Source organism: Candidatus Sphingomonas phytovorans (genome assembly GCA_029202385.1).
Classification (GTDB): Bacteria; Pseudomonadota; Alphaproteobacteria; order Sphingomonadales; family Sphingomonadaceae; genus Sphingomonas; species Sphingomonas phytovorans.
Genome location: CP119314.1, coordinates 345875 through 803294, shown reverse-complemented (window position 1 = coordinate 803294; position 457420 = coordinate 345875). Strand labels below are relative to the sequence as shown.

Here is a 457420-nt window from a genome sequence, read left to right as displayed (position 1 = left end):
GCCGCAGAACCTCATCAAGCGCGTTGACGTCGTCACCGGCGGCGCCTCCGCCGCCTGGGGTTCGGGCGCGGTCGCCGGCGTCGTCAACATCATCCTTGACGACGAACTCAAGGGCTTGCGCATGGGTGCACAGACGGGCGTCTCCTCGCGCGGCGACATGGGCCGCTACGGCGTCGATATGGCCTGGGGAACGAGCTTCGCGGGCGATCGCGGCCACTTCATGATTTCCGCCGACTATCTTCAGGAAAAGGGTGCCTTCGGCCGCAAGGACCGTCCCAATCTCGAATCGTCCGTCTTCCAGCGCCCCGATGGCAAGCTGATCCTCGCCAACGACGTCAACTACACCGTCCTCAATCGCGGCGGATCGCTCCTGCGCACCAATGGCACACCGTACAACCTGATCTTCAACCCCGACGGCAGCGTCGGTCCGCTACCGCTCGGCAGCCAGACGGCGGGTCAATTCACCGTCGGCGGCAACGGCCAGAACATCTACGACTATGTCGCCGTAAGTTCGCCTTATCAGCGCAACAATGTCTACGCGCGCGCCACCTTCGATATCACGGATTCCCTGAAGCTCTGGGCCGATGGCAGCTATAGCCGCATGTGGGGCAACTACAGCTTCTTCCCGGAAACGCCGATCGTGGCGATCATGCCGGACAATGCGTTCCTGACGCCGGCTGCGCGCAGTCAGCTCAGCGCCGCCGGCGTCACCGGGCCCTTCCTGCTGGGCCGGATCCTTGACGATGTCGGTCCCAATCGCATGCTGAACTTCAAGTTCTCCCGTCGCAACCTCGAAGGCTCGGTCGGCCTCAAGGGAAGCTTCGGCGACGGCTGGGGTTATGATGCCTATTACGATCACGGCGAGGCCAGGAGCGACCAGTCGCTCTACAACCAGCGGATCAAGGCGAATTTCGATCGCGCCATCGACGCAGTGCTGGTGAACGGCACGCCGGTATGCCGCGTCAATGCCGTCACCGTTACCGATCCGAATTGCACGCCGATCAACCTGCTCGGCAACGGCAATATCTCCGCGGCCGGCGTCGCCTACGCCTTTGGCGGAACCCGGTCCATCAGCACGATCAAGCTCGACGCGGCGGGCGCCAGCCTGCACGGCCATCCCTTCTCGACCTGGGCCGGGCCGGTGGACATCGCCGTTGGTACGGATTTCCGGTGGGAAGCTCTCGTAACCAACTATATCGACCCGATGTCCAAGGCGAATGCCTTTGCGACGCTCAACTCAGCTCCGACCAACGGCCGCTTCAGCGTCAAGGAAGTATTCGGCGAGGTCAACCTGCCGCTGATCGATCTCAAGGATGCAGTGCATTTCGAGATCAACGGCGCGGCACGCTATTCGGACTACAGCACCAGCGGTGGCATCTGGTCCTGGAAAACCGGCGGCACGCTGCGCCTCGTCAACGACCTGCTGCTGCGTTCCGTCTATTCGCGTGACATTCGCTCCCCGAGCGTCCCCGAATATTTCTCCACTCGCTCGACCAATATCGCCGACCTCTACGATCCTTTCCGGCAAGCAACCCAGGCCGGCGTGAGAATCTATACCGGCGGCAATCCCAACCTGACGCCCGAGATTTCGCACACCCTGACGGTCGGCGGTTCCTATTCGCCGCATTACGTGCGGGGATTCAGCGTCTCGGTCGATTATTACGACATCAAGATCGACAATGTGATCACGGTGGTCACCGTGACGGACACGCTCGCACAGTGTTTCCGTACGAACCCCAATGATCCCACCTGCGGCGGCGTGATCAGCCGCGGCGCGAACGGTGCAATGGAGTCAATTGCGGCTACGTATCGGAACCTCGTTTCGTACAGCACCCGTGGGCTCGATATTGAAGCATCGTACCGGACGTCGCTGGGCAATGGCAAACTCGGGTTCCGCGTGCTCGCCAATCATATCTTCGATCTGATGATTGCCAATGCCAACAGCTCGACGGATGTCGCAGGCGTCGTTGGCGGGGACACTGCCTTCTCGACACCGAAATGGCGGCTGACCGGCACCGTGACCTATGAGAATGCAGGTTTCGGCGCCGATCTGCGCGCACGCTATGTCGGTGGTGGTATCTACAGCAAGACTCAGGCGATCCTGAACAACCAGATCAGCAGCCGGACCTATGTCGACCTCGGCCTGCGCTTCAAGGTGGGAGACTTCACCCTGTTCGGCAACGTCAACAACATGTTCGATGTCGCCCCGCCCTATGTTCCGTACACCAACGCGAACTACGACGTGATCGGTCGCTATTTCTCGGCTGGCGTCAAAGTGAAGTTCTGATCGTCACGACCGCCCCCAGCACGGGGCACCATCCGGCCGCTCCCAAGCGCGGCCATCGGGGCAGCGGTGAGATCCACCGCTGCCCCGAAGCATTTCCGGGAACTGTGATCAGTCGCCCCGCTCATCCGGGCGCCGTAAATGGCCTGCAGGGTGAAATGCTCGCTCCGCGGCCTTCCCTCTTCCAGGCTCCTCCTGGTCGCCGCAAAAGACCAGTGAGCGATCCGTCTCGCGGAAGCGCCCTCCCGCCTGAAACAGGGCGCTGCTGGGCATCCCCTTCGCGTTCAGCCCTCCCCCGTGTCGAAGTGCCTGCCCCTCCAGGGAGGAAAGAACAGCCCCTTCGATCGCCAAGGCAGACACCCGGCGGTCAGGCCATCACATCACAGACCAATCGCCAATCCCGATATGCGATGACAGGTTTCGACAAGAACCGGGGTGCGCAGCGCGCCGGACAAACCGAATTCGAGAATGCTGTGGCGCGAGGCTGCTGAACTGTTGCGGCCAAATCCGCGCCAGCGATCTCGCCAGCCCTGCTTTTGAGGCAAGACACAGCCCTGCGATGATATCCAGATCGCGGGGCTGGCCAATGGTCGACGCGCGTGGATACAGCCACGTCGCCCCCCTTCGGGAGGTTATCAATCGATGTCGGGCTTCCAGGTTGGATCGACCTTGCGCACCTGCCCGTCGAGCGAGCGCAAGAGCAGCGCGGACGCGAGCGCGATCAGGCCAAGCAACGCGAAAAAGGCCCCGTGGCTTGTCCGGCTCCACAACATGCCAACCATTCCGGCCGACAGGCTGCCAGTGAAGATCGCCAGATACCATGCCGCGACCGTCGTCGCGCCGAGCCGTGGCGGCGCAAGCCTGGCGAACAGCCCGAGGCCCGTCGGCAGGACGAAGAGCTCACCCAGCGTGAAGATCGCGAAGAACATCACGAACCACAGCCATGTGGCCTTTGCGCCACCCCCGCTCCATTCGACCATCGCGAGCAGCAAATAGGCGCAGGCGACGATCACAGCGCCAAGCGCCATGCGCCTGGCCGGGGAACTATCCTGGCCCGCATCGGCACGGCGCCGCCAATAGTTGAGAAGCGGCGGCGTCACCAGCATGACGAGCAGTGGATTCAGCGACTGGAACCAGGTCATCGGAATGACAAAGCCGCCAGCGCTTCGATCCAGGCCGCTGTCCGCCCAGAGAGCCACCGTGTTGCCGACCTGTTCATAAGCGCCACGAAATACCGTCACGGACAGCGCGATCCCGGCCAGCACCATGAAGGTGCGCTTGTGGTCCGCCCATCGTGCCGCCGGCATATCGACGGTCGGCACCCGGGGCGGCTCAGGCGGCAGGTAACGCTGCCCCCAGAGATAAATGAGCAGCCCGGCGAACATGCCGATGCCGGCCGCACCGAAGCCATAGTGCCAGCCGTAGAATTCCCCGAGCGTGCCGCATATCAGCGGCGCGATGAAGCCGCCGATATTGATGCCGACATAATAAACATTATACGCCCAGCCGCGCCTGGGATCGCCCGCCTTGTACAGGTCGTTGATCTGGCTCGGCAGGCTGGGAAGAAACAGCCCGTTTCCGAGCGCGATGGTGAGAAGCGCGACATAGAAGAACGATTCGAACGCCATCATGAAATGCCCCGCGGCCATGATGCTCGCGCCCAGCACGACCGCACGGCGCTTGCCGAGCAGACGATCGGCAATGACCCCGCCCACGATCGGCGTGAAATAGGCGCACGCCGTATAGGCGCCGTACACCAGCGAGGATTGTTGCTGGCTCATCAGCAATTGCTTGGTCATGTAATAGACCAGCAGGGTGCGCATGCCGTAGTAGGAGAACTGCTCCCACATGTTCGTCAGGAACAGCACGGTCAGCCCGCGCGGCTGACCGAACCAGGTAGACGAACGTTCCTCTGTGATCCTCACGCGATCGCCCCGACACCCCAGATGGCGTCGTCGCACCAAACCGTGCCGTCGCGATAGACCGTGGCGGGTGACCGATCCTTTTTCAGGAAGATCGGTCCGTCGAGATCGCTGAGATCGCAGAACTGGCCCAGCACAAAGCCCGGCGCGATGCCCAGGCTGCTGCACACCATGCAACCCACCATCACGCCCATCCCGGCGTCGCGCGCCGCGGCGGCGATCATCAGCCCCTCGGTCAGGCCGCCACACTTGTCGAGCTTGATGTTGAAGACGTCGAACCTGCCTTTCAGGCCAGCGACATCCTCCAACGTAAGCGCGCTCTCATCCGCCGCGAGGGGAATGGGCGAGCCATAGCCGTCGAGATCAGCTTCGCGTCCGCGCGCGAGCGGCTGCTCGATCAGCGAGACCCCGGCCGCGAGCATCGCATCGACCAGCGCATCGAGATCGCCGATGGAGAAACCCCGATTGGCGTCGACGCCGATCCATACATCGGGTCGTGCCGCCCGGATCGCCTTTACGCGCGCGATATCGAGATCGAGTTCGCCGGTCAGCTTGATCTTGATCGAGCGGGCATCGCCATAGGCCCTTGCCGTCTCGACCATCCTCGCCGGCTCGTCGGCGCCAATCGTAAAGGTGGTGAGCAATGGCCGGGGCCGTTCGAGCCCGGCCAGCGCCCATACCGGCTTGCCGAGCCGTTTGGATTCAAGCTCCCACAGCGCCGCGTCAACCGCGTTGCGCGCACCGCCCGCCGGCAGGATGGAGCGCAGTTCTTCACGGGACGGACCAGCTTCGATCGCGTCCCGGGCATTGTCCAGCGCGGCCAGCATATGGCCCAGATCATCGCCCACATAATAGACGCCCGAGGCTTCTCCGCGTCCCACATGCTCACCGTCGTCAAGCCTGACGATAATCGCATCCCGGCCATCAAACACATGGCCCGAGATACGAAACGGGGCGGCGAGCCGTAGCGTTTCGACCGCCACCCCAAGTTTCAGCTTCGACATCAATAATTCACCGTCATGGAGAGCAGGCCGAAGGTCCAGGCGGTGTAGAGCACCATGAGCGTCGCAAGCAGGATGAGTACCGCCCAGAGCTTTCCGAACCAGCCGCGCGCCTCCCGCGTGGCGATCCAGAGGTTCCATCCCGCGAGCAGGACGCCACCAACGAAGACGATCAATCCGCCGATCTGGAGAGACCACAGCCTTGCGTCGAACGCGGGCGTCGCCTTCAGCGTCGACACGGTGACGAACCATGCCGTGAGCAACGCGACCGTCAACCCGGCACCAAGCCGGACGCTGCGATAGGCGAGGAGCGAGCGGCCCTGGAGCGCGAGTGGCGCCTTGTAGCTACGGCGGATCAATGCGGAGACTGGCCAGTGGAGGAAGGTAAGCAACAGGATTCCGACGCTCGCGTAGAGCAAGGGGAGAATCCAGGTCGAGGATTGCGAGGCCGGTGCGCGGTCGAAGACCATGAACGGCGATATGCCATCGATGCTCCAGCGCACGATCTTGCCGTCGACCACCTTGGCCGCAAGCCGCTCATGCCCGTCGATGTTCCGCCAGACGAAGGGCGCGATCTCGACCCATTTCATCAGCTTGCCATTGGCGGTGCGCCCGGCTGAAACGACGAGCTTGCCCTTGGCATCGACGCTGACCGATGCCTGACGCAGCAGATTGCCGATTGCGTAGAAGTTCGATTCCGCCCGGCGGCTGTTGAGCCATTGCCCAACCAGCATTTTCGCATGCTCGGCCGCGGTTTTGTCATCGACCCGTCCGTCAAGCTTGCTGAGATCGGTGAAATAGCGATCGGCAAAATCCTCGAACAGGGCACGACGCAACGGCCCCACCCCGGCCTGCTCACCCGTGCTGTTGAACGACATGTAGAGACCAACCTTTTCGTTCATGAAAAGGTGGAGCGCGGTGTGGAAAAGCTGCGTGTCGCCGAGATGGCCGATCACCTGCCGGCCATTGATGTTGGTCTCGAAGAAACCCAGTTCCATCCGGTTGAGCGGCGGAAGCAGCGTGAGCGGCGTATCGTGCATCACGCGTGCCGTCTCGGGCTTCAGCAGGCCCTGGCCCTGATTGAGATGGGCGATCATGAACTTGGCCATATCGGCGCCCGGCGACGCCAGGCTGCCCGCCGGGGCCGGGCCGATGAATTCATATTTCGACGGCTCGGCCGACGCCTGGCTATAGCCAGTCGCCATCAGCGGCATGAGCGTCTTCTGCAGCGGCTGGCGGAAGCTCGACCGAGTCATACCGAGAGGCTTGAAAATGCGCTGCTCGATATAGTCGTCGAAGGACATCTTCGTGACCCGTTCGACGACATAGGCCGCCAGCGCCGTGGCGTAGTTGGAATAGGAAGGGGTCGATCCGCCCGCGTAAATGCGCTTGGGAATCGAGCGCTTCACATAGTCGCCCAGCGAGGTGAGATATTGGGGATCGTCGAAGATGGTTTCCTTGCCATGCTCTTCGAAACCGGCAGTGTGAGTCATGATCTGGCGCATCGTGACGGGCTTGCCGTCCTTCAGCGGGATCTTGAAATCGATATAGTTGTTCACATCGGCATCGAGGTCGATCTTCCCGGCCTCGACCTGCTGCATAACCGCCGTCCAGGTGAAGAGCTTGGAGACCGAACCCGGGCGGAACAGCGTGGTATCGGGATTGACCGGCACATGCTTCGCGATGTCGGCATAACCGAATCCGCGCTGCGTCAGGACCTGTCCGTCCTTGACGACGACGACCACGGCCCCCGCAACATCCGCCTTTTTGAGAGAGAAGGGCATGAAGCCGTCAAGCCATGTATCCACATCCTGCTTGGTCATTGCTCGCTCGCCGGGCACGGCAGCCGACGCAGGCAACGGGACGGTAGGCTTCTCGGGAGTCGCGGATGCCACCGGGGATGAGACGATCCGGGCTGATTGCTGTGCTATCGCGCCACCACCCATCAGCATCAATGCCAATGGCGCCAACAACTTGATCGAGCGCATGTCCTACGTCCCCTCCCATTTTTGCCCCTCGCCAGAATCGTCGGGCCGTGAGCAAATACTAATTTGGAAAAAATTTCCGATTTCGAACATAATGGTCCAAATCGGAAAACTGTCAATACAGTCTGGACCGAACTGGCGCACCACGGCGCCCCATAGCTGACGTCACGAATCGTGCCCTTGGGAAGCCGGGCACCAAGAAGGGCGGTATTTTGCGATCGTGTTGGGAATCACTGCCCGGCGATTTGCCCCGCGTCCATTCGCATGAAGCGGGGCAAAGCTGCCGGGTTGTGGGGCGCCCGGCCCTTATTCCCCTACCGCGCGCGCTACCACACCGCCCTTCATGACAAAGGCCATCTTCTCAAGCACCCGGATGTTGGCCAGCGGGTCGCCCTTCACCGCGACGATATCCGCCGCCTTGCCTTTGGCGAGCGTCCCGATTTCGTCCTGAAGTCCGATATGCGTCGCTCCCCAGACAGTGGCGGAACGGATCGCATCGAGCGGCGTGAGGCCCGCCTTCACCATGAGGGCAAATTCCTGGGCGTTCTCGCCGTGCGGCGACACCGCGGAATCCGTGCCGAAGGCAATCAGGACGCCGCCTTCATGCGCACGACGCAGTGCTGCGATCATCACCGGGCCCACCGTCCTCGCCTTGGCGCGGACCGCAGCGGGCATCCATTCAGCGCTTTCCGCCTGGCGCGCCACCGTATCGCCCGCCAGCAAAGTCGGGACGAGATAGGTCCCTTTCGCCTTGAACATGCGGATCGACTCAGCATCGAGATACGTGCCGTGCTCGACCGAATCGACGCCTGCCCGAAGTGCCGCATTCACGCCGTCGGTGCCATGCGCATGTGCGGCGACCTTGCGTCCAAGGCGATGTGCGGTCTCCACGATCGACGTCAGTTCAGCGTCGCTCATCTGCTGGCCGAGCCCGGCCGCCGTATTGGACATCACGCCACCGGTCGACGCCGTCTTGATGATGTCCGCCCCATGCTGCACCGCAAGCCGTACGGCGCGGGCGCAATCGTCCGCGCCGGTGCACAAGGTCGGCGACCGGAAGAGATCGAGGATTTCGGTGCGATAGCCATGGATATCGCCATGGCCACCATTCGCCGCGACGCCTCCGGCCGCGATGATCCGCGGCCCCATCACCTTGTCGGACGCTATGGCATCGCGCAGCGCGTTGATCGCTTCCGGATCGGCGCCCAGATCGACGACAGTGGTGAATCCGGCGCGCACGGTCCGCTTGGCATAGACGACGCCGTCAAAGGCCTGGTCCGTTGTCGATTTGGTCACCGCATCCAACTGACTGGTTGGACCAGACTGGAAAGTGAGATGAACATGGCTGTCGATGAAGCCGGGCATGACCAGTTCGTCGCGCAGGTCGATCACCTTGCCTTCGCCGACGAAGCCATCGCGAATGTCGGCGACACGGTTGCCCTCGACGACGATGGTCTTGTTGGTTTCGACACGGCCGGTCGCCGGATCGGCAAGCAGTCGCCCTGCGTGGATATAGGTCCTGGGCGTTCCTACCTGCTCCTGCGCCATGAGCGGCTGGACAAAGGCAGCGGATATCAGCGCGGCGACGATCGTTTTCTTCATATATCCCTCTCCGTTTTCAGTCTCGGTGCGCTCGACGCGATCAGATCGCTTCGCGACCCCAGATAGCCTCGGCGCACCACGCATTGCCGTTTTCATACTGGATCGACGGGATACGATCGGCGGCGAGGAAGATCGGCCCGTCAAGGTCGACAATGTCGCACAACTGCCCGAGAACGAAGGCAGGCGCCATGGCAAGGCTGGAGCCGACCATATTGCCCACCATCACGCTGAGTCCCAGCGCGCGGGCGCGCTCTGCGATGGCCAGCCCCTCGGTAAGGCCACCGCATTTATCCAGCTTGATATTGACCACGTCGAACCTTCCGACGAGCCCTTCGACGTCGCCAAGCGTCAGCGCGCTTTCATCCGCGGCGATCGGGATCGGACATTCATAGCCATCGAGATCAGCCTCGCTGCCCCGCGCCAATGGCTGCTCGAGCAGTTTCACATCCGCTGCGACCAGCGCCGCGACAAGCGTATCGAGATCGCCGATCGCGAAGCCCTGGTTGGCGTCCACACCGATCCAGCATTCGGGCCGTGCCGCGCGCACCGCCTTTACGCGTGCGATATCCAGGGCAAGCTCCCCGGTCAGCTTGAGCTTCAGGGCACGCGCCTGGGCATAGGCACGCGCGCCCGCCGCCATCGCATCCGGATCATCGGCGCCGAGGGTAAAAGTGGTGAGAAGCGGGCTCGGCTCAGATACCCCCGCGCTTTCCCATACCGCCTTGCCGCTGCGCCGTGCTTCCAGTTCCCACAGCGCACAATCGATCGCATTGCGCGCCCCGCCTGCCGGCAGAAGCTGTTGCAACTCGGCGCGCGTTACCCCTGCCTCAACTGCGTGGCGCACCCCGTCGATGGCGGCGCGCATCGCGGGAACGTCGTCGCCAAGATAATAGACGCCCGACGCCTCGCCGCGTCCGAAATGCGTGCCATCCGAAATCGTGACCACCACCACGGATGCTTCAGTGAAGACATGGCCCGCAATGCGGAACGGCTTGGCAAGCGGCAGCGATTCAACCGTATAGTCGAGCGAAAGCCCGGTACGCATATTCATGATCAATCCTTCCTGTCGACCGGCCGGCCGTGCCGAAACCGGTCTCGTCTTTCACATCACGGGGCGACCGCACCGGGCGCCAGCGCGGCCACGATCCGGGAGAAGTATTTGTTGAAGTCGAAGGTTTGCCCTTCGGGGGTCCAGCCAAGCCGGACGATCACGGTGTCCCTTGAAGGAATGACCGCGACCATCTGCTGGTTATGGCCCATCGCCATGAAGGTATCACGCGGCAGATCCTTGAAGATCCGCCGGCGATCCCCCGCATCATCACCAAGATTGAGCCAGAATTGTCCCCCATAGAAGGGGCGCGGCGCTGCTTCGGTCGGCGTCCGGATGAAATCGACCCAATCCCTAGAGAGCAGGCGCTTGCCCCCGGCCACCCCGCCATTGAGATAGAGCAGGCCGAACCGGGCCCAGTCCCGCGCAGTGCCATAGGCATAGGAACTGCCGATCTGCGCACCCGCTTCGTCGGGTTCGATGATCGTGCTCGTCATCCCGGCAGGTTCGAACAATCGCTTGCGCGCGAATTGCGTGACGGCGTCGAGCGACCCGCCGGTCGCGCGGAACACGATCCCGGACAAGATATTGCTCGTACCCGACGAGTAGCTCCAGACAGTACCCGGCGCCTTGTCCAGCGGCAGCGACGCCGCCAGCCCGCCCATGTCCGATGCGGCGAACAGCATCGCGATGGAATCGGTCCCGGGATCGTAACGCTCCACGAAGCGAAGGCCACTCGACATCGTCAGCAACTGGCGCAGCGTGATCTTCCCACGCGGATCTCCCGCCCCCTGCCATTCGGGAACTGGCGCGGGCGCATCGAGCTTGAGCACACCATCGTCGACCAGAAGGCCGATCAGCGTTCCGCCGATACTCTTGCTTGCCGACCAGCCGAGCAGTCGGCTGTTCTGGTCGAAGCCCGGCGCGTAGCGCTCGGCGACGATCTTCCCGCCCTGAACGACGACAATCGCCCGGGTATCGGGATATCCGTCCTTGTTCTGCTCCTCGAAGGCATCTCCCACCGCCTTGTCGAGCGCGGCCTGATCCACCTTCACCGCCGCGCCAGCCGGCTGCGCATCCCCCATCGGCCAGGGCTTTGCCGATTGTGTCTTCAGGGGTTTCAGCTTCGCCGCCTGACGTTCCAGCACGTCGCGGGCGACGTTGCCCGTCAGCAACGTGCAGCCGACGGCCTGACGATACAACGCCGTGCGTGTCGCCGCCCCGGGTGCCGACGCCGCGACCGTGTTCGCCTTGCGATCGACCGAAAGCGTCACGGCCCTGGTGAACGGCGCAAGCGCGTGGATATCGTCTCGCAGGACATCGGCCTCGGCCCGCCCGGTTACGAAGATCCCGGCGCAGGCGATCTGCGCGGACACCGCAGTGCCGAGATCGGCCGGGGCGGAAATCTTCTCGCCAGCCAGGGCCGCGGTCGACGCGACCAGCGCCAGGCCGGCAAGGCTTGCTCTGGAGACATGTCGGATCATGCGCAATTCCCCTGGAGATCGTGTCGCCCCGCCCGGACCGCCGGTGCCCAGAAACGAGGGTTCGGGATGTGACGGCGCATGGGCATGGACGCTACCCGGCCTAGGCGTCGCAGCTATGACGAAGGACCTTGCCTGCCTTCGCGCCATTGTGCTTGCCGCCCTCGATCGTGACGACGCCGTTGACGATCACCGTCTCGATCCCGGCGGGAAGCGCCGTAGGCTTTTCCCAGCTTGCCACGTCATCCAGCGTGTCGAGGTCGAAAACGACGATGTCGGCGCGCATCCCGTCGCGGATCAGACCACGGTCGGTCAGCCCCATTCGCTGCGCGGGCCAGCTGGTCATTTTCCGCACGGCATCCTCAAGCGACAGGACAGGGCGACGCTTCACATATTCGGCAATGATGCGCGGAAAGGTGCCGTAGGCGCGGGGATGTGGAAGGCCGAGCGCGTCTATCTCACCCAGCTTCGCCGATGCCGCTGCATCGCTGCCGATGCTGACCCAGGGCTGATGCAGCGCTGCCTCGATGTCCTTCTCGCTGATCATGAAATACAGCGCGACAGACCGGTTCGGCAGCCCCTCCAGCAGGATGTCCCATGCCACGTCAGCCGGGTCGCGCTTCAGGGCCGCGCCGATCTTTTCGAGGCTCTGCCCATGATAGGGGGCGTATTTCGCACTGAAGCCGTTGGCGAGCACCACATTGCCCCAGCCGCCGGAAGCAAAGACGAGATTCGACCAGCCGGGCATCGACCCGGCCGCGAGTTCTTTCTTCATGCGCTCGCGAACCTGGGGATCGCGGAGCCTTTCGATGCCCTTTTCGACGCCGTCGGCCCACACCCAGCTCGGGGCGGTGATCTCGAGACCGGTGCCGCCGGCGGTATAGGGATAGAGATCGGCTGCGACGTCAACGCCACGCGCGCGCGCCGCATTGATGGTCGAGAGCGCCTGCGGCATCAGCTTGCCCCATTCGGGGGCGAAGGCAGCCTTCAGGTGGAATATCTCGACCTTCACCCCACCCTTCTCGCCGATCTCGATCGCTTCCTTGATCGCCGGGACAAGGTCGGCGCTCTCGTCGCGCATATGGGTCGCGTAGAAACCGTTGCACCGGCCCGCGACCTTCGCCAGCGACACCAGATCCGCCGTGGTCTGGAAGCTGCTCGGGGAATAGATCAGCGCGCTGGTGATGCCGAACGCGCCGGCCCGCATTGCCGTCATCACCTCGCGCCCCATGGCGTCGAGCTGGGCGGCGGTGGGGGAACCCGCGCCATCGCCCATCACTTTCACACGCGCCTGGGTGGAAGCATAATAGGTCCCGAAATTGACCGAGATGCCCTGGCGTTCAAGCGTCTGGAAATACGTGGGAATCGCGGCCGCATCCACCGGCGTTCCGCCCTCGCCCGCGATGACGGTCGTTACGCCCATGCGCAGCTTGTTCTCGGCCGCACCGTTCTTGAGCAGGATGCTGCCTGACTGGTCCATCATGTCGATGAACCCGGGCGAGACGTAACGTCCCTTGGCATCGATTTCCTTCTTGCCCCGTCCGGCAACCTTGCCGATGCGGACCACGCGGCCATCCTTGACGGCGACGTCGGCACCGACCCACGGATTGCCCGCCCCATCGAGGACGCGGCCGCCGCGAATGACGATGTCATATTCCGGTGCGGGCGCGTTCGCGACGAGCAGCATCGATGCGGCGCAGCCAAGAAAAATGTGCTTCATTATTCCCTCTCCCTGTCGGGGTTCGAATGCTCCGCGCATCGGCCGCGGGCCTGGGAGCCCGCGGCGCGCGCGATATGCCTGCTACTTGCTGGTCTTGCCGTCCGCGCGGACAGTATCGACCACTTCCTTGACCGCCGCGATCACGACATCGGGCCGATCGACCTGGATGTAATGGGTGGCGTCGAACACGCTCTGTTCGCGCCCTCGCGTCGACATTCGCGCCTGTTCCTGATGGAGAGCCCGCCATGTCTGCTTGAAGAGCGCGCCTTGCTGCGGGGGTACACCCAGGCTCTTCAGCTGGTCGGGGGTCAGAGGTGCCATGGCGGTCAGCACGATCACCGGGCGGTTCCCGAAACTATGGACAGTGCGTGCCTGGGCCATCGTACGATTGAACCCCTCGAGTTCGGAAATCGCCCCATTGACTGATGTGCTGGCATAAGCGGACGCCTTGGCCATCTCCTTGCTCGGGACCTTCGTCACCTTGGTGTTGGCCATGCTGAACCCGAACCGCACAGCCCCCGTCCAGGACAAGGCCGAAATGGTCTTCATCATTCCCAGGGATTGCATCGGATCGACGCTGGTCTTCACCACTTTCCCAAGCCGCTCGACCTGATCGGGATGGGAGGGGTCGACCATGACGAGCCCGGCAACCTGATCGCCATATTTGCCGACATAGGTCGTCGTGTACGGGCCACCGATCGAATGCCCGACTAGCACCAGCGGATCAGTTATCCCGGCGCCCTTCAGCGTGGCGTGGAGATCCTCGACCACCGCGGCCGCGTCCTGTGGCGTGTCCTTGGGATCGCTCCACATGATACCGGCCCGGTCATAGGCGCAGGTGCGCGTGAACTGGGCAATCTTGTCATGGACCAGGCTCCAGTCGATCGTCCCGCCCGTGCCAAGCCCGGCCTCGAGAATAACGGTCGGCGATCCCGTTCCGCGACAATCGATGTGGATGCGCCGTCCGCCGATATCGACCATCTGCCCGCGCGGCGGATATGCCTTCTCCGCATTCCACCGGCCCAGAATTTCGTAGACCACGCCAACGACGATCACGAGCAGCAACAGGGCGAGAAGGCCCAGCACGATACGTTTCAGCCAGCGCCTCGTGCGCGGCCACCAGGAGCCCTTGCTCATTTCTCTTTCCTTGCAGGCGTGAACAGAAGGTCCTGATAATCATAGCTGAAATCGGCGATTGGAGAGACCGGACGCATCGTCACGCGATCCACCTTGCCATCGGCGTCGAGACCGAAGGTCACATAGGCCGGCTCGATCGCCTTGTCGTCGAAGCGGGTGACGAAGGTGTCATATTGCCAATGTTCAAGCGTGCCCGTCATGCGCGGGGTCGATGTAAAATCGATCGTCAGCTTGTCCTTGCCCCCGCCCACGGCAATGTTGCCGTACCAGGCGTCAGCATAGGTCCCGGCGTATCGCTCCAGCGGAAGGGAGGGGCCGATCTTCGCCGGCGTCGCCTGGACCGCCTTCAGTGCCTTCTGCGCGTCGGAGACCTGCTGCTTGTTGAAGGCCGACCATTTTTCAGGCCAGTGCGCGTTCGGTCTGCCCAGATAGTGATCGACGAGCTCATAGGCGAGGCCGTTGACCAGTTCGCGGTCCTCGGAGTTGATGACGATGGAAAAACCCACCTGCTTTTCCGGAATCAGCACCACCATGGTGAGGAAACCGAACACCGCGCCGCCATGCATGACGAGCTTCGTTCCCTGATAGTCGCGAACGTTCCAGCCCAGCGCGTAGGTTTCGAACTGCGACTGCGCTGCCTTGAGCGGCTCGGGGAGCTGGCGGATCGGCATCACCACCACCGGATTCCACATCTCACGCGAGGACGCCTCGCTGAACAGGCGGCCATTGCCCTCCGGCAGCTTGCCATGGGCAAGCTGGATCTGCAGCCACCGTGCCATGTCGCTCGCGCTGATCGCCATCCCGCCGGCGGGCGCGGCATTACGGCCGAGTTCGTCATGCTCGTCGAGCTGTTCCTGGTCGCCTGCGCCCCGCAGTCCACCGTTCATCCGCGCATGGGGGAAAGCGCGATTGGCGGTCGCGAAGCGCGCTTCGCCATCGCTGGTCGATTCCTTCATGCCAGCGGCCTTCAGGACATGCTCGTGGGTAAATGCCTCCCATGTCTGGCCGCTGACGGCCTCGATGAGCTGGCCCGCGACCATGTACAGCACATTGTCATAGGCGTAGCCGCTTCGGAAACTGGTTGCCGGCTTGATGTAGCGCAACCGCTTCACGCTCTCGGCCCGGCTGAGATTGGAGCGCGGCACGAACAGCAGGTCGCCCGCCCCCAATCCGAGTCCACTGCGGTGGACCAGCAGGTCGCGGATGGTCATCTCGCGTGTTACCCAGGGGTCGTACATCTGGAAGCCGGGCAGGTGATCCGTCACCTTGTCGTCCCATTTGATCTTGCCCTGATCGACCAGCACGGCCAGCGCGGCGACCGTAAACGCCTTGCCGGTCGAGCCGGTGGGGAAGATGGTATCCGCGTCCACCTTGTCGCTGCCGCCAAGCTTGCGAACGCCAAAGCCTTCGGCAAGCGTGACCTTGCCCTGTTCGACGATGGCCACTGACATGCCCGGCACACCGGCCTGCTTGCGCAGGGACTCTACCCGCGCGTTGAACCCTTCGGGCGCCGCCGCCATGACGGGCGCGACGACGAACATCGCCGATGCCATGAACAACGCGGCGCGGCGGAACGATCTGGTCGATGTCATGATGATATCCCCTTGGCGACGCTTTCGGACGCCTGTTTCTTTCGGCCTGGGTTGCGCGACATCAGTCGAAGGACACCGATGGTGAGCACCGGCAAGACGAAGATCGCGAGGAAGACATAGGCCAGCGCGCGGTAGCCACTGGCGATCAGGGCCACGAGGCCGAAGCGATCAGCGAGGAACATGCACCCGATCAGCAGCGTGCCGGCAATGATGCCCCGCGCCCGGTTACTGAGCGACCTGTTCCAGCGCGCGCGCAGTGCCGCGTCGATGCGCTCGTTGATGGCATGCACCGAGCCGGTCCCGCTTTCCAGTAGTGCGGCGAAGATCATGAACTGGAAGAGCACATGGAAGAACGGCAGCTGGAGGCGCTGCAGCATGAAGTCGGAAGGCAATGTCTCGTGGACGATGCCGGGATAGAAGGCGATCATGCAGACGAAGAAGAGAAGTGCCGGCGCCATGGCGAGAGGCCCCGCGATCATCCCCGACACCACCGCGTCGCGCCGGCTGGTCATGTGGCGCACCACCGGCAGGATCGCCACCGCCCCGACGACGTTGTAGCTGGCATAGGTCAGCCCGCCCAAAGCCCAGCCGTCGCTCGGCGCCGGAATGCTGAAATTCGCCGCGATCAGGTCGCCGAAATCACTCAGCGCCAACACCAGAAACAAGGCGTAGACGCCGTACAGCAGGAACGAGACATATTTGAAAAGCCGCTCCACCGAACTGTTGCCATAGGTGGCGAACAGCGCGATCGCCGCCGCCAGGCACAAGGTGCCGGCAAGCGGTGGCCAACCGAACATCGCGCTTCCGATCGCGCCCGCGGCCGCGCCGAATACGGCCAGGATGAGGGTAACGAAGAGGATGTAGCCGATCTCGAACGCGATCCAGCCAGGCCCAAGCAACTCCTCGAAGAAGCTGCGATAATCGAAAGCCCCCACTGCATGGGCGAATGCGAAGGTCACCGCGCAGATGACACTCCACAACACCATCGCCAGCAGCATGGCGGCCAGGCCACCCCAAGGGCCGCTCGGCAGGAAGAATTCGGCAAGCTCCCGTCCGGTGGCATAGCCGCCGCCGATCACCACCGCCTTGAAGGCGAAGCCTGGCAGCAGGAAACGCTGGAACCAGGTGGATCCACCTTTTCCCGTCATGGCGGCCACATCGGTCATGCGAGGCAGTTGTCGACCAGGCGGGCGAACTGGTCGCCGCCGCGAATGGGATCGGCAACCGGAAGACCCAGCTTCTGGCTCTCCTCGGCCATTACCGCGATCGCCTCTTCCTGGCCGAGATGCGCTGTGTTGAACGAAATGCCCGCGCACCGGATCGCCGGATTGGTTCGGGCCCCGAGACGGAGGTTGATATCGATCGTCTCCTCGAGGCTTGGCAACGCATAGCCTGGAGTACCCAGCATCTGAGTCCGGCCCGGCTCATGACAGACGATGAGGACATCGGGCTGGCTTCCGTGGAGAAGGCCGAGCGACACCGCCGCATAGGCCGGATGGAAGAGCGATCCCTGCCCTTCGATCACGTCCCAATGCTCGGGCGCAGCATCCGGGCTGAGCATCTCGGCAGCGCCGGCCTCGAAATCGGAAACGACAGCGTCCATGGGAAGCCCGCCGCCCGCGATCATGATCCCCGTCTGCCCGCTGGCGCGGAAATGCACGTCGAGCCCACGGCCAGCAAAGGCCCGCGACACAGCGAGCGCGGTATATTTCTTGCCCAGCGCACAATCGGTTCCGACGGTCAGCAGCCGCTTGCCCGTTCGTTTCCGCCCGGTGCCCACGGTCAGGCCAAGCGGCGGATGCCTGACGTCGATGAGCTGCCGTCCAAGCCGTTCGGCCAGAACAGCCAGTTCAGGCAGGCTCGCCAGGCGGACGTGCATGCCGCTGACGATGTCCAGGCCAGCCTCAAGCGCCTCGACCAGAGCCGGAATCCAGCTCGCGGGGATGACGCCGCCGCTGTTGGCGACACCGATCAGCATCGATCGCGCACCCCGGGCATGGGCTTCCGCAGGGGTCAACACCGGCAACCCGGTGCTGACGGTTGCGGTGGGCAATGCATATTCGCCCGTGCATTTGTCGGGCGCCCAGTCCCGCAGACCATAGGCGGTCTTGGCGAATCCGGCCTGGGTCGTGTCCCCGAGGAACAACAGATAGGGCTGGGGCAGGCTCAGACTAATCGTGCCCGCATCAAAGGATGTGTTGGTACCCACCATTCATACCTTGCAAATCAAAAGAGAAGATCGACGGTCCGCCCGCGGCACATGGCCGAGCCCGGGCCGCCCGATGGAATCGGGCCAGTCGATTGCTGAATCGTGATCGGAGGATCGTCCGACACGTGCGAGAAAAACAGGACCCTGCCCGACGCTGTGGCGAGGCGCGCCCCTGCCTGTCGAATAAGTGGTGGATTCAACCGCCGCTGGACGGTCAATCATGTGACGGCGGAAGGTTCGTGGAAATAATCGCATTGCCCCTCCCCGCTCCAGCACCCCTATCCCGATCAGGATCGTATTTTCCAATTAGGATAATTGCAAATAGAATCGAAATTTTCTCATCCAACGATCCTCATGCAGCGGTGCAAAACTCACCGAACCCTGCCCGCCTTGCCGCGCTGAGGCTTTCGCCATCGTCACGAAGAAGAGCGGCGCCCGAACTGCGCATCGGGCTCCAGCTCTTCCGACGATCAGAAACTGGTACCGAAACCGATGAGGTGGAACCCGACGGCAACCCACAGGAGGATGATTGACGAGAGCAGCAGAACCACGCTCCAGACCTTCGAGAACCGTCCGCGCTTGCCCTTCCAGACCAGCCAGAGATTCCAGGCTGTCAGGAAAGCCAGGCCAAAAAAGGCGATCGGCGTAAGAAGCTGGAGCAGGATCAATGCCCAATCGAGCTGCCCGCCCAGGAACGAGAAATCGGACAGCAGGATGGTGATGAACACAGGCCACGCCAGCATGACCGCAACCGCGAGAGCAGCGAAACCGCGTGTCAGACGATAGCTTTTCAGTTCGGTTCTCGTGAGCGCCAGCTTGGCCCCATAGTGGCGACGGACAAGCGCGGAGACCGGCCAGGAGAGGGCCGTGAGCAACAGCACCCCCAGACTGAACAATAGGGCAGGAGTCAGCCAGGCACTGGACAGATACCAGGCCACGGGTTCGAACAGCATGAAAGGAGTCGCGTCCAGGCTGAAACGCGTGACCTTGCCGTTCTCCACCTTGGCGGCGAGACGCATCTTGCTATCCTGATCTCGCCATACGAACGGCGCGATCTCGACCCATTTGCGGGCCTGCCCACCCAGGCCAGGGAAAGCCTGCGGACGAAGCGCGCCCTTGCCGTCGACCCCGACCTTCACCTGTCCGCCGGCAAGCTCCATGACCTTCAGGAAACTCGATTCCAGTCGCCGGGATTTGACATAAGTGCCGGCCATCAGGCGCGCATGCTCCCGGGCGCTCGCTGCATCGACCTTCGCATCATGCTGTTCGGCCGGGAAATAACGATCGGCGAATGAGTCGAGCAGTTGACTGCGAATGACCCCCGACACGCCCTGCGTGCCGGCAGCGTTCATCGACATGTAGATGCCGACTTTTTCATTCGGAAAAAGCCAGAGCTGGCTGTGGAAGACCACGGTATCGCCAGCGTGAGACAGTACTTCGCGGCCGTTGACGTTCTGTTCGTAGAAACCCAGCGCCATGCGGTTGAGCGGCGGTATGACGGTCAGCATGCTCGTATGCATCTGCAGCGCAGTCGCGGGCTTGAGCAGACCCCCGCCATTATCGAGATGGGCAATCATGAAACGCCCCATGTCGGCGCCCGAGGATGTCAGGCCGGCCGCCGGGACAAGATAGTTCATTTCGAACTTGTTCGGCTTGCCTGACCCGAGGGTATATCCTTTCGCCATCAGCGCCTGGAGTCGCGGTGGCAGAGGCTGGCGGAAGGTCGACCACTTCATGCCGGCCGGGGCGAAGATATGCCGTTCGATATAGTCGTCATAAGGCACGCCCGAGACACGCTCCACGATATAGCCGGCCAGGGCCGTCGCATAATTGGAGTAAGCCGGCGTGGTACCCGGCGCAAAGATCCGGCGCGGCAGCGACTGTTTCAAAAAGGCGCCGAGCGGCGGAATATTTCTGGAATCGTCACTGTAAATGCCGCGCTGGACTTCATCGAAACCAGAGGTGTGTGTCATCAGATTGCGCATCGTGATCGGTTTTCCATCACGGAGCGGAATCTTGAAATCGAGATAGGCGTTCACGTCCCGGTCGAGATCGATCTTCCCCTGCTCGACCATCTGCATGACCGCAGTCCAGGTGAAGAGCTTGGACACGGACGCCTGCCGAAAGAGCGTCGTTTCCGGATCGATCGGCTTGCGCGCGTCGATATCGGCATAACCGAAACCGCGCTGGGTCAATATTGCGCCGTCCTTGACCACGACCACGACCGCGCCGGCAGCATCGCCTCGCTTGAGCGCATAGGGCATATAACCGTCCAGCCATGCATCCACATCGGCCTTGGTCAGTTGCGCTCCAGGAACCGCAGCCCGCGCATCCGCAACCGGCCGGGGCGACGAAGCCGCCTGCGGCCTGGCCTGCTGCGCCGTGGCCGGCACGGCGAGCATCGCAAGTATGCCAGCGGCAATCAGCTTGAACGAATGTAAAGACCTCATGCCATCCCCATCCCTGCCGGCTCGACGCGCAGGCCAGTGGGGCCGAGCACGTGTGAAAGTTTTTCGTATATCGAAATTATTATCTATTTTAGATATAATCATCCCATTCGGGGATTTGTCAATCTAAATGGCGAGCACCCTGGAGCTGGCGGTTCCATGCGTCCCTCTCAAATCAACGACGCCCCTCCCCGCAGAAACCTGCCTTAGAAAAATGTCCTTACGGCTCCAGTGATGGTCAAAGCATCGTCGACCACAAACAAGGCAGGCCAGCGATCGAAGGTCGTGCAGGGATGTGACACACCGAAGGCGACCATATCTCCCACCTGCAAAGGAGAATCTGCCGGAACGTCGACATAGGCGTGGTGGTCGTCGAGCCGCACGGTCCTGTGCCCGGCATCAAGCAGGAGAGGCTTTCCTTCGCCCGGCCGGGCCCAACGCACCGGAGTCGGATCGCGCACATCGGCCGAGGTGTCCCGCTTGCCGAGACCGATGATCGCACGGGTCGGTTCAGGACGGGACTGTACATATGCCCAGACCTCAAGCGCCGGCCTCAAACCCTCCCCCAGGCTTGCCGCGCTGGGAGATCGCGCGATCAGTCGCTCCACGAGTTCAGCATAGAAGCTGCTGTCATGGACCAGATAGCATCCGCTGCGCAGGATGACCTCATAAGCCCCGCGCTCGCCTGCCTGATGCAGAACAGCCGCCGCCACATCGAAGAAAGAGGAGCCCCCTGCCGACAATATCGGCCGCCCCGAGAACAGCCCGTTCCTTCTGCAGCGCTCGGCGATATCGACCATGCGCTGCAGGAGGCCGCACATCCTGGCCTCCCCCTCCGAACCTCCACCCTGAAGGATGCCCTCGAACGCCTCAATGCCCCGCAATGACAGATGGTGAGACACCGACGCGCGCAAGGCGACCGCCATCGCTTCATCATCGTCCCTGACGCCGCCCCGCCCGCCATCAAGCCCCAGCTCAAGCAGCACCTGGACTTTGGGGGCCAGCGGATAGGCGGACATCCGCCGCTCGAGCTGCTCGATTGCCGCCACCGAATCCACCAGGCAGTAGAAATCGAAATCCGGATCGCCGCGCAGTTCGCCCAGCACATAGTCAGTCGGCTGGCGCCCCACGAGCTGATTGGCCAGGATGATGCGGTTGATCCCATGCGCGCGATAGATACGAACCTGCGCCGCCGTTGCCGCCGTCATGCCCCATGCGCCATCCGCGAACTGAAGGTCGAACAGTTCGGGACTCATGGTCGTCTTGCCATGCGGCGCGAGCTTGACGTCCGCCAGCTCGGTGAAACGCCGCATCCAGGCGCTATTGTGTCGCATGGCGCTCTCGCTCAGCACCGCGACGGGCAGCATGACATCCTCGTTCAGGATGGACCAGCCGAGATCAGCCAGCGTGTCCGGCATATAGGCAGGCACATTGGCCGGCCACGCCTTGAAGCACCAGTCGAGCGGCGCCTTGGCGGCGTTTTCCTTCGATATGCCCATCATCACCCCCGTGCCATCGGCGATGATTGGCACGACAGGATTCATTTTTCAATATTAGAAAATTTTCAGAGCTTGGAAACGCCCCGACCATCGATCGGCGTCAGGGCCGATTTCAAATCCGCATCGGTCGCCGAGCATATGGACAGAATACGGCAAGGCCCCTCACCGACCGCCACATATCCGTGCCCCATCGTCCCATCGAAATAAATGGAATCCCCAGTCTTGAGAAGAGACGGCGCATACAGGTCGCAATAGAATTCACATTGCCCTTCAAGAACCAGGGCATATTCCTCGCCCGGATGGCGCATCAGATCACCAAAATCCTCGATTGATCGCACCTGGATATCGATGATCATTGGATTCAGCGTCTTGTGAAGCAGATCCGCCGACGGATAAACATAATTATACGTTGCGGTGCGGATCGAAGGCCCCTCGCCTGACGGCGTAATGCTGCGACGCCCCGTAACAGCGCTTCGACTGACGGGGGCCGGCGCCGCGGTCGAAAAGAGTCTGGTTATATCGATCTCGAGACCGCGGCTGATACGCAGCAATTTTTCATAGCTGAGCGACATTTTGCCGGTTTCGGCCTTGGAAAGCGTGGAGACTGGCATACCAGTGCGCTGACTGACATCGGCAAGTGTCCAGCCATTGGCTCTGCGTATCTCGCGCAGGACCGCTCCAGGATTGTCCTCCGCGAACGCCTGTCGGTCACTGGCCGGAGATTCGCGAAGACTGGCAGGCCGCATTCTCTTCCTTTCACTCGATTTTCTTATTTAGCACATACCGATATCACTGTCATCACGAGCTAAAAACCCGAAAAAGCGTCCATTTTCAGATCGAACTTCGGCTCAACCATTGCTCCCACCGCTCAAAATTGCCCAACCGGGACATTAGTTGACAAAACCGAAAAAAATCGATGAACTCCTCAGATGAGAGGCGAGAGTCCGTGGCTCCCCTCCCCTCGATCAGATTGAAAAGGGTCTCCATGAAAAAAATGCCTCTTCTGTCTGCGATAAGCGCCGTGGCGCTTCTGGCGGGTTCGCCTCTGTTCGCGCATGGCGCAGCCGCTGCGCCGGACCCGGGGGCAATGGATGCGAGAACGCGATTAGCCAACGAATTCGCGCGGCTGGCGAAGCAGACCGACGGCACGGTGGGCGTCGCCGTGCAGCGCGTTGACGGGAATAGCCGGACAGTATTGAATGCGGGCACGACATTTCCGCTCGCCAGCACGTTCAAGATCGCCGTGGCCGGAACCATCTTTTCCCGGATTGACAAGGGCGAGTTGAAGCTCGACCAGATGATCGCGGTTGATCCGGCGATGGTCGTGGACTCCGACGGGATCGCCGAGCAGACGCCGCATCCCGGCGTTTCGCTGTCGCTCTACAACCTGCTTGAATTGATGCTGACCCGTAGCGACAACACGGCGACGGACGTTCTCACCGCACAGGCGGGAGGACCGGCCGCCGTCACCGCCTGGCTTCGGAAGCTCGGCGTGACCGGCCAGCAGATCGATGGCGATACCGCCCATATCATCTACCGCGCCTTTGATATCCCGCCCGGGCCCGGAACCTTTGCGGAGCGGATCAAGGCAGCCTTTGCCGCCGATCCATCGAAGCGCGATCAGGACGCCAGCGGGAAACCGAACAAGTCCTTCAATGACGATCCCCGAGACAGCACGACGCCGGAAGCGATGCTTGACCTGTTGCTGAAGATCCAGTCGGGCAAGGCGGTCAGCGCTGCCAGCACCAAGGCGCTCCTCGGAATCATGGAGCGCTGCCACACCGGCGACAAGCGCCTCAAGGGGTTGCTGCCGGTCGGCACCGTTGTCGCGCACAAGACCGGTACCCTGATGAGCATCGCCAACGACGTTGGCCTCGTCACGTTGCCCGATGGAAGCAAGTTCGCCATCGCCGTCTATGTCAAGGGAGACACCAAGGGTACCGAGGTGCAGGAACGCGTGATCGCCGATATCGCCCGCGCGGCCTATGATTATTTCCTGCTGGTCGGCTGAAGTAATGATCCGGCCCCTGCTCATCCTATCTGTGGCGGTCGCTGCGGCCATCAGTCCGGCCGCAGCCCAATCCAGTCACCCGGCGACACCCGCGCCCGTCGTTGCGACTGCCGCGCGCAATATCGAATCCGCCGCGCGCGCTGAACTCAAGGACAAGGCGATCCCCTCGATCGCGGTGGCACTGGTCGACAGGTCGGGCGTAATATGGTCCGCGGCCTGGGGTAACGCCGACGCGGCAGGCACCCGACCGGCAAGCCCGGCCACCCTCTATCGGGCTGGGTCGGTCAGCAAATTGTTTACCGACGTCGCGGTGATGAGGCTGGTCGAGCAGGGCAAGATCGATCTCGATGCACCCGTCACACGCTATCTACCCGAATTCTCGCCACATAATCCCTTTGGGACGGCGATCACCCTGCGGCAGTTGATGACTCACCGCAGCGGCCTGGTCCGCGAACCACCCCGCGGGAATTATTTCGATGCCACCCCAAAGGGGCAGGCGGATACGGTTGCCAGTCTCAACGACACGACCTTGGTAGCAAGGCCCGGCACGACAACGAAATACTCCAATGCCGGTCTCGCTGTCGTGGGTGAGGTGGTCGCACGCATTGCCGGCATGCCGTTCGAAAATGCCGTCCGCACGCTGGTACTCACCCCGCTTGGCATGAATGCCAGCAGCTTCGCGCGCACCGAGCTCAAGACTCCCATCGCCTATGCGCAAATGGCGTCATTCGACGGTGGCCGTTGGCAGGCCCCTGCCTTCGATCTGGGGACGTCCGCTGCGGGTAATCTCTACACCAATGTCGACGATCTTGGCCTGTTCGCCACCTCGATGCTCAACGCCGGCGCGCTGCCCGGAGGCAATGGCGCGCTTCTGCGGAGCGCAAGCCTGGCGGAGATGTGGCGGCCCCAATTTGAGGTGCCGCCCGGCGCACGCCGTTTCGGACTCGGCTTCATACTGGGGATGCTCGACGGCCAGCGTACCGTGGGACATTCGGGCGCCGTCTATGGCCATGTGGCCGATGTGCGCATGATGCCCGATGCCGGTATCGGCGTGGTCGTTTTCAGCACCGTCGATGCCGGACCGACAGCGGACCGTATCGGCTCCTTCGCGCTACGCAGCCTGCTCGCCGCGCGGGATGGGGCGGCACTACCGCAATGGTTGCAGACCCGGAGGGTATCGGGTGCCGACGCCGTGCGGAAATCGGGCCGATTCGTCGACGGCGACGACAGCGTCAACGTTCGCGTTTTCGACGGCGGTCTCGTGCTCGACGGGCCGGAAGTGGCCGCGGAAGTTCGACAGAACGGCGACCGTTATTATCTGGATGATGCCCAATATTTCAGCGACGCGTTTTCCTTCGCCCCGGATGCGAATTCGGTCGAACTGGCAGGCAGGCGCTATACGCGCACGGACTGGCAACGCCCCTCAGTGCCTGACACCGAACTGGCCGGCCTGATCGGCGAATATGGCTGGGACCATAATATCCTTCGCGTCTATCAGCGCGACGGCAGGCCCTATGCCCGGATCGAGTGGACGGGCTGGTCGCCATTGCGGCGACTGGAAGCCGACCATTACGCCCTTCCCGAACGTCTCGGGCTGTATCCGCTGGAATCCTTGCGGTTCGAACGGGATGCCTCTGGCAAGGTGACGGCAGCGTTGCTCGGCGCGATCCGGTTCCCGAGGCGAGACTTTGGTGCCGAAGCGGAAGCCGCCGTCCATTCGGTCATGAATACGGGCATCGACGCGCTGCGTACCGCCGCACGGGCCGCCAGCCCGCCAGCCGAGGCCAGTCCGGTCAAAATGCCGGATCTTGTGGCGCTGACCGCCATCGATCCCGGCATTCGCCTCGATATTCGATACGCCACCACCAACAATTTCATGGGTCAGAAGATCTATGAACGCGCCGGCGCATTCATGCAGCGCCCGGCGGCTGAAGCGATCGGGCGGGTTCATCGTTCCCTGGCATCGCAGGGCTTTGGCCTGATGATCCACGACGCCTATCGTCCCTGGTACGTCACCAAGATGTTCTGGGACGCGACGCCGCCCTCCAACCGGATCTTCGTTGCCGATCCAAGCCAGGGGTCCCGTCACAATCGCGGCGCTGCGGTCGATCTCACCATGGTCGATCTCGCCACGGGTGCGCCGATCGTGACGACGGGGCGCTATGACGAATTCTCCAGCCGTTCCTATTCCAACTATGTCGGCGGCAGCGACGAGCAAAGATGGCTGCGCGAAGTGTTGCGTACCGCGATGGAGCGTAACGGTTTCACCGTCTATTCCCAGGAATGGTGGCATTTCGATCTGGTCGGCTGGCAGGACTATCCGATCGGCAACCGGTCGTTCCAGGATATCGCCTCACCACGTCAATGAGGCCTGGCAAGTGCCGGGCAAAAGGCATCCCCGCCTACGCCTCTCCGTGCATGCGAAAGTTGCCCGCATGCGGGACATCCTCTCAGCGGCATGACTACTATCTATCGGCCCAAAGGTTTGCGATAAGGGCACCGTTCAGCCGCGTGCGGCCATACAGGTCGGGGAATAGCGTCGCCGGATATGCCCGGCACGCGCCGGTGAGAGCGCCGAACTGGAGAATGCCGCCTGCGATTGACCAGCCGTCGACCGAAGCGAACGAACAGCTTTCATTCCGTTGATGAGAGGAAATCCCGATGAGAAGCTTCCACCTTTTCCTGCCGTTGCTCATCGGCCTCAGCGCGTGCCATCCGGCCACTGTCGAGAAGGGGCCTGGCCTGCCGTCCTCGAAACAAACCGTCACGCTGTCGGGAACAGCACTCTATCGTGAACGAATTGCGCTCCCAACCGACGCGCAGCTTGTCGTGACCATCAGCGACGTCAGTCTCATGGATGCCCCGTCGGTGACGATCGCCCAGGTCACGATCCCGACAAAGGGTCGGCAGGTGCCGCTGGCATTCTCGCTCGATTATGATCCTGCCCGGATCATCGCGCGCAATCGCTATTCGGTGTCAGCCCGCATTCTCGCCGCCGATGGCAAGCTGCTGTGGATCACCGATACCCATATGGATCTGCCGCCGGCCGGCCAGACCATCGAGCTTCGGCTGGTTCGAGTCCAGCAGTCGCCCTCGCAATAGCAGATAGCCGGCATCAGGCGTCGCCAGATCACGGGGACGTCGCGATCTACCGGGCAACCGACCCAAGGTCGTGCGACAGGGCTTCGGCTGCCTCCGTGACAGCACGCGCCAGCGCTTCCGCACGGGCTTCGTCGCTATCGCGCGCCGGGCTCGACAGCGCGAGCGCGGCGACGACGTTCCGCGCGAAACCACGTACGGGGGCGGCGGCGCAATAGATCTGACCCCCCTCCTCCTCGCCCGCCGCGAAGTCGGCGCCGCGAAGGACCTTGCCGATCGCGGAGTCGAATGGCTGGCGTTCTCCGAGACGCCGCGCGACGATCGTGGGCCGTGTGCCCAGGACCACATCGAGATGGAGGACCCCGTCTTCCCGCAGGACCGCAAGACTCGCGGTATCGCGCGTCGCGGCAGCAACCGCCTCTAGATGCGGGCGCGCAACCTGGATCAGGTCGAGCTGGCGCTGTGCCTCGAACCCGATATGCGCCGCGGTCGGACCAAGCCGGTAGCCACCGCGCCTGATCGGAACCAGATAGCCTCGTTCGACGAGCACGCCCGCAATGCGATGCGTCGTACTATAGGTGAGCCCCGTAGCATCAGCCAGGTTGACCGGATGCCCCTCCCCGCGCGCCACGGCCTCGATCAAATCGAGGCCGCGTTGCAGCGTCTTCGAGGCCGCCATGCGATCGGCCCTGTCGTCAGCGACCGTCACTTGGACACGAGGATCGAGCGAACCAGCCTCAGGTCCTCCGACGACGCCCCGACCATCAGCTTGTACTCGCCTGGCCTGACCTGCCAGCGCTTGGCAGCAACATCATAGTAGGAGAAGGATCGTGGATCGAGCGTGAGCTCGACACGGCGCTTCCCGCCCGCCGGTATCTCGACCTTCGCGAAGGAACGAAGCTGCTTTGCCGCTTCATTGGCCAGGGGAACCGCAGGCGCCACATAGAGCTGGACGACTTCCTGCCCGCTACGCGACCCACTGTTCTGGACGGTCAACCGTACCTTCACCGACGCGTTTCCGCCTGTCTTCGCAGGCGCCTGGAGACCGGAATAGGTGAAACTGGTGTAGGAAAGTCCGTGGCCGAACGGGAACAGCGGCTTCACGCTTCGCGCTTCATAGCCGCGATAACCGACCAGCAACCCTTCCGAGTAGCTGCTCTTCGGATTCCTCAGATTCACCACATCGTCCTCAGTCCGCGCGAGGAACGAAACGGGCAGCTTGCCCGAGGGGTTCACCCGCCCGAACAACACATCCGCCAGCGCGGCCGACCCGCCTTCGCCCGGCAACCACATGTCGAGGATCGCCGGTACCTTATCCCGCCAGGGCATCGTCATCGCAGCCCCTGCGTTCACGACGACCGCGGTGCGCGGATTCGCCGCCGCGATTGCCTCGACCAGGCCGTTCTGGTCTCCCGGCAGGTCGAGCGACGTGCGGTCATATCCCTCGCCCTCAGTCGTCGAGGACGATCCGACCAGCACGATCGCCGCGTCGGCCGCTCGCGCCGCTGCGACGGCGGCATCGAGCGAGGGTCGCGGTTCGCGAACGCCGAAGCTGAGATATTCGTACGGTGTCTGCCCGGTCTTGTAGTCGAGGCGGATCGGATAACCGCGCCCCGCGACCAGATCCACCACCACGGTCCGCCGCGGGATCGGGAAACCGAGCACGTCGCGGATATCCGGGGTCGAGGCGGTGGCCTTGTCGAGGATGGTCTTGCCGTCGAACGTGATCGTGGCGTTTCCAGTGCCGCGAACGCTGAATTCGTGAGGCCCGGAGGTCTTGGGCCAGAAAAGACCCTCCCACCGAAGCGCGCTATAGCCGGTCACCTGTGGCCCCGCGACATTGCCGCTGATCCGCTTGAGAAAGCTGGTCGCCCGCTCGCTCCGCACCGGCGTTCCCGAGGCGTCAGCAGTGGCGTAATAGGTGGCGGCCATGCCGGTTTCGGCGCGATCCTGTCCCGGGCTGAACATGGCCGGCAATGCCGCAGGCGGCGTCTCTTCGTTATCGACGCCCTTCGCGTAGGTGACCTGCACGCCCGGCAATGCCGCGCGCAACGCCTGGAGCGGCGTCGTTATCGCATCGAACGGTTCCACCGCCGAACTGCCCCCGCCCTGGATGCGGGAGACATCGGCATTGGGACCGATCACGGCGAGCGAACGGATCGACGGATCGAGTGGCAGCACGCCCGTATTCTTGAGGAGCACGATCGCTTCCTCGGCGGCCTTTCGCGCGACGGCGGCATGATGCAGCGCGCCCGGTGTCGCCTCGGTCACCGGCGCGCGGTCCAGCGCGCCGCTTCGCACGATGAAGCGCACTATCCGGCTGGCATTGTCATCGATCTGCGCCGCGCTCACCTTGCCGGCATCGACCGCAGCCTTCAGCTTCGCGCCGAAATTGGAAGGCGGACCGGGCATCTCCAGGTCCATGCCGGCATTGGCGGCAGGCGCGGTGGAATGCGTGGCGCCCCAGTCGGACACGACAAAACCCTTGAAACCCCACTCCTTCTTGAGGAGGTCGGTCAACAGCCAGCGATTGTCGGTCGCGAACGTACCGTTCAGCCTGTTGTAGGACGCCATGACCGACCATGGTTCAGCCTGTTTCACCACGGTTTCGAACGCCGGCAGATAGATTTCGCGCATCGTCCGGTCATCGACGACCGAGTCGACGACGAACCGGTTGGTCTCCTGGTTGTTCGCCGCGAAATGCTTGATCGATACCCCGACACCGGTGCCCTGCACCCCGCGCACATAGCCGAGCGCGATCTGGCCGGTGAGCCAGGGGTCTTCGGAATAGGTTTCGAAATTACGCCCCCAGCGCGGCGTTCTCACGATATTGACGGTCGGCGCCAGCAGGACGTCGGCGCCATGGGCGCGGCTCTCCAGGCCGATGGCCGTGCCCACTTTCCCGACCAGTTCGGGATTCCAGGTGGCCGCCAGTGCCACGCCGACGGGAAAGACGGTTGCCGGCTTGCCGTCCGGCGACCGGACTCCGGTAGGCCCGTCGGTCATCTTGAGCGAGGGGATGCCCAGCCGCGGGATCGGGTTGAGCGTCATCGACGTCTCCCCGGCAAGGAGGAGGATCTTCTCGTCGAGCGTCAATCGACCCATCAGATCCGCGACGCGCTTCTCCAGAGACGCGCCGCGGTCCTTATAGGCCGGCACTTCCTGCGAAGCCGCCGCCATGGCGACCCCGGACGGCACGACGCCGCCGATCAGCGCGAGAAGTGCGACGCCATTGCCCAGATGCCGGCCAAGCTGCTTCATTTGATCGCCGCCAGATCGGTCTCGGCCTTGGCGAGGATTTCGTCGGTGAGCTTGCCGTTCGAATAGGGCTGGACCTGGCGCAGGCTCAGCGCCTTGAACATGTCATATTCCTGCAAGGCGGTCATGCCCGGGAAATTCTTGTCCATCACTGCCTTGCCGCGCTCGTCCGCCACGATGTCCTGGATCGGCGTATCGAGCGAGAACTTCCCGCCGGCAGTCGATGCAGGTGCTGGCGTTGCCGACGGGGCCGCGGGCGGCGTGGATGCGGTTTGCGCGCTCGCCGCGGAAACGGTGGCGAAAGCCGCGAGGGCAGCGCCAGTCAGGAACAGCTTCATTATTTCACCTCTTGCTTGTGATGGGGTTCGAACGACGGGCCCGAGGCTCTTTCGTCGAGCCCGAGTTCAGCGATCATTGCATCGCGGATCAAGTATTTCTGGATCTTGCCCGTGACCGTGGTGGGAAAGGCGTCGACCACCCGGATATAGCGCGGGACCTTGTAGTGGGCGATCTGGCCGCGGCAGAACGACCGCAGCGTCTCCGGATCGGCCTCGGCGCCCGGCCTGAGCCGCACCCAGGCGCAGAGCTCCTCGCCCATCTTCGGGTCGGGAACCCCCACCACCGCAACGTCCTCGACCCCGGCGTGGCGATAAAGGAAATCCTCGACCTCGCGCGGATAGATGTTCTCGCCGCCGCGGATGACCATGTCCTTGAGCCGGCCGACGATGTTGCCATAGCCTTGCGCGTCGATGGTCGCGAGGTCGCCGCTGTGCATCCAGCCGTCCGCATCGATCGACTCAGCCGTGCGCTCGGGGTCGTTCCAGTAGCCGAGCATCACCGAATAGCCGCGCGTGCAGAGCTCGCCCGGCTGGCCGACCGGCACGGCCTCGCCATCGGCATCGACCACCTTGCATTCGAGATGGGGCAGGACCCGGCCGATCGACCCTACCCGCTGCTCGATCGGATCATCGAGCCCGGTCTGGAAACTGACCGGGCTTGTCTCGGTCATGCCGTAGCCGATGGTCACGTCGCGCATGTTCAGTCGGCCGATCACGTCGCGCATCAGCGGCTCGGGGCAGATCGCGCCAGCCATGCAGCCGGTGCGAAGCGAGGAGAGATCGAACGAGGCGAAGTCGGGATGAGCCAGCACCGCGATGAGCATCGTCGGCACGCCGTACAATGCGGTGCAGCGCTCAGCCGCCACGGCGTTCAGCACCGCCCCCGCATCGAAGCCGGGAGAGGGATAGACCATCGCCGCGCCATGGGTGAGGCTGGCGAGGTTGCCGAGCACCATGCCGAAGCAATGATAGAGCGGCACTGGGATGCAGATTCGGTCATCCGGCCCGAGCGCCATGCCGCGTCCGACGAAATAGCCGTTGTTGAGGATGTTGCGGTGGGAAAGCGTTGCTCCCTTGGGCAGGCCGGTAGTGCCGCTGGTGAACTGGATGTTGATCGCATCGTCAGGGTCGAGCCCTTCCCCGATCCGGTCGAGCTGTTCGCGTACGCCCGGGCATACCGCCGCGATGTCGCCCAGTCGCAACCATCCCGGCCGCGAGTCCCCGTCGATCTGGATTGCGCAGCGCAGTGACGGCAATCGTTCGGCACGCAAGCCACCCGGCACGCTGCCCGCCAGTTCCGGGGCGAGCGCTTCGATCATCTCGACATAGTTGCTCGTCTTGAATCGCTCGGCGACGACCAGCGCGCTCAGTTCGACGTGATTGATCGTGAATTCGACCTCGGACAGGCGATAGGCCGGGTTGATCGTGACGAGGATCAGCCCGGCCCGCGCCGCGGCGAACTGGAGCAGCGTCCATTCGGCGCAGTTGGGAGACCAGATTCCGATTCGCTCCCCCGGCTCGAGCCCAAGCGAGATCAGGCCGGCCGCCAGCGAGTCAGCCCGGGCCAGCAGCTCCGCAAAGCTCCAGCGCACACCCTGCTCGACCGAGACCAGCGCCTCGCGGTCCCCCCAGAGATCCGCGGCGCGGACCAGCGCCGCGCCGATCGTCATATCGAGCAGCGGCGGCTCCGCCGGTCCCCGGACATGGCTGATATTCAACGGTGCCATGATCAGCTGCTCGGCGCCGAACAGCTGAAGTTCGCCGCATCGTCGGTCGAGCCCGTGCCGTTCCAGCGCGCCACCTTGGGAAAGGCGCAGAGCGGCCGGGTCCGGATCGGCTTGGCCGGCAGACCGAGATACGCGAACAGATCATTGTCGAACTTGGTGGCGGTCATCCGCTCCGGCGCTGCCCCACCCTGCCGCCAGGCATCGAGGGTACCGAGCGCGTCGAACACATTGGGGCCAGGGCCTGTCAGGCAATGCGACATCCCCGGCACCATGAACAGTCGCGTCGACTTGGCGGCATCAGCGGGATTGGCCCGCTGCACACGGCGATAATAGTCGATCGTGTTCTCCGGCGGGATCGCCGCATCCTGCCAGCCATGATAGAGGATCAGCTTGCCGCCGTGGCGGAAGAAACCCCGCAGATCGGGATTGTCGGCATCGAGATTCTCGCTCTGCAACCGCTTCGCCAGCGGATAGTCGCGCGCCAGATCGAAACTGGAGACCTGCCAGTCCGGATTCGAATGAACCATATAGCGCATGAACTCGGTCGAGAACTTGCCGTGCTGCGCCGCAGGACCGGTCAGCCACAAATCCCAGGTCCCGGCAAATGCCTCGGCGCCGGGCTGGGTCCCGAAATAGAAGGGTTTGCCGTCCGTACCGACCGGGCCGCGATACAGCGCGCGCACCGCCTCCACCTGGGGCGCCGTCAGGCAATCGGGCCCATCGCCGGCCTTGCACTGAAGCACCACCGGATCGAACCGGCACTGACGCGGATCATCGATCACCCCGTCTGCCACGCCATCGAGCTTGTCGCATTTCGCCAGCGAGGCGGCCTGCAGCAGCTTGAGCTTGGGGTTCGGAATGCTGGATTCGGCACGGCCGAATACTGCCAGGTGATCCATCGCAAAGGCGCTGGCCATCCGGGTCCAGGGGATGGCCGGGGCACCGGCGAGGATCGCGTCATAGTCGTCCGGATAACGCTGCGCCTCCATCAGCGCTTCGCGGCCGCCGTCCGAACAGCCATGGAAATAGCTCGCGGCAAGCGGCGTCGCGTAATAGGCAGCGACTACCTTCTTTGCCGTCTCGGCCGCCAGATGATTGGCCCGCCAGCCGAAATCCTTGATCTTTTCCGGCGCATTCAGCGCCCATTTCCCGTCGACGTCGCTCTCGCCGAAATGCCCCATGTCAGTGCCGACCGAGGCATAGCCCTTCTCGACCCCGCCCCGCATCAGCAGCGAGGGCACGGTCAGGTTGCTCCCGAACCCGCCATTGCCGGCACCGAGCAGCTTACCGTTCCACGCGGCGCGCTCGGGAAGCCAGACCTCGACCTTGATCGACGATCCCTTCACCGGGGTCAGCGTCGCCTGGACCCGGCAAAAGGCACCCGCCGCCGGCAAACCGGGCTTGCCCGCGTCAGTGGAAACCGTAGCTCCCTTGGCGACCGGCACCGCCGTGTCGATCCGCACATTGCCGAGCGGCAGGCCGACAAGCGCCTCACACGTCGCCACCTTCTGCACCGCGATCGCGGGCGGGGCATTGTCGCGCGCGGCGCAACCGGCCAGCAGCGCGAAGGCTCCAAGCGAGCCGTACCGGACAAGATCGCTCATTTGGTCAACACTCCCTGAGATTGCATCCAGGCGCGCATCCGCGCCGTCCATTCGTCGGTCGGCTTGCCCTTGGTCTCCATGCCGAAGCCATGGCCGCCCTTGGGGTACGTCACGAATTCGGTACTTGCCCCGCTGGCGCGCCACGCAGCCTCGAGCCGGCCGCTGTCCCCCCGCGCGATCGCGTCGTCATCGGCGACCAGCACGAACAGGGGCGGCGCCTTTTTCGGCGCGGCGATCGGATCAGGCAACAGACCGGGATAGATGGTCGCGGCAAAGTCCGGTCGGCTGGCGGGATGATTGGCCAGCATCGTCCATACCGTCACCGCCCCGCCCGCGGAGAAGCCAAGCATGCCGATGCGGTTGGGTTTCACGCCATAGCGTGCGGCGTTCGCGCGCACATAGCGGACCGCGGCCTCGCCATCGGCGGTCGCTGCCGGGCGCACCGGCTTGACCACCGCGGCCAGCTCCGGAAGATGAGTCAGAAGCTGAAAGAAGCGCGGCACAAATCCGTCATCGGTCTGCACCAGGTGATATTTCAGCACGAAGGCAGCGACGCCCATGCTGTTCAGCCAGCGCGCCACCGCAGCGCCCTCACTCTCGATCGACAGCATGTGAAAGCCGCCGCCCGGCGCGACGATCACCGCCGTGCCGGTCGCGATCGCCGGATCGGGGAGATAGGCGGTGAGCGTCGCATCGGAGACATTGCGGACGATCTTGCCGAACGGAAAGCGGGTCTCCGTCACCTCCGCCTGGGGCGTCGCAGGGGTGCCCGCCCGAAGGCGGACGACGTCCTGGGCGTCCCCCGAAGCGGTCACCGAAAGCAGGGCGAACAGGACAAGCAGGCGGCGCATATCGAATACCTTCACTTGGCGGAATCGCGAGCGGTAGCGATGGCGCTGAGCACCGGGCTTGATGCCGGCACCATCCGGGTGCCGCCGATCCCGATCTCGATCATGCTCGGCGTCCTGGCATCGACCCGTCCCCAGGCGGGAATCCCTTTCCCGTTCGGATCGCCGGTCCTGGCAAAATTGGTCCAGTAACTCGCGAACAGGCCAGCCGCGGCCTGGTCGGCGGCGCTGGGCGCGACATCGCCCTTCGCCAGATTGCCGAACTGGAAAATCACGTCGGTCGCATGGCCAGCGCCGATACCGTCTTTCCGTTTCGCTTCCGCGACATAGCCGAAGCGATAAAGCCAGGTCGGCGATCCCGCCTTTGCATGGCGGAGCGCGAGGGCCAGGGCCGGCTCGCTGAACATGATATCGGCGGCGACATGGCGCTGGGCCTTTTCCGGCGAACCATAGGCCCCCGTCACCGCGGCGGCCCCTGCCCCCAATCCGGCCAGCGCCGGCGCGTTCACCATCGGGAGGAAGGCCGCCGGCACGAAACCGAGTTCGTCGTCATTGTTGCCGACGATATACGGGATATGTGCCTGCTTGCCCTCAGCGAACAGGCGATCGACGTCGCCGGTCACGATCGCCCCATCGGTCATCGGACCCGAATAGCGATCCTCCTCCTTGCTCAGCATGTTGATGCCACCGAGCACGGTCGCAACCGGCAGGGCACGCAACGCCGCTACAGTCGCGCCTGGAGCGAAAAGGCTTCCCTTCGCCTCCGCAGCCGCAAGCACCGGCCATTTGTCGCGGCCGCCGCCCGAGGCCGAAATCGCCTTGGCGAACAGGCCCGCCGCGACAGGCGATGCCATCAGCCTGGAGACCGATTCACCCCCCGCGGATTCGCCGAAGATCGTGACGTTCGCCGGATCGCCGCCAAAGGCAGCGATATTCCTTCGCACCCATTGCAACGCCGCGATCTGGTCCATCAGGCCCCAGTTTCCGGTGGGCTTCCCCGCAGCCTCGGCAGTGAGCGCCGGATGCGCGAAGAAGCCGAGCCGGCCCAGCCGATAGTTGAAGCTGACCAGCACCACGCCCTGCCCGGCCAGCCTAGCACCATCAGTCTCGGCCAGCGCGCTCGATCCGCTGACGAAGCCCCCGCCATGGATCCATACCATCACCGGAAGCTTGCCGCCCGCCACCGGCCTGGGCGTCCAGACATTGAGGAACAGGCAATCCTCGCTACTCGGCTGACCGCTGCCGGTGACACCGGCAAGCGCATTTTGTGGGCAATCCGCCCCGAAACTCGATCCGTCCCGGCTTTGGCTCCAGGGTGCCGGCGCGGCGGGCGCCCGCCAGCGCAGGTCCCCCGTGGGAGCCGCCGCGTAGGGGATGCCTTTGAAGGCCACCACCTTTTCGACCCCAACACCGCGGACCGGCCCGGAGTCGGTGCGGACCTCCTGCGCCACTGCCGACGACGCCGCCGCCAGAAGAGCAAGCCCGATCAGTGGACGGATCATCGCGCGTCTCCTCCATGGAATTCGTGAATTCCGGGGCCGGTCCGATAGACCGAATATCCCGTCTCTTGTCGGGCCAGCGTCGCACCGGCCGGGGCAGCGATGGCGCCGAAACGAGTCGGCACCCAGATCTCCCCGCCTGCGTTTGGCGGCACCTCGGCCCGCAGAACAAGCCTGCCCTGCTCGACCCGCCACTGCGTCGCGGCGCGCCCATAAGCGGTTTCCATCGCTGCCTCGGCGCTGGCGAGCCCGTCCGGGATCGCCGGCTTGACCAGCACGACCTTGTACCCCGGCGCGCCCGGCCTCAGGCCAGCCAGCCGCTGGCGCATCCAGTCACCGATCGATGCGAAATAATGATGGTCGCGGGAACGGCTGCCGAGGCCCCAGCTTTCGAACATCGTCGAATTGCCGTTGGCGATCCACCAGCCCCAGCTCGGTTCGTCGGTGCGGGTCGCCACGCGATAGGCGAGATCGGCATGGCCATGGTCGCTGAGCACCTCAAGCACGTAGCGCGTGCCATATACGCCCGTGCGCAGCCCCTGCTTCTCCACGTCGCGGGCGATCGTATCGGCGACGCCCTGCTCCCGGCCCTTCGGCGCCATGCCGAAAGCCAGCGCCAGCACATTCTGGATCTGCAGCGGCACGCCCGCCACGCCCTTTGCGTCGATCGTCCGGTACCAGCCGTTCGCGTCGTCCCAGTAGCGCGCATTATAGGCTTTGCGGATCGCGTCCGCGAGGGCCCGGTAGCGGGCTGCATCCTGCGCCTCGCCAATGATCCCGGATGACGTCGCCAACACATCCGCCTCGTGGAAGAAATAAGCCGTGGTCACCGCATCGATGCCGCCGCCGCGCGCGTTGAAAAAGTCCATGCTCCCCGGCGGCGACCATTCGCTCAGGCCTTTCGCGCGGTAATAATCGGGCGCCTTGATGACGGTCGCCGTGTAATCGACCAGACGGCGCTGCATGTCGTGATTGCGCGCGAGAATGCGCGTGTCGCCATAGGTCGTGTAGAGTTCCCAGGGCAGGATCATCGCCGCCACGTCCCAGGGCGTCGTGGGGCCCCAGATGAGATTCCAGCCTGGCGTGTCCTCATAGCCGTAATAAGGCGTGGCCGGCACGATCTCGGGTATCTCTCCCTTGGGCGACTGCGAGTCACGGAAGTCGCCGAGCCATTTGGTCCAGACCCGCGCGACATCCAGGCTGCGCACCGCCGCACCTGCCGAGGCCTGGGCATCGCCGGTCCAGCCATTCTTCTCATAAGTCGGCGTATCGGTCTGGAAGCCGTGCATGTTGTTGAGGATCGTCGCGGTGCCGGCTGCATCGATGCGCTTCAGCAGCGGGTCGGCGCTGGCGAAGCTGCCGGTCTTCGCGACCGCCGAATGCACCACACGCGCACTCAGCGTCGCTGCGGTCGGCGTACCGGGGAATCCATCGAGCTGGATGTAACGGAAGCCGCGATAGCCGAAGCTCGGTTCCCAATGCTCGCGGCCCGTGCCGGCAAGCGTGTAGCGGTCCGTTTGGAGCTGCGCATCGATCAGCCCGGATGCCGGGATGACCAGTCCATCGGGACCGATCTGTTCGCCCGCGACCATCGATACAGTCGCGCCACGCGGTCCCTCCGCGTCCAGCACGGGCCGACCAGCGACGATCCGGCCAAAATCATAGACCCAGACGCCGGGCGCCGCCTGCTTGATCGTTGCCGCCGCGATGGACTGCACCGGTTCGATCGGTTCTGAATTGGCGGCCACCAGGACACCGGTCGGCCCCGTGACGATCCGCGCGGCACTCCAGCGGTTCGATCGAAAGCCCGGCTTATCCCAATCGGCAGGCAGCAGCCTTGCATCATAGCGTTCGCCGCGATGGACTGAATCACTGACGGTCGGGCCCGATATCGTCTGCCAGTCGGCTCCCGTCGCGACCGTCTGGGTCGTGCCGTCGGTGTAGGTGATTTCCAGCTGTGCCTTCAGCGCAGGCTCGGCATGCCAGGGCGCGACATGGAAATACCATTCGTTCGGATCGGTCAGCCCGTACCAGCCACGGCCGAGCTCGGCGCCCAGCACGTTCTGCCCGGGCCGCAACAGCGCGGTCACGTCGTGCGTGTAGGAGAGCACGCGCTTGTCATAGGCGGTGAAGCCGGCGCCCAGCGGCGAGCCAACCATCGTCCCGTTCAACATCATGCGCGGCATGCCGGCGCCGGCCAGATAGAGCCGCGCGCGAAGGACGGGTTTGGCCGAAACGCCGAAGGCACGCCGGACAAGCGGCGCCGGTGCCTCGATCGGCAAGACCAGGTCTACATTCTTCACGCCACTGGCCACGACCAGCCCTTCGGCCGAAACGCTGCCGCCAGTGAACGGGTTGTCGTTGCGCGCGAAATCAGCACGAGCCGGTGGGCTGCCGCTTCCGGAAACAGCGACGGCGTGGATCACCGCCGCGCGCTCTTCCCGAGCGCTGAAACCGATCGTGCCGTGCCCGTGCGTACGATCTTCGAGGGTATCGATCGTCCGGCCGTCAAGGCTGGTGACAATCTGGGTGCCCTTTGTGCGCACGGTGAGTCGATGCCGCTGCCCCTTTAGCGGCACCGTCAGCGGCACGCGCTTGAGCACCTCCGTCTTGACGGCGGAACTGGTGCCCCCGGGATAGGTGCGCACCGCCTCGGTCAGGACGGGTCCATCCTTGCCGTCGCTCAACGTCCAGACATAGGCGTCGCCATAGCTCTTGCCGTGGGGCAGCGCACGAAACAGGAGATCGACGGCATTGCCGGTGAGCGTGAGATCGACGTCGAGGGTGACGTCGCTCCAGTCATGATCCCGGCGCTCGGGACCGGATATCCACCGCGCGCTCCAGTCGGCCGGTGCAAGCAGGCCCATCTCCCACCAGCCGGGCGTGCTCCAGCCGCTCGCGCGATCGTCGCCATCCCAGACCTGCACCTGCCACCAATAACGCTGGCGAGCCTTTGGCGGGAGGCCGGCATAAGCAATCTGCGTGCTCTCCCCAGACGCGACCTTGCCGCTGTCCCAGGCGAGATCGCCCTTTTCCAGCGCCTGCGGAGATGTAGCGACGCGAATCCGATAGGCGGTCTGCCGCGCTACAGGAGAACGCCACGCCAGGCGAGGCGCCGGCTCGTCCAGCCCGAGCGGGGCGTCGGTATATTCGACCTTCAGTGTGGAAGGTGTGGTGTCCGGTTCCCCAAGTGCCGGCTGAATCAGCCAGACAAGCGAGAATGTCGCCAGCAAAAGGAGTGGAAAGCGGCCCACCTGCGAGCCGCTTTCCGTCCGTTCCGTCCAGGTCCTCGACACCAGCAAAGGCTTGTTCCTAGAATTTGGTACGGATGCCGAGCGAGACCAGCCGCCCGAGCGTGCTGCCATTGGTATAACCACTGGCACTGTTGAGATAGGGCGGGTCCTGATCGAAGATATTGTCGACGTTGAGGGTCAGCAACGTGTTCTTGAGCAGCTTGCCGAGATCGTAGCTGAGGAACAGATCGACTGTCTTGAACGACGAGACATGGTTTTGAGTGAGAAGGCCGAGGATAGGATAGCCGCCGCGATAGTTTAGCGTCGCCCGCCCGGTCAGGTCACCGACACGGGCACCAACGGCCGCGACAAGCGTGGTACGCCCGACACCGTTCTTCAGCTCGTCGCTGAATGGTCCACCCGCCACCGCGGACGATTCGCGGTTCAACGTATAGGTGCCCGAGACGTTCGCGTTGATCGAGCCGAAACCCGTCTCACGTGTATAGCCGACATTGAAGTCGATGCCGTCGGTATGGATCGACGCAAGGTTGGTGCGCCGCGCGTTGAACAGCACATAGGGTGTCGTGCCGCCGAGATAGAGGCTGGCGAGATTCGGCGCGCCGGTGACGATCAGGTTGCCCGCCGCTGCCTGGGCCTGGGCCAGGGTCGGGCTCAGGATATAAAAGCTGGCATAATTCGGGTCGGAATAAAGCACCGGGGAGGTGATCGGCGGTACCGTGATCCCATCGGTGAAGCGGACGTTCCAATAGGTCGCGCTCGCGACGAGGCCCGGCACTGCCTTCGGCACCCAGTCGAAACCGACCGACCAGGTCTTGGCCTTCTCCGGCCTCAGGTCCGGATTGCCGCCGGCGATGACGATCATCGGACGCAGGATGTCGAGCGGCGAGCTGTTGGCCGCGCGATAGGGGCTGAACAGGAAGACCTGCACCCGCGAGTCGGCAGTGCTCGTCGTATCGGCAAGGCTCGGGGCGTGGAAGGAGGTGCCGTAATTGCCGCGCAGCGTGAAGTCGTCGAACGGCTTGTAGCTGATGCCGACCTTCGGGTTCGTCGTGCCCCCGACATCGCTATAGTCGTCATGACGAATCGAGCCCGAAATCTGCAGGCTGCGCATGCCCGGCCCACCATTACCCGCCCCGAAAACGGGCACGAGCAGTTCGGCGAAGACCGACTTCACGTCGCGATTGGACGACGAATTGATCGCGTTGGTGAAGACGTTGCGCCGGTCCTGCGAGATGCGGGAATCGAGCTGCTCGAAATGATATTCAGCGCCGACCGCAAGCCGGATGTCACCACCGGGCAATGTAGCCAATGAGCCGTCCAGAACGAGCCGACCTTCGGCAAGGGCCTGGGTGGCATCGCCGAAATTCTCGAAATCGGCGATCGTCGCCAGCACCGCCGGGTTGGTCGCCGCAAGATTGTACGGGTTGAGCGCAGTGGCAGTCGTCGTTCCCGCCAGCGCAACCGTCGCGGCGGCCGAGTTGATGGTCTGCTCGCGCACCACATTGTAGCTCTCGCCGAAGTTCGCCTGCGCGCGAAGCTGCCAGTTGCCGCCAAGCCCGACCGTGAAGCTTGGCGTCACGCCATAGGAGTCGAACCGCGCTTTGCTGGTCGCGCTCTTGCCGAACACATCGGCAAACGACAGCGCGACCCCCTGGATCGGCGAAAGGCCGATCGGACGGAAATAGGGATTGGTGAACAGGATCGAGCCGGTGAAGCCCGATTGCGAACTGAGCGTGGTCGTGTCGCGCCGCGACCAATAGGCAGTCGCCTGGAAATCGACATTGTCGTTCAGCTTCTGGGTCAGCCCCGCATAGACCGAATGACGCTGCTCGCGCGGATAGATGTCGGCATAGGCGTTGCTGTCGCACAGGTTGCTCGTGTTCGGCACGAGCCCGGGCAGCGCATAGCTGATCCCGCCGGCGGTGATGGTGCCCGGCGCGCAGGTGGTGGTCCGGAAATCGGTGCCGCCCTTCGCCCTGTTGTCGGCATGGACATAGTCGCGATCGATGCCGAGGATATTGTCGTGCCAGGCATAGGCATAGGACACGAAGAGCGACCCGCTGCCCCAGTCGCGGCCGACGGTCAGATTGCCGTCCACGCCGCGATAATCGTCGGCGAAGCTGTAGCGGGCGTTTGCCCCGACGCCGTTGAAGCGCTTGCGGGTGATGAAGTTGATCACGCCGCCGATCGCATCCGAGCCGTAAATCGCCGAGCCGCCATCGGGCACGACTTCGACACGCTCGATGATGTCGGGCGGAATCGCCGAAGGATCGAACGTGGTCTGGAGCACGCCGGCGCCGACCATGCGATGGCCGTTGACCAGGACCAGGGTCGTCACGCCACCCGACGCGCCCAGGTTGCGGATATTGGGGCGCACCACGGGGCTGGCGAAGCTCGCCGTTCCGGAGGGCACCGTTCCGAAGCTGCCGACCTGCGGTATCGAGGACAGCAGGTCGTTCGACGACGCGGCGCCTGTGGCGAGGACATCGTCACGAGTCACCGCGATCACGTTGGTGCCGGTCGGCGCGACACCGCGCAGCAGCGTGCCGGTGACCACGATATCGGCTTCCTGCGATGCCACATCGACCTCGCCTTCGGGATCGAGCTGCCGCCCCGAGACCGGATCGACCCGCGACTGCGAAGCAGCCGGAGCGGACGACTGGTTGGTCTGGGCGTGAGCTAGGCCTCCGCAGACAAGCCCGCTCGTCAGCGCGGCGACCGAAACGCCCAGGCGCAACGACCGCAACCCCAAAACACCAAGTGCTGAAAAATCGCCCGTCATTTCATCCTCCCCGATGCGCCACTGGCGGACGCCTGTTCGCCCGGAGACCTAGCGAGGCCAACGCCTTCGCTTCTCCGGACGCAGCCCGCTCGTCGCGGCGGCTTGCAGGAGGGGCAGTAGGGGCACAGAAAGCCCCCGTCAATATTTTTAAAAGAATGTACCGTTATTTGGTATTGTCGATAATCGCGACGATCTCGCTCTTGAACTCACCCCGGGCGAGGGCCAGGCGCGCAAGCGGGGAACCTGTTGAAAGTGCCCGGATTTGCTTGCCGATGAAGACTGCCTGCATCCGCATCGCGTCGAACGGGCTGGCCGTGGGGCCCAGCAGCTCCAGCCGGCGCTTCCACGCCTTTGTCTGGTCCATGACGACATCCCAGACGGCGGGCCGAAGCTCGAGTCGCCGCGACGATTCGAGGCCGATCGAATAGATCGCGATCGCTGCCCGGCCATGCTGGGTGACTTCGCGAACGAAGACGGCGGCTGTCATGTCGGCCAGGACATCAAGTGGCGGCCCAACAACCTGGGCCGACGTCACCATGTCCCGATACCGGCCCTTGGAACGCGCGAAGAGCTCGCCCTCGGCCGCTTTGAGCAACCCTTCGATCGAGCCGAAATGATAGGCCGGCGCGGCCGTGGTCAGGGCGCTCTGCGCCGCGACCGCATTATAGGTGATGGCGCCCGCGCCCTGCGCGATGAGCACCTCGATCGCGCCGTCCAGGATCCGCTCCCGCGTTTCGCGCGCCTTGTTGGTCCGCCGCGTGGGCGAAGGCACGTCACTGACCTGAGGCGCGCTCAGTGGCGCCCATTCCAAGGCCGGATCGGCCCCGCCGGTAAGCACCGCCCCCAACTGCGCGGAGGTCAGGTCGAGCGGCAGCGTGATGAACAACAAGCCGATGACGGTGTCGATCGCCGACTCGACGGCGTGGTCGTTACGCTCCCCACCCATCGCGTCGGCGAGATCGTTCCACACCGTAAGCAGCTCGCGAAACCAGGCGTCCGCCAGCACATGCCCCTCGGTGCTCCGCGCGGCATCGAGGATGATCTCGCACCAGGCCAAAGCTGATTTGCGGTGGCGGCCGGTGGCGTTGGAGAGAAGCCTGGTCGCGAAACCGGCAAGATCGGTCGCGACGCCGTCCCCGCGCCGCTGCCGCTCCGCCGCACGCCGAAACGACCGGACATAGCCATCGAGCAGGCGGCTGGATGCGTCGGCAATCATGTCGCGCTTGGTTGCGTAGTGATATGTCGTTGCAGCAAGCGGCACGCCCGCGGCAGCCGCGACGAGGCGATGAGTCAACCTGCTCGACCCCGCCTCGGCAAGTACCGTAATAACGGCATCCGCGATTCTTGCCTTGGTCCGTGCCGACCGGCTTCCCTGCCTGGCCTGTTCGTTCTGGTGCGACTGCTGAGGGACAGCAGGCTTGGTCGATGCCACGATTACACTCATCCCCTTCCAGCAAAGCACCCGGCACGCCCGCCCACGTTGCGAGCCCTGGCACCCAACCGCCCTGTCAGACCAGAGAGCCAGGCCAATAACGTACCTTGCGGTAAATAGCTTGCCTGTCGCAACGTTTTGTCCCGTGGAATTCGACCCTGCCTCACAGGCAATCCAGGATATACCGAAACTCTATCCCGGCCCGATCACCCTCGCCATCATTGTCGAGCCGGTGTGAAACGCGGTTCCAGCTACGCCTAAAGTCTGACGCCAGGGGCAAATCGGATTCAATACTTCCCTTCCAACGGAATTCGTCGTCCATCGTACGAGAAATCACGCCCCCTGCATGGATCGTGGCTATTGCCGAGAATCCGGACCGGATCGCCAAATACCACATTTTGAATATTTGTACAGGAAGATACTTCCTGTCGCGCGGTGTCGCCCATGCAGGGCAGCAGTCGTGCTCTACTCGTTATCTCCGCCCGGCCGCAGTTCGGCGATCAGGCCCCCTCGATCCGTGCGCGCGACCCACACCATGTCGCGGCTCTCGAAGCGGATCCGGTAGCTGCGCCGAACGTCAGTGCCGAGGATTGCCTCGGACAAGGCCTCGATGGACTGGATGGGGCCGACCGCGGTCAACAGGGCACCACCGAAATGGCTCAGGAAATCCCGGGCGCCGGCGCCTTCCGCGTTGAACGACGCTGCCTCAGGCGCTCCTCCCCCCGCCTGCGTCAGCACTGATCGCACTGTGCGTGTCAGCGCGGGGTTCCGGTCGCGAATGGCCCGTCGCGGCAGCGGCGCCGGCAGCCGGGTATCAGCAATAGATTGAGCCAGCAGAGGAAAGAACCGCCGTTGGTTTCCAAGGGCGACGATGGTCATGTCGCGACGGGGCACATACATGATATCGGCGAGGGCCGGACCTCCACTGTGTCCGTACACTGGTTCGCCGCGATATACGCTGGCGGTCCAGCCGATGGCGAACTCACCCGGCCGACCGTCCTTCAGAGGTGCTGGCGTTGTCAGGAGCTTGAAGCTCTCTGGCTTCAGGAATTGTCCGTCATCGATCGCAGCGAAGAGAGCAGCGAGATCACGCGCTGAACTGAAGATCCCGCCCGCCGCGTAACCATGGATGGGATAGAGGAAGCGGTCCTCGAACTGTCGGCTGCCATCCCAGTAATAGGTAGTCGCCCGCCGTCGAAGCTCGGTCTCCTTCGCCGGTGCGCCATCGGTCGCGAAGTCGAATCCGGTGCCGGTCAGGCCAAGCGGTGTCGCAATCTCCCGCTTCAACAGATCCGGATAGGACAGGCCCGTCGCCTTCTCCAGCGCTGCGGTGAACACGATGAAGTCGGTGAACCCATAACGACTCTGGCTGCCCGGCTCATACGCCAGCGGGCGCCCCATCGCGGCCTTGACGAATTCCTGCGGCGTCGCCGACGACGATAGCCCGAGCTGTTCCGGCAAGCCCGACATATGACTCGCCATATGGCGGACGGTGATCGCCCTCCAGGTCTCCGGCGCATCGGGGAAGAAACGCGTCAGGGGATCATCAAGGCTGATGGTCCCCTGTTCGACAAGCCGCATGATCAGCACGCCGGTGAATATCTTGGAGGCCGAGGCAGTCTGAAACGGGGTGTCGATCGTGACAGGCCCGCTCCATTCCAGATTGGCGAGACCATAGGCCTGCAGCTTCTCGACCTTTCCTCGCTCGACGACCGCGACGGCGACTCCGGGAATGTGGCTGACCGTCCGGTAGCGCTCGACGATCTCGTCGATGGGGTCCGCATGCGCTGGCGCGACGACGAGCACAGTCAAGCCGATGGCAAGCGAGCGCAGCAACATTCGATTTCCTCGTCTACCATCCACCAGCCACCGTCCTTTTGAGGCAGGCGCGGAAGACCAGCCCCCTTCGTGCGACGAAGCCGAAGATTCGCGCGACCAAATCGCGATGGGCGCCAGAGTCATAGGCTCATGCGATAGCGGCTGGGCGCGACGCCGATCAACCGCTTGAACATCGTCGAGAACGCGGCAGGGCTTTCATAACCGAGGTCGAGCGCGATCGTCGTCACCGCCTCCCCGGCGGCCAGCCTGGGCAGCGCGATGAGCAGGCAGGCCTGTTGCCGCCACGCGCCGAAGCTGAGCCCGGTCTCCCGTCGAAACATGCGGGTGAAGACGCGCCGGCCCATGTTCAGGTCGGCGCTCCACTGGTCGATCGTGTCATGCGCCGTCGGCCGGTCGAGAAATGACTGGCACTTGCGCACGATTTCGGCCGTCTTGGGAAAGGGCACGGCCAGCGGGACGGTCGGCGCGCGCGCCAGTTCTTCCAGGAGAAGCGCCATCACCATGCCATCGCGCCCGTCGACATCATATTCAGGCTCGACGTCGCACGCCGCCTCCAACAGACTGCGGAGCAGCGGCGAGACCTGGATCACCTTGCTCCTGTCCCCCAGCGACCCACGCGAGTCCGGCTCGATCAGGACGCTGCGCGTGCTCACCGGGCCTACCATCCTCACCGCATGGCTGCAGCCGCCCGGCGTCCAGATGGCGCGCTCCGGCGGCGCGACCCACGCACCGTACCGGGTGCTCACCACCACCACGCCACGCGCGGCATACAGCAATTGACCGCGCCGGTGCTCGTGCCAGTCGAGTTCGAACGCGGGCGGATATTCATTGCCGATGGCGACAATCGGTCGGGGAAGATGCTCGACCAGGGCAGGATTATTCCAGGGCATGAGACTGTCCCACTCGCAAAAGCGAAAGACCCATACAGGAATGCGGGTCATGGTGTGAGGGTCTAAGGGAGCGCCCGGACCTCATGGACGGACCTTGCCGATGAACGCCACCAGAGCTGCCCCGCCCTTGCCCGCCACCGAGACGACGGTGTTCGGCATCATCGTGGCGATCAGCTTCTGCCATTTGCTCAACGACATGATGCAGTCGCTGTTGCCGGCCATCTATCCCAATCTGAAGACCGAGCTTGATCTCTCGTTCAGCCAGATCGGCCTTGTCACGCTCGTCTACCAGATGACCGCGTCGATCCTGCAGCCGTTGGTCGGCCTCTATGCCGACAAGCGCCCGACCCCGCTCGCCCTGCCCGGCGGGACGCTGTTCTCGCTCGCCGGCCTGCTCGTCCTGTCCAGCGCGCACAGCTATTGGCTGCTGCTGGTCGGCGCAGCCCTGCTTGGCATGGGATCGTCGGTCTTCCACCCTGAATCCTCCCGTGTCGCGCGCATGGCGGCAGGACGCAGGCACGGCCTTGCCCAGTCGATGTTCCAGGTCGGCGGCAATGCCGGCTCGGCGCTTGGGCCACTCGCGGCGGCTGTCGTGGTGATGCGTTGGGGACAAACCAGCCTCGCCTTCTTCGCGTTGCTGGCGCTGCTCTCCTGCGCGATCCTGTGGAATGTCGGCCAATGGTATCGCCATCACGGCCTTGCCCGCCTGTCGCGCGGCGGCGCTGGCCGGCAGGCCGGGATGACCTTGCCGCGGGGCAAGGTGCTGGGCGGCATCGCGGTGCTGCTCGCCCTCATCTTCTCGAAATATGTCTATCTGGCGAGCCTCACCAGCTACTTCACTTTCTACCTGATCCACCGCTTCGGCGTGTCGGTCGAGGTCGCACAGCTGCACCTCTTCGCCTTTCTCGGCGCAGTGGCGGTCGGCACTATCGCCGGCGGCCCGCTGGGTGACCGGTTCGGGCGGAAATATGTGATCTGGTTCTCGATCCTTGGCGCCCTGCCCTTCACGCTGATGCTGCCGCATGTGAGCCTGTTCTGGACCGGCCCGTTGACCGTGATCATCGGCCTCATCCTGGCCTCGGCCTTCCCCGCGATCGTCGTCTTCGCGCAGGAACTGGTGCCGGGGAAGATCGGCATGATCTCCGGCCTGTTCTTCGGCTTCTCGTTCGGCATGGGCGGGATCGGGGCGGCCGTGCTGGGCGAGGTCGCCGATCGGGCCGGCATCGAGATGGTCTACGCCATCTGCGCCTTCCTGCCGGCGATCGGCCTGCTTGCGGTATTCCTGCCCGATCCCAGACCGGCTGCAGCGTCGGCCTAGAATAGGATCACCCCGCGCGGTGATGGCCCCGCCAGTTGAGGATATGGGCGAGGCTGATCATCAGGCTGCCTGTCACGGTCGAGATTGTCTCGGCCGATTCCGACTCGAAGAAGGCCAGCCCAAGGACGAGAAACAAAAGGCCGCTCACTCCCAGAAGCGCGGCCCATCTGTTTCCGTGCTTTGACAGGCCGCGCGACAGGGCGAAGCCGCTGACCGGCAGCACCATGACGATCAACGCCGCATGCACCACCCCGTCGGACGGGAGGGCGAAGGCTATGGCCGGCAGCAGGAGGATGAGGATCGGCAGGCCGATGCAATGCACCAGGCAGATGCCGGAGAGCAGGAGGCCAAGCCGGTCAAGCCGCGACAGACGATCGGATCGAGTGATGTGCATTGCGTGTCGTGTTCCAGGTCAATGTGGTTCGGGCGCAATCGGCGCCGCTGATATCACGCTTTTCAGAAGCTCTTGCGGATTCCGGCGAAGACGCCGCGCCGCGCCCCATATTGCGGCGCCCCGACACCGACGCCGGAGCCGTCGCGGATCAGATAGCTCTTGTCGAAGATGTTCGTGACATCGAGCCTGACCGAAAGGCCCTTGAGCACGCCGGGGCCATCCAGATTCTGTGCGATCCCGAAATTGGCGGTGAAATAGGAAGGCAGCTTGCCGCCATTGGGCACGATGCCGGCCGGATCGTCCGCGCGCAGGCCGTCGCCGTAGAGGAAATCGACCGTCGGCACGAGCGTGCCGATCCCGTCATGGATGGTGACGCTGCCGCCGCCCGATGCAGTCCAGTTCTGCGAATGGTCGGTGAAGATGTAGTGGTTCGCGATGTAGGCAAGTTCGTCGGGCGCGAAGAAATACTGGCTCGAGATGATGCCCTTGCCCTTCTCCTCGCCGCGCGCGACGTTCGCATAGAGATCGACCGCACCGTGCGTGTAGTTGGCGCTGAGCTCGACGCCCCAGGCATAGCCCTTCGCATAATTGAACGGGGACAGCACCAGCGAGGGCCCGAACTGCCCCTCGTCGAGCAGGTTCCGCTTGATCTTGTAATAGGCGTCGAGCCCAACCTTGAACCCCGGCATGATCGTCTGCTGCACGCCGCCGTCGAAATAATGCTCGCGTTCGGCGCGCACCGGGTCGGCGGTCGTGATCTCGGTCTGCTTGGTCGTCCCGGCGAACAGGGCCAATGTCGGTGCGGCGATGAGTTCCTGCGGCGGCGGCGTGAAGTTGCGCGCATAGCCGAGGTGGAAGGTGGTTCCCTCGCTGGGCTTCCAGACCATGTTGACGCGCGGGCTGACCTGCTGCTCGCGCGTATAGGCACGGACCGCATCGAAGCGGGCGCCATAGTTGAGCGTGAGGGTCGGGGTCAGCGACCATTCGTCCTGAAGATAGACGCCGTAGAGTTGCCCATTACGTCCGCCGTTATCGGTGATGGTGAGCGGCACGTTGGAAGTCTGGTTGCCGTCGCCATCGACCGGGAACACGCGCGAGGTCACCGTCGACCGGGTTCGCTCGTTCTGGAAGAATACGCCGAACCGCAGCATATGGCTGTCGGACAGCTTGTAGCTGCCGTCCGCCTGCACCCCGGCGGTCAGGCTGGAAAGCCGCGAATTGTCGGCGACACCGGCCAGAATGAGATCGCCTCCCTGCGGGTCAGGCGTGAAAAGCGTCTGCGAATAGCGGACGAAAGGCGCGACCTGGAAGTTGAGCGCGCCACCGGCATATTGATAGGCGAGCACGCCATAATGGGTGATCTCGCGCTGGTTCTGGTCGAGCTTCGCCGAATCGAAGTCCGAGATACCGTTGAGGTTCCAGTTCATGCCATTGGGGCCAGCGCCGCCCTGGCCCGGGCGGTTCGGGATCTGGAAATAGCCGATCGACGTGCCGCCGAACGCGGTTAGCCTGCTCGTATCCGAGAGGATGTCGGAGAGATAGCCGAAGGCGCGATACTGGCGGGTGTGATCGTGGATGGCATCGCGCGTGTTGATCGGGTTCTCGACGCCGAGATCATTCTCCTGATAGCTGCCCGAAACGAAATAGTTCAGGTTGCCGCTCGCTCCGTGGAGCGAGGCGCTTGGCAACAATGTGCCCCGGCTGCCGCCATAGAAACCGACATCGCCACCATCGTCGAACGCACCCGACCGAGTCTTCAGGCTGACGACGCCCGAGGTGCGATAGCCATATTGCGCGGGCAAGGTGCCGGTGAGCAGGTCGATCGAATCGGCGATGCGGGGATCGAAGGTCGATCCGAAGCCCGAAATGCTCTCCGGCACGATCACGCCGTTCAGCCGATATTGCAGATTGGCGTGCTCATTGCGCACATGGATCGAGCCATAGCTGTCGAGCGTGACGCCCGGCGCCTGCAACAGCACCTGGGAGAGACTGCGATCGACGCCGCCCGGCTGCTTTTCGAGCAGGGTCCGGTCGAGACTATAGTCGCTCGCGCCAAGCGACGGCAGGATGGCGTCGCGCGCCGCGTCCAGCTTCTGCGCGGTGACGACGATATCCTTCGGGGTCGAGTCGGATGCCGGATCGGTCGGCGCGTCCGTCGCCCAGGCCGAAGGCGCCGCCAAAAGCCCAAGGCTGCAGCCCAGGAGCAACACCGATCTTCTCATCGCGATCCTTTCACATCATTCGGTCAGCCTTGCCGACGGACGGCCCGATAGACTCAATGGCAGAATGATACATCATAACATTGTTGTCATGATTCAAGAGCGACGACGAAACGGTCGAAAGCGCCGGTGAACCGAGGTTTTATTCCGAATTCGGTGACCGTAACCGGCACCGATCCCGTCATCCCCCGCAGGATTCCCGAACGATGAGTTCAGTTGGCAGATAACCCGGCGACCGGTCCTGGCTTGGCTCGAGGATGCTGGCGACCAGTAATTGCCCCGCGTGGAACGTGTCCTGCCTGATCGTGGTCAGCGCGGGCGTGCTGAGCCGGCTGAGCAGCATATCGTCATAGCCGACCACCGACACGTCGGAAGGAACTGACAGGCCCGCCCGGCGCAACGCCCGGATCGCGCCGAGCGCGATAAGGTCGCTGGCCGCGACGATTCCGTCGAAACTGATCCCGCGACGCAGCAGGCGGGTGATTGCAGCTTCGGCGGATTCCAGTTCGAACTCGACCTGCGCGACGAGCTTCGGATCAGCCTCGATCCCATTTTCCGCGAGGGCCTCCAGATAGCCGAGTCGCCTTTGCTCTGCCTCGGGATCACTGCCGCCAATGAACAGGATCGCCTTGCGACCGAGCCGCGCCAGATGAGACGTCGCCCGGCGGCCGCCGAGCAGGTTGTCGGACCCGATCGAGCGGTATTTCTGTCCCGGCATATGCGCGCCCCACACCACGAAGCGGGCATTGGTCCCGGCAAGCTGGTTCAATTCCTCATGCAGCATGCTCTGGCCGAGGAAGATCACCCCGCTGGCGCGGCTGGTGGTGGTCGCCAGCACGAGATCGTCCAGGCTGGCCGGCGCGACATGGCTCACGGTGAAGTCGCAACTGCGCGCGCGCGCCGCCTCGCCGATGCTGGCGAGCAGTTCGAGGAAGAAGGGATGCGACAAGGGCAACGCCCTGCCCCGCATATGCGGCGTCACGATCGCGATCGATCCTTCGGCGCCGATCGGTGCCGTTGGCATCGAACTGCGGAACGGATAATTATGGTCGCGCGCCAGCGCCCAGATGCGCTGCTTGGTTCGCATGCTGATCAGCGGCTGATCGTTGAGGGCCCGCGACACCGTCGAGATGGAGACGCCGGCGAGTCGGGCCAGATCCTCGAGCGTCGTTTTGCTGTTGCTGTTATCGGTCATTGCGCTCAGGTTGAACGAGGATAGGAAGACTTAGGACACCGAAGGGGCGGCTTTGCAAGCGGGGGCAGCGGCGAAGCAGAGGGTCAGGTCCTCCCTGGCCGCGAAGGCACGGCTGTCGCGGATCGCGCTGGCCAATATGTGCTGCGGCCTGCTCGGCGTGCAGATCGTCTGGGGCCTTCAGAACGTCAATACCAGCCGCATCTTCCAGACGCTCGGCGCCAATCTCGATGAACTGCCGATCCTGTGGATCGCGGCCCCGATCACCGGGCTGCTGGTCCAGCCGATCATCGGCCATCTGAGCGACCGGACCTGGGGACCGCTTGGCCGCAGGCGCCCCTATCTGCTCGGCGGGGCGCTGGTCAGCGCGGTGGCGCTCGTCCTGATGCCCAATGTCCAGAGCGTCTGGGCGGCGAGCGTCGTGCTGTGGCTGCTCACCGGTGCGATCAACGTGGCGATGGAGCCATTCCGCGCGCTGGTCGCCGATGTCGTCCCCGAGGATCAGCGCACCACAGCATTCTCGCTGCAGGTCGTGTTCATCGGCACGGGCGCGGTGTTCGCCTCCGCCATGCCCTGGGTCCTGTCGAACTGGTTCGGACTGGCCAGCGAAGCGCCGCCTGGTGTGCTGCCGCCCTCGCTTCGAACCGCTTTCTATATCGGCGCGGTCGGGCTGCTCGCCAGTGTCGGACTGACCGTCGCGACCACCAGCGAACAGCCACCCGAAAACATCGCCGCCGATGCCGCGTCCCTGGCCCGGCCCGAATGGGCGAGCACAAGCGGGGCGTCGCTTGTCCGCAACGGCGCCCTGTGGGTGATCGCCGCGGCCGCGATCGCGCTGGCCACCGCGATCGAGGGGTATCGCCGTGAACTCTACCTCATCGCAGGAATCGTGGGACTGCTGGGGATCGGCCAATGGCTGACCGCGTGGAGCGCACGGCACGGCATCCGGCCGACCGGCCTGCTCGAGATCGTCGACGATATCATCCACATGCCTGACGTGCTGCGACGGCTGGCGATCGTGCAATTCTTCACCTGGTTCGGGTTGTTCGCGATGTGGATCTACGCCGTGCCGGCCATCGCCACGGACAGCGGGGCGGGTACCGATCCGACCAGTGCCGCCTATAATGCCAGCGCCGACTGGGTCGGCGTGATGTTCGCCTTCTACAATGGCGTGGCCGCGATCGGGGCATTCGCCCTTCCCTATCTTGTCGCCCGCATCGGACGGCGCGAAGCCCATGCCGCCTGCCTGTTCCTTGGCGCGTCGGGGCTGCTCGGCCTCGCGCTCATCACTGATCCGCGCTGGCTGTGGATTCCGGCGCTCGGCATCGGCTGCGCCTGGGCCTCGATCCTGTCCGCGCCCTACGCCATGGTTTCCAGCGCCGTCCCGCCAAGCCGGATGGGCGTCTATATGGGCATCCACAATGTCTTCCTGGTGCTGCCGCAACTCGTCGCGGCCGCATTGCTCGGCTGGACGGTGGATCGCCTGCTGGGGGGAGAACCTGCGCGAGCGCTGGTGCTTGCCGCCGCATCGATCGCGCTTGCCGCGACCGTGGCGCTGACCATCCCCGATCGTGCGGGACGGGTGCGCTCCAAAGGCTGATTGGCCGCGCCGGCCCTGTACCTGGCGCCTTCCCGAATTCATCCCGGACACATGGATCGGCTTCATCGCACCCTCCCTATAGCGAGTCCCTGATCTATGCAAACTTTTGCACAAACTGCGCAATTCGGTTCAACTTGAAGCGAAACAACGTTGCATTTTTACCGCACATCCAGACCGAATGTTACTCAATTTCTTGCGCAATACACTGATAAACAACGGTTAAAATATTTCGCAACGAAGCGACTTGCGCATGGCGCAAAATTGCGCAAATTTACGCAAATAGAATTGAGCCGCGAAGGATTCGTCCATCGCGCGCCAACGGCCCGTGACAGGGCGACCATGAGAGGGGAGAGGGATGAATCGCATCGTATCGACGCGTCAGCGCTATCTGCAGGGCAGCGCCTCGCTGCTGGCAATGACGGTGATGGGGCTCGCCGCACCGGCGCACGCGCAGACATCGGACAATACCGCCAGGCTGCAGCAGATATCCGCAACCACTGCGCTCGAAGATCGCGAAGAAGCCCCTCCGGCGAGCGACATCGTCGTGGTCGGTGTCAGGCAGGCGCTCGCCACCTCGCAGAACATCAAGAAGAACGCGGACACCTTCGTCGACTCTATCACGGCGACCGACATCGGCGCGTTCCCCGACAAATCCGCGGCGGAAGCGCTTCAGCGCGTGCCCGGCATCACGGTCAACCGGCTCCAGTCAGCGGATGACAGCACCCACCCGTCGGGCGAGCCGACCGGCGTGCTGATCCGCGGCCTCACTCAGGTCCGCACTGAATTCAATGGGCGCGACAGCTTCTCGGCCGACTCAGCCCGCGGTCTGAACTTCAACGATATCTCGCCCGAGCTGCTGGCCGGCGTCGATGCGTACAAGAACCAGACCGCCGAGATGATCGAGGGCGGTATCGCCGGCACCGTCAACCTGCGCACCCGCATGCCGTTCGACCAGAAGGGACTGGTCGTCGCGGCCAACGCCCGGGTGAATTATGGCGACCGTTCGGGTAAATGGACGCCCGAATTCTCCGGGTTGATCAGCGACACGTTCGAAACCGGGATCGGCCGTTTCGGCATCCTCGCCGACTATGCCTGGTCGCACGTCATCACGCGCACCGAGAGCGTGATCATGGACAAGATCGACACCTATTGCTCGGCCGGCGCGGTCGATGCCAACAACAAGGCGATCCTCTCCAACGGCGTGGCGCAGTGCACCGCCAATTCGTTCGGTGGCAGCGGCTGGGCCTATGCGCCCGACGGCGTCCGCTTTTCGCAGGTCGATTATGACCGCAAGCGCCACGGCTTCGTCGTCGCTGGCCAGTTCGAGAACAATTCCGGCAATTTCCGCATATCGGCGCAATATACGGATTCGCAATATCGCAACGCCTGGCTTGAACGCGCTAGCCACACGATCTTCGACGGAGGTTATTTCAACACCTCTTCCTACAATCCGCGCGCATCATCCGTTCTCGGCCCCGCGGACGGCACCCCGGCTCTGTCCTTCGGTCCCAACGGCATGCTGCAATCCGGAGTCCTTACCCGGCCACACGGCGACTGGCTCGGCTCCTTTTCAAGCCTCCAGGATGCGATCAACACAGGCTCGGCCGTACCCGGCATGCCTTTCGTGAACTATTGCGGCGCCGGATCGAACTGCACGACGCTGCGCGACGGCCTGTACCTGCAGAATGAATCGCGCGATTTCGATCATCGTGAAGGCACCAAGGACTTTTCGGGCAACATCCAGTGGGATGTCAGCGACCGGCTCCACGCCAATCTCGACATCCAGCACATCACCGCGTCGACCTACAACAACGACATCCTCGTCGCGACCGGCTCGATCGCCAATTTCGACTATAGCGTGAACAAGGACGGCACCCCGCAGGTCAAGCTGCTGCCGGGCTCCAATGTGAACTATGCGGCCGGCGGTCTCGCCAACCCGCACAATTACTGGATCCCGTTCATCCAGGGCCATGTCGAGGACAATGACGCGGACGAATTCGCGATCCGTGGCGACGTACAATATGATTTCGCCGAGGGCAGCTGGCTCGACTCGCTCAAGGTCGGCGTGCGCTATGCCGATCGTCGCCAGACGGTGCGCTATTCGACGTTCAACTGGACGCCAATCGCGGCGAACTGGAACTGCAACGGCCCCGGCTTCAACGCCGACAACACGACAGGCGGAGCTTATCCCGCCTGCGCCGCCGGGCACGCCCCGTTCAAGGGCTATGGCGCCGGCATCTTCGGTCCCTATCCGATGGGCGGACTGTTCGACGGCAACGTCTTCCCGAATGGGTCGCTCGCCTTCGTCAACCAGTCGATGCTGACGAACTACCAGGCGCTGATGAACGGCCTGAGCGGCGCGACGACCAACTCGCCGCTCGGCACCGGCTATACCCCGATCTGCGATCGCCCCGAAGCTACCGTGGACAACTGCTTCACGCCCTCAGAGGTGATGCATCTTCGGGAGGAGACGCAGGCGGCCTATGCGATGCTGCGCTTCGGCGGGAACGACAAGACGATCTTCGGCGGAATCAGCGTGCTCGGCAATATCGGCGTCCGCGTGATCCGCACGGTCGAGCATAGCGACGGCGCTGCGGGCTTTCCCCAAAGCAACCTTTTTGACCAGCTCGTACCGTGCAACACGCCGCTCTCGGGCAACAACGTAGTCAATCCGAGCTGCTACGTCACCCAGGCGCTCCGCAACTTCACCAATGGCGGCGGGGCACCCAATACCTATAAGAGCTCCTTCACCAACTGGCTGCCGAGCTTCAACGTCCGTTTCGGGCTCGACGACAAGAACTTCGTGCGTTTCGCCTATTCGCGCGCACTCTCCCGGCCAGATATCGGCTTCTTGCGCAACTATGTCGCGATCAACGCGCCGACGTACAACACCACGGCTGACTCGCCCTATGTCGTCTATAATTCGCCGACGGCGGCGCACATTCCGGCCAATGTCACTGGCTATAACTTCGTCTTCCAGGCCAATGCCGGCAACGCCGCCTTGCGGCCGATGATCGCCGACCAGTTCGATATCTCGTTCGAACGCTATATGGGCGCGAGTTCGTCCTTCGCGATCGACGCCTTCTACAAGAAGCTGAGCAACAGCATCTCCTACGGCCAGTCGTTCCGCAATTTCACCAATAACGGCTCGACCCAGCTCGTTCAGGTCAACGGCCCGCAGAATGTCGACAAGGGTGGCGAGCTTTACGGCTTCGAAGCCTCGTACCAGACCTTCTTCACCTTCCTGCCCGGCCTGCTCAGTGGCCTGGGAACCCAGCTGAACTACACCTTCGTGCAGCAGTCGGGGATCAACAATTCGAACCTGATCAACGCGACTTCAGGCGGTGATGTCGGCGCGGTCGGCATCGGCATTCCCGCCGCCGGCGGTTCAGGTCCGGTGATCGACTCGCATCAGCTCGCCGGCATCTCGAAACACACGTTCAACGTCGTTGGACTGTACGAAAAGGGCCCGGTGGGTATCCGCCTCGCCTATAACTGGCGCTCGCGCTATCTCACCCAGAACCTTGACTGCTGCATCGGCCTGCCGGTGTTCCAGAAGGCATCCGGGTTCCTCGACGGGTCGATCCGCTTCTCGGTCAATCGCTATATCGAGCTGTCGGTCGAAGGCAGCAACCTGCTGAACACAACCAGCGTCTACCAGCAGCAGATCTTCGGCGACTCGCCCGTCACGCCGGGCGCGAAGCCGGTCTTCCGCGACTCCTCCTGGAGCAGGGTCGACCGCCGCTTCCAGTTCGGGGTCCGCGCGAAGTTCTGATGAGGCACCCCCTAGTTGCGCTGCCGTCCGATGGACGGCAGCGCAGCCCTTGTGAGAGGGTAGTCTGATGCAGGATGATCGATACCATATCGTCATCGTCGGGGGCGGTACCGCCGGCTGGATGACGGCCGCCGGGCTGGTCCGGCAATTGCCGGGGGCGGATTATGCCATCACCCTGGTCGAATCCGACGAGATCGGCACGGTGGGGGTCGGCGAGGCGACGCTGCCGCATATCAAGCTTTTCAACGACATGCTCGGGCTCGACGAGGCCCGGTTCATGCGCGAGACCCAGGCAACCTTCAAACTGGGCATCGAATTCCGCGACTGGGATCGCCACGGCGACCGCTATATCCACCCGTTCGGCGCGTTCGGCGAACCATGGGGCGGCGTCGAGTTCCAGAACCACTGGCTTCGCGCCAACGCCAATGGACGAGCGGTCGCCCCGCTTCAGGCCTATTCCTACGCCGTGGCCGCGGCCTGCGCCAACGCGTTCGAACTGCCCGACGAGGATCCCAAGTCGATCCGCTCGACTTACTCCTACGCCTACCATTTCGATGCCGGGCTCTATGCCGCCTTCCTGCGGCGCTGGGCGACCGCGCGCGGCGTGACGCGTATCGAAGGCCAGGTGGAAACGATCGACCGGAACGAGACCTCCGACGCGATTTCCGGGGTCACGCTCAAATCGGGCCAGTACATTCAGGGCGATCTGTTCGTCGACTGCACCGGTTTTCGTTCGCTCCTGCTCGCCGGCCAGTTCGATGTCGGATGGGAGGACTGGACTCAGTGGTTGCCTTGCGACCGCGCGCTTGCGGTGCCGTGCGTTCATGGCGGAAATTTCACGCCCTATACTCGTTCGACCGCGCGGCCAGCCGGGTGGCAATGGCGCATTCCGCTGCAACATCGCATCGGCAACGGCTATATCTTCTCGAGCAATTTCCTGTCGCAGGAAGAAGCCCGGGAAACGCTGCTCGCCAATCTCGACGGCGCGGCGCTCGCCGAGCCGCGATTGCTGCGCTTCTCGCCCGGCCGGCGCGCCCTTTCCTGGCACAGCAACTGCGTCGCGATCGGGCTTGCCAGCGGTTTTCTCGAGCCACTTGAATCGACCAGCATCTATCTGATCCAGGCAGCGGTGATCGACCTGATCAACCTGATGCCGACCCCGCGTGCCGTGCGGGACGGCATCGATCCACGCCTGGCCGACGAATTCAATCGACTGACCGTGATGCAATATGAGCGCGTACGCGACTTCCTCGTGCTGCATTACATCGCCAACCGGCGCGAGGGCGAGCCGCTCTGGGACTATCTGCGCCACATGCCGGTCCCGGACAGCCTGACGCACAAGCTCGAACTCTTCCGCGCCCGCGCCATGGCACCCAATTACCAATATGGCCTGTTCGCGCGCGATAGCTGGCTCTCGGTGCTGATCGGCCAGGGCATCATGCCAGCGGGCTATGACCGCCTCGCCGATACCTTCGATCTCGACATGGCCGTCGCCCGGCTGGACGATTTTGCTGGCCGCATCGAAAGCAGTGTCGCTGCGATGTCGTCCCATGCCGACTTCATCGCGAACTACTGTGCGGCGGAGGGCGTCCCGGCATGAGCGGCCAACCCAACCGCATCGTCATCGTCGGGCGCGACGCGGCGCTCTGGCTCAGCGCGACCGTCCTTCGGCGCGCACTGGCGCCGGCAGGGATATCGGTAGTCGCGATCGAGCTTCCCACCGATCTTGGTCCAGCCTCCGCCTATGCCTCGCTCCCGCCGCTGGAGGCGCTGCACAACAAGCTGGGGCTTGAGGAATCCGTACTGTTGCGCGCAACCGGCGGAAGCTTCTCGCTCGGCCACAATGTGGTGGGCCTTGCATCCGGCATGCCACCTTTCCTCCTTGCCCATGGGTCCTATGGCGCGCCCATCGATGGCGGCGGCTTCTTCCCTTATTGGCTCAAGGCAAGGCGGTTCGGGCTGGAAGCGGCGTTCGAGGATTTCTGCCTCACCGCAATGGCCGCCCGTCAGGGCCGAATGCTGTTGCCCGATGAGGAAACCCAGCTCTTCGGCCGGACCGACTATGGTTATCATCTCCCCTCCCTTCCCTATGTCGCCACCCTCAAGGCGCGCGCGGCGAAGCTCGGCATTGCCGTGCATCACAGCGGCACGATCGACATCGAACGCCAGAACGAGACCGGCTCGATCAGCGCTATCCGGCTCGACGACGAGAGGCGCGTCGAAGGCGACCTCTTCGTGGACGCGAGCGGCCCGGAAGGAATATTGATCGGCCAGATGCCGGGCCTCGGCCGGGACGACTGGCACCCTGCCTTCGTTACCGACCGCCGCCTGACGGCGCGGGCGGCACGCTTCGCCTCGCTTCCTGCCTATGCCGAAATCAGGGCGGGCGCGTCTGGCTGGACGGCACTCCACGCCACCCAGGCGGCAACTTTCGTCAGCTACGCTTTTGCTTCGGCGGAGCAGGACGACGAGTCAGCGCTGGCAGCAGCCGGAAACCTTGCCGGTCTGACGCTTTCCGACCCTGTCGCCGCTTCCGTCGAACAGGGCATGAGACATCAGCCATGGTCAGCCAATTGCGTGGCGATCGGCAGCGCGGCCTGCAGCTTCGATCCATTGTTCGACGTCGAACTGCACGCAATCCAGCTTGGCATCGTGCACCTGCTTGCGCTGTTCCCGGCGGGAGCGACCTTCACTGCCGAGCGGAGCGAATATAACCGCATCACCCGCTCCGCCTTCGACCGCGTGCGTGACTTCCAGTCCGCCTTCTACGCCGCCAATCGCTTTGGCCCGACTGGGTTCTGGGCGGCGGCGCGCGGCGCGACAACGCCTGCCACGGTCGGGCACAAGCTCGCGATCTTCCGCGCGCGCGGCGACATCGCGCCGATGGAGGACGAAAGCTTCGCACCCGATCTCTGGCAGGCGCTGTTCACCGGCTTGGGCGAGACGCCGGAAAGCTGGCCGCCCGCGATCGACCGCACGGCGCCGGAGCGCATGAAGAACGATTTTCGCCGTATCCTCAACTTCATCAAGCGCAAGGTCCTCGAACAGCCGACCCATGACGGCTATCTCGCGAGCCTGGGCAGGAGCGAGGCAGCGTGACCGCCGTCTCGGTCGCCGCCCGTTCCGATCGCCTGGACGCGCTGTCGCCAGTCCCCACTGCAAGCGCTCGGTCTTCGGCCGATATCGCTGCGCTGCTCGCCGCCGGCATGCCAGTGATCGTGAAGGGGGTGGTGGAGCATTGGCCGGCGCTGGCCGCCGGACGTCGGTCGCAGGCCGCGCTCGGCGCCTATTTCCGGGCGATGGATCGCGGCGCGCCGGTACCGGTAATGGAAGCGTCGCCGGGCAGCAGCGGGCGGTTCGGCTATGCCGCTGACCTGCGCGAGTTCAGCTTCACCAAACGGCAGCGGCCGCTGGGCGAAACGCTCGACCGGATCGAGCGTGCGACGACCACACCCGGCGCGCCCTATATCGCGATCCAGATGCTGCCGCTCGGCACGCAGTTCCCGGACTTCGCGCGCGACAACCCAATGCCGCTGGTCCCGCCGGCCGCCGAACCCCGGCTGTGGCTCGGCGGACCAGTGAAGACCCAGATCCACAATGATCGCGACCACAACCTGGCCTGCGTGATAGCCGGCCAGCGCCGCTTCCTGCTATTCCCGCCGGAACAGGTGGCCAATCTCTATGTCGGCCCCCTGGACAATCCGCCCCCGCTCTCCCTGGTCGATCCGGAGGCACCCGATTTCGACAGGTTTCCGCGTTTTCGCGAAGCGCTCGATGCGGCGCAGGTCGCGCATCTCGACCCCGGCGACGCGCTGCTGATGCCGCGATACTGGTGGCACCACGTCACCTCGCGCTCTCCCTGGAACGCGATGGTCAATTACTGGTGGGGCGATGTTCCGCGCGGGCTCGGTCATGCCCAGGACGCCTTTCTGAGCGCCCTGCTCGCGATCAAGGCACTGCCGCCGGGCGAACGTCGATACTGGCGCGCGATGTTCGAGGCCCATGTCTTCGACGATAGCGGTGATGCCGTCGCCCATATTCCGCCTGCCTTGCGCGGCCAACTCGGGGAGATGCGCCCCGACCAGCGCGCCGACCTCAGGCGCCAGCTCCGTATGACGATCCTCAAATCCTCGTGATCGCCAATGCGCGTCCGTAACCGGGAGTTCTACATGTCAGTACCGAGCCTGTCCCTGCGTTCCCTGCTGATCGGCACCGCGATCGCCCTGGCGCCCCCTGCCATGGGGCAGGCCGTCCAGCAGGCGCCCGCGAGCCTCACCGCTCGGGCGAACGGGATCGAGGCCCGTCACGGTCCGATGATGCTTAACGTGACGGCCCTCACCGATTCCATCCTGCGGGTACGGATCGCGCGGAACGGCACCCTGCCGGAGGATGCGAGTTGGGCCGTGCCCAGGGATCGCCGCGCGCAATCGGTGCCCGTCCAGCGTCTCGCGGACGGCTTTGCGACGGCCCGGCTGCGGGTCCATGTCGGCCCGGACCTGCGCCTCAGGATCGAGGACAGGGACGGCCGCCTCATCAGCGCCGACGACAGCGACCCGATCAAGCTCGACGGCAAGGGCTTTACCCTGCGCAAGGCACTGCCGCGCAGCGAGCACATCTTCGGGCTCGGCGACAAGACCGGCGGGCTCGACCGCCGCGGCAAGAGCTTCGTCGACTGGAACACCGACGCTTATGCCTTCACCGGCTCGACCGATCCAATCTACAAGTCGATTCCCTTCTTCGTCAGCGCGGGCGGCGCGGGCGGTAGCTATGGCGTGCTGTTCGACAATACATGGCGCGCCTGGTTCGATTTCGGCCATCGCGAGGACGATATCACCGCCTTCGGCGCGCCCGACGGCCCGATCGACTATTATGTCATCGCGGGCCCCACCACCGGCGACGTCGTGCGCCGCTATACCGACCTGACCGGCAAGGCACCGCTCGCCCCGCTCTGGTCGCTCGGTTACCAGCAATCACGCTACAGCTATATGGACGCGGGCGAGGTCCGGGGACTCGCCGCGCGCCTGCGCAAGGACGCGATCCCGACCGACGTCATCTGGCTCGATATCGACTTCCAGGATCGCAACCGGCCCTTCACCGTCAACCGCACCGCCTTTCCGGACCTGAAGGGGCTGGCGACTGAGCTCGGCACCCAGGGTCTGAAGCTGGTCACGATCGCCGACCTTCACGTCGCCGCGGCACCCAATGACGGATATATCCCCTATGACAGCGGCGCTGCGGGCAATCATTTCGTGCACAACCCCGACGGATCGATGTTCGTCGGCAAGGTCTGGCCCGGCCCCTCGGTCTTTCCCGACTTCACCAGTGCCGGCACCCGCGCCTGGTGGGGCAAGTTGCACGCGCCGCTGATCGCCGATGGCGTCGCCGGCATCTGGAACGACATGAACGAGCCGTCGGTGTTCGAGACGCCCACCGCGACCATGCCGCTCGACGTCGTCCACAAGATCGACAGCGACGATTTCGCCAGTCGGTCAGCCAGCCATGCCGAGATCCACAATGTCTATGGCATGGAGAATACCCGCGCGACCTTTGACGGCCTGAGCGCCTTGCGCCCGGACGAACGTCCCTTCGTCATGACCCGCGCCAGCTATGCCGGGGGGCAACGCTATGCGGCGACCTGGACCGGCGACAACAGCGCGACCTGGGATCATCTGAAGCTGTCGGTCCACCAACTGATCAACCTCGGCCTTTCCGGCTTCTCCTATGCCGGGGCTGACGTCGGCGGGTTCACCGGCGGGCCGAGCCCTGACCTGATGACGCGGTGGTACGAGATCGCCGCGTTCACGCCGGTTTTCCGCAACCACTCCGCAAAAGACACCCCGCGCGCTGAGCCCTGGCTCGACGGCACCGAGCATCTCGCCATCCGCCGCCGCTTCGTCGAGGAACGGTATCGCCTGATGCCCTATCTCTACGGCCTCGCCGACCTGAACGCGCGCACCGGCGATCCGATCATGCGCCCTGTCTTCTACGATTATCCCCAGGCGCTCACCGCCCCTTGCGACCAGTCGATGGCGTTTACCCTGGGCAAGGCCCTGCTGATCGCGCCGCCGCCCAGGCCTGAATCACCGCAGGAATATGACGTCTGCCTGCCCTCGGGCGGCTGGTATGATCTGTGGGGCGGGCTGCCGGTGACGAAGGTCGCGCCGGACACGGCAGCGATCGACAAGATCAAGGAAACGCCGAGGCTCGATCACTTGCCGGTCTATGTCCGTGCGGGCACGATCCTCCCGCGCCAGCCGCTGGTGCAGAGCACCGCCGAGACGCCGTCAGGGCCGCTCTCGCTCGACGTCTATCCCGGCCCCGATTGCACCGGCACGCTCTATGCGGATGACGGCCACAGCCTCGCGTTCCAGCGCAAGGCCTATCTGCGCCGGACGATCCGCTGCGAGGTTTCGGAAACCGGCCAGATGCGCATCATCCTCGCACCGGGCGACGGCACATTCCGCCCATGGTGGCGTGAGCTTGTCGTCACGGTCCATGGCATGCGGGCTGACGCGCCCGTATCCTATCGGGGCAAGGTACTCGCTGCGCGTCACGATGACACCGCACAGACGCTTGGCTTCTCGCTGCCCTATACTCCCGACCAGTCCGAAATCATGATCGGCAGCGTGAAGTAGCCCGCCCCGCGCCTGACGGACTGGTAACTATGCCCGCATGAAGACAGGGGAGGCGACGTGCCCGTCGCCTCCCCTTTTTGTTTCGGCACCTATTTCGTGAAGTATTTCTTGTTCGCAAGCCGCGCCGCCGCGAGCTGCGGGCTGGGCAGGCCCGCCGTCTCGGGCGAGAATCCGCCGCCCGCCACACCGAAGAACAGGAAGCTGAAATCGAAGCCGTTCTGGGTCTGGGCGATGCCATGGCAACCCTGGCAACCGCCGCTGGACGTCAGGGTGCCGAGGCCATTGTGATAGTCGATGACGTTGACCTGGTTCCGGATATTGGTCAGCACGCCGTTGGTGATCGGCGGGAAACCCCGGAAGAGCTGGATGCCCGGCTGGCTGCTTTCGACGACGATATTGGCCAGGTAGAAATCCCTGGTGGTTTCATCATTGGTCGGAATCGCCTGGACGCCGGTCAATTTGTAATATTGCCAGATGAAATTCTGGTTGAAGCCCGGAATGCCCTTCATCGCGGTCAGCGCCCGGTTGTTCACCGCGGTGATCTCCGGCACGGCCGGCACCGGCGACGTGACGGGAATAGCAACCGCTCCATTTTTCAGCACCTTGGCGCCGGCAATGCTGCTGACGTTCCCGAGCGGCAAGGCCACGCCCTTCGTTCCATAGGGCACCGCCTTGGGGGCCGAGGTGCTGAAGTTGATATTGGGATTGGGCGCCGTCTTGCCGCTCGGCGGGAAGGTGGTGCTTGTGGGGGTCGTATATCCGACCGATCCATAGGCTGGCACATAATAGACGCCCGTTGGCTGTCCCGTGACCTGGTTCTTGAAATCGTCGACCTGTTCGAAGGTCGCGAAGATGAATGCAGGATAGTTGGGCGTCTTGTGGATGATATGCAGGGCGATCAGCGCATACGGCACCACTCTCGGCACCGGAGCGGAATCGCTGCCGCCGTAAGTGAGGACGTTCGAAACATGATAGCGATAGCGCTGACTCGACGGGATCGAGGACAGCGGACGCCAGGCGGCTTTCACCTCGACCGTCGTCGTTGGCAGGTTGACGGTCCCGGCAGGGAGGCGGAAGGGAGAATATAGCGGGGTGAAGCTCGCATAATTCTGGTTCACATAATTGGATTCATACTGGTTGACCTTGGCCTCGAACAGCACCTGCGCATCGGTCGCCGGTTGGGGGTTTCCCGGCGTGGTCGGGAAGAACAGGGTATTCTGTCCAATCTGGTTGGCCTCATCCAGATTATTATACGGCAGTGTCCCGCCGCCCGGCAGCGTGATGGTGCTGCACAGCTGCGGATTGGAATTCGTGACGGTCGTCACATATTTGGGGGAAGCCCCCCAGGGCTGGGGCGGGGTGGGAGCCGACGACGTCCCGTTCACATTGCACGGGAAAAGCTCGGTGCGGTGCTGGTAGGTTTCCCAGACCAAAGGCCCGGTGCCACCGCTGCCGGAAGTGGCGAAGCTGCCGCCCGGCACCCCCCGGCTCCCCGCCGCATTCGGCGCCACCGCCGAGATGAATTCAAGCCAGGCGAAGGTCGCCAGATCCTGGTGCGCGACGGCGCTGGTACGATAGATATCCGCGGGGATCAGCGGATTGGCATTGGTCATGTCGGACGTCTGCAACGTCTGGCCCGCGGTGACTGAGGGCCCGAAGGGTGGTGGAGGCGGCGCTGAAGATGTCGAGGATGTCTGGGCTACGGCAGCCGCGGCGGCCACCGATCCGGCACAAAGCAACAAAGCAATGGTCTTCATAACGGCCCCCTTTTTGGCAGAGATCGACAAACACCTTAAATTATGACGGTAAATTGATCCTGTTTAATCTATGGCCACATCAAAATGCCATCAATCCAAGAAGAGGCCAGAATGGCTGCATCCAGACAGGAAACTCTTACGCAATGGTAACCGGAACAGAAATCATTTGATCCTGATACCGTCAACCGCCGCGATCCAATGATCGGGCGCGATCTGCCAGGCATCGACATGGTGCATGCCCTTGCCGTTCCATCCCGTGCCTGACGGACCGAGGATGGGGCTTTCAGCACATTCCCGTTCCGCATAGTCATCGCGCGTCAGCCGGATGATCTCGAAAGCACGCACCCCGCTTCCGTAGCGCGGCCCGCAATCCTGGGAGAAGCGATAGAGGCGTCCGTCCCGGCACACGACCCGTCCGCCCGGCCGCGCCCTGCTCCTGTCGCCGACGATCAGCGGGCTCGCCGGATGTTCCTGCCAGGGGCCGGCAAACGTATCGGCGAAGAAGAGCGACAATGCGTCATGGCTGGACGGCGCCGGGCACACGAACATCCACCAGCGTCCCTCGAACCGGAAAGGCGTCGGATCGGCGAGGCTGCCCTGGAGCAGGTCGGCGACCGGCACCCAGCGTATCGGAAAGGGGTCGGCGCGGTAGAGGCGAACGGCGCCCGCATCGAGCGTCTCCGGCACCATGAACACCTCGCCCCCATGCTCGAACACGCCGGGGTAGGATAGATGGAAAGGCTCGCGCAGGACGATACCCTGGTACGACCAGGCGACTGCATCGGGGCTGCTGGCCCACCCGATCTCGCCCAGCCGGCGTTCGTGATGAAGCACTTCGAAGAAGAGGTGCCACTCTCCCTTGTGCCGCAGCAGGAACGGGTCGGCGACGAAAGCCGCCGGAATATCAGTCACCTGCTCGCGCGTCATGATCGGGTTGGCGCGGCCCCGCGGTGCGGCCAGATGGAGCGGGTCGGGGCCGGCATAAAGGCCGATCGACCATGGATCGTCCGGAAGCGGCCCGGTCATTCCAGCCGCCCGATCTCGCGACGCCCGGAGCACCACCGAAGCTTGTAAGTCTCGGTTCCGCGGAGATAGTCGAATTCCGCCAGTCCCATCGCACACGCCTCGCGCACCGCGGCATCGGCCATCAGCATGCCGGGAGAGAAAGTGGCGAAAGCCGAGAGAAAACCCGCATTCCAGTTGCCCAGGCTGTCGGCACCCAGCATGCAGATGTTCAATCCGATCAGTTGCTCCCCGGCCCAAAGGCCGAACAGCGGCGCTGTACCCTCGCGCCACAGCGCTGGCAGCGCGGCGATGACGAAAGCGCGGGCAGCCGGATCGCGCAGGAACAGGCTGCGTTCGCCAAAGCGCGCCTGCTGCATCTCGAGAAAGAACGCGCCGGGATCGATCGCCGCATCGCGCACCGGATCGAGCCGGCAGGCACGAACGCCGTTGCGCGCCGCGCGGCGGGTGAGCAGTGCCAGCTCTCGCTGGAAGCCCGGGCTTCGCGCGGCGAACCAGCCATCATAGTCGACAGAGAGATCGGCGGTCGGGCAGATAAACTTCTTCTCCACCAGTACCGGCGCATGGGCTTCAGCCGTGGCGCAGCTCGAATCAGCACGGATGCAGGTGAGATCGAGGTGCGGAAAGCGGCGCCGCGCAAATGTCATCAGTCGTCGTGCGGCCGCCACATCGCCCTCGGCCACGACCAGATCGTTATAGTCGCTCAACACCGTGGCGAAGCGCACCGTTTCGTCCTGAGCGTGTCGGGTCAGCGGGAATATCCCGGCGAGACGCCCGCCACGCCGCGCAACGATCACCAGCGGCGACAGGTCCGGCCAGGCATCAAGCGCGGCCAGATACCAGGTCGGGCCACCAAAGGCGCGATTGCAGCGCGAGCGCTCAAGCAATGCACGCCATTCAGGCGCGATATCCTCGACCGCGTCGCGCCGGTCGAGAATCTCGCAGGAGAGCGCGCCGGTAACGATCTCCAGATCCGCCGCGACCACCTGCCGCTCCGCGTGGATCAGCGTAGCCAGGCCCGCCACCGCTGGCGGAGGGTCCCCTCCCCGCTCGTTCCAGACGACGGATCGGGCGGAAGGCAGGGTCTCGATCTCCCCCTTCAACGCGGCGTCCCGCAACAACGCCATCATCGCATCGCCGGTCAGGCGATAGCGGCTGGAAACACTATCGAGAAACCCGGACGGATCGAGACAGGATTGCACCAGCAGGTCGAGCTGGCTCGTCCCGACGGCGGCGCGACTCATCAGATGAGCCGGTGGACCACCATGCAGCCGCGCGCCGATTTCCACCAGCGCCGGCCCTTCGGCGTCGACGATCACCTCGCAATGCCCCGCCCCGTGACGAATCTCCAGCGCGTCCAGAACCCGCGTCGCGAAGGCGAACAACATCTCGGCCAGCGGCCCCTCCGACGGCAGCAATTCCTTGGTGGACAGCACGCCGATCGATTCAAAGCCCGGTACCGGCTTGCCATAAATCCACAGGGCCGCGAGGCGATGGCGCCCGTCAAGGCTGACGGTGTCGATGACAAATTCCCGCCCTGCCAGGAATTCCTGCGCCAGCACGGTGTCGTTGCGAAAGCCCATCTGGTCGACATGGTCATGAACGGCATGGAACGCCCTCGACACCTCCTCTCGCGATGTACACAGGCGCACGCCCTCCGATCCCTTCGACCAGCGCGGCTTGAGCACGACCGGCCATCCGCCACCTTCGTCGATCCAGGCCATGATATCATGCAGCCTGCCCGACTGGATCTGCCGCGGCACCCGGATACCGCGCGCACCGACCTCCTCGATCATGCGCGCCTTGTCGCGGCGCGCCTCGCTCAGACGCGTGCCGTTGCCGGCCAGGCCCAGCGCCTCGCTCAGCCGATCGGCCAGCATCACGCCCCGCTCCGACCCGGCGATCACATGATCGACCTGAAGGTCCCGCAGGGCGGCCACGGTCTGCGCGATATCCTCATGCCAGGGCAGCACATTGCTGAACGGCGCCGGGTCGAAGGAAGCAGCCTCCGCGTTCGGTATCGCCGACGTGCTCCGGACCATCAGCGCCTCGACGCCATGCTCGGCAAAAGCCGGCGCGAGCATCGAACCTGCGTCATAGGGATCGACGATGGCCACCACGCGACAAGTCATGGGCGGAATCAGCCGCGCTTCCGAACGGCCACCCGCCAGACGCTCTTCACCGGCTGGCCTTCCGGATCGAGCCGCGTGACCGCCTCGATCCCGATCGACTGCCAGTCGGCGAGCAGGGTCTCGCAATAGTCGCGACTGAAGAAATGCATGGTCTGGCCACCGGCCAGGACATAGGATCGCGGCCCCAGCTGGCGCTCGGGCGGTTGCACGGCAAGCCGTCGTTCGAGATCGTCCGTTGAATTGGCGTGGAAGAGAAACAGCCCCCCCGGCCTGAGGCAGCGATCGACCTCGCCGACGATGCTCCGAAGCGCTGCATCGGCGAAAGAATGCAGGACGAGGTTGCTGATCACCGCATCGAAACTGCCGTCCTTGCAGGGCAAGGGCAGTCCGATATCGCCCTGGCGGAAATCGACCGTCAGGCCCTCCGCCTGTGCGAGCCGGATCGCCTCGTCAATGGCGACCTGGGCATAATCGAAGCCCTGGACGCGATATCCGCGGCGCGCCAGCGCGAGTGCGTCATATCCCGTGCCGCACCCGAGATCGAGCACGTCGCGGCAGCCATGGCTTTCCAGCAGCGGCAGGAATGGTTCGAGCCACTGGCTCGACCGGTCCGGATCTCCCACGGCGAGGATCGCGCTATGCCGCCTGTCCCATACCTCCGCTACCGCATAACGTTCGTCAGTCGTCATGATGAACGAAGATCCTTTGTCGGTCGACAAGAGCCGCGCTACATTCCCGTTCAAACGAATTACGGCCCGCCGGAGAAATCTTCAATGGATCGGACAGTGACAGAACTCCCCATTCCGGTTCGATTCATCATTCTCAATGCAACCAGAACCGGCAGTAATTTCCTGTGCACGGTGCTGAACTCTCATCCCGACATTCTTTGTCACCATGAAATCTTCAATCCGCACGTGATCGGTGTGGCGCGACACCTTCAGGACAGCGATTTCCGGCTGGGCAGCATGGAGGAGCGGGAAAGCAACCCGGTGGAATTCCTCGATCGCGTCTGGCGCACCAATCTCGGCCGGGCAGCGGTCGGCTTCAAAATGTGCCTGTGGCAGCATGAGGCTGCCTATCGGGCGGTGCTGCCCGATCACGGGGTGCGGAAGATCCTCCTGAAGCGGCGCAACCGGGTCAAAAGCTTCGTGTCCCTGCTGTTGGCCCGGCAGACCGGGGAATGGGTGGTCTATGACGATCGCGGCGCACCAGCACCTCGCCCCCGGGTCCATGTCGACCGCGCGGCCCTAGCAGAGAATATCGCGCTGCATGAGCGCTTCTATGCCGAGACCGAGCGCGGCCTGAACGAGACTGCGCAGGATCACGTCCTTCTCTGGTATGAGGATCTGTTTTCCCCACGGGGGATCGAGCCTGCCCTCGCCTTTCTCGGCGCCGCCGGCCGACCGGTCCAGCCGAACGGCCAGACCTGGAAACTGACTCCGGTCGCCCTGCGCGAAACGATTTCGAATTTCGACACGCTGAGCGAAGAATTGCGGGGCAGTGACCTCGAGGCCGAACTCCATGAGCTGGGGCGCTGAGCGAGACTAAAGAGAGGCGAGATACCGGGAGAAATGTCCGGCATCGGTCTGCGGCAGGAAGCTGAGCGCAGCCGCGCGGGACGCGAGCGAGCAGCACCGATACGCCTCTTCATCGGACAACAGCGTGCCCAGAGCAGCCTGCCAGGGCGCGATATCCTGGGGCGGCGCGACATGGCCTGCCCCGGTTCGCTGGGCAGGTTCGACCGGCAGGGTGAAGTCGATACCGAGCTTCGCTTCGGGCTGGCCGCCGAGATTGCCGGCAAGAACCGGGATACCGCGCAGCATGGCATCAATCGCCACATAGCCGAAGGTTTCCGGAATCAGTGACGGCGCCACGAGGATACGCGCGTCGCGAAGGACGATGCCGACATCGTCGGCGGGTTCGAGCACCGTCATGTTCGGTAACAGCGACAGGTCGCGCAGCACCGTCTCGTCCACGCCCCAGGTCGGCACCGCGGCGAAAGGCGTTTCGGGGAACAGTCTCGCCAGGTCGAGGAAGATCGGCAGTCCCTTGAGCAGGCAAGGGTTGATCATCGTCACTGAGCCGGCGGCGGCCCGGTCCGGGGGTTCGAACGGCCCGTCTCCGAATACCGGAAAGCGCAGCAGGACAGAATCCAGCCCGCCATATTCCCGAAGATAGGCGCGGCTATGCTCGCTCACCGCGACGATGCTCCGGACGCGTCTTAACCGGGCGTGCTGTTCTTCATTCCCGGCCTCAGCCTCCGGACCGAACGGCAGATGGAAGTGCGTATGAACCAGCGCAACCACCCGGTCGGGCGCATAGGCCAGCGCGATATCGAGCAGTATCGCAGGACGGTCGTCGGAAACGAGGATCCAGTCGGGTCGCGTATCGCGGATCACCGCGCCGATCCGCGCCGCAGCTTCGGGATCGTCGAGATCCAGCGCCTCGACCCTGACGCCCTCGTGGCGATAGGACATGCTTCCCGCCGCGTGACGCTCGACGGCGATACCGCGCTCGGTCAGCGCTTCCGCGCTGAATCTGCCAGCGAGAATCCGGCGCTCGCGAGGCATCCGGGACACCGCATGGCATTCGAAGCCCCGCGCTGCCAGCGCTGTCAGCAAAAGCCGATTGGCCTTGTTGCCTCCGCCATAGGACGGAAAATACACGGCATCCTGCAACAGGAGTATTCTGGTGCTCATTCCCTCCAGTACGCCGCAGTGCGAGCATTGCGGTCAAGCCATGTTTAGCGGTCAAAATGGGGACATCGACTATGTTCCTTCCCCGGATACACTTTAGCATCGACAGTTGAGGGAGAGGCGTGTGCGCGACCTGATCTGCGGATTGCTCGGTTCACCACTGGAAACGACAGGCACAAAGGAGGCAAACGGTCGGGCTCGCGATCTGACCGTTTCATGGCTGCGCTGGCATTATTTCGGCGAGATCATCGAAGAAGCCGACCTCGGCCGGCTTCTCTTACGGGCAAGAGAGGCCGGCGCCCGCTACTGCCTCGTGCAGGGCTATGGGCACGTCGTCGCCGAACATGCCGGCCCCAATGGCGGCAAGGCCCGCAGTTTCTTCGACGCGCTGGAGGAATGGACGGAGAACCGCGATTTCATCATCGCCGGCGTCCCCGGTCGCTGCCTGCTGGTCGACCTCAATGCCTGGACGCGGCACGGCGAACCAACCGGCTCAATCGCGATTCCTTTCGGGCCCGACCTCGAAGGCCATCTGATCGATCTGCGATCCGACCTCGGCAACGCCGCGGAATTCCTGACCTTTCTCGACGACATGTCGGAAAAAGCCGGTCGCGGCGTGTTCGTCCTGAACTATGAATCCTATGACGATGTCGCCGACCCGCCTCCGGGCTTTGTCGCGCCCGTCTCCACCTTGTATTGCGTCGCCGCGGGCCTCAAGCCGAACCGTATCCTGGCCACGCATGGGATCGACGCGGACAGCAGCGTCGTCTTTTTCGACTATAGCACGCAGGCGCTGGATTTCAGGCGGCGGCTCGACGCCGAATGGAACGGTCGCGACTATCCCGGCTTCCTGCGCAGCCTGTTCGAACAGCAGAATGGCGCCCATTATTATCTGTGGCCCGGCGCCTCGCCGGACAACATGGAATGGGCCGAGCTGGAGCGCCTGTGGTCGGCAGAACTGGCGCGCTGGGGTGGCGCTGACAGGTTCGAGGACCATTGGCGGCAGTTCCGCGATTTGCGACGCGACTATCTGCTCTGCAACATCCTGGAGGCCGATCCCCTGCTCGAACGAATCCAGGACGAACCCGGCTCGCTGATCTGGTGGAGCAACGCCTTCTGCACCATCTTCAGCGCGACACACTACAGTCTCGAACAGAAACGCCGGATCTATGAGGACTGGATCATCCGCCTCTCCGAAGCGGCGCCGGGCATTTTTCTGTACGGGTCGGACCATAGCAACAGCAGCGTGAACGCCATCACCGCGCGAGACTATCGCGATCGCTATTTCGCGCATGGCGGCGATCCGCTTCTCGCCCGCGCCTTCCACCGGCACTCGATCCGGTTCTGATGAATAAAACCCCGCCGCGAACCGGGTTCGCGGCGGGGCAAGGTCAGGCGGCGATCAGCGGAACACCACCGTGTTGGGGAAGACATGGCTGACACTGGTGCCCTGGGTACCATCGAAGTCGCCATGGCAACTGAAGCAATTGTTCGCCGTGGCGTTCGGATCGGGGTTGCCCGGCCGCACTTGCTGGAAAGTCTCCATGGTGGTGTTCGCGGCGAACTGCGACCCGATCAGTTGGTAACCCGGCTGCGGCGGGATGATGCGGTTGCTCCAGATCGCGCCGACCAGGAAATAATTGGCCAGCGCCTTGCCGGTGCCGCCCGACGCAGCCAGCTTCGGCTGAAGCGAGTTCATCAGCGAGACGAGCAGCGTGTTGTTGAGCACGGCCGGATCGCTGAGTGACGGTGTTGCCGGCTGCTGGCTTCCCCATGGATTGAGGCGCGCCACGCTGGTCGCCGTCAACGTCTTCCCTGCCGCGACAATGCTGCTGTCGTCGCCCGACGATGCCGTCTCGACGATCACGTCAGGCGCGGTGGAGGCTCCCTTCTGCCCATTGTAGAAGATCGACGGCTGGCTGCTCGTCGTGCTGAAAGTGACGGTGTTGAGGCAGGTCGTCCCACCCTTGCACGCCTTGGTGGCCGGGTCGTAATTCTGGTTGAGGTAGGAATAGGTCGCATCCGGGCTGTTGAAGTTCGATTCGAACGTCGCCCAGACCATCTCCGGATGATGGTTGACTGATCCCACCACATGCATGCCGACCATCGCCAGCGTGCGCGTGACCATGGTCGTGCCGTCCCAGCTCAGCACCAGCTGGTTCTTGGCGTTGAGTGCTTGCGTGAAGGCAGGCACATCCGACTTGATCTGGATAAGGCTGCTGGCCTGCGCTGGCGTGATATACGCCGTATCGATCCAGGCGGTCTTCACCTCGATCGCGAGCTGGCTCAGATTGGGAAGAGTCGTGCCCGAGGCCTTCTGGATTTCCTTCGCCTGGTCGAGCGTGATCGGGAAATTCGTCTTGTTCGGGCCGGCATTATAATAGGGCACCTTGCGCCAATGCTCCTTGAGCGCGGTGAAGACGTCGTTCTCCTGGATCGCGTAATAGACGACCGGATAGGTCGACAGCCCGGTCTTGCCGGATACCGGGATCGGCTTGCCATTGACGATCAGCACGCCGCCGCCCGCCTGGCCGGTCGACCCGGTGTCCCCCGCCGGACCGCCTACGACATTATTGGTGCTGCCGGCTGACTTGAGCAGCAACACCTTGGGCTTGTTGACGCGGACCCGGAACGACACATTGGTCTTGTTCTGTGCGTCCAGGCCAGTGCTGTTGACCAGTTGGAAGGCGCCCGTGCTGGTGTCCTCGACCGCGTTGTCGAACTTGGGCGAGAACATCAGCAGGTTCCCGCGCACATCCTTGGTCGTCAACCAGAGGAACATCTGCGACGACCATTTGTAGAATGCACAGTCGGACGAGGGATCGAAGCTCGCGCTATCCGGCGGTGCGAAATTGCTGCCCACCTTCCAGGTGGCGAATTCAGCGCTGGTGACCGCGCATAGCGGTGCCGGCCCGACGGGTATCTGGGACTGGACTGAGGATTTGGCCGCGACGCCTGCAAACAGAAACAGGCACCCCGACAATAGCCATTTGCTCGGTGTCATTTCGCATGCTCCTTCAAGGATCGAAAAATACCAGGAACGCCAACAACATTGGGCAATTGCCGGGTCGGGCTATGAACCTCCGTCACCGACCCGCTGAGTCATCGCGCGATAGACGTTGCGCACCGACAGATCCTCGACCGACACAAGATAGACCCCGCCGTCATAGGAAGAGGCGACCAGCCTCTCTCCGGAGCGCGACAGCGAACTGATGCCGTTCGCGGCGATCGTGCTGCGCGCGACCCGGCCCGTGCGCAGGTCGGCCTTGATCAACGCTCCCCAATAGTCGCCGACGATCACCGTATCCGCATCCCAGAAGCAGAGCGATTTGGGGGAACGGCGACCAAGCTCGATCGAATGGGCCAGCCGGCCGTCCGCCACATCATAGACGTTCAGCGTGAAATCGCGCGATGCACTGGCGATACGGTCGCCTGTGGGGGAAAGATCGACATCGTCAACGATGGCGGTGTGCCCGGGAAAGCGATGCAGGATCTCGCCGTCCAAAGTCCAGGACAGGAGTCCCCCATCGGCGCTGCAACTGACACCCAGCGGTTCGCGAGGATGCAGGCGCAGCGCCTTCACCGCACCGTCGTGCAGCGGGTGGGCCAGCACGTCCCTCCCGTCAGGGGATACGCGGACGATCGCCCCGCTATAGCATGCGGCAAACAGCGCACCCTCATGGCCCTCGCACTGCGCCACCCGGATCGAGTTGATCGGCCCCTGCCCCAGCGCCACTTCGACGGTGCTTTCCAGGTTGGCGCCGAAAATATGCAGCTTGTGGTCATGCGCGCCGGCAACGACCCGTCCAGTGTCCGGATCGCGCGTCACCGCGTTCATCAGCCGGCGCCCGCCAGGGGGCTCAGTGCGGGCGGCAAGACTGGCTTCGCGGTCAGTCAGGCGGATCAGCCGAACCATCCCGTCGTCAGCGACCAGCGCGACGCTGCCGTCCGGCGCGGCGGCAGCTTCGTTGAAACAGGCATTGCCCTGGTCGCCCGGGGCACCGCCCACCTCCCGGACGATCAGGCCCGACGCGGCATCCCATTGCACGACGGTGCCATCGAAGGTTCCCGCCAGGATCGCCGCGCCGTCGGGCGACCAGCCGAACGACCGCTCCCATTTCGAGGGATGGTTCTCCAGGTTTACCTTCGGGCTAAAGGACGACGCATCCCAGATGGTGATGCGCTGGTCATACGCGCAGGACAGGATGTCGCCGTTGACGGGGGAGACCGCGACCTTCTTGATGCCCGAACCATGTGCCTCGATCGAGGCCAGCGCCGTACCGTCGCGGCTGTCGAACACGCGGATGACACCGTCGTCGCACCCAAGCACCACCCGGTGGTTCAGCATGTCGATGGCGCAGGTGTCAGTCTCGGTCTCGAACGGTCCCCAGATGCGGATCAGCGCGCCCGTGGCAAGATCCCATTGCCGCAGGGTCATGTCGTCGCCCGACGAATAGATCAGTCCCTCGCGGCAGGCGACCGACAGCACGTCCTTCTCATGCCCCTCGATCGTCCGCCGGATCGCGCCGGTGACGAGATCCCAGACGATGATTCTCCGGTCGCGCGAGGCGGAAACGCCGGTGGTGTCGTCAACGAAAGCGAAGCCCTCCACGTCGTCGCTATGCCCGCGCAGCACCAGGGCCAGCTTACGACCGGTCAGGTCCCAGATGTAGATGTCATAGTCGGAGGAGGAGGAAGCTGCTCTGCTCCCTCCCTCATCGACCGTCACATGATTGGCTAGGTGCCGGTGGTAACCGAGCAGATCGACGGTGGCGGCCTCGAGATCGAACAGCGCGACCGCCCCGTCATAGGCGACGGCAACCACGGCCGCGCGACCCGGGATCGCGGCGACAGAAGTCACCGGGCCGCGATGGCGGGTGAAGCTGTCGGCGACGATCGGGGAGAGATGGGCATTGAGCATCGGTGTCGCTCCAGCAGCTAGAATCGGAGGAAACGGAGTTCGGGAGCGTCCCGGCGATAGAGATCGTCCAGAAGCGCGGTTCCCCGCAGGGCTCCGGCCAGTTCGTCGAAATTCTCGACCACCGCGCCCAGTTCGGCCGGGCCGCGCTTGTGGCTCGCCGCCGGCAGCGACAAAGGCGCCTCGACCCCGAGAAAGGAGATTATCCTGCCCATCTCCCGCCGGTCCCCGAGCGCTTCATACTGGGTGTCGAGCCATGTCTGGCCCGTCCCACGGAGAACGGTTTCGAGCGCCGCATAATAGGCTGCATTCAGCCCGCTGTGCCGGATCAGGTCGGCCGCCTCGACATGAAGCGCCGGGACCGCCGCCTCGGCCCGCGCCGCGAAACTCTCCCAGATGCCGGTAAGGCGCGCGATCTCTTCGGATACATAGGTCCGCACGCGGTTGCGCCGCCTCAGCAGGATTTTTCGGACCGAAGGATCGCGCAGCAGCAGATCGACGGCGTCGTCATTCTCGTCCCGGTTCATCTTGAAGCCGACTGCCCGCGCGCCGCCACCGGCAGCCCAGACGGAATCGATAAACCCCGCCGGATCGTGATCGCGTGCGGCAACGCTGTCGGAGAGGCCACCCCGTCCATGCCAGTCCCTTGCCCAATGGATTCCGCCCGGGTTGAACAGGCCGTGATGACACAGGATCTCGGAATGCGCGTTCAGCAGGCTGCACAACAGGTTGCTGCCCGTCCTTGGCGCCGCGAAAACGACGAACCGGGCGACCTCATCGTCCTTCATCCGTTCGCCCTCATCTCGCCCCCCATTCTCGGCACCCCGGATTCAAGCAGAAATCCTTCGCCAAAGGCGCTCGCGTGCAATGTGGCAGGCAGGGCGCCCAGGGTATCGCGGGCGCCGCGGTCAGCTGCTTCGACCGTGCCGGCGCGGACGTAGATCGTCACTCTGTCGGCGAACCCCTGGCTGAAGAATGATCGCAGCAGCGTCGGGCCACCCTCCACCAGCAGGCTTTCGATGCCGTGGTCATAAAGGGATTCCAGCGGACCGTGCAGGTCATGCCCCGTCATCGCCAGGGCAACCGCGCTCGGGTCGACATGATTGTGCGAGCTGATGACGAAGGCCGGCGCTCCGGGATGCGACATCGCGCAGGGGTGCGATCCGGCGAAGATCACCCGGTTCGGTTGCCTGCGCGGCTCTCGACCCAGCTTTTCGGGACGAACGGTGAGGCGCGGGCGATCGATGTTCCATGTCTTCCCGCCCACCGCGATGGCGTCGTAGCGCTCCCTCAGGATATGGACCCTGTGCCAGTCGTCCCCACAGGAAATATTGCCCGAAATTCCTTGCGGTTGCCGAACGCTGCAAACGTCTTCCGTGGCGAAATTAATATGGATGAAAGGTCGCCGCATTCGCTTCTCCAGTGCTTTTCTGCCCGGAACCACTCACCGGTGAGAGTTCGATTCCAAGGAGAACGGGGTTCGGCAACGACAAGAGACTGGACCCGGGCATGACTTGAAGCCGGAAGCGCTTCCCAGGTTTAGAACCCGACCTGGCAGTCCGCGCGAAGTCAGGCACAGGTGACGCGGCGGCGATCGAGCGTGGATGGTGCCGCCTGCGAAGAACTGCTCCACCAGCCACCCGGCATACCCCCGCCACAGATGCATGACGGGCAATCCACCTGAATCCATGCGCTGCGACAGCGCCGACGATGTGCATTAGACATCCCTCCACCGCGCGAAAGGTGAATAGCATAAGGAGAATAGGTAGGAAGAAGTGTTGCAACCATTTTAGAATGAAACTCCGGATTCATTCGCATGCGCAACATCCAGAAACGATCTTTCTTCGACATTGGTGTCAACCTGAACTGGTACCGTTCCGGCTTAATCCCTTTACGCCGCGAATTTTAAAGTCACCGCCGATGGAAAGCGCGGAGCCATTTCGTCCTGAGCATTTTGTTAACTGGGGCTAGCCACACCGCATCACGCTTGCGGCGTTCAAATCCGCCAGTCCTCGGGGCAACTCTTCCTTGATGCACGATACTGATGCGGGGGCGATTTTTACGACGATCGCGAAAAAAGTTGCGGATTTTTCATTCTGGGCCAGCTATCGGTGCCACAGCGATGAAGAATCGTGTTGTCGTCCGAGGAATCGCAAGACCGTGCAGGCCATGATGGCAGTGTCGAAGAAAACAGCGGCTCACGCCCTGTCTTCGTGCGCCCGAATGCCTGGCGTCCCCGCCTGCGCCTCGATCCGACTTATTACCCGGACCCGAATTACGACCGGGCAGATCTCCGCGATCTGATCCCATCGGTCTCAGGCGCTGGCGCGGGACGCATCCGCCACGCCGCATACGTAATTCAGTGTTTTCCGGAGCTACCCCACATGGATTTTTCTCGTGCGCATGATGCGCATCCGCCCGAGCAGGTCGTGCGCCTGCAGGATTCCGCCAGCGGACTGGACGGCGTCATCGCGCTTCATTCCACCCTGCTCGGCCCGGCGGCCGGCGGATGCCGGCTATGGACCTACCCCGATTTCACCGAGGCGACCCAGGACGCGCTCCGCCTCGCCGAAGGGATGAGCTACAAGAACGCGCTTGCCGGCCTGCCGCTCGGCGGCGGCAAGGCAGTGTTACGCCGTCCTGAGGGCGATTTCGATCGCGCCGCATTGTTCCGTGCCTTTGGTGAGGCAGTGGAGGAACTGGGCGGCCGCTACGTCACCGCCGAGGATGTCGGCACCACCGTCGGCGACATGACCGAGGTGGCGCGGCACACCCGCCACGTCGCGGGCCTGCCGCCCCGTGACGGGCGGCCAGGCGGCGATCCGTCGCCCTGGACCGCGTTGGGCGTCTTCCGCGCCATGCAGGCGGCGGCCGAACATCGCCTCGGGCGCCCGGTTGGCGATTGCACCGTCGCAATCCAGGGCCTCGGCTCGGTCGGCGCGTCTCTTGCCGATTTGCTCCATCAGGCCGGTGCACGGCTGATCGTCGCCGAACCGCGGTCAGCCGTCGCCGCAGCGGTCGCGACGCGGACGGGCGCTGAAGTCGCCTCGCTTGGCGCCGTACTCGAGACGCGTTGCGACATCTTCGCTCCCTGCGCGCTGGGCGGCGTCCTCAACGCGCGGTCCATCCCGAAACTGCGCGCCGCCATCGTCTGCGGTGCGGCGAACAACCAGCTCGGATGCGAGGAGGACGGCACCGCTCTGGCTGAGCGCGGCGTGCTCTATGCGCCCGACTATGTCGTCAATGCCGGCGGGATCATCAACGTCTGCGCCGAGTATCTCGGCTGGGATAGCGACGAGGTCGCCGCCCGGATCGACGCGATCCCGGATCGCCTCCACCAGGTCTGGGCGGATGCCGAGCAGGCCGGCATCGCGGTCAACCTGGCGGCAGACCGGCTCGCCCGCGCGACGATCGCGCGCGGCAGGGCACCGGCGATGGCAGCGCCGTGATGGAGCCGCCACGTCCCGTCGCGCGATACCGGGTCCAGGGTGTCGACGATCCCGAACTGATCCCACGCGTGTTCGGCCAGTTCGCGCGGCGCGGACTGGTCCCTGCCTTCGCACTGATCCGGCGCTCCGCCGGCCTGATCAGGATCCAGATCGAAGCAATCGACGTCGATGCCTATGGTGCGCGCATTCTGGCTGAAACCTTGCGCGCCCAGTTCCTGATCGAGGAGGTGACGCTGGATTTCGAGACGCCGGGATAGCAGGTCTCTCCGGAATATCCGAAGGCTGCGGGTTTCCGCGGCCTTCGCCTCCGGGCGGATCGGCGACGATCAACGCCGCAACCTCAATCCAGCCCGACCTTGCCCGGTGCCCAATACGCCTTGGTGCGAAGTCGCGAGGAAGATACACCGCTTGCCTTCAGGACGGTGGCGATCCGCCTGATCGCCGGTGCCCGCCCCGTCAGCACGAATAGCGAGGCCCCGGTATCGAGAGCCGCAAGCTGCAGGGCCATCGCTTCCAGATGGGCGTCGTCCTTGGTTCGCTGAGCCAGCATGGCCTCCTCCCCGCCGATCCGCCGCAGCACGTGCCGACATTCGTCCGGCTCGGAGACTTCGAAAAACAGCCTGGGAGGCTCCGCCCCCGGACGTCCGGCCAGCGCAGTAGCCACACCGAACGATGTCTCGTCGCCAAACACGACGAGCGGCGTGGCAGGATCCCCGGCGTCGAGCGAACGCCGCGGTCCGAAAAATTGGCAGGTATCGCCGGGCGCCAATCCCGTTACCCATTCGCTGCCCGGCCCCTCGCCATGCGACCAGACGAGAAGGCGTGTACGCCCCTGCCCCGCATCCCATGACATCGGCGTAAAGGTCCGCGCGGTAAGGAGACCGCCGAGTATCACCTGGATCTTGTCGCCAGCGGTCCAGGCCACATGCCTGAATGCCTCGCCCTCAAGGTCGATCAACCGAAAACGCGGCGACAAGGGCTCGACCGCGGTGACCGCCGCCGTGCGGGTCAGCCATTGAGTCAGTGCCTTCTCGATCCGGTTCGGCCGCGTCGCGCGAAAACGGCGCGAAGCGGTATCTGACGCAAACGGGGAGTCAGTCATTGCGGTCGTCCTTCCATTGCAGCCATTGCCATGATGCGCGCCGAGACGAGTGCGCACCCGAGCGCCGCCTCGATTCCTCCGGAACCGGAATTTCGGCATGGTGCCATGCGGGGCAGGTCTTCCGGAGATGCCAGCAGCCGGCACAGCAGGCGCTCGTCTGCCGAAGGCGCGAGCGGACATCCTGTACAAAGCGATCGGTCGAACCGGCTTTCGCACAACGTCATCACGCTGTCGAAGGTCGGCGCGAGCATGTCGTAACCATGGGATGCGAACAAGGCGTGCAATACGGGTTGCACCGGATCACCGGCGTTCCTCGCCTCACGCCAGAGTCGCGCCGCCTGCATCACCATCGCCTCGGGCAGGACGGGCGATGCTACCGCGCCGGCAATGGGCATATACATCATGACGCCCTCGGCATCAGCCGGCCGGCCTTGCCGCAATAATCGTCATACGCCGCGCCGAAGCGCGCGCGCATGAGCGCCTCCTCCCTGGGCACACGAATGAACCACATCGCGGCAAAGGCGGGAATGACGAGGAAACCGGCGATCCAGTTATGCACCAGCAAAGGTTGCGCGAGCACCGAAATCCAGATCGCCAGATACATCGGATGACGGATGCGGGCATACACACCGTCCATCACCAATATGTGATCCTCGCGCACCTCAAGCCCCGCACTCCAGTTGCGTCCGAGATCGGCATGGCTGCACCAGAACAGCCAGAGGAACGGAAGCTGCGCCAGGACGCCGATCCAGGTTGCCCAGTCGGGCAGACGATACGCCGCGAACGAAAAAACACCGGTTGCGAGATGCAGCAGCGGCAGCAGCATCATCGTGGCGAACATCATCGCGAGAAGGACGATCTCGGAGATGTCCCTGCGAGCATCCACGACGATATTCGCCCGGTTACGGAGCGAGTGAGGCGTGCGAATCACGCACATCGCCACAAAAACCGCAAGCCATGCGGCCGAGCCCCATCCGTTTTCGGTCCAGCGTGTTGCGGCGAGAACGAGCAGCGGGAAGGCGAGGATCGTCAACACAGTCGCCGTTGCACCAGCGGCTGCTCCACTCTGTCGACGCATGAGACTCTCCTGTCGATGGTCCGAGGAGAAGTCTTTGCATAATTGCGAATGATTCTCAATCGCGATAAAATCAGATCAGCGAACTATCACCCGCCATCGAGTGGCGCGGAGGCAAGGAAGGCATCTTCACGCTCGACGTCCAGCGCCATGAAATCCGGCCAAGGCCGCTCAGGACTGGCGAAAGACCACGATGCGCGGCAGAGAAGGCCGATGTCGCCAATCCCCCTTCCGTCCGACGGACTGCGCATCGAAACCTTCTCAGGCAGCGCAACCGAAGCGCTCGCGCTGCTCCTCCCGCTCTGCGGGGTGGTATTCGCCACCTTCGATCCGGCCTATCTCACCGGCCGGTTGCCGCACGTCGCCGATCCGCATCTACTGCTCGCGCGGCACGCGAATGATACGCCCATGGGGTTCAAGCTCGGCTATCGGCGCGGGGCCGGGCTGTTCTACAGCTGGCTTGGTGGAGTCGCACCGGAAGCGCGGCGCATCGGTCTCGCTGCACGGCTGATGGAGCGCCAGCATGAGGAAATCAGGGTGCTTGGCTATCACCATGTCGAGACGCGCACGCGCGCGGAGAACAACCCGATGATCCTGCTCAACCTGCGCCATGGCTTCCATGTCACGGGTTTCGAGATCGATACGCGCGGCGCCGCAGTGGTGACCCAGCGCAAGATATTGGCGGAGTAGCACGGGACCAGGCTGGTCCCGTGCTTCCCGATTGCCGGCTCAGCGAGCAGCGGTGATGATGATCTCAACCTTGTAGTCGGGCGTCGCGAGCTTCGCTTCGCCGGTGGCACGCGCGGGGGCGTCCTGCCCATCGACCCACGCATCCCACACGGCATTCATCTCGCCGAAATCGCTCATGTCAGCGAGCCAGATCGTCGCCGCGAGGATCTTCGACTTGCTGCTTCCAGCGCGCGCCAACAGGTCTTCCACCTGGGCGAGGATCGCCCTGGTCTGCGCGGTCACGCTCTCGCCAGGTGCGCCGACCTGCCCTGCGAGATACACGGTATCGCCATGGACCACGGCCTGGCTCATGCGGGCGCCTGCGTCGATGCGAGTGATGGTCATGCTTCAAATCTCCCGGCGCCTGGGGCGCGCTTGCCTTGTGAAACGGTTGATCGCGCGGTCTCCCGAGTCGACCGCGCGCTGCCTGCCGGAGATGTCGTCGAGGTGCAACGGCCCTGAAACGGATCGTGCGGGAATGCCCATTATCGCCCCCGCCCCAGGATCGGTCGTGCCATGTCGCGCAAAGAGAGCTGGTCGAACTTCACCCGCGCCGTGAGGTACGGCCCCTGCCGCGTCCAGCGCGCCTCCTCGAAATCACGGTCGCGATAGCCGGTGATGTTGTAGCCAGCCGTGAACCAGAGATTCTTGCCCGGCGACACACCGACCGATGCGCCGAGCGACAGCTGCGCCGTGCCGCTGGTCCAGCTATGCTGCATGCTCGCATTGCCACCGATATCGAGGTGCGCGGTCACGTCCTTGCGGATCTCTACCCCGACCACGTCGAGGAACCCATCGACCCGTTCGTCGGCGTAGCGCCCGCGGACATATTTCGCGCCGTAATAGACGCTCGCCTCGAAGCCATGACGTCCTCCTTCGCTGCCGGTGCGATAATTGACCGCGACATTGTTGATTGCCCGAAACGTGGTGTTCGTCCCCTCCGCGAAGGTCGGCACGGCCAGCGCGTTGCTGGCGCTGATGCCGGCGCCTGCGCCTTCCTGGCGGAGCTGGAAGCGTTCCAGCAATGACCAGCGGCTATCGAGCGGACGCACCGCCAGCGCGACATCCGCGTCGATCGAGGAAGCGACCGCGCCGCTCGCCTCGCGGACTCGATAAGCCCGGATGCTGGAGGCGATCGTGCTTCCCTGACCAAGCGTCCGCAGCAGGTTGCTGGTCACGCCCCAACGCCGCTCGCGCGTGCCGGTACGGTACTCGGCCCGCCCATTCCAGCTCCACAGCGCACCGCGATAGGTTGCGCCCAGCGTGGCAGCGACGAAATCGCCGTTGATCCCGTCACTGCTCAACGACCCGCCGGACGCGAGCGGATGAAACGGATTGACGATGTCACCGCGCGGGATGTGGCCGGACAGCGTACCGCTCGAATCAACCGTTGCGTCGATCGTCCAGCGCTTGCCGAGCGGCAGCGACTGGCTGAGGCCATATTGAGCGTAGGTCCGCGAGCCATTTTCGCCGATCGCGCCCTGGTTGAGCGTGGTCAGCAGGCGGGCGCCGCCCCAGGGCGCGACGTCGAACCCCAAACGGCCGGTCTGGGCGGTGAACTTGTCTCCCTTGGCATATTCGAAGCCGCCGATCAGCTTCAGCCAGTCGTTGAAACGCCATGAAGCGCCGATCCGCTGGCGTGCCGGGAAATCGACGCTCGCATCCTTGTCGCCGAGCGGGACCTGCGATTCCGCATTCAGCTCGAGCTTGTTCTTAAACAGGTTCTGCGTGCCGCCCAGCGTCAGCAGCCGCGAGTCGAGCGCCGTGCCGCCGATCCCGCGATCGGACGCCACCTGCATGCCCGCATATAGCGTGCCGGTCTGGCGGCGATATTCGACCTTTAGCTCACCCGCGATGCGCCGCGCCGCCTCGTCAAGGTCGCTCTGATACCAGGCGGAGCCGGCCAGCGACCAGCGGCCGCCCAGCTTGAGCCTGCCGTCGAGACCGATCTTGCGCGTCCCCGCCTCGCCGAGATTTTGCTGGCCCAGCCCAAAGACGCGATCCTGCTGGCGGACATAAGCGAGCATGTCAGCCCGGGGGCCATGATGCTCGACCTCGGCGAGCCAGGCCTGGCCCTTGCCGATCCCGTCTCTCCCGCCGGTCGCTGCCTCGGCCCGAATCTCCGTGTTCGCGGTCGCCTTGAAACGCAGGTCGATGCCGGCAACGGTGCCGTTCCCACTTGTCTCGTCCCGCAACAGCGTTGCGCCGATCTCGGCACGGCCGACCTTCACCGCGGCGCGGCCACCTGCGGCAAGCTTCTTGCTGCCACCATAGGTTTCATAGTCGGCGACGATGAAGATGGGATTCAGATCGGAATCACGGCTCAGGACCGGCTCGCGGAACCGCAGCGTGCCCGCGACGGGATCGATGTCATAGTCGATGTGGCGAGTCAGCATCTGGCTGTTGAGCACACGATCAGGCCGGAACCGGTCGCGCGTCTCCAGCCGCAGCTTGTCGCTGTTGGGTACAAGATTCTGCGCTGACAGACGGTATGGGCCGGACAGGCCGTTGCCCTGGATTTCGTCGCGCCCGTAACGGCTGTCGTCATTCGCCGCGAAGGCGGTGAACTGGACCCGATTGCTGGCGAACTCCGCCTTCACGCCGTTCATCGTCCGGCTGTAGCGACCGAGCTTGGTATCGACGAGGCCAGTCTCGAAATCGCCGTACAGCGCATAGAAATCGCGCCGTTCCAGCCGAAGGTAGAGCTTACGTCGGCTCTGCGCGTCATAGCCCTGCAGGGTTCCGTCACCATAGACGGTGTAATAGCGGTTCGGATCGATCGTCCCGAGCACACCGCGGTCGCGCAGCCGCTGCTCGTCCTTGTCGCTGTCATAGGCGATGGTCATCAGCCACGATCCCTTGATCCGGCCCTTGGCATAAAGCGAAAGCTGACCATCGGTGACGACCTCGCCGCGCTTCCCTCTCGCGGTCCGCTCAGCACCGGAGAGAATGTCGTAGCCAAGCGTTCCCTTGCCGAAGCCGACCACGACCCAGTCCTGCGCCGGCGCGGCGAGACGCGCCTTGACCTCACTGACCAGTTCGCGCTCGCGATCGGCCAGCGTGACGGCGATCCGCACCAAGCCCGCCTGACGCGTCGGCTGAAGCGCGATGAAGGCAAGCCCTTCGTCACCCACCACCTGCGCGGTCGCCTGGGTGCGTTCGAGCCCCGCGAGTTGGCGGCCCTGCTCGGCGGCAACCTGCTGGGCAGCACGATAAGGCTGATCGACGCGAAACGGGACAATCGTCCCCGCACGCACTGGCCGCCCCTCGCTGTCGGTCACGCGCACCGCGATCAACGGGCGAGTCAGGCCGTCAGCGATCAGCCGGGACTTTTCGGCCACATAGGTCGCCCGGGCCGGGGTGTTGGCGTAGTGGACGATACGGGTCAGCGTGGCGGCCACGCTGCCGTCAGCCCCAAGCACCCGCGCCTCGAGCCGGTTGTCACCATCGATCAGCGCCAGGCCGGTCCAGCGCGATATGGCGACGTTGCGCGCTTTGTCGCTATCGGTCCCGTCGAAGCTCAGCGGATCGACCGGTTTGCCGTTCAGCGTCAGCGCCACGCGCTGAGTGACGTCATGACGGATCACCACGCGGACGGCGGGCGCGCGGGGATTGTGGTTCTCGTCCGGGAACAGCCACCCGACGCCAGGCGTGGCGACCGCGAGCCAGTCGTCGCGATTGCCCGCCGCCTGCGCGTCGCCGAGCGGGGTGATCGGCAGCAGGTCAGCAGCGGCGGCAGCCTTGCCGGTCGGGCGAAGCTGGAAATCGACCCGCTGCAAGCTTCCGCCGCCGCCCTCGACGTAGCGCGAGATCGGGCTCTGCGCGGCCCGCGTGTCGGCGTCGCACACCACCGGCGCGTGCGTCGCGGGCACACTGGCCAGATCCATCTGGACGATATGGGTGCCCGGGGAAACGCCCTCGAAATGATAGAGCCCGTCGGCATCAGTAACCACATAGGTGCCGTCTTCCATCAGCAGCCGGATGCCCGGGACGCCCTTGCGGCCGCGCTCGGGATCATGACAGCCGCCCTCGGTGACCCGTCCGATCACGGTGAAGGCATCGGTGAACAGTGGCGCACGGATCCGCACCGAGGCGCTGGCGAGATTGCTCGCGGCTGAGCCCGGTGCGCTTGCCGCCGCGCTGTTGACCGCCTCGCCCTGGGGAGCCCCCGGCACGATCTCGACGAGATAGGTCATCTGCGCGGTTGCTCCACTGGCGAGCGACGCCAGGGTGAAGCTGAGCGTCCGCCCATCGGCGGAGACGACAGGCTCGGATACGCCGCGTGTCGACCCTGCGTGATAGCGCAGTCCCCGCGGCAAGGTATCGGTGAGGCCGACCTTGGTCACCGCGGCGACGCCGGTGTTGCGCAATTCAAGCCGGTACTGCACGAAATCGCCCGGCTCGGCCTCACGCACCGACGCCGTCTTGTCGAGCACCAGCGCGCCCGACGTCGCCCGGTCGAGCGGGATGTCGACCCGGATCGGCGCCGTGCCCTGAAGGACGAGCACGCCGCCATAGGATGCGTCCTCGATGATGAAACCACCGACCGAATTGGGCAGCGACGCGATCACAGCAGGCGTCACCACAGACGGCGCGGTATAGCCATCCGGCGGCACGATGCGCAGCCGGTAGCGTCCCGGCGGCCCAAGCGGGAAACGGAAATTGCCGCGACGAAAACGATAGACCTTGCCTCCAGCATCAGTCACCGTCCCGCCACTGATCACGGTCGCGGGATAGGCGCTGACTCCGTCGTCGCCGAAGACCCGCGCCGCCGGCGCACCGGTTGAATCGTCGATCAGGGTCACGGTCGCGCCGTCGACCAGGTCGCCGCTACGTGAATCGAACACATAGCCTTCGGGATCGAGCAGCAGCGAGGCGGTCGAGGCCAGGCTATAGTCGCTGCCAGCGAAGTCGAGCACGAGATTGCCGTCGGCGCGGTGAAGGCCGAGGTCGCAGGCGGCGAGCGCGCCATATTGGCCCGTCGCGGGCATGCCGCCGGCAAAGACGCCCGTGTTCGGACCAGTCTCGAGCAGCACGACGGTGCCCTGACGGCTCGCGGTATGCTCGGTGATCCGGACGGTCTCCCGTGTCAGCGGATCGCGGTTCTCGCCCGACGCCTCGAGCACCAGGATCAGCGGGCTGTCGATATCGAGCACGTCGAGCGGCCTGGCTGCCGCCAGTTCGCTGGCTGAAACCGGAGCCGGGGTGAAGTTGGAGCCAGCGCCGCATGCCATGCCCTGCAATGCGAAGCCGGGTGGCAACTGGCGGAAATCGAACCGCGTGGACAGCTTGCCGAGGACAGTGAAGGATACGGTATTGGACAACACGACACTGTCGGCGCCATTCACGGTGCGGGTAAGCGAGGCAGTGTTGCTGATCGTCTGCGCCCGTGCGGTCGCGCCGCAAATGGCGAGCGTCAGGATGACGACCATCGCGACCGCGCGCGCGATCGGGGCGAGGAAGCGGAAGATCGCCATGGGCTTAATCCTCCCCGACACGCAGGAGGGGGCCGCGTGCCGGAGAGGAAGACCCGACCCGCGTGGGCTAGTTGAGAACCACGCGGAACGAGGCGGTGAGCGGGATCAACGGCAGCACGCTGCCGAAAGTCGCGCGAACCGTGGTGCCGTCGAACGAGCCGCCATAAGGGTCCGATTCGTCGGGCCCGGTGGTATCGTCGTCCTCGATCGTGCCGTTCAACACGCATTGGCCACCGACCCCGAGGCCGCCTACGGTCAGCGAGTTGGACACATAGGTCGTGTTGGCCGGCACCGCGTCGGACATGCTCACCCCGGTGGCAATGCCGGGGCCGGCGTTGCTGACCGTGATGCAATATTCCACCGTGGCACCCGGAATCGCCTTGGGATTCACCAGCAGATTGTACGGATCGCTTACTACCCGCGAGGTCTTGCTGATGGTGACCGCCGCCGTATCGATCGTATAGGCGTCGAACGCGAAGAGCTGGCCGTCGCGCGGCAGGTCGAGCACGTTCGCGCCGTCGGCGAAGACGATGTCGACAGTGTTCGGCGAATCCGGCGTCAGCAACGACGTGGCGACCAGATCGGCGCCGAGCGTGCCCGCGCCACCGCCGGCCGCGACGATCGCGTCCAGGCTGACGATCGCGGTATGGATACCCTGCGTGTTGGGAATGTTGGCGACGATGAACACCGTGACGGTCGCATCGGGCGCCAATTCGTCGATGAAGGTCGCCGTATCGACACCCGCGTCATAGGTGCCGTTGCCGTTGGAATCGACGAACACGCGCATGTTATTGACGTTGAAGTCATCGGTACCGAGCAAGGGGATCGATACGGTCTGCTGCCCGGGGACGAGGCGGAAATCCTGCACCGAGTTGGTCAGATTTGTCACGGTGAAGGTCGTCACCTGATCGGTTGAACCGATCGCCACGCGCGTGGCCGCGCCACCGACTTCGGCAACCGCCAGATTGACCTTTTTATCGACCAGGAACGTCGCGGTGTTGGACGTGCTGGTCTGCGGCGTACCGCCGACCGAATAGGTGACGCTTGCCTGGTTGGCGATGCTCGTGCCGGCCGGCGTCTCCTGTGCAAAGGCTGGAGTTCCGATCAGGGCAGTGATGGCTGCCCCGCCCAGCAGTTCCAATCTATGGATGAGTTTCATGGAAATACTCCCTGTTATAATAGTCAGTTAAATATAATCACTTCAGAATTGCCCTGAATGCGACCTGCCCAGAGCCGCCAGCGGGAACAGGATCGTTGAGGCGCCAGCGGACCACCCGAACATCCGCGGACAGGGCAGGACGGACCTTGCCGTCGGCAGTGCGGACGCTGAGTTGCTGGAGGCGACCGAAGCGGGTGCCGTCGACCGACAGCTCTGGCTCGGCGGAACCCTCCGCCGTCCCGGCATAAACCAGGTTTGCCGGCACCGGATTGGCGATCACCAGGTCGAGCGCCGGTTCGCGGCCGGTATTGCGATAGCTGAGCTGGTAGACGATCCGGTCGCCGGGCGTGACCCGGGCAGCCGGTGCCAGGGTGATCTTCGTGGTGCCGTCAGGCGCCGCCTTGCGCTGCTCGACCATCGCGCGCGCCGTGAGATCGACCGGCTGGGCCAGTGCGGCCGCCGGAATCGCGAGCAGCGCCACGGCGCCGCCTAACTTCATAAGGTGGGACATGATGCTACTCCTCATTGGATGGTGACCTGGAACTGGATCGTGCGCGTCACCGGCGCGGGCACGTCACCGAGCGCGACGTGGATGGCGGAGCCGTCGAAATCGCCGGTATCGGCGTCGGCGGCGTCAGTCAGTGCGGTGCCGTCCAGGCGGAGGCTGCCGGGCACGTAAGCCGTGCCGGGAGGGATGGGATCGGCGACGCGCGCCGCCCGGACGACACCGGTCCCGCCGAAGCGGGATTCGATGGTGTAGGTGACCGTCGCGCCACGCACAGGATCGGCGCCGCCGCCCGGCGCATCGATGCGCTGCGACTTGACCAGTGCGATCTGGCCCGTGTCAGTGCCAGGCGCGACGCTGAGCGCAACCGTGGCCGTGGCAAGCCCGCTTGAGGCTCCAACCACGGCGTCGCACCCGGTGTCCCCTTGGCCCGGAAAGTCGCTGCCCGGGCGACCCGATCCGGTCGCCGCGCGCGCGGTTACGACGAGCGTGGCACTGGCAGCCGCAGCGCCACCCCGAACCAGCGCGAGCAGCCGCAGCGATGCACCGGGCGCGAGCGGCGGCGTCGCGGAGGCAGGATCGATCGCCAGATCGGTCGCGGCATCGAAATGGCCGTCACCGTCCCGGTCCACGGCAAAGCCCTCGACCACGGCCTGGGGCCCGTCGATCCGGCCGCCGAGCAGAAAGGCCTCATGACCATTGCCGGTATTGACCAGCACGAACGGCACCGCGGCCAGTTCATTGGTGGGAATGGAGACAGCGCCAGATCCTGGCGACAGCGTCAGGTCGAGCAGCTCGTCGATGCGGATCGTTGCAACGTTGGAATTGAGCGACCCGCCAGCTCCACCAAGAGTGAAGGCGGTAGAGGCAATATTGGAAACAGATATGCAGGCAGGCGTAGCAGCGTAAGCAGGCATGCCGGCAAACAAGATGCCACCGACACCCAGCATCGCTGCAGATTTTGAACCACCGGGGCCTTTCGGCATCCTACAGTCCCCATGCATCTCCATGCACAAGAAGAGCGATTTTTCTGGTTACCATCGATTTAAAGTGATTCGCGAAATGTGCGATGATTAGACTAAGGTATAATGTTATACGTAATTGTACGTACTTTTAGTCATTTTCTCTTCATCACAGATACCACCACCTTCTTATCCTGAGATTGTATGAGTTTTTATACGACACTACTCCATTTCGAACTCACATTCCCTAGACCGTAGGCCGGAATTCACGTAAAGATGTCGACATATGTTGAATGTTGCCTTGAGTATCCGGTGGCGTTTGCAGCCCGAATCTTGATAGCGGACGGCCATCCGCTTGTGCGGGAGGGGCTGGTCCTGGTGGCGCGGTCAGTTGCGCCTTCCATCGTTATCGACACGGCCGGCACCGTCATCGAGGCTGAGGCGCTGGCACGCCTCCACCGCAGCTATCGTCTAGCTATCCTCGACTCAGCGCTTCCGGGCTCATTCGGCTTCTCCGGCTTCCTCCAGATCCAACGGCAGCTCGGCCCGGTCCCGATTGTGATTCTTTCCGCAAGCGCTGGCCTGGAAACGGTGGAGACCGCCCGCGCGCTGGGCGCCGTTGGCTATTTCCTGAAGACATGGCCGGTCGACGAACTGACGGCTGCCTTGCGCCGGGTACTTGAGGGGATCGCGGTATTCCCCCTGCCTGGAGCCATGGCGGACGGGCGAGCCCAGGACGCGCAGCGGGACTTGCGGAAACTGTCCGATGCGCAGCTTCGCGTATTGCTCGCCCTGGCGGACGGCCGCTCGAACAAACAGATTGCAGGCGATCTCGGCGTTACCGAGGCGACCATCAAGGCTCACCTCTCCGCGAGCTTCAGAAAACTGGGCGTGCAGAATCGCGCCCAGGCGCTGTTGGCAATGCAACCCCTGCTGCACGATCGTAAACTGCCCGCGGGCTGAGCGCGTGGGATAATGCGGGCGCCTCGCCCGTAGCAACGCCGATCAGACTCTCCGATCCCGGCAACTGATATCGAGTCAGTCGCTACATTTGACCCGGACTTCCTCGGCGGCGCGAGAGCGTCAGCTGAATTGTGAACGTTAACACCAACAACCTCCCTCCAAAACCATGATAAATCAAGCCATTTCGGTTCAATCACCCCTTCGGATTGCACTCAACCCCAATTGACAACGTCAGACATTTTGGTAGCGTTACCATCGAGAGGCACGAAGCCTGCTCGTCAAAAACAATGTCGGCGCCTGTCGGAGAGCGTCGTTGAGGAGGGGTGATTATGAAAAGCTTTGGGAAGGGCTTTGGACGTTCGTCGGCGCTTGCGCGCTCCACATCCGTGATCGCTGTGGCCGCGTGCCTTATGATGCCTGATGCGGCATTGGCGCAGGCCGATCCGGAAAAGACAGTCAACGCAGCCGACGGACAGGCAGGCGATGCCGAGGCGGATATCGTCGTCACCGGCATCCGCGCCAGCCTTGAACGTTCCATCGCGATCAAACGTAACTCTTCCGGCGTGGTCGATGCGATCTCCGCCGAAGACATCGGCAAATTTCCCGACACCAACCTGGCCGAGTCGCTGCAGCGCATCACCGGCGTGTCGATCAACCGCACGAACGGCGAGGGCGCGCTGGTCACGGTGCGCGGCTTCGGCCCGAACTACAACCTCGTCACGCTCAACGGCCGCACCCTGGCGACCTCGATCGTGTCCGTGGTCGGCGGTGACCAGAATGCCGATGGCGCGCAGGGAACGAGTCGTTCATTCGATTTCTCAAATCTAGCCTCCGAGGGTGTGAAAACACTGGAAGTTTACAAGACCGGCAGGGCTGCGATCCCGTCCGGTGGCATCGGCGCCACGATCAACGTCGTCTCGCGCCATCCGCTCGACGGCGCCTCCGGCCTGTCCGGCAGCATCGGTGCCAAGGCTGTCTATGACACCAGCGTGAATGGCTGCCTCGACTGCGGCTCCAAAGTCACACCCGAAGTCTCCGGCGTGCTTAACTGGGCCAGTCCGTCGGAGACGTTCGGCATCTCCCTGTTCGGCAGCTACCAGAAGCGCAATTATACCTCGATCAGCGCGACGTCGAACGACTGGAATATCATCCCATACAGCACGTTCCTTACGGGTGGATTCGCGCGAAATGTGCCGGGCCCGATTCCGGGCGCCGATGCGATACCGCAGATCTGCCCCACCAGCACACCTGCTTCAAATTGCACCGTCGTCAACAACGCGCCGAAGAACCCCAATCAACTCGTCGCGATCCCGAATGACAGCCGATATCACTATGCCGAAGGCACGCGCGAGCGCTTCAACGGCCAGGCCGTCCTGCAATTCCGCCCGACCGAGTCCCTAACCCTGACCGCCGACGCCCTGTATGCGCAGAACACGCAGCGCGAGACCCGTTCGGATTTGTCCAACTGGTTCAGCCGGCCGTTCGACGTCGTCACCTTCGACGGCAACCCCACGGTCGCCACCGCGACCTATCTTCACGAGACGATCAACGGCGCGAAGGACGAAGGCTTCGAAGCGCAATCGCGCGCCCAGAAGAGCACGCTTCAGGACTACGGCCTTAACGCCAAATGGGACTTTGCCGAGAATTTCTCGCTGAATCTCGATGGTCATATCAGCAAATCGGACAGCCGGCCGGACAACGCCAACGGCCAGAGCTCGACCCTGGTGGGCATGGGTGCCAACGTCGTTTCGGCGCATTCGGTCGACTATGGCAGTGGGGACATCCCGCAGCAGAAGGTCACCATCAGCAGTGCCGGCAATGGCGCGCTCGACGTTAACGACGTCGGATCGCAGGTCGGTCGTACCAACGCTTCGACCCAGAAACAGACCGTGAAGGAAATCCGGGCTGACTTCGGCTGGGACCTTGGAGGCGGCAGTCGTTTCGACTTTGGCGGTAACTACCGGACCGCGGATATGCGCCAGACCTTCGTTTCCACGCAGCAAACGCTGGGTGATTGGGGCATCACCAATCCCGGCGACGTGAACAAGCTCGCGCCGGGCGCGCTCCAGGCGTTCTGCCTCGAATGCAAGTTCAACCAGTATAATCCGGGCGGCGACCCTGCCTCGCAACTCGCCTTCCGCGGCAACGCGGCCAATCTATATTCCATTCTTTCCCCTTATTACGCCAAGGCGGGCAATGCCGTTGGCATCACCAGCAACCAGGATAATCGGGTCAAGGAAACCATCTGGGCAGCCTATGGCCAGATGACCTGGAACGGCGAGATCGCCGGGCGCAAAGCCAGCATGGTCGCCGGCGTCCGGTATGAGAGCACCAAATCGACCACGACGTCGCTGGAAGCTGTGCCGGGCGCGATAAACTGGGTGTCGGACAACGATTTCACCGTCGTCATTTCCAATCAGAGCAACTTCATAACCGACAAGGGCAGCTACAATAATCTGTTGCCGTCATTCGATTTCCGGATCGAGCCGATGCACAACCTCGTCGCGCGTTTCTCGTTCAGCAAGTCGATCGCCCGTCCGAACTACAGCGATCTGTTCACCGCGACGACGGTGGCCGGCCCGCCGCGCCCGATCAACAATGGCGGCATTGCGTCGGCGTTGAGAGGCAATGCCCGACTATCGCCGATCACGTCCGATAATTTCGACGTCTCCCTCGAATATTATTTCAAGCCGGACAGCTACATATCGGTCGGCCTGTTCGACAAGCGGGTGCACAACTTCATCGGCCGAGGCCAGTTCACCAGCGACCTGTTCGGCCTGCGTGATCCAAGTTCCGGTGCGCCTGGAAGCCGTTCCGGCGCTGCCAAAACGGCGCTCGCGGGCCTTGGCGCCGATACCAGCGACGTGAACCTGTTCGCGATGACGGCATTGATCCAGTCGACCGGATCCGTGGCGGCAGCGACGGCGCAATTCGCCGCCCATTTCAATCCCGCCACGCATTCGCTGGATGATGAATATGTCAAGACGATCAACAACACGCTGGACGTGAACGCGAACACAAGTGATCCGCTGTACCAGTTCCAGGTTTCGCGCCCGATCAACAACAAGGATGCGAAGATCTGGGGCATCGAAGTTGCCGGCCAGTATTTCCTTGGCAATACCGGCTTCGGCGTATCGGCCGCCTATACGATGGTCCGGGGCGATGTCGGTTTCGACATCGGGGCGAGCCCGGCGGAAGATCAGTTCGCGCTGCTTGGGTTGAGCGACACGTTCAACGCGACGCTGATCTACGACAAGAACGGCCTCTCTGCCCGGCTTGCCTATAACTGGCGCGACAAGTTCCTTTCCGGGATCAATCGCCAGGGATCGCGCAATCCTGAGTTCACGGCGCCGTTCGGTCAGCTCGACATGAACATCAGCTATGACGTCACCAGGAACGTGGCGGTCACGCTGGAGGGTATCAACCTGCTCGAGGAAAGCGTCCGTACCTATGCCCGGGACAAGTCCGAGCTGTGGTTTGCGCAGGAACTCGATCGCCGCTTCATGCTGGGTGCACGCTTCAAGTTCTGATCCGTCTTGTCGATCGACAATATTGGGGAGGAAGGCCGCCGTTTTGCAGCCGCCTTTTTCCCGTTCGAAATTGAGCTTCGCCGGTCTTTGCCCCATCATGACCGGCAACGCCCGTCCGGCGGTGGAGAGCGCCGAAAATCCGTCTGACCGCACGCTTCAAAGGGCTGGATACCATCGCATGACCAACCGGGTACCGTTGAACAATGTCGATCACCCGGATCTGCGGGTGATTGCCGGTCACCGCGCCGAGTTCGGCGACAGCGTCAACCAGGTGCTGGTTTTTCCCACTGAGTTCGAGGAGATCCAGCGCGAATATCCGATCTTCTTCCGGCGGGAGGAAAGCGGTGCGCTGCAGGCCGTCGCGCTGCTCGGGCTCGACCGGGACGAAAATCTCTTCCTTGGCGAGAACGGCTGGGAGGGCCGCTACGTCCCAGCCATATTGCAGCGCGGCCCGTTCCTGATCGGCTTCAAGGATGGCGGGACAGAGGGCGAGCCGATGATCCATATCGACCAGCACCATCCTCGCGTCAGCCGAACCGAAGGGCTCCCACTCTTCCTACCGCATGGTGGAAATACGCCATATCTAGAACATATTGCTGGAATTTTACGAACCATCTACACCGGGATCGAGGCGAATCAGCCAATGTTCGAGGCGCTTGACCAAGCCGGCCTTATCGAGCCGGTCGCCGTCGAAATCGAACTCGACGAGGCGCGTAAATATGTGCTGCCCGACCTCTTCACCATCGCTCGCGGCGCGTTGGCGCAGCTCGATGGCTCTCGCCTCGAACGGCTCAACACAAGCGGCTTCCTGCCCCTCGCCTTCCTCGTGATCGCCTCGATGGGCAATATGGGGCGTCTGATCGACCTCAAGAACCGAAAGGCGAAAGCCGCGTGACCGGCAGCACGAACAGATGATCGCCATCGCGCGCAGGACCAGGGTGATCGACGGCGTCGCGCCCGATGCGATCCCGCTCGACGCCCTCATGGAGGCCCAGCAACCCGTCATCCTGAAGGGCGTCGTGCGCGACTGGCCGCTGGCGCGCGCAGGGCTGTCCTCACCGGAAGAAGCGATCGCCTATCTCAAATCCTTTTACGCAGGGAAGCCGGTCGTCGGCTTTGTCGGCCGCCCCGAGATCGAAGGGCGCTTCTTCTACAACGACGATGTGACGGCCATGAACTTCGAGGCCGGTCGCATGCTGCTCGGCGAACTGCTCGATCGGCTCCAGGCGGAATGGAACGACGATCGGCGGCCCTCCTATTATGTCGGTTCCACTGATCTCGACACCTATCTGCCGGGCCTGCGCCGGGAGAATGACCTCGCGCTGGACCCGGCCGTGGTCGGCGACGCGCCGCCAGTCGTCAGCATCTGGATCGGCAACCGCACGATCGCGTCTGCCCATTACGACATGTCGAACAACATCGCCTGCTGCATGGTCGGGCGTCGCCGCTTCACGCTGTTCCCACCCGAACAGGTATGCAATCTCTATCCCGGCCCGCTTGAACCGACCCCCGGGGGACAGGTCGTCAGCATGGTGGATTTCCGCAACCCCGATCTCGACCTCCATCCGCGTTTCGCCGAGGCACTTGCAGCCGGGGAGATCGCTGATCTGGAACCGGGCGACGTGCTCTTCTACCCGGCGCTCTGGTGGCATCATGTCGAGGCGCTTGACCGCTTCAACGTGCTTATCAACTATTGGTGGAACGCATCCCCGGCCTTCATGGACACGCCGCAGAACACGCTGCTGCACGCGATGCTCAGTCTGCGCGATCGTCCCGAGCCGGAGAAGCGGGCGTGGCGCGCGCTGTTCGACTATTATGTCTTCGGCCCCGCCGACCAGGCGGGCGCCCACCTGCCGGAAGCAGCGCGGGGTAATCTCGCCCCACTCGACGAGATCAGGGCGCGCCGCCTGCGCGCCATGCTGCTCAACCGCCTGAATCGCTGAGGGACATGGGAGAAGCCGGCATGGACGGACAGATCGTGCGCAAGGTCGTCATTGCGGGTGGCGGCACCGCCGGCTGGCTCGCCGCCGCGGCGCTGGCCAAGCAACTGGGCGGGCTGCTCGACATCACGTTGGTCGAATCCGATGAGATCGGTACGATCGGCGTCGGCGAGTCCACCATTCCCACCGTCCGCGCCTTCCATTCCCTCCTCGGCATCGACGAGCAGGAATTCATGCGCGCCACCCAGTCGAGCTTCAAGCTGGGCATCGCGTTCGAGAATTGGGGCAGGATCGGCGATCGCTATCTCCACTCCTTCGGGATGCTCGGCAAATCGACCTGGATGGCCGACTTCCATCATTTCTGGCTCCAAGCCCGGGCCGAGGGCTTCGCCGGCGACATCGGCGATTATTGCTTCGAATTGCAGGCCGCCGAGGCGAGCAGGTTTGCCAAGGACGACAACAGCCAGATCAACTACGCCTATCATCTCGACGCGACGCTTTACGCCCGCTTCCTGCGCGCGCGAAGCGAAGCAGACGGGGTAAAGCGCGTCGAGGGCACGATCGCCAGCGTCAAACTGGAATCAGAAACTGGATTTATTCAATCACTTGTCCTTGAATCTGGTCAAACGATCTCAGGTGATCTGTTCATCGATTGCACCGGTTTTCGTGCCCTGCTGATCGAACGAACTCTTGAGACCGGGTATGAAGATTGGGGCGATTGGCTCGCCACCGACAGCGCCTATGCGGTTCAGACTGAATCGGTCGGCCCCGCCGTTCCCTATACCCGCGCCATCGCGCATGAGGCAGGCTGGCGCTGGCAAATCCCGCTCCAGCACCGCATTGGCAACGGGCTCGTCTTCTCAAGCAGGCACATGACGGACGATGCAGCGAAAGCGCTGTTGCTCGACCAGATCGAGGGCGAGCCGTTGTTCGACCCACGCCTGATCCGGTACCGCACCGGCACCCGCCGCAAGGTCTGGAACAGGAACTGCGTCGCCCTGGGCCTGGCGAGCGGTTTCATCGAACCGCTCGAATCGACCAGCATCCATCTCATCATGATCGCGGTCACGCGGCTGATGCAGTATTTCCCCTTCAATGGCTTCGACTCGGCGCTGATCGACCGTTACAACCAGTTGTCGCGCACCGAGCTTGAGGGCGTCCGGGACTTTGTCGTCCTCCATTATTTCCTCACCGAACGCGACGACAGCGCCTTCTGGCGGCGTTGCCGGACCATGGACATCCCCGACTCGCTCGCCCGCCGCATCGCGCTGTTCCGCGAGAACGCCCGGGCCTATCAGGCATCGGACGAGCTGTTCCGCGTGGATTCCTGGGTTCAGGTCATGCTCGGCCAGGGAATCCGCCCCAATGGCTATCATCAGGTCGCCCGCCTCATGCCGCCGGGCCAGTTGCGGCAGGCGCTCGGCGACCTGAAGGCCGGTATCGCCGGCGCTGTCGCAAGGATGCCAAGTCACCAGGACTTCCTGCAGCTTCACTGCCGCACCCCGGCGTGACAGGTCTGATGTGATTTTCGCACTGGCCTGACGCGAAACTGGGCATATACGACGGGAAAGTCGGGCGTATTCCAACGCGCGGCGAACCATCTTTGCCGATCGGCGTTCCATCACGCACATGATCAAGGTCGCCAGCTACAATATCCACAAGGGCATCGGCCTCGATCGCCGCCGCGATCCCAACCGGATCCTCGATGTCCTGCGCGAGATCGATGCGGACATCATCGCCCTGCAGGAGGCGGATCGACGCTTCGGAGCCAAAGCGGGAGTGATCCCGCTTCACGCACTAGAGGAACATAGCCCCTGGAAGGCAGTGCCGTTCGGTGCGCGCGCCGGCAGCATGGGCTGGCACGGCAATGTCCTGCTGATCCGCAAGGATTCCGTGGTGATCGACTGCGAGCCGATCCATCTCCCCGCGCTGGAACCACGTGGCGCGGTCATGGCCGATGTTCGGGCGGACGGTGTGCCGATCCGCATCGTGGGCATGCATCTGGACCTGTCCGGGCTGTGGCGTCGGCGCCAGGCGCATGCGATCCTGACGCATGTCGATTCGAGCACGACGCGCCGCCCGACCGTGCTGATGGGCGATCTCAACGAATGGAGCGCGCAGGCCGGCTGCCTGCGCGATTTCGGCCACGCCTACAGCTTCGCCACGACCGGCCCGAGCTTCCATGTCCGCCGGCCGGTCGCCCGGCTCGACCGGATCATGGTTTCCTCCGATCTCCGGGTCGCCGATTGCGGGGTCCATCACAGCGCGACCGCGCGCAAGGCATCGGATCATTTTCCCATCTGGGCCATGATAGAAGCAAAATGAGCCTGTCCGTCTCCTTCAGCTCGCCCCGGGCAGCGATCGAACGCCGAGAGCGCGGATCGAGAGGCCTTTGTGCCAGCATGACGCCGCGACAGGTGCGACATCTACTCCACGTGAACGAGTTTGAGGCCAGGATAGTCTGATGCGCCAGAAGGAACTCCGGCTCGCCCTAGTCTGCTATGGCGGCATCAGCCTCGCTGTCTACATGCACGGCATCACCAAGGAGATCTGGCGCCTCGCCCGCGCAAGCCAGGCTTTTCACAAGGGCGAGACCTCCGACCATGGCAGCCAGGGCGTGTATCGCGATCTGTTCCAGGAGATAGAGGAAGAGACCGGCCTGCGCATGCGCGTGCTGGTCGACATCGTCGCGGGCGCAAGCGCTGGCGGCATCAACGGCGTTTTCCTTGCCCAGGCGATCTCCACCGGCCAGTCGCTCGAACCGCTGACGCAGCTCTGGCTCGACTCCGCCGACATCGAGGCGCTGATCGATACGCACCAGGCCCCGGCTTCGCGCTACTCCAAGATGTGGGCCCTGCCGATCGCCTGGTTCGCCGAGAAGCGCAGCGGCGACAATATCGACGAACTGGTCGAGGCCGGCGCGCGGACCGAGGTGCGCAGCAAGCTCTCCCACTTCATCCGTTCGCGCTGGTTCGAACCACCCTTTGGTGGCGCCCTGTTCACCGGACTGATCCTCGACGCGCTCAACGCCATGGCGTCAGCGCCACGCGGTGCGCGCCTGTTGCCTGAGGGCCAACCGCTCGACCTGTTCGTCACCGTCACCGATTTTCGCGGCCATCCCGAGCGGCTGATGCTCAACTCGCCGCCCGAAGTGCTCGAAACCGAGCATCGCCTCGTCGTCCCCTTCACCGATCACGGCGTGGCCAGCGAAACCCTCGCCCATCCGGCCGAACTCGCCTTCGCCGCGCGGTCGACGTCGAGCTTTCCCGGTGCCTTCCCGCCCTTCATGGTCGGCGAGCTCGACAAGGTACTGAAGCATCGCAAGGTCGACTGGCCCGAACGCGACGACTTCCTCAAGCGAGTGCTGCCCCGCCAGTTCGCCGCCAACGCGGCCGACCAGGCGGTGCTGATCGACGGCTCGGTCCTCGCCAATGCCCCGTTCCGTCCCGCGATCGAGGCCCTGCGCGAGCGCCCCGCCCGGCGCGAGATCGACCGGCGCTTCGTCTATATCGATCCCTCCCCCGGCGTGAAGCTTCGCTTCGGCCCGCACAATCCCAACGCGCCCGGCTTCTTCCAGACGATCATCGGCGCCGTGTCGGAGCTGCCGCGCCAGCAGCCGATCCGCGACAATCTCGAGGATATCGCCGAACGCTCGCGCACGATCGAGCGGATGCGCGGCATCGTCGCCAGCATCCGGCCCGAGGTGGAAGCACGCGTCGAGGCTCTGTTCGGCTATACCCTGTTCCTCGATTCCCCGACGGTCTCACGGCTCGCCACCTGGCGAGCCCGCGCCCAGTCAGCCGCCGCCAAGGCGGCAGGCTATGGCTATGCCGCTTACGGGCATCTCAAGATCGCCGGCGTGATCGAGGCGCTCACCTCCCTGCTTTACCATGCCGGCGGCGAGCCGGGGCCGCAGCGCTGGGAAAGAATCCGCGGCCATATCGCCGATGCCGTGCGCGACCGTGGCTTCGACGACATGAAGCCGAGCTTCTCCGACGGGGCGGGTGCGACGACGATCAGCTTTCTGCGCTCCTACGATCTCGGTTTTCGCATTCGCCGCCTGCGCCTGCTTGCCCGTCGCCTGACCGAGCTGGAAAACGACCATGAGGAAGCTGAGCTGGAGCCGATCCGCGAGGCAGTCTACGCCTCGCTCGCGGACTATCTGGAATGCAAGCGCACCGACCGGCATGCGCATCTGCGCAAGGAAGTGCGCCTGTTGCGCGGCGATGCCGGGCCGCTGCTCGACAAGCTTGCCGAATCGCTCGACCTGAAACGGCTCGACACCGCAACCGAGGAGCGGCTTGCCGCCGCCTTCACCGGCCTGGCGCGCGGGCTGAAGCGGCCGATCCTGCTCACCTATCTCGGCTTCCCCTATTTCGATGTCGCCACGCTGCCGCTGCTCCAAGGCGAGGGGCTCGACGAATTCGATCCGATCAAGGTCGACCGCATCTCTCCCGACGACGCCAAGTCGATCCGCGCGGGCGGCGCCGAGGCGACGCTCAAGGGAGTCCAGTTCAACAGCTTCGGCGCCTTTTTCAGCCGTGCCTATCGCGAGAACGACTATCTCTGGGGCCGCCTCCACGGCGCCGAGCGGATGATCGACATCGTGCTGTCATCGCTCACCGGCAATGCGCGCCTGAAACCCGGGCGCGTCGCAGCGATCAAGCGCGCCGCCTTCCTCGCGATCCTTGACGAGGAAGAACCGAAGCTTGAAGCAATCCCCGGGCTGGTGGCCTCGCTTCGCAAGGAAATCGGCTAGGTCCAAGCCCGGCGTGACGAACTTGGCTGCTAGGCTGGTCAAAGCGCCATCGCGGACGTAGAAATGCCCAGTCTGGGTAGTTTCGGAGGCCATACCGCTCGATGCAGTTCCTGAAGATCCTGTTCTGGTGCCTGCTCGCCTTCGTCGCCGCGGTGTTCACCCTGGGTAACTGGACGACGGTGCCGCTCAAGCTGTGGGGCGGCCTGATCGCCGAGGTGAACCTGCCCCTGCTGCTGTTCATCACCTTCCTGATCGGCCTCGTGCCGACGATGCTCTACTACAACGCCATCCGCTGGCGGCTGCGCAACCGACTTGCCACGTCGGAGCGTACCCTGGCGGATCTGCGCGGCGTACTTGCGCCGACCGCGGCGACACCGATCGAGCCCGAGCCGCCGGCAATCCAGCCCGCGCCTGCCCCGGCAGCCATCCCCACCGCCGTTCCGCCGGGTGGCGCATGAGCAGCCGAATCTTCGTCGCCCTCGACACGCCCGACCTGGAAAAAGCCAAGGCGATCGCGCAGCGAGTCCATCACCATGTCGGCGGCATCAAGCTCGGCCTCGAATTCTTCATGGCCAATGGTCGCGCCGGCGTGCGCGAGATGGCGGAACTCGGCTTGCCGATCTTTCTCGACCTGAAGTTCCACGACATCCCCAACACCGTCGCCAAGGCGATCATGGCGCTACGTCCACTCGAACCGGCTATCCTGACGGTGCACGCCGCCGGCGGGCGCTCGATGCTTGAAGACGCCAAGGCAGCCGCACCGACCGGCACCAAGGTCGTTGCGGTCACTACGCTTACCAGCCTCGACGCGCGCGATCTCGCCTCGATCGGCTGCCCGGATGATCCGCACGATCAGGTGCTTCGCCTGACCGAGCTGGCGATGAAGGCAGGCGTCGACGGCGTCGTCTGCTCCGGTGCCGAGGTAGCAGCCGCCAAGGCGCTCTGGCCCAAGGGCTTCTTCGTCGTTCCCGGCGTGCGCCCCGCCAATGGCGCGGTCGGCGACCAGAAGCGCGTGGTCACGCCGCGTCAGGCCCTCGACTCCGGTGCCTCCATCCTGGTGGTGGGCCGTCCGATCACCCAGGCCGAGGACCCCGATACGGCCGCCCGCGAAATCGGCGCGACGCTGTAACCCACGATGTCCGACGTGACGATCCGCCTCGCTGCCGGAGACGATCTGCCGCGCCTGCATCCTGTGATCGAGCGGGCCTATCGTGGCGATTCAGCCCGCGCCGGCTGGACCCATGAGGCTGACCTGCTCGACGGAACGCGTACCGACATCGCAACGCTCGAAGCATCGCTGGCGAATCCCGCCGAACGACTGCTGGTCGCCCTGAACGGCGATACGCCGATCGGTTGTGTCCAGGTCACCGATCGCGGTGACGGCCTCACCTATCTCGGCCTGTTGTGCATCGAACCCACCCTGCAGACGGCAGGCCTCGGCAAGCGCCTGATCGATGCGGCGGAGACCTTCGCGCGCGGCACGTTCGGTACGTCGGCGATGGAAATGACCGTCATTGAGAACCGGGTCGAGCTGATCGCCTATTACGAGCGCCGTGGCTATGTCCGCACAGGGGAACGGCGGGACTTCCCGGTCGCCGTCATACCGCCATTCTACATGACGGTACTGGTCAAGCCCCTCGCCTGACGCCTATGGCGGCGCCATGTCCGTCACCGCGAAGATCTGTGGCCTTTCGACGCCTGAAACCCTCGACGCCGCGATCCGGGGCGGGGCGAGCCATGTCGGCTTTGTCTTCTTCCCACCCTCCCCGCGCAGCCTGAGCCGCGAGCGTGCCGCGCAACTCGCTGCCCGAGTGCCCGGCCGGGTCATCCGTGTCGGCGTGTTTGTCGATCCCGACGATGCCCTGCTCGAAGCCTCGATCGGTGCAGGCGAGCTCCAGACGCTCCAGCTCCACAATACCAGCCCGGCCCGCGCTGCCACGATCAGGGCACGCACCGGCCTCGATGTGTGGGCAGCCGTGGCGGTGAAGACCCGCGCCGACCTTACCATGGCCGAGACCTTCAACGGTGCCACTGATCGAATCCTATACGACGCCAAGACACCACCGGGTGCGACCCTGCCCGGCGGCATGGGCGTGCGCTTCGACTGGAGCCTGCTCCAGGGCTTCCGCCACCCTCTCCCCTGGGCGCTGTCGGGGGGGCTCGATCCGCTCAATGTCGCCGAGGCGGTGACGATCACCGGCGCGCGGATGGTGGATGTATCTTCGGGCGTGGAATCGGCCCCGGGCATCAAGGACGTGACGAAGATCACGACCTTCCTCGACACGGTGAAAGCGCTGTAGAATTCGCGCTTCTTCGCGGAACAGTTTTAGGCAACTCGACACCTTCTCACGAGGTGCTAAAGCGCCCGCACCATGAACGTGCCCAATTCCTTCCGCGCCCAGCCCGACGATCGCGGGCATTTCGGCGAATTCGGCGGCCGCTACGTCGCCGAGACGCTGATGCCGCTGATCCTCGAGCTTGATGAGGCCTATCGCGCCGCCAAGGCCGATCCCGCCTTCACCGCCGAGTTCGAGGATCTGCTCGAACATTATGTCGGCCGCCCCAGCCCGCTTTATTATGCTGAGCGGCTGACCGAGGCGCTTCGCGAGTCAGCCCCCGAGGGCAAAGGTGCGCAGGTCTGGTTCAAGCGCGACGAACTGAACCACACCGGCGCGCACAAGATCAACAATTGCATCGGCCAGATCCTGCTTGCGATGCGCATGGGGAAGACGCGGATCATCGCGGAAACGGGCGCCGGCCAGCACGGCGTCGCCACCGCGACCGTCTGCGCGCGCTTCGGCCTGCCCTGCGTCATCTATATGGGCGCGCGCGATATCGAGCGGCAGCAACCCAACGTGTTCCGCATGAAGCTGCTCGGCGCCGAGGTCCGTCCCGTCACCTCGGGCGCGATGACGCTGAAAGATGCGATGAACGAAGGCCTGCGCGACTGGGTCGCGAACGTCCATGACACCTTCTACATCATCGGCACCGCCGCCGGCCCGCACCCCTATCCTGAACTGGTCCGCGATTTCCAGAGCGTGATCGGCAAGGAAGCCCGCGCCCAGATGTTGAGCCGCATCGACCGCCTGCCCGACCTGCTGGTCGCGGCGATCGGCGGCGGATCGAACGCGATCGGCCTGTTCCATCCGTTCCTGGACGACGCCGATGTCGCCATGCTCGGCGTCGAAGCAGCCGGCCACGGTCTGGACAAGCAGCATGCGGCCAGCCTCGCCGGCGGATCGCCCGGCGTGCTTCACGGCAACAAGACCTACCTGCTGCAGGACGAGGACGGCCAGATCGCGGAGGCGCATTCGATCTCGGCCGGGCTCGACTATCCCGGCATCGGCCCGGAGCATTCATGGCTCCACTCGATCGGCCGCGTCCAATATACCAGCGCAACGGACACCGAAGCGCTCGACGCCTTTCAGCTGCTCTGCCGCACCGAAGGCATCATCCCAGCGCTCGAGCCGAGCCATGCCATCGCCGCCGTCGCCCGGGTGGCGCGCGAGATGGACCGCGACCAGATCATCCTGTGCAACCTGTGCGGCCGGGGCGACAAGGACATCTTCACCGTCGCCGAAGCGCTGGGGGTAGAGATATGACCCGTCTCTCCGCCGCCTTCGACCACGCCCGCGAACAGCATCGCGCCGCGCTCGTCACCTTTATCACCGCCGGCGATCCGGCGCCCTGGGCCACCGGCGCGATCCTCGATGCCCTGGTCGCGGGCGGGACTGACGTGATCGAGCTGGGCATGCCCTTTACCGATCCGATGGCCGACGGTCCCGCGATCCAGGCAGCGAACCTCCGCAGCCTCGCCGCCGGCACCACCACCGCCGATATCCTCGCCATCGCCAGGGCTTTCCGCGAGCGCCATCCCGGTGTGCCGGTCGTGCTGATGGGCTATGCCAACCCGATGCTCCGCCGCGGCGCCGACTGGTTCGCCAGTGCCGCGCGCGATGCTGGTGTCGATGGCGTGATCTGCGTCGATCTGCCACCCGAGGAGGATGACGAACTCGGCCCGAACCTGCGCGCCGCCGGTATCGACCTGATTCGTCTCGCCACGCCAACCACTGACGTTGCGCGCCTGCCGACCGTGCTCGATAACGCCAGCGGCTTCCTCTACTATGTCTCCGTCGCCGGCATCACCGGCCTGCAACAGGCGGCGCAGGCTTCCATCGAGGATGCCGTCGCTCGCCTCAAGGCTGCCACCGACATTCCCGTCGCGGTGGGCTTCGGTGTCCGTACGCCCGACCAGGCCGCCGCGATCGCCCGTGTCGCCGACGGCGTCGTGGTCGGCTCGGCGATCGTCGAGTTGGTCGGCCAGCACGCCGAAGGTGCAAGCGCGCCGGTCGAGGCCTATATCCGTTCCCTGTCCACGGCGATCGCCGCGGCCCGAAAGGAAACAGTATGAGCTGGCTCACCAGCGTCAGGAACGCGCTGTCGTTCGTCGTCCCCAAGAAGGATTCGCCCGACAACCTTTGGCACAAGTGCAAGGGATGCGGGCAGATGGTGTTCGTGAAGGAACTGGAGGACAATCTTCATGTCTGCCCGAACTGCCAGCATCATGATCGCATCGGCCCGGTCCTGCGCTTCAAATATGTCTTCGATGCCGGCAGCTACACCATCATCCCGCTCCCCAAGGTGCAGGACGATCCGCTCAAGTTCCGCGATACCAAGCGTTATGTCGACCGAATCAAGGCCGCCCGCGCCGCGACGTCGGAAGGCGATGCGCTGATCAACGCCCGCGGCACGATCAAAGGACATCGCGCCGTGGTCGGCGTGCAGGATTTCGCCTTCATGGGCGGATCGATGGGCCTGGCGGTCGGCGAGGCGTTCGTGCGCGGCGTCGAGAACGCGATCGAGGACAATTGCCCGTACGTCATCTTCACCGCAGCCGGCGGCGCACGGATGCAGGAGGGCATTCTCAGCCTGATGCAGATGCCGCGCGCCACCGTGGCGATCCAGATGCTGCACGATGCGGGCTTGCCCTATATCGTCGTGCTGACCGATCCGACGACCGGCGGCGTCACGGCTAGCTATGCGATGCTCGGCGACGTCCAGATCGCCGAGCCCGGCGCCCTGATCGGCTTTGCCGGCCAACGCGTGATCGAGCAGACCATCCGCGAAAAGCTGCCCGAGGGCTTCCAGCGCGCAGAATATCTGCTGGAACATGGTATGCTCGACATGGTGAAGCACCGCCGCGACCTCCGCACGACGCTTGCGAGCGTGATCGACTATCTGTCCGCCAAGAAGGCCGCGTAAGATCGAGAAGGAAAGAAACCCGTTCGTTTCGAGCGTCGTCGAGAAACCCTGATGGAGCGCCAAGTGTCTCGACTTCGCTTGACACGAAGGGGGAGTGGCATCCCCCTCACGAAGGTGCATGCCTGATGCCCGACTTCGCCACCTCTGCCTCACCCGCCGTCCAGCACCAGCTCGACCGCCTCTGGTCGCTCTCCCCCGGTGCCGACATCCTCGGCCTCGAGCGCATCACGGCGCTGCTTGCCCGTCTCGGCAACCCACAGGACAACCTGCCGCCGGTCCTCCATGTCGCCGGTACCAACGGCAAAGGCTCGACCTGCGCCTTTCTCCGCTCCGCGATCGAGGCTGCCGGCCTCACCGCGCATGTCTATACCAGCCCGCATCTCGTCCGCTTCAACGAGCGAATCCGCATCGCCGGCAGCCTGATCGATAACGACGCCCTCGCTGCCCTGCTCGGGGAAGTACTCGATATCGCAGGCGATATCGGCGCAAGCTTCTTCGAAGTCACTACCGCAGCCGCCTTCCTGGCCTTCTCCCGTACCCCCGCCGACGCCTGCATTGTCGAGGTCGGCTTGGGCGGCCGACTCGACGCGACCAACGTCATTGCCCGCCCACTCGTCACCGGCATCGCCCAACTTGGCGTCGATCATCAGAGCTTCCTCGGTGATACCGCCGAGGAGATCGCCGGCGAGAAGGCCGGCATCGCGAAGCAGGGCATCCCCCTCGTCACCATGCGCTACCCCGCGTCCGTCGCGGATCGTGTAGAGACGGTGGCGCGCGCCGCGCGGGCGCGCATATCCGCTGCCGGGGACACCTGGTTCTTCTCCGCCGACGACAGCAAGCTCGTCTATCGGGACGCTGCCGGCCGTATCGAGACTCCCCTGCCCAACCTTGCCGGCCCGCACCAGCCGGAGAATCTCGCCCTCGCCATCGCGATGCTCCGCCATCAGGACCGGCTGGCCATCCCGCCAGAGGCATTGCGCACGGCCGCCGGAACAGCCCGCTGGCCGGCCCGCATGCAGCGGCTGGGCAAGGGCCCGCTCGCCGGCCTGTTGCCGGCCGGGAGCGAGCTGTGGCTTGACGGCGGCCACAACCCCGCCGCCGCCGCGACGGTCGCCGCGACGCTGCGCCAGATCGCCTTTCCCGGCACCGGCCGAAGCGAGGTGCACCTTATCCTGGGCATGTTGTCCAACAAGGATCCCGCCGGGCTGCTCGCCCCCTTCGCCGATCTTGCCACTACCCTGCATGCGGTTCCGGTACCCAGCCACGAGCATCACAGCCCCGAGGCTCTGGTTGCGATCGCGCGCGGTCTACACATCGCCGCTAACACCGCGACCGACGTGCCGTCAGCCCTCGCTGACATTACCGCCGCAGCCGATCCGGCCGAGCCGCCGATCATCCTGATCCTCGGCTCGCTCTATCTTGCGGGTGAAGTGCTCGCCGCAAACGATGAAGCGCCAGACTGACTTCTTATTGCTATTGACTTGCAATAACCTAAAAGCGACCCTGCACTTCCAGCAGACGGAGTCGCGTATCATGACGGTCACCCCAGCCCCCGCCCCCGCGCAGATGTTGCCGCATACCATGCCGCTTTGCCCCAACGGGCGGCTGGCGCTGTTCGCGATCCGGCGGATCGGCGCGCACGGCCTGGCAGACGCTCATGCGGCGCATGCCATGCTCAACGGCTTCGGAGAGGGGTTTCGCCGTCCGCTCATCCTGATGCGTGCGCTGATGGCCGATCTCGCGACCAGTGCGAACGGACATATCTCGATCGCGCCCTGCTGCTGCATGCGCATGACCGCGGCGGAAAGCGCAGTGTTGACCGTGCTCGCCCGCGCCGAGACCGCTCCGGAGATAGCCCGATTGCTGCTCGCCGACCTGCTCGGCATCCGCCGCATCGACGGCGTTCTCGCCAGCGCTACCGCCCTTGCCGCCGCCTTTGTCGATGCGGGGCGCCCGATCTCCGTATGAGCTCAGTTCAACGTGCGGCGCGCAACTCGCCCAGCCGGTCGATCGCCCAGCGATACATGTCGGCCTCTGCCGCACGCTGCTGCCGGTCGAGCCGCTTCATCCGTGCCTCCACCTCCTCAAGCACGGTGCGCGCCTTCTTGTCCCACCCCTGGTCGAGCAGGAGCGCGGCATAGCGGCACCGCCCCTCCTCGCCGGGCAGGCGTGTGACGAGATCGGCGTAGAGCGCCATCGCCTCCTCCTTGCGCCCGAGCGCTTCCAGGATACGCGCGCGAAGCAGGCCCTGCCGGTCGCGATCGCTCTGGGCGCTCGCCGGATCGTTGCTGTCCAGCGTCGCCAGTGCCTCCGCCGCGTCGCCCGTCTCGAATAGCGCCCGCGCCAGCTTCTCGCCTGTCCGCATATCCGCTGGTCCGCGCTCGATTGCCTCGCGCAGCAGCGGCAGCGCCTGGCCATGGCGCCCGAGCCCGGTCAGCGCGTCGGCCAGCCTGATGCGGTTGGCGGCGGTATCGGCCAGATCCAGCGCGTCGCGCGCGGCCCGCACCTCCCGCTCCGGATCGATCGCCGCGACCGCTTTCGCCCGCGCGGTGCGCACATGCCGGTTACCGCGCAGCCGCGGATAGACCTCGATCACCAGATAGGCGATCGTGCTGGGCCCCGGCAGGAACATCAGCGCCATGATCCACAACTGGTTGCGCCCGTTGCGGATCACATCGATGACCAGCATCACCTGGATCGCCAGGATCGCGAGATAGAGGATCATAGGACAGGTCGCTCCGGCTCCTCGCCCCCGCCGGCGCTGCCGATCGATCGGTCGACCAGGCCCGTCCGGATCATCCACCAGAACAGGAAGACGCCAGGCAGCGCGATCACCGTGGTGAGCAGATAAAAGTTCACATAACCGAAGGTCTCGATCAGCCCGCCAGCCGTGGTGCCGGTCACGAACCGCCCGACGATGCTCGCCGCGGCGGAGATCAGCGCATATTGCGCTGCGGTGAAACGCAGGTCGGTCAGAGCCGAGAAATAGGCGACCACAGCGACGCCGCCGAAGCCGCTCGAGAAATTCTCGAAGCCGATCGCGCCCGCCATGCCGATGTTCGAATGCCCGGCCTGGGCGAGCGCCGCGAAGCTCAGGTTCGACACCGCCATCAGCACCAATGCCAGCAGCACCGATCGCTTCATCCCCATTTTGGCGTAGAGTACGCCGCCGACGAAGATGCCGATCAGATAGGCCCAGAATCCGATGCCCACGTCGTAGAACGCGATCTCGTCATTGGTGAATTTGAGATCGTCGAACAGCAGGCGGAAGGTGAGGTTCGCCAGTGTGTCGCCGACCTTGTGGATCAGGATGAATGCCAGCACGATCTCGGCGCCCTCGCGCGTGAAGAATTGCGCGAACGGACCCCAGATCGAGGCGAGCATCGCGCCGAGACCGCGCCGCACGGCGACCTGCTGATGGCGCGCCGGCTCGCCGACGATCAGCCCCGCCAGCATCGCCGGCAGCGCGAGCATGGCGCAGGCGAGATAGGCCCATTCCCAGCCGCCCCGCGCCGCGATCACCAGCGCCAGCGCGCCGGCACCCGCCGACCCGATGCGCCAGCCATATTGCGACATGCCCGAGCCGACGCCGAGCTGGCGCGGTTCGAGGATCTCGATTCGATAGGCGTCGATCACGATATCGAAGGTCGCGCCGGCCGCGCCGACCAGGATCGCGGCGATCGCCGCCGCCATGATATCCGCCTTGGGATCGATCAGCGCGAGATTGGCGACCGCCGCTATCACCAGCACGCCTGCGAAGATCAGCCAGGACACACGCTGCCCCAATCGGCCGATGACCGGCAGCTTCACCCCGTCGACCGCCCAGGCCCATATCCATTTGAGGTTGTAGACGAGAAAGGCCAGGCTGAACGCCGTCACCGTCTTCTTGTCGATCCCGTCCTGGGCGAGCCGAGTCGTCAGCGTGGCGCCGATCATCGCATAAGGAAAGCCGGACGAGATGCCGAGCGCGAGTGCCGCCAGCGGCGCTTTCTCGAAATAGGGCCGGACGCTGTCCATCCAGCCTTCCGGCCGCTCGATTTCCAGTTCGCTCATCGCACTCTTGCTCCCCGGCCTTATCCGGCAGACACTAGCGTCTAAAATCGGGAGAGGAAGCGAGATGAACGCCCCCGCCAAGATTGCAGTGCCCACGCCCGGCCAGCTCGCGCTCGCCGCGCAGCTCGCGGCCGGCGGCACGCGGCCGACCATGGGCATCACCCATGTCGACGCCGCGGCCTATACCGCGCCAGAACGCCATGCGGCCGAACAGGCCCGGATCTTCTCGCGCGTCCCGCTGGTCATCGCCCCGTCCGCACTGCTGCCGCAGAACAACATGGCCGTCCCGCATGACGGCTTCGGCAAGCCACTGCTCATTGCCCGCGACAAGGAAGGAAAGGCCCAGGTCTTCCTCAATGTCTGCCAGCATCGCGGCACCCGCCTAGTCGAGGGCAGCGAGCCGGTCTGCGCGCCGCGCCTGATCTGCCCCTATCACGCCTGGAGCTACACGCTCGACGGCGCGCTGGCGGGCCTTCCCCGTCCGGATAGCTTCCCCGGCCTCGACAAGAGCGGCTTCGGCCTGAAGCGCCTGCCGACCCGCGAGGCCGGCGGCCTGATCTGGTTCGCGTTCGACGACAGCGCCGACTTCGCCGAAGCCGAGGCGCTCGGCCATGATTTCGACGCGTTCGACATGGCCGGCCAGCATCTCTTCCGCAGGCGGACTCATGACGTGCCGGCGAACTGGAAACTGATCATGGACGCCTTCCTCGAAAGCTATCACGTCCAGCGGCTCCACGCGCAGACGATCGGCCCGTTCTTCAAGGACGGCGTCTCCACCGGCGACCATATCGGGCCGCACCAGCGCTCCGCCGTGGGTCGCGAGGCTGCGCTCGCCGCCTGCTCGGCCGAGGATTGGCCGACGCTGCGCTCGGCGATCACCTATACCTATCAGATGTTCCCCGGCACGGTGCTGATCGTCAGCCCGGACTATATGAACCTGATGGTGCTGATGCCGCAGTCCGAGGGCCGCGTGCTGGTGGAGGATTTCATGCTGATCCCCGAGGCGCCGACGACCGAAAAGGCGCTGGCCCATTGGGAGAAGAGCTGGAACCTTCTCGATGGCGGCGTCTTCGCGTCCGAGGACTTCCGGGCCGCTGCGCTCGGCCAGGAAGGGCTTGCCTCGGGCGCCATCGAGCGAGTCACGCTCGGCACGCTTGAAACCGGCATCCGCGCTTTTCACGACCAGGTCGAAGCCCGCCTCTGATTCCCGTGTTCCTCCCGATGCTCCTGTAGCGCGGAGCGAGGACGGCTTGAATCAAGCTGCCTTGTCGAACAGGCTGAACCCGTCCGGCAGACGCCTGGGCTTCTTGCCTACGATCACTGCCTCGATTGCATCGATCGCCGCCAGCAGGTCGCGCTGGGCATAGGGTTTGGACAGGCATCCGGCCGCGACGTCGCGCGCGCCTTCCGGGCAGGCACCGGTCACGAACAGCACTGGAATGCCCGCACCATGCGCCGCATGCGCCACGTCGAAACCGCTGCCATCGGCCAGGCTGATGTCGACCAGCACGAGGTCGAGCTCCCTTTCGGTACGAATCACCTCGAGCGCGGTGGCGACACGGTCGACGGTCGCGACGATCTCGAATTCAGCCTCGCGCAGGAAATGTTCCGTATCGAACGCGACCAGCGGCTCGTCCTCGACGATCAGCAACCTGCAAATCTGCCGTTTCTTCCTGCCGAACAGCATGGTCCGGTACCCGCCTTTGTTACTGGGCCGCGGGAAGCATCTTCCCCCGGCCTTGTTACGCATCCGTCCCTTAACGCGCGGCTACGAGATAGGCCGCAACATTTTTTTCATGTCGTCGCGAAGAAAAGGGGTATCAGCGCGCCTGTGTCCATTTTCAGAGAATCCAGGGAGCAGCAGCGGATCGCCAAGCTGCTCGCCCGCGCGGGCGTCGCATCGCGCCGCGAAGTCGAACGCATGATCGCCGAAGGGCGCGTCGCGCTCAACGGCACCGTCATCGATACGCCAGCCACCATCCTCACCTCGCTCCACGGCGTGACGGTCGACGGCAATCCGGTCCAGGCGGCAGCCCCGGCGCGGCTGTTCCTCTATCACAAGCCCAACGGCCTGCTCGTCACCGAACGCGATCCCGGCGGGCGCCCGACCATCTACGACAGGCTGCCGAAGGACCTGCCCCGTCTCGTCCCCGTCGGCCGGCTCGACCTCAACACCGAGGGGCTGCTGCTCCTCACCACCGACGGCGAGCTGAAGCGCCAGCTCGAACTGCCCGCGACCGGTGTCGAGCGCGCCTATCGCGCCCGCGCCTATGGCATGGTGACCCAGGCGCAGCTCGAGGAGCTGATCCACGGCGTCGAGATCGAAGGCGTGCGCTATGGATCGATCAACGCCAATCTCGAACGCCGCACCGGCGCGAACGTCTGGATCGAGATGATCCTGACCGAGGGCAAGAACCGCGAGGTCCGCCGGGTCCTCGAATATCTCGGCCTGCGCGTCTCCCGCCTGATCCGCACCCGCTACGGCCCGTTCGTGCTGGGCGACCTGCCGGTGGGCGAGGTCGGCGAAGTGCGCCAGGTCGACGTCATCGCCTTCCGCAAGAACCCGACCAAGAACATCACCCCCGAATACACGCCACCCGAACTGAAGCGCCGGGCGCCGGCGCCCGCCCCGGTCGCCGACGACCGCCCGAAACAGCCCCGCGGCGTCGCGCCGCAACGTCGGGCCGCCCCGCCGCGCCATGAGGAGCGGCCCGCCGCCGCCCGCGATGCGCGGGTGGCGCAGGACACCCCGAAACGTGCCGTCCGCCCGGCGGCGCGCATCACCCGCGAAGACGCGGCGAAGGCCGATCGCGCCGCCTTCGACATCCGCCCGACCCGCCGCGTGCCACGCGACGGCGACAAGGCATCGACCTGGTCCCCGCGCGACAGCCGCCCGGCGGAGGAACGCGCCGCCCGCCCAGCCCCCGCGGGCGTGAAACCCAAGCGTTTCTACGACGCGAAGCCAAAGGCAGGCGGCAAGGCCGCCCCTCAGGCCGAGAGCCGCCCGGCCCGAGTCTTCAACCCGGAGCTCGGCCGCAACGTCCGCGCCAAGACCCCGCGTCCCCCGCGTGAGGATGCTCCCTCCGACGCCCGCCCGGCCAAGCCGGCCGGCAAGCCCCGTTCCAAAACCGGTTGGGCGAAACCCAAGCCCAAGCCCCGCACCCGGAAATAAATCATGCGCATCATCGCCGGCCAATGGCGCGGCCGCCCCATCATCGCCCCGAAGGGCGACGCCACCCGGCCCACCGCCGACCGCACGCGCGAGGCGCTGTTCTCCATGCTGACCAGCCGCCTCGGCAGCTTCGAGGGGCTGGCCGTCGCCGACCTCTTCGCCGGCTCGGGCGCGCTCGGGCTCGAGGCGCTGTCGCGCGGCGCCGGATCGTGCATCTTCGTCGAGCAGGACCGGGCAGCAATCGACGCGCTGAAGGCCAATATCGCGAAACTCGGCACGAAAGCCGATATCCGCGCCCAATCCGTGCTGGCGCTCCCCCCGGCGACGCAGCCGCTCGACCTGATCCTGATGGACCCGCCCTATGGCACCGGCGCGGGCATGGTCGCGCTCGACCGTCTCAACCGGCTCGGCTGGGTGAGCGACGCGACCTGGATCAGCATCGAGACAGCCAAGACCGAGGCGGTCGCGGTCGACGGGTTCGAGACCGATGCCGAACGCACGCACGGCAAGATGAAGATCACCCTGCTGCGCCGGATCGCCTGATATCAGGCCACGCGGTGCGGGCCTCAGGCCGAATTGGTGTTGGAAGCGGACGGGGCCATCGCAAGTCATCGCTGATTTTCGCGACCCATTGACGAGGGAGGCGGATTCAGGCGTTTCTTGACAGCTGCGCGCTGCCCAGCGACGGAAGCTTCGGCTGTTCAGGACAGTGCCGCTCGTCATAGTGGCCAATATTCGGATCCCTCCAACACCAATTCAGCCGTTCGACTTGCCGAATTTCGCGAGGGGTATCGGTATTTCTTCCGACGATACTTGAGACCCCTCGCCTCATACGCCTGCGAGGGTCTAGGCGCCGACGGAGCAAGGTTGAATCGTCGCGGCGATGGCGCGGTCAGCGCCTCGTGCGCAGCAACGCCAGCCCGCCAAAGCTCAGCAATCCCGCCACGAGCAGGTATCCGCCGACCAGGTCGAGCCCGCCCTTTTCCGCCAGCCAGGACGCGACGATCGGCGCCATCGCCCCGCCCAGGATTCCCCCGATGTTGAAGGTCATCGACACGCCGGTGTAGCGCACCTCGGCCGGGAACAGCTCCGGCAGCCAGCCGCCGAGCGGGCCATAGGCGAAGCCCATCACGAACAGGGCGAAGGCAAGCCACAGGAAGACGACCGCCAGCGACACGGCGCCAAGCATCGGCCCCATCAGCAGCCCGGCCACCGCGCAACCGGCAAAGCCCCAGCGCAGCATCGGCATCGCCCCGCGCCTGTCCGCCAGCACGCTCGCCACAACCACGCCCAGCGCGAGGAACAGGATGGCGGCCAGCTCGATCGCGAGAAAGGCCTGCCGCCCATGGCCGAGCACGGTGGTGCCGTACCCAAGCGCGAAGGCGGTCGCGAGATAGAAGAGCGCGAAGCACGCCACCACGCCGAAGATGCCGGCCATGGTCGGGCGGAGATGATCGCGGAACAACACGACGAGGGGCACCTTGGGCAGTTTCTCCTGCGCCGCCGCCTCGAGAAAGGCCGGCGTCTCGGTCAACTTCAACCGAACCCACAGGCCGAGCGCAACCAGCACCGCGCTCGCCAGGAAAGGCAGCCGCCAACCCCACTCGCGGAACTGCGCATCAGTCAGCGTGGCGCCGAGGAGCAGGAAGAACCCGTTCGCCGCGATGAACCCGACGGGCGCGCCAAGCGGCGGGAACATGCCGTAGCGATTGCGCCAGCCCGGCGGCGCATTCTCCACCGCCAGCAATGCGGCCCCGCCCCATTCGCCGCCCAGCCCGAGCCCCTGGCCAAAGCGGAGGAGGCACAGGATCAGCGGGGCGACCCAGCCGATCTGCGCATAGGTCGGCAGGAAGGCGATGGCGACGGTCGACCCGCCCATCAGCATCAGCGAGGCGACCAGCGTCGACTTGCGCCCGATCCTGTCGCCGAAATGCCCGAAGATCGCCGCGCCCACCGGCCGCGCGATGAAGGCAAGCCCGAAACTGGCATAGGACAGCAGCAATTGCGCCGCCTTGTCCTCAGCCGGAAAGAACAGCGGCCCGAACACCAAGGCGGCGGCGGTCGCGTAAATGTAGAAATCGTAGAACTCGACCGAGGTACCGATCAGGCTGGCGAGCAGGACGCGCTTGTGCGCCGTCATGGGGACGGGATTCATGCCCGCTGGTTCGCGCGCGGGCGGATCGCGGTCAAGCGCTGAGTCCCTTCACTCCCTTTCCCGTCGGGAAATGAGCATTGGGTCGGACTGAGGGGACACTCGCTATTGTTCCGAACCTCCCCCTCACCCTTCCGTCGCTTCGCTCCTCCTTCCCTCTCCCACAAGGGGAGAGGGAGATTTTGGAGGGAAATCCGATCAGCGCGCGCCGAAAGCGTCGAGCAGGGTCAGCAACAGCCAGTAGAGCCCGCCGGACAGCGCCATCGCGACCGGCAGGGTCATCACCCAGGCAAGCGCCATGCTGCCCACCGTCTTCGCCCGAAGCCCGGCGCCGTTCGCGACCGAGGCGCCGGCGACGCCGCTGGTGAGGATATGAGTGGTCGACACCGGCAGGCCGTAATTCTGCGCCAGCAGGATCGTACCAGCCGCCATCAGCTCGGCCGATGCGCCCATGCCATAGGTCAGGTGAGTCTTGCCGATCCGCTCGCCGACCGTAACGACGATCCTTTTCCAGCCGACCATCGTGCCAAGCCCAAGCGCCAGCGCGACGGTAATCTTCACCCAGAGCGGGATATAGCGCGTGCCGCGTTCCAGATTGGCCTGATAGTCGCCGATCGCCTTGAGCTCGGGTTCGGAGAACGCCTTGGCAGCGGCCGCATCCTTGGTCACCAGGCGCGTGGTGTCGAGCACCAGATACATGTCGTTGCGCAGATTCGGCGTCGCGGTTGCCGGCACCTTCTCAAGCGAGCCATAGCCGCCGATCCGCTGGCTCACATCGCGCGAGAGCGTGTCGACCGCGCCATAGACGGCCGGGCTGGCCGCCTGCTTGGTCTGCAACGCGACGGTCAGCGTCGCGCGGGCCGCCTCGACACCGCTGCCCGCGCCGCCGCTCTTCGCGGCAAAGGCGCTGGCGGCATTGGTGGCGCTAGCGATAAAGGCCGGCGTCGCGCTTTCGGGCATCGTCCGGTTGAGCGCATAGGCGGTCGGGGCGCAGCCGATCAGGATCAGCATGATGAGGCCCATGCCCTTCTGCCCGTCATTCCCGCCATGAGCGAAGGAGACGGCGGTGCAGGTCGCGATCAGCAGCGCGCGGATGCCCCGCGGCGGTGGCGTGTTGGCTTCCGGTTCAGTGTAGAGCTTGGGATTGCGCAGCACGAGCTTCATCGCGAACAGCAGCAGCAACGCGCCGATGAACCCGATCATCGGGCTGAACAGCAGCGCCGACAGGACCTTTTCCGCCTGACCCCAGTCGACGCCCGAGGTGCCGCCCTTGCCCGACGACAGGAGTTGGTTGGCGAAACCGACGCCGAGGATCGACCCGATCAGCGCGTGGCTGGAGGAATTGGGCAGGCCGACATACCAGGTACCGAGGTTCCACAGCACCGCCGCGAGCAGCAGCGCGAAGATCATCGCGAAGCCGGCATTGCTGCCGACATGAAGGATCAGGTCGACCGGCAACAGGGTGATGATCGAATAGGCAACCGCCCCGCTGGAGAACATCACGCCGAGGAAATTGAAGAAGCCCGACCACACCACCGCGACCGAGGCAGGCATGGAATTGGTGTAGATCACCGTCGCGACCGCATTGGCGGTGTCGTGGAATCCGTTCACGAACTCGAAGCCGAGCGCGATCAGCAGCGCGAGCCCGAGGAACAGGAAGACCCCCGTCGCCATCTGCTCGCCGACCTGAGCGGTATCAGTGAAGATGCTGATCCCGGCATAGGCAAGCCCCCCCACCAGCGCGGCGAGGAACAGCCAGCGGCCAGCAGGATGAATCGCCTGGTCGAGCCTGGGCCCGCCGGACGGTCGCTCCACCGATTCGGAGAGCGTGGAGAATGTCGTTGCCATGGTGAACCGCTTTGCGCGCTTATGTGACAGGTTGATGACTGCTGCCCGCCCTATAACCCTGCTTCAGCTCGCGGCCTACCCACAAAGATAGTTGTCGCCCGGTATCGAAAGCCCGTCCTCCCACCTTCTCCGCCTGGCAATGCCGCCTGACGGAAAGCGTGGTTGCCCAAATCGGCCGCGTTCCCTACCTGTTCACCGATGAGTCTCCCCGTACCCCAGAGTCCGCCAAGCCCACAGGACCCGCCCTATCTTTCGGGCCTCAACGCGCCGCAGCGCGAGGCAGTGCTCACCACCGAGGGACCCGTGCTTGTCCTGGCCGGCGCCGGCACGGGCAAGACAGCCGCGCTCACCGCGCGCCTTGCGCATCTGCTGTTCACGCGGAAAGCCTGGCCATCGGAGATCCTGTCGGTCACCTTCACCAACAAGGCAGCGCGCGAGATGCGCGAGCGCGTCGGTCGCCTGGTCGGCGACGTGGTGGAGGGCATGCCCTGGCTCGGCACCTTCCACGCGATCGGCGCGAAGATGCTGCGGCGCCATGCCGAGCTGGTCGGGCTTCAGAGCAACTTCACCATCCTCGACACCGACGACCAGCTCCGCCTGCTGAAACAGATCATCCTCGCCGCCGATATCGACGAGAAACGCTGGCCAGCACGCCAGCTTGCCGGGGTGATCGACGGCTGGAAGAACAAGGGTCTGACCCCGTCCGACATCGATGCGGGGGAGAGCGAACTCTACGCCAATGGCCGCGGCGGGGAGATGTACGCCGCCTATCAGGCCCGGCTGCGCGCGCTCAACGCCTGCGATTTCGGCGACCTGCTGCTCCACATGCTGACCATATTGAAGCGCGACCGCGAGGTGCTGGCGATGTACCAGCAGCGCTTCAAATATATCATGGTGGACGAGTATCAGGACACCAACAGCGTCCAGTATCTCTGGCTCCGGCTGCTCGCGCAGGAGCGCAAGAACCTCTGCTGCGTCGGCGACGACGACCAGTCGATCTATAGCTGGCGCGGCGCCAAGGTGGAGAACATCCTGAAGTTCGAGAAGGACTTTCCCGGTGCGAAGGTGATCCGGCTCGAACAGAATTACCGCTCCACCCCGCACATCCTGGCCGCCGCCTCGGGCGTGATCGCCAACAATAGCGGCCGGCTCGGCAAGACATTGTGGACCGACGAGAGCGAGGGCGAGAAGGTCAAGGTCCTCGGCGTGTGGGACGGCCCGGAGGAGGCCCGCCGGGTCGGCGACGAGATCGAGGCGTGCCAGCGAAGCGGCAAGTCGATCGATGAAATCGCCATCCTTGTCCGTGCCCAGCACCAGACCCGCGAGTTCGAGGACCGCTTCATCGCGATCGGCATGCCCTATCGCATCGTCGGGGGTTTCCGCTTCTACGAACGTGCCGAGATCCGCGATGCGCTCGCCTATCTGCGCGTCGTCGCGCAGCCGGCCGACGACCTTGCGTTCGAGCGCATCGTCAACGTGCCCAAGCGCGGCCTTGGCGACAAGGCAGTGCAGAAGGTCCACCAGCTCGCCCGCGCGGAGGGCATCCCGCTCACCATCGCCGCCGCGCGAATCCTCGACACTGACGAGCTGACCTCGGCCGCGCGCCGCACGCTCGGCAACCTCGTCGGCGACATGGCGCGCTGGCGCGACATGGCGAACGACCTGCCCCATCCCGAACTGGCCCGCCAGATCCTGGACGAGAGCGGCTATACCGGCATGTGGCAGGCCGAGAAATCGGCCGAGGCAGCCGGCCGCCTAGAGAACCTGACCGAACTCGTCCGTGCGATGGAAGAATATGAAAGCCTCGGCGCGTTCCTGGAACATGTCAGCCTGGTGATGGATAACGAGGCGCAGGCGGGCGAGGCCAAGGTGACGATCATGACGATCCACGCCGCCAAGGGCCTCGAATACGATACCGTCTTCCTGGTCGGCTGGGAGGAAGGCCTGTTCCCCTCGCAGCGCTCGCTCGACGAAGGCGGCATCGCCTCGCTGGAGGAGGAACGCCGCCTAGCCTATGTCGCGATCACCCGCGCCCGGCGCCGCGCGATCATCCTCCACGCCGCCAACCGCCGGATCTACGGCCAGTGGACGTCGAGCATCCCGAGCCGCTTCGTGAACGAACTGCCCGATGCCCATATCGAGCAGGAGAATTCGATGAGCGGCGGCGAGAGCCTGTGGCGCGCCAACTGGTCCGAACGGGCCGATCCGTTCGCTGATGTGGGGCGCGGCACGGGACGAGGCCCGGGCTGGCAGCGCGCGGCGGGAGTGATGCCGAATGGCGGGACGTTCACCAGCCGGACCTTTACGCGGGAGCCGTCGCGAGTAGTGGAGTCGCGGGCCAGCGCGGTGAGCATCGGCAACAAGGGGCGCGATGACCTGAGCGTGGGGATGCGGGTGTTCCACCAGAAATTCGGCTATGGCGAGATCGTCGAGATCGAGGGGAACAAGCTGGAGATCGACTTCGAGACCGCCGGGCGAAAGCGGGTTATGGATAGTTTTGTGAGCTTGGGATGAAACCACTCGAATTTTACCCAAGCCGCAAATCGATCCGTGAAGCGTGGCAACTCGGCGGCTTCTTCGCCCTTTCAGCAATAGGGTTCGGAGCAGTCGCCGCCACGGCCTTTTTCCAGAGCCCTGGTCGGTTCGATGATACCTTGGTCCTCATCGGCATGAGCCTTGTCTCGGCTCCCTTTGCTTTCGGCCTGCTGCGATCCGCCCGTCGGATGTCGAATGGCCGGCGCGATCACGACCCCCAACTCCTTGTCGATCGCACCGGAGTGGTCGCCTTTGAGACTTTCTTTTGGCGCCGCTGGCGCCTCGAATGGAAGGAGATCGGCGCGATCGAAGCGGTGGAGGACAAAAAGGACGGAATAGTAATCGTCATATTGGACGCTCGCGGCCGTGCCCGTCCCACCATGGAATTTCGATCCGACGAGTCTGGTCGTGTCGATGTTATAAACGCCCATTTCACTGAATTTTCCCGCCGACGGTAGCGATCGTGACTGGAATTGAAACAATGGTGACGGTGCACTTTTAACGAACGAGAACTATATAGAAGAGGAGCCCTGGGGTGCCCCTTTTCGCCGTTGGCACAGGCTGTTTTTGCGCGCTTTACCGCACCTCCCTCCCATTCTATTTTTCCGAATGCGCTGGAAGAACACCCCAGAAGACGACGCAACCCTTGCGGCCCTCGGCCAGGCGCTCGGGTTAGTGATCATACCGGGTATGATCTTCGTTTTCTGCCTGATTTACCTCGTATCCCCACGATACTCCCCACCCCCGCAATCCTGGGCAAATGGCACCTACATAAACGCGTGTTGTGCGCCGCTCGTTCTGCGCGACGGGCTGATTTCGACAGGCTCAGACTCTGCGCGATATACCGTCGCCGACGGCAAACGCGGTGCATACATCCGGATAGATCGCGGCGTTGGAGTAAGTCGTGGCCATGTCATCTTTAGGGGGTCCTTCGTCTACGTCCCCTTCAACAAAAACAGTGAGGCCATGCCGGCGATACATGAAGCGTACGCCCTGCATCTGCTGGGCCTCGACGACGACATGAATGATTATGTTTTTGCAAAACCTAAAACGCAGTGACGGTACCGATCTGATTTGACCCTGCCTGCTGCCAAAGTATGGCAGGATGCAATACCTTCAGCCACGATCGGGTAACCAGCCCCCTTGTCTCGCGCGCAACGCCTTCTCGACCTTATCCAGGTGCTGCGCCGGCATCGCCGGGCAGTCGCGGGCGCGGTGCTGGCCGACGAGCTCGGCATATCGTTGCGCACCCTGTACCGCGACATCGAGGCCCTGAAGGCGCAGGGCGCGCATATCGATGGCGAGGCGGGTGTCGGCTATGTGCTCCGCCCGGGCTTCATGCTGCCGCCGCTGATGTTCTCCGAGGAAGAAATCGAGGCGCTGGTGCTCGGCTCGCGCTGGGTTTCGGAGCGGGCGGACGGGCTTCTGGGCAAGGCGGCGCGCAACGTGCTTGCCAAGATCGGCGCAGTGCTTCCCGATGACCTCAAGGACAGCATCGATGCGTCGGGGCTGATGATCGGTCCGGGCGAGCCGATCGCCGCCGGAGACGCCGAGCTTGCCGCCATCCGCGAGGCGATCCGGTCGGAACGCAAGACGCGGATCGTCTATACGGACGAGCAGGCAAGCGCGACGGAGCGGACCATCTGGCCCTTTGCGCTGGCCTTCTTCGATCGCGTGCGGGTCGTCGCCGCATGGTGCGAATTGCGCGAAGGCTATCGCCATTTCAGGACCGACCGGATCACCGCGCTCGACGTGACGCCCGGGCGGTATCCGCGCCGCCGTGCCACGCTGTTGAAGGAGTGGCGGACGCTCCGCGGCATTCCGGAGCAATGACGTTTCGGGCGACGACTGCTGACATAAACTGACAGCATGATTGCGTAAGCGTTTCCCACCGGCACGCGACCCCGCCCGCCGGCTCAAGGAGACCTTTCATGCCTGATTTCAGCTTCCTGCTGCTGCACGTCAAGAACCATGCGGCCAGTGCCAAATTTTACAATGAGCTGCTGGACATCCCGATCCTCGACCAGACATCCGGCTTCGCCATGTTGCCGTTGCGCGATGGAGTCATGCTTGGCCTGTGGTCCGGCGAGACGATCGAACCGAAGAGCTCGGGCCAGACGGGCGCGAGCGAGATCGCCTTCACGGTTGCCGACGCCGGTGCCGTCGAGGCAACGCACGACGACTGGAAATGGCGCGGGCTGAGCATCATCCAGGCCCCGACGAAGATGAGCTTCGGCACCACCTTCGTCGCGCTCGATCCCGATGGTCATCGACTGCGCGTGTTTGCCCCTGCCGCTGCATGACGTGCGATCCTCGATCGCAGTGATCCTGGCCGGGCCTTTGCGGCCCGGCCAACAGGGCGCTACCCCTCGCCCCCCATTCACATCACCGTCGCATACCGACGCTACCGGGCGCGCATCCGCTGCTGATGCACCGCAAGCCCCGGAGGCGACCCGACATGACCCGCAAGAAGATCCGGACCGCCCTGACCGCCGTCTCCCTGCTGTTGCTGAGCCTGACCGCGGCGGCGGCGCAGGAGGAGAGCAGCGAGGCGATCCAGAACGCCCGGCTCGTGGACATCCTCCCCCTCGATGGCGAGGTGTTTCATGTCCAGGGGGTCGATCTCGACAGCCGGCGCATCTGGGTCACCTCGGCCGATCTCGCCGGGCGCAGAGGCTATCTCCATGAATTCGACCGGCATAGCGGCAGATTGCTGCGGCGCCTGGAGCTGACGGACGGGCCGCGATATCATCCGGGCGGTATATCGCTCGACGGCGGATCGATCTGGGTGGCCGTGGCTGAAATGACACCGGACAGCTCGGCCACACTGGTGGAGATCGATACGGACTCGTTGCGGATACGCCGCAGGATATCTGTCGCAGACCATCTGGGATGCGTGGCGGTTTCGGGCCGCACGCTCATCGCGGGCAATTGGGACAGCCGGTTGCTACGCATCTTCGACCTGGCGAGCGGGAAGCAGGTCCGGGTCGTGCCCAATCCGTTCCCCACGCGCTATCAGGACATGAAGATCGTCGGCCGCCAGCTTGTCGCGGGCGGACTGGTGACCCCGTTCAGCGGGACGATCGACTGGATCGACTTGCCGTCGATGACGCTCGCGCGGACGGCCCGCACCGGCGTCACCGACCGCGCCAGGCCTTATACGGGCGAGGCCATGGCGCTGAAGGGCCGCGACCTGTTCCTTGTCCCGGAAGACGGGCCGAGCCGGCTGTTCCATTTCAGGCTCAGGGATGAGGACGTGCAGGACGGATCGACAGTCAGGCTGTCCGCGATTGACGCAGCCGAGGGTGTTCGCGCTGAGGCACGGAGCACGCGGAGATTGTATCAGGCCTGATAGATGGTTGGGCAGAGCCAGCCCCTATGCCGCCCCGATCCGCTGAAGCTTGGCCAGCAGCGTCTGCTGGTCGAACGGCTTGGTGACATATTCGTCGGCGCCGGCGCCGATGCCCCGGTAGATGTCGGTGGTCTCCGACTTGGAGGTGCAGAACACCACTTTCGGGGTCGCCCCGCCCTCGATCCGGCGGAGCGCGGTGACGAACTCGACACCGCTCATCACCGGCATTTCCCAGTCGAGCAGGATCAGGTCGGGCATCTCCGCCTTGCAGCGGGCAAGCGCCTCCTCGCCATTCTCGGCCTCGATCACCTGGTAGCCGAGGCCGGAGATGATGCGGTGGGCGACCTTGCGGATCACCCGCGAATCCTCGACCAGCAGGCAGCGCCGCGGGCGCGGCGGCGCCACTGGCTCGGGCACCATCGCCACGGGCGGCGGGGCTTCATCGGGGAGCGGCGCGGACCGGCCGATCGCCCCCGGGCCACGCAGGCGCTTGATCAGACCGTGAATGGCTGCGGCTCCCGCTGGCTGAGGACCTGGCTCGTCGCGGCGACCGCCGCCTGGTCGGCCTCGGTCATCCGGACATGGATATAGGGCACCCAGATCTCGCCGAACTCGGCCTTCTGGTACCACACGTCTATCACATCATAGGAGGCCCAGAAGCCGTCCGGCTGGCGCAGCCGCAGGCCCTCGCCGATCCGCGGGACGGCAGCGAAGCGCAGCCCGACCTGAGTCTGGTGCGTCTCGTTCTGGACTTCGATCTCGATCAAGGACAGCAGCCTCCAGTACGCCGGGAGACCCTAGCCCGTAATCCTTGCCGAAAAGCGAATGGAACTCCCGCAATCTTCTCCCCGGATCGTGACCGCCCCTTGCCCTGTACCGGCGGCGATTTTACCGGGACCGACATCGACCCAGTGATTCGAGAGCCAGGCCCCATGACAACCGCCCCGCGCGAGACCGCCATTCAGCCGATCGCCCTCCCCGCCACTCTTGCGCCGCTGGTGCAGGGCCATCGCTGGTCCCGGAACATTGTCGGCGAGTCAGGGGATGCCGTCTATCGCCTGCAGGCGCCCGGGGACGGCCCCGATCTCTACCTCAAGCACGCGCACGACCTCACCATCGCGGACGTGACTGACGAGATGGCGCGCCTGCGCTGGCTCGCCTCGCATATCGCGGTGCCCGCCATCCGCTGCTTTATCACCACGCCCGAGGAGGCGTGGCTGCTGATGACTGCCCTGCCCGGCCAGACAGCCTATGAGCTGCTCGAAAGCCGGCCCGACGACCAGGTCGCCATCGTCGATTCGATCGCGCATTTCCTGCGCCGGCTGCATGCCATCCCGGTGGAAAGCTGCCCGTTCAACAGCGACCATCGCTTCCGGCTCGGCGAGGCGCGCTGGCGGCTGGACGCCGGGCTCATCGATGTCGACGACTTCGACGAGGAGCGCGAAGGCTGGACCGCCGAGCAGGTATGGGACGAGATGAGCGCCCTGCTGCCCTTCGCGCCCGATCCGGTCGTGACTCATGGCGACATCTCGCTCGACAATATCCTCATCGCCGACAATGGCGATGCCGGATGCATCGATGCCGGACGCGCCGGAATCGCCGATCGCTATCAGGATCTCGCGATCGTCTGGCACGGCCTCGCCGAATTCGGGCGACCGTTGCAGGAGCGGTTCTTCGCGACCTATGGAATCGACCAGCCCGACGAGCGGAAGATCAGCTTCCACCTCATGCTCGACGAGTTCTTCTGACATCTGAGCGGGCGCCGGAAAGCCGGATCAGCCGGCCATGATCGAGGCGGTGGAATAGGGCGAAAGCGTTTGCCACCCGAGGGTGGAATAGAGCGCCCGGCCCTCCTCGGTGGCAACGAGCAACTGGGGTGCATCCGGGTTTTGCCGCGCGCGGGAAAGAGCTGCCATCACGACATGGCCCAGGCCTTTCCGGCGATGATCCGGCGCGGTGATGATACGATCGTAGATGAACGCCTGGGGCGTCTCCGCTGCGTAGCCGCTCGCCGCCAGATCGCCACCGGCTGATATAACCCGGATTTCGATCACCGCATCGCGACGGGAGACCTGTGCGGTATAGCCCGCGGGCAAGGGCCGTTCGGGCCATCCCGCCGTGGCCGTCATGAAATAGGTCGGGGGATGGAGTTGCCAGCCGTGCGGCAGCGAAGCCAGCAAGGCCTCGCCGGGCCCGCATAATTTCAGCAGGTACAGGGGCTCATCTATCGTTCTGCCGAGTTCGACGAGACCGGCCCCGACCTGCGGAAACACCCACCGCCTGATCTCCTCGGCGGCGTCGGTGTCGACGCGGAACCCGCCATGCTCGGGCACCGGCGCCGGCAGGCCCCGCGCAATGGAACGCGCCGCCAGCCAGGCGTGCAGCATCATCGGATCAACGGACAGGGTGCTCATGAGGGTCCTTCAGCATGGGCGGCCGCTCGCGATCAAGGATCGTGCCGGGCGCGCGGCTCATCGTCCATATTGACCGGAATCGCGAGGCTGCGCTTGCCGACGCCGAGCGCGACATTGGTGGTGAAGCGGCGCACATTGGGGTTCTCCGCGACCAGCCGGCTCATCAGCGCGTCATAGGCCTCGATATCGGGCGAAGCGACGACCAGGATGAAATCCGCCGTGCCGGTGACGAAGAATATCTCCTGGATGCAATCTTCCGCCGCCATCCATTGCCGCAATCGCCCCACCAGTTCCGGCCGCTCGCGCTCGATCTCAAGCGCGACGATGAAGAAGCTCGGCTTGCCCAGCTTCGCCGGATCGACCAGCATGACATTGGCCAGGATCACACCGTCCTGGCGCAGCCGCTTCAGCCGCCGAAGCACGGCCGACGCCGACAGGCCGACCCGGTCGGCCAGCACGTCAGCGGTGAGGTCGCCTTCGCGCTGTACGATCTGAAGCAGCTTGCGGTCGAATCGGTCGAGATCGGTGTTCGGCATGATCCGTCATCTATAGCGATCGTTCGCCGATTTCCGGCATTTCAGGCGGCATCTTCGCCGAATTTCCGCGTCGCCGCCCGATATCCTACCTGCCATGCGATACCCAACCCCCGCCCGAATCGCCGCCGCGCTCGATACGATCGACCCGGTCTTCCGCGACACCCCGATGCGCCGGTCCCCCGCGCTCGACCGCGCGGTCGGCGCGGAGGTCCAGTTCAAGGACGAGACCGCCAACCCGATCCGCTCCTTCAAGGGGCGCGGCGCCTGCGCCCTTGTCGCGGGGCTCGACCATAATGAGCATCTGGTGTGCGGATCTGCCGGCAATTTCGGCCAGGGCCTCGCCTGGGCGGCGCGGCGATGCGGCATTCCGGTCACCATCTTCGCCGCCGTCAACGCAGCCGCCTGCAAGGTTGCGGCGATGAACGCGCTCGGCGCCGACGTCCGGCTCGCCGGGCATGATTTCGACGCCGCGAAGGAACTCGCGGCCGCCCATGCGCGGCGCCTGTGCCAGATCTATGTGGAAGACGGCGCCGAGGCCGCCATCGCCGAGGGCGCCGGCACGATCGGGGTCGAACTGTCGCGCGATGCCGACTCGTTCGACCATATCCTGCTGCCGCTCGGCAACGGGGCACTGGTGTCGGGGGTCGGTGCCTGGCTGGCCAGTGCCGCCCCCGGAGTCAGGGTCGTCGCCGTGGCGGCAGCCGGGGCGCCGGCGATGGCGCAGGCGGTGCTGAACCAGCAGGAGGACAGGTCCCCGGTCGATACGATCGCGGACGGAATCGCGGTGCGCGTGCCGATCCCCTATGCCGTCTCCTGCATCCGCCCCGTCGTCGATGACGTCGTGCTGGTCGACGACGATGCCATCCGCGCCGCCATGGCGCTGATCGACGAACATCTCGATCTCACCGTCGAACCGGCCGGTGCGGCCGGCCTTGCCGCCCTGATCGCCCAGCCCGATCGCTGGCAAGGGCAGAAGGTCGTCGTCCCGCTCTGCGGCGGCAATGTCGACGGGCCAGCCTCCCCTTCCCGCTCTTGAGCCCCGCTCAGAAGGTAAAGACCATCATGATCGACCATCTCGAACTCAAAACCCGCGATCTCGCCGCCAGCATCTGCTTCTATGCTGACCTGCTCGCCCCGCTCGGCTATGCGCAAAAGGTCGACGGACCGGCCAAGGGCTTCGGCGACGGCGTGTCGCTCGATGTCTTCCTGGTCGAGGGCGAACCCTCGGCCAATGTTCACTTCGCCTTCCGCGCCCCGGATCGCGCCACGGTCGACCGGATCTACGCGCTTGGCCGCGACGCCGGCCACCGGCTCGACCGCGCCCCTGCCCTCGCCCCGCATATCCACCCGAATTATTATGCGGGCTATCTCCGCGATCCGGACGATCGCCTCGTCGAATTCGTCTGCCACGAGCCGGTGTGATGCCGTCAGAGCCCTCCTCGTTTCCCGTTTGAGAGGGTCGTCGGCCGGGCACAACTTCCCTGGTGGAAGAATCCGCGCCGCGATCCCATATTCCCCGCGAAGAGGAGATACGCATGACCGAGTATCGCAAGACGGCCGACGCTGTCGCCGCCCTGTCGCCGGAGGAATTCTACGTCACGCAGCAGAGCGGGACCGAGCGCCCCGGCACGGGCAAATACCTGAACAACAAGGAGCCGGGTATCTATGTCGATATCGTCTCCGGCGAACCGCTGTTCGCATCGTCCGACAAATATGAATCGGGCTGCGGCTGGCCCAGCTTCACCAAGCCGATCGAACCCGCCAATGTGAACGAACTGCGCGATGCGAGCCTTGGCATGGTTCGTACCGAGGTACGCTCAGCCAATGGCGACAGCCATCTCGGCCATGTGTTCGATGACGGACCGCGCGATCGCGGGGGCTTGCGCTACTGCATCAACTCTGCCTCGCTACGCTTCGTCCATCGCAACGACATGGCGACCCAGGGCTATGGCGCCTATCTGGGCCAGGTGGAGGAGGTCGCATGAGCCAGGAAACCGCGATCCTGGCCGGCGGCTGTTTCTGGGGTGTGCAGGATCTGGTCCGTCGCCAGCCCGGCGTGATCTCGACCCGCGTGGGCTATTCAGGCGGCGAGGTGCCCAACGCGACCTATCGCAATCATGGCAATCATGCCGAGGCGATCGAGATCGTCTTCGATCCCGACGTCACCAGCTTCCGCGCCCTGCTCGAATTCTTCTTCCAGATCCACGATCCGACGACGCGGAACCGCCAGGGCAACGATGTCGGCGCAAGCTATCGCTCAGCTACCTTCTACACGAGCGAGACGCAGAAGGCCGTTGCCGAGGATACCATCGCCGATGTCGATGCGTCCGGCCTTTGGCCAGGCAAGGTCGTCACCGAAGTGACTCCCGCAGGTGATTTCTGGGAAGCCGAGCCCGAACACCAGGATTATCTGGAGCGGATCCCGAACGGCTATACCTGCCACTTCGTGCGGCCGGGCTGGAAGCTGCCCCACCGCGCCGACGCGTAACCATCCCGCGGGGAGCCTCTCCCCGCGGTTTCAGCCTGCCCTTAGCGGCAACGGCGATGCGCGGTCATCGACCGGTCGATCGCTCGCCCGGCAAAGGCGCCGCCAACGCCACCGGCCACCGTACCGAGCAACCCGTGACCGAGGATCGACCGCCCGACCAGCGCTCCGCCGACCCCCCCGGCTACGAGACCGGTGGTGCCCTTCGAATAGCGGCAGCCATGGCGGCTATGATGGCTGTAGGTACCGTGCGTGTAGTGATGCCGCGTGCGCGCTTCGGCGGCACCCGCCGGAATCATCAGTGTCGCAGGGACGGCCAGCGAGAAAGCGCTGATAGCGAGGATTGCGTTGCGCATCGATATACTCCGCATGGACATGGCGATTCAGGTAGAACTGACGGACCGCCCGGAAAGTTGCGCAGCCAGACCGAAACGATCCGACGGTGCCGCGGCCAGAAAGGGCCTTCGGAATAGCGCCGTCAAACGATCCCTTCCCTGGACCAGAGTATCGTTCCGAGAATCGGCGTCGCCCCTGTTCCCATTCGTGCCGGGCAGGCGAAGCTCGATATGCCACCTCGACGGGCTCGACGGCTATTCGACGAGAACGGGGGTTCGGATTCGACGCCCGGCGCCCTATATGTTGGGAACGGAACCCTGCGCATCCCATCGTCGTTTCGACGGGCACAGCGTGAAGCATGGAGGCATCATGTCCACTATCAACGGCGAACAATGGGAGAAGGAGCTTCGCGCCCTTCTCGACCAGATTCAGGCGCATCCCTCGCGGGACTCAAGCCAGGAACGGCAACGCATCGCCGTCCTGAAGAACCTGGTGGCGACCCGAGGCAAGGCCGTTCCGGCCTGAACCGGCAAGGCACCCCGGTTCATCGCCATCCCCGTGCCGCCGCGCGGTCGAGATACGACTTGACGATCACCCGGTGGAACGGCGCGATCACGGTAAGATAGGCCCGCCCCAGCAGGTTGTGGCAATGCACCACCGTGATCGCGACAAGCTCACGCCCTTCGCCGGTAGCCGTATCGCGAAGCAGGATCGAGGTCCTGAAATCGAGGTGCCGGTCATTCTCGCCCACAACCAGTTCGCGTGCCGATCGTTCAACGACAGGGAAGAAGTCGATCGATTCTCCCCTCGCGTTACGCGCGATCGCCGCTGACGTCTTCACTCCCAGCGGCGCCATCAGCCCATCGCGGATGCGCATCAAGGCCCGTGTCCAGCCCGCCGGCCGCGCCAGCACCGCTCGCGTCAGCTGCTCGATATCTCCCGTGGCCGCCACCGGCAGCGCGATGGCATAGGCATCCAGCAGATCAGCGCCGGCGTAGCGTACCGCCAGCATACTGTCGGACGGCGCAGGCACTTCAATGGCTTTGATCATGGCACGGTTTATCACGGCCGCACCATCCCATCACCCCATGCGACCCGCCGGAGCGGCAAACCTGCTTGAACGACCTCGTCGACACAAGCTTGACCGCGCCCCGGGTCCGCGCGACCAATGCCGGCGCGACACGCGGCAAAGAAAAAGAAGAGGACCCTGGATGCGGACCCTGGCCATTCTCGCCACGCTTGTCGCCGGCGCTACAACCCTGCCCGCCTCGGCCGAAACCAAATGCTCCGTCGGCCAGATGCTCGCCCTGCCGGTCACCATGTCCGGTCTCCGTCCGATGGTGCCTGCCAGGATCAACGGCCGCGAGGTGAAATTCATCGTCGACAGCGGCGCCTTCTACAGCGCCATCTCACCCGGTTCGGCCGCCGAGCTTGGATTGAAGCTGAGCGATGCGCCCGGGAACATGCACATTGTCGGCATCGGCGGGGAGACGCGCATATCGGTCGCGCGGGTCAAGGATTTCGGCCTGGGGCCAGTCACCCTGCACAATATCGAATTCATGGTCGGGGGCAGCGAGATCGGCGGCACCGGGCTGCTCGGCCAGAACGTCCTCGGCATCGGCGACGTGGAATATGATCTTGCCGGCGGTGCCATCCGCCTGATGCGGGCAAAGAACTGCAACAACGTGAATCTTGCCTATTGGGCAAAGGAGAAGGCGCTCGCCGTTTCGGAACTCGAGATCGAAGCGCCCACCTCCATCCTGTCGCACACGGCAGCCACGGTAATCCTGAACGGGGTGAAGCTGCGCGCCGTGTTCGACACGGGCGCCCCCACCTCGATGCTGACCAGGGGGGCCGCGGCCCGCGCGGGTATCAAGCCCGACATGCCCGGCGTGGAGCCTGCCGGTTCCACCGGCGGCCTCGGGCGGCGCACCTATCCAAGCTGGATCGGGCCATTCCAGGGCCTGAAGATCGGCAATGAGGAAATCCGCAAGATCCGCCTCCGCTTCGCCGATATCAACGAAAGTGGCTTCGACATGCTGATCGGCGCCGACTTCTTCCTTTCGCACCGCGTCTATGTATCGAACGCGCAGCGGCGGATGTTCTTCACCTACAATGGCGGCCCTGTCTTCGACCTGAGCGTCAGAAAGGCCGAAGCGATGGCGGCGACTGAAGCGAAAAGCGCGCCTGCCCCCGCTGCGGGCGGCGTCCCCGCCACCGGCCCTGTCACCGCGGAAGACTTCAGCCTTCGCGGCAACGCACGCGCGGCACGCAGCGATTTCAAGAGCGCCCTCGCCGATCTGACACGCGCCGTCGATCTCGCCCCGGACAATGCGGACTATCGTTATCAGCGTGCGCTTGTCCTCGTCCGAACCGAGAAGCCAGGCGAGGCAAGGATCGACCTCGATCGCGCGCTGACCCTCAAGCCCGACTATCCGGAAGCACAGTTGATGCGTGCATCGGTCCGTTTCCGCGCCGACGACCGGGCAGGCGCCCGCGCGGATCTGGAGGCGGCCGATCGCATGCTCTCGGAATCCTCCGATTTACGCCTGTCACTGGGCGCCTATTATGAATCGCTCGACGATCCCGGCACCTCCGTGTCCCAATATGACCGCTGGATCGCAGCCCATCCCGCCGACAATCGCATGCCGATGGCGCTCAATGGCCGCTGCTGGGCACGGGCACTCTCCGGCAAGGACCTCGACAAGGCGATCGGGGATTGCGATCGCGCCCTCAGGCTCCGGCCGCACACCGCGGCGTTTCTCGACAGTCGCGGCCTGGCGAGGCTACGCAGCGGCGATCTCGACAAGGCACTGGCGGACTACAACGAAGCTCTGGCGCTTCAGCCGAAAATGGCCTGGTCGCTCTACGGGCGCGGCCTTGTCGAACGCAGGAAGGGACTGGCGGCACAGGCGAAGGCGGATATCGACGCCGCTATCGCGCTCCAGAAGAACCTGCCGGAGAAAGCCAGGAAGATCGGACTGGACGTGGCTGAATAGGGGCAGCCGACATGCCCCAACCCTGGCCCCGACCCTTGGCCGCAATGCTGACCCAGTATTAACGGGGACTCGTATTCTACGAGAAGCCGCGCATCTGTCAGTGCCAGAAGATCAACAGCAGGATAATGATCGGAAGTGGAATGCCGATCAGCCACAGCAGAATACCTTTTCCCACGACGTGCTCCTCTCGATTGTTTCGATGGCAATACAACACGCAGGAAAGCTGGCCGTTCCATTCGAATTTTATCTTTTCCGATATTGTCATTGATCCAGGTTAGACTATCGGCTTACGTACTTACACGATAGCCGTCGTCAACACCTTGGTTGCCCTGCTTCCGCTAGCATCACCAGAGAATGCAGGCCGGTGAGTGCGGGGGGTGTCGAATGCCGATCGCGAAGCTTGAACGCGAACATCGCCGGATCCTGGAACTGGCCGGATCGCTGGAGGCGATGGTCGCAGGGCCTCGCCCGGAAACGCCCGGTCTTCTCATGCTGGCCCGCTGGAATTTCACGCGAGAGGTGTTGAGTCATTTGTCGAACGACGATGCCCTGGTGGTCGTGCCGTTGATGGGAGACCGGCGACCGCACATCGCCCAACTCGCCATCCAGTCCCGGGCGCAGCTTCGCACTCTCTACGACGATTTCGAAAACCATATGGATCGCTGGAAGGGGCTGCCCGCCACGACGGAATGGTCCTATTACCGCCGTGACGTTCAAGCGCTGATACGACGCCTTCGCGCCCGGATCGCAGCGGAGGAATCCGGTATCCACCACTTCCTGCCAGTGCAGCGCGCCGATCCGCAACCCGGCCTTCCCACCGATCGCCGTGGAGTAGGGACCGAATAGCCGTCTCGAGGCAGCGGCGGCACGCGAAACGCCTGCCCCTCGATACGCCATTTCGACAAGCTCGATGGCTATTCGGGGCCAACGGGAGTGGTTCGGACTGAGCGCCAGGTGCTCGTCGATCGCATCCCGTTTGTGCACCGGCCACCAAAAATCGTTCGTCCGTCGTGACTTCAACCGCGTCCGCCAGGGTTCGTTCCGCGATTCCAACCTGTTGCGAGTCGCTGCTTGCCTGTGTTAACCCAGATCAGGCGATCCTCGCCGTGTAGCAAGTTCATGGGGACGTCATGGCCCGTTCACGATATCGGCGTCACAGCACGCCCATCGTGAACCAGATCAGCAGGCACGCCGTCCCGGCGCCCCAATTCGAGGCATGCGTTTGTTCCACTTTTCCCGACCGACTTTCCGGGCCACCCGCCTCAGCGACGATGCGCAAACCGACCCAGCCACCGATCACGCCCATGCCATTCCGGGCGCCTGGGTCGCCGGTGGCACATTGCTCAGCCTCGCCACCCTTATCGCGCTGATGCTGTGGCAGGGTCTCAGGATCGACCCCTGGGCGTGGAGCACGATCATCTTCTTTACGCTGGGCGTCACCGCCGCCGCGACTCGTTATGCGCTGCGCCATCCGCCTACGCCCGGCCGCCGCATCGCCCGTGACATCGCCGAATATTTCGGCCTGTTCACGCTGATCTCCCTGATGGGCGCCATCGCGACCTATCCGCTGTCAGCCGGCACCCAGGGCTTCATCGATCCAACGCTTCAGCGGATCGACGACATGCTGCGCTTCAACTGGCTCGCCTGGTACGATCTGGTCGTCGCCCACCGGTCGCTCCAGCTTCTCGGCACGGCCGCCTATCAGAGCATCTACGTCACGCCAGCGATCCTGCTCGGCTATTTCGCCTGGCGCGATCATCGCGGGGCCGCGCGCTCGTTCATCGCCTCCTTCTGGCTCGCGGCGGTGATCTCCCTCGTCCTGTTCTGCTTCATCCCGGCGCAGGGGCCGCTCGCTTCGCAATGGCAGGGGCCAATCCCCTATATGCCGGTCAGCCAGCTCTCCGAATCGACGATCATTCCGGAGCTGCGCCTGCACATGATCAGCCATGTCGATCTCGGTGATCTGCGCGGGCTCGTCTCGGCACCCAGCTTCCACACCGCCAGCGCCGTGCTCTTCATCGCCGCCGCCTGGCCGTTCCGCCGGCTGCGCTGGCCGCTGACCATCGTCAATATCGCGATGCTGCTGTCCACGCCGGTAGAAGGCACGCATTATCTGACTGACATGATCGCCGGCGCCCTGGTCGCGATCTTCGCCATCTTCGTGGTCAAGCTGATCGAGGCGCGCCGGTCCTCTCCGGGGATGATGGATAGTGTCACCATACGGGCCTAGACCATTGCCGTCGCGGGCCTGAAGATCCGGCCCGCGATCGTCTTCACCTTGCGAGGAGATACCGCGATGAGCACCATCACTACCCGGGACGGCACCGATATCTTCTACAAGGACTGGGGCACCGGGCAGCCGATCGTGTTCCATCACGGCTGGCCGCTGAGCGCCGACGACTGGGATGCCCAGATGCTGTTCTTTCTCGGACAGGGCTATCGCGTGATCGCGCACGACCGTCGCGGCCATGGCCGCTCCAGCCAGCCGTCCTTCGGCAACGAGATGGACACCTATGCCGACGACGTCGCTGAACTGACCGCCGCGCTCGACCTGAAGGATGCGGTCCATATCGGCCATTCGACCGGCGGCGGGGAAGTCGCCCGCTATCTCGGACGGCACGGCACGGCGCGCGTCGCCAAGGCAGTGCTGATCGGCGCGGTGCCGCCGATCATGGTCAAGAGCGACAGCAATCCGGGCGGCACGCCGATCGAGGTGTTCGACGGCTTCCGCACGCAGCTCGCCGCCAACCGCGCCCAGCTCTACAAGGACGTGCCCTTCCCCTTCTACGGGTATAACCGTGAGGGCGCGACGATCTCGCAGGGGATCATGGATCACTGGTGGCTTCAGGGCATGATGGGATCGGCCCAGGCGCACTATGACTGCATCAAGGCCTTTTCGGAAACCGACTTCACCGACGACCTGAAAAAGATCGATGTGCCCTGCCTGATCCTCCACGGCGACGACGACCAGATCGTTCCCTACAAGGATGCTGCCCTGCTGTCGGCGGAGTTGGTCCAGAAGCCCACGCTGAAAATCTATCCGGGCTATCCGCACGGCATGTGCACGACTCATCCGGACGTACTGAACGCCGACATCCTGGCCTTCATCAAGGCATGAACGACGCCGCCGCCCTCATCGCCAGGCTGGAGCTCACCCCCCATCCGGAGGGCGGCTGGTATCGCGAGACGTTCCGCCAGCCCGCACCCGGCACCGGTCGCGGGCTGGCGACCGCCATCCTGTTCCTGCTTGAACTCGGCCAGAGCTCGCACTGGCATCGCGTCGACGCGGCGGAGATGTGGCTGTGGCATGCCGGCAGCCCGTTGCGGCTGCTGGTCGACGATGGCGCGCCGCAGGAACATCTGCTCGGCGGCGACGTGCTGGCGGGACAATTGCCCCAGGCAATCGTCCCGGCTGGCGCGTGGCAGGCCACCGAGGCGCAGCTCGGCTGGGGCCTGGTCAGCTGCGTCGTCACCCCCGCTTTCGAATTCGCCGGCTTCGAGCTTGCCCCACCCGGCTGGTCGCCGCGTTAGAGTCCGTTTCAGCACAGCTGAAACGGCAGCGGTGACGCTGGAAACGACTCTAAATCGTCGTGTGTAATGTCCGATCCGTTCGTCCCGAGTGCCGTCGAGCGAGTCGAGATGGCGTATCGAGGGACAAGCGTTTCGCGCTTCAATCGTACCTCGGGCTGCGCCTGTTCGATCTCTACTCGGCACGAACTGGGGAGGTGGTTCTGATGTAGCGCTCGATGCGCTAGGGAGCCGCGATCAGGATCACGACACGGCGGTTTTCCTGTCGTCCCGCCTTGGTGGCATTGGTATCGATCGGATAGCGCGCACCCAGCCCCTCGACCCGGATATTGGCCAACGGTATCCCGCCACCCGCCAGCGCGTCGGCAACCGCGGCGGCGCGGCGCACCGACAGCGCATCATTGTGCCGCGCGGTCCCGGTGCGGTCGGTATGGCCCTCGACCTGGGCGCGGCGGATATCGACCGCGACCAGCTTGCTCGCAATGTCCCGGATGACGATGACCTGCTGAGGCCGGATTTCGCTTTCGTCGGTCGCGAACAACAGCCGGTCCTGCATGCCGAACTCCCAGCCCCGCTCTGTCTTCGCGAAGCCGTTAGCGCGGAGCGCGGCGACCTGGGCCCTGGTCCAGCCGCCATGATCGGCCATGGTCTGGCAAGCGGCCAGCAGGAACAGGCCAACGCCGAGGATCGCCTTGGGAAACAGTCGGGACATCATATTCGAACCGTCTTTCCTTTGCCAAAAACCCAAAAAAACCGCTTATGATCGCTCTTCGCGCAGCGCCTGCTTGCTGGCGTACATTCCGGCATCCGCCACGTTCAGCAGCGTGGCGATATCGGCGCCATCCTGGGGGAACACCGCCGCGCCGACGCTGAGCTTCATGGCCAGTGTCTCGCCGGACGATAGCGCGATCGGCTCGGCCATGCGTTCGGCCACGCTTTGGCGCACCCGGGCGACGGCGTCCATGCCGCTTGGCGCGGGCAACAGAACCGCGAATTCATCTCCGCCAAGGCGCGCGGCAATATCCTGGGCGCGGATCGACGCCCGCAGCCGGACCGCGATCTCGATCAGCACATGATCGCCCGTGGCATGGCCATACCGGTCGTTCACCGCCTTGAAGCCGTCGCCGTCGAGATAAAGGATCGCGAAGGATTCGCCGCCGTCGCGCGCCTGGTCGAGCGCAATGGCCAGGTGATGTTCGAAATCGACCCGGTTCGGCAGGTTGGTCAGCGTGTCGTGCCGCGCCTGATGGCTCAGTTCCTCCCGCTCGCGCCGCAAATGCACGTGCCACTCGTCCAGCTCGTCGAGCAGCGCATTGAAATCGCGCCCAAGCGAATCGATCTCGGCGATCCCGGCCGGCGGCGCCCGGCGACCGAACGCCCGTTCCTCCCGCACATTGTGCGCGACGGCGGCGATCGCGTTCAGCGAGCGGATCACGCCTTGCTGAAGCCGGCTGGCAAGGAAATGAGTCGCGATGGCGGTGATGAGCAGGCACGCGAGCGCGCTGGCCAGACCGCGACGGATATACCCCCCGACGACCGCGGGATCGCCGCGCACCCGCACCTCGCCGATCGTGACGCCGCGATGCACCACCGGCGCGGCAACGATGTCCGGGAAGACCAGCCGCGCGGTCAGCCAGTCGATGCCGAACAGGTCGTCATGCTCTTCCGGATGGCCCAGCCGGACCAGTTCGCGTCCGCCACGCAACGCGACGACGGCGATCTCCGCAACGCCTTCTGCCGCGGCAAGCGGCGCGATGCTCTCGCGCGCAGCCTCCGGGTCGTCGAAAATGATCGCCGGTGCGACCGTATAGCTGGCCGACTGGGCCACCAGATGAAGGTTCTGCTGGGCATAGTCGACGATCGTGGCGAAGCCGGCGAGCAGCACGGTCAGCCCGGCAATGCCGACGGCGAACAGGGTGACGCGGAAATGCACCCGCGCCAGCACAGCGCGAAGCGTGGGAAGCGGCCGTGCCGGCGGCATCACGACGCATCCCCATCGGCATCGGACAGGCGAAGGACACGAGGGTCGACCCGCACCGTCCCGCGCGAGATCGCATCGAGGCTGAGCTGGAACGATATCTCAAGCGGCTTGATGTCGAGGCAGAACATCGTTCCGCCGCGGCACGCCGGATCTGACTCCGCGATCGAGAGGATGGCCCGGCCGCGAATCCCGGCGATCGTACGCTGGCCCTGGCCGGCGGGCAGGTCGCCGAGATAGAGAATGTCGCAGGATTGCCCGATCGTCGGATTGCCTGTCGCCAGCCGATTGACCGAGATCGCCCGTCCCGCGACCGGACTCGCCTCGCCCAGGTGGTCGGCGAAGCGTGTCTTGCCGATCACGCACAGGCGCATCGCGGCGGCGGCATCCCCCGGCCAGCGCGTGTAGCTGATGATGCCGCCCACCATGCGCGCCACCGCGCGCGCCGGCTGGTCTGGCCCCGGCGTCACCCGGGTCCGCAGGGGGAAACCGACATTGGTCGGCAGTGTCGCCAGGAGCGACCAGGCCAGGGCGAACGGGATCATCATCGCCGCAGGACCCCCGTCGCGCGCACGATCGCCCATTGCCGAGGGCTCGCTGATCGCGAAAAAGGGCTGGCTTGGTTAATCAACAGGCTGGATGACTTGGTTACACTGACGGTTACGATACCGTCACAGCCTTACAGGCGCCGCTCAAAGGCTGGCAAGCGCATCCGGCCTGTCCCCTTCAACGATGCGACGAAACCGTATGCAGCGGATTGCCGCGGCAATCGCCCGATGCCGGCCTCAACCCGTCCGGTTGATCTGCTGGATCAGGGCACGATGCGACGGCAGGTCGAGCGTGGCGCGTTCCCCGAAATTGCGGATGCGCGCGAAGGTCTTCTCCGCTGCGCCGACATTGGGGAAGTCGCTTCGGCTGGGCGCCAGGTCGGTCCTGAACTCCATGCCGTAGAGAATGTACTGGTAGTTGAAGAAGGCGAAGGATTCGAGGTCGAGCGTGAAGTCGAAGCGCCCCGGCGGCCGGTGCCGCCACTGGTCGAGCAGGTCGGCCAGGCGATCCGGGATCGAGGCCGGGTCGGCATTGTCGCGCCAGAAGGGCTCGCCGCGCTGGCTGAGACAATAATGCAGCTTCAGGAAATTGACGATATTGTCGTACCGCGCCGCGATCAGTTCGTTGAACCGGCGCGCGGGCGCATCGACCGGGCCATTGTGCGGGAACATCTCGGCGATCATGCCGATCGCCGCCTCGATCACCAGCACCCCGGTCGATTCGAGCGGCTCGAGGAACCCGCCCGACAGGCCGACCGCGACGCAATTCTTCACCCATTGCCGCTCGCGATAGCCGGGCTCGAACAGGATATGGCGCGGCGTGATATCCTGCATGCCCGGCCCGACATAGGCACGCAGGATTTCGGCGGCGCGATCGTCGGAGATGTGGTCGCTCGAATAGACGCAGCCAATCCCCCGCGCGCCGTTCAGCCCGATGTCCCAGGTCCACCCGGCCTCGTGCGCGGCGGCGATGGTATAGCTCTCGATCGGCGCGTCGGGCCGTTCATAGGGTATCTTGCAGGCAAGCGCCCGGTCAGTGAACAGGATCGAGCGGACGGATTTGAACGGCACCTTCAGCGCCCGGCCGATCAGTTCCGCCCGGAAACCGGTGCAGTCGATATACAGGTCGGCATCGAGCCGGCCCTGCTCCGCCGTGACGACATGGTCGATCGCCCCGGTTCCGTCGATCTCGACATGGTTGAGCAGGCCCTGAAGATGCACCACGCCAAGCTCGCGGGCGCGCTCGGCCAGGATCTGCGCCAGCATCGTCGCGTCGAAATGATAGGCGTAGCTCAGCGGACCCGAGAAATCGCCCTCGCCCGGCCCCTTTGGCCCGCGCTGCGCCTCGGCCACGCGGTTCTGGATCGTCATCGCCTCGGCGAAGGGCCGCCGCGTCTTCTCGTCCTGAAGCAGCCAATAGGGCACCAGGCTCACGCCCTCGGCATGGAAGGGCGCCTCGAACGGATGGAAGAAATGGCTGTGTTCGCCCTCTTCCGGCGTCCGCACCCAGTCTACGAAGCGGATGCCCTGCTTGAACGTCGCCGATGTCGCGCGGATGAAGCGGCTCTCGTCGATGCCGATGAACTGGAGCGTGTTCCGGATCGTCGGGAAAGTGCCCTCGCCCACCCCGATGATACCGATCTCGGGCGATTCGAGCAGCTTGATCTCGAGCCGTTCATTGCCTGACAGTTCAAGGAACTTGGCGAGATAGGCAGCCGTCATCCAGCCGGCCGTGCCGCCGCCGACGATCAGGATGCTGCGTTTCCGGCTCATCATGCCTTCATGCCCCATCGTCACGCCCTGACGAACAGATTCTTGAGCCAGAGCGGCCCGGCCTTGGCGGCCTGGCGCCAGTCGCCATCCTCCTCAACCGCGTCGGGCGTGTAGGCCCAGGGATTGAGCAGCTTGACCCGCCCCGTCTTGAACGCGCCGGGATGGCGGGTGGCGAGCGTCAGCCCGTGTTCGAGCGCGGTCGCGGCGAGCAGGCCGTCCCGCGCATCCGCATAGGAAAGCTGGCCACGCCGCCGCACCACGGCGGTATCGACCGGCAGGATCCGGCCCTCGAACGCGGGCAGCACTTGGTTGTCGATCCATTGGCGCAGCGCGAGCCCCGCTGCCTTGTCGCGCTGCGCCGTCCGCGCCGCGCCGCTATCGAGCTCGAGCAGGGTCAGCGCCGAGATGAACAGGTTCTGCCTGACAAGGCCGGCTGCCCAGCCCGAAAAGCGCGGATCGGTCTGCCCGGCGCGCGCATTGCGGAGCTCGAAGACGACGCCGGTATCAAGCAGGTACATCAGCCCGCCGCCCCGTGCCGGCTCCAGGCAGCGGCGGCGTCGCCCGACAGGTCGATCTCCGGCAGGCCCGGCATCGCGAGCAGGTCGACGATCGTCTCGGTCTGACCGGTAAGCTGGCGGAACGAGTCGATGCTCATCAGCACATGAGTCGGCTTGCCGCGATCAGTGACGAAGACCGGCTCGAGTCGCGCGGCGCGTTTCGCAGCGGTCACATCCTGGTTGAAATCACGACTTGAGACGAGCTTCATCGCGCCGATTTCCCAATCCATATGCCTGTAATGTTCGCGCTAACTTGTAGGTACATTACTACTATGTTGCCGCATCGCAACAGCCGGGACGCCCAAGCCGGAAAAATGACAACGAATGGCATCCGGGCAGCATTTTCCAGTTGCGCCGCCCGCCCGATTTCGCCCCCTTCGTGACCGGGGCAACCTGGATTGCCGCGGGGAAGAACCGAAACGGGGGAGGAATCATATGGCCGAAGGGGTCATCGACAGCATCTGGTCAACGGTCGGCGGCGTGCTGTCAGCCCATGGCCCGGCAGCGCCGGCCGCGGCCGCGAGCTACACGCCGGGCGACTTCAGCGTTCATTTCTTCCTCCAGCTCGCGGTGATCCTGCTGGCCTGCCGGGTGGTCGGCTGGGCCGGCAAGAAATTCCTCGGCCAGCCCCAGGTGGTCGGCGAGATGATCGCCGGCGTCATCCTCGGCCCGTCGCTGCTCGGCCTGCTTTTCCCGGGCCTGCAAGGGGCGATCTTCCCCAAGGAGACGCGCAGCGTCCTCTATGCCGGATCGCAGCTCGGCGTCGGGCTCTACATGTTCCTGGTCGGCACCACGCTTCAGCTCGACAAGTTCAAGTCGAAGGCGAAGAGCGCGATGAGCGTATCCTTCGCCGGGATCGCCGCGCCCTTCCTGATCGCCTTCCTGATCACGCCCTTCCTGCTCGGCGTACCCGGCCTGTTCGCGAAGGATATCTCGTCCGCCAACGCCACCCTGTTCATGGGCGCCTGCATCGCGCTGACAGCGTTCCCGATGCTCGCCCGGATCATCAACGAGCGCGGCCTTGCCGACACGTCGCTCGGCACGCTGTCGCTGACGGCCGGGGCCTTCGACGATGCCGTTTCCTGGTGCGTGCTGGCGATCGTGCTGGCGACCTTCGGCGGGGGGCCCGGCGTCGCGGTGCTCGCGATCGGCGGCGGCCTCGCTTATGCGGCCTTCATCATCCTCTTCGGCCAGCGCCTGCTGGCGCCGCTCGGCCGCGCGGTCGAGCGCGCCGGGGAAATGAGCGTCACCGTGCTCGCCATAACCCTGATGCTGTTCTGCATGTCCGCCTTCCTGATGGATGCGGTCGGCATCCATGCCATCTTCGGCGGCTTCATCCTGGGCGTCGTGATGCCGCGCGGCCTGTTCGCCGAACAGCTCAGGAAGAAGATCGAGCCGCTCGCGGTCGTCCTGCTGCTGCCGATGTTCTTCACCTATTCCGGGCTCAACACCCGGCTGGACATGGTCAATTCGGCAACGCTGCTGCTGATCGCGCTCGGCATCCTGGCGGCATCGATCCTCGCCAAGGGCGGCGCCTGCTATCTCGCCGCACGGATCGCGGGCGAGGACAACCGCACGGCGCTCGGCATCGGCGCGCTGATGAACTCGCGCGGGCTGATGGAGCTGATCATCATCAATATCGGCCTGCAAAAGGGCATCATCGGTCCGACGCTCTTCTCGATGCTGGTGCTGATGGCGATCGTCACGACGATGATGGCCGGCCCCCTGTTCGAGCTGGTCTATGGCCGCGACGCGCGCGCCTCGGGCGAGCTTGGCGCGATTGACGGCGGACTTGCCGCCGAACCGGCCTGAAGGCTCCCCCTGGAGCGGGCGGCCAAGCGCCGCCCGCTTCCCTTTCCCGAAGGATTTCCCATGAGCAGGACGATGGCGCGGGCCCTTGGGCTCGCGGCGCTGGGGTACGCACAGTCCGCCACGGCGCAGGACGTGACGCTGAGGCCGCTGGTCGATGCGCGGCTCCGCTACGAACATGTCGACCAGGACGGCATCGCCGACAAGGCAGACGCCGTAACCTTGCGAGTCCGCAGCGGCGTCCAGGCAAGCACCGGCCCCTGGTCGGCACTGGTCGAGAGCGAGGCGACGATCAGGATCGGCAACCACTATAATGACGGGTTCAACGGCACGCCGCTGCCGCTGGTCCTCGATCCGCAGAATATCGAGCTCAATCGCGCGCAGATCCGGTACGCGGCGCACAAGACCAGCGTCACCGTGGGACGGCAGGTGCTCGATCTCGCCGACCAGCGCTTCGTGGGCCCGGCGCCCTGGCGCCAGAACGAGCAGACCTTCGACGCGGTGCGCGCGACCTGGGCGGGCATTCCCCGTCTGACCATCGATGCGAGCTATGTCTGGAGCGTCCGCACCGTGAACGGCATCGACGGCACCGGCGCCCGGCCGACCGCGGTGCCGGGCAGCAACTGGTTCGGCCTGGTCAGCTATGCCGCGCCGATCGGCACGCTCACCGGCTTCGCCTATCTGGTCGATCAGGACCTGGCTGCCTTGCAGGGGTATCGCCTGTCGAGCCAGAGCTATGGCGTGCGCTTCGCCGGTAGCCAGCCCGTCGCCCCGGGGTGGAAGCTCGGCTATATCGCCAGCGCGGCGCGCCAGAGCGACTATCGCCGCAACCCGAACCGTTATGCGGCGAACTATTATCTTGCCGAGGCAAGTCTCAGCGGCAAGGTCCTCGCCGCGACCGCCGGGTACGAAGTGCTCGGCGCCGATCATGGCACAGCACTCACCAGCTTCCAGACGCCGCTCGCCTCACTGTTCCGGTTCCAGGGCTGGGCCGGCAAGTTCGGCACTACGCCGCCCAACGGCATTCGCGATCTCTACGGGACGCTTGGCGCGAACTGGAAGGTGAAGGGGCCGATCAGCGGTATCGGGCTCGTCGCGACCTGGCATCATTTCGAGAGCGACCGGCTGTCGCAGCACTATGGCGACGAGATCGACCTGCTCGCCCAGGCGAAACTCCACCGATTCACGGTCGCCGCACGGCTGGCGCGCTACAAGGCCGACCGGTTCCAGACCGATACGACCAAGGGCTTCCTGTCAGTGGAATGGGTTCTTTAGGAAATCACGGCCGAAACACGGCCGGTCATTCCCGTTCGTGCCGAGCAGGGATCGAGCGTGTCGATGGACACCCGGGGCGAACGGAGAGGCTTGCCGACAGCGTGCCTCAGGCCGCTTCGACCGCGATCAATGCCTCGACATATTTCGCGTCGTTGGCGTGGAACAGCGCGCTCGCGGGGAATTCACGCTCGGTCAGTTGCAGCTCGTTGAGCCCGGCCAGCTTGAACGTGCCGATCTTTTCCTCGCGCGGCGGCTTGCCGTCCTTCTCGATCGCGACGGCATCGATGAACAGGTCGCCATGCTTCGTATAGATCACGTGCGGCGCCAGCGTCATGGTGACGCGGTTATAGGTCGCGACCACGTAGCGCTTGCGCACGATCGCCTCGAAAATGGTCGGAACCGGACCCTGCGGCATAGCCTTGTCGCTCTCGATCGGTAGTTTCATGCCTAAACGCATACAATAATATGCTGCATCGCAGCAAGTGGGGATCGACGAACCGAGTGCCCGATTTGGGGGAACCTGCGCAATCGCCCACCCGTTCGGCCCGGGCAACATGAAGGATATCGCCATGCCCGATACGCAGGACATCACCGCCAAATTCTGGAAAGCGCTTCGTTCCGACAGGACCGTGATGCTTGGGCTCGACGGAGTCGAGGACGGCCGTGCCCAGCCGATGACTGCCCAGCTCGACGGCGACGAGGATCGCGGTCCGATCTGGTTCTTCACCTCGAAAGAGACCGATCTCGCCAGGGAACTGCGCGAAGGCCGGGCCAGCCGGGCGCTCGCCCATTTCGCCTCGAAGGGGCATGACCTGTTCGCCAGCATCCATGGCACGCTGTCGCTGTCCGACGATCGCGCGGTGATCGACCGGTTGTGGAATCCCTTCGTCGCAGCCTGGTTCGAAGGCGGCAAGGACGACCCCAAGCTCCAGCTGCTCCGCCTCGATCCCGAACGCGCGCAGATCTGGCTCAACGGCTCAAGCCTGCTCGCCGGCGTGAAGACATTGCTCGGTGTCGATCCGAAGCAGGATTACAGGGACAAGGTCGCCGAAGTCTCGCTCGCCTGATCGCACGATCTCCGGGGCGGTCGACGCACCGCCCCGGCTCTTCGAAATATTTCCCAAAGTCGGTTTTTTTATCGCATAGGCCGTGCGTGACGACTCCGCCCTTCCCTCCCGCGGATACCGGCGCCGCAGGCACGTCGGGCGCGCAGGGCTTCGCGCTCGGCTTTCTCGGCCGCGGGCAGGAGCCGGACAAGCATAATACCGGCGACGGCCTTCCCCTCCCGCGCCGCTATGTCGCCATCGCCGCCATGTCCTTCGGATCAGCACTCGTCATCATCGACGGCGGCGTCGCCAATGTCGCACTGCCGACCATCGCGCGCGATCTTGGTGTCCAGCAAAGCGCGGTCGTCTCCGTGGTCACGGTCTATCAGGTGATGCTCGTGATGCTGCTCCTGCCCTTTGCCGGGCTGGGAGAGCGGATCGGGCTCAAGAACGCCTATCAGGCGGGCCAGGCGATCTTCACGGTCGCGACCATCCTGTGCTTCTTCGCCAAGAGCCTTCCCTTCCTCCTGATCGTGCGCGCCGCGCAGGCGATCGGCGCCGCCGGGGTGCTCAGCGTATCCTCGGCCCTGATCCGCCAGATATATCCTTCCAACCAGCTCGGCCGCGGGCTCGGGATCAACTCGGTCGTGGTGACCAGTTCGGCGGCGATCGCACCGACCATCGGCGGCCTGATCCTTTCGGTCGCGCCCTGGCCCTGGGTGTTCGCCAGCGCCGTGCCCTTCGCGCTCGCCAGCCTTGCGCTGGGCCGCGCGATCCCCAACCCGCGCGCGCGCCACGCCACCTTCGACGTGTACGGCGCCGTGCTCTGCGCCTCGATGTTCGGCCTGGTGATCGGCGGGCTGGAGAGCATGGTCCATGGCGACAGCCCGGTCGTCTCCGCCGCGATCGTCCTGGTCGGCATCATCATCGGCATCTATTTCGTCCGGCGCGAGCGCGGCGAGCCCAATCCGATCCTGCCGATCGACCTGCTCGTCCGCCCGGTGCTGGCGCTCTCCGCGATCGGCGGCTTCATCGCCTTCACCGCGTCGATGACCCTGCTCATCTCGACGCCCTTCCGCCTCCACGCGCTTGGCTTCAGCGCCGCAGCGATCGGCGCCGCGATCGCCCCCTGGCCCCTGACCAACATGATCGTGGCGCCGGCGGCGGGCTTCCTGTCGGATCGCGTGCCGGCGGGCATCCTGGGCGGCATCGGCATGGCCATTTCCGTCGTCGCCCTGTTGCTCATCGCCTTCATGCCGGCTGACCCGACCCTGTTCGACATCGCCTGGCGCATGGCGCTGTGCGGGTCTGGCTTCGGCCTCTACCTGCCCCCCAATGCCCGGCTGCTGGTCGGATCGGCACCGCGCGAACGTGCCGCCGCCGCGGGAGGACTGGTCTCGACGGTCCGCCTGTCGGGACAGACCACCGGCGCGACCCTCGTCGCCGCGCTGCTGGCGCTCGGCGTCGGCGACGGGCGTATTCCACCGATGGTCTCGGCCAGCCTCGCGGTGATCGCCGGGCTATGCAGCGTCGCGCGCCTCCGCCCCTCGATCCGCAATCCACGTCCCGAAGAGGCGGAGCACGCCCAGCCCGAAGCGGTGAGCCGGCAGCAATAGAGGCAGGACCTGGCCGACCCGCCATATGCGGGCCGGCCCGATCGATCAGAACACAGCCTTGCCGTCGTCGCCCATCATCGCCTTGCGCACCAGCGGGATCGGCGGACCGCCATAGCTGAGGAACTGATCGTGGAATGCCTTCCACCCCTTTCGCCCGCCATGAGTCGCGGTCCAGTCGTCGCGCAGCTTGCGGATCATCAGCTTGCCCATCGTGTAGTTGAGATAGGCCGGATCATAGGTGCCGCGCGCCGATTGCTGCTTCGCACTGCCCTCGTCCTGATAGCATTCGTCCACGAACATCTTGCGCGACTGCTCCTGAGTCATGCCGCGCGCATGCAGGCCGATCGCCGACAGATAGCGGCAGTTGCGCAGCAAGGCGTTGGAAAGCTGCCCGACATGCGTCTCCGGGTCGCCATTGTTGAGCCCGGCATCCCACATCATCTCCTCGGAATAATGTGCCCAGCCCTCGGCATAGGCATAGCCGACGAACAGCCGCCCGAAGAGCGAGGGCGAGTGGTTGGCGTGGCGGAATTGCAGGAAATGCCCAGGCATCACCTCATGGACCGAGGTGAACAGCAGATCCATCTTGCCGGGGATGAACCCCGCCTGCTCGGCCGGCGTCCAGGCCGGATCGGGCGGCGAGATATAGTAGATCGAGGGGATGCCCTTCTCGAACGGCCCCGGCGGATCGATATAGGCGGAGTTCTGCCGGTTATAGGGCGGGCTCTCCTCGACCAGCGCCTGCTCGGCATCGGGGATCGAGACGATGTCCTTCGCGATCACGAACGCCTTGAGCTCGGGAATCTGCCGCCGCGCCTCGGCGACCGGACCGCCGACAGGCTTGTTGGCGTTCATTTTCGCCATGCAGGCCGGGATGGTCGCCCCCGGCGTGAATTGCGCGCACGCAGCCTTCAGCGCGTCCTGGTTGCGCTTCATATCCGCCCTGCCCGCCGCTTCGAGCTGGTCGAGGGACACGTCGACGCCCTCGGTCATCTTGATCATGCGCGCGAATTTGTCGGCGCCCAGCGCGAAGCCCTGAGTCGCCGTGCCCCGCTGGCTTTCGACATAGGCGGCCAGATCGTGCATCGATTTCGCCGCCGCGGCCGAGACCTGGTTGAACTCGTCCTGCAGCACCGGGCTCTGCACGCCGGCAAAGGCCTTTTTCGCATCGCCGGTGTAATAATCGGCGAACCCGTTGAAGCCGGCGACGCTGTAATTGATGAAGCTCAGCGGCATCGGTGTCTTCAGGTTCGCGCGGATGTTCGCCGCGGCGCCCGGCACCTGGCGCAGGAACTTGATCATCGCCTTCATCCGCGTCGGCGCATCGGCATAGTTGCGGGCGACATAGACGTTCGGGTCAAGGCCCGCGCCGATATACCAGGCAGGATTGGTGTGGGGCTGGTCGGCATCGGTCAGCCAGAACAGCTTTCCCTCGGCGACCTGCACCAGATAGTCGCGCTCGAACGCGTCCTGCTTGCTCATCTTGCCGGCATCGAACGCCGATGCCTTCACGATCGAGGCGCGCAGGAAATCGGCCTGCCGCTTCAGTCCCGCCTCGCTCCAGTCGCCGAGCCCGCCGTCGAAATCATGCCGCCCCTGATAGACCGCATTGGCCGGATCGAGCTTGAACCATCCTTCGATAAAGGCATCGCGAAAGGCCGCCCAGCTGCCGGTCGGCAGTGCCAGTTCGGCATCGTTCGACATGGGCTTCGTTTCCGACCGCCCGCATGCCGTCACCGCCAGCAAGGCGATTCCGGCAAGCAATATCCTGCGCATACCCGCTCCCTTTGATTCGTTTATCAGGGGATGCTGGCAGCTTGGCGCTTCCTGCGCCAGCCCGGGCGGAAGGCCGCCCGCAGCCTGGAGAGGCTATTTGCCCAGATCGACGATCATGTCGTCGGGATGCACCACGTTGAGCTTCCTGCGCGCCAGTTCGTCGACCATGTCCGGATCGGCATGGCGCGGATCGAGCAGCGCGACCCGGTTCTTCAACTCGGCGCGGCGCTTCTCCAGCGCCGCCAGGTCGCCCTCACGCTTGTTCAACTGGCGCTGGATATCGCCATAAGCGAGCGCGCCGTTCGGCCCCATGATGGCATAACCGCCGAAAAACGCGCCCACGATCAGCAACGCGGCCGGCGGACCGGCACGACGAAGCAGGGTGCGGAAGGTGGAGCGCTTTGCCATTCCACGATTCTCGCATCATGCGACTCGTGGATCAAGCGGGAATTTTACCTATTCAAGCGCGAAGAATCGACCGGCCGGCATAGACGGCCGACTCGTCGAGTTCCTCCTCGATCCGGATGAGCTGGTTGTACTTGGCGAGCCGGTCGGAGCGCGCGAGGCTGCCAGTCTTGATCTGCCCGCAATTGGTCGCGACGGCGAGATCGGCGATCGTCGCGTCCTCGGTCTCGCCCGAGCGGTGCGACATGACCGCGGTATAGCCACTGCGCTGCGCCAGCGACACCGCCTCGAGCGTCTCGGTCAGCGTGCCGATCTGGTTGACCTTCACCAGCAGCGAGTTGGCGAGGCCATCCTTGATGCCCTGCTTCAGTCGCTTCGGGTTGGTCACGAACAGATCGTCGCCGACCAGCTGGACCTTGTCGCCGATCAGGTCGGTCAGCGCCTTCCAGCCAGTGAAATCGTCCTCGGCCATGCCGTCCTCGATCGAGAAGATCGGATAGCGGCGAGTCAGGTCGGCGAGATATTCAGCCATCTCGTGGCTGGAGAGGATCCTGTTCTCGCCGGAGATATCGTACTTGCCGTTCTTGAAGAACTCGGTCGCGGCGCAGTCGAGCGCCACCATCACGTCCTCGCCCGGCTTGTAGCCGGCCTTTTCGATCGAGCTCATGATGAAATCGAGCGCGTCGGTGGTCGAGGCGATGTTGGGCGCGAAACCGCCCTCATCACCGACCGACGTCGCTAGGCCCTTGTCATGCAGGCCCTTCTTCAACGTGTGGAAAATCTCCGAGCCGCAGCGCACCGCCTCGATGATCGAGTCAGCACCGACCGGCACGATCATGAATTCCTGGAAATCGATCGGATTGTCGGCATGTTCGCCACCGTTGATGATGTTCATCATCGGCACCGGCAGCACATGCGCGGAAACCCCGCCGACATAGCGATAGAGCGGCAGGCCGCGCGCATCGGCGGCCGCCTTGGCCACCGCCAGGCTGACGCCGAGGATGGCGTTCGCGCCAAGCCGTCCCTTGTTCTCGGTGCCGTCCAGATCGATCATCACCCGGTCGACATCGGCCTGGTCTTCCGCCTCGAGGCCAAGCACCGCGTCGGCGATCTCGGTGTTGACGGCATCGACCGCCTGCTGGACGCCCTTGCCCAGCCAGCGGCTCTTGTCGCCGTCACGCTTCTCGACCGCCTCATGCGCGCCGGTCGATGCGCCCGAGGGAACGGCGGCGCGGCCGAAGGAGCCGTCATCGAGCAACACGTCGACTTCGACCGTCGGGTTGCCCCGGCTATCGAGGATTTGGCGCGCGTGGATGTCGATGATTGCGGTCACTTCATGATCCTTCTAACGATTGAGGCCCCAGGCAGACGGGCGAGCCTCTATCGGCTATCATCGGCGGCGGCAAATCGTCTCCGCCGATGGAACCGGGGGCTGCGCTGGCCGGTTGATGTGGACACGCGAGAAAGGGCGACAGCATGGCTGACGAAACTCCGAAGGCTCCCAGACCGGCCAAGCCGGTGAAAAAGGCTGCCACCACCGCGACACCGCGCAAGGCGGCCACCGCCGCATCCAAGGCTTCGCCCGCCGCCAAGACCCCGAAACCGGCCCCAAAACCGGCCAAGCCGAAGAAAGGCCCGACCGTGGAAACCACGACTGACACCGCCACCCCCCGCTTCAAGACCGAGGCGCGCGCAGCGACGCAGACGCTGAAGGACAGCGCATCGAAGCTGGGCAAGGAAGCAGGCGACAAGGCCCGCGCCTATGCCGAGGACGGCAAGGCCCGCGCGGGCGGCGTCCTGGACGAGCTCGCCAAGATGATGACCGATGCCGCCGGCACCGTCGACGAAAAGGTCGGCCCGCAATATGGCCAATATGCCCGCAGCGCGGCCGACGCCGTCTCCGGCTTCTCCGACTCGATCAAGCAGAAGAATCTCGATGATCTGATCGAGGATGCGCGCGGCTTCGTGAAGAAGAGCCCGGCGATCGCCATCGGCACCGCCGCCGCGATCGGCTTCGTGCTGGTGCGCCTGATCAAGTCGGGCATCGACGCCGCCGACCGCGACGACGCCTGATCCATCGCGCCCCGGGGGGAACATGGCCGAGCGACCGCCGGAAGAGCATGACAGCAACAGCATCGCGGCATTGTTCTCGCGGCTGATCGACGATGCCGAACGCTTCGTGCGTGCCGAGATCAGGCTTTATCGCGCCCAGTTCCTGAGCCGTGTCGGCGAGGCGCGGACGGCGATCATCCTCGGCGTGGTGGCGTTGCTGCTTGCCCAGTCGGCGATGATCGCGACGGTGCTCGGGCTGCTGCTCATTCTTCGGCGTCCGCTGGGCGAGGTCGGGGCGACGATCCTCGTGGTCGTCCTTTCGCTCGGTGCCGCCGCGCTGCTGGTGCGGGCTGCTATCGCCAAGGTGCGCAAGATCACCGAGATCAGGGATAAACCCGAATGAGCGCGCGCCTGAATCTGCCAGAGGCGATCGACGATGCCGCCGACCTCGCCCTGGCGAAACGGCGCGCCGAAGATGCCCGGGCGCGGCTGGCCAGCACTCTTGTCGACATCCAGGCCCGGCTCAACCCCAAGGCCCTTGCCCGCGAGGCCGTGGGAGAATTGAAGGAAGCAGCGCAGGAGATCGCCCGCGAGGGCCTGGAAGGCCTGAAGCGCCATCCTCTCGCGCTGGCCGGCGCCGCCGCGGCGGTCGGCCTGTTCGTCGCACGCGGGCCGCTCAGGCATCTCATCGAGGCCGGTCTCGATGAAACTCCCGAGCCGCCTGCGAGTTTGAAACCCAAACGGGCGCGTGCCCGACGGAAAGGACCCTCCGAATGAACGCCCCCTCCACCGACAAGTCCTCCGCAGCGAAGCCGACGGCGCGCGCCGCCGCCGAAAAGGCGATCGAGACGACGCGGGACACCGCGCGCGAGGCGGCCCGCCGCACCGCCGAGGGAATCGAGGCGAACCCGCTCGCCGTCCTGATCGGCGGCGTGGCGATCGGGGTGCTCGCCGGTGCGGTCATTCCGCGCACCGAACAGGAAGGCAAGCTGCTCGGCCCCGTGGGCAAGCGGCTTAACGACACCGCCACCGGCGCCGCCCAGGCCGCGCGGGACGCCGGCAAGGCCGAGCTCGATGCGCTGGGTCTCAACCGCGACGCCGCACGAGACCAGGTCGGCAAACTGATCGACGGCGTGGTCAAGGCGCTATCCAGCGCCGGTGCCGCCGCCACGGCCAAGGCCTCGAACAAGTAACAAAAAGACCGCGCTTGGCGGTTCACCTTGCCCGAATCCCGCTCTAAGGACGAGGCCACCCCTCCCCTTTGGAAGCCCGATCCATGAGCAAGCTCCACCTCGTCTTCGGCGGCCGCGTCAGCGACCCGCAGCATCTCGATTTCGACGATCTCGATTCAATCGAGGTCGTCGGCATCTATCCCGATTATGCGAGCGCCGAGAAGGCGTGGCGCTCCGCCGCCCAGCGCACCGTCGACGATGCTGAGATGAAGTTCGTGGTGGTGCACCTCCACCGCCTGCTCCAGCCCGATGTGCTGGATACGCCCCAGGGCTGAATTGAAGGACCGGGTCCTCCGGTCTCCCCGTTCGTCCTGAGCAGGGACTTAGCCTTTCGAGGGCCCGTATCGAAGGACCGCGGTAGCGCGTGCCGCTTGTCCTTCGATACGCCATTTCGACATGCCCAATGACCACTCAGGACGAACGGGGTGAAGATTTCAATAAATACACAGCGCTTCGGCCCGCCGGCTCAGGCCTTGCGGTAAGCCCAGGCGAGCAACGGCCTCGCCAGCGCCACGCCGGCGATCAGGCCACCAAGCGGCTCGACGATGGTTACGGACACAGCGAAGTTCTGCGCCACGATCGCGAAGGCGATCTGGATCGCCAGCCAGATTCCCGCGAGGATGGCGATCTGCGCCGTTCGGCTGTGGTGCCGCGCGACCGGAATCGCGGCCGGCACGCCATAGAGCATGAAATAGGCGCCGATCACCGCGAACACCGCCGCGTCGAGCCCGGCGCTTGGGATCGGCGAACCGGACGTCAGGATCAGCCGCGCCAGCGCCCCGGCATAGGCGCCGGCGACGAAGACCACGCCAAGCCCGACCGGGCGGATCGCCTTTTCGACATAACGTCCCGCGATCAGCAGGAAGACCATGTTGAAGATCGCCGAGATGAAATCACGCGAGAGGAAGGCGGAAGCGAGCGGCGAGAGCCAGGAGCGCACCGCGTCCTCACGCCAGGCACCGCCCAGGAAATCGACCGGGATGAAGCCATACAGCAACGCCGCCCGATCGAGCCCGATCGCGGCGGTGACGAACAGCAGCGCGAACGCCGACAGCGCAACAAGCGCGTCGGTGAATCGGCCCCGCGGAAGATTGATTGCGTTCAGATGAACTCGATCTTCGAGACGACATAATAACGGTCGCCCGACGGTACCGTCACCTCGACCTCGTCCTCGACCTTGCGCCCGATCAGCGCGCGGCCCAGCGGCGAGTTGTACGAGATGCGCCCGCCCTTGGCGTCGGCCTCGGTCTGGCCGACGATCTGGTAGCGGATCGGCTTGTCGTCCTCGTCGAGCAAGGTGACGGTCGCGCCGAACACCACCTTGTCGCCCGACAGGTCGCGCGGATCGATCACCTGCGCACGTGACAGCTTGTCCTCGATGTCGGAGATCGATGCCTCGATCTGGCCCTGCCGCTCCTTCGCGGCATGATATTCCGCATTTTCGGAGAGGTCGCCATGCGCGCGCGCTTCCTCGATCGCGTCGACGATGGTCGGGCGCTCCGCTTTAAGGCGCTTCAGGTCCGCATTGAGCTTTTCATAGCCCTCCTGCAGCATCGGCATCTTGTCGACGGTCGCCATCCCTTTAGGTCCTTCGTCAAAAATTCACTTAAAGCCGGCCCTCACGGACCCGCCCGCACGTCTTCTCATGTGGGAAATTATTTGTGCGAGTGCGAATAATAGGATTGCAGGGGCCGTACTTCAAGGCTGCGTGTCGCAAGCGCCACGATCGCCTGTGCCGCGGCGACGCTGGCGGGGGCAGTGGTGAAGTACGGAATCTTCTGATTCAGCGCCGATGCGCGGATCGGCTGCGAGTCCTTCAGCGACTGCCACCCTTCCGTCGTGTTGAAGATCAGGTCGATCCCGCCGTCCTTGATCAGGTCCACGATATGCGGCCTTCCCTGCGCCACCTTGTTGACCCGTTCGACCTCAACGCCGTGCGCCGACAGATAATCCGCCGTCCCCCCGGTCGCGACGATGGCGAAACCATGGTCGGCAAGCAGCTTCACGCCCGACAGGACCACCGGCTTGTCGCTGTCCTTCACGCTGACGAACAGGCTGCCCGATTTCGGCAGCACATTGCCGGCGCCAAGCTGCGACTTGGCAAAGGCGGTGACGAAATCGCGATCGATCCCCATCACTTCGCCGGTTGACTTCATTTCCGGTGAGAGCACCGGATCGATCCCCGGGAAGCGGTTGAAGGGGAACACAGCCTCCTTCACCGCGACATAATCGATCGCGCGATCGATCCTGGGCAGGTCGGCGAGCTTTTCTCCCGCCATCACCCGCGCGGCGATCTTGGCGACCGGCGCGCCGATCGCCTTCGCGACGAACGGCACGGTCCGGCTGGCGCGCGGATTGACCTCGATCAGATAGACTAGGCCGTCCTTCACCGCGAACTGGATGTTCATCAGGCCGACGACCGACAGCGCCCTAGCCAGCGCGGCGGTCTGGCGCTCGATCTCGGCGATGATCTCATCGGGCAGGCTGTAGGGCGGGATCGAGCAGGCGCTGTCGCCCGAATGAACGCCGGCTTCCTCGATATGCTGAAGCACGCCGGCCACCGTCACGTCGACGCCGTCCGAAATCGCGTCGACATCGACCTCGATCGCATCGCGCAGATACTGGTCGATCAGCACGGGCGAATCGCCCGACACCTGCACCGCCGTCTGGATATAGTCGTCGAGCTGCGCCGGCCCGTCGACAATCTCCATCGCGCGGCCGCCCAGCACATAGCTCGGGCGCATCAGCACGGGATAGCCGATCCGTTCGGCGACCTTGATCGCCTCGTCGCGGCTCCGCGCGATGCCATTGGCCGGCTGGTGCAGGCCGAGTTTGGTGACCAGCGCGGCGAAGCGCTCGCGGTCCTCGGCCAGGTCGATCGCGTCGGGGCTGGTGCCGAGGATCGGAATCCCCGCCTGCTCAAGCGCATTGGCGAGGTTCAGCGGCGTCTGCCCGCCGAACTGGACGATCACGCCGACCAGCGTGCCGTTCTGCTGCTCGACATGCAGGATCTCGAGCACGTCCTCGGCGGTCAGCGGCTCGAAATAAAGCCGGTCGGAGGTGTCGTAGTCGGTCGACACCGTCTCCGGGTTGCAGTTGACCATGATCGTTTCATAGCCGGCATCGGCCAGCGCGAAGCAGGCATGGCAGCAGCAATAGTCGAACTCGATCCCCTGCCCGATCCGGTTCGGACCGCCACCGAGGATGACGATCTTCCTGCGGTCCGACGGCATAGCCTCGTTCTCGGGCTCGCCGAAGCTCGGCGCCTCGTAGGACGAGTACATGTACGGCGTCTTCGCCTCGAACTCGGCCGCGCAGGTGTCGATCCGCTTGAACACGGGCCGCACGCCGAGCTTGTGGCGATGCTTGCGCACCTCCTCCTCGGTCACGCCGCCGGTCATCGCCGCGACAGCCTCATGGATCAGGCCGGACGAACGCGCGATGCTGCGGTCCATGCCGCCATGAAGATTGGCCGATTTGAGCGCGAGCCAGGCAAGCCTTTTGTCGCTGAAGCCCATCGACTTCAGCCGCCGCATGCCGGCTGAGTCCTGCGGCAGGCCGCCCCGGCAAACCTCCTCCTCGGCCTCGATGATCTCGGCGATCCGCTCGAGGAACCAGGGATCGTACTTCGCGATTCCATGCACCTCGGCGACGGTGAAGCCCTCACGCAGCGCCTGCGCCGCGACGAGCAGCCGGTCGGGCGTGGCGCGGGCCAGCGCCGCCTCGATCTCGTCGCGCGGCGCGCCGACCAGCGCATCGACCTGGTTGAAGCCGCTCAGCCCAGTCTCCAGCCCGCGCAGCGCCTTCTGCATCGATTCATGGATGTTGCGACCGATTGCCATTACCTCGCCGACCGACTTCATCGCGGTCGACAGGATCGGCTCCGCACCCTTGAACTTCTCGAAGGCGAAACGCGGGATCTTGGTGACGACATAGTCGATCGTCGGCTCGAACGAGGCCGGCGTCGCCCCGGTGATATCGTTGATGATCTCGTCGAGCGTGTAGCCGACCGCCAGCTTGGCGGCGACCTTGGCGATCGGGAAGCCGGTCGCCTTGGAGGCGAGCGCGGACGACCGCGACACGCGCGGGTTCATCTCGATCACGACCAGGCGGCCATCCTTCGGATTCACCGCGAACTGAACGTTCGAACCACCTGTTTCCACGCCGATTTCACGCAGCACCGCGATGCTCGCGTTGCGCATGATCTGATATTCCTTGTCGGTCAGCGTCAGCGCCGGCGCGACGGTGATGGAGTCGCCCGTATGGACGCCCATCGGATCGACATTCTCGATCGAACAGATGATGATGCAATTGTCGTTGCGGTCGCGCACGACCTCCATCTCATATTCTTTCCAGCCGAGCAGCGATTCCTCGATCAGCACCTCGGTGGTCGGCGATGCGTCCAGCCCCTTGCGGACGATCTCCTCGAATTCCTCGCGATTATAGGCAATGCCGCCGCCCGAGCCGCCCATGGTGAAGCTCGGACGGATGATCGCCGGCAGACCGGTCGTCTCAAGCCCGGCCAACGCCTCTTCCAGCGTGTGCGCGATGGCCGAACGGGCGGATTCGAGCCCGATCTTGTCCATCGCGTCGCGGAACTTCAGCCGGTCCTCGGCCTTGTCGATCGCCTCGGCATCGGCGCCGATCATCTGCACGCCGAATTTCGCCAGCGTGCCATCGTTGAACAGCGCGAGCGCGGTGTTGAGCGCGGTCTGCCCGCCCATGGTCGGCAGGACGGCGTCAGGCCGCTCCTTCTCGATGATCTTGGCGACGATCTCCGGCGTGATCGGCTCGACATAGGTCGCATCGGCCAGTTCGGGGTCGGTCATGATCGTCGCCGGGTTCGAATTGACCAGGACGATGCGATAGCCCTCCTCGCGCAGCGCCTTGATCGCCTGCGTGCCGGAATAATCGAACTCGCACGCCTGGCCGATGACGATCGGACCAGCGCCAATGACGAGGATGGAGGAGATGTCAGTGCGTTTTGGCATTAGTGGCTCGATCCCGTTTCGGCCATGCAGCCCCAACCCTCATATTCCACGTCGTAAAGTATCTCGATCTGCAGGCATTGAAGCGTCAGCGCCTTGATCGAAGCAGCGTCCGCCTTCTGCTCCCGCGCCAGGAAGAGCGATATGCCGCCTTCCTCATTCTCCTCGCGGTCGATCACCGCGAAGCCAAGTTCCCCGGCATTCTCGGCAAGACGATCCAGCGCCTCTTCGTCACCGCTGAAGCTCACATCGACCGTCCGGGGAATTTCCGGCCTGTCGCCATTCTTCGCAAGGCTCGCGAGAACGTCCTGGTCGCCGAGCCATTCCTGCTCGAACCTGGTCTGATCCACCTCGGGGAGCGTCATGCCGCTTTCTCCAGCGAGCCGACGAACTTCTCGAACAGATAGAAGCTGTCCTGCGGGCCCGGGCTCGCCTCGGGATGATATTGCACGCTGAACGCGGGCCGGTCGGTCAACTCGAACCCGGCATTGGAGCCGTCGAACAGCGACACATGAGTCTCCCGCGCCGTCGCCGGCAGCGTCTCGCTCAGCACCGCGAAGCCGTGGTTCATGCTGGTGATCTCGACCGCGCCGTCGCTCAACCGCTTGACCGGGTGGTTCGCGCCGCGATGGCCCTGGAACATCTTGGTCGTCTCGGCCCCGACCGCAAGGCCGAGAAGCTGGTGACCAAGGCAGATACCGAAAAGCGGAATCCGCGTCTCCAGCAGCGCCTGGATCACAGGCACCGCATAGTCACCGGTCGCGGCGGGGTCGCCCGGGCCGTTCGAGAGGAAGATGCCGTCGGGCTTCAGCGCCATGACCTGTTCGAAGGTCGCGGTCGCGGGCAACACGCTGACCTTGGCGCCGGCCTTGACCAGGTTGCGGTAGATGTTGCGCTTGGCGCCGTAGTCGATCGCGACGACATGGGGACGCGTATCCTCCGCCCCGCCCGCGCCGTAGCCGAAGCCGAGCCGCCAGATGCCGCCTTCCCAGCCATAATGAGTCTCGGTGGTGACCGAGATGGCGAGGTCCATGCCCTCGAGCCCCGGCCACGCCTTCGCCATCTCGAGCAGCAGGGGGATGTCGAACTTGCCGTCGGCGCGGTGCGAGATCACGCCATTCGGCGCGCCGCCGGTGCGGATGCGCCGGGTCAGCGCGCGGGTGTCTATGCCGGAAAGGCCGATTCGGTCGTGCCGCTTCATCCAGTCGTCGAGCCGTTCGACCGAGCGGAAGTTCGACGGCGCGGTCACGTCCTCGCGCACGATGATGCCGAGCGCGTGCGGGTCGTTCGCCTCAACGTCATCGGGGTTGGCGCCGACATTGCCGATATGCGGGAAGGTGAAGGTGATGATCTGCCCGGCGAAGGACGGATCGGTCATCACCTCCTGATAGCCGGTCATCGCGGTGTGGAAGCACACCTCGCCCACGGCCTCGCCCTCGGCGCCGAATCCGCGCCCCCACGCAATGTCCCCATTGGCGAGGACGAGGACTCCCGTCGCTCCTTCGGGCGCAGTTACGGGTTTGGCGTCGGCCATCGTGGCGGGCACTCCTTCGGGTTTCGATGTCGCTAAGCGGCGGTCGCTAAGCCTCGCGGGCCGGAGCGTCAATCTGTTAAAGATACGGCGGCCGCGCTATCTGTACGGATTACCGAAAAGGACCGACAATGATTCGCGACGACATCAAGGCCGCGCTCGTCACCGCCATGAAGGGCGGAGACAAGCCAGGCACCGCCGCCCTCCGCCTGATCCAGTCGGCGATCAAGAACCGCGACATCGAGGCACGCACCGGTAAGGCGCCCGAGGACGACGACACGCTGGTGGTCGAAGTGCTGCAGAAGATGGTCAAGCAGCGCCGCGAATCGATCGAGATGTTCGTGAAGGGCGGCCGCCAGGAACTGGCCGACGCCGAATCCGCCGAGGTCGCGGTGATCGAGCGCTTCCTGCCGCAGCAGATGAGCGAGGCCGAGACGTCAGCGGCGATCGAGGCGATCAAGGCTGAACTCGGCGCCAGCGGCATGAAGGACATGGGCCGGGTGATGGCGGAACTGAAGGCTCGCCACGCGCAGAGCCTGGACATGAGCAAGGCGAGCGGGCTGGTGAAGGCGGCTTTGGCGTAAGGTGCGCGGAACGCAATTCTCCCCTCCCGCTCGCGGGAGGGGGCGGGGGAGGGCATGTCGGACAAGGCCTACGCCAGACCCACGATGAGAGCCCGCGAATTGCGTGCGAACGCAACTGACGCAGAGCGCGCGCTATGGGCGCAACTGAGCGCGCACAAGGTCGCTGGCACACGCTTCAACCGACAAGTCCCAATCGGGCCCTTCATCTGCGATTTCGTCTCCCGTTCGGCAAAACTCGTGATCGAGGTCGATGGAGGCCAACACGACTGGAACGTCGAAGCCGACCGCGCCCGAACAAAAATCATTGAAGCGCAGGGATTCTCTGTCCTTCGCTTCTGGAACAGCGACATATTGGGAAATATCGAAGGAGTCGTGGCCACGATCGAGCGCGCGTTGAAGGACAGGCCCTCCCCTAACCCCTCCCGCAAGCGGGAGGGGGATGAAGAGCCGCGCCTGCCGGAACAGCGCCAATGAGTCTCTCACCCCAATTCCTCGACGAGCTCCGCGCGCGCACCCTTCTGTCGTCGCTGATCGGCCGCACCACCAAGCTGCAAAAGGCCGGCCGCGAGTTCCGTGCCTGCTGCCCGTTCCACAACGAGAAATCGCCCAGCTTCTACGTCAACGACGACAAGGCGTTCTACCATTGCTTCGGCTGTGGCGCGCATGGCGACGCGATCCGCTGGATGACCGATCAGCGCGGCCTGCCCTTCATGGATGCGGTGAAGGAACTCGCCCAGGCAGCCGGCATGGAGATGCCGGCGATGGACCGCCAGTCGGCCGAGCGCGCCGAACGGGCGAAGGGGCTGCACGAGGCGTGCGCCGACGCCGCCGCCTGGTTCACCGACCAGCTCAACGGCATCGCCGGTGCCGAAGCGCGCGGTATCCTCGAACGCCGTGGCATCCGCGCCGAGACCGCGAGGGAATTCGGCCTCGGCTTCGCCCCCGATTCGCGCGGCAAGCTGAAGGATGCGCTCAGGGACTATGGCGATCCGATGCTGGTCGAGACCGGCCTGCTGATCTCGGTCGAGGGCAAGGAGCCGTACGACCGGTTCCGCGGCCGCCTGATGATCCCGATCCGCGACCCGCGCGGCCGGCCGATTGCGTTCGGCGGGCGGATTATCGGCGACGGCGAGCCCAAATATCTCAACTCGCCCGAGACACCGCTCTTCGACAAGGGCCGCACCCTCTACAATCTCGATCGCGCCGCCCCGGCCAGCCGCAAGAGCGGCCGCGTGCTGGTGGTCGAGGGCTATATGGACGTGATCGCCCTCGCCCAGGCCGGTTTCGGCGAGGCGGTCGCACCGCTCGGCACCGCACTGACCGAGGCGCAGCTCGAACGGCTCTGGCGCCTCAGCGACGTGCCGATCCTCTGCTTCGACGGCGATTCGGCCGGGCAGAAGGCAGCGATGCGCGCCGCCCTGCGCGCGTTGCCGATGCTCGCGCCCGGCCGCAGCCTCGCTTTCGTCACCCTGCCTGAGGGAGTCGACCCGGACGATCTGGTCCGCGCCAAGGGGCCCGCGGCGTTCGAGGAACTGCTCCGCACGCCCGAGCCGCTGGTCGACCGTCTCTGGGCGTACGAGCTCGCTGCCGAGCCCCTCGTCACGCCCGAACAGAAGGCGGGCCTGAAGATGAGGCTCAATGAGCACGCCCATTCGATCGCCGACAAGAATGTCAGCATCGAATATCAGGCCGAGTTCCGGCGCCGCTTCGAAAATCTCTATGCCAAGGTGCGCGAGCCGTTCCGCCCGTTCCAGCAGGCGGCCAAACGCAAGCCCGGCCAGAAATGGAAGGCGCCCGACCCGCCCGTTTCCGACATCGCCAAGGGCGTCCGTGCCACCGGAATCGACCGAATCCTGGCAAAAGCGGTACTCGCCGGCCTGATCCGCCACCCGGCCGAGATTGCCCGTCACATGGAAGTTCTCGGATCGCTGAAGCTCGCCGACGGGGCACTCGGGCGGCTGTTCGAGGCGGTCGTCGACCTGGCCGTCGAAGATCAGGCGCTTGATAGCGAGGGCTTGCTCACCATATTGGCAAAATCAGGATTCGATAACATCGCAAGTGATCTGCTACGGGCCGACCAATTATCGTGTTCGTTCACGCAGAAAGGTGCCGAACCCGCGAGAGCGAGGGAGGACCTGGACGAGGCCATCGCCATCCTTGTGGCGCGGCCTGAAGTGGACGCGGCGCTGGCGGAAGCAACGGTGGCGCTCAAGGCGCGTTATTCGGACGAAGCCTTTGAACGGCAGGTTTCGCTGGTGAAGGAACAACAGGCGCTCGACGCACGACTTGCAAATCTGGTGCAAGCGAACGAAGACGCCAGAGCTTTAGGTACCGAGGGCAATTAATGGCGAAGACGGAAATGGCGGACGTCGCTGACACGACCGAGAACAGCGATGCGCCGCTGATCGATCTCAACGACGCGTCGATCAAGAAGCTGGTCGCCCGCGCGAAAAAGCGTGGCTACATCACCTATGAGCAGCTCAACGAGGCGCTGCCGCAGGATCAGATGTCGTCCGACCAGCTCGAAGACGTGATGTCGGCGCTGAACGAGATGGGCATCAACATCGTCGAGAACGATGAAGCCGGCGAGGACGGCGAAGAGGCCGACCAGCAGGAGGAAGAGGTCGAATCGGTCGATTCGTCCGAGGAAAGCGCGCCCGCGCTCGAGACCAAGAAGAAAGAGGTCATCGACCGCACCGACGATCCGGTGCGCATGTACCTGCGCGAGATGGGCGCGGTCGAACTGCTCAGCCGCGAGGGCGAGATCGCCATCGCCAAGCGGATCGAAGCCGGCCGGGACACGATGATCCTGGGCCTGTGCGAGAGCCCGATCACCTTCAACGCGATCATCGACTGGTCGACCGCCCTCAATGAAGGCACGATGCAGCTGCGCGAGATCCTGGATCTCGACGCGATGCTGTCGAAGGACCCCGCGCCCGAATCGCTTACCGACGAAGAGGATGGCTCGGGCGAAATCTCCGAAAAGACCGCCGGCCCCTCGTTCAAGGAAGAGGAAGAGCCTGAAGAGGCAGCCGCCGACGAGGATGAGGATTCGATGACCGAGCGGCGCACGCCGCGGCCGTCGGACGACGAGGAGGAGGACAACACCCTCAGCCTCGCCCAGATGGAGGAACAGCTCAAGCCGCAGGCGCTCGAGCGGTTCGCCAACATCACGGCGATCTACAAGAAATTCTCCCGGATGCAGCAGCAGCGCCTCGAGGCGATGGCAGCGGGCGGAGAACTGTCGGCAGCCGAGGAGCGCAAATACCAGAAGCTGCGCGAGGACCTGACCGCAGAGGTCGAGAGCGTCCAGTTCCACAATGCGAAGATCGAATATCTCGTCGATCAGCTCTATGCCTTCAACCGGCGCCTGACCGCGCTTGGCGGCCAGATGCTGCGCCTTGCCGAGCGCCACAAGGTGCCGCGCAAGGACTTCCTCGACCGCTATATCGGCCATGAGCTCGACGAGCAGTTCCTGCCGAGCGTGTCGAAGCTCGACAAGAAATGGATCGCCTTCGTCGCGAACGAGAGCGAAGGGGCCGATCGAATCCGCATCGAGATTTCGGAGATCAGCCAGGCGACCGGCATGTCGCTCGGCGAATTCCGTCGTATCGTCAACATGGTCCAGAAGGGCGAGCGCGAGGCGCGCATCGCCAAGAAGGAAATGGTCGAGGCGAACCTGCGCCTCGTGATCTCGATCGCGAAGAAATATACGAACCGCGGCCTTCAGTTCCTGGATCTCATCCAGGAGGGCAATATCGGCCTGATGAAGGCAGTCGATAAGTTCGAATATCGCCGCGGCTACAAGTTCAGCACGTACGCCACCTGGTGGATCCGCCAGGCGATCACCCGCTCGATCGCCGACCAGGCCCGCACGATCCGCATCCCGGTCCATATGATCGAGACGATCAACAAGCTGGTGCGGACCAGCCGCCAGTTCCTCCACGAGCAGGGCCGTGAGCCAACGCCCGAGGAAATGGCCGAGCGCCTGTCGATGCCGCTCGAAAAAGTCCGCAAGGTGATGAAGATCGCCAAGGAGCCGATCTCCCTCGAAACGCCGATCGGCGACGAGGAGGATTCGCATCTCGGCGATTTCATCGAGGACAAGAACGCCATCATCCCGGTCGACGCGGCAATCCAGGCGAACCTCAAGGAAACGGTCACCCGGGTCCTTGCCTCGCTCACCCCGCGCGAGGAACGCGTGCTCCGCATGCGCTTCGGCATCGGCATGAACACCGACCACACGCTGGAAGAAGTCGGCCAGCAATTCTCGGTCACGCGCGAGCGTATCCGTCAGATCGAGGCCAAGGCGTTGCGCAAGCTCAAGCATCCGTCGCGCTCGCGCAAGATGCGCAGCTTCCTCGATCAATAAGTCCGGAAACGGTTCTTTCTATCGCAAAGCGCCCCGAACGTTTTCGGGGCGTTTTTGTATCCGCGCCAAGGCATGCACGCTTTGGACGCAGGATAAAACGACGCGAATATACGACGGGGCGATCGTGGTTTAGACAGGCTTAATCGCCTCTAAACCACGTCTTTACGCCCTTCGGTATAGTCCATGGCCGTATTGATGAAACCGCGCCGGATTGGCCGGCGCTTTCAGACGGAAACCCGGGGGGTCATGGCTTTCGATTCGGCACTTGGTCAACGCATCGGCGGCAGCTGGGGCACCATCGCCACGCTCGCGTCGGTCGACGGGACCGCGACTCATCCGATGCCGCGCGCGCTCTCGGGTCCGACCGTCGCCGTGCGCGACCTGACCGATGCGGTTCATGCCCTGTGCTGGCTCCATGGCCGCCATCCCGGCGTCATCGATCATGCCGTCGTCCACAGCCATCAGCCCGCGGCGCATGACTGGCTTGAAAGCGCCGCCGCTGCTTTCATCGAGGAGCGGACGTATCTCGCGCGGCTCACCGCCGCTGCCGGTCCCCTGCCCTCGACCCCGGGCCAGGCCGAGTCGGAGGCAGCCGTCGCCGGCCAGCGCCACGCGCTCGACATGCTCGCCCAGTCGGATCGTACCGGCTGCGCGACCGGCGCCGCGATCGCCCTGGTACTTGATTGGGCAGCCGTCCGTGTCATGCTAGACGCCGCGGCCCGTCGCTTCGGCATCACGCCGCCAGTCTCAAGCCTCCCCGACGAAATGGAAACCGCCTCCCTGGTCTCAGCGCTCGCCGAAACGCCGGCAATCGAGCGGGCGATGGCGTTCGGCGCGCAGCAGATCCTCGCCCAGCATCGCGGCCTGTGGGACCTGCTCGAAGCCCGCGCGAGCGCTCGCAACCACGCGTAAACACCGGCTTGCGCGGAGCGGCACAATCCTTCTATCCCCAAACCCGATATTCGAAACGGGATTGGACGACTGCATGAAGCGCTTCGAGGGCACGCAAAGCTATGTCGCGACCGACGACCTGAAGGTCGCGGTCAACGCCGCCGTCACCTTGCGCCGTCCGCTGCTCGTCAAGGGCGAGCCCGGCACCGGCAAGACTGTCCTCGCCTATGAAATCGCCAAGGCGGTCGGCGCGCCGCTGATCGAATGGAACGTCAAGTCGACCACCAAGGCGCAGCAGGGCCTGTACGAATATGACGCGGTCGCCCGGTTGCGCGACGGCCAGCTCGGCGACGAGCGGGTCCACGACATCTCCAACTATATCCGCCGCGGCAAGCTGTGGGAGGCCTTCACCGCCCCCGAGGTGCCCGTCCTGCTGATCGACGAGATCGACAAGGCCGATATCGAATTCCCGAACGATCTTCTCCAGGAGCTCGATCGCATGGAATTCCATGTCTACGAGACCAAGGAAACGGTCCGCGCGGTCGAGCGCCCGATCGTGGTCATCACCTCGAACAACGAAAAGGAACTGCCCGACGCGTTCCTGCGCCGGTGCTTCTTCCACTATATCAAATTCCCTGACCGGGAGACGATGCAGGCAATCGTCGACGTGCATTTCCCCGGCATCCAGAAACTGCTGGTGTCGAAGGCGATGGACATCTTCTACGACGTCCGCGACGTGCCCGGCCTGAAGAAGAAGCCCTCCACCAGCGAACTGCTCGACTGGCTCAAGCTGCTCCTGCACGAGGAAATGCCGCTCGAGGTGCTACAGAACCGCGACCCGACCAAGGCGATCCCCCCGCTCCACGGCGCGCTGCTCAAGAACGAGCAGGACGTGATGCTGTTCGAACGCCTCGCCTTCATGGCGAAGAGGCAGGCGAACAAGGCCTGAGACTTAGCCCCGACGCACTTTAGACGCGTTCCGCTTTCCATTCTCCGACCCCCGGCTTTCGCCGGGGGAGGAAGACAGCCTAACGCGTTTCCGCCTTGGCCCGCGCGCGATAGGCGTGGAGCAGCGGCTCGGTATAGCCGTTCGGCTGGGTCAGCCCCTCGAACACCAGCGCCCGCGCCGCCTGATAGGCCAGGCTCGTCGCCTCATGCCCGGACATCGGCCTGTACAGGGGATCGCCCGCATTCTGCACGTCGACCTTTGCCGCCATGCGCGCAAAGGCAGCGTCGATATCCGCCTTGGTCGCGACACCGTGGAGCAGCCAGTTGGCCATGTGCTGCGAGGAGATGCGCAGCGTCGCGCGGTCCTCCATCAGGCCGATATCGTGGATATCGGGCACCTTGGAGCAGCCAACGCCCTGATCGATCCAGCGAACGACATAGCCGAGGATGCCCTGCGCATTGTTGTCGAGTTCGGCACGCACCTCGTCCGGCGTCCAGTTGCGGCCCTTCGCGACCGGCACGGTGAGCAGATGGCTCAGGCCCGGAATGGCTTCGCACGCAATCTCCACGCGCCGTTCGAACACGTCGACCTGGTGATAGTGAATCGCATGGAGCGTCGCCGCCGTGGGGCTCGGCACCCAGGCCGTGTTCGCGCCGGACCGGGGGTGGCCGATCTTCTGTTCCATCATGTCGGCCATTCGGTCCGGTGCGGCCCACATGCCCTTGCCGATCTGCGCCTTGCCCGAAAAGCCGTGCGCCAGCCCGATGCGGACATTGCGATCCTCATAGGCCTTGATCCAGTCGCTCGACTTCATCTCGGCCTTGGGGATCATCGGCCCCGCCCGCATCGCGGTATGCATCTCGTCGCCGGTGCGATCGAGGAAGCCGGTGTTGATGAACACGATTCGGTCCTTCACCGCCTCGATGCAGGCAGCGAGATTGGCCGAGGTGCGCCGTTCCTCGTCCATCACCCCGACCTTGATCGTATGGCGATCGAGACCAAGCAGGTCCTCGACCGCATCGAACAGGCGGTTGGTGAAGCCGGCCTCCTCCGGACCGTGCATCTTCGGCTTCACGACGTAGAAGGACCCGGCCCGGCTGTTGCGATATGCCCCCAGCCCGCGAAGATCGTGAAGCGCGATCGTGGCCGTCATGATCGCATCGAGGATGCCCTCGGGCGCCTCGCCACCATCGGCCAGCGTTATCGCCGGGCTGGTCATCAGATGCCCGACATTGCGCACGAACAACAGGCTGCGGCCCGGCAGGGTCAGCGTGCCGCCGCCGACCGCTTCATAGCTGCGATCGGCATTGAGCCTGCGCGTGACCGTCTTGCCGCCCTTGTCGAAGCTTTCAGCCAGATCGCCGCGCATCAGCCCGAGCCAGTTGGCATAGGCAGCGACCTTGTCCTCGGCATCCACCGCGGCGATCGAATCCTCCAGGTCGACGATCGTGGTGATCGCGGATTCGAGGATCACGTCGGCGATGCCGCCCGCGTCGCCGCGGCCGATCACTGATTCCCGGTCGATGACGATCTCGATGTGCAGGCCGTTATGCCGCAACAACAGCGATTCACCCTTGCGACCGACAAGCTGCGCCGGATCGGCCAGATCGGGCGTACCACCACGATAGGCAGCCCAGCTTTCGCTCGCCAGCGGCACCGCCTGGTCGAGGAACGCCTTGGCATAGTCGATCACCTGAGCGCCGCGCACCGGATCATACCCGCCGGGCACCGCCATGCCGGGCAGTGCGTCGGTGCCGTAGAGCGCGTCGTACAGGCTGCCCCAGCGCGCATTGGCTGCGTTCAGGACGAAACGCGCGTTGAGCACCGGAACGACGAGCTGCGGCCCCGCCATCGTCGCGATCTCAGGATCGACCTTTTCGGTACCGATCGCAAAAGGCGCCGGCTCGGGCACGAGATAGCCGATCTCGCGCAGGAACGATTCGTCGGCTGCTTCGCCCGCGACGTAGCGTGAGTCGATCTGCCCCTGCAGCACGTCACGCCTCGCGAGCAGCGCCCGATTCTCCGGGGCGAGCGATGCGAAGACCCCGGCCACCCCCTGCCACCAAAGGACAGGATCGATGCCGAGCGGCGGCAGCACCTGCTCTTCGACGAACGACGCAAGCTGGGGGGCAACGGACAAACCGGCACGATCGAGCATTTCGGGCATTGGGCCTCCTGGAAAAGTCACGAATGCCTGGGGAGGGCCCGACCGCGCTTAGGACAGGCCGGGGCCGGCTATCAAGCCTGTTCGGGGTCGAGCGGTGCCGCCGACGCCTCGATCCGGTCGAGCATCGCGCGAAACGCCGCGATTTCCTCGACGGAAAATCCCGCAAAAACCTGCGCTTCCAGTTCAAGCGCCTTGGGCGCGACGCTCTCGTACAGCGCCTGCCCTGCCTTGGTCAGCGACAACAGGTGCGATCGCTGGTCGTCCGGATTGGGCCGCCGCTGAACCAGCCCGCGATCGACCAGCGCGATGGCGGCGCGGCTCACCGTCACCTTGTCCATCCGCGTCGCCACGCCCAATGCCTGCTGGGTCAACCCGTCGCTCTCCGCGATCACCGCGATCAGCCTCCATTCGGGGACGCGAAGCCCGAACAGCGATTGATAGGCCGTCGCAATCGCCGACGACACGCGATTCGACGCGATCGACAGGCGATAGGGCAGGAACTGGTCGAGCTTCAGGCGGGTCATATTCCCTCGCTAGCGCGACGCTGGCTCCCCGTCACCCCGCTGTCATCCTTGACACAATAATATGGACGGCCATATTGCTTCCATGGCGAAGGTCTCCAACCGCGATAAGATCCTCACCGCTGGGGTGCGGGTGGTGCATGAGCGCGGCTTCGGTGGCGCCAGCGTGCGGGATATCGTCCAGGCGGCGGGCGTGCCGCAGGGCTCTTTCACCAATCACTTCGTCTCGAAGGAAGCGTTCGGCCTCGAGGTGCTGGACATCTACTTCCAGAAAAGCATGGCCATCTTTGCCGAGACGCTGCGGAACGATGCCCGTGCCCCGCTCGAACGGTTCGGCGCCTTTCTCGACGCCAATATCGAACGCGCCTCGGCCGAGAACCTGTGCAACGGGTGCATGATCGGCAATTTCGCCGCGGAGACCAGCGGAAGCGACGCAATCAGGCCGCATCTCGTCGAGATTTTCGACGCGGTACGTGAGGCGATCGCGTCCTGCCTCAAGGCGGCGGTCGCGGCGGGCGAAGTGCGCGCCGATCTCGATTGCGACGATATCGCCGCGTTCCTCGTCGCCTCGCTCCAGGGCGCGAACCTCCTCGCCAAGGTCGAGCGGAGCGCAGAGCCGATGAAGCGGCTCAAACGGATCGCCCTCGATATCCTGCAACGCTGAAGCAGGCCTGGCCTTCCTTCTCATTTCGGCGCGAGCAGGAAGGTGCGGCTGGTCGGCATCGGACACAGACACGGTGGTTCCCTCCGGCACGACAAAGAAATAAACCACGCAACATCAGTTACTTATTAAATTTAATACGTACGAACATAGTACAGCCCTTGCGAAAAATACGTACGTACATATTTCATGATCCGCAGCGCATCACGCCCTGCCAGAGTTCATCAGGGATCACTAAAATGACAGCACCCGTCGTCCTCGTCACCGGCGCCCTCACCGGCATCGGCCGCGCCACCGCAGAAGCTTTTGCCCGTGAAGGTGCGAAGGTCGTCATTTCCGGCCGCAATGCCGAAGCCGGCGAAGCGGCAGCCGCCGATCTGCGGAAACTCGGCGCCGAGGTCCATTTCATCCGCGCCGACGTCCGCCACGAGGAAGATCTCCGCGCGCTGGTCGACGGCACCGTCGCGCGTTTCGGCCGCCTCGATATCGCCGTCAACAATGCCGGCACCGAGGGTCAGTTCGGTCCGGTGACGGATCAGACTCCGGAAAGCTACGCCGCGATGTTCGACACGAACGTGCTGGGCGTACTGCTCAGCATGAAGCACGAACTCCGCGCGCTGCAGGCGCAGGGCTCGGGATCGATCGTCAACATTTCCTCGGTGCTTGGCCAGGCGGCGTTCGCCAACGCAGCGCTCTATACTGCCAGCAAACATGCCGTGGAGGGCCTGACCAAGGCGGCGGCGCTGGAAGCCGCTCCGTTCGGTGTCCGGGTCAACGCCGTCGCGCCGGGACCGGTGGAGACACCGATGCTCGACCGCTTCACCGGCGGCGAAGAGGGGAAGGCAGGTCTTGCCTCGACGATCCCGCTGGCCCGCACCGGCACGCCTGACGAGATCGCCCAGGCGGTTCTGTTCCTCAGCTCGGACAAAGCGTCGTTCATCACCGGCAATGTCGTGAACGTCGATGGCGGGAAGCGCGCCGCCCTCTGATATATCAACCGGGCGGTCCTTCGGGGCCGCCCTTTTTGCGAGGTATCGCCATGACTGACAAACCGATCCGCATCCCGGGCCCCGATCACCCGATCACGATCGAACCGAACGCCGCCCGCGTGAGAGTGACGGCGGGCGGACGAGTGATTGCCGACACGACGGAATCCCTCGTGCTGCGCGAAGCCAGCTACCCGGCGGTCTTCTACATTCCGCGCAAGGACGCTGACATGGCGCTCCTCTCGCGCACCGACCATCATAGCTATTGCCCGTACAAGGGCGACGCCTCCTATTTCTCGCTGCCCGCCGGCACCGACAAGGCGGAGAATGCGATCTGGACCTATGAGGCGCCCTATGAGGCAGTGGCCCGGATCCGCGATCATCTCGCCTTCTACACGGACCGCGTCACGATCGAGGGACTGCCGGCATCCTGATCGCACATCGCTGCGTTGAGAGGTGGACGAACAGATGGAACCGCCCTATGTAGTTTCATCTGTTACCACTTTGCTCCTCGGAGATTCGCGATGACCGACCCGCACGACAATCCCATGGGCCTGGACGGCTTCGAGTTCGTCGAGTTCACCGGCCCCGATCCCGACGCGCTGGCTGACCTGTTCGTGAAGATGGGCTTCACTCATGTCGGCACGCATCGGTCGAAGAATGTCCGCCGCTACGCGCAGGGCGACATCAACTTCCTGCTCAACATGGATGCCGCCGGACAGGTCGCGAATTTCCGCGAGCAGCACGGCCCCTCCGCCAACGCCATGGCCTTCCGTGTCGCCGATGCGGCGAAGGCGCTGAAGCTGGCGGTGGAGCGCGGCGCGGTGGCGGTCGAGGGCAAGGTCGGTCCGGCCGAGCTCAACATCCCGGCGATCGAAGGCATTGGCGGCGCGAACCTCTATCTGGTCGACCGCCGCGGCGCGGCCACGATCTACGACATCGATTTCGAGCCGGTCGAAGGCACCTCGCCCGACCAGCATTCAGTCGGGCTGCACACGCTCGATCACCTCACGCACAATCTGCAGCGCGGGCGGATGGATTATTGGGCGGATTATTATTCGCGCATCTTCAACTTCCGCCAGATCCGCTATTTCGACATCGAGGGCCAGGCGACCGGCCTGTTCTCCAAGGCGATGACCGCGCCCGACGACAAGATCCGCATCCCGCTTAACGAAAGCCAGGACGAGCATTCGCAGATCGAGGAGTTCATCAAGGACTATAAGGGCGAAGGCATCCAGCATCTTGCGCTGTCGACCGACGACATCTTCGCCACGGTTGATGCGCTGCGCGCCAACGGCATCCGTTTCCAGACCACGCCGCAGACCTATTTCGACCTGATCGACAAGCGCCTGCCCGGCCACGGCCACGACGTCGCCGAGATGCGCAAGCGCGACATCCTGATCGACGGCGCACCGGAGACGGGCGGCGGCCTGCTGCTGCAGATCTTCACCGAGAACATGGTCGGCCCGATCTTCTTCGAGATCATCCAGCGCAAGGGCAATGACGGCTTCGGCGAGGGCAATTTCAAGGCATTGTTCGAGAGCATCGAGCTCGACCAGATCCGCAGGGGCGTGGTGCCCGGGGCGGTTGAGGCCTGACTTCCTTCTCCCCCCGTGGGAGAAGGATATGAAGACTTACGAGCGAAGCGAGTTAGTCGAAGTTGGATGAGGGGATGAGGCTCGAGACGATCGAGCGTCCCCCTCACCCTCCCGCTGCCTTTGGCAGCGGGCCCCTCCCTCTCCCACAGGGGGAGAGGAAAAGAAGGAACGCGGCGATGTCCGATTACATGACAGGCTTCGGCAACCACTTCGCGACCGAGGCAGTACCCGGCGCCCTGCCCGTCGGTCGCAACTCTCCTCAGAAACCCCCGTTCGGCCTCTATGCCGAACAGCTCAGCGGCACCGCCTTCACCGCGCCGCGCCACGAGAATCGCCGCTCCTGGCTCTACCGTCTGCGCCCCTCCGCCGCGCATCCCGCCTTCACCCGCTACACCGGAGCAAAACGCTTCGCCCCGGGCATCAGCAAGGAGGCCCTTGCCCCCAACCGCCTGCGCTGGGCCGCCCTCGACATCGAGGATGCCGACTGGCTCGATAGCCTGACGACGATGGTCGTCGCGGGCGATGGCCCGAAAAGCCAGGCTGGCGTCGCCATGCACCTCTACCGGGCGTCGAAGGACATGGTCGACCGGGCCTTCGTATCGGCTGACGGCGAGTTGCTGATCCTGCCGGAAATGGGCGCCCTCACCCTCTATACCGAGCTCGGCCGCATCGACGTGAAGCCCGGCGAGATCGCGCTGATCCCGCGCGGCGTGCGCTTCCGCGTGGTGCTGCCAGAGGGCAAGGCGCGCGGTTACGTCGCGGAGAATCACGGCATGCCCTTCCGCCTGCCCGATCTTGGCCCGATCGGATCGAACGGCCTCGCCAATCCGCGCGATTTCGAGACGCCGGTCGCCTGGTTCGAAGACCGCGAAGGCGATTTCGAGCTTGTGCAGAAATTCCTCGGCGCGCTGTGGACGACCAATCTTGGCCGTTCGCCAATGGATGTCGTGGCATGGCACGGCAATTACGCGCCGTGGAAATATGATCTCGCGCGCTTCAACACGATCGGCTCGGTCAGCTTCGACCATCCCGATCCCTCGATCTTCACCGTGCTCACCTCGCCCAGCGACGTGCCGGGCACCGCCAATGTCGATTTCGTGATCTTCCCGCCGCGGTGGATGGTCGCGGAAGACACGTTCCGCCCGCCCTGGTTCCACCGCAACACCATGAGCGAATGCATGGGCCTGATCTCGGGCGCCTATGACGCCAAGGCCGACGGGTTCAACCCGGGCGCGCTGTCGCTCCACAACCAGATGAGCGGCCACGGCCCCGATGTCGCAAGCTGGAAGGGCGCGAGCGAGGCTGAGTTGAAGCCGCACAAGATCGACGGCACCATGGCCTTCATGATCGAGAGCCGCTGGGTGTTCCACCCGACCGATTACGCGCTGGAGACGAGCGCGCGCGACGAGGATTACGACCAGGTGTGGACGGGTTTTCCGAAGGCGGAACTGCCGGAATAAGTGTGCCTGTGGGGGGACGAGGGAACGCCCTCAGAACGAACGACTGTTTTGCACCCTAACTCCAGTCGTTCCGACGCTTGATGCCGTTTCCCGAAACCCGCCGGTCTGCTTTCAACCAGAGGGCGCGCGTCATGAGCCCGGACATGCCTTGCTTTGGGTGGTTATCCGCGTGGTTGCTTTCGACGGAAATGACTAGATAGCTGACGGCAGAAATGACATCATCATGTGATGGGCTACGCGCATAAGAGCGAGCTTGCCGATCTTCGGCAGATTGGCTGGGACCACTGGGACCCAATCGGCATCCGTCGCTTTGGAACCGACGATTGGCGAGGCCCGGCTGCCGACGAGTATGACGCATACATGCGTCATGTTGCTCAGTTGCTGAGGAGCGGACTGCCCAGAGAGCGGGCGATCGCTTATCTCAACCAGATTGCGTCCGTGCATATGGGGCTTGGACCGAGCACTGCCGAGGGGGTGGCAGCGTCTGAGCGCACTGTTGATGCTGTCGTTGAGTACCTGAGGCGGAGTGGTTGCTAGTGGGGGAGGCAGATCGCAGCGTGGGCAAGATAGGGCTGAAGTCCAGACTTCTCAGCGTCTGTGTGGTGCTTCTCGGGGTAGTCGCTTTCGTCTCATTCGCCATAACGCTGGAAAATGAAGTCGGAATACCCTTCAAGACGACCTATCGCATTGCGTGTGCGATTGGTTGCCTCGCCTTCATGGCCAAGATCGGATCGGATTATCGCGAGGAGCGATGGCCGAAAATCGCGCTTTTAATCGCACTTCTTTTCAACGTAGGTCTGTTTTTTTCGCCTCTCGCTCATCTACCAGCTTCTAAAGGCGACGTTCTTTTCTTCGCCGTGCCGGATGCAGCAATTGCCCTAGCGGCGCGGACTGTCTCCTATAGTGTCACCGACGATCATCAGCGCGCGGTACGTCAACAGATGATCCTTGGCCTTGTCCTAGCCTTGGCGTTTTGCGTCATCATCGTGGCTATGATGTTTATCCCGCAGGGCGCCACACACTGATGGACCGTGAACCCCGGAAGCTGGGGTGACCGATTATGGTAGCAGCGCGCCGCTGATCGAACGGCTGAAACGCGGGCGACAACGGCCCGACAGCTACGCGCCCTAATTTCGTTGGAGTGGACGCCCCCTGACGGCATCGATGTGCCAGAGTGGAGGTGTTGAAGCACCACTGCAGGAGGCGTCCATGGATGAGGTTAGCACAGTCGGCATCGATCTGGCCAAGTCGGTTTTCCAGGTTCACGGCGCCGATCGAAGCGGTGCGGTCGTGATCCGCAAGAAGCTGCGGCGCGATCAGGTTCTATCGTTCTTCTCGACGTTGCCGCCGTGTGTCGTGGCGATGGAGGCCTGCGCAAGCGCGCATTACTGGGCGCGCGAGATCGCGGCGTTGGGCCATGACACGCGGCTCATTCCACCGGCTTACGTGAAGCCGTTTGTGAAGCGCCAGAAGAACGACATGGCCGACGCAGAGGCGATCTGCGAGGCAGCACAGCGCCCGACCATGCGGTTCGTCCAGGGCAAGAGCGCGGAGGCTCAGGCCTCAGCGGTGGTGTTCCGTACGCGCGACCTGCTCGTCCGCCAGCGCACTCAGTTGATCAACGCCCTGCGAGGGCATCTCACCGAGTTCGGGTACATTGTTCGGCAGGGCGTGGGCCACGTCGGCAAGTTGGCCGAGATCGTTCGCGATCCCGGATCGGATATTCCGACCCAGGCGCGGCCTATCCTGATGGTGATCGCGCAAGGACTGGAGGCGCTACAGGCGCAGATCGCAGTGCTCGACCGGGAGATTTCCCATCGGGCGAAGGCGGATCCTATGGCGAAGCGGCTGATGACGATCCCGGGTGTCGGCCCGGTGATAGCAACTGCGCTCGTGGCGCTCGCGCCTGCTGCCAGCACCTTCCGCCGTGGTCGCGACTTCGCCGCCTGGCTCGGTCTCGTTCCGCGGCAGCTCTCCAGCGGTGGCAAGGAGCGGCTCGGGCGAACAACGAAGATGGGCGAGCGGAGCTTGCGCCGGCTCCTGATCATCGGCGCGAGCGCGGTGACGAAGGCTGCGGCACGGGATCCCGATAAAGTCGGCGCCTGGCTGGCCGGCATGTTGGCGCGTAAGCCCCGCATGTTGGTCACGGTCGCGATGGCGAACAAGATGGCGAGAACCGTCTGGGCCCTGATGGCGCACGGCGGGACTTACAGAGCTCCGGCTGCGGCGGTGTAACCGTCAGAGCCTGAGGCGTCAGGGACGCAAGGAAGGTCAATAGAGAGGTATGGCGCAACGGTCAGAAGACGGGGTCGGGAAAACCAGGGAAACGACCAAGCGCCTCGAGCGCGCAATTTCGGGATGGACCCGACCCGCGATCTCCATACAGGCCAGCAGCCGTGATGATGGCTGCATCAACAGGCCGGACACACGGAAGCACCTGAACCTGCGCAACCAAAACTTTCGAACACCCCCTTGTATCCGAAGGGGCGTCCACACACGGTCGTTCCCGCCCGCGATATCCCTTCCCGAAACCGGGGAGTCTGCTTTTCGGCGCGAGCGGCGGCCGGCGCACGACAATGTTTGGGTGGTCAGCTGCCGTCCGGCCCTACGCCTTTATGGCGGTTAGGACCGGCGCCGTTTTGTTGTGAAAGCGTGCGTCTTCGTTGATCTGCCCGCAGATCACGGCGACGGCTTCTTTCGCCAAGACGGATGCGTCACGAAGCTGCCGTACGAGGTCAGCTCTATACTCATCTGAATTGAGGATACGGATGAGTAGGGTCTTAGCCCACCAAAGGCAGGTTTGCCTCAGTTCCGGTAGGACTTTCAGTAAGGCTTTTACATATGCGGGGCCGTCGAACGATTCCGCTACGTGAAGTATTGACCACATACCGTCCTGGTCGCTGCTTTCGTTCAGAAGTAGCAATATTGGCGAGATAATACGGGGATCAGAATTGGCGATCAGGGGTAGCAACGCCTTATCTATTTCCAACGCGGTTCCGCCCACTGCGACACGGCGCAAATCGTCTAGTTCATCATCAAGCATGGTAACGATGCTGCTCCGAACGGTGAATGTCCGCAAGTGCGGCGGGAGTCGCCTGCCCGGTGCTGGCGGTCGATTCCATCCCGCCGAACGGCTTGCCGTGGATGGTTTTCCGACCGTCTCCCTTTAGCGATTTGATCACGCGCTGCGCGCCGCCGCGCATCAGTTGATGATTTCACCTCGTTCGTCTGAGCGCAATGCGGTCAACCTTTCTCTCCACACGCGTAGTGCTTTGGGCGTCAATCTGGTCCAATCCGTGATTTCACCAATGATCTTGAGCGGTGCGCTGCTGCGATACGATCGAGTGGGGTTGCCGGGAAATTTCTTGTCGGTCACATTTGGGTCGTTCTCGAACGGCCCGGTCGGTTCTACGGCATAAACACGCGGAACGGCGTCGCCTTCGGTTAGCTCCGCCGCAATTTCAGCGGCAAGCCCGGCCCCGTCCGCAAGGGCAGTGAAGTAGATGTGATTCATCACCACTTCGGGACGATAGTTCGACCGATACCCTGAGGTGAGTAGATCACCCACGCGCAAATCCGCAATGGTGCCGTGGAAGAACGGCCCTTCGTCCAGCACCTCGATCATCACCATCGTCCTTATCACGTGAGTCTATTTTTGGTCGGCGAGCGCGGGGTACCGACATCTCAATTTTGAGCGATAGTTGCGGCTGGTGCCGGGAGAGCGGTGGAAGCCCTGCTGCCCCTCTCAAGGCCCCGGCTTTTCCCCTCGCCGCGTCTTGCCCACCGGCCCGGCTGAGGGAGTCCTAAAGCTAGGGGCTGAGCGGAACCTCCGCAATTGGGAATGACGAAGCCGGGCTCGGATGGCTGCGAGTGGGCTTCAGCCGCCACACTGCGTAGGCCGATCGACCTCACCGCGTTCACTCGACGGCCAATCGAGGCCGTAGAGAACAACGATGGGAATTACGGTGACAGTTTACTTAATTCCGCATCCCCACTCCAGCAGCACAATGGTAAATTGTCACCGTAATTCCTCCCGAATTCTTATGCGACGCTCAATTCGTGGCGGTCACCGAGGCTTGCGAATGGCTGGTCTATGGCACTGTCGTAAAATACCATCGGGAAAGCCAGTCTTGGTTTTGGAGACCGCAGCGGTACGACGCGGTGCTCGATCGAGCCAGGGAAGCAGATGAACGTGCCCGCGCGGGGGTGAATTTGCGCAATCGGACACCCCGGGTGGCGAAACTCCAGTTCGCCCCCAGAACCCACCTCAGGCATTGCAGCATAGAACACTTCGGTCACCTGGTTCGCGTCGGTATGCCAACCGGTTTCCGCGCCAACGCCTTCCAATATATTCAGGGTAATCGCCGAACTGATCCGATTGGCTGGATAAACCGGGCGGCCGAAACGATCGGCGACGAAGGCCCGGATTGGGCCAAGATACAGACGCCAGAGCCAATCGAACCGCGCTCGGACGTCGGCGCCTTCGAGGACCGAGAATTTCTCGTCGCCTGGGGCAATGTCGGCGCCGGATCGGACAATAAGGCGCTCGGGCACGTGAGTCGCGTCAAGAACCTGCGCCGCCCAATCGTGCGGCAGCGCATTCTGGTTGTTGAGATCCAATACAAAATGGGGCGGCCAATTCATTGGAAGATATTGCGGCCAACCTTGCCCGCGCGCAACCTGAACATGGGCGGCTCATTGAGAAGCGCGCGACGCCGTCGAACCAGGTCGTAGACTCATAAAGAGCGGCCTGTCGGCAAACGCCCAACTATCGACATCGCGATCGGCCGATTCAAGCCCCCGCCCCTTCATGCTGGTATCTCCCACACCACCTGGACCGGCCAGTTCCGGAGCAAGCTGCCAAGTATCCGATTCCAGTACAAAGAAAAGCGCGATGAAAAACCGATACCCCTTGCAAAATTCAGCGAGTAAAATGACAATAGTTCTGCAATACGCCACACCCGCCTTGACCCTGCATTCCCAGTCCCCACGCAAGCCCAAATCCGCAACGTGTAATAATTCCTTCACAGCCCTCAAGAACCGCTCGATTTCGCGCCACTCCCAAGTGCCTCGCATAAATCACCGGTTATTTGACGAAAGCGAACGCCCTAGCGCTGCCTCCAACACCCGTTCATCCGCGATACTGCGCCATGGCTCCAACAGTCGGCACGATGACTATCGCACCGATTGGTTCGCGCCGTCGGCCACACCATGGATTCCCGATAAGTCGCATAAATCGAAGCGCCCCCAACCCGCTTCGGCCACCGATCGATTCAACCGCATCACCAGGCATGCAAAGGCAAGGCAGGATGGCGCGCAAACGTCACCCGGCCCGCTCTTTCCCATGACTGATCCACCATCACCCGCCGCACTGCGGCGTGCCGGCGAGACGAAAGGAGAAAATGGGCCCTAGTAGGACCGCCCCACCAAGACCCGTTCCACCGCCGGCTCGCCCGTGAACACGCAAGCGCCGTCCGCCGCGGCGGCATCCATTGCCGCATTGCGGATCGTCAGCTTCAGCGCCTTCAGCCGCTCCACGACCTTGTCGAGCGCCGCACCGGTCGGCTTCGACCATTGCACTTCAGCCCAGCCGGGGTTCTTCACGCTCTCGGCGAACACGCGCTCGAGCCCGGCAAAATCGGTTACGTCACGGGCGATGTTCGCCTCGAGCCGCGCACGGGCCTCGGCGTGCAGGCCGGTCTGGATGCTTTCCAGCGTGGCAACCGCCCCACCAACGAAATCGCCTTGCGGCACCACCTTGCTGTCGAGCTTGCCGTCCTCGCGATAGAGCCGGTCGCGGCGGATCACCGACACATTCCCGCCCGCCACGTCGCGGCCGCCGACCTCGATCACGATCGGTGCGCCCTTCTTCACCCAGCCCCAGCGCTTGGTCGCTGCCTTGGCCGGCTTGAGATCGAGCAATGCCCGCACCGGCTCGCCGAACGCGGACTGCGTCGCCAGCTCTGCCTGTAGCGCTTTGCAGTAATCGACGATCGCCGCGTCCTCTTCCGTGTCGCGCAGCATCGGCACGATCACGATCTGCCACGGCGCGATCCGGGGCGGCACGCGCAGGCCGTCGTCATCGCCATGCACCATGATGACGCCGCCGATCATCCGGGTGGAAACGCCCCAGCTCGTCGTGTTGGCGAGTTCAAGCTCCCCCGCCGCGTTCTGGAAACGGATATTCTGCGCGCTGGCGAAATTGGTGCCGAGGAAATGGCTGGTGCCCGCCTGGAGCGCCTTGCCGTCCTGCATCATCGCCTCGATCGAATAGGTCGCGACGGCGCCCGGGAAGCGCTCATTCTCCGGCTTCTCGCCCGCGACGACGGGCAGCGCGAGGCAATCCTCGGCGAAGCTGCGATAGACTTCGAGCATCTTCAGCGTCTCTTCGCGCGCCTCTTCGACGGAGGCATGGGCGGTATGCCCTTCCTGCCAGAGGAACTCGCTGGTGCGCAAAAACATGCGCGTGCGCATCTCCCACCGGACCACGTTCGCCCACTGGTTGATCAGCACCGGCAGGTCACGCCACGACTGCACCCAGCGGGCAAAGGCGGTGCCGATCACCGTCTCCGAAGTGGGGCGCACGACCAGCGGCTCCTCGAGCTTCGCGGTCGGATCGGGCATCAGCCCGCCCTTGCCGTCGCTCACCAGCCGGTGATGCGTGACGACCGCCATCTCCTTGGCAAAGCCTTCGACATGCTCTGCTTCCTTCTCGAAATAGGAGAGCGGGATGAAGAGCGGGAAATAGCAATTCTCATGGCCGGTCGCCTTGATCCGGTCGTCGAGCAGACGCTGGATGCGCTCCCAGATGCCATAGCCCCATGGCCGGATGACCATGCAACCGCGCACGCCGGATTCCTCGGCAAGATCGGCTTCCGAAATGACTGACTGGTACCAGGCCGAGAAATCGGCCTCGCGGGTGACGGGGAGAGCGTGCTTGATCATGGACGGGCGGATAGCGGCTCGGGACCAGTTCGTCACCCCGGACTTGCTGTAGCGTGCCGTCTTGCGGCGGCCCACCTCACCCGCGCCAGTTCATCCGCCCTTGAACGGCGGTGCCATGCCCATTCCCGAGACGCGGATGAGCGCTTCGTTGAGGGCGATTGCCGCCATGCTCTGGCCAAGCGAATCCGCCATGCACAAGGCCTGGGTGATCAACTCCTCGAGCTTCGCCAGCGAGGGCGCCGCCCCGTCGACGCCGGACCGTGTTTCATCATGATGGATCGTGAGCGCATTCAGTCGCGAGGTTGCCGCGGAGATCAGTATCTCCATCTCGCGCAATTCCTCTTCGGACCCGCCACCCCTGATCAGCGCAATCGCGCGATCGACCAGAATCTGCGTGGCGCGATGGCCATGTTCCGCCACCAGCTCATCGGCTTCGCGGCAGGCTTCCGGGGGGCAATGCAGTCTCATCATGGTGCATACTTTCTGAGCCGGTACCCCTGGTTATGTCGTTCGACGGACACCCGTAACTCGTAAAATTACCGGGCCCTCTGTCTTTGACGGCGCGGTTACAGCAGCCCCCTGCGGATGGCGATGGCGGTGGCATGTACCTTGTTCGAAGCCTGGAGCTTGCGGACTGCGTTGTTCAGGTGGAATTCCACGGTGCGGCGGCTTCGCCCGATGATGGTCGCTGTCTCCTGCGCCGTCTTGCCAACACTCACCCACAAAAGACACTCCCGCTCCCGCTCGCTCAGGGAGCCTTCGCCTTCTTCCGCATCCGCATGGATATCTTCAGCCACCCTTTCCGGCGAATCCACCGGGTCGGTCAGATCGGATGACACTTCCACGCCGAAAATCGGCGCTGCGCGGTCACCGGCCCGGAATTCGGTTATGTCGGTGATGCATCCCACCGCGCGCAGATGCTGCGTATCGTCATCGCGGATGACGCTCGCCACCGATCTGAGCCACCGGATTTCGCCACCGGGCCGAACGATCCGAAACTCGACATGATAGGGTTCGTCGTTTGTGATCAGCATTGCAACGATTTCAGGATCGACTTCGGTCGCGACCACCACGTCGTCGGGATGGATATGGGGTTTGAAATCGGGGATCGAACCAATGTCGACATCGCGTGGGTCGAGCCCAAGTATTTCATACCACCGGTCGTTGCAGATGAGGGTATCCGTATCGATGTCATAGTCCCACAATCCACCACCCAAGGCCTTGAACAAAAAATGCAGCTGCTCGAAGCCGAACGAGTTGGATCGCTGAGAAAGTAATGCTGGTGGCATCTTGCGATCATCTTGCAACCCGTCCGGTCGATCGCTTCCAGTTGACTTCATATCTCACCTGTCTCCCGGACCGATTCCTAGGCTCCCCGGAACCGCGAGCAAGTTAACAAAGGTTAAGCCGGGTGTTCGCTTCCTGTCATGCTGGGCGAGGGGTGGCATCACCGCACGACACATGTCCACGCGGCCGCCGGATACCCGCGCAGTCCGGACTTGTTCCTCCGCACATGGTCCCGCATGGACTCGCTCATGCACATTGCGGCGAGAGGGATGTCGAAACGACGGGAATGATGAGCGCAGACCGCATCTTCCCCGCCATCGCCCTGCGCCTCGTGTCGGTCGTGTGTCTCGCCACCATGGCGGCGCTGATCAAGCTGGCCGAGATGGGCGGCGCGCATCTGGCGGAGATTCTGTTCTTTCGTCAGGCGGTGGGCGTTCCGCTGGTGGCGACGGTGATCGCCATTGGCCCCGGCCTGGCCACGATCCGTACCGGCCAGCTCCACGCCCATGTCATGCGCGCCGTGGTCGGGCTGACCAGCATGACCTGCCTGTTCAGCGCGGTGACGCTGCTCCCGCTCGCCGAATCGACCACGCTTCAGTTCACCGTGCCGATCTTCGCCACGATCCTGGGCGCGCTGGTGCTGGGCGAGCCGACCGGCTGGCACCGCTGGCTCGCCGTCGTGGCGGGTTTCATCGGCGTGCTGATCGTCGCCCGTCCGGGCAGCGGACATTTCGCTTTATGGGGTACGGTCGCCGGGCTGGCCGCCGGCTTCCTTACCGCCGTCGTCTCGATCCAGCTACGCCGGATCGGACGGACCGAAAGTCCGTACACCACCGTCTTCTGGTTCGCGACACTCTCAACGGTGCCCCTCGCCGTCGTTTACGCCTTCGATCACCAGTCCCATTCGCTCCATGTCTGGCTGCTGTTGATCAGCATCGGCGTGGCCGGCAATCTCGGGCAGATCGCGCTGACCTCGGCGCTCAAGCTCGGGCCGGTCTCGATCGTGGTGCCGATGGACTATTCCTCGCTGCTCTGGGCAACGCTCTATGGCTGGCTGCTGTTCGGCGCCCTGCCCGGCCTCCCGACCTGGATCGGTGCGCCGATCGTCATCGGCAGCGGCCTGTACATCGTGTGGCGCGAGCATGTCCGGCGGCGCACGGAGACCGAGCAGGCGATCGTCTAGCCTTGCCTTCCCCGCCCGTCCCTGCATGATGGCCGGGCACGACCGGGAGTGGGCAATGCAAGTTGATCAGGACAGCGCGAAGGTCGGCTTTCCGCCGCCCTTGATCTATCTCGGCACGTTGCTGATCGGCTTCGCCTGGACTGGGTTTACGGGCAGACTGGGTCCGGTCGGCATGATTTCCATCGTGACGGGCGGGGTGTTCGTTGTCCTGGGCGCACTGGTGATTCTTTCGGGCACTGAACGGTTCCGCCGCGCCCACACCGACCCGAAGCCCTGGCGTTCTTCGAGCAGCCTGGTGACGACCGGAATCTATCGCTTCACGCGCAACCCGATGTATCTCGGCATGGCATCGATCCATGCCGGCCTTGCCATCGTCTTCAACAGCTTCACCGCGCTCCTGCTGCTACCGTTGGTGATCCTCATCATCCGCATCCAGGTGATCGCGCGGGAGGAACGCTATCTGCTGGGCAAGTTCGGCGAGGACTATGCCGCCTACAAGAAGAGCGTTCCCCGCTGGTTCTAGGCCCTCGCCGCACGCGCCCCGTCAAGCAGACGCTTCGCGCGCAGATACATCTCCACCCGCTGGACCGCGAACAGGCCGAGCGCGAGGACCACGAGGATATCAGTCAGCATCGCGACGTTCAGGTGCAGCGCACTGCTTCCGGCCCGGGCCGCAACACGCAGGCCCACGATCGCAAAAAGGAAGGCGATTCCGGCCAGCGATGCCTTCTGGTTCAACTGATGCGTCTCGGGATCCACCGTGATCTGCATCGTCTTGCCGCGCTGCCACCCGAGCGCGGCGCCAACCGCCAGTCCGAGCGCGCACAGTCCCCATCCGGCGGGTGTCGGCGGGAACTGCACCAGCATCCAGGCGCAGACGAGCAGGTAGATCGTGGGGAATATCCAGAGCCGCTCGATCCGAAGCGGCCGAAGCTGAGTCAGGCGTCGCGCGCGAAGGGCGAAGACAAGAAGAAAGATCGCGGTCGGGATCGCATATTGGAGCCAGCCCTGCGGCTGACCGGTATGAACCTGCATCGGCTTCTATCCCCCGATTGATCCCTGTCGCGTCGCGTCAGCGACCCGCACCAACGCGCCGCCACGATGGCGGGTTCGTGATCGCGTGCCGCTCGACTCGTTCATACCGGCAAGGAACCGGCCGGGCCAGAGCGCATTGCACCTGCCCGGCCCCGGCCGCCCTTCCCTTATTCCGCTGCCAGCGGGACCGCCGGATCCTTCCACACCAGCACCGGCTTACGTGCGGCCAGCGTTTCGTCGAGCCGGCTGCGCGGCGCGAAATGCGGCGCGGATTTCAGTGCGACGTCACCCGCCTTGGCCCGCTCCGCCACCGAGCGCAGCGCGCCGATGAACTGGTCGAGCGCCGCCTTGCTTTCCGTCTCGGTCGGCTCGACCAGCATCGCGCCGTGTACGACGAGCGGGAAATACATCGTCATCGGATGATAGCCCTCGTCGATCAGCCCCTTGGCGACATCGATCGTCGAGAAACCCTCCGCCAGGTTCGAATCGGAGAACAGCGCCTCATGCATGCACGGCCCCGACGCGCCGAACGGCGCATCGAGCGTGTCGTCGAGCGAGCGCAGGACATAATTGGCGTTGAGCACCGCATCCTCGGCAACCTGGCGCAGGCCGTCAGCGCCATGGCTGAGGATGTAGGTGAGGGCACGCGTGAACATGCCCATCTGGCCCTGGAAGGCGACCATGCGGCCGAAGCTGCCGGCATGATGTTCCTCGGCGGTCTCTTCCTCGACGAGGCGGAAACCGTCGGCCGTCTGTTCGACGAAGGGCAATGGCGCGTATGGCGCCAGTGCTTCGGAGAACACCACCGGGCCCGAACCCGGTCCACCGCCACCGTGCGGGGTGGAGAAGGTCTTGTGCAGGTTGATGTGCATCGCATCGATGCCGAGATCGCCCGGACGGACACGCCCGACGATCGCATTGAAGTTCGCGCCGTCGCAATAGACGAGACCACCCGCCGCATGCACCGCATCGGAGATCGCGCGCATATCGCGCTCGAACAGGCCGCAGGTATTGGGGTTGGTGATCATCACCCCGGCCACGTCAGGCCCGAGTCGCGCGGTCAGCGCGGCCAGGTCGACCCGGCCTTCGCTCGTCGCGGGGATATCCTCGACCGAATAGCCGGCAAAGGCGGCCGTCGCGGGGTTGGTGCCGTGCGCGCTCTCCGGCACGAGGATCACCTTGCGGTGCCCCTCGCCACGCGCTTCGAGCGCGGCGCGGATCGCGAGGATGCCGCACAGTTCGCCATGCGCGCCCGCCTTGGGGCTCATCGCCACCGAATGCATGCCGGTGAGCGTGACCAGCCAGTGCGCGAGCTGGTGGATCACCTCGAGCGCGCCCTGCACCGTATCGACCGGCGCAAGCGGGTGGATGTCGGCGAAACCGGGCAGCCGCGCCATCTTCTCGTTGAGGCGCGGGTTGTGCTTCATCGTGCACGATCCCAGCGGGAACAGGCCGAGATCGATCGCATAATTCTGGCGCGACAGGCGCGTGTAATGGCGCACCGCCTCGGGCTCGGACAGGCCCGGAAGCCCGATCGGCGCGGACCGGTCCAGGCTGCCGAGGCGGGAAGCGACCCTGGCTGGTGCGGCGACCTCGACACCGGTGGTCTCGGTCGACCCGATCTCGAAGATCAGCGCCTCTTCAAGCATCAGCGCCCTATTTCCGGTAAAGGTGTTGCCGGTGAAGGCCGACGCCGTCGTGGTGCCAGCCTCGGGGCGCTCCGGGCGCCAGCCGCTTGCGTTGATCGTCATGCCAGCACCTCCTGAAGCGCGGAGGCAAGTGTCTCGACATCCTCCATGGTGGTCGTCTCGGTCACGGCGACGACCAGGCCATTCGCAAGCGCCGCCTCGCCGGGATAGAGCCGCCCGAGCGATACGCCGGCCAGGATGCCACGATCGGCCAGCGTACGGACCACGGGGCGGGCCTCGACCGGCAGCTTGAGGGTGAATTCGTTGAAGAAGGCGGTGTTGACCAGCTCGACGCCGGGCACCTGCGCCAGCCGCTCCGCCGCGACGACCGCGCCGGCATGGTTGGTCTCGGCCAGCGCCCGCAATCCGGCCTCGCCAAGCAGGGTCATGTGAATCGAAAAGGCGAGCGCGCACAGGCCGGAATTGGTGCAGATGTTCGACGTCGCCTTTTCGCGGCGGATATGCTGCTCGCGGGTCGACAGCGTCAGCACGAAGCCGCGGCGCCCATCGGCGTCAAGCGTCTCGCCGCAGAGCCGGCCGGGCATCTGCCGAAGGTATTTTTCCTTGCAGCCGAACAGCCCGACATAGGGACCGCCGAACTGAAGACCCACGCCGATCGACTGGCCCTCGCCGACGACGATATCGGCATCCATCTCGCCCGGCGACCTGATCGCGCCCAGCGCCACCGGCTCGGTCACGACCGCGATCAGCAGCGCTTTCTTCGCGTGGCAGGCGGCGGCGAGTTCGGACAGGTCCTCGATGCGGCCAAGGATATCGGGATACTGGACGACGACGCAGGAGGTGTCGTTATCGATCGCGGCAATCAGCGCGCCGATATCGGTCCCGGCCGACAGCGACGGCGTGCCCGTCTCAAGCACGTCGCCGGTGAACTTCGCCATGGTCTTCGCGACCGAGACATAGTGTGGGTGCAACCCGGTCGACAGGATCGCCTTGGCCCGCTTTGTCACCCGCCGCGCCATGCCGATCGCTTCCCAGCAGGCGGTCGAGCCGTCATACATCGAGGCATTGGCCACGTCGGTGCCGAGCAGCCGCGCGACCTGGGTCTGGAACTCGAACAGCATCTGCAGCGTGCCCTGAGCGATCTCGGGCTGATAGGGCGTGTATGCCGTCAGATACTCGCCGCGCTGGATCAGGTGATCGACGCTTGCCGGCACATGATGCCTGTAGGCGCCGCAACCGAGAAAGAAGGGCGCATCGCCCGCCGCCAGGTTCTTGCGAGCCAGCGCCGACATATGGCGTTCGACCGCCAGTTCGCTGGCATGACCGGGCAAGCCGTGGATCGGGCCATCCAGTTGGGCAATCGCGGGAACATCGACGAACAGGTCGTCGATCGACTTGGCGCCGATCGTGGCGAGCATCGCCTGGCGATCAGTGTCGGTAAGAGGCAGGTAACGCATTCACGCAATCTCCCCCCTCCCGCCTGCGGGAGGGGTCGGGGGTGGGCGCCCGATCAATTTCGGGCGAAGCGTTGGAGGAGAGCGCAAGCCCACCCCCAACCCCTCCCGCGAGCGGGAGGGGAGCAAGTCAGTTCAAAGCTTGGCGACGAAAGCGGCGTACGCGGCCTCGTCCATCAGGCCCTTCAGTTCTTCCGGATCGCTGAGCGTCAGCTTGAAGAACCAGCCTTCCGTCTCGGGGTCCTCGTTGACGAGGCCGGGGTTGTCGCCGAGTTCGGCATTGCCCTCGATCACGCTGCCCGACACCGGCGAATAAACGTCCGAGGCCGCCTTGACCGATTCCACCACTGCCGCCTCGTCGCCCTTGGCCAGCTTCTTGCCCTTCTCGGGGACGTCGACGAACACGATGTCGCCAAGCTGTTCCTGGGCGTAGGTGCTGATGCCCACGGTGCCGACGTCGCCGTCGACATCGACCCATTCATGATCTTCGGTGAAATAACGGCTCATGCTCACTTGCCTCCTGTACGGACGTAGCGGTGGGGAATTAGCGGCATCGCGGTGACGGTCGCCTGATGGACCTTGCCGCGTTGCGTGATCTGGATGACGGTGCCGATGGCGGCCATCGCGGCAGGCACATAAGCCATGGCGATCGGTGCGCCGAAGCTGGGGGCGAAGCCGCCACTGGTGACCTTGCCGACATCGGACCCGTCCGTATCGACCACCGCCGCGCCCTCGCGCACCGGCTGGCGCCCTTCTACAATCAGGCCGACGCGCTTGACGACCGGGCCTTGCTCACGTTCGAGCAGGATGCGCGCGGCGCCCATGAAATTGCCTTCCTCGCGGCGGCGCTTCGACAGGGCGAAGCCGAGATCGGCCATTACCGGCGTCGTTTCGGGATCGAGATCATGGCCGTAGAGCGGCAGGCCAGCCTCGAGTCGAAGCGAATCCCGCGCGCCCAGCCCGATCGGCTTCACTTCGGCCTCGGCGGTCAGCGCATCGGCGAGCGCTTCCGCCGCCTCGGCCGGCACCGAAATCTCGAACCCGTCCTCGCCGGTATAGCCCGAACGGCTGATCCACAGCGGCGTGCCGTTCCACTCGAACGCGCCGGCGATCATGAACACCAGGGCCTCGACGCCGGGCACCAGCCGCGACAGCACATCCACCGCCTTGGGCCCCTGCAGCGCGAGCAGCGCCTGGTCGTCCATGATGTTGATCGTGATGTCCTCGGGCAGGTGATCGAGGAGATAGGAGATGTCGTCATATTTGGTCGCGCCGTTGACGACCATGTAGATGCCGTCCTCGCGCCGCGTGACCATCAGGTCGTCGAGGATGCCGCCATTCTCCGCCAGCAGCAGCGAATAGCGCATCCTCGCGGTGCCGAGGCCCTTGATATCGCCCGGCAGCAGTGCCTCCAGCGCAGCGTCGGCACCCTCGCCGGTGAACAGCAACTGGCCCATATGGCTGACGTCGAACAGGCCGGCGGACTCGCGGGTCCACAGATGCTCGGCCATGATGCCTTCATACTGGACTGGCATGTGATAGCCGGCGAATTCGACCATGCGGCCGTCGCGCGCGCGGTGCCACGCGTCGAGCGGCAGCGTCTGAATCTCGATTTCGGGGCCTTCGGTGTCGCTCAATGCCGGTCTCCGTCATAAGGTGTCACGGCGTTACGCAGCGCATGACGCGCCGGGTTTCGCCGCCCCCTCTGTCACGGGAACCTGAGAGCTTTCACCCCCCGCCTGCGCAGGATGGCTTACCCCTTCGGTGGGCCGGGCGAACGTCGCGCCAGCCGCTTTCCAGAGTGTCGATAGCCCGCGCGGTCCGGTGTGCCTGAGAGATTCCGGGGCGGTTGCTCCTTCGGCGCCCCGGATCAGGGATGTCCCGCCAAGCAGTTGCTTTGACAAGGTCCCACGTCCGGGGTCTCTCCCGCGCGTGCCCATGGAAGTTGCCCCCCATCGACACGCCCGGTGTGACGCGGCGCAGCATGCGAGTCAATCGGGCTTGGCGACGCTATTCGCTCAAGCCATCAATTTGACGGCACGGCGACGCCAGCCGGCATAGAGCAATTCCATATCGGCCAGCTCGGCCAGCGCCCCTGGATCCTTGCGGTGGTCGCCCGCGATCAGCAGGCCGAACACGCGGCGGACGGTCCAGTCGGGCAAGGGCCGCGCCACCATCGCCAGGGTCTCGCCCGGCTCGGCCGTGCCTTCCTCGATCACGCGGTAGTACCAGCCGCTGCGGCGTTCCTTCACCATCAGCGCGGGCAACGCCGGCCATTGCAGCCGCTCACCCTGTTTCCAGCAGGGCTGGCGGCCCTGGCTGATCTCGATCAGCGCACCGCCCAGGCGGAAACGGTCGCCGATGCAGACCTGGTCTTCAGTGAGGCCGAGGGTCGCGATATTCTCGCCAAAGGCGCCGGGCGCGGCCAGTATAGGCTCATTCTCCCTCGCCTCGCCCCAGCGCGTATAATGATCATGCGGATAGTGATGCAGCGCCTTGTCGGGGCCGCCATGCACGCTCAGATCGGCCTGCTCGTCGCCTTCCAGTCCCAGGAAACCGATCTTCACCGGCCCGGCGACCGGGGATTTCGCGATCGCGCTTGCCTCGCCGCGCGCAAGGTACCGGGCCCTGCCTGTAAGCAGGGCGAAGACCGGGACCGCCGTCACCGAGTCGCGTTGTACTTCAGCTGGTCGTCGGTCAGCTGGAAACCGACCAGCGCCTCGAAGGTCGCGCGCACCACCGCCTGGCGGATTTCCGGGCGACTCAGCGGATCGACCGCGGCGTCGTTGCCGCCCGCCTTGCGCTTCTCGGTCAGCTTCTTGCGGACCTCGTCCGACAGCGTCGCGGCGGCGCGCGCGATGGTGCTTGACGCCTGGCCGCTCGCTACGGCGCGGTCCTGCCCGGCGTTGAAGTGCACCGAGACATGGCCGACGCGCTTGGCGATGACGGCGGTGCCGCCGCGCACCACGGTGATGAAATAGGGCAGGCTCACGTCGCGCGCCACATCGGTGCGGGTGCGGCGGGCCTGGATGTCGAAGGTGACGGTCGTCACGATGTCGTCGGTCGCGTCGGCGCAGGTGGAACGGACATTGGTCATCACCGCCGTCAGGTCGATCGCCGAGGATGCGGTGCTGCCGGCCGGATCGAACAGCGTGATGTCGCCGGTCGCGGCGGGAACGCCCACCGTCGGGCACGCGGAACGGATCGCAGAGATGCCGCCGGTCTCGTCGATGTCGCCGGTGGTGGCGCATCCCCCCCCAAGCAGCATCAGGATGGCAGGAACGGCTAATTTCCGGGCTGTCACGGGCACACGCACCTTATCACACAGGAAGGGGCCTCGCGCCATCGCGCCCGGCCCCGGAACGACACGCACCATAGGAACCGGCTTTCGCGCACGCAAGCAATCGCGTAGAGCCGTGTTGTAATGACCGATGCCCAGAAACCGCCGCTTGAACTGCTGATCGCCGCCCCCCGCGGCTTTTGCGCTGGTGTCGACCGCGCGATCCAGATCGTCGAATTGGCGATCGAGAAATATGGCGCCCCGGTCTATGTCCGGCACGAGATCGTCCACAACCGGTTCGTCGTCGACGCGCTGCGCATCAAGGGCGCCGTGTTCGTCGAGGAACTGGACGAGGTGCCGGACGGCGTACCGGTGGTCTTTTCGGCGCATGGCGTGCCCAAGGCGGTGCCGGACAAGGCGGCCGAGCGCGGCCTCACCTATCTCGACGCCACCTGCCCGCTCGTCTCCAAGGTCCATCGCCAGGCCGAGCGGCTCGTCGCCGCGGGCCGGCATATCCTGTTCATCGGGCATGGGGGGCATCCCGAGGTGATCGGTACCTTCGGCCAGGTGCCGGAGGGCAGCATGTCGCTGGTCGAGACGATCGAGGATGTGGACAAGATCGAGCCGCTCGATGTCGGAAACCTTGCCTTCCTTACCCAGACCACCCTCTCCGTCGACGACACCGCCGATATCGTCGAGGCGCTGCAGCGCCGCTTTCCGGGGATCGAGGCGCCGCGCGGCGAGGACATCTGCTACGCCACGTCGAACCGCCAGGGCGCGGTGAAGAAGATCGCCGCCGCGTGCGACGCCATGCTGGTGATCGGCGCCCCCAATTCCTCCAACTCGGTCCGGCTGGTCGAGGTCGCGGTGCGCGAAGGCACGCCGGCGCAGCTCGTCCAGCGCGCCAGCGACCTGAACTTCGATTTCCTCAAGGGCGTCCGCACGCTTGGCATCACCGCCGGCGCCTCGGCACCCGAAGTCCTGGTGCGCGAGCTCGTCACCAGGCTCGCCGAGCGATTCGAGATCAGCGAATATGAGGTCGAGACGACCCGCGAGACGATCTCCTTCAAGCTGCCTCGCGGCCTCGAAGTCGCAGCCTAAACTCCATGGCCGTCTATACCCAGGTTTCGGCGGAGGCGCTGGCCGCCTTCCTGTCGCGCTTCGACCATGGCGAACTGGTGTCCGCCAAGGGCATCGCCGAGGGCGTCGAGAACAGCAACTATCTCGTCGACACGACTCGGGGCCGCTTCATCCTGACGCTCTACGAGAAGCGCGTTCATCTCGATGACTTGCCCTTCTTCTTCTCGATGATCGATCATCTGGGCGCGCACGGCCTGCCGGTGCCGCGCGCCCTGCCCGACCGCGACGGCGTGGTGATCCAGCAGCTCGAAGGCAGGCCCGCCTGCCTGATCGAGTTCCTGACCGGCGTCTCGGTCTCGCACCCGACCAATGCCCAGGCGTTCGCCGCCGGCGCCGCGATGGGGCAGATGCACCAGGCACTGGCCGACTTCCCTCTCGTTCGGCCGAACTCGATGGGCGTGGAGAGCTGGCGCCCGCTGTTCGACCGCTGCGGCCGCGACCTCGATGGCATCGCGCCGGGGCTGTACGACGAGGTCGGCTTCGCGCTGGACGATATTCTCTCCGCCTGGCCCGATCATCTGCCGACCGGTACGATCCACGCCGACCTCTTCCCCGACAATGTGCTGATGCGCGGCGATGCGGTGAGCGGCCTGATCGACTTCTATTTCGCCTGCACGGACATCCGCGCCTATGACCTCGCGGTGATGCATACCGCATGGTCGTTCGACGCGACCGGAACCACCGCCGACTGGGCCGTGGGACGAGCGCTGATCGAAGGCTACACGCGATCCGTCGCGCTCGACCAGCATGAGCGCGCGGCCCTGATCCCCCTCGCCAGGGGCGCCTGCATCCGCTTCCTGTTTGTCACGCGCCTGGGACTGGCTCAACACCCCCGCCGATGCGCTCGTGACCTCGCAAGGACCCCCTCGCCTATCTGCGCCGCCTCAACGCCTATGACGCGCGCACCACCCCGCTGGATATCGCATGACCGAACTGACAAAAGTCGAGATCGCCACTGACGGCGCCTGCAAGGGCAATCCGGGGCCGGGCGGCTGGGGCGCGATCATCCGTTCGGGCACCAGCGAACGCGAACTGGCCGGCGGCGAGAAGCTGACCACGAACAACCGCATGGAGCTGACCGCGGCGATCGAGGGACTGAACGCGCTGAAGCGCCCCTGCCATGTCGTCCTGTCGACCGACAGCCGCTATGTGATGGACGGCCTGACCAAATGGATCAAAGGCTGGCAGAAGAATGGCTGGAAGACCGCCGCGAAGCAGCCGGTCAAGAACGCCGATCTGTGGCAGGCCCCTGCTCGCCGCCGCCAAGCCGCATCGCATCGAATGGCTCTGGGTGAAAGGCCATGCCGGCCATCCCGACAATGAGCGCGCGGACAGGCTGGCCAGCGATGCCGCTGTGGCGGCGGGGCGGGGTTAGGGAGACGCTGCCGAGGGGGCGGAACCCGCACGAAGATCCTCACGCCCGCCGTCACTCGCTGAAATCAAGACAATGCTCAATCTGCCCTCGGATTGAGCCAAGTTTCATCTTAATTGCGATGGTGCTGAGAGTTGGACGACACGTTCACGCCAGCCCGCCTTGCCGCCGCCCCTTCCATTTCGCGCGCCATATCAAGGCGGCCACGCTCATGCCGAACAGCAAGGTCATCGGCGGTCCGGGGATTGGGGTTGGTGTCCCCGGAGTACCGGGTTGTTCCTGGAGTGCCGGGTGGTCCCCGGGGTACCGGGCGTTCCCGGGGTGCCGGGTGCCCCCCGGAGTGCCAGGCGTTCCCGGAGTGCCAGGCGTTCCCGGAGTGCCAGGCGTTCCCGGAGTGCCAGGCGGTTTCCCGGGGGTACCGGGCGTCCCTGGAGTGCCGGGCGTCCCTGGAGTGCCCGGCATTCCCGGAATGCCCGGATAGGTCATACCGGGCGTTCCATAGCTCACCGCCTGGAAGTAACCGCCGCTGAACGCGAGCACGTTACCCCCGCCGCCAGCATATCCGTCGGCATTGGTCATCGGAGGGTACGGCACCGGCACGCCCTGCGTCGTGACCGCCACCTCTGCCGGTGCGCATCTTACCGTGGTTGTCGTGACCTGACGCCGCACGCGGCGAATCGCCACGGCGCGCTTCTTGTATTTCAGATGTTTGGTCACTTGAACTCGGCTGACGTTCGACCGTTCAGCCACGTGAACCGCGCCACCGCCAACAATTGCGCCCCCGCAGGCACACGCGCAGAGCTTCGCCAGAGCCATTTTTACCGACATGGAATATGTTCCCCGCGCAACTTCGATTCCGGATATTGAATCGCAGCATTACGCTACCGAACAAGGCATATGATTAAAATGCGTTAACCATAATTCATATGTCACATATCGGGATTCTTCCCGACACAATACACTTCGCAGATTTAAAGTCAGTTGACTTGGTGAATTATCGCAAATCACTGCACACTAATAATACCACCTTGATGCAAATCAATATTTCGAAAATCGTACAAAATCAGCTCCGTCACAGGGTGTGAAATGCATTTATGCGAATGCTATAATAAAATTTCACAGTAATTTAATTTTATCCTCCAAATTATTCGAACCAAATCGAACAACAACAGCAAGAGTACCAATGATCTACTCAAGCTTGAGGATAGCCCAAATGGAAAATTGGCGGCCCTGCACCTTGCGCCACGCGACTCCCGCAGCGGCGGCGGCAAAACCATCCAACATCACGCACCCGCTTTGCCCCCTTCCCTTTTGGAAGATGACGGCAGCACCGTGCAAAAGCGTCTTTGAATCCTGTCGCACGCCCCAATAACGCCACGCACCCAAACGCGGCCTATCTGCCACGCCAGATGTCGAGTGCTCATGAAGCTACGACGACACCATCCACGGCGGACACTGCTGCCCGCCGAAGGACAAGCGCCGCCCACGCCGCCTGAACCAGCGGCCCCTGTCACGGATACGGAATGGAGCGCGGGCGCTACGACCTACGCCGGACGATCAATCCTCGACGGGCGCCGGGGGGCCGTTCTTCTTGATCGAATCGATCGCGTTCTGCGCGCTGGCCTTGGTCGTATAGCCTTCGGTCCAGAACATGATTTCGCTGTTGTACTTGAACTTGGCGACATACTCGCCGGCCTTGTTCTGCTCGATCACGAATTTATGGGCCATCGCATCTCTCCCGGAGTGGATTGATGCAGATTAGCCTCGCCCGAACCGTTACGCCAGCGTCCGAAAGCGATCGGGCGCATATTGCGCCGGATCGATCGCGGCGACGATCGGATCGGGGCTCCGGCCCAGCAACAGCGCCGCCGCCAGCGCCGCCCCGGCTGGTGCGGTCTGAATGCCGAATCCCCCCTGCCCCGCGCACCAGAAGAAGCCAGGCATCCGGGGATCGAAGCCGTAGACCGGCAGCCGGTCGGGCGCGAAGCTCCTGAGGCCTGCCCAGCGGCGCTCGACCGCCTCGACCTTCCAGTCGACGACCCCCTCGAACCTGTCGATCGCGATGGCGACGTCAAGCTCCTCGGGCTGGACGTCGCACGGGTCTACCGGCGTCTCGTCATGCGGGCTGAGCCATAGCCGCCCGCCCGCCTCCGGCTTGAAATAGAACTGCCCCGATATGTCTCCGACATGAGGCAGCCCCCCCGGCGCGGCGGGGGCAGTCCGCAACTGGGTCATGGTACGGCGATAGGGCTGGATGCCGATCGGCACGGCCCCCGCGATCCGCGCGACGGTATCGGCCCATGCCCCCGCGGCGTTGACCAGGGCGGTCGCGCCGAAGCTGCCGGCGCTCGTCTCGATCTGCCACTGCCCGTCCATACGTGTCGCGGCACGAAGCGGTGAGTCAACGATCAGCTCGGCTCCAGCGCGACGGGCACGGGCGAGGCAGTCGGCATGGAGCGCGGCCACATCGATATAGGCGCTGCTCGCCTCCATCACGCCGAGTGTCCAGTCATCGCGCAAGCCTGGGACGAACGCCGCCGGATCGACCCGCTCGAGCGCGACCGGGGCATTGTCGAACTCGGCGAGGAAAGCGTCGATCGCGGCCGCATCGGCCGTCCGACCGATATGGAGCGAACCGAGCGGCGCAAGGAACCCACCGGCCTGGAGCACCGGGCCCGATGCGCTGGTGAGCGGCTGCACGCCGGGGCCGCCATAGCTTTCGGACCAATAGGCCGCCGATCGCCCGGTGGCGTGATAGCCGGGTGCATCCTCCGCCTCGATCAGCAGCACCGACGCGTTCGGCGCGACCGCTGCCGCGAGGCTGGCGCCGGCGATACCGGCGCCGACGATCACGATGTCATAGTGCTTCAAGATTGTGTCTCCGATGCGCTCAGCGTTGCGCGCGCGCGGCCAGGAAAATGTCGATCTCGCCGATCGCACGATTGCGCACGCTGTCCGCCTCGCGCAGCACCTCATGGGCGGATTCCTGCCCGAACCTCACGACACGCACGTCGGGCAATTTGGTGGCGACCTGCAGCGCCGCCTTGGGGCTCACCAGCTTGTCCGCCTCGGCGACGAGCATCAGCACCGGCACGGTCATCGTCTTCAACCGCGGATCGTCCCGCAGGCGCCGGGTCGATTCGAACGCCCTGATCACCCACCGCCAGCTTGGCGGCCCCAGCACCAGCTCGGGCTTGGTCGATTGCCAGTAGATCTCGTCTTCATAGCGGGCGGGGTCGTGGGTCAGCAGGGCCTGACGCGTCGACGTCGTCGCGGGGCGCTCATTGACCTTCCACGCCGGACGCGCCGAATTGCCGACGCCGCCCAGCAATTTCGCGAGCCGCTCCCCCATTCCGGCGCCGAGCGGACTGTGCAGGCCGAGCATCGGCGCGACCAGCACCGCGGCCACCGGCCGGGCAACGCCTTCAGTCAGCGCGCGCAGCACGAGGTGCCCGCCCATCGAATGACCCATCACCACCTGCGGCCCGGCTGCCTGGGCCGACCAGTCGGCCCAGAAGGCAGCGAAATCGTCGATGAAGACGTCGAACGTCTCGACATGGCCGACATGAGGATCGGGCGACAGCCGCCCCGACCCACCCTGCCCGCGCCAGTCGAACGCGGTGATCGACCAGCCCTGGCCGTGCCAATGGGCGAACGCCTCCAGATATTTCTCGAAGATGTCGCCGCGGCCGCCCTGGAACAGGATGCTGCCGCGCTGATTCCCTTCCGCCGGCCAGTCGAAACGGCGCAGCTGCCAGCCGTCGGGCGCGGTCCAATGCGAGATCCGGGCGGTTGCCGGAATCGCGCGACGGTAGAGCTGCGGAGAAACCATGAATGCTGGTTACTTTTTAGAAAGCCATGTCGTCTAGGGTAATTGCCCATGGGCGGGGGAATAGAAAACGCTTTGCTGCTTGGCGCGCTGGCGCTGCTCCTTGTCTCCGCGGGGATCCAGGATGCACGCACCCGCGAAATCGCCAATTGGAAGAACCTGGCGATCCTGGTGCTCGCCCCGTTCTGGTGGTGGGCCAACGGCCTGTCGCTCTGGCCTGACATGGCGATCCAGCTCGGCGTGGCAGCGATCGTCTTCGCTTTTTTCTTCGGCGCCTTCGCCTTTGGGTGGATGGGCGGCGGCGACGTGAAGATGATCGGCGCGCTCGCCTTGTGGTTCCCGTTCGCTGGCCTCGCCTGGATGCTGATCGTGATGTCGCTGATCGGCGGGGCGCTCACGCTGCTGCTCGTGATCGAGCGTGCCGTCCGCAAAAAGACCGGCGCGATCGAGATTCCGTACGGCGTGGCGATCGCGATCGCTGCCCTTCTTACACTTCGCGAACCGATTCTTAACCAGTTCCTGTGAATGCTTAACGCGGGCTCAATCGTCCCGTGCCCGAAAGGCCTGAATCGTCATGGACAGTCGCAAGATCATTCTTCTGGTGGGCGCCTTGATCGTCGCTGCGATCACGGCCTTCATGGCGCGCAGCCTGCTCGTCGGCGGATCGGCGCCCCAGGCTGGCGCGGCCACTACGGCCGCCGCCCCGGTCGATGGTCCCGAGGTGCTCGTCGCAACGCGCGCGCTGCCCGTGGGTACGATCCTGGATGCCACCGCGCTGAAGTTTCAGCCCTGGCCGAAGGAGCTGGTCGACAACGCCTATTTCATCAAGAACACCGCCGACCTGAAGTCGCTTCAGGGCACGGTCGTGCGCAACGCGATCACCGCTGGCCAGCCGGTCACGCAGGGCGCGCTGGTGAAACCCGGCGATCGCGGTTTCCTGGCGGCCGCACTCGGCCCGGGCATGCGCGCCGTGACCGTGCCGGTGTCGGCGCAGACCGGCGTCGCCGGCTTCGTCTTCCCGGGCGACCGGATCGACCTGGTGCTGACCCAGACGGTGACCGGCGGCGGCGACGGCCCGCCGCTGAAGGTCGCCGAGACCATCATGCGCAACCTGCGCGTGCTGGCGACCGACCAGCGCACCGACAACCAGGCGGGCGAGGACGGCAAGACAGTCGTCCGCACCTTCTCCAACGTGACGATCGAGGCAACGCCGAAGATCGCGGAGAAGATCGCGGTCGCCCAGACCCTCGGCTCGCTTTCCCTGTCGCTGCGTTCGATCGCCGACAACAACAGCGAACTTGAGGAAGCGATCGCCAACGGGGACGTCAAGGTACCCGAAGGCAGTGACCCGAAGGCCGAAAAGGCAATGCTGCTGCGGGTCGCGAGCCAGCCCCAGGCCGGCAATTCGACACTCGCGACCGGTGCCGACGTCTCGCGCTTCCAGCGCAGCACCGTGCCCGGCAAATCGGCCGAGTCCATGCCCAGCGCACCGGGCGCACCGGGATTTCCGGGCGCAGCGGTGACGACTGGTCCGGTGGTCCGGGTCGCGCGGGGAAATAATGTGACCGATGTTCCGGTCGGGGGGAAGAAATAGGATGCGTATCAGGACCTTCTTGCATCGCTCGATTGCGGTGACGGCGGCGGCGGCCCTGGTCGCCACCCTGCCCGCGACCGCGATCGCCGGTGCGGCCAAGGCTGGTCCAGCAAGGCCACGCCCGGCCACCGCGCGTCCGGCGCGGGTGGGAACACCCCCGGTCGGCACGCAGCGGCCGACCCGCCAAGTATTGCTCTCGATCGGCCAGGGTGAGTTGATCACCCTTCCGTCCGACGTCGCCGACGTGTGGGTGTCCAACCCGAGCACCGCCGACGTCTATGTCAGCAACGCGCGCCAGATCCATCTGTTCGGCAAGGAATTCGGCGAAGCGACCGTGTTCGCGACGAATGCGAGCGGCGCCGTGATCTATTCAGCCAACGTCCTGGTCAGCCAGAACATCACGTCGATCGATCGCATGATGAAGCTCGCGATGCCCGATGCCGACATCCATGTGACGACGACCGGCCAGATCGCCGTGCTGACCGGCACGGTCGCCGCGCCGGAGGACAGCGCCCAGGCCGAACGGCTGGTGACGGCGCTGCTCAACCCGGGCGTCAACGCTTCCGATGCCACCGCCACCCTGAAGATCGCCGTGTTCAACCGGCTTCGCACCGCGACCCCCGCTGCAGGTCAACCTTCAGGTCCGCTTCGCCGAGGTCAGCCGCAGCTTCGTGAAGAATATCGGCGTCAATCTCACCAATCGCGACAATAGCGGCGGAACCCTGTTCGGCATTACCCAGGGGCGCCAGGGCACCATCACGACGGTTCCGGGCCTTCCGCCGGTACCGGGCGGTCCCCCGGTGGCCGTCGACGCGAATGGCGCCGTCCCCGGCAATACCCTGTTCAAATTTCCGGCGGGCACGGGAATGGGAACGGTACTTGGCCTCGCCGGACGCGCGTTCGGCATGGACCTGCTCGCGTCGCTCGATCTGGGTGAACGGGACGGTCAGGTGACGACGCTCGCCAACCCCAACCTCACCGCCCTCTCCGGCGAGACCGGCACTTTCCTCGCAGGCGGCGAGATCCCGATACCGGTGAGTCAGGGCCTCGGCGCTGTCTCGGTCGAGTACAAGCAATATGGCGTCAGCCTGGCCTACACCCCGACTGTCCTGGCTGACGGACGCATCTCGCTTCGGGTCCGTCCAGAAGTATCGCAGCTCTCGGCAGCGGGCTCGGTGACGATCGGCAACATCGTCATTCCCGGGCTCACGACCCGCCGGGCGGAAACCACGGTCGAGCTCGGCTCGGGCCAGAGCTTCATGATCGCCGGCCTGCTCCAGAACGACCATCAGAACTCGATCGACAAGGCTCCGGGCATTGGCGACGTGCCGATCCTGGGCGCCCTGTTCCGTTCCAACAGCTTCCAGCGCAACGAGACTGAGCTCGTCATCGTGATCACTCCGTATCTGGTGAAGCCGGTCAATGCGAACGACATCGTCCTGCCAACCGATGGCTACAAGGCGCCGACCGATCTGGATCGGGTGCTGCTCGGCCAGCTCGGCGGCGGCACCAACGGAGGGGATCGACCCAAGCCAAGCATGGCCCCGCCCGCCGGTGCCGAGCCCTCCTTCGGTGCGGCCGCGCCCGTCTCCGTCCTCCCCTCGCAGGCGCCGCAGCAGCCGCGCCGCGAGGAATCGGTGATCAAGAGCACGCCGCCCGAAACCAAATCGAAATCGAAATCGAAGGCCGAGAGCGTCGCGCCCGGCTTCAACCTCAACTGACCGTCGGCTCAAGGGAAAGACCCATGATCAAGCGTACGACCCTCCTCGCATCAGCCCTTGTGCCGGCCCTGCTGCTGGGCGCCTGCGCGGGCACGCAGAACCGTGGCGTGGAATCGGTCCACCAGCCGGTTGTCAGCCGGACCGACTATGTGTTCGACGTCAATACCAGCGGCAACACCCTCGCCCCGGGCGAGGCGCAGCGTCTTGCCGGCTGGATGTCCTCGCTTCGCCTCGGCTATGGTGATCGCGTCTCGATCGACGATCCCAACACCCATGGCGGGGGCATCCGGGACGAAGTCTCGACCGAGATCGCGCATTATGGGCTGCTGCTGTCCGACGACGCGCCGGTCACCGGGGCCACCATCGCGCCCGGCATGGCGCGGATCGTCGTCACGCGGATGAAGGCAAAGGTGCCGGGCTGCCCGGATTTCAGCCGGATGAGCCAGCCCGAGTTCGAGAGCAATACCTCGTCCAACCAGGGGTGCGCGATCAATTCCAACCTGGCCGCGATGGTCGCCAACCCGGGCGACCTCGTACGCGGCCAGCCAGGCGCTGAAACCATCGACCCCGCGGTCTCCACCCGCGCGATCGGCACCTATCGCAAGGCCGTGCCCACCGGCGCCAGCGGCCTCAAAGATCCGGCGACCAAGTAATGAACGCTCCCTTCAACAGCGGCCGTATCGGCCAGCGCGAACCCTTCAGCGCCTTTGTGTGCGACGAGACCACCGCCGAGATCCTGCGGCCGGTCGCCGTCGAGATGGGCTGGGTACCGGAGAAGGTGAACAAGGGCGGCCTGCGCAATGCGGTCCAGTCGCTCTCGGTCTCGGCCAGCCCGCAGATACTGTTCGTCGATCTCTCCGAATCCGGCGATCCCCTGAACGACATCAATGCGCTGGCCGAAGTCTGCGAACCCGGCACCGTCGTGATCGCGGCGGGGCAGGTCAACGACGTGCGGCTGTATCGCGATCTCGTGGTCAGCGGCATCCAGGACTATCTGCTCAAGCCATTGAGCCCGGACATGTTGCGCGAGGCGTTCACCCATGCCCAGACCATCCTCAACGCGCCCAAGCAGGTCGACGCCAGCGGCGAGCGACCGCATTGCTCCACCGCCTTTATCGGCGCGCGCGGTGGCGTCGGCGCCTCCACGCTGGCGACGTCGGTCGCCTGGATCCTCAGCGAGAAGGGTGGGCGGACGACAGCGTTGCTCGATCTCGACGTGCATTTCGGCACCGGCGCGCTTGCGCTCGATCTCGAGCCGGGCCGCGGCCTGACCGACGCGATCGAGAATCCCAGCCGAATCGACGGCCTGTTCATCGAACGCGCGATGGTCAAATCGAGCGAGATGCTGTCGGTGCTGTCGGCCGAAGCCCCGATCAACTCGCCGGTCCTGACGGATGGTGCGGCCTTCTACCAGCTTCAGGAGGAGATGCGCGCCGCGTTCGAATGCACGATCGTCGATCTGCCGCGCAACATGCTGGTCCAGCATCCGCACCTCATCACTGACGTGCAGGTCGCGGTGGTGGTGACCGAGCTCACCCTCGCCGCGGCCCGCGATTCGATCCGGATCCTGTCCTGGCTCAAGTCCAACGCGCCGCAGACCCAGATATTCGTCGTCGCCAACAAGATGCACGTCAACGGGCAGCAGGAAATCAGCCGCAAGGACTTCGAGGGATCGATCGAGCGCAAGATCGATTTCGTGATCCCGTTCGACCAGAAGCTGGGCGCCCAGGCGGCCAAGCTGGGCAAGCCGCTGTCAGAGGCTGGCAAGGGATCAAAGACGATCCAGCCGATGGTCGATCTCGCCACGAGGCTGATGGGCGTCGGCGATTCGGCCGAGGGCGATGACGGCCGCAAGAAGAAGGGCGGCAGCGGCGGCACGTCGCTGATGGGCAAGTTCGCCGATCTCAAATCGATGATGCCGAAGCGTTCGGCGAAGAAATGAGCCTGTCCGCCGACGACGGAGGCGGAAAATTCGCGGGCGTAAACCGTCCGTCAACGAAGCGGAGCGCTTGATACCGCGATGGAACTGATGCCGTTCATCATGCTGTTCGCCGGCGCCGCCACTGTGCTCGTGCTGATGGTGTTCGCCTTTGCCGGGCCATCGCCAGCGCGCGCGCGCGAACGCCGGCTGAGCGCGGTGCGGGCGCGGCACAGCGACTCCTCGAACGCGCTGGTCGAGGCGCAGATGCGCCGCATCACTGCAAGCCGCGGCAACAAGATGGACGCCGCGGCGATGCGGTTCCTGCCCCGCCCCGCCCTGCTCAAGAAGCGGCTGGCGATGACCGGCAAGACCTGGACCGTCGGTCAGTACGGCATGGCGACGCTTGGCATCACCGTGATCGTCGGCATGCTGCTCTGGCTCCAGGGCCTGCCGATCGCACTATCCCTGCTTGTCGGGATCATGCTGGGCGCCGGTATCCCGCATTTCGTGGTGGGTTTCTTCATCAAGCGCCGCATCACCCAGTTCACTGCCAAGTTCCCCGACGCGATCGAACTGCTGGTCCGCGGCCTCCGCTCCGGCCTGCCGATCACTGAGACGATCGGCGTGGTCGGCCAGGAGGTCGAGGGTCCCGTCGGCGTCGAGTTCCGCTCCATCACCGACAAGATGAAGATCGGCCGGACGATGGACGTGGCGCTACAGGAAACCGCGGACCGGCTCGGCACGCCCGAATTCCAGTTCTTCGTCATCACCATCGCGATCCAGCGCGAGACCGGCGGCAACCTGGCCGAGACTCTCGCCAACCTTGCCAATGTGCTGCGCATGCGCGGGCAGATGAAGCTCAAGATCAAGGCGATGTCGTCCGAATCCAAGGCCTCCGCCTACATCATCGGATCGCTGCCGTTCATCGTGTTCGGCATGATCTGGATGATCAACGGCAGCTATATGCAGACCTTCTTCGTCGACCAGCGGCTGATGGTCGCGGGTGGCGGCGGCATGATCTGGATGGCGATCGGCGCCTTCATCATGGCCAAGATGATCAACTTTGAAATCTAGATCAGGATAGCGCGGAACTTTCATGGGCGACACGGCTGGACCAACGATCCTAGGGGTCGATGTGATGTGGGTGGCGACGCTGCTCTCCGGCGTCGCCGCATTCGCGGTGCTGCTGGCGATCTACGCCGCGACGACCGCGCGCGACCCGATGACGAAGCGCGTCAAGGCCCTGAACGACCGCCGCGAGCAGTTGAAGGCCGGCATCACCGCCTCGACCAAGCGCCGCGCGAAGCTCGTCACCAAGAACGAGACGACCGACCGCATCAAGTCGATCCTGTCCGGTCTCAAGGTGTTGCAGGACAGCCAGGTCAAGGCAGCGCAGATCAAGCTGATGCAGGCCGGCATCCGATCGAAGGAATATGCCGTCGCGGTCATCTTCGGCCGCCTGGTCCTGCCGATCGTGTTCGGCGGGCTGATGGTCTACATGGTCTACGGCACCGACATGTTCGCCGACTATAGCCCGCTCAAGCGCTACGGGATCGTCGCGGTCAGCTTCATCCTGAGCTACAAGGCGCCCGACATCTTCCTGAAGAACAAGATCGACAAGCGCTCCAGCGCGATCCGCAAGGGCCTGCCCGACGCCCTCGATCTGCTCGTCATCTGCGCCGAAGCGGGCCTGACCGTCGACGCGGCCTTCAACCGGGTCGCCCGCGAGCTCGGTCGCGCCTATCCCGAACTGGGTGACGAATTCACCCTGACCGCGATCGAGCTCGGCTTTCTGTCGGAGCGCCGCCAAGCGTTCGAGAACCTCGCCATGCGGGTCAAGCTCGATGCCCTGAAGGGCGTCGTCACCACCATGGTCCAGACCGAGAAATACGGCACGCCATTGGCGTCAGCGCTCCGCGTGCTCTCGGCCGAGTTCCGCAACGAGCGCATGATGCGCGCCGAGGAAAAGGCCGCCCGCCTGCCCGCGATCATGACGGTGCCGTTGATCCTGTTCATCCTGCCCGTGCTGTTCATCGTCATCCTCGGCCCGGCAGCCTGCTCGATCTCCGACGCGTTCAAGGGCGGGATCTAAAGCCAGGCGGGCGCGCGGTCGGGGCTCATCGTCGACGGCGGGGTCGTTGACGACTCCTCCATTGGCACGACGCTATGATGCCGAAGAACGACAGGTCGTCCCGTGGCGCTCCCGGTCGATCTCGGGAAAGCGGGCCCGGTTGTCGATCAGGATACGGACCAGGGCGATTCCGCGCGTTCCGTCGACATGGACCGGCTCATATCCGGCGGGCGCAGCCTGTCCGGACGCCAGCACGGCGATGCGGAACGGTTTATGCCCTGCCTTGATACCGTTGCGGACCAGGGCGGCATTGGTGTGCGTGTCGAAGATCGAGAGCGACCAGTATGGCGCCTGCACGGGCACCGCGTCGATCAGTAGCGGCCCGGCGCTCAGGTCGAACGGGCAGGTCGAATAGGCAAGGTCGGGACTGGGCCGCACGATGGTGCGCGAGGCGGCGGTGGCCAGCGGGGCATGGGCGAAGCGGTTGGCGCCGCCAAGCGCCGACACCCGCCGCACCGCGAGCCGCATCAGCGCATCCGGCGCAACGACCATGACCGCCTGCCACGCGACGCCGCCAAGCACCAGGCCAGCGATCAACGGGCCAATCCAGCGCCGGATCATTTGCACCCCTCCCGTACGATGCTGGGCAATTGAGCGCCGGTGAAATTGCTGCTCCCACCATTGTCCGGGAGATAGGCGCGAAGCGTCAGCTCGAAACGGTCGGCGCTGCCCGTCGGCAGCCAGTGCCCGGCTTGCCGTTCGGACGACACCGTGACCGTCCAATGCGCCTGTTCCGACGACGGCAGCGCCGCACTGCCGACCGAATAGATGCCGGGCTGGTTGGCGACGAGATAGCCCTCTCCGTCATAGAGTGTCAGGCTCCACCACCGCGACGGCAGGCCGCCGCCGCTGATCGCATAGGTGCAGCGGCCGCTGAGCTGGCGACCGGCATCGTCGACGGCGGCGTTGTAGTAGCGCGCTTCAGTCGCCGGGAGCGCGAGAAGACCACGCAAGGCGACGATCGCGCGGGTATAGGCGCTTGCTTGCGCGGTGCCGAAGTCCCGGCCGGTGGTCCAGGCGCCGATCCTGTCGGAAGCACCGAGCGCGCCGGCACGGACACTCCAGACGGCACCGCCCCCGCCGAGCACGATGCCGGCAAGTCCGCAGACCAGATATCGTGCCCAGGGTTTCATCGGCGCCCCTCTTTAAACCGTCATCCCGGATTTATTGCGGCATCGATCGTGCCATCCGCGCAACGATCGTTATGCGGCGGATATCCCACGTCGCCAAGCCCCTGCCCCGGCGCTTCCCGAGAAGATCCCCGAGCATGGCGGGACATGCTCGCCCGATGGCAGGTCGAGGACGGGCCATCGCTGTCTCCAGGCGGGAGAGATAAAACCGTATTGAACCCCACAGATCATCCGAAACGTGATTTACCCAATGGTAACCACTGCCGGATACGGATGCTTTGGGGGGGCGCCACCATGGTGCCCGTGTATGCGTATGTTTTCCTCTTTTGCCCTTCTGGCGGCGGCCTGTGCCTCGTCGCCCGCCGGCGCGGCATCCCTGCTCGATTATGTCGGCCAGTGCGTGCCCTTCGCCCGCGCGGCCAGCGGTATCCAGATCTACGGCGACGCCTGGACCTGGTGGGACCAGGCCGACGGCAGATACAAGCGCGGCGATGTGCCCAGGGTCGGATCGGTCATCGTCTTCGCCAGGACGAGCCGCCTGCCCCTCGGCCATGTCGCGGTGATCAGCCGTGTCGTCACCCCACGCGTGGCAATGGTCACCCATGCCAACTGGTCCCGCATCGACGGCGAGCGCGGCCATACCGAGCAGGACGTGACGCTGACCGACGTCTCGCCCGACAATGACTGGAGCGAAGTGAAGGTCTGGTATCGTGATCGCGACGGGCTCGGCACGACGACTTACCCGGTCTATGGCTTCATCTATGGCACGCCCGACGCGAAGCGGGTCGCAAAGGCGCGCCCGGCACGGGAACTGACCGGCGACGATCCCGACGATATCGGTGCGATGATCGACGTCTACGCACGCTGATCCGGCGTGCACGAAAGATATCGACTTGGCGGGCGTGCTGCGCCTAACCTCATGCCATGTTCCTGAACTTCCTCGACGAGCTCCGCGCCGCCGGCATCCCGGCGAGCATGAAGGAGCATCTGATCCTGCTCGAAGCGCTCGACCGTGATGTGATCGAGCGCACGCCCGAGGATTTCTACTACCTGTCCCGCGCCGTGTACGTGAAGGACGAAGGGCTGCTCGACCGGTTCGACCAGGTCTTCTCCAAGGTGTTCAAGGGCATCGCCACCAGCTTCGGCGCCCAGAATGCCGACATTCCCGAGGAATGGCTCCGCGCCGTCGCCGAGAAATATCTCACCCCGGAAGAGATGGAGGCGATCAAGTCGCTCGGCTCCTGGGAAGAGATCATGGAGACGCTGCAGAAGCGGCTTGAGGAGCAGCAGGGCCGGCACCAGGGCGGCAACAAATGGATCGGCACCGGGGGTACCTCGCCCTACGGCAATAGCGGCTACAATCCCGAAGGGGTCCGTATCGGCGGCGAGAGCAGGAACAAGCGCGCCCTAAAGGTTTGGGACCAGCGCGACTTCAAGAATCTGAACAACACGAAGGAACTCGGCACCCGCAACATCAAGATCGCGCTGCGCCGCCTGCGCCGCTTCGCCCGCGAGGGTGCAGCGGACGAGCTCGACATCGATGCGACGATCGACGGCACCGCGCGCCAGGGATGGCTCGACGTCGTGATGCGGCCGGAGCGGCACAATGCGGTCAAGCTGCTGCTGTTCCTCGATGTCGGCGGGTCGATGGATCCCTGGGTGAAGCTTTGCGAGGAACTGTTCTCGGCCGCGACCAGCGAGTTCAAGAATCTCGAATTCTTCTACTTCCACAATTGCCCGTATGAGGGGGTGTGGAAGGACAATCGCCGCCGCTTCACCGAGCGCACCCCGCTTTGGGACGTGCTCCATAAATACGGTCATGATTACAAGCTGGTGCTGGTCGGCGACGCGTCGATGAGCCCCTATGAAATCACTCATGCCGGCGGCTCGGTCGAGCATTTCAACGAGGAATCCGGCGCGGTGTGGATGCACCGCCTGACCACCACCTATCCGGCCGCCATATGGCTCAACCCGGTGCCCGAGCAGCAATGGGGCTATTCGCAGTCAGTCCGCATCCTCCGCGAATTGATGAACGACCGGATGTATCCGCTGACGCTCGCCGGCCTGGATGACGCGATGCGCGAGCTGACACGGAAACGGTAATCGCGCCGGCTTGCCGAATGACGGAGTGTGGCGGTGAAGCACGCAACGACACCAGCGCTGGACCAGCTCGAGCCGCTTCTCATTCGTCTGCGTGGCCTGCCGGGGATGACCGAGAAGAAACGTGGCATTTTCTACCGCAGAGCCACGTCTTTCCTGCATTTTCATGAAGACCCGACAGGGTTGTATGCCGATGTCCGCGAACCCGACGGGCAATATTCAAGGCTGAAGGTCGACACGTCGCAGCAACAGGATGCGTTCATGGCTGCGGTCGGTACGCTGCTTGGCCTGCCCTGAACCTCCACGCTCGCGGGGCCGCGTTCAGTATAGCAAATAAGGCTTCCGCGCTTCTGTCCAGCCACTCTCGTCGGGGCGCGCTACCGCGTCCAGATCATCCGGCAGCGCCGTCGCGTCATCGACCCATTCGCGCAAGCCGGGGCCGCCATTGATCACATCGATCGCCAGCTTCCCGAATTCATATTCATATGGGAAGTCGCGCCACAAATCATACTCGGGATAGAGCCGCCGGATCGCCTTGAAGCCAAGCGCCTGTACCCGCCACGGCCGGAAGGCGTGATGATCGTAGAACGGCCCCTCGGCATGGATATGCACGCCATTGCACAACTGCCCGACATGCTTGTGGAAGGTCGGCTGGAACCAGATATCGCGCAGCGCGCACCCGTTCAGCCACTCCGGTGCCAGCCTCCGCATTTCGGCGATCACCGCCCGGGCATCGATGTCGGGCGCGCCGAAGAGTTCCAGCGGACGCGTGGTACCGCGCCCTTCCGACAGAGTCGTGCCCTCGAGCATCACCGTGCCGGCATAGGCGCGCGCCATGTTGATATTGGGCGCGTTCGGGCTTGGGTTGATCCAGATCCGATCCTCGGGCCAGCCGAAGCCCGGTGCCGTCTCCGGCGCCCAGCCCTCCATCTCGATCACCCGGTAATCGACATCGAGCCCCTTCAGCGCGACGAACCAGTGGCCGAGTTCCCCCAGGGTCATGCCGTGCCGCATCGGCATCGGCCCCGCGCCGACGAAACTCTCCCAGCCCGGCAACAGGGTCAGGCCCTCGACGGGGCGCCCCGCCGGATTGGGCCGGTCGAGCACCCACACCGACTTGCCATGCTCCGCCGCGGCTTCCAGCACATAGAGCAGCGTCGTGATGAAGGTGTAGATGCGGCAGCCAAGGTCCTGCAGGTCGAACAGCATCACGTCGAATGTGCCCATCGACTGCCCGGTCGGCCTCCGCACCTCACCGTAGAGGCTGAACACCGGCATGCCATATGTGGGATCATTGAAGTCCGGCGACTCCATCATATTGTCCTGAAGGTCGCCCCGCACGCCGTGCTGCGGCCCGAACACCGCGGTCACGTTCAGCCCGCTCGACACCAGCGCGTCGAGCGAGTGAGTCAGGTCAGCCGTCACCGAGGCCGGATGAGCGAGCAACGCGACCCGCTTTCCTTCCAGCGGCTTGCGCAGGGCGGGGTCAGCGAGCAGACGATCGATACCGAATTTCATGAAGCGGTCGGTGCCGCGAGCCGGGCGGTAAAGCAATCCCGGGCGTGGAAATCCTCCGGCCCCGCCGGATGGGCCAGCGCCCAGAACGACTTGGTCCCGTCGCGCTCCTCGATCACCGTCGTCAGCGCGACATCCCAATTAGCCCCCGCCAGTCCCGGCAGGTCGGCCGTCGCCTGCAGTTCGGCGACATCCGCTCCGGGCAGCCACACCACTTCGCTCACCACCGCGCCACCGGCCCGCCGCATACCCGTCCGGTGATCGTCGAAGTCATAGGCAGCCCATCGGGTAGACGATGCGATATTGAGCTCGACATAGCGCGGCGCACCTTCCTCCCCGACAAACACCTCGAAGCAGCTATGGCGCCAGAGCTCGTCGGTGAAGGCCGGTTCGGCCGGAACCGGCCACGACACGTCATCGATCGCCCCAGTCACGTGATAGGTCAGGTTGAGCCTGTCCCCATCTCTCCGCGCAGTGACGGCAATCGATCGAACGGCGCGGCTCGGGCAATCGGGATGTGGCTGCAAGGTGAATTCTACGTCGCGCAATGGTCGGTGCTCCAAGCGGGCAAATCTCGCATGCCTCTTTGTGCCGTTCGTTTCGAGCGAAGTCGAGAAACCTGCGCTTGGGAGGTGCTTCTCGACTTCGCTCGAAACGAACGGCCGGAGCACATTTCCACCATGACTGGAAAATCCCGCGCAATGCGCCTATGTGGCGCGTTCCCCATGGCAACGATTCTCCCCACCCCGCCGAAAATCGGCATGGTTTCGCTCGGCTGTCCGAAGAACCTGGTCGACAGCGAACGCATCCTGACCAAGCTCCGCTCGGACGGTTATGCGATGTCGCCCGACTATGCCGGCGCCGACGTCGTTCTGGTCAACACCTGCGGCTTCCTCGATTCAGCCAAGGAAGAAAGCCTCGAGGCGATCGGCGAGGCCATTGCGGAGAATGGCCGGGTCATCGTCACCGGCTGCATGGGCAAGGAAGCCGAGACGATCCGCGCGCGTTTCCCCAATGTCCTCGCCGTCACCGGCGCGCACCAATATGAGGAAGTCGTGGGCGCGGTTCACGAGGCGGCCCCGATGCCCCCCAGCGCGTTCCTGAACCTGGTGCCGGAAAGCGGCCTGAAACTCACCCCGCGCCACTACAGCTATCTGAAGATTTCGGAGGGCTGCAACCATCGCTGCTCCTTCTGCATCATCCCGTCGCTGCGCGGCGACCTGGTCAGCCGTCGGCCTGACGCCATCCTGCGCGAGGCGGAAAAGCTGATCGAGGCGGGCACCAAAGAGCTTCTGGTCATCAGCCAGGATACATCGGCCTATGGCGTCGACATCAAGCATCATCCACGCCCATGGCATGGCCAGGAAGTCAGGGCGCACATGACCGACCTGTCGCGCGAGCTCGGCAAGCTCGGCGCCTGGGTGCGGCTGCACTATGTCTATCCCTATCCCCATGTAGACCAGGTCATCCCGCTGATGGCCGAGGGGCTGGTCCTCCCCTATCTCGACATCCCGTTCCAGCACGCCTCGCGCGCGGTGCTGAAGGCGATGCGCCGCCCGGCCAATGAGGCGAAGGTACTTGAGCGGATCAGGAACTGGCGCACCATCGAGCCGGACATCGCGATCCGCTCGACCTTCGTCGTCGGCTTCCCCGGCGAGACCGAGGACGATTTCAAATATCTGATGGACTGGCTCGAGGAAGCACGGCTCGACCGGGTCGGCGCCTTCCGCTTCGAGCCTGTCGAAGGCGCGGCCGCCAATGATTTACCGGGCGCTGTTCCGGAAGAGATCAAGGAAGAGCGTTATGCCCGCCTGATGGAGCTGACCGCGCGAATCTCGGCCGAGAAGCTCGACGCGAAAGTCGGCCGAACGCTCGATGTGATCATCGATGCGGTCGAGGGAGATGGCGCCACCGGCCGCTCCAAGGCAGACGCGCCCGAGATCGACGGCGAGGTTCATCTGCGCGATGCGGGCCATCTCAGCCAGGGCGATATCGTCCGGGTCGAGATCGAGGACGCCGACGAGCACGACCTGTTCGGCGTACCGGTCCCCTAAAGCGCGACGCTGCTGGAAACGCCGATGCATTGACTGTGTGTTGCCCAAGCAATACACAGGAGTCCTGACTCGGGAGCAGGACGGGAATGTTCAAGGCAATGGCCCTGATCGCGACACTCGCGGCCACCCTCGCCGGCTGCGGCCCCACCCGGTTCGACGAGCTCTCCTATTCGGTTGATGTCGCCGGGGATCAGCGCGTCGCGCTCTTCACCTGCAGGAAATCGTCGAGCGGCCAATGCGTCTTCCGCTTCGACGGCAACGCCAGTCCCGCAACCGCGACTGTCGCCGTCAACGAAACGGGGGCGGTCAGCGGCGTGGGGCCCGGCACCAGCTATTGCTCGACCTCCGGGGCTGACGGCGCGATGTGCCAGGCCCAGACGCTCCAGATCGGCAAGCAGACGATCCGCCACAGCAAGCGGAGTTCCTAACCCTCCGCGGTCCGCTCGCTGCGATAATAAGCGAAGGTCAGCCACAGCGCGACAGCCCCGAGCAGGTGCCACGCCGCATGCCCCTGGATCAGGCTCGACGGCACGCAGATGAATCCGTGCTGGTCGAGGTTCCAGATAGCGAAAGCGATCGCATTGACCAGTATGCCCAGCAGATAGAAGTGCACCTCGACGTTCGGCCGGCGCGGCCGCGCGAAGGCGAGCTCGACCACGATCGCCAGGATCAGCAGGACCGCGAACAGCCACCGCCGCGCCTCAGGAAACGCAACCAGCAGCTCGACCAGCCCGGCGCACAGAATGGCGTAGAGCAGGATCGCGCGCCTGTCCGGGATGCCAAGCCAGCGGCCCAGCGCGCTCACCAGCAGGAAGGCGCCGACCAGATACATGCCGAGCACGTCGAAGAACTGGCCCCACAGGGTCAGGGTCGCGTGCAGCAGCACCGATCCCAGCCCGACGACGATCGCCGTGATTCCGAACGCGGTCGCCGAGACCGGCGTCATCGCCGAATGCCATCCGGGCCCGCGCGCAAGCAGGATCATCAGGAAACCGGCGAAGACGAAGCCAAGCGACGACCAGCTGTTCGCCGGCTGAAGGATCAGCGCACCGATCCGCGGCATCTCGCAGAAGCACCGCGTCGCGGTGCAACTCGCGGGCGCATAGACGCCCCAGCCGGGGCCGAACGCCAGGAGCAGCAAGATGATGCCGAGGGCGGCAAGCGCGGTCAGCGCGAGTGCGATCGCCCATTGGCGCGGCCCGGTCCGCTGCATCGCCCTCCCTCCCTCTTTTGCGAAGGCCAGCCCCCATGGCACGCCCCGCCAAGCGCACCGACCTTAGGTCAGGTTCGCCTTGTAGAGCTTGAGCAACTCGCCCCAGGCTTTCTCCGCGGCCGCCTCGTTGTACGACTGGCTGCCGGGGACGCACCAGCCATGATCGGCTGGATAGACTTCCACCGTCGCCGGGCGCCCTGCCGTCTCGAACGCCTTTTTCAGCACGTCCTTGGCCTCGGGCTGGCGCGCATCGTCATTCTGGGCGACCGCCACCAGATAGGCAGCCCTGGTCTTCGGGATCAGCAAATGCGGGCTTGACTGCTCGGCGGTGACCAGGCCGCCGCCATGGAAGCTGCCCACCGCGCCGATGCGGCCGGGCACCGCGGCGGCCGTGCGGAAGGACAGAGGCCCGCCCATGCAATAGCCCTGCACGCCCGCCTTCTTCTTTTTGTCGGTCTGCGGCTGACGGTCGAGAAAGGCGAGATAGGCCGCCGCATCCTTGTCGACGCCCGCATCGGTCATCGCCTGGCGGAAGCCCATGACCTTGGCCCGGTCCTCCGGCTTGTTGAAATCGAACGCACCGTCGACCACCGGTGCCCGCTTGCTGCGATAGAAGGGGTTCGGCACCAGCACGATATAGCCCTCGTTGGACAGCCGGCGCCCCATCTCGCGAAACACCGGGCGCAGGCCCAGGATGTCGGGCCAGATCAGCACGGCTGGCCAGGGGCCCTTGCCCTTGGGATGGAACAGCGCCGCGTCGGCATCGCCATCCGGCGTCTTCACGGTCACGTCGGTCTCGACGACATTCTCGGCAAAGGCAGAGGTCGTGAGCCCAGCCGCCGCCACGCCCGCCATTACGAATGCCCTGCGGGACAGTTCTGAGGTCTCGACCAGTCCCTGATGGATCTCGCTGTCACACATGCCGCTTCTCCCGTTTGAGCCGCGCCATTCGACGGGGGGCGCCTGTCCGTGTCAAGAGGCGTTCCGGCCCTATCGGGGCCCAGGTTCTACCCCCGCTGCGGCAACGCGTAGGCGATCACCTGGTCCCCGATCGGCGTCTCCATGAAGTGATGCCCCCCGGTCATGATCACCAGATATTCGCGCCCGCCCTGTTCATAGACCATCGGCGTCGCCTGCCCGCCCGCCGGCAGCACGTCGGACCACAGGGTCTTGCCCGTGCGCAGGTCGATCGCGCGGATCAGATTGTCGGTCGCGGCCGCGACGAACACCAGCCCGCCCGCCGTCACTACCGCGCCGCCGTTATTCGGCGTGCCGATATGGAAGGGCAGCATCGACGGGATGCCGAACGGCCCGTTGGTCCGCGCGGTGCCGAGCGGCCGGTCCCACAGGGTCTTGCCGGTCGCGATGTCGATCGCGCGGATTCCGCCATAGGGCGGCTGCTTGCACAACAGGCCGGTGAACGGCATCCGCCAGCCGGCGTTGACGTTGACCGCATAGGGCGTGTTCGCCTGCGGATCGCCCGCGCCCTCCGCTCCGCCGATCTTCCCACGTGCCTGGTCGCGCGGCGCCCAGCCGCGCTTGTTCGCCTCGGCCCGCGGCACCAGCCGCACATAATTGGGCATGTCGTTGTAGTTGGCGACGATCACCCCGCGCTGCGGATCGACCGCCACGCCGCCCCAGTCGCTGCCGCCATTATAGCCCGGATACTGGATCGACGGCCGATCCGCCTCGGGTGGCGTATAGAAGCCCTTGTAGCTCGCGCGGTGGAACTGGATCCGGCAGATCATCTGGTCGATCGGCGACATGCCCCACATGTCGCGCTCGGTGATGACGGGCTTGCGCAATGTATGCCACAGCGAGACGATCTGGGTGGGCGATCGCTGTTCCGGCTCGACCCCGCCGCGCGGCACCTGGATCGTGCCGACCGGCGTCAGCGGCTGGCCCGTGCGGCGGTCCAGCACGTAGAGATCGCCCTGCTTCGACGGCAGCACCAGCGCTGGCGTGCCCTTGTAGTCGATCAGCGTCGCCTGGCTGCCCAGGTCGTAATCCCACACATCCTTCTTCACCGCCTGGAAACGCCAGCGCGGCTTGCCCGTGGTCACGTCGATCGCGACCAGCGAGGTGGCGAAGAAATGCTCCGGCGGCCGGCGCAGGCCCGAATAATAATCGGCGGTCGAATTGCCCATCGGCAGATAGACCAGCCCAAGCTGCTCGTCGCCCGACGCGGTCGTCCACATGTTCGGCGTGCCGCGCGTATAGGTCTGCCCCGCCGGCGGCAGGCCGGTGATGTCGGGTCGCATCATGTCCCACGCCCAGCGCAGCTTGCCGGTCACCGCGTCATAGGCCTGGATCACGCCTGACGGTTCCCAGCGATCCTGGCCGTCAAGCACCTGATGGCCGGTGACGATCACCCCGCGCACGATCGTCGGCGCCGAATTGATCGAGACATAGCCCGGGGGCACCGCGCCCATGCCGAGCTTGATGTCGACCTGTCCACCGGTCCCGAAATCGGCGCAGGGCTTGCCCGTCGCCGCATCGAGCGCGAAGATCCGCCCGTCGAGCGTACCCTCGATGATCCGCGCGGCGCAGGCCGATCCGGCCGCCGCGCCCGGCACCGCATAATAGCTCACGCCCCGGCATGCCGCGGTATAGGGGATCGCCTCGTCCGATACCTTGGGATCGAACCGCCAGCGTTCCGTACCGCTCGACGCCTCGAGCGCGATCACCAGGTTCTTGGGCGTGCAGAGATACAGGCTGTCGCCGATCTTCAGCGGCGTGGTCTCCGCGCCATAGGTCTTCGCGATCGCCGCGCTCGACGGCATGTCGCCGGTATGCACCAGCCAGGCGCGTTTCAGCTTGCCGACATTGCCGGCGTTGATCTGGGTCAGCGGGGAAAAGCGGCGCGCGCTGTAGGTGCCGCCATAAGCGGGCCAGTCGGGCCCGGTCGCCTGCCCCGAAGGATCGGCGAACCCCGGTGCCTGCGGGGCGGGCAAGGCAGCCACCGCGACATCGTCGCGCAGGCCGAGGACAGCGAACAGCAGGATCGTCGCGGCCAGCACCGCCGCGATGGCACCCAGCCCGGCACGCCACCGGTTCCGCGTCCTGGATAGAGTCGGCATCGCCGCCAGCACGGCGACCAGCAGCACGACCGGCGCAACGATGCGCGGGACAAGCGCCCAGACATTCGTCCCCGCCTCGCCGAACGCCCAGACGATGGTGAGCGCGACGATCGCGATATAGATCCAACCACCGAGCAACCGCTGCCTGAACAACAGCACGCCGGCCGCGATCATCGCGATGCCGGTCACGACATAATAAATCGATCCGCCCAGGATCATCAGCCAGAAGCCGCCGATGGCAAGGACAAGCCCGATCAGGGCGAGGACGATACCGACGACGATAGCGGCCCAACTGCGGCGAGATTGCACGGCAAGTCCCCTTTTCGATGCCCCGAAAGACATTCAACCGGCGAGGCGGGTCCATGTTCCCATGAAAGATTCGTCATGCCCGCCCTCTTTCCTTTGGCCGTCGAAGATGAAAAGACAGCAGCCCCGCCCCTTGCCCGCCTCTTGATGGTGACAACTCACGATGCTGATCCGTTCGACGTTGACGATAGTTGCGCTGTTCGCCGCGACACCGGCCTTCTCCCAGGCGCTCACGGCGGAAGAACGCGCTCAGGTCGACCGGATCGTCACCGAGACATTGACGGGCACCGACGTTCCTTCCGCCTCGATCGCGGTGGTGCGCGGCGGCGAGATCGTCTTCGCCAGGGCCTATGGCAAGCAGGCCGAGCACATGCCGGTCGCGCGCGAGGAAGCGCCCTACCAGATCGCCTCGGTCTCGAAACAGTTTACCGCCGCCGCGATCCTGCTGCTCGCCGAGGACGGCAAGCTCAGCCTCGACGACAAGGTCGCCAGATACATTCCCGACATCACCGACGGCGACAAGATCAGCATCCGGCAGTTGCTCAGCCACACCTCGGGCCTGCAGGATTACTGGCCGCAGGATTACAGCTTCAAGGCTATGGCCACCCCCGTCACGCCCCAGGGTATCGTCGATCGCTGGGCGAAGAAGCCGCTCGATTTCACGCCCGGCACCCAATGGCAATATTCGAACACGGGCTATGTCGTCGCCGGCATGATCGTCGAGAAGGTCGCCGGCATCCCGCTGCTCGACTTCCTCAAGCTGCGGGTCTTCGCGCCGCTCGGCATCACCGCCTATGATCAGGATCTCGCGGTCGGCAAGGGCTTCCCCCAGGGCTATGGCCGCGCCGCGATGGGCCCGCTGCGCGTCGCCACCCCCGCCGCGCGTGGCTGGCTGTTCGCGGCGGGCGAACTGGCGATGAGTGCGCGCGACCTCGCCAAATGGGATGTCGCCCGGCTCAACCGCAAGATTCTCAATGCCGACGACTGGATGCTGCAGGAGACGCCGGTGAAGCTCGCCGACGGCACCTCGACCGGCTATGGCCTCGGCGTCTCGATCGGCGCCGCCAATGGCCGCCGCTATGTCGAACATACCGGCGAGGCGGTCGGTTTCCTATCCTACAACATCGTCTTCCCGGACGAGCGGGCGGCGATCGTCGTGCTCACCAACAGCTGGTCGAGCGACGCGTTCGTCACGATCGGCCAGGGCCTGGCGCGCACCCTGCTCCCCGCGCCACCACCCGCCGACCCCGCCGACAGTCCGGCACTCGCCAGGGCACGGCTGATATTCGACCAGCTTCGCACCGGCACGCTCGATCGCGCCCTGCTCACGGAGAACGCCAATTATTATTTCACGCCGGTCACCCTCGCCGATTTCAGGACCAGCCTCGCACCGCTCGGTGATCCGGTGACGTTCGCCCAGACCGGTACCGCCCGGCTGCGCGGCGGGTTCGTCGGCCGCAGCTTCCGGGTCACCTATGCCGCCAGGGCATTGGCGATCAGCACCTATGCCGACCGAAGCGGCAAGATCGAGCAATTCCTCGTCGCGCCGGCAAAACGCTGATGAGCGCCGCCCTTCTCCAGCCCGATCGCGGCCAGCCTGCCCGCTCGATCGAGATCGTCGAGGCCGCCGGCTTCGAGGCCTGGCTCAATGCCCAGCCACCCCGCCTCCGCGCGGCGGTCTCGGCACAGAAGCTCACCGGCAAGACCGGCGGCAGCGCGATCCTGCCCGGCGACGCCGACGACTGGTCCGTCGTGCTGATCGTCGAGAAGAGCGACCTCGGCGCCTGGGATCTCGCCAGACTGGCGGAGACTCTTCCCGAAGGCAGCTATCGCCCCTCGCGGGAGGCAGGCGCGGCGATGCTCGGCTGGGTGCTCGGCCAGTACCGCTTCGACCGCTATCGCAAGCCCGACGGCGAAGGCCCGCGCGTGCTGCTGTCCGGGCAGCCGGCGCTGGTCGAGGAAACGGTCCGCATCGCCGCCGCCACCACCAAGGTACGCGACCTCGTCAATACCGGCGCATCGGATTTCGGCCCCGCCGAGCTGGAGGCGGAAGTGTCCGCGCTCGCCGAAGCGCATGGTGCCACGCTCAGCGTCACGCGGGGCGAGGCGCTGGTGAAGGGCTATCCGATGGTCCATGCGGTCGGCCAGGCTGCCGCCAAGGGCCGGGAGCCGCGCCTGATCGAGCTGGAATGGGGCGATCCGAAGAACCCCCGCATCGCGCTCGTCGGTAAGGGCGTGTGCTTCGATTCGGGTGGGCTCGACATCAAGCCCAGCGCCGGCATGCGGCTGATGAAGAAGGACATGGGCGGCGCGGCGCACGCGCTGGCGCTGGCCGGGCTGGTCATGGCGGCCCGGCTCAAGGTCCGCCTTCACCTCCTGATCCCGGCGGTCGAGAATGCCGTCTCGGGCAACGCCTTCAGGCCCGGCGACGTGCTGAGGACACGCAAGGGCCTGACGGTCGAAAACACCAATACCGACGCCGAGGGGCGGCTGATCCTGGGCGACGCGCTCACCCGCGCGGGTGAGGAGAAGCCGACGCTGATCGTCGATTTCGCGACGCTCACCGGCGCGGCCCGCGTCGCGGTCGGCCCCGATCTGCCCGCCACCTTCGTCAATGACGAGCCGCTTGCCGGGGCGCTGTTCGCCGCCGCGGGCGAGGTGGACGACCCGCTTTGGCGCATGCCCCTGTGGGACGGTTATGACGAGATGCTGAAGTCAGACGTCGCCGACATGATCAATGCGGCCGACAGCGGCTTTGCCGGCGCCGTGACGGCTGCCTTGTTCCTCCGCCGTTTCGTACCGGAAGGCACGCCCTGGGCGCATCTCGACACCTTCGCCTGGCGCCCCGCGGGGAAGCCGGGCCGTCCCAAGGGCGGCGACGCGCTCGGCCTGCGCGCCGCCTGGGCGATGCTCAAGGCGCGCTATAGCTAGAGCATCGTCCGCCTTCCCCGGCAGGCGCCGGGGAAGGCGGAAACGGTGAGGCTTGACCCTCCCCGCCTCGGAGACGCCCTGTTCAGGGTACTACGAACGTCGTCGTCGCGATGCGGTGCACTGTCGAGACCGTCCCGCCGCCGATCGTCGCCGGCCCCGCGTCCTTGATGGACGCGGACAGCAGATAGCGCCCGCGTTCGCGCATCGGGACATCGACGTGCCCCTGCGCGTCGGTCGTCACGCCCTTGGACCATTTGTCCGGGCTGACGATCGTGATCGCGACGCCGGCCAGCGGCTTGCCGTCGCGGACAAGCGCAAAGCGGGTGCCGCCGGCCGTCACGGGCATGATTTCCAGCGGCATTTTCGCGGTCGCCTCGCTTCGCCCGGCGCGCGCATAATAAATCACGCCCTCTTTCTTGCCGTCAGGGCCCCATGGATCGAAAACATTGTCGTCCCAGGCCCGCACGTCGCCCGCCGGCACAACCGCCTCGATGAATCCCTCCTTGCGAACAAGCTTGGCATCCACGCCCGACAAGAGCCGTGGCGCCTTGAGCTTCGCGAATTCCGGATCGCCGCCTGGGGGAAGTGCCTCGGCCGGCTCACCAAGATAAATCCGCGCGGGGCCGTTTCCGTCGCGTTCGACCCACACTTCATGCGCCTGCACCACGCCCGAAAAACCCAACATCAGGGCGAATAATATTGTCTTCCTCATCTTCATCCTCCTTGTGATCGAATGACGGGCCATCACCGCGCGCGAGGCCCGGTGTCGCGCTGAGACTTGGGCATCAGGTTCATCGCCAGGAAAACGATGCCCGCGCCGAGCATCGTCAGCCCGATCCACAGGATCGGACCGAACACCCAGCCGCTCGCCGCGATCGCCGGCGGAAAGCCGGCGGCCAGGGCAATCCACGCACCGGCTCGGAGGCGTCGTTTCGCGCGCGGCGAAGGGCGCGTGCCGACGAAGCGGCGATGATGGTCGTCGGTGACCAGGCCGAACAACGTAAAGGCCAGGACCGTGCAAAGGGCGGCGAGGAAACTCATTCGGCAGGCTCCAGGACCGGATGCGACTCAACCGGACGAGCGGCGCTCGCCCTTGGCCGGCGCGCCACGGGACGATATCGGGCGACGCGGCGCGCGATGGCGATGAAGCTGCCTGCGAAGACCAGCAGCGTCGCATCGATCCCGGCGAGCATCATATCGCCCGACATGATCGAGGCCGGCAGCCCGCGCCCGGTGGCGAGGATATTATAGATCGGCAGCATGCCGAGCAGCACGCCCGTCGTGCCGAACAACAGGACCCAGCTCGTCGCCGGACGCCGCGCGACCGCCAGCACCGAGGCACTCGCCCAGGCAATGAACAGCGCATTGACTTCCCATTCAGCGCGCCCGGCTAGCCCGATGGGCAGCAGCCGGTTCGCCCAGAACATGCAGGCGATTCCCAGCGGGAACCCGCCGATCACCGCGACATTCAGCCGCTCGACGATCCGGAAGCCAAGATGCGGCCGCTGCGGATCGACCAGCTTTTCCCGGCGCTTGACGGTCCACAGGACGAGGCCGCTCGCGACCATCACCGCTCCGGCAATGCCGCACAGGAAGTAGATGAAGCGCAGGCCCGTATCGGCATATCGCCCGGTATGGAGACCGATCATGGCACCCGCGGTGACCGCTGCCCCGCCGGGTTGGGGCGCCTGCCAGAGGAGCCTGCCGCTGGTACCTTGGTAGGTCAGGCGTGGGGTGCGTGACGACAGCATCGACGCGGGGCTCCGGCTTACCGTGACCCGCGACGCGGCATCGCCGGGCATGCTCACCTCGATGAAACCGGCCGGTCCGCCGAACCGGCGCTCCGCATCCGTCACGATCGTGGTGAGTGCGGCGAGCGGCACCCGCCGGTCGGTACGCTCGACGGCTGGGGCCTCCGGGAACAGGGCCTCGAATATCTTCGCCTGGTCGCTGTAATTGGCGACGACCGCCCAGGGCATCAGCATCGCCATCAGCGTCACGAGACCGGTATAGGTGATCATCAGGTGGAACGGCAACGCCAGCACCGCCGACGCATTGTGACCGTCAAGCCATGATCGCTGCCCCTTGGCGCGCCGAAGTGTGAAGAAGTCGCGGAAGATCTTCTTGTGAGTCACGATCCCGCTCAGGATCGCCACCAGCATCATCATCGTCGCGAAACCGACCAGCCAGCGCGCCCAGATCACCGGCATGTAGTGAAGGTCGAAATGGAAACGATAGAAGAACTCGCCGCCGCGCGTCTCGCGGGCGACAGCCGGCTGCCCGTCAGCGCCGATCAGCGCCTGGTTGTTCCGCCGCCCGCGGCGACGCTGTCCCTCACCCTTCTTCTGCTGGGGCTGCCAGAACAGGTCGGCACCCGGCGAATGCTCGTTCGCCACGGTGATGAACCAGCTTTCCGCGTCGGGCGCCTTGCGTTCGAGGAAACGCTGCGCCCCCGCGAGGACCCGCATCGGCTGTTCGACCCGCGCCAGTTCAGGGCGCATCCAGCGGTTCATCCCCTCGCGCCAGAAGGCGATCGTGCCAGCGACGAACACCAGGAACAACACCCACCCAAGCAGCATCCCGGACCAGGTGTGGAGGAACGCCTGCGATTGACGGAAACCCTTGCTCATAGCCGCCCCGTCAGGTCGATCGAGATCCATGTAATCGCCCCCGCGACCGCCCCCATGCCGGCCAGCGTCCAGATTGCCCGCCAGGCGCTGCGCGCGGCGAACGCCCAGATCGCGGCGAAGGCGCACAGCGCGAACGCGACGAGCGTCGCGATGATCGTGGCTTCGGATCGATCGCCGGGCAACAGCCGCGCGAGCGCCATCGCCCACAGGCTCCCCACCGCATAACCGAGAGGGATGGCGGCGATGACGCGCAGCAGCACGTCGCCGCGCCGCCGCCACGCGCCCCCGCGCTCGACGCGACCGGCGGCGCTCACTGGAACGTGTATCGCGCGGTGGCGAACACGGTACGCGGGCTGCCGTAATAATTGCCGCGCCCGGTCGAGGAGATGCGGGCGTAATAATTGCGGTCGAGTACGTTGTTGACGTTGACTGATACGGCAAGCTGCTCGGTCAGCTTGTATCCGGCGCGCAGATCGAGCACGGCATAGCTGCCCTGCCGGACGATCGACGATCGGGTCAGCACCGAGCCGTCTGCCCTGAACACCGCCGGATTGCCGCTGAAGGTCGAACTGAACCAGGTCACCCCGCCGCCAATGCTCGCCCCTGCCAGAGGCCCGTCCTTGGGAGCATAGTTGGTGAACAGCTTCGCCATGTGCGCGGGAATGACGGGCAGCAGCGACAGACCCTCGAACACCGGGTTCGCGTCCTTGAGATATTTGGTGCGCGTGAAGCTGTAGCCGCCATTGATCCGCCAGCCGGGCAGGATCTCTCCGCTCGCCTCGGCCTCGATCCCGCGCGCGCGCACCTTTCCGATCTGGAGGACGACGTCAGCCAGATTGGGGTCGTTGAACAGGCGGTTGGTCTGGGTGATCTGATAGGCGGCGAGCGACAGGAGCAGCCTGTCCTTCATCAGCGACAGCTTGGTGCCCGCTTCGAACTGGTTGCCGATCAGCGGGTCGATCTGCTGGCCGTCGGGCCGGCGGCGCCCCGCCGGGGCAGCCTGCGGCGTGAAGCTGTCAGCATAGCTGCCATAGATGTTCCATTTCGACGTGACGTCCCACACCAGGCCGGCATAGGGCGTGAAACGATTGTCGACACCATAGCTTGTCGGCGGCGGCAGCGTGGCCTGCATCGATACCAATGTCCTGCCATGGCTGTCCCACCAGGTCAGCCGTCCGCCGCCCACCAGCGTCAGCCCGGCAAGGGGGCTGAGGCGGACCTGGCCGTAAAGGCCATATTGCTCGATCTGGGTCCGCGTGCCGCCATAATTCTGCGTCACGGGCCCGGCGGGGCCGGGATAGGCAAGCGACGGACCATAGGGGTTAAGCGCCGGCTCGGCCGGCGAGACCGGGTTGAATACGTTGATCGTCGCGTAGTTCGATAGCCGCGTATAATAGGAATCATAGGACTGCGCCTGATAGTCGGCACCCAGGATCAACGTCTGGTCACGGCCGAACAGCGGGAAGCTGCCGATGCCGTTGACATCGAATGACCGCGTGGTCTGGAAGCTGTCGCCGCGATAGGCGATGTGGCTGGTCGTGCCGCCATTGGCCGGTGTGACCGGCTGGTTGCCGATATAGCTGTAAATGTCGATTCGATCGACGCCGGTGGCAAGGCCGGTCGCGCGCAGCGTCCATCGGTCGCTCACCCGGTGGACCACTTCGACGAAGCCCTGCCAGCTTTCCGAACGGAAGCGGTTCCAGTCGGCACCGAGATAGGTCGACCGGTCGATCTTCAGCAACTGCCCGTCGCTGCCGTCGGCGCCGCCGATCAGGCCCGGCAGCCCCGACTGGATCGCCGGCTTGAACCGGTCGTAATTGCCGCCGACAGTCACCGTCGTCCGGTCGCCGATCTCGATCGACCCGACCGCGAAGGCGCCGACTCGGTTGCGATGCGCGACCTTGAAGAACTGGTCTTGGTCCTGCAGCATCGCGCCGACACGCAGGCCGGCCCGGTCGCCGAGCGGCGTCGATGCATCCAGTTCAAGCCGGACATTGCTGTAGCTGCCGCCGCCTGCGGACGCCTGGACGCGCAACGCATCGAGCGGCCTTTTCCGCACCAGGTTGATGCTGCCCGCAGGGTTGCCCGATCCGCTGAACAGGCCCGCCGGGCCACGCAGCACCTCCAGCCGATCGTAGAAGAACAGGTCCGGCACAACGGCGGGAAAGCCGAACGCCATCGTCGGCACGCCGTCGACCAGATAATTGCTGATCGCGAAGCCGCGCGACAGGAAGGAAGGATCCTCGCTGCCCACGCCATTCACGGTAATGCCGTTCGTCACGGTCAGCGCGTCTTCGAGGGTAAAGAGGTTCTGCGCCTCGATCTGGTCCCGCTCGATCACCGTGACGGTGTTCGGCACATCCTTGAGCGGGGTCACCGTCTTGCCGACTTCCCGGCCATAGCTCTTGCCGAAAACGACGACGTCGCCTTCGCGCTGGCCCGCCTCGTCCTCCGGCGTCGCGCCGCTCGTCTCTTCGTTTGCCAGCGCCGGGGCCGCACCGCCGGTCAATGTGCAGCCGGCAAGCAGGAGACTGAAGAAACGCATACCATGATCCCTTTTATGATTCGTCGCGCCCCGATAGCCGAAGACTAATGCGAGTCACTAGCATTATCATTTGATAGTGAAGGTGCGCCGGGTAGCTGACACCAGGAGGACCGACGTCGCTCCGATGGCTGCGTGGACAATCACCGCGAATGGGCGGCGAATTCTGGGTGCATTCTCGATCAGCCCAAGCCATCAGGCCATTGGACTGCGGCACGGCGGGTTCGGAGCGTCGGAACGGTCGCCGTGGTGACCGGATTGCCGCAGGCGCCATCTCGTCAGCGCACTGGAATCGCCGCTGACGGGCTACCCGCGCCTATTCGACCACGATCTTTCCGGTCATCCCGAAGGTCGAATGCATGAAGTGCGAGCAATGCACGTCATAGGTCCCGGGCGCCGGTGCGGTCAGGCGCACATCGGCCGTCTGGCCACCACGCAGTTCGATCTCGCCCCTGGCGACAAAGGCGCGATCCCGCGCTTCCATCGATGCGGCATCGAAGAATGCCTTGGCCGAGAAATCATGGCCGCCCTTCGCGGTGTTGACGAAATGCAGCACATAAGGCTGGCCATGCCGCAGCGTGATGGTCGACGGCGTGAACTTGAAGTTCGACAGGTCGATCTCGATCCGCTCGGGCGATTGCGCCGCGGCGGGGGCAGCGAGAACCAGTAACGCCAGGGCTGCCAGGATGACGCGAGTCATTTCATGCCTTTCCGTGCCGAAACCCCGATAGAGCGACGATACGCCCTATCCCGGCGCGCAGAAAGGCCGAAAGGGCCGGCGCTGGTCGGCGCCGGCCCGCTTCGTCATTGAACCCTACATCTTGTAGGACAGCCGGGCGTACCCGAACTGGCCCGGCACGTCGTAGGTCGTCGGATCGTAATTAGGCCCGGTGCAGCTCGTGCAGCCCGGCGGATCCTGGTTGAAGACATTGTTGACGCCGAGCGTCAGGGTGACCCGATCCTTCATGAAGGCCGGGGTGTAGCTGACCTGGACATCGCCATAGAGCCGGCTGCCGAGCCGGCTGCCATCGGCTTCGACGACGCTCTTGATATAGCGGCCGGTGAAGGACGCGCCGAAAGCGCCGAACTGCCAGTCGACCACGCCATTGCCCTTGAATTCGGGATAGGACTGGTCGGGGAAGCCCCGCGTCTTGCCGCGATAATCCGTCGTCGTGAAGCCGACCGCGGCCGGGAAGGTCTCGGTATATTTCAGCAGGAAATTGCCGTTGAGCGACAGGCCGAAGCTGCCGACGCCGGTCTGCGGCGTACGGTAATTGGCGGTCACGTCGATGCCGCGGGTGCGGATGCCGCCGATATTCTGCAACTGCGCGTTGATCCGAGAGATCAGGCCGCTCGGCGTTCGCTTGATCGCGGCGCAGCTCAGCGCGTCGGCGCTCAGGGCGCAGCGGCTGAGCGTCAGTTGCGCATCGACCGGCGCGATCGCATTCTCGACCTTGATGTCGTAATAATTCACCTCCACGCTCAGGCTGCTGGCAAAGCCGCTATTGCGCGCCCAGGCTGGCGAATAGACGCCCCCGAACAGCCAGGTCCGCGACGTTTCCGGCTTCAACGCTTGGTTGCCGCCGGTCAACACGCCCAACTGCCCGCCGGTCGGTTCCTGGTAGCTGCCGTTCGCCGGCACGCCGTTCGCGGTGCAATTGGCCCGCACCGTGGCCGACGACTGATAGGGCGATCCCGGCACGTTGGTGCACGGGTCGTCGATCGGCGCGTCGGAGCGCGATTCCGCACCGAACAGTTCGCCGATGCTCGGCGCCCGGAAACCCTGCGCATAGGATCCGCGCAGCAGCAGGTCCTTCACCGGCTTCCACAGTCCGCTCGCCGTATAGGTCGTGTTGCTGCCGCCGGGCGCGAAGTTCGAATGGCGCACCGCGCCGTCGAATTCGAGCGACTGGAAGAACGGCACGTCCTTCAGGATCGGCACGCGCAACTCGGCATAGAATTCGTCCGAATTATAGCTGCCATGTGCCGGCTGCGCCGGGATGTCCGCGCCGAGCCCGGCGGTGATGATCGGATCCGGCGTGAAATCACCCACCTGGTAACGATGCTCATAGCCGACCGCGATGCCGACCGGCCCCGCCGGCAGGTCGAACAGCTCGCCGCTCAGGTTTGCGGTATAGTCGTTGACGCTCTGCGAGCTGCGATCAAGCTCGGTGAAGCCGACGAACGCCAGCATCGCCGGGGTTACCGATCCGGCACCGCCGAAGATGTTGAACGGCACGCACGCGCCGGTGCAGTTCGCCACCGGGCCGAGCGCCTGTGCCAGCTTCGCCGCGTTGATGTTGCCGGTGAAGGTCTGCTTGGCATCGTTGAAGCCGAACACGGCGTTCACGTCCCAGTAGAATTTGTGGCTGCCCACATTGAATGACCCGTCGAGCGTGCCGGTGACGGTCATTGTCTCGACATGCTGGGTATAGGTGCGCTGCCCGGCCTCGATCAGCCGCCTGCGCACCGTCGAATAATTGGCTGGCGGATTGCCAGCGCCGCCGGCCGACAGGGTATAGCCGAACGGGTTGTACGGGTTGGTCGCGTCGATCGAGATCGTATCGAGCAGGTTGCCGTTGCCCGCATCGGGGCCGACGAACAGCGGCAGGAACGCAGCCTGGTTCTGCGAATTGCGCTTCATATAGTTCATCTTGACGCGCAGGTTGATGCTGTCGGTCAGTTCCTGCTTCGCGCTGACGAAGAAGCCGTACCGTTCCGATGGTGTCAGGAAATAATTATAGGGAGAGAAGTTGAAGCGGTCGGCGGTGGTCAGCAGCCGGAAATCGCTGTTCGGCCCGGTCGGGTTCAGCGGGTCGAACCGCGGGCGACCGGTGATCGGCGGATTCTTCGGCGTGTAGACGGGACCGCCGCCGACAAGCTGGATGAAGCCGTTCAGCGTCGCGCTACTGCACCCGCCGATCGGATCGGTGCAGCTCGTCTGGCCCGGGTTCGGGAATTGCGAGATGCTGCGATCCCGCGTGCTGACCGCTTCCTGCTTCACATAGCTGCCGCCGAACACGACATGGGTGGTCGGCCCATTGATGCCATAGCTGATATTATAATCCTGGGTATGGCCGTCGCCCTGCCGGAACGTGCCGAACTGCGCCGATGCCTGAAGACCCTGCTGCTGCGATTTCGTGATGATGTTGACCACGCCCGCGAGCGCATCCGATCCGTAAAGCGGCGACTGGCCTGACTGGAGCACCTCAATCCGGTCGATCGAGCTCACCGCGATGGTGTTGAGGTCGACCGTCGAGGGAATGCCGCTGGCCGAAGCGCCGTTGACGTAGCGAAGGCCGTCGACAAGCACGAGCGTGCGCTTGGCGGTAAGATACCGCAGGTCGATTTCCGCCGACCCCGCGCCCACGCCGCCGCCATCGGGCGGATTGCCGATATTGCCGCTGTTGTTGACCTTGCTGTTCAGGCCGCCGCTCGCGCTCGGCAGGCGTTGCAGCACGTCGGCGACTGACGACAGGCCGGTGCGCGCCAGCGAGGTCTGATCGACGGTGATGACCGGCGAGTCCTGCTCAAGCGGATCGCGGCGGATGCGCGATCCCGTCACGATGATGTCGCCGCCATCGGCTTCGGCCTGCTGCGTGGCAGGCCCGCCGCTCGTCACCGACTGCGCCAGCGCACCCGAGGGAAAAGGAACCAGTACGGCCATCACCACGCCACACCGCAACATCGTCTTGAGTGTCATTTCGTGTCTCCCCATTGCCATGCACGAGGCTGTGCCAAGGGGCCGGTGGTGGCAATGGGACCGGATCGGTTCTGCCGCGACGCAGCGCGGATTGTTGCGGCAATGTTGCCGTTTCGACACAAAATCATGTCATTCCGGCTATTTATTTTGCCGGTTTGGAGGTCATGCAGCAATAATATGAGGTTGGCCGCAGGCGGACGACGCGCTTCTCGGGGAAAGCTGCGCTGCGGCCAGCCGGTCAGCCCAGCGCCGCCCCGGCCTCCACGATCGGCACGAACTTCGCCGCCGTCAGGCTCGCCCCGCCGACCAGTGCCCCGTCGACATCGCCCGCGCCCAGCAGCTCAGCCGCATTGTCCCCGGTCACCGATCCGCCATAGAGGATCCGCACCGCGTCCGCCTCCTGCCCGATCAGCGCGCGCAGCCGTGCGCGGATGGCGCCGTGCATCGCCGCCACATCCCCCACGGTCGGCGTGCGCCCGGTGCCAATCGCCCAGACCGGCTCATAGGCGATCGACAGCCAGTCCGCCGCCGCATCCTCCGGCAGGGACGCCGCGAGCTGCCCGGTCACCATCGCCTCGGCACGCCCGGCATCGCGCTCGTCAAGCGTTTCGCCGACGCACAGGATCGCCCCCAGCCCGCCCCGGCGCAGCGCCTCGGCCTTGGCCTTCACCTGCTGGTCGGTCTCGTGGCAATCTGCGCGCCGCTCGCTATGGCCGATGATCGAGAAGACGGCCCCCGCCTCCTTCACCATGCCGACCGAGATGCAGCCGGTATGCGCCCCCTTCTCCGCCGGATGAACGTCCTCCGCCCCGATCGCCAGGCCAGGCGCGCGCGCGGCGGCGGGCGCGATCCCCGACACGCGCGCGACAGCGGGCGCGATCAACGTCGCCGGCACCGCGATCGCGACGTCGACGCCCGGCGCGGCCATGGCCGCCGCGGCGATCCCATCCAGCTCGGTCAAGGCAGCCAGGCTGCCGTTCATCTTCCAATTCCCTGCAATCAGCTTGCGTCGTGCCAAAGCGCCATCTCCCTGTTCTGCGATCAGCCGATTAACGGGCCTTCACGATCGCACAAGCTTGAAGGAGCGGGTCGGTCCCCTTAAAGCGTCGCAGTTCGTCCCTTTTCAGCCTCCATCAGATCGGCTCGTCTCGACCATGCTCAGTCTCATCCGCCGCGCCGTAAACTCGAAGGTGGGCGTCGTCATCACCCTCGGCGTGCTCGCCGTGATCGCCCTCATGTTCGGCATGGGCGACATCACCGGCCTGGGTGGCAGCGCGAAGCTTTCCGGCACCTCGGTCGCCAGCATCGGCAAGACGAAGATCAGCGAGATCGACCTGCGCCAGCGCGTGCAGAACCAGCTTGAGGGCCTGCGCCGCGAACAGCCGACGCTCGATATCGTCCAGTTCGTCAACCAGGGCGGCGTCGACAGCACGCTCGAAGGCACCATCAACGCCCTGGCGCTGACCGAATTCGCGCAGCAACAGGGCCTCGTCGCGTCGAAGCGGCTGATCGACGGCCGTATCGCCAGCCTCCCCGCGGTGCAGGGCATCGACGGCAAGTTCAGCCAGAGCTCCTATGAGCAGTTTCTCGCCCGCATCCGCCTTTCCGACAAGCAGCTCCGCTCGGAGATCCTGAACGACACGCTGACCCAGCAGCTGATCGTGCCGACCTCGGGCGCAACGCAGGTCCCGGTCAAGGTCGCGCTGCCCTTCGCGTCGCTGCTGCTCGAAAAGCGCGACGGTCAGGTCGGCTTCATTCCGACGCCAGCCATGGGCAAGGGCACCCCGCCGAGCGATGCCGAGCTCGCTGCCTTCTACAAGCGTAACCTGGCCCGCTATACCGTGCCGGAACGCCGGGTCATCCGCTACGCGACCGTCACCCTTGAAGGCGTCAAGGCAACCGCCATTCCGACCGAGGCGGAAATCACCAAGGGCTATCAGCTCCAGAAGGCGAAATTCCAGGCGACCGAGAAGCGCGACATCGTCCAGGTCGTCGTCCCCGACCAGACGGCGGCGAACGCGCTCGTCGCCAAGGCCAGGGCCGGCACGCTGGCAGAAGCCGCCCGTGCCGCCGGGCTCGAGCCCAACACGCTGAAGGGCGTGGAGAAACCGGCCTATACCACCGCGAATTCGCCTGAGATCGCCAATGCCGCGTTCAGCGCGGCGAAGGGCGCGGTGCTTGGCCCGTTCCGTACCGCACTCGGCTATACCGTTCTCCGGGTCGACGGCATCGAGAATGTCGCTGCCAAGTCGCTCGAACAGGCCCGTCCAGAGCTGGTGACTCAGCTCAGCGCCGAAAAGGCGGTGGTAGCGATGCAGGCGACGCGCGACGCGATCGACAATTCGATCGGTAGCAACGCCACCTTCGACGAGATCGTCGCTGACCGGAAGCTGGCGGCCGCCAATACCCCGCCCCTCACCACCGCCGGGATCAACCCGGACGATCCCGCGTCGAAGCCCGATCCTGCCTTCGCCCAGGCAGTGGTCGCCGCCTTCGCCGCCGAGCAGGGCGACGATCCGCAGCTCGTCCCGATCGGGCAGGATGGCAGCTTCTCGCTTGTCTCGCTGGCCCGCATCATCCCCGCCGCGCCGCGTCCGCTCGCCGAGATTCGTGAAAAGGTCGCGAGCGATTTCGTGATCGACCGGGCGCAGCGGCTGGCGCGTCAGGCGGCGGTCGACGTCGTCGCGCGCGTCAACAAGGGCATGCCGCTCGCCCAGTCGATGACGGAGACCAAGCTTGGCATCCCCGGTCCCCAGCCGGTCCCGCCCGTTGCGCGCGAGCAGATCGAGAATGCGCGCGGCCAGGTGCCGCCCGCCATCACGCTGATGTTCAGCATGACCGAGAAGAAGGCGCGGATGATCGAGGCGCCGAACAAGGCCGGCTGGTTCATCGTCTATCTGAACCATATCGAGCGCGGCAATGCCGCTGGCCAGAAACTGGTGATCGACCGCGCCCGCGCGCGGATCGGCCAGGTGGTCGGCCGCGAATATGTCCAGCAGTTCACCGAGGCGGTGCGCCGCTCGGTCGGCGTGAAGAAGAACGAGAAGGCGATCGGCGAGGTCCGCGCCGCGCTCACCGGCCAGGGCGGTTCCAATTAATCCTGCCGTTCCCGGGATGACCGACGCCGCCGTCTCCGCCCTCGATGCGGGGCGGCCGGCCCTGGTCTGGCGCCGTCAGATCGCCGACACCGAGACACCGGTGGCGGCGGCGCTCAAGCTGATCGAGCCGGGACGCGGCGATTTCCTGCTCGAATCGGTCGAGGGCGGCGCGACGCGCGGGCGGCACAGCCTGATCGGCCTCGCCCCCGATCTGGTGTTCCGCGCGGCCGGCCCTCGCGCCGAGGTCAACCGCCACTGGCTGACCGACAAGGCGGCGTTCGAACCCTGCGACGTACCGACACTCGATGCCCTGCGCGCGCTGGTCGCCTCCTGCCGCATGGAGGTGCCGCCGGAACTGCCGCCCGCGCTCGCCTGTCTGGTCGGCTATTTCGGCTATGAGACGGTCGGCCTGGTCGAAAAGCTCGATCGCCCGTCAAATGATCCGCTCGGCCTGCCCGACATGATGTTCGTGCGGCCGACGGTCGTGCTGATCTTCGACCGGCTGGCCGACGCCCTCTTCCTGGTCGCACCCGTCTGGCCCGATGCCGCCCGCCAGCCCGCCGCGATCGTCGCCGAGGCGCAGGACCGGATCGAGGCCGTCGCCGCGCGCCTCGCGACCGCGCCGCTCCCCGCGCCGGTGCGCGCGACCGACCTGGCCGATATCAGCCTGACGCCCGTCCTTCCCGAAGGGCGCTATGGCGATATGGTCGCCCGCGCCAAGGACTATATCGTCGCCGGCGACATCTTTCAGGTCGTGCTCGCCCAGCGCTTCACCGCGCCCTTCGCCCTCCCCGCGTTCGAGCTTTACCGGGCGCTGCGCCGGATCAATCCGTCACCCTTCCTCTATCATCTCGACCTGCCGGGCTTCGCGCTGACCGGGTCGAGCCCTGAGATCCTCGTCCGCGTGCGCGACGGGGAGATCACCATCCGCCCGATCGCCGGCACCCGCCCGCGCGGCAAGACCGCGGCCGAGGACGAGGCGAACCGGCAGAGCCTGCTCGCCGACCCTAAGGAACGCGCCGAGCATCTGATGCTGCTCGATCTCGGCCGCAACGATGTCGGCCGGGTTGCGGAGGCCGGCACGGTCAAGGTGACGGCCAGCTACACCACCGAACTCTACAGCCATGTCATGCATATCGTCTCGAACGTGGTCGGTCGGCTGGACAAGAATCATGACGCGCTCGACGCGCTCTTCGCCGGTTTCCCCGCCGGCACCGTCAGCGGCGCGCCGAAGGTCCGCGCCTGCGGCGTCATCGCCGAGCTGGAGCAGGAGGTGCGTGGCGCCTATGCCGGCGGCGTCGGCTATTTCTCGCCCGACGGATCGATGGACTCCTGCATCGTCCTGCGCACGGCGGTCGTGAAGGACGGCGTCATGCACGTCCAGGCGGGCGCCGGCATCGTCGCCGACAGCGATCCCGCCTATGAACAGCGCGAGTGCGAGGCGAAGGCCGGCGCGCTGCTCGCCGCAGCGCGCGAAGCGGTGGCGCGGGCCTCCGAAAGCGGGTTCGGACAGTAACGTCCCGTCCCCTTCCCTTTCAGGGAGAAATCAGGGGATCGCGCTCTGCTCGCGCTTCTTCTCGGCGCGCTCCGCCGCGAACTGCTGGTTCATCTTCAGCGCGCAGCCGGTCTGGCCGCCGGAACCGACCGGAGAGCAGGTATCGGGCAGCCCGCCCGCCTCGCGCCCGATCTCGTCGAGCGTCGCCGCCCGGTTCACCCAGCTATTGGTCGCCGCGCTCTTCTTGGTCTCGCGCAGCGCCTTGGGGATGCGGTAGGGGTCCTCGAGCTTGCTGCACACCACCACCTCGCCGTTCACCGCGGGCGGACATTTCTGGGTGCCGGTCAGCGTCACATTGCGGATTCGCTCCGGCGGCTTGCCGCTTTCCGCCTGCTGGTCCTGCGCGGCCGCCACGCCGGGAAGCGACAACAGAGCGATGGCTGCGATGGTACGAAACATAAGAGCGACCTCCTGGGCGGCATCAACGTCCGCGTCTAACGATTGCTCCACCCTGAATGAAGCGGGAGCCTGCCCGAACCATGTCGTGATCGTGGCGTGGTTGCGCAAGCGCGTGCATCGGTTATGGCGGCGCGCATGATCCTCGTCATCGACAATTATGACAGCTTCACCTGGAACCTGGTCCATTATCTGATGGAGCTGGGCGCGGAGGTGAAGGTCGTCCGCAACGATTCCCTCACCGCGCGCGAGGCGATCGACTCAAACGCGCAGGGTTTCCTGATCTCGCCGGGGCCCTGCACCCCGAACGAGGCGGGCATCAGCCTCGATCTCGTCGCCGCCTGCGCCGATGCGGAAAAACCGCTGCTCGGCGTGTGCCTCGGTCATCAGGCGATCGGCCAGCATTTCGGCGGCCATGTCGTGCGCGGCGGGCTGATGCACGGCAAGACCTCCCCCGTCTCGCATGACGGCACCGGCCTGTTCGAAGGCCTGCCCTCGCCGTTCACCGCGACGCGCTATCACTCGCTCATCGTAGAGGATATTCCGGACGGCCTGATCGTCAATGCGACCGCCGACGATGGCTCGGTGATGGGCTTCCGCCACGCGACCCTGCCGATCCACGGCGTTCAGTTCCACCCGGAAAGCATCGCGACCGAACATGGCCACGCCCTGCTGGCCAATTTCGTACGGCTCGCCGGCATCGACGTGAAGGCTAGGGCGTGAAGACAGCACCTTTCCTTTCCCCTCCCGCAAGCGGCAAGGGGCTGTAAAATGACAAGCTTCACCTCCCTCCCCGATCCCTCGACCCCGCTTTCAAGCGAAAGCGCGGCGCAGGCCTTTGCGGACATTCTCGACGCGAGGACCTCGGAAGAGGCAGTCGCCGAATTCCTCATCGCCCTCAGCGACCGGGGCGAGACCAGCGTCGAGATCGCCGAGGCTGCGAGGGCGCTCCGTGCCCGCATGATCCCGATCGAGGCGCCCCACGGGGCCGTCGACGTATGCGGCACCGGCGGTGACGGCCACCACACGCTCAACGTCTCAACCGCCGTCTCGATCATCGTCGCGGCCTGTGGCGTGCCGGTCGCCAAGCACGGCAACCGCGCCGCGTCGAGCAAGGCGGGCGCCGCCGACACGCTTGAGGCGCTCGGCCTCGACATGGAACGCGCCGGCCGCAATGCCGAGGCAAGCCTCCGCGATATCGGCATCGCCTTCCTGTTCGCCGCAAACCACCACCCGGTGATGAAGCGGATCACCCCGATCCGCCGTCACATCGGTCGTCGCACCATCTTCAACCTGATGGGCCCCCTCGCCAATCCGGCGCGCGTGGCCCGCCAGCTCATCGGCATCGCCCGCCCGGATTATACCGCGCCCTATGCCCACGCACTCGAGCAGCTCGGCACCGAAGCCGCGCTGGTCGTCTCGGGCGAGGAGGGGCTTGACGAAGTATCGGGCGCGGGTCCGACGATCACGGTTAGCGTCGGCAGCCTGTCGATGCCGGCCCGTATCGCCCCCGAGGATGCCAACCTGCCCCGCCACGGCATCGCCGCCATCCGCGGCGGCGACCCCGATTATAACGCCGCGGCGCTGCGCCGCCTGCTCGCCGGCGAGCATGGCGGATATCGCGATGCCGTCCTTCTCAACTCTGCCGCCGCGCTGATGGTCGCCAGCAAGGCCGCCGGCCTTCCGGAGGGCGCTCAAATCGCCGCCGAAGCGATCGATTCCGGTGCGGCCCGGGCCCTGCTCGATCGCTGGATCGCCTATTCATGACTGACATTCTCGAACGAATCCTCGAAACCAAGCGCGCCGAGGTGGCCGCGCGCAAGGCCACCATGCCGCTGTCGGAGCTCGATGCCTCCATCGAGCGCCAGACCAAGCCGCGCGGTTTCCGCGCGGCGCTCGACGCAAAGGCGAAGACCGGCCACGCGCTGATCGCCGAGATCAAGAAGGCAAGCCCGTCAAAGGGCCTGATCCGCGCCGATTTCGATCCCCCTGCCCATGCCCGCGCCTATCAGGCCGGCGGCGCGGCGTGCCTCTCGGTGCTGACGGACGAACCCTGGTTCCAGGGCGCCGATTCCTATCTCACCGAAGCCCGCAATGCCTGCAGCCTGCCCGTCCTGCGCAAGGATTTCATGGTCGATCCCTGGCAGGTGCCCGAATCCCGGGCGATCGGGGCAGACGCGATCCTGCTGATCATGGCCGCGCTCGACGACGGCCTGCTCGCCGAGATCGAGGCGAGCGCGATCGACTGCGGCATGGACGTGCTGGTCGAGGTGCATGACGCGAAGGAACTGGAGCGCGCGCTGAAGCTCAAATCGCGCCTGATCGGCGTCAACAACCGCAACCTGCGCGATTTCACGATCGACTTCGAGAACAGCTATCGCCTGGTCGGCAAGGCGCCGGCCGACTGCACCTTCGTCGCCGAAAGCGGCCTCACCATCCGCGCCGACCTGGACCAGATGGCCGAACACGGCGTGCACTGCTTCCTGATTGGGGAAGCGCTGATGCGCCAGCATGACGTGGAAGCCGCAACGCGGGCGCTGGTCGGATAATTTCCTTCCGTTCTTTTCGAGCGTAGTCGAGAAACAGGCCCAAAGCGCAGTCGGCGGTTTCTCGGCCGTGCTCGAAACGAACGGTGGATGATGACCAACCTCACGCACCTCGACGACAGCGGCGCCGCGCACATGGTCGATGTCTCCGGCAAGCCGGTCACCGCCCGCGAGGCAGTCGCCACCGGCCGCATCGACATGTCCCCCGAAGCCGCCCGTGCAATCCTTGACGGCACCGCGCTGAAAGGCGACGTTCTCGCCGTTGCCCGGGTCGCCGGCATCATGGCAGCCAAACGCACCAGCGACCTGATCCCGCTCTGCCATCCCCTGCCCCTGACCCGGGTCGCCATCGACCTCACCGTGGACGATACCGGCGTCACCGCCACCGCGACCGCTGCCACCGAAGGCAAGACCGGCGTCGAGATGGAAGCCCTCACCGCCGTCTCGGTCACGTTGCTCACCATCTACGACATGGCCAAGGCGATCGACAAAACCATGACGATCGGCGGTGTTTGCCTGCTGGCAAAAACGGGCGGCAAATCGGGCGACTGGAAAGCCTGATCTCCCGATATGAATAAACACTAAAGCTATTGCCTAACTATCGAGCCCGCGATAGTTAGGCATATGCTTAACCAACCCGATTCGCTCGATCTCGCCTTCAATGCCCTCGCCGACCGCACCCGCCGGTCGATCGTCGAGCGGCTGTCGCGCGGCGAGGCCTCGGTCAGCGAGCTCGCCCGTCCGCTTGCCATGTCGCTGCCCGCCGTGATGCAGCACATCGCCCTGCTCGAAAGCTCCGGGCTGGTCAGGTCTGAGAAAATCGGCCGCGTACGCACCTGCAGCCTCGATACCGAAGCGCTCGGCCACGCCGAGCAATGGATCCAGCAGCGCCGCGTTGAATGGGATCACCGCCTCGACCGGCTCGGCACCTATCTCGCAACACTCATGGTCAAAGGAGAAGAGAATGACACAAAAGGCTGAAACGATCGAACCCCTGCGCCTGTCGCGCATCTATCCGGCGCCCCGCGCGCTCGTGTTCGAGGCGTGGAGCAGTGCCGAACACGTGAAACAGTGGTTTTCGCCGGAGACCTTCACGGTCCCCGAGGCGACCGTGGAGATGCGGGTTGGTGGTACCTTCGATTTCTGCATGCGCGGCCCGGACGGCACCGATTACTGGAATCGTGGAACCGTAGCCGAGGTCCGGCCGAACGAGCGGCTGGTTCTCGATCTCCGCGCAGAAGGCGGCAGCGGCAATGTGCTGTTCACCGCCAGAACCGAAGTGGATTTCATGGACGATGCCGGCGGAACGCGGATCGATATCGTGCAGAGCTATGTCTTTGTCGATCTGACACTGGCACCGATGATGGTGCAGGGCGCTCCCATCGGCTGGAGCCAGACGCTCGACAAGCTTGGCGTCGAACTGGCCCGCATGACGGCCGCCTGACGAAATCCGGATCCACCGCCCGTCGCCCTCGAAAGGGTGACGGGCAGCGATCAGGTGGCCAAAGGCCGGTCGACATTCAGTTCAGGCCGAGCCGAAAAGCGTGATTTCCGAGCATCGGAGCACAGCGTACTAAAGGTACGTGAGCACCGAAGCGCAGGAAATCGCGCTTTACAGGCCGGCATGGGCTGAATGTCGATTGGCCTTTAGCGGAACTTGCCGCTGACCGAGATGCCGATGACGCGCGGTTCGTTGAACACCGCCGCCATATAGTTCTCGATCACACCCTTCAGGTTCTTCTCGTTGGTGATGTTCCGGCCGAACAGGGCAACCTCGTAAGCGCCGCCCGGCGCGCTGTAGCCGATCTTCAGGCCGCCTTCGAACGTGCCGTTCGAATAGAACTCCTTGGTCTTGTAGAGCACGAAGTTCGTATAACCCTGCAGGTTCCAGTCGGTCGAAATGAACGCCTTGCCGCCATTGCCGAGCGGAAGGTCATACCGGCCGTTGAAGTTCACCGTATATTCCGGCGCGTTCGGCAGCGGCTGGCCGTCGATCTGGGCGAACACCGCCGGCGATCCGAACACCGGCACGGTGATCGTCGGGTTTTGCACGGTACAGACAACCACGCCGCTCAGTGCGCAGACCTGCGCATAGACTCGCTTGTCCTTGATCTCGCTGTGCAGCAGGCTGAGCCCAAGGCCGAGGCTCAGGTTCGAGCTCGGACGCCATTCGGCCTCCGCTTCCATGCCGTACGCCTTGGCCTTGTCGGCGTTGAACAGCACGCCATTGCCGTTGGAATCGTTGCCGTTCAGCTGGATGTCGTTGACCGTGTAGGTGAACGCCGTCGCATTCAGGCGAAGATGGTTGTTGAACAGGTTGCTCTTGAACCCGGCTTCCCAGGAAAGGATCGTTTCGGAATTCGCCGTGGTGAAATCCGAATTGAACACTGCCGAACGGCCCTGGATGGTCGGGCCGCGGAAACCGCGCGCGACGCGGGCATAGAGGCTGACGTCAGGATTGATCTGGTACAGCGCGCTCACGTCCCAGCTCGGCTGCGTATCCTTGAGCTCGACGAAACGGCGGCCGGTATAGGTTACCGCATTCGTCGCGGTATTGGCCGTCTTCAGCAACTCGGTCGTCTTCTTGTCCTCGGTCACGCGGCCACCCGCGGTGATCGTCAGGCTCGGCAGGATCTCGTAGCTGACCTGACCGAACGCCGCCCAGGACGTGTTCACGTCATGCAACCGCACCCAGTTGTTCGGGTTACGCGCGGCGGTGTTGAGGAAATAGGCCCGCTGGTAGAATTCGGTGATGTCGCGCGAATCGAAATACATGCCACCGATCTGCCACTTGAAGCGGCTGTCGCCGTCGCTCGCCAGCCGGACTTCCTGGGTGAACTGGTCGAGCTTGCGGACATTGCCCTGCGACTCGCCGAAGCCAATACCGCCGAAATTCGCCGCGGCGCCGCCATCGGTGTCGCCCCGGCTATACCCGGAGGTAGTTTCATAAGCGCTGATAGAAGTCAGCACGACGCCGCCGAAATCATAAGCGGCCCGCACCGACTCGCCATAGGTCTTGTAGGCCTGCGGGTTGTTCATCGCCTCGTCGAACGCGACCTTGTCGCGCGGCTCGGCGCTGACATCGTTCGAGCCCTTCTTCAGCGCGGCGCGATGGAACAGGGTCGAGGTGCCGCGATAATCGCGCGCGTGCGCCGAAACGTTGACGGAGAAACGGTCGCCCGGGGTGAACAGCAGCTGGAGGCGAATGTCGCGCTCGTCGAAGCCGCCCATGGCGTCCTTCTTCGGCGAGACCGTGCCGTCGGCGCTGGTGCCGGTGAAGGTGTTGTCGACCCAGTTGTCACGGTGCTGGTACAACGCCGACAGGCGGAACGCGAGCAGGTCCTTGACGATCGGCCCGCCCACACCGCCATCGGCGGTGATCGTGTTATAGCTGCCATAGGATGCCTGGCCGCGCCCCTCGAATTCCTGGGTCGGCTTGATCGTGTCGAACTTGATGATGCCCGCCGTGGTGTTGCGGCCGAACAGCGACCCCTGCGGCCCGCGCAGCACTTCGGTCTGCGCCACGTCGAACACCGGGTTCGACTTCAGCACGACATGCTCCAGCACGACATCGTCCTGGATGATCGACACCGGCTGCGACGCACCGAGATAGAAATCGATATTGCCCAGGCCGCGAATGTAGAAACGCGGGAAGATTCGGCCAGTCGTGGTTTCGGCGTAGAGGCCGGGCACCCGGCCCGCCAGCGACAGGATGTCGTCGCCGCCGGTCTGGTAGGACCGCAGCGCGTCTCCGCTGACCACGGCAACCGAGAGCGGCACCTTCTGTAGCGATTCAGGGCGCCGTTCCGCCGTCACGACGATGTCGCCCAGCGGCGCTTCTTCGCCCTGCTGCGCCGACGACGCGGCTGCATCCTGCGCGAAGGCGCCGGCTGAACAGAACAGCGCGCCGATGGCTGCGCCGAACAGAAGGGACGATTTAGCGACGGTCGATTTGGACACGGAAACCCCTAAAATATAACTGAAACAACCAGATATGCGTAACTTGCCTGGGACCGGACGAGCGTCGCGGTCCCCACGAATCGTTTATCGATTTCGCTGAGCGAGCCCCACAGGCCGCCCGTTAGGCGCCGAATAAGTCCGTGGAATGACAGGGTCGTTTCGTCGACGGAACAACCTTCCGGAGCCTTTCTCGTGGGGCTCCGGAGTATGCGCGCCTTCCCGGCGGCAGTCAGGTCGCGGCGCGCAGGGTGACGGCGATGGATTTATAGGAGGGCGTGCCGCTCTTCCGGTCATAGTCGTCGAGCGCGATCAGCCGGTTCGCTTCCGGATAATAGGCTGCGACCGATCCCCGCGCGATGCCATAGGCGACCGCCGTCTGGCCTCCGAGCACGCGGTCGCCCGCCACGATATCGATCCTGTCGCCATGGGCGAGGCCCTGCGCGGCAAGATCGTCGGCATGGACGAAGACGACGTCACGGCGACCCGTAATGCCGCGATAGCGGTCGTTCAGGCCATAGATGGTGGTGTTATACTGGTCGTGGCTGCGGATCGTGGTGAGGGTCAGGCGGCCATCGTCCCGGCCCTCGTCTTCGTCGGTACCGGGAAAGACCGCGAAATGGGCCTTGCCGTCCGGCGTGCCCCATTCGCGGCTGGAAGCGCCGACGCGCAGGCGGAAGCCGCCCGGCGTGCGGATCCGCGCATTGAAATCGAAAAAGTCGGGAAAGACCTCCTCGATCTTGTCGCGGATACGGTCATAGTCGGCGACGAGGCCGTCCCAGTCGACCTTCGTATGCGGGATCGCCGACCTGGCGATCCCCGCGATGATCGCCGGTTCCGACCGCAATGTCGCCGACGCCGGTTTCAGCCGGCCGCGGGAGGCGTGGACCATCGACATAGAATCCTCCACCGTCACCGCCTGCGGGCCCGTTGCCTGCACGTCCTGCTCGGTGCGACCGAGGCAGGGCAGGATGAAGCTCTCCCTGGCGCTGAGCAGGCAGGTACGATTGAGCTTGGTGCAGATCTGAACCGACAGATCGAGGCCCTGAAAGGCCCGAAAAGCAGCCTCCGGATCGCTCATCGCCACCGCAAGATTACCGCCCAGGCCGATAAAGCCCCTTGCCGTTCCGTCGCGCATCGCGGCCACGGCCTCGACGGCGCTATGGCCGTGCTTGCGCGGCGCGGAAATCCCGAACGCCGTGTCGAGCCGGGCGAGGAACGCTTCGGTCGGGATCTCGGTGATGCCGACGGTGCGGTCGCCCTGCACATTGCTGTGGCCGCGCAAGGGGCAGATCCCGGCGCCCGGCTTGCCGATATTTCCGCGCAACAGCAGCAGGTTGGCAAGCTGCTGGACATTTTCGGTGCCGTGGCGATGCTGGGTCAGCCCCATGCCGTAGCAGATGATCACCCGGTCGGACTCGTAATAGACTCGGGCCATCTCCTCGATCGCGGCACGGCTCAGGCCCGAGCGGCGCTCGACCACCGCCCAGTCGGTGGCCTCGATATCGGCGTGAAGCGCGTCGAAGCCGACCGTTTGCCCGGCGATGAAGGCCCGGTCGAGCAGGCCGTCGCCGCCTGTGGCAAGGTTCACCGCGTCGGCCTCGAACAATGCCTTCATCATCCCCTTGAGCATCGCCACATCGCCACCGACCTTCACTTGGTGATAGGTCGATGCGAGCGGGGTTGCGCCGAGCGTCAGCATTTCCACGGGATCCTGCGGCGCCTCGAAACGCTCGAGCCCGCGCTCCTTCAACGGATTGGCGACGACGATCGGGACTCCGCGGCGGGCACAGTCACGCAGCGTCGTGAGCATGCGCGGATGGTTGGTGCCGGGATTGTGGCCGATGCAGAACAGCGCATCGGCCAGGTCGAAATCCTCCAGCGTCACGGTCCCCTTGCCGACCCCGATCGACTTGGGCAGCCCGACGCTCGTCGCCTCGTGGCACATGTTGGAGCAATCGGGGAAATTGTTGGTCCCGAACTCGCGCGCCAGAAGCTGGTAGAGGAAAGCGGCTTCGTTCGACGCGCGGCCCGAGGTGTAGAATTCCATCCGGTCGGGCGTATCGAACGCGCGCATCGCCTGGCCGATGCGCGCGAACGCGTCTTCCCATTCGACGGGCACGAAATGGTCGGTAAGCGGGTCGTAGCGCAACGGGTGGGTCAGCCGCCCGGCGTCCTCCAGGGCATGGTCGCTCCAGCCGAGCAATTCGGTCACGCTGTGAGTCGCGAAAAAGTCCGGGTCGACGCGCTTGACCGTTGCTTCCCAGGTCACCGCCTTGGCACCGTTCTCGCAGAACTCGAAGGATGACGTGTGCTTGGGATCGGGCCATGCGCAGCCGGGACAATCGAAGCCGTCAGGCTGGTTCATCTGCAGCAGTGCGCGGGTATCGGTGCTGGCGCCCATCTGGTCGCGCACGGCCCGGGCAACCGCCTTCAACGCTCCCCAGCCGCCGGCCGGACCGGCATAGGGCTTCACGCCTCGGGGATCGGTGCCTGCCATCTCGCCCTCCATCTGCCCGTCGGTCGTCGAGTCGCCGAAAAAAGGATGGCACCAGATATCGGTCCGAGGGGAAGCCGCATGCAAGAGCCCCGAGTCCCTGCCATGAGCAACCCCGATCCGGCCATCGCCTCCCCCTTCGCCTGCTGCGTGCGCACATCTCGTTCCGAGGAGTCTTCTCCTTCTCCCGGCGGGAAGGTTGAGGGTGACGAATATCGTAGCATCCTCAACCTCACCCCGCGCTGCTACGCAGCTTGCCCCTCTCCTAAAAGGAGAGGGGAAGTAGGACGCTCTGCCAGATGGGTGAATCCGCTAGCCCCCTGCGCCAGGGGCAAGGCCGCGTCTATCGCGCCGTGGCGTCAACCGGCGCGCGATCGGTCTCTTCGCTCAGGCCGATCACCGCCTTGGTCGAGTAGCGCAGGGAAAGCGTGCGATGCGCCGCCGCGGCCGAGGGATGCTCGGCCCGGGCCGCCATCGTCGCTTCCTGCTTCGCCCGGGTTAGCAGATAGCGGGTTTCGTGATCGGTCATTTCTCGCCTTTCGTCGCCCCACGCACGGGCATCTACACCGCGAACATTGCTGCCAGATGTCCCATCTTCGCATGCGGGATTAATCGTGCTCGGGGCGCGACGTAGCATTCCGTTTCAGGGAGTCCGAACCGGAGAGCGCTTCGTCAAGCAGGGCGCGGATCGATTCATTTCCGGCGCGGCCCGTGCCAGCGTCGAGTGGTCGGGAACCGACTGGACCTGGCCCGCTCTTTCTCATGACCGACACATGATGAATCGTTTCCGCACCGCTTTTTTCGGGGGGGTGAATTGTCGTATTTTCGCGCCATTTTCCGGTGTTAGTTGACAGTCGTTGCTGGAGTGCCGGGATTAACCGGGATCATGCGGGGTGATGTGGGAAGGAATGGCGGTTTTCCGGGACGTTCCGGGGGTCGGTGCAGAAAAATTGGCGTTTCGGCGATGTCTAGAGTGTCGGGCGTTTTAGACACCGCTTTTGACAGGACTTCCTAGAATCGGGGCCGTGCCCTCTTAGGGCTTCTTAGAGGCCTCTCAGCCGCAGATTACCGCCGTTTAAGGGATGCCGGGAAAGCGGCGGGCGGCGCGGTGGCGGCGCGATGGGCCTTACGGAAGTGGGCGGAAAATCGCCCACTTCCGCCGAATACGCCGCGGAAGTGGGTACTCATTGAAATTTCACGGCTTTTCGTGGCGATTGGCGCGTATTGGGCGCTTTTCGGAGCCGATACGTGGCCGTTAAGTGGGCCCCTTTTCCGATGGGCCACTGTTCGGCAGCACCCGGTCGGCGAAGAAGTTGCCCCTCGGTTCGGGCACGAGGATTTCCCAGTCGGCCATGCGCTTCAGGAGCTGGTCGGCCGCAATGGCGACCGCCTGACGCCTGGTGTCGCCGTGGCCTGACCCCATGCCCTTCAAGGTACGGTTGCTGATCTTGCCCAGCTCAAACCTCATGATGAAGCCGAGCGTGTCCGGATCGATCTGGTTCATGCGGCGAGGCTCCAGGCGATCGGGCGGCTCTCAACCTCTACGGGCACGGCCAGGTAGTATTCGCCAAGCGATGCATCGTAGGATGCGAGGCCCTTTTTGATCGCATCCCATTTCGCTTCCTCGTGGCTGGATAGCCATGGCCCACGCGGTTCACCGAAGACGGTAACCCGGAACTCGCTAAGGCCATCAGGGCGAAAGGCGCGCGGCTTTCGTGGCGGCGGCGGCGGGCGCATCAGCCCTGCCATCAGTATGCCACCGCCTCGATATCGGCCTGTTCAAGCGCCTCGTGGGTGTCGCCGTCCGCCTGCAACTGGTTCAACCGGCGCGAGATGGCCTCGTAGTCGCCGTCCTTGGGAAAGCCGCGATCCGCCTTCGCTGCCCTGGCGAGATCGCCAATCGCATCGTCGCGGCCAGCCTGGCCGAGAAGCCATCGGCCGAGGGGCTGGGCTTTCTTCTCATATCTGGCGGCTTGTGCAGTGAGCATGTTCGTCCTCCTTCGACTCGATGCCGAATGAGAACAAAGTAGGAACAGAAATGCAAGTGGCTCTAGCGCGCTTGTCGCGCGAGCACCCTATCGACAGCGATCAAGAAGCCTGCGGTTTCGTTGCGTAGGAAGCCCGCGTCGATACCCTGGACGGTGTCGCCGAACAGCCGGGCGCGCCACGCTGGCCCGGTATCCTTAGCCAAAAGCTCTAGGTCCTCGCGTGGGATTTCAGCGATAGCGTCCTCGAAATGGAGGCACAGAGAGCGGCAGCTTACGTCGAGATCGACGCGTTCGACCTGCACGGATTTCAGTCGCCCAGCCACCATGTATGTCATCTTAGACAACCGGAGTGGCCCGCGACTCGACGTTGACCGCAGGTATATTTGATAGACGACGGCCCTTGATTGCTTGTCGATCGCTGCACGAAAGAACTTGTCGTCACCGCTCCCCTTTAGAAACGGCTCGCTGGATACCCAGATGGTCGGATCAAGCTCGTCAGTTCCACGCACCATCATCCGCAGTGAGGCTTCTTCTGGAGTGAGCGCCATCGCGCGCTCCTCTGCTCTAGTCGGCTTGTTGAGCGGTTCCGCCGCCTGCGCGGCCGGCGCGATCGTCGCGAGCGCTATAATTGCGATCTTCTGCATCATCGACCCGGTCTCACCCTCTGGTCCTCGACCTCCGCGAGCAACACAGCCCGGACCCGGCCAACCGCTGCGAGTTGTTCTCTATGTACGTCGGCCCCGGTGATCCCGCCGGGACGTTCGGCGAGACTGGAATAAGACGCAACGAACGGAGCTGCGGTGCCACGCCAGATGCATGTCCAACCGTCATAAGGTCCATCTCCCTTCGCCATGTCGCTGCAAAAGACCAAATCTCCCTCTTTCAGGCCCAGATCGTAGTTGCTGCCAGGTAACTCTGTCAGCCAGATGTCCTTCGTCACGCTCAGGCGGCGGTAGAGTAGATCACGGCGGAACGGGATCACTTCGACAGGTTCGCCCTTGCCGGTGTCCGTCAACTGACGAAGGTCATATCGCGGCACGTTGACCCAATCCGCTTCCGCCGCATCCACCAGCAGGCCACCCGAGCGCACGTCGACGCCCTCGATCAACCACCGGGCGCTGACGCGCAACGCATCGGACAGCGCGAATAATTTATCGGACCCGCAAAGCCGCTTGCCCGCCCAATAGCCGGTCATCGACTGCTTTTTGATGCCGGTAACGCGGACCAAATCCGACGCTGTCAGCCCGAGTTCGTCAGCCCTCGCCCGAATCCGCGCGCCAAAAGCTTCAGCGGCTTGACTGTCCAATGCGCCATCTTTATGGTCCAATTCGTTGGACTCACTGACCAAGGCGTTAGCCATGCAAGTTTCTACTTTGGACAAAGAGGACGTTAAGTGCGCTCTGCGGAAGCGACACGGAAGCGTTCGTAGCTGGGCGGTGTCCAAAGGACTGACCGGCCAACAGGTGGCGGATTTCATGCGGGGACGCAGCTCGGCCAAGGTGGCCAAGGCGATCGCCGCTGAGTTTCAGATCGAGGGGCACGGGCTGTCTATCGCCTCCGAGTCCATAAAGTTGGACAATAGCAGCGCTGAAGCAGGCGCGCACCGTCTAAATGCGGAGGCGCGCTAGACATGGCGACCGCCTCCATCATCGCGAACGATGACACTCCGGCCATTGCCGGCGAAATCCTCCTTCTCCCGGTCGATCAGATCGACATCGGCGAGCGACTCCGGCCTATCGATGAAGTCTGGGCCTTGGCTCTGGGCGGCATCATGGCGAAGGAAGGCCAGCAGACGCCGATCGAGGTTTGCCAACTGCCGGGCAAGCCGGGCTATCGCCTAGTCGCTGGGGCGCATCGTCACACAGGCGCGCGATTGGTCGGCATGGAGCTGATTGAGGCGCGCATCGTCTCGGCATCGGCCGCGCACCGGAAGATGCGCGAGATTTCAGAGAACCTTTGGCGCCGCGATTTGGACCCCATCGACCGGGCCGCGTTCATCGCTGAACTGGTTACGCTCCATAAGGTGAAAGCCGGCATCGACCTGACCAAGGACGGTCGATCGGCATCCGCCAACGCGCGCTGGAAGCAGGACGTGAAGGCCGAGGCTGCCGATGCAAATGTCACGATGACATTTGCATACGGTTGGGCCGAGGACGTCGCCGAGCAGCTGGGTTTCAGCCGGAGCAAGGTCGAACGCGACCTGCTCCTTTACCGCAGGCTCGCTCCTTCGCTGATCGCCCGCCTGCGCGAGGCGCGGCATCCAATGGCGACCAACGCTGCCCAGCTGCGCGCGCTGACGAAGCTGGACGCGGAGAAGCAAGGGGAAGCCGTCGATCTGGTGCTGGGCGGCTGGAACGGGAAAGTTGGCGACGCCATCGCCAAGGTGACCGGCACCAACCGCGCCGTCCGGACCGAGGATAAGCTCCACGATCGTGTCCTGGGCAGCTTCAAGCGGCTCGGCGTGGCCGAGAAGAAAGGCGTCCTGGCGGGGCTGAAAAGCCTGCTTCCGGCTGGCTACCGGCTTTTCGAAGATGGCGAGGAAGCCCCGGCGAGTGCCGATGCAGTCGACCCAAGGCCGGCACTGGAGGTCGCGTTCAAGGTGCTGGCCGCCCTGGTCGACGGTGACGTGGTCGAAGACGAAGAAATCGCGGAGGCCTGCGGACTGGTGCAGGAAGCGCTGGGCGTTGCCGAGGCGGTGGCACCGGCTCCCGAGCCCGTCGCAGCGCCGGTCCCGGCCGTCGCGATACGGGCCTCGGTCAAGCCTGACTATCTCGTCTGCCTCGAATGCGGCGAGAAGCACGAGCAGCTGACGCGGCACCTGAGCAGCAAGCATCAGCTGTCGAAGGCCGACTATCTCCAGAAGTGGAAGCTGCCGGTCGACTATCCGTTCACCGCGCCGAATCTCGCCTACAACCGTGCCCAGGCGGCGCGGAAGCTTGGGCTGAAATCCGGTGCTAAATCGGGAGAAGCGAAATGACGCGAGCATGCACGCCGGAAGGCGCGCGAGCCGAGGAGGCGCGCCGCTACGCCGCCAGAGTGATCACGGGCGGCGCGGCCAATCGCTTCCGCTTCAAGGTCGAAGGCGACTACACTCCCGAAGAACTGGCGAACCGCTCGCCGCGCGACACGACGACGATCGGCGACCGGATCGCGATCCTTGCCGTGATCCTCTCGATCCCCGCGCCCTGGGCGCTTCTCGCATGGTGGCTATCATGACGCCGCACCAGATCGCGACGCTCGACTTCGTGCGCTCGCATATCGAGAGGATGGGCTTCGCGCCCACCTATCCCGAGATCGCGCAGCATTTCCGCATCAGCACGCCATCGGCGTTCAATCGCGTCGAGCAGCTGATCGACCAGGGGCATTTGCGCAAGTCGATCGCGCGCAGGCGCGGCCTGGAACTGGCGGGTACGGACGATCTGCGCGCCGTGCCCTCGTCCGTGCTGCGCAGCGAACTGGAGCGGCGCGGCGAAACGGTCGGCGCGCTGACCGGCCGGCCGTGGCGAACGATGAATAGCCGGGCGGTGACCTGTGCGGTCGATTGCTGCGACATCGAGGTGAAGCTGGGCCATCTGATGTGCCGCGATCACTGGCGCTCGCTACCCTGGGACCTGCGTCAGGACATCTTCGCGGCGCACGCCAGTGCGAAGCGCACGCGGCTGAGCGACGATGCCGACGCCTATGGCGAACTGGTGCGCCAGGCGCGCGAGCTGGCGGCCGGAAGGATCGCCGCATGAGCCCGACCGAGCGCCTAGCGCAGCATCGCATTGAGATGCAGCGCGCCATCGCCGACCGGGTCTCGCTGGCCGAGGCCCGCAAGCGCCTCGCCTATGACCGGTGGCTGGCCTCCCAGGCTCTTCTCGCGGCGAAGCGCGAGGCCGCCTCGCTCCCCCGTGCCTTCGAGCCGGTCGAGCGTCCGCAACCCTGGATGATGAGGGACTAACCCCATGACCGATTCCCCACGTGTCGCCCCGCCCAGCCTGCGATTGCCCAGCGTGCCGATCAGCGGCGCCCAGGCGGGCCGGCTGATCGATCTGGCCGACCGTCTCGCGCGGTTGCGGGCTGATATCGACGCCGACGTGCGCGAGACTGCCCGGCGGCGGAATGTCGCCCGGATGATCGGCGGCACCGACACGCCTCTGGCCTTGCTCGGTCGGACGATGGCGATCTTGCCTGCTGCCACGTCGGCGGGACCGGCCGACGCGCGGCCCATCGCGGCAAGCCGGGAGAATTGCCCGCTCTGCGCCACGCGGGGCGATGTCGGTTGCAGGCATCAGCTTCCGACGGAGGCGCGCTGATGTCCCGCGCCTGGCTCCCGAAAGTCACTACCTTCACCTACGAAGTCGGTTTGGACGACGAGTTCGAGGGGCGCGAGTTCCTGCTCCACTGGGGCGACTGGCACATTTCTTTCGGCTACATCTACCGGTGCCGTCGCTGATGGCCGGTCCGCTCAGCTTTGCGCAGGAGGAAGCCCTGCGCGCCCTCTTTCGCGGCGAGCGGTTCGGGATCGACGCCAGGACTGAACGCGGTCTTGAGCATCGTGGCCTGGTAACGCTTCAGGACGTCACCACGACGGCAGGAATCACCTTCCATCATCTTCCGTACCTGACCAAGCAGGGCGCGATCGTCGCGGCCCGGCTCGCAGCGGCGCAGGACCTTGCGGCGGGCGTGCGCCGGATTCGTAATGGCTTGCGCGTCATCGACGGCGGGCTTGCATGAGCAAGCGCCGCGCCTCGATCGATCCGCGCCAGATCGACCTGTTTACGTCCACCCGTGCCCTTTCGGGGCCGGGGGCGCATGCGGGCATTGAGGCGTGGGTTTCCGTTGAGGTCGGCCTGATCCTCAAGGAAGATGGCCGCGAGCGACCCGAGATCGCGGGCGCGGTGACGGCATCGATGTGCGCCGAAGTGACGGCGTCGATGCTCGACAAATATGCCTCCCCGGCAAGCCCGGCCCATAACATCAGCTTTGGTCGCGCGGTCGCGCTGATGGCCGTCACCGAGAATTGCTCGCTGATCGAACAGGCGGTCCATCGCCTCGGCGGTCGCATCCTGTGGGGCGACGAAATCCATGCCGCTCGCCTTGGCCATCTCCAGGCCCAGCGGGACCGGCTCGACGCCGAAATCAAGAAATTGCGCAGCCATGCGCAGCCTATCGAGAGGAACAGTCGCTCGTGAAGCACGCCGGGGGGAAAATCTGGTTTACCGCAGCCGAACTGGCCGAACTGGCCTTGCCGGGACTGCCGAACACCAAGCGCAAAATCAACGAGGACTGGGCGCCGCGCTGGGCGTCGCAGATCGGCGCCGAGGGCGAGGCGCTGGCCCGGCCGCGCCGGGCGCGCGGCGGCGGTATCGAATTCCACCTGTCGGTGCTGCCTGCCGCCGCGCGCGTCGCCCTGGCGCAAATGGGCGTCGCCGTCGTCGCTGACGTCAGCGACGTGCCCGAGACGTCGATCAGCGCACGGTGGAGCTGGTACGAGGGCCTGAAAAACGAGGCCAGGGCCAAGGCCGAGCATCGCGCCGGGTTGATCGCCAAGGTCGAGACGATGGTCGCATCCGGGATCAATGCCTCGGCGGCTGTTCCCCTGGTCGCCGCCAATGCCGGTGTCGGTGCCTCGACGCTGTGGGGCTGGATGGGGCTTGTCGAGGGCGTCCGGCCTGGTGACCGTCTTCCCTATCTCGCGCCCCAGAATCGCGGCGGCGGCGCCGAGGGCGAGGTGCCAGACGATATCTGGCAACTGCTCGTCTCAGACTATCTGCGGCCGGAAAAGCCGACGTTCACCAGCTGCTATCGGCGGGTGCTGAAGAAGTACGCGGCGCCACGCGGCATCGCCCTTCCGCACGAGCGGTCGCTTCGGCGCAAACTCGACCGAGATATCGACCCTCGCGTGGTGATCCTGCGCCGCGAGGGCGCCGAGGCGCTTCGCCAAACCCTTCCACCACAAGAAAGGACAGTTATGGACCTGCACGCCATGGAGGTCGTCAATATTGACGGCCATCGTTGGGACGTCTTCGTAAAATGGCCTGACGGCACGATCGCCCGCCCGGTGACGATCGGCATCCAGGACGTTTACAGCCGCAAGATTCTCGCCTGGTCGACTGGCAAGACGGAAAGCGCGGTCGAGACGCGCCTTGCCTTCGCCCATCTCTTCGCGCGCTACGGCATTCCCGCCGAGTGCGTGCTGGACAATGGCCGCGCCTTCGCCAGCAAATGGATCACTGGCGGCGCCACCTCGCGCTTCCGGTTCGCGATCCGCGAGGAGGAGCCCCTTGGCATTCTGACCGCGCTCGGCGTCAAGACCCATTGGACGCTGCCCTATCGCGGCTCATCCAAGCCGATCGAGCGGGCATGGCGCGACTTCTGCGACACGATCGCCAAGGACCCCGATTTCGCGGGCGCCTATACGGGCAACAAGCCCGATGCGAAGCCCGAGAATTATGGCAGCAAGGCTGTGCCGCTCGACCGGTTCCTTGAGGTAATCGAGGCCGGGATCGCCGCCCACAACGCCCAGCCGGGTCGGCGAACCGAGATGGGGCGCGGTTTGCGCAGCCTGGATGAGGTCTTCGCCGAATCCTACGCGGTCTCGCCAATCGGCAAGGCCACGCCGGAACAGCTGCGCCTGGCGCTGCTCGCTGCCGACGATGTCACCGCCGATCGCAAGACAGGTGCCGTGACGCTGCACGGCAACCGCTACTGGCATGAAGATTTGGCGTTCGTCGCTGGCGACAAGGTCACGGTTCGGTTCGATCCGGACGATCTGCACGCGGCGATCCATGTCTATAGCCGCGAAGGCGCATTCCTCTGCACGGCGCCGGTGATCGAAGCAGTCGGGTTCCGTGATGTCGAGGCGTCGAAGCGACGCGGCCGGCAGGAAGCCGATTACAAGAAGGCGATCAAGGCGCTCGCCAAGGCCGAGCAGATACTCGACGCTGCCGATGTCGCCGCAACCTACGAGCGCGCCGAAGCCGCCGACATTCCGGCGCCCGGCGTGCCCCGCCTGGTGCCCAATCGCGGCCAGACTGCGCGCCAGCTCAGAACCACATCTCAGACGGCACCAAGGACCGCCCAACAGGCCGCTCAGGCGCAGCAAATGAGCCATCTGGCCGCAGGCCTCGGGAAGCTGCGCTCCGTGAAGTGATGCGCGCCCGGCGCATTCCGGGCTGATGAAGGAGAATGACGATGCCCAGGTGGCTCGCAGTTTATTCGGATGACATGGGCGATGCTCGCGCCGCCGTCATCACCACGAACGATCCCACGGTGCTGCCCTTCGGCGTCGATAACCGGATGCTGGGGCTCGACGGCTACAATGACGGCGGCACGCTGTCGCTCGTTTCGGTGCCTGAAGATTTTCGGCCCGACGTCATCGACGTTCAGCGGGACGCTGAGGTTGCCCTCCAGTTCATCGATCTTTGAACACCAAGGCCGCGCGCGCGGTCGAGGCGCGCGCGGCCGGCTCTCACAAGCAAAGGCTCCATAGCAATGAACGACCCCACAGACATCCCCGTCAATGTAAATGACATGATCTTCTGGATAGCCGACTATCGGAGGGTCACCAACAAGAGCTGGAGCAAGCTCTCCACCCTGTCGCTGATCCCGCCCAGCACGCTCCAGGCCTTCGGCACCGGCAAATATACCGGGGATGCCATGGCGATCGCGAAGAAGGTCTTCGCCTTCAAGCAGAAGCTGGAAAGCCAGGCGCAGCGTTCCGATACCCTGTTGGCGAAGCCCGATTTTGTGGAGACGCCGACGGCCAACAACGTGCTGACCTTGCTGCACCTCGCTCAGATGGGCCGCATCACGATCGGCGCGATGTGTCCGGGATCGAGCAAGACCTACGCCGCCGAATATTTCAAGAAATGCATGGGCGGGACCGTCTGGCTGATTACGTGCCGCGAAACGACCGGTCGCACGATCGACATGATCCGGCTGGTGATGAAGGCGATGCGCCTCCGTCCGGTCGGACGGAGCAAGGCCGAATGGTCGGCCCAGATCATGGAGCATATTCGCGGCACTGGCGGCCTGCTCATCGTTGATGAAGCCAACCATATGCTTCTCGAAGCGATCGAGGAACTTCGCGCCTGGCACGACGAAACCGAGATAGGAATCTGCTTCCTCGGCAACGAGCGGCTGGAGGAAATCTTCCGTGGTGCCCGAGGTCATCAATATGCCCGGCTGATGAGCCGGACCGCCCGGTTCTTAGTCCAGGATCATCTCGTAGAGCAGGACGTCGAGATGTTCCTCGACGCTGTGAAGATTGATGATCCGCGTTCCCGCAGCCTGCTGGTGAAGGTCGGCACCGCGCGCGGCGGCGGCGGGCTGCGCGAGGTTCAGCAAATCCTCGAAAGCGCACATATCGCCGCGATCGGGCAGGATGTGGCGCTCGAATATGAGCATATCGAGGCGGCGAAGAAGTCGCGGGTAACCCATGTCCTGCGGTGGGCGGCATGAGCGGCGTTGCGCAAGCGTTCGTGGCCGGCGTCGAGTTCATCGTTGCCGCGCTGGGCCCGGATCATCCCAAGCCGCTCAAGGGCGTCTTCGTCGGCGAGCGCGGCGACTGGAAGCTGACCATCAACGCCAGCCCCGAACCGGCCAAGCCTGAAGGGATGCATAGCACCCTGATGCCCTGGACGATCTTCGCCGAGAACACCCGCTATCTCACCTTCGGCGTGTTCGCTCCGGACGGCGGGCTGATCGGCGGGATGCCCGAGGCGTACTTCATCGACGAGATCGAGCGTCTGACGGCGGAGATGGTGGCATGAGGGCGCTCTGCAAGCTGACCTGGCTGCTGGTCTGTGCCGGCAGCGGCGTTGCCCTGGGCAATGTCCTTCTCGGCCATGCGGTGCTGCCATGAGCGCCTGTATCAGCTTCGGCGAAGGCCGCGTGCTGCATCTCCAGCACGGGTTGAACGTGTCCTCCGACGCCATGGAGGGCATGGCTCGCGCATTGGCGGCGCTGCCCGCCAATTCGCGCGTGACGGTCGCCATGGATACCGGCGAGCCGATGGCCCAGCCCGTTCGGCGCATGGAGCAGCTGTTGAAATGGGTGGAACTGGAGACTGGCGTATCGCGCCAGATCATCGTCGCGTCGTCGCGCGAGCCATCCGCCGTCAGGGCGCGGGATGCCTTCTCGTGGGGCGCTTGCCAGCTGCTCGGCCGGACGAAGTCCGAGGTCGCGCGCAAGCTTGGCGGGCGCGATGCGACGTCGGTAGGCGCGGCAGTGCGACGCGGCGAGCAGCTGCGCGAGACCGACGCGGCGTTTCGTGACCTCGCTATCCGCATGGCCGCGCTCTTCACTGGAGCCGTGTCGTGAGTCGCGCTGCCGCAAAGCCGGCGGCGTTCGCGCCAAACCCGGTTCTCCGCGCTCTCATCGCCAAGGTGCATATCGCCAAGAAAGACCTTGGTCTGGAAGACGATCTTTACCGGGGCGTGCTGCTCGACGTCGCGGGCAAGTCAAGCGCAGGGCATTGCACCGAAGCCGAGCTGATCCGCGTGCTGAAGCATTTCGAGGCGCGGGGCTTCACGGCCAAGGCCAAGAAGCCGGGGCCGCGTCCGGCGGACCTGCCTTTCGCGCGCAAGGCGCGGGCCCTGTGGATTTCGCTGCATCAGCTCTGCGCGATCGACGATCCTTCGGAACGGGCGCTTGAGGCCTTTTGCCGCCGCCAGATGAAGGTCGCGAAAATGCAATGGGCCGACGAGCCGCTGGCCTATCGAATGATCGAAGGGCTGAAGGCGATGGGCGAGCGCGAAGGCTGGGACCAGTCAATGCAAGGCGTCCGGCCAGAGGCCAGGGTGATCGTGCTGAAGCGTCGCCTGCTCGACGCGATCCATCTGAAGCTCGCCGCGATCGACCCGGCGATAGGCGCGTGGTCGATCGAGCGGACGGTGTTCGAACTGGGCGGGATCAAGGTACAGTCGATCCTCTTCGCGACCCTTGGGGAACTGGACGTCATCGCCGGATCGCTCGGCCGCAAGCTGCGCCAGGCGCTCAACAAGTGAGCCGGCGCCCACTCTCCCCGGCCGATCGCGAGCGCCTGGCGCTGCCGATCGTCGGCCAGCGCCAGCGTCGCCGGCCGGCCGTCTTCGCCGATATCGCCTGCTCGGTCGGCGCGCTCCTGATCGCCGCCGTGCTGACCTTCATCGCCTGGGGGAACCAATGACCATCCACGTCACCGATCATGCGCTGCTGCGCTATCTCGACCTGTTCGAAAACATTAATGTCGAGTTGACGCGCCGCATGCTGGAAGGCCTGTTCGCGCGGGCTCAAGGCGCGGTCGACCTGATTGGTGGCGGTGACTACATCATCCGACACGACGGCTATGAATTCATCGTCCGCGCCGGCCGGATCGCGACGGTGCTGCCGCCGCTGAGTGCATCGGCCCGGTTCAACGCACTGGCTCCGCGCGGCTGATGCAGCTGCCCGCCATCCTTGCCGAGATCGCCGATGTGGCGGGCCAGGATGCCGCGCTGGCCGTTGCCGCCGCGCGTGGTGGGACACAGGTGTATTTTCCACCCGTGCCGGGCGAGCGCCATTGGCTTTCCCTGCTTATCGGCCACGACGCGGCGCTGGCCGTGTGCGACCGGCTGACTGCCGGCATTGGATCGCGCCACGATGTGCCGTTGGGGCCATCGGGCCGTGCCGCCCGAGCGGGTGCGCAAGTGGACAGGATGCTGCGTGCCGGCCGGTCGGAACGTGACATCGCGCTTGCTACTGGATACACCGCTCGCGGCGTCCGGAAGCGTCGCGCTGGTCTTGATGACAGGCAGCTGGACTTGTTCTGATCCCCGGCCCCGGAACGCGTTCCGGGGCGTCTTCCCGACCAGACGACGCCAGAACCGCTTGAGGGCGGGGCGGACCATCGGGGTCCTTGTCACCGCCCGCCGAGACAGGCGGGTCCGACATGACACCAATCAGATATCTGACGATCCATTGCGCCGCGACGCCCGAGGGCCGCGACGTGAAGGCGGGGACGATTTCCGCCTGGGACATCGCGAAGTTCGGCCAGGTCAGCTACCATCAGGTGGTGGAGCTTGACGGCCGGGCCGTCCGCACCCTGCCCGACGACAAGCGCGGCGCCCATACGGGCGGACACAATACCGGCAATATCGGCATCTGCTATGTCGGCGGGGTCGATCGGGACAACAAGGCGCCGAAGGACACCCGCACGCCCGCGCAGAAAGCGACGCTGAAGAGCCTCGTGATCGCCTATCGGGCGCTCTACCCAGGCCTGATCGTGCTTGGTCACCGGGACTGGCCGAACGTCGCGAAGGCCTGTCCCTCGTTCGATGTCGCCGCCTGGCTCAAGGCCGAGGGCATCGCCTGATGGTCGGGAAGCTCCTGAAGGACCTGCTCTATGGCGGGCGCAACGAGTATCTGGACATCGTCCGGCTGCTGGCGCTGCTCGGCGGGCTGGTGTTCCTCTCCCTGACCGTGGTCGAATTCGCTCGTACCGGCGTATTCGACAAGCTCACCTTCGCCGGCTCCTGGGCAACGCTGCTCGGCGCTACCGTCGCGGCAGTGTGGGGGCGTTCCCATACCGACCGCTTGCAGCGCCAGGACGCCGCGATCGTCGCCGTGGAGCCGGGCCAGTGATCGCCGCGCTTGCCGCCCGGCTGATCGCCTGGAGCGTGCCCGCCAGGGCGGCGCGCCCGCTTGCCTGGGCGATGGTGCTGCTGGTCGCCGGCCTGCTCGTCTGGGGTGCCTGGTCGCTCTGGCTGGGCAGGCACGACAAGGCCGTGGTCGAGGCCGACCGAAGCGCTGGCACGGCCCAGGTGCTCGCCAATGTCGTCGCCGCCGATCGCGGCGCCGGGGCGACCAAGGACGCGCGGGACAGCGCCTTCGCCGCCGAACAATCCAACCTTCAGGAGAAAGCCGATGCGGCTGCCGACAATCGCTCTAGCCCTCTCGACGCTCTGTTCAACGAGCTGCGCTGACCGCGAGCCGGTTCGCGCGATTCCCGTTGTGCCCGACCGGGCGCGGCTCGACCCATGCCCCAAGGCCTTCCCGTCCGCGCCGAGCCTTGCCCCACTCGCGGCGTTCACGCTGCCGGACGGCCGGGCTGTCGTGCTGCTGGATACGGTGATCGCGCGCGAGACCGCCACGGTCCACTACATCGTCCAGGCGCGCGGCGCCTGGCACGAATGCCGATCGGCCGTTGCCTATGTTCAAGACTGGGGCGCGCGCGTCAGCGGCGGCCTGCCGGTGCCGAAGTGATGGCCTGGTGGCTCTTCGAAGTCGTGCTTGCGGCGATCGGCCTGATCTGGGTCTGCGGCTCCCTTGTCATCACGGCATTCAGGCCGTGGCGGCATTTCGAGCGTGACGATCGCTGGCTTGCCTGGGCGCTCATGCTCGGCTGGCTGGTGATCGCCGTTGCGATGGCGATTGAGCTGTGGATCGAGTTCCGCCTCGATCGGCGTGAAGCGCGCCGCATTGGGCAGCGGCGGCAGGCCCCCGATGCAGTCTGAAGAGCGCTCGATCGAAGCGTCCGAACTGCTCGACGCCCAGATGCGCGAGCTACGGATCGCCGTCATCCGCGCCAGCCTGGTGCCGGCCGTTGGCGACGACTGCACCGACTGCGGTGAAGACATTGAGGCCGCGCGCCGCGCCGCGTTGCCATCGGCCGTGCGGTGCGTCCGCTGCCAGGAACGATTCGAGCGGAGGGGGAAAGCGTGACCGGCAATGTAATGATTATGGTGCTGACCGCCGCGTCACTGGCGCTCGGCATCGCCAATACGATCTGGGCCTGGCTCAGCCGGGGCAGCGCGAAGACGGCTGACCATGAGCGGCGTCTCATGACGATCGAAGGCGATCTGAAGCACCTCCCCAACAAGGAAGACGTCACGGCGTTGCGCCTCGGCCTCTCCGAAATGAACGGCAAGCTCAACACCGCCGAGTCCGAGTTGAGCGCCGTCGCGCGGACGGTGCGCCGGATCGAGGATCACCTCGTAGCGGGAGCGAAGTAGTGAACTATCAGGACAAGCTCACCCAGGACGGGCGTCTCTGCATGCTGAAGGAGCTTGCGGTGCAGGTCGACGGGCGACTGAACGAAAAAACGCTGATGCAGGTGCTTGAAACGTTCGGCATCACACGCTCGCGCGACTGGGTCCGCACCCAGCTGCGCGCGATGGACGAGTTGGGCGTGGTGCATGTCATTGAGGCGGGGACCGTGATGGTCGCCAGCCTGACCACGCTCGGGCGCAACCATGTCGAGCGGCGCGCGATCGTAGAGGGCATTGCCCGTCCCTCGGACGAGGACTGACCCGTGACGGACGCCGCGCAGGATCGCCGCGAGGGGCGCGGCCGGCTGTCGTCGCTCGATCTGCTGCCCGACGCGGCCGAGGAAGATATCGTCTGGGCGCTTGAGGCGCTTCGGTCCCGCGCGCTCCCGCAGAATGCGATCCTCGACCAGTTCAACGCGCGGCTCGCGTCGCGCGGGATCGGGCCAGTCAGCAAGTCTTCGTTCGGCCGCTGGTCAATCCGCAAGGCCATCCAGTTCCGGCGCCTGGACGAATTCCGCGTCATTACATCGGACCTGGTCGACAGCCTGGGTCAAGGCGACACCGAGAGTGCAACGATCGCGATCGGCGAGATGCTGAAAGCCGCGATCTACGAGCGGCTTGAAGGAAACCCGGACGACAAGGTGCTTGGCCGGCTGGCACGAACACTGCGCGATACCCAGGCAGCGCAAAAGGCTTCGGCCGAGCATCGCTCCCGCATCGATGCGCGTGTGGCCTCCAAGGTCGAGGAGGTCGCCGATCGCGCCGAGCATGTCATGCGCGAGGCCGGCCTGGGCAAGGATCGCATCGCCGAGCTGCGCCGCGAGTTCCTTGGCGTAGGCAAGGGCGGCGGCAGTGAATGACGCGGGCCTGATCCAGGGCAAACAGGGCCACGTGGTCATCGACGAGCTGGACGCGCTGCCCATGCCCGATCAGGCGCCCCCACGATCGCCGATCGACGATCTGGTGATGGGCGGTCTGCCGCCCGCCGACCTCGACCCGCTCGCCGACGGCATCCTGATGCTGCATCAGAAGGAGTGGGTCGCCGATCGCTCCCCGCTGAAGCTCGGCCGGAAAGGGCGCCGCACGGGCATTACCTTCGCAGAGGCGCTGGACAGTACGCTCATCGCCGCCGCTGCCAGGAACGCAGGCGGCGACACGACATTCTATATCGGCGACACGAAGGACAAGGGACGGGCCTTCGTGGCGACGTGCGCCCGCTTCGCCAAGATGGTGGCGAAGGAGCTTCTGGCGGTCGAGGAGTTCCTGTTCGAGGACGCCCAGCCGGACGGTACAACCAAGGATATCGCGGCCTATCGCATCCGCTTCGCCTCGGGATTCGAGGTAGTCGGCCTTTCCAGCAACCCGGCGAACATCCGCGGCTTGCAAGGCCGTGTGGTGATCGACGAAGCTGCGTTCCACCGCAACGTCGCAGCCGTGATCGATGCCTGTAACGCGCTGCTGATCTGGGGCGGCGTCATCCGGATCATCTCGACGCACAACGGCAATCTCAACCCGTTCAACGAGCTGATACGCGGGATCGAGGCCGGCGACTTCGATTATTCGATGCACACCGTCACGTTCGACGATGCCGTGCGCAACGGCCTCTATGAGCGCGTGTGCCTGGTCAATGGCGATGAGGCGACGCCCGAAGGCAAGGAGGCGTGGTATCGCAAGGTGCGCCGCTCCTACGGCAACCGCATCGACGCGATGCGTGAGGAGCTGGACGTCATCCCGCGCGAGGGGGACGGTGTCGCCATCACCCTCGCCGCGATCGAGAAGTGCAGCACGACTGATTATGTGGTGCTGCGCTGGTCGGCTCCAGCCCCGGATTTCACCTACTGGCCGGAACATCTGCGCCGTGCCGAGATGCAGGAATGGCTTAACCGCAACGTTCTGCCCGTCATCCAGCGCTACCATGACCAGGCGCTCACCTGGTACGTCGGCGGCGACTTCGCGATGCGCCAGGACCGCAGCGCCTATCCGCTCGGCTTTGTCGGCCAGGACCTGAAGCGGCATGTCCCGCTGATCCTCGAAATGCGCGCCTGTCCCTATGACCAGCAGAAGCAGGCGCTGTTCTGGATGGTCGAGCAAACAGAGACGATCGGGCGCTTCGGCGCGGGCGAACTGGATGCCAACGGCAACGGCATGGCGCTTGCCCAAGAGACGCGGCAGCGGTTCGGCGAGCGCATCGTGGAGCGGATGCCCTCGGTCGCCTGGAGCCGGGAAACCGGCCCGAGCTTCTGCGCCGCGTTCGGTGACGGCACGATCCTGATCCCCGCCGACATGGACGTGCGCAACGACCTGCGCCAGCTGGTGATCGCGGGGGGCGTGGTGAAGATGCCCTCGCACGTCCGCGCCGAAGGGACCGATGGCGGCAAGCGACACGGCGACGCGGCGGTGGCGCTGTGGAATTTCCACGCGGCGACGAAGCGCGGCGACGGTGCCCGCTGGACGCCGCTCAACCGGCCCCGATCCTCGGGCCAGTCGCTCGATAGTGTCTGGATACCGGCATGATGCCCGTTGTCCGCTCAGGAGCCGCAGGAGCGCCGCCGCGCGAAAAGTGGGGCAATCTTGCCCGACGTTTCTCCACCTGCCCTCTTAGGGGCTTCTTACGGCTCTTTTCGGGGCAATCGACCCGTATGGGCCAGGCCGCAATGGCGGTCGCGCCGCACAGCAAGGTCTATCCCGCATGAACTGGTTTTCCAAAGCCCTGACCGCGATGCGTCACGGCTCCCGCCCGATGTTCCTGTCCGGCCTGCTGAAGCGGACGCGGTTCGATTACCGGAAAGAGGTCGGCGACGGCCTGGATAGCTCCGTCGTGACGGCGCCGATCCGCTGGGTGCAGCGCGCGCTCCCCGAGGCGCGCCTGGTCGTTCGGCGGCGCAAGCGCAACGGCGCGGTAGAGGAGATGGTCGGCCATCAGATGATCGCGCTGATCCAGCGCCCCAATCCCTATTATGGCGATATCGCGCTGTGGGCCGCGACGCTGCTGTCCTGGTACATCGCGGGCAACGCCTATTGGGTGAAGGTGCGCAACCGGGCGGGCCGGCCGGTCGAGCTGTGGTACGTGCCGCACTGGATGATGAAGACAGAAGCGCCGCGAGACGGCAGTGAGTTCATCTCTCATTATGTCTATCGGCCGGGCGGCGGGATCGAGCCGATGACCCTGCTCCCCGAGGATGTGGTGCATTTCCGCGACGGGATCGATCCGCGCAACCTGACCCTTGGCCTGTCGTCGCTCGACGGCGTGATCCGCGAAATCTTCATCGATCTGGAGTCGTCCAACTTCGTCGCCTCGCTGCTGCGGAACATGGGCGTTCCCGGTGTGGTGATCAGCCCAAAGGGCGGCGCCATGGTCGCGCCCGGCGATGTCGCGGCGACCAAGGCATGGTTTCAGGAATCGTTCGGCGGCGATCGTCGCGGCGGGCCGCTGGTGATGGGCGCGCCGACCGACGTGCAGCCCTATGGCTTCAACCCGCAGCAGATGAACATGAGCGAGGGGCGCGACGTCGCCGAGGAACGCGTCTGCGCGGTGATCGGCATCCCGGCCGCCGTCGTCGGGTTCGGCGCCGGGCTCCAGACAGCCAAGGTCGGCGCGACGATGCAGGAGTTGCATAGGATCGCCTGGGAGAACGGAGTTCTGCCGGCGTCCCGTGCGCTCGCCGACGAGTTGAACCGTTCGCTGCTGCCCGACTTCGGCGAGGTGGCGGGCCAGGAGGTCGGATGGAATACCGACGAGGTGAAGGCGCTTCAGGAGGACCAGGACAAGAAAACCGAGCGCTATAACAAGCGGCTTGGCTCAGGGGCGATCACGGTGTTCGAGTATCGCACCGGGATCGGCATGGAGGCCAACGACAGCCACCGAATCTATCTGCGCCCGATCAACCTGATCGAGGTTCCCGAGGGTGCGCCGCCTCGGGTCGAGACGGCACCCGCCCTCCCGCTGAAGGGCGCGCGCGGCGCGAAGGCAGCGCGAGCGCGCGAGGCAGGCTACAAGCGCGGTGTTGCCTTTGCGCTGATGCTTCAGCGGCAGAATAAAGGCCTCTCAGCCGCGTTTGAGAAGTCGCTTGCCGCCCGCTTCGCTGGCTGGGGTGACGAGGCCCGCGCGGCAGCGCTGCCGCTGCTCGAAGCCGCCACGCCGAAGCAGGCCAAGGCGGAAGGGCAGGACGGGGCCGATGACGAGCTTATCGCAATGATCCTGGAGAAGCTTGGGATCGACGCCTGGTCGGCGGAGCTGACCCAGGACTATGGCGCGCATTATCTCGAAATCGCCGAGGCGGTGCAGGAAGCAGCCGGGCACGCCGGCCTCGGCACTAACCTGCCCGATCCCGTCGCCCGCGCGATCGTCGCCTCGGGCGGGCGGCGGGTCGGCCTGATCGATCTGGACCAACAGACACGCGACGCAGTGTTCGACGCGCTCGCCGAGGGCCGGGCCGAGGGCGAAGGCGTCCAGAAGCTCGCCGACCGGATCGCGGTGCACATCGAGGCCGGGCCGTGGAATTCGGGCGAGATCCGCGCGCGCACCATCGCCCGTACCGAGACCAAGTTCGCACAGAATATCTCGACGATCGAGCGCGGCCTGGCTGCCGGGGTCGGACAGTTCGTGGTGTTTGACGGACGGCTTGGGCCGGGCCGGTCGCTGCCTGAGCATATGGCCAGGGACGGCTCGGTCGTCGGCGCCGAGGAAGCGGCCCAGATGGCGGCCGATGAACATCCCAACGGCACGCTGAGCTTCGCCCCCTATTTCGAGGAGTAAGACATGACCATCCAGACCAAGGCGATGACGATTGTGGAGATGGACGAGGCCGGCAAGGGCCTGGCGCTTCTCGCCACGCTTTCCGCGATCGACAGCGACGACGACACCTATCAGGCCGGGGCGTTCTCGTGGAAGGCCGGCGGCTCGCAATGGGCGCCCATGATCGTCGCGCATAATCGCGGCAAGATGCCGTTCGGCAAGGCGCGGGTATATGAAGACGGCGACCGCGCGCTTGCAGAGTTGAACCTTAACCTCGCCACGCAGGTCGGCCGCGACTGGCACGAGACGTTGAAGTTCGACCTGGCGACGGGCGAGCCGGTGCAGGAATGGTCCTACGGCTACGAGGTCATGGACTGGGACTTCCGCTATATCGACCGGACGAGAAAGGTTCGCGTCATCAAGCAAACGGACGTTCACGAGGTGTCGCCGGTCATCCGGGGCGCGGGCGCCGGGACGCGCACGATTTCGATCAAGAGCGCCGAGCTGAAGGACGCGCATTTCGCTCCGCTGATCGCGAGCCTGGGCGAACTGGCGACCGCCCTGGGCGAGGACCCTTCTCAGCTTTCCGCCACCGGGCTGAAGCAGCTGACGGAAATCCATGGGTCGCTGGGCAAGGGCCTTGAGGCGGCGGCCGCCGCGATCGGGGCCGACGCCACCAAGGTCGATACGCTGCTCGCCGGCTATCTGCGCCACCAGTCGCGCCGCCATCTCGCCGCTTAGGCGACCGGCCGTCCCGCCGTTCCTGCCGCCCGCGCGCAACCGTCCTGCGCGCGGGCGGTTGTGTTTTCCTGACCGTCTCGGTTAGACCAGCCCGCGCCGATCGCGGCGCCTCCCCCATCTCGATACCGCCTGCCCCGGAACGCGTTCCGGGGCGATAGGCCGTGCCCGCGCCTGCCACATGGACACCTCGGCTCCGCACTCATGGAGCCGCCCGGTTTTCCATGGAGTGCAGGCTATGTCGGTTGCGAATTTGACGTTGAAGGAGGCGCGCGAAAAGCTCGGCGCGAAGCAGGACGAGCTGGGCAAGGTCTTTGAAGAGGCCAAGGTCGCCGGTGGCTACGACTTCAACAAGGTGACCTCCCTCGGCACCAACGTGAAGGGCTCGATCGCCGTGGCCGAGAAGGTCAAGGCGATGAATGCCGAGTGCGACGAACTGGCGCAGCACGCCGAGACGCTCGAAGCCGCAGAGCACGCCGCGAAGAGCCATGCCGACCGCGAGAAGGGTGTGCGCCGACCGCCGATGCCGGGCAGCAAGGGCGACGATCGCCGCGCCGAAATCAAGTCTCTGGGCACTCGGGTCGCCGAGGAAAAGAGTTATCAGTCCTGGGTAAAGGACGGCGCGAACGGCGGCGTCAGCTTCAGCTTTGACGAAGTATGGCCGTCCGATGTGCTTGCCAAGGGGGCGTCCTTCGAAACGCTCGGCAGCAAGGCGCTGATGTCGCGCGGTGCGGGCTATGCGCCCGAGGTTATCCGCGCGCCCGGTTTCGTCGAAGCTGCTACCCGCCCGATCCAGGTGCTCGACATCATCCCGATGTTCCAGACCGATCAGGCCGCCTACAAGTACATGGAGGAGACGACGCGCGCGCACGGCGCGGCCGAACGGGCCGAGGGCGCGACCTTCGCAGAGAGCGCGTTTGTGTTCACCGAGCGCACCTCGCCCGTCCAGAAGATCACCGATAGCCTGCCAGTCACGGACGAGCAGTTGCAGGACGCGCCGTCGATGAACGGCTATATCGACACCCGCGTGACCTTCGGCTTGCGCCAGAGGTTCGACGGCCAGAGCCTCATCGGCGACGGCAGCGATCCGAACCTGCGCGGCCTGAAGAACGTCCCCGGCATCCAGTCCCAGGCAGTCGGTGCCGGGCCGACCATGGACGCCTTCTTCAAAGCGATGACCAATATCAGGCGGATCGGCCGCGCGATCCCGACCCACCACCTCATTCACCCCACTGACTGGCAGAATATTCGCCTCACCCGAACGGCGGATGGGGTCTACATTCTGGGCTCCCCTACCGATTCCGGGCCGGATCGACTGTGGGGTCTGCCGGTCGCCCAGGAGGACGCCGACGTCCAGGGGCGCGGTTATACCGGCTCGTTCCTGCCGCCCTACGTCTCGGCCTTCGAACGGCAGGGCGTGGACATCCAGCTCGGCTTTGTCGGCACCCAGTTTGTCGAGGGGAAGCGCACCGTGCGCGGCACCTTCCGCGTCGCGCTGGTGTGGTTCCGCCCGACCGCGTTCAGCGAAGTCACCGGCATTCCGGACGTGTGATCGTGATCCGGCCGTGCGCGGCCGGTGAGTGGGGGTCGGCCCGCGCGGCGTATCGGCGCGGGCCGCTTTTCCGAAAGGAGCTTCAACATGGGCAAGATGAAAGGCGGACAGGTCCGGGTTCGCACCGCCGAGTTCGGCAACGTCGCACTGGGCGGCAATGCCGCCGTGCTGGCGGATAACGCCCTCGACGCGGTCAATCCTACCGTCGTCACGGTGCTGGCCGGCCAACCGGACGTGCCGCGCGGCCTGACGGTCAAGGGCAGCGACGCCAATGTGACGGGCAATGTCGTGATCGAGGGCACCAATGCGGGCGGCGCGGCGATCAGCGAGACGATCGCGCTCAACGCGGCGAATGTCGTGGCCGGCAGCAAGGCATTCAGGACAGTCACCAAGGTGACGCTGCCCAAATATGCCGTCGCCAATACCGAGCGTGTCCGGATCGGCCTGGCCGCGAAGCTCGGCCTCCCGGTCAGGCTCAGCCGCAACACGGTGATCGCCGCCTATCTGGCCGGCGCGCGCGAGGCGACCGCCCCGACCGTGACCGTCTCCGCGACCGTGCTGGAGACCAACACGGTGACGCTCGCCTCGGCGCTCAACGGCACCGCCGTGATCGTCGACTTCTACGAAACCAACTGAGGAGAACAGCGATGATGAAGGCAACAGCGCGCCTGTACCTGACGGCGAACCTCGCCGCCCTGGTGCTCGAAGGCGACCCCCGAGCGGCCACGCTCTATGCGTCCCCTGGCGACGAAATCCCGGACTCCGCGGTTGAACGGTTCGGCCTGGTCGACGGGACGCTTGGCGATGCCCCGGACAGCGAGACGCACCCGGCCGACCTTGCGCCACCCCCGCCACCCCCGCCTCCGCCTCCGCCTCCGCCGCCACCTCCACCGCCGCCAGCACCCGAGCCCGAGCCCGCAAAAGGAACTAAACCCGTGAAGCCAGTCGAAACCAAGGAAAGGGTCACTCCCGCCAACAAGGAAGCGAAGGCAGGCGAGAACAAGGGCGACGGTGCCGGCGACGCTGCACCTAAGGCGCAGAGCTAAGCCATGGCGCTTATCGACCGGGTCAGGGAACGCGCGGGCAGCGATCTGTCCGACAGCGAGTTGCAGGCAATGATCGACGGGATCGCGGCCGAGCTGGCGGCGCGCCTCGGCCCGGTCGGTTCTCGTGAAGTGGAACTGGGCGACCCAACCGACCCCGATTCCCGTTTTCGCCGCACGCTGAAGATGGCGCGGCCGATCGACACAGCCGCCCAGCTGGCGATTGTCGAAACCGACCCGTCGAACAGCGGCGACGCGGCGAACGATGTCGTGCTGGCGACCGGGGATTTCCGCGTCATGCACGGCGGCCTGACGCTCCAGCGGCTTGTCGGCGGACCGAACGGCCGCGACTATTGGGCGCCGCTGGTGCGCGTCACCTTCACGCCGATCGGCGATGCCGGCGACCAGGCCGCGCGCGACGAGGCGACCATCAAGCTGATCCAGCTCGACCTGTCCTATCGCGGCGGGCTGAAGAGCGAGAAGGCCGGCGACTATCAAATCACGCTGAGCGGCGATCCGGTCGCCGATCGCGAGGGCATCTTCAAGAGCCTGGAAGCCGCCCGTGGCGGCGCGATGGTGATGGCGTGACCACACAGAACGAAACCCTGGACAAGACTGGCGTAGCGATGGCCTCGGTGAAGGCTCTGCTTGATGGGCTCAGCGCGCTCGAAGGCGTGGATCATCGTTCGGCCGCAGTGGCGCGAACGCATTTCGAGACCGCTTTCCTTTGGGTGGCCGTTGCCGCCTCGGGCGAGGGCGTGCTGACATGAGCGCGCGGCTGGTCGCCATCGACTTCGCCTGTAACGATCCGGACAATGGCGACTTCGCCGGCCGGACTGCCATGGTGTCCGCCGTATGGCTCGGGGATGCCGAACTTGAGGCGCCTTCGTTCGAGGGTTTCACCTTCAGCGAACTGGGGGCAACCGACCGGGTGCAATTCCCGGTAAAGGTTCGCATCCACCGGAAGGAATTCGCGGTTGTCCAGTCCCGGTCATGGGTCGGCAACTGGTGCTGGAACCGATACTTTTTCAGGCGCGCCGAGGCGAAGCGACTGATCCTGACCCTGCGCGCCAATGGCTGGCGTTGCACCTGCGGCCCTTCCCGGTTCTTCGACTGGATGAATGCGGAGCGTGCCGCATGATCGCCGCCCGCCTCACCATGCGCGCCCAGGTGGAGCGCAACCAGGCCGTCGCCACCGACACCTGGGGCCAGCCGGTCGCGGCCGATTTCCAGCCGATCGGCGCGCCGCTGGCCTGCTTCGCCTGGTCGCCGAATGCATCCGTGCTGATCGACGGCAGCAAGACGGCACAGATCGAGGGCGTCCGGGCGATGTTCGCCCTGGGCGCCGATGTCGCCGAGAACGACCAGCTGGTTGCGATCACCGATCGCCAGGGCGCCGTGTTGTTCCCCGGGCGGCTGAAGGTCGAGGGGCCGGTGCAGTTCAAGCACAACCATCTCGAAGCCGACCTGGTGAGGATCGGCTGATGGCCGGCAACAGCTTCGGATCGAGCGGCAAGGGCTCGCTCACCTGGACCGGTGATGCGGTGAAGGAGCGGTTGCGCAAGGCGCAGATTCGCGGGGTCAACGCGACGATGGGCGCCTGCGTCGTCGAGGCGAAGAGCAACCATCCCTGGCAGAACCGCACCACCGTTCTAGAGGGCGGGATCGACGTGGTCGACTATGCCGTTCCGGTAGAGGCCGGCGTCACCGGCACCTGGGGCGTTCGCGACGTCGTCTATGCACTGATGATCGAGGTAGGCGGCACGATCCAGCATCCGGGCGGGACGGCCTATTTCATCGGTTCGGATGGCATGGCCAAGTTCGTCTCCAACGACGATCCGAAGGCGGCCGGCCTCCCCCGAACCAAACCGCACGAAATCGTCATACCAGCCCATCCTTATCTGCGCCCGGCGGCCGACAAGCTCTATCCCACGCTGAGCGACCGTATTCGGGTTGCCTATGACAAGCTCGCTCCCTCGGCCGAGGGGGGCACCAATGGCTGATCTGGTCGGTGCCGTCGCTGCCCTGCTCGCGGCCGATGCCGGCATTGCGGCGATTGTCGGCGCGCGCGTGTTCGGCGGTGAGCTGCCGCCCGGCGAGACGCAGCACATGCCGCGACGCGTGATCGTGCTGAAGCCATCGGGCGGCTTTTCGATGACAGGCGCCAGCTATGTCGAGGCGGACACCCAGCGGCTCGACCTGTTCGCCTATGGCGCGACGGTGCGCGAGGCGTCCGATCTGTGCGGCGCGGCGGCGGCGGTGCTGCGCCGGATCGACCGCGTCGTCTCGGCCGGGGTGCTGATCCACTGGGCGCAGAGCGCGGGCGGCTTCCTGACCGGGCGCGAGCCGGTGACCGACTGGCCCCGCGCCTGGCAGTCTTTCCAGTTTTTACACGCACTGAAGGAGGTTTGAGATGCAGGAACCATTGGAGATTATCGCAGGGCCGCTGACGGCCTGGGTCGCGCCGATCGGCACCGCCTTTCCGCTCATCACCGCCGCCCCAGCCGGCCCCTGGACGATGGTCGGCGCGAATGGCGACCGCAACTATTCGGACGATGGCGTGTCGGTCATGCACAGCCAGACGATCCAGAAGGTTCGCCCGGCCGGCACGGTCGGCGCGGTCAAGGCATTCCGGACCGAAGAGGACCTGACCCTCACGCTGACGCTCTGGGACCTGACGCTTGAGGCCTATACGCTGGCGTTGAACGGCGCGACGGTGAGCGCGACGGCGGCGGGTGTCGGCACGGCCGGCTTCAAGAAGCTGGGCCTGTCGCGCGGGGAAGACGTCAAGACCTATGCGCTGCTCGTTCGCGGCACGAAGTCAGCTTACGGCGCCACCTACGCGGCGCAATATGAAGTCCCGCGTTGCTACCAGTCCGCCAATCCCAATCCGGCCTATCGCAAGGGTGTGCCGGCGGGCCTTCAGCTGGTGTTCGACGCGCTCGAATATGGCGCAGCGACCAGCGCTGACGAACGGTTCGGGCGGCTGATCATGCAGCACCAGGCGCCGCTGGCCTAACCTATCGGCCGGGCGATGCCCGGCCCCTTCTTTCCCAACATGCAGGAATTCCCATGGCCGACGCGCCCTTGCTTGACCTGGCCACGCTGATCGTCCGGCAGGCGATCGACATTGATGGCCGACGCTTCGAGATATTGAGCGCCGACGAATTGTCGGTGCTTGATTCGCATCGCTTCGGCATCTGGGGCCGCCAGATCGAACGCCTCGCGGCCAGTGACGACGCCGACGACAGCGCGGAATATGCCGAACTGATCCAGCGTGTCGCGCGCGCCGCGATCGTCGATGTCCCCGATGAGGTGTTCGCGCGCCTCACCGGCACGCATCAGATGGCGATCGTGGATGTTTTTACCGGTCTCCTGCTGCGCAACAGGCTCGGCGTAGCAGGAGCGATGGCGAGGGCGATGGGCGGCCTGCCGACTGGGGAGACCTTATTCCCCGGCTTCAGCGCTTCTACGGCGGCACAGGACAATGGTGGCTGGCTGAAGCGCCTGCGGCACTGGTTCGCGCGTACGTGAAGATGCTCCCGCGCCTCCAGGCCGAGGAACAGCTGGTCGCGGTCGACGCGAACGCGCTGGGCACCGGCAGCTACGACCAGGGCGACGCGCGGCGGATGATGGGCCGGCTGCGCGACACCGCATCCGGCGACGCCAATGGCGAGACCCGGAAGCGCGGCCCTGCGGCCAACCCGGCCCAGATTTCGCAGATGGGCGTCAGCGTCACCATCCTGCCTCCCGAGGAGCCTCTAAGCGGTGCCTGAGAGCCTTGGCGAAGCGCTGCTCTATCTGCGCACCGACGATCGCGGCCTCGATGCCGGCATCAGCAATGCCAAGGGTAAGAGCGAAGGTCTCGGCCGGACGCTCGACGCCACGTCGGGCAGCGCGTCGCGCCTGGGCAAGGCGCTGGATGATACCGGCAGCAGCGCGGGCAAGGCGGGAGGATCGACCGCCGAATATTCGCGCGACGTCGCGCGGCTGAAGGCGCAGATCGATCCCGCCTGGGGTTCCTTGCAGAAGTTCCGCAGCGAAGCGGTGATCCTGCGCGAGGCGCTGGACGCAGGGGCGATCACGCACAAGCAATATGTCGAGACCATGCGGCAGAACGCATCAGCGGCAGGCCTGCTGACCAACGCGGGCAAACAGGTGACCGCGATGACCGGCGGCCAGCGTGCCGGCGTGAATCAGCTGATTATGAACATCGGCGACATGTCGACCATGTATTCGATGGGCGCGCGGCCGGCACAGATTTTCGCGAGCCAGATCGGGCAGATCACCCAGGCGGTGCAGCTGGCCTCGGGCGGGACCAGCAAGTTCGCCACCTTCCTCGGCGGGCCTTACGGCATGGCCCTGGCGCTGGCGGTGCAGCTGGGCGGGCCGTTCCTCGGCTTCCTGTTCGAGAGCAAGACGGCGGCGGACAAGGCGGCCGAGGCGAACGAGACGCTCACCCAGAAGCTCGACCGGCAGAAGCATAGCCTGGCCGAGGTGAGCGCCGCACTGAAGGAGTATAATGGCGAGCAGGCAAAGGCGCGCGAGACCGCGCTTCAGCAGGCCGAGGCGGCGAAGAAGGCGGCGGATGCACAGCTGAAGGAAGCACTGGCCATCCGCACCAAGCTGGCGGCCGAGCTGGAAGCTCGCCGGGCGTCAGCCTCCGCCAATATGGGCCAGGGCGCCGGGGGCGCGGCGGGCGCCTTCTCCCAAGGCCAGCTGACCGCGACCGAACAGAAAATCAAAGACAATGAAAAGCAGATCGCTGACCTGAGAAAACAGGCAAGGGAAGCCGGCGCCAATCTCGCCGACGAGCGATCCCAGATCGACGCCGACCCGGTGAAAAAGACCCGTGAAGGGTTCGCCAAATTACAGGAACAGGCGAAGGCGACGATTACCGACGTCGACAAGCTGACCGCTCGCCTGACCGCGTTGCGTGAGCAGGAAGACGAAGCGGTCAAGAAAATCCGGGAGTCCGGCCGAAGCCGGGACACGACGGCGGCCGATGCCAGTCTCGGCGACATGACCGCATTGCTGAAGAAATTGTTCCCCGGCGCGCGGATCACTTCGACCACGGGCGGCAAGCACGCAGTCGGGAGCGACCACCCCAAGGGCAAGGCGATCGACTTCGTTCCCCAGGGCGGCATGGGGACCTATACGACGGCCGAGGTCGAGAAGATCCTGGAGGAAGCCGGCGTCACCATCCGGCGCAACGCCAGCGGCACCAAGCAGATATTCGGTCCCGGCCGCTCGGCGGGCAAGCCGGGCGACCATGACGACCATTTCCATTTTGCCTGGACCGGCGGCGCCTCGCCCGAGGAAGCAGAACGGCGCAAAGCGCAGGCCGACGCAAAGAAGCTCGCGGCGCAGGAAAAGGAAGACAGGCGCGTCGAGCGTTACAGCCGCGATCTGGCCGGGCTCCAGCAGGCAGCGGCCGATATCCAGAAGCGTATGGCCGACACGGCCGAGGAACGCGCCAAGCTGGAATTGCAGGGCCTCGAAATCGCCACGGGCGAACAGGCGCGGCGCATCACCGCCAGCAAGGACTATACCGAGGCGCAGAAACTCCAGCTGCTATTGGCGCTATCCATCAAGGACAGCCTCGAACGCCAGCTGATCGAGCAGCGTAAGAATGAAGAGCTTGCGCGGCAGGCGTTCGAAGTCGCCCAGGCGCAGCGGGCCAATGCCCGCGATCTTCTCCAGAACGAACTGAAACTCGCCGAAACCCGCGAGACGCGCCACGACATCGAACTGCGGTTGCTTGACCTGACATACGAGCAGGAAAAGGCGGCACTCGATGCGGTGCTTGCAAGCACTGAAGCAACTGAGGCGCAGAAGAAGATCGCGCAGGCTCGACTGGCGATCCTCGGCCAGCTGAAGGCCGGCGATCGTGCGGCGATCGAGCGCGAGTATGAGAACCCCGTTGAGCGCTATCAGCGCGAGCTTCGGAACTATGGAGCCGGGATCAACGACGAACTGGCCAAAGTGCCCGTCAATGGTCTCCAGAAGCTTGAAGATCGGTTGGTCGAAACGCGGCTCCGGCTGAAGGAACTGGGCGCAGCGTTCAAGGACGTTGCCAATCAGATAATCTCCGACCTTCTGCGAATCGCGGTCAGGCAGTGGATAACTGCTCCGCTCGCCGGGCTGTTGTTCGGGGGTGGCGGTGGCGGCGGGGCGGCCTCGGGTGGCGGCGGCATTTTCGGTAGCCTTTTTGGCAGCGTCCTGGGCGGCCTGTTCGGCGGAGGGAAGTCGAATGTCCCGGCCGGTGGCTCCGGCACGTTCGGGGGCGGTATGAACCCCAATGGCTCCTATAGCTTCGCCGGGTTGTTCGCCGATGGCGGACTGATCCCCAACGGCCATTTCGGCATCGTCGGCGAGGCAGGCCCCGAGCCGATCTTCGCGACCGGTGCCGGCATAGGCGTGATGCCCAATTCCGCCCTGCGCGGCATGGATAACAGCCGGCCGGGGACGCTCAACGTCACCGTCTCCGGCGCGCGCGGCAATGCCGAGATCGAGGACATGGTCCGCAGCGGCGTCAGCCAGGGCATCGCCAGCTACGACCGCGTGGTTGGCAGCCGGGTGCGCGACAATCTGGCGAGGCGGTCATGAGGATGAGAACATGAGCCGTTTCGAATGGCCGGCCAGCCTGGTGCCGACCGATGTGCAAGTGCGCCCGCCGCGCAAGACGGTTGGCCTTAACACCAGCCAGTCGGAGTTCACCCAGGCGGTGCCGGCGATCCGGCCGCCGTTCGGCCTGACGCTGGAATTCAGCGACCTGTACGGCAACGAGGTGCTTGCCTATCGCGCGGCGCTCGCCCTGTTCGAAGGCCGGGCCAACACGGTGCGCGTGCCGCTGTTCGACCTGTGGTTCGCCGCGAGCGATGCTGCGCTGGGCGCGGGCGGTTCTCCGCATTCGGACGGGGCGCCTTTTTCCGATGGCGCGCTCTATCTGGTCGACGATCTGGCGGGCGTGACGGTGACCGGCACCCAGGGCGACCGGACGATCACGGCCGACTTCGGCAATTACGGCCAGCTTCTCCAGGGCGGGCTCTATTTCGGGCTTGGCGACCATCCCTATATCGCGACCGGAGTGTGGTGGAACGGGACCGTCGCCACGATCCGCTTCTCGCCGAGCCTCAGGATCGATTACGTCGATGCACCGCTGAAGCTGCGGCCGACGATGATTGCCGGCCTCGTTGATGACGACAACGGCCAGCTAACGCTCCAGCGCGGGCGCTACGGGGCGGCGACGCTCGATCTGGTGGAGAGGTTCGATGAGCCTCTTTCCTGAGACGATTGCCGCCGCGCTGGCCGGCGCGAAGGTGGAATGCGCCAACCTCGTCCGGTTCGACTTCACCAGCAAGCCTGTGCGCCTGTGGACCGGCAATGGGCGGCTGACGACGAAGGACGGCCAGAAGTGGCAGGCGATCGGGCAGCTGGGCAGCGTGAGCGGTGTCGAGCAGGCGGTGAACGGGGAAGCGCCCGAGGCGACCTTTACCCTGTCCGGGGTTGATAACGAGATCATGCGGCTTGCGCGGGACGAGTTCAAAAGCGAAGTGCTCGGGCGGCGCGCGGTGATCTACATCCAGTTCTTCGGCGAACCGGACGAGGCCGACCCTGACAACCAGCGGCCGCTCGACCGGCCGTTTGCGCTCTGGGGTGGGCGGCTGCTGACGCCGACCTTCACCTTCGACCAGAATGGCGAGCGCTCTATCGCGCTATCGGCGGAGAGCCTGTTCTCCCTCCGGTCCCGGCCCCAATACGCCATGTACACCGACCGCGACCAGGACCACCGCTTCCACGGCGACCGGGGGTTCGAGTTCGTCGCCACACTGGTCAACAAGGTGGTGACATGGCCGGACTGGTGACCGCGCCCGCTGTGCCGGTCGATGCCGTCGCCGCCGAGCTGCGCCGCTGGGCGAGTACGCCGTTCGACTGGACGCGCGACAATTGCGGCCTGGCGGTTCTTGGCTATGCCGAGCGCCTTCGCGGCCGGCAGGTCCGGCCGGCGCCAAGCTTTCAGGGCAAGGTCGGCGCCGGCCTGATGCTCGAACGGCACGGCGGGTTCGCCGGCTATTGTTCCTGGGCAATGGCGCAGATCGGTTGCGCGGTAACCGAAACGCCCGAGCGCGGCGATGTCGCGCTGGTCGACCTTCCCGGCTCGGGCCTGACCGCGTGCCTCTGCCTGAGCCGCGCGAGTTCAGGCGCGACCCTGTGGGCAGCGCGCGGCGACCATGCCGTGGTGATCGAGCCGGGCGAGCCGACCAAGGCATGGAGGGTCACATGCCCCAGGCGATAGCGGGCTTCCTCATCAAGCTGGGCGTGAGCAAGCTGATCGCGTCGATCGCGGCCTTCGTCATCAGCGTCGGCATTCAGGTCGGCGCCAGCGTGCTGCTCAACGCCATTTTCGGGCGGGGCGGCGCGAAGCCGAGCGATGGCCAGCAGAACATCAACGAGGCGGTCGGATCGCGTTTCCGCCGCTATGGCATCGTCCATTCCGGCGGCCAGCGAAGCTTCCTCGAAAGCTCGGCCGGCCGCCTCGGCATCGTCGTGACGCTGGGTACGGGCGAAGAGAGCGGCATCCTTGAGCACCGGATCAACGACAAGCCGGTGACCGTCGCGGGCGGAACGGTGACCGAGCCGAGCTTTCACAATGCCGTCCATATCTACACACGCGAGGGTTCGGACAGCCAGACTGCGATCAGCGAATTGACCGCCAGGTTTCCGCAATGGACATCGGCCCATCGGCAGCGCGGGTGCGCCCACGCCGCGATCATCTGCGATCCGGTGAAGCAGGAATATTTCAACGAGGTCTTCAACGGGCAGATGCCCATCTACAGCCAGGTGCGGAAGGGCGCGCGGCTCTATGACCCGCGCCGCGATTCAACGGCGGTGATCCATGACGACGGTGCGGGTTTCATCGTCAACGGCACCGGGCCGCAGCGCCTTAACGACAAGTCGACCTGGCCATGGAGCGACAACGCGGCGCTGGTGATCGCCGATTATTTCGCCCACCCGGACGGCTATGGCGGCGGCTTCGACAATGTGAACTGGACGAACATCGCCGGGGAAGCCGAGATCGCCGACCAAAGCGTGACGACGGTGACCGGAGAGGTGATCGCCCGCTGGCGGCTCTGGGCGAGCTATGCGCTGGCCAACACCGAACGCCGCCACGTGATGGCCGATCTGATGAAGGCCTGCGACGCCTTTAGCTGGCAGGACGCCGAGGGCCGGTTCAACCTGATGCTCGGCCGTTTCGTAGAACCGACCGTCGTGCTTACCGACAACCATATCCTCGGGCAGACAGCCACGCTCGGCCCAACCGCCCAGCAGCGCGTGAACGCCCTGAAGATGCTCTATACCGAGGCCGCTATCGGCTATCGCGAGCAGGAAAGCGCGATCGTCGCCGATCCGGACGCGGCCGACGACCCCAACACCGACCCGCAAGCGGTCGACCTCTACTATGCACCGCATCACAACCAGGCGGTGCGCGTCGGCAAGCTGATGCTCGCGCGGCTTGGCGACCGCTGGCACATCACCGCGCTGCTCAACCTATACGGCCTCAACCTGATCGGCCAACGGTTCTGCCGGCTTGAATCGGCCGCGCTGGGCGTCGCCGGTTACTTCGCCGTGGCGGGCCTGAAGCTCAACCTCGCCGAGATGACGATTGAAGCCACGCTGGACGAGGTAAAGCCGGCGGACTGGCAGTTCGATGCGGCAACCGAGGAGGGCACGCCGCCCTCGGTGCCAGGCGCAGCACCGCCGCCGCCGCCGCTGGCCGCACCGACCGGCCTTGCGCTGGCGACGGTGCAGATCGCCCTGGACGGCGCCACGGGCGTCTCGATCGGCGCGAGCTGGGCCGATCCCGGCCGGCCCGATCTGAACTGGGAAGCGACGTACCGGCCGAGCGCTGGCGGCGACTGGGTGCCGATGGCCGTGGACAATGACGCGCGCACCGCCCGCAGCGGCGCGGTGAGCAGCGGTGTCGCGTACACCGTTCGGGTGCGGGCGCTGACGATCAGCGGGCGGCCGAGCGCCTATGCCACCGGCACGATCACGCCCGTGGCCGACGCCCCCGTCCTCGGCCCTCCAACCGAGCTGACCGCGACCGGTGGGGTCGGCAAGGCGGACGTGCGCTTCCGCATGCCGACCGGCGCGTCACTCGCCTTTGCGCGGCTCTATCACTCAGCGAACAACAATTTCGGGACGGCGACGCAGGTGGGCGGGATCATCACCGGCGGGCTCGGACAGGTCATGACGGTGACCGACACCGGGCTTTCTTCCGGGGCGCAATATTACTGGGTCCGGGCTTTTGACGGGTCGGGCGGACAGTCCGCCGTGACCGGTCCCGCGACCGCGACGATCAGCTAGAAGGGACAGGGAAATGGGCGCGATCAAGGAGAAGTTCGATCAGGTCTATCGGGATTTCGCGACGGACGGCTTGAGTTCGAGCGGCCTTTACGACCCACCTAAAGCCGAGGTGCGCGGGATTGGGCCGATGATCGAGGCGGCACTGGGGAATGTGGGTATCGGCGCGCTGCTATCGGTGACGAAGCTGACCAAACCACTTCTGGACGCCGACCTTGCCCATGCGGCCGGCGACGTTGCCCTGGTCTATGCCGATGGCGTCGACGTCAACAACGACCTGTATTTGAAGAGCGGTGCGAGCGGCGTAGGCGGGTGGAACAACACGGGCATCTTGCATGCCATCATGGACGGCCTGGGTCGGCCCGGGATCGACCTCGCCAGGAACTGGGCATCCCTCGCGGCCGGCGAGCCAGATCCCGATCATCACCCAGGCGCGCTATCGGCGTATCAGTACGCGCAGAAGATCGCGGCCCTCGTGGACGATGCGGTGGCGGCGGGCCAGGCGGTCGAGAGCATCAGCCCCTATCTCACCGACCTAACAACCATCGCCGACACGATCGACGCGGCTGAGAACATCGTCCTGGCCGCCCCGCTGACCACGTCGAAGGCAGCGACAACGACGATCGCGAGCAACACGACGCTGGCGGCCGACCCGAACCTGACGGTGCCTTTCGCCGCGTATCAGGCCAAGCGATTGAGGGGCCGTATCGACTATTCGACCGGGGCCACAGGCGGGTTCAAGTTCAGGATCGCCGGCCCAGCGGGGGCGACCGTCCAGATCAACCGGCGCGCCATCGCCCCCGGCGCCGCCGCCTATAGCGCGGTCGCGACCGATGTTGCTTTCCACGTCAGCGACGTTGTGGTGACCGGTGCAGCAGGCTCCGGCACCGTCGAATATGACGCCGTGATCTACAACGGCGCCAATGCCGGCGACGTCCAGTTCCTGTGGGCGCAAAACGCCATCGATGCCACCGCCACCAGTGTGAAGGCCGGGGGCGAGATCGAGGCAAAAGCGCTGATCGCGACGGCGCCGTTCGCTTTCGCGAGTTCGGCCATCGCCAAGCTCGGCGACTATACCGGCCCCGGCGCGTCCGGCGGGCACAATGTCATCTCATTTACCCAGGTTGGCGTTGCCGTCAGCTATATCGAAGCGATGATCACCGGTTCCTCGGCCGAGGCGCAGCTCTTCGCCGGCAGCTACACGATCACGGTCGACGGCGGGGCGCCCACCACCGTCACCGCGCCGGCCGGCTGGAGCTATGTGTCGCTGTTCACCGGGCTTGCCGAGGTTCCCCATCGTGTTCGGATCAAGGGCAACTTCATCGATAGTGACATTGCCGTGAGGGCACGCGGCAAGGCGGTGGCCATCGCCCGCCCGTCCGATATCCCCTCCTATTATCGGGTGATGGACGCGACCAACGGCTATGCGTCCTATATCGCCAAGGATGGCGCGCCGGAACTGTACACCGGCAATTATGGTGCAGGCGACAAGCGGGTGACGACGTTGCCCTCAGCGTGCGGATTTGGCTGGCGGTTCGCCGCGACCACGACGAGCATTCGTGCCTGGGTGTATGACGCCAGCAACGGCAGCTCCTACGAACTTCTCCAGGATGGTGTGTCGATCGCGACCTTCAATTTCACAGGCACCCGGCCTGGCACGTTCGCGATGATCACGCTGGCGACCGGCCTGAATGGCGCACACGAGTATGAGATCAGGCCGATTACCTCGGGCCGGTTCTTCTACCTTCACGCTATCCTGGTCGACTCGCTGAGCCCGTCGGCGCACGCCGCGAAGGAACTGGATGCATGGTACGGGGACAGCAATGTGGAGATGCCGATCGGAGCCGACGCACGAACCCATGCCGCCTTCCTGCTCGCGAGCCCCGCCGGCCGCGCCTGCATCCGCAAAGGGCTTGGCGGACAGCGGGTATCGACCTGGGGCCGGGACAACACCGCGCTGGTGACCACAGGCCTTAGCCAGGCCGCGAGCCGCCTCTTCAACATGATCGGGGTCAACGACTATTATTACGGCACCCCGCTCGCCACGTTGGAGGCCGACTACACAGGGCAGATCGTCAACCAACGAGCAGGCAACGCCACGGCCAAGATCGTCTGCATTGGCCTGCACGAGCACTACCGCGCGCCGCTTGCTGGCGGTCCCTATTCGGATACCGATCGCCGCGCATACAACGCCCGCATCCAGGCCGCCGTCGCTGCGTGCCGCGCGGCCGGCGATACCAACGTCTATTATGTCGACCCGACCGGCTGGATCATCGGCACGTCGCCTACGCCCGATCTTGCTGACGGGGTTCATCTGAGCACGGCGGGCTGGATCAAGTTCCGCGCTGGGTTGCAGACGGCCCTGACGGCGCTGGGGATTTGAGCCCAAGGCGCCCCTCAGGAGGTTCTTAAGGGGTCCTTAGAGCCATTCGCAGACTTCGAACCGAAAGGTCGCGCTGCTCCATTCGTCGCTAATACGCTGTCGTTGGTTTGCGTGGCCGCCTAATTGCGCCGACAATGAGCGGCCGACGACTTTCGCCGGGCAGCAGGAGAGAGGAAATGTCCCAAGAGGAAGCGTTACGGAATTTGGGAACGAATGTTGGGAAGCATCTCGACCAACTGAAGGTGCCCAGCGTCGCCAACCCGCCTTCCCATGGAGGCAGTGAACAGCGTGTAGCAACGAAGCAGTCTCACCAGGCAACGTTGCTGGATTTGGCCGTGGAGGCTGTCGGGCGCGCTGACCGGGTCAGGCTGCGCCTTTCATTCGAGAGCGATTGGATTACCGTTGAGGAGATCGAGGATCGCCAAGGGCTGTTCAGCTATGTGAGGAAGGATGCGAGCAGCCGCAAAACGGCGCTCCTAGACACTCTGTTGGCAGTCAGTGTGGAAGATGCGGGCACTTAAAAGTGCTCCAGAATGTCTTGTCAAACACTCCAGAAACGAATGTCCGGCTACATCCGGCATTTTTTCCGCTGTTATCAATAACAGCGGCAACGCACCATAACCCTTTGAGAACAATTCATAAAATCCGACTAAAATTCCAACATAACAGCGGTAGAAAAAACAACCGTGCCGTTGTCGCGATAACAGCGGAAATCCGGCCCATCGTGGAGCCCGGTTTCAATCCAGCTTGCGGCCGGCGATCCAGACCTGTTCGAGACTATGGGTGTTGCGGATATCGGCCAGCGGATTGGCGCCCAGCACCAGCAGGTCCGCCTGCCGCCCGGGCCGCAAGGTGCCGACCATGTCGTCGATCCGCATCACCTTCGCCGCACCACCGGTCGCGGCCACCAGCACTTTCATCGGGGTCAGCCCGGCCTCGACCATCATCTGCATTTCGAGATGCTCGAAATAGCCCTGCCAGCGGCCGGTGGGCGCGCCGGTATCGGTGCCCATCGCGATCGCGACACCGGCATCCGACAGCAGTTTCAGGTTGCGCCTGGCCTGGTCGAGCGCCGGCTTGATCGCCTGGGCGGCGGCGCTCGCCTTCACCCTGGCCTGCGCCTCCGGGTCCAGCAACGCGGCGAGCGGCAGGCGATGGGCCTCTTCCCGGGTGAAGAACGGATCGGTCACGAAATCGGGGGTCGATTCATAGACGAACACCGACAGGTCGCGCGTCAATGTCGGGATATAGCCGACACCCTTCGCCTTGATTTCGGCGATCAGCGCAGGGTCCACGTCGCGGTCGCGGATGCTGTGGGCGAGGATATCGACGCCGGCATCGACCAGCCCCCTGGTCTCGTCCGCGGTGAACATGTGCGCGGCGACGCGCAGTTTATCGATATGCGCCTGGTCGATCATCGCACCATAGACGGCCGGGGTGCGGATCGGGGCGTCGGGCGGCCCCTCGAGCCTGATCTTGATGATGTCGACGCCCCGCGCGGCATTGGCCGTCGCGGCGGCGCGGCCCTCATCCGGGCTCGTGGCGGTGAGCACAGGGCCGGAGACGTAGAGCCGCGCCATGCCCGGGCCGAACGGCGCGGTGCGCAGTTCGTCGCGGAGCTTCACCGTCTCCACCCCGTCATCGCCAAGGCTGTAGACCGTGGTGACGCCGTAGCGGGCGTAGAGCGCAAGCTGGTCGGCAAGCTGGGTGCGCGCCGGGATCGCCGACTTCGCGTCGAAGAACAGATGGCCATGCGCGTTGACGATCCCGGGCATGATCGTCTTGCCCGTCACGTCGATCCGGGTGGTGCCTGCCGGAATCGGGGTGCGCGCACGGGTGCCCACCGCGGTGACCTTGCCGTCGGTCACCACCACGACGCCGTTCGGGATCGGCGCCCGGCCGGTGCCGTCGATCACCCGCGCGCCGGTGAAGGCAGTCGTCTCGGCATGAACCGGCGCGATCGCCAGCAACGACAATGCCCAAAGGCCAAGACCGCTCAGGAACCGCATGCTCTCACCCGCTTATTGCTCCCTCTTATTACCAAAGCCTGGCGGGAGCATAGCACCCGCCTGGCGCTTGGGTAACGCCGGATCAGCCCTCCCCGCCAAGGCGTCGTTTCCGCTCGATGATCCGCACCGCGCCGAAGATCACGAACAGCACGACGGGGATGAGCGCCACGACCTGGAACGAGCGTGTCGCGGCATAGGCAAGCACGTCGTTCAGCACCGGCCCGGGCTGCAATGCGGCGAAGGCGGCTTCGCCCCCTGCCCGCTCCAGCTTGGCCTTGTCGTAGATCGCGCCGAGCTTCGGCAGCACCAGCTGGATCGCCATCGCACCGGCAAAGCCGACCAGCCCGATCGTCCAGGCCCCGCCGCGCGGATAACGATAGGCCACTGCCGCGATCATCGTCGGCCACATGAACGCGACGCCCACCGCCCACACCGTCGCCGCGACGAGAGCAGTGACCGGCGAGGAGGCGATACTGAGCAGGTACAGGCCGAGCGCGGCCGGCACCGTGCAGAGCCACAACAGCCCCATGTCGGAGAAACGATGCGACAGCATGCCAGCGAAGTGGCGCATCACGAACATGATCGCTGAGACGTAGACGAGCAGCAGGATGCCCTTCATGCCCACCGTGTGGGTCAGCGCCACGTCCACCCACGATCCCGGCGCCAGCTCGGCCGAGGCGGTCAGGAACATGATCGCGCAGAAAATCCAGAAGGTCGGGCGCCTGAACGGCACCGCGATCATCTCGCCAAAGCCGACGCCCAGCGCCGCGCTCTCGGTCTTCGGAAATTTCTGGGTGAGCGTCCACAGCCCGAAGGCAATGCCGGGCACCGCGATCAGGGCGATGTCCCAGCGCCAGTCGAGCCCGAGCTGCCCGACGCCGATGCTCGCCAGCCCGCCGACGACGATCCCGGCCGGCCACCAGGCATGAAGCACGTTGAGCCTGTGGGTCTTGTCGGCGGGATAGAGCGCCGCGGTCATCGGGTTGATCGATGCCTCGGTGCACCCCCAGCCCACGCCGGTCAGCGCCATGCCCAGGATGACGAAGGTGCCGACGCCTGCGCCGCTGCCCAGCGTCGGCGCCAGCACCATCAGCACCGATCCGCCGACGAAGCTGCACGCCGCCAGCAACAGCACCCGCTTCGCCCCGATCACGTCGAGGAACGGGCTCAGCACCAGTAGCGAGAAGGCGAAGCCGCTGAACGCCGCACCGAGCGCGCCGCCGATCATCTTGCCCGAATTGGCCGGGTCGATCGGATCGAACACCGCCTGGCGGATCGCATCCGAGGCGGCCGTCCGCATCGAAAAGGCGACCGCGGCGGTGAACAGCGCCAGCACGCAGATCCAGAACAAGGCTGTACGATTATAGGTGTCAGGCGCCGGTGAGTCCGTCATGCATCATCCCCCGTGACCGCAACCATTGTTGCGCGAAGCATTCCGCCGGCTTGATCGCGGCGGATCTGCTATCGCATGATTGCTACGACACTGATCGGCCCGTGGGAAGATGATAGCGGTAACTGATATTCTGGCCCGATCGAGCCTGTCTCGACCCGCGCCGATGGGGTGGATAGGAAAGGCATCATGAACACCGCGCTGATCCCGGTAGCTGAAGCCCAGACCCGCCTGTTCGCGCTTGCCCTTCCCATGGCGGCGGAAACAATGCCCTTGCGTGAAGCAGCCGGCCGCTGGGTCGCCGGGGACATTCTCGCATTGCGCACCCAGCCAGCGACCGATCTTTCGGCGATGGACGGCTATGCGATCCGCTTCGCCGACCTGCCCGGCCCGCTCATCCTGATCGGCGAGAGCGCGGCCGGCCGGCCTTTCGCCGGCGCCATCGGCACGAGGGAGACAGTCCGCATCTTCACCGGCGCGGCAATGCCCGGCGGTGCTGACAGCGTGCTGATCCAGGAAGAAGCGGCACGAGAAGGCGAGCAGGTGCTGCTCTCGGGCGAAGGCCCTCGGGGCCAGGGTGGCAACGTCCGCCGCAAGGGCCTCGACTTCGCCACAGGCGATCTGCTGATCGGCAAGGGCGAGCGCCTCACGCCCGCGCGCATCGCGGTGGCGGCGACCGGCGGCCACGGCGCCCTGCCCGTCACGCGCCGGCTACGCGTCGCGATCGTCGCGACCGGCGATGAGCTGGTCGTCCCGGGCGCCCCCCTTGGGGTCGGCGCATTGCCGGAATCGAATGGCGCGATGCTCGCCGCGATGCTCGCTGACCTGCCCGCGGACGTGATCGATCTCGGCATCCTGCCCGACCGGCTCGACACGACCATCGCAGCCTTCGCCGCGGTGGACGCCGACATCCTCGTCACCACCGGCGGCGCCTCGGTCGGCGATCACGATCTCGTCAGGCCGGCGCTGGAAGCGGCGGGCGGCAGCGTCGACTTCTGGCGGATCGCGCTCCGCCCGGGCAAGCCGATGATGGCGGGGCGGCTGAATGGCGCGGTCGTGCTTGGCCTGCCGGGCAACCCGGTCTCGGCCTTCGTCACCGCCTTCCTCTTCCTGCGCCCGCTGATCGCGACCATGTCGGGTGCGCTCGATCCGTTCCCCCGCACGGCGACGGCGATCCTCGGCGAGGACCTGCCCGCGAACGACCGCCGCCAGGACTATCTGCGCGCCGCCATCCGCGACGGCCGGGCCTTCGCCTCGGGCATTCAGGACAGTTCGATGCTCCTGACGCTCGCCCGCGCCGACTGCCTGATCGTCCGCGCGCCCCATGCGCCGGCGCTCGGCGCGGGAGAAGCTGTGGAAATCCTTCCACTCGCTTGACACGGCACCGGAACATTGCATAAACGTTCCCAGTCTGTTCCGACGGAGGAATTGGGATGCTTACCCGCAAGCAGCATGAGCTGATCTGCTTCATCAACGATCGCCTTGAGGCGAGCGGCGTTTCGCCCTCGTTCGAAGAAATGAAGGAGGCGCTCGACCTCAAGTCCAAATCGGGCGTCCACCGCTTGATCAGTGCGCTTGAGGAACGAAAGTTCATCCGCCGCCTGCCCAACCGCGCCCGCGCGCTCGAAGTGCTGCGCATGCCGGAACGTCCGGAAACGATCCGCAAGACGGCAACCGCCGCTGCTGCGCCGGCCAGCAACGTGAAGAAGATCCCCGAACCCGCGAACGACGTGATCGAGATCCCGCTGCACGGCCGGATCGCGGCAGGCGTGCCGATCGAGGCGTTCGAGGGCCAGTCGATGCTCGCGGTGCCCGCGGCATTGCTCGGCGGCGGCGATCATTATGCGCTTGAGGTCTCCGGTGACTCGATGGTCGATGCCGGCATCCTCGACGGCGACTACGCCCTGATCCGCCGGGCCGATACCGCGCGCGACGGCGAGATCGTCGTGGCGCTGATCGAAGACAGCGAAGCGACGCTCAAATATTTCCGTCGGGAGGGCGCGATGATCCGCCTCGATCCAGCGAACCGCGCCTATGATCCGCAGCGTTATTCCCCCGATCAGGTCCGCGTCCAGGGTAAGCTCGCCGGCCTTCTCCGCCGCTACGTCTGATCGGTACGGGCGCCGCCACCCGCCACGGATGGCGGTCGCCCGGCTGAAGCACGGTGGTGACCTGGCCGGTGCGGAGCGTGACGGCGACGCCGCCGGTCTTCGCCAGCATATCCCGGTCGAGCCGCAGCCAGCGCGGCGTGCACGCGTCAGGCAGCCAGCGTTCGCTGACCACGATATCAGCGGTGCGGCACGCTGCGATAAGCTCGCCCGCCGGCACGAGATAGGCGCTCCGCGTCGCAAGGATCCGCCAGGTCCGCTCGCCCGCCTTCTGTTCGACCAGGCAGAGGTCGCGGCTGCACCGTGCCTCGGGCTGGTCGGAAAGGAACAGGGGCTCGCCGTCCACGCCGCTATTCTCCGACAGCATGTCCGAGGTGTAGTCGCCGACGCGCTCGCGCAGCAGCGCCAGTCCGCCGCGCGCGGTGCGGATGGCGACATGCCTGCCGTCCCCGGTGACAAGCAGGTCGGGCGCCGGAGTCGACAGCGCCCATGCAGCGCCCATGGTGAGCGGCACGGCACCAAGCCGTCTCCACCGCGTCCGCCACAACGCGATCCACAGCCCGCCGACCGCCATCAGCCCGAACGCTCCGCCCGGCATCGCCGGAAGCGCAGCGATCGATCCGGGGATGCTCGCGGTCGCATGCGCGATCCACAACAGCAGATCGAGCGATCGCGCGGTCAGCCACCACAAGGGAGCGCCGAGGCCGACCAGGTCGAACAGCAGCGCCAGCGCCTCGATCGGCATGGTGATGAAGGTCGTCAGCGGAATCGCCACGATATTGGCGATCGCACCATAGATCCCCGCCTTATGGAAATGGAACAGCGCGATCGGGATCAACGAAAGCTCGACGACGATGCCCGTCAGCAACAGCGACAACAGCGTGCGGCCGAGCTTGTGCCACCAGGGCTGCTCGCGCGGCGCGAACCAGCTCTTCACCCGCGGATGTTCATGCAACGCGACGATCGCCGCAACCGCCGCGAAGGAGAGCTGGAAGCTCGGACCGGCAAGCGACTGCGGATAGAGCAGCAGCACGATGAAGGCCCCGGCCGCCACCAGCCGCAAGGTGATCGCCTCCCGTCCCATCGCCATCGCGACCAGTACGAGCAGCGCAGCCACGCATGACCGGATCGTCGGCACCTCCGCACCGGTGAGCAGCGTATAGCCGATGGCCGCGGCGGCGCCCGCCCCGGCAGCGATCAGCGGCAGGCGAAAGCTCAGCGCGAGCCACGGGCTCAGCGCAAGCAGCCGAAGCACCAGTAGCATGACCGCGCCGACCACCGCCGTGATGTGCAGCCCGCTGACCGAAAGGAGATGCGCCAGCCCGGACCGCCGCATCGCCTCGGCATCCTCCTCCGAAATGCCGCCCTGATCCCCGGTCGCCAGCGCCGCCGCGATCGCCCCTGGCCCACCCGGCGCACTCTCCCGGATATGGCGCGACAACCTCTCGCGCAGCCCGGCCCCGCTCGACGTCCCTGGGTTGACGATGGTGACTGGCCCGAACCCGCGCCCCGTACCGCCGATCCCGTCGAACCAGGCGACACGGGCATAATCATAGGCACCGGGCACCGCCGGCTGTGGCGGCGGCATCAATCGAGCGCCGAGCCGAATCGTCGCGCCGCGCGAAAGGCCCTTGGGCACATCGGCCTCGGCCAGGTTGACACGGACATGCGCGGGCAGTGTTGGGAGATCCCGTTTGCTCCGCGACCTTCCAGGACGTGAAGGAACGGACACGACCCGGACCGGCGCCAGCCTCAGCCTGACCAGATCGCGCGACGGCAGCGGCTCGATCCGCTCGACGCGCGCCTCGAAGGTCACGATCACCGGTCGCGCCAGCGTCCGCCCGTCCGAACTCTCGGCCTGCCACCAGATCAGCGCCAGTCCTGCGGCGGCGAGCAGCGCCGCCACCGCCACCACGCGCCCCGCCCGTCCGCCACGCCCGACGGCAATCGCGAACAGCGCCACGCCGGCGAGCGCCAGGACAGACGTCCACCACCAGGCAGAATCGGGCAGTACGAACCATGCGGTAATGCCGGCGCCGAACGACACCGGCACCCACAGGAACAGCTGATCGCGCTCCGTCTCGAGCCACAGCTCAAGGGCCGTCTTCCTGGCGCGCAGTCTTTCTCCGGCCGCGATTTGAAGCCGTCGGGGTCGCGTGCTAGGGGCCTCGGCGGCTGTACTGGCCATCGATTTTCAAGTCTGGGAGCAAGCGCGTTTGGGCGCAAGGTCTGATACCGCGGCGGCCGATACCGGCACGCCCGACACATCCGCAGTGGTGACTCGCTTCGCGCCGTCGCCCACCGGCTATCTGCACATTGGCGGCGCGCGCACCGCGCTGTTCAACTGGCTGTTCGCGCGCCACCATGGCGGCAAGTTCCTGCTGCGCATCGAGGATACCGATCGCGCCCGCTCGACCCAGCCGGCGATCGACGCGATCATCAGTTCGATGAAGTGGCTCGGCCTCGACTGGGACGGCGACGCCGTGTTCCAGTTCGAGCGCGCGAAGCGCCATGCCGAAGTCGCCTATCAGATGCTCGACCAGGGCAATGCGTATAAATGCTATGCCACGCCCGACGAGCTGACCGCGCTGCGCGAGAGCCAGAAGGCCGCGGGCAAGCCGATGCGGTATGATGGCCGCTGGCGCGATCGCGATCCGGCCGAGGCGCCCGAGGGCGCGCCCTTCGTCGTCCGGCTCAAGGCACCAAAGGAAGGCGCGACGACGATCGAGGACAAGGTCCAGGGTTCGGTCACCGTCCAGAACGAGGAGATCGACGATCTCGTCCTGCTCCGTTCCGATGGCACGCCGACCTATATGCTCGCGGTCGTGGTGGACGACCACGACATGGGGGTGACTCACGTCATCCGCGGGGACGACCATCTCAACAACGCGTTCCGGCAGTTGCCGATCATCAAGGCGATGGGCTGGCCAGTGCCGGTCTATGCGCATATCCCGATGATCCACGGCAGCGACGGCGGCAAGATGTCGAAGCGTCACGGCGCGGTCGGCGTTGAATATTACCGCGACGAGCTCGGCATCCTGCCCGAGGCGCTGAGCAACTATCTGCTCCGGCTCGGCTGGGGGCATGGCGACGACGAGATCATCAGCCGCGAGCAGGCGACCGAGTGGTTCGATCTGGCCGATGTCGGAAAATCACCAAGCAGGTTCGATCTCAAGAAGCTCGAGAACCTGAACGGTCATTATATCCGCAGCGCCGACAATGCCCGGCTGGCCGAACTGGTGATCCCGCGACTCGGTTTCGAAATCAGCGAATCGAAGGCCGAATTGCTTCAGCGCAGCATGGAATCGTTGAAGCCCCGCGCGGCGAATCTCAACGATCTTACGTCCGGCGCGGCCTTTCTTTTTCGCACTCGCCCACTGGAAATGGACGGCGATGCAGCATCTCTCCTCTCGGGCGACGCTCCTGCGCTGCTGACACGACTGCACGCCGCCCTTGACGCGGTTGGCAACTGGGATGCACAGGCTCTCGAAGACGCGGTCCGCCGGGTTGCGGACGATGCGGGGGTGAAGCTTGGTCAGGTCGCGCAGCCGTTGAGGGCGGCGCTGACAGGGCGCAAGACTTCTCCCGGGATTTTCGATGTGCTCGAATTGCTCGGGCGCGACGAAAGCCTTGGCCGCATCGCCGACCGGATGGCTGCCTGAGAGTTCGAGAAAGGACATATCGATGAGCAAAACCGCGAAGCTGGACGTGGCAGGCACTGCACACGACTATGCGGTGATGTCCGGCAGTACGGGCCCGGATGTCGTCGATATCCGCAAGCTCTACGCCGACACCGGGATGTTCACCTACGATCCCGGCTTCACCTCGACGGCGAGTTGCGAATCAGCGCTCACCTATATCGACGGTGACGAGGGTGTGCTGCTTCACCGCGGCTACCCGATCGGCCAGCTCGCCGAGAGTTCGAGCTTCATGGAAGTGTCGTACCTGCTGCTGAACGGCGAGCTGCCGTCCAAGGACGAGCTGAACCACTTCACCTACACGATCACCCGCCACACCATGCTGCACGAGCAGCTCGCGACCTTCTATCGCGGTTTCCGGCGTGACGCCCATCCGATGGCGGTCATGTGCGGCGTGGTCGGCGCATTGTCCGCTTTCTATCACGATTCGGCCGATATCACCGATCCGCACCAGCGCATGATCGCAAGCCACCGGCTGATCGCGAAGATGCCGACGATCGCGGCGATGGCGTATAAATATTCGGTCGGCCAGCCCTTCCTCTACCCCGACAACCGCCTGTCCTACACGGGCAATTTCCTGCGCATGACCTTCGGTGTTCCGGCGGAGGAATATGTCGTCAACCCGATCGTGGAGAAGGCGCTCGACCGCATCTTCATCCTCCATGCCGATCATGAGCAGAACGCGTCGACCTCGACCGTCCGGCTCGCCGGCTCGTCGGGCGCGAACCCCTTTGCCTGCATCGCGGCGGGCATCGCGTGCCTGTGGGGCCCGGCGCATGGCGGCGCGAACGAGGCGGCGCTCAACATGCTGCGCGAGATCGGCACCGTCGATCGCATCCCGCACTATATCGAGCGCGCCAAGGACAAGAACGATCCGTTCCGCCTGATGGGCTTCGGCCACCGCGTCTACAAGAACTACGATCCGCGCGCGACGGTGATGCAGCAGACCGTGCGCGAAGTGCTCGGCGCGCTGGGCGTCAACGATCCCGTGTTCGACGTGGCGCTCCACCTCGAGGAAATGGCGCTCAACGATCCCTATTTCATCGAGAAGAAGCTCTTCCCGAACGTCGATTTCTACTCGGGCGTGATCCTGTCGGCGATCGGCTTCCCGACGACGATGTTCACCGCCTTGTTCGCCCTGGCCCGCACGGTGGGCTGGGTCGCTCAGTGGAACGAGATGATCTCCGATCCGGCCCAGAAGATCGGTCGCCCGCGCCAGCTCTATACCGGGCCGACGCAGCGCGATTACCTCCCCGTCGACCAACGCTGATGCGCGCGGCAGTCACCATTCTCGGCATCCTGGTGCTGTTGATGGGGCTGCTGTGGATCGGCCAGGGTACCGGCTACATCCAGTGGCCGGCATCCAGCTTCATGATCGACCAGCGCATCTGGGCGCTGTGGGGCGGGCTGCTCGGGGTGGTCGGGATCGTGCTGATCCGGATCGGGCGGCGGTAGCGCCAGTTCGATTGGGTGGCCCCCTCCCGTTCGCCCCGGACTCGATCGGGGGCTGTCCAAGCCTCGCTCTTTTCTTCTGCGGAAGCGAGGCCAGCCCTCGCTCTCCCCAATGGTTCCCGTCGATTCAACTGAGATGGAATTCGCCGCAGGATGGCGCTGGACGGAACTCTCAAGCACCGCGCCGCGCTCTTTCTCACAGTCGCAGCAATGAATTTCCCTGTTCGGGCGGGAATTTTCCCTGTTATCCGGACGCAATTCCCTGTTATCCGATAACAGGGAATTCACTTATAAGTGGCTGTAATTTCATACGGATTTCCGATCAAAACCGCGCACGCCGGCCGAGAATAAATTAAATTCCCTGTTATTTCCCTGTTACCGCGCCCGGAACAGGGAAATCCGGCGCCACGATCAGTCCCGATAAGGCAGCGTGAAGACGAACCGCGCGCCCTGCCCCGGCGCGCTGTCGACCGTCACGTCGCCGCCCATTGCCCGTGCGAGCCTGCGCGCGATGTAGAGGCCAAGACCCGAGCCACCCGGCTCGCGCGGGTCGACTCGCTCGAATTTCTCGAAGATGCGCGCCTGGTCGGCGGGCGCGATGCCCTTGCCCTGATCAGCCACGATCACCGCCGCGACGCCGTTCTCGCGCTCGGTACGGATCCACACCATGCCTTCACGCGGCGAATAGCGCACCGCATTGCCGATCAGGTTCACCAGCACCTGGAGGGCACGGCGGAACTCGCCCGTCGCGGGCAGCATGTCCTGCGGCGCGGGCTTGTCGATACGGACCTGCGCTTCCGACGCCCGCACACCAAGCAGGCCGGCAGCACGTCGCGCGACGTCGGCGAGGTCGACCGGCTCCTTCGCCACGACGAAATCGGGGCGCTCGATCGCCTGGAGGTCGACGAGATCGTCGACAAGCCCCATCAGGTGCCGTCCGGCACTCGCGATATCGGCGGCATAATCCGCATAGTCCTGGCGCAGCGGCCCTTCCGACTGCGCGTTGATGCTGTCGGCATTCGCGATGATGCGGCCGAGCGGGCTGCGCAACGCCTGGTCGAGCCGCGCCGCGAAGGCATCGGTCAGGTCCTCGGGAACCGCCTCGGGCCCGGGCCGGTGCGCGGCGACCGGCGCCCCGTCAGTCACGTCGTCGATCATGTGCGCGGCACCGATGAAACCGGCAAAGGCGCCGCCGGCATCAGTGCGCGGCGTGGCTGAGAGGCGGAGCGGACGTCCTGTCGCACGAAGCGTCGCGCTCTGCCCGTCGAACCGCTGATGCATTGCGAGCCCGCCCAGAATCGGGAAAGAACCCTCCTGGTCCTCGCCGAGCGCGAACAGGCGTGTCAGCGGCTGTCCGAGCATCGCCGCGGCATCGAACCCGTGCTTCGTGCCGGCGCTGATCGACAGGAAGGTGACGCGCAGCGCCGAATCCGTTTCCCACGACCAGTCGGCCGCGCTGCGCAGGAAATCACCCTCGCGCTCGCCCTGCATCGCCTCCGGATACCAGGCGGCGCGGCTACGCCAGCCAGTGATCATCAGGTGAACGCCCCGCGCTTCGGGTTCGGCGCGGACCCATAATTCGACATCGTCGTCGCCATCCGCCGCGACCACGCCGCGCGAGACGAGGATGCCGAGCCGTTGCGCGAGCCGGGCCAGCGTCGCGATCTGCGGAATCGCGACCGGCTGGCCGATGCCACCGCCGGCGCGCAGGTTGAGATCCATCAGGCGCTGATCGGCCTCGACCAGCCGGCCGGCGCGATCGACCAGCCCGCGCACGGGCGGCAACATCGGATCGGTCACGTTCATGGCCGTGCCCTCCGCCCCAGCGCGAGCAGGGCGGCGCGATAATCGGGATGCAGCAGCAACGGCATGAGCGCCGCACGCGCCGTTGCCGATGGTGTCGCCGCGATGCCGTCGAGCCCCTCGGCAAAACTGTCGAGATCGCGCCGGGGATCGGCCTCGCTCAACGCCAGCCCGATCCGCGCGATCGATTCGCGGTCAAGTTCGAGCGCGCGCAGCACCAGCCACAGGCGATCCGCCGCCGGATCGAGCACGATCTCGCGCGCATCGGCATAGTCGAGGCCAAGCGCATGGGCGATCAGCGCCACGAACAGGGAGAGACGGCGATCAGCCAGGGTTTCGACCAGCAGCGGCGCCAGTTCGTCGGCGCGCGCATCAAGGGCCGCCGCAAGGCGCATCGCCACCGCTTCGAGCCGATCCCCCTCGTCATGGGATGAAACGCTACGGAGCGCCGCGTCGATGAGCGCACGGTCAAGCACCGGCAGGCTGTCGCCCGCACCGTCGGCGAAATGCTCGCGGAGCGCCGCCGCCGTCAACCAGGTCAGGCGGTGATGAAGTTCTGCGGGAAGATCGGTACGCGTGGCCATCGCCTCCGGGTCGCCGTGCCGCCGGCTTTCGCCGGCAAGCAGCGCCATCGCCGCGCCGGCGACCACCCCGTCGGGATTCTGGATCAGCCGGGCAAGCAGGCTGGCGCGATCGGGATCCTCCGGTGCGGCAACAGGCAGGGCGCCGGCAAGCACATCCTGGCGCGCGCGGCCGACCAGTTCACGCATCAGCTCGACATCCCGCAACTGTCCGGCAGAGACCAGCCGCTCCTGAACGAGAGGCCCGCCCGTCGCCAATGCGTCGGCGAGTGCCGGTTCACCGCGCGCAGCGAGCAGACGCGCGGCGTGCTGTCGAACGGCGCTTTCGACGGCAGACACGAGGCCGGCAAGCGTCCCGCCGAGTGCCGAGCGCGATCGCTCGTCAAGCCGCGATTCGGCGGGAAGGAAAAAATCGTCGATGGCGACCGCCAGCCTTTCATCAGCGCACAGGTCCGCGGCCGCCGCGCGAGCGAGCAGCCGGCCGGCACCCCATTGAGTGCCATCATCCATGTCGCCAACATCCCTCGACATGTGCCTCTGCTACGGGATTTGTCGTTAAGACGAGCCTAAGGCTTTTCGCGAAACGCCTCAATGGCGCCGCCAAGTGTCGTGAAGGCGTAGATTCCCGCACCAATCAGGGCAGCAAGCGGCTGTCCCGCCGCGGCAAGGGGCAACATCAGCATCGGATAGGCGACCGGGCTCGCCCACCAGCGGCGACGGATTCGCGCGCTGCCGGCCCGCTCGACAAGCCCCGCGGCGACAATGGCGCTTCCGGCCGCGACCAGACCTGCGGACGAATCGCCCCCCAGGATCAATGCGGACACCGCCGGTATGCCCAGCATGGCACCTTGCTGGACCCGTAGCTGGATCGTCTCGTCGCGCAGCGCCGAAGCGGTCACCCCGATCGCAAGCGCGACCATCGCGACGATGGTCAACGCAAGACCGGTCAGCGGCCAGGCGAAATGCAGCGCAGCGAACCCGGCCAGCGCCAGAACGAAACCGAGCGCCGTGACCGCGATGCTGGGCACGCTCCGCCCGACCAGGTGCGGCAGCGCGAGGCGGGCGAGCGGCGCCAGCAGGAACCGATCCGCCCAGGGGACCGGCACCGGTGCGAGAGCGGAAAGAATCGCCCTGCCCCGCTCCGCCAGGCGGCGCGAATCGCGCTCGATGCCGTGCGCCCCGCCCGCAGCGCCAGCCGGCAGCCGGATGTTCGCGGGGCCAGCCTGCGCCGCCACACGCAGCAGGGTCGACTGGAAATCATAATCCTTGGGCATCGCCGCCACTTCGGCGATCCGCTTCGGATCGAGCAGGGCCAGCCCTGCCCAGGCGGTCAGCGCGCCGACCCGCTCGAACGGACTGCCGCTGCCCTGGTCATCGGTGACCATCAGGGCCTCGCCGGTTTCGGCCGCGAGCGAGGACACCACCTCGCCGGTCGTCATCACCCCATCGGCGACGACAAGGACCCGTGACAGCGGATGCAGCTTCTCCATCGCTTCCGCCGCCGTGCGGACCGCATCGACCGACGCACCGCGCCGTCCGATCCGGTTGATCGCCCCCAACAGCTCCGGCGTCAGGCGCGCAATGACGAGGACGATTTGCGATGCCCCCGCCGCGACGAGCAGCCGCGCCTGGAACTCGATCAGGGTCAACCCGCCGAACGGCAGGGTCGCGGCAAGCGTACCGGGCCGGTCATCGGCATCCTCGGTCGCGAAAATCAGCCCGGCCAACATGCTGGGCTGTTAGGCGGAACATTCAGCAATGGCAAAGGTGTCGGAAAACCGCGGCGATTCAGAGGCGTTCGGCGGCCCGGCGCAGACGGCGAAGCAGGTTGACGTCCTGCGGTTCGGCATCGGCGGCCTCGGATGCGATCGCCATGAGGCGGATCGCGCCGAAGCTCGCGGCAAGGCCCTTGAGGCGTGCCGCAGCGCTGCGCCATTCATCGCCGTTCCGCGCGCGCTCGAGGTTGCCGAGACCGCGCTGGACGCCGTCGAGAAAGGCTTCACGCAGCTCCGCGATCAGCTGGGGCTCGTCGCCCACCGCTGCCGCCAGAGTCGCATCGATTGCACCAGGATCATAGGCCATGCCTGTATTTCTACAGGGAAGCGCTTAAAGGAAGGTTTCGCTATTCGCTTCCCGAAGGCGGAAATCATGGTAAACAGCTGATATGAACGGGGGTTCGCGCATTATCGATCTTCGGCCAGGGCAAGGCCCCGCCGCGCCTGCCGAGAACGTGCCGGCGCCGGCGCCCGCGACGCTCGAACCACTCGAGCTCCGCCAGGCCATCGAGGATGCCGAAGACGAGCCGGAGCCGCAACGCGGCCGCTGGATCGTTCCCACGCTGGCCGTGCTGGTTTCGCTCGGCTGGATCGCCGGCATGCTGTGGTTTGCCTGGCCAAGCCTCCAGCGCGCGCTGCCGATCGAACTTGCCGGATTCATCGCGGCCCTGTGCGTTCCGCCAGCGCTGATCGGTATCCTGATGCTGCTCGCGCTGCGCACCAGCACAGCGGAAGCCGAGCGCTTCGGCCGTACCGCCAGTGCCATGCGCGCCGAAGCGGCAAGCCTGGAGCGCACGGTCGCCGCGCTCTCGCAAACGATCGACGCGAATCGCACGAAGCTCGCGGAGCAGACCAGCAGCCTGATGGCCATGGGGGATGGCACCGTCGCAAAGCTTGCCACTGTCGGGACAGGCATCGCCGAACAGGTCAACCTCGCCGACGACCGGGCGCACCGGCTTGCCGCCGCCGCCGCCGCCACTGAAACCAGCCTTGGCGTACTGCTTGCCACCTTGCCCAAGGCTCATGGCGAAACCGAGGATCTGGCCAGGCTGCTCGAACAGACCGGGATTTCCGCGGGCAAATATGCCAGCGCGCTTGACGCACAGCTCGTCGCCCTGGCCGAGCGCGGGCGCGAGGCTGATGCCGTCGCGGGCGGCGCAGCCCAGAAACTCGCCGCGCATATCACGCGCATGGAAGCGACCAGCGAAACCGCCGGCGCGCGCCTCGAAACGGTCACGGGCGAAATGTCGGCCGCGGTGGACGGACTGCTCGGACGCACCGCCGGCGCGGTCGACGAAGCCCGCAAGGGCATCGCCACGCAGGGCGAGGCGATGCTGGCGATGCTGGGCACCAACCAGGCGGCCCTCGACCGGATCAGCCGCGACAGTGCCGAGGCACTCGCCGCGCGCATTGCCGCCATCGAGGAGATCATCGATCGGATCGGCGCGCGACTCGGCGAACAGCGTTCCGCCAGCGAGATGGTGATCGGCGAACTCGATACCGGCCTCACCCGTGTCTCGCGGCAGCTCGATGCGCTTCACGCCCAGGGCGTCGACCGTACCCAAACCCTCGCCGCCTCGATCAGCGCGCTGGGCGGTTCGGCTGACGCGATGACCGAGGCGTTGAAGACGGGCGATGCCATGGCGACATCAGCGATCAGCACCACCGAGAACCTGCTGATCGCGCTCGATGCAGCCGCACGCGAGATCGACGAGACCCTGCCCGATGCGCTCGCCCGGCTCGACGGCCGGATTGCCGACAGCCGGCGCGTGGTGGGCGATGCAAAGCCCGAGCTGCTCGCGCTCGTCACTGCCGCGGAAAGCACTCATGATGCGATCGAGGCGATCGCCCATGTCATCGCCGGACAGCGCGACACGCTCGACAAGCTGTCGAGCAAGCTGATCGAAACGCTCAACAGCGGCCGCACCAAGGCCGATGCGCTAGGCGACATGGTGGAGGAGACGATCGGGCGTACCCATCGCTTCGCCGAGGAAGCGGCGCCTCGCTTGGTCGAGGCATTGCTGCGTGTCCGCGATACCGCCAGCGCGGCGGCAGACCGCGCGCGAGAGACGCTTGCCACGGTGATTCCCGAAGCGGCCATGGCCCTGGAAAATGCCAGCGCTGACGCGATGCGTCGCGCTTCGTCGACTGCCCTGGAACACCAGATCGCGGCGATCGTCGAGGCTGGCGAGGCAGCGGCGGAGGCAGCCCAGCGCACCTCCGAGCGGCTGACCCGTCAGATGCTCGCCATCGCCGATTCGACCTCCACGGTCGAAAGCCGGATCGCGGAGGCCCGCACCGAGCGCGAGAATGCCGACAAGGATACCTTCGCCCGTCGGGTTTCCCTGCTGATCGAATCGCTCAACTCGGCATCGATCGACATCACCAAATCCTTCTCCGCCGAGGTATCGGACAGCGCGTGGTCGGCCTATCTCAAGGGCGATCGTGGCGTGTTCACCCGCCGCGCGGTACGCCTGCTCGACACCGGCGAAGCGCGCGAGATCGTGCGGCTCTACGATGAAGACGCGGCGTTCCGCGAACAGGTCAACCGCTACATCCATGATTTCGAGGCGATGCTGCGTGCGATCCTGGCGCAGCGCGACGGGTCGCCGCTCGGCGTGACATTGCTGTCGTCGGACATGGGCAAGCTCTACGTCGCACTCGCCCAGGCAATCGAACGGCTGAGAAACTAGTGGTCAAAATCTGACACTTGGTAACCCATCGTGACCATGGCTAAATGACCGGGTTTGGGTGGATTGCTGCCGTTCTCGAGGAAGGCCGAATGTGATATCAAGGAGTGCCAGTGTGACGGAATTGGTAGACGTATCGCTACAGCGATCCGGTGACGGGTGCGGGTTTGATCCCCTGCCGCTGGCAATATCGGCCGAGCAGGAGGCGACATGGAGTTTGAAAACCGCGACTTCACCCTCTTGGTCAAGAGGACGCGCGAGAAGTTCGGGCTTAGCATTGATGGCGCTCACGAACTGATTTTTGCTGACCGCGAGATGAAACGTCTTGTTGCTTGGCGGATCAACCACAATGCTGATTGCCGAAAGCAGGCACTTTGGGACGTTCGGCATAATGGGGAGCGTTCGCGTTTCATCTGCGAAGGCGACCGGATCAGATTCCGTGAACATCCGATCGAGCGTTAACGTCCGGTCTTGGACGCAAGCCGACGCCCGGTCGACGGGTAGCAAATGTCAGATTTTTACCACTAAGAGGGACGGCGTAGCCAGTCTCTGACAGCCTGTCCCCAACAGGCGACTTATCGAGTTCAGCATCCAACTCAGCGTTCTTTGCGCCCTCCGCGCGAACACTTCCCTTTGCTATGACCGCGCCCGTGACATGAATGCGGATCCGACCTGACGCACCCGCGCACGAAATCGGCGGCAGCCGTTTCCGTTCAGCGAGCGGGGACCTAAAACAGGCGAAGCGCCATCAATGAGCCGTATCGATGCCCTGACAGATCAGAGCGCGCGGCGACCGAAAGCAGGCCGGCGCTCGACCAGCGGGTTCGATTCGCGCTCAAGCATTTCCAGAGTGCTTTCGAACAGCGGCCGGAGTTCGACAACCGATTGAAGCGCCTCGTCGGGTGTATCGCGATTCTCGACGCAGTCACGGGCGATCGTCTCGATCTTCTCGGCCAGCGCGCCAAGCGGCTCGGCACCGAACTGGCGGGCTTCCCCTTTCAGCGTGTGCGCCGGGATGACCATCGCCGCGGCATTGAGCGCCCGCATCGCCGCTTCGATCGCGGCGACCGATTTCACGCCATCCTCCCGGAAATATCCGAGGATGCGCACGAAGCCTGCGCCAAGCTCGGTGCGAGCTTGCGAAAACATCGTCCAGTCAACCAGGCCGCGATCTTCGACAGACACCGCATTCTCCTACTTCGGAGCCACCAAGACCGCGAAGATGTCCCCCGTTTCTAGACAAACGAGGTAAAGGATGAGTTGACGCAGCCCCGGTCAATCGACCGAAAGGCTTGGTGAATCCTTGTTTAATGCAGTTGGAAGCGACTCGATTGCCTCTAGCGATCGAACGGATTCTTCGGGGCGCGCAAGGTCAGCCGTACAGGCACCGCACCGAAGCCGAGATCGCGCCGAATACCGTTGATCAGGTAGCGCTGATAACTGGCCGGCAACTGGTCGACACGCGTGCCGAACAGCACGAAGCCCGGCGGACGGGTCTTGGCCTGAGTCAGATAGCGCAGCTTGATCCGCTTGCCACCGGGCGCGGGCGGCGGATTGGCCTCGATCGCTTTCTCGAACCAGCGATTGAGTTCACCGGTGCCGATACGGCGGGACCACGCCTCACGCGTCTCGAACGCGACTTTCACCAGCGTGTCAATGCCCTTGCCGGTCGCTGCCGAAACAGTGAGCACCGGAATGCCCTTCACCTGCGACAGCCCTTCTTCCAGCGCCCCGCGGATGCCGTTGAACAGGCTGCTGGCATTCTCCGCCACATCCCATTTGTTGATCGCAACGACCAGCGCCCGGCCTTCCTGCAGCGCAGCATCCGCGATGCGCAGATCCTGCGCTTCCAGCCCGCGCGTCGCATCGAGCAGCAGCACCACCACTTCGGCAAAGTCGATCGCGTGGAGCGCGTCGGCGACCGACAGCTTTTCCAGTTTATCCTGCACATTGGCACGCTTGCGCATACCGGCGGTGTCGATCAGCCGGACGGCGCGCGGCTCGCCTTCAGGATCGTGCCAGGTCCAGTCGATCGCGATGGAGTCACGGGTGATCCCAGCCTCGGGGCCGGTGATGAGTCGTTCCTCGCCAAGCATGCGATTGATCAGCGTCGATTTTCCCGCATTGGGCCGGCCGATGATGGCAAGCTTCAGCGGCGCGTCGAGGCTGTCTTCTTCCTCCTCGGCAGCCTCGGCGTCCTCATCACGCTCGACATGGGGAAGCAGCGCTTCGAACAGCTCGACCAACCCTTCGCCATGCTCGGCCGAGAGCACGACGGGATCGCCGAACCCGAGCGACAGCGATTCGAGGATGCCGCTTTCGCCGGCCCGGCCCTCGGCCTTGTTGGCGACCAGGACAACGGGGGTCTTCGAACCGCGCAGCCAGCGTGCGATTTCCTCGTCCAGCGGGACTAGGCCGGCACGGGCATCGATCAGGAACAGCGCGACATCGGCCTGCGCCACGGCGGCCTCGGTCTGGGCGCGCATCCGGCCGGGCAACGATGCCGCATCCTGATCTTCATAACCGGCGGTATCGATGACCCGGAATTCCAGGCCGACCAGGGTCGCATCGCCCTCCCGCCGGTCGCGCGTGACGCCAGGACGATCGTCGACCAGCGCGAGCTTCTTGCCGACGAGGCGGTTGAACAGTGTCGATTTGCCGACGTTGGGCCGGCCGATGATCGCGACCACGGGAAGATTGGGCATGGCGCGCCTTACCCTGCTATGCCGCGTTCGTCACCCCGGAGTCGTGCCGGGGCGACGAAGCAGGCGTCGCGATCAGCGATAAGCCGAGATCCGGCCCTTCTGATCGAGCACATACAGGGTGGAATTGGCCACGACCGGCGGCAGGTTATAGGCCTTGCCCCCTTCGATCACCGTTCCGACTTCGCCGCTGTCGGGCGACGCGGAGACGATCTCGCCGCGCGAGTTGGTCAGGATCAGGCGGTTGCCCGCGAGCACCGGGCCATACCAGGTGATCGGGTTCTTTTTCTTCTTCTCGCTGCCAAAGTGGCGGAGCTGCTGAATCCAGCGCACCTTGCCAGTCGCGCGGGCAAGGCACACGAGCCGGGCGTCGTCAGTGACCAGGAACAACCATTCGCCCGCGACCCAGGGGGTCGAGATGCCGGCGAAATTCTGTTCCCAGATACGCTGGCCGGAGACGATCTCAAGCGCGACGGTGCGGCCGCCCTGGCCAACCGCGAAAACCAGGCCGCGATCGATGACCGGCGATGCGTCGATATCGGCAAGCGATGACACGGAAGTGGAGATGCTTGAGCGCGACAGCGCGTCCTGCCATAGCGTGCGACCATTCTCGTACCGATAGGCGTTGAGCTCGCCCGAGGAGAAGCCGGCAATGACCGTACCCTGCCCTACCGCCGGCGCCGCGACACCGAACACGCCCTGCGTCTCCAGCGAGCCAGACTGGGTCCAGGCGACGGAACCATTGGCCTTGGACAGCGCGAACAGCTGATTGTCCTGGGTCAGCACATAAAGATTGTCATTGTCGATCGTCGGGGAACCGCGCAGCGGGCCACCCGGCTTGACGCGCCAGACTTCAGCACCGGTCTTCGCATCGAGCGCCACCACGTCACCCAGGCCGTCGGTCGCATAGACCTTGCCGTTGTCGTAGCTGACACCGCCGCCGAAACGAGCGCTGCGGGTCTTCTTCTCGTTCTTGGAGATGTTGGTCGTCCAGACCTGCGAGCCAGTGTCAGCGGTGAAGGCGTGGACATTGGCGTCCACGTCCATCGCATAGAGCCGGCCATCGGCGATCACCGGTGCCGCGCCGAGCCGCTGGCGGTTGGAGCCTCCATCGACCGAGGCGGTCCATGCCCGAGTCAGCGTGGCGCCCAGCGCGAGCTGTCCCATCGACTTGTCGGCGCTGCCGCCGGGTTGCGCCCAGTTTTCATTGACTTCGGGTGCGGGCAGCAGGACCTGGACGTCTGCCAGCGACTTGTCGGACGTCACTTCGCTCTCGGACATGAGGATCGGCACGCGATCGCCCAATACCGGCGTCTTCTTGCCGCCGCCCTTGAATATCCCGCAGCCGCTGAGCGCGAGGAGCGCGGCGCACGCCAGCACCGCCCGGTTCTTGTACATCATTGCGCTTTCTTTTCCTCAACCGGGCCGACCGCGTCGATGCCCATGGTGCCAGCGATCTGAACCGCGCGTTGACGGATCGTGTCGGGGACCGTCTCGTCCCGGGCGATCTGCCCGAAAAGCGGCGCCGCGAGATCGGGCTTGTTCATTTGAAGATAGGCGGCGCCGACGAGCTCGCCCGCGCTGCCGAACCAGGGATTGCCCTTCACCGCCAGCGGCCGCAGCCGGTTGACGACGACATCGGGCTTGAGCGTATCGAACTCGGCGGCGGTCTGGCGGATCAATGCCAGATCGCGCAGCGGCTGACCGACCGAGCCGTCCCCAGCGACCGCGGCGAACTTGGCGGCGGCGGCCTTCAGATCTTCCTTCTGCAGCAGCAGGTCAGCCTGAGTGAACAGCGCCAGCGCGCGATATCCCCCGACACTCGAGCCGGCGAGTTCGACCAGGCCCTTCTCAGCGCTGCCGACCTTCTGCGCGGCCAGTTCGTCATAGACGACCTGAAGCTTCTCGCCCTGCTCGCCAGCAACCTGCGCGCTGTGATATTCCCAATAGAGGAAACCGCCAAACGCGGCGAGGCCGGCGACGATCGCGACGATCAGCCAGCGCCCGTAACGCGTCCACATGCTCGCGAGCTGATCGCGGCGAAGCTCCTCGTCCACCTCACGCAGAAATGCTTCGTCGGTATTCGGCTTAACGGCCAAGGGATGCTCCATGGGGCGAAGGCTGGAAAGGGGCGGACCTTAGCGATGGCCGCGTACAAACGGAAGGATCAATCCTTGGGTGCGTAAGTCTGCTCCGGACCCGGAAAGCTGCGGGATCTGACATCAGCGGCATAGGTTTCAACCGCGGCGGAAATGCGGCCGGACAAGTCGTCGAAGCGCTTCACGAAACGCGCCGTGCGCTCGAACATGCCGAGCATGTCCTCAGCCACCAGCACCTGCCCGTCGCACAGCGCCGAAGCCCCGATGCCGATGGTCGGGCACGCCACCTTCCGCGTGATCTCGATCGCAATCGGTTCGACCACGCCCTCGATCACGATGGAGAAGGCGCCCGCATCGGCGATCGCGACCGCATCGGCCACGATCTTCGCCGCTTCCTCAGGCGTGCGACCGCGCGCACCGTAGCCACCGAGCACGTTCACCGCCTGGGGCGTGAGGCCGACATGGCCCATCACCGGGATGCCACGCTCCACCAGGAAGCGGACCGTCGGCGCCATCGCCTCGCCGCCTTCCATCTTCACGCCGGCAGCGCCGGTCTGCTTGAGCAGCCAGGCGGCGTTTTCGAACGCCTTTTCAGGGGATGCCTCATAGCTGCCGAACGGCATGTCGATGATGACGACCGAGTGATAGCTGCCGCGCACCACCGCGGCACCGTGCGCCGCCATCATGTCAAGCGTGACGGGCACCGTCGACGGCAAACCATAGACCACCTGGCCAAGGCTGTCCCCGACCAGCAGCAGATCGCAATGCGGATCGAGCAGTTGCGCGGTACGCACCGTATAGGCGGTGAGCATCACCAGCGGCGTGCCGCCCTTGGCCTTGCGCAAGGCCGGGATGGTGAGCCGCTTCATCGGAGCCGGCGTCGGATTCGCGCGGCTGGTCGAGGTATCGATCGTGAAGGTCGTGGACATGCGCCGCTGTTAGCGCCGCAACATCGGGGAAGCCAGCCACCGCATATGCCCGCGCCAGCGCAATGTTTGCCTAGCTCGACTCAATGTAAAATATTCTATACATTATGTCACATTGATTTGACGCTGGAGGATCAGATGGCGTTTCGGGAAAGGATGATGTGGGGATCGGTCATGGCGACGGTCGTGATCTGGGGCTGGTATTTCCGGGGATTCGTGCGGGCGATCGAAGGACCGAGCTTCAATGTCGGCACGGAGTTGGGTAATTTCATCCTCGCGGTGATCGCGCTGACCGTGGTCCAGATCGTGGTGGCAATCATATTGTCGATCATGTCCCCGAAAGAGGCCGGCGCGCCGGCAGACGACCGGGACCGGGAATTCGCGCTGCTGGCCTATCGACCTGCCTTCATCACGCTGAGCGCGCTGGTGGCGACCCTTACCGTGGTCGCGCCGCTGACCATTGCCACCGCGCCGGCCTGGCTGGCCGGCAAGCCGGACACGCTGGTACCGATCGTGATCAGCAACGTGCTGCTGCTGGCGCTCGTGCTCGCCGAACTGGTGCGTGCCGGCACCTTGCTGTTTCTCTATCGCCGGGGGAGTTGAGATGACGAGGCAATCGAGCATGAACGGCGCGGGCGTGGTGCTGCGGCACGGCGCCGTCAACGTTGCCCGCAACCTTGCCCGTCGCCAGGACCAGCATGGCTAGCACCCCGATCGCCAACCAGATCCGCACCCTGCGCTTCATGGCGGGGGAGATGACCCAGGCCGATCTCGGCGCGCGCATCGGGATGACGCGGCAAACGATCGCCGCGATCGAAGCCGGGAAATACTCCCCGTCGCTCGAGGCAGCGTTCCGTATCGCCCGGGTGTTCGGCAAGCCGCTCGACGAGGTGTTCCAGTGGGAGGAGTGACATCCTCCCACCCGGCATTGGCCTTCAGGGGCGCAGATATTCCCGCTTCTTCGCGAACCCGGCGAACCAGATCGAGAAGACACCGATCACGATGATCAGGATCGGGAAGGGCAACACCATGCCTGCTCCCTTGTGCGCGATGATATCGGTGGCGGCGAAGAGATAACCGAACTGGATGACCGTCGCGACCAGCGAGACGATGAAAAGAATCCCGACTGCGCGCGATCGGGTCAGAAGGCCGATCGCGCCGAGCAGACCCGTGATGACCGCGAGGGCGAAAAGATAATTATACCAGCCGGGCAGGCTTGCGTAGAGCGCGACATCATATTCAGTCGCTGGTCCCATCGCTTCGGGACCGTGGATGAACTGCATATAGCAGAAATAGCAGCCGATCGCATTCCACAGCGCGAGTATGCCGCCAACGACATAGTACCAAACAGGTGGCTGTTCGCCGTCTTCTGTCATGACCTGCTCCCCTCCATTGGTGAGGCGGAGATGGTGCGCCTTTTATGCTGAAATGGCAATATTTTGAACTGAATCGGACCTAGTTGAAGAGGCATCCGGAAAGCTTCGCAATCATTCGCGAGGAAGAACAAGCGAGCGCAATATTTCCCTATTCGACCGTCACGCCCTTCCAGAACGCGAACCGCCCCCTGATCTCGGCCGCAGCGGGCAAGGGATCGGGATAGAACCAGACCGCGTCCGGATTGCGCTTTCCATCGACGACGATCGACTTGTAGCTCGCCTCTCCCTTCCATGGGCAACGAGTACGCGATGCGCTTGCCTCGAGCAGCGCTTCATTGACGCTTTCTGGCGGGAAATAGTGATTGCCCTCGACCACCACCGTATCATCGGATTCGGCGATGACCGCCCCGTTCCAGCGCGCGGTCGGCATGATCGGTCCTCCTGCTATCCAAGCCCTGCCATATCATAGGTGTCCGGCTTGAACCCGACCAGCAGCTTGCTGCCGGTATCAAGCACCGGGCGCTTGATCATCGACGGGTTGGCCAACATCAGCGCGATCGCCTTGTCTTCCCCGATATCCGCCTTGTCGGCGTCGGAGAGCGCGCGGAAAGTGGTCCCGGCGCGGTTGAGCAGCACTTCCCAGCCCACCTGCCCTGCCCAGCGGCGCACGGTCGCCTCGTCGATCCCTGCTTTTTTATAGTCGTGAAAATCATAAGCGACACCATGCGCGTCGAGCCAGGTCCAGGCCTTCTTCATCGTGTCGCAATTCTTGATGCCGTAGAGCGTCGCCGCCATTGCCTTCAATCCTTCAGGAATTTGCCGAGCGTCACGACCTTTTGCCGTTCGAGCCCGAGTGCTTCGTAGAAACCGAGCGCGGCGTGATTGTCGTCGCGCACCATGAGCTGGATCTTGGGAGCGCCCCGAGCGCGGAGCCAGACCTCCGCCGAATCCATCAACGTGCGCCCTAGGCCGTTCCGACGATGATCGGGCGCCACCGCCACATAATAGACCCAGCCACGATGTCCGTCGAAACCGACCATGACCGAGCCGGCAAGCACCCGTTCCTGCTCCACCACCAGGATCGTCGAGGTCGGGCCGGCGACCGCCTGGGCGAAATCCGCCTGTGGGTCGTTCCATGGGCGGGTAAGGCCACAGGCTTGCCAAAGCGCGATGATCGCGGGCGCGTCCGTGGAGATCGCTTCGCGCAGGGTGAGTTCGAGGCGTTCCGACATGATCGCGCTGTCGCTCAGCCGGCAACGTCGCGCAAGCTTTCACAGGATACCGGACGGCGGGGTGATGCGCTGCAAAGCCAGCGCATCACCCCGCCGCCACCGGTTCAATTCGCCACCGGGCTCGTTTCCGCCGCGCTGTTCGTTGGCGGAACGGGCGGCGTTGCGGAGCGGGCGTCGCTGACCGCCTCGTCGTACCAGCGCGACAGATCGATCTTCATCTGGCGCAACGCAGCCGGGTTCAGATAGGTCATGTGACCGGCGGGATAATAAGTGAATTGCAGGTTCGCCTGCTGCGACCTTTCAAGCATCATGTGCCCCAGGTCGTTTTCGGTCCCGAAGAATGGCGTCGCCATGTCGTAATAGCCGTTCATCGACAGCACCTTGAGGTACGGGTTGCTCCGCATCGCAGCACCCAGGTCGACGGCGGTGTTGGGGTTGTTCTGGCCCTGGCCACGGCCGGGCCCCTCATGCTTCCAGTTCCAGGTGAAACCAGCCGCATCGCGCGCGGAGAGGCGATAGGGCAAGTCGGTCTTGTAGCCGAGCGTGGTCGAGAGATAATCGTGGAATGAGGCGATGTACGCACCCGAGATCGCGTCGGACGATGCGTCAGTCTCCGGCCGCTCGCCCGCCGCGTCGGTATCGATGCCGGTGTAACGCGAGTCGAACCGGCCAACCGTCCGCGCCTCCCCGCGCAGCAATTCCTTCTGGAACCGAGCCAGGTCGATCCGGAGGTTCGCGCGCTTGATGAATTCGGGAGACAGGCCGATCAACTGGCTCATCTGATCGGCGACCTGATCGCGCTCTGCGTCCGAAATCGACTGCCCCTTGGCAAGCGCGGACATATAGGGTCCCGTGGCAAAGGCCCGCGCCCGTGCAACGATCGTGGCGACGTCGGCAGGCCGGTTCTGCAGCCGGTTATGATACCAGGCGGTCGCTGCATAGCTGGGCAGGTAGTTGAGATAGACCTGGTCGAGCCCCGGCTGGCGATAGCCATAGTTCATGATCGACGACAGCAGCACGACGCCGTTCAACGCCATGCCGCGATCCTGCAACTGATAAGCGAGCGCGCCCGAGCGCAAGGTCCCATAGCTTTCGCCAAGCAGGAATTTCGGGCTCATCCAGCGGCCATATTTGGTGACGTACCGGATGATCCCCTTGGCGAAGGCATCGACGTCCTCGTCGACACCGTAGAACTGGGCAGGCTTCATATCACCCAGCGGGCGCGAATAACCGGTACCGATCGCATCGAGAAAGACGAGATCGGTCTTGTCGAGCAGCGAATCCGGATTGGGGCCGACATCATAGGGCGCAGGCCGGATGAATTCGGGATTGGTCGTACGAAGACGGATCGGCGCGAACGACCCCATGCGAAGCCAGAAGGATGGGCTGCCCGGCCCACCATTGTAGAGGAAGGTGACCGGTCGTTTCGTCCCCGGCTTCACCCCATCGAGCGTATAGGCGGTGTAGAACATCGAGGCGGTCGGCTTCCCCTCGATATCGCGGATCGTCAGCGTGCCGGCCGAAGCGGTATAAGCGTAGCGACGCCCCTCGATGGTGACGGCATCGCGATGAGTCGTCTCTGTTTCGGCGACGGGCGCGTTGGCCCAGGCTGCCTCCGCCTCGTTCTTCATCTTGTCGGCATTGGATGTGGCTGCACTCTTGTCGCGCGCGGGACTGTCCTGCGCTGCGCTCGCGGCAGGAGCGAGGATGACGCCGGCGGCAAGAACAAGCGCGAGAGGCTTATTGGTCACGAAGAACTCCCATGTTGTACGAATGACGACATTTCTTCCCGGTTAAATCGCGTGATGCAATCCCCGGGCCGCTAAAATCGACGTCGGATCGAACCTGTGGCCGATCGCGCGTGACTCTTCCGATTTCGCCGAAACGAACGGTGCCCGAATTGGTGGGCCGCGTTTCTGATGACGGGTACATGGAGCCAATTAAGCCTCCCGGTAGTTCGTAGTCATGGACTTCGCGATCCGGTGACGCGCTATCTCCGCCGATACCGTGCCACCACCTCCCCCGCCGCCTGACGATACGACTTTTCGGAGACATATGTGGACCTCACCGAACGCCGGAATCTTCGTGGCGGCCATCCATGCTGGGTGGCGATCGACGATAACACCCTCACTTCCGACCCCGTTCCTTCGGGCAGCGTCGACATCGCTATTGTCGGCGCGGGTGTCATGGGAGCGATGCTGGGAGAGCGATTGTCAGGCGAAGGCCGTCGCGTGCTGCTCCTCGACCGCCGACCGCCCGCCCATGGCAGCACGGCCGCGTCCACAGCGCTGGTGATGTGGGCAGCCGATGTCCCCCTGACCCGGTTGGCCGGGACGATCGGCATGGCGGAAGCCGCACGACGCTGGCGGCGCGTGTTCGCGGCGGTGGAGAGACTGGCAGCACATATAGACGATGCAGAGATCGAATGCGGGCGGATCGACCGACCCGAATTATATCTGGCTGGAACGTTGCTCGATGAGCAGGCACTCCGGGCAGAAGCTGAGGCGCGGCGGGCTGCGGGCTTGCCATCCGACTATCTCGATGCCGCGACGGTGGCCGCGCGGTTCGATATCGCGCCCCGCGCCGCGCTGCTCTCGGCCGGAAGCTATGAGGTCGATCCGGTTCGGCTAGCGCTCGGCCTGCTCGCCAGGGCGCGAGCGCGTGGCGCCACGGCCTGTTTTCCATTCGACGTGGCGCGCATCGAGCAAACAGGCTGTGGATCAGTGTTGCACGGCACCGATGGGCAACGGATCGAGGCGGAAACCGTGATCCTCGCACCGGGATACGAGCGCGCCGTCTGGTTCCTGCCCGCCGCCTTCACCGTCGGATCGAGCTATGCGATCGCGACGCCGCCCGGGCGCGCACCGCTATGGCGGGAGAATGCGATGATCTGGGAAGCATCCTCGCCCTATCTCTATACACGGGCCACCGCGGACGGCCGGGTGATCGCCGGTGGCGAGGATGAGGATTTCGACGACGCCCGGCAACGCGATGCCCTGATCCAAGCCAAGCGCGGTAGGATCAGCGTAAAGCTGGCGGCGATGATCGCGGCCGAGGACATTACGGTGGACTGCGCATGGGCGGCAGCATTCGGATCATCGCCTGACGGGCTGCCGGCAATCGGGCGGGCGCGGAGCCATGACAATCTGTGGCTGGCGAGCGGGTTCGGTGGAAACGGCGTGAGCTTTGCCGCGCTGGGAACCGAGCTGATCGCGGCGGAGCTTGCCGGAGCGGCTGATCAGGATGCGGAATGCTTCGATCCGTATCGGTTCGGCTAACCCTGCCCTCCATCGGCGGCATCATGGTGAAGATTGGAAGCGCGCGATCTTCCTTCCCATTCAGCGGAAGCTGTCGGCCCGATCCGTCCCCTCACGAGTCCGCGTCACCGGCGAGCTGAGCCATCGTCGGCACCACCTTCTTCCAACCCTGGCTCATCGTGGAGAAGGCGCGCTCGTTCTTCGGTAGCTCGAAGCCCGAGTGAACCATGTGGACGCGGGTGCCGTCCCCAGCCGGGGTGAGCGTCCAGGTGACGATCGTGTCGAGTGGCGAGCCATAGCCCGCATTGCCCTCGTGCCCGCCCTTCCAGGCGAAGGCGAGGCGTTGATTTTCCACGACCTCGAGCACCTGACAATTGATGACGCCGTCCCATTCACCAGCAGGGGTGGTCCGGAAGGTGAAGCGGGTGCCCTCCACCGGCTCGAACCCGGTCGGCACCATCAGCCAGCGGCCCATGGCGGAGCCGTCAGTCAGTGTTTTCCAGATCGTCTCCGGCGCATGGGGAAAGACCTCGTCGATGACGATATCATAGGTTTCGGCCCGGGATTCCGGCGCCTTCGGCATAGCCTGATTCATGGATCGATTTCCTTCAGGAGGGAGCGGAGATCAGCGAAGCGGTCGCGCCAGAAGACACCATAATGGTCCATCCAGTCGACCAGTGGGGCAAGGCCATCGGGCCGGGCGCTGTAATAGACGTTGCGCCCCTCGGGACGCTCGGCGACGAGGCCGGCTTGCTTGAGCGACTTTAGATGCTGGGAAATGGCACCCTGAGTGACGCCACTGCCTTTGGTCAGGTCGGCGACGGTGATCTCTTTTGCATTGACGACACGTTCGAAGATGCCGCGCCGCGTCGGATCGGCCAGCGTGCGCATGACGGTGGTGATGGCGACGGCTTCGAGCATGGACAAATCATTAGCCAAGACTAATGCATTAGTCAATGCTAATGCATTAGCCGTGATCCACACTCATACTGCCTGGGGAAGAGTGGATGCCGGGATGAGTCCGGCATGATCGAATTCATGGAGGCGCACTTCGGAAAACTCAGCGGAATAAATGGGTTATCTGACCAGCTTGCCGCCCTTCATGACATGATCGATCTTTTCGAGAAGCGCGATATCAGCGAGCGGATCGCCCTTCACGGCGACCATGTCGGCATAGTGGCCGGGCGAGACGGCACCTACGTCAACCGACTTGCCCATCAACGCCGCGGCGCTGGTCGTCGCTGACTGGATTGCCTGCATCGGCGTCATGCCGAAACGGACCATGTAGCTGAACTGCCGCGCATTCATGCCGTGCGGATAGACCCCCGCATCGGTGCCATAGGCGATCTTCACGCCCGCCCGCACCGCCTTGCGGAACCCCTCGCGCTGGGCGTCGGTCGTTTCGGTATTCTTGCGCAGGATCTCGGCGGACCATCCGTCGCGCCTGCCGACCTGGTCGATATAGTCGCCATTATAGATATCCATCACCAGCCAGACGCCCTTTGCTTTCGCCAGCGCGATACCCTCGTCGTCGATCAGCGAGGCATGTTCGATCGAGCGAACGCCAGCGCGGATCGCCAGCTTGATGCCCTCAGCACCATGGGCATGGGCAGTCGCGTAGCTGCCGTTGCGGGCAGCCTCGGCGACGGCGGCATGCATCTCCTCCTCGGTCAGTTCGGGCGCACCGGGCTCGGTACCGGCGGCGAGCACGGCGCCGGTCGCGATCAGCTTCAGGAAATCGGCGCCATTCTGAAAGAGGCGGCGCGCCTTGACCGTCATGTCGGCAGGGCCGGTGACCACACCCATGCGCATGATCGCCGGGACCTCGACATCCGGGGCCATGCCGGTGACTTCACCACCGCCACCGGGAACAGTGAGGTAGGCGCCGGCGACACTCATTCTCGGCCCTTCGACCAGCCCTCTGTCGATCGCGTTGCGCAGCGAAACGTCACCAAATGCGCGGAACGTGCCGACGTCGCGGACGCTGGTGAAGCCAGCCGCGAGCGTATCGCGGGCATGCTTCGCGCCGAGCAGCGCGATATCGGCACCCGAATGCAACAGGGGTTCGGCGACATTGGCCGACTGTTCCGTGTCGACGAGATGAGTGTGCATATCGATCAGGCCGGGCAGCACGGTGTAGCCGCTCCAGTCGGTTACCACCGCGCCCGTCGGTGGCGGCGCCCAGGGTGTCACGGCTGTTACGCGACCATCGTCGATACGAACAAGCCGGTCGGTAAGGACCAGCCCCTTCTCGGTGTCGATCAGCTCTCCGGCACGGACATAGAGCGTCTCGGCCATGACCGGCGATGCCGCCAGCACGGCTGACGCCGCCATACCGAAGATGCGCGCAATCAACCCGGACGCCATCATTCCCTCCCGATCCTCATCGACCCGGTCGTTGTCTCCGGTTGTTGAACGATCGTCAAACAGGAATTCGAGGCCGTCGCCCATTCCGCCGAGACTTGTCCGATGTCGTTCTGGTCAGGGGACAGCGAAAAGCAACGCGAGCATATCCCCGTGCTTCAGGACCGAACCATCGACGAACATTCAGCCATTCCCAATTCAAGGAACCAGTTCGGCTGCAACTCCGTAAATACATCTGCCGTTCGAAATGTTAAAAATGCTCTGAAAATCGACCAGCTTTGCACGACACTCTATCTTCACGATATCTTGTGGTGAGGTCATATGATCAGAGACGGCAGGGACATCCCCAACGGCACCGTAATTTCGAGCCAGGTATGCATTATCGGATCGGGCCCGGCGGGAATTACCGCAGCGTGGCATCTGCAAAAAGCGGGACTGAAAGTCACCCTGATCGAGGGAAGCCGCGATTACCGCGCTGCCGGTGACAATTTCCAGGCGAGCTGGCCGGACAAGACCCTGCTCTATGACGGGATATCCGACGGCCTGTTCACCTCCAACGAGCCCCAGTTCCTGATCCAGCCCTATTCAGGGCAGACCAACAGCGCCTGGGAGCGCGAGCGCATCTATGGAGGCACCTCCGCGCATTGGGGCGGCCAGTCCCGGCCACTCGACCCGATCGATTTCGAGGCGCGCCCGGGCTTTCCCGGCTGGCCGATCAGCCGCGCTGACCTCGACTCCTATTATGCGAAGGCAGCCGCGTTCTGCGTGCTCCATGCCGATAATTTCAGCGCCGAATATTGGGCCGACATCCTCGGAGCGGAAGTTCCCGGCCTCGCCGGTTTCGACACCGAAATGTACCAGTTCATGGGTCAGAATTATCTGAATTTCTCAACCCGGACGTTCGACGGCATCACCATCGGGGAAAGCGCGGCCGACGTGATCCTGAACGCCAGCCTGCTCGATATCGACCATAGCCGGGGCGCTGTGCAGTCAGTTCGCGTGGCCAGCATGAATGTCCGGACAACCCCGCAAAAGGCGACCGAATTCACCATCAAGGCCGATGTCTTCGTGCTGGCATGCGGCGCCGTCGCCAACGCCCGCCAGCTCCTGCTCTCGAATGCCGGCAACGATCATGACCAGGTCGGGCGCTATTTCATGTGCCACCCGCTTTCGGCCAACGGCGTCGTCCGTATTACGCGACCCTATCTCACCGCGGGCCAGACGAGGCTGATGGAAGGCGACACCCTCTCCGGCGCGCGCCCGGTGAGGTGGCAGGACCAGAATGGAGTGACGGTGACGGGCAGGTTTTCCCCCAGCGCCGACCAGCAACGCGCGCTGGGCATCGGCAGCTGCTGGTTCTGGGCCGGCGGCGGCCAATATTATTTCGAGATGGCCCCGAATCCCGACAGCCGCGTCACGCTCGCCGATTCGCTCGACAAGGTCTTCGGCCAGCGGCAGACCCATATCACATGGCAGCTCAGCCAAAGGGACGAGACGACCTACACCCAGTCGACCCAGTTGTTCAAAACCGCCGTCAACGGCCTGAACGGCGATGTCTATTATCCCTCATGGGAAAGCGTGAAGGGCCAGCTAATCGTCAACGGTCACCATATCGGAACGACGCGCATGTCGGCCGACCCAACCCAGGGCGTGGTCGACGCTAACCTGAAGGTGCACTCACTCGACAATCTCTATGTCGCCGGCTCCTCCGTCTTTCCATCGACCGGAATCTCCAATCCGACCTTCACGATCATCACGCTTTCGATCCGGCTGGCCGAGCACCTGCGCAGCAGGGTAGGCAAGTAGCGCCACCTGCCATCGGGCGCATAGCTATCCGGCCTTGCCCCGCCGGCCTGCCCTACGCCACGCTCCCGTCAGCCAGTCGGGGCGACCATTGACGGCACCTCATCGAATTGACTTTCGCCCCTTCGATTCGTAGGGAAGCGAACAGCTTTACAAGCAGCTCCGACCCCTTAAATATTGAAAGACCGCAGGTGCAATTCTGCCCAATCTCTATAGCGACCCACGTGGCCGGCAAGGTAATGGATGGAGAATTAGTCGCCATCAACCTGCAGAACGGACTCTATTATTCTTCCAATGAAGTGGGGGCCTTCATCTGGGAAGCCATTGCAGATGGAGATAATCTTGATACGATCGTCAGAAATATTACCGCAAGCTGCGATGTATTGAGTGAAGATGTCGCCCACGACGTCCGTACCTTCATTGCGCATCTGATCGAAATCGGCCTGCTGGAGCCAACCGGCGAGGCCACTCCGCCACGAAATCCGGTCGGGCGTGCGCCCGGTTTCGTGACCTACGCACCGCCCAGCCTGCTCGCCTTCGACGACATGGAACAGGCCTTTGCCCTCGATCCGCCACTGCGGGCCTGACCCGGACGGGCTCAGGATACCGTCGTGACTGATCGCAGCCCGAGCGCGCGTGTTTCTTGCATCGTTCCGGTGCACAATGGCGCGACCTTCCTCGCGCAAGCATTAACCAGTATTCTGCACCAGCGCGGAGCTGAGCTCGACGTCATCGTCGTAGATGACGGATCGTCGGATGCGTCAGGCGCTATCGCTGCCGGCTTCGATGGGGTCCGCGTGCACCGGCAAGCGCAGGCGGGCGTCGCGGCTGCGCGCAATGCCGGCGTCGTGCTGGCGCGTGGGGATTTCATTGCCTTTCTCGATGCGGACGACCTATGGCTGCCCGGCAAGATCGCGGCCCAACTTGCGGCGCTCGAAGCTGACCCGGCAGCCGATTACAGCCTGACCCTCGTACGCCACATCGCCATGGACGGGGAAAAGCCGGGACCACTCGACGACAGCCCGAGGCTCGGGCGACTGATGCAATGTCTCCTCATGCGCCGTGCCGCTTTCGACCGCGTCGGCGCATTCGACACCGGCACGCTCACCCGCGCTGACCAGGACTGGTTCCTGCGCGCCGATGCGTTGAAGTTGAGACCGGCGATCGTTGAAGAGGTGCTGGCGTTACGGCGGATTCACGGATCCAACCACAGTCTGGCCAATGCAAACCAAGTCATCGACGATTTCCTGACCATCGCAAAGCGCAACCTCGACCGGCGACGCAAGGAAGGCGCGTTGCGCCCCGTGCATCACTGGTCGACATGACCGCCGATCCCGGCACCGCTTTCGCCGCCGCCTGTGCTCGCGTCCCACCGGAGACGCTAGATGTCGTCATAGCGGGTGTCGCCATCCGGATCCGCGTCGCGGGTCCTGCTCTCGCCGCGCGGCTGTTCGAACCGATCCGCCATATCGCATCAACCTGCATCGACGCCGAGGTGACGATCGAGATCGACGCCTGGAGTATCGCCGAGACCGGCGTCTCCGTTCCTTCCGGGCAGTCTCTCGAAGAGAGCGACATCGCGCGGCGGCGCCTGATCTGCGCCTTCCCGGGTGTCGATACGCTCACCCGCCTCAGCATGGCGCGCCCGTTCCAGGCCGGACTGCTGCCATTGCTGGCACGGCTGGGACGTCCGGCGGTGCATGGCGGAGTGATCGCCCGCGGATCGGGAGAACCGGGACTGTTGCTGGTCGGCCCAAACGGCAGCGGCAAATCCACGACATGTCTCGCAGCACTGCTCGCGGGTTTCCGCATGGTGGGCGAAGACTGCCTGATCGTGACGCGCGACGGCGCGCGGCATGAGGGTCATTCGATGTATCGCAGCTGTTGCCTCACCGTTCAGTCGCAGGCGATGTTCCGGCATCTCCCCGGCGACGTGCACCGGCCACTCGGAGCACCGGCGGATGCCAAGGGCGTGATGCTGCTGCCCTGCTCGGCAAACAGCGACATGATGCTGCGCGCCGCGCCGATCCGGGCGCTGGTGCTCCCGGTTCTGGGGCAAAGCGACCGGCCACGGCTGGCACGGGCCGGCACCGCCGAGACGCTCCGCCGGTTCATGCCGGGGCTGCGTTTCATGCGGCATGTCCCCTCGCAGGACCGCCGCACGCAGTACGACGCGCTCACTGCCCTGGTACACGACCTGCCGAGCTATCGCCTGGAACTGGGTGACGGCGTGGCGGGCGTGCCAGACCTGTTGTTCGATCTGGCGGATTCGCTGCGGTGACCGATCGGCCGCGATTGCGCGACTTCGGTGACGAGCCAGCGCCGGCATTGCGCGATCTCCTACGCGCGATCGCGCTCGACGCCCCTTTGACGCCCGGCGCGATCGACCTGCTCGCCAAGGCGGCAGCCCGGACTGCCGATGCCGGAATCCTGCGCCTCTTGCCGGCGCTGCGGGGCAAGCGCTGCACGGAGGAGCTTTCCAACACCATCCGAACCGACATGGAAATCCGATATCGGCGGACAGCAGCACGCTTCATGCTGTTCCAGCACGTTGCGCGACAGATCGGCATTGCCTTCGAGGGCGAGCGAATCAGCCCGTTGTTCCTCAAAGGCTTTCCGCTGGCGACGACATTCTATCCATCTCCCGCATGCCGACCGATGAGTGACCTCGACATCGCGGTGGCACCGGCCGATTATCCCAACGCCGAAGCCCTGCTGCTGAAGCTCGGCTTCGTGCCACGTGGCGAGGAAGCACAAGGCAGGGCGATCCCGGGTATCAATATCCACGCGATGGCCTTCCACCAGCCCGATCTCCGCGTCAGCGTCGACCTGCATCACCATGTGTTTGCCGCGTCGCTGTGGGAAGGCGCAGACGGCGGCCTCTGGGCAGCGGCGCAGCCGTTCGAGGCACTGGGTGCCGGAGCAGCACTCACGCTGGCACCCGAACATCATGTGCTGCACGCCTGCATCCATGGTTACGGCCGCAGCATCCATCAGCTTTCAGTGCGCTGGATGCTCGACGCTGATCTCATCCTGAAGCGGCAGGGCCGGGATTTCCGCTGGGCGCTGCTCGAAGCCGAGGCCGCGCGGCACCGTTGCGGGCGGCTGGTCGCGGCGGCACTCAGCTATCTGGCCGATCATCTCGCCAGTCCGATACCATCCGCGACTCTCGACAGCCTCGCCGCACTGCCGATGGCCGGTTTCGACCGCGCCTATTTCCGGCAATCGGCACAGCTCTCGCATTCCTCAGGCCGATCGCTCCGGCTGCGGCTGGCCTGGAACGCTTGCCAGCGCCAGGCCGGCAGGGCATTTCACACGCCCCTGCCCTTCATCACCGTGCTGGCGCGCCGATGGGGTGCGGGTTCCCCGAGCGCCTTCGCCCGGGCAATCATCCGGCGCTGGCGTGAACCGACGTTCCTGCGAGAGCGGCGCGCCCGCGGGACACGACAGGAACAGTCGTGACGCAACGGGATGCCCCGACACTTTCGGGCGACGCGGCACTGCTGCGGCTCTGTGCCGGACCACCCGGTGAGACGCGGGCGGCATGGCGAGCGTGGCTCGACGCGATGCCCGACCTGCTGGTGGACGGCGAGCCAGCCTATCCCCCGCGCTGGCGGGATGTACTGCCGATGGCGGCATGGCGGCAGCGCGACCTGGGACTGGAAGGACCGGCTTGGCTGTTGCGCCGCCTGCGCACTGCATGGGTGCTTGAGGAGCGGCGCCTCGCCGCCGTTCGGGAGACAGTCGCCGACGTGATCGCCGAGCCGGCATTGGCACCGGGATATCCGCTTGCGGTCGGTGGGCTGGCATTGGGCGAGACGCTCTATCCCCATCCGGTATGTCGCCACACCGGACTCCAAACGCTGATGCTACGGGCGGGCACCAGACTGATGCCGATCGCGGCGGCGTTGCAGGCCAAGGGCTATCGCATCCGGCGCGCCGGCTGGCGCGCGCGCCACTTACCGTTTCGCCCGGTCGCAAGCATCTGGCTGCAGTCCCCCAGCGGGTTCCAGGTGATGCTGCTCAGCGTGCCCGCCTGGCGACGCTGGCATCCGCTGGCACATGCCAGCCTGATGCGCGACGCCGAATGGGTGCAGGCCGGGACACTGCGCTTCCGGGTGCCATCGCGCCGCGCGGCACGGGCCCTCGCCGCGCAAGGCCTTGGCCGTGAGCAAGGCACCGGCAACCTGATGGCGGCGGTCGACGTCGCGTTGCTTGGCGCCGATGAGGCCGACGCAGGATCGGCGTGGTGCGTCGCCCCTGGTCACCAGGGTGACAGCGCCGTGGAGCGCGTCGCGTGATGCGATCGTGGGAGCGCGCCTGGGGCGACATCGGGCGGCTCGCGCATCTCGTGCGCACGCTGCAACAGGGGCGATCGCTATGGTCACTGGCGGTTCTGCCGGTGCTGATGGCCGTGCGCGGCCTCCTCGAAGCGGTGTCGCTAAGCGTCCTGGTATTGCTCGTCGTCGCGGCCGCCAACACGGAGATGAACACGTCGCAGTCGCGCCTGCCGGCGCTGACCGGGTGGCTCGTCACCATGCCGGTCAGCCATCGACTGACGGCGCTCGGTGTGCTGATCGTGGCGCTGATGATCGTCAAGAATGCGCTGCACTGGACGATCGCACGGATGCGCTCTCGTTTTGCGCGCGGCTGGCTTGGCGCGCTGGCCCGGCAGCTCTATAGTCGGCACCTGGCCGAAGCAATGGATCGCCGGGCGGATCACGATCCCGTGGCGGGATCGATCCGCGCGACCGACAGCGCGGTGCGCGTGGTCAACACCTATCTGCTGGCGGTCGCTGACGGCTTGGGCGAGACGTGCGTGGTCGCCGCGCTGCTGGCATTGTTCGCCTGGGTGGCCGGGCCATGGCCATTGCTCGCCATGGCCGTGCCCGCAGTGCTGATCTGGCTGAGCCATCGCCTGCTCACCCGCAACGCCTCCTTCTATTCGCGCTTGCGGCTCGACCGAATCGCCGCGCTGCAGCGCTGGATGCGCGACAGCAGTGCCACCAGCCGGGAAATCGGGCTCTATCGCAGTGGCGACGCGTTCGGAAAGCGCTATGCCGAACTCGCCAAGGGGTTGGCGACCGCGCTGGACCGGCAGAACCAGTCGCAGGAACTGATGCTGCCGATGGCCGAAACCGCGGGCGTGATCGGCCTGCTGTTGCTGGTCGCGGTCGAACTGCTGAGTGGGCATGTCGAGCCGGCAAGGCTGATGACCGGACTGGCGGTGAGCGTCCGTCTGCTGCCAAGCCTGAGGCGCCTCGCTTCGGTGTTGCACACCCGCAGCTTCTTCCAGTCCGACCTCGATACCGTGATGGCCGCACTGGCGGTGTCCACGCCGACGCCGGCACCGCTCGCCACGGCAGATCACGGTCCGATCGTCACCCTGTCAAACATATCGTACTCCCATAGCGCGCGCGATGAGACACACACTGCACCCCAGCAGCTCGACTCGGTCGATCTGACGCTCTCTCCATCGGTCTGGACCGCGCTGACGGGTCGTTCGGGCACCGGGAAATCGACGCTGGTCGATATTCTCCTCGGCCGTATCGTGCCGGACACGGGAGAGACCAGCTGGGCCGGCGGGACGCGCGATGGAACAGGCTATGCAGCCTCACCGGTCACGCTGATCGACACGACGCTGCGCGACAATATCGCCTTTCCCGATTCTACTGTCTGGGACGAAAGCGCGTTGCGCCAAGCCCTTGCGATCGCCCAGGCCGACGAGATCGTGGCACGGTTACCGATGGGGCTGGACCAGCCGATGCTCGCCGTGGTCGATACCCTGTCACAAGGCGAACGCCAACGCATCGGACTGGCGCGAGCGATCCTGCGCGCCGACCGGCTGCTGATCCTCGACGAAGCCACCGCCGCGCTCGACCTCGATGTCGAACGACGACTGTTCGAGGCACTACGCCAGGCACGCCCGATGCTGGCGGTGCTGTTGGTGACTCATCGGCCCGCCACGGCGGCGCATGCCGACCGGATACTGCTGCTGGCGGACGGGCGGTTGAGCGAGCAAGCCGCTCTCTGGCGTGTCAACGAGACGATACCGTGAGACCTCTGACAACCGGTATCAGCACTGTCCGCGCGCTGGCGAAGCGAGTGCCTGGTGTCCGGCCGCTCGCCGGCCTTCTCCGCACAGCGGCCGACAGCGCGCTGCGCGAGGAACGACGGCTGGTCCGCGACCACTCAGACGACCTTTTCCAGCAGGGCGGCCGCAGCGCGATCGATCGCTATCCCCATCTCTTCGCCGCCCTGCGCGATCAGTTGCATGACCATCCGGCGCCTCACATCCTGTCGTTCGGCTGTTCGACCGGAGAGGAGGTACAGACGCTCCGCCATTACCTGCCAAAGGCGCGCCTGAGCGGAATCGACATCAACCGCGCCCGTCTGCGCCGCGCCCGGCGACTCCTCCCCGATCGCGGGGTTTCCCTGGTCGCTGCCCACAGCATCGAAGCCGCGGGCGGAGGAAGCTTTGACGCGATCGTCTGCCTCAGCGTGCTCCACAGGCGCGAACTGGTGCATGACTGGCCAGCCGATCCGACCGCGCACCTCAGCTTCGCGCAGTTCGAGCGCGCGGTGCTAGATTTCGATCGCCACCTCGCCACCGGGGGCTTGCTCCTCCTGTACCATACCGTCTTCCGCGTTCTGGAAACTTCGGTAGCGCCACGCTACGTGCCGCTGTTCCTAGTCGATCCGCTTTCGCTCGAGCCGTCGCGGCGTTACGACCGGAACAACCGCCGCATATTCGAACCGCGCGAGGAACGATTCGCCCTGTTTCGCAAGACCGGATGAAGCCGGCCACAACAAGGAAACCCGATGTCCGACCCGGCGGCGCGCCTGCAGATTGTCCTGTGGAAATGGCGCCATCCCCGCAAGCTGCACGTGCTGTTCGACTATTCGGCGGAGGCGGTGAACCGCCTCAGGCGCGAACTGGCCGAACATCTGACGATCCCGCACGATGTGGTGTGCATCACCGACGATCCGAAGGGGATCGATAGCGGAATTCGCGTACTGCCTTTGTGGGACGATGCCGCCGCGCTCGGCGGGTGCTGGCGACGGCTGCGCGCATTCGCGCCCGACATGGCGGAACTGATCGGCCCACGCTTCGCCTGGATCGACCTCGACAGCACCATTCTGGGCTCGATGGACGCGATCCTTTCGCGGACTGAGGACATCGTTCTCTATCGCTCGAATTCGATCGAAGGCACGCCGTACAACGGCTCGATGCTGTTGATGACGGCGGGCGCGCGACCGCGGGTGTGGCGCGATTTCGACGCCGAGCGATCACCCCAGATCACCCGGGCGGCAGGACTCAACGGCACCGACCAGGCCTGGTTTGGCCATGTTCTGGGGGCCGATGAGGCGGTCTGGACCGCCAAGGATGGCGTAATGCATTTCGTGCGGGATTGCGTGCCGGACCTTCCGCCGCAATCGCGCATCGTGTTCTTCCCCGGCGTACAGAAGATGCACATGCCGAACGCCCGCCGCCACGCACCCTGGATTGACGAAAAGCGACGAATGACGGGCACAAGTTAGGCCCTCAAGCATCGGATCATCATCCGGCAGGCGGTTATGAGACCCATATGGTCGGCCTGCGCGCCGACCGAACAGTCCCGGCCGATCACGATCAGCTCAACTGTCGATCAGATCGTCACGCTCAAGATCCGGCGAGCGCCGCCGGTCGAGCAGGCTGCTCAGGCCGATAGTTGCGCCACCCGTCACTCCCACTCGATCGTGCCGGGCGGCTTCGACGTATAGTCATAGGTCACGCGGTTGATGCCCTTCACCTCGTTCACGATCCGGGTCGCGACGCGGGGGAGGAAATCGCCGGGGAACTGGAAGGCGACCGCGGTCATCCCGTCGGTCGAGGTCACCGCCCGGAGGGCCAGGACATTGTCGTAGGTCCGGCCATCGCCCATCACGCCGACGCTACGCACCGGCAGCAGCACCGCAAAGGCCTGCCAGATGGTGTCATAAAGGCCCGCATTGCGGATCTCCTCGAGATAGATGGCGTCGGCCTTGCGCAGGATGTCGCAGCGCTCCTTGGTCACCTCGCCGGGGATGCGGATGGCGAGGCCCGGGCCGGGGAACGGGTGCCGGCCGACGAAGATCTCGGGCAGGCCGAGCTCTCTGCCGAGCGCCCGGACTTCGTCCTTGAACAGTTCGCGCAGCGGCTCGACCAGCTTCATGTTCATGCGTTCGGGCAGGCCGCCGACATTGTGGTGGCTTTTGATCGTCACCGACGGGCCGCCGGTGAAGCTCACGCTTTCGATCACGTCGGGATAGAGCGTGCCCTGCGCCAGGAAATCGGCGCCGCCGATCTTGCGCGCCTCCTCCTCGAACAGGTCGATGAACGCGCCGCCGATGAACTTGCGCTTCTTCTCGGGGTCGGTGAGGCCAGCAAGCCCGCCCAGAAACTGCTCCTCCGCGTTCACATGGACAAGCGGAATATTATAGTGGTTGCGGAACAGGGTGACGACCTGGTCCGCCTCACCGGTACGCATCAGGCCGTGGTCGACGAAGACGCAGGTGAGCTGCTCGCCGATCGCCTCATGGATCAGCACCGCCGCCACCGCTGAATCGACGCCGCCCGACAGGCCGCAGATCACTTTGCCCTTGCCGACCTGGGCGCGGATATCCGCGATCTTGGCGGCGCGGAATTCGGCCATGGTCCATTCGCCGGAAAGGCCGCAGACATGGCGGGCGAAGTTCGCGATCAGCTTCGCGCCGTCCGGCGTGTGCACGACCTCGGGGTGGAACTGCATCGCGTAATAATGGCGCTCGTCGTCAGCGATGATCGCATAGGGCGCGCCCTTGCTCGCGGCGACGGGGCGGAACCCTGGGGCGAGCGCCGTGACCTTGTCGCCATGGCTCATCCAGACCTGGTGGTTCTCGCCTTCGCTCCATAGTCCGTCGAAAAGCGCGCAGCTGTCAGCGACCTCGATCACCGCACTGCCGAACTCGCCACTGTCGCCCAGGGTGACCGTGCCGCCAAGCTGCGCCATCAGCACCTGCTGGCCGTAGCAGATGCCCATGATCGGCAGGCCGCTGTCGAGGATTTCCTGCGGAATGCGCGGGCTCCCCTCTTCAAGCACCGACGCGGGGCTGCCAGAGAGGATGATGCCCTTCGGCTGCATCCGGGCGAACGCCTCGGAGGCGGAATTGAAGGGGGCGATCTCGCTATAGACCCCCGCTTCACGGACGCGGCGGGCGATGAGCTGAGTCACCTGGCTGCCGAAATCGACGATGAGGATCGAGTCGCTGGGCTGTGTCATGCGGCCAGATAGCAGATGCGGCCCGGTGGGGAAGCCCCGGTGGGGCAGCAATGCGGCTTTAGTTTGCCGCAAGCACCGGACCGTCGATCGACACCTGCTCAACGCCCTGCTCACCGATACGGCAGGTGAAGCCGCGATGGTCGGTCGCGGCCGCCCTGTAATCATCGCGCAGGCCGAGCGTACCGCGGACGATCAAGTCCGATGCGACCGGATCGACGATCGTGACCTTGTCGATCGTAGCGATGCGGGCGTAACGCCGGCCTTCCGATTCGGCCGAGGAGACGCAGGCGTCGACGGCAGCTTCCTCATCGGACCGCGAAATCGAGAGGGTGCGATTGCCCTCCTCCGGACCGACGACCGGGGCGGCTTCTTCAGCAGCGACTGCCTGGCGCGGAGGCGGCGCCTTCTTCTTGCCGACACTCGACAGGATCGCGAACAGGCCGCCGGCAAGCACCGCGCCGAGCAGCACGTCACCGCCATCGATCTTGTCGCCGCCGCGATGATGCGAGCCCCACCGCTCTGCCTGGGCGGGGACAGCGGTGACGCTCATCGCCAGGAGCGTGGTAGCCGCGACCGCCTTGCCGAAAATCGTCATGTCCTGTCCCCTTTCGATTCGATGCCGTATCGATAGGTGAGTCGTGCTGTCGCAACGATGAACCACCTTCCTGGAGAGCAAGCCGTAGCATGCAACAGGATGGAGAGGGCAGATAACAGCGCGCCGGGCAAAATGGAACGGCCGAAAGCATGACGAATCGCTAGACGGTCAGCCGCGCGATCCGACCGGTAGCGCCGCAATCATATCAGCTTCCCCTCCGCCTCGATCCCCTACTATTTTGCGGGCTTCTGCGTGGCGGCGACGTCCCTGACCGTCATGCCGGTCCAGGCCGCGGCGAAGGCCCAGCTGTCGGCGGCTTCGGCGATGACCTTGTCCGTCGGCTTGCCCGAGCCGTGCCCGGCGCGGGTCTCGATGCGGATGAGATGCGGCCTTGGGCCGATCTGCGCGGCCTGGAGCGCGGCAGTGTATTTGAAACTGTGACCCGGCACGACCCGGTCGTCCGTATCCGCCGTCGTCACCATGATCGCCGGATAGTCCCGTCCGGTCTTGATATTGTGATAGGGCGAATAAGCGTAGAGTACGCGGAAATCGGCCTCCTTCGCGGGATAGCCATAATCATCGACCCAATAGCGGCCGGCGGTGAAGCGGTCGAAGCGGAGCATGTCCATCACGCCGACCTGCGGCAGCGCAGCGGCAAAGAGGTCGGGCCGCTGATTGACCACGGCGCCGATCAGCAGCCCGCCGTTGGAACCTCCCTGAATGGCGAGCTTGTCCTTCGAGGTGATGCCCTGGGCGATCAGATCCTCGCCGGCCGCGATGAAATCGTCGAACACATTCTGCTTGTTGGCGAGGCGGCCGCCATCGTGCCACGCCTTGCCATATTCACCGCCGCCCCGGATGTTGGCCACCGCCAGCACCCCGCCCTGCTCAAGCCACGCGATCCGCGTTGCCGAAAAGGCCGGGTTCATCGAAACGTTGAAGCCGCCATAGGCGTATAGCAGGGTCGGTGCCGGGCCCGCCGGCAGATCCTTGCGACGGACGATGAACATCGGAACCTTCGTGCCGTCCTTCGACGCGTAGAAGCGCTGGGAGACATCGTACAGGCCCGGATCGAACGCGACCTTGGGCATGGCCCAGGGCGCGGCGTTGCCGGTCTTCAGATCATAGCGATAGATGGTCGTCGGCGTGGCGAAGCTGGTGAACGCGTAGAACATCTCGCTATCGTCCTCAGCGCCGCTGGTGGCGGCGACGCTGCCGATGCCGGGAAGCGCCACCACCCCGTCGGGCTTGCCGTCCAGATCGTAGCGTCGAAGCTCCGACTTCACATCGACCAGATAGGAGGCGACCAGCTTGCCCCCCACGATCCCGGCGCCTTCAAGCACCGCCTTGTCCTGCGGCACCACCTCGCGGATCGCGGGCGTCGCCTCGCGAACATCCATCGACACGATTCGCAGGCGCGGCGCATCCTTGTCGGTTGTCCAGTAGAAGGTCGATCCGACATTGCCGGCGAGCGACCATTCATTCTCAAGGCCCTTCACGATCGTGCGCGGCTTCGCGCCGTGATCGGTCAGGTCGAGGACGGTGATCTCGTAGCGGTTGTCAGTGCCTTCGGTGGTGGTGATGACCAGCCACTTGCCGTCCTCGGTGACCTGCGCATTGTGGCCGCACTTCGGCGCGTCAGGCGTGGCGTACATCAGGCGGTCGGTGGCCTGGGTAGTACCCAGCTTGTGGAAATAGACCTGCTGGTTCTCGTTCAGCGCCTGGAACTTCGCGCCCGCCGCCGGCGCGGCGAAGCGGGAGTAATAGAAACCGGAGCCATCCTTCGCCCAGGACAGATGGGAGAATTTGACCCATTCGACAGTGTCGGCAGCGATCGCGCCGGTCGCGACGTCAAGCACCTTGACCGTGCGCCAGTCGGTGCCGCCGTCCTGGATCGAATACAGGATATGGTGGCCATCCTCGGACGGGACCCATTCGCCGAGCGCGGTCGCACCGTCCTTCGCCCAGGCATTCGGGTCGATCAGCACCCGGCCCACACCATCGATCGAGTCGCGTACGTACAGCACTGCCTGATTCTGCAGGCCGCTATTGCGGGTGTAGAAATAGCGGCCGCCCTTCTTCACCGGCACGCCGAAACGCTCATAGTCGAGCAACTGCTTCATCCGCGCTGCGAAGATGGCCCGGCCGGGCAAGGTCGCGAGATAGGCATTGGTGACGGCATTCTCGTCAGCGACCCATTTCGCGACGGCGGCATCGGTGCGCACATCATTCTCGAGCCAGCGATACGGATCGGCAACCTTCACGCCGAATTGTTCGTCCACCGTGCTGCCGCGGGTCGTCTGTGGGTAGTTCATGCCGGGGGCCTTGGTCTGGGCGGCCGCAGGAGCAGCCAGCAGGAGAGCGATCAGCGGGAGGGCGTGGCGCATCGGGGACTTTCGGATACGAAAAAGGAGCCGCACCCTATCAGGTACGACTCCTTTCTCAACTCCCTGAACAGGCGCGATTTATGCAGCCTGATCGAAATCCTCGTCACCCATCACCGGGCCCGAATCCTGGCCCTTGGCGCTGACGTCGCGGTCGACGAACTCGATGATCGCCATCGGCGACGCGTCCGAAGCGCGGATGCCGGCCTTGATGATGCGGGTGTAGCCACCGTTACGATCGGCGTAACGCGATGCCAGCACGTCGAACAGCTTCACCAGCTGCGCGTCATCGAGCAGACGGGCATGCGCCAGACGGCGATTGGACAGGCCACCCTTCTTGGCGAGCGTGATCAGCTTCTCGACATAGGGGCGAAGTTCCTTCGCCTTGGCGGTCGTGGTGGTGATCTGCTCGTGCTTGATGAGCGCTGCCGACATGTTGCGGAACAGGGCTGTGCGGTGGGCCGAGGTTCGCTGAAGCTTACGGCCGCCTACGCGATGACGCATGGTATCTTTCCTTCGTTCGTTAAGGGGCCGTTTGACGGAACCCCAGACCAGGCGGTGTCAAGGGCCACCGCCAATCGCCCGATGGGCGAACCGGGCCGGGGCATTTGCCCCAGCCCGAGCTCGTTACCCCATTATTTCCTGCTCAAGCTTCTTGGCCATCTCTTCGATGTTCTCAGGCGGCCAGCCCGGGATTTCCATGCCCAGCCGGAGCCCCATCGACGACAGCACTTCCTTGATTTCGTTCAGCGACTTGCGGCCGAAATTCGGGGTGCGCAGCATCTCGGCTTCGGTCTTCTGGACCAGGTCGCCGATATAGATGATGTTGTCGTTCTTGAGGCAGTTGGCCGAACGCACCGACAGTTCAAGCTCGTCGACCTTCTTGAGAAGGTAACGGTTGATCTGCTGGGTGTCGCCCGAGACCTCACCGGCCGAAGACGGCGCGGCATGGCCGATCGGTGCCGACGGACGGACCGACGAATCGTCGAAGTGGACGAACAGCGCGAGTTGGTCCTGCAGGATGCGGCCGGCATAGCCGACTGCGTCCTCGGGCGTGATCGTGCCGTCGGTCTCGATGGTCAGCGTCAGCTTGTCGTAATCGAGTTCCTGCCCGACGCGGGTGTTCTCGACCTTGTACGACACCTGCCGCACCGGCGAGTAGAGCGCGTCGACCGGGATCAGGCCGATCGGCGCATCCGCCGGACGGTTCGCCACCGCTGCGACGTAACCCTTACCTACGTCGGCGGTCAGCTCCATGTTGAGCGTCGCGCCTTCGTCGAGGTGGCAGATCACCAGATCGGGGTTCATCACCTCGATGTCGCCCGAAACCGCGATGTCGCCGGCCTTCACATCGGCCGGGCCGGTCGCGGAAAGTTGGAGACGCTTCGGCCCCTCGCCCTGCATGCGCAGCGCGATCTGCTTCACGTTCAGGACGATGTCGGTCACGTCTTCCCGAACGCCGGTCAGCGACGAGAATTCGTGGAGCACATTCTCGATCTTGATCGAGGTAACGGCAGCGCCCTGAAGCGACGACAGCAACACGCGACGGAGCGCGTTGCCGAGCGTCAGGCCGAAGCCGCGCTCGAGCGGTTCGGCCACAAAGGTCGCCTTACGCTTGGGATCGCCGCCCGGCTTCTTTTCGAGGCCATTGGGCTTCTTCAGTTCCTGCCAGTTCTTAGCATTGACGGACACGGGCTTCCCCTTGGTTTTGGGCGGGAGCGGGGGACACTCCGGCCATGTGGGAATCGTCCGCGCGGCGCGATCAACCGCGCGCGGACGAGACGAAATCAGACGCGGCGGCGCTTCGAGGGCCGGACGCCATTGTGCGGGATCGAGGTCACGTCGCGAATCGAAGTGATCTGGAAGCCGACCGCCTGCAGCGCGCGAAGCGCCGACTCACGGCCCGAACCCGGACCCTTCACTTCCACTTCGAGCGTGCGGACGCCGTGTTCGGCGGCCTTCTTGCCGGCATCCTCGGCAGCGACCTGCGCCGCATACGGAGTCGACTTGCGGCTTCCCTTGAAGCCCATCATGCCGGCCGACGACCACGAGATCGCGTTGCCTTGGGCATCGGTGATCGTGATCATGGTGTTGTTGAAGCTGGCGTTCACGTGTGCGACGCCAGAGGTGATGTTCTTGCGCTCACGCCGCTTAATGCGCTGAGGTTCGCGTGCCATGTTGAAATCCTAACCCTGTAGCTGGAAGGCGAGCCGCCCCATCGGAACGGCTCAGCGCATCACTTCTTCTTGCCGGCGATCGGCTTGGCCTTGCCCTTGCGGGTGCGCGCATTGGTATGCGTGCGCTGGCCGCGGACCGGAAGGCCCTTGCGATGGCGAAGGCCGCGATAGCAGGCCAGATCCATCAGCCGCTTGATGTTCATCGCGGTCTGGCGGCGGAGATCACCCTCGACAGTGTGATCAGCGTCGATCGTTTCGCGAATCTGCAGCACTTCCTGATCGGTCAGGTCCTGCACCCGGCGCTCGGGAGTGATACCCAGCTTGGCAGTGATTTCCTTGGCCTTGGTGTCGCCAATGCCATGGATATAGGTCAGCGCGATAACAACGCGCTTGTTGGTCGGGATGTTGACACCCGCAATACGAGCCATGAAATTTGTTCTCCTGCTCCACGGGGCGTGCATGGCTGCAGCCACCCCATCTCATCGCGTTGCTATCTGAAACGCAAGATAACGGCGAGCGCAAACAAGCGCCGCCGGGACCCGGTGTTTCGGAATATCGAGCAGATAGAAGCGCGAGTCGGTGCTGTCAAGATCGCTCGGCCGAAACGGCGAGAAACCGGACCGAGACATGGGGCGGCTCAGGACGATGAACGTCGCTGCCGCCACATCATATATCTCAGCGGACCGCGAATGCCAGCGGGCGCGTTTCGATTGCACGCATCGGCGAAGAAAACCCGTCATGCACAGCCTGACCCGGCTCGCGTACCACAGTCGACGCCCCCCCTACCGCCGTCGGCATCGCGACGGATCAGGAAAGGATGTTCACCGCTCGCGCCGCGACAAGCGCGATCGTCAAAAGCGAGATGGCGGATTCGATCATCATCAGCATCTTGGCGCGGCGGGACAACGGCATCGTGTCCGTCGGCGAGAAGGCTGTGGCGTTGGTGAACGACAGATACAGATAATCGACGAACCCCGGCGACCAGGTGCACGGCTCGCGCGGCTGGCCGATCGTCATCTGGGGATAGAGGAAATCGCATTTCTCGGTCTCGATCAGGCCGCGCGCCGCCGGGCCACCGTGATCGATGCTCCAGAACCACAAGGCGAAGACGATGACATTGGTCGCCCAGATGTTGAGTGCGTCGAGCAGCAGCGTCTGCCCGATCTTCGTCGCGCTCCCGGCAAGCAACGCATGGATCAGTTCGACCAGCGCTCCCAGGTTGATGACGGTGATCAACGCGGTCAGCGCGAGCGCCGCGCGGCGGATCATCCGCCTTTCCCAGGCGACACGCCGCCAGTGATGATCGGTCCGCGCCTCGCGTGCGCTTGCCTGGGTCCAGGCGGTCGCGGCGGACAGCGGCAGGAGCAGCGCGATCTCAAGCCCGGGCGCAAGCCAGCGTGGACCGATCGTCAGATCGTTGAACATGAGCAACTGGAGCCCGGCCACCAACGCGACCGACGCCCGCGCGAACCAGAAATCCCAGCCATGAGTGTGGATCGCCTTGAGCGCCCAGCTCATGGATGATGCCCTTCCGCTGCGGTCACGCCGGCACGACGATTGCAGCGATCAGCCCCGGCGCATTGTCGCCCAGTTCGAGGCGCCCACCGTGGAGCCGGGCAACCGCCTCGATCAGCGACAGGCCAAGACCAGCGCCCGGCGTACTGCGCGCATTGTCCAGCCGGCCAAAGCGGCGCAGCGCCTGTTCTCGGTCCTCGGCGGCGATGCCGGGGCCACGATCCTCCACCTGGAAGCGTATTTCTCCCCCCTGCCCCGCCAGCCGCAGCGTCACCTCGCCGCCGCCGGCACCGTGACGCAGCGCATTGTCGACCAGATTGGCGATCGCCTGAGTCACCAGCTCGCGATGAAGGATGAGCCGGGGCGGATGCGCTTCCATCACGGTCATGAAGCGCAAGCCGGCATCTTCGGCGACTGGCGCGTAGAGTTCGGCAATCTCCTCGATCAGCGCCGCCGGGTCGATGCTGGCAAAGCGGTCGCGCGACACCGATTCGGAACGGCTGATCTCGATCAGCATGGTGAGCATCCGCATCACCAGATCGGTCTCCACCAGCAAGCCCCCCAGCGCCGCTTCGCGTTGCGTGGGATCGGCGAGCAGCACCGCGTTCTCTGTCTTGGTCCGCAGCCTCGCCAGCGGCGAGCGGAGATCATGCGCCAGGCTGTCGGTGACGAGCCGGAGCTCGATCATCAGCCGTTCGACCTTGTCGAGCATCGTGTTGAGCCGGGTGGCGAGCCGGTCGAAAGCGTCGTCCCCGCCGGAAGCGCTCACCACGCGGCGCGACAGGTCCCCACCCGCCACCCCCTCGATCACATCCGCGACCCGGTTCAGGCGGCGGCCGACATAGCGGGTCACGACGAGGCCCCCGACAATCCCAAGCCCGAGAGACAAGAGCATCGCGAGGACCAGCGCCCGCTCGATTCCGCGCTGCACCTGCTCCCAGTCATCGAGCATCCGTCCGCTGACGAGACGGAGAGGCCCGATCCTGCGGACCGAATAGCCGGCGTCGCGCAGCGACCAGGGCGGCGAGGTCCCGATCCGGCCGATATGGAATTCGACCGAGCTCGATGGGCCGATATTCGCAACCGGCGGCCCCAGCCCCACCACGCGCCGTCCCCGGGCGTCGATCACCGCGATGATCAGCGAGAGGTCGCCGGGCGCGCGCGCCTCCTCGATCGTCTGGTCGAGCGCCCGCATTCCACCGGCACGCCAGACCGAGACAAGTGCATCGGCCTGTTCGGCAGTGTCCCGGCGAAGCGAATCGATCGCGTCATCATGCACCTGCCGCCAGATGAAGGCGACGAGCACGAGGTTGGAGACCAGCGCCAGCGCGATCGCAAGCAGGGCGATGCGCGCCGTAACCGACAATCGCATCAGATCTCAGCCGAGAGCCGGTACCCTGCGCCGCGCACCGTGTGGAGGATCGGGCTGGCAAAGCCTTCCTCGATCTTGCGCCGCAACCGGCCGATATGGACGTCGACGACGTTCGATCCGGGATCGAAATGATAGTTCCAGATCTTCTCGAGCATCATCGTGCGCGTGACGACCTGACCGGCATGGCGTGCGAGAAATTCGAGCAGATTGAATTCGCGCGCCCCAAGCGCGATCGGCCGCCCCTCCCGCGCGACCGTGCGGGCAAGCAGGTCGATTTCGAGGTCCCCGACGACCAGGCGGGTCGTCTGGGTTTCGCCCGCGATGCGATCGGCCCGGCGGAGCAGCGCCTCGATCCGGGCTGAAAGCTCCGCGAAGGAAAAGGGTTTGACCAGATAGTCGTCCGCGCCCGCGTGCAGGCCGTCGACACGATCGTCGACCGTCGCCAGGGCCGACAGGATCAGCGCCGGCGTGCGGATGCCGGCGGCGCGGATCGCGCCGATCATCGCCAGGCCGTTCAGGCCCGGAAGCATACGGTCGGCGATGATGAGATCGAAAATGCCCTCGCTGGCGAGAAACAGGCCGTCACGGCCGTCACCACAGGTCTCGACCGCGAAACCCGCCTCACCCAAGCCTTTGGCCAGATAGCCGGCGGTCGCGGCGTCGTCTTCGACGATCAGGATCTTGCGGGTCATCGGCGGCATTCCGGGCGGTGCCTTTCTGCCTTTACAGCAAAATTGGCCGACGGAAAGCGAACCTTCCGTCGGCCACGACGCCCCCGGGAGTGCGGACGCCGATTCAAGAAGTCTGTTGCCCGCGCGCTGGGCGTGCCCTCTGAATAGCGGCCGCCGTCGAGCGGTCCGATGAAGGCACCATGAAGAATTTGTCATGAAGCGCCGACAAGCCGGCGCGGCGCTTATCGCTGCGGCGTCGGCGCGGGCGGCAATGGGCCTTCAGCGGCGGACTTCAGGTTCAGCACCTGAAGCGCCAGCACCTCGTCGACCTTGGGGGCAAGCGTATCCGCCCCTGCCCGAACGAAGCCGCTGACGACATAGCTGAGTGTGAGCCGGGTCGCATTCGACCCTTCGGGCGTCAGCCTGAACGTCAACGTGCCGATGACTGCCTCGGCCTGGAGCGGCCCGAGCGCGCCGGAAAGGCGAATCATCTGCGGCGGTTGGATATAGAGGATGCGGGCATGCTCGACGCTGCCCCGGCGATCCGGAAACCGCTCGCAGAAACAACCTGTCGCCTGGCCGTCCATATAGAGGTTGGCCGAATCGTCAGTGTAGGTGTGCTCCTTGCTCCACCAGCGCTGCGGCGAGCGCAGCGTATCCCAGACGCGCGCGATCGGCGCGTCGACGGTGACGACCTGGCTGATCTCCATCGTCGAAGGCGTGGCGGAGACGACCTCGGCGGCAGCCGGGGTGGCAAGCGCACAGGCTATGACAGCCCCCAAAAGACCGACAGACTTCATCGACGCCCTCCCCCGGTGACCCGCGCACATCATATGCGTTGCGCGCCGAACGGCAAGCGAAGCGGGTTACTTGCCGTCGAGGATCGCTTCGATCGCCTGGGTCACCTGGTCGATATCCGCCATGCCATCGACTCGCGCCACGAGTCCGCGCGCTTCGTAGATCGGCAGGATCGGCGCAGTCTTGGCGCGATATTCGACCATACGGGTCCGCACGGTCTCCGCATTGTCGTCGGGGCGGCGCTTGAACTCGGTCGAGCCGCACACGTCACATACACCCGCAACCTTCGGTTGCTTGTAATGATCGTGATAGCCCTCGCCGCATTTGGCGCAGGTGTAGCGGCCAACGATGCGGTCGACGAGCGCATCCTCGTCAACGCTCAGCTCGATCACGTGGTCGAGCATGCGGCCGCGGGCCTCGAGCAATTCATCGAGCTGTTCAGCCTGGGCCGCGGTACGAGGATAGCCGTCGAAGATCACGCCATTGGCGGTGTCCGGCATATCCAGCCGTTCGCCGATGATACCCGAGACGATCTCGTCGGAGACGAGTTCACCCGCCTCCATCACCGATTTGGCCTTCAGGCCAACCGGGCTGCCGGATTTCACGGCTGCGCGCAGCATGTCGCCAGTCGAAAGCTGGACCATCCCCCGGTCAGCCATCAAGCGGCTCGCCTGGGTACCCTTGCCCGCTCCCGGCGGACCCAGGAGAATGATATTCAAGGCTGTTCCCCTCCCATCGGTGTCGTCGCTCTCAACGGAGACGGCCACCCTTCAACTTGGCCTTCTTGATCAGATCGCCATATTGATGCGCCAGCAAGTGGCTCTGGATCTGAGTCACCGTGTCCATCGTAACATTGACGACGATCAGCAAGCTGGTGCCGCCGAGATAGAACGGGATGCTCAGCGCCGATACCAGATATTCCGGCAGCAGGCAGATGATCGTCAGGTAGGCGGCACCGATCACGGTGATGCGCGTCAGCACATAATCGAAATAATTCTCGGTGTTCTTGCCGGGGCGAATGCCCGGGATGAAGCCGCCATAGCGCTTCAGATTGTCGGCAGTCTCCTCGGGATTGAACACCACAGCGGTGTAGAAGAACGAGAAGAAGATGATGCCGGCACCGTAGAGCGCCATGTACACCGGCGAACCATGCTGGAGATACTGGTTGAGGCTGATGATGAAATCGCCCCACCTGCTCTCGCCAGCAACGCGATTACCGGCGAACTGGGTGATGGTCAGCGGCATCAGCAGCAGCGACGAGGCGAAGATCGGCGGGATCACGCCCGCGGTGTTGAGCTTCAGCGGCAGATGGCTGCGATCGGCCTGCATGCCGCGCTGGGTCTGTCGCTTCGGATACTGGATCAGGATTCGGCGCTGAGCGCGCTCCATGAAGCAGATGAAGAGTACGAGCAGGATCACCGCGACGACGATGCCGATGAAGCGCACTGGATCGAGCGAGCCGGAACGGCCGCCCTCGAACAGGTTGTAGAGCGTCCGCGGCAGGCTGGCGACAATGCCGGCCATGATGATGAGCGACATGCCGTTGCCGATGCCGCGGCTTGTGATCTGCTCGCCGACCCACATCAGGAACATGGTGCCGCCGACGAGGCTGATCACCGCGCCGACACGGAACAGCATGCCCGGCTCGATCACCGCCTGCAGGCCATTGCTGGCCCCCAGAGCCTCTAGGCCGACGGCGATGAAATAGCCCTGTACGGCGGTGAGACCGACCGTGCCGTAGCGGGTATATTGGTTGAGCCGCTTGCGCCCGCTCTCCCCTTCCTTCTTGATCGCGGCAAGCGTCGGCGACAGCGAGGTCGCGAGCTGCACGACGATCGAGGCGGTAATGTAGGGCATCACGCCGAGCGCGATCAGGCTCATCCGGCTCAGCGAGCCGCCCGAAAAGGCATTGAAGAAATCAAGCACGCCGCCCGACGTATGCTGCGAAAGCTGCGCCAGCACGGTCGGATCGATACCCGGCAGCGGCACATAGCTGAGCATGCGGAAAACGATCAGCGCGCCGATCGTGAACCACAGGCGCTTCTTGAGGTCAGTCGCCTGGGAAAACTTCGACAGGCTGATGCCGGAGGCCATCGAGTCGGCTGCGGATGCCATAAATGTGATCGTCCCAAAAAAACATCGGGGGAAACAAAAGCGGCGGGAAACGTTTGACCGCCCCGCCGCTCATATAGGGGCCCGATCGGGCTTGTCTAAGGTCTTTGACGACTTGGTCCACGACGAAGCGCGGAACAGGCCCGAAAAAGCCGTTGCGGCGTCCGGCTTTCGCCGGACCCGCAACCAGTTACGCCTTGAACGACGCCTTGTGCGCGATGCGCTCGAGACGGGCAACGCCCTTCTTCGCCTTGGCCTTCTCGGCAGCCGGCACGACGACGATCACGTCGACCTTGCCGCCAGCCTTCTCGACCGCTTCGATCGCGCCCTTCGACGCGCCGGCAACCGTGAAGTTGAGCTTTGCACTGAATTCGCCCTTACCGAGCAGGCGGACGCCATCCTTGCCGCCGCGCGCCAGGCCAGCAGCCTTCAGCACGTCGTGATCGAGCGACGCACCGGCCTCGATCTTGCCAGCGTCGACCGCCTTCTGGATCGCGCCCAGGTTCACCTCGGCATAATCCTTGGCGAAGATGTTGTTGAAGCCGCGCTTCGGCAGACGCATGTGGAGCGGCATCTGGCCGCCTTCGAAGCCGGCGATGGACACGCCCTCACGGCTCTTCTGGCCCTTGATGCCGCGGCCGCCGGTCTTGCCCTTGCCGGAACCGATACCACGGCCGACCCGCATGCGGGACTTGCGGGCACCATCATTGTCGCGGAGTTCGTTCAGTTTCATGTCGTGCACTCGCTTTCGCTTTTGTCGCGCTGATAAAAAAGGCTGAGGGCGGGACACCCGAACCTGCGTTCGAGCCGTCCCGCCCCTCACCCTCCCCTTACGGGGAGGATCGTTCAGGTCAACCCTCGACCGATACCATGTGTGCGACCTTGCGAATCATGCCCCGAACTTCGGGGCTGTCCTGCAACTCGCGCGTCTTGTGCATCTTGTTGAGGCCGAGACCGATCAGCGTCGCGCGCTGATCCTTCTCGCGGCGGATCGGCGAGCCCGTCTGGGTCACCTTGATCGTGCCGCCGGCGGCTTCTTTCTTCTTCGCCATCTGTCTTACTCCGCGATCGCTGCGGCTTCGGCCTCGGCGGCCTGCGAGCCACCACGGCCGAGCAGGTCGGCGATCTTCTTGCCGCGACGCTGCGCGACCGACTTCGGGCTGACCTGGGTGGTCAGCGCCTCGAAGGTCGCACGGATCATGTTGTAGGGGTTCGATGTGCCGACCGACTTGGTCACCACATCGGCCACGCCGAGGCTCTCGAACACAGCGCGCATCGGACCGCCTGCAATGATGCCGGTGCCCTGCGGCGCCGAACGGACAGTCACGAGGCCGGCGCCGAAATGGCCCTTGCCGTCATGATGCAGCGTGCGACCCTCACGGAGCGGAACGCGGACCATCGCCTTCTTGGCAGCAGCCGTCGCCTTGGAAATGGCTTCCGGCACTTCGCGCGCCTTGCCATGACCGAAGCCGACCCGGCCCTTGCCGTCGCCGACGACGACGAGCGCCGCGAAGCCGAAGCGCTTGCCGCCCTTTACCGTCTTCGAGACGCGGTTGATGTGGACCAGCTTCTCGATCAGCTCTTCGCCGCCATCGTCGCTGCCCGGGCCACCGCGACGATCGTCGCGACGACCACGGTTGCCGTCACGGCCGCCACGGTTCTGGCCACCGCCACCGGGGCCGCCACGACCACGGCCGCCACGCGGGCCACGGCCCTGCGGCGCGTCCTGCGGAGCGCCCTCGGCACCAGCGACGACGTCCGTCGGGTTGATTTCGTCGGCCATTCTTAGAACTCCAATCCGGCTTCACGCGCGGCTTCCGCCAGCGCCTTCACGCGACCGTGGAACAGGAAGCCACCGCGATCGAACACGACCTTGGTGACGCCCGCCTGCTTCGCCGCTTCGGCGACGCGCTTGCCGACCAGGACGGCTGCATCGATGTTCGCGCCGGACGTGCCACGCACGTCCTTCTCCAACGTGGAGGCGGCAGCGACCGTCTTGCCCTGGGCGTCGTCGATCACCTGAGCATAGATGTGCTTGCCCGAACGGTGCACCGACAGCCGCGGACGGCCAGCAGCACGACCGCGGAGCGCGGTACGGTTGCGAAGACGGCGCTTCGCAAAAAGGGAGAGACCTTTGGTGCTCATTACTTCTTTTTCCCTTCCTTGCGGAAGATGAACTCACCGTCGTACTTGATGCCCTTGCCCTTGTACGGCTCGGGCTTGCGCCAACGACGAATCTCCGCGGCCAGCTGACCGACCTTCTGCTTGTCCGACCCCGAAATCTCGACGGTCGTGTTGTCCGGCGTCTTCACCTCGAGACCCTCAGGCACATCGATGTTGACGTCGTGGCTGTAGCCGAGCTTCAGGTTCAGCACCCGGCCCTTGGCGTCAGCACGATAGCCGACACCGTTGATCAGCAGCTTCTTGGTGAAGCCGTCCGACACGCCGGTGACCAGGTTCTGCACCAGGGTACGCTGCATGCCCCAGAAGGCACGGGCGCGCTTGGTCTCGTTCGCCGGGTTCACCGAGATGCCGTCGTCCTCAAGGACATAGCTGATCTCGTCGCGGAGCGGCATGGCGAGGGTTCCCTTGGGGCCCTTCACGCTCAGCTGCCCGCCGTCGATCGTCGCGGTCACGCCGCTCGGGATCGCGACCGGCTTTTTACCGATGCGGCTCATCAGAATACCTCCGCCAGCACTTCGCCACCGACATTCTGCTCGCGCGCTTCCGCGTCGGACAGAACGCCGCGAGGCGTCGAGACGATCGTGATGCCCAGGCCGTTCATGACGCGGGGCAGCTCAGTTGCGCCCGAATAGACGCGGCGACCAGGCTTCGAGACGCGCGCGACATGCTTGATCGCAGGCTGGCCCTCGAAATATTTCAGCTCGATACGGATGCCCTTGGCAGGCCCCATCTCTTCTTCGCTGTAGCCGCGGATATAGCCTTCGCGCTGAAGCACGTCGAGCACACGGGCCCGCAGCTTCGACGCGGGCGACAGGACAGAGTCCTTCCGCGCGCGCTGGCCGTTGCGGATGCGGGTGAGCATATCACCCAGGGGATCGGTCAATGCCATCTCGTGATCCTTACCAGCTCGACTTCGTAACGCCCGGGATCAGGCCCTTGTTGGCCAAATCGCGCAGCTGAATACGGCAGAGGCGGAACTTGCGGTAATAAGCGCGGGGACGACCCGTCGTCTCGCACCGGTTGCGGATGCGCGTCGGGTTCCCGTTGCGGGGAATCTCGGCCATCTTCAGGCGAGCGATCAGACGATCGCCGTCGTCGAGCGACTTGTCCGCCGCGATCGCCTTCAGCTTCGCATAGGCGCCGGCGTATTTCTTCACCAGCAGCTTGCGACGCTCGTTCTTGTTCACAGAACTCTTCTTAGCCATCTTACGCTGCCTTCTTTTCTTCGTCAGCTTCGATCGGGAACGGGAAGCCGAACAGGCGGAGCAGCTCGCGTGCCTCGTCGTCGGTCTTCGCCGTGGTCGTCACGATCACGTCCATGCCGCGGATCTTGTCGACCTTGTCGTAGCTGATTTCCGGGAAGATCAGCTGCTCCTTCAGACCGCAGGCATAATTGCCGCGACCATCGAAGCTCTTCGGGTTCAGCCCGCGGAAATCGCGAACGCGCGGCAGCGCGATCGTGATGAAGCGGTCGAGGAACTCGTACATGCGCTCGCGGCGAAGAGTGACCTTCACGCCGATCGGCATGCCTTCACGCAGCTTGAACTGCGCGATCGACTTCTTCGCCTTGGTGACGACTGGCTTCTGACCAGCGATCAGTTCCATCTCACCGGCGGCCTGCTCGACCTTCTTCTTGTCCTGCGTCGCTTCGCCAACGCCCATGTTCAGGACGATCTTGTCGAGGCGCGGGACCTCCATCACGTTCTTGTAACCGAACTTCTCGGTCATCGCCTTGATGATGCGATCGTCATAGATCGCCTTCATCCGCGGCTTGTGAGCCGCCTTCTGATTTGCATCAGCCACTGATCGTCTCCCCGGACTTCACGGCCACGCGGACCTTCTTGCCGTCCTTCGTTTCAAAGCGAACGCGCGTCGGCTTGCCGTCGGCGGTCACGTGAGCGACCTTCGAAACGTGCAGCGGTGCTTCGGCGCGCTTCAGGCCACCCTGCGGGTCGCCCTGGCTCGGCTTGGTGTGACGGATCGCGATGTTCACGCCCGACACGATGACCTTGCCGTCCTTGGGCAGGGCCTGGGTAACTTCACCGGTCTTGCCCTTGTCCTTGCCGGACAGGACGATGACGCGGTCACCCTTCTTGATCTTCGCAGCGGCCATTACAGAACCTCCGGCGCCAGGCTGATGATCTTCATGTGCTTCTTGCCGCGGAGCTCGCGCACCACCGGGCCAAAGATACGGGTGCCGATCGGCTCCTCGTTCTTGTTGACCAGCACAGCCGCGTTCGAATCGAAGCGGATCACGGTGCCGTCGGCGCGGCGAATGTCCTTCGCCGTACGCACGATGACGGCACGATGCACGTCGCCCTTCTTCACGCGGGCGCGCGGCGCCGCTTCCTTGACGCTGACGACGATAATGTCGCCGACGCCTGCCGTCCGGCGCTTGGATCCGCCAAGCACCTTGATGCACTGCACCCGCTTCGCGCCGCTGTTGTCAGCGACGTCGAGATTGGATTGCATCTGGATCATCGATCCGGTTCCTTCTCACTCTGGGGCCGATACCGACCGGACCCCGCCTCAACTGTCGGCGTTAGCCGTCGATGGTTGCCCGCTCGGGGGTCGCGTGGGTGTTGACCCGCTCGATCACCTTCCAGGACTTCAGCTTGGAGATCGGCGCGGTCTCTTCGATCCGCACGGTTTCGCCCTGCTTGAACTCGTTGCCCTCGTCATGGGCATGGTACTTCTTCGTACGACGGATGATCTTGCCGTAGAGCGGGTGCTTCACCTTACGCTCAACGTTCACCACCACCGTCTTGTCGGTCTTGTCCGAGACGATCACCCCGGTCAGCACGCGCTTCGGCATGTCGTTCTTCCTTACTTGGCTTCGGCCGAGCGCACGCGCTGGCTCTGCAGGGTCTTGATGCGAGCGATGTCGCGGCGGACCTCACGCACCCGGCTCGGCTTCTCGAGCTGGTTCGTGGCTGCCTGGAAGCGGAGATTGAACGCCTCGCGCTTCAGGTTGCCGAGCTCTTCGTCGAGCTGGTCTTCGGTCTTCGCCTTGAGATCGGAGCGACGGGTGTCGATCGTGCTCATCTTATGCAACTCCCAGATGCGAGGTGTCGCCGAGACGGGCAACGACCTTCACCTTGATCGGCAGCTTCATCGCCGCGCGGCTGAACGCCACCGCCGCGATATCGCCAGGAACTCCGTCCAGCTCGAACAGGATCCGGCCGGGCTTGACCCGGGCGGCCCAATATTCGGGCGAACCCTTGCCCTTGCCCATGCGGACTTCGGCGGGCTTCGACGTGACCGGAACGTCCGGGAACACGCGAATCCACAAACGCCCCTGGCGCTTGATGTGACGCGTGATCGCGCGGCGAGCCGCCTCGATCTGGCGTGCGGTGATCCGCTCCGGCTCCATCGCCTTCAGCCCGTAAGAGCCGAAGTTGAGGGTCGTGCCGCCCTTGGCATCGCCATGGATCCGGCCCTTGAAGGCCTTGCGGAACTTGGTCTTTTTCGGTTGCAGCATTGCTCTTGTTCCTTAGCGCGCCGGACGGACGCCGGAGGTTTGAGCCTCCATCATGATCCGGTCCTGCGCCATCGGGTCATGGCCCAGGATTTCGCCCTTGAAGATCCACACCTTCACGCCGCACACGCCATAAGCGGTGTGTGCCTGCGCTTCGGCATAGTCGACGTTCGCGCGCAGCGTGTGCAGCGGAACGCGGCCTTCTCGGTACCATTCGGACCGGGCGATCTCGGCGCCGCCGAGGCGGCCACCGCAATTGATCCGGATGCCTTCAGCGCCGAGACGCATCGCCGACTGAACCGCACGCTTCATGGCGCGACGGAAAGCGATACGACGCTCGAGCTGATCGGCGATGCCCTGGGCAACGAGCTTGGCGTCGACTTCAGGCTTGCGGATCTCGACGATGTTCAGCGACACGTCGGACGAGGTCATCTTGCCGAGGAGACGCCGCAGCTTCTCGATGTCCGCACCCTTCTTGCCGATGATCACGCCGGGGCGTGCGGCATAGATGGAAACGCGGCACAGCTTGGCCGGACGCTCGATCACGACCTTGGAGATCGCCGCCTGGGGCAGCGTCTTCATGATGTACGCGCGGATCTTCAGATCCTCGAGGAGAAGACGGCCATAGTCGGCGCCTTCCGCATACCAGCGGCTGTCCCAGGTGCGGTTGATCTGGAGACGCAGACCGATCGGATTGCTCTTCTGACCCATTATGCTTCTTCCTGCTCACGCACGACGATCCGCAGCCGTGAGAACGGCTTGAGAATGCGCGTGGACTTGCCGCGACCGCGGGTCGCGAAACGCTTCATGACGATCGACTTGCCAACCGAAGCCTCCGACACGACGAGCGCGTCGACATCGAGGTTGTGGTTGTTCTCAGCATTGGCGATCGCCGAGGCGAGAACCTTGCGGGCATCGACTGCCATTGCCTTGGTCGAGAAGGCGAGGATGTTCATCGCATCGCCGGCCTTCTTGTTGCGGATCAGCGCAGCGACGAGACCGAGCTTCTGAGCCGAGCCGCGAATCTGCGTACCGACCGAGAGAGCTTCCTTCTCACCGACCTTGCGGGGGGATTTTGCCTTCGACATCAGCGCTTGCCCTTCTTGTCGGCGGCGTGCCCCGGGAAGTAGCGCGTCGGCGCGAACTCGCCGAGCTTCATCCCGACCATGTCCTCGTTGACGGACACGGGCACGAACTTGCGACCGTTATAGACGGTGAAGGTCAGGCCAACGAACTGCGGCAGGATCGTGGAGCGGCGCGACCAGGTCTTGATCGGCGCACGCGCGTTGGTTTCCTGCGCGGTCTCTGCCTTCTTGAGCAGGTGAAGATCCACAAACGGACCTTTCCAGACGGAACGAGCCATTGCGGTTAGCCCTTCTTCTTCGCGTGACGCGACCGGATGATCATCTTGTCGGTCGCCTTGTTGTGACGGGTGCGTGCACCCTTGGTCGGCTTGCCCCACGGGGTGACCGGATGACGGCCGCCCGAGGTCCGGCCTTCACCACCGCCGTGCGGATGGTCGACCGGGTTCTTGGCGACGCCGCGGGTCAGCGGGCGCTTGCCCAGCCAACGGTTGCGGCCGGCCTTGGCGAGGTTGGTGTTGCCGTTGTCCGGGTTGGACACCGCACCGACGGTCGCCATGCAGTTCGAGTGGATATAGCGCTGCTCGCCCGAGTTGAGGCGAACCATTACCATGCCCTTGTCGCGACCCACGACCTGCACGTAAGTGCCGGCCGACCGTGCGAGCTGACCACCCTTGCCAGGCTTCATCTCGACGTTGTGGACGATCGTGCCGACCGGCATCTGACCGAGTTCCATGGCGTTGCCAGGCTTCACGTCGGTCTTCTTGCCGGCAACCACCTTGTCGCCGACGGCGAGGCGCTGCGGCGCGATGATGTAGGCGAGCTCTTCGTCCGGATATTTGATCAGGGCGATGAAGGCGGTGCGGTTGGGATCATATTCGATCCGCTCGACCGTGCCGTCCACGTCCCACTTGCGACGCTTGAAGTCGATCAGACGATAGCGCTGCTTGTGGCCGCCGGCGATGCCGCGCGAGGTCACATGACCCTTGTTGTTGCGGCCGCCAGTCTTGCGCTTGCCTTCGGTCAGCGCCTTGATCGGGCCGCCCTTGTGCAGACCGCTGCGGTCGACGAGGATAAGACCACGTCGTGCCGGGCTGGTCGGGTTGTAATGCTTAAGTGCCATTACTGGATCCCCGTCGTCACGTCGATCGACTGGCCGTCAGCCAGCGTCACAATCGCCTTCTTCATGTCGGAGCGCGTATAGGGAACGCCCTTCCACTTCTTCGTCTTGCCCTTCTGGACAATCGTGTTCACGCCGGTGACCTTGACCGAGAACAGCGCCTCGACGGCGGCCTTGATCTCGGGCTTGGTCGCATCGCCGGCGACCTTGAACACGACGGCGTTCTGCTCGCTGAGCAGGGTCGCCTTCTCGGTGATGTGCGGCGCGACAATCACGTCATAATGACGGACGTCGATCTCGCCTTTTTGCTTCTTAGCCATTGAAGCGCGCCTCCAGCTTTTCGACAGCAGCGCGCGTCAGCACCAGCGTGTCATGCTTCAGGATGTCGTAGACGTTGGCACCGGCCGCCGGCAGAACGTTGATCTGACGAAGGTTGCCGGCAGCGAGCGCGAAGCTCGTCTCGACCGCATCGCCGTCGATCACCAGCGCGGTCTTGCCGAAGCCGAGCTTCGTCAGATCAGCGGTCAGCGCCTTGGTCTTGCTGTCCTTGACGGTCAGGCTGTCCATGACGATCAGCGAGCCGGCCTTGGCGTGACTCGAAAGCGCCATGCGCAGACCGAGAGCGCGGATCTTCTTGTTCAGCGACGGATTGAAATCACGGACGCGGGCGCCGTGAGCCTTACCACCACCAACGAAAGTCGGTGCGCGACGATCGCCGTGACGAGCAGTACCGCCACCCTTCTGGCGACCGAACTTCTTGCCGGTACGGGCAACGTCGGCGCGCTCACGAGTGCCGCGCGCCGTGGCACGACGCTTCTCGAGCTGCCAGGTGACGACGCGGTGCAGGATGTCGGCGCGCGGATCGAGGCCGAAGACCTCGTCGTTGAGCTCGATATCGCCGGCTTTCGCCGCTGCGTCGAAGGACTGAATAGTGACCTTCATGTTCAGCCCTCCTGGCCTTCGGTCGCTTCCGGAGCAGCCGTCTCTTCGGCGGGCGTCTCGGCGGGAGCGGTGTTGCTGTTGGCAGCGGCCTTCAGGCCGGCCGGGTACGGCGCATCGGCGTGACGCGCGACCTTGACGGCGTCCTTGACGAGGAGCCAGCCACCCTTCGAGCCGGGCACCGAGCCCTTGACGAAGATCAGGCCGCGCTCGGCGTCGGTTGATACGATTTCGAGATTCTGCTGGGTGCGGTTCTTGTCACCCATCTGGCCGGCCATCTTCTTGTTCTTGAAGACCTTGCCCGGATCCTGACGCTGACCGGTCGAACCGAGCGAACGGTGCGAGACGGAAACGCCGTGGGTGGCGCGCAGACCGCCGAAGCCCCAACGCTTCATGCCGCCCGCGAAACCCTTACCCTGGGTCACGCCCTGGATGTCGACGATCTGGCCAGCGACATAATGGTCGGCCGAAATCTCGGCGCCCACTTCGAGCACGGCGTCGTCAGCGACGCGGAATTCAGCCAGCTTCGCCTTGAGCTCAACTTCGGCCTTGCCGAAGTGGCCGCGCTGCGGCTTGGCGACATTTTTCGCCTTGGCGGTACCAGCACCAAGCTGGACAGCGGTATAACCATCACGGTCGGCCTCGCGAACGGCCACTACCTGCAGATTTTCCAGTGCCAGAACGGTCACGGGCACATGGCGCCCATCGTCCTGGAACAAGCGGGTCATCCCCATTTTCTTCGCGATCACGCCAGTGCGCATGATCCTTGCTCCCATTACAGAGGCCCGCCGGAACCATTTCCGACGGGCGTGTCAGCCCAAAATATAATGCGTGCCCCGTCCCGGGCTGGTGCCCGCCCCCTTCGAAAAGAGGATCAGGCGTGACGGGGGACGCAGACCCCGGCAAGCCGGGCGGTATCCCTATCAGGCTCCGCCGTGGCGAAACCGAATCTCGTATTGGAGCGCGGCCTTTAGGCCAGCTTGATCTCCACGTCTACACCCGCGGCGAGATCGAGCTTCATCAGCGCGTCCACCGTCTGCGGGGTCGGCTGAACAATGTCCAGCATCCGCTTGTAGGTACGGACCTCGAACTGCTCACGCGACTTCTTGTCGATGTGCGGCCCGCGGTTCACCGTGAACTTCTCGATGCGCGTCGGGAGGGGAATGGGACCGCGGATGAGTGCGCCAGTGCGGCGCGCCGTGTCGGCGATGTCGCCGGTGGCCTGATCGAGCACACGATGATCGAATGCCTTCAGACGAATCCGAATATTCTGCGTTTCCATAACCCTACCGATGCGAAAGAGCGGGTTGCCCGAGGACAACCGAACCATTGTTCACTGAAATAGCAACCGCCCGACTCCCACAGGGAATCGGGCGGTGGCGCGCCTATATTACTTAGAGATGCCGCTGACAACCCCTGCGCCGACGGTACGACCGCCTTCGCGAATGGTGAAGCGCTGGCCGACGTCCATGGCGATCGGCGCGATGAGCTTGACGCCCAGCGCGACGTTGTCGCCCGGCATGACCATCTCGGTGCCCTCAGGCAGCTCAACGGTGCCGGTCACGTCCGTGGTACGGAAGTAGAACTGCGGACGATAGTTGGCGAAGAACGGCGTGTGACGGCCACCTTCGTCCTTCGACAGCACGTACACTTCCGACTGGAAGTCGGTGTGCGGCTTGATCGAGCCCGGCTTGCAGAGAACCTGGCCACGCTCGACTTCGTCGCGCGCAACGCCACGGATCAGCGCGCCGACATTGTCGCCGGCCTGGCCCTGGTCGAGCAGCTTGCGGAACATCTCGACGCCCGTGACCGTGGTCTTGCGGGTGTCGTGGATGCCGACGATCTCGACTTCCTCGCCAACCTTGACGATGCCGGTCTCGACGCGGCCGGTCACGACGGTGCCGCGACCCGAGATCGAGAACACGTCCTCGATCGGCATCATGAACGGCTTGTCGAGCGGACGCTCGGGCTGCGGGATGTACTCGTCAACAGCCGCCATCAGCTTGAGCACGGCGTCATGGCCGATCTCAGGCGTCTTGTCGGTCAGCGCGGCAACGGCCGAACCCGGGATCACGGGGATATCGTCGCCCGGGAAGTCGTACGAGCTGAGCAGCTCGCGGATTTCCAGCTCGACCAGCTCGAGGATCTCGGCGTCGTCGACCAGATCAACCTTGTTCATGAACACGACCATCGCCGGCACGCCGACCTGACGTGCGAGCAGGATGTGCTCGCGGGTCTGCGGCATCGGGCCGTCGGTGGCGGACACGACCAGGATCGCGCCGTCCATCTGGGCTGCGCCGGTGATCATGTTCTTCACATAATCGGCGTGGCCCGGGCAATCGACGTGCGCATAGTGACGCTTCTCGGTCTCATACTCGACGTGTGCGGTCGAGATGGTGATGCCGCGCTCGCGCTCTTCCGGCGCCTTGTCGATGTTGTCGTAGCTCGTGAAGGTGGCGCCACCGGTCTCGGCGAGCACCTTGGTGATCGCGGCCGTCAGCGACGTCTTGCCATGGTCGACGTGACCGATGGTGCCGATGTTGAGATGCGGCTTCGTCCGCTCAAACTTTGCTTTTGCCATTTTCGCCTCTTCTTATTCACATTCCGGGGTCGCTGCGGAGCCGCGCGGACGCGGCCCTTTAGCGACTGATTTTGGATTACGCCAGCTTCGCCTTCACTTCGTCGGCGACGTTGGCAGGAACCTCGTCATAATGCGAGAACTGCATCGTGTACTGCGCGCGGCCCTGGCTGAACGAGCGGAGCTGGTTCACATAGCCGAACATGTTCGCCAGCGGCACGATCGCGTCCACCGCAGTCGCGTTACCGCGGCTGTCGGTGCCCTGGATCTGGCCACGGCGGCTGTTCAGATCGCCGATCACGTCGCCGAGATAATCCTCGGGAGTCACGACCTCGACCTTCATGATCGGCTCGAGCAGCTTGATGCCGGCCTTCTGGGCCCCTTCACGCATCGCGCCGCGCGCGCAGATTTCGAATGCCAGCGCCGACGAGTCGACGTCATGGTATTTGCCGTCGAGCAGTTCCACCGAGAAATCGATGATCGGGAAGCCGATCAGCGATCCGGTCTCTGCCGTCTCGCGCATGCCCTTCTCGACCGACGGGATATATTCGCGAGGAATATTGCCACCCTTGATCGAGTCGATGAACACGAAGCCAGTGCCGCGCTCACCCGGGGTCAGCTTGACCTTGACCTCACCGAACTGGCCCGAACCACCCGACTGCTTCTTGTGGGTGTAGGTCAGCTCGACCGGCTTGGCGAGATATTCGCGATACGCCACCTGCGGCGCGCCGACATTCGCCTCGACCTTGAACTCGCGCTTCATGCGATCGACCAGGATCTCGAGATGGAGCTCGCCCATGCCCTTGATGATGGTCTGGCCGCTCTCATTGTCCGAGGTGACGCGGAACGACGGATCCTCGCGAGCGAGACGATTGAGCGCGATGCCCATCTTCTCCTGGTCGGCCTTCGTCTTCGGCTCCACCGCGACCTCGATGACGGGGTCCGGGAATTCCATGCGCTCGAGGATGATCGGAGCGTTCTGCGCGCAGAGCGTGTCACCGGTCGTGGTATCCTTGAGGCCCGCCAGAGCGACGATGTCGCCGGCGAATGCTTCCTGGATGTCCTCACGGCTGTTCGCGTGCATCAGCAGCATGCGGCCGACCTTCTCCTTCTTGTCCTTCACCGAGTTGGTGACGACGGAGGCGGCTTCGAGCTTGCCCGAATAGATACGGGCGAAGGTCAGCGTGCCGACGAACGGATCGTTCATGATCTTGAACGCAAGCGCCGAGAACGGGGCATCGTCGGCCGGCGGACGCGTATCGGGCGTCTCGCCGTCGAGCTTCAGACCCTCGACGTCCTTGATGTCCAGCGGCGACGGCAGATAGTCGACCACTGCGTCGAGCAGCGGCTGAACACCCTTGTTCTTGAACGCGGAGCCGCACAGCACCGGCACGAACGAGAAGTTCAGCGTGCCCTTGCGGATCAGGCGCTTGAGCGTCGCGACGTCGGGCTCGTTGCCCTCGAGATACTGCTCCATCACGTCGTCGTCCTGCTCGACCGCCATTTCGATCAGCTCGGAACGAGCGGTCGCGGCGAGATCGGCCAGATCCTCGGGGATGTCGCGATATTCGAACTTCGCGCCCAGCGACTCTTCGAGCCAGACGATCGCCCGGTTCTCGACGAGGTCGACGAGACCCTTGAAATCGCTCTCAAGGCCAATCGGGAGATACAGCACCGCCGGACGGGCGCCCAGGCGATCCTTGATCATCTCGACGCAGCGGTTGAAGTTCGCGCCGGTACGGTCGAGCTTGTTGACGAAGCACATCCGCGGGACGTGATACTTCTCGGCCTGGCGCCACACCGTCTCGGACTGCGGCTCAACGCCGGCAACGCCGTCGAAGCACGCGACAGCGCCGTCGAGCACGCGCAGCGAACGCTCGACCTCAATCGTGAAGTCGACGTGGCCGGGAGTGTCGATGATGTTGATGCGGTGATCGTTCCAGAAGCACGTCGTGGCAGCCGACGTGATCGTAATCCCGCGCTCCTGCTCCTGCTCCATCCAGTCCATCGTCGCGGTGCCCTCATGGACCTCGCCGATCTTGTAGGACTTGCCGGTGTAGTAGAGGATACGCTCGGTCGTCGTCGTCTTGCCGGCGTCGATGTGCGCCATGATGCCGATGTTACGATACTTCTCGAGCGGATGGCTGCGGGCCATGATCGGATTTTCCTTAGCGATGTAGGAGGCCGGGGATCGTCCCCGACCTTCACAATATAGGAGGTTTTATTACCAGCGGTAGTGGCTGAAGGCGCGGTTCGCCTCGGCCATACGATGGGTGTCTTCGCGCTTCTTCACCGCGTTGCCGCGGTTGTTGGCGGCATCCATCAACTCGCCCGACAAGCGTGCCGACATGGTGTTCTCCGACCGCGCACGGGCGGCGGAAATCAGCCAGCGGATGGCCAGCGCCTGGGCGCGCTCGGGGCGCACCTCGACGGGAACCTGGTAGGTCGCACCGCCGACGCGGCGCGAACGGACCTCGATACCCGGCTTAACGTTGGCGAGCGCCTCGTGAAACACGCCGATCGGATCCTTCTTCGCGCGCTGCTCGACGGTTGCGAGGGCGCCATAGACGATCAGTTCGGCGACGGACTTCTTGCCGTCCAGCATGACGCTGTTCATGAACTTGGAGAGGACCTCATCACCATATTGGGGATCAGGCAGGATGACCCGCTTTTCGGGACGACGACGACGTGCCATTTCAATTTCCTTCTAAACTTCAGCCTTGAGGGGTCGGCCAATCAGGCCGACCGGCTTACTTCGGACGCTTTGCGCCGTACTTGGAACGCGACTGGCGACGATCCTTCACGCCCTGCGTATCGAGCACGCCGCGGAGAACATGATAGCGGACGCCGGGAAGGTCGCGAACGCGGCCGCCACGGATCAGCACCACTGAGTGCTCCTGGAGGTTGTGCCCCTCGCCGGGGATGTAGCTGATGACTTCGCGCTGGTTGGTCAGGCGGACCTTGGCAACCTTGCGCAGAGCCGAATTCGGCTTCTTCGGAGTCGTCGTGTAGACGCGGGTGCAGACGCCGCGCTTCTGCGGGTTCTGCTCCATTGCAGGGACCTTTGACTTGGCCTTCTGCGGGTCGCGGCCCTTGCGGACCAGCTGGTTAATCGTCGGCATGAATCTCTTCACCTTAGACTGTGGTTACTTTGCTGGAGCCATGACGCTCGGGAATACAAAAAGGACCGCTGGGTGGACTTTCGACCCCCCGGGCCCTGGAATGCATCCAGCAATGTTCAAGCTTGTCCCGACAGGAGTCCCGTCAGGGCAGCGGCGCCTATACAGGCCGACTCGGAGGCGGTCAACAGCGCCTCGGACGACTCTGACGATATCGAGCCACCATTGTCGCGATGAATTCAAAGGCGCAAACATCGCGACATGAGAATCTCTTCGAAAATGGTATTTATAGGCCTGTTGACAACGGCGTGCGAGCCACAGCCGCCTGTGGTTCCGCCCGACACGAATCTTGCGGCAAAGGCTGAGGCTTGCGCTCTTCCTGCCAAGCTATGGGCAGCACCAACACGACAAACGATGGGCGTCGAGAACAGGAACCTCATCGAACTGGACCGCGACGGTCATCTGTACTGGAATGACGCTCCCATCCACCGGGTGGACCTGCAATTGTACATGCATGCCATCGCCGAGATTAAGCCGCTACCGCTTACCCTGGTGAAAGCAGATCCGCAGGCTAAATGTGGCACGCTGCGCGACATCACCTCGGACATTGCGTCTGCCGTGCCCTGCACCGCATCGACATGCCGGTTGGATTGGCGCTTGCTCCCACATGATTCCAATAGGCCGGAGGCAAACCTGAGGATGTAATTCCGCACACCGCTATAGAAATTGGTCAGACCATCGGTAGAAGGCAATCATGACCCATGATCTCCTCATCATCGGCGGCGGCATCAATGGCTGCGCGATCGCGCGCGAGGCGTCGCTGCTCGGCCTCAAGGTGCTGCTCGTCGAACGCGACGACCTTGCCGGCCATACCTCGTCAGCCTCGACCAAGCTGATCCATGGCGGGCTGCGCTATCTCGAATATTACGAGTTCAAGCTGGTCGCCGAGGCGCTGCGCGAGCGCGAACGGCTGATTCACGCAGCGCCGCATATCATCCGCCCGCTGCTGTTCGTTCTGCCGCAGGAAAACTCGGTGCGCCCGTGGTGGATGATCCGGCTGGGCCTTTATCTCTATGATATGCTCGGCGGGAAGATGTCCCTGCCCCGCTCACGCGGTCTGCGGGCGAGCGACAGAGCCTATTCGGCACCGCTCAAGGGCGGCAACCGGGGCTTCGTCTATTCCGATGCGTTCGTCGACGATGCCCGGCTGACCGTTCTCAATGCCGTCGATGCCGCGAACAACGGCGCGGAGATCGCGGTTGGCGTCGCGCTCGAATCGGCGCGGCGAGAGGGCGATGTGTGGCACGCAAGCCTTTCTGACGGCCGGCAGGTTTCGGCCCGCGCGATCGTCAACGCGGCCGGGCCCTGGGTGCATCAGATGCTCGACTCGCTCGGCATCACCGCGAAGAGCGGCGTCCGGCTGGTCAAGGGCAGCCACATCGTCGTGCCGAAGCTCTATGACGGCGACCACGCCTATATCCTGCAGCTGCCCGACCGCCGAATCGTCTTCGCGATCCCCTATCAGGGGGCGTTCACCGAGATCGGCACGACGGATATCCCGGTCGACCATCCCGAGGACGCAAAGATCAGCGCCGACGAGATCGCCTATCTCTGCAAGGCGGCCAACAGCCATTTCGCGAAGCAGATCACGCCCGCCGACGTCACCTCGAGCTGGTCTGGCGTCCGCCCGCTCTACGACGACGGCGCGAGCGAGGCGAAGGCGGTCACGCGTGATTATGTGCTTGAACTCGATACGAACGGCCCTGCCCTGCTCAGCGTGTTCGGCGGCAAGATCACCACTGCGCGGCATCTTGCCGAGGAAGCGCTCGGCAGGCTTTCCGCCCCGCTGGGGCTGACCACGCATCCCGTGACTCGGGCGCGGGTCTTTCCCGGCGGTGCCGTCCCCGATTTTCCTCTCTTCCTGGCGCAGGTCCGCCAGACCTGGCCGTTCCTCGGCGAAGAACGCTCCCGGCGCATGGCCCATGCCTACGGCACGATGCTGGCCGAGATGCTGGCCGACGTGAAGGATGCGGCCGGCATGGGCCCCGACCTGGGCGGCGGCCTGACCGAGATCGAAGCACGCTGGATGAAGAGTCGCGAATGGGCGCGCACCCCGGAAGACGCACTGATTCGCCGAAGCAAGATCGGCCTCCACCTGACCGATGCGGAGCGGTCCGCCTTCGCTGAGCGTTGGGCTGCCCTTAGCTGAGGAAACTCGCCAGCGCGTTCGGATGAATCGCCGAGCCGGCAAAGAAGGCAGCAGCACGCAATAGGGGCAATGCCGGATTTTGACGCGAGGGCCCGGGATACTCTAGCTGACCGCGCATGACTAATCGCCCCGCCCCTCTTCGCGTCGCAGCGCTCTACCGCTTTGCCAGGTTCGTCGATCCGGCGGCATTGCGGGCACCGCTTGCACAATTGTGCGAGGGGAACGGGATACGCGGCACGATCCTGCTCGCAGCTGAAGGCATCAACGGCACCATCGCGGGCACGCCCGACGCGATCGAGCGCGTGCTCGACCATATCCGCACCCTGCCCGGCTGCGCGGATATCGAGGTAAAGGATTCGCAAGCCGCGAAGATGCCGTTCCACCGAATGAAGGTCCGCCTCAAGCGCGAGATCGTGACGATGGGCGAGCCCGATATCGACCCGCTGCAGGAGGTCGGCCACTATGTCGCGCCCGCCGACTGGAACGAACTGATCGACGCGCCGGGCACGATCCTGATCGACACGCGCAACGATTACGAAGTCGCGATCGGCAGCTTCACGGGCGCGATCGACCCGAAGACGCACAGCTTCCGCGATTTCCCCGCCTGGTTTCGCGCGCATCGCGACGAACTCGCTGCCGCGCCCAAGATCGCAATGTTCTGCACCGGCGGCATCCGCTGCGAGAAAGCGACCGCTTTCCTCAAGGCCGAAGGGCTGGACGAGGTCTATCACCTTGAAGGCGGCATCCTGAAATATCTCGAGGAAATACCCACCGAACAGAGCCGCTGGGAGGGCGAATGCTTCGTCTTCGACCAGCGCGTGGCGGTCACCCACGGGCTGGAGATCGGGACACATGCGCTGTGTCACGCCTGCCGTATGCCGGTCAGCCCGGAAGACCGCGCTTCACCGCTCTATGTCGAAGGCGTGACCTGCCCCGCCTGCCACGATTCGCGCAACGAGGAGCAGCGCGCCGGCTATGCCGAGCGGCATCGCCAGGAGCGCCTGGCGGAAAACCGAGGCGAGGCGCATGTCGGGCGGGTGTTCGCCGGAGACGCTGAAGGAACGCCCCCGGCAAGCCATCAAGAATAAACGTCCCGGCCCTGTCGAATCCGCTGTCGCCCGCGCGTCTCCCCGGTACGATCGCACCCCGCGATCGCACATGGAGGACCGACCGATGCAATATATGCTCCTGATCTATGAGGACGAGAGCGTCTATGGCGAGGAGCCAGACAGCCCTGCCGTCACGGACATCATCCAGCGCCATATCGCGTTCGGCGATGATGTCGGCGAGGCGCGGCAGGGCGGGGCCGGCCTGTTGCCGACCAGCATGGCCACCACCGTCGTGACCCGGTCCGGCGCGCAGACAATCCATGACGGTCCGTTCGCCGAGACCAGGGAACAGCTTGGCGGCTTCTATCTGATCGAAGCGCCCGATCTGGATGCGGCGATCGCCATCGCGAGGAAGCTCCCGCTCCACGCCGACGGATCGATCGAGATCCGGCCGGTGCTCGGCGATACCGATTGAGTCCAGCGCTGGACCGGGCCGCGCGCGATCACGGCGCGCGCGTTCGTGCCGCGCTGGCGGCCCAGTTCCGCGATCTCGATATCGCCGAGGATGCGTTCGCCGAGGCATGTGCACGGGCAGTTGCCGCATGGGCGATCGAGGCGCCGCGCGATCCAGCGGCATGGCTCTATCGTGTCGCCGAGCGCGCCGCGCTCGACATGGTTCGGCGGCGCGCGGTACGATCGGGCGCCTCGCTGCCCGATCCCGAACTACCCCTCAGCCCGGAGGAGGAACTGATGGCCGATACCAGGCTGATCCCGGACGAGCGACTGAAGCTGATCTTCATCTGCTGCCATCCCGCGATCCATCCGGAGGCACGCGCGGCATTGACGCTCAAGCTGGTCTGCGGACTTTCGACACCGGAGATCGCGCGGACCTTTCTCCTTCCCGAACCGACGCTCGCTCAACGGCTGGTGCGCGCGAAGCACAAGATCGCTCGTGCCGGCGTGCCCTTCGAGGTCCCGAGTCGCGACGCATGGCCGGAGCGGCTCGACGCGGTGCTGAGCACGATCGAGATCGCCTATGCCAAGGCGCATGAGGATGCGGGCGGCAGTGGCCGTCACGCCGGCTACGCGTACGAAATGCTCGGCATCACCGCAACGCTCGCCACGCTGGCTCCCGGAGAGCCGGAAGTACTGGCGCTGGCGGCGACAGTGCGATTCGCCGAAGCGCGGCGCCCGGCGCGGGTCGATACGGAAGGCGTGATGGTGCCGCTCGACCAGCAGGACCCGGCGGACTGGGATACAGCGTTAATCGTGGAGGCGCGCGCCTTTCTCGCCCGGGCACTCAGCGCCGGGGCGCCGGGCAGGCGTGCCCTGCAGGCGTTGATCCATGCGGAATGGTGCGCCCGCGCTTCGCTCGCCGGGCCAGCGCCGTGGCGGTCGGTGCTCGTGCTGTACGACGCGCTGCTCGCCTTGCGCGACGACGCCATCGTCCGGCTGAATCGCGCCGTGGCACTGGCCCAGGTCGCCGGACCGGAGACGGCGCTTGAGGAAGTCGATGCGCTGGATGCGCCGGGACTGGCGGATTTCCTGCCCTATCATGCCGTCCGTGCCGATCTGCTGGCACGGGTCGGTCTGACCGAAGCGGCGCGAGAGGCCTACGATGCTACGCTGACGCTCAGCCCGGAACGAGCCGAACGTTCATGGCTGGAGAGCCGACGCGCGGCGCTGGAGGACTGACCGTACCGCTTCCACGGTGCCGTACATTCGAAAGCGGGCAATCTGCGGCATGGTCGATACCGAAACGAGTCAGGCACGACGGAAGGGGAAGCCTATCCCTTCATCTGCCGGGCGACTGCCTTCATCGTGGCCTTGCCATAAGGCGGCTTGAGTCCGGCGATCTTGGCAACGTCGAGCTTCACCTGCCGGTACACGCTCTTGGCATGGCTGAACGTCCTGAAGCCGTCGAGCCCGTGATAGGCGCCCATGCCTGATGGCCCCACCCCGCCGAACGGCAGATCCTCCATGCTGATATGGAAGATCACATCGTCAAGCGTCACGCCGCCCGCGATCGTACGGTCGAGCACCTGCCGGCGTTCGCCTTCGTCGCCGCCGAAATAATAGAGGCCGAGCGGACGGTCGCGCCGGTTCACCTGAGCGATCGCATCGCCGATCCCGTCATAGCGGCGTATCGGCAGGATCGGCCCGAAAATCTCCTCCTGCATCACTGCCATGTCGTCAGTCACGTCGGTGACGATATGAAGCGGCATCTTGCGCGCGTTGGAAGCGCCGAAATCTTCGTTCGCCGGATTGACCGCCTCGACCTTCGCTCCCTTTGCCCGGGCGTCGTCGAGCAGACCGTTGAGGCGCGCGAAATGCCGGTCATTGATGACCGATGTGTAATCGGGATTGGCGAGCAAGGTCGGGTACATCGCCGATGCGGCAGCCTTCAGTCCGCTGACCACCTCGGCCTCCTGCCGGGCTTCGACCAGCATATAGTCGGGCGCGAGGCAGATCTGCCCGGCATTCAGCATCTTGCCCAAGGCCACGCGCTCGGTCGCCCTGGCGATATCCGCCGAAGCGCCGACGATCACCGGCGATTTTCCACCGAGCTCAAGCGTGACGGGCGTCAGGTTATCCGCGGCCGCATGCAGGATATGCCGCCCGACCGCGGTGGCGCCCGTGAAGATGAGATGATCGAAGGGGAGCTCAGCGAATGCCTTGCCGATATCGGGCCCGCCCGAGACGAAGGCCAGTTCGTCCGCCGCGAAATATCTGACGACCACCTCCTCGAACAGGGCGGCGACGCGCGGGGTATATTCGCTGGTCTTCACCATCGCGCGGTTGCCCGCCGCCAGCACACCCGCAAGCGGCGACATGACGAGATTGACCGGGAAATTCCACGGCGCGATCACGCCCACCACGCCCTTGGGCTGATATTCGATCCACGCTTTCGCGCCCAGCAACCCGAGCGGGAAAAGCACCGGGCGCTTTTCCCGCCGCGCCCATTTCTCGACCGATTTGAGCGCGTGGTTGATCGGCGCTATCGAACTGGCGACGTCGGTCAGCATCGATTGCTCGCGGCTGCGGTGGCCGAAATCCTCGCTCAGCGCATCGCAAAAGGCGTCGGCATTGTCGGCGATCATCGCGGCCGCCCGCTTCAGGCGATCCTTTCGGACGGCAATCGATACCGGCAGTTCGGCCATGAACGCGGCGCGCTGCCCCGTCAGGATATCCTGCATCGTCGCCATCGTTTCTCTCTCCCCTGCCCGCCGATCAATATAGCGCAGCCTATGCTATGTCGCGCAACCGACAAGTCCCGCCAGCGGCACCACGATGCTGTCCTGCCCGGTGCGGTCGATCCTGAGCGTTGCCTCCGGCACGGACGCACCGTCCTTCAGGTCACCGCGCGTCTCGATCGACATGGTCAGGATCGCAGTCACATCGCCCGCCTGATAGTGAGTCACGCCGGCAAAGCCGAAGCCCCCGGCATCATGCTGCTCGGTGCGCGGCAGGTCAGTCAGCGCCCCGCCGATCGACACGCGCAGCTGCGCGGAATCGGCACCCGCCATCGCGACCAGGGCCCGGCTACCAGTCGCGGTCCACAGGAACGCGGCGCAGCCGGTTGCGGGCAGTGCCTGGGCCGGGATCGCACCGATCGGCAGACCGTCGATCGAAGCCGGTGGCGGAGTCTGTGCGGAGGCGGCTCCGGCGAGCAGCAATGGCAGGATCGCGAAACGCATCATCCGGCCGATCCTAACAGGAACAGCCAGGCCGGGTAAGCAGCGATCGCAAGCAGCGCGCCGAACGGCACCCGATCATCCAGCCTCGCAGCGCGGCCGCGGACCATCCCCACCAGGACCAGCGCCAGGCCGGTCAGCGCAGCCAGGAGCAGGACCGCCGGCAGCATCCGCCAGCCGAGCCACAGGCCGATCGCGCCCAGCAGTTTCGGATCGCCCCCGCCCAGCCCTTCCCGGCCGCGAAGCCGTTTATAGGCGAAGCCGATCAGCCAGAGCGCCCCGAAGCCGCCGACGCCCCCGATCAGCCGGTCGGCAAGCGCAGGCTCGACCCCGACGGCCCCTGCCACCAGCCCGGCAAGCGCGAGCGTGAGGGTGAGCCGATCGGGCAACCAGAACTCCGTGACATCAAGCGCGGCGAGCGTGAGAAGCAGCCAGCCGAACACCGACCCGGCCAGGGCAGCGGGACCGGGCACAACCAGCCCGGCGACCACCCCGATACCAAGCGCAGCGAATTCTATCTGCCAGTGGAGTGGATCGATCGGCGCGGCGCATTGGCGGCATCGCCCGCGCGCCAGCGCTGCGCTGAACAGCGGGATCAGATCGCGCGGGGCCAGGACGACATCGCAGCCATCGCAATGCGACCGCCCCTTCAGGACCGACCGGTCCTGCGGCCAGCGGATCACCAGGGTGGCGAGGAAGCTGCCGATCACCGCGCCCAGGACACCGAGCGCGACTGGCCAGGCCCAGGGATCAACCATTGGGCTTCTTGCGGATGAGATAGCGATAGACACCGAAGAGGTTGATCCCGAACAGCACGATATTCTGGGTGCCGAGCGCGAAATCCTTCGTCAGCACCGAGCCAGCGATCCAGGCGATCGACGAGGCGAGGAAGAGCACGAAGCCCCAGCCGGTAATTTTTCGCCCGAGATCGAGCGACACCATCGCCGCGGCGATCATCCCGCTGCCGGAGGCAAACCATTTGAGGCTGGTGACCAGTATTTCCATGCCGCTGCGATACGCCGCCGCCCCGCTCGCGTCATGCCGAAGTTGCGACGCGACGGAATGCGGTCAACACCAGTACTTCGCTCTCGCCAAAACTTGCCGTTCACGTTAAGGTAAAACATGGTCGAACCCGAATATGCCTCGCACAGCTATGCCGTCGCGATCGATGCGGCCGACATCGATTTCATGGGGCATGTGAATAATGCGAGCTATCTGAAATGGGTTCAGGAAGCGGTGATCAACCATTGGCAGCGTTTCGCCCCGGCTGACGCGGTCGCCAGCCACCTCTGGGTCGCGCTGAAGCACGAGATCACCTATCGCAAGCCGACCTTTCTCGACGACGACGTCATCGCGACGGTCCTGCTCGAAAAGGTCCAGGGCGCCCGCGCTTTCTACGAAACGATCATCAAGCGCGGCGAAGAGGTGCTGGCCGAGGTGAAGTCGAGCTGGTGCTGCATCGACGCCGAAACGCTGCGCCCGGCACGCATCGCGCAGAGTGTCGTGGAGCGTTTCTTCAAAGCCTGAACGGAATGCAAAACCGCAGTGCCGTGCTGCGCAACGACGGTTTGTATTCGTGCGGGTACGCGCCTAGATCGGCCGGCATCTTCCTGAACGGAGAATATCATGGCCGCCGATCCCATCATCATTCTGTCCTACGCGCGCACGCCGATGGGCAGCTTCCAGGGATCGCTCGCGGGCGCTGCGGCAACCGAGCTGGGTGCGACTGCGGTTGGCGGCGCGGTCGAGCGCGCCGGGCTTTCGGGCGAGGCGATCGAGCGGATCTATATGGGTTGCGTGCTGCCGGCCGGTCTCGGCCAGGCCCCCGCCCGCCAGGCCGCGCTGAAGGCCGGCCTACCGAACCATATCGAGGCGACGACGGTCAACAAGATGTGCGGATCGGGCATGCAGGCAGCGATCATGGCGGCGGACGCGCTGGCGGCGGGTTCGGCTGACCTGATCGTCGCGGGCGGCATGGAGAGCATGACCAACGCGCCCTACCTGTCGATGCGGCATCGCGGCGGCGCCCGGATCGGTCATGACCGGCTGATGGATCACATGTATCTCGACGGCCTCGAGGATGCGTACGAGCCAGGCAAGCTGATGGGCAATTTCGCCGAGGACACCGCGGCCGATTACCAGTTCACCCGCACCCAGATGGATGATTTCGCGATTGCCTCGCTTGAGCGCGCTCAGAAGGCCCAGAAGTCTGGCGCGTTCGACCGGGAAATCGTCCCTATCGAAATCGCCGGCCGCAAGGGCCCTACCCAGGTGACCCAGGACGAACAGCCGGCCAAGGGCGATGCTTCGAAGATCCCCACGCTGAAGCCAGCTTTCTCGAAGGACGGCACGATCACCGCGGCTAACGCGTCCTCGATCTCGGACGGCGCCGCCGCCCTGGTGCTGACACGCGCATCGATCGCGGAGAAGCTTGGCCTTGATCCGATCGCCCGCATCGTCGCGCATGGTGCCCATGCTCATGCGCCGTCACTGTTCACCACCGCGCCCGTCTTTGCGATGCGCAAGACGCTGGAGAAGGCCGGCTGGTCGGCGGACGAAGTCGACCTGTTCGAGGTCAATGAAGCTTTCGCCGTCGTCGCGATGATCGCGATGCGCGATCTCGGGATCAGCCATGACCGGCTGAATATTCATGGCGGCGCCTGTGCGCTCGGTCATCCGATCGGCGCTTCGGGCGCACGAGTCCTCGCAACCCTGCTCTCCGCGCTGCAGACGACGGGTGGCAAGCGCGGCCTCGCGTCGCTGTGCATCGGCGGTGGCGAGGCGACCGCGATGGCAGTGGAGTTGATGAACTGAGCCTGCCCAAAAGGGAGGGTCAGAGCGTCAGCGCATAATAGCAACTGAAATCCGTATCGACATAATCCGCGAACGGTCCGCACGGGACGAACCCCGCCCGCTCATACAGCGCCCTTGCCGGCGCGAAGGGCGGGTTCGATCCGGTCTCCAGGCTCAATCGCTTGTAGCCACGCGCCCGGCCTTCCTCGATCAGGTGATCGAGCATCGTCGCCGCTACGCCACGGCGCAGATGGGCGGGCGCGGTGCGCATCGATTTCAGTTCGCCATGCGCCGTATCGAGCTGCTTGAGGGCGCCGAGGCCAAGCAGAGTCGCGCCGTCCCACGCCGACCACAAGGTAATGGAGGGATGGCGCAGACCAGTCAGCTCAAGCGCGAACACGCTTCCTGGCGGCGAATTCTCGAAGGCGGCGCGCAGGTGGAATTCGAGCAGCGCGATGACGTCCGGATGCGTCACATCGTCAGGTATGATCTGCATGGCGTAGATCAGCCCAGCGTCTCGTCCGTCGCCACACCCCATAAATGGTTCGCCTCGACATAGCCGCCACGCCCGCGCACGTCGAAATGGCACCAGCCCCGCGCGCATTTGCTCAGCCGGCCGACCACGCCGGGCTCGACCCGCCACATCACCCGGCCACCATAACGCGGCGAATCGCGCAGCTCGGCGATGGTGCCCATCACGAGCCCGGTTCGGGTATTGCTGATCAGCTTGCCCATCATCCAGCCCTGGGTTCCCCCCGGGTCCTCCACCTTTATCCAGGCACCGCGATCGTAGATATCGATCACCTTCACCGGCAGGTCAGCGCGCTGATAGAGCCAGCTCGCCGGATAGGTCCTGCCCGGCCCGGTGCGCATCCGTGCCTTGCTCGCGGAGATCGAGGCGAAATAGGGCGTCTTTTTCTGGACGAGTGCAGCGAGCGCAGGCGCGACGGCGGTCGCGGCCAGGCTGGCGGCCGCTGCCGCAAGCACGATAGTCGTCCCGAAACGCATATTTGGTCTTCCTCCGATCGGATTTGGTTTACCCTGTTCGTCGGGCTGGCTTCAACCACCGTTGACGAGGGCAGAAGGCTTCGCCAAGCCTTATTCATGCCCGAAATGAGACGCGCCCCGAATCCGAAAGTGCCAACGCCCCGGGTGATCGTCACCCGAGAGCTCGCCGATACGGTGATGGAGCGGATGGAGCAATTGTTCGATACGACGAACAATCGTGGCGACGTGCCGATGGACCGCGCGCGCCTCGCCGGCGCGATGGCCGATTGCGACGTGTTCGTGCCGACCGTCACCGACACGATCGATGCGGCGCTGATCGAGGGTGCGGGCGCGCGGTTGAAGCTGATCGCCAATTTCGGCGCAGGCGTGAACCATATCGACCTGAAGGCGGCGCGGGCGCGCGGCATCGTCGTCACCAACACACCCGGCGTCCTGACCGAGGATACCGCCGACATCACGATGGCGCTGATCCTGTCCGTGCCGCGTCGCCTCGGCGAGGGCGAGAAGCTGGTGCGTGACGGCGCCTGGAAGGGCTGGGCGCCAAGCGGGATGCTCGGGCATCGCATTGGCGGCAAGGCGCTTGGCATCGCCGGCATGGGCCGCATCGGCCGTGCGGTTGCCCGGCGCGCGCGCGCCTTTGGCCTGTCGATCCATTACCATAACCGCCACCGCCTGCCCGAAACGGTCGAAGCCGAGTTCGGCGCGACCTGGCACGACACGCTCGACGGCTTGCTCCAGGCGACCGATATCCTGACGATCCATACGCCGCGCAACGCCGACAGCGAAAACATGATCGATGCGCGCCGGCTGGCACTGATGCGTCCGACCTCCTGCATCATCAACACGGCGCGCGGCGGCATCGTCGACGAGGACGCGCTGATCGAAGCGCTGGAGAATGGCCGGCTTGCAGGGGCGGGTCTGGACGTGTGGAAATTCGAGCCGGAAATCGATCCCCGGCTGCTCGCGCTGCCCAATGTCATGATGATCCCCCATATGGGATCGGCGACCTATGAGGGCCGGATGGCGATGGGCGAGAAGGTAATCGCCAATATCCGGATGTGGGCCGACGGACATCGCCCGCCGGACCAGGTACTCGAGGGCTGGGTCTAGCCCTAGTTCTTCAGCTTCCAGCCGCTCCGCAGCAGGCTGTAGCACAGCAGGCCGAGCACCACGTCGATCACCAGGATGACGATGCCGCCAAGCATCACCGGTGAATCGGCGGTGCCGAGGAACCCGTAACGGAAACCCGAAATGACATAGAAGAACGGGTTGATATGGCTGAAGATGCGGAATGCCGGGGCCAGATGATCGACCGAATAGAAGGTGCCGGAGAGCAACGTCAGCGGCGCGATGAAGAAATTCTGCACCGCCGCCGCATGGTCGAATTTTTCCGCCCAGATCGACGTCAGGATACCGATCAGCGCGAGGAATACGGCGCCGAGCAGTCCGAACCAGAGGATCGCGATCGGATGCGTCGGCGTGACATGAACGCCCGGCCATAGCGCCATCGCCAGCCAGACTGTCAGTCCCACGCACAAAGCGCGCGTCACCGCGCCGCCGACCATCGCGACGAGCAGTTCGGCAGTCGACAGCGGCGGCATGAGATAATCGACGATCGTTCCCTGGATCTTGCCGACCAGCAGCGAGAAGCTCGCATTGGCGAACGCGTTCTGCAGCATGCCCATCACGATCAGCCCCGGCGCGATGAAATCGGCGAAGGGCACATCGACTCCGCCGACATGCACCGGGCGCTTTCCACCCGTCGCGACGGTGAAAATGATCAGAAAGAGGAGCGTCGTGATCGCCGGCGCCCATATCGTTTGAAGCTGCACCTTGAAGAAACGGCGCACCTCCTTGATATAGAGCGTGCGAAGACCGCCCCAATTGACGTTCCTGATCACGGGAACGCCAGGGGCGTTCATCACCGACGACTGGATTTCGCCGATTGGGGGCTGGCTGCTCATTGCGGACGCGCTAATAGCTGCCGCCGCCGCCCGCAACCCGGCAATGCGACTTGAGGAATAAAGATGGCCTGGACCGACGAGCGAATCGATACGCTTAGGAAGATGTGGGAAGCTGGCCAGACGGCCAGCCAGATTGCGGAGGAACTGGGCGGCGTCAGCCGTAACGCGGTGATCGGCAAGGCGCATCGTCTTGGCCTGCAATCGCGCCCGTCGCCGGTGAAGCCGAATGAACCCGATGCCAAGGCTGCTGCAGCCACTGCGACGCCGGAACCCAAGCCCGCTCCGCCCAAGGCCCCGGAGCGCGCCGCACAGCCTGCTCCCGCCCCGACACCGATCGCCGCCAAGGTCGAGATCGACGAGGAAGAGGATGACGACGATACCGACAGCGAGGTCGAGGTCGTCGCGGCACCCGTCGCCGCTGCTCCGCAGCCCATCATGCGCTCGGTCGGCCCTGGCGGATTCCTGCGCCAGGCCCCTGGCGAGCAGCAGGCCCCGATCACCCCGGCGCCTCCACGCCGGCTCGTTCCCGCCAAGCCCTCGGCCGACATGGCGGGCAAGACGACCCTGCTCGATCTCAACGACAAGATCTGCAAATGGCCGCTCGGCCATCCCGGCGAGCCCGATTTCCACTTCTGCGGCGACAAGGTGAACCCGGGCTTCCCCTATTGCGTCGCGCATTGCGGCCATGCCTATCAGGCGCAGTTGCCACGCCGCGATCGCCGCCCCCCGCCGCCCCTGCCCTTCGGCGGCCCACGGGTTCGTTGATTCAGCCCCCTCTTCCCATGTGGGAGAGGGATGGCGCCACCCTTCTTCCAGAGGGAGAAGGATTCTTGCGCTGGTGACTCACCGGACCCTATAGCTCTTCCATGGCCGAAGACCTTTTCGCTTCCTCATCCAAGACGACCACCGACTACGACGCCTCCTCGATCGAGGTGCTGGAGGGGCTTGAGCCTGTCCGGCGGCGGCCCGGCATGTATATCGGCGGCACCGACGAGCGAGCGCTGCATCATCTCGCAGCCGAGGTGCTCGACAATGCGATGGACGAAGCGGTTGCAGGGCATGCCACGCGGATCGAAGTATCGCTCGAACCCGGCAACAGGCTGACCATCGTCGACAACGGCCGCGGCATGCCGGTCGATCCGCACCCGAAATTTCCGGACAAGTCAGCGCTCGAAGTGATCATGTCGATGCTGCATTCGGGCGGCAAGTTCGACGGCAAGGCCTATGCTACCTCGGGCGGTCTGCACGGTGTCGGTGTCAGCGTCGTCAACGCCCTGTCGTCCGACACGACCGTCGAAGTCGCCCGCAACAAGGAACTGTTCCGCCAGCGATTCTCCCGCGGCGTCACGCTCGGTCCGCTCGAATCGCTCGGCGGCACGCCCAACCGGCGCGGCACCTCGGTCAGCTTCGTGCCGGACGACGAGATCTTCGGCCCGGAACTGCTCTTCAAGCCGGCGCGACTCTACAAGCTGGCGCGCTCCAAGGCCTATCTGTTCGCCGGCGTCGAAATCCGCTGGAAATGCGCACCCGAACTGATTTCGGACGATACGCCGCCCGAGGCGGTGTTCCAGTTCCCCGGCGGCCTTGCCGACCATCTGCGCGAGCAGATCGGTGTGCGCGAATGCGCCACCACCGATTTCTTCACCGGCAACCAGGAATTCGCCGACTCGAAGGGCCGGGTCGAATGGGCCGTCGCCTGGCCGCTGTGGAGCGACGGATCGTACAGCTGGTATTGCAACACCATCCCGACGCCAGACGGCGGCACGCACGAAGCCGGGCTGCGTGCGGCGCTGGTCAAGGGCATGCGCGCCTTCGGCGATCTGGTCGGACAGAAGAAAGCCAAGGAGATCGCGGCCGAGGATGTGATGACAGGCAGCGAGCTGATGCTCTCCGTCTTCATCCGCGAGCCGCAATTCCAGAGCCAGATCAAGGACCGACTCACATCGCCCGAGGCGGCCGTGCTGGTCGAAAAGGCGGTGCGCGACCATTTCGACCATTTCCTCAGCAACAATATGGAGCGGGGCAAGGCCCTGCTCGGCTATGTGCTGGAGCGGATGGACGAGCGCCTGCGCCGCAAGCAGGAGCGCGAGGTCAAGCGCAAGACCGCCACCTCAGCACGCAAGCTGCGCCTGCCCGGCAAGCTGACCGATTGCTCGGCCGACGATCCCAAAGGTACCGAGATTTTCATCGTCGAAGGCGATTCGGCCGGCGGCTCGGCCAAGCAGGCGCGCGACCGCAAGACCCAGGCGATCCTGCCGATCCGCGGCAAGATCCTGAACGTAGCCTCGGCAACCTCGGCCAAGATCCTCGCCAATCAGGAGATTGCCGACCTGATCCAGGCGCTCGGCTGCGGCACGCGCAAGGACTGCATTCCGGACAACCTGCGCTACGAGCGTATCGTCATCATGACCGACGCCGATGTCGACGGGGCGCATATCGCGACCTTGCTGATGACCTTCTTCTTCCAGGAGATGCCCGAGCTCGTCAGGCGCGGGCACCTCTACCTCGCCCAGCCGCCGCTCTATCGTCTGACGGCCGGCACCAAGAGCCTCTACGCGATGGACGACGCGCACCGCGCTGCGATCGAGGCGAAGGAGTTCAAGGGCAAGAAGGTCGATGTCGCGCGCTTCAAGGGCCTTGGCGAAATGAACCCGATGCAGTTGCGCGAAACGACGATGGATCCGAAAACCCGCGGCATGCTGCGCATCACCCTTCCCCAGGAATATGAAGAACGCGCGGTCGTGAAGGATCTGGTCGACCGGCTGATGGGCAACAACCCGGCGCATCGCTTCGCCTTTATCCAGGAAAACGCGGCACGGATGGACGAGGACGCGATCGACGCCTGATCTCCGACGATCCATGCCCCGCTGAAGAAAAAACCCTCCCCTTGCGGGGAGGGAGGTTCGGGAGGACGGCGCCTCAAAGGGTAAATGACCCGCCATCCTCCTTTTCGGATAAGGTAGTCAGCGCGCGGCGTAGTGCCCCGCGCTGCGTTCGCTCAGGGCGAGTTTCAGCGAGGTACCGCCCTTTGCGCGAGTTGCCTGCTCGATCGTAGCGGCAACGCATTCGTCGCGGTCGAGCCGCTCGGCGCAGAGCTTGTCCGCTGCCCTGGCGACCCGCCCGAGCATCGCCGCCCGACCTGCAGCGCTGTTCATGTCGAGCTCGCCATAATAAAGGTGATATTGGTAGTTGCCGACCTTCCAGCTTCCGCCGCCTGCATTGGCAGGGCCGAGAGCAAAGGTGGCGAAGACAGCGCTGGCGGCGATAAAGAGCTTGTGCATGATGGCTTCCGTTCGGATGGCCGCTGGCGAGACCGAGCCGCCTCGATGCCAGATACGTGACAGGAAGCAGGTCTGATCGGGAGGATGAGCAGGTGATGAGGGCCTGATCATTCGCCGATAGAATACCGATGATGGGGGAGAAGCTTGGTTTCAGCCGATCGAATCGACCTGGCACATGAGCTGGCATTTGCGCTCGGCGCTCTTTCCGTCGAGCCGGGCACGCGCGAGATCGTGGGAACAGACGGCACACGCGAAGTGGTCGAGCCCCGCGTGATGCAGGTGCTCGTCGCCCTCGCACGGGCGAAGGGAGCGACACTCTCGCGTGACGACCTGACCCGGAGCTGCTGGGACGGGCGCGTCGTCGGCGAAGATGCGATCAACCGGGTGATCTCCCGGCTGCGACGCCTTGCCGAAGGCATCGGCGGGGGCCGATTCCGCATCGAGACCGTGACCAAGGTCGGTTATCGCCTGATCGTCGAAGGCGGACGCCCTGAAAGCCTGTCGGTGCCCACAATGGAGGGGGTCCGGCCGTCGAGCCCTCGATTGCCGACGCGACGCGCGATCATCGCCGGCGCGGCAGGTGCTTCTGTCGCTGCGGCAGGCGGTATCCTGTGGTGGCGCCACGGAGCGTCCGGTGCTGCCGCGCCGGCCATCGTGGCGCCGTTCATGCAGCAGGCGAACATGGCGATGAGCCACGGCGATCCCGAAGGGATCACCCAGGCAATCGGCCTGTTTCGCCGGGCAGTCGAGATACGGCCCGATTATGCCGATGGTTGGGGCGCCCTCGCAGGCGCCTATGCGGCTGCGGCGCGAACGCGGCCCTCGGAATATATCGCCAGCATGGAAGAACGCGCCCGCGCCGCTGCCGAGCGCGCGCTTTCGCTCGACCCCGGCAATGCCTATGCCAAGGTTGCCTTGATCGCGCTCAAGCCGCGCATCGGCAACTGGCGGTCCGCCGAACAGGTGCTGAGGCAGGCAATGGCCGATCACCCGGATAGCGAAGTGTTCATGGGCACACTGTCGAGCCTCCTTTCCTCCGTGGGACGCATGACCGAGGCCGCTATCCTGTCAGATCGGATTGCCAGGATCGCGGCGCCATCGCCCGGGTTCAGCTATTCGCGCGTTCAGCTGTTGTGGGCGGCGGGGCGGCTCGAAGAGGCCGATCGCGCGATGGACGATGCCTTCGCGCTATACCCGATGCACTATGCGGTCTGGTTCACACGCTTTCAGCTGCTGACCTATACCGGCCGCGCGCGCGAGGCGATCGCCTTTGGCGAGGAACGCGGCGGACGCCCGACCGGCATTCCCGAGGGCAATTTCGACCTGGTGCTTGCCAGCGCCCGGGCCATTGCGAGCGGCGCCAGGACCGATATCGACGCCGCGATAGAGATGAACATGGCGGCGGCGCGCAGGGCAGCAGGCCAGGCGGAGAACACGATCCAGTTCGCCGGTGCGGTCGGACGGCTCGATGATGCCTTCACCCTGGCCGACGCCTATTTCTTCGGTCGCGGATTCCGGGTGGGCGATGTGCGCTTCACGGAGCAGCAGGGCGGCTATACCCGCCCCGCCGATCGCCGCACCGTCCCGCTGTTCATGCCCACCACCGGGGCGATGCGCGCCGATCCGCGTTTCGAGCGGCTCGCAACCGAAATCGGCCTGACGCGATACTGGGCCCAGTCCGGCATTCGACCGGACTATAAGAAGGCCCGCTGAGACCTAGTCCCGCATGCGTTGCTGGTGGTAACGGGTGCGCAGCGCGATCGCCGCCAGCATGTTGAGCACGCCGAGCGCCAATGCGGCCATCGGGATCGCCGACGGCATCTGCGGCGCCCATTTGCTGCGGACGATGGCCAGCACCGCGCCAAGCAGCGCAAAAGCCACACCGGTATAGCGCAGGGGTTTGGCGACGCCCTGCAGTTCGCGTCGGTACGCGGCCCGCTGAGCGGGGTCGTTCAGGTCGGGCTTGCTCATCGGGCCTTCCACTCCTCGGCCAGCAGGCCCCAGATCAGGCTGTCGCGGACACCGATATGGGTTTCCCATTCGCCGCGCAGCCGGCCTTCGAGCGTGAAGCCGAGATCCTTCAGCAGCGCATTGGACGCATCATTCTCCGGATCAGCATCCGCCATCACGCGGCGATCGCCTTCCTCCCGGAGGAGCAGATCGAGCAGCCGGGCGACTGCCTCGCGGGCATAGCCATGTCCCCAGAACCGCCGCAGAAGCAGATAACCGACCTCGGTCACGCCCTCACGGTGCGGCATGGCTGCCAGCGTGCCGATCACGTCCCCGCTCTCCCGCAGCGTGATCACCCAACCGCGCCAGTCCGTATCCTCGATACCCTTGGCAAGATAGTCGGACGTTTCCGCCAGGCTGGCATGCGGCGCGCTCGACCAGTAGCGCATGAGCGCCTCGTCCCGATACCCTTCGTGCAGGGCTTCGGCATCCTCGAGACGCTGCGGTCGCATGGCGAGCCGCTCGCTGACGAAGCTCTCGCTCACGCGGTCAGCGCGTCGACCAGCGAGCGTACCTTCTTCTGGCGCCATTGCGGCAGCGGGGCGACGATCCAATAGCCCAGCGCCGACGGTCGCGGTTCGCCGATCCGGACGACGCGGCCCGACGCCAGATCGGCCGAAGCAAGAAGCTCGGGCACCGTTGCGCGCCCCAGCCCCTGCGCGGCAGCGTCTATCGCGAGGCCCGCGTCGCCGACACGGACAAGCGAGACGTCCGGATCGTTGAGACAACCCGGCCAGGAGATGCGCGTGTCGATCCCGCCGCCAGGACGCTCCACCGTCACCATTCCTTCGGATTCGAGCGCCTCGCCCTCATGCTCCCCCGGGCCGTCGCCCCAGCGGATCGCGAGATCGAGATTCGCCTCGGTGAAATCGACATCATCATCGGCGGAGACGAGGACGAAGCGAAGCTCGCCATCGGCGCGCGCGATTTCGGCCAGACGCGGCATCAGCCATTTCTCGGTCAGGTCGCGCGGGGCGGCGATGGTCAGCGACTTCGACGTCTGCCCCGCCTGCATCGCGCGGACCGCCTCTTCGAACTGGAGGAAGCCGTGGCGGAGTGCGGCAAGGCCAGCCTCGCCCTCAGGCGTCAGTTCAAGGCCCTTGGTGGTGCGACGAAACAGCACGACGCCGAGCGTATCCTCCAGCGCCCGAATCTGCTGGCCGACCGCCGCCGGCGTGACGGCAAGCTCGTCGGCGGCGCGGGTGAAGGACAGGTGCCGCGCGGCCGCGTCGAGCACGCGCAAACCGTTGAGCGGAAGGTGCGTCCGCTTCATGCGCCCACCGCCGGCGCGAGCAGCGCGAATTTGGGGATATCGACGTCGAAGGCCGAACCGTCCTCGCCGAGCATGTGATAGGTGCCCTTCATGCTGCCCGTCGGGGTCGCGAGCGGGCAGCCGGAGACATAGTCGAAGCTGCCGCCCGGCGCGATCAGCGGCTGTTCGCCGACGACGCCCTCGCCCTCGACGGTGTGGCGCGCGCCGCGACCGTCAGTGATGATCCAGTGACGGGTGAGCAATTGCACCGCCATCGGCCCCTCATTCTCGAGCCGGACATGATAGGCCCAGAACCAGCGCCCGCGTCCCGGCTCCGACTGTTCGGGAAGGTAGCTGACCGAGACGCGCACGATGACGCCGCGCGTTTCCGCCACATTGGGGAAAAGCGCCTTCACAGCCCTACCGTCCGGAGTGCGCCATCGAGATCGTCGATCACGTCCTGCGCATCCTCCAGGCCGACATTGAGGCGAAGCATGCCTTCGCTGACGCCCATCTCAAGCCTCTTATCCTCGGCCACGCCCGAATGGGTGGTGGAGGCAGGATGAGTCATCAGCGACCGCGAATCGCCGATATTGTTCGAGATATCCACCAGGGTGAGCGCATCGAGCAGGCCATGCGCCTGCTTCCGGTCCTCGACCTCGAAGGCGAAGATCGGGCCGCACGCATCCATCTGCGTCATGGCGAGATTGTGCTGCGGATGACTGGGCAAGCCGGGATGGAGGATGCGTGGCACGCGCGTCTCAAGGAAGGCGCCGACCTTCAGGCTGTTCTCGCTCTGGCGGCGGATACGCAGGTCGAGCGTCTCCAGGCCCTTGAGCACCACCCAGGCGTTGAACGCACTGAGCGTCGGCCCGGTGTTGCGGGTGAAGGGCAACAGCGTGTTGTTGATGAAATCTTCGGTTCCGCACACGGCACCGGCAAGCACCCTGCCCTGCCCGTCCATCATCTTGGTGGCTGAATAGGCGGTCACGTCAGCGCCGAACTCCAGCGGCCGCTGCAACGCGGGCGTGGCGAAGGCATTGTCGACGACGCTGAGGATGCCGTTCTTGCGGGCAATGTCGCAGACTGCCTTCAGGTCGACCACGTCCATCGTCGGGTTAGCGGGCGTTTCAAAGAAGAACAGCTTCGTCTCAGGCCGGATCGCATCAGCGAATTGCTGCGGATCGCGCGCATCGACGATGGTCACGCCGATGCCGAATTTGGGCAGCAGCGTATCGGTAAGCCAGCGGCACGAGCCAAAGGCGGCGCGGCCCGCGACGATATGGTCGCCAGTCTGGAGCTGACAGAGCAGCACCGCCGTCATCGCCGCCATGCCGGTCGCCATCGAACGGCACGCTTCGGCACCTTCAAGCAGCGCAATGCGCTCCTCGAGCATCTGCACCGTCGGATTCTGCAGGCGGGAATAGGTCATCCCGACCTGCTCGCCCGCGAAGCGCGCTGCAGCGTCGCCCGCGCAATCATAGGCATAGCCCGAGGTCAGGAAGAGCGCTTCCGACGTCTCGCCCCATTCGGAGCGCGCGGTGCCACCGCGCACGGCTTGCGTTGCGGGGCGCCAGTGGCTGGTGATCGAGCGGTCTTGTCCGGTACGGCGTTTCATGCGGCCCGCTTTGCCGGGACGCATTGCCCTGCGTCAATGGGCGACTCTCCTCCCTTCTCTTGAAAGGAGGCAGCCGAAGTGGGAATGGCAGGGTGATGACCGCCGAGTCGCAGCCCCGCCCGTACCGCGCCGCCGCGATCATCGGCCTTCTCGCCCAATTGCTGTTCAGCTTCCGACTCACCACGCCGCACAAGCTGGTGTTCGACGAGACGCACTATGTCGCCGCCGCCAGGGTGCTGATGACGTTGAGCGGGCCATCGAACATCGAGCATCCCCTGCTTGGCAAGGAACTGATCGCGCTCGGCATGATGATCTTCGGCGACAACAGCCTTGGCTGGCGCATCATGTCGACCTTCGCCGCCACCGCGGTGGTACTTGGCATCTTCGCGATCCTGTGGATGCTGTTCGGCCGGGTGCGGACCGCGACGATCGGTGCGCTGTTCGTTTTGCTCAACATCACGGTATTCATCCAGGCGCGGATCGGCATGCTCGACGGCTTCATGGCCGCGTTCGTCGTCACGGGCATTGCCGCGCTGCTCTGGGCGATGCGCGCGCCGCCCGGCAAGACCTGGCGACGCTGGCTGCTGGGCGCCGTGCTGCTCGGCCTGGGGGTTGCGGCAAAATGGGCCGCGGCGCCGTACATCGCCTATGCAGCGGTCGCCTTCGTCGCGATCAGGCTGCGCGACGGGCATGCGCGCAAGCGATCGATCTATGCAGCACTCAACCCGGGCAACCAGACCTACTGGCCCGGCCTTCCCGTGGTACCGGCCATCCTCGCACTCGGCGTGGTGAGCGTTTCCGTCTACAGCCTGACCTTCCTGCCAGCCTTCTACTATGCGCATTTTCCGTTGACGGCGGACACCTTCGTCAAGTTCCAGATGCAGATGTACGCATCGCAGACCCAGGTCCTGCCGCCGCATACCTATCAGTCGAACTGGCCGACCTGGCCGTTGATGATCCGCCCGATCTGGTACCTGTACGAACCGGTCGATGGCGCGATGCGCGGCATTTTCTTCGTGGGCAACCCCGCGATCCTCTGGGGCGGGCTGATCGCGGTAGCGGCGTGCCTTTACGCCTGGCTACGTGACGGATCGGCCCGGATGCTGGCGGTCGCGGGGCTGTGGATCGCCTCCTATGCGATATGGATCGTGATCCCGAAGTCGATCGGCTTCTTCTATTATTACTATTTGTCGAGCATCTTCCTCGCACTGCCACTGGCTGCAGCGTTCCATCATTTCGGCACAGGCAGGTACGCGCGCTGGGACGTGCGATTCCTCGCACTGGCCTTTTGCCTGTTCGCCTATTTCTACCCGATCATCTCCGCGATGCCGTTGAGCGATCCACAAAATTTCAGATATTGGATGTGGTTTCCGACCTGGCCGTGAGGCGCGCCGGACCGCGACCAGACAGCTGAATCCTTTCGCGGAATCATTCCGGGCAACGATGATTCGGCAGCATCTTTGCGAGGCCCTTCGGCATGCAGCCCGTATTCGGCCGCGCGCGGAATCAACTACATCAGACGAACGTGCCACCGCCAGGATCGCTATCGCGCAATCGTTTTCCGGCGTGTCTCAGCGGTCCAACTCAGCACTTCGGATAACGGTACAATCGTTTTTATGAAGCAAAAACTCTGCTTACCAATTCCCATACATTCGACTTAATTCCGTAACAGCCCGTCACTAGAGGCCCTCCCCATCAACGAAGCAGATGGGGATTTTCCATGGTGACCGAGTCCAGGGCGACCGTACGATTGTTTTGCACGGCGGCGTCGGGCGCGTTTCTCGTCGCGATGCTGTCACCCGGCATTGCGAGCGCGGAAACCACGGCGGACGCTTCCGTCCCAGCGCTGGCCGATGCCGCCGCAACCCCGGCCGAAGAGACTGATGCGCTGCCCGACATCGTCGTCACTGCCCAGCGCCGCAGCGAGAACAGCCAGCGCGTGCCCGTCGCGATCCAGACGATCACCGGCGACGCGATCACCAACGCCGGCTACACCTCGGTGACCGATCTCCAATATCTGACCCCGGGCCTGCAATATGACCCGACTCAGGGCGCAGCGTTCCAGATTCGCGGCGTCGGCACCACCTCGTTCGACTTCTCCAACGCCAAGTCGGTCAGCGTCGTGGTCGACGATGTGGTGATGGACGGACAGCGGGCCAACGGCCTGATCGGCATGGTCGATATCGCCCACGTGGACATGCTGATGGGCCCGCAGGGCACGCTGTTCGGCAAGAATGCGACCTCGGGCGTGATCTCGGTCGCGACCACCCAGCCGCAACTCGGCGTCACGTCGTTCCGCGGCAGCGCAAGCTATGGCCAGTATAACGACCGGATCATCAACGCGACGGTCAACCTGCCGCTGGGCGAGATGGCGGCATTGCGCGTCTCGGCGTTCGATCAGGGCCAGGACGGCTTCGGCCGCAACGTCACGCTCAACCGGCTGGTCGGCTCGACCCATGAATATGGCGGGCGGGCGCGGCTGTTCCTTCAGCCCAGCGATGGTTTCGACGTGACCGTGTCGGGCGACTATGCGCATCATTGGGACAGCAGCGTCCGCACCCCCGTGTCGGGCCAGCCCGCCGCCGTCACTGCGATCCTGAATTCGCTTGGCGTCTATCCCGGGCCGCGCAGCGCCGATACCGCGGACAGCCAGTTCGGTGAGATCGAGACCGAGGAATGGGGCGCATCGGTGCGGGTCCATGCGAAGATCGGCAGCCACGACCTCACCTCGATCAGCGCCTATCGCTCCACCCTCTACAACAACAACACGCCCGCCGACCTGACTCCGATCGATAAATATGCCTATATTCCGTATAATTACGGCCATCTCTACACGGACAAGATTAGCCAGGAGATTCATCTCGCCTCGCCCGAGGGTGGGCTGATCACCTATCTGCTCGGTGGCTTCTACAACCGGCTCGAAGCGACCCAGACCCAGCTGCAATGGGCGACGCTTGGGGCGCCCGTTTTCACCAACGGCGTACCGATCAAGACGCTCTATGCCCTCACCGGCGCGATCGGGAAGAGTGGGAACACCTCGCTGTTCAAGTCAGTGAACGAGACCGGTGCGGTGTTCGGCCAGGTGCAGCTCAATCTGTCGAAACAGTTCCGGATCGCGCTGGGCGGACGCTACACCCACGACAATAACTCGCAGAGCCTGTCGTACATCTATACCGATCCGGCACCGATCACGGGCTTCACCCCCAATTTCGTCGCGACCAGCGCGGCGCCGGTCTATCCGTTCGGCCGGGTGAAGGGCGACAATTTCTCGTTCCGTGTCTCGCCCCAATTCCAGATCGCGCCCGAAGCGTTGATCTACGGCACCTTCACGACCGGCTACAAACCAGCCGGGATCGCTTTTGTCGGCAACAATTATGATCCGTATCTGCCGGAAACGGTGAAGGCCTGGGAATTCGGCCTCAAGTCCGAATGGTTCGGACGCCGGCTGCGGTTCAACATCGACATCTTCCGGTCGGACTTCACCAACTTCCAGGCGACCATCCTCACCAAGGTGCCGGATGGCGGCGGCGGCTTCCTCCTCGCCACCGCGATCGGCAATGCTGGCGGCCTGCGCAGCCAGGGCGTCGAGGCGTCAATCGCGCTCAAGCCGAGCCGGTCGCTCTCCCTGAGCGCGTCAGGTACCTACACCGACGCCCACTTCACCGACTATGTCTATAACGCGACCACCAACTACACGAACACGCGACTGCCCAACTCGCCCGAATGGTCGGCGACAGCGGCGGCCGATTACGACCGGGCGATCTCGTCCGACCTGCGTGTCCGCGCCCACGCCGATTATGCCTATCGCAGCAGTTATTGGACTGTGGTGGGCCAGCCATCCTACTCGTTCGTGCCTGGCTACGGCCTGGCCAATACGCGCCTGAGCTTCGCCAGTGACAAGAACGGGATCGAAGTGGGCGTCTACGCCCGCAACCTGTTCGACACCTATTTCTCGACCGGCTGGCAGATCTACGGCGCGATCGGGCTGCTCCACTACACCTCGCCCGCCGCGCGGCGGACCGTGGGTGGATTCGTCAACGTCAAATTCTGACCGCCAGCGCCTTCAGGAGAGCATGTTTCCCATGATCAGCCGTTCCCTACGCCTCGCCTCCGTGCTGGCGACCGCCACCATTGCCCTCACCGCCGCTGCCGCCGGACAGCAAAAACCCGAGGCGAGCGAGATACCCGAATCGACCCCGATCAACCGAATCCAGGTGGTCGGGACCCACAACAGCTATTCGGCCGGGGTCGATCCGCGCGTGCTCGCGCTGCTCGATCAGCGACTGCCCTCGATGGGCAAGCTGCTGACCGCGATGCCGGCGGACAAGCGCGCTGAGTTCCAGGTCGCGCATCCCAACGACGTGACTTTCTCGGAAGCGCTGAGCTATCGCCATCCGAGCCTGACCGAGCAGCTCGACCTCGGCGTGCGTGGACTCGAGATCGACGTCAACGCCGATCCCGATGGTGGCGCCTATGCCGATCCCGCCGCCTATCGCTTGCTCCGCGCACAGGGCATCACCGATCTGCTGCCGTTCGATCCCGCGCCGATGAAAGCGCCGGGAATCAAGGTGCTTCACATGGCGGATATCGACTTCCGCAGCCACTGCCCGACCTTTCGCGGCTGCCTGGCCGAGATCAAGGCCTGGTCGGACGCCCATCCCCGCCATGTCCCGATTTTCGTGATGATCGAGGCCAAGGTGCAGTCGATGCCGATCCTGCCCGGATCGTCCAAGGTGCCGCCCTTCACTGCCGCGACCTATGACGAGATCGATCGCACCATCCTCGACGTGATCGGCCGCGCCAGCCTGGTCACGCCGGACGATGTGCGTGGGAACTATCCTACGCTGGAACAGGCTGTGCTGGCGGGTCATTGGTCGACGCTGGGCCAGGCACGGGGCAAGATCATCTTCCAGCTGATCACCGCGACCGGGCATGATGGCGCGTCCGACTATCTGGCCGGGCATCCAGGGCTGAAAGGCCGGCTCGCCTTTCTCGATTCGCAACCGGGCCAGCCCTATGCCGCCTTCATCCTCGACGACAATGCGCTCGCGCGGGGTGCCCAGATCAGCGACGAGGTCCGCAAGGGCTATCTTGTGCGGTCGCGCTCGGACATCGAGACCTATGAGGCCAAGGTCAACGACATGACCCGCGCCAACGCCACCTTCGCCAGCGGCGCGCAGGTCGTGTCGACCGATTTCGAGAAGGCCGGAAACGCCTATGGTACGCCTTATGTCATCCGCTTGCCCGGCGGGAGCGTCGCGCGCGTGGCGCCGGCGGTGAAATAACCACCGGCCGCATCGCGGGGAGAGTCGCCGGGCTGTCATCACCGGGCGATAACGGCGCAGGCATGGCCTTGCCCGTTATGCCCGGTTCACGCGGCTTGCCGATGCTGCTCGGCTATAGCTGCGTCCATGTCGGCAAGAGCTTGCTCTGGGCCGGCGAAGATGCGCTCACCCTCTACATCATGGTGCGTTTCCTCGCATTGCCACCGGCGCTGGCGGGGGCGATCTTCCTCGCCAGTGCCCTGTGGAACGCGCTCTGCGACGGGCTGATCGGGGCAGCCCTGCACCGGTCGGCATGGCTGCGACGCCGGATGCCGCTGCTGTCGGTGCCCGCGATCCTGGCCAGCGCACTGGGTTTCGCGGTGCTGCCGCTGGCGGCGCAGCACTCGGCCTGGTGGGTGGCGGGATTGCTCCTGCTGTTCAGGACCGGCTTCAGCCTCGCCGACGTGCCGCATAACGGCCTCACCCGCCTGCTCGCGGGGGACGGACAGCATCTGCGGGCGGCACGGATCCGGGCGATCGGTTCGGCTGGCGCAGCCCTCGTCATCGGGTTGGTATGCGTCGCCATGCTCAACCCGAGCGACAATGCCCGATCCACGGTGGCTCTGCTTGCCGGCGGGATCGCGCTCGCCGCGCTCGTCCTGATGGCACCCCTGCCCTTCCTGCTCGCGGCCGACCGCGAAAGCCGCGACAAGCTGTCGATCGACGAAAGAGCAGGCCCCTTCGGCAATCATGCGCTCTGGATCTATTGCGGCGCCACGATGCTTGGGCTGGCCGGATTGGGTGCGACCGGAAAGGCGTTGCTCCATCTCGATTTCGTCGCCCGTGGGATCGGCCCCGCGGCCCTTCTCCTCGCAACGACGGGGCGGCTCGGCTCGATCTGGATCTGGTCGCCGGTGGCGCTGCGGATCGGCAATCGTACGGCACTGGGCCTGGCGTATGTCGCAAGCAGCGCAGCGGCGTTGCTCCTGCCCTGGCTTGCCGGTGCTGCCGGCCTTAGCGTGGTGTTCCTGCTGATACTGTTCGGAGTAGCCGGCGGCGGCGTCGCCTTGTTGAGCTGGGCAGTGCTGACCGAAACGATCGACCGCCGCCTTCCCGCCGACAGACCCGGCTTCACCGCCGCATTCGGTATGTTCACCATGTGCATGAAGGTCGCGCTTGGCCTCGCGGCCGTCCTGGTGGGTGGCTGGCTTTGGGCCAGCGACGCTAGCGTCAACGCCGATCCGGCCAAATTCTGGTCGCTCGGCCTCCTGGTCGCCCTTGCCTGCGGGCTTGCCGGCGGGATCATCACCTTGTCGAAAACCGCGAGGCGGCGACCTTCGCGTTCATTGGCGCCAGCGGCGGGACAGTCAACGCGGGCGTCGGTTCCCGCGTCTCAGCTACCGTCGCACGCCACAAAACCCGCTCGGAGTGCGGCAAGCTGATCGAGTGTGACGACATCCTGCTCGCTGCGGCCGCACGCCAGCGCGGCTAGCCCGGCCCCGACCAATATCAGCACAGCCGTCTGGCTCGCCGCGCGGTCAAGCCCCGTCACGCCACCGATCGCCTCACCGACAGCCCCATGGACGTTCTCGGCGCGGCGCCGACGCATATCGAGCGCGAACGGGATCATCGCTTGATCTCGCGCCGCCGCCAGCGCGATTGAGTGAGTCGTACGGATGACGGCCGGGCCGTACCGCCGGGCGGAATCCGGCTCTCCCGCCCCGTTCAATTCGCGCCGCATTTCGAGGATCAGTGCCTCCATGCCGGCATCGAGCAGATCGTCCCGGGTGCGAAAGTGATGCGCCACGCTCGAATTGGGAACACCGGCCTGTGCGGCGACCAGCCGGTGGGTGACGCTCGCCGCCCCCTGATCGACGATGACATCGGCAATATATCCCGCCAGCTCGGCCTTTTTCGATCCGGCGGGGAGGTCAACCGGCAAGGGCGCGGTTGCCGGACTGATGCCGCAAGCGGCGACGAGTGTTTCGAAATGCAGGGAAAGCCCATCCCCATTCCCCGCGAGCCCCGCGGCGAGCCGGCCGATCGTCGCCGCGCGCAGCAGCCGATAATCGGGGTCGTGTCCCGCCGCGATCGAGAAGGGCAGCTCATCCCGGCAATAACAAGCGATCGCCCGGCCGAACACCATCGCTCTCGCCTCGTGTCGGCGGGCCAGCGCCCGGCTCCAGAAATCCTCTTCTTCCTCTAGGAGGTTGGCAATGCCGGGATAGCCCGCCGGATCAAGTCCCGCTTCGAGCAGCAGTTCGCATCCGGTCAGGGCAGCGTCGCGCCGCACCGTCGCCGTCTGGTCGAGATAGGCCGTGATGATTGCCGCCAGGACCGCCGGCACTCCCAGGTCGAGCCCAGCCACTCGCGCCAGCCATGTCGCATGCACTGCCCGACGCTCCAGGCGCTCTTCCTCGACGAGATGAGCGATCAGCGCCCCCTTGTCGCCAATCCGGTAGTTGAGCGAGCCAAGCGAGGTTCCCGCATCCTGCGCGACCGAGCGCAGGCTCAGCCCGCGAATGCCATTCGTAGCAATTCGTGCACGGGCGGCATTCAAGAAGACAAGTGCCGATACGCCCCGCATTCATCGACTCTTGCCTGCGCAGCAGGTGAAATACAACTCGAAGAAAAGTGCATGCCAATACACTGAGGCGCGCCCGCGCTAAGGGCCCAGCCCCTAGTAACGCCCCCATGTGAATCGCGACGACAGAGCGTAGTTCCAGACCGCTCCGACCATGATCCCCGCCAGCGCCGAAAAGGCCCAGGTGTCCGACCGTGCATCGTACAGAAAGGCGGCGACACCGACATTGGCAATCGCACCGACGCCGCAAACCGCACAGAATGATACCCAGCCTTCGAACAATTGCTTCGCGCCCTTGAGGCGACCGTCACGGTAGGTCAGCGCGTTGTTGAGGAAGAAGTTGAAGGTCATCGCCACGATCGTCGCGATGATGGTCGAGACGAGAAAGCCGAACGCTAGTTCCTTGAACAACGGCCCCAGTACAAGGAAATGCACGCCCGCGCCCAGCGCGCCGATCGCAGCGAACATGGCGAAACGTACCGGCACGACACGCCCGAACATCCGATCGTAGATCGCGATGAGATATTCCATCGCGACGACGTGATCGAGCTTGCTCTCGCCTTCGGTACGCAGGCGGAAGGTATAGGGCAGTTCCACGAACTTCAGCGGGCGAGGATTGGCCGTCATGATGTCGAGCAGGATCTTGAAACCGATCGCCGACAGATGCGGCGTGGCGTCGCGCACGATCTGAGTGCGGATCATGAAGAAGCCACTCATTGGATCGTTCAGGTCGGCCTTCAGCACCTGGCGCGACAGCTTGGTCGCGAAGGCCGACTTGACGACACGGTCATGATCCCAGTCGCCAGTGCCGCCGCCCTGGACGAAGCGCGAGCCGATGACGAGATCGAGATTCTCGTCCTCCAGCAGGCGATCGAGCATTGTCGGCAGGATCGTCTCGTCGTGCTGGAGATCGCCGTCGATCACCGCGACGATCGGCGCGGCGGTGGCGCACATGCCCTCTATGCAGGCAGAGGACAGTCCGCGCCGCCCGATGCGCTGGATCACCCGGACGCGCTGGTCGAGCCGGGCGATCTGGCGCGCGACGGCGGCGGTCCCGTCCGGACTGTTGTCGTCGACGAAGATCGCCTCCCACACACGGCCCTTGAGCGCCGCGTCGAGCTTGGCGATCAGCAGCGGCACATTGCCCGCCTCGTTGAAGGTCGGAATGACGATCGCGAGATCGAGCAACGGTCCGCTCATGCAAGCGCCGCCAGCACCGCATCGGCCATGTCGCGGGTCGAGAGCGACCCGCCGAGATCGGCGGTGCGTGCGCCGTTCGCCAGCGCCGTGGCGACCGCAGCCTCGATCCGGTCGGCGGCCTCCGGCTGGTTCAGCGAGAAGCGCAGCATCATCGCCGCGGACAGGATCGCGGCCGCCGGATTGGCCTTGCCCTGCCCGGCAATGTCGGGCGCGCTGCCATGGATCGGCTCGTACAGGCCCTTGCCCGCCGCATCGAGCGCCGCAGACGGCAGCAGCCCGATCGAGCCGACGCACATGCTCGCCAGGTCGGAAAGGATGTCGCCGAAAAGATTGCCGGTGACGATCACATCGAACTGGCCTGGATCGCGGACCAGTTGCATCGCTGCATTGTCCACCAGCATGTGGCTGAGCGCGACGTCAGGATAGTGCTTCGCCGTCTCGATCACCACGTCGCGCCAGAGTTGCGACGTTTCGAGCACATTGGCCTTGTCGATCGAGCAGAGCTTCCCGCTACGCCGCTGGGCCGCCTGGAAGCCGGAATGGGCGATGCGGGAGACCTCGCTCTCGTCATAGCTCATCATGTCATAGCCTTCGCGCAGACCCGCAGACGTGGTGCGTATGGCCTTTTCGCCGAAATAGACGTCGCCGTTGAGCTCGCGGATGATCAGCAGGTCGATCCTCCGCGCGATCTCGGGGCGCAACGAGGACGCGTCCTCCAGGCCGGGGAAAAGCTTGGCGGGGCGCAGATTGGCGAACAGCGTCAGTTCCTTGCGCAGGCCGAGGATTGCCTGTTCGGGGCGCAGGCCGCGTTCGAGATTGTCGCAGGACGGATCGCCAACCGATCCGAACAGGATCGCATCAGCGCGCTTCGCGAGATCCAGCGTCTCGGGCGGCAACGGATGACCAGTGGCGTGATAGGCTGCTCCGCCAACCAGGCCTTCCTCAAAGGACAGGCCGAGATCGAGCGCCTCGAGCACGCGCCGCGCCTCCGCGGTGACTTCGGGGCCGATGCCGTCTCCGGGCAGGATTGCAATCAGGGGCAAGAGGAATCCATTCGGGCTGGGCCAGTCGAAGCTCCGCTCTTCTTCGACAGCGGGAAGGACACCCCAGGCGCGGGGCGAACGGAGTGGGCCGCCTTTGCCGCCCAGCCGAGGATCACGCAACTGCCCTTTTGAGGCGGTCGATCAGCCGCCCTCGCGCGGCGAGCGTTTCCGCACGGCGATCGGTGAGGATATCGCTCTCCAGTGCCTGGCCGGTGAGGCGGAGCGCGGCCAGGATATCCGCCCAGTCGGCCTCCCCGCCGGTGCGCAGGATATCAGGCAGGCGATCCGGCTCCAGCCCGTAGCCAAGCTCGGCGAGCAGCAGCAGTTCGTAACGGGCAAGCGCCACCGCCCAGCCACGCGCTGCGGGCGCCGCCTCGATCGCGCCGATCACGCCATCGAGCGCGGCGTGGAGGCGCGGATAGGGCTGTGCCTCGGGCAAGGCGGTTGCGGTCAGCGCGGTCACCCATTCGAGCGCGGCGGCGGGCAGCGGCTCGGCAAAGAGCGGGGCACGGCTGTGAACGAGCTCGACGGTGAGGCCGGCGAGCTGGTCCTCGGTGCGGGAGCGCCATTCGCCTAGCACGAGATTCGCCGGTTGCAGGATCGGGCGGATGTGGCGGGACCGGCCGCCGCGGACGTAGCCGGGCTGCAGGCCGTGGTCGGCGGTGAGCGCCCGCACGATCGCACCGTGTTCGCCATGCTGGCGGATCGCGAGGACCAGGGCTTCGGCGCGAAGATGCATGCCCGGGGTGTAGTCGCCCTCTTCCCGAAGGGGGAGAGGGTGAAATCAGGCGCGCCGGATCTTCTTCGCGATTTTCTGCAACCCCAGCCTCGCGACGGCATCCTTGCCGAACGCCGCGGTCCGGTCGAACGTGCCCAGCGCCATGGTCGTCAGCCGATTCGCGAGGCTCGCCCGGAGAAGGAGCATGTCGAGGCACTCGACGCCGCCGGTCGAGAACTGGCGCTTGTGCTGGCCGTCCCCTTCGGTGAAGTCGAAGCGGGTCAGCCCTATCTCCCCGAAAAGATCGCGCATCGCCTCCATCTGGAGGACCCCGCCGGGGGAAAGATCGGAAAAGGCCGGATCATGGCCGACATGATCGTAGCGGACGACACCGCTGCCGATCGAGCAATAGAGATAAGCCGCGGGTTCCCCGGCGATGTACAGCAGCCAGCCGCGCACCGAATCCGCCGCCGCGAGCTGATACATCGAGTGCAGGAAGGCCGAATCATCAGGCAGACCGTCGCCGAGCAGCTTTTCCTGATAGGTGCGTATCGAGATGCGCCGCGCGATGTCGTGGAACGCCGCCATCTCCTCCGGCGTGCGGAAGCGGCGGATATCGAGCTTGCCGCCCGAGACGGCCGCGACCTTCTTCGCCTTGCGCTTCAGGCCGGAACGCGCGTTGGACGACATGGCGTCGAGCCACGCGTCGAAGCCGATGGTCAGATCGGCATAGCGCCGCGTGTAGCGCTGCCTGACAAAGGCGATCATGCCGCCGCCGGCAAGGGCCATGGCGTCGCGACGGTCCTCCGGCAGCGAGGTGATCTGATAGCCATGCGCGCTGCGGTCGAGCGGCGGCAGCACGGGCAGCCCGCCGCCCAGCGCCTCGTCCAGCGTCAGCGGCACGCGGACCAGCTGGCGCTGGATCGAGGCGAGCGTGCGCGCGCCGACCTGGAAACGAAGCGGCATCGGCACGGCGTTCATGCGGCGCGCTCCTCGACCATGTTCGACCAGAGCTGCTCGGCCTGGCGCCAGCGGGTGCGGAGCGAGTTGGGGCCCAGCGCGGCGTCGTTGCGGCCGAGGCGCAAGGCGGGACGATCAGCGAAATGGGCGGTGGGCAGGAGATCGCTCCACTCAGCCAGCAGCGCGCACAGCGCCTCGAAGCGGCGGACATGGACTGCGTTGGCCCGCGTGCCCGAACGATTGGCGAGCTCGAAGCCATGGCTGACGATCGTCACCGCCGCATGATCCTCCATCGTGGCGTGCTCGAGCGCGGCGCGCTGCTCTCCCGCCGACAGGGCGCAGATCTGGAAGTTGCGCAACGCCCCGGGGCGATCCTCGATCAGCGTCACCGGCACCTCGATCAGCCCGTGGCGCTCGACCGGCGAGATATGGCCCGGCGGCAAGCCGATCGCGCTTGGCCAGGGATGCTCCGCGCCGTTGTGGCTGCTGTCGTACAGGAAGCCGAGCGAGGCGAGCGCGCGCAGCGTATCGTCGTTCGCGCCGTAGCTGCCGGCGCGGAACGCGATCGGGTCAGGCGCGCCGGCCGCGACGAGCAATTCGGTGGCGCCGACGATGAGGTCATATTGCTCGCTCCGCGAATAATCGACCATCTCGAACCGGCCGAAGCTGGTCCCGCCATCGCCGAGCTTCGCGCCGGTCCAGTGCGGATGGAGGTGAAGCTGCACCTCCTGGCCGGCATCGAGGATCGTCTCCACCACGCGCCGGGTCGGCTCCAGCCCGAAGATCAGCGCCGGCATCGGATCGACGAAGAAGCACGCCTTGAGCCCGTGCCGGGCGAGCATCCCGAGCTGGTAGCTGACGCCGACCCCGGCGGGCTCCATCGAGCGATCATAGATCGCCGCGCGGTCGAGCCCGTCGATATGGTGGCGCCACATCAGCTCGGTATCGACGGTAAGGAAGACGGGCGTAGGCATCGCTGGTGAGAATTAGTGGTCGCTGGTGAAAATTCTCCCAACACGGGGGCCGTTTACAAAGTAGAAACACGATTTTACGAAAATCAGGGCGCAATACCGTATTTCGCGTAGGTGCGATCGATCTGCGGCGTCATCATCCGCGCCGCGGCGATATCCCCCTCGCCCGCCCTGGCATCGCCCATCCGCTTGCGCACCACGCCGCGCATGAACATGCTGGCGGGCAGGCCCGGATCGAGATCGAGCGCGGCATTCAGATCGGCCAGCGCGTCATCGAAGCGATTCATGCGGAAATAGACCATCGCCCGGCTGTCGAGGATCGACTGGGGCGCATCGCTCAGCTCGATCGCCTTGGTGCAATCCTTGAGCGCCGTATCGAGCATCACGTTGAGCGTGCCCTTCATCCAGCAGCGCGCGTTGAGCAGCATGGGGCTGCCCGGCGTCGCCGCGATGGCGGCGTCGATCGTCGCGATCGCCCCGTCCTTGTCGCCGCTCTCCCCCAGGATCTCCGCCTTTGCCGCGATGAAACCGGGCTTGTCCTTGCCGCCCTCGTCGATCCGCTGATCGAGCAGGGTCAGCGCGCGATCCTTCTCACCATTGTCGGCGAGGAGCGACGCGAACTGGTTGATCGCGGCGCCCGAAGCCGGATCGACCTTGCGGGCGGCAGCCACATCCGCCAGCGCCTTCGCCTTGTCGCCCATTTCCTCATAAAGCCGCGCGCGAGTCAGATAGGTGTCAACGCCCGGATCGATCGCGATGGCGCGGGTCAGGTCCTCGATCGCCTGGCCGCGTTCATAGATCCGTTCAAGGAACCAGGCGCGGTTGGTATAGGGCTCCGCCTTGCCCGGCTGATCGGCGATCCCCTGCCTGTACTGCGCCAGGATCGCATCGAACCGTTTCGCCTTCTTGCCCGCCTCCACGACCTGCCAGGGCGCGGGATAGGTCGCGGGGGCCACCACGCGCAGCAGATGCTGCCGTGCCTGATCGAGCCGCTGTCGCTCGGCGGCGATATCGGCGGCGGCGATTTCGCCGCCGGTCGACAGGACGCGGTCCTCGGTGGTGATCACGCCATCGGCCAGGCTCGTGGTGCGTTCCACCTTGGTGCCGGCCAGATCGGCCGACAATGTCTGGTTGCCCTCAAGCGTGAAGCCGGTGCCGCCGTCAGGCAGGCGTATCCTGGCATGGATCACGAAATGGTGCGGATCATCCGTCGCGACCGGGATGTCGCGCCATGCCGGCCGGGTGCGATCCGGCTGGAATTTCAGCCGGGCGACCGCGCGATCGAGCGTCGAACGATAGCGCTCATTCTCCTTGTTCCAGTCGGGATAGGACACGCCCGCCGCGTTGAGCGTCGCGGTGCCGGCGACATCGTCGAAGCTGATGCTGCGCGTCATGACCGTCGGCGCGTCGAGATAGGGAGTGATGAGCTTGGTGGCCATCTCGGCAAGCTGTTCCTTGCTGGCCTGGATCGACCCCGCGCGGAACAGCTCGGCGAGCGACCCGCGTACCGTGATCGCAATCCTGAACGGCGCGGGGAAATCCACCCCCGCCGTCTCGTCAAGATCGATCTCGGCGCGCAGTTCAGGCCGGGCGTCCGGACGCATCGGCACCGGCAACAGCCCGGCGCCCGCCACCCGCACCGGGAGGACGAACCGGAAGGGCGGCGCATCATGGATATCGGCCAGCCGCGCGCCGCCGTCAGTGCCGTCGAGCCACAGGCTCTCCCCCGCGACGGTCGCACGGACGAAGACATGGTCGAAGGCGCCGGGGGTCGGAAGCCGATCCTGCAGCAGATCGCCAAGCTGGCTGCTCGCGAGCACCGGCTCGGCCTCGATCCCCAGTTCGTGGAGCAGCGCGAGCAGCAGCAGCGTCTTCGCCTTGCAATCGCCGTAGCGCAGGTTCCAGGTCTGGGCCGGCGTCTGCGGCACGTAATTGCCGTTATCCATGCCCTTGAACAGATAGCGTATCTTTTGCTGCACCAGTTCGAGCGCCAGCTCGGCCCGCTTCAGCGGATCAGTCTCGGCGGCCTTGATCCGCGCGACCTCGGCGGCGAGCGGGCTGCCCGGCGCGATCAGCCCATCAGTCGCGTAGAGCGGCGCCATCACCTGCGAGATCGCGTTCCAGCCGCCGAAGCTGGTCGCCTCGAGCATCGGCGGGCGGCGGAAGCGCGCCGGGGCATCGGCGGGCATCTCGGCCGGCTTGGGCAGCGGCAACGCGATGACCAGCTCGCGATAGCCGCCGCCGGTCGTCACCTGCGGCTGGACGGCACCGGTATTGGCCTTCCAGTGGATATCGACGTCTTGCGGCCAGACCAGCCTGGTCCGGGCGAACTGGACGCGGAAGGGCTCGGCGGGAAGCGCCGCAAAGGCCTGCACATTGCCCTTCAGCGTCGGGTCCTTCTCCGTGACTGAATAGCTCAGGTGCAGCACGTCGCCGACGCGAAGCCCCTCGACCGCCATGGTCGCGGTGAGCGTGCCGTTGAGCATGCGCTGTTCGAGCTGTTCCTCACGGCGCAGCACCGAGAAACGATCCCCGGTGGCGAGCAGATCGATATGCTCAGTGCCGCGGATGATCTCCGCGCGGTGGATGATCAGGTCCCCCTTGTCGGGCGACCAGGGGAGCTTGACCGTGCCGAGCGTGTCGAGGAGCTGAGTCGAGCCGACGCGGGCGGCCGTTTCCATATAGCCGGTGACCTCGCCGTCCTTCAGACGCTGCTGGTTGTCGAGGATCAGGAAGACGGGTGAATCGTCCCTGACCGTGGCGGGGTCGATCGGCGGCGCTGGCTTCACCCAATCCGGCACCGGCGCGTACAGCGGCTTGTCCCCGGCATGAGCGACAGAGCCGGCCGCGAGCAGCGAGGCGAAGAAAATTGGCCGATACATGATGTTACCCCTTGTCCTGCGCGACTCTAGCGCGGCGCGCCGGGGCGACAAGCAGGCGCGCAGAGGATTTTTGGTACGCGAACGATGCGGAAATGGCGGGTAATCCACCCGGGGACGCGGCGGATCGCCGGGGCGCGTGCCGGCGGATTTTCCGACTTTGTTTTTTCTTCCGCTGTTATGTTGGATTTCCGCCGCGGAATAAGCCCGTGATTTCAAGGACAAGATGCCCGCTTTCCCTGTTACGCCATAACAGCGGAAAACCGGGTCGATATCCGGCGAAATGTTCCGCTGCGCGCGGCAAATCAGCGCCGGAATCGCCCCCGCTTGATTCAACTGTTCGCCGGAATCGGGTCTTGAAGGGACGGGATAATCCATAGCGAGTGCGTGACATGGCTGAACGGCGGGTTGAATCGAGCGACGGGACGGAGAAGGCGGCGGATGGGGATGTGACGGAGGCCACCGGCGCCGAGCCGGCCGCCTATGAGGTCGGGAAAGGCAAGCCACCGGTGGGCCGGCGCTTCGCCAAAGGGCGATCGGGCAATCCCCGAGGCAGACCGAAGCTGCGCGGCGGCACGGGCAAGCCGGGCGATCGCCTGATCGGATCGGACCAGCCGACGCGCATGATGATCCTGGAGGAAGCGTATCGGACGATCACCGTGCGGGACGGCGAGGAGGAAGTGGAGATCGCCGCCAACCGGGCGGTGTTCCGCGCGATGATGGAGCGCGCGCTGAAGGGCAGCAGGATCGCGCAGCGCAAATGGATCGAGATGGTCGAGCAAGCCGAGTCCCAGCAGAAGCGCGACCAGCAGGTGCTGTACAACACGCTGGAACTGCCGACGCGCAAGTTCGTGGACCGGCCCGGCTGGGGCAAGGCGCCGGACATGAAATGGTCGGACGAGATCGTGTACGATCCGAATATCGGGCGGACGGTTATACGGCGGGCGGAGGAGGAGGAGTGATTCGTTGAGTGATCGGGCTTCGGCGCACCCGTTTCGATTCCGGGTCGGCGCGAAGGGCCGTGCCGCCCCATTTTCAGCAGGTAGCAGAGCATCGGGACAGCGCCTTGATGCCTGCTGTTCGGCTTTGCGTGCCTTTGTCGCCGTTCGACCTGATTTCGCGTGGTCTTAACAGCTGGCGTTCGCCGACCGAAACATGATCTCGAACGACCGACTTTGGGACGAAGCTGTCCTTCACAAGGCTGACGGCGAAGGTCGGCTTTCGGCGCGAGCGGACCGCTACACGAAACGCGCTTCTTTGTTCAGCGAGCGACTTAATTCGTCCGCTGCAAGACGGTGCAGTCCCTCCTGATCACCGTGGCCGTCAGGGTGACCGTTGACTGCCGGAATCGCGCTAGCGCCCATGCGGCAATGGCCATAAGAAAAGCGCAATCGCTTGAAAAAGGCCTGGGATGTCGGAAACCAATTCACTTCAGCTTTCGCTGCCGGACGATTTTCGGTTCGAAGAAACGGTCCTTTTCGTCGGGTCTGGCTTCTCGAGCCTCGCAACGGCGATTAACGGCAAGCGCCTGCCGCTCGGAAGCCAACTCGACGGCCGCCTTGCGGAGGCGCTCGGCCTGCAACCCGGCAAGTACGACGGCAAGACCCTGGCCGAGATCGCGAACAGAAGGCCTGAATTCGACGTAGATCAGTTCCTATCTGAAAATCTCACCGTCGACGTAGTCGATGACCAGCAGATCGGGGTCGTTAATCATCCATGGTATCGGATATTCACCACCAACTTTGACAATTGCATCGAGCAAATTCTGTCGGGCCCGAACGGATCGCCGGACATCTACTCGTTCACCGACCCGCTGCCAAACAAGATCAAGCCCACGTCCATCATTCACCTGCACGGCTATATCGGACGCGTTACGAAATCAAATGCGCATACGGAGATAATCTATGCGTTGAAATCATATGCAAATCTGCATAGTGAGCGCCCAGAGTGGTTGACAGAGTTCAACCGCAATCTCGCCCAATGTCGAAATGTCGTTTTTGTCGGATACTCCCTTGGATACGACGATCACATTCGGGATATTATAACGAAAACGACCGATATATCCGACAAGACCTTTTTCTTTGTTGGAGGAGAGCATGACGAGATCCAAAATGAGGTCCTTGGCCAATACGGTAAGGTATCTTGGAGCGGGACCGAGGGACTCTCTAGCTTCATCAAGGGCGCTATGGGGCGCGGCAGCGCGACTGTCGATCCCAATCGGCTTCTTGCCTTCGATCTCTTTAACCCTGTGCGTGACAAGCAGGCGTATTCGCCTACTACCTATGGCGAAGTTCAGAATCTTCTTGCTTTCGGCAAATTCAACAGAAACCGATTCTATAGAGACAGTGGTGACGGCCAGTATCTTATCTTCCGAAGCAAGCTGATCTACGAAGCGGAGGATGTTCTCCGTTCAGGAAACTCAGTCCTTGCCCATTCCTACCTCGGGAACGGCAAGACGATGTTTTTGGAGACACTGTGCTCCAAGCTTCAGTCGGAGGGATGGAACTGCTTCATATTAAGAAACGAGGCGCTAAGTATATTGGACGAGGCGCGATTTATCGACAAGATGCAAAAATCTGTGATTGTGATCGATGACTACACAGTCGCCCGTGAGGTTGTACCGGCACTTCGAAGGGAATTGGCCAACACTTTGTTTGTGTTGACGATCCGAACGGGGACGCTCGACTACAGGATGTATGAGATCGGTCGCGTTTTTGGAGATCGCTTAGCCACGCTCGATCTCAACAAAATAACCAAGCCGGAGTTTAACAAGTTTCAGGATTGGTCCCGCCGAGCCGGCGTCGTCTCTCAGAACACTGACGCGACATTCGGGCGCCTATTGGAGATTCGAGAGATTATTCTCGACAAGTTTAGAAACAGCAAGATTCTCACCGATCGTGTCGAGGCGCTGGTGAGCGCGATCAAAGCCAATCACCGAGCCTACAATGCCCTCATCGTTCTCATGATCTTCCGAAGTATTGGAGAGAGCGCGCAGAGCGATTTCATTGCGTTTCGCGTCCTCTCTTACGATCCGCAGCCGGAACTTGCGAAATATCAGGAGCTTTGGGGCGAATTTAAGAGCCGGAACGACCTATCCGAAAGCGTCGAGTCCGGCCTATTCTCAGAATTCGTCCTCTCGAATTTCTGCGAACCCGACGAACTCATGCGCGTGGTTGAGCAAATCATCGCCGCGATCGCGCCGATCCGGAGTGACAAGACCAGGTTCGACGCCGTGTTCGCGAAGTGTCTCAACTTCGGTGCCCTTTATCGACTTTGCGGAGCCGATCCCAGCGCGATCGACGCGATACTCGCTGGCTATGAAAGGCTACGCCACAACCGACTGGTGGAATCGGAGCCGCTGTTTTGGCTCCAGGTGGCCATTGCCAATTCCGCGCGAGGGCAGTTCCGGGCGGCATGGACCCTTATCAACGCAGCCTACGAGCGCGTTAACTCAGAATTTGAACCCTACCATATCGACACTAAAGCTCTGGAGGTCCTCTTTCGGCTGGGCGCCGACGAGCGGGAACAGTTCGGCACGCACGAATTCGAGGGTTTGGACCGGGCCCTGGAGAGCTGCGCCTCCATGGTCACCAAAGATCGCAATCGCGGGGACGTGCTTAGAGCCCTATCCTATGCCAACGCCTTCTTCGCGACCCGCGCATCTGAAATGCACGGAGCCTACAAAGTCAGGATGGCGTTCTTCCTCGCGTCTGTCAGCGCCCACCTCCGCGATCTCCCGCCGACGATGAAGGCCCGTCAGGGGACGGAGGCCTTGAAGCGCAGCATCGACAAGTCCGTCGCCATGCTCGTCAGCAGCACCTAACGCAATTTGCGGGCTCAACGCCCGGGAGCTTGGCCTCGCTCGCGCCACGAACGAAAAGCGGACTTTCATCGGGGAGGTCCGCCGCTGACATCTCAGCGGCCTGACGCGTCAGACGATCAGCGTGGCGCTCGTCGCGTCATCGACCATTCCCGCCAATTCCCTGGCCCCATCGAGCTGCCGAAGGCTACTAGGGCGTGAGGCGGCTCGTTCGCTCAGCGCGGTTCAAACGGGCGCTTCTGTCGGAAGCGGTCGGGCACGCCGCCCAGTCCGGAATGGTAGCTTCCCTGTTTCCATCATCTGGAAGCTGCCAATCCCCCACCGGCCCAACAACGGCCGGTAGTATAAAGGGATGGAAGCCGTGCAGCGTTCCATCCCATCCGCTGAGCCTATTGCTGTCGAGGCCGCAATTGGTGGAGGCGCTTGATGTCGCCGCTGCAGAGGATCGGCATGGCTTCGCGCAATGGGCCGTCCGGCCAATCCCACCAGCGCAGTTCGAGAAGGTGCGCGACCGTGTCAGCGTCGAACCGTTGTCGGATCGCCTTCGCCGGATTGCCGCCAACGATCGTGTAGGGCGCTACGTCGCGCGTGACCACTGATCGCGTTCCGATGACAGCGCCATCCCCGACGGTGATCCCCGGCATCACGATCGCTTCCGAACCGATCCAGACGTCGTTGCCGATAACGGTGTCGCCCGCGGGTCGGTAGCCGTTCAGCGCGCCTTCGAATGCAGCCACCTCCGGCATCCAGAAAAAGGGGAAAGTGCTGATCCAGTCGTTTCGGTGCCCCTGATTCCCCGCCATGATGAAGGCGGCGCCCGACCCAATGGAGCAGAAGCTGCCGATGATCAGCTTGTCTGCTCCCTCATCGGGCAGGAGGAAACGGGCACAATCATCGAAGCTGTGGCCGTGATAATAGCCCGAATAATAGCTGAACCGTCCCACCTGGATGTTGGGGTGCGTGACTTGCTTGTCGAGCGTGATCCCCTTGAAGGGGCTTTCGAAATAATTGGTCATGAAATCTGTCCGATGACAAACCGGCGCAGTGCGCCGGCGGCTGTTATAGCCATGCAACATCTACAGGCGCGGCCAGGGGTGGCGTGCCTCGCTGTTCCTCACGCTCTCAAGCGCGGGAAGCGGTCAGATGGTACAGGGAGCGGACTTCATTCAGTCGCCCTACCTGCTCCGGTGGCGTGCCACAACGGCCTTCGCCGAACACGGTGCACGGATCAATTACAGCGATAGCGGCAGCTTACCCAACGGCTCCGTATCACCTCCGGCAACGGCACGCTGACCGGCACCTGCCGTCATAACCCGCCATTTGATCGGATCATTCCTCCGAATCCCGATCCGGGTCTTCATGTCGAACCTGTGCCACCTGCCCTCGCGAAAGCCCTACCAATACCGGAGCAGGATCTCAGCCCGCCAGATAATCGCCCACCCGGAAATCGGCGATCGTCGGGATCACGCAATCGGCCAGCAAGATCGCCGACGATCCAGGATAACAGCGACAGTTTACCAATTACCTCCACCCCGTGCCTGCAGACACATTGTTTAGTAAACTGTCACCGGTCACCCTAGTTCCAGTCGTGGTGGTCATGAGCAGCCTCTGGCTGCCCTACTGGATGATCGCTGTCACGTTGGACGGCATGGTCGTGCAGGTCCCCGTGAGCGACTGATAGGCCAGCAATGGGATCGCCAGCGAGCCTGAGTTGCTCAGGGGGAAGATGTTGTTTCCAGTTCCATTGATCTGGAGCGCGCTGCAAACGTAATTGACAAGAATCAGTGTGGTTGGCGTCGGACCAGCGGTGTAGCTCCATGGTGACGTGCCGAGAGCCGGCCACATCACCCGCGCAGTCAAGCCCAACTCGGTTGAGTTCTCCTCAACCAATATAGCCTTGTTCGCCGGATTTCCGTAGAAAATTGGTCCGATAACGTTCTCCGTCAGAATATTGTGACTTACGGTCAACGGGCCACCTGTGAAGGTGTTCTGGATGGCCAGGCCGTAGCCTTGGTTGTTGGTCTTACCGGGATAAGGCCCCGATCTGTTGTTGGCGACGACGAGGCCGGACCCGTTGATCAAATTGATACCGTTGAAACCGCCTCTTACGGTGTATGAATTACCCTCGACGAGGCAACCTGAAATTACGCTATCAGCTAAATACTGGACGTTGATACCAACCAGGGTGCTACTTTCCGCCGAACAGCCGATCAGGCTGACGTGAGAAACGCCCGTGCCGATGAAATTGAACCCGTTGCCCGAACTGAAGCCGGAGCGCACATTCGTCAGCTTAATATTGTAGACACTGCCGTTCGTGCCGTCGATCTTTACCCCATCCTGCTGCGAAAGATCTAGCTCTAGGTTTGTGGCAAATACATCGACGACGCTGTTGCCAAACGTCGGGTTGATTAGGAGCCCATAGGTGCTCTGACCACAGGTAGTGTTTTGAATATATGCAGCGGCGGCGTTCAGGTGGATGCACGCGCCCCCGTTGGTCTGCTGGGCGCTCTGGTAGGATGTAACCTCAGACATGAAAAGCTGCGAGACGCCGTTAGCGTAGACAGCATCGAGGACGGTGTTCCCGAAATCGACGCTCTCAATCGTCATGACGCCCGAGACACCGGTGTTGACGGCCGCGGCGCCCACATACACCCCCTGGATGCGCATATTGCGCAGACTAACGTTAGTCGCCTGGGTCTCCTCCACCCCGTAGCCTGCCGTCGGCGTGTCGCCCATTTGCTGTGCGATGGAGAAGTCTTGAAGAATTATATCGAAGGCCGATCCCTGCACCGTAATCGTATTGCCGGTCGTACCACTGTGAACGAGGGTGGTGACATCCTTACCGGCACCCTTAAGGGTGAAAGTTCCGGCATTGATATTGATCCCCGCAGTGACAAGACAGAGGCCGCCAGGCAGTAGCAGTGTTGCGCGCGCGTATCCTGAACTATTTACAGCAGAAATCGCCGCGTTGACGGCACTTGATATGTCGGCACTGTAGTTGCAGGTTACATTGTACGGTGGATCTGCAAGGTTGATGACGCCCGGCACTGTTTGCGCAGATGCAGCGGTTGCGAAGCATATCGATAAAACTGCAACAAATATCGTCCTAGATATAATCAATTTCCACCCCCTTCGACGCGCGCGCCTAGCACCGACACTTATATCGTCGACTCTAGGAAATAGTATGTGCAACATGCGTTTGCCGAAGTCGATCCTTGCCCATGCCTCGTCAACGTGCTCGAACGCGTCACAAACCATCCAGCCAAGAAATAGAACTAATTTTCGTTCTGGACTAGCCGCTGACTAATTCCCACGCCGTTCGCCGGATAGTTTTATCGAATGCCGCCTGTCGACTGTCGGCCCATTTCAGCCGTCGCCGCAATCTATCCGACGCGACGCCAAGGCGGCTCGCAGGCGACAATCGGGGTTTGAAAGATTTTCACCGAAAACGGCAGCAATGAGGCGCCTCAGCCGGCGAGATAATCGCCCAGCCGAAAGTCACCGATCGTCGGGATCACCCGATCGGCCGGCAGGATCGCCGGCGATCCGATGCCGAGCGATGCCATGCCCGCCGCCCGGATCGCCGCGACTCCGGCAGCCGCGTCCTCGACACCGAGGCACAGCGCCGGAGCGGTGCCGGTCGCGGCGGCGGCCGCGAGGAAGATGTCGGGTGCGGGCTTGCCCGCGGCCACCTTCGCCGGATCAGCCACGGCATCGAAGAAGCCGGCGATCCCCAGACGATCGAGCAGCAGCGGCGCGTTGCGGCTGGCCGAGGCAAGGGCGAGCTTCAGCCCGGCCGCCCGCGCTTCCTCCAGGACGGCGCGTGCGCCCGGGAACAGCTCCTCCGGCGTGAAATGGGCGATCTCCTCAAGATACCAGCCGTTCTTCAGGGCGGCGAGTTCAGCGCGGCGGGCGGCATCGAAGCCGGGCCGGTCGCCGATGATGAGATCGAGCGAGCCCATCCGGTCGACGCCCTTCAGCCGTTCGTTCGCCGCGTGATCGAACGGCACGCCGATGCTGTCGGCCAGTGCCTTCCACGCGCGATAATGGGCCTCGGCCGTGTCGGTCAGCACGCCGTCCAGATCGAACAGGATCGCGCCGAGCGGGCGGGGAAAGACGCTCATGCGGCGAAATGCCGGGATTCGCCGGGCGCGAGGACGAGCGGGGCGTCGCGGTGCGCGAAGGCGAGCGGCGGGCCGTCGAGGTTGCGATAGGTCACGCCCGCCGCATCGACATCGACGCGGAGCCTGCTGCCGCGCCACAGCATGCCGAAGCCGTAGCCGCGCCATGCCTCCGGCAGCACGGGGGCGAAGCTTGGCAGTGGGCCGCGCAGGCGGAAGCCGCCGAAACCCCAGACATAGGCCATCCAGCTTCCCGCCATCGCGGCCATGTGGACGCCGTGATCGGTATTGCGGTGCAGGTCCTCGATATCGACGAAGCTGGTGCTGCGGAAATGCCGCCAGGCATCAACCGAGCGGCCGACCTCGCTGGCCAGCACGCTGAAGCTGCAGGCCGAAAGGGTCGAATCATGCGCCGTGACCGAATCATAATGATCATAGGCGCGCCGCTTGCGCTCCACATCGATGCCGTCGCCGCCGAGGACGAGGCCGAGCACGAGATCCGCCTGCTTGGCGACCTGATGCCGGTACAGCGTCATCGGGTGATAATGGAGCAGGAGCGGGAATTTGTCGGCCGGGGTGCCGGCAAGATCCCAGCGCGGTTTCTTCAGGAAGCTGTCGTCCTGTGCGTCGATTTGAAGATCTTCGTCATAAGGCAGGCGCATCGCATCGGCGGCTCTGGTCCAGGCGATCGTCTCGGCGGAATCGAAACCGATACGCGTGGCCGTTGCCGACCAGCTTTCCGGCGCGGCTTCAGCGACCCGGGCGACCACCTCCACCGCGAGGCGGAGATGCGCCTGGGCCATGCGGTTGGTGTACCAGTTATTGTCGATCAGGGCGGTGTATTCGTCGGGGCCGGTGACGCCGCGGATGCAGAATTCGCCGGTCCGCGCCTCGTGCGTACCGAGATCGATCCACAGGCGCGCGGTCTGGACCAGCATCTCGGCGCCCATTTCCACCAGGAAACCAGTGTCGCCGGTCGCCTTGTCGTAGCAGCCGATCGCATAGGCGACCGCGGCGTTGATGTGATATTCGGCCGACCCGCTCGGATAATGCGCCGAGCATTCGCGCCCGGCGATGGTGCGCCACGCATAGAGCGCGCCGCGATCATGGTTGAGCGCGCGGGCATTGGCGATCGCCGCGTCGAGCGTCTGGTAGCGATAGGCGAGCATCGCGCGCGCGATCTCCGGCGCGGTCACCGCCAGCACCGGGAGCATGAATGCCTCGGTATCCCAGAAATAATGACCCTCATAGCCCTGGCCGGTCAGGCCCTTGGCGGCGGCGCTGCTGTGGCCGTCGCGGCCGGCCGACTGGAAGAGGTGGAAGAGATTGAGGCGCAGCGCCGCCATGGCCGCGTCGTCGCCGTCGATCTCGATCACTGCGTTGCGCCAGAAGGCATCGAGCAGCGCATGTTGCCGGGCGACGAGCGAATCGAAGCCGATCGCCGCCAGAGCGGCGGCGGTGGCGCGTGCGGCGGTCGCGATCGCCCCGGCGTCGTCTGCATCGGGCTGGACCGCGTAGCCGGTGAAGATGTCGACCAGGGCTGCGCCGTCGGCATTGCCCGCGTCGCGCGTGACCTGCGCAGCGCCGACCACGATGCCGCTGCCGCGAAGCTTCTCGACGACGAGGTCGGGCGCCTGCTCGCCAAAGGGCATGAAGCCGTGCGCGTGGAGATTCACGCCGAGGCGCGGATCGTCGGCCTGGCCGGCCGCCTGGGGCGCGGGCGCGACATGGGGGGCGAGCGTGACCAGCGCGGTGAAATCGACCGGCGCGGCGCGGATCCGCCGGGCATAGCCGGTGGTGCCGTCAAGCGGGACAATCCGTTCGGCCGCCACGTCCAGCCGCCGGCCGTCGGCCAGCAGCCAGCGGGTCTCCCGGGTCAGCACGCCGGAGCGGAGATCGATCCGGCGGCAGGTCCGCTCGGCCGTGGCGCGCGCAAAATCGACAAGGGCACCGTCGATCGCGATACGCACCAGCATCGCCTCGGCGACGGGAACCCGGGTATCGGTGGTCTCGGCAAAGCCGCGGAACCGCTCGTGATAGGCGATCGGGCTGACCTCATAGGCGGCCGCGAGAAAGGTCGATCCGTCGCCGCCGCCACACTCGTCGATCGAGCCGCGCACCCCAATCGCGCCATTGGCCAGGGCGAAGATCGTTTCGGCCCATGATTCGTGATCGGGGTTCGACCCGAAGCTGGTCAGCACCCAGCCTCCGTCGCCGACCTGAACAGGCGAACCGCTCTCCCCAGCCGGCCGCTCCACCTTCGAATCCATGCCTGTCCTCTGCCCGTTCTTGTCCGAAATCGACGTTGTTCGCGCTTCCTATGCGCGATGATATCGATTTCATCAATGGGTTTCCGGATCGGGGAATCGTGGGGAAAAACATCCCGAGGGGCAGCGCCGCGTGTCACCGCCCTCCCCTCCACCCGGGCTGAATCGCGCCGGCAGCGCCGCTTCTAGGTCTCGCGCTCGATCAGGCGGGTGGGCAGCATCACCGATTTCGGCCGCGTGCCGTCGATCATCTGCATCAGCTTTTCGACCAGGATGGCGCCCGCGATCCCCGTCTCCTGCTCGATCGTGGTGATCGCCGGGGTGAAATGCGCGGCGGGCGGGATATTGTTGTAGCCGACCAGCGCATAATCCTCCGGCGTGCGGTGGCCGGCGGCGCGGAACGCACCGATCACCGCCATCGCCGCGGTATCGGAAAAGGCGAAGACGGCGTCGGGCGCCTCATGGTCGCGGATATAGTTCTGGGCGCCCTGGAAGGTGTGCGAATAGGCCATGGATTCGATCGGCAGCCGGTCGATCCTGATATCCTGGCCGCTGTCCCTGGCGGCCTGGCGGAGGCCCTGGAAGCGAAGATCGATCTCGGCATGCTCGATATTGCCGACGAAGAGCCAGCGCTTCGCGCCGCGCGACAGGAAACGCTCGCCGGCCAGCCGCCCGCCGGTGAGATTGTCGCTGCCGACCGCGCAATAGGGGCCGCCCGGATCGACCGCGCCCCACACCACCAGCGGCAGGCCACCCCTGGCGAGCGTTGTCAGCAGCGCGTGGCGCGTGCCCTGGCCGAGGACGATGAAGCCGTCCGTCGCGCGGGCGCGGTACAAGTCCTGGAAGGACCGGGCGTCGCTCAGCCCGGGGGGCGACAGCAGCAGATCCTGGTCGCGGATCGACAAGGCCTCCGACACGCCGGCGAGAAGCTCGAAGATGAACGGATCGGCGATCGAGCCGGCGCGGTGCGAGCCGAAATCGAGCACGACGGTGACCGTGTTGGCCCGCGACTGACGCAGTTTCTGCGCGTTGCGGTTGACCGCATAGCCGTTGGCACGGGCCACCTCGAGCACGCGATCGCGGGTCTCGGCGGTGACCAGCGGGCTGCCGTTCAGCACGCGCGACACGGTCGGCTTGGAAACGTTCGCGAGGCGCGCGATGTCGCTCATCGTCAACGCGGCACCGGCGCCCTGCCCGCCGTCATTCTTCCGCTTCGCTCCATTGGCCATGGCATCACCCTAGGGCAGGCAACTCGGTGGGGGCAAGCCGGGCCGGCGATAACGTCAGATCATTCTTGAAATGCATTTCATGATCCGTTACAAGCCCGGAACAAGGCGCCACCAGATGCGCCCGGAAGGGGAAGATGAAATGGCACTTCGTATCCATCATGTCCTGTTGCGTGGCGTGGCACCCTTGGCGCTGGCGATCGCCTGCGGCGCGCCGGCCCATGCGCAGACCGCCGCCCCGGCAGATCCCCAGGCCCCGGATCCTCAGGCAGCAGCCGACACGACCGATATCGGCAACGACATCATCGTGGTCGGCACCGCGGGCGCGGGCACGCGCCGGCAGGACGCCTCGTTCGCGGTGACCTCGATCAATGCCGACGCGATCACCCGGCTCGCGCCATCGAGCACCGCCGACCTGCTCCACGCGGTCCCCGGCGTCAGCGCCGAAAGCTCGGGCGGCCAGAACGGCGCCAACATCTTCGTACGCGGCTTCCCCTCGGGCGGCGACGCGGAATTCGTGACGCTCCAATCCTCCGGCGTCCCGATCTTCCCGCCGCCCACTTTGTCTTTCCTCGAGAACACCCAGCTGTTCCGCATCGACGACACGATCGCCCGGGTCGAGGCGGTGCGCGGCGGCACGGGCGCGCTGTTCTCCTCGGGCCAGCCCGGGCTGACGGTGAATTTCGTGCAGCGCGAGGGCGGCAGCACGCTGAAGGGATCGGCCAAGATCAGCGCCACCGATTTCGGCGAAGTGCGCGGCGACGCCTGGGTCTCAGGCCCGATCGGCGAGCATACCACCGCGATGATCGGCGGCTATTACGCCCAGTCGAACGGCATCCGCGACCCGCAGTTCCGCGCCGAGAAGGGCGGGCAGATCACCGCCAATATCCGCCATGATTTCGGCGAGGGATCGCTGCTCGTCTATGGCCGCTATCTCAACGACCATGGCCAGTGGCTGCTGCCGATCCCGGTGACTCAGAACGGCACGAAGATCAGCGACTTTCCCGGTTTCGACGCGCAGACCGGCGCGCTGGCCGGAAAGGAGACGCGCTATTCGACGATCAACACCGGCCGCACCGTCGACCTGGCCGACGGGCGCGGCGCCAGGATCTTCAATGGCGGCCTGAACTTCGATTACCGGCTGGCCGAAGGGCTGAAGATTCGCGAGCGCGCCAGCTACATGAAGGGCAGCGCCGACACGGTCGGGCTGGTCCCGAGCGGCGCGCCGATGAGCGCCGCCGCCTTTGCCGCGAGCTATTCGGTCCCGGGCGGGCCGGCCGCCACGATCGGATCGCTGACCTATGTCAACGGCGGCGGCGCGGTGCCCGGCAGCACGCAGGTGATCCAGGCCGGCATCTGGGAGGTGCGCAAGGATATCGAATCCTTCGTCAACGACCTGTCGCTCGAGTTCAAGAGCGGGATCAACACCCTCACCGTCGGCGGCTATTTCGCTGCCTATTCGTCGAACGATCGCTGGAACCTGGGCAATGGGCAGTTGCTGACGGCGGAGGAGCATGGGCGCCGCCTCAACCTGACGCTCGGCGACGGACGCCAGGCGACGCGGGCCGGATTCGTCCAGGGTTCGACCTTCAACGTCAACGCCCATTATGACGGCAAGGACTATGCCGGCTATGTGGTCGACGAACTGCAGATCACGCCGCAGCTGCGCCTCGACGGCGGCATCCGCTGGCAGCGCCACGAGGTGACCGGCCGGCTGGAGAACAATACCTTCGGCGTGGACACCGACAATAATCCGGCGACGCTGTACAACAACAATACCGCGGTGCTGAACGGCACCTTCTCCAACCTGAATTATGGCGGCTCCAAATTCTCCTACACGGCCGGTGCGAATTATGATTTCTCCAGGAAGATCGGCGTGTTCGTCCGCTACAGCCGGGGCAACAGCTTCCCCTTCTTCGACAATCTGCGCGATGGGAACCGGATCGCGCCGAGGATCGACAGCTATGAAGGCGGCCTGAAGGTCTCCACCGGGCTGGTCAGCGCCTATGCGACCCTGTTCCACAATGATTTCAAGGGCCTGGGCGTCAGCAGGATCATCAACGGCGTGCCGGTCGTCTCGGTCGGCGGCGCGCGGACGACGGGCGTCGAGTTCGAGGGCGAAGTCCGGCCGGTCACCGGCCTGAGCCTGGCGGCGAGCGCAACCTATCTCGACGCCAAATATCGCGACTTCTTCACCTCGATCGACGTGAGCGGCCTGCAGGTGCAGCGCCAGCCGAAATGGCAATGGCGCCTGACGCCGTCGTACGAATATGACTTCGGCAGCGCCAAGGTCGCGATCTTCTCCACGCTCAGCTATATCGGCGACCGCTTCTCCGACCCCGAGAACCAGCAGCTCCTGCCCCATTTCTACAAGCTGGATGCCGGCATCTCCGTGGGCATCGCCGACCATCTGAAGCTTCAGGTGACCGCCGACAATCTGACCAACCAGATCGGCCTTACCGAGGGCAATCCGCGCATCATCGGATCGCAGGGCGCCGGCGTGATCCTGGCGCGCCCGATCCTGGGCCGGTCCTTCAGGTTCTCGGTCGGCTACGGCTTCTGACACCAACCACCATTGCTGCACCATCGATCACGCGGGACACATCGTCCCGCGTGATTTTTTGTGCGTGCCCTATCAGCCAGGCGACATTCGGGCGTTGCCAATAGCGGGAAGAAGAGCAGTTTCACGCGAAGGCGCGAAGACGCAAAGAGGCACCTGGACAAGCGCACCACCGGTATCGACGGAGGGCAGTGCTCGGTGAGAGGCCTCCGGACACTATCTCTTCGTGTCTTCGCGCCTTCGCGTGAAACCAATGGCTACCGTCGCACGCCGAGGATCGGATTTGGTCCCGTAGAACGGTGGGCCACATGCCTAGATCGTAAAAGCTTTCGCCGCGCCTTCTCCGCGATCGATCATCCGGTTGAACCGGACCAGCGCCAGCGCGATCAGGGCTAGCGGCAGCAAGGTCATGTAGAAGGCGTTCTGGCCCGACAGATGCTGGAAGATCATGCCGGTGAGGAACGACCCGATCGTGCCGCCCAGCGCCGAGAAGATCACCATCAGCCCGACCATCGCCGCATGCCGTTCCTGCGGGAGCGAGGTGAGCATCACCGAGCAGAGCGTCGGATAGATCGGCGCCATGAAGACACCGATCAGCGGGAAGACATAGGCGGCGACCGGCGCGTCGAACCAGCCGACATCGGGGCGCAAGGTGAGGCCCTGAGTCGTCGGCAGGGTGACCAACACCAGCCCGGCGATGCAGAGGATGCAGCCGAGCATCAGCGGAAGCCACGCGACCCGCCGCAGCAGCGCGCTGGCGCCGAGCCGCCCGATCGCCAGCGATGCGACGAAGATGCTCGACGCCTGGACGCTCATCTCGGGCGGGAGGTGAAGGATCTCGTTGTTGAAGGTGGGCAGCCAGGTGCCGATGCTCTGTTCGATCAGGACATAGAGGAAGATCGAGACGAGGAAGGCGATCGCGGTGGGCAGCAGGAGAAGCCGCAGCATCTGACGCCAGCCCGGAGCCTGTGCCGCGACGCTTTCCGGCGCGGCCCTGCTCTCGTCGAGCGGGGTGATCGCCCATAGCCCCGCGGTGAGGGCGCAAATCGCGGCGATGACCCAATAGACGCGCAGCCAGTCAGTCCCGGTCGAATCCGCCCCGATGAACCAGGAGAACATCCAGACCCCGATCAGCACACCGACCATGAACACACCCTCGACCAGGCCGGTGAGGCTCGCATGCCCGGCACGATCGGGCCGCAACAGGCCGATCGACGCATAGGTCGCCACCTTCCCGCTGCCGAAGCAGACGCCGGTCAGCACGAAGAAAAGCTGAGTCGCCCAGAAGGCGTTGGCGACCGACATCAGCAGCGCACCGGCGCCGACGATCAGCATCACCGCGATCAGCGCGCGGCGGAACCCGAAGGCCGGCAGGCGCGTCGCCAGCAGGAAGGAAGCGGCGACCACCGAGAGATCCTTGCAAGCCTCAAGCGAGGAGGCGTGAGTCTTGGTGATGGCGTAATGGCGGATCGATTGCAGGATCACGACGCCGACGCTGTTCATCAGCAGACCGAGCACCGCATAGGTCAGGATCAATGCGATCGTCGCGCGTGCCCGTACCCCCATGACGTCCTCTCCTCCCGATCCGTTCCGGACCCCGGATGATGTTTAGAGCGAATCCGCCCCACTGCAAGAAATCGATTTCAAGAGCCTGTGGAGGGTGTGCCGAAGGGCAACGGAATCGCGCAGGGCCGATGGATCGACATGGCCGGGCAAGCCGAAGCCCGGCAGCGGCGCGACCGGCAGATGCCGTACAAGTGCCGGAACCGCCCAGGCGACAGCGCGTGGAACGGCCGGGCTGGAACCGGTGCCGGATAGGAAGGGGACGGACGCGATCACGCAAAGCGGCGGACGGTGACGCGGCGGGAGGAAGAAGAGCGAGGCCGTGCGGGACGCGCCGTCCCGTTTCAACCGTTAGGGGGCGGGCAAGCCCGCCCCCTCACCTCACAAGCCGTCGACGCTCTTGCTGACCAGGATATTCACCGCGACGCGGCGATTCTGCGCCTTGCCTTGCGGCGTGTCGTTGCTTGCCAGCGGGTCCGCCTTGGCCATGCCCGTCGGGGTCAGCATGCGATAGGGTTTCCAGCCACACGCCTGTTGCAGATAGTTGATGACCCGATTGGCGCGCTTCTCGCTCAGTTCCTGGTTGAGATCGTCCCCGCCGGTCGAATCGGTATAACCGACCACCAGCATCAGGGCGTTTTCGGTGTGCTCGGCGGAGCTTGCGGTGGAGCAGAGCTGGGCCTTGTCCTGAGCCGAGAGATCCGACCGGCCGACATCGAAGTGAACGTTCGTCGTGCCCTTGATATTATACTTGTCGATATCGCCCATGCGGCCGCGCAGCGCCTCGGTCGCAGCAGTCTGCTCATCGAAGCGCTGGTCGGTTCCGTTGCGGATCATGGTCGCAGTCTTCAGATCATTCCTGCGCAGGCTGATCTGACTCGCCACCAGCTCACCGCCCGGTTGACCATCCTGCGCCTGCAGCGTCCTGACGGTGACCGGCAGCCCGTTGAGCAGCGAATCCGCGGCGAGCTTCTGGTTGCCGCCGAACAGCCCGCCGCCGGCCCTGATCCGGGTCGCATCGTTGACGGCGATGGTCGTGATCGTGCCGTCGGCGGTCCTGACCTTCATCGTGTCGCCATGGCGCGCGGCGATGATACCCTTGACCTCGGGCCCTTCGGTCATCGCCACCGGGGCGGGCCCTTGCACGATGACATCGGGATTAGGCGCGCCCTGCTCCTGCGCGAACGCGCCGCCCGATGCGGACACGGCCAGCATGGCGACCAGGACGCGAACATCCGGCTTTTTCGAAATGATACGCATTGAGGCTACCTCCTCTAAACACAGCCCCCGCCCCATGGGCCCTGGGTGTTCAGGTAAAGCTTTCCCGCAGATGAACGGAACCGGGACGGCCCTGTGCAGAGCGGGTGGTTCGGGCGCGGGGTGCGATGAGCCGAAGTGGAGCGTGGCGGTGACCAGCGCTCTTGCCCGGGCGAACGGAAAGCCTGTCGGCGGCTGACCCGCGGTACGCATCCCCAGAATGGCCGGTGCTGGCCGCTGGCTGTCGTGCGGCTTTGCCCCCAATGGCGGTCATATGGCGGTGAGTATGCCGATCCTGAAAGCAGTCGTTTTCTTTCCGGCAATATGTCGATCCTCTCGCGACCTGCCTCAAGTCCGGCTATGAGGGAGCGGCCAACATCACCCTGGGGTGACGATGCCTGTTCGCTACGCCCTCCCCACCTTCGCCGTCGCCATCACTCTGGCCGCCAGTGCCGCTGCCGCCGACACGCCGACGCCCGACAAGGTTATCGCCTCGATCAACCTGGCGAAATCATTCGCGACGCGGACGCCCTGGCGTTTCGTCGCCACACAAGGCCGCGACGTAAACATCGAGATAAGCGATCCGCGCGACATGCTGCCAGGCGAGATCAAGCTGTGCCTGACCAAGGACGACGGCAAGACATGCCGCCCCGACTTCCGGCATGCATTGTCGATCAATGGCGAGGTGAATCTGTATTCTGACCCGCACTATCTCAACAAGATGGAGGTTGTGTACCCGTGGGAAGGCGGGCGACCGTTCGTGCTCCTGCAGATCGCCAGCCTCCCCAGCGGTGACGGCGACAGCCTCAACGTTACGCGCGTACTGAAATATGATCGCGCCAGTGATCGCTTCATCGACGCCTATCGGCACCTCACCGGGCACAATAACAACCAGGAAATCCGCTACATGGCCAGCGGGCCACTGCGCGGCGCGATCATTTCGGCCGAACCGACCGGGAATGCCCCGTTTGGATACTGGATCACGGTCAACCGCGCGGGGTCGGCCGCCACATATCGTCCTGTGCTGCGCTATCGTAGCGCGACGCGGTACGAGGATGGCAACCCGCTGCGCGTGATCGATTCCGAGATGCCCGCCATCCAGCAACGGCTCGGCCTGTGGCGCCCCGGCCGGCCGCTTCCCCTGCCGCCGGGTGCGTGCGCAAAACCGCAGCTGCGCAAAATGGAACTGTGGTGTTCTTGAGCCAGGACGGTGATTGACCAGGCTGTGCCGTCGCGCCCGACATCAACGACCTGATTGCGCTGACCGGCCTGTCGCTGCGGCAGGTGCAGCGCAACTGCAAACGCTATTTCGGGTCGCCGCCCAAGGTGCTGGCCCGCAAATACCGGGCGCTGCGCGCGGCGGTGGCGATGATGCATCGCGACCCCGAGCTCAACGAGATGCTGGAAGAGGGTTTCTACGACGAGTCGCATGTGACGTGGGAAATCAAGCATTTCACGGGGATGACGCTGCGTGCCTTTGCCGAGCATCCCACGGGGCTGAACCGGAAGATTGCGAAGCGGATTGCGTTGGAGCGGGAAAATCCGATCAGGCGCAGTGGTGCGATTACGTGAGGTAAGTGGTGCTGCTGATGGTTTAGTATTGCGCCCCCGGAACACCCTACCGGCATGCACAACGGAACTTCAGATCGCCTCGAGTTACGGCCAATGAACGGCTCGAACTAACCAAAATGGTCGTCAACCCGGCCGTAGTCACGATGGTTGTTTCGCTTTCTAGAATAATTCTTCGATAACTGTTTAATCGACTTCCAGATTCAGGTTTCGTGTGCGAAACGATCTTTATCGGCGAAAGGAAAAGATCATGGTCGCGAAGGGAATCGATTATTATCTTTATTCGGATTCGGAAGATCTCCGCACCGACCTCGGCGTGCCGAAGATTCCGCGCTCACACGGCCCCGAGGCCAATTTCAAGCGCAACAACTTCCAGGTCCAGTCGGGCAACATTCCGGATCCGGTCAACTACACCGGCAGGCTGGAATGGGTCACGACCGATCGCGGCAAGGAGATGATCAGGCAGTGGCAGAACATCAGCTCGCTCGACGGCAACCTCAAGACCGGCACGATGCACACCATGTTCAAGACGCCGCCGCGGATCGGTAATCCGACCGTCTGCTGGGGCCTCTACGACGCGGGATCGGGCAAGGTCTCGGGGATGACCAACCAACATCAGCTTTACGTCTATGCGACGCGCGATCAGCGGCGCTGGATGGGCGATCTCGCGAAGCGCAATCCGCACGTCGCGCGCGGGCCCTTCGCCCGATTCGCGCTGCCCGGTTCCCATGATGCCGGCATGTTCGACATGCGCGCGGTACGGAAGATACTGCACAACCCCGCGTTCGTCATCGCGCTCGGCGCGCATATGGGCGTGGCCGCCGCCCTGCTCGGGCCGCGCGCCATCGCCAATCTCGCGATGACGCAGAAGGACGATATCCGCACGCAGCTGGACATCGGTACCCGCTATTTCGATTTTCGTCCCGGCTGGATGCATCCCGCGATCCGCCCTTTCTTCGGGAACACGCTCTATCACCAGCACGGCCTTGTCCCCGGCTATCCCTATGTGGATTTCCTGGTGGACGTGCTGCGCTGGCTCGAGGCCAATCCCGGCGAGATCGTGGTGGTCAACCCCAACACCCAGGGCTTCGCAGCCGACGCGATGAGGCCCAACGACTTTTTCGCGCGGGAGGCGCTCACTACCGCGATCGCCAAGGTCAAGCTGCCCTGGCGGATCGACATCGGCATGTCCACCGATCTCGACAGGAGCTACGATGCGCTGATACGCGACAATACCCGCCTGATCTTCACGAACCCGATCGACAACGGGTCGGGCTTCTACAACAGCTGGAGCGGGGCCTATGCCACGTTGAGGCCGGCCCCCATCATCAAAGCCTTTGAAGGCATGAAGCGCGACATGCCGGCGAATGCCAACCATGTCGTGATGCAGATGCAGGCGACGGCGACCAAGATCGGTGCGGTCGTCGCGGCCTCGGTCGTCACGACGAGCGACGCCTCCTCGCCCCTGCTGGCGACCAAGGCAGTAATGGATGCCGCGACCAATCCCTGGCTGCGCGAACACGCTGCCAAGCGACTGTCGCCCGATCACTTGCTCGTGTTCCTCAACGACTTCGTCGACAATTGCATGGTCGAGACCGCGATCCAGGTGACGGAGCAGCGCGCCCGCGATTAAACGCGGCGCCCGGGCTTCCGCTCCGCCCTGCCCTGGTCGAGCCTGCCCTCATGGGGAAGATTTCGCTGGAGTTCCGGTGACACTCCACTGAATCCACCCGTGCGCCGGAGTTCCGGTGACACTCCACTGAATCCACCCGTGCGCCGATGCGTTTGGTAATTGAGTGGAGTGTGACTGGAATGCCCGAACTCAACGAGATGCTGGAAGAGGGATTCTACGACCAGTCGCATGTGACGCGGGAGATCAAGCATTTCACGGGGATGACGCCGCGGGCCTTTGCGGAGCATCCGACGGACCTGAACCGGGAGATTGCGAAGCGGATTGCGCTGGAGCGGGAGAACCCGATCCGGCGGAGTGGGGTGATTACTTGAGGTGGGTTGGGGTGGTAGTTTAGTATTGTGTCCCTGAAACCCTCGAACAACGCCTGCCCTATTGCGGCATCTTCCACGACAAAACTTGAGTTCGATAATGCAGTCCGCTGTAGCTCAGCGCAGAAGGGTTAAACTCGAAATGGCCGCGCTTCAAAAGCACTTGGCAGGTATAATTGTCCAGGAAAGCTGTGTTTGCAGCGGACGAAGTGCCGACCGGACGGCAACTGCGAACTTTGCCTTCACGATCAATCCCCAGAAGAGACAGGCTACGGCTTTCCATACCATATCGGATCGCGATAGATGGAAAATCCATGTCGGTGATGCCGCCAATAAACGTGAAACGACCATCGGCATCGGCGAGCACCTGGTCAGCAGGCGTATCGTCAGCAGGATAATGAATTTCGGTGTTGATATAACCCGGCTGTGAGAATGCGTACATGACCTCGCCATTCCGCCCATTCGACTGGCTTTTGAAAAAACTGAACTGGACATCCACGAATCCTCGCCGAAACGGCAAAGCGAAACCGGAAATCAGATGAAATTTCGCGGTCTTCAACAGTTGCGAGCAGCCAGTCTGCGCGACCTCAGGCATGCTTGATTGCCCGACATCGCAGGACACTGGCTGACCATTTGGATCGACCCACAACCGGACCGCGATAGTGATGCCGTCGCCGCCTATAGGGGGATTGGCGTGAAAGGCTGTCGGATAAGGCTTGAACTCCAGACGCCCTGCTCCGTCGAGGTCGACATTTTCCGGCGTGATGGTGATCGGCGCGGGGGTGACGGGCAGGAAGGGATGATAAATGGGCCGGGAGGGAAGTGCTGCGGCCAGAACGATCAGTGGAATAGACAACATACCCTCCATTTAGCCGCACATCTGCGGTCGCGCTTAGATTACTTTTATTCATTTCCAAAGTTCGCTGATCCCGGGGAACATCGTCGAATAACGGGAATAACGGCGACAGTGAATTCAATCCATTAGTCCAAGCGAACGGCGGCGTTGCGCCGATTAATTAAGTGCACTGTCACCGCTATTGATTACCCAGGATCGCCGCGATCGGGATCACCAACCAGCGCGAGACGCTCGTATTCTGGGACAGGACCATCGGCGAGCCGCTCGCCCCCGGGAATAACGGCGACAGTGCATTCGCCGATAGGAGGGCCGATGGCATTGGCCAAGCATTAAATGTACTGCCGTCAAATGTACTGCCGTCGCAATTTCAATGCGCTATTTAAGTAAGAGACGGGATTGCCCCTCGCTTCAAGGAGCGGGTTGGCCTGGCGGAAACACCACCGGGTCATGCCGATACCGTCCGGGGTATAGATAGGGGTTCATTGGCTATCCCGCCGGGCCTCGCTAGACGACGCCCCATCGAATCATGTTCGGAGGGGCGCTTGCGGAAAATTCATCGGGGCCTGTCGGTCGTCATTCTGGCCAGCCTCGGCGCTTTTGCGACCGGCGCAGCCGCCCAGGAGGCGACGTCCGTGCCCTTCCCTTCCCGCCTTGCCCGGGTGATTGCGCCTTTGAACGTCAATCCGGACGGCTTCTCAGGCGCAGGCGCGGTCATCCTGTCCGAGGCCCTCGCCGCAAGCCGCTATGTCCTGATCGGCGAGAGCCACATGACCCGCGAGATCCCGGCGTTCACCACCCAGATCTGCCGCCTGATGGCGCCCGCCGGCCTGACCGCTATGGCAGTCGAGACCGGCCCGGAAGCCGCCCGCATTGTCGATGCCGCCATGCGATCGGAAGACCGCGAAGCCCGGATCGACAAATTCTTGCGCGCGCATCCGAACGGTATCGCCTTCTTCAACGGACGGGATGAAGTCCGGATGGCAGGCGATTGCGCCGCCGCCGCCGGGCCGGATTTCCGGTTATGGGGACTAGACCAGGAGTTCCTCGGATCCAGCGGCCCTCTGCTTCAGGAAATGCTGGCCTCCAGGCCAGGCCCCCTCGCCCGTGCCGCCCTGGCCGATCTGGCGGAGAAGGATCGGAAAGCGACTGTCGCTGCGCTCGCATCGGGATCGCCCGGCGACCTTTTCCTGCTCTCGGCCACTCAGGACGATCTTGACCGGGCCGCCGCCGCGGTCATGCGGGATGGCGGGGAACGCGTCCGCTATCTGTTCGGCCTGCTGGAGGAGAGCCGCGCCATCTATCAGGCGTGGCAGGCGCGCAAGGGTGATCCCAAGGGACGCCGCGCGCGGCTGATGAAGCGCACGCTCGCCACCCATCTCGCCGCAAATCCCGGCGCGAGGGTCCTGATGAAGTTCGGCGCCATACATGCCTACAAGTCGATCAATCCGCTCAGTCAGCGCGACCTCGGCGCCTATGTGGCCGAGCGTGCCGAAGGCGAAGGCGTCTCGGCTCTGCACATCATGGTGCTGGGGGCGAGGGGTTCGGAGGCCAGCTATGCCGGCGTCGGGCGGCCCGCCACCGTGCGCTCCTTCGACATGAAAAGCGAAGACCCGGACTGGCGCAAGGATGTCACCCTCGCGCAGCCGGCTGGCGCCGCGCCAGGATCGTGGATGCTGGTGGATCTCCGAACGCTCAGGAGCGAGGGCCTTGCGTCCGCACCGCCGGAATGGCGTGAACTGGCCTTAGGCTACGATATCGCCATTCTGGCCCCGACACTCAGCGCAACCAGCGTGCTCGGTGTCGAGTAGCTGGCGACGCGCTCAGCGGTCGTTCACTACCGCTGAAGGGATGACCTCTTTCGGGAAACTCCGCTGGTTCATTGAACGGCAGTACCGGGGCGCGTAGCCGACGCGGCCAGGTTGTTAAAGCGTCGAAGGCTGAGATATCGGGTCAGCCGCGAGCGCGGCCGCTGCTCGTCGCGCTTCACCCCGGCGCTTTGCCCGCTGACCGTATAAGAACGTCCAAAGGCTGAGCGCCCCCATCGTGCCATAGCCGATGATCGGATTGACGATCAGATATGCCCGAATGCTCAGCAGGAACACCAGCGCAATCGATATTGCGACGTCGGCAAGCAAGCCCAGCCCCCATACCAACGTCATGATCATCATCGTCCGACGAAAGCCGGCATGGACCTGAAGCGCCTCAAATTGCAGCGCCTCATCTTCGGATTTGCGCCGCATACTCGCGCGCGCCAATTCGTAAATTAGCGGCTTGCCGATCAGCGCAGAGCCGAGGAACGCCAAACCGATCACGCCCGTGACGAGTTTCTCCCGCAATTGAAGGAAGCGAACTCCGCCGCCGCCAAGCATAGCCAGCAGGGACAAAGCGATACCGCCTACCACCAGCACGGAGAGTGCATCGACCCGCCGGTGGCGCGTGAACTCTACCAGGCTCCACAAGATTGGCGGAACAGATGAGGCGAGCAACGCACGCACTTCACCCAAAGGCGCTTCCGCATAGTTGTAGATCGCAAACGGCAGAACGAAATTGACCAGGGCCTCGACGAGAATTTGACGGCCGTTCGTTCGAAGGTAGGCCGAGCTGCGGGCGATCGTTCCTGGCTTAGCGTCCACCGATACCTCCAGCCGGTTCCTAAGGCACGATAGGGGAACAGATAAAAGCCGCAAGATTGCGGACATCTCTTGGGCGACGGCTTAGAGGAACCGCTGCTTTCGAGCCATCAGCGCAACGCTTCCAACGGTTGAAACCAGGACGCAAAGCCGCGCCGCAGCTAGCGGCCAAATTCAGCCTCACAATCCAGCATCTTTGGATAATCGCCGGATAAGCGCGAAACCGCTCCCTACCGCCCATGATAAAAATCATAGACCTGCCGCGCCACGGTCGCCGAAACCCCCGGCGCTTTCTGCAGGTCCTCCAGGCTCGCATTACGCACCGCTCGCCCGGTACCGAAGTGCATCAGCAGCGCCTTCTTCCGCGCCGGGCCGATGCCCGGGACCTCGTCAAGCGGGCTGGCGCCGATCGCCTTGGCGCGCTTTGCGCGGTGGGCGCCGATGGCGAAGCGGTGGACTTCGTCGCGCAGGCGCTGGAGGTAGAACAGCACCGGCGCGTTGACCGGCAGCATGACTTCGCGGCCGTCCATCAGGTGGAACACTTCGCGCCCGTCGCGCCCGTGATGCGGGCCCTTGGCGACGCCGACCAGGCAGACAGTCCTCGATCCCGAGTTCCTCCAGCACGGCCTTGCGCCGCGTTGAGCTGGCCGCGACCGCCGTCGATCAGCACCAGATCTGGCCAGTTCGCCGCCATCGCGATCGGGGTCCTCGGCCTGGGCGCGGGCGAAGCGGCGGCTGAACACCTCGCGCATCATGCCGAAATCGTCGCCCGGGATGGTCTTCGCGTCCCTGATGTTGAACTTGCGATACTGGCCCTTGCGGAATCCCTCCGGCCCGGCGACGACCATCGCGCCGAGGGCGTTGGTGCCCTGGATATGGCTGTTGTCGTAGATCTCGATCCGCTCGGGCGGCTCGGCCAGTTCGAACAGGTCGGCGACCTCGCGCAGCAGCTTCGCCTGGGTGGTGCTTTCGGCGAGGCGGCGGTCGAGCGCTTCCTCGGCATTGCGCTGCGCCTGATCGAGCAGGCGGCGGCGGGTGCCGCGCTGGGGGACGGAGATGGCGACCTTCGCCCCGGCCCGCTCGGCGAACGCCTCCTGCCAGCAGTTCGGCCTCCGGCAAGCTCGCGATCGACGCAGATGGTGCGCGGCGGGCGGCACCTCCTCATAGAATTGGGTGAGGAAGCTCGGCAGCACCTCGTCCTCGGGCACGTCGCTGGTGTGGGCGGGGAAGAAGCTGCGGTGGCCCCAGTTCTGGCCGCCGCGGATGAAGAAGGCCTGGATGCCGATCACGCCATTCTTGTTGGCGCAGCGCGAAGATGTCGGCGTCCCCTACCCCTTCGGCGTTGATCGCCTGGCTGCCCTGGATGAAGGTCAGCGCCTTCAGCCGGTCGCGCAGCATCGCGGCCAGCTCGAAGTCCATCGCCTCCGCCGCCTGCCGGCATCTGGCCTGCCGAGCTTGGTCTGCACGTGGTCGACTTGCCGGCGAGGAAGCCTTCGCGTCAGCGACCAGCTCGCCATAGCCCGCTGTCGACACGCGGCCGACGCAGGGCGCCGAGCAGCGCTTGATCTGGTAGAGCAGGCAGGGCCGGTCGCGCGTCTTGAAGAAGCTGTCGGTGCAACTCCGCAGCAGGAACAGTTTCTGCAGCGCGTTGAGCGTGGTGTTGACCGAGCCCGCGCTGGCGAAGGGGCCGTAATAATTGCCCTTGGCGCGGCGCGCGCCGCGATGCTTCTGGATGCGCGGGAAATCATGATCGGCGCGCAGCAGGATGAACGGGAAGCGATTTGTCGTCGCGCAGCAGCACATTGTAGGCGGGGCGATAGCGCTTGATCAGCTGCGCCTCGAGCAGCAGCGCCTCCGCCTCGTTATTGGTGGTGACGATGGTCATCGAGCGGGTCTGCGCGACCATGCGCTGCAGCCGCCGCGGCAGCCGCTCGACCTGGGTATAGTTGGTGACGCGGTTCTTCAGCGCGCGCGCCTTGCCGACATAGAGCACGTCGCCGCGCGCATCCTGCATGCGATAGACGCCCGGGCTTGCGCGGGCAGGGTCTGCAGCACGTTGCGGATCGCCGCGACGCCCGCCTCCAGATCGGGCGCATCGGCTGCCGCGGACGAGCGAAGGTGGCCTTTCTCCTCGTTGAAGCGATCGGGGGCATTGGGCGTGGACATCGTCCCTCCAGTTAGGACTCCGGCGCGCCCGCAACAACGGCTATATCCCGATCGGGGCAAAGGAGGCGGATATGCGGATCGATGGCAAGACGGCAGTGGTGACTGGCGGCAGCGACGGGATCGGCCTGGAGATCGCGCGGCACCTGAAGGCGGCGGGCGCCGGAGTGATCGTCGTCGGACGCGATCCGGGGCGGCTGGCGGCGGCACTCGCCGAGGGCTTCGATACGATCACCGGCGACCTTTCGAACGCCGCGGGATGCGATACGCTGGTCGCGACACTGGCGGGCCGGCCGATCGACATCCTGGTCAACAATGCGGGCATGGGGGCGACCTTCGACGTGAACGCGCCGTTCGACCTCGCCGAGATCGACCGCTGCATCTATCTCAACGTCAATGCGCCGATCCGGCTGATCGCTGGCCTGCTCGACGGATTGCGCGCCCGGCCCGAGGCGATGATCGTCAACGTCACCTCAGGACTGGCGATCGCGCCCAGCGCGAAGGGGCCGGTCTATTGCGGCACCAAGGCCGGTCTCAGGAGCTTCACCATGGCGCTGCGCGCGCAGCTTGCCGGGACCCGGGTGCATGTGCTGGAGGCGCTGCCGCCGGTGGTCGAGACCCGGATGACCGAGGCCAATCCCCACAGCAAGATGCCGGCGCCCGAATGCGGGCGGCAGATCGTGGCGGCGATGCAGGCGGGGCGTAAACAGGCGAATGTCGGCATGACCGCCCTGCTCAACGCCGTCTATAATGTCTCACCCGCCATCGCACGGCGGGTGATGATCCGGTACTGATTCGGCGTCGGCTTATTTCAGCGCGGCGAGATCGGCCTTCATCTTGGCCATCTGCGCATCGGTGATCGCGCCGTTCGACAGGGGCTGGACAGCGGCGAGCGACAGGCCCTTGAACTGATCGTACGCCGGGTGACCGGTGATGCCGGGGAAATTCGCGTCGAGCGCCGCCTTGCCGGCAGGATCGGCGGCGATCGTCTCGATCGGGGTATCGAGCGTGAGCTTTCCCGCGGGCGTGGCATCGGCCGTTGCCGCTGGCGCGGCGGCCGGGGCCGCGGGGGCAGTCTGGGCCAGCGCGGGCGTGGCCGTCATGGCGAACAGGGCAACGGAAAGGGCGGCAAGCTTCATGGGATTCTCTCTCCAGGAGGGGGAGGCACGCGACTCGGTGCCCCGGCCCGGATGTAGCCCGGATCGAGACACCGTGAAACGACAGGAGAGCTGCCCGAAGGCAGGATTAGTTCAGGCGCCCGAGACCTGCGATGGTCTGATCGACCAGGGGCTTGTCAGCCTTTGCATCATGCCTTTCGGCGATGATCGCGGCGGCCGCACGGGTGGCGGCGTCGGCCGCCGTGGCGCGGACCTCGGCGATCGCGGCGCGCTCGGCGGCGGCGATCTTGTCCTCGGCCATCTTGCGGCGGCGGGTGACAAGGTCGGCTGAATCGCTTTCGGCCTTGGCGATCAGCTGCTTCGCCTCAGCCTCGGCATGGGCGATGATCGCGGCGGCGTCACCGGCGCTCGCCGCATTGCGCTTCTTCGCCTCGGCGAGCTGCGCCTCGGCCTCGGCACGGAGGCGCGACGCCTCCTCGAGCTGGGTGCGGATCGTGGCGATCCGCCCGTCCAGCATGCCGGCGATCATCGCCGGTACTTTCTTCCAGATGATCAGGCCGATGACGACCAGCATCGACAGCGCGACGAAACCGGGCGCGCTGATGCCCAGCGCCGTGGGCTCGTGATGCAACTCGGTCGTGCCTGTGGCCATCGTGAGACTCTCGTGATGCGCGTCAGCCATGCGCCAGTTCCGCCTTCACTTGCTGTTCGATCGCAGCGCGATCGACCGCCACGCCCGAAAGCTTGGCGACGATATCCTGCACCGCATCGACGGTCGCCGTCTCGATCTCGGCCATGGCCGTGGTCTTGGCGGTGCCGATCCGGGCCGTGGCGCTGACGAGTTCCTCGGCCATGGCCGCGTCGCCCGTCTTCACCCTGGTCTCGGCCGTGGCCGAAGCCTTGGCCTTTGCCTCCGTCACCGAGCGCAGAGCCTGGGACCGGGCCGAGTCGAGCCCGGTCTGATACTCAAGCTCCGACGCGCGGGCGGCGGCATCCGCGGCCTCAGCCGCGGCGAGGTCTCCGCCGATCTTCGCGTTACGATCATCGATCGTCCGCTCGATCTTCGGGACCATCGCCTTGCCGATCCCGAAATAGATCAGGGCGAATACGATCGCGAGCCAGAATAGCTGCGACGCGTAGATCTCTCCGATTTGGGATAGCTGCGGCATTGAGGTCGCTCTTCGCTTACTTGACGACGAAGAGGATGAGGATCGCGACGACGAACGCGATCAGGCCGAGCAGCTCGGATGCCGCGAAGCCGATGAACAGGCGGCCCTGCTGGCCGTCTGCCGCGCCCGGATTGCGCAGCGCGCCTTCGAGGAACGAGCCGAACACGTTGCCCACGCCGAGCGCGGCCAGGCCAACGCCGATCGCCGCGAGGCCGGCACCGATGTACATTGCACCAAGATCAGTCATGATAAGCTCCTTAGGGATACGATAATTAAGGGACGAAATGCGGGTGACTTAGTGCAGGTGCACCGCGTCGTTGAGGTAAAGCGAGGTCAGCAGCGCGAACACATAAGCCTGGATCGCGCACACCAGCAGCTCAAGCGCGCTGACGCCGACGATCATGACGAAGCTGAGGATGCTGACGACGATGCCGAGGCCGCCGCCGGCGTTCAGGCCCTGCACCACGAAGCTGCCGAACACTTCGAGCAGGATGTGGCCGGCCGTCATCGCGACGAACAGTCGCAGGCCGAGGCTGAACGGGCGGACCATGAACGACACGAACTCGACCGGGATGATGACGGGCATCAGCCAGCCGGGCGCGCCGTGCGGCACGAACAGCGAGAAGAAGTGCAGGCCATGGCGCCAGAAGCCGACCGCGAGCACGATGCCGAACGACAGGAACGCCAGCACCGCGGTGACGGTGATGTGGCTGGTCACGGCGAAAGTGTGGAGGCCCGGGACGATCGCCAGCGGCAGCACGCCGACCAGGTTCGCGAACAGGATGAACATGAAGATCGAGAAGATATAGGGCGCGAACTTCTTGCCTTCAGGCCCGATGTTCACCTGCATCATGTTGTCGATGAAACCGACGACCGATTCAGCGGCGACCTGCCACCGGCCGGGCACCAGCTGGCGCTTCATGCCGCCCCACATGAACAGGAACAGCAGCGCGAACACGACGACCATGAACAGCGCCGAGTTCGTGAAGGAAATATCGTATCCGAACAGGTCGATATGACGGCCGAGCACAGGCTCGACCATGAACTGTTCCATCGGGTCTATTTTACCGGCCACGATCGCCTTACCCTTGTGCGTTGCTGTCGGAAGCGACGGTCATTCCGCGCGCTCCTTCGAGATCTTGTAGATATTGCGGCCCGCCGCGACGATGGCGAGCACGAGGAAGATGAGCAGCAGCCAGTGGCCGGTGCCCAGCCAGGAATCAAGCGCCCAGCCGAGCAGCGCGCCGCCCGCCGGAACGCCGATCATCTCCGCGAGCACGCGCGATCCCTGACCATAGCCCCTGGCAGGCTTCGCAGCGTTATTCCCGGCAGTACGCGCCTCTTCCACCGCACGCGCCTTCGCGATGCGGCTTTCAAGGTCATCGTTCTGGCGGTCGTCGGCCAACGCGAAAGCATCCTGATAAGAAAACGCCGCCGGGCTTGCGCACGGCGACGGATAAACATGGGGCAGGCCCCCGTTGCGGCGCCCGTTTAGGAAAGGGGTCGGCCTGAGTCAACCTTGGTGACACAGTCACAGGCAGCCCCGTCGACGCCGCCTTTATCGGACGCGCGGCCGGTGTGGCCCCTCTCCCGCGCACGGGAGAGGGAAGACGTCACACGCAGCGGGAATCACGCTCCGGCGGTCCGGCGCCGCGGGTCGCCCAGTTGCCCGAGGGCGTCTTGTACTTCTCGCCAGGCGATGTCTGCAGGATCAGGTTGCAGCCGCTGACGAACGCCATCTGCTCGACCGTGGCCCCCGCGGCCGCGCTCTGGGTGTATTTCGCCTTGCGCTGGATGTTGATGTTGTTGACCAGCGCGCGCAGTTCAGCCGTGCCGCCGCCGACGATGCCAAGATAACCGTCGGGCTGCTCGCCGACCTGGCCGCCGGAACGCGCGGCCTGATAGGCAGGGTCGCGCTGCGCATAGGCGGCCGTGGCAAGGCCCGCGATCCCGAGAGCCGCTGCGATCGTGGTGAGTTTCATCATCTTCTTCATCAGAAAATACCCGGATTCTGCTGGATCAACGTCTTCGCCTCGCCATCGAGCCGATAGACCACTTCCTGCGTCACGTTGATGTTGAGATTGATCTCGATCGGCTTGTCCGGAGCGGTCACGTTGATGCAGCCGCTTGTCGCGGTGCTGGCGCCCAGGGCGACGATCGATAGCATTCTCTTCATCCCGTACCTCGTCGGTCTCCACTTTCGTTTCGTCAATCCTGTTTCGGTCATGGCAGTTTCTCGCTTTCGGCAGGCTGAATGGGCTTGATGGGCGGCGGAGTGGTGGCCGGCGGCGCGGCGCGCTTGCGCTGCTCCTCGAGCAGGGCGGGCAGATTGCGCTGGATGAGGCGCCTCGGATCATAGAAGGACGCGGCCGAATCGATCAGCCCGCGGAAGGGCGCCTTGATCCGGACGTTGAAGATGAAAGGCAGCTTCTGCAGCCGGTCGATGACGAAGTTGCGCTTCGCTCCCTCGCCCTGGCCGATCCCGGCGAAGCGCACCTCGGTGACCATCTCACCCGCCAGCGGGCCGTTCATCACCAGTTCCAGATAGCGGTAGCGCAGCGATTTCAGCGCCTGGAAGGCGAGATTGCCCCACATGCCGACATCCTTCTGGCTGATCTCGCCGACATAAGCGAGCGTGCCGCCGCCGACGCGCACGGTCAGCCGCCCATTTTCGATCCGGCCGCCCTGCTCGTCGAACACCATCGGCAAGGTGCCGTCGAAGATGCCGGTGGCGTTGAGATTCTTGAAGTCGAACTGCTGGAGGAACTGGCCCGCGTCCATGCTGGTCACGGTGAAGGTCATGCGGCGCGCGATCTTCTGCCCGAAGTCGAGCATGGTCGGCTCCAGCACCAGCGCCCCGCCGGCAAAGGGCCACCGCCCGTCCTCGACCTGAACCCGCGTTCCGGCGAGCAACCGATAGCGGATCGTGCCATCATTGACCGCGATGCCGGGATTGATCGTCTTGATCGTCGCGATCTGGCCGGGCCCGGTTTCAAGATTGAGCAGGTCGGTGAAGCGGATTTCCCCCGCTATGCCGGTCACCGGGCCGAACGCGGCCGCGAGATCAGTGCCGGGCGTGCGGAACACGCCATCACTGGTCACGCCATCAGCATTCCAGCGGATATGCCCCTCCCCCGACACGGTTCCGACGACATTGGCGATCACGCCAAAGGTCAGCGGCGTGATCTGATCGGGCTGAAGCGCCTCGCCAAAGGCAATGCCGGGCACGGTCAGGTCGGCATGGCCACCGCCGGTCGACAGATCATGCTCGATCGCGACGCCGCTGATCAAAACGCCCTTGACCGGCGTCACCAGCCGGCCGGTGACGGTAATTCGGTTGTCCGCGAGCCGGAGCGCGACATCGCGGGCGGCAAGGCCGTTGAAGCGTGGCGAAGCGGCTGCATCGGCGACGCGGAGGGAGCCGCCACTGAGATCGAGCGCGCCTTTGGCGAAGGTCCAGGGCCCGACCGCCTCCGACATCAGCAGCGGCACATTCGCGATCCGGCCCGAGCCGGCCTCGATCGTCCCGGCCATGGCACCGCCCGAAAAACCGCCCTCGATCCGCCCGAAGGCAAGCTGGGTGACCCGATCCGACTCACCGATGCGGAGATCGACGTCATGCAGGTCGATATGAGAGTCACGAAGCCGCAGCATCAGATTGGCCGAGGACAGCGCCAGCGGCGATTTGCCGATCGCTCCCGACAGGGTCAGCGCGCCGGATTGCACGCCGCCGCCTGCTCGCCCTCCATCAAGGCGGAACATCGCGCCGTCGACCGGGCAAAGCGTGACGGCCGCCGGGCGCAGCCTGAAGCTCGACACGGCGAGCGCGCCGATCGACAGCGGCGCGCAGGTGCGGTTGATCTGGAGCCGGTCGTGGCCGTCCCACAGGCCCGTCACCGGCATGACGAGATTGTCGACACGGCCGTCGCCAAGCGGCCCCGACAGCGTGATGCGCGTCGAGAGCCGGGTGGCCCCGCCGGGCGTGGCCGCGAAGCTGACCGGCGTAAGCAACAGGCGCGCATTGCCGGCGGCATAAGGCTGGACAGTCGCGGTGCCGGTCACCGGCCCGCCCGCGCGCGCCTGCATGATCCTGACCGTCGCGCCGGGCAGGTTGCCGCCGCCGATATCGACCGAACCGTCGAATCGAATGCCCCCGGCCGGCCAGGCATAGCCGATGCCGGCCCCCTCCCCGATCGTGGCCCAGGCACCGGATGCCGTGGCGAGTTGCAGCCGCGAAACTTTCGCCTCGCCATGGCCACCGTTCAGCGAGACGGCGATCGTCGCCTCGAGATCGGCAGACTGCGCCGCGGCGACCGAGGCATCGACTGCTTTGCGGAAAAGCGGGGCGACCGGCGTGCCGTCGCCCATGCCCCGATAGGAGGCGAGCCGGGCGCGCATCAGCCGGCCCATCAGGGCGTGACGTGCGCCGATCTTGCCGTCGAACCCGATGCCCCCCTTCCCAAAGCGATATGCCCCGGCAATCGTCGTCGCGTCGGCGGCAACGCCGCGAACCGCCGCGACGCCCGATTTCAGGTCAAGCTTGCCGGCCGTGCCATCGGCCCTGCCGGCAAAATCGATCGTACCGCCAAGAGCATGAATCTCGGCGACGGGATGCCGAACCTTCGCCAGGGCAAGCTTCGCGGTGCCGCGCCATCCATCAAGCGCCTGATCGAGCGTTACCGCGACATCAGCCCCGGCATCGGTCACCTTCGCGCCAGCGCAGTCAAGCGCGGCGGCATGGACTGGCCCGCGCAACGATGGCCCCGCGCCTGCGATTCGCACCGCCAGCACGGCGGTCGCCGGGCCGCTGACGCAGCCCCCCAGATCGAGCCGCTCCGCGATCGCCGCGACCTGGCCGGTAAAGCCGTTGTCGAGCCTCCCCCGTCCGCTCAGCTTGAGCCCAACCACACCCTGCGGGGCGACGAACCTGACTCGCACATCCTCCATATCGACATCGAGTGCGGGCAGCGCGAACGGTTTCCCCTTCCCCGAGGAGGCGGGCATGAACTTGTCGAGCGCACCGAGCGACACTTTACCGCCGACCAGTCGGGCATTCATCCTGACATGACCGGCACGGACCGCGGTGACGGCCGCACCGGACAGGCCGATGCTGGTGCGCAGTTCGATCCAGTCCGCGACGAGATCGGGATGAGCCTGATCGCCGATCATCACATCGGTGAGCCGCTGACGGTCAAAGCCGAGATCGGCGATACGGTAGCGCGCGGGTACGCCGTAGCCAGTGAGCGCCTTGTCGATATAGCTGGCGGCGATCGGCTTGCGCTGAGTCCACAATGCGATCAGTCCGCCCAGCAGCACGAGCGCGACGACAAGCGCGACCCGACGGGTGCGCTGCCAGCGGGGCCTGTCTTCAACCGATTCGTCCAGACTCACGCCGCTCGCCACTCCCGGTTGCGGCACAAGGCACGCGCGTTTCGATCATAGGGCACCAGCAAGCACGCGCAATTGCGCGTCGCCACCCCCCGCACTAATCCTCCAATGGCGATGAGCGTTCCCGAACCAGACAATAGCGGCCACCGAGCCCGCCTGCGCAAGCGGCTCAACGAGGGCGGATCGGATGCGCTGCTCGATCATGAGCTGATCGAATATCTGCTCGCTTTGGCGATTCCCCGTCGAGACACAAAACCGCTCGCGAAAGCCCTGCTGGCCGAGTTCGGCGGGATCGGCGGGTTGCTGACCGCCGAACCGGAAGCGCTCGCACGCATCAAAGGCATGGGCGAGACATCGATCGCGGCAATCAAGATCGCCCACGCGACGGCCCTGAGGCTGGTGCGCGCCGAAGTCGCCGAGCGCCCGGTGCTGTCCAACTGGCAGGCGCTGCTCGACTATCTCCGCGCCGACATGGCGCATCACGTCAACGAGCGCGTCCGCGTGCTCCACCTCAACACGAAGAACATGCTGATCCGCGACGAGCTGATGAGCGAGGGGTCGATCGACGAAGCGGCGGTATATGTCCGTGAGGTGATCCGGCGGGCGATGGACCTGGGATCGGCGGCGATCATCCTGGTCCATAATCATCCCAGCGGCGATCCCTCGCCCAGCCGCGCCGATATCGAGGTGACGCGCAACATCACCGAAGCCGGCAAGCGCATGGGCATCGCGGTGCACGATCACATCATCATGGGCACCAGCGGCCATTCGAGCCTGCGCGCGCTTGGCTTGATTTAGCAGCGAAGCCGATGACCGGCCGGAGCGATTGATCCGAACCAGCCGCCTCCTTTGATGCCTGGACATCATGGGAGCAAACCCGAGGTCAAAGGGCCTCGGCGACGTAATTCGCGCGCAATGCCCTGAAACAAATACGGAACAGGTGACGATTGACTTCACCTCGGACGGGGCGTATCGACGAATTACGGCAGCCGAGGCAGTCTTTGTGACCCAGCAATTCGCGCCCAGTCGTCCACGCCTCGGGACAGAGGCATAGGACCAGCCCCGCAGAGGGGCACCCCAGAAATCGCCCATAGAGGGCAAAGCAACTGCCGGACGCGGCATAGAAGCAATAGCGGGCCCGCGATTGTTGGGAGATTGGCCGTGAAGCCAAAACTCAATATCGCAATAAAGCTGGATCTTACGGCTATCGTGCTGGCCGTGATCCTGATCCTGTCTAAGCACCTCTGACAATAGGTGGCCGGGGAGAAATCCCCGGCTGCTTCGAGCCGCTCGCGACCTCTGGACTGTCATGATGTGAGCAGCTTTCTTGTTCCGATAAGAGAACGAAATGCCCCACCTGTTCGATCTCAAGGTGATATCAAGGTGACGTGGTCATGTTCAAATCAGGCACTAGCTTGCTGTTCGCCCGTCAGGTGGGAGCCCTGTAGCGATAGGCTCGAAGTGGTTCGCTCGCCGCTTTCACGTCATCGGCGTGACCTAACAAATGCTCTGTTGTGACAAGCCCGCCTTCTGAAAAATCCTTACCGCCCTTCTTCAATCCAATATCGCTCCACGATGCGGCCAACGCTCCATCGTCACCGACAATAACCCCATATTGGCCGTGAACAATTAAATTACGCTCCTTCGCCAACTCCACCAATCGCACGGCAGCAGCCACCAGATTGGATCTTTCGACAATATTCGTCTTTTCCACGCGACTTTTGAACAGTTCCAGTCGACTTACACCGGCGTTGCACGCTCTGAGTATTTGCGCATCTTCGGACATCGCAAAATCCAGCAGCAAAATGTCATGCATCACTCGATCAACGGATGACCATCTTACAGCGATCGTTCCAATCGCTTGCAGATGTTCCGGAAAAAGCTCGATCATCAAAGCCATCAGTCGCTCCGGCTACAGGCACTCACCCCCCGATAGCACAGCGAAACGATTCGTTCAGAATGCGGTTAAAAGCACGTATTTTCAAATATATCTCTTTTTATATTCCCATTTTTATCTTCACACAAAAAACATGCTGATCCCCAACAAGCTGATGAGCGAGGGATAGATTGACGAAGCTGCGATGCATGTCCACGAGGTGATCCAACCGGCGATGGACCTTGGATCGGCGGCGACCATCTTGGTTCATAATCATCCCAACGACGCCCCCTCCCCCAGCCGCGCCGATATCAAGGTGACGCTCAACATCATGGAAGCCAACAAGCGTGCGCTGGGCTTGATGCAAACCGGGACTGATCTGAACGCCAAACGGCCGCCGGACCCAAAAGTCCGGCGGCCGCCCCGGAGGGACCGGGTGTCCCGTCGAGATTGTTTACGAGCCCTTGGTCAGGAACCCGGTCAACTCGGTCTTCGACAAGGCCTTGTTCTTGTCGGTGTCAGCGCTGGCGAACGCCTGGTCGACCCAAGCCTTGGTAGCGGCGCTGTCCGCCTTGGTAGTCGGATCGCTCGCCGTCTTCAGGGCAACCATCCAGGCGCTGAACTCAGCCTCGTTCAACGAGCCGTTCGAGTCCTTGTCGTAGCTCGGGAACTCCGTGCTCACCACCTGCGCAATCTGATCCGCCTTGGTCACCGACTGCGCCGCGGCGGTTTGGGCAGGAGCCGCCGCCGGATCGGCCGGTGCCGGCTGCGGCGTAGTCTGGGCCTGGGCAGTCTGAGCCTGAGCAGCCTGGGCCTCCTGTGGCGCGGCCTGATCGACCGCGGGGGTCACCGAACTCATCGCCTGATCGACCGGCGAAGCAGTCTGCGCGGGCGCCGCTTGCGTAACGGGCGCAGCCTGAGTCTCGGCGGGCTTATCCTGAGCAAGAACAGGAAACGAAATCGTCACGGCGCTTGCAAGAAGAATATATTTAAGCATGATTCTCTCCGTTGATTTTACTTCAAGAATTCGTGAATGACTGATTCCATCACCAATCAACACTTGATAGTATAACCCCTCGTCCATCGAGATGGTTCATTTTTTCTCGATTTGAAGCTTCACCCCGTCCCTGCTAACGCGCGCCTCATCGCGAGTCCGTTCAGGATTCGCGATGAACAGAAACCGGAATTTCAGGAACCGTTGCAATGGTGCCACGCTACTCACGCCCCGACATGGTCGCCATCTGGACGCCCGAAGCCCGTTTCCGCATCTGGTTCGAGATCGAGGCGCACGCCACCGATGCGCTCGCAGAACTGGGCGTGGTGCCCAAGGAAGCCGCCAAGGCGATCTGGGAAAAAGGCGCCTTCGAGGTCGACCGGATCGACGAGATCGAGCGCGAGACCAAGCATGACGTGATCGCGTTCCTGACCAATGTCGCCGAGCATGTCGGCCCCGAGGCGCGCTTCATGCACCAGGGCATGACCTCGTCGGACGTGCTCGATACCTGCCTGGCGGTGCAACTCGCCCGGGCCAGCGACATCCTGATCGCCGATATCGACGCGCTGCTCGCCGTGCTGAAACGCCGCGCGGTCGAACACAAGCTGACCCCGACGATCGGCCGCAGCCACGGTATCCATGCCGAGCCGGTGACCTTCGGCCTCAAGCTCGCCCAGGCCTATGCCGAGTTCGACCGCAACCGCGCGCGGCTGGTAGCGGCGCGGGCAGACGTCGCGACCTGCGCGATCTCCGGCGCGGTCGGCACCTTCGCCAATATCGACCCGTTCGTGGAAGCGCATGTCGCCGAGAAGCTAGGCCTGAGTGTCGAGCCGGTCTCGACCCAGGTAATCCCGCGTGACCGCCATGCGATGTTCTTCGCGACGCTGGGTGTGATCGCCAGCTCGATCGAGCGCCTCGCTACCGAAATCCGTCATCTGCAGCGCACCGAGGTGCTAGAGGCGGAAGAATATTTCTCGCCGGGGCAGAAGGGCTCCTCAGCGATGCCGCACAAGCGCAACCCGGTGCTGACCGAGAATCTGACCGGCCTCGCCCGCATGGTACGAGGTTATGTGACGCCTGCACTGGAGAATGTGGCACTGTGGCACGAACGCGACATCAGCCATTCGTCGGTCGAGCGCTATATCGGGCCTGACGCGACGATCACGCTCGACTTCGCGCTCGCCCGGCTGACCGGGGTGATGGACAAGCTGCTCGTCTATCCGGCGCGAATGGAGAAGAACCTGAACAAGATGGGTGGCCTCGTCCATTCGCAGCGCGTGCTGCTGGCGCTGACCCAGGCCGGCGTGAGCCGGGAGGATGCGTACCGGCTCGTCCAGCGCAACGCGATGAAGGTGTGGGAATCGGACGGCGAACTGTCGCTGCTCGAACTGCTCAAGGCCGATCCCGAGGTGACCGCGGCCCTGTCGCCCGAGGAAATCGAGGACAAGTTCGACCTTGGCTATCATCTGAAGCATGTCGACACGATCTTCGCGCGGGTGTTCGGCATCGACGCGTAACGATTGCATTTGCTGCAACTGCGAAGGCGCGTAATAATATTGCGCGCCGGCGCAACTATTCCCACCTGACCCGTGCCGGACTTTTCCGGCATCGGAGACCAAACCATGCCTTTCCTGGAAACCGTGGTCAGCAGCGTGCTGACACTCACGGCCCTGGTGCTGGTGGTCGAGGTCGTAAGCCTCTGAGCCATCGGCCCGCCCGCCCCTTGCAAAAGGGGCGGTCAGGGCGGCGGACCTGGCTGTTTCCGAAAAATCCGGATGGCGATTTGATTCGAGGCCTTGTCGCGCCTCTCAGACGTCAACGCCTGCCCCTCCCGCAAGCGGGAGGGGAAAGATCAACCCAGCGCGCTCTTCACCTTCTTGAAGAACCCCATGGTCTGGGGGCATTCTTCACCGGTTTCGGTCGCCCGGAACTGTTCGAGCAGATCGCGCTGCTTCGCGGTGAGCTTGGTCGGGGTTTCCACCTCGACGCGGATCACCAGGTCGCCGCGCCCCCGGCCTTGCAGGACGGGCATGCCAGCACCACGCTGGCGCAGTTCCCGGCCGCTCTGGGTGCCGGCCGGAATCTTGATCGTGTGGCGTTCGCCATCGGGACCGGGGATGCGAATCTCGCCGCCCAGGGACGCCGTGGTGAAGCTGATCGGCGCGCGGGCGAAGAGGGTCGTGCCCTCACGCTCGAACAGCGCATGCCGCAGCACGTGCAGGAAGATATAGAGATCGCCCGGAGGGGCGCCGCGCGCGCCCGCCTCGCCCTCGCCGGTCAGGCGAACGCGCGTGCCCTCGTCCACGCCGGGCGGGATGTTGACCGTGAGCGTCTTGGTCTTTTCGACGCGGCCCTCGCCCCGGCAATGGCCGCAGGGATCGGAGATGACCTGGCCAGCGCCGTGGCAACTGGGGCAGGTCCGCTCGACCACGAAGAAACCCTGCTGCGCCCGCACCTTGCCATGGCCGGCACAGGTGCCGCACGCCTTGGCGCTGGTGCCGGGATTGGCGCCGGTACCGTGGCACGAATCGCAGGCAGCGGATACGTCGACCGTGATCTCGGTCGACTTGCCGCGGAATGCGTCCTCAAGCGTGATCTCCATGTCGTAGCGAAGATCCGCACCACGGCGCTGACCGCGCGGGGCACGGCCACCGCCGCCCATGAATTCGCCGAAGATATTTTCGAAGATGTCGCTGAACGCGCCGAAATCCTGCGCACCGCCGCCGCCTGCACCCGCGCCGTTGCGGAAAGCCGCATGGCCGAACCGGTCATAGGCAGCGCGTTTCTGCGGATCCTTGAGGCAATCATAAGCCTCGCTGATCGCCTTGAAGCGCGATTCGCTGTCCTTGCACCCGTCATTCTTGTCCGGGTGATATTTCATCGCGAGCTTCCGATAGGACGCCTTCAGCGTCGCATCGTTCGCGGTGCGCTCACATTCGAGCAATTCGTAGAAATCGACTTCGGTGGTCATCTTGGGCCCCCGCCCTCCCCGTTACCCCTGCGGATCGCATCGCAGGAATAACGGGGGGAACGCAACAAGTTACGCCTTTGTATCGTCGACTTCCGAGAATTCGGCATCGACCACGTCCTCGGCAGGCGCCTCATGCGCCGCTTCGGCGGCAGCAGCCGGCGAAGCCTCTGACTGGGCCTGCTTCTCGTAGATCGCCTGACCGAGCTTCATCGCGACCTGCTGCAGGGCATTGGCCTGCTCGCGCATCGCCTCGGGATCGCCGCCTTCCACTGCCGTCTTGGCCGTGGCGATGGCGCCTTCGATCTCGGACTTGAGCGAAGCGTCGACCTTGTCGCCATTGTCGGCGAGCTGGCGCTCCGTCGTGTGGATCAGGCTGTCGAGCGTGTTCTTCGCCTCGGCCGCATCGCGGCGCTTCTTGTCCTCCTCGGCGAACTGCTCGGCATCGCGGACCATCTGGTCGATGTCGCGATCCGACAGGCCACCCGAGGCCTGGATGCGGATCTGCTGCTCCTTGCCGGTGCCCTTGTCCTTGGCGGACACGTTGACGATGCCGTTGGCGTCGATGTCGAACGTGACCTCGATCTGCGGCACGCCGCGCGGCGCCGACGGGATACCCACCAGATCGAACTGGCCGAGCATCTTGTTGTCGGCGGCCATTTCACGCTCGCCCTGGAAGACGCGGATCGTGACTGCCTGCTGATTGTCGTCAGCGGTCGAATAGACCTGCGACTTCTTGGTCGGGATCGTGGTGTTCCGGTCGATCATGCGGGTGAACACGCCACCCAGCGTCTCGATGCCCAGCGACAGCGGGGTCACGTCGAGCAGCAGCACGTCCTTCACGTCGCCCTGAAGCACGCCGGCCTGGATCGCGGCGCCCATCGCGACGACCTCGTCCGGGTTGACGCCCGAATGCGGCTCCTTGCCGAAGAAGTCCTTCACGATCTGGCGAACCTTGGGCATGCGCGTCATGCCGCCCACCAGGACGACTTCGGCGATGTCGGCCGCCTTGAGGCCCGCATCCTGCAGCGCCTTGCGGCACGGCTCAAGCGTGCGCTGGATCAGGTCCTCGACCAGCCGCTCCAGATCGGCGCGGGTGATCGTCTTGACCAGATGCTTCGGGCCGTTCTGGTCGGCGGTGATGAAGGGCAGGTTGACCTCGGTCGTGGCAGCCGAGCTGAGCTCGATCTTCGCCTTTTCCGCAGCTTCCTTGAGGCGCTGCAGGGCAAGCTTGTCCTTGGTCAGGTCGATGCCTTCGGCCTTGCGGAAATCTTCCGCGAGGAAACGCAGGATCTTGTCGTCGAAATCCTCGCCGCCGAGGAAGGTGTCGCCATTGGTGGCCTTCACCTCGAACACGCCGTCACCGATCTCGAGCACCGAGATGTCGAAGGTACCGCCGCCGAGATCGTAGACCGCGATCGTCTTGCCGTCCTGCTTGTCGAGGCCATAGGCGAGCGCCGCAGCCGTAGGCTCGTTGATGATACGCAGCACTTCGAGGCCAGCGATCTGGCCGGCGTCCTTGGTCGCCTGGCGCTGCGCGTCGTTGAAGTACGCAGGAACCGTGACGACCGCCTGGGTCACCGTCTCGCCGAGATAGGCCTCGGCGGTTTCCTTCATCTTCTGGAGCGTGAAGGCGGAAATCTGCGCGGGCGAATAATCCTTGCCGCCGGCCTGGACCCATGCGTCGCCGTTCGGCCCCTTCACGATGTGATAGGGAACCAGCTCGGTGTCCTTCTTGGTCACCGGATCGTCGAAGCGGCGGCCGATCAGGCGCTTCACCGCGAATACCGTATTCTCAGGGTTGGTCACCGCCTGGCGCTTTGCCGGCTGACCGATCAGCCGCTCGCCATCCTTGGCGAACGCAACGATCGACGGCGTGGTGCGCGCGCCTTCCGCATTCTCAATGACCTTGGGCTTGCCGCCTTCCATCACGGAAACGCAGCTGTTGGTAGTGCCCAGATCGATACCGATTACTTTAGCCATGGTCCTCTTCGGCCCCCGTCTTCTAAAAAATTGCCTCTCGGCCGCGCCCCCAGACTGGGCGACGCGACACTTACTGCTGGCGATATAGGGGGGCTTTCGCTTGCCGCAAGATTTTCGACTCCGTAGAGGCCTGACAACATTCCCGAAGCGGGAGAATATGATGCGTATCCCTGCCCTTCTTTGCCTCATGCTGACGCTCGCCGGGTGCGACGGCCCGAAGGAAATGCATGTCAGCAACGCCTGGGTACGGCTGGCTGCGGTGCCGCGCGGGCCGGCCGCGGCGTATTTCACGCTGCATGGCGGCCCCGCCGACGCGACGCTGATCAGCGTTTCGAGCGATGTCTCGATCCGGGCGGAGATGCACGAATCGATGAAGTCTGGATCGATGTCGTCGATGAAGCCGATCGAACAGGTCCGGGTGCCCGCGGGCGACAAGATCGTCTTCGCGCCGGGCGGCAAGCATGTGATGCTGTTCGACGTCAACCCGGGTATCAAACCCGGCGCCCCGGTGCCGCTGCTCTTCACCTTCGCTGACGGCCAGCGCATCACCTACAAGGCGACAGCAGTCGGTGCGGGCGACGCAGCGCCGGGAAGTTGAGCACCGATTCGACTGGTCGCCCCCTGACCGGTGGCGAGATCGCCCTGGCGCGAAGCGTGTTCGGCGACTCGGTCGATTATGCGCCGGTGCGTATCAAGCGGCGCAAATGGGCGTTCTTCCAGCCGCGCGAGACCGTGATGGCGCCGACCGGATCGATCCATTTCCACCCCAGAGGCACACATTACCGCGACGATTTCTCGGCAGGATCGCTGGAGGACCAGGGCCTGTTCATCCATGAGATGACTCATGTGTGGCAGCACCAGAAGGGCATCATGCTGCCGATCGCACGGCATCCCTTCTGCCGCTACGACTATGCCATCCGTCCCGGCCTGCCGCTGTATCGCTACGGCATCGAGCAACAGGCCGAGATCGTGCGGCACGCCTTCATGATCCGGCGCGGCGCCACGGTGATCGGAGCGCCCGCGCTTGCCTGCTACGAAGAAATCCTCCCCTTCGGCACGGCGATGGAGCGGGCGTGACGGTGCGAGGACGAGGGCGAGGGCGAGGCCCTGCCCCCGATTGGGCGGGCCGATTCCCAAAATCGACAAACGTGATGCAAGACGCTAGCCGCAGCGCGTGACCGGGTTACGCCTTCATTTGTCGCGCCACCCGCTGCTGGCCGCATGGATCGTCGCCGCCGCGCTGCTGATGCGCGTGCTGGTGCCCGCCGGTTTCATGCCCGCGGCTTCGGGCGGGACGATCATGGTCCAGATCTGCTCGGGCGGTAGCGCGCAACAGCGCGTCATGGCGCTATCCGTCGAGCGCGTTCCGACACCGCAGCACGACCACCCCGGCAAGGCCGAAGCCCCCTGCGCCTTCTCAGCACTGTCAGCGCCCACACTGGGCGGAACCGATCCGGTATTGCTGGTGCTGGCCCTGTTCTTCATCCTCGCCCTTGCCGTTCGCGTGCCGCTGGCGATCCCCCGCCGCACGCCATCCTATCTGCGCCCGCCGCTTCGCGGGCCGCCGGCCACGGCCTGATCCTTCGCTTGCCCGGTACGCCCGGGACCGAGGGCCTTCCCGCAGCAATGCAGCCGACGCCGCCATCGCATCCGATGGCGTGCGTGCCCCATTTCTCGTCCGGACATGTCCGGCAGGAGCAACTTCGATGCGTTATTCAAGAACTACCCTGGCGGCCACGCTCGCGTGCCTGGCCGCCCCCGCCGCCGCCCGCGACCTCAACGCCGGCACGATCAGGATCAGCCATCCCTGGGCCCGCGAAACAGCCCCGTCCCAGTCGGTCGGCGGCGGATATCTGAGCCTGACCAACAAGGGCAGGCAGCCGGATCGCCTGATTTCAGCCACATCGCCGGCCGCGCGCGAAGTGCAGATCCACAGCATGTCGATGGATCGCGGCGTCATGCGCATGCGTCGCCTGACCGGCGGCGTGGCGATTCCAGCGGGTGCCACGGTCGCGATGGCGCCCGGTGGCCTTCACATCATGCTCGTCGGGCTGAAGGCGCCGCTGAAGCGCGGGGCGATGATCCCGGCCCAACTCAGCTTCGAGCGCGCGGGCACGATCAGGATCGCCTTCAAGGTCGAACCGGTCACCGCGCAGGGGCCGGGAGGCAGCCATCATGAGCAGCATTGAGCCGACCGAGCCCGCCGCGCCCCGGGCCCGGCTCAACAGGGTCCGGGTAGCATTATGGGGCGCGGCCGCCCTGGCGGCCGGCGCTGGTGCGTTCGCACTGCTGGACAAGCCCAAACCTCAGCCGGGCAATGCCGAGGCCTATGCAAGCGCCATCGGCGGGCCGTTCGCCATGATCGACCAGAACGGCAGGCCAGTGACCGACAAGACGCTGAGGGGCAGGCCCTTCGCGATCTTCTTCGGCTTCACCCGTTGCCCCGATGTCTGCCCGACGACGCTGTCGCGCATGGCGCAACTGCGCAAGGAACTGGGCAGCGCCGGCGACAAGTTCGACATCGTCTTCGTTTCAGTCGATCCCGAGCATGACAAGCCGGCCGATATCGGCACCTATCTGACGCTGTTCGAGACGCCGATCATCGGGCTGAGCGGGAATGCCGTCCAGCTCGCGCAGATCGTGAAGGCCTATCACGTCTATTACGAGAAGGTGCCGCAACCGGGCGGCGACTATACCATCGACCACAGCGCGTCAGTGTTCCTGATGGGGCGCAAGGGCGAGTTCGTCACCACCATCGACGGCCATGAGGGCCAGGCGCCTGCCCTCGCCAAGCTGAGGCGACTGATCGACGGCTGAGCGGCACGTCGCTCGTGAGAGGGGCTGGCGGCTGTCAGGCCGCCAGTTCCCGCCGCTCGGGAACCGCCGTCGCGAGAGTCAGGACCGCGACGGCGCCCCTGCCCTCGCCTTCGCTCTCGAGCCGGAGCGAGCCTTGCATCGCCGTCATGGAGTTGGCGCACCAGTGGAGGCCAAGGCCGCCCGACTTGTGCTTGCGGGTGGAGAAACCGCGCTGGAACAGCGTCGGTGCGCGATCGATCGCGAAACCTTCGCCGTCATCGCGGATGGCGATGATGGTCTGCCCCTTTTCCTCGTCGATCGTCACGCCGATGCTGCCGCCGCCCATCCCCCGCGCACCGATCGCCTCGGCCGCATTGGCGAAGAGATTGCCGATAACCTGGCTCAGGATCACGCGGCTGCCCATGGCGAGATGAGGACGCGCGGGGAAGCTGAACGCGATCGACAGTCCGCCCGAATAGCGAGCGATCGTCGCGTTCCTGGCAATGATCTCGGTCACGTCGCATGGCTCGAGCTCGGGCCGGCCATTGGCCGCCTGCTGCTGCTCGCCGATGATCTCGAGCACATGGCTCATGGCCTCCCGGCCGACCTGGAGCTGACGGCGGCGTTCATCGCGATCCTTCGCCTCGGCCTCGATCGCGGCCGAGACAAACGCGACGAGCTTATCGCGCCGTGCCTTCGGAATATCGTCCTTCGCCAGCTCGGCGACGGCGCGATCGAGCGTGCCGCGATCCATCGGCGCCGGCTGGACGATACCCTGGCTGATGATCGTGCTGATCGGATTCAGCGCGTTGCGGACATTGTGCATCACCGCGACGGCGCTCTCGCTGCGGCCGAGCGCGAAGCTCTGCACCTCGAGTTGCTCGCGCAGGTCCTTCAGCTGGCGGAGCATCGCGTTGAAGCTGCGGCCGAGCGAGCCGATCTCATCCTGTCGCGCCGCCTCGTCGGGCAGCAGGCCGAGCGCTCCGGACGAGCGGACGACCTGCATATGGTTCTCCACCCGGCGAAGCGGACGCAGCACCAGCCGCGTGATCATCCGCCGCAACATCAGCAGCACCACAAGCAGCAACAGGGTCGATCCGGCGACAGCGAGGAGAAGCATGCGCCGGCCGAGTACCGATACGTCGCGCGGCACGGTGAAATCGGCGCTCGCCACGGCATGGCCACCGGGGCCGAGGATCGGCACGGCGATCCGCATTTTTTCCCGATCGGGGGTGATTCGTCCCTCATCGGCAAGAGTTGCAAGATCGAGCCGGGCGTTGAGCTGGAGCAGGCCGGAAAGCTGTTCCGACGTGATCCGCCGCGCCATCAGCACATAGCCGCGCGGAGTTCCGCTACCGTCGCTGCGGCGGACCTGCGCGACGCCGACCGCCGCGATCACGCGGCCAAGCCGCACGAAGAAGCTCGCCGAGTTGCGCGCGCCGAGCATCTTCGGAAAGTCGACGGTTCGGATCTGCCCGATCAGCGCCTTGCGCATCGCCGGATCGTCGCCCCTAGCACCGCGCCAGCGGGCAATGACGATACGGCCGTCATTGGCAACATAGGCCATGCCGTTGACGCCGAGATTCTCCATCGCGAGGGGCGAGAAGGATTCCTCCTCGAACGCAGCGGTCTGGCGCGCCATATAGTCGTAGCTCGAATTCCAGTCGCCATAGTCGCGCACCGCGCTTTCGACCTTCGACGCATATTCGCGCAGCGTGACGCGGGTGCGTTCGACATGCGCCTCGACCGAGCGGGATTCGAGCTGATTGAAACTGGGAACGATGACGCTGGCGAGCAGCAGGGTGATCGCGGCTGAGCCGATCAGCCCCACCACGGTCAGGATCAGGACGAGCTTTGCGCCGAGCGACTTCGGATTGCGCAGGGCCCCGATCCGGCCGCTAGCGGCGCGGAGGAAATGGGCCATCAGCCGTGAGTCCCGTTACCCAGTTCAGGTTCGAGATATTCCTCCTCGATCCCCGACGGATCCGGGATGAAGCGCGCCAGCGCCATGTCGCGCGCGATATCGGCATCGACCGGCCGAGAGAAATAATAGCCCTGGAGATGCGAGGCCCCGGCGGCACGGAGCGCCATGACCTGAGCTTCGGTCTCGACGCCTTCAGCGATCACGCCGAGGCCAAGCGCGCGACCGAGATGGATGATCGAATGGACGATCGCGGCGCTCTCGCGCTCGCGGCCCATGCCGTCGATGAAGCTGCGGTCGATCTTCAGGCAATCGAGCGCGAACTTGCGGATGTTGTAGAGGCTCGAATAGCCGGTGCCGAAATCGTCGAGCGCGATGCGGAAGCCCATCTGGCGCAGGCGATAGAGCGTCTCCGCCGCGCGATCGGCATCATCGAAGATCGCCGTTTCAGTGATCTCGATCTGCACCCGGTTGGGCTCGACCCCGGCGCGCTGCACGCATTCGAGGATATGGCCGATGAAATTGGGGCGGCGAAACTGGCGCGGGCTGAAATTGACCGAGACATATTGGCCGGGCCAGTCCTTCAGCTCCTTGAGTGCCTCCCCCAGCACCCAGTTGCCGAGTTCATGGATCAGGTTCGATTCCTCGGCGATCGGGATGAACATCGATGGAGAAACCGGACCGAATTCCTCCGTGTTCCAGCGCAGCAGCGCCTCGAAGCCAATGACTTCCAGGCCCTCGCGGGCGACGATCGGCTGATAGACGAGGCTCAGCTCGCCCTTCTCGATCGACTTGCCGAGCCCGCCCTCGATGCGCCGGCGGAAGCGGATCGATTCGTCCATGCTGTCGTCGAACACGCGGACGACGCCACGGCCGCTATGCTTGGCATCGTTGAGCGCGAGATCGGCGCGGCGCATCACGTCCACCGGATCGTGCTTCTCCCCCGCCTCGACGAAGACGAAACCGGCCGAGGCGCCGCACTGGACCGAATGGCCGAAGATCTTGAAGGTGGCCGAGCAGGCCTTAATAAGGCGCTCGCAGGCCATGCAGGCAGCCTGTTCGCCGGGCGAATCGAACAGGAGGCCGAATTCGTCGCCGCCAAGCCGCGCGACCATACCGCCTTCCGGGATGGAGGATTGAAGCACCGCGCAGATCTGGCGGATCAGATCGTCGCCGGCGAGATGACCGAGCGTGTCGTTGACCAGCTTGAAGCGATCGAGATCGACCATCGCGGTGGCGAAGCTGTCGTTGCCCCGGGCCTTTTCAGCGAGAGTGCGCAGGAAGGCGAGGCGATTGGGCGCCTCGGTCAGCGAATCGTGATTGGCGATATGCACCGCCTTGCTCTCGTTCGCCGCGAGTTCCAGCCCCTGCTCCTCGAGGATCAGGATCTTTTCGGCCAGTGCGGCACGAGTCGCGGCCAGTTCGCGGTCGACCTGCCAGCGATGCGCCAGCGCGGTCGCGGTCTGGGTGACCTCGGCGACCTCGAACGGCTTGGCGATGTAGAAGATCTTGTCCGCCGGTCCGGCCGCCTTGCTGATCTCGACCGGCGAGAAATCGGAATAGCCGGTGACGATCACCAGGTTGATGTCGGGGTCGAGCGCCCGGATGCGGGTGGCGGTTTCCTTGCCGTCGATGCCCGGCGGCATGCGCACGTCGATGAACGCGACCGCAAACGGATCCCCGTCGATCATCGCCTTTTCGATCGCGGCGACGCCGTCCAGCCCCTGCATCGCGTGAGTGAGCGCGAAATCCATCGGGGGTGCCGCATCGGCCGGGGCATCATCGTCGTCACCGAACAGCTCGGCCGCCATCGCATCGAGCGCGCCTGCGTCGGCATGTCCCGTCGGCGCGAAGCTGCGTCGGTAGGAATCATGCATCGCAGGTTCGTCGTCGACGATCAGAATGCGCATTGGGGCACCGCCGTGGTTAATGTCATTGAGGGCCCGTCCGCCCTTGCCATGGCGTAACCGGACACGGTTAAGGCGTCGTAAACGCTGTTTCGATGCCCTCACTATCAGTGCTTGATTCAGTTGCCGCGCACGGCGCCGCGACATAGCATCCCGACCATGGATCAGCGGAGCGCTCAGCAGCGGCAGGCCTCCCGTCCCGACGCCCGGCCTGTGGGCGCGCGCGTCGCCGGGCCGCGCCAGACTCAGCTCGCCGCCTTTTCCGAGATGCTGAACGCGGCCCCGCCGGTGCAGCGCCTCGCCCCTTTGGCGTCGCCCGACCGCGACGGCCGGGTTGCCTATCCGGCGGTGGCGCAGCTTTATGACATTCAGGCGTTCGATAGCTGGGACGAACATGTCGCCTGGCTTCTGGCGAACCATGTGGCGCTGCCGCAGGGCCTGAAATTGCGGGTCGGCAGCCTCGGCACCTATCTGAACCGGGCGCCGGTGGGCTCAAAGGCGGTCTATCTGCCGCCCGGACAGCCGGGACTGACCGAGGCAGGCGTCGCGCTTCGCGACAGCGGTGCCCGGGGCGCCATCCTCCTCTCGTCGAGTTATGTCGAGGAGGTCGGCACCCTGCCCAAGGACGAGCGGGTCGCCACTCTGTTGTCGACGATCCGCCATGAAGTGCAGCATGCCGAGAATTTCGATGAGGGCCTGGTTTCAGCCGCCCCTTCCGAAGCCGAGAGCGCGCTCGATGAAACCATCGCGCATTCCGAGAACATCCTGAACGCGCAACTGGGCGGCACCAAGAGCGATGCACCGCTGTGGGACCAGGTCGAACATCTGGCGCAGGCGGAGAAATATTTCGAATCCGCCGGAAGGGCTCAAGGCGCGCTAAAGGACAAAGCCGCCGCGGCCCTGGAACGAGCCCAGAAAGAGGTGCGTAGGGCTTTGGCCGAACATGGGGAGAACCCCGCGGAGATGATCGACCAGTATCTCAACCTGGTCGATTTCGACGAGGATGGGCACAAGCTGGCGAACAAGAGCGATGCCATGCGCACGGTCCTGCAGGGCAAGTTCGCGGATACGGACCCCGTGGCGCAGCGCGCCGCGGAGCCAGCGGGCAATCGCACCGGCATGCCCGACAATTTGAAATCCGGTATCGAGGCCCTGTCTGGCATCTCGATGAACGGGGTGAAGGTCCATTATAATTCGGCCAGCCCCGCCCAGCTCAACGCCCATGCCTATGCCCAGGGCAGCGACATCCATCTCGCCCCGGGACAGGAACGGCATTTGCCGCACGAAGCTTGGCATGTCGTCCAACAGGCGCAGGGGCGAGTCGCCCCAACCCGGCAAATGAAGGCAGGGACCCCCATCAACGACGACGCCGGGCTTGAGCGCGAGGCCGATGTAATGGGCGCCCGGGCGGCGGGCATGACCGCCTCCGCCACGAATACGGCACTGGCCGAGCCCAATGCCAGCGGGCCGGCCGCGCAGCGCGTTGCCCAGCTTTATCGCCTGTATCCGGTGAGCGAGCAGACCGATCAGCAGTGGAACGCCGGCAAGCCGGTGCGCGTATCCGAGGACGGCAATCTCGCGGTGGGCCAGGATGACGGCTATGGCTCGCATGACCTGTGGGCCGAGGCCGGGATGATCGAGCCAACCAACGAGCGTCTGCAGACGTCGGGCTCGCGCTATCGCGTCGCTGCCGGCGATACGACGCTTTCCGGCACCTCACCCGTTGGCAACCATGCGCGTACCCTGACCAAGGTCGTACCAAGCTATGGCCCCACAGGCGATTCGGGCGAAGACATGACGATGCCGGACGATTGCGGCACGGCGGCGCATGAACTGACCGGCGCAATGGGTGACGATGACACAAAGACCGAGATGGTCGCGGTCTTCCGGAACACCATCAACCTGGCGGCAGCCGTCACCACGGCGGCGGAAGACCAGCCAGCCAAGATGAAGCGGGAAATCCTGCTCCCGTTCATCATGGCCAAGAGCAACGAGGACGTCCCGAGCTTTTTCAGCTTCGTCGGCGTCGGCCCGAGCAAACGCAACCTGATCGACCTTACGAGATTGCGTCAGCTCGACAGGCCCATCAACGCGTTCCGCCATGCCATGGAGCGGATGACCGTGATTAGAACCGTCGACCTTCCCGAGATTTTAGAAGAACGACGCCAGTTGCAGGACATGGATCCTCTCGACGGCGGTTTCGCGGCACGGCAGCTGGCTTTCAAACAGGCAGAGACAAGGATCTCTGTCGAGGTGAACCAGATCAGAGACCTGATCCAACGGATCGCGCCAACCATCATACCGACGCTGAAACAAATCGACGACCTTATCGTCGCCTCCTATGAAAAGCTGACACCCGCCGAGAAGGATACTTTCGAGCAGCGGGCGCAGATCAACCGCTATGCCGCTCCCGAGCCCGGTCAGGCATTCGCCATTTCAACGGGCGGTGCGCCCAAGAACATCAGGCGGGGCGACGGCACCGTTCAGGTCACCTACAATGTCCATTGGGCGGGCGTGCTGATGAAGAGCGGCGGCGACACCGTGACGATGGAGAATTCAGCCGAACATATCGTAGTGCCGCGCAACACGAACTGGATCTTCCAGATGTACGGCGCCGCATCCAACGCCGTCGGCAAGCGCGGGCAGACGTTCCACGAACAGAATCGCGACGTGATCGGCGCGCATGGCCAGTCGCCGACGACGATGACCGTCAAGCCAAGGGACGCCTGATGGCCCTGCCGCTGATCCGTTCGGGAAAGAACATTTCGAAGCACGCGGGCGAGCGGGTGGCGGTCCAGGGCATTTATGCGTCGATCGACCTGCGCCGCCTCTACAAGCCGCCGCCACAATATTCCGGCCATGTCGCCATAAGGCTGGACGATGGCGAGACGGTGCTGCTCGAACCATCCTGGCACCCCGACGCCCGCCGCAGCAATGCGGAACGCGAGGCTCATGAGGGGCGCCTGGTCGTCGCGATCGGCATTCTTCATGGCGAGGCGCCGGATGCTCCGGACGGCACCGCCAGTGTTCGCATGCCGTGCCTTAGCGAAATCGACTCGATCGAGCTCGTTCCCTGACCCGACTTCCTTCCCCAAGGGTCCAGGCGCAGATAGCCCCAATTTCGGGCGATCCGATTGCCGTAACCGAACAAAGGAAATAGCATCGCCCAGTCGATCGGCCCCGATCGACTGGCAAGGGCACAGCGCGATGCATCAACGAGGCGTGCAGCAGCGTCAGGCGATCCGTCCCGCCCTTCCCGTTCCCGGCGCGAGCATCGCCGGCCCGCGCCAGACACAATTGGCCGCCATGTCCGCGATGCTCAACGCTGGCCCGCCGGCGCAGCGCCTCGCCGCGATGGCGACACCGTCCGGAGACCGGGACGGCGTGCCCCCTCGATCTGAGACGGCACAGCTCAAGCCGATCGCGCGATCCACCGGAATGGCGCCGGTCCAGAGAATGATCGTCGACAATAGCTCGCCACCGCCTAACTTCACATCCGACAGCGAGCGACCGAAATGGCAGGTCACCGCAGAACGGGCGATCCTGGAGGACTTCAAAATTACCACGGGATCGAGCGTGAGCAAGATCGACTATGTCAAGGAACAACTCGCCCGCTGCCATATCCTGGCGTTCAACGACATCCAGGCAACCATTCTCGAATATCTGAACAGCAGCGCGCCGAACAAGGACAGCGACCTGACCATATGGCTGTTCAACGTAACCGCCGGCATCGGGGGGACACGCGAAGCGACGGGGATCGAAAAAGCGGCGCAGATAATGATGGCCAACCCGTCGGCCAAGACAGCGAATACGCTGCTCGGCAAGCTCAACAGCCTGTCCGACAACCTTCGCGCCGCCAACAGCCTTCTCAACAGCTATATCGGCGAGCATCCCGATCTGCGCGGCTCGACATCGCCGGGCGGGCAATGGCATGCCAGCACCAAGAGCCGCCAGGCGCTCGACCTGAGCGACAGCAGCCTGTTGCTGACGCCCCTGCACCAATCGAATATCGTCACCTCAGAAGGCACGGTGCCGCTCGGCTCTTTGAGCCCGAGGCTGCAGAGCCAGCTGCAAGGCCAACCCTGGGAAACGCGCGGCGTGCATTCGAGCAGCACGATCAACGCGCTTTACCCCGGATCGACCGAGACCTCGATCAAGGCCGCACCAAGCGGCACGTTCAACTTCACCGGCATCACACAGGCACCGTCCAACCTGTCGGGCCTCTATTACGAATATGGCGTGCTGGCGAAGAACAACGCTCGTTCGCCGACGGAAGAATTGCGGTTCCAGGAACTCGCCGGCATCCTCAAGGGCGTCGGATGGATCAACTGACCGGAGGGTCGGTTCACTCTTTCCCGCGAACCAGCGCCGCGCCTAGTTCGATCGCCCCTAGCGGCCCGGCATTGTTGCCGAGCGCCGCCGGCACGACATAGTCTTCGACCGGCTCGATATCGGGCGTGGCCCCGTAGCCGCCGAGACTTTGCACCAGCTTCGACCGGATCAGGGGAAAAAGACCGGGAGTGCCGGTCATCACGCCGCCGCCCATCACGACCCGGCGCGGGATGCCGGTCAGCACGAGCATATGGACCAGTTGCGCCAGCGTATGCGCGACACCGTCCCAGGCGGGATCGTCCGCCGCCAGTTCCTGCGCGGGTCGGCCCGCCCGCGCGGCGATTGCCGGTCCTGATGCAAGGCCCTCGACGCAATCCCCGTGGAAGGAGCAGATGCCCGGCCAATCGTCCCCGGCCATGCGGACCGAGCGGACATGGCCGAGCTCAGGATGAGTCAGCCCGTTCGTCGGAATGCCGTTCAGCACCAGCCCGACGCCGACGCCGGTGCCGACAGTGATATAGGCGTGATCGGCGACATCGCGCGCCGCGCCCCACCGTCCTTCCCCCAGGGCCGCACCAGCAACATCGCTGTTGAAAGCGAACGGCACGCCGGCGTGACGCGCCAGGCGGCGGCCGACATCGGTGTTGGACCAGCCCGGCTTGGTCGTCGCGGTGATGAAGCCGTAGTTCTCCGCCGCCGGATCGATCGACACCGGACCGAAGCTGGCGATGCCCAGGGCCTGGTAGCCCGACCAGCGGCTGAGCACCGATTCAATCGCCGCCAGCGTCTCCCCGGGCCCGGTCGTCGCTATCCGAACTTCATCCCGGATATCGTCCGGTCCCGTGCCGAGCACGCAGATGCATTTGGTCCCGCCAAGTTCGATGCCGGCGATCAGGGAATTGGTCATGGCGGACGCTATCCTCTTCGGGCGGGAATACTGTCAATCGCAGGTCAATGTGCTGACCGGCACATTCTTGCGACAAATGGAGTCTAGGGCTCCGGCTGAGATTCGAGTTGGAGTGACCATGCGGCGTATCGGCATCCTGTTCCTGCTGGCATCGGCCAGCAACCCCGCACTCGCCGCAGCCCAGAAAGCACCGCGAGCAGCGCCGGCCCCAACGTCGGGCGCCGCGCCGGCCGGGCAGGCCGACGACCAGGGCGACACGGACGAGCCGGACATCATCGTGCGGGGACAGCGCAACCTGCCCGGCGCGGTGATCGGCGACATCCAACCCGAGGAGCAGCTCGGTCCGGCGGACATCCGATCCTACGGAGTCAGTTCGGTTTCCGACCTGCTGGCCGAACTGACGCCGCAGACGACCAGCGGTCGTGGCAGCGGCGGGGCGCCGGTGGTGCTGCTCAACGGCAAGCGCATTTCCAGCTTCTCGGAGATTCGCGACCTGCCGACCGAAGCGATCGCGCGCGTCGACATCCTGCCCGAGGAGGTCGCGCTGAAATATGGCTATCCCGCCGACCAGAAGGTGGTGAATATCGTCCTGCGCCGCCGCTTCCGCGCGACCACCGTCGAACTGGCCAACAAGATGCCGACCGCCGGGGGGAACAACGATACTGACGGCAAGCTCGATCTGCTCAACCTCCACGGCAATGGCCGCTTCACCCTGCATATGGAATATGAAGGGCAAACCGGGCTGACCGAAAGCCAGCGCGATATCACGCAGCAGCCAAGCCCGTTCGCGATCGGCGGCAATGTCGTCGGGCCCAAGGGTGGAGAGATCGATCCCGCGTTGAGCGCCCTCGCCGGGAGCACGGTGACGATCGCGGGCGTGCCGGGCAGCGCCGCAGGCGGCATGCCGACGCTTGGCGCCTTTGGCGCGACCGCGAATAACCCCAACACGACCAATCAGGCCGCGTATCGCAGCCTGCTGCCGACAAGCCGCGATTTCTCCGCGAACAGCGTCTATGCACGAACGATCTTCGGCAACGTCTCGGCAACGCTGAACGGCCGGGTGGAATATACCGACGGCGTGCGGCTCAACGGCCTGCCGACCGCTTCGTTCGACCTGCCCGCCGGCAACCCCTTCTCGCCCTTCGCCAACGACGTGGTCGTCGACCGGGTGCTGGACGGGTATCTGCCGATCGCGCAGCGCAGCTCAACGCTCACCACACATCTCGGCACCACGTTCAACGGCAATATCGGCCCGAAATGGCGCTGGTCGCTGACCGGCAACTACGACCACAGCGACACAAGGACCTTTACCGACACCGGACTCGACATCTCTGATTTCCAGGCGCGGATTAACGCCGGGGACCCCACCGCCAACCCGTTCGGTCCGCTGGAGAGGTTCGGCGCGAGCCCGGCCAACCGCGCCTATGCCATCTCCAACGATGCCGGGCTCGACGCGCTGTTCAACGGGCCGTTGTTCAAGCTGCCCGCCGGCGACATCTCGACCAGCATCCGGGTGGGTGGCGACATGAGCAGCTTCGATAGCCGATCCTATCGACTCAGCGGGGACCAGATCGGCTCGGTGTCGCGCGATACGGTCAGCGGCCAGCTCAATCTCGACGTGCCGATCGCGAGCAAGGCGAACAATTTCCTGCCGTTCCTCGGCAAGCTCTCGGCCAATTTCAATATCGCCGAGAATCATCTCTCCGACTTCGGCACGCTCCAGACCCTGGGCTATGGCGCGAACTGGACGCCGATCGACGCGATCCGTTTCATCGTGTCGCATACCGACCAGGAACAGGCGCCGAGCGCTCAGCAACTCGGCAATCCGGTGATCACGACGCCGAACGTGCGCGTATTCGACTATATCCAGGGCACCACCGCCAACATCACCTCGCTGACCGGCGGCAACACCGGGCTGATCGCCAGCAACAACCATGTCACCAAGCTGGGCCTGACCCTGAAGCCCTGGTCGGAAAAGGACATCAGCTTCACCGCCAATTACGTAACCAGCCGGACCGAGAACCCGATCGCCGCCTTCCCGACCGCGACGGCGGCGATCGAGGCTGCGTTCCCGAGCCGCTTCACGCGCGACGCGTCGGGAATGCTGACCCGGATCGACATGCGGCCGATCAACTTCGCCGAAAGCAGCCGGTCTCAGCTGCGCTGGGGCATCAACTTCTCCAAGCCGCTCAAATCCAAGATCCAGAAGGAACTGGAGGCGTTCCGTGCCGGCACCGGGCCGAACCCGTTCGCGGGGATGCAGCCGCCGGGCGGCTTCCGGCGGCGCGGCGGCGGCGATACCACGCCGGACGGCAGTGCGCGGAACGGCGGCACGCCCGCGGGACAGGGCGATGGCGGCGAGAACCGCGGTCAGGCCGGCGGCGGTGCCGGTGACGGCGGGCCGCGCCAGGGTGGTGGATTCGGCGGGCGCGGCGGCGGATTTGGCGGCCGCGGCGGTGGCCAGGGCGGCGGGCGGCTGAACTTCGCGCTCTACCACACATGGCATTTCAAGGAGGAGGTGCTGGTCCAGAATGGCGGACCGCGGCTCGACCTGCTCAACGGCGACGCGATCGGCAGCAGCGGCGGCCAGTCCCGCCATGAATTCGAGGCGCAGGCAGGATATACGAATAACGGCCTGGGCTTCCGGTTCTCGGGCAATTACCGCACCGGCACCGAGGTCAATGGCGGGACGCCCGGTGCGCCCCAGTCGCTCAACTTTTCAGGCCTCGGCACCCTCGATCTCCGGCTGTTCGCCGATTTCGGGCAGCGGCTCGACCTGGTCAAGAAACACCCCTGGCTGCGTGGCACTCGCCTGACGATCGGCGTGACCAATATCTTCGACGGCAAGCAGCGCGTGACCGATGCGAACGGCGTGACGCCGGTCAGCTACCAGCCCGATTATCTCGACCCGCTGGGGCGGAGCGTGCGGATCAGCCTTCGGAAGCTGTTCTTCTGACGGCTTGGCGTGGCCGGGGGGACTTCCCGGCCACGTCCCCTCCCTGCCTCAGAAATTCACGCGGAAAGTCGCCCCCGCGGTACGCGGCGTGCCGAGCTGGCCGGCATAGGCAAAAGGCGAGGTGCCGACGATCGCGGTGGTCGACAGGTTCTGGAAATACTTCTTGTCGAAGGCGTTGTTGAGCCATGCGGAGAGGTCGTAGCGCCCCTCGCGGAACGACGCGCCGAGGCGGAGATTGACCAGGCTGTAGGGATCGATCCGGCTGTACGGGCCGGCATCGGCCGTGCCGAAGGTGCTCGACCGATAGCTGTACTGCGCGATCGCATAAGGTCGCACGCCACCGGCAAGCTGGATGTGATAGTCGATCGATGCATTGGCGACCCATTTCGGCGCCTGGAACAACGGCTTTCCGGTGAGGTCGCAGACCCCGGTCACGCCGACAGGGCATGGCGCGTTGGCATAGCTCTTGTACTTCGCGTCGTTGTAGGAACCGTTGCCGTCGATCGTCAGGTTGTTCGTCAGCTTCAGCGATGCATCCACCTCGATGCCACGCGACCGCACATCGCCGACATTCGCGAGATAGGAACGGTTGCCGTTGGTGGGAACGATATTGGCCTGAAGACCGGAAAGATCGGTAGAGAAGGCGCTGATGTTGAGGGTCAGGCGCCGGTCGAAGAGCTGGCTCTTGAGGCCCAGTTCCCAGTTCCGGACCTTTTCCGGCTCAAGCACCAGCGGCGTCCCCGCCGAAACCGCCGAATTGAGGTTGAGGCCCGACCCCTTGTAGCCGGTCGAATAGGATCCATAGGCCAGTATGTCGGGCGTGACCTTGTACGCGATGCTGGCGAGATAGGAGACGTTATCGCCCGTCACCGACACGTTGTAATGGAACGGGATGGAGGTAGCCGGGTTCGGCGTCCCCACAAGCGAGGTGTCGGACCGGCCCCAGCGCTTGTCGTGGGTATAACGAATGCCGGCGGTGAGCGTCAGCCGATCGGTGATCGAATAATTCGCCTGTCCGAAAGCCGCGACACTGTCGACGGTGGTCCGGACATCGTCGAGATATTGCGAACCCGGGGCGATATTGATCGCGGCCGCGGCCGGGTTCGCGAGGCGGGCATAGGTGGTGTAGAAGTTGCTGGCGTCATAGCCGAACTGGTTGAGGATGAAATGATCGCGCAGCACCTGATGGAACAGATAGGCGCCGACCTGCCAGTTGAACCGCCCCGGCCGTGACGCCAGCCTGATCTCCTGCGAAAGCTGGTCGTCCTTCGTCTGGGCGACATTGACCTGGATGACGTCGAGCGGCGTGCCGTCACTGTCCTGCAACGGGTTGAAGTGCCAGTAGCGCCAGGCGCTGATCGAGGTCAGGGTGACCGGCCCCAGATCCCAGTCGGCTTGCAGCGACACGCCTTTCTGGTCGGTCTTCATATTCTGGATCGAATTGTTCTGGGTGTAATCGAGGCTCGGCCTGGGCACATAGCCGAGCGCCGCCAGGGTCTGGAGCGTGCGACCGGTCGTCGCGCTCAGGCTGGCCGGCAGCACCAGCTTCGTGGCGCTGACGCAGCAGGTGTCGTCCTCGATCGAATAGTCGCCGATCAACCGCAACGTGAGATTGCTGGCGGGCGTCGCGAGAAGCTGGACGCGCGCACCGCTGCGCCCGACGCTGTTGGCGGCGACGCCAGTCTTGATATTGTCGAGCACGCCGTCGCGGTGCGTGTTGAAGCCGGTGACGCGAAAGGCCAGGAGCCCGTCGATCAGCGGCCCGGTGACACTCACGCGTTCCTGATTATAATTATAGGTACCGCCCGAAATCTCGGCCGTGCCCTTGAACTCGAACTCCGGGCCGCGGGTCGTGATGTTGAGCACGCCGGCCGAATTGTTGCGCCCGAACAGCGTGCCTTGCGGGCCGCGCAGCACCTCGACCCGGTCGATGTCGATCAGATCGGCCAGCGCCATGCCGGGGCGGCCGAGATAGACCCCGTCGATATAGACACCCACCGACGTATCGAGCCCGTCCGAGGCGGAGGAAACGCCTATACCGCGAATGCCGATCGATGAATTGCGCGGATTCGAATTATAGGCGGTGAGGCTCGGCGTCTGGAACTGCACGTCGCTGAGCGTGTAGCCGCCCTTGCGTTCGAGCGTCGCGCCGGACACCACCGACAGGGCAATCGGCACATCCTGGGCCCGTTCCGAGGTACGGCGCGCGGTCACCACGACATCCCCGCCCTCGTCCGCGGCCACGGCGGCGTCCTCCGCCACCGCCGCGACGTTCCTGGCGACCGCGCCATCGGGTGCGGGATCATGGGCCAGGGCCGGCTGGCCAAGACCAGCGCCCGCGGCGATCGTCGACAGCAGCGTTGCGCGATGGAATCTGTTCATTTCGGCCTCCCTTGACCTTTGCGATACGTCAGCGGTCGATCGGTCGCGGCTGCCCCTCTCCAGGGCGGCCGGGCGCAGGCGAGCACCTTCTCGACAATATGCTGGCTGCGCATTGCGGGGTTGCCCGATCCCTCCGATCGAGAGCGCAACGCTGATTCCAAATTCCTATCGAGTCAATGGGAATTGAATCTTCGCCGTCCCCAAGATTTTCTGAAGCAGGCTCCTTCTGTCCTCACGGACGAACGCTTCGACTGATCGATAAATACCGTTTCACCAATATGTTATCTGCCCGCTGGCTCCTGTTTTGGAGCGCGCGCGAACGCCGTCGCCGGGCAAAAGGTTCCCTCATTAAATTCCCACTAGATCAGTATGGATTCTAGCGCCGAGGAAAGATATTCTACGTTCGCCGATCGCCGGCATGGGCGCAGTTTTCGCCAGCAACCATTCGTTCGGGAACACATCCATGCCGAGTATCGGAAAGCTTGAAGTCAGCCGTCAGGGCTTTGGTGCGATGGGGCTGTCGCATACCTATGGCCAGGCGGACGATGTGAGGTCGGTCGCCACCCTGCACCGCGCCATCGGCCTCGGCGTAACCTTCTTCGACACCGCCACGGGCTATGGCGCGGGGCATAATGAGGAGCTGCTGGGCAAGGCAGTGGCGGATCGGGGCGATGGCCTGATCATCGCCAGCAAGTTCGTCCATCGTCCCAATGGCGGCGGTGCGGCGGTGGCGCCGATCAAGGCCCGCGACGCCGTCGAGGCGAGCCTGACCCGGCTCGGCCTCGACCATATCGATCTCTATTATCTCCACCGGGTCGATCCCGACATTCCGATCGAGGATTCGGTCGGCGAGTTGGGCCGGCTGGTGGACGAAGGCAAGATCGGCGGCGTCGGCGTGTCCGAAGCATCGGCCGACGCAGTCCGCCGGGCGCATGCGACCTATCCCCTCACCGCGCTGCAGAGCGAATATTCGCTGTGGACCCGTGACGTCGAGGTCGAGATCCTGCCGGCCGTCCGTGAGCTCGGCATCGGCTTCGTCGCCTACAGCCCGCTCGGGCGCGGCTTCCTGGCGGGTGCCGAGGTGAGCGATCCCGACGACCGCCGCCGCCAGCATCCGCGCTTCCAGCCGGACGCAGTCGCGGCGAACAGCCTGCGCCGCGCGACGATCGAACAGGTGGCGAAGCGGGTCGGCGCGAGCGTGGCGCAGGTGAGCCTCGCCTGGGTGCTGTCCAAGGGCGTGGTGCCGATCCCCGGGACCCGCCACATCGAGCATCTCGAGTCCAACTGGGCGGCCAACCACCTCGAGCTCGATGCCGACTCGCTCGACGCACTCGAGGCGGCCTTCCCCCGCGGCGCGACCGCTGGCGCCCGCTATCCGGCGGAAGCGCTCAAGCTCGTCCCGCCCGAGCCAGTCGCCGCCTGATTTTCCCTTTCCGGCTGAAGGAGCCAGATATGAACGCCGTCACCGCGCTTCGCCCCGATACCAATCGCGACCGCTTCACCTATGACCATATCACCGTCGAGCCGGTGACGCCCACGATCGGCGCCGAAATCTCCGGCATCGACCTGCGCGAGCCGATCACGCCCGAACTCGCCGCCGACATCCAGCGCGCGCTTCACGACTGGCGCGTGGTGTTCTTCCGCGACCAGGACATCAGCAACGACCAGCTCAAGGCGTTCGGCCGGGCTTTCGGGCCGCTGACGCCCGCCCATCCGATCGCCGAAGGGCTTGAGGATCATCCCGAGATCTGGGAGCGCTCGGTCGCCGAATACCGCACCCGGCGCGAGCGCAATACCGCCCTGCCGCCCGGCCGCGAGCCGCCGCGCGATTACAAGGGCTGGCATATCGACATCACCTTCGTCGCCAACCCGAACCGCTATTCGATCCTGCATGGCGTCGAGATCCCGCCCTATGGCGGCGACACGCTCTTCACCAATCTGATCGCCGCCTATGAGGGTCTGTCGGCGCCGATCCGCAGCCTGATCGACGGGTTGCAGGCAGTGCACCGCACCACCGATTATGACGGCGGCACCCGCGAGCCGCGGCGCGACGGACGCACCAAGGGGCCGTTCGTCGCGCTCCACCCGCTGGTCCGCATTCATCCCGAGACCGGTGAGAAGCTGCTGTTCCTCAATCCCGGCACGATCAGCCATATCGTCGGATTGAAGGAGCCGGAGAGCAAGGCCCTGCTCGACCTGCTATTCTACGAGGCGACCCGGCCCGAATATCAGGTCCGCTTCCACTGGCGGCCCAAATCGCTGGTCGTGTGGGACAACCAGGCGGTCGCCCATGCCGGACCGATCGATTACGCCCAGTTCGACCTGGCCCGCGCCGTCCGCCGCATCACCGTCGCCGGCGAGCTTACCCGTGGCCCCGACGGCTTCGTGTCGCAACAGCTCGAAGGCGAGCTGTTCAACGTGCTCGGCTGATGCCGGCCGCGGCCGGATCGAAGCCATGGGGTGCTGTCGCCCTGGCCGCGTTCGTCGCGGTCACCATCGGCCTGCTGGTGCTGTTCGCCCCCAACCGCCAGGCGAAGGCGGCCGGCGGACTGGCACTGTCAGCCGCCCTGCCCGACAGCGTTCCGGACGGCACCGTGCTGACGGTCGGCGATCCGGTGACCGAATGGGTGGTCAGGCATAATGGCTGGGACAAGGACCTGAAGTTCAGGATCAAATGGGTCCAGATCACCGGCGGGCCCGACGTGACCGAGGCGTTCCATGCCAAGGCGCTCGATGTCGGGCTCGGTGCCAACGTACCGCCGATCCATGCGACCTGGGTCGGCCTGCCGGTGAAGATCGTCGCCACCGCCTATCGACACGATCCGCTTGACCACCCCGCCTTCGTGCTGGGCATCGCGCCCAAGGCGAATATCCGGACGATCGCCGACCTGCGCGGCAAAAGGATCGCGATCAGCCCGAGCCAGGTACAGGGGCAGATCGTCCTCCAGACGTTGAAGGCAGCGGGAATCGCGAAGAGCGAGGTGACACTGGTCGAACTGCCGTCGAGCATCGGCGGCGACGTCTATACCAGCGCGCTAGCCAGCAACGCCGTCGATATGGCGCCGATCGGCGGAGGCATCGTCGCCGAGCGCTACCTGCGCAAATATGGCGACGACGGCGCGACTGTCCTGAAGCATCCCGGTTTCCGCGACGACCCGATCTTTGCCTATGTGCCGGTGGAGGTCCTGCAAAACCCCGCCAAGGCGGCCGCGCTCAAGCAGTTCACCGCCTTGTGGGGCCGGGCATGGGCGTGGCGGCTCGCGCATCCCGAGGAGCTGGCGCGCGGCTATTATGTCGGCGAGCAGGGCCTGAAGCTGGAAGATGCCCGGCTGATCGTCACCGCGGCGGGCAAGCCCGACATCCCGGCGGATTGGACCGACGCGATCCGCTACCAGCAGGCATCGATCGACATCCTCGCACCCGAGCTGGGCAATCCCCGCTTCGAGGCAAGCACCCTGTTCGACCCCCGTTTCGAAGCGCTTGCCGCGGGCGGGTTTTCCCTCGCCAGCTCCAAATGACCGGAGATGTCATGAACGCTCCCTTCCCCCAATTGATCGTCGCACCGCCCAGGCATTTCGTCCCGGCGCAGGGTACGCGAAGCCAGCAGCCGGGCCTGCGCCGGCTTGGCCTTGGCGCGCCGCTCGCCTGGGGCTGGATCCTGGGGCCGGGGCTGCTGCTGCTCTACTGGTCGGTGCTGTCGGCCACCGGCTGGCTCGACCCGCGCGTGCTGCCGGCGCCCTGGACCGCAGTCGAGACGGCAATCGACCTGCTCCGCGACGGGCGACTGCAGGATAACCTCGCCGTGTCGGCCTGGCGTGCAGGACAGGGTCTCGTCTTCGGCACGACCATCGGGGTCGTGCTCGCCTTGCTGTCCGGGCTGACCCTGCTCGGCGGCTATGTGATCGACGGGCTGGTGCAGTTGAAGCGCGGGATTCCGGTGCTGGCGCTGATCCCGTTCATGGTGCTGTGGTTCGGTGTCGGCGAAGGCATGAAGGTGACGGTGATCGCCGTCACGGTATTCGCCCCCGTCTATATCCAGACTCATACGGCGCTTCGCGCGATCGACCTGAAGCAGGTCGAACTGGCGGAAACGCTGGAACTGAGCCGCTGGGGCTTCATCCGCCATGTCGTGCTGCCCGGCGCGTTGCCCGGCCTGCTCACCGGCCTCCGTTTCGGCGTGACTGCGTCGTGGCTGGCGCTGGTCGTGGTCGAGCAGCTCAATGCGACGAGTGGAATCGGGTACATGATCACCCTCGCGCGCAACTATGCGCAGACCGACATCATGCTGGTCGGGCTTGTCGTCTACGCCCTGCTCGGCCTGACATCGGATGCGGCGGTACGGCTGATCCAGCAACGCGCGCTCCGCTGGCGCCGGACGCTCGCGTCGTGAGCGCCGTCGTCCAGGTTCGCAGCCTGGTCCGCCGTTTCACCCGGAAGGGTGTGCTTGACGGCATCGATCTCGACATCGACACCGGCGAGTTCGTCGCGCTGCTCGGCAGGAGCGGATCGGGCAAGAGCACTTTGCTCCGCGCGCTGGCCGGGCTGGATCATGAGGCGGAGGGTACGGGTACGATCCTGGTACCGGAACGTCTTTCGGTGGTATTTCAGGATGCGCGGCTGCTGCCATGGAAGCGCGTGCTCGACAATGTCCTGCTCGGCCTGACCGGTGCCGACCGGCAGGCGCGCGGGCTCAAGGCTCTGGATGAAGTCGGGCTGGCCGGGCGCGAGAATAGCTGGCCCTATGAGCTTTCCGGCGGCGAGCAGCAACGGGTCGCCCTGGCGCGATCGCTGGTGCGCGGGCCGGCGCTGCTGCTGGCCGACGAACCGTTCGGGGCGCTCGATGCGCTGACCCGGATCCGCATGCACGCGCTGCTTCGGCGCCTGTCCGAGGTCTATAATCCCGCCGTCCTGCTCGTCACGCACGACGTCGACGAGGCGATCGAGCTGGCTGACCGGGTGGTCGTACTCGATGACGGCAAGATCGTCGCCGACATCCGCGTCGCCCTGCCGCCCAGCGGCACCGCCCGGCGCGAACGGACAGCGGCGCTCCAGCAGGAACTGCTCGGCCTGCTCGGCGTCGCGGTCGACGCAGCCACCTCTCCCTATGCCCGCAGCGAAAGGATCCCGGCATGACCCCAGATCGGAACCCCAAAGATCGCAAGCCCTTGGATCGCAAACTTCGTCTCGGTGCGTTTCTCCAGGCGACCGGCCATCATGTCTCGGCTTGGCTTCACCCGGATACCGACGCCGATGCGGGGCATAATCTGGAGCATTACAAAGGGCTCGCGCGGACCGCGGAGCGCGGCAAGTTCGACCTGGTGTTCGTCGCGGACAGCCCCGGCGGCTACGCCGATTTCACCGACGAGGCGACATTCCGTCAGAATGCCAAGGCAGCGCATTTCGAGCCGGTAACTTTGTGGGCGGCGTTATCGCAGGTCACCGAGCGGCTGGGGTTCGTCGCCACCTCGACCACGACCTATGAGGACCCGTACACCACCGCTCGGAAATTCGCGTCGCTCGACTGGATCACCGGCGGGCGGGCGGCGTGGAATGTCGTCACCACCGGCGCCGACGTGTCGGCCAATTTCAGCCGCACCGAACATCTCGAACATTCGAAACGCTATGAGCGGGCCGAGGAATATATCGATGTCGTGAAGGGCCTGTGGGACAGTTACGAGGATGATGCGTTCGTCCGCGACCGTGCGGCGGGGGTGTTCCTCGACACGGGGAAATTCCATGTGCTCGGCCATCAGGGCGAGCATTTCCAGGTGCGCGGGCCGCTCAACATCGCGCGGCCGCCGCAGGGTTATCCGGTGATCGTGCAGGCCGGCGCGTCCGAACCAGGGCGCGAGCTGGCGGCACGGACAGCAGAGGTGATCTTCACCGCGAACCTGCTGCTTGAGGATGCGCAGGAATTTTATGCCGATGTGAAGGCACGGCTTGGGAGATATGGGCGACGGCGCGAGGATTTGCTGGTGATGCCGGGTATCTTCGCCGTGCTGGGCGGTACCGAGGCCGAGGCGCAGGCGAAATATGAAGAGTTGCAGTCGCTGGTCCACCCAGCGGTCGCCTGGGGCATATTGAACCGGCATTATCAGGGCGTCGACCTGTCGAGCTACACGCTCGACGATATCGCGCCGCCGTTGCCAGGCGACACCAATGGCAGCAAGAGCCGCCTGAAGCTGGTCTCCGACCTGGTCGAGCGTGAGCGGCCGACGCTGCGCCAGCTCTATCGCCAGGTCTCCACCGCGCGCGGCCACCTGACCACGGTCGGCACGCCCGAACAGGTCGCCGACCTGATCCAGACATGGTTCCAGACCGGCGCTGCCGATGGCTTCAACGTGATGCCGCCGACCCTCCCGACCGGGCTGACCGACTTTGTCGATCATGTCGTGCCGATTCTGCAGCGCCGCGGGCTGTTCCGCGAGGAATATGAAGGGCGGACGCTGCGCGAGAATCTGGGCCTGAGGCGACCGGAGAACAGTTTCGCCGGGCGCACCGCCGCAGTGGCCGAGGCGTCGTGAGCGAGGCGGCCCTGAAGGCGCGCTATCGCCATGACGACAGCGCGGCGATCCACCGCAACGCGGCGATCGACCTGCTGATCGAGCACCGATCGGTGCGGGCCTATCTGCCCGATCCTTTGCCCGAGGGGACGATCGAAACGCTTGTCGCGGCGGCGCAATCGGCAGCGTCCTCGTCCAACCTGCAGGTCTGGAGCGTGGTCGCCGTGCAGGACCCGGAACGCAAGGCGCGGCTGGCGGCGCTGGCCGGATCGCAGAAACACATCGTGGAAGCGCCACTGCTGCTCGTCTGGCTTATCGATTTCGACCGGCTGACTCAGCTGGCAATCGCGCGCGGCATGCCAGCGGAAGCGCTGGACTATATCGAGACCTTCCTGCTCGGATCGGTCGATACCTCGCTGGCGGCGCAGAACGCCGTCGTGGCGCTGGAGTCGCTCGGGCTGGGGTCGGTCTATATCGGCGGCATCCGCAACCGCCCCGCCGAGGTTGCGGAGGAACTCGACCTGCCCCCGAGGATGTTCCCGCTCTTCGGCCTTGTCGTCGGCAAACCCGACCCGGCACGCCCGGCCTCGATCAAGCCCCGCCTGCCCCAGTCGTCAGTGCTGTTCCATGAGACCTATGTCTGGACCAAGCGGCAGCATGACAGTGCCCATGCCTATGATGACCGCCTCCGGGCCTTCCAGCGGGAGCAGGGAATGGCCGAGCGTGGCTGGACGGAACTGGCGGGGGACCGAACGCGCGGGCCGCAATCGATGGCGGGGCGGCATGTGTTGCGCGCGGTGCTGGGCGATCTGGGCTTCGCACTCCGCTAGGATCGCAAAAGCCGGTCGTCGCGCTTTCGTGCGCGTTCCACCCCTGTTATCCAGGTATTACAGACAGGGCAGCGCGGCTGGACGGTCGCCGCATGGAGACTCGGCTTGCCAATTCGACGCGCGCGGCACGAGTTCTGGGGCTCGGGCCCCGCCTATCGTGAAGCCGCCGGTTTCACCTTCCACCGCCTCGACGCAACCGCGCCCGAGGAAGAGGTGGAGACCCACACCCATGACGAGGCGCATTTCGTGCTGGTGCTCGCCGGCCGATCATGTCGTCCGCCGCCGGTGCCCCCATCGCCTCGACCACGCCGCTGCTCGTGTACAACCCGGCCGGCACCACGCATCGCGATCGCTTCTATCGCGGCCAGGGAAGTTTTCTTGCGGTGTCCGGCGGGCCGGCTGCCGACGAAGCGCGCGCGATCACGGTGCTCGATCCCTATGCGATCTGGACAGCCCACTGTATTGCCCGGGAGATAGCCGATATGGCGTTGTCGCCGATCGGACTCGACGGACGGGCGCATCAACTGGTCGCCAGCGTGCAAGCGCCGACGTCTGACGAAGCCTCCGCCGCGACGGGCCCTCCGCCCTGGCTGCGCCGCGTGTTCGAGATGAGCTTCACGGGAGACCGTGCCGATCTGAGCGTCGCCGACCTGGCCAATGAAGCCGGGGTGCATCCCGTTCACCTGGCCCGTGTGTTCAGGCGCTATCTCGCCTGCTCGCCCGGAGAATATCTGCGCGGACGGCGGCTTGAGCGGGCGGCGGCGATGCTGGGCGCGTCGCGCGCGTCGCTGGCCGATATCGCCTGCGCCACCGGCTTTGCGGACCAGGCGCATTTCAACCGCGCCTTTCGTTCCGCCTTTCGCAGCACGCCAAGCGGATGGCGCCGGGAACGCGATGTTGCGCGGATACAAGACTGAGGCGAGGCCCTTGTTGCAGGGGGTCCGGCAACACCCCCGATCGGAACCCCCTATGCGTATGTTCAAGAGCGCTGCCGCCATAGCGATCACCGCCGGGCTGACCGTCGCCCCCGCCTTGGCCGCCGCCGCTCCCGAAAAATCGAGCGACCTGGCCGGCTTGTGGCAGGCGAAGAAACGCTTCGGGCCGGATATCCGTGGCGAACTGACTATCGTGCGCGACGGCAAGTCCTGGCGCGCTGAGCTCGCCGGCCGCCGCGCGACCGTCACCGCCGACGGCAACACCATCACCTTTACCCTGCCGAACGGCGAGGGCAGCTTTCGCGGGTCCCTGATCGACAGTGGCAATCGCATCCACGGCCATTGGTTGCAGCAACGCACCGTGACCAGCGGCACCGCGTATCTGACGCCAGTCGATCTCGTCGCCCATGGCCCCGGTCTGTGGCGGGGTGAGGTTAGTCCACTGGATGACAGCTTCACGCTGTTTCTCAAGATCGATGCCGATCCCGATGGCGGTGCCCGCGTTTTCCTGCGCAACCCGGATCGCAACATCGGCCGGTTCCTCAACTTGCAGCATATCGCGCGCGACGGGGACAAGGTCACGCTGCTCGGCAAGCCCGGCGGCGCGGAAAAGGAGGTGCCGATCACCGGCGGCACCTACAATGCCGACGACGACATGCTGTCGATCTTCATCCCCGGGCGTGGCGCCACTTATGATTTCAGGCGCGCGGGCGACGACAGCGATTTCTATCCCCGACCCGGCAAGGCGCCCTATGCCTATCGCGCGCCGCTGGCGCGGAGTGACGGCTGGCCAGTGGCATCGCTCGATACGGTCGGGATCGCCCGGCCAGCGATCGAGCGGTTCGTCCAGATGCTGATCGATACGCCGATGGATTCGGTGCACGCGCAGGACATTCACGGCGTGCTGATCGCCCGGCACGGCAAGCTTGTGCTGGAGGAATATTTCCACGGGCAGGACGGCACCCAACTGCACGACACACGGTCAGCGGCGAAGAGCATGACCTCGGTGCTGATCGGTGCCGCCATCCAGAACGGCGCCAGGTTGAGCCCCGCGACGCCGGTGTACGGCATGATGGACGACGGCACTTTCCCGCCCGGCCTGGAACCACGCAAGCGGGCAATGACGCTGGAACATCTGATGACCATGTCCTCCGGCTTTCACTGCGACGACCGCGACCCCAAGGCACCGGGCAATGAGGATGTGATGCAGAATCAGGACGCGCAGCCTGACTGGTACCGCTATGCGCTCGACCTGCCGATGGCGGCGGCGCCGGGCGAGGCGGCGATCTATTGCAGCACCAACCCCAATTTGGCCGGGGGCGTACTGGCCAAAGCGACCGGCACCAGGCTGGAGGACAGTTTCGACCGGCTGATCGCCCGCCCGATGCAGTTCGGACGCTATGCGCTCAATGTGCAGCCGACCGGGCAGCCCTATATGGGCGGCGGTGCGCAGTTTATCCCGCGCGACTTCATGAAGCTGGGCCAGATGATGCTCGACGGCGGCGTCTGGCATGGCCGCCGCATCGTGAGCACGGCATGGGCAAAGCGATCAACCGCCCCGATCCGCGAGATGCGCGGCCTTCACTATGGGTATTTCTGGTGGGGCATCGACCTGCCCTACAAGGGCAGGAAGCTGGCGGCCTATTATGCGGCGGGCAATGGCGGACAGGTCGTGATGGTCGTCCCCGCGCTTGATCTCGTGGTCGCGATCTTCGGCGGCAATTACAGCGACAAGGTGATGTACGTGCCGCAGGAAATCTACACGCCCAAATATATCCTGCCGGCCGTCGACTGAGCCTGGCCCGCGAAAATTGCTCCCATAAATTCTGTTGCTTGCGTCGCCGATGTGCATCAAGCGCTTCGCAGGATGCGGGAGAAGGCCATGCGGACGCGTATCATATCCGGGCTGTCGGCACTGGTCTGTTCCTGCGCCAGCCTTCCGGCCTTCGCGGCACCATGGTGGTATGTCGGGCACGATGCCGATCGCGTCACCTTCGTCGAGGCGAGTTCCATCGAACGGGCCGGCGACACGGTAACCTATTGGTCGCTGGAGGTCGCCGGAGAAGGCGGCCGGGTCATCGAAACGCGCCGTCTCTACATGCAGAGCGATTGCCGCAAGCACCAGTCGGGCTGGATGGGGATCGAACGGCACGATCCCGCCGACCGCAAGATCGATACATCCACCCGTCCCCGGGCGACGCTCGAGGACGTCTCCCCCGACGACAGGGTGGCGACGGGCGAACTGGCGTTTGTCTGTGCATCGGAAACCGGTCGCGCCGGTCTCGTCGCCTTTCCGATAGCAATCGACGACATCGCCTTCGCCAGGGCGCTGTGGGCATCGAATGGCGAGCCCGCCCGGGCGCTGCACGACCAGATGGCAGCCAATCCGGCCGTGCCCATCATTCGGTCGACAGCGCCGGCGACCGCGAGTTTCGGTGCAGCCCAGGTCGCCCGGACGGGCGACGCCATCGTGCCGCCGCGCGATTACAGCGTGGGGCCCGTGATACCTGACCCAAGCGCCTATTCGCCGGACGAGGTGGGCCGGATATATGATATCGCCTATCAAGGCATCCGGAAGGGCGAGCTCCAGTTCGAGGTACGCGGCTATTCGATCTCCGACCTCGTCCATGCCGGCAGTGGCCAGATCGAAACCTTCCCTGTCGGTGTCAAACAGGCCCATATCAGGGACATTCTGGTGACGATCACATCGGCCAGCGCCGACAAGCTTGCCTATAGCGTGCGGATCGAGCACCCGGAACCACCCGAAGCCCCCTGCACATCGGCGGATTGCCTTGTCGTCTCGACCGCAGAGGCACCACAATAAAGACGAGGCAATCGCGCTGCCCGTGCAGCTACCGGCCTATCCGACCTCTCTCATCGCGCTGCCGACCGAGACCCGTATCGCCTTCCGTACGGACGTATACGGCCGGCACAAGTTCAAGCGCGGCTGGCGTTCCGGGCAATAAATTCCCCAGACTATCCCGATGCAGCCAAGATCGGGTGCAGTTTTTCTCAAGCAGTGCCTCGCATACGCCTAAAGTATATGGCCCGGGGCCGATGATGATTGCCGAAAGGCAGGGGCAGTCGTACAGGATCAGGGGCCCCGCGATGAAGCGGCCGTTCTTGGGAGGAACGAGGAAATTGGAAACGGAAACCGACCTCTGTATTGTCGTACCAGCGTTCGATACGCTGAATCTGACACCCCTCGGTACCTCCGTTCTGATCGCGGCCTGCCGGCAGCGGGGTTTCCGTGTCGGGGCGGTCTATGCCAGCGTGTTGATGGGAGCGCGCATCGGCTACGAACTCTACGAGACGATTTGCGGCACGTTGGTGCGCAAGCAGCCGGGCGAGTATATTTTCAAGCCGCACGCGTATCCGCCTGAGACCCTCGCACGCATTCCCGAAGGCATCGAGCACCCGCAAATGCTCGATCTAATCGCGAGCGTCGCGCCTGCCGTCGGACCGCATCTTGACGAGGTCGTGCAGGCGATCGCCGCCAAGAAGCCGCGCATCGTCGGCATCACCAACATGTTCCAGCAGAATATGTCGGCGTTCGCCATTGCGCGGCGGGTACGCGCCGCCCTGCCCGACGCGCTGATCGTGATGGGCGGCGCCAACGTCACCGGCGTGATGGCGAAAGCGCTTGCGCCGATATTCGACTGTGTCGATTATTTCTTCGACGGCGAGGCGGATGTCGCCTTTCCGGATTTCTGCGAGGCCTATCTACGCAGGGGCGAGCGCCCTGCCGGGCGAATCGTCGAGTGCGCGCCATTGCAGAACATGGCCGACTCGCCTGACGCCGATTTCTCCGACTTCATCGCCGCGTTGCGAGAGCAGCAGGACGCCGGGCGGCTGCCGCCAGAGCTTCCCGGATATGTGACATATGAGTCGTCGCGCGGCTGCTGGTGGGGCGCCAAGCATCATTGCATCTTCTGCGGCCTCAACCAGGCAAGCATGAATTTCCGCGAAAAGGGGTCCGAGCGGGTTGTGCGGGAGCTCACCGCGCTCGATGAGCGATGGGACGGCCGACCGATCCGCACGGCCGACAACATCATCCCGAATTCCTATTTCGCGACTGTGCTGCCTCAGCTGGCTGCCATGCCCCGCCCGCCGAAATTGTTCTACGAGGTGAAGGCGAACCTCAAGGAAGAGCAAGTGGCCCTGATGCGCACGGCCGGTGTCTACAGCATCCAGCCGGGTGTCGAATCCTTGTCGACACCGGTCCTGAAATTGATGCGCAAAGGCGTTTCGGCGCACCAGAACATCATGCTGTTGCGCAGCAGCGCCAAGCACGGCATGCGCGCCGGCTGGAACCTGATCTACGGCTTCCCGGGCGAGACTCAGCAGAATTATCGCGACATGCTCGCCATCTTTCCGGCAATCGTGCATTTCCGGCCGCCTGACGGCATCTCCGAGATCATGATCGACCGGTTCAGCCCGAATTTCGACGATCACGAGCGCCTGGGCATTCCCGAGATCAAGCCGTTCGAGATCTATCGGGGCCTCTATCCGTCAGACGCGCCTCTCGACGAGATCGCCTATCATTTCGACGGCATCTACACGACCGAGTTCCTCTCGGACACGGCGCTGGTGAAAGAGTTTCGCGACAGCGTGGATCATTGGAAGCGTTTGTGGCTGCGTGCGCAGCGTCCACTTCTGCTTCTGGAAACGAAGGCGAGCGGCGGCGGCGTCGTCATCGACACACGGCCCATCGCGCGCGAGGCGCTCTCCGTGCTTTCTCCCGCGGCGGTCAACGCACTGGCTCAGCTGGAGCGTCCCCGCCCACGCGAGGGCCTGCCCGAGGCAGTGGCGGAGCATCTCGATTTCCTTCTTCAGCGGCGTTATGTCATCGACCACGAGAATCTGCTGCTGAGCGTGGTGGTTCGCCGGGCATCAGCGGAGCCGAACCGAGCGCGCGTTCCCATGATGGCCGAAGCCTCGTCGTTGTAAACCTGATCGACAGCGCCAGCGGGGGCTGTGCCGGCGCGTCGCTGTAATCGCCGCCGAGGTTATTCGAGGCCTGTCTTATACCTTCCCCGGCGAAGGGCGGGATCCAGTCAGGAAAGTCGATGTAACGACGCGCAACCCTATCCAAAGACGTCTCCCCACTGGACCCCGGCCTTCGCCGGGGAAGCAGTGGAGGAGGTGGATTCGCCCAAATCCTCTCGAGACAGGGGCAGTTATTCGACCGTCACCGATTTCGCCAGGTTGCGCGGCTGGTCGACATCGGTGCCCTTGGCCACGGCGACATGATACGCCAGCAACTGCACCGGCACCGCATACACCAACGGAGCGATCAGCGGGTGGACCTTGGGCATCTCGATCGTGGCGATGGTGTTCTCGCCCGCCTGGGCAATGCCATCCGCATCGGAGATCAGCACGACCTGCGCGCCGCGCGCCTGCGCCTCCTGCATGTTGCTCACTGTCTTGTCGAACAACGGGCCGGAGGGCGCGATGACGATCAGCGGGACCTGATCATCGATCAGCGCGATGGGCCCGTGCTTCATTTCGCCCGAGGCATAGCCTTCGGCATGGATGTAGCTGATTTCCTTGAGCTTCAGTGCGCCCTCCAGCGCCATCGGATAGTCAGGGCCGCGGCCGAGATAAAGCACGTCGCGCGCGACCGCGATCTTCGGTGCCATCGCCTCGATCTCAGCGTCATGGCTGAGCGCATGATTCATCGCCTCGGGCACCGCGCGCAGATGGGCAACGATCTCGCGCTCCATCTCGTGAGTCAGCCTGCCCTTGGCGCGGGCGAGGTTGATCGAGAGCGCGGCCATCACAGCGAGCTGGCAGGTGAAGGCCTTGGTCGAGGCGACGCCGATCTCCGGACCCGCATGAGTCGGCAGCAGCAGATCCACCTCGCGCGCCATCGAGCTGGTCGGCACGTTGATGATGCCCGCTGTCGTCAGCCCCGCCGCCTTCATGTGGCGCAGCGCGGCGAGCGTGTCGGCGGTCTCGCCCGATTGCGAGATGACGATGCCGAGCATGTCGGGGGTGAGGACCGGATCGCGGTAGCGGAACTCGGACGCGACATCGACCTCGACCTGGACCCGGGCGAACTGCTCGATCCAGTATTTGCCGATCATGCCGACATAGGAGGCCGTGCCGCAGGCGACGATGGCAACTCGCTCGACCGAGCCGAGGTCGAACTCCATGTCGGGCAGCGCGACCATTTCCTCGATCGGGCGGAGATAGGAACGCAGGGTCTGGGCCACGACCACCGGCTGCTCGTAGATCTCCTTGAGCATGAAGTGGCGGTGGTTGCCCTTGTCCATCAACTGGCCCGAGGCGCCGGAATTGACGATGGGGCGCGTGACCGGATTATTCTCCCGATCATAAACCTGGATACGCTCGCGCTTCACGACCGCCCAGTCGCCCTCTTCGAGATAGGCGATACGCTGGGTCAGCGGCGCGAGCGCGAGCGCGTCTGAGCCCAGATAATTCTCGCCATCGCCATAGCCGACGGTGAGCGGCGCACCGAGCCGGGCGCCAATCAGAAGATCGGGTTCAGACTTGAACATGACGCCGAGCGCGAAGGCGCCGTGGAGGCGCGGCAGCACGTTCGCCACCGCCTCACGCGGGGCGAAACCGCGGGCAAGCTCGCGGTCGATCAGGTGAGCGACGACCTCGGTGTCGGTCTGGCTTTTGAACTCACGCCCTTCGGCGATCAGCTCGTCGCGGAGCGGTTTGAAATTCTCGATGATGCCGTTGTGGACCAGCACCACATCGCCGACGATATGCGGATGAGCGTTGTCAACGGTCGGCGCGCCGTGCGTCGCCCAACGGGTATGCGCAATGCCGCTGTCGCCCGGAAGCGGATCCTTCGCCAGCTCCGCGGCGAGATTGACCAGCTTGCCCGGCGCGCGGCGACGATCAAACTCACCGTCATGCACGGTGCAGATACCGGCTGAATCATAACCGCGATATTCGAGACGCTTGAGGCCGTCGAGCAGCCGATCAGCAACAGGGCCTTTGCCGAGAATTCCAACAATACCGCACATAGCTTGCAATCTCCCCCTTCCCTGAAAGGGAAGGGCTTGGGGTGGGTCAGCGGCGCCGGAGGCTCGATACCCCCGGGCGGCGCTTTTACGGTGAGGGTGGAAGGCTCGCTGCGCTCGCTACCCACCCCCTGCCCCTCCCTTCAGGGAGGGGAGAAAATCATTTCTTCGCGGCCTTCTCCGCCGCCATCACGTCGCGAAAGCGCCTGGCGCGCCCGGGCCTGGCCTCCTGCTTGCTCCGAGCGATCGCCAGCGCATCCGCCTCGACGTTCCTCGTGATAACCGATCCGGCGGCAACCATCGCCCCCGCGCCGATCGTGACCGGTGCGACCAGGGCGCTGTTCGATCCGATAAAGGCGCCCTCGCCGATCACGGTCTTGTATTTGAAATAGCCGTCATAGTTGCAGGTGATCGTGCCAGCGCCGATGTTCGCGCCCGCGCCGACCTCCGCATCGCCCAGATAGGTAAGGTGGCTGGCCTTTGCACCCGGGCCGAGCACCGCCTTCTTCATCTCGACGAAATTGCCGACCTTCGCCTTCTCGCCCAGCACCGCGCCCGGGCGGAGCCGGGCATAGGGGCCGACCTCGGCCTTCAAGCCGATTGTCGCGCCTTCGATATGGCTGAAGCCGTGGATCACCGCACCGTCGGCGATGCTGACACCGGGGCCGAAAAAGACATTAGGTTCGATCACGACGTCGCGACCGATCCACGTATCATAGGCGAACCACACGGTTTCAGGCGCGATCAGGGTTGCCCCCTCAGCCATGGCGCGCGCGCGCCGACCGTGCTGCCAGCTCGCCTCCACCACCGCCAGTTCGCCGCGGCTGTTGACGCCCGCGACCTCGACCGCATCGGTCTCGATCACTGCCGAAGAGCGGCCATCCTCGGCCGCGAGCATGACGATATCGGGCAGGTAGAATTCGCCGGCGGCATTGTCATTGCCCACCCGGGCGAGCAGCGCGAACAGATCCTCGCCGCGCACCGCCATCAGGCCCGAGTTGCAGAGCGTCTCGGCGCGTTCCCCGGGGGTCGCATCCTTATATTCGACCATCTTCACGATACGTCCGTCGCCATCGGCGATCACCCGGCCATAGGCAGCGGGATCGACCGGGCGGAAGCCGAGCACGACTGTGGCAGGCTTATCTACACCGTGCAGGCGTTCCAGCATGCGCGCCATGGTGGCGCTGGTGACAAGCGGCACATCGCCATAAAGGATCAGGATATCACCCGCGAAGCCGCCCATCGCCTCTTCGGCCTGGTGCACCGCATGAGCCGTGCCGAGCTGTTCGCCCTGCACGACGGTCATCACGCCGAGCGGGGACACTGCGGCCTCGACCTGCTCGCGCCCGGCGCCTGTCACCACCACGGTGCGTTCGGGTTCCAGCGCCGACAC

Annotated in this window: 432 protein-coding genes, 7 pseudogenes and 1 riboswitch (2 of these 440 cut by a window edge); of the genes and pseudogenes, 216 read left to right on the top strand and 223 right to left on the bottom strand. The window is 64.8% G+C overall.

Features of this window, described 5'->3' with window-relative positions; all coding sequences use genetic code 11:
* Nucleotides 1–2287: the 3' portion of a TonB-dependent receptor gene (locus P0Y59_03845; protein WEK00841.1), read on the top strand. 389 nt of this gene lie to the left of the window's left edge; only the last 2287 of its 2676 coding nucleotides appear in the window; its start codon lies off the left edge, out of view; the stop codon is at nucleotides 2285–2287.
* Between the two features lie 632 nt (nucleotides 2288–2919).
* On the opposite strand, the gene P0Y59_03840 is transcribed toward P0Y59_03845, so the two are convergent.
* The 14 genes from P0Y59_03840 to P0Y59_03775 all read right to left on the bottom strand — a co-directional run bounded on the left by P0Y59_03840 (nucleotide 2920) and on the right by P0Y59_03775 (nucleotide 22673).
* Complete coding sequence (locus P0Y59_03840; protein WEK00840.1) at nucleotides 2920–4209, bottom strand: peptide MFS transporter; 1290 nt, start codon at nucleotides 4207–4209, stop codon at nucleotides 2920–2922.
* Nucleotides 4206–5210: a dipeptide epimerase gene (locus P0Y59_03835; GenBank protein WEK00839.1), complete on the bottom strand. Its 1005-nt coding sequence runs from the start codon at nucleotides 5208–5210 to the stop codon at nucleotides 4206–4208. The genes P0Y59_03840 and P0Y59_03835 overlap by 4 nt, the downstream gene beginning before the upstream one ends.
* Nucleotides 5210–7030 (bottom strand): serine hydrolase, encoded by a 1821-nt coding sequence (locus tag P0Y59_03830; GenBank protein WEK00838.1) that lies wholly within the window; start codon nucleotides 7028–7030, stop codon nucleotides 5210–5212. Before P0Y59_03830 ends, P0Y59_03835 begins: the two co-directional genes overlap by 1 nt.
* Before the next feature lie 468 nt (nucleotides 7031–7498).
* Nucleotides 7499–8794 (bottom strand): amidohydrolase family protein, encoded by a 1296-nt coding sequence (locus P0Y59_03825; GenBank protein ID WEK00837.1) that lies wholly within the window; start codon nucleotides 8792–8794, stop codon nucleotides 7499–7501.
* A gap of 40 nt (nucleotides 8795–8834) precedes the next feature.
* Nucleotides 8835–9839 (bottom strand): dipeptide epimerase, encoded by a 1005-nt coding sequence (locus P0Y59_03820; GenBank protein WEK02483.1) that lies wholly within the window; start codon nucleotides 9837–9839, stop codon nucleotides 8835–8837.
* A gap of 62 nt (nucleotides 9840–9901) precedes the next feature.
* The gene (locus tag P0Y59_03815) at nucleotides 9902–11326 is read right to left on the bottom strand and encodes a serine hydrolase (protein ID WEK00836.1); all 1425 of its coding nucleotides are present in this window, start codon (nucleotides 11324–11326) and stop codon (nucleotides 9902–9904) included.
* 100 nt (nucleotides 11327–11426) lie between these two features.
* Complete coding sequence (locus tag P0Y59_03810; GenBank protein WEK00835.1) at nucleotides 11427–13043, bottom strand: D-aminoacylase; 1617 nt, start codon at nucleotides 13041–13043, stop codon at nucleotides 11427–11429.
* Nucleotides 13044–13124: 81 nt separating this feature from the next.
* Complete coding sequence (locus tag P0Y59_03805) at nucleotides 13125–14180, bottom strand: alpha/beta hydrolase (GenBank protein WEK00834.1); 1056 nt, start codon at nucleotides 14178–14180, stop codon at nucleotides 13125–13127.
* Nucleotides 14177–15772, bottom strand: a complete 1596-nt coding sequence (locus P0Y59_03800) for a serine hydrolase (GenBank protein WEK00833.1) — start codon at nucleotides 15770–15772, stop codon at nucleotides 14177–14179. The genes P0Y59_03805 and P0Y59_03800 overlap by 4 nt, the downstream gene beginning before the upstream one ends.
* Complete coding sequence (locus P0Y59_03795) at nucleotides 15769–16938, bottom strand: hypothetical protein (protein ID WEK00832.1); 1170 nt, start codon at nucleotides 16936–16938, stop codon at nucleotides 15769–15771. Before P0Y59_03795 ends, P0Y59_03800 begins: the two co-directional genes overlap by 4 nt.
* On the bottom strand, nucleotides 16935–17981 hold the full coding sequence (locus P0Y59_03790; protein WEK00831.1) for a DUF1611 domain-containing protein: 1047 nt from the start codon (nucleotides 17979–17981) through the stop codon (nucleotides 16935–16937). Before P0Y59_03790 ends, P0Y59_03795 begins: the two co-directional genes overlap by 4 nt.
* A 470-nt stretch (nucleotides 17982–18451) precedes the next feature.
* Nucleotides 18452–20431, bottom strand: coding sequence for a serine hydrolase (locus P0Y59_03785; GenBank protein ID WEK00830.1), 1980 nt, complete (start codon nucleotides 20429–20431; stop codon nucleotides 18452–18454).
* Nucleotides 20432–20634: 203 nt separating this feature from the next.
* Nucleotides 20635–21960: an alanine racemase gene (locus P0Y59_03780; GenBank protein WEK00829.1), complete on the bottom strand. Its 1326-nt coding sequence runs from the start codon at nucleotides 21958–21960 to the stop codon at nucleotides 20635–20637.
* Nucleotides 21961–21992: 32 nt separating this feature from the next.
* Nucleotides 21993–22673, bottom strand: coding sequence for an XRE family transcriptional regulator (locus tag P0Y59_03775; GenBank protein ID WEK00828.1), 681 nt, complete (start codon nucleotides 22671–22673; stop codon nucleotides 21993–21995).
* Between the two features lie 275 nt (nucleotides 22674–22948).
* Between P0Y59_03775 and bla the strand changes: the two genes are divergently transcribed.
* The 3 genes from bla (at nucleotide 22949) to P0Y59_03760 (ending at nucleotide 27040) form a co-directional block, all read left to right on the top strand.
* Nucleotides 22949–23938, top strand: coding sequence for a class A beta-lactamase (gene bla, locus P0Y59_03770; protein ID WEK00827.1), 990 nt, complete (start codon nucleotides 22949–22951; stop codon nucleotides 23936–23938).
* Nucleotides 23913–26306: a serine hydrolase gene (locus P0Y59_03765; protein WEK00826.1), complete on the top strand. Its 2394-nt coding sequence runs from the start codon at nucleotides 23913–23915 to the stop codon at nucleotides 26304–26306. The genes bla and P0Y59_03765 overlap by 26 nt, the downstream gene beginning before the upstream one ends.
* A 293-nt stretch (nucleotides 26307–26599) precedes the next feature.
* On the top strand, nucleotides 26600–27040 hold the full coding sequence (locus P0Y59_03760; protein ID WEK00825.1) for a YbaY family lipoprotein: 441 nt from the start codon (nucleotides 26600–26602) through the stop codon (nucleotides 27038–27040).
* Between the two features lie 46 nt (nucleotides 27041–27086).
* On the opposite strand, the gene P0Y59_03755 is transcribed toward P0Y59_03760, so the two are convergent.
* The 12 genes from P0Y59_03755 to P0Y59_03700 form a co-directional block, all read right to left on the bottom strand.
* Complete coding sequence (locus P0Y59_03755; GenBank protein WEK00824.1) at nucleotides 27087–27746, bottom strand: helix-turn-helix domain-containing protein; 660 nt, start codon at nucleotides 27744–27746, stop codon at nucleotides 27087–27089.
* Nucleotides 27743–30298 carry a glycoside hydrolase family 3 C-terminal domain-containing protein gene (locus P0Y59_03750; GenBank protein WEK00823.1) on the bottom strand — a complete coding sequence of 852 codons (2556 nt, stop codon included), beginning with the start codon at nucleotides 30296–30298 and terminating at the stop codon, nucleotides 27743–27745. Before P0Y59_03750 ends, P0Y59_03755 begins: the two co-directional genes overlap by 4 nt.
* Entirely contained in the window at nucleotides 30295–30633 is a 339-nt protein-coding gene (locus P0Y59_03745; GenBank protein ID WEK00822.1) for a hypothetical protein, read from the bottom strand. Before P0Y59_03745 ends, P0Y59_03750 begins: the two co-directional genes overlap by 4 nt.
* Nucleotides 30633–32360, bottom strand: coding sequence for an AMP-binding protein (locus tag P0Y59_03740; protein WEK00821.1), 1728 nt, complete (start codon nucleotides 32358–32360; stop codon nucleotides 30633–30635). The genes P0Y59_03745 and P0Y59_03740 overlap by 1 nt, the downstream gene beginning before the upstream one ends.
* A 2-nt stretch (nucleotides 32361–32362) precedes the next feature.
* Nucleotides 32363–33964, bottom strand: coding sequence for a tannase/feruloyl esterase family alpha/beta hydrolase (locus tag P0Y59_03735; GenBank protein ID WEK00820.1), 1602 nt, complete (start codon nucleotides 33962–33964; stop codon nucleotides 32363–32365).
* Entirely contained in the window at nucleotides 33961–34830 is an 870-nt protein-coding gene (locus P0Y59_03730; protein ID WEK00819.1) for an alpha/beta hydrolase, read from the bottom strand. Before P0Y59_03730 ends, P0Y59_03735 begins: the two co-directional genes overlap by 4 nt.
* A complete protein-coding gene (locus tag P0Y59_03725) occupies nucleotides 34827–36314 on the bottom strand; it encodes a carboxylesterase family protein (GenBank protein ID WEK00818.1) in 1488 nt (495 codons plus the stop codon). Before P0Y59_03725 ends, P0Y59_03730 begins: the two co-directional genes overlap by 4 nt.
* Nucleotides 36311–39565, bottom strand: coding sequence for a family 78 glycoside hydrolase catalytic domain (locus P0Y59_03720; protein WEK00817.1), 3255 nt, complete (start codon nucleotides 39563–39565; stop codon nucleotides 36311–36313). The genes P0Y59_03725 and P0Y59_03720 overlap by 4 nt, the downstream gene beginning before the upstream one ends.
* Before the next feature lie 58 nt (nucleotides 39566–39623).
* Entirely contained in the window at nucleotides 39624–42347 is a 2724-nt protein-coding gene (locus tag P0Y59_03715) for a TonB-dependent receptor (GenBank protein WEK00816.1), read from the bottom strand.
* Between the two features lie 163 nt (nucleotides 42348–42510).
* The gene (locus P0Y59_03710) at nucleotides 42511–43779 is read right to left on the bottom strand and encodes a TetR family transcriptional regulator (protein WEK00815.1); all 1269 of its coding nucleotides are present in this window, start codon (nucleotides 43777–43779) and stop codon (nucleotides 42511–42513) included.
* 465 nt (nucleotides 43780–44244) lie between these two features.
* Nucleotides 44245–45618: a serine hydrolase gene (locus P0Y59_03705; GenBank protein ID WEK00814.1), complete on the bottom strand. Its 1374-nt coding sequence runs from the start codon at nucleotides 45616–45618 to the stop codon at nucleotides 44245–44247.
* A gap of 119 nt (nucleotides 45619–45737) precedes the next feature.
* Nucleotides 45738–46559, bottom strand: a complete 822-nt coding sequence (locus P0Y59_03700) for a helix-turn-helix transcriptional regulator (GenBank protein WEK00813.1) — start codon at nucleotides 46557–46559, stop codon at nucleotides 45738–45740.
* A 49-nt stretch (nucleotides 46560–46608) separates the two neighbouring features.
* Here P0Y59_03700 and P0Y59_03695 point away from each other — a divergent pair, with 49 nt between their 5' ends.
* Nucleotides 46609–47826: an MFS transporter gene (locus tag P0Y59_03695; GenBank protein WEK00812.1), complete on the top strand. Its 1218-nt coding sequence runs from the start codon at nucleotides 46609–46611 to the stop codon at nucleotides 47824–47826.
* A gap of 7 nt (nucleotides 47827–47833) precedes the next feature.
* Here the strand turns inward: P0Y59_03695 and P0Y59_03690 are convergent, their stop codons facing one another.
* The 3 genes from P0Y59_03690 to P0Y59_03680 all read right to left on the bottom strand — a co-directional run bounded on the left by P0Y59_03690 (nucleotide 47834) and on the right by P0Y59_03680 (nucleotide 51634).
* A complete protein-coding gene (locus P0Y59_03690) occupies nucleotides 47834–48220 on the bottom strand; it encodes a MerC domain-containing protein (protein ID WEK00811.1) in 387 nt (128 codons plus the stop codon).
* Nucleotides 48221–48282: 62 nt separating this feature from the next.
* Nucleotides 48283–50442 carry a TonB-dependent receptor gene (locus P0Y59_03685; protein WEK00810.1) on the bottom strand — a complete coding sequence of 720 codons (2160 nt, stop codon included), beginning with the start codon at nucleotides 50440–50442 and terminating at the stop codon, nucleotides 48283–48285.
* Nucleotides 50443–50620: 178 nt separating this feature from the next.
* Nucleotides 50621–51634: a substrate-binding domain-containing protein gene (locus P0Y59_03680; protein WEK00809.1), complete on the bottom strand. Its 1014-nt coding sequence runs from the start codon at nucleotides 51632–51634 to the stop codon at nucleotides 50621–50623.
* Nucleotides 51635–51686: 52 nt separating this feature from the next.
* On the opposite strand from P0Y59_03680, the gene P0Y59_03675 reads away from it, so the two are divergent.
* The 6 genes from P0Y59_03675 to P0Y59_03650 all read left to right on the top strand — a co-directional run bounded on the left by P0Y59_03675 (nucleotide 51687) and on the right by P0Y59_03650 (nucleotide 63641).
* Nucleotides 51687–53231, top strand: coding sequence for an MFS transporter (locus P0Y59_03675; GenBank protein ID WEK00808.1), 1545 nt, complete (start codon nucleotides 51687–51689; stop codon nucleotides 53229–53231).
* 355 nt (nucleotides 53232–53586) lie between these two features.
* Nucleotides 53587–57006 (top strand): TonB-dependent receptor, encoded by a 3420-nt coding sequence (locus P0Y59_03670; protein WEK00807.1) that lies wholly within the window; start codon nucleotides 53587–53589, stop codon nucleotides 57004–57006.
* Nucleotides 57007–57073: 67 nt separating this feature from the next.
* Nucleotides 57074–58606 carry a tryptophan 7-halogenase gene (locus P0Y59_03665; protein WEK00806.1) on the top strand — a complete coding sequence of 511 codons (1533 nt, stop codon included), beginning with the start codon at nucleotides 57074–57076 and terminating at the stop codon, nucleotides 58604–58606.
* Complete coding sequence (locus P0Y59_03660) at nucleotides 58603–60105, top strand: tryptophan 7-halogenase (GenBank protein ID WEK00805.1); 1503 nt, start codon at nucleotides 58603–58605, stop codon at nucleotides 60103–60105. The genes P0Y59_03665 and P0Y59_03660 overlap by 4 nt, the downstream gene beginning before the upstream one ends.
* Nucleotides 60102–61142 carry a cupin-like domain-containing protein gene (locus P0Y59_03655; protein WEK00804.1) on the top strand — a complete coding sequence of 347 codons (1041 nt, stop codon included), beginning with the start codon at nucleotides 60102–60104 and terminating at the stop codon, nucleotides 61140–61142. The genes P0Y59_03660 and P0Y59_03655 overlap by 4 nt, the downstream gene beginning before the upstream one ends.
* A gap of 102 nt (nucleotides 61143–61244) precedes the next feature.
* The gene (locus P0Y59_03650) at nucleotides 61245–63641 is read left to right on the top strand and encodes a glycoside hydrolase family 31 protein (protein WEK02482.1); all 2397 of its coding nucleotides are present in this window, start codon (nucleotides 61245–61247) and stop codon (nucleotides 63639–63641) included.
* A gap of 89 nt (nucleotides 63642–63730) precedes the next feature.
* Here the strand turns inward: P0Y59_03650 and P0Y59_03645 are convergent, their stop codons facing one another.
* The 4 genes from P0Y59_03645 to P0Y59_03630 all read right to left on the bottom strand — a co-directional run bounded on the left by P0Y59_03645 (nucleotide 63731) and on the right by P0Y59_03630 (nucleotide 69242).
* Complete coding sequence (locus P0Y59_03645) at nucleotides 63731–65398, bottom strand: hypothetical protein (GenBank protein WEK00803.1); 1668 nt, start codon at nucleotides 65396–65398, stop codon at nucleotides 63731–63733.
* A gap of 162 nt (nucleotides 65399–65560) precedes the next feature.
* Nucleotides 65561–66424 carry a hypothetical protein gene (locus P0Y59_03640; GenBank protein ID WEK00802.1) on the bottom strand — a complete coding sequence of 288 codons (864 nt, stop codon included), beginning with the start codon at nucleotides 66422–66424 and terminating at the stop codon, nucleotides 65561–65563.
* A complete protein-coding gene (locus P0Y59_03635) occupies nucleotides 66421–68553 on the bottom strand; it encodes a GNAT family N-acetyltransferase (protein WEK00801.1) in 2133 nt (710 codons plus the stop codon). The genes P0Y59_03640 and P0Y59_03635 overlap by 4 nt, the downstream gene beginning before the upstream one ends.
* A gap of 8 nt (nucleotides 68554–68561) precedes the next feature.
* Entirely contained in the window at nucleotides 68562–69242 is a 681-nt protein-coding gene (locus P0Y59_03630) for a class I SAM-dependent methyltransferase (protein ID WEK00800.1), read from the bottom strand.
* Here P0Y59_03630 and P0Y59_03625 point away from each other — a divergent pair.
* The gene (locus P0Y59_03625) at nucleotides 69192–70091 is read left to right on the top strand and encodes a hypothetical protein (GenBank protein WEK00799.1); all 900 of its coding nucleotides are present in this window, start codon (nucleotides 69192–69194) and stop codon (nucleotides 70089–70091) included. The genes P0Y59_03630 and P0Y59_03625 overlap by 51 nt on opposite strands.
* 6 nt (nucleotides 70092–70097) lie before the next feature.
* Here P0Y59_03625 and P0Y59_03620 read toward each other — a convergent pair whose 3' ends face one another.
* Nucleotides 70098–71252, bottom strand: coding sequence for a glycosyltransferase family 4 protein (locus P0Y59_03620; protein ID WEK00798.1), 1155 nt, complete (start codon nucleotides 71250–71252; stop codon nucleotides 70098–70100).
* 121 nt (nucleotides 71253–71373) lie between these two features.
* Here P0Y59_03620 and P0Y59_03615 point away from each other — a divergent pair, with 121 nt between their 5' ends.
* The gene (locus P0Y59_03615) at nucleotides 71374–72597 is read left to right on the top strand and encodes a hypothetical protein (protein ID WEK00797.1); all 1224 of its coding nucleotides are present in this window, start codon (nucleotides 71374–71376) and stop codon (nucleotides 72595–72597) included.
* A gap of 54 nt (nucleotides 72598–72651) precedes the next feature.
* Here P0Y59_03615 and P0Y59_03610 read toward each other — a convergent pair whose 3' ends face one another.
* From P0Y59_03610 to P0Y59_03595, 4 genes are all read right to left on the bottom strand, one after another.
* Nucleotides 72652–74253, bottom strand: a complete 1602-nt coding sequence (locus P0Y59_03610; protein ID WEK00796.1) for a hypothetical protein — start codon at nucleotides 74251–74253, stop codon at nucleotides 72652–72654.
* A 69-nt stretch (nucleotides 74254–74322) separates the two neighbouring features.
* Nucleotides 74323–76170: a WD40 repeat domain-containing protein gene (locus P0Y59_03605; protein WEK00795.1), complete on the bottom strand. Its 1848-nt coding sequence runs from the start codon at nucleotides 76168–76170 to the stop codon at nucleotides 74323–74325.
* Between the two features lie 17 nt (nucleotides 76171–76187).
* Nucleotides 76188–76955: a hypothetical protein gene (locus P0Y59_03600; protein ID WEK00794.1), complete on the bottom strand. Its 768-nt coding sequence runs from the start codon at nucleotides 76953–76955 to the stop codon at nucleotides 76188–76190.
* Nucleotides 76952–77611 (bottom strand): dihydrofolate reductase family protein, encoded by a 660-nt coding sequence (locus P0Y59_03595; protein WEK00793.1) that lies wholly within the window; start codon nucleotides 77609–77611, stop codon nucleotides 76952–76954. The genes P0Y59_03600 and P0Y59_03595 overlap by 4 nt, the downstream gene beginning before the upstream one ends.
* Before the next feature lie 940 nt (nucleotides 77612–78551).
* Between P0Y59_03595 and P0Y59_03590 the strand changes: the two genes are divergently transcribed.
* Complete coding sequence (locus tag P0Y59_03590) at nucleotides 78552–79616, top strand: Glu/Leu/Phe/Val dehydrogenase dimerization domain-containing protein (GenBank protein WEK00792.1); 1065 nt, start codon at nucleotides 78552–78554, stop codon at nucleotides 79614–79616.
* Nucleotides 79616–79873: a hypothetical protein gene (locus P0Y59_03585; protein ID WEK00791.1), complete on the top strand. Its 258-nt coding sequence runs from the start codon at nucleotides 79616–79618 to the stop codon at nucleotides 79871–79873. The genes P0Y59_03590 and P0Y59_03585 overlap by 1 nt, the downstream gene beginning before the upstream one ends.
* An 83-nt stretch (nucleotides 79874–79956) precedes the next feature.
* On the opposite strand, the gene P0Y59_03580 is transcribed toward P0Y59_03585, so the two are convergent.
* Genes P0Y59_03580 through P0Y59_03570 form a run of 3 tightly spaced genes read right to left on the bottom strand, consistent with a single transcriptional unit; the run spans nucleotide 79957 to nucleotide 81796 of the window.
* A complete protein-coding gene (locus P0Y59_03580) occupies nucleotides 79957–80718 on the bottom strand; it encodes a siderophore-interacting protein (protein ID WEK00790.1) in 762 nt (253 codons plus the stop codon).
* Nucleotides 80715–81119: a hypothetical protein gene (locus tag P0Y59_03575; GenBank protein ID WEK00789.1), complete on the bottom strand. Its 405-nt coding sequence runs from the start codon at nucleotides 81117–81119 to the stop codon at nucleotides 80715–80717. The genes P0Y59_03580 and P0Y59_03575 overlap by 4 nt, the downstream gene beginning before the upstream one ends.
* The gene (locus tag P0Y59_03570; GenBank protein ID WEK00788.1) at nucleotides 81119–81796 is read right to left on the bottom strand and encodes a protein-S-isoprenylcysteine O-methyltransferase; all 678 of its coding nucleotides are present in this window, start codon (nucleotides 81794–81796) and stop codon (nucleotides 81119–81121) included. The genes P0Y59_03575 and P0Y59_03570 overlap by 1 nt, the downstream gene beginning before the upstream one ends.
* A 210-nt stretch (nucleotides 81797–82006) precedes the next feature.
* On the opposite strand from P0Y59_03570, the gene P0Y59_03565 reads away from it, so the two are divergent.
* Complete coding sequence (locus P0Y59_03565) at nucleotides 82007–82483, top strand: GNAT family N-acetyltransferase (GenBank protein WEK00787.1); 477 nt, start codon at nucleotides 82007–82009, stop codon at nucleotides 82481–82483.
* A 39-nt stretch (nucleotides 82484–82522) separates the two neighbouring features.
* Here the strand turns inward: P0Y59_03565 and P0Y59_03560 are convergent, their stop codons facing one another.
* From P0Y59_03560 to P0Y59_03540, 5 genes are all read right to left on the bottom strand, one after another.
* The gene (locus P0Y59_03560; protein ID WEK00786.1) at nucleotides 82523–82867 is read right to left on the bottom strand and encodes a RidA family protein; all 345 of its coding nucleotides are present in this window, start codon (nucleotides 82865–82867) and stop codon (nucleotides 82523–82525) included.
* 140 nt (nucleotides 82868–83007) lie between these two features.
* Entirely contained in the window at nucleotides 83008–87999 is a 4992-nt protein-coding gene (locus tag P0Y59_03555) for a hypothetical protein (protein WEK00785.1), read from the bottom strand.
* A gap of 67 nt (nucleotides 88000–88066) precedes the next feature.
* The gene (locus P0Y59_03550) at nucleotides 88067–89158 is read right to left on the bottom strand and encodes a hypothetical protein (GenBank protein ID WEK00784.1); all 1092 of its coding nucleotides are present in this window, start codon (nucleotides 89156–89158) and stop codon (nucleotides 88067–88069) included.
* A gap of 37 nt (nucleotides 89159–89195) precedes the next feature.
* Nucleotides 89196–89669 (bottom strand): hypothetical protein, encoded by a 474-nt coding sequence (locus P0Y59_03545; protein WEK00783.1) that lies wholly within the window; start codon nucleotides 89667–89669, stop codon nucleotides 89196–89198.
* A gap of 11 nt (nucleotides 89670–89680) precedes the next feature.
* Nucleotides 89681–90613 (bottom strand): hypothetical protein, encoded by a 933-nt coding sequence (locus P0Y59_03540; GenBank protein WEK00782.1) that lies wholly within the window; start codon nucleotides 90611–90613, stop codon nucleotides 89681–89683.
* Between the two features lie 324 nt (nucleotides 90614–90937).
* Between P0Y59_03540 and P0Y59_03535 the strand changes: the two genes are divergently transcribed.
* The 16 genes from P0Y59_03535 to P0Y59_03460 all read left to right on the top strand — a co-directional run bounded on the left by P0Y59_03535 (nucleotide 90938) and on the right by P0Y59_03460 (nucleotide 109047).
* Entirely contained in the window at nucleotides 90938–91588 is a 651-nt protein-coding gene (locus P0Y59_03535) for a response regulator transcription factor (protein WEK00781.1), read from the top strand.
* A 413-nt stretch (nucleotides 91589–92001) separates the two neighbouring features.
* A complete protein-coding gene (locus P0Y59_03530) occupies nucleotides 92002–95118 on the top strand; it encodes a TonB-dependent receptor (protein WEK00780.1) in 3117 nt (1038 codons plus the stop codon).
* Nucleotides 95119–95215: 97 nt separating this feature from the next.
* On the top strand, nucleotides 95216–96013 hold the full coding sequence (locus tag P0Y59_03525) for a SapC family protein (protein WEK00779.1): 798 nt from the start codon (nucleotides 95216–95218) through the stop codon (nucleotides 96011–96013).
* Nucleotides 96014–96029: 16 nt separating this feature from the next.
* Nucleotides 96030–97061 (top strand): cupin-like domain-containing protein, encoded by a 1032-nt coding sequence (locus P0Y59_03520; GenBank protein ID WEK00778.1) that lies wholly within the window; start codon nucleotides 96030–96032, stop codon nucleotides 97059–97061.
* Nucleotides 97062–97081: 20 nt separating this feature from the next.
* Nucleotides 97082–98569: a tryptophan 7-halogenase gene (locus tag P0Y59_03515; protein WEK00777.1), complete on the top strand. Its 1488-nt coding sequence runs from the start codon at nucleotides 97082–97084 to the stop codon at nucleotides 98567–98569.
* A gap of 118 nt (nucleotides 98570–98687) precedes the next feature.
* The gene (locus P0Y59_03510; protein ID WEK00776.1) at nucleotides 98688–99383 is read left to right on the top strand and encodes an endonuclease/exonuclease/phosphatase family protein; all 696 of its coding nucleotides are present in this window, start codon (nucleotides 98688–98690) and stop codon (nucleotides 99381–99383) included.
* A gap of 139 nt (nucleotides 99384–99522) precedes the next feature.
* A complete protein-coding gene (locus P0Y59_03505; GenBank protein WEK00775.1) occupies nucleotides 99523–101817 on the top strand; it encodes a patatin-like protein in 2295 nt (764 codons plus the stop codon).
* Nucleotides 101818–101918: 101 nt separating this feature from the next.
* Nucleotides 101919–102275 (top strand): hypothetical protein, encoded by a 357-nt coding sequence (locus P0Y59_03500; protein WEK00774.1) that lies wholly within the window; start codon nucleotides 101919–101921, stop codon nucleotides 102273–102275.
* Complete coding sequence (pyrF, locus tag P0Y59_03495) at nucleotides 102272–102946, top strand: orotidine-5'-phosphate decarboxylase (protein ID WEK00773.1); 675 nt, start codon at nucleotides 102272–102274, stop codon at nucleotides 102944–102946. The genes P0Y59_03500 and pyrF overlap by 4 nt, the downstream gene beginning before the upstream one ends.
* A gap of 6 nt (nucleotides 102947–102952) precedes the next feature.
* Nucleotides 102953–103462 carry a GNAT family N-acetyltransferase gene (locus P0Y59_03490; protein WEK00772.1) on the top strand — a complete coding sequence of 170 codons (510 nt, stop codon included), beginning with the start codon at nucleotides 102953–102955 and terminating at the stop codon, nucleotides 103460–103462.
* Nucleotides 103463–103478: 16 nt separating this feature from the next.
* The gene (locus tag P0Y59_03485; protein WEK00771.1) at nucleotides 103479–104117 is read left to right on the top strand and encodes a phosphoribosylanthranilate isomerase; all 639 of its coding nucleotides are present in this window, start codon (nucleotides 103479–103481) and stop codon (nucleotides 104115–104117) included.
* A 72-nt stretch (nucleotides 104118–104189) separates the two neighbouring features.
* Nucleotides 104190–105419 carry a tryptophan synthase subunit beta gene (gene trpB / locus P0Y59_03480; GenBank protein ID WEK00770.1) on the top strand — a complete coding sequence of 410 codons (1230 nt, stop codon included), beginning with the start codon at nucleotides 104190–104192 and terminating at the stop codon, nucleotides 105417–105419.
* Nucleotides 105416–106228, top strand: a complete 813-nt coding sequence (gene trpA / locus P0Y59_03475) for a tryptophan synthase subunit alpha (protein ID WEK00769.1) — start codon at nucleotides 105416–105418, stop codon at nucleotides 106226–106228. Before trpB ends, trpA begins: the two co-directional genes overlap by 4 nt.
* Nucleotides 106225–107079: an acetyl-CoA carboxylase, carboxyltransferase subunit beta gene (gene accD / locus P0Y59_03470; GenBank protein ID WEK00768.1), complete on the top strand. Its 855-nt coding sequence runs from the start codon at nucleotides 106225–106227 to the stop codon at nucleotides 107077–107079. Before trpA ends, accD begins: the two co-directional genes overlap by 4 nt.
* 125 nt (nucleotides 107080–107204) lie before the next feature.
* Entirely contained in the window at nucleotides 107205–108542 is a 1338-nt protein-coding gene (locus tag P0Y59_03465) for a bifunctional folylpolyglutamate synthase/dihydrofolate synthase (GenBank protein WEK00767.1), read from the top strand.
* Between the two features lie 70 nt (nucleotides 108543–108612).
* Nucleotides 108613–109047 carry a hypothetical protein gene (locus tag P0Y59_03460; protein WEK02481.1) on the top strand — a complete coding sequence of 145 codons (435 nt, stop codon included), beginning with the start codon at nucleotides 108613–108615 and terminating at the stop codon, nucleotides 109045–109047.
* A 7-nt stretch (nucleotides 109048–109054) separates the two neighbouring features.
* On the opposite strand, the gene P0Y59_03455 is transcribed toward P0Y59_03460, so the two are convergent.
* Complete coding sequence (locus P0Y59_03455; protein ID WEK00766.1) at nucleotides 109055–109804, bottom strand: BTAD domain-containing putative transcriptional regulator; 750 nt, start codon at nucleotides 109802–109804, stop codon at nucleotides 109055–109057.
* On the bottom strand, nucleotides 109801–111132 hold the full coding sequence (locus tag P0Y59_03450) for an MFS transporter (GenBank protein WEK00765.1): 1332 nt from the start codon (nucleotides 111130–111132) through the stop codon (nucleotides 109801–109803). Before P0Y59_03450 ends, P0Y59_03455 begins: the two co-directional genes overlap by 4 nt.
* Before the next feature lie 64 nt (nucleotides 111133–111196).
* On the opposite strand from P0Y59_03450, the gene P0Y59_03445 reads away from it, so the two are divergent.
* Nucleotides 111197–112336, top strand: coding sequence for an aromatic ring-hydroxylating dioxygenase subunit alpha (locus tag P0Y59_03445; GenBank protein ID WEK00764.1), 1140 nt, complete (start codon nucleotides 111197–111199; stop codon nucleotides 112334–112336).
* A gap of 51 nt (nucleotides 112337–112387) precedes the next feature.
* Here the strand turns inward: P0Y59_03445 and P0Y59_03440 are convergent, their stop codons facing one another.
* On the bottom strand, nucleotides 112388–112819 hold the full coding sequence (locus P0Y59_03440) for a response regulator (GenBank protein ID WEK00763.1): 432 nt from the start codon (nucleotides 112817–112819) through the stop codon (nucleotides 112388–112390).
* A gap of 144 nt (nucleotides 112820–112963) precedes the next feature.
* Here P0Y59_03440 and P0Y59_03435 point away from each other — a divergent pair, with 144 nt between their 5' ends.
* Complete coding sequence (locus tag P0Y59_03435; protein WEK00762.1) at nucleotides 112964–114304, top strand: pseudouridine synthase; 1341 nt, start codon at nucleotides 112964–112966, stop codon at nucleotides 114302–114304.
* A gap of 3 nt (nucleotides 114305–114307) precedes the next feature.
* The gene (rsmD, locus tag P0Y59_03430; protein WEK00761.1) at nucleotides 114308–114847 is read left to right on the top strand and encodes a 16S rRNA (guanine(966)-N(2))-methyltransferase RsmD; all 540 of its coding nucleotides are present in this window, start codon (nucleotides 114308–114310) and stop codon (nucleotides 114845–114847) included.
* Nucleotides 114848–115196: 349 nt separating this feature from the next.
* On the opposite strand, the gene P0Y59_03425 is transcribed toward rsmD, so the two are convergent.
* Together P0Y59_03425 and P0Y59_03420 are read right to left on the bottom strand one after the other, a co-directional pair.
* Nucleotides 115197–116459, bottom strand: coding sequence for an MFS transporter (locus P0Y59_03425; protein ID WEK00760.1), 1263 nt, complete (start codon nucleotides 116457–116459; stop codon nucleotides 115197–115199).
* A gap of 195 nt (nucleotides 116460–116654) precedes the next feature.
* Entirely contained in the window at nucleotides 116655–118304 is a 1650-nt protein-coding gene (locus tag P0Y59_03420; GenBank protein ID WEK00759.1) for an inorganic phosphate transporter, read from the bottom strand.
* A gap of 198 nt (nucleotides 118305–118502) precedes the next feature.
* Between P0Y59_03420 and P0Y59_03415 the strand changes: the two genes are divergently transcribed.
* The 6 genes from P0Y59_03415 to P0Y59_03390 all read left to right on the top strand — a co-directional run bounded on the left by P0Y59_03415 (nucleotide 118503) and on the right by P0Y59_03390 (nucleotide 124191).
* Complete coding sequence (locus P0Y59_03415) at nucleotides 118503–120818, top strand: UvrD-helicase domain-containing protein (GenBank protein WEK00758.1); 2316 nt, start codon at nucleotides 118503–118505, stop codon at nucleotides 120816–120818.
* A complete protein-coding gene (locus P0Y59_03410; protein ID WEK00757.1) occupies nucleotides 120815–121297 on the top strand; it encodes a hypothetical protein in 483 nt (160 codons plus the stop codon). Before P0Y59_03415 ends, P0Y59_03410 begins: the two co-directional genes overlap by 4 nt.
* A 151-nt stretch (nucleotides 121298–121448) precedes the next feature.
* A complete protein-coding gene (locus tag P0Y59_03405; protein WEK00756.1) occupies nucleotides 121449–121898 on the top strand; it encodes a hypothetical protein in 450 nt (149 codons plus the stop codon).
* Nucleotides 121899–121982: 84 nt separating this feature from the next.
* Nucleotides 121983–122672 (top strand): YafY family protein, encoded by a 690-nt coding sequence (locus P0Y59_03400; protein WEK00755.1) that lies wholly within the window; start codon nucleotides 121983–121985, stop codon nucleotides 122670–122672.
* Nucleotides 122673–122770: 98 nt separating this feature from the next.
* Entirely contained in the window at nucleotides 122771–123142 is a 372-nt protein-coding gene (locus tag P0Y59_03395; GenBank protein ID WEK00754.1) for a VOC family protein, read from the top strand.
* Nucleotides 123143–123297: 155 nt separating this feature from the next.
* Nucleotides 123298–124191, top strand: a complete 894-nt coding sequence (locus tag P0Y59_03390) for a DUF6454 family protein (GenBank protein ID WEK00753.1) — start codon at nucleotides 123298–123300, stop codon at nucleotides 124189–124191.
* A gap of 24 nt (nucleotides 124192–124215) precedes the next feature.
* Here the strand turns inward: P0Y59_03390 and P0Y59_03385 are convergent, their stop codons facing one another.
* The gene (locus P0Y59_03385; GenBank protein ID WEK00752.1) at nucleotides 124216–124596 is read right to left on the bottom strand and encodes a response regulator; all 381 of its coding nucleotides are present in this window, start codon (nucleotides 124594–124596) and stop codon (nucleotides 124216–124218) included.
* Between the two features lie 89 nt (nucleotides 124597–124685).
* Complete coding sequence (locus P0Y59_03380; GenBank protein ID WEK00751.1) at nucleotides 124686–124958, bottom strand: hypothetical protein; 273 nt, start codon at nucleotides 124956–124958, stop codon at nucleotides 124686–124688.
* 165 nt (nucleotides 124959–125123) lie between these two features.
* Here P0Y59_03380 and P0Y59_03375 point away from each other — a divergent pair, with 165 nt between their 5' ends.
* On the top strand, nucleotides 125124–125939 hold the full coding sequence (locus tag P0Y59_03375; GenBank protein ID WEK00750.1) for an APH(3')-I family aminoglycoside O-phosphotransferase: 816 nt from the start codon (nucleotides 125124–125126) through the stop codon (nucleotides 125937–125939).
* A 27-nt stretch (nucleotides 125940–125966) separates the two neighbouring features.
* On the opposite strand, the gene P0Y59_03370 is transcribed toward P0Y59_03375, so the two are convergent.
* Both P0Y59_03370 and P0Y59_03365 read right to left on the bottom strand, forming a co-directional pair.
* A complete protein-coding gene (locus tag P0Y59_03370) occupies nucleotides 125967–126605 on the bottom strand; it encodes a GNAT family N-acetyltransferase (GenBank protein ID WEK00749.1) in 639 nt (212 codons plus the stop codon).
* A 32-nt stretch (nucleotides 126606–126637) separates the two neighbouring features.
* Nucleotides 126638–127141, bottom strand: a complete 504-nt coding sequence (locus P0Y59_03365) for an Lrp/AsnC family transcriptional regulator (protein WEK00748.1) — start codon at nucleotides 127139–127141, stop codon at nucleotides 126638–126640.
* A gap of 94 nt (nucleotides 127142–127235) precedes the next feature.
* Here P0Y59_03365 and P0Y59_03360 point away from each other — a divergent pair, with 94 nt between their 5' ends.
* The 4 genes from P0Y59_03360 to msrA all read left to right on the top strand — a co-directional run bounded on the left by P0Y59_03360 (nucleotide 127236) and on the right by msrA (nucleotide 129629).
* Nucleotides 127236–128177 (top strand): pyridoxal-phosphate dependent enzyme, encoded by a 942-nt coding sequence (locus tag P0Y59_03360; protein ID WEK00747.1) that lies wholly within the window; start codon nucleotides 127236–127238, stop codon nucleotides 128175–128177.
* 26 nt (nucleotides 128178–128203) lie between these two features.
* Complete coding sequence (locus P0Y59_03355; GenBank protein ID WEK00746.1) at nucleotides 128204–128563, top strand: VOC family protein; 360 nt, start codon at nucleotides 128204–128206, stop codon at nucleotides 128561–128563.
* Between the two features lie 113 nt (nucleotides 128564–128676).
* Nucleotides 128677–129126, top strand: a complete 450-nt coding sequence (gene msrB, locus P0Y59_03350) for a peptide-methionine (R)-S-oxide reductase MsrB (GenBank protein WEK00745.1) — start codon at nucleotides 128677–128679, stop codon at nucleotides 129124–129126.
* The gene (msrA, locus tag P0Y59_03345; protein WEK00744.1) at nucleotides 129123–129629 is read left to right on the top strand and encodes a peptide-methionine (S)-S-oxide reductase MsrA; all 507 of its coding nucleotides are present in this window, start codon (nucleotides 129123–129125) and stop codon (nucleotides 129627–129629) included. The genes msrB and msrA overlap by 4 nt, the downstream gene beginning before the upstream one ends.
* 41 nt (nucleotides 129630–129670) lie before the next feature.
* Here the strand turns inward: msrA and P0Y59_03340 are convergent, their stop codons facing one another.
* Complete coding sequence (locus tag P0Y59_03340; GenBank protein WEK00743.1) at nucleotides 129671–129982, bottom strand: hypothetical protein; 312 nt, start codon at nucleotides 129980–129982, stop codon at nucleotides 129671–129673.
* Between the two features lie 349 nt (nucleotides 129983–130331).
* Here P0Y59_03340 and P0Y59_03335 point away from each other — a divergent pair, with 349 nt between their 5' ends.
* A complete protein-coding gene (locus P0Y59_03335; protein WEK00742.1) occupies nucleotides 130332–130487 on the top strand; it encodes a hypothetical protein in 156 nt (51 codons plus the stop codon).
* A gap of 19 nt (nucleotides 130488–130506) precedes the next feature.
* Here P0Y59_03335 and P0Y59_03330 read toward each other — a convergent pair whose 3' ends face one another.
* Nucleotides 130507–131013, bottom strand: coding sequence for a DUF2867 domain-containing protein (locus P0Y59_03330; GenBank protein ID WEK00741.1), 507 nt, complete (start codon nucleotides 131011–131013; stop codon nucleotides 130507–130509).
* 160 nt (nucleotides 131014–131173) lie between these two features.
* On the opposite strand from P0Y59_03330, the gene P0Y59_03325 reads away from it, so the two are divergent.
* The 5 genes from P0Y59_03325 (at nucleotide 131174) to P0Y59_03305 (ending at nucleotide 136492) form a co-directional block, all read left to right on the top strand.
* Complete coding sequence (locus P0Y59_03325; protein ID WEK00740.1) at nucleotides 131174–132961, top strand: aspartyl protease family protein; 1788 nt, start codon at nucleotides 131174–131176, stop codon at nucleotides 132959–132961.
* A 384-nt stretch (nucleotides 132962–133345) separates the two neighbouring features.
* Nucleotides 133346–133807, top strand: a complete 462-nt coding sequence (locus P0Y59_03320; GenBank protein ID WEK00739.1) for a hemerythrin domain-containing protein — start codon at nucleotides 133346–133348, stop codon at nucleotides 133805–133807.
* 370 nt (nucleotides 133808–134177) lie between these two features.
* Complete coding sequence (locus tag P0Y59_03315; GenBank protein WEK00738.1) at nucleotides 134178–135191, top strand: phosphatase PAP2 family protein; 1014 nt, start codon at nucleotides 134178–134180, stop codon at nucleotides 135189–135191.
* 66 nt (nucleotides 135192–135257) lie between these two features.
* Nucleotides 135258–136079: an alpha/beta hydrolase gene (locus P0Y59_03310; protein ID WEK00737.1), complete on the top strand. Its 822-nt coding sequence runs from the start codon at nucleotides 135258–135260 to the stop codon at nucleotides 136077–136079.
* On the top strand, nucleotides 136076–136492 hold the full coding sequence (locus tag P0Y59_03305) for a cupin domain-containing protein (GenBank protein WEK00736.1): 417 nt from the start codon (nucleotides 136076–136078) through the stop codon (nucleotides 136490–136492). The genes P0Y59_03310 and P0Y59_03305 overlap by 4 nt, the downstream gene beginning before the upstream one ends.
* A 220-nt stretch (nucleotides 136493–136712) precedes the next feature.
* Here the strand turns inward: P0Y59_03305 and P0Y59_03300 are convergent, their stop codons facing one another.
* From P0Y59_03300 to P0Y59_03275, 6 genes are all read right to left on the bottom strand, one after another.
* Complete coding sequence (locus P0Y59_03300) at nucleotides 136713–137201, bottom strand: OmpA family protein (protein ID WEK00735.1); 489 nt, start codon at nucleotides 137199–137201, stop codon at nucleotides 136713–136715.
* A 45-nt stretch (nucleotides 137202–137246) separates the two neighbouring features.
* The gene (locus tag P0Y59_03295; GenBank protein ID WEK00734.1) at nucleotides 137247–138470 is read right to left on the bottom strand and encodes a diguanylate cyclase; all 1224 of its coding nucleotides are present in this window, start codon (nucleotides 138468–138470) and stop codon (nucleotides 137247–137249) included.
* The gene (locus tag P0Y59_03290) at nucleotides 138470–139051 is read right to left on the bottom strand and encodes a YfiR family protein (protein ID WEK00733.1); all 582 of its coding nucleotides are present in this window, start codon (nucleotides 139049–139051) and stop codon (nucleotides 138470–138472) included. Before P0Y59_03290 ends, P0Y59_03295 begins: the two co-directional genes overlap by 1 nt.
* Nucleotides 139052–139252: 201 nt before the next feature.
* Entirely contained in the window at nucleotides 139253–140788 is a 1536-nt protein-coding gene (locus P0Y59_03285; GenBank protein ID WEK00732.1) for a tryptophan 7-halogenase, read from the bottom strand.
* A 20-nt stretch (nucleotides 140789–140808) separates the two neighbouring features.
* Nucleotides 140809–141306 carry a PIN domain-containing protein gene (locus P0Y59_03280; protein WEK00731.1) on the bottom strand — a complete coding sequence of 166 codons (498 nt, stop codon included), beginning with the start codon at nucleotides 141304–141306 and terminating at the stop codon, nucleotides 140809–140811.
* On the bottom strand, nucleotides 141306–141575 hold the full coding sequence (locus tag P0Y59_03275; GenBank protein ID WEK00730.1) for a type II toxin-antitoxin system Phd/YefM family antitoxin: 270 nt from the start codon (nucleotides 141573–141575) through the stop codon (nucleotides 141306–141308). Before P0Y59_03275 ends, P0Y59_03280 begins: the two co-directional genes overlap by 1 nt.
* A 205-nt stretch (nucleotides 141576–141780) precedes the next feature.
* On the opposite strand from P0Y59_03275, the gene P0Y59_03270 reads away from it, so the two are divergent.
* Complete coding sequence (locus P0Y59_03270) at nucleotides 141781–143157, top strand: cation:proton antiporter (protein ID WEK00729.1); 1377 nt, start codon at nucleotides 141781–141783, stop codon at nucleotides 143155–143157.
* Nucleotides 143158–143217: 60 nt separating this feature from the next.
* A complete protein-coding gene (locus tag P0Y59_03265; GenBank protein ID WEK00728.1) occupies nucleotides 143218–144429 on the top strand; it encodes an alginate export family protein in 1212 nt (403 codons plus the stop codon).
* Between the two features lie 106 nt (nucleotides 144430–144535).
* On the opposite strand, the gene P0Y59_03260 is transcribed toward P0Y59_03265, so the two are convergent.
* The gene (locus P0Y59_03260; protein ID WEK00727.1) at nucleotides 144536–144874 is read right to left on the bottom strand and encodes a hypothetical protein; all 339 of its coding nucleotides are present in this window, start codon (nucleotides 144872–144874) and stop codon (nucleotides 144536–144538) included.
* Between the two features lie 109 nt (nucleotides 144875–144983).
* On the opposite strand from P0Y59_03260, the gene P0Y59_03255 reads away from it, so the two are divergent.
* Together P0Y59_03255 and P0Y59_03250 are read left to right on the top strand one after the other, a co-directional pair.
* Complete coding sequence (locus P0Y59_03255) at nucleotides 144984–145496, top strand: pyridoxamine 5'-phosphate oxidase family protein (protein WEK00726.1); 513 nt, start codon at nucleotides 144984–144986, stop codon at nucleotides 145494–145496.
* A gap of 245 nt (nucleotides 145497–145741) precedes the next feature.
* Complete coding sequence (locus tag P0Y59_03250) at nucleotides 145742–147091, top strand: MFS transporter (GenBank protein ID WEK02480.1); 1350 nt, start codon at nucleotides 145742–145744, stop codon at nucleotides 147089–147091.
* A gap of 45 nt (nucleotides 147092–147136) precedes the next feature.
* Here the strand turns inward: P0Y59_03250 and P0Y59_03245 are convergent, their stop codons facing one another.
* From P0Y59_03245 to eno, 3 genes are all read right to left on the bottom strand, one after another.
* Nucleotides 147137–148867: a DUF885 domain-containing protein gene (locus P0Y59_03245; protein WEK00725.1), complete on the bottom strand. Its 1731-nt coding sequence runs from the start codon at nucleotides 148865–148867 to the stop codon at nucleotides 147137–147139.
* Between the two features lie 93 nt (nucleotides 148868–148960).
* Nucleotides 148961–149275: a septum formation initiator family protein gene (locus P0Y59_03240; GenBank protein WEK00724.1), complete on the bottom strand. Its 315-nt coding sequence runs from the start codon at nucleotides 149273–149275 to the stop codon at nucleotides 148961–148963.
* Between the two features lie 52 nt (nucleotides 149276–149327).
* On the bottom strand, nucleotides 149328–150605 hold the full coding sequence (eno, locus tag P0Y59_03235; GenBank protein WEK00723.1) for a phosphopyruvate hydratase: 1278 nt from the start codon (nucleotides 150603–150605) through the stop codon (nucleotides 149328–149330).
* Between the two features lie 143 nt (nucleotides 150606–150748).
* Between eno and P0Y59_03230 the strand changes: the two genes are divergently transcribed.
* The 5 genes from P0Y59_03230 (at nucleotide 150749) to P0Y59_03210 (ending at nucleotide 152831) form a co-directional block, all read left to right on the top strand.
* Nucleotides 150749–151345, top strand: coding sequence for a hypothetical protein (locus tag P0Y59_03230; protein ID WEK00722.1), 597 nt, complete (start codon nucleotides 150749–150751; stop codon nucleotides 151343–151345).
* A 22-nt stretch (nucleotides 151346–151367) separates the two neighbouring features.
* Nucleotides 151368–151727, top strand: coding sequence for a phage holin family protein (locus P0Y59_03225; protein WEK00721.1), 360 nt, complete (start codon nucleotides 151368–151370; stop codon nucleotides 151725–151727).
* Nucleotides 151724–152101, top strand: a complete 378-nt coding sequence (locus P0Y59_03220) for a DUF3618 domain-containing protein (GenBank protein ID WEK00720.1) — start codon at nucleotides 151724–151726, stop codon at nucleotides 152099–152101. The genes P0Y59_03225 and P0Y59_03220 overlap by 4 nt, the downstream gene beginning before the upstream one ends.
* Nucleotides 152098–152517, top strand: coding sequence for a hypothetical protein (locus P0Y59_03215; GenBank protein ID WEK00719.1), 420 nt, complete (start codon nucleotides 152098–152100; stop codon nucleotides 152515–152517). The genes P0Y59_03220 and P0Y59_03215 overlap by 4 nt, the downstream gene beginning before the upstream one ends.
* Nucleotides 152518–152600: 83 nt before the next feature.
* Nucleotides 152601–152831 (top strand): DUF4170 domain-containing protein, encoded by a 231-nt coding sequence (locus P0Y59_03210; protein ID WEK00718.1) that lies wholly within the window; start codon nucleotides 152601–152603, stop codon nucleotides 152829–152831.
* Between the two features lie 191 nt (nucleotides 152832–153022).
* On the opposite strand, the gene P0Y59_03205 is transcribed toward P0Y59_03210, so the two are convergent.
* The 5 genes from P0Y59_03205 to carA all read right to left on the bottom strand — a co-directional run bounded on the left by P0Y59_03205 (nucleotide 153023) and on the right by carA (nucleotide 159078).
* Nucleotides 153023–153553, bottom strand: coding sequence for a rhomboid family intramembrane serine protease (locus P0Y59_03205; protein ID WEK00717.1), 531 nt, complete (start codon nucleotides 153551–153553; stop codon nucleotides 153023–153025).
* Between the two features lie 104 nt (nucleotides 153554–153657).
* Nucleotides 153658–154134, bottom strand: a complete 477-nt coding sequence (gene greA / locus P0Y59_03200) for a transcription elongation factor GreA (protein WEK00716.1) — start codon at nucleotides 154132–154134, stop codon at nucleotides 153658–153660.
* Nucleotides 154135–154211: 77 nt separating this feature from the next.
* On the bottom strand, nucleotides 154212–157547 hold the full coding sequence (gene carB, locus P0Y59_03195) for a carbamoyl-phosphate synthase large subunit (GenBank protein ID WEK00715.1): 3336 nt from the start codon (nucleotides 157545–157547) through the stop codon (nucleotides 154212–154214).
* Entirely contained in the window at nucleotides 157547–157909 is a 363-nt protein-coding gene (locus P0Y59_03190) for a ribonuclease E inhibitor RraB (GenBank protein WEK00714.1), read from the bottom strand. Before P0Y59_03190 ends, carB begins: the two co-directional genes overlap by 1 nt.
* Nucleotides 157906–159078, bottom strand: a complete 1173-nt coding sequence (gene carA, locus P0Y59_03185) for a glutamine-hydrolyzing carbamoyl-phosphate synthase small subunit (protein ID WEK00713.1) — start codon at nucleotides 159076–159078, stop codon at nucleotides 157906–157908. Before carA ends, P0Y59_03190 begins: the two co-directional genes overlap by 4 nt.
* 128 nt (nucleotides 159079–159206) lie before the next feature.
* On the opposite strand from carA, the gene P0Y59_03180 reads away from it, so the two are divergent.
* From P0Y59_03180 to P0Y59_03155, 6 genes are all read left to right on the top strand, one after another.
* A complete protein-coding gene (locus P0Y59_03180; GenBank protein ID WEK00712.1) occupies nucleotides 159207–159659 on the top strand; it encodes a GatB/YqeY domain-containing protein in 453 nt (150 codons plus the stop codon).
* A 54-nt stretch (nucleotides 159660–159713) separates the two neighbouring features.
* Entirely contained in the window at nucleotides 159714–160133 is a 420-nt protein-coding gene (locus P0Y59_03175) for a DUF559 domain-containing protein (GenBank protein WEK00711.1), read from the top strand.
* A complete protein-coding gene (gene dnaG, locus P0Y59_03170; GenBank protein WEK00710.1) occupies nucleotides 160130–162004 on the top strand; it encodes a DNA primase in 1875 nt (624 codons plus the stop codon). Before P0Y59_03175 ends, dnaG begins: the two co-directional genes overlap by 4 nt.
* On the top strand, nucleotides 162004–164031 hold the full coding sequence (gene rpoD / locus P0Y59_03165) for an RNA polymerase sigma factor RpoD (GenBank protein ID WEK00709.1): 2028 nt from the start codon (nucleotides 162004–162006) through the stop codon (nucleotides 164029–164031). Before dnaG ends, rpoD begins: the two co-directional genes overlap by 1 nt.
* 246 nt (nucleotides 164032–164277) lie before the next feature.
* The gene (locus P0Y59_03160; protein ID WEK00708.1) at nucleotides 164278–164943 is read left to right on the top strand and encodes a hypothetical protein; all 666 of its coding nucleotides are present in this window, start codon (nucleotides 164278–164280) and stop codon (nucleotides 164941–164943) included.
* A 73-nt stretch (nucleotides 164944–165016) separates the two neighbouring features.
* Nucleotides 165017–165871 (top strand): MoxR family ATPase, encoded by an 855-nt coding sequence (locus tag P0Y59_03155; GenBank protein WEK00707.1) that lies wholly within the window; start codon nucleotides 165017–165019, stop codon nucleotides 165869–165871.
* Between the two features lie 79 nt (nucleotides 165872–165950).
* Here P0Y59_03155 and P0Y59_03150 read toward each other — a convergent pair whose 3' ends face one another.
* Both P0Y59_03150 and P0Y59_03145 read right to left on the bottom strand, forming a co-directional pair.
* Nucleotides 165951–168038: a malate synthase G gene (locus P0Y59_03150; GenBank protein ID WEK00706.1), complete on the bottom strand. Its 2088-nt coding sequence runs from the start codon at nucleotides 168036–168038 to the stop codon at nucleotides 165951–165953.
* A 71-nt stretch (nucleotides 168039–168109) separates the two neighbouring features.
* Nucleotides 168110–168562 (bottom strand): MarR family transcriptional regulator, encoded by a 453-nt coding sequence (locus P0Y59_03145; protein ID WEK00705.1) that lies wholly within the window; start codon nucleotides 168560–168562, stop codon nucleotides 168110–168112.
* Between the two features lie 82 nt (nucleotides 168563–168644).
* Between P0Y59_03145 and P0Y59_03140 the strand changes: the two genes are divergently transcribed.
* The 7 genes from P0Y59_03140 (at nucleotide 168645) to P0Y59_03110 (ending at nucleotide 175499) form a co-directional block, all read left to right on the top strand.
* On the top strand, nucleotides 168645–169223 hold the full coding sequence (locus P0Y59_03140; protein ID WEK00704.1) for a TetR family transcriptional regulator C-terminal domain-containing protein: 579 nt from the start codon (nucleotides 168645–168647) through the stop codon (nucleotides 169221–169223).
* A gap of 236 nt (nucleotides 169224–169459) precedes the next feature.
* Nucleotides 169460–170209, top strand: coding sequence for a glucose 1-dehydrogenase (locus P0Y59_03135; protein WEK00703.1), 750 nt, complete (start codon nucleotides 169460–169462; stop codon nucleotides 170207–170209).
* 50 nt (nucleotides 170210–170259) lie between these two features.
* On the top strand, nucleotides 170260–170640 hold the full coding sequence (locus P0Y59_03130; protein WEK00702.1) for a DUF427 domain-containing protein: 381 nt from the start codon (nucleotides 170260–170262) through the stop codon (nucleotides 170638–170640).
* Between the two features lie 90 nt (nucleotides 170641–170730).
* Nucleotides 170731–171804, top strand: a complete 1074-nt coding sequence (gene hppD, locus P0Y59_03125; protein ID WEK00701.1) for a 4-hydroxyphenylpyruvate dioxygenase — start codon at nucleotides 170731–170733, stop codon at nucleotides 171802–171804.
* A 176-nt stretch (nucleotides 171805–171980) separates the two neighbouring features.
* Nucleotides 171981–173264: a homogentisate 1,2-dioxygenase gene (hmgA, locus tag P0Y59_03120; GenBank protein ID WEK00700.1), complete on the top strand. Its 1284-nt coding sequence runs from the start codon at nucleotides 171981–171983 to the stop codon at nucleotides 173262–173264.
* 557 nt (nucleotides 173265–173821) lie between these two features.
* Nucleotides 173822–174289 carry a hypothetical protein gene (locus P0Y59_03115; GenBank protein ID WEK00699.1) on the top strand — a complete coding sequence of 156 codons (468 nt, stop codon included), beginning with the start codon at nucleotides 173822–173824 and terminating at the stop codon, nucleotides 174287–174289.
* Nucleotides 174290–174473: 184 nt separating this feature from the next.
* The gene (locus tag P0Y59_03110; GenBank protein WEK00698.1) at nucleotides 174474–175499 is read left to right on the top strand and encodes an IS110 family transposase; all 1026 of its coding nucleotides are present in this window, start codon (nucleotides 174474–174476) and stop codon (nucleotides 175497–175499) included.
* 370 nt (nucleotides 175500–175869) lie between these two features.
* Here P0Y59_03110 and P0Y59_03105 read toward each other — a convergent pair whose 3' ends face one another.
* The 8 genes from P0Y59_03105 to P0Y59_03070 all read right to left on the bottom strand — a co-directional run bounded on the left by P0Y59_03105 (nucleotide 175870) and on the right by P0Y59_03070 (nucleotide 181549).
* On the bottom strand, nucleotides 175870–176307 hold the full coding sequence (locus P0Y59_03105; protein WEK00697.1) for an Imm30 family immunity protein: 438 nt from the start codon (nucleotides 176305–176307) through the stop codon (nucleotides 175870–175872).
* A complete protein-coding gene (locus P0Y59_03100) occupies nucleotides 176300–176467 on the bottom strand; it encodes a hypothetical protein (GenBank protein ID WEK00696.1) in 168 nt (55 codons plus the stop codon). The genes P0Y59_03105 and P0Y59_03100 overlap by 8 nt, the downstream gene beginning before the upstream one ends.
* A complete protein-coding gene (arr, locus tag P0Y59_03095) occupies nucleotides 176467–176889 on the bottom strand; it encodes an NAD(+)--rifampin ADP-ribosyltransferase (protein WEK00695.1) in 423 nt (140 codons plus the stop codon). The genes P0Y59_03100 and arr overlap by 1 nt, the downstream gene beginning before the upstream one ends.
* A 416-nt stretch (nucleotides 176890–177305) precedes the next feature.
* The gene (locus P0Y59_03090) at nucleotides 177306–177908 is read right to left on the bottom strand and encodes a 2OG-Fe(II) oxygenase (protein WEK00694.1); all 603 of its coding nucleotides are present in this window, start codon (nucleotides 177906–177908) and stop codon (nucleotides 177306–177308) included.
* A gap of 51 nt (nucleotides 177909–177959) precedes the next feature.
* The gene (locus tag P0Y59_03085) at nucleotides 177960–178301 is read right to left on the bottom strand and encodes a hypothetical protein (GenBank protein ID WEK00693.1); all 342 of its coding nucleotides are present in this window, start codon (nucleotides 178299–178301) and stop codon (nucleotides 177960–177962) included.
* Between the two features lie 372 nt (nucleotides 178302–178673).
* A complete protein-coding gene (locus P0Y59_03080) occupies nucleotides 178674–180209 on the bottom strand; it encodes a His/Gly/Thr/Pro-type tRNA ligase C-terminal domain-containing protein (protein WEK00692.1) in 1536 nt (511 codons plus the stop codon).
* Between the two features lie 90 nt (nucleotides 180210–180299).
* Nucleotides 180300–180677: a hypothetical protein gene (locus P0Y59_03075; GenBank protein WEK00691.1), complete on the bottom strand. Its 378-nt coding sequence runs from the start codon at nucleotides 180675–180677 to the stop codon at nucleotides 180300–180302.
* A 98-nt stretch (nucleotides 180678–180775) separates the two neighbouring features.
* Nucleotides 180776–181549 (bottom strand): PAS domain-containing protein, encoded by a 774-nt coding sequence (locus P0Y59_03070; GenBank protein ID WEK00690.1) that lies wholly within the window; start codon nucleotides 181547–181549, stop codon nucleotides 180776–180778.
* Nucleotides 181550–181782: 233 nt separating this feature from the next.
* Between P0Y59_03070 and P0Y59_03065 the strand changes: the two genes are divergently transcribed.
* Nucleotides 181783–182679 carry a DMT family transporter gene (locus P0Y59_03065; protein ID WEK00689.1) on the top strand — a complete coding sequence of 299 codons (897 nt, stop codon included), beginning with the start codon at nucleotides 181783–181785 and terminating at the stop codon, nucleotides 182677–182679.
* A gap of 55 nt (nucleotides 182680–182734) precedes the next feature.
* Nucleotides 182735–183202: an isoprenylcysteine carboxylmethyltransferase family protein gene (locus tag P0Y59_03060; protein WEK00688.1), complete on the top strand. Its 468-nt coding sequence runs from the start codon at nucleotides 182735–182737 to the stop codon at nucleotides 183200–183202.
* On the opposite strand, the gene P0Y59_03055 is transcribed toward P0Y59_03060, so the two are convergent.
* The 7 genes from P0Y59_03055 to P0Y59_03025 all read right to left on the bottom strand — a co-directional run bounded on the left by P0Y59_03055 (nucleotide 183199) and on the right by P0Y59_03025 (nucleotide 190085).
* Nucleotides 183199–183714, bottom strand: coding sequence for a DUF1453 family protein (locus P0Y59_03055; GenBank protein ID WEK00687.1), 516 nt, complete (start codon nucleotides 183712–183714; stop codon nucleotides 183199–183201). The genes P0Y59_03060 and P0Y59_03055 overlap by 4 nt on opposite strands.
* A gap of 167 nt (nucleotides 183715–183881) precedes the next feature.
* Nucleotides 183882–185465, bottom strand: a complete 1584-nt coding sequence (gene gcvPB / locus P0Y59_03050; GenBank protein ID WEK00686.1) for an aminomethyl-transferring glycine dehydrogenase subunit GcvPB — start codon at nucleotides 185463–185465, stop codon at nucleotides 183882–183884.
* Nucleotides 185462–186820, bottom strand: a complete 1359-nt coding sequence (gene gcvPA, locus P0Y59_03045) for an aminomethyl-transferring glycine dehydrogenase subunit GcvPA (GenBank protein ID WEK00685.1) — start codon at nucleotides 186818–186820, stop codon at nucleotides 185462–185464. The genes gcvPB and gcvPA overlap by 4 nt, the downstream gene beginning before the upstream one ends.
* A 132-nt stretch (nucleotides 186821–186952) precedes the next feature.
* Nucleotides 186953–187324: a glycine cleavage system protein GcvH gene (gene gcvH / locus P0Y59_03040; protein WEK00684.1), complete on the bottom strand. Its 372-nt coding sequence runs from the start codon at nucleotides 187322–187324 to the stop codon at nucleotides 186953–186955.
* Between the two features lie 2 nt (nucleotides 187325–187326).
* Nucleotides 187327–188454: a glycine cleavage system aminomethyltransferase GcvT gene (gene gcvT, locus P0Y59_03035; protein ID WEK00683.1), complete on the bottom strand. Its 1128-nt coding sequence runs from the start codon at nucleotides 188452–188454 to the stop codon at nucleotides 187327–187329.
* 170 nt (nucleotides 188455–188624) lie between these two features.
* Nucleotides 188625–188756: riboswitch (glycine riboswitch) on the bottom strand.
* Nucleotides 188757–188835: 79 nt separating this feature from the next.
* On the bottom strand, nucleotides 188836–189483 hold the full coding sequence (locus P0Y59_03030; protein WEK00682.1) for an MOSC domain-containing protein: 648 nt from the start codon (nucleotides 189481–189483) through the stop codon (nucleotides 188836–188838).
* Nucleotides 189480–190085 (bottom strand): hypothetical protein, encoded by a 606-nt coding sequence (locus P0Y59_03025; GenBank protein ID WEK00681.1) that lies wholly within the window; start codon nucleotides 190083–190085, stop codon nucleotides 189480–189482. The genes P0Y59_03030 and P0Y59_03025 overlap by 4 nt, the downstream gene beginning before the upstream one ends.
* A gap of 156 nt (nucleotides 190086–190241) precedes the next feature.
* On the opposite strand from P0Y59_03025, the gene ispH reads away from it, so the two are divergent.
* The 3 genes and pseudogenes from ispH (at nucleotide 190242) to rnhA (ending at nucleotide 192612) form a co-directional block, all read left to right on the top strand.
* Nucleotides 190242–191198, top strand: a complete 957-nt coding sequence (gene ispH / locus P0Y59_03020) for a 4-hydroxy-3-methylbut-2-enyl diphosphate reductase (GenBank protein ID WEK00680.1) — start codon at nucleotides 190242–190244, stop codon at nucleotides 191196–191198.
* Nucleotides 191199–191203: 5 nt separating this feature from the next.
* Nucleotides 191204–192165: pseudogene (thrB, locus tag P0Y59_03015) on the top strand (homoserine kinase).
* Nucleotides 192162–192612, top strand: a pseudogene (gene rnhA / locus P0Y59_03010) (ribonuclease HI). Before thrB ends, rnhA begins: the two co-directional pseudogenes overlap by 4 nt.
* 1554 nt (nucleotides 192613–194166) lie before the next feature.
* Here rnhA and P0Y59_03005 read toward each other — a convergent pair.
* The 3 genes from P0Y59_03005 to P0Y59_02995 are packed head-to-tail and all read right to left on the bottom strand — an operon-like array spanning nucleotide 194167 to nucleotide 196441.
* The gene (locus P0Y59_03005) at nucleotides 194167–194337 is read right to left on the bottom strand and encodes a DUF1508 domain-containing protein (GenBank protein WEK00679.1); all 171 of its coding nucleotides are present in this window, start codon (nucleotides 194335–194337) and stop codon (nucleotides 194167–194169) included.
* A 48-nt stretch (nucleotides 194338–194385) separates the two neighbouring features.
* Nucleotides 194386–195480, bottom strand: coding sequence for an FAD-binding oxidoreductase (locus tag P0Y59_03000; protein ID WEK00678.1), 1095 nt, complete (start codon nucleotides 195478–195480; stop codon nucleotides 194386–194388).
* A gap of 19 nt (nucleotides 195481–195499) precedes the next feature.
* Entirely contained in the window at nucleotides 195500–196441 is a 942-nt protein-coding gene (locus tag P0Y59_02995) for an alpha/beta hydrolase (protein WEK00677.1), read from the bottom strand.
* 48 nt (nucleotides 196442–196489) lie between these two features.
* On the opposite strand from P0Y59_02995, the gene P0Y59_02990 reads away from it, so the two are divergent.
* The 7 genes and pseudogenes from P0Y59_02990 (at nucleotide 196490) to P0Y59_02960 (ending at nucleotide 203766) form a co-directional block, all read left to right on the top strand.
* Complete coding sequence (locus P0Y59_02990) at nucleotides 196490–196963, top strand: prepilin peptidase (GenBank protein ID WEK00676.1); 474 nt, start codon at nucleotides 196490–196492, stop codon at nucleotides 196961–196963.
* 49 nt (nucleotides 196964–197012) lie between these two features.
* Nucleotides 197013–198032, top strand: coding sequence for a Flp pilus assembly protein CpaB (gene cpaB / locus P0Y59_02985; protein ID WEK00675.1), 1020 nt, complete (start codon nucleotides 197013–197015; stop codon nucleotides 198030–198032).
* Nucleotide 198033: 1 nt separating this feature from the next.
* Nucleotides 198034–199753: pseudogene (locus tag P0Y59_02980) on the top strand (type II and III secretion system protein family protein).
* A gap of 23 nt (nucleotides 199754–199776) precedes the next feature.
* Complete coding sequence (locus P0Y59_02975; GenBank protein ID WEK00674.1) at nucleotides 199777–200406, top strand: CpaD family pilus assembly protein; 630 nt, start codon at nucleotides 199777–199779, stop codon at nucleotides 200404–200406.
* Nucleotides 200406–201695, top strand: coding sequence for a pilus assembly protein CpaE (locus P0Y59_02970; protein ID WEK00673.1), 1290 nt, complete (start codon nucleotides 200406–200408; stop codon nucleotides 201693–201695). Before P0Y59_02975 ends, P0Y59_02970 begins: the two co-directional genes overlap by 1 nt.
* A 78-nt stretch (nucleotides 201696–201773) precedes the next feature.
* Complete coding sequence (locus P0Y59_02965; GenBank protein ID WEK00672.1) at nucleotides 201774–202748, top strand: type II secretion system F family protein; 975 nt, start codon at nucleotides 201774–201776, stop codon at nucleotides 202746–202748.
* A 22-nt stretch (nucleotides 202749–202770) separates the two neighbouring features.
* The gene (locus tag P0Y59_02960; GenBank protein ID WEK00671.1) at nucleotides 202771–203766 is read left to right on the top strand and encodes a type II secretion system F family protein; all 996 of its coding nucleotides are present in this window, start codon (nucleotides 202771–202773) and stop codon (nucleotides 203764–203766) included.
* Between the two features lie 72 nt (nucleotides 203767–203838).
* Here the strand turns inward: P0Y59_02960 and P0Y59_02955 are convergent, their stop codons facing one another.
* Both P0Y59_02955 and P0Y59_02950 read right to left on the bottom strand, forming a co-directional pair.
* Nucleotides 203839–204366, bottom strand: coding sequence for a DUF1254 domain-containing protein (locus P0Y59_02955; protein WEK00670.1), 528 nt, complete (start codon nucleotides 204364–204366; stop codon nucleotides 203839–203841).
* Complete coding sequence (locus P0Y59_02950; protein WEK00669.1) at nucleotides 204363–204938, bottom strand: DUF1214 domain-containing protein; 576 nt, start codon at nucleotides 204936–204938, stop codon at nucleotides 204363–204365. Before P0Y59_02950 ends, P0Y59_02955 begins: the two co-directional genes overlap by 4 nt.
* Nucleotides 204939–205248: 310 nt before the next feature.
* On the opposite strand from P0Y59_02950, the gene P0Y59_02945 reads away from it, so the two are divergent.
* From P0Y59_02945 to P0Y59_02935, 3 genes are read left to right on the top strand one after another with little or no spacing between them, the layout of a single operon-like run.
* A complete protein-coding gene (locus P0Y59_02945) occupies nucleotides 205249–205803 on the top strand; it encodes a CHAP domain-containing protein (GenBank protein WEK02479.1) in 555 nt (184 codons plus the stop codon).
* A gap of 56 nt (nucleotides 205804–205859) precedes the next feature.
* Nucleotides 205860–207038 (top strand): VWA domain-containing protein, encoded by a 1179-nt coding sequence (locus P0Y59_02940; GenBank protein ID WEK00668.1) that lies wholly within the window; start codon nucleotides 205860–205862, stop codon nucleotides 207036–207038.
* Nucleotides 207039–207071: 33 nt separating this feature from the next.
* Entirely contained in the window at nucleotides 207072–207332 is a 261-nt protein-coding gene (locus tag P0Y59_02935; protein ID WEK00667.1) for a hypothetical protein, read from the top strand.
* 24 nt (nucleotides 207333–207356) lie between these two features.
* On the opposite strand, the gene P0Y59_02930 is transcribed toward P0Y59_02935, so the two are convergent.
* Together P0Y59_02930 and P0Y59_02925 are read right to left on the bottom strand one after the other, a co-directional pair.
* A complete protein-coding gene (locus P0Y59_02930) occupies nucleotides 207357–208553 on the bottom strand; it encodes a DUF1343 domain-containing protein (protein WEK00666.1) in 1197 nt (398 codons plus the stop codon).
* Complete coding sequence (locus P0Y59_02925) at nucleotides 208550–209098, bottom strand: DOMON-like domain-containing protein (protein ID WEK00665.1); 549 nt, start codon at nucleotides 209096–209098, stop codon at nucleotides 208550–208552. The genes P0Y59_02930 and P0Y59_02925 overlap by 4 nt, the downstream gene beginning before the upstream one ends.
* Nucleotides 209099–209275: 177 nt before the next feature.
* On the opposite strand from P0Y59_02925, the gene rimO reads away from it, so the two are divergent.
* Nucleotides 209276–210604, top strand: coding sequence for a 30S ribosomal protein S12 methylthiotransferase RimO (rimO, locus tag P0Y59_02920; protein WEK00664.1), 1329 nt, complete (start codon nucleotides 209276–209278; stop codon nucleotides 210602–210604).
* Between the two features lie 86 nt (nucleotides 210605–210690).
* Nucleotides 210691–211032 (top strand): hypothetical protein, encoded by a 342-nt coding sequence (locus P0Y59_02915; protein ID WEK00663.1) that lies wholly within the window; start codon nucleotides 210691–210693, stop codon nucleotides 211030–211032.
* Here the strand turns inward: P0Y59_02915 and P0Y59_02910 are convergent.
* The 3 genes from P0Y59_02910 to P0Y59_02900 all read right to left on the bottom strand — a co-directional run bounded on the left by P0Y59_02910 (nucleotide 211029) and on the right by P0Y59_02900 (nucleotide 215206).
* Nucleotides 211029–211817 (bottom strand): ceramidase domain-containing protein, encoded by a 789-nt coding sequence (locus tag P0Y59_02910; GenBank protein WEK00662.1) that lies wholly within the window; start codon nucleotides 211815–211817, stop codon nucleotides 211029–211031. The genes P0Y59_02915 and P0Y59_02910 overlap by 4 nt on opposite strands.
* Nucleotides 211818–211880: 63 nt before the next feature.
* Nucleotides 211881–212738 (bottom strand): dienelactone hydrolase family protein, encoded by an 858-nt coding sequence (locus P0Y59_02905; protein ID WEK00661.1) that lies wholly within the window; start codon nucleotides 212736–212738, stop codon nucleotides 211881–211883.
* An 86-nt stretch (nucleotides 212739–212824) separates the two neighbouring features.
* A complete protein-coding gene (locus P0Y59_02900; GenBank protein ID WEK00660.1) occupies nucleotides 212825–215206 on the bottom strand; it encodes a membrane-bound PQQ-dependent dehydrogenase, glucose/quinate/shikimate family in 2382 nt (793 codons plus the stop codon).
* 160 nt (nucleotides 215207–215366) lie between these two features.
* On the opposite strand from P0Y59_02900, the gene P0Y59_02895 reads away from it, so the two are divergent.
* Together P0Y59_02895 and P0Y59_02890 are read left to right on the top strand one after the other, a co-directional pair.
* A complete protein-coding gene (locus tag P0Y59_02895) occupies nucleotides 215367–216764 on the top strand; it encodes a serine hydrolase (protein WEK00659.1) in 1398 nt (465 codons plus the stop codon).
* Nucleotides 216764–218134: a leucyl aminopeptidase family protein gene (locus P0Y59_02890; GenBank protein ID WEK00658.1), complete on the top strand. Its 1371-nt coding sequence runs from the start codon at nucleotides 216764–216766 to the stop codon at nucleotides 218132–218134. The genes P0Y59_02895 and P0Y59_02890 overlap by 1 nt, the downstream gene beginning before the upstream one ends.
* Nucleotides 218135–218216: 82 nt before the next feature.
* Here P0Y59_02890 and P0Y59_02885 read toward each other — a convergent pair whose 3' ends face one another.
* The 8 genes from P0Y59_02885 to tpiA form a co-directional block, all read right to left on the bottom strand.
* The gene (locus tag P0Y59_02885) at nucleotides 218217–218846 is read right to left on the bottom strand and encodes a DUF4198 domain-containing protein (GenBank protein ID WEK00657.1); all 630 of its coding nucleotides are present in this window, start codon (nucleotides 218844–218846) and stop codon (nucleotides 218217–218219) included.
* Nucleotides 218847–218878: 32 nt separating this feature from the next.
* Nucleotides 218879–219175 (bottom strand): DUF3325 domain-containing protein, encoded by a 297-nt coding sequence (locus P0Y59_02880; GenBank protein ID WEK00656.1) that lies wholly within the window; start codon nucleotides 219173–219175, stop codon nucleotides 218879–218881.
* On the bottom strand, nucleotides 219172–220764 hold the full coding sequence (locus tag P0Y59_02875) for a PepSY-associated TM helix domain-containing protein (GenBank protein WEK00655.1): 1593 nt from the start codon (nucleotides 220762–220764) through the stop codon (nucleotides 219172–219174). Before P0Y59_02875 ends, P0Y59_02880 begins: the two co-directional genes overlap by 4 nt.
* Nucleotides 220761–221078 (bottom strand): hypothetical protein, encoded by a 318-nt coding sequence (locus tag P0Y59_02870; protein ID WEK00654.1) that lies wholly within the window; start codon nucleotides 221076–221078, stop codon nucleotides 220761–220763. Before P0Y59_02870 ends, P0Y59_02875 begins: the two co-directional genes overlap by 4 nt.
* Nucleotides 221075–223309, bottom strand: a complete 2235-nt coding sequence (locus P0Y59_02865; protein WEK00653.1) for a TonB-dependent siderophore receptor — start codon at nucleotides 223307–223309, stop codon at nucleotides 221075–221077. The genes P0Y59_02870 and P0Y59_02865 overlap by 4 nt, the downstream gene beginning before the upstream one ends.
* A 313-nt stretch (nucleotides 223310–223622) precedes the next feature.
* A complete protein-coding gene (locus P0Y59_02860; protein WEK00652.1) occupies nucleotides 223623–224006 on the bottom strand; it encodes a cupredoxin domain-containing protein in 384 nt (127 codons plus the stop codon).
* Between the two features lie 114 nt (nucleotides 224007–224120).
* Nucleotides 224121–227009 carry a TonB-dependent receptor gene (locus P0Y59_02855; GenBank protein ID WEK00651.1) on the bottom strand — a complete coding sequence of 963 codons (2889 nt, stop codon included), beginning with the start codon at nucleotides 227007–227009 and terminating at the stop codon, nucleotides 224121–224123.
* Nucleotides 227010–227247: 238 nt separating this feature from the next.
* Nucleotides 227248–228027: a triose-phosphate isomerase gene (gene tpiA, locus P0Y59_02850; protein ID WEK00650.1), complete on the bottom strand. Its 780-nt coding sequence runs from the start codon at nucleotides 228025–228027 to the stop codon at nucleotides 227248–227250.
* A gap of 136 nt (nucleotides 228028–228163) precedes the next feature.
* Between tpiA and P0Y59_02845 the strand changes: the two genes are divergently transcribed.
* Nucleotides 228164–230107, top strand: coding sequence for a SurA N-terminal domain-containing protein (locus P0Y59_02845; GenBank protein ID WEK00649.1), 1944 nt, complete (start codon nucleotides 228164–228166; stop codon nucleotides 230105–230107).
* A gap of 16 nt (nucleotides 230108–230123) precedes the next feature.
* Nucleotides 230124–231623, top strand: a complete 1500-nt coding sequence (trpE, locus tag P0Y59_02840; protein WEK00648.1) for an anthranilate synthase component I — start codon at nucleotides 230124–230126, stop codon at nucleotides 231621–231623.
* A 30-nt stretch (nucleotides 231624–231653) separates the two neighbouring features.
* Here trpE and P0Y59_02835 read toward each other — a convergent pair whose 3' ends face one another.
* Nucleotides 231654–232061 carry a hypothetical protein gene (locus P0Y59_02835; GenBank protein ID WEK00647.1) on the bottom strand — a complete coding sequence of 136 codons (408 nt, stop codon included), beginning with the start codon at nucleotides 232059–232061 and terminating at the stop codon, nucleotides 231654–231656.
* A gap of 135 nt (nucleotides 232062–232196) precedes the next feature.
* On the opposite strand from P0Y59_02835, the gene P0Y59_02830 reads away from it, so the two are divergent.
* The 6 genes from P0Y59_02830 (at nucleotide 232197) to P0Y59_02805 (ending at nucleotide 236048) form a co-directional block, all read left to right on the top strand.
* Nucleotides 232197–232781: an aminodeoxychorismate/anthranilate synthase component II gene (locus P0Y59_02830; GenBank protein ID WEK00646.1), complete on the top strand. Its 585-nt coding sequence runs from the start codon at nucleotides 232197–232199 to the stop codon at nucleotides 232779–232781.
* Nucleotides 232782–232829: 48 nt separating this feature from the next.
* Nucleotides 232830–233825: an anthranilate phosphoribosyltransferase gene (trpD, locus tag P0Y59_02825; GenBank protein WEK00645.1), complete on the top strand. Its 996-nt coding sequence runs from the start codon at nucleotides 232830–232832 to the stop codon at nucleotides 233823–233825.
* The gene (gene trpC / locus P0Y59_02820) at nucleotides 233822–234607 is read left to right on the top strand and encodes an indole-3-glycerol phosphate synthase TrpC (protein ID WEK00644.1); all 786 of its coding nucleotides are present in this window, start codon (nucleotides 233822–233824) and stop codon (nucleotides 234605–234607) included. The genes trpD and trpC overlap by 4 nt, the downstream gene beginning before the upstream one ends.
* Before the next feature lie 90 nt (nucleotides 234608–234697).
* Nucleotides 234698–235165, top strand: coding sequence for a cyclic pyranopterin monophosphate synthase MoaC (gene moaC, locus P0Y59_02815; GenBank protein WEK00643.1), 468 nt, complete (start codon nucleotides 234698–234700; stop codon nucleotides 235163–235165).
* A 63-nt stretch (nucleotides 235166–235228) separates the two neighbouring features.
* Entirely contained in the window at nucleotides 235229–235585 is a 357-nt protein-coding gene (locus P0Y59_02810) for a metalloregulator ArsR/SmtB family transcription factor (GenBank protein ID WEK00642.1), read from the top strand.
* The gene (locus P0Y59_02805) at nucleotides 235569–236048 is read left to right on the top strand and encodes an SRPBCC domain-containing protein (GenBank protein WEK00641.1); all 480 of its coding nucleotides are present in this window, start codon (nucleotides 235569–235571) and stop codon (nucleotides 236046–236048) included. Before P0Y59_02810 ends, P0Y59_02805 begins: the two co-directional genes overlap by 17 nt.
* A gap of 203 nt (nucleotides 236049–236251) precedes the next feature.
* Here the strand turns inward: P0Y59_02805 and P0Y59_02800 are convergent, their stop codons facing one another.
* The 8 genes from P0Y59_02800 to P0Y59_02765 form a co-directional block, all read right to left on the bottom strand.
* Entirely contained in the window at nucleotides 236252–238564 is a 2313-nt protein-coding gene (locus tag P0Y59_02800; protein ID WEK00640.1) for a TonB-dependent receptor, read from the bottom strand.
* Nucleotides 238565–238793: 229 nt separating this feature from the next.
* Nucleotides 238794–241061, bottom strand: coding sequence for an FdhF/YdeP family oxidoreductase (locus P0Y59_02795; protein WEK00639.1), 2268 nt, complete (start codon nucleotides 241059–241061; stop codon nucleotides 238794–238796).
* A 340-nt stretch (nucleotides 241062–241401) separates the two neighbouring features.
* Nucleotides 241402–241587: a hypothetical protein gene (locus P0Y59_02790; GenBank protein WEK00638.1), complete on the bottom strand. Its 186-nt coding sequence runs from the start codon at nucleotides 241585–241587 to the stop codon at nucleotides 241402–241404.
* 726 nt (nucleotides 241588–242313) lie between these two features.
* Nucleotides 242314–242562: a hypothetical protein gene (locus tag P0Y59_02785; protein WEK00637.1), complete on the bottom strand. Its 249-nt coding sequence runs from the start codon at nucleotides 242560–242562 to the stop codon at nucleotides 242314–242316.
* Nucleotides 242559–242807 carry a hypothetical protein gene (locus P0Y59_02780; GenBank protein WEK00636.1) on the bottom strand — a complete coding sequence of 83 codons (249 nt, stop codon included), beginning with the start codon at nucleotides 242805–242807 and terminating at the stop codon, nucleotides 242559–242561. The genes P0Y59_02785 and P0Y59_02780 overlap by 4 nt, the downstream gene beginning before the upstream one ends.
* A complete protein-coding gene (locus P0Y59_02775; protein ID WEK00635.1) occupies nucleotides 242807–243046 on the bottom strand; it encodes a YozE family protein in 240 nt (79 codons plus the stop codon). Before P0Y59_02775 ends, P0Y59_02780 begins: the two co-directional genes overlap by 1 nt.
* Before the next feature lie 62 nt (nucleotides 243047–243108).
* The gene (locus P0Y59_02770) at nucleotides 243109–243693 is read right to left on the bottom strand and encodes a hypothetical protein (protein WEK00634.1); all 585 of its coding nucleotides are present in this window, start codon (nucleotides 243691–243693) and stop codon (nucleotides 243109–243111) included.
* Nucleotides 243690–244406 carry a hypothetical protein gene (locus tag P0Y59_02765; GenBank protein WEK00633.1) on the bottom strand — a complete coding sequence of 239 codons (717 nt, stop codon included), beginning with the start codon at nucleotides 244404–244406 and terminating at the stop codon, nucleotides 243690–243692. Before P0Y59_02765 ends, P0Y59_02770 begins: the two co-directional genes overlap by 4 nt.
* A gap of 270 nt (nucleotides 244407–244676) precedes the next feature.
* Between P0Y59_02765 and P0Y59_02760 the strand changes: the two genes are divergently transcribed.
* The 48 genes from P0Y59_02760 (at nucleotide 244677) to P0Y59_02525 (ending at nucleotide 277381) form a co-directional block, all read left to right on the top strand.
* Nucleotides 244677–246023, top strand: a complete 1347-nt coding sequence (locus P0Y59_02760; GenBank protein WEK00632.1) for a MucR family transcriptional regulator — start codon at nucleotides 244677–244679, stop codon at nucleotides 246021–246023.
* Nucleotides 246020–246262: a hypothetical protein gene (locus P0Y59_02755; GenBank protein ID WEK00631.1), complete on the top strand. Its 243-nt coding sequence runs from the start codon at nucleotides 246020–246022 to the stop codon at nucleotides 246260–246262. The genes P0Y59_02760 and P0Y59_02755 overlap by 4 nt, the downstream gene beginning before the upstream one ends.
* Nucleotides 246259–246783, top strand: coding sequence for a hypothetical protein (locus tag P0Y59_02750; protein WEK02478.1), 525 nt, complete (start codon nucleotides 246259–246261; stop codon nucleotides 246781–246783). The genes P0Y59_02755 and P0Y59_02750 overlap by 4 nt, the downstream gene beginning before the upstream one ends.
* Nucleotides 246780–246989: a hypothetical protein gene (locus P0Y59_02745; protein ID WEK00630.1), complete on the top strand. Its 210-nt coding sequence runs from the start codon at nucleotides 246780–246782 to the stop codon at nucleotides 246987–246989. The genes P0Y59_02750 and P0Y59_02745 overlap by 4 nt, the downstream gene beginning before the upstream one ends.
* 4 nt (nucleotides 246990–246993) lie before the next feature.
* Nucleotides 246994–247344 (top strand): hypothetical protein, encoded by a 351-nt coding sequence (locus tag P0Y59_02740; protein ID WEK00629.1) that lies wholly within the window; start codon nucleotides 246994–246996, stop codon nucleotides 247342–247344.
* Entirely contained in the window at nucleotides 247344–247484 is a 141-nt protein-coding gene (locus tag P0Y59_02735; protein ID WEK00628.1) for a hypothetical protein, read from the top strand. Before P0Y59_02740 ends, P0Y59_02735 begins: the two co-directional genes overlap by 1 nt.
* A complete protein-coding gene (locus P0Y59_02730; protein ID WEK00627.1) occupies nucleotides 247484–247765 on the top strand; it encodes a hypothetical protein in 282 nt (93 codons plus the stop codon). Before P0Y59_02735 ends, P0Y59_02730 begins: the two co-directional genes overlap by 1 nt.
* Nucleotides 247762–248223 (top strand): hypothetical protein, encoded by a 462-nt coding sequence (locus P0Y59_02725; GenBank protein ID WEK00626.1) that lies wholly within the window; start codon nucleotides 247762–247764, stop codon nucleotides 248221–248223. Before P0Y59_02730 ends, P0Y59_02725 begins: the two co-directional genes overlap by 4 nt.
* Nucleotides 248220–250184 (top strand): transposase domain-containing protein, encoded by a 1965-nt coding sequence (locus P0Y59_02720; protein ID WEK00625.1) that lies wholly within the window; start codon nucleotides 248220–248222, stop codon nucleotides 250182–250184. The genes P0Y59_02725 and P0Y59_02720 overlap by 4 nt, the downstream gene beginning before the upstream one ends.
* A 41-nt stretch (nucleotides 250185–250225) precedes the next feature.
* The gene (locus P0Y59_02715; protein ID WEK00624.1) at nucleotides 250226–250459 is read left to right on the top strand and encodes a hypothetical protein; all 234 of its coding nucleotides are present in this window, start codon (nucleotides 250226–250228) and stop codon (nucleotides 250457–250459) included.
* Nucleotides 250460–250525: 66 nt separating this feature from the next.
* Complete coding sequence (locus tag P0Y59_02710) at nucleotides 250526–251494, top strand: AAA family ATPase (protein ID WEK00623.1); 969 nt, start codon at nucleotides 250526–250528, stop codon at nucleotides 251492–251494.
* Nucleotides 251491–251805 (top strand): hypothetical protein, encoded by a 315-nt coding sequence (locus P0Y59_02705; GenBank protein WEK00622.1) that lies wholly within the window; start codon nucleotides 251491–251493, stop codon nucleotides 251803–251805. Before P0Y59_02710 ends, P0Y59_02705 begins: the two co-directional genes overlap by 4 nt.
* 88 nt (nucleotides 251806–251893) lie before the next feature.
* The gene (locus P0Y59_02700) at nucleotides 251894–252355 is read left to right on the top strand and encodes a hypothetical protein (GenBank protein ID WEK00621.1); all 462 of its coding nucleotides are present in this window, start codon (nucleotides 251894–251896) and stop codon (nucleotides 252353–252355) included.
* Nucleotides 252352–253041: a regulatory protein GemA gene (locus tag P0Y59_02695; protein WEK00620.1), complete on the top strand. Its 690-nt coding sequence runs from the start codon at nucleotides 252352–252354 to the stop codon at nucleotides 253039–253041. The genes P0Y59_02700 and P0Y59_02695 overlap by 4 nt, the downstream gene beginning before the upstream one ends.
* A complete protein-coding gene (locus tag P0Y59_02690; GenBank protein ID WEK00619.1) occupies nucleotides 253038–253202 on the top strand; it encodes a hypothetical protein in 165 nt (54 codons plus the stop codon). The genes P0Y59_02695 and P0Y59_02690 overlap by 4 nt, the downstream gene beginning before the upstream one ends.
* Nucleotides 253199–253453 carry a hypothetical protein gene (locus tag P0Y59_02685; protein ID WEK00618.1) on the top strand — a complete coding sequence of 85 codons (255 nt, stop codon included), beginning with the start codon at nucleotides 253199–253201 and terminating at the stop codon, nucleotides 253451–253453. Before P0Y59_02690 ends, P0Y59_02685 begins: the two co-directional genes overlap by 4 nt.
* Entirely contained in the window at nucleotides 253453–253824 is a 372-nt protein-coding gene (locus P0Y59_02680; GenBank protein WEK00617.1) for a hypothetical protein, read from the top strand. Before P0Y59_02685 ends, P0Y59_02680 begins: the two co-directional genes overlap by 1 nt.
* Nucleotides 253825–253943: 119 nt before the next feature.
* Complete coding sequence (locus tag P0Y59_02675; protein WEK00616.1) at nucleotides 253944–254366, top strand: N-acetylmuramoyl-L-alanine amidase; 423 nt, start codon at nucleotides 253944–253946, stop codon at nucleotides 254364–254366.
* Nucleotides 254366–254635 (top strand): hypothetical protein, encoded by a 270-nt coding sequence (locus P0Y59_02670; GenBank protein ID WEK00615.1) that lies wholly within the window; start codon nucleotides 254366–254368, stop codon nucleotides 254633–254635. The genes P0Y59_02675 and P0Y59_02670 overlap by 1 nt, the downstream gene beginning before the upstream one ends.
* Entirely contained in the window at nucleotides 254632–254976 is a 345-nt protein-coding gene (locus P0Y59_02665) for a hypothetical protein (GenBank protein WEK00614.1), read from the top strand. Before P0Y59_02670 ends, P0Y59_02665 begins: the two co-directional genes overlap by 4 nt.
* The gene (locus tag P0Y59_02660) at nucleotides 254918–255256 is read left to right on the top strand and encodes a hypothetical protein (protein ID WEK00613.1); all 339 of its coding nucleotides are present in this window, start codon (nucleotides 254918–254920) and stop codon (nucleotides 255254–255256) included. The genes P0Y59_02665 and P0Y59_02660 overlap by 59 nt, the downstream gene beginning before the upstream one ends.
* Nucleotides 255256–255507 carry a hypothetical protein gene (locus tag P0Y59_02655; protein WEK00612.1) on the top strand — a complete coding sequence of 84 codons (252 nt, stop codon included), beginning with the start codon at nucleotides 255256–255258 and terminating at the stop codon, nucleotides 255505–255507. Before P0Y59_02660 ends, P0Y59_02655 begins: the two co-directional genes overlap by 1 nt.
* On the top strand, nucleotides 255497–255715 hold the full coding sequence (locus tag P0Y59_02650; protein WEK00611.1) for a TraR/DksA C4-type zinc finger protein: 219 nt from the start codon (nucleotides 255497–255499) through the stop codon (nucleotides 255713–255715). Before P0Y59_02655 ends, P0Y59_02650 begins: the two co-directional genes overlap by 11 nt.
* Nucleotides 255712–256005 carry a DUF2730 family protein gene (locus P0Y59_02645; GenBank protein ID WEK00610.1) on the top strand — a complete coding sequence of 98 codons (294 nt, stop codon included), beginning with the start codon at nucleotides 255712–255714 and terminating at the stop codon, nucleotides 256003–256005. The genes P0Y59_02650 and P0Y59_02645 overlap by 4 nt, the downstream gene beginning before the upstream one ends.
* Entirely contained in the window at nucleotides 256005–256301 is a 297-nt protein-coding gene (locus tag P0Y59_02640) for a hypothetical protein (protein ID WEK00609.1), read from the top strand. Before P0Y59_02645 ends, P0Y59_02640 begins: the two co-directional genes overlap by 1 nt.
* A 3-nt stretch (nucleotides 256302–256304) precedes the next feature.
* Complete coding sequence (locus P0Y59_02635) at nucleotides 256305–256901, top strand: DUF3486 family protein (protein ID WEK00608.1); 597 nt, start codon at nucleotides 256305–256307, stop codon at nucleotides 256899–256901.
* Entirely contained in the window at nucleotides 256894–258555 is a 1662-nt protein-coding gene (locus P0Y59_02630; GenBank protein ID WEK00607.1) for a hypothetical protein, read from the top strand. Before P0Y59_02635 ends, P0Y59_02630 begins: the two co-directional genes overlap by 8 nt.
* A gap of 175 nt (nucleotides 258556–258730) precedes the next feature.
* Nucleotides 258731–260797 carry a phage portal protein gene (locus P0Y59_02625; protein ID WEK00606.1) on the top strand — a complete coding sequence of 689 codons (2067 nt, stop codon included), beginning with the start codon at nucleotides 258731–258733 and terminating at the stop codon, nucleotides 260795–260797.
* 3 nt (nucleotides 260798–260800) lie between these two features.
* Nucleotides 260801–261517, top strand: coding sequence for an HK97 family phage prohead protease (locus P0Y59_02620; GenBank protein ID WEK00605.1), 717 nt, complete (start codon nucleotides 260801–260803; stop codon nucleotides 261515–261517).
* Between the two features lie 235 nt (nucleotides 261518–261752).
* Nucleotides 261753–263066 (top strand): phage major capsid protein, encoded by a 1314-nt coding sequence (locus tag P0Y59_02615; protein WEK00604.1) that lies wholly within the window; start codon nucleotides 261753–261755, stop codon nucleotides 263064–263066.
* A gap of 87 nt (nucleotides 263067–263153) precedes the next feature.
* Nucleotides 263154–263702, top strand: coding sequence for a hypothetical protein (locus tag P0Y59_02610; protein WEK00603.1), 549 nt, complete (start codon nucleotides 263154–263156; stop codon nucleotides 263700–263702).
* Between the two features lie 11 nt (nucleotides 263703–263713).
* Entirely contained in the window at nucleotides 263714–264112 is a 399-nt protein-coding gene (locus tag P0Y59_02605) for a hypothetical protein (GenBank protein WEK00602.1), read from the top strand.
* Nucleotides 264113–264115: 3 nt separating this feature from the next.
* On the top strand, nucleotides 264116–264697 hold the full coding sequence (locus P0Y59_02600) for a hypothetical protein (GenBank protein WEK00601.1): 582 nt from the start codon (nucleotides 264116–264118) through the stop codon (nucleotides 264695–264697).
* Nucleotides 264694–264879: a hypothetical protein gene (locus P0Y59_02595; protein ID WEK00600.1), complete on the top strand. Its 186-nt coding sequence runs from the start codon at nucleotides 264694–264696 to the stop codon at nucleotides 264877–264879. Before P0Y59_02600 ends, P0Y59_02595 begins: the two co-directional genes overlap by 4 nt.
* Complete coding sequence (locus tag P0Y59_02590; GenBank protein ID WEK00599.1) at nucleotides 264876–265250, top strand: hypothetical protein; 375 nt, start codon at nucleotides 264876–264878, stop codon at nucleotides 265248–265250. The genes P0Y59_02595 and P0Y59_02590 overlap by 4 nt, the downstream gene beginning before the upstream one ends.
* Nucleotides 265247–265594, top strand: coding sequence for a hypothetical protein (locus tag P0Y59_02585; protein ID WEK00598.1), 348 nt, complete (start codon nucleotides 265247–265249; stop codon nucleotides 265592–265594). Before P0Y59_02590 ends, P0Y59_02585 begins: the two co-directional genes overlap by 4 nt.
* A complete protein-coding gene (locus P0Y59_02580) occupies nucleotides 265594–266112 on the top strand; it encodes a hypothetical protein (protein WEK00597.1) in 519 nt (172 codons plus the stop codon). Before P0Y59_02585 ends, P0Y59_02580 begins: the two co-directional genes overlap by 1 nt.
* The gene (locus P0Y59_02575) at nucleotides 266105–266521 is read left to right on the top strand and encodes a DUF3168 domain-containing protein (protein ID WEK00596.1); all 417 of its coding nucleotides are present in this window, start codon (nucleotides 266105–266107) and stop codon (nucleotides 266519–266521) included. The genes P0Y59_02580 and P0Y59_02575 overlap by 8 nt, the downstream gene beginning before the upstream one ends.
* 1 nt (nucleotide 266522) lies before the next feature.
* Nucleotides 266523–267128, top strand: a complete 606-nt coding sequence (locus P0Y59_02570) for a hypothetical protein (GenBank protein ID WEK00595.1) — start codon at nucleotides 266523–266525, stop codon at nucleotides 267126–267128.
* A gap of 53 nt (nucleotides 267129–267181) precedes the next feature.
* Nucleotides 267182–267643 (top strand): hypothetical protein, encoded by a 462-nt coding sequence (locus P0Y59_02565; protein ID WEK00594.1) that lies wholly within the window; start codon nucleotides 267182–267184, stop codon nucleotides 267641–267643.
* Complete coding sequence (locus P0Y59_02560) at nucleotides 267640–267885, top strand: hypothetical protein (GenBank protein WEK00593.1); 246 nt, start codon at nucleotides 267640–267642, stop codon at nucleotides 267883–267885. Before P0Y59_02565 ends, P0Y59_02560 begins: the two co-directional genes overlap by 4 nt.
* Entirely contained in the window at nucleotides 267878–270718 is a 2841-nt protein-coding gene (locus P0Y59_02555) for a hypothetical protein (GenBank protein WEK00592.1), read from the top strand. Before P0Y59_02560 ends, P0Y59_02555 begins: the two co-directional genes overlap by 8 nt.
* 10 nt (nucleotides 270719–270728) lie before the next feature.
* Nucleotides 270729–271400 carry a hypothetical protein gene (locus P0Y59_02550; protein ID WEK00591.1) on the top strand — a complete coding sequence of 224 codons (672 nt, stop codon included), beginning with the start codon at nucleotides 270729–270731 and terminating at the stop codon, nucleotides 271398–271400.
* The gene (locus tag P0Y59_02545) at nucleotides 271384–271977 is read left to right on the top strand and encodes a hypothetical protein (protein ID WEK00590.1); all 594 of its coding nucleotides are present in this window, start codon (nucleotides 271384–271386) and stop codon (nucleotides 271975–271977) included. The genes P0Y59_02550 and P0Y59_02545 overlap by 17 nt, the downstream gene beginning before the upstream one ends.
* On the top strand, nucleotides 271962–272408 hold the full coding sequence (locus tag P0Y59_02540) for a hypothetical protein (GenBank protein ID WEK00589.1): 447 nt from the start codon (nucleotides 271962–271964) through the stop codon (nucleotides 272406–272408). The genes P0Y59_02545 and P0Y59_02540 overlap by 16 nt, the downstream gene beginning before the upstream one ends.
* A complete protein-coding gene (locus P0Y59_02535; protein WEK00588.1) occupies nucleotides 272393–274480 on the top strand; it encodes a hypothetical protein in 2088 nt (695 codons plus the stop codon). Before P0Y59_02540 ends, P0Y59_02535 begins: the two co-directional genes overlap by 16 nt.
* A gap of 13 nt (nucleotides 274481–274493) precedes the next feature.
* Nucleotides 274494–276860 carry a GDSL-type esterase/lipase family protein gene (locus P0Y59_02530; protein ID WEK00587.1) on the top strand — a complete coding sequence of 789 codons (2367 nt, stop codon included), beginning with the start codon at nucleotides 274494–274496 and terminating at the stop codon, nucleotides 276858–276860.
* A 176-nt stretch (nucleotides 276861–277036) separates the two neighbouring features.
* Nucleotides 277037–277381: a hypothetical protein gene (locus tag P0Y59_02525; protein WEK00586.1), complete on the top strand. Its 345-nt coding sequence runs from the start codon at nucleotides 277037–277039 to the stop codon at nucleotides 277379–277381.
* 216 nt (nucleotides 277382–277597) lie between these two features.
* On the opposite strand, the gene P0Y59_02520 is transcribed toward P0Y59_02525, so the two are convergent.
* Both P0Y59_02520 and P0Y59_02515 read right to left on the bottom strand, forming a co-directional pair.
* Nucleotides 277598–278869, bottom strand: coding sequence for an amidohydrolase family protein (locus P0Y59_02520; protein WEK00585.1), 1272 nt, complete (start codon nucleotides 278867–278869; stop codon nucleotides 277598–277600).
* A gap of 82 nt (nucleotides 278870–278951) precedes the next feature.
* The gene (locus P0Y59_02515) at nucleotides 278952–280262 is read right to left on the bottom strand and encodes an MFS transporter (protein WEK00584.1); all 1311 of its coding nucleotides are present in this window, start codon (nucleotides 280260–280262) and stop codon (nucleotides 278952–278954) included.
* A 186-nt stretch (nucleotides 280263–280448) separates the two neighbouring features.
* Here P0Y59_02515 and P0Y59_02510 point away from each other — a divergent pair, with 186 nt between their 5' ends.
* Complete coding sequence (locus tag P0Y59_02510; GenBank protein WEK00583.1) at nucleotides 280449–281636, top strand: molybdopterin molybdotransferase MoeA; 1188 nt, start codon at nucleotides 280449–280451, stop codon at nucleotides 281634–281636.
* Nucleotides 281637–281692: 56 nt separating this feature from the next.
* Nucleotides 281693–282370 (top strand): transcriptional repressor LexA, encoded by a 678-nt coding sequence (gene lexA / locus P0Y59_02505; GenBank protein ID WEK00582.1) that lies wholly within the window; start codon nucleotides 281693–281695, stop codon nucleotides 282368–282370.
* Nucleotides 282371–282377: 7 nt separating this feature from the next.
* Here lexA and P0Y59_02500 read toward each other — a convergent pair.
* Nucleotides 282378–284555 (bottom strand): annotated as a pseudogene (locus P0Y59_02500) (ComEC/Rec2 family competence protein).
* A 28-nt stretch (nucleotides 284556–284583) separates the two neighbouring features.
* Between P0Y59_02500 and gltX the strand changes: the two are divergent.
* From gltX to P0Y59_02485, 3 genes are read left to right on the top strand one after another with little or no spacing between them, the layout of a single operon-like run.
* Nucleotides 284584–286029 (top strand): glutamate--tRNA ligase, encoded by a 1446-nt coding sequence (gene gltX / locus P0Y59_02495; GenBank protein ID WEK00581.1) that lies wholly within the window; start codon nucleotides 284584–284586, stop codon nucleotides 286027–286029.
* A gap of 22 nt (nucleotides 286030–286051) precedes the next feature.
* Complete coding sequence (locus P0Y59_02490) at nucleotides 286052–287335, top strand: type II citrate synthase (GenBank protein WEK00580.1); 1284 nt, start codon at nucleotides 286052–286054, stop codon at nucleotides 287333–287335.
* Complete coding sequence (locus P0Y59_02485; protein WEK00579.1) at nucleotides 287335–287520, top strand: hypothetical protein; 186 nt, start codon at nucleotides 287335–287337, stop codon at nucleotides 287518–287520. The genes P0Y59_02490 and P0Y59_02485 overlap by 1 nt, the downstream gene beginning before the upstream one ends.
* A gap of 408 nt (nucleotides 287521–287928) precedes the next feature.
* Here the strand turns inward: P0Y59_02485 and P0Y59_02480 are convergent, their stop codons facing one another.
* Genes P0Y59_02480 through P0Y59_02465 form a run of 4 tightly spaced genes read right to left on the bottom strand, consistent with a single transcriptional unit; the run spans nucleotide 287929 to nucleotide 291983 of the window.
* Nucleotides 287929–289323, bottom strand: a complete 1395-nt coding sequence (locus P0Y59_02480) for a PAS domain-containing sensor histidine kinase (protein WEK00578.1) — start codon at nucleotides 289321–289323, stop codon at nucleotides 287929–287931.
* On the bottom strand, nucleotides 289320–290411 hold the full coding sequence (locus P0Y59_02475; protein WEK00577.1) for a DUF2336 domain-containing protein: 1092 nt from the start codon (nucleotides 290409–290411) through the stop codon (nucleotides 289320–289322). The genes P0Y59_02480 and P0Y59_02475 overlap by 4 nt, the downstream gene beginning before the upstream one ends.
* A gap of 56 nt (nucleotides 290412–290467) precedes the next feature.
* Nucleotides 290468–291631: a hypothetical protein gene (locus P0Y59_02470; protein WEK00576.1), complete on the bottom strand. Its 1164-nt coding sequence runs from the start codon at nucleotides 291629–291631 to the stop codon at nucleotides 290468–290470.
* Between the two features lie 58 nt (nucleotides 291632–291689).
* The gene (locus tag P0Y59_02465) at nucleotides 291690–291983 is read right to left on the bottom strand and encodes an Hpt domain-containing protein (protein ID WEK00575.1); all 294 of its coding nucleotides are present in this window, start codon (nucleotides 291981–291983) and stop codon (nucleotides 291690–291692) included.
* Between the two features lie 82 nt (nucleotides 291984–292065).
* Here P0Y59_02465 and P0Y59_02460 point away from each other — a divergent pair, with 82 nt between their 5' ends.
* From P0Y59_02460 to P0Y59_02450, 3 genes and pseudogenes are all read left to right on the top strand, one after another.
* Nucleotides 292066–294369: a hypothetical protein gene (locus tag P0Y59_02460; GenBank protein ID WEK00574.1), complete on the top strand. Its 2304-nt coding sequence runs from the start codon at nucleotides 292066–292068 to the stop codon at nucleotides 294367–294369.
* Between the two features lie 106 nt (nucleotides 294370–294475).
* Nucleotides 294476–294553, top strand: a pseudogene (locus P0Y59_02455).
* A 23-nt stretch (nucleotides 294554–294576) separates the two neighbouring features.
* Nucleotides 294577–294828 carry a hypothetical protein gene (locus P0Y59_02450; protein ID WEK00573.1) on the top strand — a complete coding sequence of 84 codons (252 nt, stop codon included), beginning with the start codon at nucleotides 294577–294579 and terminating at the stop codon, nucleotides 294826–294828.
* Nucleotides 294829–295143: 315 nt separating this feature from the next.
* On the opposite strand, the gene P0Y59_02445 is transcribed toward P0Y59_02450, so the two are convergent.
* The 5 genes from P0Y59_02445 to panB all read right to left on the bottom strand — a co-directional run bounded on the left by P0Y59_02445 (nucleotide 295144) and on the right by panB (nucleotide 300096).
* Entirely contained in the window at nucleotides 295144–295515 is a 372-nt protein-coding gene (locus P0Y59_02445; GenBank protein ID WEK02477.1) for an Hpt domain-containing protein, read from the bottom strand.
* A 188-nt stretch (nucleotides 295516–295703) separates the two neighbouring features.
* The gene (gene der, locus P0Y59_02440) at nucleotides 295704–297071 is read right to left on the bottom strand and encodes a ribosome biogenesis GTPase Der (GenBank protein ID WEK00572.1); all 1368 of its coding nucleotides are present in this window, start codon (nucleotides 297069–297071) and stop codon (nucleotides 295704–295706) included.
* Between the two features lie 72 nt (nucleotides 297072–297143).
* Complete coding sequence (locus tag P0Y59_02435; protein WEK00571.1) at nucleotides 297144–298469, bottom strand: PQQ-binding-like beta-propeller repeat protein; 1326 nt, start codon at nucleotides 298467–298469, stop codon at nucleotides 297144–297146.
* Entirely contained in the window at nucleotides 298466–299167 is a 702-nt protein-coding gene (locus P0Y59_02430) for a tetratricopeptide repeat protein (GenBank protein WEK00570.1), read from the bottom strand. The genes P0Y59_02435 and P0Y59_02430 overlap by 4 nt, the downstream gene beginning before the upstream one ends.
* A gap of 68 nt (nucleotides 299168–299235) precedes the next feature.
* Complete coding sequence (panB, locus tag P0Y59_02425; GenBank protein WEK00569.1) at nucleotides 299236–300096, bottom strand: 3-methyl-2-oxobutanoate hydroxymethyltransferase; 861 nt, start codon at nucleotides 300094–300096, stop codon at nucleotides 299236–299238.
* 135 nt (nucleotides 300097–300231) lie between these two features.
* Here panB and P0Y59_02420 point away from each other — a divergent pair, with 135 nt between their 5' ends.
* Entirely contained in the window at nucleotides 300232–300696 is a 465-nt protein-coding gene (locus tag P0Y59_02420; GenBank protein ID WEK00568.1) for a hypothetical protein, read from the top strand.
* A gap of 95 nt (nucleotides 300697–300791) precedes the next feature.
* Entirely contained in the window at nucleotides 300792–301004 is a 213-nt protein-coding gene (locus tag P0Y59_02415; GenBank protein WEK00567.1) for a helix-turn-helix transcriptional regulator, read from the top strand.
* 24 nt (nucleotides 301005–301028) lie between these two features.
* Here P0Y59_02415 and P0Y59_02410 read toward each other — a convergent pair whose 3' ends face one another.
* The 5 genes from P0Y59_02410 to P0Y59_02390 all read right to left on the bottom strand — a co-directional run bounded on the left by P0Y59_02410 (nucleotide 301029) and on the right by P0Y59_02390 (nucleotide 304452).
* Complete coding sequence (locus P0Y59_02410) at nucleotides 301029–301469, bottom strand: hypothetical protein (protein ID WEK00566.1); 441 nt, start codon at nucleotides 301467–301469, stop codon at nucleotides 301029–301031.
* A gap of 148 nt (nucleotides 301470–301617) precedes the next feature.
* Nucleotides 301618–301899: a DUF427 domain-containing protein gene (locus P0Y59_02405; GenBank protein WEK00565.1), complete on the bottom strand. Its 282-nt coding sequence runs from the start codon at nucleotides 301897–301899 to the stop codon at nucleotides 301618–301620.
* A gap of 14 nt (nucleotides 301900–301913) precedes the next feature.
* The gene (locus tag P0Y59_02400) at nucleotides 301914–302264 is read right to left on the bottom strand and encodes an ArsC family reductase (GenBank protein ID WEK00564.1); all 351 of its coding nucleotides are present in this window, start codon (nucleotides 302262–302264) and stop codon (nucleotides 301914–301916) included.
* 5 nt (nucleotides 302265–302269) lie between these two features.
* Complete coding sequence (locus tag P0Y59_02395) at nucleotides 302270–302701, bottom strand: GNAT family acetyltransferase (protein ID WEK00563.1); 432 nt, start codon at nucleotides 302699–302701, stop codon at nucleotides 302270–302272.
* 104 nt (nucleotides 302702–302805) lie between these two features.
* Nucleotides 302806–304452 (bottom strand): peptidase S10, encoded by a 1647-nt coding sequence (locus tag P0Y59_02390; protein ID WEK00562.1) that lies wholly within the window; start codon nucleotides 304450–304452, stop codon nucleotides 302806–302808.
* A gap of 354 nt (nucleotides 304453–304806) precedes the next feature.
* On the opposite strand from P0Y59_02390, the gene P0Y59_02385 reads away from it, so the two are divergent.
* Nucleotides 304807–305979, top strand: a complete 1173-nt coding sequence (locus P0Y59_02385) for an FAD-binding oxidoreductase (protein WEK00561.1) — start codon at nucleotides 304807–304809, stop codon at nucleotides 305977–305979.
* Nucleotides 305980–306070: 91 nt separating this feature from the next.
* Here the strand turns inward: P0Y59_02385 and P0Y59_02380 are convergent, their stop codons facing one another.
* The 3 genes from P0Y59_02380 to P0Y59_02370 all read right to left on the bottom strand — a co-directional run bounded on the left by P0Y59_02380 (nucleotide 306071) and on the right by P0Y59_02370 (nucleotide 308292).
* On the bottom strand, nucleotides 306071–306553 hold the full coding sequence (locus P0Y59_02380) for an SRPBCC domain-containing protein (protein WEK00560.1): 483 nt from the start codon (nucleotides 306551–306553) through the stop codon (nucleotides 306071–306073).
* Nucleotides 306550–306879 (bottom strand): metalloregulator ArsR/SmtB family transcription factor, encoded by a 330-nt coding sequence (locus tag P0Y59_02375; GenBank protein ID WEK00559.1) that lies wholly within the window; start codon nucleotides 306877–306879, stop codon nucleotides 306550–306552. The genes P0Y59_02380 and P0Y59_02375 overlap by 4 nt, the downstream gene beginning before the upstream one ends.
* A 156-nt stretch (nucleotides 306880–307035) precedes the next feature.
* The gene (locus P0Y59_02370; protein ID WEK02476.1) at nucleotides 307036–308292 is read right to left on the bottom strand and encodes an amidohydrolase family protein; all 1257 of its coding nucleotides are present in this window, start codon (nucleotides 308290–308292) and stop codon (nucleotides 307036–307038) included.
* Nucleotides 308293–308643: 351 nt separating this feature from the next.
* On the opposite strand from P0Y59_02370, the gene P0Y59_02365 reads away from it, so the two are divergent.
* The 9 genes from P0Y59_02365 (at nucleotide 308644) to P0Y59_02325 (ending at nucleotide 317667) form a co-directional block, all read left to right on the top strand.
* Nucleotides 308644–310128, top strand: a complete 1485-nt coding sequence (locus P0Y59_02365) for a GMC family oxidoreductase (GenBank protein ID WEK00558.1) — start codon at nucleotides 308644–308646, stop codon at nucleotides 310126–310128.
* 221 nt (nucleotides 310129–310349) lie between these two features.
* Nucleotides 310350–310712 (top strand): PqqD family protein, encoded by a 363-nt coding sequence (locus P0Y59_02360; protein WEK00557.1) that lies wholly within the window; start codon nucleotides 310350–310352, stop codon nucleotides 310710–310712.
* 24 nt (nucleotides 310713–310736) lie between these two features.
* Nucleotides 310737–311450, top strand: coding sequence for a glycosyltransferase family A protein (locus P0Y59_02355; protein ID WEK00556.1), 714 nt, complete (start codon nucleotides 310737–310739; stop codon nucleotides 311448–311450).
* Nucleotides 311447–312406, top strand: coding sequence for a hypothetical protein (locus P0Y59_02350; GenBank protein ID WEK00555.1), 960 nt, complete (start codon nucleotides 311447–311449; stop codon nucleotides 312404–312406). Before P0Y59_02355 ends, P0Y59_02350 begins: the two co-directional genes overlap by 4 nt.
* Nucleotides 312403–313587: a nucleotidyltransferase family protein gene (locus P0Y59_02345; protein WEK00554.1), complete on the top strand. Its 1185-nt coding sequence runs from the start codon at nucleotides 312403–312405 to the stop codon at nucleotides 313585–313587. The genes P0Y59_02350 and P0Y59_02345 overlap by 4 nt, the downstream gene beginning before the upstream one ends.
* Entirely contained in the window at nucleotides 313584–314426 is an 843-nt protein-coding gene (locus P0Y59_02340; GenBank protein ID WEK00553.1) for a hypothetical protein, read from the top strand. Before P0Y59_02345 ends, P0Y59_02340 begins: the two co-directional genes overlap by 4 nt.
* Complete coding sequence (locus P0Y59_02335) at nucleotides 314426–316183, top strand: ABC transporter ATP-binding protein (protein WEK02475.1); 1758 nt, start codon at nucleotides 314426–314428, stop codon at nucleotides 316181–316183. Before P0Y59_02340 ends, P0Y59_02335 begins: the two co-directional genes overlap by 1 nt.
* Nucleotides 316180–316923 carry a class I SAM-dependent methyltransferase gene (locus P0Y59_02330; protein WEK00552.1) on the top strand — a complete coding sequence of 248 codons (744 nt, stop codon included), beginning with the start codon at nucleotides 316180–316182 and terminating at the stop codon, nucleotides 316921–316923. Before P0Y59_02335 ends, P0Y59_02330 begins: the two co-directional genes overlap by 4 nt.
* A gap of 24 nt (nucleotides 316924–316947) precedes the next feature.
* Nucleotides 316948–317667 (top strand): hypothetical protein, encoded by a 720-nt coding sequence (locus P0Y59_02325; GenBank protein ID WEK00551.1) that lies wholly within the window; start codon nucleotides 316948–316950, stop codon nucleotides 317665–317667.
* A gap of 182 nt (nucleotides 317668–317849) precedes the next feature.
* Here the strand turns inward: P0Y59_02325 and guaA are convergent, their stop codons facing one another.
* From guaA to rpsL, 38 genes are all read right to left on the bottom strand, one after another.
* The gene (gene guaA, locus P0Y59_02320; protein ID WEK00550.1) at nucleotides 317850–319406 is read right to left on the bottom strand and encodes a glutamine-hydrolyzing GMP synthase; all 1557 of its coding nucleotides are present in this window, start codon (nucleotides 319404–319406) and stop codon (nucleotides 317850–317852) included.
* 58 nt (nucleotides 319407–319464) lie between these two features.
* A complete protein-coding gene (locus P0Y59_02315) occupies nucleotides 319465–320001 on the bottom strand; it encodes a hypothetical protein (protein ID WEK00549.1) in 537 nt (178 codons plus the stop codon).
* A gap of 233 nt (nucleotides 320002–320234) precedes the next feature.
* A complete protein-coding gene (locus P0Y59_02310) occupies nucleotides 320235–322388 on the bottom strand; it encodes a prolyl oligopeptidase family serine peptidase (GenBank protein ID WEK00548.1) in 2154 nt (717 codons plus the stop codon).
* Between the two features lie 78 nt (nucleotides 322389–322466).
* Entirely contained in the window at nucleotides 322467–322889 is a 423-nt protein-coding gene (locus tag P0Y59_02305) for a bL17 family ribosomal protein (GenBank protein ID WEK00547.1), read from the bottom strand.
* A 123-nt stretch (nucleotides 322890–323012) separates the two neighbouring features.
* Nucleotides 323013–324077 (bottom strand): DNA-directed RNA polymerase subunit alpha, encoded by a 1065-nt coding sequence (locus P0Y59_02300; GenBank protein ID WEK00546.1) that lies wholly within the window; start codon nucleotides 324075–324077, stop codon nucleotides 323013–323015.
* Nucleotides 324078–324172: 95 nt separating this feature from the next.
* A complete protein-coding gene (gene rpsK / locus P0Y59_02295; protein WEK00545.1) occupies nucleotides 324173–324562 on the bottom strand; it encodes a 30S ribosomal protein S11 in 390 nt (129 codons plus the stop codon).
* 59 nt (nucleotides 324563–324621) lie between these two features.
* Nucleotides 324622–324990, bottom strand: a complete 369-nt coding sequence (gene rpsM / locus P0Y59_02290; GenBank protein WEK00544.1) for a 30S ribosomal protein S13 — start codon at nucleotides 324988–324990, stop codon at nucleotides 324622–324624.
* A gap of 379 nt (nucleotides 324991–325369) precedes the next feature.
* Nucleotides 325370–326080 (bottom strand): hypothetical protein, encoded by a 711-nt coding sequence (locus P0Y59_02285; protein WEK00543.1) that lies wholly within the window; start codon nucleotides 326078–326080, stop codon nucleotides 325370–325372.
* A 22-nt stretch (nucleotides 326081–326102) separates the two neighbouring features.
* Nucleotides 326103–327449 (bottom strand): HAMP domain-containing sensor histidine kinase, encoded by a 1347-nt coding sequence (locus P0Y59_02280; GenBank protein WEK00542.1) that lies wholly within the window; start codon nucleotides 327447–327449, stop codon nucleotides 326103–326105.
* On the bottom strand, nucleotides 327449–328141 hold the full coding sequence (locus tag P0Y59_02275; GenBank protein WEK00541.1) for a response regulator transcription factor: 693 nt from the start codon (nucleotides 328139–328141) through the stop codon (nucleotides 327449–327451). The genes P0Y59_02280 and P0Y59_02275 overlap by 1 nt, the downstream gene beginning before the upstream one ends.
* A gap of 221 nt (nucleotides 328142–328362) precedes the next feature.
* Nucleotides 328363–328920, bottom strand: coding sequence for an SRPBCC family protein (locus P0Y59_02270; protein WEK00540.1), 558 nt, complete (start codon nucleotides 328918–328920; stop codon nucleotides 328363–328365).
* A gap of 66 nt (nucleotides 328921–328986) precedes the next feature.
* On the bottom strand, nucleotides 328987–329637 hold the full coding sequence (locus P0Y59_02265) for an adenylate kinase (protein ID WEK00539.1): 651 nt from the start codon (nucleotides 329635–329637) through the stop codon (nucleotides 328987–328989).
* Between the two features lie 31 nt (nucleotides 329638–329668).
* On the bottom strand, nucleotides 329669–331033 hold the full coding sequence (secY, locus tag P0Y59_02260) for a preprotein translocase subunit SecY (GenBank protein ID WEK00538.1): 1365 nt from the start codon (nucleotides 331031–331033) through the stop codon (nucleotides 329669–329671).
* Between the two features lie 187 nt (nucleotides 331034–331220).
* The gene (gene rplO / locus P0Y59_02255; GenBank protein WEK00537.1) at nucleotides 331221–331763 is read right to left on the bottom strand and encodes a 50S ribosomal protein L15; all 543 of its coding nucleotides are present in this window, start codon (nucleotides 331761–331763) and stop codon (nucleotides 331221–331223) included.
* Between the two features lie 118 nt (nucleotides 331764–331881).
* Nucleotides 331882–332082, bottom strand: coding sequence for a 50S ribosomal protein L30 (rpmD, locus tag P0Y59_02250; protein WEK00536.1), 201 nt, complete (start codon nucleotides 332080–332082; stop codon nucleotides 331882–331884).
* 5 nt (nucleotides 332083–332087) lie between these two features.
* Nucleotides 332088–332813, bottom strand: a complete 726-nt coding sequence (rpsE, locus tag P0Y59_02245; protein ID WEK00535.1) for a 30S ribosomal protein S5 — start codon at nucleotides 332811–332813, stop codon at nucleotides 332088–332090.
* A 2-nt stretch (nucleotides 332814–332815) separates the two neighbouring features.
* Complete coding sequence (rplR, locus tag P0Y59_02240; protein WEK00534.1) at nucleotides 332816–333175, bottom strand: 50S ribosomal protein L18; 360 nt, start codon at nucleotides 333173–333175, stop codon at nucleotides 332816–332818.
* A complete protein-coding gene (rplF, locus tag P0Y59_02235) occupies nucleotides 333175–333708 on the bottom strand; it encodes a 50S ribosomal protein L6 (protein WEK00533.1) in 534 nt (177 codons plus the stop codon). The genes rplR and rplF overlap by 1 nt, the downstream gene beginning before the upstream one ends.
* Nucleotides 333708–334103: a 30S ribosomal protein S8 gene (gene rpsH, locus P0Y59_02230; GenBank protein ID WEK00532.1), complete on the bottom strand. Its 396-nt coding sequence runs from the start codon at nucleotides 334101–334103 to the stop codon at nucleotides 333708–333710. The genes rplF and rpsH overlap by 1 nt, the downstream gene beginning before the upstream one ends.
* Nucleotides 334104–334113: 10 nt before the next feature.
* Nucleotides 334114–334419, bottom strand: coding sequence for a 30S ribosomal protein S14 (gene rpsN / locus P0Y59_02225; protein ID WEK00531.1), 306 nt, complete (start codon nucleotides 334417–334419; stop codon nucleotides 334114–334116).
* 1 nt (nucleotide 334420) lies between these two features.
* Entirely contained in the window at nucleotides 334421–334978 is a 558-nt protein-coding gene (gene rplE, locus P0Y59_02220; GenBank protein WEK02474.1) for a 50S ribosomal protein L5, read from the bottom strand.
* Between the two features lie 31 nt (nucleotides 334979–335009).
* Nucleotides 335010–335327 carry a 50S ribosomal protein L24 gene (gene rplX, locus P0Y59_02215; protein WEK00530.1) on the bottom strand — a complete coding sequence of 106 codons (318 nt, stop codon included), beginning with the start codon at nucleotides 335325–335327 and terminating at the stop codon, nucleotides 335010–335012.
* The gene (gene rplN, locus P0Y59_02210) at nucleotides 335327–335695 is read right to left on the bottom strand and encodes a 50S ribosomal protein L14 (GenBank protein ID WEK00529.1); all 369 of its coding nucleotides are present in this window, start codon (nucleotides 335693–335695) and stop codon (nucleotides 335327–335329) included. The genes rplX and rplN overlap by 1 nt, the downstream gene beginning before the upstream one ends.
* A gap of 61 nt (nucleotides 335696–335756) precedes the next feature.
* The gene (gene rpsQ, locus P0Y59_02205; GenBank protein WEK00528.1) at nucleotides 335757–336029 is read right to left on the bottom strand and encodes a 30S ribosomal protein S17; all 273 of its coding nucleotides are present in this window, start codon (nucleotides 336027–336029) and stop codon (nucleotides 335757–335759) included.
* An 11-nt stretch (nucleotides 336030–336040) separates the two neighbouring features.
* On the bottom strand, nucleotides 336041–336259 hold the full coding sequence (gene rpmC / locus P0Y59_02200) for a 50S ribosomal protein L29 (protein ID WEK00527.1): 219 nt from the start codon (nucleotides 336257–336259) through the stop codon (nucleotides 336041–336043).
* Nucleotide 336260: 1 nt separating this feature from the next.
* The gene (rplP, locus tag P0Y59_02195; protein ID WEK00526.1) at nucleotides 336261–336695 is read right to left on the bottom strand and encodes a 50S ribosomal protein L16; all 435 of its coding nucleotides are present in this window, start codon (nucleotides 336693–336695) and stop codon (nucleotides 336261–336263) included.
* A 12-nt stretch (nucleotides 336696–336707) separates the two neighbouring features.
* A complete protein-coding gene (gene rpsC, locus P0Y59_02190; GenBank protein ID WEK00525.1) occupies nucleotides 336708–337403 on the bottom strand; it encodes a 30S ribosomal protein S3 in 696 nt (231 codons plus the stop codon).
* Entirely contained in the window at nucleotides 337403–337780 is a 378-nt protein-coding gene (gene rplV / locus P0Y59_02185; protein WEK00524.1) for a 50S ribosomal protein L22, read from the bottom strand. Before rplV ends, rpsC begins: the two co-directional genes overlap by 1 nt.
* A complete protein-coding gene (gene rpsS, locus P0Y59_02180) occupies nucleotides 337780–338055 on the bottom strand; it encodes a 30S ribosomal protein S19 (GenBank protein ID WEK00523.1) in 276 nt (91 codons plus the stop codon). The genes rplV and rpsS overlap by 1 nt, the downstream gene beginning before the upstream one ends.
* Before the next feature lie 5 nt (nucleotides 338056–338060).
* Entirely contained in the window at nucleotides 338061–338897 is an 837-nt protein-coding gene (gene rplB / locus P0Y59_02175; GenBank protein WEK00522.1) for a 50S ribosomal protein L2, read from the bottom strand.
* Nucleotides 338897–339214: a 50S ribosomal protein L23 gene (locus tag P0Y59_02170; protein ID WEK00521.1), complete on the bottom strand. Its 318-nt coding sequence runs from the start codon at nucleotides 339212–339214 to the stop codon at nucleotides 338897–338899. Before P0Y59_02170 ends, rplB begins: the two co-directional genes overlap by 1 nt.
* Complete coding sequence (gene rplD / locus P0Y59_02165) at nucleotides 339207–339836, bottom strand: 50S ribosomal protein L4 (GenBank protein WEK00520.1); 630 nt, start codon at nucleotides 339834–339836, stop codon at nucleotides 339207–339209. The genes P0Y59_02170 and rplD overlap by 8 nt, the downstream gene beginning before the upstream one ends.
* 2 nt (nucleotides 339837–339838) lie before the next feature.
* Nucleotides 339839–340594, bottom strand: coding sequence for a 50S ribosomal protein L3 (gene rplC, locus P0Y59_02160; protein ID WEK00519.1), 756 nt, complete (start codon nucleotides 340592–340594; stop codon nucleotides 339839–339841).
* A gap of 209 nt (nucleotides 340595–340803) precedes the next feature.
* The gene (rpsJ, locus tag P0Y59_02155; GenBank protein ID WEK02473.1) at nucleotides 340804–341115 is read right to left on the bottom strand and encodes a 30S ribosomal protein S10; all 312 of its coding nucleotides are present in this window, start codon (nucleotides 341113–341115) and stop codon (nucleotides 340804–340806) included.
* A gap of 108 nt (nucleotides 341116–341223) precedes the next feature.
* On the bottom strand, nucleotides 341224–342414 hold the full coding sequence (gene tuf / locus P0Y59_02150) for an elongation factor Tu (protein WEK00518.1): 1191 nt from the start codon (nucleotides 342412–342414) through the stop codon (nucleotides 341224–341226).
* 76 nt (nucleotides 342415–342490) lie between these two features.
* Entirely contained in the window at nucleotides 342491–344566 is a 2076-nt protein-coding gene (gene fusA / locus P0Y59_02145; GenBank protein ID WEK00517.1) for an elongation factor G, read from the bottom strand.
* A gap of 69 nt (nucleotides 344567–344635) precedes the next feature.
* Complete coding sequence (gene rpsG, locus P0Y59_02140) at nucleotides 344636–345106, bottom strand: 30S ribosomal protein S7 (protein WEK00516.1); 471 nt, start codon at nucleotides 345104–345106, stop codon at nucleotides 344636–344638.
* Nucleotides 345107–345161: 55 nt separating this feature from the next.
* Nucleotides 345162–345533 carry a 30S ribosomal protein S12 gene (gene rpsL, locus P0Y59_02135; GenBank protein WEK00515.1) on the bottom strand — a complete coding sequence of 124 codons (372 nt, stop codon included), beginning with the start codon at nucleotides 345531–345533 and terminating at the stop codon, nucleotides 345162–345164.
* 411 nt (nucleotides 345534–345944) lie between these two features.
* Between rpsL and P0Y59_02130 the strand changes: the two genes are divergently transcribed.
* The 5 genes from P0Y59_02130 to P0Y59_02110 all read left to right on the top strand — a co-directional run bounded on the left by P0Y59_02130 (nucleotide 345945) and on the right by P0Y59_02110 (nucleotide 350483).
* The gene (locus P0Y59_02130; GenBank protein ID WEK00514.1) at nucleotides 345945–346235 is read left to right on the top strand and encodes a hypothetical protein; all 291 of its coding nucleotides are present in this window, start codon (nucleotides 345945–345947) and stop codon (nucleotides 346233–346235) included.
* A gap of 49 nt (nucleotides 346236–346284) precedes the next feature.
* Complete coding sequence (glpD, locus tag P0Y59_02125; GenBank protein ID WEK00513.1) at nucleotides 346285–347739, top strand: glycerol-3-phosphate dehydrogenase; 1455 nt, start codon at nucleotides 346285–346287, stop codon at nucleotides 347737–347739.
* A 116-nt stretch (nucleotides 347740–347855) separates the two neighbouring features.
* A complete protein-coding gene (locus P0Y59_02120) occupies nucleotides 347856–348827 on the top strand; it encodes a rhodanese-related sulfurtransferase (GenBank protein WEK00512.1) in 972 nt (323 codons plus the stop codon).
* 85 nt (nucleotides 348828–348912) lie between these two features.
* Nucleotides 348913–349263: a YciI family protein gene (locus P0Y59_02115; protein WEK00511.1), complete on the top strand. Its 351-nt coding sequence runs from the start codon at nucleotides 348913–348915 to the stop codon at nucleotides 349261–349263.
* Nucleotides 349260–350483 (top strand): sigma factor-like helix-turn-helix DNA-binding protein, encoded by a 1224-nt coding sequence (locus tag P0Y59_02110; GenBank protein WEK00510.1) that lies wholly within the window; start codon nucleotides 349260–349262, stop codon nucleotides 350481–350483. Before P0Y59_02115 ends, P0Y59_02110 begins: the two co-directional genes overlap by 4 nt.
* Nucleotides 350484–350575: 92 nt before the next feature.
* Here P0Y59_02110 and P0Y59_02105 read toward each other — a convergent pair whose 3' ends face one another.
* The 4 genes from P0Y59_02105 to P0Y59_02090 are packed head-to-tail and all read right to left on the bottom strand — an operon-like array spanning nucleotide 350576 to nucleotide 353488.
* A complete protein-coding gene (locus P0Y59_02105) occupies nucleotides 350576–351985 on the bottom strand; it encodes a coniferyl aldehyde dehydrogenase (GenBank protein WEK02472.1) in 1410 nt (469 codons plus the stop codon).
* A 54-nt stretch (nucleotides 351986–352039) separates the two neighbouring features.
* The gene (locus P0Y59_02100; protein ID WEK00509.1) at nucleotides 352040–352489 is read right to left on the bottom strand and encodes a hypothetical protein; all 450 of its coding nucleotides are present in this window, start codon (nucleotides 352487–352489) and stop codon (nucleotides 352040–352042) included.
* Nucleotides 352486–353241: a prepilin peptidase gene (locus P0Y59_02095; GenBank protein WEK00508.1), complete on the bottom strand. Its 756-nt coding sequence runs from the start codon at nucleotides 353239–353241 to the stop codon at nucleotides 352486–352488. Before P0Y59_02095 ends, P0Y59_02100 begins: the two co-directional genes overlap by 4 nt.
* On the bottom strand, nucleotides 353234–353488 hold the full coding sequence (locus tag P0Y59_02090; protein WEK00507.1) for a hypothetical protein: 255 nt from the start codon (nucleotides 353486–353488) through the stop codon (nucleotides 353234–353236). Before P0Y59_02090 ends, P0Y59_02095 begins: the two co-directional genes overlap by 8 nt.
* A gap of 117 nt (nucleotides 353489–353605) precedes the next feature.
* Here P0Y59_02090 and P0Y59_02085 point away from each other — a divergent pair, with 117 nt between their 5' ends.
* Both P0Y59_02085 and P0Y59_02080 read left to right on the top strand, forming a co-directional pair.
* Nucleotides 353606–354010: a thioesterase family protein gene (locus tag P0Y59_02085; GenBank protein WEK00506.1), complete on the top strand. Its 405-nt coding sequence runs from the start codon at nucleotides 353606–353608 to the stop codon at nucleotides 354008–354010.
* A gap of 99 nt (nucleotides 354011–354109) precedes the next feature.
* Complete coding sequence (locus P0Y59_02080) at nucleotides 354110–355297, top strand: acetyl-CoA C-acyltransferase (protein WEK00505.1); 1188 nt, start codon at nucleotides 354110–354112, stop codon at nucleotides 355295–355297.
* A 19-nt stretch (nucleotides 355298–355316) separates the two neighbouring features.
* Here P0Y59_02080 and P0Y59_02075 read toward each other — a convergent pair whose 3' ends face one another.
* Nucleotides 355317–355772, bottom strand: a complete 456-nt coding sequence (locus tag P0Y59_02075; GenBank protein WEK00504.1) for a GNAT family N-acetyltransferase — start codon at nucleotides 355770–355772, stop codon at nucleotides 355317–355319.
* A gap of 8 nt (nucleotides 355773–355780) precedes the next feature.
* Complete coding sequence (locus P0Y59_02070; GenBank protein ID WEK00503.1) at nucleotides 355781–356284, bottom strand: SH3 domain-containing protein; 504 nt, start codon at nucleotides 356282–356284, stop codon at nucleotides 355781–355783.
* A gap of 96 nt (nucleotides 356285–356380) precedes the next feature.
* Here P0Y59_02070 and P0Y59_02065 point away from each other — a divergent pair, with 96 nt between their 5' ends.
* Complete coding sequence (locus P0Y59_02065; GenBank protein WEK00502.1) at nucleotides 356381–357394, top strand: D-glycerate dehydrogenase; 1014 nt, start codon at nucleotides 356381–356383, stop codon at nucleotides 357392–357394.
* Nucleotides 357395–357396: 2 nt separating this feature from the next.
* Here the strand turns inward: P0Y59_02065 and P0Y59_02060 are convergent, their stop codons facing one another.
* On the bottom strand, nucleotides 357397–358248 hold the full coding sequence (locus P0Y59_02060) for an ABC transporter permease (protein ID WEK00501.1): 852 nt from the start codon (nucleotides 358246–358248) through the stop codon (nucleotides 357397–357399).
* A 63-nt stretch (nucleotides 358249–358311) separates the two neighbouring features.
* Here P0Y59_02060 and P0Y59_02055 point away from each other — a divergent pair, with 63 nt between their 5' ends.
* Both P0Y59_02055 and parE read left to right on the top strand, forming a co-directional pair.
* Entirely contained in the window at nucleotides 358312–359013 is a 702-nt protein-coding gene (locus tag P0Y59_02055) for a GcrA family cell cycle regulator (protein WEK00500.1), read from the top strand.
* Nucleotides 359014–359114: 101 nt separating this feature from the next.
* Nucleotides 359115–361094 carry a DNA topoisomerase IV subunit B gene (gene parE, locus P0Y59_02050; protein ID WEK00499.1) on the top strand — a complete coding sequence of 660 codons (1980 nt, stop codon included), beginning with the start codon at nucleotides 359115–359117 and terminating at the stop codon, nucleotides 361092–361094.
* Between the two features lie 117 nt (nucleotides 361095–361211).
* Here parE and P0Y59_02045 read toward each other — a convergent pair whose 3' ends face one another.
* The gene (locus P0Y59_02045) at nucleotides 361212–361529 is read right to left on the bottom strand and encodes a UrcA family protein (GenBank protein ID WEK00498.1); all 318 of its coding nucleotides are present in this window, start codon (nucleotides 361527–361529) and stop codon (nucleotides 361212–361214) included.
* A gap of 144 nt (nucleotides 361530–361673) precedes the next feature.
* Here P0Y59_02045 and P0Y59_02040 point away from each other — a divergent pair, with 144 nt between their 5' ends.
* A complete protein-coding gene (locus P0Y59_02040; GenBank protein ID WEK00497.1) occupies nucleotides 361674–363242 on the top strand; it encodes a winged helix-turn-helix domain-containing protein in 1569 nt (522 codons plus the stop codon).
* 3 nt (nucleotides 363243–363245) lie between these two features.
* Here the strand turns inward: P0Y59_02040 and P0Y59_02035 are convergent, their stop codons facing one another.
* Genes P0Y59_02035 through P0Y59_02015 form a run of 5 tightly spaced genes read right to left on the bottom strand, consistent with a single transcriptional unit; the run spans nucleotide 363246 to nucleotide 366409 of the window.
* Nucleotides 363246–363500: a hypothetical protein gene (locus tag P0Y59_02035; protein ID WEK00496.1), complete on the bottom strand. Its 255-nt coding sequence runs from the start codon at nucleotides 363498–363500 to the stop codon at nucleotides 363246–363248.
* Nucleotides 363497–364024, bottom strand: a complete 528-nt coding sequence (locus P0Y59_02030; GenBank protein ID WEK00495.1) for a GNAT family protein — start codon at nucleotides 364022–364024, stop codon at nucleotides 363497–363499. The genes P0Y59_02035 and P0Y59_02030 overlap by 4 nt, the downstream gene beginning before the upstream one ends.
* Nucleotides 364021–364812, bottom strand: a complete 792-nt coding sequence (locus tag P0Y59_02025) for a LysR family transcriptional regulator (GenBank protein ID WEK00494.1) — start codon at nucleotides 364810–364812, stop codon at nucleotides 364021–364023. Before P0Y59_02025 ends, P0Y59_02030 begins: the two co-directional genes overlap by 4 nt.
* Complete coding sequence (gene apaG / locus P0Y59_02020) at nucleotides 364809–365207, bottom strand: Co2+/Mg2+ efflux protein ApaG (protein WEK00493.1); 399 nt, start codon at nucleotides 365205–365207, stop codon at nucleotides 364809–364811. Before apaG ends, P0Y59_02025 begins: the two co-directional genes overlap by 4 nt.
* Nucleotides 365204–366409, bottom strand: coding sequence for an aminotransferase class I/II-fold pyridoxal phosphate-dependent enzyme (locus P0Y59_02015; GenBank protein ID WEK00492.1), 1206 nt, complete (start codon nucleotides 366407–366409; stop codon nucleotides 365204–365206). The genes apaG and P0Y59_02015 overlap by 4 nt, the downstream gene beginning before the upstream one ends.
* 95 nt (nucleotides 366410–366504) lie before the next feature.
* On the opposite strand from P0Y59_02015, the gene P0Y59_02010 reads away from it, so the two are divergent.
* From P0Y59_02010 to P0Y59_01995, 4 genes are all read left to right on the top strand, one after another.
* Nucleotides 366505–367794, top strand: a complete 1290-nt coding sequence (locus P0Y59_02010) for a glycosyltransferase family 39 protein (protein ID WEK00491.1) — start codon at nucleotides 366505–366507, stop codon at nucleotides 367792–367794.
* A gap of 338 nt (nucleotides 367795–368132) precedes the next feature.
* Nucleotides 368133–370460, top strand: a complete 2328-nt coding sequence (locus tag P0Y59_02005) for a TonB-dependent receptor (protein ID WEK00490.1) — start codon at nucleotides 368133–368135, stop codon at nucleotides 370458–370460.
* A 31-nt stretch (nucleotides 370461–370491) separates the two neighbouring features.
* Nucleotides 370492–371694, top strand: coding sequence for a Ca2+-dependent phosphoinositide-specific phospholipase C (locus P0Y59_02000; protein ID WEK00489.1), 1203 nt, complete (start codon nucleotides 370492–370494; stop codon nucleotides 371692–371694).
* A gap of 62 nt (nucleotides 371695–371756) precedes the next feature.
* The gene (locus tag P0Y59_01995) at nucleotides 371757–373115 is read left to right on the top strand and encodes an MFS transporter (protein WEK00488.1); all 1359 of its coding nucleotides are present in this window, start codon (nucleotides 371757–371759) and stop codon (nucleotides 373113–373115) included.
* On the opposite strand, the gene P0Y59_01990 is transcribed toward P0Y59_01995, so the two are convergent.
* From P0Y59_01990 to P0Y59_01960, 7 genes are all read right to left on the bottom strand, one after another.
* A complete protein-coding gene (locus tag P0Y59_01990) occupies nucleotides 373067–374260 on the bottom strand; it encodes a TetR family transcriptional regulator (protein WEK00487.1) in 1194 nt (397 codons plus the stop codon). The genes P0Y59_01995 and P0Y59_01990 overlap by 49 nt on opposite strands.
* Before the next feature lie 93 nt (nucleotides 374261–374353).
* Complete coding sequence (locus P0Y59_01985) at nucleotides 374354–375457, bottom strand: glycosyltransferase family 2 protein (GenBank protein WEK00486.1); 1104 nt, start codon at nucleotides 375455–375457, stop codon at nucleotides 374354–374356.
* Entirely contained in the window at nucleotides 375454–376494 is a 1041-nt protein-coding gene (gene leuB, locus P0Y59_01980) for a 3-isopropylmalate dehydrogenase (protein ID WEK02471.1), read from the bottom strand. Before leuB ends, P0Y59_01985 begins: the two co-directional genes overlap by 4 nt.
* A gap of 118 nt (nucleotides 376495–376612) precedes the next feature.
* Nucleotides 376613–377239 carry a recombination protein O N-terminal domain-containing protein gene (locus P0Y59_01975; protein ID WEK00485.1) on the bottom strand — a complete coding sequence of 209 codons (627 nt, stop codon included), beginning with the start codon at nucleotides 377237–377239 and terminating at the stop codon, nucleotides 376613–376615.
* 45 nt (nucleotides 377240–377284) lie between these two features.
* The gene (locus P0Y59_01970) at nucleotides 377285–378199 is read right to left on the bottom strand and encodes a GNAT family N-acetyltransferase (GenBank protein WEK00484.1); all 915 of its coding nucleotides are present in this window, start codon (nucleotides 378197–378199) and stop codon (nucleotides 377285–377287) included.
* On the bottom strand, nucleotides 378196–379152 hold the full coding sequence (locus tag P0Y59_01965; protein ID WEK00483.1) for a polysaccharide deacetylase: 957 nt from the start codon (nucleotides 379150–379152) through the stop codon (nucleotides 378196–378198). Before P0Y59_01965 ends, P0Y59_01970 begins: the two co-directional genes overlap by 4 nt.
* An 83-nt stretch (nucleotides 379153–379235) precedes the next feature.
* On the bottom strand, nucleotides 379236–382031 hold the full coding sequence (locus P0Y59_01960) for a DUF3857 domain-containing protein (GenBank protein ID WEK00482.1): 2796 nt from the start codon (nucleotides 382029–382031) through the stop codon (nucleotides 379236–379238).
* A 389-nt stretch (nucleotides 382032–382420) separates the two neighbouring features.
* On the opposite strand from P0Y59_01960, the gene P0Y59_01955 reads away from it, so the two are divergent.
* Together P0Y59_01955 and P0Y59_01950 are read left to right on the top strand one after the other, a co-directional pair.
* Complete coding sequence (locus P0Y59_01955; protein WEK00481.1) at nucleotides 382421–382990, top strand: DUF5681 domain-containing protein; 570 nt, start codon at nucleotides 382421–382423, stop codon at nucleotides 382988–382990.
* 449 nt (nucleotides 382991–383439) lie between these two features.
* Nucleotides 383440–385851: an SIR2 family protein gene (locus P0Y59_01950; GenBank protein ID WEK00480.1), complete on the top strand. Its 2412-nt coding sequence runs from the start codon at nucleotides 383440–383442 to the stop codon at nucleotides 385849–385851.
* Between the two features lie 386 nt (nucleotides 385852–386237).
* Here the strand turns inward: P0Y59_01950 and catB are convergent, their stop codons facing one another.
* The 5 genes from catB to P0Y59_01925 form a co-directional block, all read right to left on the bottom strand.
* On the bottom strand, nucleotides 386238–386864 hold the full coding sequence (catB, locus tag P0Y59_01945) for a type B chloramphenicol O-acetyltransferase (protein ID WEK00479.1): 627 nt from the start codon (nucleotides 386862–386864) through the stop codon (nucleotides 386238–386240).
* Between the two features lie 601 nt (nucleotides 386865–387465).
* Nucleotides 387466–388896 (bottom strand): right-handed parallel beta-helix repeat-containing protein, encoded by a 1431-nt coding sequence (locus P0Y59_01940; protein ID WEK00478.1) that lies wholly within the window; start codon nucleotides 388894–388896, stop codon nucleotides 387466–387468.
* A gap of 419 nt (nucleotides 388897–389315) precedes the next feature.
* Nucleotides 389316–389972 (bottom strand): beta-phosphoglucomutase, encoded by a 657-nt coding sequence (gene pgmB / locus P0Y59_01935; GenBank protein WEK00477.1) that lies wholly within the window; start codon nucleotides 389970–389972, stop codon nucleotides 389316–389318.
* Complete coding sequence (locus P0Y59_01930) at nucleotides 389969–392239, bottom strand: glycosyl hydrolase family 65 protein (protein ID WEK00476.1); 2271 nt, start codon at nucleotides 392237–392239, stop codon at nucleotides 389969–389971. Before P0Y59_01930 ends, pgmB begins: the two co-directional genes overlap by 4 nt.
* Before the next feature lie 182 nt (nucleotides 392240–392421).
* Nucleotides 392422–393465, bottom strand: a complete 1044-nt coding sequence (locus P0Y59_01925; protein ID WEK00475.1) for a LacI family DNA-binding transcriptional regulator — start codon at nucleotides 393463–393465, stop codon at nucleotides 392422–392424.
* Between the two features lie 139 nt (nucleotides 393466–393604).
* On the opposite strand from P0Y59_01925, the gene P0Y59_01920 reads away from it, so the two are divergent.
* Nucleotides 393605–396025 carry a TonB-dependent receptor gene (locus P0Y59_01920; GenBank protein ID WEK00474.1) on the top strand — a complete coding sequence of 807 codons (2421 nt, stop codon included), beginning with the start codon at nucleotides 393605–393607 and terminating at the stop codon, nucleotides 396023–396025.
* Between the two features lie 309 nt (nucleotides 396026–396334).
* Here P0Y59_01920 and P0Y59_01915 read toward each other — a convergent pair whose 3' ends face one another.
* Both P0Y59_01915 and P0Y59_01910 read right to left on the bottom strand, forming a co-directional pair.
* Nucleotides 396335–397588 carry an MFS transporter gene (locus P0Y59_01915; protein WEK00473.1) on the bottom strand — a complete coding sequence of 418 codons (1254 nt, stop codon included), beginning with the start codon at nucleotides 397586–397588 and terminating at the stop codon, nucleotides 396335–396337.
* A 378-nt stretch (nucleotides 397589–397966) separates the two neighbouring features.
* Nucleotides 397967–398845, bottom strand: a complete 879-nt coding sequence (locus P0Y59_01910) for an OmpA family protein (protein ID WEK00472.1) — start codon at nucleotides 398843–398845, stop codon at nucleotides 397967–397969.
* A gap of 385 nt (nucleotides 398846–399230) precedes the next feature.
* Here P0Y59_01910 and P0Y59_01905 point away from each other — a divergent pair, with 385 nt between their 5' ends.
* The 4 genes from P0Y59_01905 (at nucleotide 399231) to P0Y59_01890 (ending at nucleotide 402415) form a co-directional block, all read left to right on the top strand.
* The gene (locus P0Y59_01905) at nucleotides 399231–400043 is read left to right on the top strand and encodes a hypothetical protein (protein ID WEK00471.1); all 813 of its coding nucleotides are present in this window, start codon (nucleotides 399231–399233) and stop codon (nucleotides 400041–400043) included.
* 59 nt (nucleotides 400044–400102) lie between these two features.
* Complete coding sequence (locus P0Y59_01900) at nucleotides 400103–400414, top strand: helix-turn-helix domain-containing protein (GenBank protein WEK02470.1); 312 nt, start codon at nucleotides 400103–400105, stop codon at nucleotides 400412–400414.
* A gap of 247 nt (nucleotides 400415–400661) precedes the next feature.
* The gene (locus tag P0Y59_01895; protein ID WEK00470.1) at nucleotides 400662–402044 is read left to right on the top strand and encodes a hypothetical protein; all 1383 of its coding nucleotides are present in this window, start codon (nucleotides 400662–400664) and stop codon (nucleotides 402042–402044) included.
* Between the two features lie 179 nt (nucleotides 402045–402223).
* Complete coding sequence (locus tag P0Y59_01890; GenBank protein ID WEK00469.1) at nucleotides 402224–402415, top strand: hypothetical protein; 192 nt, start codon at nucleotides 402224–402226, stop codon at nucleotides 402413–402415.
* A gap of 58 nt (nucleotides 402416–402473) precedes the next feature.
* On the opposite strand, the gene P0Y59_01885 is transcribed toward P0Y59_01890, so the two are convergent.
* Nucleotides 402474–403271, bottom strand: a complete 798-nt coding sequence (locus tag P0Y59_01885; GenBank protein WEK00468.1) for a hypothetical protein — start codon at nucleotides 403269–403271, stop codon at nucleotides 402474–402476.
* A gap of 539 nt (nucleotides 403272–403810) precedes the next feature.
* Here P0Y59_01885 and P0Y59_01880 point away from each other — a divergent pair.
* Nucleotides 403811–405076 carry a hypothetical protein gene (locus P0Y59_01880; GenBank protein WEK00467.1) on the top strand — a complete coding sequence of 422 codons (1266 nt, stop codon included), beginning with the start codon at nucleotides 403811–403813 and terminating at the stop codon, nucleotides 405074–405076.
* Between the two features lie 114 nt (nucleotides 405077–405190).
* Here the strand turns inward: P0Y59_01880 and P0Y59_01875 are convergent, their stop codons facing one another.
* Nucleotides 405191–405901 carry a hypothetical protein gene (locus tag P0Y59_01875; GenBank protein ID WEK00466.1) on the bottom strand — a complete coding sequence of 237 codons (711 nt, stop codon included), beginning with the start codon at nucleotides 405899–405901 and terminating at the stop codon, nucleotides 405191–405193.
* Between the two features lie 227 nt (nucleotides 405902–406128).
* Nucleotides 406129–408064 (bottom strand): annotated as a pseudogene (gene uvrC, locus P0Y59_01870) (excinuclease ABC subunit UvrC).
* Between the two features lie 71 nt (nucleotides 408065–408135).
* Here uvrC and P0Y59_01865 point away from each other — a divergent pair.
* On the top strand, nucleotides 408136–408855 hold the full coding sequence (locus P0Y59_01865; protein ID WEK00465.1) for an SDR family NAD(P)-dependent oxidoreductase: 720 nt from the start codon (nucleotides 408136–408138) through the stop codon (nucleotides 408853–408855).
* Between the two features lie 12 nt (nucleotides 408856–408867).
* Here P0Y59_01865 and P0Y59_01860 read toward each other — a convergent pair whose 3' ends face one another.
* The 9 genes from P0Y59_01860 to P0Y59_01820 all read right to left on the bottom strand — a co-directional run bounded on the left by P0Y59_01860 (nucleotide 408868) and on the right by P0Y59_01820 (nucleotide 415739).
* Nucleotides 408868–409200, bottom strand: coding sequence for a hypothetical protein (locus P0Y59_01860; protein WEK00464.1), 333 nt, complete (start codon nucleotides 409198–409200; stop codon nucleotides 408868–408870).
* 106 nt (nucleotides 409201–409306) lie between these two features.
* Nucleotides 409307–409861, bottom strand: coding sequence for a hypothetical protein (locus P0Y59_01855; GenBank protein WEK00463.1), 555 nt, complete (start codon nucleotides 409859–409861; stop codon nucleotides 409307–409309).
* Complete coding sequence (locus P0Y59_01850; protein WEK00462.1) at nucleotides 409854–410348, bottom strand: ATPase; 495 nt, start codon at nucleotides 410346–410348, stop codon at nucleotides 409854–409856. Before P0Y59_01850 ends, P0Y59_01855 begins: the two co-directional genes overlap by 8 nt.
* Nucleotides 410349–410364: 16 nt before the next feature.
* On the bottom strand, nucleotides 410365–410577 hold the full coding sequence (locus tag P0Y59_01845; protein WEK02469.1) for a F0F1 ATP synthase subunit C: 213 nt from the start codon (nucleotides 410575–410577) through the stop codon (nucleotides 410365–410367).
* 66 nt (nucleotides 410578–410643) lie between these two features.
* Nucleotides 410644–411402: a F0F1 ATP synthase subunit A gene (locus tag P0Y59_01840; GenBank protein ID WEK02468.1), complete on the bottom strand. Its 759-nt coding sequence runs from the start codon at nucleotides 411400–411402 to the stop codon at nucleotides 410644–410646.
* A 60-nt stretch (nucleotides 411403–411462) separates the two neighbouring features.
* Nucleotides 411463–411753, bottom strand: coding sequence for an AtpZ/AtpI family protein (locus tag P0Y59_01835; GenBank protein WEK00461.1), 291 nt, complete (start codon nucleotides 411751–411753; stop codon nucleotides 411463–411465).
* Between the two features lie 208 nt (nucleotides 411754–411961).
* Entirely contained in the window at nucleotides 411962–412333 is a 372-nt protein-coding gene (locus P0Y59_01830) for a YdbL family protein (GenBank protein ID WEK02467.1), read from the bottom strand.
* 8 nt (nucleotides 412334–412341) lie between these two features.
* Nucleotides 412342–412515, bottom strand: a complete 174-nt coding sequence (locus P0Y59_01825; protein WEK02466.1) for a YnbE family lipoprotein — start codon at nucleotides 412513–412515, stop codon at nucleotides 412342–412344.
* Nucleotides 412516–412571: 56 nt separating this feature from the next.
* Complete coding sequence (locus P0Y59_01820; GenBank protein ID WEK00460.1) at nucleotides 412572–415739, bottom strand: YdbH domain-containing protein; 3168 nt, start codon at nucleotides 415737–415739, stop codon at nucleotides 412572–412574.
* Between the two features lie 111 nt (nucleotides 415740–415850).
* Here P0Y59_01820 and radC point away from each other — a divergent pair, with 111 nt between their 5' ends.
* Nucleotides 415851–416534 carry a DNA repair protein RadC gene (gene radC, locus P0Y59_01815; protein WEK02465.1) on the top strand — a complete coding sequence of 228 codons (684 nt, stop codon included), beginning with the start codon at nucleotides 415851–415853 and terminating at the stop codon, nucleotides 416532–416534.
* 631 nt (nucleotides 416535–417165) lie between these two features.
* Here the strand turns inward: radC and P0Y59_01810 are convergent.
* The gene (locus P0Y59_01810) at nucleotides 417166–417636 is read right to left on the bottom strand and encodes a hypothetical protein (protein WEK00459.1); all 471 of its coding nucleotides are present in this window, start codon (nucleotides 417634–417636) and stop codon (nucleotides 417166–417168) included.
* Nucleotides 417637–417817: 181 nt separating this feature from the next.
* Between P0Y59_01810 and P0Y59_01805 the strand changes: the two are divergent.
* A pseudogene (locus P0Y59_01805) lies at nucleotides 417818–417943 on the top strand (JAB domain-containing protein).
* 123 nt (nucleotides 417944–418066) lie between these two features.
* Here P0Y59_01805 and P0Y59_01800 read toward each other — a convergent pair.
* Nucleotides 418067–418696 (bottom strand): EF-hand domain-containing protein, encoded by a 630-nt coding sequence (locus P0Y59_01800; GenBank protein WEK00458.1) that lies wholly within the window; start codon nucleotides 418694–418696, stop codon nucleotides 418067–418069.
* 119 nt (nucleotides 418697–418815) lie between these two features.
* On the opposite strand from P0Y59_01800, the gene purB reads away from it, so the two are divergent.
* Nucleotides 418816–420123, top strand: a complete 1308-nt coding sequence (gene purB, locus P0Y59_01795) for an adenylosuccinate lyase (protein WEK00457.1) — start codon at nucleotides 418816–418818, stop codon at nucleotides 420121–420123.
* A gap of 335 nt (nucleotides 420124–420458) precedes the next feature.
* Here the strand turns inward: purB and dnaJ are convergent, their stop codons facing one another.
* Both dnaJ and dnaK read right to left on the bottom strand, forming a co-directional pair.
* A complete protein-coding gene (gene dnaJ, locus P0Y59_01790) occupies nucleotides 420459–421577 on the bottom strand; it encodes a molecular chaperone DnaJ (GenBank protein ID WEK00456.1) in 1119 nt (372 codons plus the stop codon).
* Nucleotides 421578–421646: 69 nt separating this feature from the next.
* Nucleotides 421647–423557, bottom strand: coding sequence for a molecular chaperone DnaK (dnaK, locus tag P0Y59_01785; protein ID WEK00455.1), 1911 nt, complete (start codon nucleotides 423555–423557; stop codon nucleotides 421647–421649).
* 160 nt (nucleotides 423558–423717) lie between these two features.
* Here dnaK and P0Y59_01780 point away from each other — a divergent pair, with 160 nt between their 5' ends.
* The 5 genes from P0Y59_01780 to P0Y59_01760 all read left to right on the top strand — a co-directional run bounded on the left by P0Y59_01780 (nucleotide 423718) and on the right by P0Y59_01760 (nucleotide 426374).
* Nucleotides 423718–424155 carry a copper chaperone PCu(A)C gene (locus tag P0Y59_01780; protein WEK00454.1) on the top strand — a complete coding sequence of 146 codons (438 nt, stop codon included), beginning with the start codon at nucleotides 423718–423720 and terminating at the stop codon, nucleotides 424153–424155.
* Nucleotides 424152–424634: a vgr related protein gene (locus P0Y59_01775; GenBank protein ID WEK00453.1), complete on the top strand. Its 483-nt coding sequence runs from the start codon at nucleotides 424152–424154 to the stop codon at nucleotides 424632–424634. Before P0Y59_01780 ends, P0Y59_01775 begins: the two co-directional genes overlap by 4 nt.
* Before the next feature lie 97 nt (nucleotides 424635–424731).
* Complete coding sequence (locus tag P0Y59_01770) at nucleotides 424732–425136, top strand: hypothetical protein (GenBank protein WEK00452.1); 405 nt, start codon at nucleotides 424732–424734, stop codon at nucleotides 425134–425136.
* 127 nt (nucleotides 425137–425263) lie between these two features.
* Nucleotides 425264–425746 carry a copper chaperone PCu(A)C gene (locus P0Y59_01765; protein ID WEK00451.1) on the top strand — a complete coding sequence of 161 codons (483 nt, stop codon included), beginning with the start codon at nucleotides 425264–425266 and terminating at the stop codon, nucleotides 425744–425746.
* On the top strand, nucleotides 425733–426374 hold the full coding sequence (locus P0Y59_01760; protein ID WEK00450.1) for an SCO family protein: 642 nt from the start codon (nucleotides 425733–425735) through the stop codon (nucleotides 426372–426374). The genes P0Y59_01765 and P0Y59_01760 overlap by 14 nt, the downstream gene beginning before the upstream one ends.
* A gap of 34 nt (nucleotides 426375–426408) precedes the next feature.
* Here P0Y59_01760 and P0Y59_01755 read toward each other — a convergent pair whose 3' ends face one another.
* Nucleotides 426409–428277 carry a CHASE4 domain-containing protein gene (locus tag P0Y59_01755; GenBank protein ID WEK00449.1) on the bottom strand — a complete coding sequence of 623 codons (1869 nt, stop codon included), beginning with the start codon at nucleotides 428275–428277 and terminating at the stop codon, nucleotides 426409–426411.
* Nucleotides 428277–430184 carry an EAL domain-containing protein gene (locus P0Y59_01750; protein ID WEK00448.1) on the bottom strand — a complete coding sequence of 636 codons (1908 nt, stop codon included), beginning with the start codon at nucleotides 430182–430184 and terminating at the stop codon, nucleotides 428277–428279. Before P0Y59_01750 ends, P0Y59_01755 begins: the two co-directional genes overlap by 1 nt.
* Nucleotides 430185–430340: 156 nt before the next feature.
* Here P0Y59_01750 and P0Y59_01745 point away from each other — a divergent pair, with 156 nt between their 5' ends.
* From P0Y59_01745 to P0Y59_01735, 3 genes are all read left to right on the top strand, one after another.
* Nucleotides 430341–432911: a DUF4157 domain-containing protein gene (locus P0Y59_01745; protein ID WEK00447.1), complete on the top strand. Its 2571-nt coding sequence runs from the start codon at nucleotides 430341–430343 to the stop codon at nucleotides 432909–432911.
* Nucleotides 432911–433258, top strand: a complete 348-nt coding sequence (locus tag P0Y59_01740; GenBank protein WEK00446.1) for a hypothetical protein — start codon at nucleotides 432911–432913, stop codon at nucleotides 433256–433258. The genes P0Y59_01745 and P0Y59_01740 overlap by 1 nt, the downstream gene beginning before the upstream one ends.
* A gap of 130 nt (nucleotides 433259–433388) precedes the next feature.
* A complete protein-coding gene (locus P0Y59_01735; GenBank protein ID WEK00445.1) occupies nucleotides 433389–434513 on the top strand; it encodes a hypothetical protein in 1125 nt (374 codons plus the stop codon).
* A 13-nt stretch (nucleotides 434514–434526) separates the two neighbouring features.
* Here the strand turns inward: P0Y59_01735 and P0Y59_01730 are convergent, their stop codons facing one another.
* The gene (locus P0Y59_01730) at nucleotides 434527–435420 is read right to left on the bottom strand and encodes an ROK family protein (GenBank protein WEK00444.1); all 894 of its coding nucleotides are present in this window, start codon (nucleotides 435418–435420) and stop codon (nucleotides 434527–434529) included.
* 118 nt (nucleotides 435421–435538) lie between these two features.
* On the opposite strand from P0Y59_01730, the gene P0Y59_01725 reads away from it, so the two are divergent.
* A complete protein-coding gene (locus P0Y59_01725) occupies nucleotides 435539–438376 on the top strand; it encodes a TonB-dependent receptor (protein WEK00443.1) in 2838 nt (945 codons plus the stop codon).
* 48 nt (nucleotides 438377–438424) lie between these two features.
* On the opposite strand, the gene P0Y59_01720 is transcribed toward P0Y59_01725, so the two are convergent.
* Entirely contained in the window at nucleotides 438425–440758 is a 2334-nt protein-coding gene (locus tag P0Y59_01720) for a TonB-dependent receptor (GenBank protein ID WEK00442.1), read from the bottom strand.
* Between the two features lie 463 nt (nucleotides 440759–441221).
* On the opposite strand from P0Y59_01720, the gene P0Y59_01715 reads away from it, so the two are divergent.
* The 11 genes from P0Y59_01715 (at nucleotide 441222) to P0Y59_01665 (ending at nucleotide 453976) form a co-directional block, all read left to right on the top strand.
* Nucleotides 441222–442181, top strand: coding sequence for an aldo/keto reductase (locus P0Y59_01715; GenBank protein WEK00441.1), 960 nt, complete (start codon nucleotides 441222–441224; stop codon nucleotides 442179–442181).
* Nucleotides 442182–442210: 29 nt separating this feature from the next.
* Complete coding sequence (locus P0Y59_01710) at nucleotides 442211–443188, top strand: TauD/TfdA family dioxygenase (protein ID WEK00440.1); 978 nt, start codon at nucleotides 442211–442213, stop codon at nucleotides 443186–443188.
* Nucleotides 443188–444276, top strand: a complete 1089-nt coding sequence (locus tag P0Y59_01705) for an ABC transporter substrate-binding protein (protein WEK00439.1) — start codon at nucleotides 443188–443190, stop codon at nucleotides 444274–444276. The genes P0Y59_01710 and P0Y59_01705 overlap by 1 nt, the downstream gene beginning before the upstream one ends.
* A gap of 11 nt (nucleotides 444277–444287) precedes the next feature.
* Complete coding sequence (locus P0Y59_01700) at nucleotides 444288–445148, top strand: ABC transporter permease (GenBank protein ID WEK00438.1); 861 nt, start codon at nucleotides 444288–444290, stop codon at nucleotides 445146–445148.
* Nucleotides 445145–445891 (top strand): ABC transporter ATP-binding protein, encoded by a 747-nt coding sequence (locus P0Y59_01695; protein ID WEK00437.1) that lies wholly within the window; start codon nucleotides 445145–445147, stop codon nucleotides 445889–445891. The genes P0Y59_01700 and P0Y59_01695 overlap by 4 nt, the downstream gene beginning before the upstream one ends.
* A 32-nt stretch (nucleotides 445892–445923) precedes the next feature.
* The gene (locus tag P0Y59_01690) at nucleotides 445924–447282 is read left to right on the top strand and encodes an LLM class flavin-dependent oxidoreductase (GenBank protein ID WEK00436.1); all 1359 of its coding nucleotides are present in this window, start codon (nucleotides 445924–445926) and stop codon (nucleotides 447280–447282) included.
* Nucleotides 447279–448091 (top strand): NADPH-dependent oxidoreductase, encoded by an 813-nt coding sequence (locus P0Y59_01685; GenBank protein ID WEK00435.1) that lies wholly within the window; start codon nucleotides 447279–447281, stop codon nucleotides 448089–448091. Before P0Y59_01690 ends, P0Y59_01685 begins: the two co-directional genes overlap by 4 nt.
* A 269-nt stretch (nucleotides 448092–448360) precedes the next feature.
* Nucleotides 448361–449008, top strand: coding sequence for a helix-turn-helix transcriptional regulator (locus P0Y59_01680; GenBank protein WEK00434.1), 648 nt, complete (start codon nucleotides 448361–448363; stop codon nucleotides 449006–449008).
* Nucleotides 449009–449060: 52 nt separating this feature from the next.
* Nucleotides 449061–450821, top strand: a complete 1761-nt coding sequence (locus P0Y59_01675; protein WEK00433.1) for a serine hydrolase — start codon at nucleotides 449061–449063, stop codon at nucleotides 450819–450821.
* A gap of 87 nt (nucleotides 450822–450908) precedes the next feature.
* The gene (locus P0Y59_01670) at nucleotides 450909–451850 is read left to right on the top strand and encodes a hypothetical protein (protein WEK00432.1); all 942 of its coding nucleotides are present in this window, start codon (nucleotides 450909–450911) and stop codon (nucleotides 451848–451850) included.
* A gap of 317 nt (nucleotides 451851–452167) precedes the next feature.
* Nucleotides 452168–453976: a RiPP maturation radical SAM C-methyltransferase gene (locus tag P0Y59_01665; protein ID WEK00431.1), complete on the top strand. Its 1809-nt coding sequence runs from the start codon at nucleotides 452168–452170 to the stop codon at nucleotides 453974–453976.
* A 230-nt stretch (nucleotides 453977–454206) separates the two neighbouring features.
* On the opposite strand, the gene glmS is transcribed toward P0Y59_01665, so the two are convergent.
* Both glmS and glmU read right to left on the bottom strand, forming a co-directional pair.
* The gene (gene glmS / locus P0Y59_01660; protein WEK00430.1) at nucleotides 454207–456030 is read right to left on the bottom strand and encodes a glutamine--fructose-6-phosphate transaminase (isomerizing); all 1824 of its coding nucleotides are present in this window, start codon (nucleotides 456028–456030) and stop codon (nucleotides 454207–454209) included.
* 157 nt (nucleotides 456031–456187) lie between these two features.
* Nucleotides 456188–457420 carry the 3' portion of a bifunctional UDP-N-acetylglucosamine diphosphorylase/glucosamine-1-phosphate N-acetyltransferase GlmU gene (gene glmU, locus P0Y59_01655; protein WEK00429.1) on the bottom strand. The gene runs 126 nt beyond the window's last position, so the window shows 1233 of its 1359 coding nt (coding positions 127–1359); the start codon falls outside the window, past its right edge; the stop codon is at nucleotides 456188–456190.

Excerpts from the sequence above, each read along its gene's own strand:
- P0Y59_02610 (WEK00603.1), top strand. The coding sequence starts at position 263,154 with ATGGGCAAGATGAAAGGCGGACAGGTCCGGGTTCGCACCGCCGAGTTC.
- P0Y59_03210 (WEK00718.1), top strand. The coding sequence starts at position 152,601 with ATGAGCAAGCTCCACCTCGTCTTCGGCGGCCGCGTCAGCGACCCGCAG.
- rplC (WEK00519.1), bottom strand. The coding sequence starts at position 340,594 with ATGCGCACTGGCGTGATCGCGAAGAAAATGGGGATGACCCGCTTGTTC.
- P0Y59_03820 (WEK02483.1), bottom strand. The coding sequence starts at position 9,839 with ATGCGTACCGGGCTTTCGCTCGACTATACGGTTGAATCGCTGCCGCTT.
- P0Y59_02580 (WEK00597.1), top strand. The coding sequence starts at position 265,594 with ATGGCCGGCAACAGCTTCGGATCGAGCGGCAAGGGCTCGCTCACCTGG.
- P0Y59_02905 (WEK00661.1), bottom strand. The coding sequence starts at position 212,738 with ATGTGTGACAGCGAGATCCATCAGGGACTGGTCGAGACCTCAGAACTG.
- P0Y59_03105 (WEK00697.1), bottom strand. The coding sequence starts at position 176,307 with ATGCTTGATGATGAACTAGACGATTTGCGCCGTGTCGCAGTGGGCGGA.
- P0Y59_03715 (WEK00816.1), bottom strand. The coding sequence starts at position 42,347 with ATGACGGGCGATTTTTCAGCACTTGGTGTTTTGGGGTTGCGGTCGTTG.
- ispH (WEK00680.1), top strand. The coding sequence starts at position 190,242 with ATGACCGATGCCCAGAAACCGCCGCTTGAACTGCTGATCGCCGCCCCC.
- dnaG (WEK00710.1), top strand. The coding sequence starts at position 160,130 with ATGAGTCTCTCACCCCAATTCCTCGACGAGCTCCGCGCGCGCACCCTT.
- P0Y59_02400 (WEK00564.1), bottom strand. The coding sequence starts at position 302,264 with ATGGCGGCGACGCTCTACGGCATCAAGAATTGCGACACGATGAAGAAG.
- P0Y59_02955 (WEK00670.1), bottom strand. The coding sequence starts at position 204,366 with ATGATCCGGCGCTGGATTGGCCCGTTGATCGCTGGCCTGGTGCTTGGC.
- P0Y59_02480 (WEK00578.1), bottom strand. The coding sequence starts at position 289,323 with ATGAACGTGACCGATCCGATGTTGCCGCCCGTGCGCGGGCTGGTCGAT.
- P0Y59_02565 (WEK00594.1), top strand. The coding sequence starts at position 267,182 with ATGGCCGACGCGCCCTTGCTTGACCTGGCCACGCTGATCGTCCGGCAG.
- P0Y59_03695 (WEK00812.1), top strand. The coding sequence starts at position 46,609 with ATGAACGCCACCAGAGCTGCCCCGCCCTTGCCCGCCACCGAGACGACG.
- P0Y59_02910 (WEK00662.1), bottom strand. The coding sequence starts at position 211,817 with ATGCAGCGGACCGGGCCGCGCCAATGGGCGATCGCACTCGCGCTGACC.
- P0Y59_01825 (WEK02466.1), bottom strand. The coding sequence starts at position 412,515 with ATGCTATCGATCGTCGCCCTGGGCGCCAGCACCGCGACAAGCGGCTGC.
- P0Y59_02000 (WEK00489.1), top strand. The coding sequence starts at position 370,492 with ATGATCAGCCGTTCCCTACGCCTCGCCTCCGTGCTGGCGACCGCCACC.
- P0Y59_02415 (WEK00567.1), top strand. The coding sequence starts at position 300,792 with ATGGCTAGCACCCCGATCGCCAACCAGATCCGCACCCTGCGCTTCATG.
- P0Y59_02100 (WEK00509.1), bottom strand. The coding sequence starts at position 352,489 with ATGATGCGTTTCGCGATCCTGCCATTGCTGCTCGCCGGAGCCGCCTCC.
- rplE (WEK02474.1), bottom strand. The coding sequence starts at position 334,978 with ATGAAGGCGATCTATGACGATCGCATCATCAAGGCGATGACCGAGAAG.
- P0Y59_03505 (WEK00775.1), top strand. The coding sequence starts at position 99,523 with ATGCGCCAGAAGGAACTCCGGCTCGCCCTAGTCTGCTATGGCGGCATC.
- P0Y59_01750 (WEK00448.1), bottom strand. The coding sequence starts at position 430,184 with ATGCGCATTCTGATCGTCGACGACGAACCTGCGATGCATGATTCCTAC.
- rplP (WEK00526.1), bottom strand. The coding sequence starts at position 336,695 with ATGCTGCAACCGAAAAAGACCAAGTTCCGCAAGGCCTTCAAGGGCCGG.
- P0Y59_03410 (WEK00757.1), top strand. The coding sequence starts at position 120,815 with ATGAAACCACTCGAATTTTACCCAAGCCGCAAATCGATCCGTGAAGCG.
- P0Y59_02790 (WEK00638.1), bottom strand. The coding sequence starts at position 241,587 with ATGACCGATCACGAAACCCGCTATCTGCTAACCCGGGCGAAGCAGGAA.
- P0Y59_01970 (WEK00484.1), bottom strand. The coding sequence starts at position 378,199 with ATGAACGCCGTGCCGATGCCGCTTCGTTTCCAGGTCGGCGCGCGCACG.
- P0Y59_01885 (WEK00468.1), bottom strand. The coding sequence starts at position 403,271 with ATGTTGTCTATTCCACTGATCGTTCTGGCCGCAGCACTTCCCTCCCGG.
- P0Y59_01955 (WEK00481.1), top strand. The coding sequence starts at position 382,421 with ATGGCTGAACGGCGGGTTGAATCGAGCGACGGGACGGAGAAGGCGGCG.
- P0Y59_03070 (WEK00690.1), bottom strand. The coding sequence starts at position 181,549 with ATGAAGTCAACTGGAAGCGATCGACCGGACGGGTTGCAAGATGATCGC.
- P0Y59_02515 (WEK00584.1), bottom strand. The coding sequence starts at position 280,262 with ATGACGGACTCACCGGCGCCTGACACCTATAATCGTACAGCCTTGTTC.
- P0Y59_02365 (WEK00558.1), top strand. The coding sequence starts at position 308,644 with ATGATCAGAGACGGCAGGGACATCCCCAACGGCACCGTAATTTCGAGC.
- P0Y59_02810 (WEK00642.1), top strand. The coding sequence starts at position 235,229 with ATGCTTAACCAACCCGATTCGCTCGATCTCGCCTTCAATGCCCTCGCC.
- P0Y59_03515 (WEK00777.1), top strand. The coding sequence starts at position 97,082 with ATGGACGGACAGATCGTGCGCAAGGTCGTCATTGCGGGTGGCGGCACC.
- cpaB (WEK00675.1), top strand. The coding sequence starts at position 197,013 with ATGGACAGTCGCAAGATCATTCTTCTGGTGGGCGCCTTGATCGTCGCT.
- P0Y59_03670 (WEK00807.1), top strand. The coding sequence starts at position 53,587 with ATGAATCGCATCGTATCGACGCGTCAGCGCTATCTGCAGGGCAGCGCC.
- P0Y59_03300 (WEK00735.1), bottom strand. The coding sequence starts at position 137,201 with ATGTCCCGACTGTTTCCCAAGGCGATCCTCGGCGTTGGCCTGTTCCTG.
- P0Y59_03565 (WEK00787.1), top strand. The coding sequence starts at position 82,007 with ATGTCGCCAATCCCCCTTCCGTCCGACGGACTGCGCATCGAAACCTTC.
- P0Y59_02115 (WEK00511.1), top strand. The coding sequence starts at position 348,913 with ATGCAATATATGCTCCTGATCTATGAGGACGAGAGCGTCTATGGCGAG.
- P0Y59_03315 (WEK00738.1), top strand. The coding sequence starts at position 134,178 with ATGCGTTTGTTCCACTTTTCCCGACCGACTTTCCGGGCCACCCGCCTC.
- P0Y59_03310 (WEK00737.1), top strand. The coding sequence starts at position 135,258 with ATGAGCACCATCACTACCCGGGACGGCACCGATATCTTCTACAAGGAC.
- P0Y59_01990 (WEK00487.1), bottom strand. The coding sequence starts at position 374,260 with ATGCGGGGCGTATCGGCACTTGTCTTCTTGAATGCCGCCCGTGCACGA.
- P0Y59_03005 (WEK00679.1), bottom strand. The coding sequence starts at position 194,337 with ATGGCCCATAAATTCGTGATCGAGCAGAACAAGGCCGGCGAGTATGTC.
- rplF (WEK00533.1), bottom strand. The coding sequence starts at position 333,708 with ATGAGCCGCATCGGTAAAAAGCCGGTCGCGATCCCGAGCGGCGTGACC.
- P0Y59_03800 (WEK00833.1), bottom strand. The coding sequence starts at position 15,772 with ATGACATCGACCAGATCGTTCCGCCGCGCCGCGTTGTTCATGGCATCG.
- P0Y59_03390 (WEK00753.1), top strand. The coding sequence starts at position 123,298 with ATGACCCGCAAGAAGATCCGGACCGCCCTGACCGCCGTCTCCCTGCTG.
- P0Y59_03140 (WEK00704.1), top strand. The coding sequence starts at position 168,645 with ATGGCGAAGGTCTCCAACCGCGATAAGATCCTCACCGCTGGGGTGCGG.
- P0Y59_03450 (WEK00765.1), bottom strand. The coding sequence starts at position 111,132 with ATGAGCGAACTGGAAATCGAGCGGCCGGAAGGCTGGATGGACAGCGTC.
- gcvH (WEK00684.1), bottom strand. The coding sequence starts at position 187,324 with ATGAGCCGTTATTTCACCGAAGATCATGAATGGGTCGATGTCGACGGC.
- P0Y59_02600 (WEK00601.1), top strand. The coding sequence starts at position 264,116 with ATGGCGCTTATCGACCGGGTCAGGGAACGCGCGGGCAGCGATCTGTCC.
- P0Y59_02530 (WEK00587.1), top strand. The coding sequence starts at position 274,494 with ATGGGCGCGATCAAGGAGAAGTTCGATCAGGTCTATCGGGATTTCGCG.
- P0Y59_02735 (WEK00628.1), top strand. The coding sequence starts at position 247,344 with ATGTCCCGCGCCTGGCTCCCGAAAGTCACTACCTTCACCTACGAAGTC.
- rimO (WEK00664.1), top strand. The coding sequence starts at position 209,276 with ATGGCAACGATTCTCCCCACCCCGCCGAAAATCGGCATGGTTTCGCTC.
- P0Y59_03220 (WEK00720.1), top strand. The coding sequence starts at position 151,724 with ATGAGCGCGCGCCTGAATCTGCCAGAGGCGATCGACGATGCCGCCGAC.
- P0Y59_03685 (WEK00810.1), bottom strand. The coding sequence starts at position 50,442 with ATGAGAAGATCGGTGTTGCTCCTGGGCTGCAGCCTTGGGCTTTTGGCG.
- rpmC (WEK00527.1), bottom strand. The coding sequence starts at position 336,259 with ATGAGCACGATCGACACCCGTCGCTCCGATCTCAAGGCGAAGACCGAA.
- P0Y59_03645 (WEK00803.1), bottom strand. The coding sequence starts at position 65,398 with ATGAAGACCATTGCTTTGTTGCTTTGTGCCGGATCGGTGGCCGCCGCG.
- P0Y59_02805 (WEK00641.1), top strand. The coding sequence starts at position 235,569 with ATGACACAAAAGGCTGAAACGATCGAACCCCTGCGCCTGTCGCGCATC.
- P0Y59_01975 (WEK00485.1), bottom strand. The coding sequence starts at position 377,239 with ATGCATCTTCGCGCCGAAGCCCTGGTCCTCGCGATCCGCCAGCATGGC.
- P0Y59_01755 (WEK00449.1), bottom strand. The coding sequence starts at position 428,277 with ATGGCCCATTTCCTCCGCGCCGCTAGCGGCCGGATCGGGGCCCTGCGC.
- P0Y59_03320 (WEK00739.1), top strand. The coding sequence starts at position 133,346 with ATGCCGATCGCGAAGCTTGAACGCGAACATCGCCGGATCCTGGAACTG.
- P0Y59_02895 (WEK00659.1), top strand. The coding sequence starts at position 215,367 with ATGCTGATCCGTTCGACGTTGACGATAGTTGCGCTGTTCGCCGCGACA.
- P0Y59_02450 (WEK00573.1), top strand. The coding sequence starts at position 294,577 with ATGGAGTTTGAAAACCGCGACTTCACCCTCTTGGTCAAGAGGACGCGC.
- P0Y59_03465 (WEK00767.1), top strand. The coding sequence starts at position 107,205 with ATGCCCGACTTCGCCACCTCTGCCTCACCCGCCGTCCAGCACCAGCTC.
- P0Y59_02865 (WEK00653.1), bottom strand. The coding sequence starts at position 223,309 with ATGCGTTTCTTCAGTCTCCTGCTTGCCGGCTGCACATTGACCGGCGGT.
- P0Y59_03460 (WEK02481.1), top strand. The coding sequence starts at position 108,613 with ATGACGGTCACCCCAGCCCCCGCCCCCGCGCAGATGTTGCCGCATACC.
- P0Y59_02845 (WEK00649.1), top strand. The coding sequence starts at position 228,164 with ATGCTCAGTCTCATCCGCCGCGCCGTAAACTCGAAGGTGGGCGTCGTC.
- P0Y59_02650 (WEK00611.1), top strand. The coding sequence starts at position 255,497 with ATGCAGTCTGAAGAGCGCTCGATCGAAGCGTCCGAACTGCTCGACGCC.
- P0Y59_03325 (WEK00740.1), top strand. The coding sequence starts at position 131,174 with ATGCGGACCCTGGCCATTCTCGCCACGCTTGTCGCCGGCGCTACAACC.
- P0Y59_03335 (WEK00742.1), top strand. The coding sequence starts at position 130,332 with ATGTCCACTATCAACGGCGAACAATGGGAGAAGGAGCTTCGCGCCCTT.
- der (WEK00572.1), bottom strand. The coding sequence starts at position 297,071 with ATGCCCAATCTTCCCGTGGTCGCGATCATCGGCCGGCCCAACGTCGGC.
- P0Y59_03750 (WEK00823.1), bottom strand. The coding sequence starts at position 30,298 with ATGAAGCAGCTTGGCCGGCATCTGGGCAATGGCGTCGCACTTCTCGCG.
- P0Y59_03600 (WEK00794.1), bottom strand. The coding sequence starts at position 76,955 with ATGAAGGACGATGAGGTCGCCCGGTTCGTCGTTTTCGCGGCGCCAAGG.
- P0Y59_01730 (WEK00444.1), bottom strand. The coding sequence starts at position 435,420 with ATGACCAATTCCCTGATCGCCGGCATCGAACTTGGCGGGACCAAATGC.
- P0Y59_01920 (WEK00474.1), top strand. The coding sequence starts at position 393,605 with ATGGCACTTCGTATCCATCATGTCCTGTTGCGTGGCGTGGCACCCTTG.
- P0Y59_02010 (WEK00491.1), top strand. The coding sequence starts at position 366,505 with ATGACCGCCGAGTCGCAGCCCCGCCCGTACCGCGCCGCCGCGATCATC.
- P0Y59_03745 (WEK00822.1), bottom strand. The coding sequence starts at position 30,633 with ATGAAGCTGTTCCTGACTGGCGCTGCCCTCGCGGCTTTCGCCACCGTT.
- P0Y59_02625 (WEK00606.1), top strand. The coding sequence starts at position 258,731 with ATGAACTGGTTTTCCAAAGCCCTGACCGCGATGCGTCACGGCTCCCGC.
- parE (WEK00499.1), top strand. The coding sequence starts at position 359,115 with ATGGCCGAAGACCTTTTCGCTTCCTCATCCAAGACGACCACCGACTAC.
- P0Y59_03520 (WEK00778.1), top strand. The coding sequence starts at position 96,030 with ATGATCGCCATCGCGCGCAGGACCAGGGTGATCGACGGCGTCGCGCCC.
- P0Y59_02660 (WEK00613.1), top strand. The coding sequence starts at position 254,918 with ATGCGGCTGCCGACAATCGCTCTAGCCCTCTCGACGCTCTGTTCAACG.
- P0Y59_01760 (WEK00450.1), top strand. The coding sequence starts at position 425,733 with ATGAGCAGCATTGAGCCGACCGAGCCCGCCGCGCCCCGGGCCCGGCTC.
- P0Y59_01715 (WEK00441.1), top strand. The coding sequence starts at position 441,222 with ATGCCGAGTATCGGAAAGCTTGAAGTCAGCCGTCAGGGCTTTGGTGCG.
- P0Y59_02785 (WEK00637.1), bottom strand. The coding sequence starts at position 242,562 with ATGAACCAGATCGATCCGGACACGCTCGGCTTCATCATGAGGTTTGAG.
- rplV (WEK00524.1), bottom strand. The coding sequence starts at position 337,780 with ATGTCGAAGGCAAAATCCCCCCGCAAGGTCGGTGAGAAGGAAGCTCTC.
- P0Y59_02535 (WEK00588.1), top strand. The coding sequence starts at position 272,393 with ATGCCCCAGGCGATAGCGGGCTTCCTCATCAAGCTGGGCGTGAGCAAG.
- purB (WEK00457.1), top strand. The coding sequence starts at position 418,816 with ATGGTGCCACGCTACTCACGCCCCGACATGGTCGCCATCTGGACGCCC.
- catB (WEK00479.1), bottom strand. The coding sequence starts at position 386,864 with ATGACCAATTATTTCGAAAGCCCCTTCAAGGGGATCACGCTCGACAAG.
- P0Y59_02655 (WEK00612.1), top strand. The coding sequence starts at position 255,256 with ATGGCCTGGTGGCTCTTCGAAGTCGTGCTTGCGGCGATCGGCCTGATC.
- rpsH (WEK00532.1), bottom strand. The coding sequence starts at position 334,103 with ATGGCATTGACCGATCCCCTGGGTGATATGCTCACCCGCATCCGCAAC.
- dnaK (WEK00455.1), bottom strand. The coding sequence starts at position 423,557 with ATGGCTAAAGTAATCGGTATCGATCTGGGCACTACCAACAGCTGCGTT.
- P0Y59_02475 (WEK00577.1), bottom strand. The coding sequence starts at position 290,411 with ATGGATGATGGCACTCAATGGGGTGCCGGCCGGCTGCTCGCTCGCGCG.
- lexA (WEK00582.1), top strand. The coding sequence starts at position 281,693 with ATGCTTACCCGCAAGCAGCATGAGCTGATCTGCTTCATCAACGATCGC.
- P0Y59_01800 (WEK00458.1), bottom strand. The coding sequence starts at position 418,696 with ATGGACGAGGGGTTATACTATCAAGTGTTGATTGGTGATGGAATCAGT.
- P0Y59_03555 (WEK00785.1), bottom strand. The coding sequence starts at position 87,999 with ATGGCGATCTTCCGCTTCCTCGCCCCGATCGCGCGCGCGGTCGCGATG.
- P0Y59_02670 (WEK00615.1), top strand. The coding sequence starts at position 254,366 with ATGGTCGGGAAGCTCCTGAAGGACCTGCTCTATGGCGGGCGCAACGAG.
- P0Y59_01735 (WEK00445.1), top strand. The coding sequence starts at position 433,389 with ATGCATCAACGAGGCGTGCAGCAGCGTCAGGCGATCCGTCCCGCCCTT.
- P0Y59_03215 (WEK00719.1), top strand. The coding sequence starts at position 152,098 with ATGAACGCCCCCTCCACCGACAAGTCCTCCGCAGCGAAGCCGACGGCG.
- rpsQ (WEK00528.1), bottom strand. The coding sequence starts at position 336,029 with ATGCCGAAGCGCGTGCTGACCGGGGTGATCGTCTCGGACAAGACCGAC.
- P0Y59_03365 (WEK00748.1), bottom strand. The coding sequence starts at position 127,141 with ATGCCGAACACCGATCTCGACCGATTCGACCGCAAGCTGCTTCAGATC.
- P0Y59_03190 (WEK00714.1), bottom strand. The coding sequence starts at position 157,909 with ATGACGCTCCCCGAGGTGGATCAGACCAGGTTCGAGCAGGAATGGCTC.
- accD (WEK00768.1), top strand. The coding sequence starts at position 106,225 with ATGAGCTGGCTCACCAGCGTCAGGAACGCGCTGTCGTTCGTCGTCCCC.
- P0Y59_01810 (WEK00459.1), bottom strand. The coding sequence starts at position 417,636 with ATGGCTTTGATGATCGAGCTTTTTCCGGAACATCTGCAAGCGATTGGA.
- guaA (WEK00550.1), bottom strand. The coding sequence starts at position 319,406 with ATGACACAGCCCAGCGACTCGATCCTCATCGTCGATTTCGGCAGCCAG.
- P0Y59_01965 (WEK00483.1), bottom strand. The coding sequence starts at position 379,152 with ATGCCTACGCCCGTCTTCCTTACCGTCGATACCGAGCTGATGTGGCGC.
- P0Y59_01720 (WEK00442.1), bottom strand. The coding sequence starts at position 440,758 with ATGAACAGATTCCATCGCGCAACGCTGCTGTCGACGATCGCCGCGGGC.
- P0Y59_03285 (WEK00732.1), bottom strand. The coding sequence starts at position 140,788 with ATGAGCCGGAAACGCAGCATCCTGATCGTCGGCGGCGGCACGGCCGGC.
- P0Y59_02605 (WEK00602.1), top strand. The coding sequence starts at position 263,714 with ATGATGAAGGCAACAGCGCGCCTGTACCTGACGGCGAACCTCGCCGCC.
- pyrF (WEK00773.1), top strand. The coding sequence starts at position 102,272 with ATGAGCAGCCGAATCTTCGTCGCCCTCGACACGCCCGACCTGGAAAAA.
- P0Y59_02885 (WEK00657.1), bottom strand. The coding sequence starts at position 218,846 with ATGAGGAAGACAATATTATTCGCCCTGATGTTGGGTTTTTCGGGCGTG.
- P0Y59_03280 (WEK00731.1), bottom strand. The coding sequence starts at position 141,306 with ATGTACCTGCTTGATACCGGCGTCGTCTTCGAGCTCCGCAATGCGCGC.
- P0Y59_03415 (WEK00758.1), top strand. The coding sequence starts at position 118,503 with ATGAGTCTCCCCGTACCCCAGAGTCCGCCAAGCCCACAGGACCCGCCC.
- greA (WEK00716.1), bottom strand. The coding sequence starts at position 154,134 with ATGGCGACCGTCGACAAGATGCCGATGCTGCAGGAGGGCTATGAAAAG.
- P0Y59_02945 (WEK02479.1), top strand. The coding sequence starts at position 205,249 with ATGTTTTCCTCTTTTGCCCTTCTGGCGGCGGCCTGTGCCTCGTCGCCC.
- P0Y59_02445 (WEK02477.1), bottom strand. The coding sequence starts at position 295,515 with ATGTTTTCGCAAGCTCGCACCGAGCTTGGCGCAGGCTTCGTGCGCATC.
- P0Y59_03090 (WEK00694.1), bottom strand. The coding sequence starts at position 177,908 with ATGAATTGGCCGCCCCATTTTGTATTGGATCTCAACAACCAGAATGCG.
- P0Y59_01925 (WEK00475.1), bottom strand. The coding sequence starts at position 393,465 with ATGGCCAATGGAGCGAAGCGGAAGAATGACGGCGGGCAGGGCGCCGGT.
- P0Y59_02880 (WEK00656.1), bottom strand. The coding sequence starts at position 219,175 with ATGAGTTTCCTCGCCGCCCTTTGCACGGTCCTGGCCTTTACGTTGTTC.
- rplO (WEK00537.1), bottom strand. The coding sequence starts at position 331,763 with ATGAAACTGAACGAACTCCGCGACAATGATGGTGCCCGCAAGTCCCGC.
- P0Y59_02045 (WEK00498.1), bottom strand. The coding sequence starts at position 361,529 with ATGCACAAGCTCTTTATCGCCGCCAGCGCTGTCTTCGCCACCTTTGCT.
- P0Y59_03810 (WEK00835.1), bottom strand. The coding sequence starts at position 13,043 with ATGAAGCACATTTTTCTTGGCTGCGCCGCATCGATGCTGCTCGTCGCG.
- P0Y59_01840 (WEK02468.1), bottom strand. The coding sequence starts at position 411,402 with ATGGAACAGTTCATGGTCGAGCCTGTGCTCGGCCGTCATATCGACCTG.
- P0Y59_02510 (WEK00583.1), top strand. The coding sequence starts at position 280,449 with ATGAACACCGCGCTGATCCCGGTAGCTGAAGCCCAGACCCGCCTGTTC.
- P0Y59_02575 (WEK00596.1), top strand. The coding sequence starts at position 266,105 with ATGGCTGATCTGGTCGGTGCCGTCGCTGCCCTGCTCGCGGCCGATGCC.
- P0Y59_03825 (WEK00837.1), bottom strand. The coding sequence starts at position 8,794 with ATGAAGAAAACGATCGTCGCCGCGCTGATATCCGCTGCCTTTGTCCAG.
- P0Y59_01745 (WEK00447.1), top strand. The coding sequence starts at position 430,341 with ATGGATCAGCGGAGCGCTCAGCAGCGGCAGGCCTCCCGTCCCGACGCC.
- P0Y59_03610 (WEK00796.1), bottom strand. The coding sequence starts at position 74,253 with ATGACACCGAGCAAATGGCTATTGTCGGGGTGCCTGTTTCTGTTTGCA.
- P0Y59_01950 (WEK00480.1), top strand. The coding sequence starts at position 383,440 with ATGTCGGAAACCAATTCACTTCAGCTTTCGCTGCCGGACGATTTTCGG.
- P0Y59_01845 (WEK02469.1), bottom strand. The coding sequence starts at position 410,577 with ATGTACATCGGTGCCGGCCTCGCGGCGATCGGCGTTGGCCTGGCCGCG.
- P0Y59_03445 (WEK00764.1), top strand. The coding sequence starts at position 111,197 with ATGAACGCCCCCGCCAAGATTGCAGTGCCCACGCCCGGCCAGCTCGCG.
- P0Y59_02570 (WEK00595.1), top strand. The coding sequence starts at position 266,523 with ATGCAGGAACCATTGGAGATTATCGCAGGGCCGCTGACGGCCTGGGTC.
- P0Y59_03570 (WEK00788.1), bottom strand. The coding sequence starts at position 81,796 with ATGCGTCGACAGAGTGGAGCAGCCGCTGGTGCAACGGCGACTGTGTTG.
- P0Y59_02280 (WEK00542.1), bottom strand. The coding sequence starts at position 327,449 with ATGCGATTGTCGGTTACGGCGCGCATCGCCCTGCTTGCGATCGCGCTG.
- P0Y59_02070 (WEK00503.1), bottom strand. The coding sequence starts at position 356,284 with ATGCGTTTCGGGACGACTATCGTGCTTGCGGCAGCGGCCGCCAGCCTG.
- P0Y59_02915 (WEK00663.1), top strand. The coding sequence starts at position 210,691 with ATGTTCAAGGCAATGGCCCTGATCGCGACACTCGCGGCCACCCTCGCC.
- P0Y59_02830 (WEK00646.1), top strand. The coding sequence starts at position 232,197 with ATGATCCTCGTCATCGACAATTATGACAGCTTCACCTGGAACCTGGTC.
- P0Y59_03585 (WEK00791.1), top strand. The coding sequence starts at position 79,616 with ATGGAGCCGCCACGTCCCGTCGCGCGATACCGGGTCCAGGGTGTCGAC.
- gcvPB (WEK00686.1), bottom strand. The coding sequence starts at position 185,465 with ATGACGATCAACGCAAGCGGCTGGCGCCCGGAGCGCCCCGAGGCTGGC.
- P0Y59_03340 (WEK00743.1), bottom strand. The coding sequence starts at position 129,982 with ATGCGCAACGCAATCCTCGCTATCAGCGCTTTCTCGCTGGCCGTCCCT.
- P0Y59_02095 (WEK00508.1), bottom strand. The coding sequence starts at position 353,241 with ATGGTTGATCCCTGGGCCTGGCCAGTCGCGCTCGGTGTCCTGGGCGCG.
- P0Y59_02395 (WEK00563.1), bottom strand. The coding sequence starts at position 302,701 with ATGTCGGAACGCCTCGAACTCACCCTGCGCGAAGCGATCTCCACGGAC.
- P0Y59_02990 (WEK00676.1), top strand. The coding sequence starts at position 196,490 with ATGGGCGGGGGAATAGAAAACGCTTTGCTGCTTGGCGCGCTGGCGCTG.
- P0Y59_02700 (WEK00621.1), top strand. The coding sequence starts at position 251,894 with ATGAGCGCCTGTATCAGCTTCGGCGAAGGCCGCGTGCTGCATCTCCAG.
- rpsG (WEK00516.1), bottom strand. The coding sequence starts at position 345,106 with ATGGCACGTCGTCGTCGTCCCGAAAAGCGGGTCATCCTGCCTGATCCC.
- P0Y59_03145 (WEK00705.1), bottom strand. The coding sequence starts at position 168,562 with ATGACCCGCCTGAAGCTCGACCAGTTCCTGCCCTATCGCCTGTCGATC.
- P0Y59_02620 (WEK00605.1), top strand. The coding sequence starts at position 260,801 with ATGACCATCCAGACCAAGGCGATGACGATTGTGGAGATGGACGAGGCC.
- P0Y59_01995 (WEK00488.1), top strand. The coding sequence starts at position 371,757 with ATGGCCTTGCCCGTTATGCCCGGTTCACGCGGCTTGCCGATGCTGCTC.
- P0Y59_03155 (WEK00707.1), top strand. The coding sequence starts at position 165,017 with ATGAAGCGCTTCGAGGGCACGCAAAGCTATGTCGCGACCGACGACCTG.
- P0Y59_01915 (WEK00473.1), bottom strand. The coding sequence starts at position 397,588 with ATGGGGGTACGGGCACGCGCGACGATCGCATTGATCCTGACCTATGCG.
- P0Y59_03275 (WEK00730.1), bottom strand. The coding sequence starts at position 141,575 with ATGGATTGGGAAATCGGCGCGATGAAGCTCGTCTCAAGTCGTGATTTC.
- P0Y59_03225 (WEK00721.1), top strand. The coding sequence starts at position 151,368 with ATGGCCGAGCGACCGCCGGAAGAGCATGACAGCAACAGCATCGCGGCA.
- P0Y59_02725 (WEK00626.1), top strand. The coding sequence starts at position 247,762 with ATGAGCAAGCGCCGCGCCTCGATCGATCCGCGCCAGATCGACCTGTTT.
- P0Y59_02890 (WEK00658.1), top strand. The coding sequence starts at position 216,764 with ATGAGCGCCGCCCTTCTCCAGCCCGATCGCGGCCAGCCTGCCCGCTCG.
- P0Y59_03830 (WEK00838.1), bottom strand. The coding sequence starts at position 7,030 with ATGACCAAGCAGGATGTGGATACATGGCTTGACGGCTTCATGCCCTTC.
- rsmD (WEK00761.1), top strand. The coding sequence starts at position 114,308 with ATGCGCATCATCGCCGGCCAATGGCGCGGCCGCCCCATCATCGCCCCG.
- P0Y59_03025 (WEK00681.1), bottom strand. The coding sequence starts at position 190,085 with ATGCTGCTTGGGGGGGGATGCGCCACCACCGGCGACATCGACGAGACC.
- P0Y59_02370 (WEK02476.1), bottom strand. The coding sequence starts at position 308,292 with ATGGCGGCGTCAGCCGTGCTGGCGGCATCGCCGGTCATGGCCGAGACG.
- fusA (WEK00517.1), bottom strand. The coding sequence starts at position 344,566 with ATGGCCCGCAGCCATCCGCTCGAGAAGTATCGTAACATCGGCATCATG.
- P0Y59_03740 (WEK00821.1), bottom strand. The coding sequence starts at position 32,360 with ATGGCACCGTTGAATATCAGCCATGTCCGGGGACCGGCGGAGCCGCCG.
- P0Y59_02055 (WEK00500.1), top strand. The coding sequence starts at position 358,312 with ATGGCCTGGACCGACGAGCGAATCGATACGCTTAGGAAGATGTGGGAA.
- P0Y59_03485 (WEK00771.1), top strand. The coding sequence starts at position 103,479 with ATGTCCGTCACCGCGAAGATCTGTGGCCTTTCGACGCCTGAAACCCTC.
- pgmB (WEK00477.1), bottom strand. The coding sequence starts at position 389,972 with ATGAGCGTCTTTCCCCGCCCGCTCGGCGCGATCCTGTTCGATCTGGAC.
- rplR (WEK00534.1), bottom strand. The coding sequence starts at position 333,175 with ATGAGCACCAAAGGTCTCTCCCTTTTTGCGAAGCGCCGTCTTCGCAAC.
- moaC (WEK00643.1), top strand. The coding sequence starts at position 234,698 with ATGACCAACCTCACGCACCTCGACGACAGCGGCGCCGCGCACATGGTC.
- P0Y59_03560 (WEK00786.1), bottom strand. The coding sequence starts at position 82,867 with ATGACCATCACTCGCATCGACGCAGGCGCCCGCATGAGCCAGGCCGTG.
- P0Y59_02025 (WEK00494.1), bottom strand. The coding sequence starts at position 364,812 with ATGAAGCGGACGCACCTTCCGCTCAACGGTTTGCGCGTGCTCGACGCG.
- P0Y59_01830 (WEK02467.1), bottom strand. The coding sequence starts at position 412,333 with ATGATGAAACTCACCACGATCGCAGCGGCTCTCGGGATCGCGGGCCTT.
- P0Y59_03775 (WEK00828.1), bottom strand. The coding sequence starts at position 22,673 with ATGCGGCCTGCCAGTCTTCGCGAATCTCCGGCCAGTGACCGACAGGCG.
- P0Y59_02015 (WEK00492.1), bottom strand. The coding sequence starts at position 366,409 with ATGAAACGCCGTACCGGACAAGACCGCTCGATCACCAGCCACTGGCGC.
- P0Y59_02520 (WEK00585.1), bottom strand. The coding sequence starts at position 278,869 with ATGCGGTTCCTGAGCGGTCTTGGCCTTTGGGCATTGTCGTTGCTGGCG.
- P0Y59_02730 (WEK00627.1), top strand. The coding sequence starts at position 247,484 with ATGGCCGGTCCGCTCAGCTTTGCGCAGGAGGAAGCCCTGCGCGCCCTC.
- P0Y59_02420 (WEK00568.1), top strand. The coding sequence starts at position 300,232 with ATGGCGTTTCGGGAAAGGATGATGTGGGGATCGGTCATGGCGACGGTC.
- P0Y59_01930 (WEK00476.1), bottom strand. The coding sequence starts at position 392,239 with ATGGATTCGAAGGTGGAGCGGCCGGCTGGGGAGAGCGGTTCGCCTGTT.
- glpD (WEK00513.1), top strand. The coding sequence starts at position 346,285 with ATGACCCATGATCTCCTCATCATCGGCGGCGGCATCAATGGCTGCGCG.
- P0Y59_03725 (WEK00818.1), bottom strand. The coding sequence starts at position 36,314 with ATGATCCGTCCACTGATCGGGCTTGCTCTTCTGGCGGCGGCGTCGTCG.
- P0Y59_03605 (WEK00795.1), bottom strand. The coding sequence starts at position 76,170 with ATGCTCAATGCCCATCTCTCCCCGATCGTCGCCGACAGCTTCACCCGC.
- P0Y59_02675 (WEK00616.1), top strand. The coding sequence starts at position 253,944 with ATGACACCAATCAGATATCTGACGATCCATTGCGCCGCGACGCCCGAG.
- P0Y59_02080 (WEK00505.1), top strand. The coding sequence starts at position 354,110 with ATGGCCGCCGATCCCATCATCATTCTGTCCTACGCGCGCACGCCGATG.
- P0Y59_02975 (WEK00674.1), top strand. The coding sequence starts at position 199,777 with ATGATCAAGCGTACGACCCTCCTCGCATCAGCCCTTGTGCCGGCCCTG.
- P0Y59_03295 (WEK00734.1), bottom strand. The coding sequence starts at position 138,470 with ATGCCGCCGGCACGGCCGCTTCCCACGCTTCGCGCTGTGCTGGCGCGG.
- P0Y59_03110 (WEK00698.1), top strand. The coding sequence starts at position 174,474 with ATGGATGAGGTTAGCACAGTCGGCATCGATCTGGCCAAGTCGGTTTTC.
- P0Y59_02755 (WEK00631.1), top strand. The coding sequence starts at position 246,020 with ATGACGCGAGCATGCACGCCGGAAGGCGCGCGAGCCGAGGAGGCGCGC.
- P0Y59_01890 (WEK00469.1), top strand. The coding sequence starts at position 402,224 with ATGCCCGAACTCAACGAGATGCTGGAAGAGGGATTCTACGACCAGTCG.
- tuf (WEK00518.1), bottom strand. The coding sequence starts at position 342,414 with ATGGCAAAAGCAAAGTTTGAGCGGACGAAGCCGCATCTCAACATCGGC.
- P0Y59_02765 (WEK00633.1), bottom strand. The coding sequence starts at position 244,406 with ATGGCTAACGCCTTGGTCAGTGAGTCCAACGAATTGGACCATAAAGAT.
- P0Y59_03700 (WEK00813.1), bottom strand. The coding sequence starts at position 46,559 with ATGACCCGCATTCCTGTATGGGTCTTTCGCTTTTGCGAGTGGGACAGT.
- P0Y59_01850 (WEK00462.1), bottom strand. The coding sequence starts at position 410,348 with ATGCCGCAGCTATCCCAAATCGGAGAGATCTACGCGTCGCAGCTATTC.
- P0Y59_01705 (WEK00439.1), top strand. The coding sequence starts at position 443,188 with ATGCCGGCCGCGGCCGGATCGAAGCCATGGGGTGCTGTCGCCCTGGCC.
- msrA (WEK00744.1), top strand. The coding sequence starts at position 129,123 with ATGAGCCAGGAAACCGCGATCCTGGCCGGCGGCTGTTTCTGGGGTGTG.
- P0Y59_03815 (WEK00836.1), bottom strand. The coding sequence starts at position 11,326 with ATGATCCGACATGTCTCCAGAGCAAGCCTTGCCGGCCTGGCGCTGGTC.
- P0Y59_02285 (WEK00543.1), bottom strand. The coding sequence starts at position 326,080 with ATGAGCTGGGCGCTCAAGGCGATCCACACTCATGGCTGGGATTTCTGG.
- rpsL (WEK00515.1), bottom strand. The coding sequence starts at position 345,533 with ATGCCGACGATTAACCAGCTGGTCCGCAAGGGCCGCGACCCGCAGAAG.
- P0Y59_02130 (WEK00514.1), top strand. The coding sequence starts at position 345,945 with ATGGGCGTCGAGAACAGGAACCTCATCGAACTGGACCGCGACGGTCAT.
- P0Y59_01710 (WEK00440.1), top strand. The coding sequence starts at position 442,211 with ATGAACGCCGTCACCGCGCTTCGCCCCGATACCAATCGCGACCGCTTC.
- P0Y59_03500 (WEK00774.1), top strand. The coding sequence starts at position 101,919 with ATGCAGTTCCTGAAGATCCTGTTCTGGTGCCTGCTCGCCTTCGTCGCC.
- P0Y59_03130 (WEK00702.1), top strand. The coding sequence starts at position 170,260 with ATGACTGACAAACCGATCCGCATCCCGGGCCCCGATCACCCGATCACG.
- P0Y59_03530 (WEK00780.1), top strand. The coding sequence starts at position 92,002 with ATGCCTGATGCGGCATTGGCGCAGGCCGATCCGGAAAAGACAGTCAAC.
- P0Y59_03305 (WEK00736.1), top strand. The coding sequence starts at position 136,076 with ATGAACGACGCCGCCGCCCTCATCGCCAGGCTGGAGCTCACCCCCCAT.
- P0Y59_02745 (WEK00630.1), top strand. The coding sequence starts at position 246,780 with ATGAGCCCGACCGAGCGCCTAGCGCAGCATCGCATTGAGATGCAGCGC.
- P0Y59_02305 (WEK00547.1), bottom strand. The coding sequence starts at position 322,889 with ATGCGTCATCGCGTAGGCGGCCGTAAGCTTCAGCGAACCTCGGCCCAC.
- P0Y59_01860 (WEK00464.1), bottom strand. The coding sequence starts at position 409,200 with ATGAAGCTTGCCGCCCTTTCCGTTGCCCTGTTCGCCATGACGGCCACG.
- P0Y59_02930 (WEK00666.1), bottom strand. The coding sequence starts at position 208,553 with ATGAAATTCGGTATCGATCGTCTGCTCGCTGACCCCGCCCTGCGCAAG.
- P0Y59_02085 (WEK00506.1), top strand. The coding sequence starts at position 353,606 with ATGGTCGAACCCGAATATGCCTCGCACAGCTATGCCGTCGCGATCGAT.
- P0Y59_02035 (WEK00496.1), bottom strand. The coding sequence starts at position 363,500 with ATGAGCAAGCCCGACCTGAACGACCCCGCTCAGCGGGCCGCGTACCGA.
- hppD (WEK00701.1), top strand. The coding sequence starts at position 170,731 with ATGACCGACCCGCACGACAATCCCATGGGCCTGGACGGCTTCGAGTTC.
- P0Y59_02405 (WEK00565.1), bottom strand. The coding sequence starts at position 301,899 with ATGCCGACCGCGCGCTGGAACGGGGCGGTCATCGCCGAATCCGATGAT.
- P0Y59_02335 (WEK02475.1), top strand. The coding sequence starts at position 314,426 with ATGCGATCGTGGGAGCGCGCCTGGGGCGACATCGGGCGGCTCGCGCAT.
- P0Y59_03765 (WEK00826.1), top strand. The coding sequence starts at position 23,913 with ATGATTATTTCCTGCTGGTCGGCTGAAGTAATGATCCGGCCCCTGCTC.
- P0Y59_03180 (WEK00712.1), top strand. The coding sequence starts at position 159,207 with ATGATTCGCGACGACATCAAGGCCGCGCTCGTCACCGCCATGAAGGGC.
- P0Y59_02685 (WEK00618.1), top strand. The coding sequence starts at position 253,199 with ATGACCATCCACGTCACCGATCATGCGCTGCTGCGCTATCTCGACCTG.
- P0Y59_03175 (WEK00711.1), top strand. The coding sequence starts at position 159,714 with ATGTCGGACAAGGCCTACGCCAGACCCACGATGAGAGCCCGCGAATTG.
- P0Y59_01725 (WEK00443.1), top strand. The coding sequence starts at position 435,539 with ATGCGGCGTATCGGCATCCTGTTCCTGCTGGCATCGGCCAGCAACCCC.
- P0Y59_03545 (WEK00783.1), bottom strand. The coding sequence starts at position 89,669 with ATGTCCCACCTTATGAAGTTAGGCGGCGCCGTGGCGCTGCTCGCGATT.
- P0Y59_02960 (WEK00671.1), top strand. The coding sequence starts at position 202,771 with ATGGGCGACACGGCTGGACCAACGATCCTAGGGGTCGATGTGATGTGG.
- P0Y59_03265 (WEK00728.1), top strand. The coding sequence starts at position 143,218 with ATGAGCAGGACGATGGCGCGGGCCCTTGGGCTCGCGGCGCTGGGGTAC.
- P0Y59_01910 (WEK00472.1), bottom strand. The coding sequence starts at position 398,845 with ATGCGTATCATTTCGAAAAAGCCGGATGTTCGCGTCCTGGTCGCCATG.
- P0Y59_01780 (WEK00454.1), top strand. The coding sequence starts at position 423,718 with ATGCGTATCCCTGCCCTTCTTTGCCTCATGCTGACGCTCGCCGGGTGC.
- P0Y59_02545 (WEK00590.1), top strand. The coding sequence starts at position 271,384 with ATGAGCCTCTTTCCTGAGACGATTGCCGCCGCGCTGGCCGGCGCGAAG.
- rplB (WEK00522.1), bottom strand. The coding sequence starts at position 338,897 with ATGGCACTTAAGCATTACAACCCGACCAGCCCGGCACGACGTGGTCTT.
- P0Y59_02680 (WEK00617.1), top strand. The coding sequence starts at position 253,453 with ATGCAGCTGCCCGCCATCCTTGCCGAGATCGCCGATGTGGCGGGCCAG.
- P0Y59_03490 (WEK00772.1), top strand. The coding sequence starts at position 102,953 with ATGTCCGACGTGACGATCCGCCTCGCTGCCGGAGACGATCTGCCGCGC.
- carB (WEK00715.1), bottom strand. The coding sequence starts at position 157,547 with ATGCCAAAACGCACTGACATCTCCTCCATCCTCGTCATTGGCGCTGGT.
- P0Y59_01740 (WEK00446.1), top strand. The coding sequence starts at position 432,911 with ATGGCCCTGCCGCTGATCCGTTCGGGAAAGAACATTTCGAAGCACGCG.
- P0Y59_03590 (WEK00792.1), top strand. The coding sequence starts at position 78,552 with ATGGATTTTTCTCGTGCGCATGATGCGCATCCGCCCGAGCAGGTCGTG.
- P0Y59_02435 (WEK00571.1), bottom strand. The coding sequence starts at position 298,469 with ATGATGTACAAGAACCGGGCGGTGCTGGCGTGCGCCGCGCTCCTCGCG.
- P0Y59_03290 (WEK00733.1), bottom strand. The coding sequence starts at position 139,051 with ATGGGCGATCGTGCGCGCGACGGGGGTCCTGCGGCGATGATGATCCCG.
- P0Y59_01985 (WEK00486.1), bottom strand. The coding sequence starts at position 375,457 with ATGAGCGGACCGTTGCTCGATCTCGCGATCGTCATTCCGACCTTCAAC.
- P0Y59_03630 (WEK00800.1), bottom strand. The coding sequence starts at position 69,242 with ATGACGACTGACGAACGTTATGCGGTAGCGGAGGTATGGGACAGGCGG.
- P0Y59_02970 (WEK00673.1), top strand. The coding sequence starts at position 200,406 with ATGAACGCTCCCTTCAACAGCGGCCGTATCGGCCAGCGCGAACCCTTC.
- P0Y59_02590 (WEK00599.1), top strand. The coding sequence starts at position 264,876 with ATGAGCGCGCGGCTGGTCGCCATCGACTTCGCCTGTAACGATCCGGAC.
- P0Y59_02780 (WEK00636.1), bottom strand. The coding sequence starts at position 242,807 with ATGGCAGGGCTGATGCGCCCGCCGCCGCCGCCACGAAAGCCGCGCGCC.
- P0Y59_01675 (WEK00433.1), top strand. The coding sequence starts at position 449,061 with ATGCGTATGTTCAAGAGCGCTGCCGCCATAGCGATCACCGCCGGGCTG.
- P0Y59_03635 (WEK00801.1), bottom strand. The coding sequence starts at position 68,553 with ATGACTTGTCGCGTGGTGGCCATCGTCGATCCCTATGACGCAGGTTCG.
- trpB (WEK00770.1), top strand. The coding sequence starts at position 104,190 with ATGAACGTGCCCAATTCCTTCCGCGCCCAGCCCGACGATCGCGGGCAT.
- P0Y59_01895 (WEK00470.1), top strand. The coding sequence starts at position 400,662 with ATGGTCGCGAAGGGAATCGATTATTATCTTTATTCGGATTCGGAAGAT.
- P0Y59_02315 (WEK00549.1), bottom strand. The coding sequence starts at position 320,001 with ATGACGATTTTCGGCAAGGCGGTCGCGGCTACCACGCTCCTGGCGATG.
- P0Y59_02525 (WEK00586.1), top strand. The coding sequence starts at position 277,037 with ATGTCCCAAGAGGAAGCGTTACGGAATTTGGGAACGAATGTTGGGAAG.
- P0Y59_02460 (WEK00574.1), top strand. The coding sequence starts at position 292,066 with ATGAACGGGGGTTCGCGCATTATCGATCTTCGGCCAGGGCAAGGCCCC.
- P0Y59_02065 (WEK00502.1), top strand. The coding sequence starts at position 356,381 with ATGCCCGAAATGAGACGCGCCCCGAATCCGAAAGTGCCAACGCCCCGG.
- P0Y59_03705 (WEK00814.1), bottom strand. The coding sequence starts at position 45,618 with ATGTTGCTGCGCTCGCTTGCCATCGGCTTGACTGTGCTCGTCGTCGCG.
- P0Y59_02485 (WEK00579.1), top strand. The coding sequence starts at position 287,335 with ATGCGCGCGGCAGTCACCATTCTCGGCATCCTGGTGCTGTTGATGGGG.
- P0Y59_03525 (WEK00779.1), top strand. The coding sequence starts at position 95,216 with ATGACCGGCAACGCCCGTCCGGCGGTGGAGAGCGCCGAAAATCCGTCT.
- P0Y59_03735 (WEK00820.1), bottom strand. The coding sequence starts at position 33,964 with ATGAGCGATCTTGTCCGGTACGGCTCGCTTGGAGCCTTCGCGCTGCTG.
- P0Y59_02775 (WEK00635.1), bottom strand. The coding sequence starts at position 243,046 with ATGCTCACTGCACAAGCCGCCAGATATGAGAAGAAAGCCCAGCCCCTC.
- gcvPA (WEK00685.1), bottom strand. The coding sequence starts at position 186,820 with ATGCGTTACCTGCCTCTTACCGACACTGATCGCCAGGCGATGCTCGCC.
- dnaJ (WEK00456.1), bottom strand. The coding sequence starts at position 421,577 with ATGACCACCGAAGTCGATTTCTACGAATTGCTCGAATGTGAGCGCACC.
- trpD (WEK00645.1), top strand. The coding sequence starts at position 232,830 with ATGACAAGCTTCACCTCCCTCCCCGATCCCTCGACCCCGCTTTCAAGC.
- P0Y59_03240 (WEK00724.1), bottom strand. The coding sequence starts at position 149,275 with ATGGCAAAGCGCTCCACCTTCCGCACCCTGCTTCGTCGTGCCGGTCCG.
- P0Y59_02585 (WEK00598.1), top strand. The coding sequence starts at position 265,247 with ATGATCGCCGCCCGCCTCACCATGCGCGCCCAGGTGGAGCGCAACCAG.
- P0Y59_03575 (WEK00789.1), bottom strand. The coding sequence starts at position 81,119 with ATGTATATGCCCATTGCCGGCGCGGTAGCATCGCCCGTCCTGCCCGAG.
- P0Y59_01700 (WEK00438.1), top strand. The coding sequence starts at position 444,288 with ATGAACGCTCCCTTCCCCCAATTGATCGTCGCACCGCCCAGGCATTTC.
- P0Y59_02410 (WEK00566.1), bottom strand. The coding sequence starts at position 301,469 with ATGACAGAAGACGGCGAACAGCCACCTGTTTGGTACTATGTCGTTGGC.
- P0Y59_02270 (WEK00540.1), bottom strand. The coding sequence starts at position 328,920 with ATGAAGTCTGTCGGTCTTTTGGGGGCTGTCATAGCCTGTGCGCTTGCC.
- rpsM (WEK00544.1), bottom strand. The coding sequence starts at position 324,990 with ATGGCTCGTATTGCGGGTGTCAACATCCCGACCAACAAGCGCGTTGTT.
- P0Y59_02705 (WEK00622.1), top strand. The coding sequence starts at position 251,491 with ATGAGCGGCGTTGCGCAAGCGTTCGTGGCCGGCGTCGAGTTCATCGTT.
- P0Y59_03330 (WEK00741.1), bottom strand. The coding sequence starts at position 131,013 with ATGATCAAAGCCATTGAAGTGCCTGCGCCGTCCGACAGTATGCTGGCG.
- trpC (WEK00644.1), top strand. The coding sequence starts at position 233,822 with ATGACTGACATTCTCGAACGAATCCTCGAAACCAAGCGCGCCGAGGTG.
- radC (WEK02465.1), top strand. The coding sequence starts at position 415,851 with ATGAGCGTTCCCGAACCAGACAATAGCGGCCACCGAGCCCGCCTGCGC.
- P0Y59_03680 (WEK00809.1), bottom strand. The coding sequence starts at position 51,634 with ATGACCGATAACAGCAACAGCAAAACGACGCTCGAGGATCTGGCCCGA.
- P0Y59_02875 (WEK00655.1), bottom strand. The coding sequence starts at position 220,764 with ATGAGCAAGGGTTTCCGTCAATCGCAGGCGTTCCTCCACACCTGGTCC.
- P0Y59_03270 (WEK00729.1), top strand. The coding sequence starts at position 141,781 with ATGGCCGAAGGGGTCATCGACAGCATCTGGTCAACGGTCGGCGGCGTG.
- P0Y59_02540 (WEK00589.1), top strand. The coding sequence starts at position 271,962 with ATGGCCGGACTGGTGACCGCGCCCGCTGTGCCGGTCGATGCCGTCGCC.
- P0Y59_02325 (WEK00551.1), top strand. The coding sequence starts at position 316,948 with ATGTCCGACCCGGCGGCGCGCCTGCAGATTGTCCTGTGGAAATGGCGC.
- P0Y59_02310 (WEK00548.1), bottom strand. The coding sequence starts at position 322,388 with ATGCGCCACGCCCTCCCGCTGATCGCTCTCCTGCTGGCTGCTCCTGCG.
- P0Y59_02350 (WEK00555.1), top strand. The coding sequence starts at position 311,447 with ATGACCGCCGATCCCGGCACCGCTTTCGCCGCCGCCTGTGCTCGCGTC.
- P0Y59_02965 (WEK00672.1), top strand. The coding sequence starts at position 201,774 with ATGGAACTGATGCCGTTCATCATGCTGTTCGCCGGCGCCGCCACTGTG.
- P0Y59_02090 (WEK00507.1), bottom strand. The coding sequence starts at position 353,488 with ATGGAAATACTGGTCACCAGCCTCAAATGGTTTGCCTCCGGCAGCGGG.
- P0Y59_01680 (WEK00434.1), top strand. The coding sequence starts at position 448,361 with ATGTCGTCCGCCGCCGGTGCCCCCATCGCCTCGACCACGCCGCTGCTC.
- P0Y59_02060 (WEK00501.1), bottom strand. The coding sequence starts at position 358,248 with ATGAGCAGCCAGCCCCCAATCGGCGAAATCCAGTCGTCGGTGATGAAC.
- panB (WEK00569.1), bottom strand. The coding sequence starts at position 300,096 with ATGTCCACGACCTTCACGATCGATACCTCGACCAGCCGCGCGAATCCG.
- P0Y59_03375 (WEK00750.1), top strand. The coding sequence starts at position 125,124 with ATGACAACCGCCCCGCGCGAGACCGCCATTCAGCCGATCGCCCTCCCC.
- P0Y59_02075 (WEK00504.1), bottom strand. The coding sequence starts at position 355,772 with ATGCAGATCATACCTGACGATGTGACGCATCCGGACGTCATCGCGCTG.
- P0Y59_03250 (WEK02480.1), top strand. The coding sequence starts at position 145,742 with ATGTCCTTCGGATCAGCACTCGTCATCATCGACGGCGGCGTCGCCAAT.
- P0Y59_03370 (WEK00749.1), bottom strand. The coding sequence starts at position 126,605 with ATGAGCACCCTGTCCGTTGATCCGATGATGCTGCACGCCTGGCTGGCG.
- P0Y59_02550 (WEK00591.1), top strand. The coding sequence starts at position 270,729 with ATGAGCCGTTTCGAATGGCCGGCCAGCCTGGTGCCGACCGATGTGCAA.
- P0Y59_03660 (WEK00805.1), top strand. The coding sequence starts at position 58,603 with ATGAGCGGCCAACCCAACCGCATCGTCATCGTCGGGCGCGACGCGGCG.
- P0Y59_03360 (WEK00747.1), top strand. The coding sequence starts at position 127,236 with ATGCGATACCCAACCCCCGCCCGAATCGCCGCCGCGCTCGATACGATC.
- glmS (WEK00430.1), bottom strand. The coding sequence starts at position 456,030 with ATGTGCGGTATTGTTGGAATTCTCGGCAAAGGCCCTGTTGCTGATCGG.
- P0Y59_03440 (WEK00763.1), bottom strand. The coding sequence starts at position 112,819 with ATGCTGTTCGGCAGGAAGAAACGGCAGATTTGCAGGTTGCTGATCGTC.
- P0Y59_03230 (WEK00722.1), top strand. The coding sequence starts at position 150,749 with ATGGCTGACGAAACTCCGAAGGCTCCCAGACCGGCCAAGCCGGTGAAA.
- trpE (WEK00648.1), top strand. The coding sequence starts at position 230,124 with ATGACCGACGCCGCCGTCTCCGCCCTCGATGCGGGGCGGCCGGCCCTG.
- P0Y59_03550 (WEK00784.1), bottom strand. The coding sequence starts at position 89,158 with ATGAAACTCATCCATAGATTGGAACTGCTGGGCGGGGCAGCCATCACT.
- P0Y59_02105 (WEK02472.1), bottom strand. The coding sequence starts at position 351,985 with ATGCAGGATATCCTGACGGGGCAGCGCGCCGCGTTCATGGCCGAACTG.
- P0Y59_03805 (WEK00834.1), bottom strand. The coding sequence starts at position 14,180 with ATGAGCAAGGGCTCCTGGTGGCCGCGCACGAGGCGCTGGCTGAAACGT.
- P0Y59_03420 (WEK00759.1), bottom strand. The coding sequence starts at position 118,304 with ATGGCAACGACATTCTCCACGCTCTCCGAATCGGTGGAGCGACCGTCC.
- P0Y59_03835 (WEK00839.1), bottom strand. The coding sequence starts at position 5,210 with ATGTCGAAGCTGAAACTTGGGGTGGCGGTCGAAACGCTACGGCTCGCC.
- P0Y59_03625 (WEK00799.1), top strand. The coding sequence starts at position 69,192 with ATGCCGCCTGTCCCATACCTCCGCTACCGCATAACGTTCGTCAGTCGT.
- P0Y59_02950 (WEK00669.1), bottom strand. The coding sequence starts at position 204,938 with ATGAAACCCTGGGCACGATATCTGGTCTGCGGACTTGCCGGCATCGTG.
- P0Y59_03405 (WEK00756.1), top strand. The coding sequence starts at position 121,449 with ATGCGCTGGAAGAACACCCCAGAAGACGACGCAACCCTTGCGGCCCTC.
- P0Y59_03135 (WEK00703.1), top strand. The coding sequence starts at position 169,460 with ATGACAGCACCCGTCGTCCTCGTCACCGGCGCCCTCACCGGCATCGGC.
- rpsK (WEK00545.1), bottom strand. The coding sequence starts at position 324,562 with ATGGCACGCGAACCTCAGCGCATTAAGCGGCGTGAGCGCAAGAACATC.
- P0Y59_02490 (WEK00580.1), top strand. The coding sequence starts at position 286,052 with ATGAGCAAAACCGCGAAGCTGGACGTGGCAGGCACTGCACACGACTAT.
- P0Y59_03795 (WEK00832.1), bottom strand. The coding sequence starts at position 16,938 with ATGACCGATGTGGCCGCCATGACGGGAAAAGGTGGATCCACCTGGTTC.
- P0Y59_03355 (WEK00746.1), top strand. The coding sequence starts at position 128,204 with ATGATCGACCATCTCGAACTCAAAACCCGCGATCTCGCCGCCAGCATC.
- P0Y59_02465 (WEK00575.1), bottom strand. The coding sequence starts at position 291,983 with ATGGCCTATGATCCTGGTGCAATCGATGCGACTCTGGCGGCAGCGGTG.
- P0Y59_03760 (WEK00825.1), top strand. The coding sequence starts at position 26,600 with ATGAGAAGCTTCCACCTTTTCCTGCCGTTGCTCATCGGCCTCAGCGCG.
- P0Y59_03425 (WEK00760.1), bottom strand. The coding sequence starts at position 116,459 with ATGAATCCCGTCCCCATGACGGCGCACAAGCGCGTCCTGCTCGCCAGC.
- P0Y59_03245 (WEK00725.1), bottom strand. The coding sequence starts at position 148,867 with ATGCGCAGGATATTGCTTGCCGGAATCGCCTTGCTGGCGGTGACGGCA.
- P0Y59_02760 (WEK00632.1), top strand. The coding sequence starts at position 244,677 with ATGGCGACCGCCTCCATCATCGCGAACGATGACACTCCGGCCATTGCC.
- P0Y59_03640 (WEK00802.1), bottom strand. The coding sequence starts at position 66,424 with ATGACCGGGCCGCTTCCGGACGATCCATGGTCGATCGGCCTTTATGCC.
- P0Y59_01855 (WEK00463.1), bottom strand. The coding sequence starts at position 409,861 with ATGGCTGACGCGCATCACGAGAGTCTCACGATGGCCACAGGCACGACC.
- P0Y59_03160 (WEK00708.1), top strand. The coding sequence starts at position 164,278 with ATGGCTTTCGATTCGGCACTTGGTCAACGCATCGGCGGCAGCTGGGGC.
- P0Y59_02615 (WEK00604.1), top strand. The coding sequence starts at position 261,753 with ATGTCGGTTGCGAATTTGACGTTGAAGGAGGCGCGCGAAAAGCTCGGC.
- P0Y59_03540 (WEK00782.1), bottom strand. The coding sequence starts at position 90,613 with ATGCTGGGTGTCGGTGGCATCTTGTTTGCCGGCATGCCTGCTTACGCT.
- P0Y59_02375 (WEK00559.1), bottom strand. The coding sequence starts at position 306,879 with ATGCTCGAAGCCGTCGCCATCACCACCGTCATGCGCACGCTGGCCGAT.
- P0Y59_03620 (WEK00798.1), bottom strand. The coding sequence starts at position 71,252 with ATGAGCACCAGAATACTCCTGTTGCAGGATGCCGTGTATTTTCCGTCC.
- P0Y59_03395 (WEK00754.1), top strand. The coding sequence starts at position 122,771 with ATGCCTGATTTCAGCTTCCTGCTGCTGCACGTCAAGAACCATGCGGCC.
- rpsE (WEK00535.1), bottom strand. The coding sequence starts at position 332,813 with ATGGCCGACGAAATCAACCCGACGGACGTCGTCGCTGGTGCCGAGGGC.
- P0Y59_03580 (WEK00790.1), bottom strand. The coding sequence starts at position 80,718 with ATGACTGACTCCCCGTTTGCGTCAGATACCGCTTCGCGCCGTTTTCGC.
- P0Y59_02995 (WEK00677.1), bottom strand. The coding sequence starts at position 196,441 with ATGGTTTCTCCGCAGCTCTACCGTCGCGCGATTCCGGCAACCGCCCGG.
- P0Y59_02380 (WEK00560.1), bottom strand. The coding sequence starts at position 306,553 with ATGAATCAGGCTATGCCGAAGGCGCCGGAATCCCGGGCCGAAACCTAT.
- P0Y59_03255 (WEK00726.1), top strand. The coding sequence starts at position 144,984 with ATGAAGGATATCGCCATGCCCGATACGCAGGACATCACCGCCAAATTC.
- rpsC (WEK00525.1), bottom strand. The coding sequence starts at position 337,403 with ATGGGTCAGAAGAGCAATCCGATCGGTCTGCGTCTCCAGATCAACCGC.
- secY (WEK00538.1), bottom strand. The coding sequence starts at position 331,033 with ATGGCATCCGCAGCCGACTCGATGGCCTCCGGCATCAGCCTGTCGAAG.
- P0Y59_02715 (WEK00624.1), top strand. The coding sequence starts at position 250,226 with ATGCCCAGGTGGCTCGCAGTTTATTCGGATGACATGGGCGATGCTCGC.
- P0Y59_03665 (WEK00806.1), top strand. The coding sequence starts at position 57,074 with ATGCAGGATGATCGATACCATATCGTCATCGTCGGGGGCGGTACCGCC.
- P0Y59_02275 (WEK00541.1), bottom strand. The coding sequence starts at position 328,141 with ATGACCCGCAAGATCCTGATCGTCGAAGACGACGCCGCGACCGCCGGC.
- hmgA (WEK00700.1), top strand. The coding sequence starts at position 171,981 with ATGTCCGATTACATGACAGGCTTCGGCAACCACTTCGCGACCGAGGCA.
- P0Y59_03150 (WEK00706.1), bottom strand. The coding sequence starts at position 168,038 with ATGCCCGAAATGCTCGATCGTGCCGGTTTGTCCGTTGCCCCCCAGCTT.
- arr (WEK00695.1), bottom strand. The coding sequence starts at position 176,889 with ATGATCGAGGTGCTGGACGAAGGGCCGTTCTTCCACGGCACCATTGCG.
- P0Y59_02170 (WEK00521.1), bottom strand. The coding sequence starts at position 339,214 with ATGGCTAAGAAGCAAAAAGGCGAGATCGACGTCCGTCATTATGACGTG.
- P0Y59_02860 (WEK00652.1), bottom strand. The coding sequence starts at position 224,006 with ATGACTCGCGTCATCCTGGCAGCCCTGGCGTTACTGGTTCTCGCTGCC.
- P0Y59_03690 (WEK00811.1), bottom strand. The coding sequence starts at position 48,220 with ATGCACATCACTCGATCCGATCGTCTGTCGCGGCTTGACCGGCTTGGC.
- P0Y59_02940 (WEK00668.1), top strand. The coding sequence starts at position 205,860 with ATGTTCCTGAACTTCCTCGACGAGCTCCGCGCCGCCGGCATCCCGGCG.
- rpoD (WEK00709.1), top strand. The coding sequence starts at position 162,004 with ATGGCGAAGACGGAAATGGCGGACGTCGCTGACACGACCGAGAACAGC.
- P0Y59_03100 (WEK00696.1), bottom strand. The coding sequence starts at position 176,467 with ATGCGCGGCGGCGCGCAGCGCGTGATCAAATCGCTAAAGGGAGACGGT.
- P0Y59_03260 (WEK00727.1), bottom strand. The coding sequence starts at position 144,874 with ATGAAACTACCGATCGAGAGCGACAAGGCTATGCCGCAGGGTCCGGTT.
- P0Y59_01765 (WEK00451.1), top strand. The coding sequence starts at position 425,264 with ATGCGTTATTCAAGAACTACCCTGGCGGCCACGCTCGCGTGCCTGGCC.
- msrB (WEK00745.1), top strand. The coding sequence starts at position 128,677 with ATGACCGAGTATCGCAAGACGGCCGACGCTGTCGCCGCCCTGTCGCCG.
- P0Y59_01670 (WEK00432.1), top strand. The coding sequence starts at position 450,909 with ATGCGGACGCGTATCATATCCGGGCTGTCGGCACTGGTCTGTTCCTGC.
- P0Y59_03060 (WEK00688.1), top strand. The coding sequence starts at position 182,735 with ATGCAAGTTGATCAGGACAGCGCGAAGGTCGGCTTTCCGCCGCCCTTG.
- P0Y59_02750 (WEK02478.1), top strand. The coding sequence starts at position 246,259 with ATGACGCCGCACCAGATCGCGACGCTCGACTTCGTGCGCTCGCATATC.
- P0Y59_03075 (WEK00691.1), bottom strand. The coding sequence starts at position 180,677 with ATGAGACTGCATTGCCCCCCGGAAGCCTGCCGCGAAGCCGATGAGCTG.
- P0Y59_02120 (WEK00512.1), top strand. The coding sequence starts at position 347,856 with ATGACTAATCGCCCCGCCCCTCTTCGCGTCGCAGCGCTCTACCGCTTT.
- P0Y59_02835 (WEK00647.1), bottom strand. The coding sequence starts at position 232,061 with ATGTTTCGTACCATCGCAGCCATCGCTCTGTTGTCGCTTCCCGGCGTG.
- P0Y59_03510 (WEK00776.1), top strand. The coding sequence starts at position 98,688 with ATGATCAAGGTCGCCAGCTACAATATCCACAAGGGCATCGGCCTCGAT.
- rpsJ (WEK02473.1), bottom strand. The coding sequence starts at position 341,115 with ATGGAAACGCAGAATATTCGGATTCGTCTGAAGGCATTCGATCATCGT.
- P0Y59_03785 (WEK00830.1), bottom strand. The coding sequence starts at position 20,431 with ATGAGGTCTTTACATTCGTTCAAGCTGATTGCCGCTGGCATACTTGCG.
- P0Y59_02855 (WEK00651.1), bottom strand. The coding sequence starts at position 227,009 with ATGACACTCAAGACGATGTTGCGGTGTGGCGTGGTGATGGCCGTACTG.
- rpsS (WEK00523.1), bottom strand. The coding sequence starts at position 338,055 with ATGGCTCGTTCCGTCTGGAAAGGTCCGTTTGTGGATCTTCACCTGCTC.
- P0Y59_03055 (WEK00687.1), bottom strand. The coding sequence starts at position 183,714 with ATGCAGGTTCATACCGGTCAGCCGCAGGGCTGGCTCCAATATGCGATC.
- P0Y59_03080 (WEK00692.1), bottom strand. The coding sequence starts at position 180,209 with ATGATCAAGCACGCTCTCCCCGTCACCCGCGAGGCCGATTTCTCGGCC.
- P0Y59_01865 (WEK00465.1), top strand. The coding sequence starts at position 408,136 with ATGCGGATCGATGGCAAGACGGCAGTGGTGACTGGCGGCAGCGACGGG.
- P0Y59_02795 (WEK00639.1), bottom strand. The coding sequence starts at position 241,061 with ATGGCAGGCACCGATCCCCGAGGCGTGAAGCCCTATGCCGGTCCGGCC.
- rpsN (WEK00531.1), bottom strand. The coding sequence starts at position 334,419 with ATGGCTAAGAAGAGTTCTGTGAACAAGAACGAGCGTCGCAAGCTGCTG.
- P0Y59_01960 (WEK00482.1), bottom strand. The coding sequence starts at position 382,031 with ATGTATCGGCCAATTTTCTTCGCCTCGCTGCTCGCGGCCGGCTCTGTC.
- trpA (WEK00769.1), top strand. The coding sequence starts at position 105,416 with ATGACCCGTCTCTCCGCCGCCTTCGACCACGCCCGCGAACAGCATCGC.
- P0Y59_02710 (WEK00623.1), top strand. The coding sequence starts at position 250,526 with ATGAACGACCCCACAGACATCCCCGTCAATGTAAATGACATGATCTTC.
- rplN (WEK00529.1), bottom strand. The coding sequence starts at position 335,695 with ATGATCCAGATGCAATCCAATCTCGACGTCGCTGACAACAGCGGCGCG.
- P0Y59_03650 (WEK02482.1), top strand. The coding sequence starts at position 61,245 with ATGGGGCAGGCCGTCCAGCAGGCGCCCGCGAGCCTCACCGCTCGGGCG.
- P0Y59_03065 (WEK00689.1), top strand. The coding sequence starts at position 181,783 with ATGATGAGCGCAGACCGCATCTTCCCCGCCATCGCCCTGCGCCTCGTG.
- carA (WEK00713.1), bottom strand. The coding sequence starts at position 159,078 with ATGGCCGACGCCAAACCCGTAACTGCGCCCGAAGGAGCGACGGGAGTC.
- P0Y59_02470 (WEK00576.1), bottom strand. The coding sequence starts at position 291,631 with ATGTTGGCCGGGCTGATTTTCGCGACCGAGGATGCCGATGACCGGCCC.
- P0Y59_02740 (WEK00629.1), top strand. The coding sequence starts at position 246,994 with ATGACCGATTCCCCACGTGTCGCCCCGCCCAGCCTGCGATTGCCCAGC.
- rplD (WEK00520.1), bottom strand. The coding sequence starts at position 339,836 with ATGAAGGTCACTATTCAGTCCTTCGACGCAGCGGCGAAAGCCGGCGAT.
- rpmD (WEK00536.1), bottom strand. The coding sequence starts at position 332,082 with ATGGCGAAGAAGAAAGAAGCCGCCGGCGGCACGATCAAGGTGACCCAG.
- P0Y59_03455 (WEK00766.1), bottom strand. The coding sequence starts at position 109,804 with ATGATCCTCTATCTCGCGATCCTGGCGATCCAGGTGATGCTGGTCATC.
- P0Y59_02770 (WEK00634.1), bottom strand. The coding sequence starts at position 243,693 with ATGATGCAGAAGATCGCAATTATAGCGCTCGCGACGATCGCGCCGGCC.
- rplX (WEK00530.1), bottom strand. The coding sequence starts at position 335,327 with ATGGCCGCTGCGAAGATCAAGAAGGGTGACCGCGTCATCGTCCTGTCC.